The organism is Mesorhizobium sp. LjRoot246 (assembly GCF_964254115.1).
Classification (GTDB): domain Bacteria; phylum Pseudomonadota; class Alphaproteobacteria; order Rhizobiales; family Rhizobiaceae; genus Mesorhizobium.
In genome coordinates this window covers 900,364-1,348,919 of sequence record NZ_CAXUSN020000001.1, presented here as the reverse complement: position 1 = coordinate 1,348,919, position 448,556 = coordinate 900,364, and the positions used below count along the sequence as shown (strand labels likewise).

414 protein-coding genes, 3 tRNA genes and 2 pseudogenes are annotated in these 448,556 nt (G+C 63.5%); 172 read left to right on the top strand and 247 right to left on the bottom strand.

The window, feature by feature from the left end; genetic code table 11:
- Positions 1 to 65: 65 nt before the first annotated feature.
- From pyc to ACSQ3L_RS06245, 10 genes are all read right to left on the bottom strand, one after another.
- Entirely contained in the window at positions 66 to 3,524 is a 3,459-nt protein-coding gene (gene pyc, locus ACSQ3L_RS06290) for a pyruvate carboxylase (RefSeq protein WP_436159165.1), read from the bottom strand.
- Positions 3,525 to 3,824: 300 nt separating this feature from the next.
- Positions 3,825 to 4,943 (bottom strand): branched-chain amino acid ABC transporter substrate-binding protein, encoded by a 1,119-nt coding sequence (locus tag ACSQ3L_RS06285; protein ID WP_436159164.1) that lies wholly within the window; start codon positions 4,941 to 4,943, stop codon positions 3,825 to 3,827.
- Between the two features lie 137 nt (positions 4,944 to 5,080).
- Positions 5,081 to 5,428, bottom strand: coding sequence for a DUF6867 family protein (locus ACSQ3L_RS06280; protein ID WP_292638866.1), 348 nt, complete (start codon positions 5,426 to 5,428; stop codon positions 5,081 to 5,083).
- A gap of 112 nt (positions 5,429 to 5,540) precedes the next feature.
- Complete coding sequence (locus ACSQ3L_RS06275) at positions 5,541 to 6,269, bottom strand: ABC transporter ATP-binding protein (protein ID WP_436159163.1); 729 nt, start codon at positions 6,267 to 6,269, stop codon at positions 5,541 to 5,543.
- Positions 6,269 to 7,789, bottom strand: coding sequence for an ATP-binding cassette domain-containing protein (locus tag ACSQ3L_RS06270; protein ID WP_436159162.1), 1,521 nt, complete (start codon positions 7,787 to 7,789; stop codon positions 6,269 to 6,271). The genes ACSQ3L_RS06275 and ACSQ3L_RS06270 overlap by 1 nt, the downstream gene beginning before the upstream one ends.
- Positions 7,789 to 9,384, bottom strand: a complete 1,596-nt coding sequence (gene livM / locus ACSQ3L_RS06265) for a high-affinity branched-chain amino acid ABC transporter permease LivM (protein WP_436159161.1) — start codon at positions 9,382 to 9,384, stop codon at positions 7,789 to 7,791. Before livM ends, ACSQ3L_RS06270 begins: the two co-directional genes overlap by 1 nt.
- Before the next feature lie 4 nt (positions 9,385 to 9,388).
- Positions 9,389 to 10,291, bottom strand: coding sequence for a branched-chain amino acid ABC transporter permease (locus ACSQ3L_RS06260; RefSeq protein ID WP_292183447.1), 903 nt, complete (start codon positions 10,289 to 10,291; stop codon positions 9,389 to 9,391).
- A gap of 335 nt (positions 10,292 to 10,626) precedes the next feature.
- A complete protein-coding gene (locus ACSQ3L_RS06255; protein ID WP_436159160.1) occupies positions 10,627 to 11,628 on the bottom strand; it encodes a 4-hydroxyproline epimerase in 1,002 nt (333 codons plus the stop codon).
- 32 nt (positions 11,629 to 11,660) lie between these two features.
- On the bottom strand, positions 11,661 to 12,911 hold the full coding sequence (locus tag ACSQ3L_RS06250; RefSeq protein WP_436159159.1) for an NAD(P)/FAD-dependent oxidoreductase: 1,251 nt from the start codon (positions 12,909 to 12,911) through the stop codon (positions 11,661 to 11,663).
- A 191-nt stretch (positions 12,912 to 13,102) separates the two neighbouring features.
- Positions 13,103 to 13,996: a dihydrodipicolinate synthase family protein gene (locus ACSQ3L_RS06245; RefSeq protein WP_436159158.1), complete on the bottom strand. Its 894-nt coding sequence runs from the start codon at positions 13,994 to 13,996 to the stop codon at positions 13,103 to 13,105.
- A 69-nt stretch (positions 13,997 to 14,065) separates the two neighbouring features.
- On the opposite strand from ACSQ3L_RS06245, the gene ACSQ3L_RS06240 reads away from it, so the two are divergent.
- Positions 14,066 to 14,758: a GntR family transcriptional regulator gene (locus ACSQ3L_RS06240; RefSeq protein ID WP_436159157.1), complete on the top strand. Its 693-nt coding sequence runs from the start codon at positions 14,066 to 14,068 to the stop codon at positions 14,756 to 14,758.
- A 9-nt stretch (positions 14,759 to 14,767) separates the two neighbouring features.
- Here ACSQ3L_RS06240 and ACSQ3L_RS06235 read toward each other — a convergent pair whose 3' ends face one another.
- The 3 genes from ACSQ3L_RS06235 to ACSQ3L_RS06225 form a co-directional block, all read right to left on the bottom strand.
- Positions 14,768 to 15,085, bottom strand: a complete 318-nt coding sequence (locus tag ACSQ3L_RS06235) for a hypothetical protein (protein ID WP_436159156.1) — start codon at positions 15,083 to 15,085, stop codon at positions 14,768 to 14,770.
- Positions 15,086 to 15,400: 315 nt separating this feature from the next.
- Positions 15,401 to 15,694, bottom strand: a complete 294-nt coding sequence (locus ACSQ3L_RS06230) for a hypothetical protein (protein WP_436159155.1) — start codon at positions 15,692 to 15,694, stop codon at positions 15,401 to 15,403.
- Between the two features lie 219 nt (positions 15,695 to 15,913).
- Positions 15,914 to 17,410 (bottom strand): CoA-acylating methylmalonate-semialdehyde dehydrogenase, encoded by a 1,497-nt coding sequence (locus ACSQ3L_RS06225; protein WP_352734258.1) that lies wholly within the window; start codon positions 17,408 to 17,410, stop codon positions 15,914 to 15,916.
- Positions 17,411 to 17,802: 392 nt separating this feature from the next.
- Here ACSQ3L_RS06225 and ACSQ3L_RS06220 point away from each other — a divergent pair, with 392 nt between their 5' ends.
- Complete coding sequence (locus tag ACSQ3L_RS06220) at positions 17,803 to 18,684, top strand: LysR family transcriptional regulator (protein ID WP_436159154.1); 882 nt, start codon at positions 17,803 to 17,805, stop codon at positions 18,682 to 18,684.
- A gap of 95 nt (positions 18,685 to 18,779) precedes the next feature.
- Here the strand turns inward: ACSQ3L_RS06220 and ACSQ3L_RS06215 are convergent, their stop codons facing one another.
- The 8 genes from ACSQ3L_RS06215 to rsfS all read right to left on the bottom strand — a co-directional run bounded on the left by ACSQ3L_RS06215 (position 18,780) and on the right by rsfS (position 27,010).
- Positions 18,780 to 20,036 (bottom strand): D-amino acid dehydrogenase, encoded by a 1,257-nt coding sequence (locus tag ACSQ3L_RS06215; RefSeq protein WP_436163386.1) that lies wholly within the window; start codon positions 20,034 to 20,036, stop codon positions 18,780 to 18,782.
- An 81-nt stretch (positions 20,037 to 20,117) separates the two neighbouring features.
- A complete protein-coding gene (gene alr, locus ACSQ3L_RS06210) occupies positions 20,118 to 21,257 on the bottom strand; it encodes an alanine racemase (protein ID WP_436159153.1) in 1,140 nt (379 codons plus the stop codon).
- Between the two features lie 85 nt (positions 21,258 to 21,342).
- Positions 21,343 to 21,864 (bottom strand): RNA pyrophosphohydrolase, encoded by a 522-nt coding sequence (locus tag ACSQ3L_RS06205; RefSeq protein WP_436159152.1) that lies wholly within the window; start codon positions 21,862 to 21,864, stop codon positions 21,343 to 21,345.
- Between the two features lie 30 nt (positions 21,865 to 21,894).
- On the bottom strand, positions 21,895 to 23,079 hold the full coding sequence (locus ACSQ3L_RS06200) for a divergent polysaccharide deacetylase family protein (protein ID WP_436159151.1): 1,185 nt from the start codon (positions 23,077 to 23,079) through the stop codon (positions 21,895 to 21,897).
- Positions 23,080 to 23,272: 193 nt separating this feature from the next.
- Complete coding sequence (locus tag ACSQ3L_RS06195; protein ID WP_292643568.1) at positions 23,273 to 24,604, bottom strand: S41 family peptidase; 1,332 nt, start codon at positions 24,602 to 24,604, stop codon at positions 23,273 to 23,275.
- Positions 24,605 to 25,942: a murein hydrolase activator EnvC family protein gene (locus ACSQ3L_RS06190; RefSeq protein WP_436159150.1), complete on the bottom strand. Its 1,338-nt coding sequence runs from the start codon at positions 25,940 to 25,942 to the stop codon at positions 24,605 to 24,607. It lies immediately after the preceding gene.
- Between the two features lie 180 nt (positions 25,943 to 26,122).
- Entirely contained in the window at positions 26,123 to 26,605 is a 483-nt protein-coding gene (gene rlmH / locus ACSQ3L_RS06185; protein WP_436159149.1) for a 23S rRNA (pseudouridine(1915)-N(3))-methyltransferase RlmH, read from the bottom strand.
- A 27-nt stretch (positions 26,606 to 26,632) separates the two neighbouring features.
- Positions 26,633 to 27,010: a ribosome silencing factor gene (rsfS, locus tag ACSQ3L_RS06180; RefSeq protein ID WP_292643563.1), complete on the bottom strand. Its 378-nt coding sequence runs from the start codon at positions 27,008 to 27,010 to the stop codon at positions 26,633 to 26,635.
- Between the two features lie 242 nt (positions 27,011 to 27,252).
- Between rsfS and ACSQ3L_RS06175 the strand changes: the two genes are divergently transcribed.
- Positions 27,253 to 28,104: a mechanosensitive ion channel family protein gene (locus ACSQ3L_RS06175; RefSeq protein ID WP_436159148.1), complete on the top strand. Its 852-nt coding sequence runs from the start codon at positions 27,253 to 27,255 to the stop codon at positions 28,102 to 28,104.
- Positions 28,105 to 28,120: 16 nt separating this feature from the next.
- On the opposite strand, the gene ACSQ3L_RS06170 is transcribed toward ACSQ3L_RS06175, so the two are convergent.
- The 5 genes from ACSQ3L_RS06170 to obgE form a co-directional block, all read right to left on the bottom strand.
- Positions 28,121 to 29,413: an MFS transporter gene (locus ACSQ3L_RS06170; protein ID WP_436159147.1), complete on the bottom strand. Its 1,293-nt coding sequence runs from the start codon at positions 29,411 to 29,413 to the stop codon at positions 28,121 to 28,123.
- Between the two features lie 69 nt (positions 29,414 to 29,482).
- Positions 29,483 to 30,070 (bottom strand): nicotinate-nucleotide adenylyltransferase, encoded by a 588-nt coding sequence (locus ACSQ3L_RS06165; RefSeq protein ID WP_436163385.1) that lies wholly within the window; start codon positions 30,068 to 30,070, stop codon positions 29,483 to 29,485.
- A 251-nt stretch (positions 30,071 to 30,321) separates the two neighbouring features.
- The gene (locus ACSQ3L_RS06160; RefSeq protein WP_436159146.1) at positions 30,322 to 31,608 is read right to left on the bottom strand and encodes a glutamate-5-semialdehyde dehydrogenase; all 1,287 of its coding nucleotides are present in this window, start codon (positions 31,606 to 31,608) and stop codon (positions 30,322 to 30,324) included.
- Between the two features lie 3 nt (positions 31,609 to 31,611).
- Positions 31,612 to 32,805, bottom strand: a complete 1,194-nt coding sequence (gene proB / locus ACSQ3L_RS06155) for a glutamate 5-kinase (RefSeq protein WP_436159145.1) — start codon at positions 32,803 to 32,805, stop codon at positions 31,612 to 31,614.
- Positions 32,806 to 32,809: 4 nt separating this feature from the next.
- A complete protein-coding gene (gene obgE / locus ACSQ3L_RS06150; RefSeq protein ID WP_436159144.1) occupies positions 32,810 to 33,841 on the bottom strand; it encodes a GTPase ObgE in 1,032 nt (343 codons plus the stop codon).
- Positions 33,842 to 33,975: 134 nt separating this feature from the next.
- Here obgE and ACSQ3L_RS06145 point away from each other — a divergent pair, with 134 nt between their 5' ends.
- Complete coding sequence (locus ACSQ3L_RS06145; protein WP_436159143.1) at positions 33,976 to 34,845, top strand: endonuclease/exonuclease/phosphatase family protein; 870 nt, start codon at positions 33,976 to 33,978, stop codon at positions 34,843 to 34,845.
- A 7-nt stretch (positions 34,846 to 34,852) separates the two neighbouring features.
- Here the strand turns inward: ACSQ3L_RS06145 and ACSQ3L_RS06140 are convergent, their stop codons facing one another.
- The 4 genes from ACSQ3L_RS06140 to ACSQ3L_RS06125 all read right to left on the bottom strand — a co-directional run bounded on the left by ACSQ3L_RS06140 (position 34,853) and on the right by ACSQ3L_RS06125 (position 37,163).
- On the bottom strand, positions 34,853 to 35,386 hold the full coding sequence (locus ACSQ3L_RS06140) for an N-acetyltransferase family protein (protein ID WP_436159142.1): 534 nt from the start codon (positions 35,384 to 35,386) through the stop codon (positions 34,853 to 34,855).
- 21 nt (positions 35,387 to 35,407) lie between these two features.
- Positions 35,408 to 35,995, bottom strand: a complete 588-nt coding sequence (locus ACSQ3L_RS06135; protein WP_436159141.1) for a GNAT family N-acetyltransferase — start codon at positions 35,993 to 35,995, stop codon at positions 35,408 to 35,410.
- 119 nt (positions 35,996 to 36,114) lie between these two features.
- Positions 36,115 to 36,384 (bottom strand): 50S ribosomal protein L27, encoded by a 270-nt coding sequence (gene rpmA, locus ACSQ3L_RS06130; protein ID WP_436159140.1) that lies wholly within the window; start codon positions 36,382 to 36,384, stop codon positions 36,115 to 36,117.
- Positions 36,385 to 36,482: 98 nt separating this feature from the next.
- Positions 36,483 to 37,163, bottom strand: coding sequence for a 50S ribosomal protein L21 (locus ACSQ3L_RS06125; protein ID WP_436159139.1), 681 nt, complete (start codon positions 37,161 to 37,163; stop codon positions 36,483 to 36,485).
- A gap of 404 nt (positions 37,164 to 37,567) precedes the next feature.
- Here ACSQ3L_RS06125 and ACSQ3L_RS06120 point away from each other — a divergent pair.
- Positions 37,568 to 37,657 (top strand) — tRNA-Ser (locus ACSQ3L_RS06120).
- 86 nt (positions 37,658 to 37,743) lie between these two features.
- Here the strand turns inward: ACSQ3L_RS06120 and ACSQ3L_RS06115 are convergent.
- Positions 37,744 to 38,622 carry a hypothetical protein gene (locus tag ACSQ3L_RS06115; RefSeq protein ID WP_436159138.1) on the bottom strand — a complete coding sequence of 293 codons (879 nt, stop codon included), beginning with the start codon at positions 38,620 to 38,622 and terminating at the stop codon, positions 37,744 to 37,746.
- A 609-nt stretch (positions 38,623 to 39,231) separates the two neighbouring features.
- Here ACSQ3L_RS06115 and ACSQ3L_RS06110 point away from each other — a divergent pair.
- Positions 39,232 to 39,453 carry a hypothetical protein gene (locus ACSQ3L_RS06110; RefSeq protein ID WP_436159137.1) on the top strand — a complete coding sequence of 74 codons (222 nt, stop codon included), beginning with the start codon at positions 39,232 to 39,234 and terminating at the stop codon, positions 39,451 to 39,453.
- Between the two features lie 72 nt (positions 39,454 to 39,525).
- On the opposite strand, the gene ACSQ3L_RS06105 is transcribed toward ACSQ3L_RS06110, so the two are convergent.
- The 3 genes from ACSQ3L_RS06105 to ACSQ3L_RS06095 form a co-directional block, all read right to left on the bottom strand.
- Positions 39,526 to 44,025 (bottom strand): autotransporter-associated beta strand repeat-containing protein, encoded by a 4,500-nt coding sequence (locus tag ACSQ3L_RS06105; RefSeq protein ID WP_436159136.1) that lies wholly within the window; start codon positions 44,023 to 44,025, stop codon positions 39,526 to 39,528.
- On the bottom strand, positions 44,022 to 44,240 hold the full coding sequence (locus tag ACSQ3L_RS06100) for a hypothetical protein (RefSeq protein WP_436159135.1): 219 nt from the start codon (positions 44,238 to 44,240) through the stop codon (positions 44,022 to 44,024). The genes ACSQ3L_RS06105 and ACSQ3L_RS06100 overlap by 4 nt, the downstream gene beginning before the upstream one ends.
- A 430-nt stretch (positions 44,241 to 44,670) precedes the next feature.
- Entirely contained in the window at positions 44,671 to 44,925 is a 255-nt protein-coding gene (locus ACSQ3L_RS06095) for a hypothetical protein (RefSeq protein WP_436159134.1), read from the bottom strand.
- A gap of 20 nt (positions 44,926 to 44,945) precedes the next feature.
- On the opposite strand from ACSQ3L_RS06095, the gene ACSQ3L_RS06090 reads away from it, so the two are divergent.
- Entirely contained in the window at positions 44,946 to 45,716 is a 771-nt protein-coding gene (locus ACSQ3L_RS06090; protein ID WP_436159133.1) for an SDR family oxidoreductase, read from the top strand.
- 17 nt (positions 45,717 to 45,733) lie between these two features.
- Here the strand turns inward: ACSQ3L_RS06090 and ACSQ3L_RS06085 are convergent.
- The 4 genes and pseudogenes from ACSQ3L_RS06085 to recQ all read right to left on the bottom strand — a co-directional run.
- Positions 45,734 to 46,017, bottom strand: a pseudogene (locus ACSQ3L_RS06085) (HRDC domain-containing protein); the annotation flags it as partial.
- A gap of 53 nt (positions 46,018 to 46,070) precedes the next feature.
- Complete coding sequence (locus ACSQ3L_RS06080) at positions 46,071 to 46,370, bottom strand: hypothetical protein (protein ID WP_436159132.1); 300 nt, start codon at positions 46,368 to 46,370, stop codon at positions 46,071 to 46,073.
- A gap of 14 nt (positions 46,371 to 46,384) precedes the next feature.
- Positions 46,385 to 48,292 (bottom strand): hypothetical protein, encoded by a 1,908-nt coding sequence (locus ACSQ3L_RS06075; protein WP_436159131.1) that lies wholly within the window; start codon positions 48,290 to 48,292, stop codon positions 46,385 to 46,387.
- 106 nt (positions 48,293 to 48,398) lie between these two features.
- The gene (gene recQ / locus ACSQ3L_RS06070; RefSeq protein ID WP_436159130.1) at positions 48,399 to 50,240 is read right to left on the bottom strand and encodes a DNA helicase RecQ; all 1,842 of its coding nucleotides are present in this window, start codon (positions 50,238 to 50,240) and stop codon (positions 48,399 to 48,401) included.
- Between the two features lie 279 nt (positions 50,241 to 50,519).
- On the opposite strand from recQ, the gene ACSQ3L_RS06065 reads away from it, so the two are divergent.
- The gene (locus tag ACSQ3L_RS06065) at positions 50,520 to 51,941 is read left to right on the top strand and encodes a coniferyl aldehyde dehydrogenase (RefSeq protein WP_436159129.1); all 1,422 of its coding nucleotides are present in this window, start codon (positions 50,520 to 50,522) and stop codon (positions 51,939 to 51,941) included.
- A gap of 186 nt (positions 51,942 to 52,127) precedes the next feature.
- Here the strand turns inward: ACSQ3L_RS06065 and ACSQ3L_RS06060 are convergent, their stop codons facing one another.
- From ACSQ3L_RS06060 to uxaC, 8 genes are all read right to left on the bottom strand, one after another.
- Positions 52,128 to 52,460, bottom strand: a complete 333-nt coding sequence (locus tag ACSQ3L_RS06060) for a cupin domain-containing protein (RefSeq protein ID WP_436159128.1) — start codon at positions 52,458 to 52,460, stop codon at positions 52,128 to 52,130.
- Positions 52,461 to 52,572: 112 nt separating this feature from the next.
- Positions 52,573 to 53,337 (bottom strand): 2-dehydro-3-deoxy-D-gluconate 5-dehydrogenase KduD, encoded by a 765-nt coding sequence (kduD, locus tag ACSQ3L_RS06055; RefSeq protein WP_436159127.1) that lies wholly within the window; start codon positions 53,335 to 53,337, stop codon positions 52,573 to 52,575.
- Positions 53,334 to 54,185, bottom strand: coding sequence for a 5-dehydro-4-deoxy-D-glucuronate isomerase (gene kduI / locus ACSQ3L_RS06050; RefSeq protein WP_436159126.1), 852 nt, complete (start codon positions 54,183 to 54,185; stop codon positions 53,334 to 53,336). Before kduI ends, kduD begins: the two co-directional genes overlap by 4 nt.
- 22 nt (positions 54,186 to 54,207) lie before the next feature.
- Complete coding sequence (locus tag ACSQ3L_RS06045) at positions 54,208 to 54,981, bottom strand: FadR/GntR family transcriptional regulator (RefSeq protein ID WP_436159125.1); 774 nt, start codon at positions 54,979 to 54,981, stop codon at positions 54,208 to 54,210.
- 106 nt (positions 54,982 to 55,087) lie between these two features.
- Positions 55,088 to 56,368: a TRAP transporter large permease gene (locus tag ACSQ3L_RS06040; protein WP_436159124.1), complete on the bottom strand. Its 1,281-nt coding sequence runs from the start codon at positions 56,366 to 56,368 to the stop codon at positions 55,088 to 55,090.
- On the bottom strand, positions 56,368 to 56,895 hold the full coding sequence (locus tag ACSQ3L_RS06035; RefSeq protein ID WP_436159123.1) for a TRAP transporter small permease: 528 nt from the start codon (positions 56,893 to 56,895) through the stop codon (positions 56,368 to 56,370). Before ACSQ3L_RS06035 ends, ACSQ3L_RS06040 begins: the two co-directional genes overlap by 1 nt.
- A gap of 57 nt (positions 56,896 to 56,952) precedes the next feature.
- Entirely contained in the window at positions 56,953 to 57,930 is a 978-nt protein-coding gene (locus tag ACSQ3L_RS06030; protein ID WP_436159122.1) for a TRAP transporter substrate-binding protein, read from the bottom strand.
- A 34-nt stretch (positions 57,931 to 57,964) separates the two neighbouring features.
- Positions 57,965 to 59,377, bottom strand: coding sequence for a glucuronate isomerase (gene uxaC / locus ACSQ3L_RS06025; RefSeq protein WP_436159121.1), 1,413 nt, complete (start codon positions 59,375 to 59,377; stop codon positions 57,965 to 57,967).
- Positions 59,378 to 59,521: 144 nt separating this feature from the next.
- Here uxaC and ACSQ3L_RS06020 point away from each other — a divergent pair, with 144 nt between their 5' ends.
- Together ACSQ3L_RS06020 and ACSQ3L_RS06015 are read left to right on the top strand one after the other, a co-directional pair.
- Positions 59,522 to 61,033 (top strand): mannitol dehydrogenase family protein, encoded by a 1,512-nt coding sequence (locus ACSQ3L_RS06020; protein WP_436159120.1) that lies wholly within the window; start codon positions 59,522 to 59,524, stop codon positions 61,031 to 61,033.
- Between the two features lie 258 nt (positions 61,034 to 61,291).
- Positions 61,292 to 62,253, top strand: a protein-coding gene (locus tag ACSQ3L_RS06015) for an IS630 family transposase (protein WP_436159119.1) whose coding sequence is annotated in 2 segments (ribosomal slippage) — positions 61,292 to 61,630 and positions 61,633 to 62,253 — 960 coding nt in all. Because the reading frame shifts where the segments join, the coding sequence is not laid out codon by codon here.
- Between the two features lie 776 nt (positions 62,254 to 63,029).
- On the opposite strand, the gene ACSQ3L_RS06010 is transcribed toward ACSQ3L_RS06015, so the two are convergent.
- The 8 genes from ACSQ3L_RS06010 to ACSQ3L_RS05975 form a co-directional block, all read right to left on the bottom strand.
- The gene (locus tag ACSQ3L_RS06010; RefSeq protein ID WP_010912151.1) at positions 63,030 to 63,437 is read right to left on the bottom strand and encodes a F0F1 ATP synthase subunit epsilon; all 408 of its coding nucleotides are present in this window, start codon (positions 63,435 to 63,437) and stop codon (positions 63,030 to 63,032) included.
- 102 nt (positions 63,438 to 63,539) lie between these two features.
- A complete protein-coding gene (atpD, locus tag ACSQ3L_RS06005) occupies positions 63,540 to 65,147 on the bottom strand; it encodes a F0F1 ATP synthase subunit beta (RefSeq protein WP_436159118.1) in 1,608 nt (535 codons plus the stop codon).
- Positions 65,148 to 65,217: 70 nt separating this feature from the next.
- Positions 65,218 to 66,102: a F0F1 ATP synthase subunit gamma gene (locus ACSQ3L_RS06000; protein WP_436159117.1), complete on the bottom strand. Its 885-nt coding sequence runs from the start codon at positions 66,100 to 66,102 to the stop codon at positions 65,218 to 65,220.
- Between the two features lie 46 nt (positions 66,103 to 66,148).
- Positions 66,149 to 67,678: a F0F1 ATP synthase subunit alpha gene (atpA, locus tag ACSQ3L_RS05995; protein ID WP_436159116.1), complete on the bottom strand. Its 1,530-nt coding sequence runs from the start codon at positions 67,676 to 67,678 to the stop codon at positions 66,149 to 66,151.
- Positions 67,678 to 68,238, bottom strand: a complete 561-nt coding sequence (locus tag ACSQ3L_RS05990; protein ID WP_436159115.1) for a F0F1 ATP synthase subunit delta — start codon at positions 68,236 to 68,238, stop codon at positions 67,678 to 67,680. Before ACSQ3L_RS05990 ends, atpA begins: the two co-directional genes overlap by 1 nt.
- A 246-nt stretch (positions 68,239 to 68,484) precedes the next feature.
- Positions 68,485 to 68,880, bottom strand: a complete 396-nt coding sequence (locus ACSQ3L_RS05985) for an AGROH133_08824 family phage infection protein (protein ID WP_436159114.1) — start codon at positions 68,878 to 68,880, stop codon at positions 68,485 to 68,487.
- Between the two features lie 95 nt (positions 68,881 to 68,975).
- The gene (locus ACSQ3L_RS05980) at positions 68,976 to 69,671 is read right to left on the bottom strand and encodes an aspartate/glutamate racemase family protein (RefSeq protein WP_436159113.1); all 696 of its coding nucleotides are present in this window, start codon (positions 69,669 to 69,671) and stop codon (positions 68,976 to 68,978) included.
- Between the two features lie 54 nt (positions 69,672 to 69,725).
- A complete protein-coding gene (locus ACSQ3L_RS05975) occupies positions 69,726 to 71,909 on the bottom strand; it encodes a primosomal protein N' (RefSeq protein ID WP_436159112.1) in 2,184 nt (727 codons plus the stop codon).
- Between the two features lie 90 nt (positions 71,910 to 71,999).
- Between ACSQ3L_RS05975 and fsa the strand changes: the two genes are divergently transcribed.
- Positions 72,000 to 72,656, top strand: coding sequence for a fructose-6-phosphate aldolase (fsa, locus tag ACSQ3L_RS05970; protein WP_292642953.1), 657 nt, complete (start codon positions 72,000 to 72,002; stop codon positions 72,654 to 72,656).
- 87 nt (positions 72,657 to 72,743) lie between these two features.
- Here fsa and ACSQ3L_RS05965 read toward each other — a convergent pair whose 3' ends face one another.
- The 3 genes from ACSQ3L_RS05965 to leuS all read right to left on the bottom strand — a co-directional run bounded on the left by ACSQ3L_RS05965 (position 72,744) and on the right by leuS (position 78,909).
- Complete coding sequence (locus tag ACSQ3L_RS05965) at positions 72,744 to 75,413, bottom strand: DNA translocase FtsK (protein WP_436159111.1); 2,670 nt, start codon at positions 75,411 to 75,413, stop codon at positions 72,744 to 72,746.
- Between the two features lie 291 nt (positions 75,414 to 75,704).
- Positions 75,705 to 76,283, bottom strand: coding sequence for an LPS assembly lipoprotein LptE (lptE, locus tag ACSQ3L_RS05960; RefSeq protein ID WP_436159110.1), 579 nt, complete (start codon positions 76,281 to 76,283; stop codon positions 75,705 to 75,707).
- Entirely contained in the window at positions 76,270 to 78,909 is a 2,640-nt protein-coding gene (gene leuS / locus ACSQ3L_RS05955; protein ID WP_436159109.1) for a leucine--tRNA ligase, read from the bottom strand. Before leuS ends, lptE begins: the two co-directional genes overlap by 14 nt.
- Before the next feature lie 155 nt (positions 78,910 to 79,064).
- Between leuS and ACSQ3L_RS05950 the strand changes: the two genes are divergently transcribed.
- The 3 genes from ACSQ3L_RS05950 (at position 79,065) to ACSQ3L_RS05940 (ending at position 81,504) form a co-directional block, all read left to right on the top strand.
- On the top strand, positions 79,065 to 79,727 hold the full coding sequence (locus ACSQ3L_RS05950; protein WP_436159108.1) for a YggS family pyridoxal phosphate-dependent enzyme: 663 nt from the start codon (positions 79,065 to 79,067) through the stop codon (positions 79,725 to 79,727).
- Positions 79,728 to 79,901: 174 nt separating this feature from the next.
- On the top strand, positions 79,902 to 80,321 hold the full coding sequence (locus tag ACSQ3L_RS05945) for a hypothetical protein (RefSeq protein WP_436159107.1): 420 nt from the start codon (positions 79,902 to 79,904) through the stop codon (positions 80,319 to 80,321).
- Between the two features lie 133 nt (positions 80,322 to 80,454).
- Complete coding sequence (locus ACSQ3L_RS05940) at positions 80,455 to 81,504, top strand: aldo/keto reductase (RefSeq protein WP_436159106.1); 1,050 nt, start codon at positions 80,455 to 80,457, stop codon at positions 81,502 to 81,504.
- A gap of 44 nt (positions 81,505 to 81,548) precedes the next feature.
- Here the strand turns inward: ACSQ3L_RS05940 and ACSQ3L_RS05935 are convergent, their stop codons facing one another.
- Positions 81,549 to 82,457, bottom strand: coding sequence for a LysR substrate-binding domain-containing protein (locus ACSQ3L_RS05935; RefSeq protein WP_436159105.1), 909 nt, complete (start codon positions 82,455 to 82,457; stop codon positions 81,549 to 81,551).
- A gap of 119 nt (positions 82,458 to 82,576) precedes the next feature.
- On the opposite strand from ACSQ3L_RS05935, the gene ACSQ3L_RS05930 reads away from it, so the two are divergent.
- Positions 82,577 to 83,758, top strand: coding sequence for an MFS transporter (locus ACSQ3L_RS05930; RefSeq protein WP_436159104.1), 1,182 nt, complete (start codon positions 82,577 to 82,579; stop codon positions 83,756 to 83,758).
- Positions 83,759 to 83,809: 51 nt separating this feature from the next.
- Positions 83,810 to 84,844, top strand: coding sequence for an aldo/keto reductase (locus ACSQ3L_RS05925; RefSeq protein ID WP_436159103.1), 1,035 nt, complete (start codon positions 83,810 to 83,812; stop codon positions 84,842 to 84,844).
- Positions 84,845 to 84,927: 83 nt separating this feature from the next.
- Here the strand turns inward: ACSQ3L_RS05925 and ACSQ3L_RS05920 are convergent, their stop codons facing one another.
- Positions 84,928 to 86,025 (bottom strand): ISAs1 family transposase, encoded by a 1,098-nt coding sequence (locus tag ACSQ3L_RS05920; RefSeq protein WP_436158456.1) that lies wholly within the window; start codon positions 86,023 to 86,025, stop codon positions 84,928 to 84,930.
- A gap of 257 nt (positions 86,026 to 86,282) precedes the next feature.
- Positions 86,283 to 86,555 (bottom strand): usg protein, encoded by a 273-nt coding sequence (locus ACSQ3L_RS05915; protein ID WP_436159102.1) that lies wholly within the window; start codon positions 86,553 to 86,555, stop codon positions 86,283 to 86,285.
- A gap of 303 nt (positions 86,556 to 86,858) precedes the next feature.
- Between ACSQ3L_RS05915 and acs the strand changes: the two genes are divergently transcribed.
- The gene (gene acs, locus ACSQ3L_RS05910) at positions 86,859 to 88,814 is read left to right on the top strand and encodes an acetate--CoA ligase (protein WP_436159101.1); all 1,956 of its coding nucleotides are present in this window, start codon (positions 86,859 to 86,861) and stop codon (positions 88,812 to 88,814) included.
- Positions 88,814 to 89,557 carry an MOSC domain-containing protein gene (locus ACSQ3L_RS05905; RefSeq protein ID WP_436159100.1) on the top strand — a complete coding sequence of 248 codons (744 nt, stop codon included), beginning with the start codon at positions 88,814 to 88,816 and terminating at the stop codon, positions 89,555 to 89,557. The genes acs and ACSQ3L_RS05905 overlap by 1 nt, the downstream gene beginning before the upstream one ends.
- On the opposite strand, the gene ACSQ3L_RS05900 is transcribed toward ACSQ3L_RS05905, so the two are convergent.
- The 3 genes from ACSQ3L_RS05900 to ACSQ3L_RS05890 all read right to left on the bottom strand — a co-directional run bounded on the left by ACSQ3L_RS05900 (position 89,558) and on the right by ACSQ3L_RS05890 (position 94,058).
- Entirely contained in the window at positions 89,558 to 90,826 is a 1,269-nt protein-coding gene (locus tag ACSQ3L_RS05900) for a class I SAM-dependent methyltransferase (RefSeq protein WP_436159099.1), read from the bottom strand. It abuts the gene before it with no gap.
- 358 nt (positions 90,827 to 91,184) lie between these two features.
- A complete protein-coding gene (locus ACSQ3L_RS05895) occupies positions 91,185 to 92,660 on the bottom strand; it encodes a pilus assembly protein TadG-related protein (protein ID WP_436159098.1) in 1,476 nt (491 codons plus the stop codon).
- Between the two features lie 528 nt (positions 92,661 to 93,188).
- Entirely contained in the window at positions 93,189 to 94,058 is an 870-nt protein-coding gene (locus ACSQ3L_RS05890) for a transglutaminase-like domain-containing protein (RefSeq protein ID WP_436159097.1), read from the bottom strand.
- Positions 94,059 to 94,220: 162 nt separating this feature from the next.
- On the opposite strand from ACSQ3L_RS05890, the gene ACSQ3L_RS05885 reads away from it, so the two are divergent.
- Entirely contained in the window at positions 94,221 to 94,886 is a 666-nt protein-coding gene (locus ACSQ3L_RS05885) for an HAD-IA family hydrolase (protein ID WP_436159096.1), read from the top strand.
- Positions 94,887 to 95,097: 211 nt separating this feature from the next.
- On the opposite strand, the gene ACSQ3L_RS05880 is transcribed toward ACSQ3L_RS05885, so the two are convergent.
- A complete protein-coding gene (locus tag ACSQ3L_RS05880) occupies positions 95,098 to 95,319 on the bottom strand; it encodes a DUF1674 domain-containing protein (protein ID WP_436159095.1) in 222 nt (73 codons plus the stop codon).
- Between the two features lie 119 nt (positions 95,320 to 95,438).
- On the opposite strand from ACSQ3L_RS05880, the gene htpX reads away from it, so the two are divergent.
- The 4 genes from htpX (at position 95,439) to purH (ending at position 101,777) form a co-directional block, all read left to right on the top strand.
- The gene (gene htpX / locus ACSQ3L_RS05875; protein WP_436159094.1) at positions 95,439 to 96,461 is read left to right on the top strand and encodes a zinc metalloprotease HtpX; all 1,023 of its coding nucleotides are present in this window, start codon (positions 95,439 to 95,441) and stop codon (positions 96,459 to 96,461) included.
- Positions 96,458 to 97,846, top strand: a complete 1,389-nt coding sequence (locus tag ACSQ3L_RS05870) for an RsmB/NOP family class I SAM-dependent RNA methyltransferase (protein WP_436159093.1) — start codon at positions 96,458 to 96,460, stop codon at positions 97,844 to 97,846. The genes htpX and ACSQ3L_RS05870 overlap by 4 nt, the downstream gene beginning before the upstream one ends.
- A gap of 236 nt (positions 97,847 to 98,082) precedes the next feature.
- Positions 98,083 to 99,807: a heparinase II/III family protein gene (locus ACSQ3L_RS05865; protein WP_436159092.1), complete on the top strand. Its 1,725-nt coding sequence runs from the start codon at positions 98,083 to 98,085 to the stop codon at positions 99,805 to 99,807.
- 353 nt (positions 99,808 to 100,160) lie between these two features.
- Positions 100,161 to 101,777, top strand: coding sequence for a bifunctional phosphoribosylaminoimidazolecarboxamide formyltransferase/IMP cyclohydrolase (purH, locus tag ACSQ3L_RS05860; RefSeq protein WP_436159091.1), 1,617 nt, complete (start codon positions 100,161 to 100,163; stop codon positions 101,775 to 101,777).
- Positions 101,778 to 101,927: 150 nt separating this feature from the next.
- Here purH and ACSQ3L_RS05855 read toward each other — a convergent pair whose 3' ends face one another.
- Both ACSQ3L_RS05855 and ACSQ3L_RS05850 read right to left on the bottom strand, forming a co-directional pair.
- Entirely contained in the window at positions 101,928 to 103,304 is a 1,377-nt protein-coding gene (locus tag ACSQ3L_RS05855; protein ID WP_436159090.1) for an MFS transporter, read from the bottom strand.
- A 213-nt stretch (positions 103,305 to 103,517) separates the two neighbouring features.
- On the bottom strand, positions 103,518 to 108,308 hold the full coding sequence (locus ACSQ3L_RS05850) for an NAD-glutamate dehydrogenase (RefSeq protein WP_436159089.1): 4,791 nt from the start codon (positions 108,306 to 108,308) through the stop codon (positions 103,518 to 103,520).
- Between the two features lie 136 nt (positions 108,309 to 108,444).
- Between ACSQ3L_RS05850 and ACSQ3L_RS05845 the strand changes: the two genes are divergently transcribed.
- Together ACSQ3L_RS05845 and ACSQ3L_RS05840 are read left to right on the top strand one after the other, a co-directional pair.
- Positions 108,445 to 109,008 carry a peroxidase-related enzyme gene (locus tag ACSQ3L_RS05845; RefSeq protein WP_436159088.1) on the top strand — a complete coding sequence of 188 codons (564 nt, stop codon included), beginning with the start codon at positions 108,445 to 108,447 and terminating at the stop codon, positions 109,006 to 109,008.
- A gap of 137 nt (positions 109,009 to 109,145) precedes the next feature.
- The gene (locus ACSQ3L_RS05840; protein WP_436159087.1) at positions 109,146 to 109,469 is read left to right on the top strand and encodes a hypothetical protein; all 324 of its coding nucleotides are present in this window, start codon (positions 109,146 to 109,148) and stop codon (positions 109,467 to 109,469) included.
- A 9-nt stretch (positions 109,470 to 109,478) separates the two neighbouring features.
- Here ACSQ3L_RS05840 and ACSQ3L_RS05835 read toward each other — a convergent pair whose 3' ends face one another.
- Entirely contained in the window at positions 109,479 to 110,093 is a 615-nt protein-coding gene (locus tag ACSQ3L_RS05835; protein WP_436159086.1) for a LysE family translocator, read from the bottom strand.
- A 605-nt stretch (positions 110,094 to 110,698) separates the two neighbouring features.
- Here ACSQ3L_RS05835 and ACSQ3L_RS05830 point away from each other — a divergent pair.
- Positions 110,699 to 111,325, top strand: coding sequence for a DUF1062 domain-containing protein (locus ACSQ3L_RS05830; protein WP_436159085.1), 627 nt, complete (start codon positions 110,699 to 110,701; stop codon positions 111,323 to 111,325).
- Between the two features lie 60 nt (positions 111,326 to 111,385).
- Here the strand turns inward: ACSQ3L_RS05830 and typA are convergent, their stop codons facing one another.
- Positions 111,386 to 113,215, bottom strand: coding sequence for a translational GTPase TypA (gene typA / locus ACSQ3L_RS05825; RefSeq protein WP_436159084.1), 1,830 nt, complete (start codon positions 113,213 to 113,215; stop codon positions 111,386 to 111,388).
- Positions 113,216 to 113,411: 196 nt separating this feature from the next.
- Between typA and ACSQ3L_RS05820 the strand changes: the two genes are divergently transcribed.
- Positions 113,412 to 113,693, top strand: coding sequence for a hypothetical protein (locus tag ACSQ3L_RS05820; protein ID WP_436159083.1), 282 nt, complete (start codon positions 113,412 to 113,414; stop codon positions 113,691 to 113,693).
- A 244-nt stretch (positions 113,694 to 113,937) separates the two neighbouring features.
- On the opposite strand, the gene ACSQ3L_RS05815 is transcribed toward ACSQ3L_RS05820, so the two are convergent.
- Together ACSQ3L_RS05815 and ACSQ3L_RS05810 are read right to left on the bottom strand one after the other, a co-directional pair.
- Positions 113,938 to 115,512, bottom strand: coding sequence for an alkaline phosphatase D family protein (locus tag ACSQ3L_RS05815; protein WP_436159082.1), 1,575 nt, complete (start codon positions 115,510 to 115,512; stop codon positions 113,938 to 113,940).
- Between the two features lie 133 nt (positions 115,513 to 115,645).
- On the bottom strand, positions 115,646 to 116,929 hold the full coding sequence (locus tag ACSQ3L_RS05810) for an MFS transporter (protein ID WP_436159081.1): 1,284 nt from the start codon (positions 116,927 to 116,929) through the stop codon (positions 115,646 to 115,648).
- Positions 116,930 to 117,003: 74 nt separating this feature from the next.
- Between ACSQ3L_RS05810 and ACSQ3L_RS05805 the strand changes: the two genes are divergently transcribed.
- Together ACSQ3L_RS05805 and ACSQ3L_RS05800 are read left to right on the top strand one after the other, a co-directional pair.
- Positions 117,004 to 117,621, top strand: a complete 618-nt coding sequence (locus ACSQ3L_RS05805; RefSeq protein WP_436159080.1) for a TetR/AcrR family transcriptional regulator — start codon at positions 117,004 to 117,006, stop codon at positions 117,619 to 117,621.
- A 45-nt stretch (positions 117,622 to 117,666) separates the two neighbouring features.
- The gene (locus ACSQ3L_RS05800) at positions 117,667 to 118,260 is read left to right on the top strand and encodes a hypothetical protein (RefSeq protein WP_436159079.1); all 594 of its coding nucleotides are present in this window, start codon (positions 117,667 to 117,669) and stop codon (positions 118,258 to 118,260) included.
- Between the two features lie 290 nt (positions 118,261 to 118,550).
- On the opposite strand, the gene ppa is transcribed toward ACSQ3L_RS05800, so the two are convergent.
- The 6 genes from ppa to ACSQ3L_RS05770 form a co-directional block, all read right to left on the bottom strand.
- Complete coding sequence (ppa, locus tag ACSQ3L_RS05795) at positions 118,551 to 119,084, bottom strand: inorganic diphosphatase (RefSeq protein ID WP_292187142.1); 534 nt, start codon at positions 119,082 to 119,084, stop codon at positions 118,551 to 118,553.
- A gap of 111 nt (positions 119,085 to 119,195) precedes the next feature.
- Positions 119,196 to 119,702 carry an N-acetyltransferase family protein gene (locus tag ACSQ3L_RS05790; protein ID WP_436159078.1) on the bottom strand — a complete coding sequence of 169 codons (507 nt, stop codon included), beginning with the start codon at positions 119,700 to 119,702 and terminating at the stop codon, positions 119,196 to 119,198.
- Between the two features lie 119 nt (positions 119,703 to 119,821).
- Entirely contained in the window at positions 119,822 to 120,460 is a 639-nt protein-coding gene (locus ACSQ3L_RS05785; protein WP_436159077.1) for a TPM domain-containing protein, read from the bottom strand.
- Positions 120,461 to 120,468: 8 nt separating this feature from the next.
- Positions 120,469 to 121,353 (bottom strand): TPM domain-containing protein, encoded by an 885-nt coding sequence (locus tag ACSQ3L_RS05780; protein ID WP_436159076.1) that lies wholly within the window; start codon positions 121,351 to 121,353, stop codon positions 120,469 to 120,471.
- Between the two features lie 4 nt (positions 121,354 to 121,357).
- Positions 121,358 to 122,152, bottom strand: a complete 795-nt coding sequence (locus ACSQ3L_RS05775; RefSeq protein ID WP_436163384.1) for a TPM domain-containing protein — start codon at positions 122,150 to 122,152, stop codon at positions 121,358 to 121,360.
- 255 nt (positions 122,153 to 122,407) lie between these two features.
- Complete coding sequence (locus ACSQ3L_RS05770) at positions 122,408 to 123,046, bottom strand: LemA family protein (protein ID WP_436159075.1); 639 nt, start codon at positions 123,044 to 123,046, stop codon at positions 122,408 to 122,410.
- A gap of 162 nt (positions 123,047 to 123,208) precedes the next feature.
- Here ACSQ3L_RS05770 and ACSQ3L_RS05765 point away from each other — a divergent pair, with 162 nt between their 5' ends.
- From ACSQ3L_RS05765 to ACSQ3L_RS05740, 6 genes are all read left to right on the top strand, one after another.
- On the top strand, positions 123,209 to 123,460 hold the full coding sequence (locus ACSQ3L_RS05765; protein WP_436159074.1) for a hypothetical protein: 252 nt from the start codon (positions 123,209 to 123,211) through the stop codon (positions 123,458 to 123,460).
- A gap of 13 nt (positions 123,461 to 123,473) precedes the next feature.
- Positions 123,474 to 124,358 (top strand): pyridoxal kinase PdxY, encoded by an 885-nt coding sequence (gene pdxY, locus ACSQ3L_RS05760; protein ID WP_436159073.1) that lies wholly within the window; start codon positions 123,474 to 123,476, stop codon positions 124,356 to 124,358.
- Entirely contained in the window at positions 124,355 to 125,125 is a 771-nt protein-coding gene (locus tag ACSQ3L_RS05755; RefSeq protein ID WP_436159072.1) for a DUF429 domain-containing protein, read from the top strand. The genes pdxY and ACSQ3L_RS05755 overlap by 4 nt, the downstream gene beginning before the upstream one ends.
- A gap of 147 nt (positions 125,126 to 125,272) precedes the next feature.
- The gene (locus tag ACSQ3L_RS05750; RefSeq protein ID WP_436159071.1) at positions 125,273 to 125,917 is read left to right on the top strand and encodes a carbonic anhydrase; all 645 of its coding nucleotides are present in this window, start codon (positions 125,273 to 125,275) and stop codon (positions 125,915 to 125,917) included.
- Positions 125,914 to 126,348 (top strand): nuclear transport factor 2 family protein, encoded by a 435-nt coding sequence (locus tag ACSQ3L_RS05745; protein WP_436159070.1) that lies wholly within the window; start codon positions 125,914 to 125,916, stop codon positions 126,346 to 126,348. The genes ACSQ3L_RS05750 and ACSQ3L_RS05745 overlap by 4 nt, the downstream gene beginning before the upstream one ends.
- A gap of 95 nt (positions 126,349 to 126,443) precedes the next feature.
- Positions 126,444 to 128,498: a M3 family metallopeptidase gene (locus ACSQ3L_RS05740; RefSeq protein ID WP_436159069.1), complete on the top strand. Its 2,055-nt coding sequence runs from the start codon at positions 126,444 to 126,446 to the stop codon at positions 128,496 to 128,498.
- On the opposite strand, the gene ACSQ3L_RS05735 is transcribed toward ACSQ3L_RS05740, so the two are convergent.
- From ACSQ3L_RS05735 to ACSQ3L_RS05720, 4 genes are all read right to left on the bottom strand, one after another.
- A complete protein-coding gene (locus ACSQ3L_RS05735; protein WP_436159068.1) occupies positions 128,499 to 130,004 on the bottom strand; it encodes a M81 family metallopeptidase in 1,506 nt (501 codons plus the stop codon).
- A 23-nt stretch (positions 130,005 to 130,027) separates the two neighbouring features.
- On the bottom strand, positions 130,028 to 130,852 hold the full coding sequence (locus ACSQ3L_RS05730) for a carbohydrate ABC transporter permease (RefSeq protein ID WP_436159067.1): 825 nt from the start codon (positions 130,850 to 130,852) through the stop codon (positions 130,028 to 130,030).
- Entirely contained in the window at positions 130,849 to 131,718 is an 870-nt protein-coding gene (locus ACSQ3L_RS05725) for a carbohydrate ABC transporter permease (RefSeq protein WP_436159066.1), read from the bottom strand. The genes ACSQ3L_RS05730 and ACSQ3L_RS05725 overlap by 4 nt, the downstream gene beginning before the upstream one ends.
- 473 nt (positions 131,719 to 132,191) lie before the next feature.
- On the bottom strand, positions 132,192 to 133,424 hold the full coding sequence (locus ACSQ3L_RS05720) for an ABC transporter substrate-binding protein (protein ID WP_436159065.1): 1,233 nt from the start codon (positions 133,422 to 133,424) through the stop codon (positions 132,192 to 132,194).
- A 182-nt stretch (positions 133,425 to 133,606) separates the two neighbouring features.
- Between ACSQ3L_RS05720 and ACSQ3L_RS05715 the strand changes: the two genes are divergently transcribed.
- The 3 genes from ACSQ3L_RS05715 to ACSQ3L_RS05705 are packed head-to-tail and all read left to right on the top strand — an operon-like array spanning position 133,607 to position 136,339.
- Positions 133,607 to 134,377 (top strand): SDR family oxidoreductase, encoded by a 771-nt coding sequence (locus ACSQ3L_RS05715; protein WP_436159064.1) that lies wholly within the window; start codon positions 133,607 to 133,609, stop codon positions 134,375 to 134,377.
- Positions 134,378 to 134,379: 2 nt separating this feature from the next.
- A complete protein-coding gene (locus ACSQ3L_RS05710; RefSeq protein ID WP_436159063.1) occupies positions 134,380 to 135,447 on the top strand; it encodes an ABC transporter ATP-binding protein in 1,068 nt (355 codons plus the stop codon).
- A 10-nt stretch (positions 135,448 to 135,457) separates the two neighbouring features.
- Positions 135,458 to 136,339: a MurR/RpiR family transcriptional regulator gene (locus ACSQ3L_RS05705; RefSeq protein ID WP_436159062.1), complete on the top strand. Its 882-nt coding sequence runs from the start codon at positions 135,458 to 135,460 to the stop codon at positions 136,337 to 136,339.
- A gap of 18 nt (positions 136,340 to 136,357) precedes the next feature.
- Here ACSQ3L_RS05705 and ACSQ3L_RS05700 read toward each other — a convergent pair whose 3' ends face one another.
- Both ACSQ3L_RS05700 and ACSQ3L_RS05695 read right to left on the bottom strand, forming a co-directional pair.
- Positions 136,358 to 136,675, bottom strand: a complete 318-nt coding sequence (locus ACSQ3L_RS05700; protein ID WP_436159061.1) for a DUF167 family protein — start codon at positions 136,673 to 136,675, stop codon at positions 136,358 to 136,360.
- A 13-nt stretch (positions 136,676 to 136,688) separates the two neighbouring features.
- A complete protein-coding gene (locus ACSQ3L_RS05695) occupies positions 136,689 to 136,979 on the bottom strand; it encodes a YggT family protein (RefSeq protein ID WP_013528977.1) in 291 nt (96 codons plus the stop codon).
- A 187-nt stretch (positions 136,980 to 137,166) separates the two neighbouring features.
- On the opposite strand from ACSQ3L_RS05695, the gene ACSQ3L_RS05690 reads away from it, so the two are divergent.
- The 7 genes from ACSQ3L_RS05690 (at position 137,167) to ACSQ3L_RS05660 (ending at position 141,427) form a co-directional block, all read left to right on the top strand.
- The gene (locus tag ACSQ3L_RS05690) at positions 137,167 to 137,643 is read left to right on the top strand and encodes a hypothetical protein (RefSeq protein WP_436159060.1); all 477 of its coding nucleotides are present in this window, start codon (positions 137,167 to 137,169) and stop codon (positions 137,641 to 137,643) included.
- Positions 137,644 to 137,802: 159 nt separating this feature from the next.
- Positions 137,803 to 137,878 (top strand) — tRNA-Ala (locus ACSQ3L_RS05685).
- Between the two features lie 309 nt (positions 137,879 to 138,187).
- Complete coding sequence (locus tag ACSQ3L_RS05680; protein WP_436159059.1) at positions 138,188 to 138,970, top strand: helix-turn-helix domain-containing protein; 783 nt, start codon at positions 138,188 to 138,190, stop codon at positions 138,968 to 138,970.
- Between the two features lie 379 nt (positions 138,971 to 139,349).
- Positions 139,350 to 140,429, top strand: a complete 1,080-nt coding sequence (locus tag ACSQ3L_RS05675; protein ID WP_436159058.1) for a SagB/ThcOx family dehydrogenase — start codon at positions 139,350 to 139,352, stop codon at positions 140,427 to 140,429.
- Positions 140,430 to 140,487: 58 nt separating this feature from the next.
- Positions 140,488 to 140,742 carry a hypothetical protein gene (locus tag ACSQ3L_RS05670; protein ID WP_436159057.1) on the top strand — a complete coding sequence of 85 codons (255 nt, stop codon included), beginning with the start codon at positions 140,488 to 140,490 and terminating at the stop codon, positions 140,740 to 140,742.
- A 4-nt stretch (positions 140,743 to 140,746) separates the two neighbouring features.
- Positions 140,747 to 141,037 carry a hypothetical protein gene (locus ACSQ3L_RS05665; protein ID WP_436159056.1) on the top strand — a complete coding sequence of 97 codons (291 nt, stop codon included), beginning with the start codon at positions 140,747 to 140,749 and terminating at the stop codon, positions 141,035 to 141,037.
- A gap of 69 nt (positions 141,038 to 141,106) precedes the next feature.
- Positions 141,107 to 141,427, top strand: a complete 321-nt coding sequence (locus ACSQ3L_RS05660) for a hypothetical protein (RefSeq protein ID WP_436159055.1) — start codon at positions 141,107 to 141,109, stop codon at positions 141,425 to 141,427.
- Between the two features lie 24 nt (positions 141,428 to 141,451).
- On the opposite strand, the gene ACSQ3L_RS05655 is transcribed toward ACSQ3L_RS05660, so the two are convergent.
- The 4 genes from ACSQ3L_RS05655 to ACSQ3L_RS05640 all read right to left on the bottom strand — a co-directional run bounded on the left by ACSQ3L_RS05655 (position 141,452) and on the right by ACSQ3L_RS05640 (position 144,651).
- Positions 141,452 to 142,378 (bottom strand): TonB family protein, encoded by a 927-nt coding sequence (locus tag ACSQ3L_RS05655; protein ID WP_436159054.1) that lies wholly within the window; start codon positions 142,376 to 142,378, stop codon positions 141,452 to 141,454.
- On the bottom strand, positions 142,375 to 142,821 hold the full coding sequence (exbD, locus tag ACSQ3L_RS05650; RefSeq protein ID WP_436159053.1) for a TonB system transport protein ExbD: 447 nt from the start codon (positions 142,819 to 142,821) through the stop codon (positions 142,375 to 142,377). Before exbD ends, ACSQ3L_RS05655 begins: the two co-directional genes overlap by 4 nt.
- A gap of 4 nt (positions 142,822 to 142,825) precedes the next feature.
- Positions 142,826 to 143,788, bottom strand: coding sequence for a tonB-system energizer ExbB (gene exbB / locus ACSQ3L_RS05645; RefSeq protein ID WP_436159052.1), 963 nt, complete (start codon positions 143,786 to 143,788; stop codon positions 142,826 to 142,828).
- A 65-nt stretch (positions 143,789 to 143,853) separates the two neighbouring features.
- The gene (locus ACSQ3L_RS05640) at positions 143,854 to 144,651 is read right to left on the bottom strand and encodes an ATP-binding cassette domain-containing protein (RefSeq protein ID WP_436159051.1); all 798 of its coding nucleotides are present in this window, start codon (positions 144,649 to 144,651) and stop codon (positions 143,854 to 143,856) included.
- A gap of 173 nt (positions 144,652 to 144,824) precedes the next feature.
- On the opposite strand from ACSQ3L_RS05640, the gene ACSQ3L_RS05635 reads away from it, so the two are divergent.
- The 5 genes from ACSQ3L_RS05635 (at position 144,825) to ACSQ3L_RS05615 (ending at position 152,458) form a co-directional block, all read left to right on the top strand.
- Entirely contained in the window at positions 144,825 to 147,026 is a 2,202-nt protein-coding gene (locus ACSQ3L_RS05635) for a TonB-dependent siderophore receptor (protein WP_436159050.1), read from the top strand.
- Between the two features lie 7 nt (positions 147,027 to 147,033).
- Positions 147,034 to 147,915, top strand: a complete 882-nt coding sequence (locus tag ACSQ3L_RS05630; RefSeq protein ID WP_436159049.1) for an ABC transporter substrate-binding protein — start codon at positions 147,034 to 147,036, stop codon at positions 147,913 to 147,915.
- Between the two features lie 11 nt (positions 147,916 to 147,926).
- A complete protein-coding gene (fhuB, locus tag ACSQ3L_RS05625; RefSeq protein WP_436159048.1) occupies positions 147,927 to 149,915 on the top strand; it encodes a Fe(3+)-hydroxamate ABC transporter permease FhuB in 1,989 nt (662 codons plus the stop codon).
- Between the two features lie 109 nt (positions 149,916 to 150,024).
- A complete protein-coding gene (locus ACSQ3L_RS05620; protein ID WP_436159047.1) occupies positions 150,025 to 151,749 on the top strand; it encodes an ABC transporter ATP-binding protein in 1,725 nt (574 codons plus the stop codon).
- A 34-nt stretch (positions 151,750 to 151,783) separates the two neighbouring features.
- Positions 151,784 to 152,458 (top strand): cysteine hydrolase family protein, encoded by a 675-nt coding sequence (locus ACSQ3L_RS05615; protein WP_436159046.1) that lies wholly within the window; start codon positions 151,784 to 151,786, stop codon positions 152,456 to 152,458.
- Between the two features lie 232 nt (positions 152,459 to 152,690).
- On the opposite strand, the gene ACSQ3L_RS05610 is transcribed toward ACSQ3L_RS05615, so the two are convergent.
- Both ACSQ3L_RS05610 and ACSQ3L_RS05605 read right to left on the bottom strand, forming a co-directional pair.
- Positions 152,691 to 153,632 (bottom strand): LLM class flavin-dependent oxidoreductase, encoded by a 942-nt coding sequence (locus tag ACSQ3L_RS05610; protein WP_436159045.1) that lies wholly within the window; start codon positions 153,630 to 153,632, stop codon positions 152,691 to 152,693.
- A gap of 104 nt (positions 153,633 to 153,736) precedes the next feature.
- Positions 153,737 to 154,075 carry a hypothetical protein gene (locus tag ACSQ3L_RS05605; protein WP_436159044.1) on the bottom strand — a complete coding sequence of 113 codons (339 nt, stop codon included), beginning with the start codon at positions 154,073 to 154,075 and terminating at the stop codon, positions 153,737 to 153,739.
- Between the two features lie 72 nt (positions 154,076 to 154,147).
- Between ACSQ3L_RS05605 and ACSQ3L_RS05600 the strand changes: the two genes are divergently transcribed.
- The gene (locus tag ACSQ3L_RS05600; RefSeq protein ID WP_436159043.1) at positions 154,148 to 154,915 is read left to right on the top strand and encodes an SDR family NAD(P)-dependent oxidoreductase; all 768 of its coding nucleotides are present in this window, start codon (positions 154,148 to 154,150) and stop codon (positions 154,913 to 154,915) included.
- A 209-nt stretch (positions 154,916 to 155,124) separates the two neighbouring features.
- On the opposite strand, the gene ACSQ3L_RS05595 is transcribed toward ACSQ3L_RS05600, so the two are convergent.
- The 7 genes from ACSQ3L_RS05595 to ACSQ3L_RS05565 form a co-directional block, all read right to left on the bottom strand.
- Positions 155,125 to 156,069 (bottom strand): ABC transporter permease, encoded by a 945-nt coding sequence (locus ACSQ3L_RS05595; RefSeq protein ID WP_436159042.1) that lies wholly within the window; start codon positions 156,067 to 156,069, stop codon positions 155,125 to 155,127.
- Complete coding sequence (locus ACSQ3L_RS05590) at positions 156,066 to 157,121, bottom strand: ABC transporter permease (protein ID WP_436159041.1); 1,056 nt, start codon at positions 157,119 to 157,121, stop codon at positions 156,066 to 156,068. Before ACSQ3L_RS05590 ends, ACSQ3L_RS05595 begins: the two co-directional genes overlap by 4 nt.
- Before the next feature lie 350 nt (positions 157,122 to 157,471).
- Positions 157,472 to 158,983, bottom strand: a complete 1,512-nt coding sequence (locus tag ACSQ3L_RS05585; protein WP_436159040.1) for an ABC transporter ATP-binding protein — start codon at positions 158,981 to 158,983, stop codon at positions 157,472 to 157,474.
- A 303-nt stretch (positions 158,984 to 159,286) separates the two neighbouring features.
- A complete protein-coding gene (locus ACSQ3L_RS05580; RefSeq protein WP_436159039.1) occupies positions 159,287 to 160,318 on the bottom strand; it encodes a BMP family protein in 1,032 nt (343 codons plus the stop codon).
- 154 nt (positions 160,319 to 160,472) lie between these two features.
- Complete coding sequence (gene pcaF, locus ACSQ3L_RS05575; protein ID WP_436159038.1) at positions 160,473 to 161,678, bottom strand: 3-oxoadipyl-CoA thiolase; 1,206 nt, start codon at positions 161,676 to 161,678, stop codon at positions 160,473 to 160,475.
- A gap of 1 nt (position 161,679) precedes the next feature.
- Positions 161,680 to 162,480, bottom strand: a complete 801-nt coding sequence (locus tag ACSQ3L_RS05570) for a CoA-transferase subunit beta (RefSeq protein ID WP_436159037.1) — start codon at positions 162,478 to 162,480, stop codon at positions 161,680 to 161,682.
- On the bottom strand, positions 162,477 to 163,334 hold the full coding sequence (locus ACSQ3L_RS05565) for a CoA transferase subunit A (RefSeq protein WP_436159036.1): 858 nt from the start codon (positions 163,332 to 163,334) through the stop codon (positions 162,477 to 162,479). The genes ACSQ3L_RS05570 and ACSQ3L_RS05565 overlap by 4 nt, the downstream gene beginning before the upstream one ends.
- Before the next feature lie 121 nt (positions 163,335 to 163,455).
- On the opposite strand from ACSQ3L_RS05565, the gene ACSQ3L_RS05560 reads away from it, so the two are divergent.
- Complete coding sequence (locus tag ACSQ3L_RS05560; protein WP_436159035.1) at positions 163,456 to 164,226, top strand: IclR family transcriptional regulator domain-containing protein; 771 nt, start codon at positions 163,456 to 163,458, stop codon at positions 164,224 to 164,226.
- Between the two features lie 203 nt (positions 164,227 to 164,429).
- Here the strand turns inward: ACSQ3L_RS05560 and ACSQ3L_RS05555 are convergent, their stop codons facing one another.
- From ACSQ3L_RS05555 to ACSQ3L_RS05540, 4 genes are read right to left on the bottom strand one after another with little or no spacing between them, the layout of a single operon-like run.
- Positions 164,430 to 165,731, bottom strand: coding sequence for an NAD(P)/FAD-dependent oxidoreductase (locus ACSQ3L_RS05555; RefSeq protein ID WP_436159034.1), 1,302 nt, complete (start codon positions 165,729 to 165,731; stop codon positions 164,430 to 164,432).
- Positions 165,732 to 165,733: 2 nt separating this feature from the next.
- A complete protein-coding gene (locus tag ACSQ3L_RS05550) occupies positions 165,734 to 167,113 on the bottom strand; it encodes a glutamine synthetase family protein (protein WP_436163383.1) in 1,380 nt (459 codons plus the stop codon).
- Positions 167,114 to 167,118: 5 nt separating this feature from the next.
- Positions 167,119 to 168,402 carry a glycosyltransferase gene (locus tag ACSQ3L_RS05545; protein WP_436159033.1) on the bottom strand — a complete coding sequence of 428 codons (1,284 nt, stop codon included), beginning with the start codon at positions 168,400 to 168,402 and terminating at the stop codon, positions 167,119 to 167,121.
- A gap of 11 nt (positions 168,403 to 168,413) precedes the next feature.
- Positions 168,414 to 169,352 carry a GntR family transcriptional regulator gene (locus ACSQ3L_RS05540; protein ID WP_436159032.1) on the bottom strand — a complete coding sequence of 313 codons (939 nt, stop codon included), beginning with the start codon at positions 169,350 to 169,352 and terminating at the stop codon, positions 168,414 to 168,416.
- Between the two features lie 238 nt (positions 169,353 to 169,590).
- Here ACSQ3L_RS05540 and ACSQ3L_RS05535 point away from each other — a divergent pair, with 238 nt between their 5' ends.
- From ACSQ3L_RS05535 to ACSQ3L_RS05500, 8 genes are all read left to right on the top strand, one after another.
- A complete protein-coding gene (locus ACSQ3L_RS05535) occupies positions 169,591 to 170,655 on the top strand; it encodes a polyamine ABC transporter substrate-binding protein (protein WP_436159031.1) in 1,065 nt (354 codons plus the stop codon).
- A gap of 375 nt (positions 170,656 to 171,030) precedes the next feature.
- Complete coding sequence (locus ACSQ3L_RS05530) at positions 171,031 to 171,873, top strand: ABC transporter permease (protein ID WP_436163382.1); 843 nt, start codon at positions 171,031 to 171,033, stop codon at positions 171,871 to 171,873.
- Between the two features lie 183 nt (positions 171,874 to 172,056).
- Positions 172,057 to 172,848 (top strand): ABC transporter permease, encoded by a 792-nt coding sequence (locus tag ACSQ3L_RS05525; protein ID WP_436159030.1) that lies wholly within the window; start codon positions 172,057 to 172,059, stop codon positions 172,846 to 172,848.
- Complete coding sequence (locus ACSQ3L_RS05520; RefSeq protein WP_436159029.1) at positions 172,845 to 173,918, top strand: ABC transporter ATP-binding protein; 1,074 nt, start codon at positions 172,845 to 172,847, stop codon at positions 173,916 to 173,918. Before ACSQ3L_RS05525 ends, ACSQ3L_RS05520 begins: the two co-directional genes overlap by 4 nt.
- 13 nt (positions 173,919 to 173,931) lie before the next feature.
- Positions 173,932 to 175,206 (top strand): glycosyltransferase, encoded by a 1,275-nt coding sequence (locus ACSQ3L_RS05515; RefSeq protein ID WP_436159028.1) that lies wholly within the window; start codon positions 173,932 to 173,934, stop codon positions 175,204 to 175,206.
- 229 nt (positions 175,207 to 175,435) lie between these two features.
- Entirely contained in the window at positions 175,436 to 175,786 is a 351-nt protein-coding gene (locus ACSQ3L_RS05510) for a cupin domain-containing protein (protein WP_436159027.1), read from the top strand.
- Between the two features lie 111 nt (positions 175,787 to 175,897).
- Complete coding sequence (locus tag ACSQ3L_RS05505; protein ID WP_436159026.1) at positions 175,898 to 176,242, top strand: cupin domain-containing protein; 345 nt, start codon at positions 175,898 to 175,900, stop codon at positions 176,240 to 176,242.
- Between the two features lie 20 nt (positions 176,243 to 176,262).
- Positions 176,263 to 177,771: an aldehyde dehydrogenase family protein gene (locus tag ACSQ3L_RS05500; protein WP_436159025.1), complete on the top strand. Its 1,509-nt coding sequence runs from the start codon at positions 176,263 to 176,265 to the stop codon at positions 177,769 to 177,771.
- A 113-nt stretch (positions 177,772 to 177,884) separates the two neighbouring features.
- Here the strand turns inward: ACSQ3L_RS05500 and ACSQ3L_RS05495 are convergent, their stop codons facing one another.
- The 6 genes from ACSQ3L_RS05495 to ACSQ3L_RS05470 form a co-directional block, all read right to left on the bottom strand.
- Positions 177,885 to 178,664 carry a hypothetical protein gene (locus ACSQ3L_RS05495; protein ID WP_436159024.1) on the bottom strand — a complete coding sequence of 260 codons (780 nt, stop codon included), beginning with the start codon at positions 178,662 to 178,664 and terminating at the stop codon, positions 177,885 to 177,887.
- Between the two features lie 301 nt (positions 178,665 to 178,965).
- Positions 178,966 to 179,727, bottom strand: a complete 762-nt coding sequence (locus ACSQ3L_RS05490) for an SDR family NAD(P)-dependent oxidoreductase (RefSeq protein ID WP_436159023.1) — start codon at positions 179,725 to 179,727, stop codon at positions 178,966 to 178,968.
- A gap of 10 nt (positions 179,728 to 179,737) precedes the next feature.
- Entirely contained in the window at positions 179,738 to 180,550 is an 813-nt protein-coding gene (locus ACSQ3L_RS05485; RefSeq protein ID WP_024504751.1) for an ABC transporter permease, read from the bottom strand.
- Positions 180,550 to 181,413 carry an ABC transporter permease gene (locus ACSQ3L_RS05480; protein WP_436159022.1) on the bottom strand — a complete coding sequence of 288 codons (864 nt, stop codon included), beginning with the start codon at positions 181,411 to 181,413 and terminating at the stop codon, positions 180,550 to 180,552. Before ACSQ3L_RS05480 ends, ACSQ3L_RS05485 begins: the two co-directional genes overlap by 1 nt.
- Before the next feature lie 76 nt (positions 181,414 to 181,489).
- The gene (locus ACSQ3L_RS05475) at positions 181,490 to 182,653 is read right to left on the bottom strand and encodes an ABC transporter substrate-binding protein (protein WP_436159021.1); all 1,164 of its coding nucleotides are present in this window, start codon (positions 182,651 to 182,653) and stop codon (positions 181,490 to 181,492) included.
- Positions 182,634 to 183,770 carry an ABC transporter ATP-binding protein gene (locus tag ACSQ3L_RS05470; protein ID WP_436159020.1) on the bottom strand — a complete coding sequence of 379 codons (1,137 nt, stop codon included), beginning with the start codon at positions 183,768 to 183,770 and terminating at the stop codon, positions 182,634 to 182,636. Before ACSQ3L_RS05470 ends, ACSQ3L_RS05475 begins: the two co-directional genes overlap by 20 nt.
- Before the next feature lie 113 nt (positions 183,771 to 183,883).
- Between ACSQ3L_RS05470 and ACSQ3L_RS05465 the strand changes: the two genes are divergently transcribed.
- The gene (locus ACSQ3L_RS05465; RefSeq protein WP_436159019.1) at positions 183,884 to 184,690 is read left to right on the top strand and encodes a helix-turn-helix transcriptional regulator; all 807 of its coding nucleotides are present in this window, start codon (positions 183,884 to 183,886) and stop codon (positions 184,688 to 184,690) included.
- A 4-nt stretch (positions 184,691 to 184,694) separates the two neighbouring features.
- Here the strand turns inward: ACSQ3L_RS05465 and ACSQ3L_RS05460 are convergent, their stop codons facing one another.
- The 8 genes from ACSQ3L_RS05460 to ACSQ3L_RS05425 form a co-directional block, all read right to left on the bottom strand.
- Positions 184,695 to 186,761 carry a 3-hydroxyacyl-CoA dehydrogenase NAD-binding domain-containing protein gene (locus ACSQ3L_RS05460; RefSeq protein WP_436159018.1) on the bottom strand — a complete coding sequence of 689 codons (2,067 nt, stop codon included), beginning with the start codon at positions 186,759 to 186,761 and terminating at the stop codon, positions 184,695 to 184,697.
- Positions 186,762 to 187,114: 353 nt separating this feature from the next.
- Complete coding sequence (locus ACSQ3L_RS05455; RefSeq protein WP_436159017.1) at positions 187,115 to 188,062, bottom strand: ABC transporter permease; 948 nt, start codon at positions 188,060 to 188,062, stop codon at positions 187,115 to 187,117.
- A 3-nt stretch (positions 188,063 to 188,065) separates the two neighbouring features.
- A complete protein-coding gene (locus ACSQ3L_RS05450; RefSeq protein ID WP_436159016.1) occupies positions 188,066 to 189,046 on the bottom strand; it encodes an ABC transporter permease in 981 nt (326 codons plus the stop codon).
- A 1-nt stretch (position 189,047) separates the two neighbouring features.
- Positions 189,048 to 190,517 (bottom strand): sugar ABC transporter ATP-binding protein, encoded by a 1,470-nt coding sequence (locus ACSQ3L_RS05445; RefSeq protein WP_436159015.1) that lies wholly within the window; start codon positions 190,515 to 190,517, stop codon positions 189,048 to 189,050.
- Between the two features lie 48 nt (positions 190,518 to 190,565).
- The gene (locus ACSQ3L_RS05440) at positions 190,566 to 191,579 is read right to left on the bottom strand and encodes an ABC transporter substrate-binding protein (RefSeq protein ID WP_436159014.1); all 1,014 of its coding nucleotides are present in this window, start codon (positions 191,577 to 191,579) and stop codon (positions 190,566 to 190,568) included.
- 92 nt (positions 191,580 to 191,671) lie between these two features.
- On the bottom strand, positions 191,672 to 192,562 hold the full coding sequence (locus ACSQ3L_RS05435) for an SMP-30/gluconolactonase/LRE family protein (RefSeq protein ID WP_436159013.1): 891 nt from the start codon (positions 192,560 to 192,562) through the stop codon (positions 191,672 to 191,674).
- 165 nt (positions 192,563 to 192,727) lie between these two features.
- Complete coding sequence (locus ACSQ3L_RS05430; RefSeq protein WP_436159012.1) at positions 192,728 to 193,465, bottom strand: response regulator; 738 nt, start codon at positions 193,463 to 193,465, stop codon at positions 192,728 to 192,730.
- Entirely contained in the window at positions 193,465 to 194,745 is a 1,281-nt protein-coding gene (locus tag ACSQ3L_RS05425) for a histidine kinase (RefSeq protein WP_436159011.1), read from the bottom strand. The genes ACSQ3L_RS05430 and ACSQ3L_RS05425 overlap by 1 nt, the downstream gene beginning before the upstream one ends.
- A gap of 408 nt (positions 194,746 to 195,153) precedes the next feature.
- Here ACSQ3L_RS05425 and ACSQ3L_RS05420 point away from each other — a divergent pair, with 408 nt between their 5' ends.
- From ACSQ3L_RS05420 to ACSQ3L_RS05385, 8 genes are all read left to right on the top strand, one after another.
- A complete protein-coding gene (locus ACSQ3L_RS05420; protein WP_436159010.1) occupies positions 195,154 to 197,571 on the top strand; it encodes a glucan 1,4-alpha-glucosidase in 2,418 nt (805 codons plus the stop codon).
- 64 nt (positions 197,572 to 197,635) lie between these two features.
- On the top strand, positions 197,636 to 198,649 hold the full coding sequence (gene gnd, locus ACSQ3L_RS05415) for a phosphogluconate dehydrogenase (NAD(+)-dependent, decarboxylating) (RefSeq protein WP_436159009.1): 1,014 nt from the start codon (positions 197,636 to 197,638) through the stop codon (positions 198,647 to 198,649).
- A 22-nt stretch (positions 198,650 to 198,671) separates the two neighbouring features.
- Positions 198,672 to 200,048, top strand: coding sequence for a glucose-6-phosphate dehydrogenase (zwf, locus tag ACSQ3L_RS05410; RefSeq protein ID WP_436159008.1), 1,377 nt, complete (start codon positions 198,672 to 198,674; stop codon positions 200,046 to 200,048).
- A gap of 12 nt (positions 200,049 to 200,060) precedes the next feature.
- The gene (locus ACSQ3L_RS05405) at positions 200,061 to 200,765 is read left to right on the top strand and encodes an ROK family protein (protein ID WP_436159007.1); all 705 of its coding nucleotides are present in this window, start codon (positions 200,061 to 200,063) and stop codon (positions 200,763 to 200,765) included.
- Positions 200,766 to 200,980: 215 nt separating this feature from the next.
- Complete coding sequence (locus tag ACSQ3L_RS05400) at positions 200,981 to 201,442, top strand: MucR family transcriptional regulator (RefSeq protein WP_436159006.1); 462 nt, start codon at positions 200,981 to 200,983, stop codon at positions 201,440 to 201,442.
- A 132-nt stretch (positions 201,443 to 201,574) separates the two neighbouring features.
- On the top strand, positions 201,575 to 202,675 hold the full coding sequence (locus tag ACSQ3L_RS05395; protein ID WP_436159005.1) for an aminotransferase class I/II-fold pyridoxal phosphate-dependent enzyme: 1,101 nt from the start codon (positions 201,575 to 201,577) through the stop codon (positions 202,673 to 202,675).
- 268 nt (positions 202,676 to 202,943) lie between these two features.
- Positions 202,944 to 204,182, top strand: a complete 1,239-nt coding sequence (locus ACSQ3L_RS05390; protein WP_436159004.1) for an MFS transporter — start codon at positions 202,944 to 202,946, stop codon at positions 204,180 to 204,182.
- A gap of 51 nt (positions 204,183 to 204,233) precedes the next feature.
- Positions 204,234 to 204,542: an NIPSNAP family protein gene (locus ACSQ3L_RS05385; RefSeq protein WP_436159003.1), complete on the top strand. Its 309-nt coding sequence runs from the start codon at positions 204,234 to 204,236 to the stop codon at positions 204,540 to 204,542.
- A gap of 230 nt (positions 204,543 to 204,772) precedes the next feature.
- Here ACSQ3L_RS05385 and ACSQ3L_RS05380 read toward each other — a convergent pair whose 3' ends face one another.
- The 6 genes from ACSQ3L_RS05380 to hemC all read right to left on the bottom strand — a co-directional run bounded on the left by ACSQ3L_RS05380 (position 204,773) and on the right by hemC (position 210,954).
- Positions 204,773 to 205,489, bottom strand: coding sequence for a glutamine amidotransferase (locus ACSQ3L_RS05380; RefSeq protein WP_436159002.1), 717 nt, complete (start codon positions 205,487 to 205,489; stop codon positions 204,773 to 204,775).
- Positions 205,490 to 205,504: 15 nt separating this feature from the next.
- A complete protein-coding gene (locus ACSQ3L_RS05375; RefSeq protein ID WP_436159001.1) occupies positions 205,505 to 205,984 on the bottom strand; it encodes a TerB family tellurite resistance protein in 480 nt (159 codons plus the stop codon).
- A gap of 102 nt (positions 205,985 to 206,086) precedes the next feature.
- Entirely contained in the window at positions 206,087 to 207,679 is a 1,593-nt protein-coding gene (locus ACSQ3L_RS05370; RefSeq protein ID WP_436159000.1) for a heme biosynthesis protein HemY, read from the bottom strand.
- Between the two features lie 10 nt (positions 207,680 to 207,689).
- Positions 207,690 to 209,198, bottom strand: a complete 1,509-nt coding sequence (locus ACSQ3L_RS05365; protein WP_436158999.1) for a COG4223 family protein — start codon at positions 209,196 to 209,198, stop codon at positions 207,690 to 207,692.
- 110 nt (positions 209,199 to 209,308) lie between these two features.
- On the bottom strand, positions 209,309 to 210,025 hold the full coding sequence (locus ACSQ3L_RS05360; protein ID WP_436158998.1) for a uroporphyrinogen-III synthase: 717 nt from the start codon (positions 210,023 to 210,025) through the stop codon (positions 209,309 to 209,311).
- A gap of 2 nt (positions 210,026 to 210,027) precedes the next feature.
- A complete protein-coding gene (gene hemC, locus ACSQ3L_RS05355; protein ID WP_436158997.1) occupies positions 210,028 to 210,954 on the bottom strand; it encodes a hydroxymethylbilane synthase in 927 nt (308 codons plus the stop codon).
- 156 nt (positions 210,955 to 211,110) lie between these two features.
- On the opposite strand from hemC, the gene tsaD reads away from it, so the two are divergent.
- From tsaD to ACSQ3L_RS05325, 6 genes and pseudogenes are all read left to right on the top strand, one after another.
- Positions 211,111 to 212,196 (top strand): tRNA (adenosine(37)-N6)-threonylcarbamoyltransferase complex transferase subunit TsaD, encoded by a 1,086-nt coding sequence (tsaD, locus tag ACSQ3L_RS05350; protein WP_436163381.1) that lies wholly within the window; start codon positions 211,111 to 211,113, stop codon positions 212,194 to 212,196.
- Complete coding sequence (locus tag ACSQ3L_RS05345; protein WP_436158996.1) at positions 212,193 to 213,215, top strand: NAD(P)H-dependent glycerol-3-phosphate dehydrogenase; 1,023 nt, start codon at positions 212,193 to 212,195, stop codon at positions 213,213 to 213,215. Before tsaD ends, ACSQ3L_RS05345 begins: the two co-directional genes overlap by 4 nt.
- A gap of 38 nt (positions 213,216 to 213,253) precedes the next feature.
- Positions 213,254 to 213,550 carry a YciI-like protein gene (locus ACSQ3L_RS05340; protein ID WP_436158995.1) on the top strand — a complete coding sequence of 99 codons (297 nt, stop codon included), beginning with the start codon at positions 213,254 to 213,256 and terminating at the stop codon, positions 213,548 to 213,550.
- Positions 213,551 to 213,590: 40 nt separating this feature from the next.
- The gene (locus ACSQ3L_RS05335; protein WP_292182493.1) at positions 213,591 to 214,016 is read left to right on the top strand and encodes an EVE domain-containing protein; all 426 of its coding nucleotides are present in this window, start codon (positions 213,591 to 213,593) and stop codon (positions 214,014 to 214,016) included.
- A gap of 53 nt (positions 214,017 to 214,069) precedes the next feature.
- Entirely contained in the window at positions 214,070 to 214,669 is a 600-nt protein-coding gene (locus ACSQ3L_RS05330) for a class I SAM-dependent methyltransferase (RefSeq protein ID WP_436163380.1), read from the top strand.
- Between the two features lie 49 nt (positions 214,670 to 214,718).
- Positions 214,719 to 215,134 (top strand): annotated as a pseudogene (locus ACSQ3L_RS05325) (DUF1761 domain-containing protein).
- 100 nt (positions 215,135 to 215,234) lie between these two features.
- Here the strand turns inward: ACSQ3L_RS05325 and gcvA are convergent.
- The gene (gene gcvA, locus ACSQ3L_RS05320; RefSeq protein WP_436158994.1) at positions 215,235 to 216,170 is read right to left on the bottom strand and encodes a transcriptional regulator GcvA; all 936 of its coding nucleotides are present in this window, start codon (positions 216,168 to 216,170) and stop codon (positions 215,235 to 215,237) included.
- 131 nt (positions 216,171 to 216,301) lie between these two features.
- Between gcvA and ACSQ3L_RS05315 the strand changes: the two genes are divergently transcribed.
- Positions 216,302 to 216,538 (top strand): hypothetical protein, encoded by a 237-nt coding sequence (locus tag ACSQ3L_RS05315; protein WP_436158993.1) that lies wholly within the window; start codon positions 216,302 to 216,304, stop codon positions 216,536 to 216,538.
- A gap of 79 nt (positions 216,539 to 216,617) precedes the next feature.
- Here ACSQ3L_RS05315 and ACSQ3L_RS05310 read toward each other — a convergent pair whose 3' ends face one another.
- A complete protein-coding gene (locus tag ACSQ3L_RS05310) occupies positions 216,618 to 217,133 on the bottom strand; it encodes a L,D-transpeptidase family protein (RefSeq protein ID WP_292182474.1) in 516 nt (171 codons plus the stop codon).
- A gap of 165 nt (positions 217,134 to 217,298) precedes the next feature.
- Here ACSQ3L_RS05310 and ACSQ3L_RS05305 point away from each other — a divergent pair, with 165 nt between their 5' ends.
- The 4 genes from ACSQ3L_RS05305 to ACSQ3L_RS05290 all read left to right on the top strand — a co-directional run bounded on the left by ACSQ3L_RS05305 (position 217,299) and on the right by ACSQ3L_RS05290 (position 220,271).
- On the top strand, positions 217,299 to 217,982 hold the full coding sequence (locus tag ACSQ3L_RS05305) for a response regulator transcription factor (RefSeq protein WP_013528898.1): 684 nt from the start codon (positions 217,299 to 217,301) through the stop codon (positions 217,980 to 217,982).
- 121 nt (positions 217,983 to 218,103) lie between these two features.
- Positions 218,104 to 218,559 carry a Crp/Fnr family transcriptional regulator gene (locus ACSQ3L_RS05300; RefSeq protein ID WP_436158992.1) on the top strand — a complete coding sequence of 152 codons (456 nt, stop codon included), beginning with the start codon at positions 218,104 to 218,106 and terminating at the stop codon, positions 218,557 to 218,559.
- A 7-nt stretch (positions 218,560 to 218,566) separates the two neighbouring features.
- Positions 218,567 to 219,079 carry a GNAT family N-acetyltransferase gene (locus ACSQ3L_RS05295; protein ID WP_436158991.1) on the top strand — a complete coding sequence of 171 codons (513 nt, stop codon included), beginning with the start codon at positions 218,567 to 218,569 and terminating at the stop codon, positions 219,077 to 219,079.
- A gap of 133 nt (positions 219,080 to 219,212) precedes the next feature.
- Positions 219,213 to 220,271: a glycosyltransferase family 9 protein gene (locus tag ACSQ3L_RS05290; RefSeq protein ID WP_436158990.1), complete on the top strand. Its 1,059-nt coding sequence runs from the start codon at positions 219,213 to 219,215 to the stop codon at positions 220,269 to 220,271.
- Between the two features lie 178 nt (positions 220,272 to 220,449).
- Here the strand turns inward: ACSQ3L_RS05290 and ACSQ3L_RS05285 are convergent, their stop codons facing one another.
- The 7 genes from ACSQ3L_RS05285 to tesB form a co-directional block, all read right to left on the bottom strand.
- On the bottom strand, positions 220,450 to 221,256 hold the full coding sequence (locus ACSQ3L_RS05285) for an exodeoxyribonuclease III (protein ID WP_436158989.1): 807 nt from the start codon (positions 221,254 to 221,256) through the stop codon (positions 220,450 to 220,452).
- A 172-nt stretch (positions 221,257 to 221,428) separates the two neighbouring features.
- A complete protein-coding gene (locus ACSQ3L_RS05280; protein WP_436158988.1) occupies positions 221,429 to 222,112 on the bottom strand; it encodes an outer-membrane lipoprotein carrier protein LolA in 684 nt (227 codons plus the stop codon).
- Between the two features lie 150 nt (positions 222,113 to 222,262).
- A complete protein-coding gene (locus ACSQ3L_RS05275; RefSeq protein ID WP_436158987.1) occupies positions 222,263 to 224,923 on the bottom strand; it encodes a DNA translocase FtsK in 2,661 nt (886 codons plus the stop codon).
- Between the two features lie 269 nt (positions 224,924 to 225,192).
- Positions 225,193 to 225,468, bottom strand: coding sequence for a hypothetical protein (locus ACSQ3L_RS05270; protein WP_436158986.1), 276 nt, complete (start codon positions 225,466 to 225,468; stop codon positions 225,193 to 225,195).
- Positions 225,469 to 225,792: 324 nt separating this feature from the next.
- The gene (locus ACSQ3L_RS05265; protein ID WP_436158985.1) at positions 225,793 to 227,148 is read right to left on the bottom strand and encodes an ammonium transporter; all 1,356 of its coding nucleotides are present in this window, start codon (positions 227,146 to 227,148) and stop codon (positions 225,793 to 225,795) included.
- Between the two features lie 31 nt (positions 227,149 to 227,179).
- Complete coding sequence (locus ACSQ3L_RS05260) at positions 227,180 to 227,518, bottom strand: P-II family nitrogen regulator (RefSeq protein ID WP_013528889.1); 339 nt, start codon at positions 227,516 to 227,518, stop codon at positions 227,180 to 227,182.
- A 217-nt stretch (positions 227,519 to 227,735) separates the two neighbouring features.
- Positions 227,736 to 228,611 carry an acyl-CoA thioesterase II gene (gene tesB, locus ACSQ3L_RS05255; protein WP_436158984.1) on the bottom strand — a complete coding sequence of 292 codons (876 nt, stop codon included), beginning with the start codon at positions 228,609 to 228,611 and terminating at the stop codon, positions 227,736 to 227,738.
- Positions 228,612 to 228,710: 99 nt separating this feature from the next.
- Here tesB and ACSQ3L_RS05250 point away from each other — a divergent pair, with 99 nt between their 5' ends.
- The gene (locus ACSQ3L_RS05250; protein WP_436158983.1) at positions 228,711 to 229,970 is read left to right on the top strand and encodes a ubiquinone biosynthesis hydroxylase; all 1,260 of its coding nucleotides are present in this window, start codon (positions 228,711 to 228,713) and stop codon (positions 229,968 to 229,970) included.
- 157 nt (positions 229,971 to 230,127) lie between these two features.
- Here ACSQ3L_RS05250 and ACSQ3L_RS05245 read toward each other — a convergent pair whose 3' ends face one another.
- From ACSQ3L_RS05245 to ACSQ3L_RS05235, 3 genes are all read right to left on the bottom strand, one after another.
- Entirely contained in the window at positions 230,128 to 230,655 is a 528-nt protein-coding gene (locus ACSQ3L_RS05245; protein ID WP_436158982.1) for a hypothetical protein, read from the bottom strand.
- A gap of 140 nt (positions 230,656 to 230,795) precedes the next feature.
- Entirely contained in the window at positions 230,796 to 231,152 is a 357-nt protein-coding gene (locus ACSQ3L_RS05240; RefSeq protein WP_436158981.1) for a YciI family protein, read from the bottom strand.
- Entirely contained in the window at positions 231,149 to 231,370 is a 222-nt protein-coding gene (locus ACSQ3L_RS05235) for a hypothetical protein (RefSeq protein ID WP_436158980.1), read from the bottom strand. Before ACSQ3L_RS05235 ends, ACSQ3L_RS05240 begins: the two co-directional genes overlap by 4 nt.
- Before the next feature lie 208 nt (positions 231,371 to 231,578).
- On the opposite strand from ACSQ3L_RS05235, the gene ACSQ3L_RS05230 reads away from it, so the two are divergent.
- On the top strand, positions 231,579 to 232,004 hold the full coding sequence (locus ACSQ3L_RS05230) for an OsmC family protein (protein ID WP_436158979.1): 426 nt from the start codon (positions 231,579 to 231,581) through the stop codon (positions 232,002 to 232,004).
- 56 nt (positions 232,005 to 232,060) lie between these two features.
- On the opposite strand, the gene ACSQ3L_RS05225 is transcribed toward ACSQ3L_RS05230, so the two are convergent.
- From ACSQ3L_RS05225 to ACSQ3L_RS05200, 6 genes are all read right to left on the bottom strand, one after another.
- Positions 232,061 to 232,690, bottom strand: coding sequence for a YceH family protein (locus ACSQ3L_RS05225; RefSeq protein ID WP_436158978.1), 630 nt, complete (start codon positions 232,688 to 232,690; stop codon positions 232,061 to 232,063).
- 234 nt (positions 232,691 to 232,924) lie between these two features.
- A complete protein-coding gene (locus ACSQ3L_RS05220; RefSeq protein WP_436158977.1) occupies positions 232,925 to 233,704 on the bottom strand; it encodes a succinate dehydrogenase iron-sulfur subunit in 780 nt (259 codons plus the stop codon).
- Between the two features lie 9 nt (positions 233,705 to 233,713).
- Positions 233,714 to 235,549: a succinate dehydrogenase flavoprotein subunit gene (gene sdhA, locus ACSQ3L_RS05215; RefSeq protein ID WP_436158976.1), complete on the bottom strand. Its 1,836-nt coding sequence runs from the start codon at positions 235,547 to 235,549 to the stop codon at positions 233,714 to 233,716.
- A 2-nt stretch (positions 235,550 to 235,551) separates the two neighbouring features.
- A complete protein-coding gene (gene sdhD / locus ACSQ3L_RS05210) occupies positions 235,552 to 235,947 on the bottom strand; it encodes a succinate dehydrogenase, hydrophobic membrane anchor protein (RefSeq protein WP_436158975.1) in 396 nt (131 codons plus the stop codon).
- 2 nt (positions 235,948 to 235,949) lie between these two features.
- Complete coding sequence (gene sdhC / locus ACSQ3L_RS05205; RefSeq protein ID WP_136618083.1) at positions 235,950 to 236,369, bottom strand: succinate dehydrogenase, cytochrome b556 subunit; 420 nt, start codon at positions 236,367 to 236,369, stop codon at positions 235,950 to 235,952.
- Between the two features lie 257 nt (positions 236,370 to 236,626).
- Entirely contained in the window at positions 236,627 to 237,052 is a 426-nt protein-coding gene (locus tag ACSQ3L_RS05200; RefSeq protein WP_436163379.1) for a hypothetical protein, read from the bottom strand.
- Between the two features lie 257 nt (positions 237,053 to 237,309).
- Between ACSQ3L_RS05200 and ACSQ3L_RS05195 the strand changes: the two genes are divergently transcribed.
- Positions 237,310 to 237,672 (top strand): hypothetical protein, encoded by a 363-nt coding sequence (locus tag ACSQ3L_RS05195; protein ID WP_436158974.1) that lies wholly within the window; start codon positions 237,310 to 237,312, stop codon positions 237,670 to 237,672.
- Here ACSQ3L_RS05195 and ACSQ3L_RS05190 read toward each other — a convergent pair.
- The 9 genes from ACSQ3L_RS05190 to rplS form a co-directional block, all read right to left on the bottom strand.
- Positions 237,656 to 238,864 carry a diguanylate cyclase gene (locus tag ACSQ3L_RS05190; RefSeq protein WP_436158973.1) on the bottom strand — a complete coding sequence of 403 codons (1,209 nt, stop codon included), beginning with the start codon at positions 238,862 to 238,864 and terminating at the stop codon, positions 237,656 to 237,658. The genes ACSQ3L_RS05195 and ACSQ3L_RS05190 overlap by 17 nt on opposite strands.
- 178 nt (positions 238,865 to 239,042) lie before the next feature.
- Entirely contained in the window at positions 239,043 to 240,239 is a 1,197-nt protein-coding gene (locus ACSQ3L_RS05185) for a GGDEF domain-containing protein (RefSeq protein ID WP_436158972.1), read from the bottom strand.
- A gap of 163 nt (positions 240,240 to 240,402) precedes the next feature.
- A complete protein-coding gene (leuC, locus tag ACSQ3L_RS05180; protein WP_436158971.1) occupies positions 240,403 to 241,812 on the bottom strand; it encodes a 3-isopropylmalate dehydratase large subunit in 1,410 nt (469 codons plus the stop codon).
- Positions 241,813 to 242,297: 485 nt separating this feature from the next.
- On the bottom strand, positions 242,298 to 242,933 hold the full coding sequence (locus tag ACSQ3L_RS05175) for a class I SAM-dependent DNA methyltransferase (RefSeq protein WP_436158970.1): 636 nt from the start codon (positions 242,931 to 242,933) through the stop codon (positions 242,298 to 242,300).
- A gap of 54 nt (positions 242,934 to 242,987) precedes the next feature.
- Positions 242,988 to 243,797, bottom strand: a complete 810-nt coding sequence (locus ACSQ3L_RS05170) for an amino acid ABC transporter permease (protein ID WP_436158969.1) — start codon at positions 243,795 to 243,797, stop codon at positions 242,988 to 242,990.
- A gap of 228 nt (positions 243,798 to 244,025) precedes the next feature.
- The gene (locus tag ACSQ3L_RS05165) at positions 244,026 to 244,823 is read right to left on the bottom strand and encodes a transporter substrate-binding domain-containing protein (RefSeq protein WP_436158968.1); all 798 of its coding nucleotides are present in this window, start codon (positions 244,821 to 244,823) and stop codon (positions 244,026 to 244,028) included.
- 177 nt (positions 244,824 to 245,000) lie between these two features.
- On the bottom strand, positions 245,001 to 245,501 hold the full coding sequence (locus tag ACSQ3L_RS05160; RefSeq protein ID WP_436158967.1) for a MarR family winged helix-turn-helix transcriptional regulator: 501 nt from the start codon (positions 245,499 to 245,501) through the stop codon (positions 245,001 to 245,003).
- Positions 245,498 to 245,932, bottom strand: coding sequence for an organic hydroperoxide resistance protein (locus tag ACSQ3L_RS05155; protein ID WP_436158966.1), 435 nt, complete (start codon positions 245,930 to 245,932; stop codon positions 245,498 to 245,500). Before ACSQ3L_RS05155 ends, ACSQ3L_RS05160 begins: the two co-directional genes overlap by 4 nt.
- Before the next feature lie 144 nt (positions 245,933 to 246,076).
- The gene (gene rplS, locus ACSQ3L_RS05150) at positions 246,077 to 246,622 is read right to left on the bottom strand and encodes a 50S ribosomal protein L19 (RefSeq protein WP_436158965.1); all 546 of its coding nucleotides are present in this window, start codon (positions 246,620 to 246,622) and stop codon (positions 246,077 to 246,079) included.
- 328 nt (positions 246,623 to 246,950) lie between these two features.
- Here rplS and ACSQ3L_RS05145 point away from each other — a divergent pair, with 328 nt between their 5' ends.
- Positions 246,951 to 247,703 (top strand): sulfite exporter TauE/SafE family protein, encoded by a 753-nt coding sequence (locus ACSQ3L_RS05145; RefSeq protein WP_436158964.1) that lies wholly within the window; start codon positions 246,951 to 246,953, stop codon positions 247,701 to 247,703.
- Here the strand turns inward: ACSQ3L_RS05145 and trmD are convergent.
- Both trmD and rimM read right to left on the bottom strand, forming a co-directional pair.
- Positions 247,685 to 248,389, bottom strand: coding sequence for a tRNA (guanosine(37)-N1)-methyltransferase TrmD (trmD, locus tag ACSQ3L_RS05140; protein ID WP_436158963.1), 705 nt, complete (start codon positions 248,387 to 248,389; stop codon positions 247,685 to 247,687). The genes ACSQ3L_RS05145 and trmD overlap by 19 nt on opposite strands.
- Entirely contained in the window at positions 248,386 to 248,985 is a 600-nt protein-coding gene (gene rimM / locus ACSQ3L_RS05135; RefSeq protein WP_436158962.1) for a ribosome maturation factor RimM, read from the bottom strand. Before rimM ends, trmD begins: the two co-directional genes overlap by 4 nt.
- A 152-nt stretch (positions 248,986 to 249,137) precedes the next feature.
- Between rimM and ACSQ3L_RS05130 the strand changes: the two genes are divergently transcribed.
- Complete coding sequence (locus ACSQ3L_RS05130) at positions 249,138 to 250,076, top strand: tyrosine recombinase XerC (protein WP_436158961.1); 939 nt, start codon at positions 249,138 to 249,140, stop codon at positions 250,074 to 250,076.
- A 243-nt stretch (positions 250,077 to 250,319) separates the two neighbouring features.
- Complete coding sequence (locus ACSQ3L_RS05125) at positions 250,320 to 251,390, top strand: TraB/GumN family protein (protein WP_436158960.1); 1,071 nt, start codon at positions 250,320 to 250,322, stop codon at positions 251,388 to 251,390.
- Positions 251,391 to 251,393: 3 nt separating this feature from the next.
- Here the strand turns inward: ACSQ3L_RS05125 and ACSQ3L_RS05120 are convergent, their stop codons facing one another.
- The 16 genes from ACSQ3L_RS05120 to ACSQ3L_RS05045 form a co-directional block, all read right to left on the bottom strand.
- On the bottom strand, positions 251,394 to 251,870 hold the full coding sequence (locus tag ACSQ3L_RS05120; RefSeq protein WP_436158959.1) for a DUF2867 domain-containing protein: 477 nt from the start codon (positions 251,868 to 251,870) through the stop codon (positions 251,394 to 251,396).
- A gap of 643 nt (positions 251,871 to 252,513) precedes the next feature.
- Positions 252,514 to 253,920: a dihydrolipoyl dehydrogenase gene (gene lpdA, locus ACSQ3L_RS05115; protein WP_436158958.1), complete on the bottom strand. Its 1,407-nt coding sequence runs from the start codon at positions 253,918 to 253,920 to the stop codon at positions 252,514 to 252,516.
- 24 nt (positions 253,921 to 253,944) lie between these two features.
- Positions 253,945 to 254,700, bottom strand: coding sequence for an SDR family oxidoreductase (locus tag ACSQ3L_RS05110; protein ID WP_436158957.1), 756 nt, complete (start codon positions 254,698 to 254,700; stop codon positions 253,945 to 253,947).
- Positions 254,697 to 255,206 carry a hypothetical protein gene (locus ACSQ3L_RS05105; RefSeq protein ID WP_436158956.1) on the bottom strand — a complete coding sequence of 170 codons (510 nt, stop codon included), beginning with the start codon at positions 255,204 to 255,206 and terminating at the stop codon, positions 254,697 to 254,699. The genes ACSQ3L_RS05110 and ACSQ3L_RS05105 overlap by 4 nt, the downstream gene beginning before the upstream one ends.
- Before the next feature lie 9 nt (positions 255,207 to 255,215).
- The gene (locus tag ACSQ3L_RS05100) at positions 255,216 to 255,968 is read right to left on the bottom strand and encodes a DUF4241 domain-containing protein (protein WP_436158955.1); all 753 of its coding nucleotides are present in this window, start codon (positions 255,966 to 255,968) and stop codon (positions 255,216 to 255,218) included.
- Positions 255,969 to 255,984: 16 nt separating this feature from the next.
- Positions 255,985 to 257,265 carry a 2-oxoglutarate dehydrogenase complex dihydrolipoyllysine-residue succinyltransferase gene (gene odhB / locus ACSQ3L_RS05095; RefSeq protein WP_436158954.1) on the bottom strand — a complete coding sequence of 427 codons (1,281 nt, stop codon included), beginning with the start codon at positions 257,263 to 257,265 and terminating at the stop codon, positions 255,985 to 255,987.
- A gap of 48 nt (positions 257,266 to 257,313) precedes the next feature.
- On the bottom strand, positions 257,314 to 260,301 hold the full coding sequence (locus ACSQ3L_RS05090; RefSeq protein WP_436158953.1) for a 2-oxoglutarate dehydrogenase E1 component: 2,988 nt from the start codon (positions 260,299 to 260,301) through the stop codon (positions 257,314 to 257,316).
- 122 nt (positions 260,302 to 260,423) lie between these two features.
- Entirely contained in the window at positions 260,424 to 261,326 is a 903-nt protein-coding gene (sucD, locus tag ACSQ3L_RS05085) for a succinate--CoA ligase subunit alpha (protein ID WP_292182284.1), read from the bottom strand.
- 26 nt (positions 261,327 to 261,352) lie between these two features.
- Positions 261,353 to 261,769 carry a PIN domain-containing protein gene (locus ACSQ3L_RS05080; RefSeq protein ID WP_436158952.1) on the bottom strand — a complete coding sequence of 139 codons (417 nt, stop codon included), beginning with the start codon at positions 261,767 to 261,769 and terminating at the stop codon, positions 261,353 to 261,355.
- Positions 261,696 to 261,992 carry a hypothetical protein gene (locus tag ACSQ3L_RS05075; RefSeq protein WP_436158951.1) on the bottom strand — a complete coding sequence of 99 codons (297 nt, stop codon included), beginning with the start codon at positions 261,990 to 261,992 and terminating at the stop codon, positions 261,696 to 261,698. Before ACSQ3L_RS05075 ends, ACSQ3L_RS05080 begins: the two co-directional genes overlap by 74 nt.
- Before the next feature lie 83 nt (positions 261,993 to 262,075).
- A complete protein-coding gene (locus ACSQ3L_RS05070; RefSeq protein ID WP_436158950.1) occupies positions 262,076 to 262,573 on the bottom strand; it encodes a DUF1579 family protein in 498 nt (165 codons plus the stop codon).
- Between the two features lie 3 nt (positions 262,574 to 262,576).
- Complete coding sequence (locus ACSQ3L_RS05065) at positions 262,577 to 262,948, bottom strand: cupin domain-containing protein (RefSeq protein ID WP_436158949.1); 372 nt, start codon at positions 262,946 to 262,948, stop codon at positions 262,577 to 262,579.
- A gap of 4 nt (positions 262,949 to 262,952) precedes the next feature.
- Positions 262,953 to 264,146, bottom strand: coding sequence for an ADP-forming succinate--CoA ligase subunit beta (gene sucC / locus ACSQ3L_RS05060; RefSeq protein WP_436158948.1), 1,194 nt, complete (start codon positions 264,144 to 264,146; stop codon positions 262,953 to 262,955).
- Positions 264,147 to 264,192: 46 nt separating this feature from the next.
- Positions 264,193 to 265,161 carry a malate dehydrogenase gene (gene mdh, locus ACSQ3L_RS05055; RefSeq protein ID WP_436158947.1) on the bottom strand — a complete coding sequence of 323 codons (969 nt, stop codon included), beginning with the start codon at positions 265,159 to 265,161 and terminating at the stop codon, positions 264,193 to 264,195.
- 542 nt (positions 265,162 to 265,703) lie between these two features.
- Positions 265,704 to 266,903 (bottom strand): cell division protein ZapE, encoded by a 1,200-nt coding sequence (zapE, locus tag ACSQ3L_RS05050; RefSeq protein WP_436158946.1) that lies wholly within the window; start codon positions 266,901 to 266,903, stop codon positions 265,704 to 265,706.
- Positions 266,904 to 266,984: 81 nt separating this feature from the next.
- A complete protein-coding gene (locus ACSQ3L_RS05045) occupies positions 266,985 to 267,524 on the bottom strand; it encodes a protease inhibitor Inh/omp19 family protein (RefSeq protein ID WP_378985278.1) in 540 nt (179 codons plus the stop codon).
- Positions 267,525 to 267,777: 253 nt separating this feature from the next.
- Between ACSQ3L_RS05045 and ACSQ3L_RS05040 the strand changes: the two genes are divergently transcribed.
- The 8 genes from ACSQ3L_RS05040 to ACSQ3L_RS05005 all read left to right on the top strand — a co-directional run bounded on the left by ACSQ3L_RS05040 (position 267,778) and on the right by ACSQ3L_RS05005 (position 275,314).
- Positions 267,778 to 268,782 carry an MBL fold metallo-hydrolase gene (locus tag ACSQ3L_RS05040; RefSeq protein WP_436158945.1) on the top strand — a complete coding sequence of 335 codons (1,005 nt, stop codon included), beginning with the start codon at positions 267,778 to 267,780 and terminating at the stop codon, positions 268,780 to 268,782.
- Positions 268,783 to 268,877: 95 nt separating this feature from the next.
- Entirely contained in the window at positions 268,878 to 269,039 is a 162-nt protein-coding gene (locus ACSQ3L_RS05035) for a DUF1328 domain-containing protein (protein ID WP_436158944.1), read from the top strand.
- A 96-nt stretch (positions 269,040 to 269,135) separates the two neighbouring features.
- The gene (gene dapF, locus ACSQ3L_RS05030) at positions 269,136 to 270,020 is read left to right on the top strand and encodes a diaminopimelate epimerase (protein WP_436158943.1); all 885 of its coding nucleotides are present in this window, start codon (positions 269,136 to 269,138) and stop codon (positions 270,018 to 270,020) included.
- Positions 270,020 to 271,333, top strand: coding sequence for a tRNA (N(6)-L-threonylcarbamoyladenosine(37)-C(2))-methylthiotransferase MtaB (gene mtaB / locus ACSQ3L_RS05025; RefSeq protein WP_436158942.1), 1,314 nt, complete (start codon positions 270,020 to 270,022; stop codon positions 271,331 to 271,333). The genes dapF and mtaB overlap by 1 nt, the downstream gene beginning before the upstream one ends.
- A gap of 12 nt (positions 271,334 to 271,345) precedes the next feature.
- Positions 271,346 to 273,337, top strand: a complete 1,992-nt coding sequence (ftsY, locus tag ACSQ3L_RS05020; protein WP_436158941.1) for a signal recognition particle-docking protein FtsY — start codon at positions 271,346 to 271,348, stop codon at positions 273,335 to 273,337.
- A gap of 61 nt (positions 273,338 to 273,398) precedes the next feature.
- Positions 273,399 to 274,055, top strand: a complete 657-nt coding sequence (locus ACSQ3L_RS05015) for a septation protein A (RefSeq protein WP_436158940.1) — start codon at positions 273,399 to 273,401, stop codon at positions 274,053 to 274,055.
- 69 nt (positions 274,056 to 274,124) lie between these two features.
- Positions 274,125 to 274,745 carry a pyridoxamine 5'-phosphate oxidase family protein gene (locus ACSQ3L_RS05010; RefSeq protein ID WP_436158939.1) on the top strand — a complete coding sequence of 207 codons (621 nt, stop codon included), beginning with the start codon at positions 274,125 to 274,127 and terminating at the stop codon, positions 274,743 to 274,745.
- A 38-nt stretch (positions 274,746 to 274,783) separates the two neighbouring features.
- Positions 274,784 to 275,314, top strand: coding sequence for an NADPH-dependent FMN reductase (locus ACSQ3L_RS05005; protein WP_436158938.1), 531 nt, complete (start codon positions 274,784 to 274,786; stop codon positions 275,312 to 275,314).
- Positions 275,315 to 275,530: 216 nt separating this feature from the next.
- Here ACSQ3L_RS05005 and ACSQ3L_RS05000 read toward each other — a convergent pair whose 3' ends face one another.
- Positions 275,531 to 275,737, bottom strand: coding sequence for a tautomerase family protein (locus tag ACSQ3L_RS05000; protein WP_041003007.1), 207 nt, complete (start codon positions 275,735 to 275,737; stop codon positions 275,531 to 275,533).
- Positions 275,738 to 275,801: 64 nt separating this feature from the next.
- Positions 275,802 to 276,722: an SMP-30/gluconolactonase/LRE family protein gene (locus ACSQ3L_RS04995; protein WP_436158937.1), complete on the bottom strand. Its 921-nt coding sequence runs from the start codon at positions 276,720 to 276,722 to the stop codon at positions 275,802 to 275,804.
- Between the two features lie 269 nt (positions 276,723 to 276,991).
- On the opposite strand from ACSQ3L_RS04995, the gene ACSQ3L_RS04990 reads away from it, so the two are divergent.
- Positions 276,992 to 277,159 carry a hypothetical protein gene (locus ACSQ3L_RS04990; RefSeq protein ID WP_292191648.1) on the top strand — a complete coding sequence of 56 codons (168 nt, stop codon included), beginning with the start codon at positions 276,992 to 276,994 and terminating at the stop codon, positions 277,157 to 277,159.
- 157 nt (positions 277,160 to 277,316) lie between these two features.
- Here ACSQ3L_RS04990 and ACSQ3L_RS04985 read toward each other — a convergent pair whose 3' ends face one another.
- From ACSQ3L_RS04985 to ccmA, 4 genes are all read right to left on the bottom strand, one after another.
- Positions 277,317 to 277,892 (bottom strand): DsbE family thiol:disulfide interchange protein, encoded by a 576-nt coding sequence (locus tag ACSQ3L_RS04985; protein WP_436158936.1) that lies wholly within the window; start codon positions 277,890 to 277,892, stop codon positions 277,317 to 277,319.
- Positions 277,889 to 278,056 carry a heme exporter protein CcmD gene (gene ccmD / locus ACSQ3L_RS04980; protein WP_027037452.1) on the bottom strand — a complete coding sequence of 56 codons (168 nt, stop codon included), beginning with the start codon at positions 278,054 to 278,056 and terminating at the stop codon, positions 277,889 to 277,891. The genes ACSQ3L_RS04985 and ccmD overlap by 4 nt, the downstream gene beginning before the upstream one ends.
- Before the next feature lie 133 nt (positions 278,057 to 278,189).
- Complete coding sequence (gene ccmB, locus ACSQ3L_RS04975) at positions 278,190 to 278,855, bottom strand: heme exporter protein CcmB (protein WP_436158935.1); 666 nt, start codon at positions 278,853 to 278,855, stop codon at positions 278,190 to 278,192.
- Positions 278,856 to 278,880: 25 nt separating this feature from the next.
- The gene (ccmA, locus tag ACSQ3L_RS04970) at positions 278,881 to 279,504 is read right to left on the bottom strand and encodes a heme ABC exporter ATP-binding protein CcmA (RefSeq protein WP_436158934.1); all 624 of its coding nucleotides are present in this window, start codon (positions 279,502 to 279,504) and stop codon (positions 278,881 to 278,883) included.
- 281 nt (positions 279,505 to 279,785) lie between these two features.
- On the opposite strand from ccmA, the gene acnA reads away from it, so the two are divergent.
- The gene (gene acnA, locus ACSQ3L_RS04965; protein ID WP_436158933.1) at positions 279,786 to 282,476 is read left to right on the top strand and encodes an aconitate hydratase AcnA; all 2,691 of its coding nucleotides are present in this window, start codon (positions 279,786 to 279,788) and stop codon (positions 282,474 to 282,476) included.
- 60 nt (positions 282,477 to 282,536) lie between these two features.
- Here the strand turns inward: acnA and ACSQ3L_RS04960 are convergent, their stop codons facing one another.
- Complete coding sequence (locus tag ACSQ3L_RS04960) at positions 282,537 to 283,217, bottom strand: ceramidase domain-containing protein (protein ID WP_436158932.1); 681 nt, start codon at positions 283,215 to 283,217, stop codon at positions 282,537 to 282,539.
- A 175-nt stretch (positions 283,218 to 283,392) separates the two neighbouring features.
- Here ACSQ3L_RS04960 and ACSQ3L_RS04955 point away from each other — a divergent pair, with 175 nt between their 5' ends.
- Positions 283,393 to 284,178, top strand: coding sequence for a DUF1223 domain-containing protein (locus tag ACSQ3L_RS04955; protein ID WP_436158931.1), 786 nt, complete (start codon positions 283,393 to 283,395; stop codon positions 284,176 to 284,178).
- Positions 284,179 to 284,233: 55 nt separating this feature from the next.
- Here the strand turns inward: ACSQ3L_RS04955 and ACSQ3L_RS04950 are convergent, their stop codons facing one another.
- Entirely contained in the window at positions 284,234 to 284,452 is a 219-nt protein-coding gene (locus tag ACSQ3L_RS04950; protein WP_436158930.1) for a hypothetical protein, read from the bottom strand.
- Between the two features lie 338 nt (positions 284,453 to 284,790).
- On the opposite strand from ACSQ3L_RS04950, the gene ACSQ3L_RS04945 reads away from it, so the two are divergent.
- Positions 284,791 to 285,177 (top strand): DUF2794 domain-containing protein, encoded by a 387-nt coding sequence (locus ACSQ3L_RS04945; protein ID WP_292643711.1) that lies wholly within the window; start codon positions 284,791 to 284,793, stop codon positions 285,175 to 285,177.
- A gap of 131 nt (positions 285,178 to 285,308) precedes the next feature.
- On the opposite strand, the gene ACSQ3L_RS04940 is transcribed toward ACSQ3L_RS04945, so the two are convergent.
- The 4 genes from ACSQ3L_RS04940 to ACSQ3L_RS04925 form a co-directional block, all read right to left on the bottom strand.
- On the bottom strand, positions 285,309 to 285,881 hold the full coding sequence (locus ACSQ3L_RS04940) for an N-acetyltransferase family protein (protein WP_436158929.1): 573 nt from the start codon (positions 285,879 to 285,881) through the stop codon (positions 285,309 to 285,311).
- A 137-nt stretch (positions 285,882 to 286,018) separates the two neighbouring features.
- The gene (locus ACSQ3L_RS04935) at positions 286,019 to 286,798 is read right to left on the bottom strand and encodes a Bax inhibitor-1/YccA family protein (RefSeq protein WP_436158928.1); all 780 of its coding nucleotides are present in this window, start codon (positions 286,796 to 286,798) and stop codon (positions 286,019 to 286,021) included.
- Positions 286,799 to 287,026: 228 nt separating this feature from the next.
- A complete protein-coding gene (locus tag ACSQ3L_RS04930) occupies positions 287,027 to 289,576 on the bottom strand; it encodes an ABC transporter permease (protein WP_436158927.1) in 2,550 nt (849 codons plus the stop codon).
- A complete protein-coding gene (locus ACSQ3L_RS04925; protein ID WP_436158926.1) occupies positions 289,576 to 290,271 on the bottom strand; it encodes an ABC transporter ATP-binding protein in 696 nt (231 codons plus the stop codon). The genes ACSQ3L_RS04930 and ACSQ3L_RS04925 overlap by 1 nt, the downstream gene beginning before the upstream one ends.
- An 88-nt stretch (positions 290,272 to 290,359) precedes the next feature.
- On the opposite strand from ACSQ3L_RS04925, the gene ACSQ3L_RS04920 reads away from it, so the two are divergent.
- On the top strand, positions 290,360 to 291,004 hold the full coding sequence (locus ACSQ3L_RS04920) for an arylesterase (RefSeq protein WP_436158925.1): 645 nt from the start codon (positions 290,360 to 290,362) through the stop codon (positions 291,002 to 291,004).
- A 114-nt stretch (positions 291,005 to 291,118) separates the two neighbouring features.
- A complete protein-coding gene (gene thpR, locus ACSQ3L_RS04915) occupies positions 291,119 to 291,715 on the top strand; it encodes an RNA 2',3'-cyclic phosphodiesterase (protein ID WP_436158924.1) in 597 nt (198 codons plus the stop codon).
- On the opposite strand, the gene ACSQ3L_RS04910 is transcribed toward thpR, so the two are convergent.
- Entirely contained in the window at positions 291,619 to 292,137 is a 519-nt protein-coding gene (locus ACSQ3L_RS04910) for a low molecular weight protein-tyrosine-phosphatase (protein ID WP_436158923.1), read from the bottom strand. The genes thpR and ACSQ3L_RS04910 overlap by 97 nt on opposite strands.
- A gap of 50 nt (positions 292,138 to 292,187) precedes the next feature.
- On the opposite strand from ACSQ3L_RS04910, the gene ACSQ3L_RS04905 reads away from it, so the two are divergent.
- Together ACSQ3L_RS04905 and ACSQ3L_RS04900 are read left to right on the top strand one after the other, a co-directional pair.
- Positions 292,188 to 292,484: a 4a-hydroxytetrahydrobiopterin dehydratase gene (locus tag ACSQ3L_RS04905; protein WP_436158922.1), complete on the top strand. Its 297-nt coding sequence runs from the start codon at positions 292,188 to 292,190 to the stop codon at positions 292,482 to 292,484.
- Positions 292,485 to 292,590: 106 nt separating this feature from the next.
- The gene (locus ACSQ3L_RS04900) at positions 292,591 to 292,953 is read left to right on the top strand and encodes a YkvA family protein (RefSeq protein ID WP_436158921.1); all 363 of its coding nucleotides are present in this window, start codon (positions 292,591 to 292,593) and stop codon (positions 292,951 to 292,953) included.
- 46 nt (positions 292,954 to 292,999) lie between these two features.
- Here ACSQ3L_RS04900 and ACSQ3L_RS04895 read toward each other — a convergent pair whose 3' ends face one another.
- The gene (locus ACSQ3L_RS04895; RefSeq protein ID WP_436158920.1) at positions 293,000 to 293,614 is read right to left on the bottom strand and encodes a methyltransferase family protein; all 615 of its coding nucleotides are present in this window, start codon (positions 293,612 to 293,614) and stop codon (positions 293,000 to 293,002) included.
- 355 nt (positions 293,615 to 293,969) lie between these two features.
- Here ACSQ3L_RS04895 and ACSQ3L_RS04890 point away from each other — a divergent pair, with 355 nt between their 5' ends.
- Positions 293,970 to 294,473 (top strand): invasion associated locus B family protein, encoded by a 504-nt coding sequence (locus tag ACSQ3L_RS04890; RefSeq protein WP_436158919.1) that lies wholly within the window; start codon positions 293,970 to 293,972, stop codon positions 294,471 to 294,473.
- A 140-nt stretch (positions 294,474 to 294,613) separates the two neighbouring features.
- Here ACSQ3L_RS04890 and ACSQ3L_RS04885 read toward each other — a convergent pair whose 3' ends face one another.
- Entirely contained in the window at positions 294,614 to 294,913 is a 300-nt protein-coding gene (locus ACSQ3L_RS04885) for a hypothetical protein (RefSeq protein WP_436158918.1), read from the bottom strand.
- Positions 294,914 to 295,184: 271 nt separating this feature from the next.
- On the opposite strand from ACSQ3L_RS04885, the gene rlmN reads away from it, so the two are divergent.
- The 3 genes from rlmN to ACSQ3L_RS04870 are packed head-to-tail and all read left to right on the top strand — an operon-like array spanning position 295,185 to position 297,363.
- Positions 295,185 to 296,420, top strand: a complete 1,236-nt coding sequence (gene rlmN / locus ACSQ3L_RS04880) for a 23S rRNA (adenine(2503)-C(2))-methyltransferase RlmN (RefSeq protein ID WP_436158917.1) — start codon at positions 295,185 to 295,187, stop codon at positions 296,418 to 296,420.
- On the top strand, positions 296,417 to 296,887 hold the full coding sequence (locus ACSQ3L_RS04875) for a hypothetical protein (protein ID WP_436158916.1): 471 nt from the start codon (positions 296,417 to 296,419) through the stop codon (positions 296,885 to 296,887). Before rlmN ends, ACSQ3L_RS04875 begins: the two co-directional genes overlap by 4 nt.
- On the top strand, positions 296,884 to 297,363 hold the full coding sequence (locus tag ACSQ3L_RS04870) for a hypothetical protein (RefSeq protein ID WP_436158915.1): 480 nt from the start codon (positions 296,884 to 296,886) through the stop codon (positions 297,361 to 297,363). The genes ACSQ3L_RS04875 and ACSQ3L_RS04870 overlap by 4 nt, the downstream gene beginning before the upstream one ends.
- A 5-nt stretch (positions 297,364 to 297,368) precedes the next feature.
- Here the strand turns inward: ACSQ3L_RS04870 and ACSQ3L_RS04865 are convergent, their stop codons facing one another.
- Entirely contained in the window at positions 297,369 to 298,010 is a 642-nt protein-coding gene (locus tag ACSQ3L_RS04865; protein WP_436158914.1) for a LysE family translocator, read from the bottom strand.
- A gap of 129 nt (positions 298,011 to 298,139) precedes the next feature.
- The gene (locus ACSQ3L_RS04860; protein ID WP_436158913.1) at positions 298,140 to 300,215 is read right to left on the bottom strand and encodes a putative bifunctional diguanylate cyclase/phosphodiesterase; all 2,076 of its coding nucleotides are present in this window, start codon (positions 300,213 to 300,215) and stop codon (positions 298,140 to 298,142) included.
- 298 nt (positions 300,216 to 300,513) lie between these two features.
- On the opposite strand from ACSQ3L_RS04860, the gene ACSQ3L_RS04855 reads away from it, so the two are divergent.
- Together ACSQ3L_RS04855 and ACSQ3L_RS04850 are read left to right on the top strand one after the other, a co-directional pair.
- A complete protein-coding gene (locus ACSQ3L_RS04855; protein ID WP_436158912.1) occupies positions 300,514 to 301,737 on the top strand; it encodes an argininosuccinate synthase in 1,224 nt (407 codons plus the stop codon).
- Between the two features lie 5 nt (positions 301,738 to 301,742).
- Positions 301,743 to 302,264 (top strand): hypothetical protein, encoded by a 522-nt coding sequence (locus ACSQ3L_RS04850; protein WP_436158911.1) that lies wholly within the window; start codon positions 301,743 to 301,745, stop codon positions 302,262 to 302,264.
- Between the two features lie 69 nt (positions 302,265 to 302,333).
- On the opposite strand, the gene ACSQ3L_RS04845 is transcribed toward ACSQ3L_RS04850, so the two are convergent.
- Positions 302,334 to 303,134, bottom strand: coding sequence for a lytic murein transglycosylase (locus ACSQ3L_RS04845; protein WP_436158910.1), 801 nt, complete (start codon positions 303,132 to 303,134; stop codon positions 302,334 to 302,336).
- A 141-nt stretch (positions 303,135 to 303,275) separates the two neighbouring features.
- On the opposite strand from ACSQ3L_RS04845, the gene ACSQ3L_RS04840 reads away from it, so the two are divergent.
- The 7 genes from ACSQ3L_RS04840 to rpsP all read left to right on the top strand — a co-directional run bounded on the left by ACSQ3L_RS04840 (position 303,276) and on the right by rpsP (position 310,161).
- A complete protein-coding gene (locus tag ACSQ3L_RS04840; RefSeq protein ID WP_436158909.1) occupies positions 303,276 to 304,523 on the top strand; it encodes a flavin monoamine oxidase family protein in 1,248 nt (415 codons plus the stop codon).
- An 84-nt stretch (positions 304,524 to 304,607) separates the two neighbouring features.
- A complete protein-coding gene (locus tag ACSQ3L_RS04835; RefSeq protein WP_436158908.1) occupies positions 304,608 to 305,705 on the top strand; it encodes a zinc-binding metallopeptidase family protein in 1,098 nt (365 codons plus the stop codon).
- A gap of 63 nt (positions 305,706 to 305,768) precedes the next feature.
- Positions 305,769 to 306,368: a DUF1236 domain-containing protein gene (locus tag ACSQ3L_RS04830; RefSeq protein ID WP_436158907.1), complete on the top strand. Its 600-nt coding sequence runs from the start codon at positions 305,769 to 305,771 to the stop codon at positions 306,366 to 306,368.
- Between the two features lie 183 nt (positions 306,369 to 306,551).
- Complete coding sequence (locus tag ACSQ3L_RS04825) at positions 306,552 to 307,502, top strand: CPBP family intramembrane glutamic endopeptidase (protein ID WP_436158906.1); 951 nt, start codon at positions 306,552 to 306,554, stop codon at positions 307,500 to 307,502.
- A 292-nt stretch (positions 307,503 to 307,794) separates the two neighbouring features.
- The gene (gene ffh, locus ACSQ3L_RS04820) at positions 307,795 to 309,387 is read left to right on the top strand and encodes a signal recognition particle protein (RefSeq protein ID WP_436158905.1); all 1,593 of its coding nucleotides are present in this window, start codon (positions 307,795 to 307,797) and stop codon (positions 309,385 to 309,387) included.
- A 7-nt stretch (positions 309,388 to 309,394) separates the two neighbouring features.
- Entirely contained in the window at positions 309,395 to 309,721 is a 327-nt protein-coding gene (locus ACSQ3L_RS04815) for a chorismate mutase (protein WP_436158904.1), read from the top strand.
- A gap of 38 nt (positions 309,722 to 309,759) precedes the next feature.
- The gene (gene rpsP / locus ACSQ3L_RS04810; RefSeq protein WP_013528800.1) at positions 309,760 to 310,161 is read left to right on the top strand and encodes a 30S ribosomal protein S16; all 402 of its coding nucleotides are present in this window, start codon (positions 309,760 to 309,762) and stop codon (positions 310,159 to 310,161) included.
- Positions 310,162 to 310,239: 78 nt separating this feature from the next.
- Here the strand turns inward: rpsP and ACSQ3L_RS04805 are convergent, their stop codons facing one another.
- Positions 310,240 to 310,503: a YMGG-like glycine zipper-containing protein gene (locus ACSQ3L_RS04805; RefSeq protein WP_436158903.1), complete on the bottom strand. Its 264-nt coding sequence runs from the start codon at positions 310,501 to 310,503 to the stop codon at positions 310,240 to 310,242.
- Positions 310,504 to 310,599: 96 nt separating this feature from the next.
- Positions 310,600 to 311,007 (bottom strand): DoxX family protein, encoded by a 408-nt coding sequence (locus tag ACSQ3L_RS04800; RefSeq protein ID WP_436158902.1) that lies wholly within the window; start codon positions 311,005 to 311,007, stop codon positions 310,600 to 310,602.
- Positions 311,008 to 311,414: 407 nt separating this feature from the next.
- Between ACSQ3L_RS04800 and ACSQ3L_RS04795 the strand changes: the two genes are divergently transcribed.
- Positions 311,415 to 311,822 carry an ACT domain-containing protein gene (locus ACSQ3L_RS04795; RefSeq protein WP_436158901.1) on the top strand — a complete coding sequence of 136 codons (408 nt, stop codon included), beginning with the start codon at positions 311,415 to 311,417 and terminating at the stop codon, positions 311,820 to 311,822.
- Positions 311,823 to 312,168: 346 nt separating this feature from the next.
- Here the strand turns inward: ACSQ3L_RS04795 and ACSQ3L_RS04790 are convergent, their stop codons facing one another.
- Entirely contained in the window at positions 312,169 to 313,203 is a 1,035-nt protein-coding gene (locus tag ACSQ3L_RS04790) for an aspartate-semialdehyde dehydrogenase (RefSeq protein WP_436158900.1), read from the bottom strand.
- Between the two features lie 107 nt (positions 313,204 to 313,310).
- Positions 313,311 to 313,442: a hypothetical protein gene (locus ACSQ3L_RS04785; protein WP_292187082.1), complete on the bottom strand. Its 132-nt coding sequence runs from the start codon at positions 313,440 to 313,442 to the stop codon at positions 313,311 to 313,313.
- A 199-nt stretch (positions 313,443 to 313,641) separates the two neighbouring features.
- On the opposite strand from ACSQ3L_RS04785, the gene ACSQ3L_RS04780 reads away from it, so the two are divergent.
- Together ACSQ3L_RS04780 and ACSQ3L_RS04775 are read left to right on the top strand one after the other, a co-directional pair.
- Positions 313,642 to 315,516: a DEAD/DEAH box helicase gene (locus ACSQ3L_RS04780; protein ID WP_436158899.1), complete on the top strand. Its 1,875-nt coding sequence runs from the start codon at positions 313,642 to 313,644 to the stop codon at positions 315,514 to 315,516.
- A 117-nt stretch (positions 315,517 to 315,633) separates the two neighbouring features.
- Positions 315,634 to 316,350 carry a DUF805 domain-containing protein gene (locus ACSQ3L_RS04775; protein WP_436158898.1) on the top strand — a complete coding sequence of 239 codons (717 nt, stop codon included), beginning with the start codon at positions 315,634 to 315,636 and terminating at the stop codon, positions 316,348 to 316,350.
- A gap of 80 nt (positions 316,351 to 316,430) precedes the next feature.
- Here the strand turns inward: ACSQ3L_RS04775 and ACSQ3L_RS04770 are convergent, their stop codons facing one another.
- The 10 genes from ACSQ3L_RS04770 to ACSQ3L_RS04725 form a co-directional block, all read right to left on the bottom strand.
- Positions 316,431 to 316,913: an N-acetyltransferase family protein gene (locus ACSQ3L_RS04770; protein WP_436158897.1), complete on the bottom strand. Its 483-nt coding sequence runs from the start codon at positions 316,911 to 316,913 to the stop codon at positions 316,431 to 316,433.
- Positions 316,914 to 316,917: 4 nt separating this feature from the next.
- Positions 316,918 to 318,021 (bottom strand): 3-isopropylmalate dehydrogenase, encoded by a 1,104-nt coding sequence (gene leuB / locus ACSQ3L_RS04765; RefSeq protein ID WP_436158896.1) that lies wholly within the window; start codon positions 318,019 to 318,021, stop codon positions 316,918 to 316,920.
- 342 nt (positions 318,022 to 318,363) lie between these two features.
- The gene (locus tag ACSQ3L_RS04760; RefSeq protein ID WP_436158895.1) at positions 318,364 to 318,714 is read right to left on the bottom strand and encodes a VOC family protein; all 351 of its coding nucleotides are present in this window, start codon (positions 318,712 to 318,714) and stop codon (positions 318,364 to 318,366) included.
- Between the two features lie 11 nt (positions 318,715 to 318,725).
- Positions 318,726 to 319,109, bottom strand: coding sequence for a RidA family protein (locus ACSQ3L_RS04755; protein ID WP_436158894.1), 384 nt, complete (start codon positions 319,107 to 319,109; stop codon positions 318,726 to 318,728).
- 337 nt (positions 319,110 to 319,446) lie between these two features.
- Complete coding sequence (locus tag ACSQ3L_RS04750; RefSeq protein WP_436158893.1) at positions 319,447 to 320,376, bottom strand: hypothetical protein; 930 nt, start codon at positions 320,374 to 320,376, stop codon at positions 319,447 to 319,449.
- Positions 320,377 to 320,462: 86 nt separating this feature from the next.
- Positions 320,463 to 321,068: a 3-isopropylmalate dehydratase small subunit gene (leuD, locus tag ACSQ3L_RS04745; RefSeq protein WP_023810900.1), complete on the bottom strand. Its 606-nt coding sequence runs from the start codon at positions 321,066 to 321,068 to the stop codon at positions 320,463 to 320,465.
- A gap of 168 nt (positions 321,069 to 321,236) precedes the next feature.
- On the bottom strand, positions 321,237 to 322,403 hold the full coding sequence (locus ACSQ3L_RS04740; RefSeq protein WP_436158892.1) for an NAD(P)/FAD-dependent oxidoreductase: 1,167 nt from the start codon (positions 322,401 to 322,403) through the stop codon (positions 321,237 to 321,239).
- Between the two features lie 29 nt (positions 322,404 to 322,432).
- Positions 322,433 to 324,034: an ATP-binding protein gene (locus tag ACSQ3L_RS04735; RefSeq protein WP_436158891.1), complete on the bottom strand. Its 1,602-nt coding sequence runs from the start codon at positions 324,032 to 324,034 to the stop codon at positions 322,433 to 322,435.
- On the bottom strand, positions 324,025 to 324,717 hold the full coding sequence (locus ACSQ3L_RS04730) for a response regulator (protein ID WP_436158890.1): 693 nt from the start codon (positions 324,715 to 324,717) through the stop codon (positions 324,025 to 324,027). The genes ACSQ3L_RS04735 and ACSQ3L_RS04730 overlap by 10 nt, the downstream gene beginning before the upstream one ends.
- A gap of 3 nt (positions 324,718 to 324,720) precedes the next feature.
- The gene (locus ACSQ3L_RS04725; RefSeq protein ID WP_436158889.1) at positions 324,721 to 326,268 is read right to left on the bottom strand and encodes a DUF4153 domain-containing protein; all 1,548 of its coding nucleotides are present in this window, start codon (positions 326,266 to 326,268) and stop codon (positions 324,721 to 324,723) included.
- Between the two features lie 430 nt (positions 326,269 to 326,698).
- Here ACSQ3L_RS04725 and ACSQ3L_RS04720 point away from each other — a divergent pair, with 430 nt between their 5' ends.
- Positions 326,699 to 327,574 carry an HpcH/HpaI aldolase/citrate lyase family protein gene (locus ACSQ3L_RS04720; RefSeq protein ID WP_436158888.1) on the top strand — a complete coding sequence of 292 codons (876 nt, stop codon included), beginning with the start codon at positions 326,699 to 326,701 and terminating at the stop codon, positions 327,572 to 327,574.
- A gap of 48 nt (positions 327,575 to 327,622) precedes the next feature.
- Positions 327,623 to 327,829 (top strand): DUF1737 domain-containing protein, encoded by a 207-nt coding sequence (locus ACSQ3L_RS04715; protein WP_436158887.1) that lies wholly within the window; start codon positions 327,623 to 327,625, stop codon positions 327,827 to 327,829.
- Here ACSQ3L_RS04715 and ACSQ3L_RS04710 read toward each other — a convergent pair.
- The gene (locus ACSQ3L_RS04710) at positions 327,816 to 328,502 is read right to left on the bottom strand and encodes a hypothetical protein (RefSeq protein ID WP_436158886.1); all 687 of its coding nucleotides are present in this window, start codon (positions 328,500 to 328,502) and stop codon (positions 327,816 to 327,818) included. The genes ACSQ3L_RS04715 and ACSQ3L_RS04710 overlap by 14 nt on opposite strands.
- Before the next feature lie 169 nt (positions 328,503 to 328,671).
- Between ACSQ3L_RS04710 and ACSQ3L_RS04705 the strand changes: the two genes are divergently transcribed.
- Positions 328,672 to 329,355, top strand: a complete 684-nt coding sequence (locus tag ACSQ3L_RS04705) for a TetR/AcrR family transcriptional regulator (protein WP_436158885.1) — start codon at positions 328,672 to 328,674, stop codon at positions 329,353 to 329,355.
- 101 nt (positions 329,356 to 329,456) lie between these two features.
- Here the strand turns inward: ACSQ3L_RS04705 and ACSQ3L_RS04700 are convergent, their stop codons facing one another.
- The 4 genes from ACSQ3L_RS04700 to ACSQ3L_RS04685 form a co-directional block, all read right to left on the bottom strand.
- On the bottom strand, positions 329,457 to 329,738 hold the full coding sequence (locus ACSQ3L_RS04700; RefSeq protein WP_436158884.1) for a helix-turn-helix domain-containing protein: 282 nt from the start codon (positions 329,736 to 329,738) through the stop codon (positions 329,457 to 329,459).
- A 13-nt stretch (positions 329,739 to 329,751) separates the two neighbouring features.
- Positions 329,752 to 330,072: a type II toxin-antitoxin system RelE/ParE family toxin gene (locus tag ACSQ3L_RS04695; protein WP_436158883.1), complete on the bottom strand. Its 321-nt coding sequence runs from the start codon at positions 330,070 to 330,072 to the stop codon at positions 329,752 to 329,754.
- A 181-nt stretch (positions 330,073 to 330,253) separates the two neighbouring features.
- Positions 330,254 to 330,679 (bottom strand): hypothetical protein, encoded by a 426-nt coding sequence (locus ACSQ3L_RS04690; RefSeq protein ID WP_436158882.1) that lies wholly within the window; start codon positions 330,677 to 330,679, stop codon positions 330,254 to 330,256.
- Between the two features lie 7 nt (positions 330,680 to 330,686).
- Positions 330,687 to 331,109 (bottom strand): metallopeptidase family protein, encoded by a 423-nt coding sequence (locus ACSQ3L_RS04685; RefSeq protein ID WP_436158881.1) that lies wholly within the window; start codon positions 331,107 to 331,109, stop codon positions 330,687 to 330,689.
- Between the two features lie 182 nt (positions 331,110 to 331,291).
- Here ACSQ3L_RS04685 and ACSQ3L_RS04680 point away from each other — a divergent pair, with 182 nt between their 5' ends.
- The 3 genes from ACSQ3L_RS04680 to ACSQ3L_RS04670 are packed head-to-tail and all read left to right on the top strand — an operon-like array spanning position 331,292 to position 337,105.
- Positions 331,292 to 332,335 carry an ImuA family protein gene (locus ACSQ3L_RS04680; protein WP_436158880.1) on the top strand — a complete coding sequence of 348 codons (1,044 nt, stop codon included), beginning with the start codon at positions 331,292 to 331,294 and terminating at the stop codon, positions 332,333 to 332,335.
- Positions 332,277 to 333,755 (top strand): DUF6504 family protein, encoded by a 1,479-nt coding sequence (locus ACSQ3L_RS04675; RefSeq protein ID WP_436158879.1) that lies wholly within the window; start codon positions 332,277 to 332,279, stop codon positions 333,753 to 333,755. The genes ACSQ3L_RS04680 and ACSQ3L_RS04675 overlap by 59 nt, the downstream gene beginning before the upstream one ends.
- Positions 333,752 to 337,105: an error-prone DNA polymerase gene (locus tag ACSQ3L_RS04670; RefSeq protein ID WP_436158878.1), complete on the top strand. Its 3,354-nt coding sequence runs from the start codon at positions 333,752 to 333,754 to the stop codon at positions 337,103 to 337,105. Before ACSQ3L_RS04675 ends, ACSQ3L_RS04670 begins: the two co-directional genes overlap by 4 nt.
- 388 nt (positions 337,106 to 337,493) lie before the next feature.
- On the opposite strand, the gene ACSQ3L_RS04665 is transcribed toward ACSQ3L_RS04670, so the two are convergent.
- From ACSQ3L_RS04665 to ACSQ3L_RS04650, 4 genes are all read right to left on the bottom strand, one after another.
- On the bottom strand, positions 337,494 to 337,742 hold the full coding sequence (locus ACSQ3L_RS04665; RefSeq protein ID WP_436158877.1) for a Trm112 family protein: 249 nt from the start codon (positions 337,740 to 337,742) through the stop codon (positions 337,494 to 337,496).
- 41 nt (positions 337,743 to 337,783) lie between these two features.
- The gene (locus ACSQ3L_RS04660) at positions 337,784 to 338,455 is read right to left on the bottom strand and encodes an LON peptidase substrate-binding domain-containing protein (RefSeq protein WP_436158876.1); all 672 of its coding nucleotides are present in this window, start codon (positions 338,453 to 338,455) and stop codon (positions 337,784 to 337,786) included.
- Positions 338,456 to 338,558: 103 nt separating this feature from the next.
- On the bottom strand, positions 338,559 to 339,563 hold the full coding sequence (gene trxA, locus ACSQ3L_RS04655) for a thioredoxin (RefSeq protein ID WP_436158875.1): 1,005 nt from the start codon (positions 339,561 to 339,563) through the stop codon (positions 338,559 to 338,561).
- A gap of 79 nt (positions 339,564 to 339,642) precedes the next feature.
- Positions 339,643 to 340,140, bottom strand: a complete 498-nt coding sequence (locus tag ACSQ3L_RS04650) for a prolyl-tRNA synthetase associated domain-containing protein (RefSeq protein WP_436158874.1) — start codon at positions 340,138 to 340,140, stop codon at positions 339,643 to 339,645.
- A gap of 255 nt (positions 340,141 to 340,395) precedes the next feature.
- On the opposite strand from ACSQ3L_RS04650, the gene ACSQ3L_RS04645 reads away from it, so the two are divergent.
- Positions 340,396 to 340,470 (top strand) — tRNA-Gly (locus ACSQ3L_RS04645).
- 71 nt (positions 340,471 to 340,541) lie between these two features.
- Here the strand turns inward: ACSQ3L_RS04645 and ACSQ3L_RS04640 are convergent.
- Positions 340,542 to 341,480, bottom strand: coding sequence for a cupin domain-containing protein (locus ACSQ3L_RS04640; protein ID WP_436158873.1), 939 nt, complete (start codon positions 341,478 to 341,480; stop codon positions 340,542 to 340,544).
- A 171-nt stretch (positions 341,481 to 341,651) separates the two neighbouring features.
- Here ACSQ3L_RS04640 and ACSQ3L_RS04635 point away from each other — a divergent pair, with 171 nt between their 5' ends.
- Positions 341,652 to 342,065, top strand: coding sequence for a nuclear transport factor 2 family protein (locus tag ACSQ3L_RS04635; RefSeq protein WP_436158872.1), 414 nt, complete (start codon positions 341,652 to 341,654; stop codon positions 342,063 to 342,065).
- A gap of 131 nt (positions 342,066 to 342,196) precedes the next feature.
- On the opposite strand, the gene ACSQ3L_RS04630 is transcribed toward ACSQ3L_RS04635, so the two are convergent.
- Positions 342,197 to 342,973: a SapC family protein gene (locus tag ACSQ3L_RS04630; RefSeq protein ID WP_436158871.1), complete on the bottom strand. Its 777-nt coding sequence runs from the start codon at positions 342,971 to 342,973 to the stop codon at positions 342,197 to 342,199.
- 268 nt (positions 342,974 to 343,241) lie between these two features.
- Here ACSQ3L_RS04630 and ACSQ3L_RS04625 point away from each other — a divergent pair, with 268 nt between their 5' ends.
- Positions 343,242 to 343,511, top strand: a complete 270-nt coding sequence (locus ACSQ3L_RS04625) for a DUF6916 family protein (protein ID WP_436158870.1) — start codon at positions 343,242 to 343,244, stop codon at positions 343,509 to 343,511.
- A gap of 116 nt (positions 343,512 to 343,627) precedes the next feature.
- On the opposite strand, the gene ACSQ3L_RS04620 is transcribed toward ACSQ3L_RS04625, so the two are convergent.
- The 7 genes from ACSQ3L_RS04620 to ACSQ3L_RS04590 all read right to left on the bottom strand — a co-directional run bounded on the left by ACSQ3L_RS04620 (position 343,628) and on the right by ACSQ3L_RS04590 (position 359,502).
- A complete protein-coding gene (locus tag ACSQ3L_RS04620; RefSeq protein WP_436158456.1) occupies positions 343,628 to 344,725 on the bottom strand; it encodes an ISAs1 family transposase in 1,098 nt (365 codons plus the stop codon).
- A 233-nt stretch (positions 344,726 to 344,958) separates the two neighbouring features.
- Complete coding sequence (locus ACSQ3L_RS04615) at positions 344,959 to 345,495, bottom strand: N-acetyltransferase family protein (protein ID WP_436158869.1); 537 nt, start codon at positions 345,493 to 345,495, stop codon at positions 344,959 to 344,961.
- 17 nt (positions 345,496 to 345,512) lie between these two features.
- A complete protein-coding gene (locus tag ACSQ3L_RS04610; protein WP_436158868.1) occupies positions 345,513 to 346,829 on the bottom strand; it encodes a hypothetical protein in 1,317 nt (438 codons plus the stop codon).
- A gap of 30 nt (positions 346,830 to 346,859) precedes the next feature.
- Positions 346,860 to 347,387 (bottom strand): phage tail protein, encoded by a 528-nt coding sequence (locus ACSQ3L_RS04605; protein WP_436158867.1) that lies wholly within the window; start codon positions 347,385 to 347,387, stop codon positions 346,860 to 346,862.
- An 11-nt stretch (positions 347,388 to 347,398) separates the two neighbouring features.
- On the bottom strand, positions 347,399 to 347,905 hold the full coding sequence (locus ACSQ3L_RS04600) for a phage tail protein (RefSeq protein WP_436158866.1): 507 nt from the start codon (positions 347,903 to 347,905) through the stop codon (positions 347,399 to 347,401).
- A gap of 12 nt (positions 347,906 to 347,917) precedes the next feature.
- On the bottom strand, positions 347,918 to 348,433 hold the full coding sequence (locus ACSQ3L_RS04595) for a phage tail protein (protein ID WP_436158865.1): 516 nt from the start codon (positions 348,431 to 348,433) through the stop codon (positions 347,918 to 347,920).
- 134 nt (positions 348,434 to 348,567) lie between these two features.
- Positions 348,568 to 359,502: an inverse autotransporter beta domain-containing protein gene (locus ACSQ3L_RS04590; protein WP_436158864.1), complete on the bottom strand. Its 10,935-nt coding sequence runs from the start codon at positions 359,500 to 359,502 to the stop codon at positions 348,568 to 348,570.
- Between the two features lie 377 nt (positions 359,503 to 359,879).
- On the opposite strand from ACSQ3L_RS04590, the gene ACSQ3L_RS04585 reads away from it, so the two are divergent.
- The 3 genes from ACSQ3L_RS04585 (at position 359,880) to ACSQ3L_RS04575 (ending at position 364,137) form a co-directional block, all read left to right on the top strand.
- Positions 359,880 to 360,389: an invasion associated locus B family protein gene (locus ACSQ3L_RS04585; RefSeq protein WP_436158863.1), complete on the top strand. Its 510-nt coding sequence runs from the start codon at positions 359,880 to 359,882 to the stop codon at positions 360,387 to 360,389.
- Between the two features lie 371 nt (positions 360,390 to 360,760).
- Positions 360,761 to 362,005 carry a M24 family metallopeptidase gene (locus ACSQ3L_RS04580; protein ID WP_436158862.1) on the top strand — a complete coding sequence of 415 codons (1,245 nt, stop codon included), beginning with the start codon at positions 360,761 to 360,763 and terminating at the stop codon, positions 362,003 to 362,005.
- Positions 362,006 to 362,349: 344 nt separating this feature from the next.
- Positions 362,350 to 364,137 (top strand): NAD(P)-binding domain-containing protein, encoded by a 1,788-nt coding sequence (locus tag ACSQ3L_RS04575; RefSeq protein ID WP_436158861.1) that lies wholly within the window; start codon positions 362,350 to 362,352, stop codon positions 364,135 to 364,137.
- Between the two features lie 206 nt (positions 364,138 to 364,343).
- Here ACSQ3L_RS04575 and ACSQ3L_RS04570 read toward each other — a convergent pair whose 3' ends face one another.
- Together ACSQ3L_RS04570 and ACSQ3L_RS04565 are read right to left on the bottom strand one after the other, a co-directional pair.
- Complete coding sequence (locus tag ACSQ3L_RS04570) at positions 364,344 to 365,576, bottom strand: amidohydrolase/deacetylase family metallohydrolase (RefSeq protein ID WP_436158860.1); 1,233 nt, start codon at positions 365,574 to 365,576, stop codon at positions 364,344 to 364,346.
- Positions 365,577 to 365,610: 34 nt separating this feature from the next.
- The gene (locus ACSQ3L_RS04565) at positions 365,611 to 365,976 is read right to left on the bottom strand and encodes a RidA family protein (protein ID WP_436158859.1); all 366 of its coding nucleotides are present in this window, start codon (positions 365,974 to 365,976) and stop codon (positions 365,611 to 365,613) included.
- 219 nt (positions 365,977 to 366,195) lie between these two features.
- On the opposite strand from ACSQ3L_RS04565, the gene ACSQ3L_RS04560 reads away from it, so the two are divergent.
- The 3 genes from ACSQ3L_RS04560 to ACSQ3L_RS04550 all read left to right on the top strand — a co-directional run bounded on the left by ACSQ3L_RS04560 (position 366,196) and on the right by ACSQ3L_RS04550 (position 369,223).
- A complete protein-coding gene (locus ACSQ3L_RS04560; protein ID WP_436158858.1) occupies positions 366,196 to 366,681 on the top strand; it encodes a hypothetical protein in 486 nt (161 codons plus the stop codon).
- Between the two features lie 497 nt (positions 366,682 to 367,178).
- Entirely contained in the window at positions 367,179 to 367,856 is a 678-nt protein-coding gene (locus tag ACSQ3L_RS04555; RefSeq protein ID WP_436158857.1) for a winged helix-turn-helix domain-containing protein, read from the top strand.
- Positions 367,853 to 369,223, top strand: a complete 1,371-nt coding sequence (locus tag ACSQ3L_RS04550) for an ATP-binding protein (RefSeq protein WP_436158856.1) — start codon at positions 367,853 to 367,855, stop codon at positions 369,221 to 369,223. Before ACSQ3L_RS04555 ends, ACSQ3L_RS04550 begins: the two co-directional genes overlap by 4 nt.
- Before the next feature lie 190 nt (positions 369,224 to 369,413).
- Here ACSQ3L_RS04550 and ACSQ3L_RS04545 read toward each other — a convergent pair whose 3' ends face one another.
- Positions 369,414 to 369,842 (bottom strand): Lrp/AsnC family transcriptional regulator, encoded by a 429-nt coding sequence (locus tag ACSQ3L_RS04545; protein WP_436158855.1) that lies wholly within the window; start codon positions 369,840 to 369,842, stop codon positions 369,414 to 369,416.
- A gap of 115 nt (positions 369,843 to 369,957) precedes the next feature.
- Between ACSQ3L_RS04545 and ACSQ3L_RS04540 the strand changes: the two genes are divergently transcribed.
- Positions 369,958 to 371,061 (top strand): saccharopine dehydrogenase C-terminal domain-containing protein, encoded by a 1,104-nt coding sequence (locus tag ACSQ3L_RS04540; protein WP_436158854.1) that lies wholly within the window; start codon positions 369,958 to 369,960, stop codon positions 371,059 to 371,061.
- An 80-nt stretch (positions 371,062 to 371,141) separates the two neighbouring features.
- On the opposite strand, the gene ACSQ3L_RS04535 is transcribed toward ACSQ3L_RS04540, so the two are convergent.
- The 5 genes from ACSQ3L_RS04535 to ACSQ3L_RS04515 form a co-directional block, all read right to left on the bottom strand.
- Entirely contained in the window at positions 371,142 to 372,239 is a 1,098-nt protein-coding gene (locus tag ACSQ3L_RS04535) for an ISAs1 family transposase (RefSeq protein WP_436158456.1), read from the bottom strand.
- Positions 372,240 to 372,493: 254 nt separating this feature from the next.
- A complete protein-coding gene (gene lpdA, locus ACSQ3L_RS04530) occupies positions 372,494 to 373,891 on the bottom strand; it encodes a dihydrolipoyl dehydrogenase (protein ID WP_436158853.1) in 1,398 nt (465 codons plus the stop codon).
- 200 nt (positions 373,892 to 374,091) lie between these two features.
- On the bottom strand, positions 374,092 to 375,534 hold the full coding sequence (locus ACSQ3L_RS04525) for a 2-oxo acid dehydrogenase subunit E2 (protein WP_436158852.1): 1,443 nt from the start codon (positions 375,532 to 375,534) through the stop codon (positions 374,092 to 374,094).
- 1 nt (position 375,535) lies between these two features.
- Positions 375,536 to 376,549 (bottom strand): alpha-ketoacid dehydrogenase subunit beta, encoded by a 1,014-nt coding sequence (locus tag ACSQ3L_RS04520; RefSeq protein WP_436158851.1) that lies wholly within the window; start codon positions 376,547 to 376,549, stop codon positions 375,536 to 375,538.
- Positions 376,550 to 376,551: 2 nt separating this feature from the next.
- A complete protein-coding gene (locus ACSQ3L_RS04515) occupies positions 376,552 to 377,784 on the bottom strand; it encodes a 3-methyl-2-oxobutanoate dehydrogenase (2-methylpropanoyl-transferring) subunit alpha (RefSeq protein ID WP_436158850.1) in 1,233 nt (410 codons plus the stop codon).
- 383 nt (positions 377,785 to 378,167) lie between these two features.
- Between ACSQ3L_RS04515 and holA the strand changes: the two genes are divergently transcribed.
- Positions 378,168 to 379,211 (top strand): DNA polymerase III subunit delta, encoded by a 1,044-nt coding sequence (gene holA, locus ACSQ3L_RS04510; RefSeq protein WP_436158849.1) that lies wholly within the window; start codon positions 378,168 to 378,170, stop codon positions 379,209 to 379,211.
- A 307-nt stretch (positions 379,212 to 379,518) separates the two neighbouring features.
- On the opposite strand, the gene ACSQ3L_RS04505 is transcribed toward holA, so the two are convergent.
- The 5 genes from ACSQ3L_RS04505 to mnmE form a co-directional block, all read right to left on the bottom strand.
- Positions 379,519 to 380,406 (bottom strand): ParB/RepB/Spo0J family partition protein, encoded by an 888-nt coding sequence (locus ACSQ3L_RS04505; protein WP_436158848.1) that lies wholly within the window; start codon positions 380,404 to 380,406, stop codon positions 379,519 to 379,521.
- 80 nt (positions 380,407 to 380,486) lie between these two features.
- Positions 380,487 to 381,287, bottom strand: coding sequence for a ParA family protein (locus tag ACSQ3L_RS04500; RefSeq protein WP_436158847.1), 801 nt, complete (start codon positions 381,285 to 381,287; stop codon positions 380,487 to 380,489).
- A gap of 56 nt (positions 381,288 to 381,343) precedes the next feature.
- Complete coding sequence (gene rsmG, locus ACSQ3L_RS04495) at positions 381,344 to 381,976, bottom strand: 16S rRNA (guanine(527)-N(7))-methyltransferase RsmG (protein ID WP_436158846.1); 633 nt, start codon at positions 381,974 to 381,976, stop codon at positions 381,344 to 381,346.
- Positions 381,973 to 383,853: a tRNA uridine-5-carboxymethylaminomethyl(34) synthesis enzyme MnmG gene (mnmG, locus tag ACSQ3L_RS04490; protein WP_436158845.1), complete on the bottom strand. Its 1,881-nt coding sequence runs from the start codon at positions 383,851 to 383,853 to the stop codon at positions 381,973 to 381,975. The genes rsmG and mnmG overlap by 4 nt, the downstream gene beginning before the upstream one ends.
- A 342-nt stretch (positions 383,854 to 384,195) precedes the next feature.
- Positions 384,196 to 385,527, bottom strand: coding sequence for a tRNA uridine-5-carboxymethylaminomethyl(34) synthesis GTPase MnmE (mnmE, locus tag ACSQ3L_RS04485; protein WP_436158844.1), 1,332 nt, complete (start codon positions 385,525 to 385,527; stop codon positions 384,196 to 384,198).
- Positions 385,528 to 385,591: 64 nt separating this feature from the next.
- Here mnmE and ACSQ3L_RS04480 point away from each other — a divergent pair, with 64 nt between their 5' ends.
- Positions 385,592 to 387,610, top strand: a complete 2,019-nt coding sequence (locus tag ACSQ3L_RS04480; protein WP_436158843.1) for a thioredoxin domain-containing protein — start codon at positions 385,592 to 385,594, stop codon at positions 387,608 to 387,610.
- Between the two features lie 206 nt (positions 387,611 to 387,816).
- Here the strand turns inward: ACSQ3L_RS04480 and rho are convergent, their stop codons facing one another.
- The 3 genes from rho to hemE all read right to left on the bottom strand — a co-directional run bounded on the left by rho (position 387,817) and on the right by hemE (position 390,821).
- Positions 387,817 to 389,082, bottom strand: coding sequence for a transcription termination factor Rho (rho, locus tag ACSQ3L_RS04475; RefSeq protein ID WP_013528732.1), 1,266 nt, complete (start codon positions 389,080 to 389,082; stop codon positions 387,817 to 387,819).
- A 171-nt stretch (positions 389,083 to 389,253) separates the two neighbouring features.
- Positions 389,254 to 389,790, bottom strand: coding sequence for a protoporphyrinogen oxidase HemJ (gene hemJ / locus ACSQ3L_RS04470; RefSeq protein WP_436158842.1), 537 nt, complete (start codon positions 389,788 to 389,790; stop codon positions 389,254 to 389,256).
- Positions 389,790 to 390,821 (bottom strand): uroporphyrinogen decarboxylase, encoded by a 1,032-nt coding sequence (hemE, locus tag ACSQ3L_RS04465; protein WP_436158841.1) that lies wholly within the window; start codon positions 390,819 to 390,821, stop codon positions 389,790 to 389,792. Before hemE ends, hemJ begins: the two co-directional genes overlap by 1 nt.
- Before the next feature lie 403 nt (positions 390,822 to 391,224).
- Between hemE and ACSQ3L_RS04460 the strand changes: the two genes are divergently transcribed.
- The 5 genes from ACSQ3L_RS04460 to dnaQ all read left to right on the top strand — a co-directional run bounded on the left by ACSQ3L_RS04460 (position 391,225) and on the right by dnaQ (position 395,425).
- On the top strand, positions 391,225 to 392,046 hold the full coding sequence (locus ACSQ3L_RS04460; protein ID WP_436158840.1) for a pyruvate, water dikinase regulatory protein: 822 nt from the start codon (positions 391,225 to 391,227) through the stop codon (positions 392,044 to 392,046).
- 283 nt (positions 392,047 to 392,329) lie between these two features.
- Entirely contained in the window at positions 392,330 to 392,929 is a 600-nt protein-coding gene (locus ACSQ3L_RS04455) for a Maf-like protein (protein ID WP_436158839.1), read from the top strand.
- Positions 392,922 to 393,764, top strand: coding sequence for a shikimate dehydrogenase (locus tag ACSQ3L_RS04450; RefSeq protein WP_436158838.1), 843 nt, complete (start codon positions 392,922 to 392,924; stop codon positions 393,762 to 393,764). Before ACSQ3L_RS04455 ends, ACSQ3L_RS04450 begins: the two co-directional genes overlap by 8 nt.
- Positions 393,761 to 394,360, top strand: a complete 600-nt coding sequence (gene coaE, locus ACSQ3L_RS04445) for a dephospho-CoA kinase (protein ID WP_436158837.1) — start codon at positions 393,761 to 393,763, stop codon at positions 394,358 to 394,360. Before ACSQ3L_RS04450 ends, coaE begins: the two co-directional genes overlap by 4 nt.
- A gap of 363 nt (positions 394,361 to 394,723) precedes the next feature.
- Complete coding sequence (gene dnaQ / locus ACSQ3L_RS04440; protein ID WP_436158836.1) at positions 394,724 to 395,425, top strand: DNA polymerase III subunit epsilon; 702 nt, start codon at positions 394,724 to 394,726, stop codon at positions 395,423 to 395,425.
- 131 nt (positions 395,426 to 395,556) lie between these two features.
- On the opposite strand, the gene secB is transcribed toward dnaQ, so the two are convergent.
- Entirely contained in the window at positions 395,557 to 396,057 is a 501-nt protein-coding gene (gene secB, locus ACSQ3L_RS04435) for a protein-export chaperone SecB (RefSeq protein ID WP_023763101.1), read from the bottom strand.
- 131 nt (positions 396,058 to 396,188) lie between these two features.
- Positions 396,189 to 396,689, bottom strand: coding sequence for an FxsA family protein (locus tag ACSQ3L_RS04430; RefSeq protein ID WP_436158835.1), 501 nt, complete (start codon positions 396,687 to 396,689; stop codon positions 396,189 to 396,191).
- A gap of 216 nt (positions 396,690 to 396,905) precedes the next feature.
- Here ACSQ3L_RS04430 and ACSQ3L_RS04425 point away from each other — a divergent pair, with 216 nt between their 5' ends.
- Genes ACSQ3L_RS04425 through ACSQ3L_RS04410 form a run of 4 tightly spaced genes read left to right on the top strand, consistent with a single transcriptional unit; the run spans position 396,906 to position 399,651 of the window.
- Complete coding sequence (locus ACSQ3L_RS04425) at positions 396,906 to 397,613, top strand: Tim44/TimA family putative adaptor protein (RefSeq protein ID WP_436158834.1); 708 nt, start codon at positions 396,906 to 396,908, stop codon at positions 397,611 to 397,613.
- Between the two features lie 21 nt (positions 397,614 to 397,634).
- Positions 397,635 to 398,759, top strand: a complete 1,125-nt coding sequence (gene mltA, locus ACSQ3L_RS04420; protein ID WP_436158833.1) for a murein transglycosylase A — start codon at positions 397,635 to 397,637, stop codon at positions 398,757 to 398,759.
- Positions 398,756 to 399,286 carry a Smr/MutS family protein gene (locus ACSQ3L_RS04415; protein WP_436158832.1) on the top strand — a complete coding sequence of 177 codons (531 nt, stop codon included), beginning with the start codon at positions 398,756 to 398,758 and terminating at the stop codon, positions 399,284 to 399,286. Before mltA ends, ACSQ3L_RS04415 begins: the two co-directional genes overlap by 4 nt.
- Positions 399,283 to 399,651 (top strand): helix-turn-helix domain-containing protein, encoded by a 369-nt coding sequence (locus ACSQ3L_RS04410; protein WP_436158831.1) that lies wholly within the window; start codon positions 399,283 to 399,285, stop codon positions 399,649 to 399,651. Before ACSQ3L_RS04415 ends, ACSQ3L_RS04410 begins: the two co-directional genes overlap by 4 nt.
- Before the next feature lie 637 nt (positions 399,652 to 400,288).
- Here the strand turns inward: ACSQ3L_RS04410 and ACSQ3L_RS04405 are convergent.
- A complete protein-coding gene (locus ACSQ3L_RS04405) occupies positions 400,289 to 401,260 on the bottom strand; it encodes a GlxA family transcriptional regulator (protein ID WP_436158830.1) in 972 nt (323 codons plus the stop codon).
- 276 nt (positions 401,261 to 401,536) lie between these two features.
- On the opposite strand from ACSQ3L_RS04405, the gene ACSQ3L_RS04400 reads away from it, so the two are divergent.
- Together ACSQ3L_RS04400 and ACSQ3L_RS04395 are read left to right on the top strand one after the other, a co-directional pair.
- Positions 401,537 to 402,700, top strand: coding sequence for an IS4 family transposase (locus ACSQ3L_RS04400; RefSeq protein ID WP_436163350.1), 1,164 nt, complete (start codon positions 401,537 to 401,539; stop codon positions 402,698 to 402,700).
- 203 nt (positions 402,701 to 402,903) lie between these two features.
- Positions 402,904 to 404,001 carry an ISAs1 family transposase gene (locus ACSQ3L_RS04395; RefSeq protein ID WP_436158456.1) on the top strand — a complete coding sequence of 366 codons (1,098 nt, stop codon included), beginning with the start codon at positions 402,904 to 402,906 and terminating at the stop codon, positions 403,999 to 404,001.
- A gap of 122 nt (positions 404,002 to 404,123) precedes the next feature.
- Here ACSQ3L_RS04395 and ACSQ3L_RS04390 read toward each other — a convergent pair whose 3' ends face one another.
- The 4 genes from ACSQ3L_RS04390 to ACSQ3L_RS04375 form a co-directional block, all read right to left on the bottom strand.
- Entirely contained in the window at positions 404,124 to 405,305 is a 1,182-nt protein-coding gene (locus tag ACSQ3L_RS04390; RefSeq protein WP_436158829.1) for a trans-sulfuration enzyme family protein, read from the bottom strand.
- A complete protein-coding gene (locus tag ACSQ3L_RS04385) occupies positions 405,302 to 406,723 on the bottom strand; it encodes a pyridoxal-phosphate dependent enzyme (RefSeq protein WP_436158828.1) in 1,422 nt (473 codons plus the stop codon). The genes ACSQ3L_RS04390 and ACSQ3L_RS04385 overlap by 4 nt, the downstream gene beginning before the upstream one ends.
- 334 nt (positions 406,724 to 407,057) lie before the next feature.
- Positions 407,058 to 408,392 carry an FAD/NAD(P)-binding protein gene (locus tag ACSQ3L_RS04380; RefSeq protein WP_436158827.1) on the bottom strand — a complete coding sequence of 445 codons (1,335 nt, stop codon included), beginning with the start codon at positions 408,390 to 408,392 and terminating at the stop codon, positions 407,058 to 407,060.
- A 31-nt stretch (positions 408,393 to 408,423) separates the two neighbouring features.
- Entirely contained in the window at positions 408,424 to 408,894 is a 471-nt protein-coding gene (locus tag ACSQ3L_RS04375; protein ID WP_436158826.1) for an RrF2 family transcriptional regulator, read from the bottom strand.
- Positions 408,895 to 409,678: 784 nt separating this feature from the next.
- Between ACSQ3L_RS04375 and tauA the strand changes: the two genes are divergently transcribed.
- From tauA to ACSQ3L_RS04335, 8 genes are all read left to right on the top strand, one after another.
- Complete coding sequence (gene tauA, locus ACSQ3L_RS04370) at positions 409,679 to 410,692, top strand: taurine ABC transporter substrate-binding protein (RefSeq protein ID WP_436158825.1); 1,014 nt, start codon at positions 409,679 to 409,681, stop codon at positions 410,690 to 410,692.
- A gap of 175 nt (positions 410,693 to 410,867) precedes the next feature.
- The gene (locus ACSQ3L_RS04365; RefSeq protein ID WP_436158824.1) at positions 410,868 to 411,641 is read left to right on the top strand and encodes a taurine ABC transporter ATP-binding protein; all 774 of its coding nucleotides are present in this window, start codon (positions 410,868 to 410,870) and stop codon (positions 411,639 to 411,641) included.
- The gene (locus ACSQ3L_RS04360; protein ID WP_436158823.1) at positions 411,638 to 412,498 is read left to right on the top strand and encodes an ABC transporter permease subunit; all 861 of its coding nucleotides are present in this window, start codon (positions 411,638 to 411,640) and stop codon (positions 412,496 to 412,498) included. The genes ACSQ3L_RS04365 and ACSQ3L_RS04360 overlap by 4 nt, the downstream gene beginning before the upstream one ends.
- Before the next feature lie 30 nt (positions 412,499 to 412,528).
- On the top strand, positions 412,529 to 412,714 hold the full coding sequence (locus tag ACSQ3L_RS04355) for a hypothetical protein (protein WP_436158822.1): 186 nt from the start codon (positions 412,529 to 412,531) through the stop codon (positions 412,712 to 412,714).
- A gap of 239 nt (positions 412,715 to 412,953) precedes the next feature.
- Positions 412,954 to 413,925 carry a sulfonate ABC transporter substrate-binding protein gene (locus ACSQ3L_RS04350; RefSeq protein ID WP_436158821.1) on the top strand — a complete coding sequence of 324 codons (972 nt, stop codon included), beginning with the start codon at positions 412,954 to 412,956 and terminating at the stop codon, positions 413,923 to 413,925.
- A 69-nt stretch (positions 413,926 to 413,994) separates the two neighbouring features.
- Positions 413,995 to 415,158 carry an FMNH2-dependent alkanesulfonate monooxygenase gene (gene ssuD, locus ACSQ3L_RS04345; protein WP_436158820.1) on the top strand — a complete coding sequence of 388 codons (1,164 nt, stop codon included), beginning with the start codon at positions 413,995 to 413,997 and terminating at the stop codon, positions 415,156 to 415,158.
- Positions 415,155 to 415,931 carry an ABC transporter permease subunit gene (locus ACSQ3L_RS04340; RefSeq protein ID WP_436158819.1) on the top strand — a complete coding sequence of 259 codons (777 nt, stop codon included), beginning with the start codon at positions 415,155 to 415,157 and terminating at the stop codon, positions 415,929 to 415,931. Before ssuD ends, ACSQ3L_RS04340 begins: the two co-directional genes overlap by 4 nt.
- 10 nt (positions 415,932 to 415,941) lie before the next feature.
- Positions 415,942 to 416,733, top strand: coding sequence for an ATP-binding cassette domain-containing protein (locus ACSQ3L_RS04335; RefSeq protein WP_436158818.1), 792 nt, complete (start codon positions 415,942 to 415,944; stop codon positions 416,731 to 416,733).
- Between the two features lie 225 nt (positions 416,734 to 416,958).
- Here the strand turns inward: ACSQ3L_RS04335 and ACSQ3L_RS04330 are convergent, their stop codons facing one another.
- Positions 416,959 to 417,135: a hypothetical protein gene (locus tag ACSQ3L_RS04330; protein ID WP_436158817.1), complete on the bottom strand. Its 177-nt coding sequence runs from the start codon at positions 417,133 to 417,135 to the stop codon at positions 416,959 to 416,961.
- A 309-nt stretch (positions 417,136 to 417,444) separates the two neighbouring features.
- Here ACSQ3L_RS04330 and ACSQ3L_RS04325 point away from each other — a divergent pair, with 309 nt between their 5' ends.
- The 7 genes from ACSQ3L_RS04325 to ACSQ3L_RS04295 all read left to right on the top strand — a co-directional run bounded on the left by ACSQ3L_RS04325 (position 417,445) and on the right by ACSQ3L_RS04295 (position 425,468).
- Positions 417,445 to 417,801 (top strand): septal ring lytic transglycosylase RlpA family protein, encoded by a 357-nt coding sequence (locus tag ACSQ3L_RS04325; protein WP_436158816.1) that lies wholly within the window; start codon positions 417,445 to 417,447, stop codon positions 417,799 to 417,801.
- Between the two features lie 234 nt (positions 417,802 to 418,035).
- On the top strand, positions 418,036 to 419,313 hold the full coding sequence (locus ACSQ3L_RS04320; RefSeq protein ID WP_436158815.1) for a polyhydroxyalkanoate depolymerase: 1,278 nt from the start codon (positions 418,036 to 418,038) through the stop codon (positions 419,311 to 419,313).
- Between the two features lie 161 nt (positions 419,314 to 419,474).
- Positions 419,475 to 420,092, top strand: coding sequence for a transglutaminase-like cysteine peptidase (locus ACSQ3L_RS04315; RefSeq protein ID WP_436158814.1), 618 nt, complete (start codon positions 419,475 to 419,477; stop codon positions 420,090 to 420,092).
- Positions 420,093 to 420,229: 137 nt separating this feature from the next.
- A complete protein-coding gene (locus ACSQ3L_RS04310) occupies positions 420,230 to 421,534 on the top strand; it encodes a M24 family metallopeptidase (protein WP_436158813.1) in 1,305 nt (434 codons plus the stop codon).
- 284 nt (positions 421,535 to 421,818) lie between these two features.
- Positions 421,819 to 422,499 (top strand): isochorismatase family protein, encoded by a 681-nt coding sequence (locus tag ACSQ3L_RS04305; protein WP_436158812.1) that lies wholly within the window; start codon positions 421,819 to 421,821, stop codon positions 422,497 to 422,499.
- Positions 422,496 to 423,446 carry an alpha/beta hydrolase gene (locus ACSQ3L_RS04300; RefSeq protein ID WP_436158811.1) on the top strand — a complete coding sequence of 317 codons (951 nt, stop codon included), beginning with the start codon at positions 422,496 to 422,498 and terminating at the stop codon, positions 423,444 to 423,446. Before ACSQ3L_RS04305 ends, ACSQ3L_RS04300 begins: the two co-directional genes overlap by 4 nt.
- Positions 423,447 to 423,827: 381 nt before the next feature.
- Positions 423,828 to 425,468 carry an ABC transporter substrate-binding protein gene (locus tag ACSQ3L_RS04295; protein ID WP_436158810.1) on the top strand — a complete coding sequence of 547 codons (1,641 nt, stop codon included), beginning with the start codon at positions 423,828 to 423,830 and terminating at the stop codon, positions 425,466 to 425,468.
- 886 nt (positions 425,469 to 426,354) lie between these two features.
- On the opposite strand, the gene ACSQ3L_RS04290 is transcribed toward ACSQ3L_RS04295, so the two are convergent.
- The 3 genes from ACSQ3L_RS04290 to lepA form a co-directional block, all read right to left on the bottom strand.
- On the bottom strand, positions 426,355 to 426,867 hold the full coding sequence (locus ACSQ3L_RS04290; RefSeq protein WP_436158809.1) for a hypothetical protein: 513 nt from the start codon (positions 426,865 to 426,867) through the stop codon (positions 426,355 to 426,357).
- A gap of 622 nt (positions 426,868 to 427,489) precedes the next feature.
- Positions 427,490 to 429,280, bottom strand: a complete 1,791-nt coding sequence (locus tag ACSQ3L_RS04285) for an RNA-directed DNA polymerase (RefSeq protein ID WP_436158808.1) — start codon at positions 429,278 to 429,280, stop codon at positions 427,490 to 427,492.
- 349 nt (positions 429,281 to 429,629) lie between these two features.
- Positions 429,630 to 431,435 (bottom strand): translation elongation factor 4, encoded by a 1,806-nt coding sequence (gene lepA / locus ACSQ3L_RS04280; protein WP_436158807.1) that lies wholly within the window; start codon positions 431,433 to 431,435, stop codon positions 429,630 to 429,632.
- A gap of 187 nt (positions 431,436 to 431,622) precedes the next feature.
- Between lepA and ACSQ3L_RS04275 the strand changes: the two genes are divergently transcribed.
- The 5 genes from ACSQ3L_RS04275 (at position 431,623) to msrA (ending at position 435,511) form a co-directional block, all read left to right on the top strand.
- Positions 431,623 to 432,816 carry a TadE/TadG family type IV pilus assembly protein gene (locus tag ACSQ3L_RS04275; RefSeq protein ID WP_436158806.1) on the top strand — a complete coding sequence of 398 codons (1,194 nt, stop codon included), beginning with the start codon at positions 431,623 to 431,625 and terminating at the stop codon, positions 432,814 to 432,816.
- A 108-nt stretch (positions 432,817 to 432,924) separates the two neighbouring features.
- Positions 432,925 to 433,296 (top strand): endonuclease domain-containing protein, encoded by a 372-nt coding sequence (locus ACSQ3L_RS04270; RefSeq protein ID WP_436158805.1) that lies wholly within the window; start codon positions 432,925 to 432,927, stop codon positions 433,294 to 433,296.
- A gap of 302 nt (positions 433,297 to 433,598) precedes the next feature.
- Complete coding sequence (locus ACSQ3L_RS04265) at positions 433,599 to 434,294, top strand: DUF1223 domain-containing protein (protein ID WP_436158804.1); 696 nt, start codon at positions 433,599 to 433,601, stop codon at positions 434,292 to 434,294.
- A gap of 101 nt (positions 434,295 to 434,395) precedes the next feature.
- The gene (locus tag ACSQ3L_RS04260; RefSeq protein WP_436158803.1) at positions 434,396 to 434,671 is read left to right on the top strand and encodes a hypothetical protein; all 276 of its coding nucleotides are present in this window, start codon (positions 434,396 to 434,398) and stop codon (positions 434,669 to 434,671) included.
- A gap of 108 nt (positions 434,672 to 434,779) precedes the next feature.
- A complete protein-coding gene (gene msrA, locus ACSQ3L_RS04255) occupies positions 434,780 to 435,511 on the top strand; it encodes a peptide-methionine (S)-S-oxide reductase MsrA (protein ID WP_436158802.1) in 732 nt (243 codons plus the stop codon).
- Positions 435,512 to 435,757: 246 nt separating this feature from the next.
- Here the strand turns inward: msrA and ACSQ3L_RS04250 are convergent, their stop codons facing one another.
- On the bottom strand, positions 435,758 to 436,762 hold the full coding sequence (locus tag ACSQ3L_RS04250) for a cytochrome d ubiquinol oxidase subunit II (protein ID WP_436158801.1): 1,005 nt from the start codon (positions 436,760 to 436,762) through the stop codon (positions 435,758 to 435,760).
- Between the two features lie 4 nt (positions 436,763 to 436,766).
- Positions 436,767 to 438,128: a cytochrome ubiquinol oxidase subunit I gene (locus tag ACSQ3L_RS04245; protein WP_436158800.1), complete on the bottom strand. Its 1,362-nt coding sequence runs from the start codon at positions 438,126 to 438,128 to the stop codon at positions 436,767 to 436,769.
- A gap of 320 nt (positions 438,129 to 438,448) precedes the next feature.
- Between ACSQ3L_RS04245 and ACSQ3L_RS04240 the strand changes: the two genes are divergently transcribed.
- Both ACSQ3L_RS04240 and ACSQ3L_RS04235 read left to right on the top strand, forming a co-directional pair.
- Positions 438,449 to 439,375: an ABC transporter ATP-binding protein gene (locus tag ACSQ3L_RS04240; RefSeq protein WP_436158799.1), complete on the top strand. Its 927-nt coding sequence runs from the start codon at positions 438,449 to 438,451 to the stop codon at positions 439,373 to 439,375.
- 14 nt (positions 439,376 to 439,389) lie between these two features.
- Positions 439,390 to 440,151, top strand: a complete 762-nt coding sequence (locus ACSQ3L_RS04235; RefSeq protein WP_436163378.1) for an ABC transporter permease — start codon at positions 439,390 to 439,392, stop codon at positions 440,149 to 440,151.
- Between the two features lie 71 nt (positions 440,152 to 440,222).
- Here ACSQ3L_RS04235 and ACSQ3L_RS04230 read toward each other — a convergent pair whose 3' ends face one another.
- Positions 440,223 to 441,260 (bottom strand): phosphatidylglycerol lysyltransferase domain-containing protein, encoded by a 1,038-nt coding sequence (locus ACSQ3L_RS04230; RefSeq protein WP_436158798.1) that lies wholly within the window; start codon positions 441,258 to 441,260, stop codon positions 440,223 to 440,225.
- 337 nt (positions 441,261 to 441,597) lie between these two features.
- On the opposite strand from ACSQ3L_RS04230, the gene ACSQ3L_RS04225 reads away from it, so the two are divergent.
- Positions 441,598 to 442,776, top strand: coding sequence for a flavin-containing monooxygenase (locus ACSQ3L_RS04225; RefSeq protein WP_436158797.1), 1,179 nt, complete (start codon positions 441,598 to 441,600; stop codon positions 442,774 to 442,776).
- 56 nt (positions 442,777 to 442,832) lie between these two features.
- Here the strand turns inward: ACSQ3L_RS04225 and ACSQ3L_RS04220 are convergent, their stop codons facing one another.
- The gene (locus tag ACSQ3L_RS04220; RefSeq protein WP_436158796.1) at positions 442,833 to 444,836 is read right to left on the bottom strand and encodes a PhoX family protein; all 2,004 of its coding nucleotides are present in this window, start codon (positions 444,834 to 444,836) and stop codon (positions 442,833 to 442,835) included.
- Between the two features lie 256 nt (positions 444,837 to 445,092).
- Between ACSQ3L_RS04220 and ACSQ3L_RS04215 the strand changes: the two genes are divergently transcribed.
- Both ACSQ3L_RS04215 and ACSQ3L_RS04210 read left to right on the top strand, forming a co-directional pair.
- The gene (locus ACSQ3L_RS04215) at positions 445,093 to 445,536 is read left to right on the top strand and encodes a hypothetical protein (protein ID WP_436158795.1); all 444 of its coding nucleotides are present in this window, start codon (positions 445,093 to 445,095) and stop codon (positions 445,534 to 445,536) included.
- 306 nt (positions 445,537 to 445,842) lie between these two features.
- Complete coding sequence (locus ACSQ3L_RS04210) at positions 445,843 to 446,352, top strand: hypothetical protein (RefSeq protein WP_436158794.1); 510 nt, start codon at positions 445,843 to 445,845, stop codon at positions 446,350 to 446,352.
- A gap of 150 nt (positions 446,353 to 446,502) precedes the next feature.
- Here the strand turns inward: ACSQ3L_RS04210 and ACSQ3L_RS04205 are convergent, their stop codons facing one another.
- Positions 446,503 to 447,165, bottom strand: a complete 663-nt coding sequence (locus ACSQ3L_RS04205) for a LuxR C-terminal-related transcriptional regulator (protein WP_292637566.1) — start codon at positions 447,163 to 447,165, stop codon at positions 446,503 to 446,505.
- Complete coding sequence (locus ACSQ3L_RS04200) at positions 447,162 to 448,553, bottom strand: sensor histidine kinase (RefSeq protein ID WP_436158793.1); 1,392 nt, start codon at positions 448,551 to 448,553, stop codon at positions 447,162 to 447,164. The genes ACSQ3L_RS04205 and ACSQ3L_RS04200 overlap by 4 nt, the downstream gene beginning before the upstream one ends.
- Positions 448,554 to 448,556 lie beyond the last annotated feature (3 nt).

Genomic DNA, 448,556 nt, shown 5'->3' with positions numbered 1-448,556 from the left:
TGTTATCGATGATCGAACCAAGCCTGCCGCCATGATGCGGACAGCCATCCCCAGGAAGGGGCCGATCAGTTGAAAGCGATCAGCAAATCCTTGGCATCGATCTGGTCGCCGGCCTTGACCAGCACCTCGGCGACCGTGCCGTCGCGCTCGGCATGCAGTGCCGTTTCCATCTTCATCGCTTCGATGGAAAGCAGCACGTCGCCGGCCTTCACGGCCTGGCCGGCGGCGACCGAAAGCGCCGAGACGACACCCGGCATCGGCGCGCCGACATGTGCCTCGTTGCCGGGCTCGGCCTTGCGGCGGGCCTTGGCGGCGGACGCGCCATGCGCCCTGTCGGGCACCTTCACGCGGCGCGGCTGGCCGTTGAGCTCGAAGAACACGGTGACCATGCCCTTCTCGTCGACATCGCCGATGGCCAGGCAGCGCACGACCAGCGTCTTGCCCTTCTCGATGTCGACGAATATCTCGTCTTCCGGCTTCATGCCGTAGAAATAGGTCGGCGTCGGCAGCACGCTGACCGGCCCGTACGTCTCCTGCGCGCCCGCGAAGTCGGTAAACACCTTCGGATACATCAGCCACGAGGCGAATTCGAACTCCGACAGCCTGCGCTCGAGCTTCTTCTCGATCTCCTTGCGGCTGGCCTTGAGGTCGGCTGCCTTGAGCAGCGAACCGGGCCGCGCCGTGATCGGCTTCTCGCCCTTCAATGCCTTCTTCTGCAGCGCCGCCGGCCAGCCGCCGGGCGACTGGCCGAGATCGCCACGCAGCATCGAAACGACCGAGTCCGGGAAGGCGATGTCCCTGGCCGGGTTCTCGACATCGGCAACGGTCAGATCCTGGCTGACCATCATCAGTGCCATATCGCCGACGACCTTGGATGACGGTGTAACCTTGACGATATCGCCGAACATCAGATTGACGTCGTGATAGGTCTGCGCCACCTCGTGCCAGCGCGTCTCCAGCCCGAGCGAACGCGCCTGTTCCTTCAGATTGGTGAACTGGCCGCCCGGCATCTCGTGCAGATAGACTTCAGACGCCGGCCCCTTGAGGTCGCTTTCGAAGGCGGCGTATTGGTTGCGCACCGCCTCCCAGTAGAACGAGATTTTCCGGATCCATTGCGGGTCGAGACCCGGGTCGCGTTCGGTCCCCTTCAGCGCCTCGACAATGGAGCCGAGACATGGCTGCGAGGTGTTGCCCGACAGCGAATCCATCGCCGCATCGATGGCATCGACGCCGCTGTCGACCGCCGCCAGCACCGTCGCCGCCGACAGGCCCGACGTGTCATGGGTGTGGAAATGGATCGGCAGGTCGGTCGCCTCGCGCAGCGCCTTGAACAGCACGCGTGCAGCGGAAGGCTTCAACAGGCCGGCCATGTCCTTGACGGCGATGATGTGGGCGCCGGCCGCCTGCAATTCCTTGGCCAGGCCGACATAATATTTGAGGTCGTATTTCGCCCGCACAGGATCGAGGATATCGCCGGTATAGCAGATCGCCGCTTCGATCAGCTTGCCTTCGGCGCCGACCGCATCCATGGCGACACGCATGTTCTCAACCCAGTTCAGGCAGTCGAATACCCGAAACAGGTCGATGCCGCCGGCCGCCGCCTGCTTGACGAAATGCTGCACGACATTGTCCGGATAGTTGGTGTAGCCGACGCCATTGGCGCCACGCAAAAGCATCTGCAGCAATAGATTGGGCGCCGCCTCGCGCACCAGCGACAGCCGCTCCCAGGGATCCTCGGTGAGGAAGCGCATGGCGACGTCGAAAGTGGCGCCGCCCCAGCATTCGAGCGACAGAAGCTGCGGCAGGGCGCGCGCATAGGTGCCGGCGATGCCCGCAATGTCATGCGTGCGCATCCGGGTCGCCAGCAGCGACTGATGGCCGTCGCGCATCGTCGTGTCCGTGACCAGGACCTCTTTCTGGTCGCGCATCCAGGCGGCGAATTTCTCCGGCCCGAGCACGTCGAGCTTCTGCTTGCTGCCGCCGGGCACATTGCCGTTGAGATAGGGCACCACGGGTGCCGCCGCATCGGCTTTCGGCTGCGGCCGGCCGCGCGTTTCGGGGTGACCGTTGACGCTGACATCGGCGAGATAGTTGATGAGCTTGGTGGCGCGGTCCTGGCGCTTGACCTGCTGGAACAGTTCCGGCGTCGTGTCGATGAACTTAGTCGTGTAGGAATTGTCGGCGAAGCTCGGGTGGTTGATGATCGCTTCGAGGAAGGTCAGGTTCGTGGCGACGCCGCGGATGCGGAACTCGCGCAGCGCCCGGTTCATGCGGGCGATGGTCTCGGCTGGCGTCGGCGCCCATGCCGTCACCTTCTCCAGCAGCGGATCGTAGAAGCGAGTGATGACGGCGCCGGAATAGGCGGTGCCGCCATCGAGGCGAATGCCGAAGCCTGTCGCGCCGCGATAGGCGGTGATGCGGCCATAATCCGGGATGAAATTGTGCTCGGGATCTTCCGTGGTGATGCGGCACTGCAAGGCATGGCCGTTCAGCCTGATGTCCTTCTGTGCCGGCACGCCCGATTCCGGCGTGCCGATGGCAAAGCCGTCGAGGATATGGATCTGCGCCTTGACGATGTCGATGCCGGTCACCTGCTCGGTAACGGTGTGCTCGACCTGGATGCGCGGGTTGACCTCGATGAAATAGAATTTGCCGGTGTCGGCATCCTGCAGGAACTCGACCGTCCCGGCACCGATATAGCTGGTCTCGCGCGCGATCTTCAGCGCATGGCCGCACAGCTCCTCGCGCTGCGACATTTCAAGATAGGGCGCCGGCGCCCGCTCGACGACCTTCTGGTTGCGGCGTTGGATCGAACAGTCGCGCTCGAACAGGTGCACCGCGTTGCCATGCGCGTCGCCCAGCACCTGCACCTCGACATGGCGGGCGCGCTCGATCAGCTTTTCGAGATAGACCTCGTCCTTGCCGAAGGCGGCCTTCGCCTCGCGCTTGCCTTCCGTGACCTCACGGGCAAGGTCGGCTTCGGCGCGGATGGCGCGCATGCCGCGACCGCCGCCGCCCCACGATGCCTTCAACATCACCGGGTAGCCAATTTGCTTGGCCAGTTTCTTGACCGCATCCATGTCGTCCGGCAATGGATCGGTGGCGGGGATCACCGGCACACCGACCTCGATGGCGAGATTGCGCGCCGCGACCTTGTTGCCGAGCCGGCGCATCGTGTCCGGCTTCGGCCCGATGAAGGTGATGCCGGCCTCGGCACAGGCATCGGCGAATTCGGGGCTTTCCGACAACAGCCCGTAGCCGGGATGGATGGCATCGGCGCCCGAAAGCCTGGCGACGCGGATCACCTCCTCAATCGACAGATAGCTTTCGATCGGCCCCATATCCCTGGTCAGATGCGGCCCACGCCCGACCTGGTAGCTCTCGTCGGCCTTGAAGCGATGCAGGGAATATTTGTCCTCCTCGGCCCAGATCGCCACGGTTTTGAGACCGAGTTCGTTGGCCGCGCGAAAGACGCGAATGGCGATTTCGGACCGGTTGGCGACGAGGATCTTCGTGATGGCCAAGGACTGGGCTCCAGCAACGGAAGGGAACAGAAATCGGCGCAATGATTAGCGTGAAAATGCTGCAGTGCAAACAAAATTGACGCGCGTTTAAACCGATTGAAATGGAATCTCTACGCCAAACGCCTTCGCATTCATTCCAATGTGCAGGGAAAGCGCCGGCATTGCCGGTCAATGCACGATCATTCTCCGGCTAAAGGCCAGTTCTATCGGCCGGGTCCGCCTTCTGAAAGCGAAGGTGGCACAAACAAAAATGCCCGGCGCGAGGCGCCGGGCATTCCGTAGATATCGAGACTGACGAACTTACATCTTCTGGATGTAGGTGTACTTGCCGTCGTCGCCCTTCTTCCATTCGTACATGACGTAGCCGGGCAGCGTCGGATCGCCCTTGGCATCATAGGACAGGTCGCCGAGCACGGTCTTGAACGGGCCGTTTTCATGCAGCGCCTTGGCAACTGCCTGCGGGTCGTTCGACTTGGCAACGGTCGCCGCTTCGGCAAGCGCCTGCACGGCTGCGTAGGAGTAGAGCGTATAGGCTTCCGGCTCGAAACCCTGCGCACGGAACTTCTCGACGAGTTCCTTGTTGGCAGGGATCAGGCGCGGATCCGGGCCGAACGTGTTGAGCGTGCCCGCAACCGCGTCGCCCGCGATCGAAGCCAGCTCGTTCGACACGATGCCGTCGCCGGAAACCAGCGTCGCCTTGAGACCCTGGTCGGCCGCCTGGCGGATGATCAGGCCGGCTTCGGTGTGCAGGCCTCCCCAATAGATGATGGAAACGCCGGCTTCCTTCATCTTGGCGATCAGCGCCGAGAAGTCCTTGTCGCCGACATTGATGCCTTCGTACATGACTTCCGTCACGCCGGCGGCGTTCATTGCCTTCTTGGTTTCGTCGGCAAGGCCCTGGCCGTAGGTGGTCTTGTCGTGGACGACGGCGATCTTGGCGTCCTTGAAGTTCGCGGCGAGATAAGCGCCGGCAATGCTGCCCTGCTGGTCATCGCGCCCGCAGGTGCGGAACACGTTCCACAGGCCGCGCTCGGTGAGCTGCGGGTTGGTGGCAGCCGGGGTGATCTCGACGATGTTGTTTTCCGCATAGACTTCCGACGCCGGGATCGAGACGCCCGAGTTGAAGTGGCCGACCACGAACTTGACCCCGTCGCCGACGAACTTGTTGGCAACCGAGATGCCCTGCTTCGGATCGGAGACATCGTCGCCAACCTCGAGCTTGATCTGCTCGCCGTTGATGCCGCCCTTGGCATTGATGTCGGCGACAGCCGCTTCCGCACCCTTCTGAAGCTGTGCGCCGAAGGCTGCGTTCGGACCGGTGATCGGACCGGCAACGCCGAACATTACATCAGCCCACGCGTTGCCGCCGAACGCGACAAGCGCGGTCAGGGCGACGGCGGACAAAAGTGACTTTTTCATTTAAACGCTCCCATTTACGGAGTGGGCGTGGATGAAGCTTTCATGCGATGCCCACCCTTATCGCAGAAAGCATAGTTTGCCGATTTTCAGGCACTTGTCACGCCGATTCAATTCCGAGGCGGCGTTAATGATGAACGTCAACCTTTCGGTTTCCAGCTCAAGATCGAAGCTCTTTCATAGAGCCAATTATACTGCGTCACCATCTGGTTGGTACGCGTGTATTGATAGCCGACGAAGCCGAGGATCATCAGCACGATGGTGTCGACGATGTAATAGTGCAGCGAGAACATCGTGCCGCCGAACAGCGCGTGATGGATGAAGCGGATGCCGATGCCGAGGCCCAGCATATAGGCGAACAGGTGGATGAAGCTGCGCCATGTCTGGGCGCTGGCCTTGCCCGTCATCCACGCCGCCCAGCCGCCGAGCAGACAGGTGACGAAGAAGAACTGCCAGATCGAGGGTTCCTCATAGAGAATGCCCTGCATGATGAAGTCTCCTTAGCATGATCCCGAAAAGTTGCGGACTTTTCGGACAAAGATCATGCGACAAACAAACAATCTGGGGCGGAATACCGGATGCACGAATTCCGCTCCAAGCTCAGTGGTGTCCGCCTTCAAGATAGGCGGCGCGCACTTCCGGATTGGCGAGCAGGTCCTTGCCGGTGCCGCTCATCGTCACATTGCCGTTGACCATGACATAGCCGCGCGTGGCGAGTTTCAGCGCGCCGAAGGCATTCTGTTCGACCAGGAACACGGTCAGCCCCTGCGTGCGGTTCAGTTCGCGGATGGCGTCGAAGATCTGCTTGACGATCAGCGGCGCCAGACCCAGCGACGGTTCATCGAGCAAGAGCAGCTTCGGCCGCGCCATCAGCGCACGTCCGATCGACAGCATCTGCTGCTCGCCGCCCGACAGCGTGCCGCCGCGCTGCGCGATGCGCTCCTTCAGCCGCGGAAACAGCGTGAACACCTTTTCGACGTCCTCGTCATAGTGATTGAGGTTGTCGAGGCTGGCGCCCATCTGTAGGTTTTCCATCACCGTCATGCGCGGGAAGATCCGCCGGCCTTCGGGCGACTGGGCGATGCGCATGCGCGCGATCTCATGCGTCGGCATTTGGGTGATATCAGTGCCGGCAAAGGTGATGGTGCCGGCCCGAGCCCGCGGCGCGCCGAAAATGGTCATCATCAGCGTCGACTTGCCGGCGCCGTTGGCGCCGATCAGCGCCACGATCTCACCCTGCTTTACGGTAACATCGACGCCGTTCAACGCCCGGATGTTGCCGTAATAGGTCTGCACGCCCTTGATATCGAGCAGCGTTGTCGCGGCCATCACTTGCCTCCTCCACGCTTGCCCGCCGCAGGCTTGGCAGCATGACTCGTCGCCACCTTGCCCGCATCGACGCGGCGCGAGAATTCCGTATCCTTGCCCTGGCTGAGCAGCTTGGCTTGCTTGACCCACTCTTCACGCGCGATGCGACCGTCGAAGGCGAGATAGGCTTCGGCGGCCTCGACATCGGCCTTTTTCCAGGCGCCGATCTGGTCGAAGTGAAAGATGCCGTGATCGTTGAGCTTCTTCTCGTTGACCGTACCGATACCCTTGATGCGGGTCAGATTGTCGGCCTTGCCGCCACGAGGCGCTGCCAGCCGGTTGGAGATCTCTCCAGCCTTCGCCGGAGCCTTCGTTGCCGGAGCCTTGGCTGCCGGTTTGGTCGCTGCGGTCGGCTTCACACTGGTCCCGGTAGAAGCCTTTGATGCGGCTTTCGAAGCAGGCTTTGGACCGGACTTCGCGGCCGGCACCGCCGCCGCCGAGGCCGCCTTGTTTGCCGCGGCGAGCGACCTTGCGTCGACCTGACCGGCCTTTGATGCGCCCTTGGCCACCGTAACCCGTTCGCCCGAACTGTGGCCGACCGTATCGGTCACCGGCCCGGCGAGATACGAAGACGACGTCCCCGGTCCATGCGCGGCATCAGGGCCGGTATCGAGCTGTTCGATAACGTCTTCGTCGCCGACTTCGGTGAGGACCGACTCCACTTCCTCGTCGTCGACCCCGAGATAGGCGGCGATGACACGCGGGTCGGTGCGCACCGACTGCGGACTGCCGTCGGAGATCTTGCGGCCATATTCGAGCACCACGACATGGTCGGATATCTGCATGACCACCGACATGTCATGCTCGATCAACAGGATCGAGGTGCCCGTGGTGCTCTTAATGTCGATCAGCAGTTCGTTGAGTGCTGCCGATTCCTTCGGATTGAGACCGGCCGCCGGCTCGTCCAGGCACAAGAGCTCCGGACCCGTGCACATGGCGCGCGCGATCTCGAGGCGGCGCTGCGCTCCATAGGGCAGGTCGCCGGCCGGATCGTCGGCACGGTCGACAAGATCGGCCTTCTCCAGCCAGTGCTTGGCAAGCTCGACCGATTCGGCCGAGGCTTTGCGGTAGCTGCTGAAGCCGAACAGGCCAAGGATCGTATAGCCCGATGCCTTCATCAGCTTGTTGTGCTGGGCAACCAAGAGGTTCTCCAGGAGCGTCATGCCCGAAAACAGGCGGATGTTCTGGAAGGTGCGCGCCACTTTGGCGCGTGCCGGGATCTCATGGTTGGGCAGACGTTCGAGCAAATAGCTCGATCCGTCGTTGCGGTTGAGCGTGATCATGCCTTCCGACGGCTTGTAGAAGCCGGTGATGCAGTTGAACACGGTGGTCTTGCCAGCGCCATTGGGTCCGATCAGCGCGGTGATCTCGCCGCGCCTGGCGGTGAAGGACAGGTCGCCGATGGCGACCAGACCGCCGAACTTCATCGACAAGTGATCGACCTGCAGGATGGCTTCGTTCATGGATGTGCTCGCATTCATCAGCCGTGCCCTTCCTTAGTGAAGGAGCCAGAGACAGCTCTTCGCACCTTGAGGAAGGCGGTCGGTTCGCGACTGCCGACGAAGCCGCGCGGCTTCCACAGCATGACGATGACCATGGCCATGCCGAACAGAAGCATGCGGTAGAGTTCCGGGGTGAAGTCTGGCCCGAAGATCTGCTTGAGGAAGTCGAGTTCACGCAGCGCCTCGGTGCCGCCGATCATCACCATTGCGGCAACCGCTATGCCGACCAGCGAACCCATGCCGCCGAGCACGACGATGGCGAGGATAATGGCCGATTCCAGGAAGACGAAGGATTCCGGGCTGACGAAACCTTGCCGCGCGGCGAAGAAGGAGCCGGCGAAGCCACCGAACATGGCGCCTGTCGCAAAAGCCGTGAGCTTGGTTGTCGTCGTGTTGATGCCCAGAGACCGGCAGGCGATCTCGTCCTCGCGCAGCGCTTCCCACGCGCGGCCGACCGGCAGGCGCCGCAGCCGGATGGTGACGAAGGCGGTGAGCAGGCACAGGCCCAGGATCAGATAATAGAGGAAAATCTTGTAATACGCGCCCGACTGGGCGATGCCCAACACCTTGGCGATGTAGTTCGGGTCTGACACGTTGAACGACATCAGGCCGAAGAAGCTGACCTTGGGAATGCCGGAGATACCGGCCGACCCGTGGGTGACCTCGCGCCAGTTGATCAGCACCAACCGGATGATCTCGCCGAAAGCCAGCGTGACGATCGCTAGATAGTCGCCGCGCAGGCGCAGCACCGGGAAGCCGAGCAGCACACCCCAGAAGGCGGCCATGGCGCCGGCGGCCGGCAGCAGGATCCAGAACGACAGGCCGTATTGTGTGCCGAGCAACGCATAGGCATAGGCGCCAATTGCATAAAAGGCGACGTAGCCGAGATCGAGTAGGCCGGCGAGGCCGACGACGATGTTCAGGCCCCAGGCCAGCATCACATAGATCAGGATCTGGATGCCGAAATTATCGACCCATTTCAGCGAACCCTGCAGCCCTCCGACAATCGACCAGGCACTCAGCGACAGCACCGCGACCACGAGGATCGGGTACAGCACAAGCGCGGCAATGCCGAGTTTGGTGAAGTTGGCATGGATGAAGGCCCTGAAATAATAGATCACGCAAGCCAGCACATAGATAATCGCCAGGGCGCGCAGGAATTGCAGATAGCCGGCCGGCTCAGCTCCCACCCATCCGGCGAGAGAGTTGTTGAACACGAACAGCAGCACCGCGGCGATGATGGCCACGATGAAGGCCGGCAACTGAAAGAAACGTGACGCCACGCTGGCCGGCAGCAGGCCGGTGGCGACGTCGGTGATCTTCTGGTTGGCCAGGAAGGGCTGGCCATAAGCGACATAAAGAAACCGCCCGACAGCCGTGGCGATCACCACGGCGGCAAGCAGGCCCCAGCGCGTCGTCAGGACCAGCTCATTGGAAATATTCTGACCCGTCTTCAGGCCGATGAACAGCACGAACAGGCCGAGCGATATGGCGCCGGCATAAAGCGCCTCGCGCGTGGCGCGCTGCACGGGGGTGGCGACGGTGTCGCGCTCCGGAGAAACGGTGACGGCCATGGTCTCAGACCTTTTCGACTTCTGGCCGGCCCAATATGCCGGAAGGCAGGAAGATCAGCACGATGGCCAGGATCGAGAACGCCGCGACGTCCTTGTAGTCGATCGAGAAATAGGCCGACCACATGCTCTCGATGAAGCCGATCATCAGCCCGCCGAGCACCGCACCCGGCAGCGAACCGATGCCGCCCAGCACCGCCGCCGTGAACGCTTTCACGCCCGGCGTGAAACCGTCCGAGAAGGCAATGACGCCGTAATACATCAGGAACAGCGTGCCGGCGACGGCGGCAAGGGCCGCACCCATGATGAAGGTGATCGAGATGGTGCGGTCGACATCGATGCCGAGCAGCGCCGCCATCTTGCGGTCCTGCTCGCAGGCCCGTTGCGCCCGCCCAAGCGAAGTCCTGTTGACCAGGTACCAGAACAGCGCCAGCAGCGCTGCTGTGACGAGGACGATGATGATCTGCTTCAGCGACACGCTGATGCCGTTGATGTTGTAGACCTGCGAAACCATCGGCGGGATCGGCTTGTTACGTGGACCCTGCGTCACCTGGACGAAATTCGACAGCGCGATCGACATGCCGATCGCGGTGATCAGCGGCGCCAGCCGGAACGAACCGCGCAGCGGCCGGTAGGCGACCTTCTCGATCGTCCAGTTGTAGAGGCTGGTAAGCAGCATCGCCACGATCATCATGACCAGCAGCGCCAGCACCACCGGCACCGAGTAGAACAGCGCGCCAAGGGCGAGGAAGACGATCAGTGCCGTGAAGGCACCCACCATGAAGATATCGCCATGGGCGAAGTTGATCATGCCGATGATGCCGTAGACCATCGTGTAGCCGATTGCGATCAGCCCATAGATCGATCCCAGCGTCAGCCCGTTGATAAGCTGCTGGACAAAGTACTGCATGTGTACATAGCTCCCCTGGAATGTCGCCCATGCAGACGCATTCCTTTTCGTATTTCCCCTAGTCGTAAAGTTTCGAGCCCGGATTGCAACGTCATTTTTCAATCGTCATGCGTGTTTTCGAGGCACGCCTTTCCGATCGCCCGTTTTTCGCACCCGACCCGCTGGACTATCGCGGACCCTACCATTGGCATAACGCAATGTCTTTGACGATTCGGCCGCATCATGCGCCCCGTTTCGAAGAAATCGCCGTCAAAATTAGGTGATGAGAAGAATCGTTGCGTTTCCGACGCGATCTGTTTTTCGCTCCGTTCCTTTCCCCTAGGTCAGGATTCCCTTCACTTGACCACAAATCCATGTGCGAACGGATCGCGGTCATCGATGAAGATGGTGTTCAATCCGGTCATCCGCGCCCAGCCGCCGATCGAAGGTATGATGGCTGGTTTGCCGGCGACGGTGACCTCCTTCTCGACCTTGCCCTTGAACAGCGAACCGATGATCGATTCATGGACGAAGCTGTCGCCGGCCTTGAGTTTGCCCTTGGCATGAAGCTGCGCCATGCGTGCCGAGGTGCCGGTGCCGCAGGGTGAGCGGTCGATTGCCTTGTCGCCGTAGAACACGGCATTGCGCGCATCCGCACCATCCACGGTCGGCGCACCGGTCCACAGCATGTGGGACAGCCGGTTGATGCCCGGGTTCTCGGGATGCACGAAGGAATATTTCTCGTTGAGCCGCTGCCGCACCACCGGGCTCCAGGCGATGAAGTCGCCCGCCGAATGATCGGCCATGTCGCGATAATTCTTCTGCGGCTCGACGATGGCGTAGAAATTGCCGCCATAGGCGACATCGACGGTGATTTCGCCGAGCTGCGGGCATTCGACCGTCAGCCCCTCGGCATGGAGGAAGGACGGCACATTGGTAATGCGCACCTCCTCTACATAGTCGCCGACCTGTTTGTATTCGGCGATGACCAGGCCGGCCGGCGTGTCGAGCCGAAGCACTCCCGGCGTCTTGGGCTTGATCAGCCCGTGCTCGATTGCCATCGTCACCGTGCCGATGGTGCCGTGGCCGCACATCGGCAGGCAGCCGGAGGTTTCGATGAACAGGATGGCGATGTCGCAATCCTCGCGCGTCGGCGGATAGAGGATCGAGCCGGACATCACGTCGTGGCCGCGCGGCTCGAACATCAGCCCGGTGCGGATCCAGTCATATTCTGCCAGAAAATGCGCTCGCCGTTCCATCATCGTCGAGCCCTGCAGCAGCGGACCGCCGCCGGCGACCAGTCGCACCGGATTGCCGCAGGTATGACCGTCTATGCAGAAGAAGGATTTCTTGGCCATGACGCTCCTCGAAAAATCAAAATCCGGAAAAATCAAAATCGTTGCGGACTGAAGGGGGCCAGATCGATCGGCGGAGTCTGCCCCAGGACGAGGTCGCGGATCAACCGTCCGGCGGCCGCTGCCTGGGTCAGGCCGAGATGGCCATGGCCGAAAGCATAGACCACCGATCTGCTTCCCGGTGCAAGACCGATGACCGGCACTGAATCCGGCAGCGAGGGACGGAACCCCATCCATTCGCGCCCGCCTGAGGGATCGAGCCCCGGCAGGAACCTTTGTGCCTTCTGCAGCAGCGCCTTCGACCTGTTGTAGTTGGGCGGCCGCGCGATGCCACCCAGTTCGACGGCGCCGCCGACGCGCAGGCCCGTTTGGAGCGGCGTGATGACGAAGCCATGGCCGGAGAAGATCAGCATCCGCTTCACGTCGAAGGCAGTCGCCGGCAGTGTCGTGTTGTAACCGCGCTCTGTCTCCAACGGAATGCGATCGCCGAGTTGCCCCGCCAGCAGATGCGACCAGGCACCGGCGGCGATGATGAGGTGTCGGGTCTGCCTTGTGGTGCCGCCTGCCAACGTGAGGGCGGCACCGTCCCGATTGGTCGCGATGCGCTCGATCCGAGCCCTCTCAAAGCGGGCGCCCTTGCTTTGTGCGTAGGCCCACACCGCCTTGCCGAGTAGTTTTGGGTCGGCGACCGTCTTCCATCCCGGCACGAATGTGCCCTTGACGAAGCGCGGCGAGAGACCCGGTTGCAAGGCAGCCAGTTCCTCGCCCTCGACATGGCGAAACCCGATGCCGAAACGCGCGCGCGCCGCCCAGCCGGACAGCGAGGCGCGGAACTCGGCCTCGCTCTCGTGAAGCTCGAGTGAGCCATCCTCGCGCAGCATTTCTCGCGTGCCGGACCGATCGAGCAAGCCCATCCACTCGGCCTCGGCAAGCTTCATCATGCCCGCCTGAGCGGCGAGGCTCGCCTCGTATTTCTCCGGCGCACCGGCGCGCCAGAAGCGGATCAGCCAGGGCAGAAGCTTCGGCAGATAGGCGGGCGGGATGCTGAGCGGTCCGAGCGGATCGGCCAGCCATTTCGGCAGCTGCCGGATCATGCCCTTATGCGCCAGCGGCAGCACGTCGGAGAAGGCGAAGGCGGCGGCATTGCCGGAGCTCGTCTCCTCGCAAATGCCGGTGCGGTCGAAGACGGTGACCCTGCGTCCGGCCTCGGCGAGAGAAGCAGCGGCACAGATGCCAATGATGCCGCCACCGATGATGGCGATGTCGATTGCAGCATCGTTGCTCATGGCCGCGCGTCGCACTGCATGTCCCGACCTTCGCATCGATCCTTGCAGCCAGCCCCCTCATCCGACCCTTCGGGCCACCTTCTCCCCGCCGGGGAGAAGAGGCTGACGCCGGCGTTGGCGACCTCTTCTCCCCTCGGGGAGAAGGTGGCCGCGTAGCGGTCGGATGAGGGGGACTGCGGCATTGCGACCTTTTAGAACGTCGGCAGTGTCGGCCGCACCGCCAGCGCGTCCTTGACGATCTTTTCGACGGCCTTGCGGCGCTCGCCCGACAGCGGCTGGCGCGGCATGCGCACGCGGTCATTTGTGTTGATCGCCAACACTTCGGCAAGCTTGATGTTTTGCACCAGATAGGTCGACACATCGAGATCGAGCAGCGGCCGGAACCAGCGGTAGATGGCGAGCGCTTCCTCACGACGGCCCTGCTTGATCAGCTGGTAGATGGCGACGGTCTCGCGCGGGAAGGCAGTGACAAGGCCGGCCACCCAGCCGATGGCACCGACCGACAGCGCCTCGAAGGCCAGATTGTCGACGCCGGTGAACAGGTCGTAGCGGCTGCCCAGGCGATTGATGATCTCGGTCGAGCGACGGATGTCGTCCGAGGATTCCTTGATCGCGACAAAGCGCTTGTCCGACGCCAGCTCTTCCATCTGGTCGACGGTGACATCGACGCGGTAGGCGAGCCGGTTGGAGTAGATCATGACCGGCAAGTCGCCGGCCTCGGCGACCGCACGCAGCGCCGCGACCGTCTCTTCCGCATTGGTGTGATAGATCGGGCTTGGCACAACCATCAGGCCGTTGGCGCCTTCCTTGGCGGCACGCTTGGCGATGCTGGCGGCCTCGCGGGTGCCGGCCTCATTGACGGTCAGCAGCACCGGCTTCTTGCCGGCAACTTTCTGCGCGGTCTTCAGCACCTCTATCTTCTCGTCGGGCGACAGCATCGGCCCTTCGCCGAGCGATCCGCAGACGATGATGCCGTCGCAGCCGGCCTCCATCTGCAAGTTGAAGCAGCGCTCCATCTCGGCATGATCGAGACGATCATCCGCGGTGAATTTAGTCGTGACGGCAGGAAAAACCCCGGTCCACATGATCATCTCTCCATCTGATATATCAGCCATATATCTGTTAAGAAACTGCCTGTCAATGCAGAATCCGTTATGATATATTCAAGATATATCAGGAGAGCGCCTTTGATATCCATGGAAGCAAGCATCGCATCCGAGCCGGCCGCGACCAGGGCCTACCATGTGCTCGAACACATGATCGTCACCCTCGAACTGGCGCCGGCGAGCTTCGTCACCGAGGGCGCCCTGATCGACAGGCTCGGGCTCGGCAGGACACCGGTGCGCGAGGCGATCCAGCGGCTGGCGTGGGAGGGGCTGCTCGATGTGCGGCCGCGCGCCGGCATCGCGATCGCGCCGCTACATCCAGGCGATTGGCTGCGCGTACTCGATGCGCGCCGCGGCGTCGAGGTGGTGCTGGCTCGCTCGGCCGCCCGCTTCGTCACTCGCGAGGCCGCCGACCTGTTTCACGAGGCGGCGCTGGCCATGCAGAAGGCGGTGATCTCGGGCAACGTGCTTGCCTTCATCCAGGCCGACAAGGCGCTCGACGAAGCGCTGGCGATGGCCGCCGACAATCCGTTCGCCGCCCGTTTGGCCGCCCCCTTGCAGACCCACAGCCGCCGCTTCTGGTTCCGCTACAAGGCCGACACCGGCCTTGCCGAATCCGCCGAGCACCATGTCGCGCTGATCCGCTCGATCCTCGCCGGCGACGAGGAAGCCGCGGCCAAGGACGCCAAGCGGTTGATGGCGCTGTTGCGCGGCCACGCGGAAGTGGCCGCCACGCGCTGATCGAACGACTCAGATCCCTTGCGCCGTGGCGGTGACGGGGACGGTATTCTCCCATCCGTCACCGGTCGCGAAGATGCAGCTTCGGCCTTGCACGTCGGTCACCAGCATGGTCCATGTCCCACTTGCCGAAACATAGACCTCGACAATGGCAGCTTGCCCGACCACACCGTAGCCGATCTGCTTTTGTTGAAAGGCCTGCGCCAGTCCCGCGACAAGATCACTGTGGCCGCCGCAGATGAATTGCGCCTGTGCGGATAGTGTCGATAACGCCAGTGTGGCACCGCTCGCGGCTATCCCAATCCATCGAAACGAAAATTTGTGTGCCATTCGGCACCTCCTTCGCCTTGACGTTCCGGCAAAGGGAGGCACATGGGCAGCCTCAAAGTGCCGGGACGTTCCAGGCCGGATTCGACGTCTTCATCACGTCACTCCTTCTGGTTTCCGGTCTGTCGTCAGGGAATTCTATCGCATTCCCTGGAATCGATATGGTGAGGTCCCGATGCGAAAACAAGCACCCTCGCATTGCCCACACCGGCACCGCCGGCACGACGCCGAATACGTCATCGACGGCAGCATCATTCCGACCGTCTGACCGGACTGCTGCTGCCATGGCGCGATGGCATGCCGAGGCGCTGCCCTAATTCAGGCGCCCGGCAAGGCCGCCATCATGGTGCCATCCCAACCTTCGCCCGCCGTAATGACGCAGCTCTGACCATGCGTGTCGGTGGCCAGAATGGTCCAGGTGCCTTTGTCGGAAACGAAGATTTCGAGAACCACGCTCGGATTGACCAGGCCGCGCGCCGCCTCGCTCTCATGGAACTTATCACCAAGCGCCTTGATCATATCCGCGCGCGCTGCGCATTGGTCGGCAGATGCCGGTGCGGCGCAAAACGCAGAAATCGCCGCAAACAATAGCGTCGCCGTGAGACGTGTCATCTGACACCTCCTTACGCCGGGCGATGCCTCCCCAAGCTGTCGCCAATTGGTTGATCTGCCGCCTCCTTGCGGCAGGGCTGCAAGCTAAGACGACACCTACCCACCCGGTTCCATCACATTAACGTTCAAACAGATACCGGCCGCGACCAGAAATCAAAATAGGCCCGGGTTTTGAACCCGGGCCTTTGCCGTCAGTCTGCGGAGCGCGCAATCGTCCGGCTAGTTCATCGTCGGAATGACAAATTCCGCACCATCCTTGATGCCGGACGGCCAGCGCGAGGTCACCGTCTTGGTCTTGGTGTAGAAGCGGAACGCGTCCGGGCCGTGCTGGTTGAGGTCGCCGAAGGAGGACGCCTTCCAGCCGCCGAACGTGTAGTAGGCGATCGGCACCGGGATCGGCACGTTGATGCCGACCATGCCGACCTGGACCCGCGAGGCGAAGTCGCGCGCGGCATCGCCGTCACGAGTGAAGATCGCGACGCCATTGCCCATCTCGTGGTCGTTGGCGAGCTTGATCGCGCTCTCATAGGTCGGCGCGCGCACCACCGAGAGCACCGGCCCAAAGATCTCTTCCTTGTAGATGCGCATATCAGCGGTCACGTTGTCGAACAGGCAGCCGCCCATATAGTAGCCGTCCTCATAGCCTTGCATCGAGAAGCCGCGGCCGTCGACGACCAGCTTGGCGCCTTCCTTGACGCCGGTGTCAACGTAGCCCTTGACCCGTTCAAGAGCCTGCGCCGTCACCAGCGGGCCGAAATCGGCCGAAGAATCGGTCGAAGGACCGACCTTCAGGCTCTCGACGCGCGGGACCAGCTTTTCCATCAGCCGGTTGGCGGTGTCGTTGCCGACAGGCACCGCCACCGAGATCGCCATGCAGCGTTCGCCGGCCGAGCCGTAGCCGGCGCCGATCAGCGCGTCGACGGTCTGGTCCATGTCGGCATCGGGCATGATGATCATGTGGTTCTTGGCGCCGCCGAAGCACTGCACGCGCTTGCCGGCGGCGGTGCCGCGCGAATAGATGTAATGGGCGATCGGCGTCGAGCCGACAAAGCCGATGGCCTTGATGTCGGGATCGTCGAGGATGGCGTCGACCACGTCCTTGTCGCCATTGACGACGTTGAGGATGCCCGCCGGCAGGCCGGCCTCGAGGAACAGTTCGGCGATGCGCATCGGCACGCCCGGGTCACGCTCCGACGGCTTCAGGATGAAGGCGTTGCCGCAGGCGATGGCAGGCGCGATCTTCCACAGCGGGATCATCGCCGGGAAGTTGAACGGCGTGATGCCGGCGACGACGCCGAGCGGCTGGCGCATCGAATAGACGTCGATGCCGGGGCCGGCGCCGTCGGTGAATTCGCCCTTCATCATATGCGGCGCGCCGATGCAGACTTCGACCACTTCGAGGCCGCGCTGGATGTCGCCCTTGGCATCGGCAATCGTCTTGCCGTGCTCGCGCGCCAGGATGTCGGCCAGTTCGTCATAGTCGCGGGCGACCAATTCGAGGAACTTCATCAGCACGCGCACGCGGCGCTGCGGGTTGGTCGCGGCCCATTTCGGCTGCGCCGCCTTGGCATTCTCGACAGCCGCGCGCAGTTCCGCCTGCGAAGCCAGCGCCACTGTGCCGCGCACGGAGCCGTCCATCGGCTGCATGACATCCTGCTTGCGGCCGCTGGTCCCGGCGACATGCTTGCCGCCTATGAAATGACCGTAGTCGATCATGATTTCTCTCCCTTTGTTTGTGATGGCGCATTGTCCGCCTTTGCCCGCCGGATGGCAACGCGACAGAGAACGCAACCGTTGTGCGGAAAGTAGATAACGATTGACGAGAGAGCATCAATTCCCGCAAATGATGCTCTCACCAGATGCTGCTCAAGGACCGACAGGTTGAGTTCCTTCGCGCCCCCCTCTGTCCTGCCGGACATCTCCCTGGCCTTCACCCTCCCCCTTGTGGGGAGGGTCGGCGAGCGGTCGAAGCGAAGCGGAGATCGTTCGACGGGGTGGGGGTCTAGCGCCGGCGCTACCCCCACCCCGCTCCGCTTCGCGGATCGACGTGCCGGGGCGAGCCACGGGTCTCGCCCGCCCTTCGGACCCCCACAAGGGGGGAGGGTAAGATGAACTGGGATGACGTCCGCATCTTCCTTGCCGTGGCGCGCGCTGGCCAGATCCTTGGCGCGGCCAAGCGGCTGGAGCTCAACCACGCCACCGTCTCGCGCCGCATCGCCGCACTTGAGAATGCGCTGCGGACCAAGCTGTTTCGCCGGCTGACCACAGGCAGCGAGCTGACGCCGGCCGGCGAGCGCTTCCTCGACATTGCCGAGCGCATGGAGGGGGACATGATCGCCGCGCGCTCGACCATATCGGGCGAAGGCGACGACGTCTCCGGCACCGTGCGCATCGGCGCGCCGGACGGTTTTGGCGTCGCCTTCTTGGCCAAACGCCTCGGCGAACTGACGGCTCTCCACCGCGAGCTGACGATCCAGCTTGTGCCAGTGCCGCGCTCCTTCTCCCTGTCGCGCCGCGAGGCCGATATCGCCATAACCGTCGAGCGGCCGACGGAGGGCCGGCTGGTTGCGGGGAAGCTGGTCGATTATTCGCTCGGCCTGTTTGCCTCACGCGCCTATGGGCAAGCGCATGGCTTGCCCAAAACCGCCGCCGAGCTTGGCCAGCACACCCTCATCGGCTACGTGCCCGACCTCATCGTCAGCCCCTCGCTCGACTACGCGGCCGAATTCAGCGCGGACTGGCGCACCAGCTTCGCCATCTCCTCGGCGCTCGGCCAGGCCGAAGCGGTGCGCTCGGGCGCCGGCATCGGCATCCTGCACACTTTCGTCGCCCGCTCGATGCCGGAGCTTGTGTCCGTCGATGTTGTCGCGCCCATCCGCCGCGCCTACTGGCTGGTCTATCACGAATCGGTCCGGCCGCTGCGCCGCGTTCAGATTGTCGCCAGCTTCATCACCAAGATGGTGGAGCGCGAGCGAAACCTGTTCGTTTAGCCATGCCGCAGCTTCTTCCACGATTCGGAGAACGGCATGACGGCGCTCGACCCGGCATTCTACACCAGGATGAAGCCGATCTACGAACGCATGCCCTACCGAAAATAGCGCTCCTGCGCGAGGTCGCGGACATCGATATCAGGCACCCGGCTGGAGATGATGTCGGCCAGGACCTTGCCTGAGCCGCAAGCCATGGTCCAGCCGAGCGTGCCGTGGCCGGTGTTGAGATAGAGATTGGAAAGCTCGGTGCGGCCGATCAGTGGCGGACCATCCGGCGTCATCGGCCGCAGCCCACACCAGAAGGTCGCATCACGCATCACGCCGGCGCCTGGAAAGAGATCGCCGACCGAATGTTCCAGCGTGCGCCGCCGCGATTCATGCAGCCTGAGGTCAAAGCCGGAAATCTCGGCCGTGCCGCCAACCCGGATGCGGTCGCCGAGCCGGGTGATCGCCACCTTGTAGGTCTCGTCCATCACCGTCGACACAGGTGCCGCGGCGGCATCCTTGATCGGCACGGTGATCGAATAGCCCTTGACCGGATAGACCGGGATCGGCCGCTTGACCCGGCGCATGAAACCTGCCGAATAACTGCCCATCGCCATCACATAGGCGTCGGAGGTCTTCCAGCCCTTGCTGGTGCTGAGATTGGCGATACGGTTCCGGCTGCGGATAATGCGCCATATCGTCACGTCGTATTCGAACTTGACGCCGCGCGCCACGCAAAGCTCGGCCAGCCTGTCGGTGAACATCTTACAGTCGCCGGTCTCGTCGTGAGGCAGCCTGAGACCGCCGACGAACTTTTCGCGCACCCCGGCCAGGCCCGGTTCCGCCGCGATGCAGCCGTCCTGATCGAGGATCTCGTAGGGCACGCCATACTTCTTCAACACCTCGACATCGCCGCCAATGCCGTCGAGCTGTTTTTGCGTGCGGAACAGTTGCAGCGTGCCCTGGGTCCGTTCGTCATAGGCGATGCCGGTCGCTTCGCGCAGCGCCTTCAGCGTGTCGCGGCTGTATTCGGCGAGCGGCACCATGCGCGCCTTGTTGATCGCATAGCGCTCGGCCGTGCAGTTGCGCAGCATCTTGATGAGCCATGTCCACATATGCGGGTCGAAGGCCGGCCGCACCACCAGCGGGCCGTGTTTCATCAGCAGCCATTTGATCGCCTTCAGCGGAATGCCCGGCCCGGCCCAGGGCGAGGCGTAGCCGGGCGAAATCTCGCCGGCATTGGCGAAGCTGGTTTCCAGCGCCGGGCCTTTCTGGCGATCGAGAACCGTCACCTCATGGCCGGCCTCGGCAAGAAAGTATGCCGTGGTCACCCCGATGACGCCACCGCCCAGCACCATGATCTTCATCGTATCACGCTCCATGACGCCGCCCCTCAACTCGGGCGCGCCATCTCCTGTCTGCCGGATTCTGCCGCGCCCGCCAAGAGGTCAACCGCCGACATAGCGCCTATGAAAGCGATGACCGAGGCTGGTCAGGATCTCGTAGCCGATGGTGCCGGCATGGCCGGCGGCGTCATCGACGCTTTGCGAGGGACCGAGCAGTTCCACGAGATCACCCTCACGGAGCTTGCCAGCCGGCAAGGCAGAGATGTCGATAATGATCGAATCCATCGACACCCGCCCGAGAAAAGGCAGGCGCGTGCCCTCGAACCAGGCCGCCGACGCGGCGCGGCGCTGCCAGCCATCCGCGTAGCCGAATGAAATCGTCGCCAGCCTGAGCGGGCCTTGCGCATGATAGGTGTGGCCATAGCCGATACCGGCGCCTTTTTCGATGCTGCGCGTCTGCGCCACTTTTGCTTGCAGCCGCACGACGGGCAGCATCGGATTGAGCTTGGCCGGTATCGGATTGATGCCGTAGAGGGCGGCACCGGGGCGGGCGAGATCGTAGTGGAAGGACGGCCCGAGAAAGATGCCAGACGAATTGGTGAGCGAGGCAGGCGCCTTCGGCAGCATCTTGCGCAGCCGCTCGAACGCCAGCCGCTGCTTCTCATTGGCTGGATGCTCCGGCTCGTCGGCACAGGCCAGATGGCTCATCACGTAGCGGATGTCGATGCCGTCGAACGCCTGCGAATCAACGGCAACGCGCTCCACATCCCCTGGCGCCATGCCGAGCCGCGACATGCCGCTGTCGACCTGGATCGCGGCCGGCAGTTTTCGCCCGGCGCGGCGAGCCGCCGCACGCCAGGCCGCCAATTGCCCTATGCTGTTGATGACGGCGCAAAGGTCCGCGGCCACGGCGTCCGGCTCGCCACCGGGTGGAATGCCGTTCAACACGAAAATAGCCGGACCCGGCCCAAGCGAGTGGCGCAGCGCGACGCCTTCGCCCAGAAGCGCGACGAAGAAGATATCGCAGCCTTCGCGCAGCAGCGCCGCCCCGACCTGGCTGGCACCCACGCCGTAGCCGTCCGCCTTGAGCACACCGGCGCAGCGAACATCACCCAACCGCGCTTTCAGCCGCCGGTAGTTTTCACGGATCGCACCGAGATCGATGGTGAGGATGGCCCCAGCCGCCACTTCGCTCGTGGCGGTGACCTCTTCGGGCATCGACCTCTTGGCGGCGTCGTTCATGGCGACCGTTCTTGTGGTGGATGAGTTAGTCAGTAGTCAGTAGAAATTGGCGCAGACCGCAACACAACATTCTCCCTACTCCCTACTATTGCACCAGATGCCGGAACGCCGCCACCACGTCCTCATAGACATGGCGTTTGAACGGCACGATCAGGTCGGGCAGATCCTGCATAGGCCGCCATGCCCATTTGTCGAACTCGGCGGTGTGGCCGCCCGGTGGCGGATTGATCTGGATCTCGCTGGTGTCGCCGTGAAAGCGGAAGGCGAACCATTTCTGCGTCTGGCCGCGATACCGGCCCTTGAAGGCGATGCCGACGAGATGGTCCGGCAATTCATAGTTGATCCAGTCCGGCGCTTCGGCCAGCAGCGAGACGCCGCGCATGCCGGTCTCTTCATAGAGTTCGCGCTCGGCCGCCTGCAGCGGCTCCTCGCCCTTGTCGATGCCGCCTTGCGGCATCTGCCAAAGCTGCGTCGTGCCGGCGAATTCGCTGTCCGGTTCGGCAATGCGATGCCCGACCCAGACCAGGCCCTCGGCATTGAGGATCATCAGACCGACACAGGGACGGTAAGGCAACGTTTCACGGTCGATTTTTTTCGTCTTTGGCATCAGTCAGTCTTTCCAGCCGTCTTCCGATGGCTAGCCTTTTTGCGGATCGATGGCCACCGCTGAGATCGGCACGATCTCGATGCCGCGCTTCTTGGCCTCGGCCACCCACGACGACACGGTATCGACCGTCAGGTCGAAGGCCGAACCGATGCCGACGGCGGAACCTTTGGCCCGCGCGGTGGCTTCGAGACCGTCGAGCTTCTTTAGGATCTCGCCGCGATCCTGCACGGCGTCGATCGCCATGTCGCCGGAGACGAAGGGCACGCCGTCCTTCAGCGCCAGGTCCGGCGCCAGGCTGCGCACCGACGAGCCGTCGTCGACATAGGCGAGGCCGCGTTTGCCGAGTTCTGCCATGAACGGCTCCATCGCCGCCGCGTCGGCGGAAAAGCGCGCGCCCATATAGTTCATGACGCCGGTATAGTTGGTCGTCCGCGACAGCGCCCAGTGCAGGCTTTTCAAGTTCTCATCCGCACTCGCCGCCACCGTCAGCGTGTTGCGCCCGGGATTGACGTTGGGATAATCGAACGGTTCGAGCGGCACCTGCATGACGATCTCGTGGCCGCTCTGCCTGGCTGCCTGCATCCAGCGGCCGATGCTGTTGCCTTGCGGCGCGAAGGCCAGCGTCACTTCCGCCGGCAGCTTGGCGATTGCCGCCTGGGTACCTGTCTGCGAAACCGAAAGCCCGCCGATGACGATCGCCACTCGCGCGCCGCGCCCGCCCGACCAGGGCCGCGCATAAACGTCGAACGGCCGCCTGCCATCGGCGGCGCGTACCGGCAAAGGTCCGGTATCGCTCGCTTCGACCAGCGCCTTGTCGGGAATATGCGCAATCTTCAGGTTCTGGCCGATGGTCGATGGGTCGCGAATGACGATCGCCGCCTTGGGCGGGCCATCGCCCTCTTCCGTCTGCACATGGATGATCTGCGGCCCGCCCGTCTTGGCCGGCGTCGGGGCCTCCGGTTTCGGCGCTACGGCCGGGGCTAGAGCCGAAGGCGCGGCGGGCTCGGCCGCCGCAGTCACTTTTGGCGTCGAAACGGCAACCTCTTGCGGCTTTCGAAACGGCTTTTCCCTGAGCGCGATCGCGCCGGAGACGCCGACCACCGCCAGCACGGCCACGGTCGCCATGATCGTACCGCCGCTGACCTTGCCGGCAGCGCGCGGCGACCGGACAGCCTGTCCGAGCGGGCGTTCGATGTCCTTGCCTATATCAGCCAAGCCTAATCCCCGGGGCGCATGGCTTCGAAGACGAAACCGCTTCGAAAAGACAGGCGCGAATTCATCAATCCTGGCGCACCCCCGGCGCCGTGCGTGGGGCTTTGCCTTGCCCCCGAATCAAACTGCCGGAACCCTTCGGTCCCGGCAGCATCGCATTGCTTCCATCAGGCGGCCAGACCTGTTGTCGGCCGCTTTACTGGTTGAGAACGGCCTTTTGCGGATTGGGCGGGAAGGCCGGATCGGTCTTCTGGCCGCGCAGCAGCTGCTCGGCATAGATGAGCTGCAGATCGTCCTTCGGATCCGGCGGCACATAGGCCGCCGAGCCCGAACCGGTTGTGCTCTCGTCGGCGCCCTTGATATGGCCCTTGAGGTCCGATTCGCCGCGCGTCAGGTCCCTGCCCTGCAGTTCTGGCGGCAGCGGCTGGTCGACCTTGATGTCGGGCGTGATGCCCTTACCCTGGATCGACTTGCCGGACGGCGTGTAATAGAGCGCCGTCGTCAGCCTGAGCGCGCCATTCTCGCCGAGCGGAATGATGGTCTGCACCGAACCCTTGCCGAAGGACTGCGTGCCGACCACCGTGACACGGCGCAGATCCTGCAGCGCGCCGGCGACGATTTCGGATGCGCTGGCCGAACCGCCATTGACCAGAACGATCATCGGCTTGCCGTTGATGTCGTCGACCTGCTTGGGCTTGGCATCGAAGCGGGTGACGTCCTTGGGATCGCGGCCGCGCGTCGAGACGATCTCGCCGCGGTTGAGGAAGGCATCGGACACGCTCACCGCCTGATCGAGCAGACCACCCGGATTGAGGCGCAGGTCGAGAACGTAGCCCTTGAGCTTGTCGTCCGGCACCTGCTTCTTGATGGTGTCGATTGCGTTCTCGAGGTCGTCATAGGTCTTTTCGGTGAAGGAGGTGATCTTCATGTAGCCGATGTCGTTCTCGACCCGGAACTTGACCGCCTTGACCTTGATGATGTCGCGCACGACTGTCAGTTCGATCGGCTTGTCGGCGCCCTGGCGCAGGATCGTCAGCTTGATCGGCGTGTTGACCAGGCCGCGCATCTTGTCGACCGCGTCGTTGAGCGTCAGGCCGCGAACCTCTTCGCCGTCGATCTTGGCGATGTAGTCGCCGGCCAGCACGCCTGCCTTGGCGGCCGGCGTGTCGTCGATCGGCGTGATCACCTTGACCAAATCGTTCTCCATGGTGACCTCGATGCCGAGGCCGCCGAACTCGCCCTTGGTCTGGACGCGCATATCCTGCGCCTGCTCGGCGTTCATGTAGGAGGAGTGCGGGTCAAGCGAGGCGAGCATACCGTTGATGGCGTTCTCGACCAGCGACTTGTCATCGGGCGGCGTCACATACTGTGCCCGCACGCGCTCGAAGATATCGCCGAAGATCGCCAGTTGCTTGTAGGTCTCCGACCCTGCAGCATTCGCCGCCGAGCCGGGCGTGCCATAGACCAGGCTCATGGCGGACGCGCCCATCAGCGCACCGGCAAACAGAAGCGACAGTTTCCGCATTATTCACGTCCTTCCAGAAAAACGGTCCGCCCACCATGGGGCCGGATCGACGGGTTTTCCATCCTTGCGGAACTCAACATAGAGCTCCGGCGTGGCATTTCCATTCTTCGAAACCGAGGTGCTCGCCACCCGGGCTTCTCCCATCGCGCCGATCGGCTCTCCTGCAAGCACTGACTGACCGGTCGCGACGCTGATTCTGCTCATCCCCGCCAAAACGACATGATAGCCGTCGCCTGCGTTCAGGATCAAGAGTTGACCATAAGAGCGAAACGGCCCCGCATAAAGCACATTCCCATCCGCCGGCGCGGTAACGATGGCTCCCGATTGTGTCGCAACCATGTCGCCAAGCATCACCGCGCCGTTACCGTCATCGGCTCCGAACCGCCGTTTGATGCGGCCGGTCACCGGCAGCGCGACCTGCCCCTGCAGCGCCGAAAAGGGTGCAGCGGCGGCAAGCTGGTTGCCTTCCGGCACCGGCAGCGATGCCAGCTCCGCCGGCGTTGATGTCTTGTCGCCGTCCGCCGTCTTCTGCTCGGCAGCCTTGGCTGCATCGGCAGCCTTGCGGCTCTTGTCGGCCTGCGCTTCGAGCGAGGCGATCAACTCTTTCAGGCTGCCGGCCTTGGCCGCCAGCGCCTCGGACCGCTGCTTTTCGGCGGCCATTTGCGTCCGCGTGTCGGCTTCGAGCTTCTGCTTGGCCTCCAGCAGCATGCCGAGGCGCTTCTTTTCCGCTGTCTGGTCGCCGACCGCAGCCGTCAGCCGCGCTCGTTCGGCCTCGATCGAAGCCGTGATTCTGGTCTGCTCCTTGAGATCGGCAAACAGGCTATCGGTCTGCTGGCGCAGTTCCGGCACCACCGCTCCGAGCAGGATGGCGCTGCGCACCGACGACAGCGCGTCCTCCGGCTTGACCAGGATTGCCGGCGGCGGGTTGAGGCCCATGCGCTGCAGCGCGCCCAGCACTTCGGCCAGCACGTCACGCCGCGCCACCAGCGAAGCGCGGATTTTCTGTTCCTGCCCCTTCAGCCCTTCCAGTCTGGCGCCGATGTCCTCGATGTCCTGACCCAGCTTCTGCTCGGTCATCGCCGACTGGATCAAAGCGGCGGTGATCGAGGCATGATCCTTCTTGATCGTCGCGATGTCGGCGGAGAGCTTGGCCAACCGTTCGGACGACAGCGTGATTTCCTTCGAGACCCGTTCGTATTCAGCCCGGCTCTGGTCCGGATCGGGAGCCATGTCGAGCGTATTTTCCGCCCGCCCCGCATGCAGCGACAGCACAAGCATTGCCGCAGCGATACCGCAGCGCGCGCGCCATGAGGCCGTTCTTGATTTCCTGTCTTCAGACATTCAAGCCCGACTCTATGCGGGGCTTCGTTAACGAACAATCAACCATGTTCGAAAGCCTCGTTCCCGAATGCATGTCGCCCAAAAGTGGTCCCGGTTTTGGGAAAACGGCATGCATGACTAAGATCTAATATTGCGTGGCATTGGGGCGGAAATCCGGGTGGGCCGCACCAATTCACCGGTTTACGAGCGATGGTAGGGGTGGCCGGAAAGGATGGTGGCCACCCGATAAAGCTGCTCTCCCAGCATCACGCGCACCAACTGGTGCGGCCAAGTCAGCGCTCCGAACGACATCACCAGTTCGGCCTGATCGCGCAGCGACTGATCGTGGCCGTCGGCACCGCCGATGGCGATGACCAGTGCCTTGCGGCCGCCGTCACGCAACAGGCCGAGGCGCCCGGCGAAATCTTCGGAGGAAAAGCTTTTGCCGCGTTCGTCGAGCAGGATCAGCGCGGTGCCGGGCTGCAACTGCGTTTGCAGCCTCTGGCCTTCCTCGCGCCGCCGCTCGTTGGCGGTCTGGCCGCGCCCTTCGGCGATCTCGGCAATGCCGGCAAATTCAAGCCCCACCGCCGGCCCGCTCTTGGCGAAGCGTTCGAAATAGCGGTCGGCCAACAGCTTTTCGGGGCCGGCTTTCATCCGGCCCACGGCATGAACTGATATCTTCATCCTCGCCTTGTAAGCCGTGCGAACGGCTTAGTGGAGGGTTTCTTCCTCGAGATCCGGCGCCTGCCACATCTTTTCAAGATTGTAGAATTCGCGGACTTCGGGACGGAAGACATGGACGATGATGTCGCCAGAATCGATCAGGACCCAGTCGGCACCGGACAGCCCCTCGACGCGCGCAGTGCCGAGACCGGCATCCTTGATCGCTTTGAGAAGATGATCGGCGACAGCCGCGACATGACGGTGCGATCGACCCGAAGCGACGACCATGTAGTCGCCGAGGCTCGATTTCCCCTGAATGTCGATGGAGACAATGTTTTCGGCCTTGGAGTCTTCCAGACTGGCAAGGACTGTCTTGATGGCGCGGGACACGGCGTCGTCTACGCTGATCCCGGCCGGCGAAGGCATGATATCGGCCTTCTTCCGCAGTGCTGTTCTCAGTGTATTTCCTTTCGCAGCAAGAACAACCAAATCACCCCCAAAAGCAGGTGACACCACTTAGATAGGCAGAGTTCCCTGACAGTTTCAAGACGGGATCCTGCCTCGCACGAACGTATTATCGGTTCTGTGGTTCCGCCGCATGCCGGAAAAGATCGGAACCCTCCCCGCCCGCACGGGTTATCGGCTCACCGACCAACCGGAATTTTGTCATGCCGATCGACCCGCAAAACGCCCTTCTCACCGTCCAGGCCGGCCTCGCGCAGCTGAGCACACTGATTGTTTCCTACTCCTTCTCGGCCATCGGTGCCGTCATCCTCCTGGTTGTCGGCTACATCATCGCCGGCCTTGCCGAACGTTCGATCTTCGCCGGCCTCGGCCATATCCATGGCTTCGACGCGACGTTGCGGCATTTCTTCTCCAAGATCGTCCGCTACGCCATCTTGATCCTCGTCACCATCATGGTGCTCGGCCAATTCGGCGTGCAGACGGCGTCGATCATTGCCGCCATCGGCGCCATTGGCCTGGCCATCGGCCTGGCGCTGCAGGGTACGCTGCAGAACATCGCCGCCGGCATCATGCTGCTGGCGCTGCGGCCGTTCCGCATCGGCGAATCCGTCGAGGTCGGTTCGATTGCCGGCTCGATCGAAGAGATCGGTCTGTTTGCGACCAAGCTCAGAACTGCCGACGGCGTCTACATACTGGCGCCCAATTCGACGTTGTGGAACCAGCCGGTGCGCAACTTCTCGCGCAACGGCGTGCGCCGCAGCGACATCACGCTGAGCATCGGCTCCTGGAACGACATCGACCGCGCGCAGAAGACATTGCTTGCCATTGCCGCAGCCGAACGGCGGGTCAAGCGTGAGCCGTCACCGATCGCTTTCGTGTCGACATTAGGCGATAGCACCGTTTCGATTGCCTTGCGCTATTGGACATCGTCGGCGGATTTCTTCGCCACCCAGACCGATCTCACCAAGCGCGCCAAGCAGGAATTCGATAGCGAAGGCATATCGATCCCGCTGCCACCACCGGAAGCGCCGTCGCCGGAAGCCCGCCGACAGTAGTCGATTGCCGCAACAATCAACCGCCCCGCTGCCGGTCCTGATCGTCCGGCGCGAAGGCAAGTTCGACCGGCAACGGTGCCTGCGCCGTCATCGGCGCGAAACTGCCGGTCTTGGCGGCGGGAACAGCCTGCGTCGTGAACACGCGCAGAAGCACAAACAGGCAGAAGGCGAAGGCGATAAGGATCGCCACATAGATGAAGGCCTGCGTTCCGAAGACGGCCGACAGCGCTGTCACGATGCCGGGCACGACGAAACCCGACAGCGACCAGGCAAACAGCAGCGAGCTGGACAGCGCCACCATGTCGTCCTTGCCGGCGCGGTCGGCGGCATGCGCGCTGGCCAGCGAATAGATCGATTCCGAGGCGCCGTCCCACACAATGTAGATCACAACCAACGCGGCCAGTGCACCGCCATCGAACCCAAGCGCTAGCAGGCCGGCGACCATGGCGAGCGCGGATGCGGCGATCAGCACGTAGCGGCGGTCGGTGCGGTCGGAAATCCAGCCGAGCGGGACCTGCAGGATCAGCGTGCCGACCGGCATCGCCGAAAGCAGCAGCGCCACATCGGCCTGGCTGTAGCCCTTGGCCGTGGCATGGATCGGCGCAAAGCCGGCGATCGACATCGACAGGCCGCCGACAGCCAGCATGCCGGCAACGCCGACCGGCGAAATCCGCCAGGCCCGGCGCAGCGCCACCGAGGCGGCCTGCGGTGCCGGCGGCTGGGCAAGTTTGGTCATCCCAACGGGGAGGATCGACAAAGCCGTGAAGACGATGCCGATCAGCGGCGCATCCGCCGTCCTGATGTCGACAAGAGCCAGCGTCGCATAACCAACGCCGAGCCCGGCGACATAGGCAAGGTAGAAGAAAGCCATCACCCGGCCGCGGATGGCATTGGCGACGGCATCGTTCAGCCAGCTCTGCGCAACGATGAAGAGACCACAGATAGCGAAGCCGTAGAGTGCGCGGGCGGCGATCCACGGCAGCGGATGGACTCCGGCACCGACAGCGGCGTTGGCCAGCGCGATCAGCGCCGACAGCACCATGAAAGCGCGGGCATGGCCGACCCTTCGAACCAGCGGGCCGGTCAGGATGCAGCCGGCGAGGCCGCCGGCCGAAAGTCCTGTGATGATCAGCCCGGCCCACGTCGGATCGAAGCCCTCGGCGCCAAGCCGGACCGGGATGTAGGCAAACATCAGCCCGTTGCCGACGGCGATCAGCGCCATCGACACGATGACGCTGGCAATCGCGATCAGCGGCGTGGGCTCGGCGCCCGGCTCGGCTTCACTGCGGTTTTTCCTGGGAATCGACATGCCTGCTCAGAATTGCCCATGAAACAGGCAAAAGGGAGCGATAAAAGCGACATGGCCGAGTGAGCCGGCTCAACCTTTCGCCAGCTTGCGAATCGCGCTCGACGACAGCGACGAGCGCGGGCCGTGGATGAAGGTCCAGGCTGGCGCCTTCATGCGGGCAAGCCTCGGCGCATCCCCTTCGTCGACGCGGGCGTAATCGAAGGTCTTGGCGACGACCGACGACAGGAACGACAGCGTCGCTCCCGGCCGGTCGATCACTGCGATCGGAAAAGTCATGACGATCTCGCGCCAGCGCTGCCAGTGATGGAAGTCCCGCAAACTATCCGCCCCCATGATCCAGACGAAGTCGACACCGGGGTTGCGCGCCTTGACCAGCGCCAGCGTATCGGCGGTGTACCGAACATGATGGGCGGCCTCGAAAGCGGTGACCTTGATCTTCGGGTTCTTGGCGATCTGCTCGGACAACTGCAGCCGTTCGCCGAGCGGCGCCAGTTCCCTGGTGTTCTTCAGCGGATTGCCAGGGGTGACCATCCACCACAGCTGGTCGAGTGCCAGGCGTCTCAGTGCGATCTCGGCGACCAGGGCGTGGCCGGCATGCGGCGGATTGAACGAGCCGCCGAACAGGCCGACGGCGAGGCCTTTTTCGGCATGTGGCATTTTGAGGTAGTGGGAGGGGATGGCCGGCTGAAGGGACGACAGCATGTTGCTAGGCGCCCCCCTCTGTCCTGCCGGACATCTCCCCCTCAAGGGGGGAGATTGGCAGCTTCACTGACGGCAGAGATTCTGCGGCGGCAGTAAGTGGCGAAATCAGAAACGATAGCCGATCTCCCCCCTTGAGGGGGAGATGTCCGGTAGGACAGAGGGGGGTGGACGCGCGCAAAGCCCTCAGGCTCGATTGTCGAAAGACGTCAAGGCCTCACCTGTCCCGACCCGCGTACGCGGTATTTGAACGAGGTCAGCTGCTCGACGCCGACCGGTCCGCGCGCATGCATCTTGCCGGTGGCGATGCCGATCTCGGCGCCCATGCCGAACTCACCGCCGTCGGCGAACTGTGTCGAGGCGTTGTGCAGCAGGATCGCCGAATCGATCTCGTTGAAGAATTTTTCGACCGTTTGCGCATCCTCGGAAACGATCGCCTCGGTGTGATGCGAGGAGAACGTCTCGATGTGTTCGATCGCACCACCGATACCGTCGACCAGCTTCACCGCGATGATGGCATCGAGATATTCGGTCACCCAGTCGGCATCGGTCGCCGGCTTGGCATCGAAAAACACTTTCAGCACCTCGGCATCGGCATGGATTTCGCAGCCGGCGGCGCGCAGGGCGTCGAGGATCGGCACCAGATGTGTGGCGGCAACCGCGCGGTCGACCAGCAGCGTCTCGGCGGCACCGCAGACGCCGGTGCGCCGCATCTTGGCGTTGACGGCGATCTTCACCGCCATGTCGAGATCGGCCGAGCGGTCGATGTAGAGATGGCAGATGCCTTCGAGATGCGCGAAGACCGGCACCCGCGCCTCGTTCTGCACCCGCCCGACGAGGCTTTTGCCACCGCGCGGAATGATGACGTCAAGCGTACCGCCTAAGCCCTTCAGCATCTCGCCGACGGCGGCACGGTCGGTGGTCGGCACCAACTGGATGGCGTCTTCCGGCAGGCCGGCTTCCTTCAGCCCTTCGACCAGGCAGGCATGGATGGCGGCCGAAGAGTTGAGCGAATCCGAGCCGCCGCGCAGGATCACCGGATTGCCGGCCTTGAGGCACAGTGCACCGGCATCCGCCGTGACGTTCGGGCGGCTCTCATAGATGACGCCGACAACGCCAAGCGGCGTGCGCACGCGTTCGATATGCAAGCCGTTCGGCCGGTCCCACGCAGCGATCACATCGCCGACGGGATCGCGCAGCGCGGCGATTTCCCTGATGCCCTCGGCCATCGCGCGGATGCGCGCCGGATCGAGCTTCAGCCGGTCCATGAAGGAGGCGGAAAGCCCGGATTCCTGACCATTGGAGATATCGATGGCGTTGGCGTTGAGAATGTCCTGCTCACCAGCGCCGATCGCCTCGGCCATGGCGAGGAGTGCAGCGTTTTTGGCGGCGGTCGTGGCAATGGCCAGCGGTCGGGCGGCAGCGCGGGCGCGGCGGCCGATATCGGCCATCGTTGCCACGGTGTCATCCCCGGATTTTTCATGCAGTTTCAGCATGGCTCATCCTCCGCTGGTTACTTGGTCAGCGATCCCTAATTGGTCACCTGCCCCTACTTGGTCGCTGGCCCGTACTTGGTCACCAGAATGGCTCACCACAAGGTCGTCGCGGTGGATCATCGCCGAACGCGCCTCGTAACCGAGCACGGTTTCGATCTCGGCCGTCTTCAGGCCAGCGATCCTTACGGCATCGGCGGCATCGTAGGCAACCAGCCCGCGCGCGATCTCGCGGCCCTCGGGCGACAGGATCGCCACCGTATCGCCGCGCGAGAAATTGCCGCTGACCAGCTTGACGCCCGCCGGCAGCAGCGACTTGCCCGATAGAAGCGCGCCAATGGCGCCTGCATCGACCGTCAGCCGGCCGGCCGGCTCGAGCTGGCCGGCGATCCAGGTCTTGTAGCCCTTGACCGGGTTGCTGCTCGGCCGGAAGAAGGTGGCGCGCTCGCCGCGCTCGATCGCCATCAGCGGCGACAGCCGCGTGCCTGACGTGATGACCATAGCGGTGCCGGCGGCGGTCGCGATCTTGCCGGCATCGAGCTTCGTGCGCATGCCGCCGCGCGACAGCTCTGAAGCGGCGGCACCCGCCATCGCTTCGATATCGGGCGTGATCCGATCGACCATCGGAATGAATTTGGCGTTGGGGTCGCGCGCCGGCGGCGCCGTATAGAGGCCGTCAATGTCGGAAAGCAGCACCAAAAGATCGGCGCCCATCATGGTGGCGACGCGAGCCGCCAGCCGGTCATTGTCGCCATAGCGGATTTCGGAGGTCGCCACCGTGTCGTTCTCGTTGATGACCGGCACCGCCTTCATCTTGAGCAGCGTCGAGATCGTCGCCCGCGCGTTGAGATAGCGGCGGCGCTCCTCGGTGTCGCCGAGCGTCAGCAGGATCTGGCCCGATTTCAGGCTGCTCTTGCCGAGCGCATCCGACCAGGCGCCGGCCAATGCGATCTGCCCGACGGCAGCCGCCGCCTGGCTCTCCTCGAGCTTCAAGGCGCGCTTGCCGAGGCCAAGGATGGTGCGGCCAAGCGCGATGGCGCCGGACGACACGACGAGGATTTCAGCGCCGCCCTGGGCCAGCACGGCAATGTCGTCGGCGAGCGAGGCCAGCCAGTCGCGCTTCAGGCCCGTCGTGCGGTCGACAAGCAGCGCCGAGCCGATCTTGACGGTGATGCGTCGATATTTTTTCAGCGACTGCATGACCCTATTTGTCCCAGCGCGTCTCGACCGGCGCAGCGACCTGCGCGCGCGCCTCGGCAATCACCGCCATCAGCGCCCGCTGTACCGCTTCGACCCCCTCGCCGGTGACCGCCGACAGCAGCATCGGCGCGCGGCCGGCGGCGCGCTTCAGCGAGGCGACCTTCTTCTTGCGCGCATCGGCGTCGAGCGTATCGACCTGGCTAAGCGCCAGTATCTCGACCTTGTCGGTGAGGCCGTGGCCATAGGCGTCGAGCTCGCCGCGCACGGTCTTGTAGGCCTTGCCCGGATTTTCCTCCTGCGCCGAAACCAGATGCAGCAGCACGCGCGTGCGCTCGACATGGCCGAGGAAGCGGTCGCCGATGCCGACGCCCTCATGCGCGCCTTCGATGAGGCCCGGAATGTCGGCGATGACGAATTCGCGCGCGTCGATGCGGGCAACGCCGAGGCCGGGATGCAGCGTCGTGAACGGATAGTCGGCGATCTTCGGCTTGGCCGCGGTGACGGCGGCGAGGAATGTCGACTTGCCGGCATTGGGCAGCCCGACCAGCCCGGCATCGGCGATCAGCTTCAGCCGCAGCCAGATGTTGAGTTCTTCGCCCGGCAGGCCAGGGTTGGCGCGGCGCGGCGCCTGGTTGGTCGAGGTCTTGAAATGCTGGTTGCCGAAGCCGCCATTGCCGCCCTTGGCCAGGAGAAAGCGCTGGCCGACCACGGTCAGGTCGCAGATCAGCGTCTCATTGTCCTCTTCGAACACCTGCGTTCCCGCCGGCACCTTCAGCGTGACATCGGCACCCTTGGCCCCGGTCATGTTGCGGCCCATGCCGTGGACGCCGGTCTTGGCCTTGAAATGCTGCTGGTAGCGGTAGTCGATCAGCGTGTTCAGCCCGTTGACCGCCTCCAGCCAGACATCACCGCCACGGCCGCCATCGCCGCCGTCCGGCCCGCCGAACTCGATGAATTTTTCGCGCCGGAACGACACCGAACCGGCGCCGCCGTCACCGGAGCGGATGTAGACCTTGGCTTGATCGAGAAATTTCATGGGATTGTACAGTTTCTACTAGTGGCTTTGCGGCATTGCTCTAAACCTTGGGCCTTGCTCTAAACCAAGGCGCGGCGAAGGGCGAGGCCGTTTTGTGACAATGGCCATGTGGGGTTGGCCAGAGAGACGTCGGAATGAAGCTTGTAACCTACAACATCCAGTACGGCATCGGTCTCGACGGGCAATACGATGTCGGGCGCATCGCTGATGCCGTACGCGGCGCCGACGTGATCGCTCTGCAGGAGGTGACCCGCAACAATCCCAGGAACGGCGGCCGCGACATGGTCGCCGAGATCGGCGAGGCGCTGCCAGACTACTTCGCCGTCTATGGCAGCAATTTCGAGGCCAACATCGGTTCGCACATCGAGAACGGCCGCGCCATCACGAAAACCTTCCAGCTCGGCAACATGGTGCTGTCGAAGACGCCCATTCATCTGTCGCGCAACCTGCTTTTGCCGCGCAGCCGCAGCTTTGAGATGATGAACTTCCAGCGTGGCGCGCTGGAAGCGCTGATCGAGACGCCGCTTGGTTTCATCCGCTTCTATTCCATCCATCTCGATCACCGCAGCCCCGTCGAACGCGCCAGCCAAATCCAGTTCCTGCGCCGGCGCCTGCTGAACTATGCGCTCGAAGGCGGCGCACTGTCCGGCGTCGCCGAGATCGGTCTGCCGGAATTGCCGCATCCCGAGGCCTTTGTCGGCATGGGCGATTTCAACATGCTGGCCGGATCGCCCGAATATGTCGAACTCGCCGGCCGGCCGGACCATGAATTCGGCATGCCGCTGACCGCCGACTTTGCCGTCGATGCCGCCTTGCGGCTGAACGCCACCGGCGACGATCTCATCAGCTGGGTCGACCCCAAACAACCCACTGACCCCAGCCGTCACAAGCGCATCGACTACGTCTTCACCAGCGCTTCGCTTGCCAAATCCCTGCAGTGTCTATGGGTCGACCGAAAGGCGGTTGGCTCCGACCACCTGCCGGTCTGGGTCGAACTGGGCTGATGGCCATTCATCCGGCGGCGTTTTCGCGTTCGACGATCGCCATCATGATCGTATCGCGGTATTCCCCGTCGATATGGACGGCGTCGCGCTGCACGCCCTCTCTGACAAACCCGACCTTGTCGTAAAGGGAGATGGCACGGGCGTTGTCGGCATGCACGGAGAGCTCGATGCGGACGAAGCCGGCCCTGCGCGCTTGCGCCAAGGTCGCATTGATAAGCCGCAGTCCAAGGCCTCGCCCCCGGTAGGGAGGAACAATCCCCATTCCGAGGGAGCCGCGATGGGCATGTATGAGCCGGTCATGGCGTGAGATGTCGCACCAGCCGACGACCTGGCCACGAACAACGGCCACGAACCCTGGATCGTCTCTCCCGATACGGTCCATTGCGAAACTTCTGACTTGATCCAGCGGTGGCGCCTCGAGGAAGGACAGGTACTTTCGCTCACGCGCTACGACATCAAGCGCGCGGTGGAAGCTTTCAACGTCCCCGGGCGTCATCGGCGCGATCGCGACCGCTTCGATATCGTTGCTGTCATCGACCATTGGCTTGACCGGCGTCATCCATCAAAAGTGGACCCAGTTCCGCAGGCTGGTCCAGGTCTTGCGATCGAGCCGGTAGCGCTCGACAGGCACCTGGCCGGCGACGATCGAGTTCAGCATGCCCTGGCCGGCATACTGGAAGCCGCATTTGTGGATAACGCGGCGCGAGGCCGGATTGATGACCCGCGTCGAGGCATGCAGCACCTGGATCGACGTCCTCTGGAAGGCGAGATCGACCAGCGCATGCGCTGCCTCGGTCGCATAGCCCTTCTTCCAGTACGGCTCGCCGATCCAGTAACCGAGTTCCAGCCCGCGATCCGTGGTGTTGAGACCGGCACAACCGACGAAACTGTCGGTGCCGGCCAGCGTCAAGGCATAAGCGATGCCGGCCCGGCGCGACTTGGCCATGGCGAGGAAGGCGCGCGCCTCGGCCTCGCCATAGGGGTGCGGCATGCGGGCCAGCATTTCGGCGACATGACGGTTATCGGCAAGCTCGACCAGTTGCGCGATATCGCCTTCGTGCGGCGCCCGCATCACCAGTCGCTCGGTGACCAGCACCGGGCAGTCTATCGCGTAACTTTCGTCTTCTGAGTCTTCCGCTTCGGCAACCATTTGAAGTCCTCCAGGCACAAGAAAAAGGGGAGATGGAAACCCATCTCCCCTGATCCTTTTCCTGGCTTTGCCAGACACCGGTTCCCGAGATGGGCGCCGGTGTTCTAGTGCGGAACCGGCTACTCCGCGGCTTTGGTAATCGGGTTGACCGATACGTAGGTTCGGCCGTTGGCTTTTTTGTTGAACGTCACGGCGCCGGTCTCGAGCGCAAAAAGCGTATGATCCGTGCCCATGCCGACATTGATGCCGGGATGCCAGGTCGTGCCGCGTTGACGAATGATGATGTTGCCCGGGATGACGGCTTCGCCGCCGAACTTCTTCACGCCCAGACGCTTGGAATGCGAGTCGCGACCGTTGCGCGACGAGCCGCCAGCTTTCTTGTGTGCCATCTAAACTAACTCCGTTGCGCCGCAAGGCGCCTAAAAGGCCTTATGAACGCGTTCGCGTTCCGTTTCAAGTCCGATCCGGCGACCCAATCTCCAGAAAATTACTTCGCCGCCAATTCCTTGGCCTGCTCGCGCCAGTCCCTGATCTGGTCGGCGCTGAAAGGCATGTGCTCGTCGATCTTGGCGACATCCTTGTCGGTCAGCTTGGCGAGCTGGGCGAAGGTGATGATGCCCTGCTCGTTCAAATCCTTGGCTGCGACCGGGCCGATGCCCTTGATCACGGTCAAATCGTCCGGCTCACCCTTCGGCGCCTTGAACAGCGGTGCTGCCGCGGTCTCGGCTGCCTTTGTCTCGGCAGCCTTGGCCTTGGGCTCCTTCTTCGGCGCGGCTTCCGCCTGCACCTCGGTGGCGGCCTCGGCCTTCACCTTCTTCGGCGCCTTGACCGCTGCTGTCTTCGTCGGCTTGGCGCCACCCAGCAGGATCTCGGAGATCCGCACGGTGGTCAAAAGCTGGCGATGGCCGATCTTGCGGCGCGAGTTCTGGCGGCGGCGCTTCTTGAAGGCGATGACGGTGCGGTTCTTGCCCTGCTCGACGACTTCGGCGGTGACCACCGCGCCGTCGACGAACGGCGCGCCGAACGTGACATTCTCGCCTTCGCCATGCGCGAGGACGTGGCCGATCTCGACCATATCGCCGACATTGGCTTCGACTTTTTCGATCTTCAGGAGATCGTTGGCGGCAACGCGATACTGCTTGCCACCCGTTTTAATGACTGCGAACATTTTTTGCCTTTCGCTGTTCGGTCGGCCTTGATGAACCGCCTCTGGCGGTTCAGCCGTCTTTTTGTCAGTCTGCGGGTTCAAAAAACAAGCGGCGCGGAAGAACCCTCCACGCCGATTGCGCGCTGTCCCTAACCGAAGGTTGAGTGCGAGTCAAGACAAACGCCGCCGCCGAGACTGTTATTGGCCGGCAAGCACCGACCGTGTCACACGACCGCACAGCTCAGCCTTCGGCAGGAGGCGAGGATGCGTGACTGGTCGGCAATCTACCCCGGGTCTCCCTGCACCAGACCCGCTGTGAATCCGTGGCTTGTCAGGCAAGCCAAATAACTGACGGATTGGCCTTGTAACCTGCCCGTTCAGCCGTTATCTAGTGCGCCGCGCCGGCAACGGCCGACCATGACCGCGGAGAGGTGGCAGAGTGGTCGAATGCACCGCACTCGAAATGCGGCATGGGTGCAAGCCCATCGGGGGTTCGAATCCCTCCCTCTCCGCCATTGTCACAGACGACATGTTTTTCTAAGAAAATCAATTCCTTAGCGATGGGCCGCAAAAGTGCTGTGTCCCAGTGTTGTGTCCCAAATTAGTCGGCACTGCCAGTTTCCTGGTCCGCCGGTAATGGGTCCGAGACGCGCTCAAGTCGTGCTCCGGGCCGATCCCAGCTTCGCAACCGCTTCCGCTTTAGTCCAAACTTGCCCGCCACAGCGCGGTCAATCGAGACCGCACTCCCAACCGCCGCGCCTTGAAACCGCGCATACCAGTCGAAATCTATGTGCAGCCGCTCGCCTAGAACTGGCTTTAGGCCTTGGGCATTTTCTACTCTTTCAAGGAATACCGAGTTCACATAGCCTCGATTGTGGACGTAGATGTTTCTGACTTCCATAAAAAGAACCAACATGTCTCTGGTAGAAGCATCACCGAAAGCTGATATCCCGAGGCGATCTTGGAGATATTGCTCCATCTTTTTCATCCCGCCATAGGAAAGCTCGTTGACCTTTTTGTCTATGAGGTATTCCACCAAATCGACGCGACGCTGGAACTGCATAAGGTCGTCAATCTTTATAGACTCTGATGACTTTAATAGCTCAGGGCGCTTCTTGATCGCCATCTGGATGATTTTGGATAGATACCAAAGGAAGGTGTCAGCGGTGCCGGTGACTAGATTTCGCGCGTTTAGGGATGCGTAATGTGCTAGTCGCTTTGCCATTGAGTCCGGGTTATCCAGGCTCTTCTTGTACCTCAGATACTCCGGTGAAGCGGGGTCCATCCCCTTCATAAGAGCGGTTGCTGCCGTCACGCGGTTCTGGTCGGTCTGGCTCGCGAGCGTCACAGAGAACATGAACATATTGAAGATGTCGGCGCAGTCGCCGACGAAGGTATGAAGCGCCCCTGTTCCTAGCTCCTTGCGGTCGGGAAAGTAGAGCCAAGGGCGTTCTGAAGTCTCAGTAAGAGCTATCGACATATCGCACCTGTTCGTTGCGGCCAATTACCTCTTTAGCTGAGTCGCACCTGTAATAGACCCCAGTGAGTTAGGATCATGAGGTCTGCTTCGCAGTTCTCCCAACACCCTCATCACCTGGGTTGCTTTCCATCGGCCTCCCGTGGGGTCTTCGCCCCCACGTCGTTCATCGTTTAGGCGATGGCGGTGAGGATCTGGCCGGCGCTTCGTAGCGGGCCTAGTTGGGGAATAGCTCCCCGCTCCCTCCTCTATCAGGACCCCAAAACAGGATTGGCGATACCGTTGGACAGGCGTATGATTGAGTGTTGTTTAGCCTAAGCTCGGCAACAGGTAGGAGCGTAGGCCCATCCCCCCTGGGTCTGTCCGTCGCCCCTCCCCCCTCGCGACGCTCCTCCTACTGGCCTTCGCCCGTCGCGCATGGCCTAACCCCTCTTGGCTGCACTGCGGTGGAAACCGAACGAGCCTGCGGACTGTTGAGGATTGCCGCGTGTCGGATGGGGTGCGCTTCGCTCGACCAAATTATTCCGCGCGAACGCCAATTGTGGTATCATTGGACCCGGGCCTTGAGGACAGGGCTGACCGTCCTCGGCCAAGGTTGCGGAGGACTGGGCGATGTCCGTTACCGACCAAGCACAAAAATACGGCATCCTGAGCGCCAAGGAGTTGGCTCTCTTGAGTCGCGCGTTCGACGAGGCATGTCGTCAACGTCTGGTAGACGACCATTCGTTGGAGGCGGAAATCATAGCTGAGGAAATCGTTGCCGCTTACCGACATGGAGTGAGGGACGAGGACGAATTGATCAAGACCGCTGGAACCTCGTCACACATCGGGTAGATCACGCTGCGCCCGGCCATGCGCGTATTCGCTACCAGCTGATCCCGATCGCTTACCAGCTGATCCCGATCGCTACCAGCTGATCCCGACCTTTGCCTTGCCGGCATAGCTCTGGACATTGCCCGAGAACTCGCCCTGGAAGCCGAGCGAAGCAAACAGGCCGGAGCCTGATGTGTATGTCGCGCTCGCATTGAGGAGGGCGGCGTTGGTGTCCGGTTCAGCTCCGTCGATGGTGAACGTCGCGCCGGCCAGGTCCTGGAACGTCGCTGTCACCTTGCGGCCGGTGCTGCCGTTGATCGCCCAGGCGGCACGGCCCGACAGCGTCAGCTTCGCGCCGTCCTGCAGCGCGATGTCCTTGTCGAGGTTGAGACCCAGTTCGAAGCGCGTGGCGGTGGTCGTCTGGGATCCGTAGCCGAGCGCGAAGTCGCCGGAACCGGCGCTGGTCTCGGAATAACCCGGCAGGTGATAGGCCGTGGCCTGGAAGGCGGCGTAGGGCGTCAGCACCGCAACCGGCGTGGCGAAGCGGTAGCCGCCTTCGACGCGTCCCGACCAGGTCTGCGCGTTGAAGGAAGCCTCCAGCGTGTCGCCCGGCACCGCCCGGCTGGTGTTGGTGTCGTTGAACCCATAGGCCAGCACACCGGCGACATAGGCATCGCCAAAACCCTGCCGGCCAAACACGCCGACATTGAAACTGTTGGCATGGCCGGAGCCGAGATCATCCGACAGTGAGAAACTGGATGAGCCGCCGCCGATCGCGACACCGAGACGGCTGTCGCCCCAATTCCTGACGATGCCGCCGGCGACGCCAAAAATGTCCGAATTCGTGTCGTGCGAGCCGACGACGGCATCTCCGCCGATCTTCTGCGCACCGCCATAGACGGCGCCCCATGCCTGCCAGCGGCTGGCGAAGACGGACCCCACCAGGTCGGCATTGTGGTTGGCCTTGATGCCGAGCGAGGCAAACTGGTCCTTGCCGCCGGCCGCTTCTTCTTCGGCGTAGGCCGTCGCCGTGCCGCCACCGGAAGCGGCCTCGCCCTGACCTGCCTGGACATCGAGCGCATTGATGAACTGGTCGGCGCTCTCGATGCCGGCATTGACGGCACCGGCCGCCACCTCGCCGGAGAGCTGGGAAAGCCCCGCCGCCGTCAGGCCGCCGAACACCAGCGGAATGCTGCCATTGGTGTCGAAGGCGTTGATAATGGCGTCGCCGACGGCTTGCTGGTTGCCGGAAAGCCCTGTGCCTGGCGGCGGAATGAACGCGAGCGACAGATCGAGATAGGCGTGGGTGCCGTCGTAGCTCAAATCCGCCTCGAAACCAGACGGCAGGTTGGTGTTGACGAGCGAGTCAAAGGCCCCACCGACACTGGTTGCGGTCAGGATGGTGTATTGCTTGGCGACATAACTGCCATTGGCGTAGGAGGCATTCACCGTCGCGCCGTCGAGCGTGGCCTTGCCGGTGACGTCAGCGAACGACGAAGTCGCGGGATTGAGCTGCACCAGATATTGCGCGCCGGACTGGAATGCGAGATCGCCCGATATCGTCATCGACGTGCCCGGCGTGCCATTGCCGGGCGCCAGCATGCCGCCGGACGCGATGGTCACGGTGTTGGGAGGATCGACAAGGCCAGTGCCGGTCAGGGTGCCGCCGGCGTTCACGGTCACGCTCGACGAGCTGGTGATCGCGCCATCGACTTCCAGCACGCCGCCATCGATCGTGGTCGCGCCGGTATAGGTGTTGATGCCGGAGAGAATGAGCGTACCGGTGCCGGTCTTGGTCAGCGAGCCGCCGGCGCCACCATAGAAGCCACCATCCTTGATCACGCCGGAAAAAATGGTCGAGAGATTGTTGCCGCCGACCGCGAGATCCGCCGCGCCGAGAAAGACACTGCCGTCACCCTCGATCGAACCGACTGTGGTGCTGCCGGTCGTGAGCCCTGAAATATCCAGCAACCCGCTGCCGTTCAGGATGAAGCGCGCGGCTCCGCCGCTGGCACCGCTAGCTATATAGGTCTGGCCGCCGCTCTTGGTGGTGATGCTGGCGCTACCGGCCGTGCTGGTATGGTAGAAGAGCAAGGTCCCGCCGGCGTCGTTGGTGATGTTGGCGCTGCCGGCCGTGCTGGTGTTGAAGAATCCCACGACGCCATTGTTGGTGATACTGGCGCTGCCGGCCGTGCTGGCGTCGTTGAAGAGCGTGCTGCCGCCGCCATTGGTGGTGATGTGGGCGCCGCCGGCCGTGCTGGTGTTGAGGAAATCCAGGTCGTTGTTATTGGTGATGTTGGCGGCGCTAGCGGTGCTAGCACCGCTGAAGAGCATGGTGCCGCCGCTGCTGGTGGTGATGGTGGCGGTGCCGGCTGTGCTGTTGTTGAAGAATTCCAGGCCGCCGTTGTTGATGATGGTGGCGCTGCCGGCAGTGCTGGTGTCGAAGAAGACGAGGCCGCCATCGTTGGTGATGTGGGCGCTGCCGGCGCTTGTTGCGTTGAGGAAGCCCGCCGCGCCTGTGTTGGCGATCGAGGTGATGCCTGTCGTGTCCGCATTGACGATCTCGAAAATGGCATTGTTGACCACGGCGCCGACGATTTTGCCGGTATTGCCGGTGTCGCCGAGCTGCAGGGTGCCGGCCGAAATCGTCGTGCCGCCGGTAAAGGCGCTGGCCCCGGTAAGGATGATGGTGCCGGTGCCGTTTTGCGCGAGCGCGCCGGTTCCCGAGATCGCACCGGCGAAGGTGTAGACGTCAGACCGGTTGAACGCCAGAAGGCCATTGTCGAGCACATTGCCGACGATCGACCCTCCGGCCCCGCCATTGCCGAGCTGCAGCGTTCCGCCATTGATCGCCGTGCCGCCGGTGTAGCTGCTGGTTCCGGTAAGGATCGTGGTGCCGGTGCCGTTTTGCGCGACAGCACCGGTTCCCGAGATCGCACCGGCGAAGGTGTAGGTGTCGGACCGGTTGAACGCCAGCAGGCCCTTGTCGACAACGTTGCCGACAATCGTCCCGCCGGCCCCGCCATTGCCGAGCTGCAGTGCGGCCCCAGCATTGATCGTGGTGCCGCCGGTATAGGTGTTGGTGCCCGAGAGCGTCGTGGCGCCGCCAACCAGGTTGAGCGCGCCGGTTCCCGTGATGGCGCCGGCGAAGTTGCTCGCCCCCCTCAGGCCCAGCGTCGCACCGCCGGTTGCGACCGTGCCGCTGCCGAGGAGAGTGTTCACGCGTGTGTTGAAGCCGTTCAAGTCGAGCGTCGCGCCGCTGTCGACCGTCGTCGAGGCTCCGGCGTCAAGCAAGCTGCCCAAGGCAGAATTACCGCCGCGCAAGGTGCCGCCGACCACCTCGTAGGTCTGGGTAAATAGAGCGCCGATGAACGTTCCTTGTGCCGGCGCGAACACGACGGTGCCCGTGTCCGTCGCGGAGCCGAACCTGATGCCCGAGCCGTTGCCGATGACAAAACCTGGCGTACTTAACGTCAGCGTCTGTCCCGCCGCCGCGCCAAACGTCGCGGTCACGCCATCGTTTATCGCGACCTTGTTGGTCAATGTCGCGGTGGCATCCGCCCCGAGCGTGCCGTTGCCGGTGAAGGTCACCTTGCCGGTTCCGAGCGCCCCGCCGGCGCCGATACGCAGCGCGCCGGCAGCGATCGTTGTCCCGCCCGAATAGGTGTTGGCGCCGGTGAGGGCCGTGGTGCCGGTGCCGTTTTGTGCAACCGTCCCGCCACCGCTTATGGCGGGCGAGAAAGTGAAGGCGTTCGATTGGTTGAAATTGATCGCGCCGTTGTTGGTCAGGCTGGACAGGCCGGAAATCGTCCCGGCGACGGCGCCATTCGCAACCGCATTGCCGAGATTGAGCGTGCCTGTGGTATTGATGATAAAGCTGCCGCCGCTCTGGAAAGTCAACGCACCTGCGAGGTTCAGCGTGCCGGCGCCTCCGGCTCCGCTGGGTCCAAGATGTGAGCCGACCGGAACTCCCGGAGGAACCCCGGTGCCACCCAGGACAACGGCGCCGGCACTGCCGATGGCGATGGATGAGAAGGCGTCGACAGTAACGGCGCCGCTGCCGCCCGCCCCGCCCCCGGCCACGTTGGTGTACGATGAAGCGCCGCTGCCGCCCATCCCGCCGACCAGCAGTGTTTCGCCTACAGAAAGGCGTGCACCGTTCTCCAGCAAAACAGTGCCTGTGCCGCCAGCCCCTCCGACACCGAAGGCACCTGCGCCGCCGCCGCCGCCGCCAACCAGCATCGAGCGGTTCACGGTCAGCGTGACACCCCAGACGGTAAGGTCTCCCGCGGAACCGGCAGAGCCGACTTGGTCCCAGCTGCCGCCACCGCCGCCACCGCCAACGCCGACGAATTCGTAGCTCCAGTCGCTGGTCAGGATAAGCGAAGAGGAGCCACTGGCACCGGCATCCGGCGTCTTGCCCGAAATGTCGTTGCCGTCGCCGTCGACCACCTTGCCGCCGCCGCCGCCGCCAACGAAGGTTCCACCGCCGCCGCCACCACCCAAGAGACCGCCAAGGCCGCCGAAAATGCCGCCAGCGCCATCGGCTCCCGATCCATCTGGGTTGACGCCGGCAGCGCCACCGTCGTTCACGACGACAGGACCCGCACCGCCGGCGGGATGGCCGCCGGTACCGCCGGCCCCTCCAAGGGCACCGCCGCCTCCAGCTCCAGCAGCCGTTGCACCACCACCTCCGACGCCACTGATGCCGCCACCAGTGCCGCCGGACGTTTGCAACGCAATGCCGCCGCCGCCGCCGCCGATTCCGCCGCCGCCGCCGTTGCCCCAGGCGCTAAAGCCTCCGTCACCGCCGCTTCCGACCAGCAGGCTGTCGGCTGCCGCTGGCAGCGTGGCCAGCAGCAGAGCCGCTACGGACGTTGTGGCAAGAAGAACTTTTGCGCGACCCGCTCGACGAGCCGCGCCCGGAATTGTCACGCCAGACATGCCTTGCCCTCAAAAGAAGACCGTCGCGCGCCCTATCGGCACACCAACATCGGCAAGGTGCGCCGACTGCAATGACCCAAGGCGTGTCTCATCTTGATTATGAAGGCTTTGAACGAGAATCCGTGCGCCATTAGCAATAGAGAGGCTAGATATGACGAAGAGCAAGAGTCGCATTCGCGCCGCCTGCTTTTCATTCTGGCTTGTTGCTTGCCGGCAACAGGATCACTGTAGTAACCGGCAGATGGCCCAAGTCGTGCACAAAAAAGCGGCATCGTCAGCAAAAAAATAGCGTCGTCAGGCTTCCGATTCGCGCACCGCAATCGCGCCCGGAAAACCTCGCCGAACTCCCTTGAGCTTGGCGACACGAATGCCATTGACTTCGGGCTGCTCGGCCATGTCGATCAGCGCGCGGTCGCAGACCAGCACATAGACCGGTACTTCCAGGCAAAACGCATTCGCCTGCGCATTAAGTTCATTTGACCGGCTTCGGTTGAACGGTAGGCTGGAAACAAGCCGCCGATTGCCGCATGGGATCGGTTCCCGTCCCATGCGTGCAGAGGCCGCCTGTTGTGAGCATTTTCGATCGATTTTCGTTGGAGGGGCGTGTGGCCCTGATCACCGGAGGCGGGCGCGGGCTTGGTTTCGAGATTGCGCGCGCCTTTGCCGAAGCCGGAGCCCATGTCGTGGTGACCGGCCGCACCGCCGCAACGCTCGATGGCGCCGTCGCCGCCATCGCCGGAAATAGCGGCAGTGCGCAGGCGGCGGTCTTCGACATCGCCGACGTTGGGGCGGGTCGCGCGACGATCGCCGATATTCGCAAAACCCGAGGCCGGCTCGACATCCTCGTCAACAATGTCGGCGCCCGCGACAGGAGGCCGCTCGCCGCCTTCAACGACGACGACATCCTCGATCTGTTCAAGACGGATCTCTTGTCGGCGATCTCGCTGTCACGCGATGCGGCGGAAATCATGAAAGCGCACGGCTATGGCCGGCTGATCGCGGTGACCTCGATCGTCGGTGAGATGGCGCGACCCGGCGATGCCATCTATCCGGCCGCCAAGCAGGGGCTGACCGGGCTGATGCGCAGCATGGCCGTCGAATACGGCGCGCACGGGGTAACGAGCAACGCCATCGCGCCAGGAATGTTCGCCACCGAGACCAATGCCGCGATGGCGGAAAATCCCGATATGGTTGCCTTCGCCCGCCAGCGGATTCCGCTGCAGCGCTGGGGGCGGCCGCATGAAATCGCCGGTGCCGCACTTTACCTCGCCAGCGATGCGGCCTCCTTCGTCAACGGACATGTCTTGACTGTCGACGGCGGGATGTCCGTACAGATGTGACGACGCACGACAGGTCTTCAGACTGCTCCACCGGATTGGTGCGCGGCGATTGCGCTGAGAAAAACCTGGCCGAACTCCTTGAGCTTCGCCGCACCGACGCCATTCACTTCGGCGGGCGGCGCTCCGCCATGTCGATCAGCGTGCGATCCGAGAACACCACATAGGCCGGCACCTGGCGTTCCTTGGCGAGCCGCAGGCGCAGCCGCAGCGCCTTGAGCGCGGCCAGCAGCCCGGTTACTGCCGCATGCACCATTCCCGCCACCGACGGCCCCGCCACTCGATGCCGACGAGATCGGATCTGTCGGACCACCACGACACGTTGAGCTTGGCGGAGTGCTGCGTCTACCGTGTGCACTATTCGTACTGTTTGAGAAAGTCGCTCTTCAGCTGGTTGGAGAGGTCCGCCAAGCGCACTGCTGCCCTGGCCTCATCCACTTCGAAAGCCTTCCCGATCTCATCCAAGGCACTTTTGAAAATGTCCTCTCTGAGTCTGCTGGATAGCCTAACGCCGAGGAGCGTTGGAAAAACAGTTTCGTAGCTTTGCCGCACCTTCTCTGCCGAAGGCGACAGCGCAATGAAGTGGAGTAGGAATTCGGGCCGCATCATAAAGCGGCTCTTTTTTTCTACCACCTGGAGACCAGTGGCTCTTCTCACGGATGCATCTTGAGTCAGCCACCAAGTCTTGAATCCGAACGGATTCGAGTAGTTTCGTTCACCGCCCACCTGCCGACGAGATATACTCGTAGAACGTGCATAGCGTCATTCTCAGCTAGCCGCTCCTCCTTGTCTCGAAGATTCTTCTTCTTCCTCTCTCCAAGTACGCGCTTGGTCAACGCCTTGAGCTCGTCCGCATCGACTCCGGCCAACGTTTCGCTATCGGGTTCATAGATCAAGCCAAATCGCCGAATCAAATACTCTCGAATCTCCTCACGCCCCCTGTCGCTGTGAAGTGACTTAAATTCGCAAAAATTCCCGATGTAGGAGCGCCACCCGGCAGGCGATCGAACCCCGTCCTGGGGACTTAGTTTAGCATAATAGTAGGCGCGGATGAGGATGCGGTCGATGTTTCTCGCCAAGTCCAAATCCACGTACGGCTCAACCTCCATGTAGTGGTTCTGGTACTCAGCACTAGTGGCCTTCAAATGCGTCCAAACCTCCTCGACGCAACGTTCCGTCAATATCAACTTCGAACCTGCCTCTCGCAATATCGCCAATGTCCCAATTGTTGACTGGTCTTTCTTTTGGAGATAGTATTCCGAAAGCGATCGGATTATTATATCCGTTCCTACGTACAGGATCAAATCTGCGCTCATACCTCTGAAATATTCGACTACTTTTGCGTCATTTCTAAGCAAGAACATAAGAATATATGTCCTGCTCATTTTTCCAAGATAAACCCGCTCCTCTTCCGAGCTATCATATATTGTTGCGCGAAGCGCGGAAAAAGCCAGCTCACCAACTCGAATTGCCTTGGCTCCGAAAAGACCTTGATCGTGAAGCGCCTTGCCTAAATTGTCACTGATGGTTGGCGGGGTAAAGTTATCTGGTTCGTCACCGTTGAGAAAATAGGCCATCTCTAGGCCTTGAGTTTCGTAAGTTATTTCAAGCGCCCGATGACACGCTCGGACGGCTTGCGAAACTAGTTCGGGCTCATCGTCGGCTCTAAGCAAAGGCTCGATGCGAGACCGGAAAACGTCCGAGACGCTTGTCCGCAAGTACTCATCTTCCGCATTCTCCCGTTCAACAATTTCCCGAGCCTCAAAGGGAAGGCAGTAGTGGCCCTCCTTGCTATAGGAGCGAATTTCACGGCCGTTTGTGTTATCTTTTGCTGCCAGTCTTTCCAGGCGACTATCGAGTACGCCTCGCATGAAATCGACGGCTGTTGGCAACGCGCCCTCGATCTTTTTGAGGATGTCGTCACGTGTCATGAAGGTGCCCTTATCAGGGTCTGTTCCCTCCAAGGACCATAGAATCAGACTGTCGGTGACCCCCTCCAGCATCTCCGTATTGCCGCGTCGCCGTTCAAGCTCTTGACCCAGGAAGACGCAAAGCGAACGGGACGCCACGCGGGGAACGTCGCCAATCGTTTCTGCGGAACCGATATTTCTTAGATACTCGAGGTAATGAGACAGAAAAGACCTAAACGCTTGTATCGTTTGGGTAGAATCATTGATATGCGCAGCAATATACTTTGCATCACGTATGCGAACTTGTATTCTGAACTCGTCGCTTAGAAGTTCTTCCTCCGCATCCACGCGCGGAACCACGACACTTGTCATATATATTAGGGAGTTAATTTCCCTCCCAAACTCTTTTATCCGACGGATTGTTCCTCGTATTTTTGCTCTTGTTTCCGGTGTAATCGAGGCCTGCATAAACCGCCCTGGACGCTCTTCCGAAAAGAGCGACTCAACGTCGAAACCCTCCGCTCCCCCATCATGAGTGCCGCCGAGAGGAACAAAGGAGCTCCCCTGCGTGGCGCTGTAGAACGCCTGCGCAAACTGTTCGAAGTCATTTGGCTTCACATGCTCAAGCGCGAGCTCAACTGCCCTGAAATCTATCGTTTGGGTCGTCATTTCGTCCCCCACTCGGCAATATGGTCGCCTATCTGGGCGATGGCGCAAGTTGGCAGACCGGAGCTAAGCGGGCAAGCTCACTACCTCGACAAGAGCCCTCTTGCCGTCAGCCCGAACCACCCGACAGATGCCCCGCAATCGCGCTCAGAAAAACCTGCCCAAACTCCTTAAGCTTCGCCGCCCCGACGCCGTTCACCTCGGCGAAAGCATCGAGGTCGCGCGGGCAGCGCTCGGCCATGTCGATCAGCGTGCGATCGGAGAACACGACATAGGCCGGCACCTGGCGCTCCTTGGCAAGGCGTAGTCGCAAGGCCTTGAGCGCGGCCAGCAGTGACGCATCGATACCCTCGACGTTCATGCCCGAACCGTCGGCCGCTCGCATCTTGCGCAAGGCGCGGCCGCGCACCTCGACACGATAATGGAACGGCATCTCGCCGCGGCCAAGCGCATGGCCTTTTTCGGCGATGGCGAGGCCGCCATGGCCGGCCGGATCCGGCATCAGAAACCCGCCGGCGACGAGCTGCCGGATCAGCGACAGCCAGAAATCCTTCTTGTGCGCCAGTCCGCTGCCGAAGCTGGCAAGCCTCTGGTGGTTCCTGGCCAGCACCTTCTCGGTTTCATGGCCGAGCAGGATATCGATCACATGGCCGGCCCCGAAACGCTCGCCGCTCTGCGCGATGGCCGCAAGGATGATCCCCGCCTCCGCCCCGCCATCGGCGCGCGGCGCCTGGTCGAGGCAGGTGTCGCAATTGCCGCAAGGCTGCGCTTTCTCGCCGAAATAGCCGAGCAGCACCTGGCGACGGCACTGCGCCGTCTCGCAATAGCCGATCAGCGTGTCGAGCCGGCCATGCGAGCGCCTCTTGTGCTCGGCCGGTGCGTCCTCGTCGTCGATGAACATCCGGCGCATGCGGATATCGCCAAGGCCGAACAGCATATGCGCCTCGGCGTCCCGCCCATCGCGGCCCGCACGCCCGATCTCCTGGTAATAGGCCTCCAGGCTGCCCGGCATGTCGGTGTGGAAGACATAGGCGACATCAGGCTTGTCGATGCCCATGCCGAAAGCGATGGTCGCCACCATGACGACGCCGGACAGGGTCATGAAGCTGTTCTGGTTGGCGTCACGCGCCTCCTTGCTCATGCCGGCATGATAGGCGAGCGCGGTGACGCCGTTCTTCTCGAGGAACGCCGCCATCTCCTCCGTCTTCTTGCGCGACAGGCAGTAGACGATGCCGCTGCGGCCGGGATGGCGCTCGACGAAGCGCAGCAGCTGGCGCTTGCTGTCCTGCTTGGCCTCGATGGCAAGCTTGATGTTCGGCCGGTCGAAGCCAAGCACCAGGGTCTCTACGCGTTCGGCGAACAGCCGCGCTTCGATGTCGGTGCGCGTGCCTTCGTCCGCCGTCGCCGTCAGCGCGATGATCGGCACGTTGGGGAAGATGCCGCGCAGCCGTGACAGGTCCTCGTATTCGCGCCGGAACGCCGGCCCCCATTGCGAAATGCAATGCGCCTCGTCGACAGCGATCAAGCTGATATCGAGCCTGGCCAGCGCCTCGAGCATCCGCTCGGTCATCAGCCGCTCCGGCGCGAGATAAAGCAGGCGCGTCTGGCCCGAAGCAACGCGCCGCCATGCAGCGATATTGGCATCGCGGTCGATCGAGGAATTGATCGTGTCCGCGGCCACGCCGGCAAGGCGCAAGGCGGCGACCTGATCCTGCATCAGCGCCACCAGCGGCGAAACGACAATGGTGAGCCCGCCCAGGACCAGCGCCGGGACCTGGTAGCAAAGCGATTTGCCCGCACCCGTCGGCATGACGGCCAGCACATGACGCCCGGCCAGCAGCGCGTCCATGACATCGGCCTGGCCGGGACGAAAATCATCGAAGCCGAACACGTCCTTCAGGACGCGCCGCTTGGGATCCTCCGCCCGAACGCTCGCTGCCTGTGCCTGCATCAGGCAGACACCGGGCTGGAACCGATGCTTGGTGGATTGGAGAGGATGTGGAAACCGGTCAAAACGACTCTCCGCGTGATGCTTTGGAGTAACGCAGCCATCCTCCAACCACAACGCCCGTTTGCTAGAACCCGATAATCCGCTTGTTGACATCGTCGGGTTGCGCCATGGCAGCGATAGGCTCCGTGTTAAGACCCCTTCCCCCGCGATAGCTGCGCCCCGCTGGATTCCTTCACGCACCACGATGTAAGCTCGGCCCGGCTAGCCAGGGAGGGCGCGATGCTGCAGACCAGACAGGGTGTTCTCAGCGAGCGGTTCCAGTTGCAACGTACCGCCTTCGAGGCGCAGCCTTTCCCGGACTTTGGCGTCCGAGGGGACCGGCTGAAGCGCCTGCTGGCGCTGACCGACCGGCACGAGGCCGATATCTGCGCGGCGATCGACGCCGACTTCGGTGGTCGGTCAGCACACGAGACGCGGCTTGCGGAACTGTTCGTGGTGCGCGCCGGCATCCGCCACGCGCTGTCCCACCTCAGAGGCTGGATGCGCGAGCGCCGTGTCGCCACCACCATGCCGTTCCTGCCGGGCCGAAATCGCCTCATCCCGCAGCCGCTCGGGGTCGTCGGCATCGTCTCACCCTGGAATTATCCCTTCCAGCTCGCCGTCGCGCCGGTCACCGCCGCCCTTGCCGCCGGCAACCGCGTGCTCATAAAACCTTCCGAACTGACGCCGGCATTTTCGGTGCTGCTGGCCAAACTCGTCGCCGAGCATTTCGCACCCGATGAGCTTGGCGTCATCACTGGCGATGCTGAGATGGGAAAGGCCTTCGTGTCGATGCCTTTCGATCATTTGCTGTTCACCGGCTCGACCGCGGTTGGCCGCCAGGTTGCGATCGCGGCGGCCGCCAACCTGACCCCGGTCACGCTCGAGCTCGGCGGCAAGTCGCCGGCAATCTTCGATCCGTCCTGCGACCTCGATGCGGCGGTGTCCAGCGTTGCCTATGGCAAACTGTTGAATGCCGGCCAGACCTGCATCGCGCCGGACTATCTGCTGGTGCCGAAGGGGCAGGCAGGCACGGTCGCCGCCAAGCTCGCAATGGCGATCGCAAAGCTCTACCCGACCTTGCGCGATAACCCCGACTATACCGCGATCGTCAGCGACCGGCACCACCAGCGCCTGCGCGACATGATCACCGAGGCGCGTGATGCCGGCGCCGACATCACCGAAATCAACCCAGCCCGCGAGGAACTCGGCGCCACCAGCCGGAAACTGCCTCCGACCTTGGTCCGCAATGCCAGCGCAAACCTGCGGCTGATGCGCGAAGAGATCTTTGGCCCGGTGCTGCCGATCGTCGAATACGGCACCGTCGACGAGGCGATCGCGCATGTGAATGGGGCGGATCGGCCACTGGCGCTCTACTGGTTCGGGCGCGACAGCGGCAACCGTCAACGCATCCTGCGCGAGACCGTCGCCGGCGGCGTCACCATCAACGACTGCATGCTGCATCTTGTGCAGGAGAACCAGCCCTTCGGTGGCGTCGGCGCCAGCGGCATGGGCGCCTATCACGGCGAATGGGGTTTCCGCACCTTCAGCAAGGAGAAGCCGGTTTTCCTGCAGTCCCGGCTGAGTGCGGGAGCCCTGCTGCGCCCGCCCTACGGCAAGACGTTCGAACGGCTTTTCAGCCTGCTTCGGCATATCACCTGACCGAACGAGCGTGATCGATTCGTCACGACGCAGCGCTGGCGCATTAAGACTATCTTCACCACGGTGCGGCAGGGTCCTCATCCTGCGGTCATGTCTTGAGTACCGCGGCGCCACAAGCGCCCAGGCAACAGACCCGCGCCTCTTTTGGGGTGCGGGTCATTCCCCGCTCGATCTCTTACTCCCTAGCTAAAGAAAATCCGCCCGGTGCGGCGCAAAGCTGTCGACCAGCCGCCCTGCTTCCAGCGCCTTGACCCCGTGCACAAGGCCTGACGGGACGATAAAGCAGCCGCCGGTCTCGAGGGTCTCGGTCCGGCCGTCGATGGTCACCTCGAAGCGGCCTTCGGCGACATAGCTTGCCTGGACATGCGGGTGCGAATGCAGGGCGCCGACGCCACCCTTGTCGAAGCCGAATTCGACCAACATCAACTCGTCGGTGTGCAGGAGAACACGCCGCCTGTTGCCGTCCGGCGTCACCGTCCACGTGCCCTCGCCGGCATGCGCGAAGATCTTTGCGGTCATCGTCATCTCCTAAGAGCAATTCCAGGAAAAGTGTGAAACGGTTTTCCGTCCGGAATTGCGTCAAAACAAAGAGATAGCGCAGTTCGGCGTTTCCGTGAAACGATGAACTGCGCTATCGCGCCAGCCAGCCGCCATCCACCGGCACCACCGCGCCATGCATGTAGTTCGACGCCGGTGCCAGCAGGAACACGGCTGCGTCGCCAATATCGCTCGCCTCGCCCCAGCGGCCGGCCGGGATGCGCGCCAGGATGGCGGCGCTGCGGTCGGGATCGGCGCGCAGCGCCTGTGTGTTGTTGGTCTCGATATAGCCCGGCGCAATGGCGTTGACGTTGATGCCCTTTGCCGCCCATTCGCAGGCGAGCAGCCGGGTGATGCCGAGCACGCCATGCTTCGAGGCCGTGTAGGACGCGACACGGATGCCACCTTGGAAGCTCAGCACCGAGGCGATGTTGACGATCTTGCCCTGGCGCCCGCCGGCAAGCGCACGTCTGGCGAAGGATTGGCAGAGCAAGAAAACCGTCTTCAAATTGACGTCCATGACGTCGTCCCAATCGGCCTCGCTGAGATCGACGGCATCGGCGCGGCGGATGATGCCGGCATTGTTGACCAGCCCGTCGAGCGGACCGCTTTGGTCCCAGACGCGGTCAAGCAAGGGACCGGTGGCCGAAATGTCGGCAAGATCGGCGCTCACCGCCTCGAATTGCCCGCCGACCGCGACAACCTTGTCTGCCGTATCGTCCATCGACGAACGGCCGACGCCGATCACCGTGCCGCCGGCGCGTGCGACAGACACCGCGATGCCCTGGCCGATGCCGGTATTGGCGCCGGTGACGAGAATGCGTTTTCCCGCCAGGCTGAAAGCCGAGAGGTCGCTCACCGCAATTCGTCCAATGCCACCGGGTCTACATCGGTATAGTCGACATTGTCGCCTGCCATCGCCCAGATGAAAGCGTAGTTGGAGGTGCCGGCGCCCGAATGGATCGACCAACCCGGCGACAGCACCGCTTCCTCATTGCCCATGACGATATGGCGCGTTTCGTCCGGCTCGCCCATGAAGTGGAAGACGCGCGCCGTCTCAGCCAGGTCGAAATAGAGATAGGCCTCTATGCGCCGGTCATGCACATGGCACGGCATGGTGTTCCACACCGAGCCGGGAGCCAACTGAGTCATGCCGACCACCAGTTGGCACGTCTTCACGCCCTCGGCATGGATGAACTGGAAGATCGAACGCTCGTTGCAGGCATCCTTGCTGCCGAGATCGAGGCGCTTGGCATCGCCGATGCGGATCAGCCGGCTGGGATGAGCCTGATGCGCCGGCGCGCTGAGCAGATAGAATTTGGCTGGCGCGGCTTCATCCGCTGAGGCGAAGGACACATCCTGTGTGCCCATGCCGAGATAGAGCATGTCGCGCGCCTGCAATTCATGAGGTTGGCCACCGGCCCTGATAACACCCGCGCCACCGATGTTGACGGCGATCAGCTCGCGCCGGTCGAGAAAACCCTTTGTCCCGGTCGGCTTGATCGCTTCCAGCGGCAGTGGCGCCGCCACCGGCATCGCGCCGCCGACGATCATGCGGTCGTAATGCGTGTAGGTCAGGCTGACGCGGCCGGACTGGAACAGATTTTCAATGTGGAAGTTGTGACGCAGCTCGTCGGTTCCCATCGCTGCGGCGGCGACCGGGTCGATGGCAAAGCGGGATGTGTAGTCGGTATGGTTCTGGCTCATGGCTGTCCTGACTTGAGATGGGTCATTCGCCGGCGGCGGCCTTGACCGAACTGGCATAAAAAGCCTGACGCGCATGCAGGCGCTCGCGGTAACGCTGCTGGCTGGCGGCAAGATGTGCGCGCATCGCCTCGCGAGCGGCCTCGGCATCGCCTGATGTGATCGCGTTGAGGATCACCAGATGCTCGCGCTGCAGCCCGCGCTGATAGCTGTCGGATTGCGCCAGTTCGGTCGACCAGGGCGAAGTCACGTCGCACGGAATGGCGCGCCGGCCGAGCACGTCGAGCATCTCGACATAGAACGGGTTGTTGGTGGCGCTGGCGATGGCGCGATGGAAAGCGAGGTCGGCCGGCCCGGTCGGCTCGCTGGCAAGCAGCAGTCGCTCGAACTCGAAGAAGGCTTCCTGGATCGCCGCCTCCTGCGCGGCATTGCGGCGGATCGCGGCGAGCCCGGCCGATTCGATCTCGATCGCCAGCCGCACCTCGAGCACGTTGAGCGCGATCGAATCCTTGCTACCCATGTCGGCTGCCAGCGCACCGAACATCGTCGAGATGTGCTCGGTGACGAAGACGCCGGCGCCCTGGCGCGGTTCGACCAGCCCGTCGGCGGCAAGCTTGGCCAGCGCCTCGCGGATGACGGTGCGGCTGACGCCGAAGGTTTCGGTCAGCTGGCCCTCGGTCGGCAATTTGTGTCCGGGCAGGATCTCGCCGGCCTGCAGCTGCTTGCGGATCGCCGCGACGACGGTCTCCGACAGTTTTGGCTTTCTCTCGACCCTGAGGTCGGCGGATGCAGCGGACACGTGATGGTCTCCTAAAGCAATTCCAGGAAAAAGTGTGAAACGGTTTTCCGTCCGGAATTGCGTCAAAACAAAGGGTTAGAGCAGTTCGCCGTTTTCGTGAACTGCTCTAGTGAAACAGGCGCGGTAGCCACAATGAAATTTCCGGCACGTAGGTGACTAGCATCAGCACGACGAAAGCCGCGCCATAGAATGGCCAGATCGAACGCATCGCCGTCCAGATCGGGATGCGGCCGATGGCGCAACTGACGAACAGCACGGCCCCAACCGGCGGTGTGCACAGGCCGATGCCGAGATTGAGAATGAGGATCACCCCGAAATGCACCGGATCGACGCCATAGGCCATGACCACGGGCAGGAAGATCGGCGTGGTGATGATGATCAGCGGCGACATGTCCATGAACGTGCCGAGGATGAGTAGCACGACGTTGATCAACAGCAGGATGACCAGCTTGTTGTCGGACACGGACTGCAGGAAGGCGACCAGCGCGGCCGGCACCCTGAGATAGGCAAGCAGCCAGCCAAAGGCGGCGGCGCAGCCGATGATCATCAGCACCATCGCGGTGGTGCGCACGGCAGCGGTGGTGGCGGTGACGAAGTCGTTCCAGCTCATCGAACGATAGACCAGCAGCGTCACCAGAAAAGCATACACGATGGCGATGCAGGAGCTTTCGGTGGCGGTGAAGACGCCGGAGCGGACGCCGCCGAAGATGATGCCGATCAGGATCAACCCGGGAATGGCGGCAACGAGCAATTGCAGTGCCCTGCCGAAGCCGGCGAACGGTTCGGTCGGATAGCCGCGGCGGCTGGCGACCCAAAAGGCCGTGACCATCAGCGATAGCGCCAGCAGCAGGCCGGGTATGATGCCGGCGGTGAACAGGTCGGCGATCGAAATCCGGCCGCCGGCCGAAATCGAATAGATAATCATATTGTGCGAAGGCGGTATCAGCAGCGCGATGATGGCGCCGACGGACGTGATGTTGACGGCATAGTCGACGCCGTAGCCGCGCGCCTTCATCTGCGGAATCATCAACCCGCCGACCGCCGAGGCGTCAGCCACCGCCGAGCCGGAAATGCCGCCGAACATGGTCGAGGCAGCGATGTTGACCTGGCCAAGCCCGCCGCGCAGGTGACCGACCAATGCTCCTGCGAGCGCCACCAGACGGGCGGCAATGCCGCCGCGCACCATCAGGTCGCCGGCGAAAATGAAGAACGGGATGGCCATCAGCGAGAACACGCTGACGCCGGAGTTGAGGCGCTGGAACACCACAAGCGGCGGCAAGCCCAGCACCAGAACCGTCGCGAAGCTGGCGACACCGAGGCAGAACGCGATCGGTGTGCCGATGATCAGAAGAAAGACGAAGGTGCCGAACAGAACCGTCAGTGCCATCACAGACCTTCCTCGCCCGTGGCGTACTGATCGGCATCGACCGGCAGTCCTGCAAACCGCCCGGCCAGCCGCTCAAGGGAAAACAGGCAGACAAGCGCGCCGCCCAGAATAACCGGCAGGAAACTGACGCCGCCCGGGAAAGCGAGAGACGGCATCACCGTGTTCCAGGTCAGCCGGGTGAGCTGGGCGCCGTAGACGATCATGCCGGCACCGAAGGCGAGCACGACGACATCCGAAATGCTTCGAAGCACTGCCTTTGCGGCCGGCGGCAGGAAATAGAGCAGCACATCGAAGCCCAGATGCGTGCGCTCGCGGACACCGACCGCAGCACCCAGGAAGATGAACCACCCCATCAAAATCACCGAGAAGGGTTCAGTCCAGCTTGGCGAGCTGTTCAGCACATAGCGCGAGAACACCTGCCAGAAGATGATCACCGTCATCAGGGTCAGCCCGATGCCGCTGATCCACAGCGCAAGCCTCGCCAGCCGTGACAGCAGCCGTTCTATTGCCAGCCAGAATGGTTTCATATGCACGCCTCCCCTGAATGGTGGCGCGGAGATCGCGCCACCATTGCCGCGAACGAATTACTTGGTCGCCTGAATGCGTGCCGCGAGGTCCTTGAGTTCGGGCGTCGACAGGTACTTGTCGTAGACCGGCTTCATGGCATCGATCAGCGGCTGCTTGTCGATCTCGCTGACCTTCACTCCGGCTTTCTCGACGATGTCGCGCGACTTCTTCTCCTGCGCGTCCCACAGCTCACGCATCTTGACGACGCTGTCCTTGGCCGCCTGCCGCACGATCGCCTGGTCTTCCGGTGTGAGCTTGTCCCAGCTCGCCTTCGACATCACCAGAACCTCTGGCACGATCTGGTGCTGGTCGAGCGTGTAATGCTTGGCGACCTCGAAATGCTTGGCGGATTCGAAGCTCGGCCAGTTGTTCTCGGCACCGTCGATGACGCCTGTCTGCAAAGCCGAATAGACCTCGCCATAGGCCATCGGCGTGGCATTGGCGCCCAACGCATTGACCATGTCGACGAACACGTCGGACTGGATGACGCGGAACTTCATGCCTTTCATGTCGGCCATCGAGGTGATGTCCTTCTTGGTGTTGTAGAAGGAGCGAGCGCCGGAATCGTAGAAGGCAAGGCCAACCAGATTATGCGCCTCGAATGCTTTGAGTATCTGCTCGCCGATCGGCCCGTCCATGACATGGCGCATATGCTCGACCGAGCGGAAGATGTAGGGCAGCGACGGCACCGCCGTCTCCGGCACGATGCCGTTGAAAGGACCCATCGAGACGCGGTTGAGGTCGAGGACGCCCGCCTGGGTCTGCTCGATCGTGTCCTTTTCCTCGCCGAGCTGCGCCGAGTGATAAACCTCGACCGAGTACGCGCCCTTGGTGCGCTCCTTGATCAGCTCGCCCATATATTTGACCGCGTCGACGGTCGGGTAGCCATCCGGATGCGTGTCGGCCGACCGCAGCACGGTCTCGGCGTTGGCAATGCCGACTAGCAGCGAGCCGAAGGCGAATGTGGCTGCCGTCAATTTCAAGAAATGCAACATGACTTCCTCCCTTTTAAAAATCGAAACGCCCGACTCAGAGCCGGTACGCCTTCTTCGCAAGCGTGTAGGCAAGCTCCCGAGCCAACTCCTGCGCCTCGTCCTCGCGCAGCCGGTGCTCGGCGACGAGACGCGCCAGGAACGCACAGTCGACCCGCCGCGCCACGTTGTGACGCGCCGGGATCGATGGAAAGGCGCGGGTATCGTCGTTGAAGCCGACGGTGTTGTAGAAGCCGGCGGTCTCAGTGGTCATCTCGCGGAACCGCCGCATGCCCTCCGGGCTGTCGTGGAACCACCAGGCGGGTCCGAGCTTCAGCGCCGGATAGACACCGGCCAGCGGCGCGAGCTCGCGCGCATAGCTGGTTTCGTCGAGCGTAAAGAGGATGATCGTGAGGTCGCGTTCCAGCCCGACGCAGTCGAGCAGCGGCTTCAGCGCCGTCACATAGTCGGTCCGGGTCGGGATATCGAAGCCCTTGTCGCGGCCGAATTTCTGGAAGATCGCGGGCGAATGGTTGCGCCAGGAGCCGGGATGGATCTGCAGCACCAGCCCGTCGTCAAGGCTCATCTTGGCCATCTCGGTCAGCATCTGGGCGCGGAACAGTTTTCTCTCGCGCTCGTCGTCGGAACCACGGCGAACCCGATTGAACAGCTCCTCGGCCGCGGCGTCCGAAAGATTGGCGGTCTCGGCCGTCGGATGGCCATGGTCGGACGAGGTCGCACCGAAGCTCTTGAAGAAGGCGCGCCGCTGCCGGTGCGCATCGAGATAGCCGCCCCAGCTGCCGGTGTCGCAGCCGGTGATTTCGCCGAGCCGGTCGAGATTGGTTGAAAACCCTTCGAAATCGGGATCGACGACGGCGTCCGGCCGATAGGCGGTAACGACCCGGCCCTGCCAGCCGCTATCGCGGATCATTTGGTGCCATTGGAGATCGTCGAGCGCGCCTTCCGTGGTCGCGATGACCTCGATGTTGAAGCGCTCGAACAGCGCCCGCGGGCGGAAATTCTCCCACTGCAGCAGCGTTGCGATGGTGTCGTAGTGACGATCGGCCGTCGCTGCGCTCAGCGGTTCGTCGATGCCGAACAGATCGGCGAGCACATGGTCGAACCACAGCCGGGTCGGCGTTCCGCGAAACAGATAATAATGCTCGGCAAAGCGCCGCCAGATCGTCCTGCCGTCGGTCTCGACCGGCCCGCCGTCCAGCGTTGCCACGCCGAGATCCTCGAGGCGGACGCCCTGGCTGAACAGCATACGGAAGATGTAATGGTCCGGCACGATGAGCAGTTGCGCCGGATCCGGGAACGGCTCGTTCAGCGCATACCAACGCGGATCGGTGTGACCATGCGGGCTGACCAGGGGCAGGTCCTTGATCCCGGTATAGAGATCACGAGCGATCGAGCGCGACCGCGCCTCGGCGGGAAACAGCAAATCCGCATCGGTCAGTGCCACGATCATCCTCCCAGAGCCCCCATCGGTAGGGTCGGCTGGAAATAATGTCAACATACAAAAATTAGATTGTTGTATGATGACTTTTCGGCCCATTGTGTGGCATGAGTTCGGATGTTACGCCGCTTGCCGACCACTCCCCGAGGCGACTTCATGCCATCCGACCAGACCAGCCGTACCACGACGAGCAGACGCCTTTCCGGCAAGACAATGCTGGCACTGCCAGCTTCGGTCGCGACACCTTCATATGACCGCAACCAAGTCGTCCCAGGCATCGTCCATCTTGGCGTTGGCGCCTTCCATCGCGCCCACCAGGCAGCCTATGTCGACGACTGCCTGGCGGCCGGCGAGACCGGCTGGAGCATAACAGGCGTTTCGCTGCGCAGCGCCGACACGCGTGACGCGCTGGCGCCGCAGGACGGGCTCTATACGCTGGCGATCAGGAGCGGCGGCGAGGAGAAGCTTCGCGTCATCGGCTCGATCGGCGCGATGCTGGTGGCGCCTGAAGATCCGGGCGCGGTGCTGGCAGCACTGGCCGATCCAAACACCCGCATCGTGACGCTGACGATCACCGAAAAGGCCTATCTGAGGGCAGCGGGCGGCGGACTGGACGCCGCTCATCCCGATATCGTCCATGATCTGGCAAATCCGCAGATGCCGAAGACGGCGCATGGTTTTCTGGCCGAAGCGCTTGTCCGGCGACGCGCCGCCGGCACGCCGCCCTTCACCGTCCTGTGCTGCGACAACCTGCCCGCCAACGGCGCCACGCTGCACCGGCTGCTCGCCGAATTCGCAGGACTACGTGACGCCAAGCTCGCCAAACATATTGCCGACGAGGTCGCGTTTCCCTCCAGCATGGTCGACCGCATCGTGCCTGCAACCACCGATGCCGACCGGACGCGGATAGCCGTCGAACTCGGTGTCCAGGATGCCTGGCCTGTTATGACCGAGCCGTTCTGCCAGTGGGTGGTCGAGGACAATTTCCCGGGCGGCCGTCCAGCCTGGGAGAAGTTCGGCGTCACCATGGTCGATGATGTAAGGCCCTTCGAGGACATGAAGCTGCGTCTGCTCAACGGCTCGCATTCGGCGATTGCCTATCTCGGCCTGCTCAGCGGCCATGCCACGGTCGACCGCGCCTTCGCCGATCCGGCAATCCGCCAGTTCGTCGACAGATTGTGGGCCGAAGCTATTCCGACCTTGCCGGAGGGCGCCGGATTGGACACAGGCGCCTATACTGCCGAGCTCGCAGAGCGTTTTTCCAACACCGCCCTTGCTCATCGCACCGCGCAGATCGCCAATGACGGCAGCCAGAAACTGCCGCAGCGCATCATCGCGTCCGCCATTGAATGCCTCAAAGCCGGTACTGAACTGGTCCATCTAACCCTGGTGGTGGCTGCCTGGATCGCCGCCTGCACCGCGCGAGGAAAGACCTTGCCGGAGGGTCATTTCACCGATCCGCTCGACGCGGCGCTGACGGCACTTTTGAGTGAGCAACTGCCGGCCAACGAAACCGTGGCCGCGGTGTTCGACCTAGCCGGCTTCGCCAAGGACCATGCCGAGCGCCAGACGTTGATCGAACTCGTGGCCGTGCATCTCGTCCACCTGCGACGGGACGGTCCGACTCTGGCCTTTGCTGCGCTTGGCATACAGAGCGAGCAGACCTAACCACGAAACGCTATGCCAGGAACGGCATCAGGCTATTTTCCACTTCGTGCGAGCACCTTTGAGCCTTTTATCCAAGCCGCGCCTATCGACAAGCTCGATGAAATCGAGAGTATGAATGAGAATCCGCTGCAGCCGAATCTTTCTGAAATCCTTATTGCCGTCCTCTAGAGCGGAATGAATTGAGGCTGAATCGGCGGGGATTCCCTTAGGCTTGCAAATCTGATTCAACCTGCTGGCTGGATCAGGAGGCCAGCATGGATGGGCAAGCCTTATTCGATGGATCTTCGCGAACGGGTTGTTGCGTCAGTTGAGCGGGATGGCCTGTCGCGGCGGCAGGCGGCAGTGCGCTTTGAGGTTGGGATCAGCACCGTCATCAGATGGGTAAGCCGCTTGCGCGAGACGAGCAGTCTTGCGCCCGGCAAGATGGGTGGGCACAGGCCCAAGAACATTGTCGGAGAGCATCGGGAGTGGCTGTTGCTGCGCTGCCGGGCCGCTGATTTCACGTTGCGTGGCCTTGTGGCCGAACTTGGCGAGCGCGGCTTGAAGGTCGATTATCGCTCGGTGTGGGAGTTCGTCCACGCCGAGAAGCTCAGTCACAAAAAAAGACGCTGATCGCGGCCGAGCAGGATCGCCCCGATGTGGCGCGCCGGCGGGCGCAGTGGACCAAGTATCAGGACCGCATCGATCCTTCCCGCCTGGTGTTCATCGACGAGACCTGGACCAAGACCAACATGGCCCCGCTCAGGGGATGGGCGCCGCGCGGCGAGAGGATCAAAGCCAAGGTGCCGCACGGCCACTGGAAGACCATGACCTTCCTGGCGGCGCTGCGCCACGACCGTGTCGAAGCACCATGGCTGATCGACGGACCGATCAATGGCGAGCGCTTCCAGCTCTATGTCGATGAGGTTCTTGTCCCAACCCTCAAGCCCGGCGACATCGTCATCATGGACAATCTTGGCTCACATAAGGGCAAGGCCGTGCGCCGCGCCATCCGCTCGGCCGGCGCCAGGTTGTTCCTCCTGCCGAAATACTCGCCCGATCTGAACCCTATCGAGAAGCTCTTCGCCAAGCTCAAGCATTGGCTGCGCAAGGCCGCCAAGCGAACAGTTGAGACCGTCTGTGACGCCATCGGCCAAATCCTCGGCTCCGTCACTCCAACCGAATGCAGAAATTACTTCACAGAGGCAGGCTATGCCCAACCTAAATTCATCCCGCTCTAGGTTCACAAGAAAATTGAGAACAACCTGCGACCATGACTTGGTCGAATTTTCGTCTTTACCATTCAACAGATCGACAAAGCGTCCATATCCGATAATCGATCTACCCGATCCTCTATTTTCAATCATTGACTCACCGATTGCTCTCAATTCCTCCCTAAAGATAAGTGTGTCTCGCCAGATACGCCAGTCACCAGCTAAATTTAGGTGGCCATCCGCAAAATCAGCCCTTATGTTGGAAAGAGATTCATCTATTTGAGCCGTGTGTTGGTTCTCAGAAGCTTGATAGAATGTGAGCTCTTGGCGATAAAGCTCTAGCCACCCTAAGAAAGCGCAGAAGCGATACAGCGTGCTAACAAGTTTGTGACGCTGAAAATATGGATCCTGATCGCTGTTTCTCTCCTGCCTTGGAGGACGCGATTCAAAGACTCCATCCGACAGGAATACCGTCGGATAAGTGTCGCAAATTTCGATCAGGCGGGAACCGAGCTCTCTTGCTGAGAGCCGAAGAGGATCACGGTACTTTTGATAGATTTGCTCAAGAGCGCGATCTTGTTTCCACAGCTCGAACGACCTTGAAAAAAAGTATTCTTTTATAACGATGCCAAGAATCGACACCAATGCGCCAACAAAAGCGAACCCCAGCCAAGTCTTAAGGTCTATACCAAGCACAACAAGGCCTCCCGGAGTTCTTTCTTCTCCGAGAGTAACAAAATTTAACAAAATTTAAAATCGCGATATGCGCATCAAGGCACAAATACGGAGCGTGCCGAGTTGCCTTACGCCGGAAGAATAGCGCCTTCCAGCGTGGTGAGCTGGCTAAGGAACTGCTCCGCCTTGCTACGAGCCTGATCGTCCTTGGCGTCGGCGGCATCTTCCTTGGCTTCCTGGATGCGGCGCGCGAGATCGGCGCGGTCGACATCCTTCACGGCGACAGCCGATTCCGCCAGCAGCGTGCAGCCGGCCGGTACGATGTCGGCGAAACCGCCGAACACCACATAGCGCTCTTCGCCGCCCGACGCGGTCTTCACCGTGACAACGCCCGGCTTGATCGTGGTCATGACCGGCGCGTGGTGCGCCATCACCGTCATCTCGCCTTCGGCGCCCGGAATGACGACGGATTCGACCTGCTCGGAAACAAGCAGGCGCTCCGGCGAGACCAGTTCGAATTTGAAAGCTTCAGCCATGATCAATTTAGCGAATAGCGAATAGTGAGTAGCGAATAGTCAGAAGAAGAATTCGCCGGCCCATATTCCCTATTCGCTACTCCCTATTCGCTATTCGCTTGATTACGCCGCTTCAGCCGCGAGGCGCTGTGCCTTCTCGACCGCTTCCTCGATGCCGCCGACCATGTAGAAGGCAGCTTCCGGAAGGTGATCGTAGTCGCCATTGCAGAGGCCCTTGAAGCCCTTGATGGTGTCGGCCAGGTCGACCAGCTTGCCCGGCGCACCGGTGAACACTTCGGCGACGAAGAAGGGCTGCGACAGGAAGCGCTCGATCTTGCGGGCGCGGGCCACGGTCTGCTTGTCCTCTTCCGACAACTCGTCCATGCCCAGGATGGCGATGATGTCCTGCAGCGACTTGTAGCGCTGGAGGATCGACTGCACCTGGCGCGCGACGCCATAATGCTCGTCGCCGACGACCAGCGGGTCAAGCATGCGCGAGGTCGAATCCAGCGGATCGACGGCCGGGTAGATGCCCTTTTCGGCGATGGCGCGGTTGAGCGTCGTCGTCGCGTCAAGGTGGGCGAACGAGGTCGCCGGCGCCGGATCGGTCAAGTCGTCGGCGGGCACGTAGATGGCCTGCACAGAGGTGATCGAGCCCTTGGTGGTGGTGGTGATGCGTTCCTGCAGCGCGCCCATGTCGGTGGCTAGCGTCGGCTGATAGCCCACCGCCGAAGGAATACGGCCGAGCAGAGCCGACACTTCCGAACCAGCCTGCGTGAAGCGGAAGATGTTGTCGACGAAGAACAGCACGTCCTGGCCCTGGTCGCGGAAATATTCCGCAACCGTCAGGCCGGTCAGGCCGACGCGCGCGCGCGCGCCCGGCGGCTCGTTCATCTGGCCGTACACCAGAGCAGCCTTGGAGCCTTCGCCGCCGCCCTTTTTGTTGACGCCCGATTCGATGAACTCGTGATAGAGATCGTTGCCTTCGCGGGTGCGCTCGCCGACGCCGGCGAACACCGAATAGCCGCCATGCGCCTTGGCGATGTTGTTGATCAGTTCCTGGATCAGCACGGTCTTGCCGACGCCGGCGCCGCCGAACAGGCCGATCTTGCCGCCCTTGGCGTAGGGAGCCAGAAGGTCGAGCACCTTGATGCCGGTGATCAGGATCTGGGCTTCCGTCGACTGCTCGACATAGGTCGGGGCCGGCTGGTGGATGGAGCGCATTTCGATCGCGTCGACCGGACCTTCTTCGTCGACCGGCTCGCCGATGACGTTGATGATGCGGCCGAGCATGCCCGGGCCGACCGGCACGGTGATCGGAGCGCCGGTGTCGCGCACTTCCTGGCCGCGAACCAGACCTTCGGTCGAGTCCATGGCGATGCAGCGCACAGTGTTTTCACCCAGATGCTGGGCAACTTCGAGCACCAGGCGGTTGCCGACATTGGTCGTCTCGAGCGCGTTCAGGATCGCCGGCAGGTGATCGCCGAACTGCACGTCGACAACGGCGCCGATGACCTGGCGGACCTTGCCGACAGCGCCGGTTGCCTTGCTGGCCACTGCCGATGTCTTGGCAGCTGCGGCCTTCACCGGTGCTGCCGCCTTGGCCGTGGCCGCCTTCGCGGCTGCTGCTGGAGCCTTTGCCGCCTTCGCGGGGGCTGCGGTCTTCGCGGCCGCGGCCTTGGGGGCTGCCGTCTTGGGTGTTGCCTTCTGGGGGGTCGCTGCTTTCGCCATCGTCTTTACCCTTTTTCGTCCTTTGTTTCTCACGCGGTCCGGTCGCGGGCGAAAAACCCGCGAACCGCGCCTAGAGCGCCTCGGCGCCCGAAATGATTTCGATCAGTTCCTTGGTGATCTGCGCTTGCCGCTGGCGGTTGTAGGTGATCGACAGCTTGTTGATCATCTCGCCGGCGTTGCGCGTCGCATTGTCCATGGCGCTCATCTTGGCGCCCATTTCGCCGGCCGCGTTTTCGAGCAGCGCCCGGAAAACCTGCACGGAAATGTTGCGCGGAATGAGGTCGGAGAGGATTTCGCCCGGCTCCGGTTCGTATTCGTAGACGGCGTTTCCGCCATCCGTCGCTTCCGCCTGAGCCGAAGCAACGCCTGCCGGAATGATCTGCTGCGCGGTCGGGATCTGGCTGATCACCGACTTGAACTGCGAATAGAACAGCGTGCAGATGTCGAAGCCGCCCTCGTTGAAGAGGTGGATGACCTTCTTGGCGATGGCATCGGCGTTGACGAAACCAAGCGTCTTGACCTCGCGCAGATCGACGCGGTCGATGATCAGCGATGCATAGTCGCGGCGCAGGATGTCGAAACCCTTCTTGCCGACGCAAATGATCTTGACCTGCTTGCCGTCGGCCAAAAGCTTGCGGATGTGGTCGCGGGCAAGGCGAGCGATCTGCGAATTGAAGCCGCCGCACAGGCCACGCTCGGCGGTGCAGACGACGAGCAGATGCACGTCATCCTTGCCGGTGCCGGTCATCAGCGCCGGGGCATCGCCGCCGCCGCCGATCGCTTGGGTGATGTTGGCCAGCACGGAACCCATGCGCTCCGAATAGGGGCGCGCCGCTTCCGCGGCCTCTTGCGCACGGCGCAGCTTCGCCGCGGCGACCATCTGCATCGCCTTGGTGATCTTCTGCGTCGCCTTGACCGAGGCGATACGGTTACGAAGGTCTTTTAATGAAGGCATGCTTCAAACCTGATCCCGTCTTGTCTCATCCCGACTGGCAATTCGCTCAGGCGAAAGTCTTGGCGAAAGCGTCGATCTCGGCCTTCAGCTTGGCGCGCAGATCGTCCGACAGCGCCTTTTCCTTGCGGATGCCGTCGAGAACATCCTTGCCGGCCGCACGCATGTGGCTGAGCAGGCCATGCTCGAACTTGCCGACCTGGTTGACCGGCAGCTTGTCGAGATAGCCATTGACGCCGGCAAAGATCACCGCGACCTGCTCTTCCGTCTTCAGCGGCGAGAACTGCGGCTGCTTCAGGAGTTCGGTCAGGCGCGATCCGCGGTTGAGCAGGCGCTGCGTGGCAGCATCGAGATCCGAGCCGAACTGCGCGAAGGCCGCCATTTCGCGGTACTGCGCGAGCTCGCCCTTGATCGAGCCGGCAACCTGCTTCATCGCCTTGATCTGCGCGGCCGAGCCGACGCGCGACACCGACAGACCGACGTTCACCGCAGGACGGATGCCCTGGAAGAACAGGTTGGTTTCGAGGAAGATCTGGCCATCGGTGATCGAGATCACGTTGGTCGGGATGTAGGCCGACACGTCGTTGGCCTGCGTCTCGATGATCGGCAGGGCGGTCAGCGACCCACCGCCCAGATCGTCGTTGAGCTTGGCGGCGCGCTCTAGCAGGCGCGAGTGCAGGTAGAAGACGTCGCCCGGATAGGCTTCGCGGCCCGGCGGGCGGCGCAGCAGCAGCGACATCTGGCGATAGGCGACGGCCTGCTTCGACAGATCGTCATAGCTGATCAGCGCATGCATGCCGTTGTCGCGGAAATATTCGCCCATGGTGCAGCCGGCGAACGGCGCCAGGAACTGCATCGGCGCCGGATCGGAAGCGGTGGCGGCGATGATGATCGAATATTCGAGCGCGCCGCGCTCTTCCAGCACCTTGACGAACTGAGCGACGGTCGAGCGCTTCTGGCCGACGGCGACATAGACGCAGTAGAGCTTTTCCTTCTCGGGGCCGTTGTCGTGCACCGACTTCTGGTTGAGCATCGTGTCGAGGATGATGGCGGTCTTGCCGGTCTGGCGATCGCCGATGACCAGCTCGCGCTGGCCGCGGCCGACCGGGATCAGCGCATCGATGGCCTTGAGGCCGGTCGACATCGGCTCGTTCACCGACTTGCGCGGGATGATGCCGGGCGCCTTGACGTCGACGCGCTTGCGCTCGACCGCCTTGATCGGACCCTTGCCGTCGATCGGATTGCCGAGCGCGTCGACGACGCGGCCGAGCAGGCCAGGGCCGACGGGAACGTCGACGATGGCGCCGGTGCGCTTGACGATGTCGCCTTCCTTGATGTCGCGGTCGGCGCCGAAGATGACGACGCCGACATTGTCGGCTTCGAGGTTGAGCGCCATGCCACGGATGCCGCCAGGGAATTCGACCATCTCGCCGGCCTGGACATTGTCGAGGCCATAGACACGGGCGATACCGTCACCGACGGACAGCACCTGTCCGACTTCGGAGACCTCGGCCTCCTTGCCGAAATTCTTGATCTGGTCTTTCAGAATTGCGGAAATTTCCGCGGCGCGGATGTCCATCAGCCGACCTCTTTCAGTGCAAGCTTGAGCGAATTGAGTTTGGTTTTGAGCGACGTATCGATCTGGCGCGAGCCCATCTTGACCACCAGCCCGCCGAGCAGCGACGGATCGACGGTGACGGAGATGGCCACGTCCTTGCCGGCAACGCTCTTCAGCGCCGCCTTGAGTTCGGTCTGCTGGGTAGCGGTCAGCTCGTGAGCCGACGTCACTTCAGCAGCGGTCTCGCCACGATGTTCGGCGGCGATCTGGCGGAACGCCCTGATCATGCCGGGAATGGCGAACAGCCGGCGGTTTCTGGCGACGACGCGCAGGAAATTTCCGGTCAGGCCTGTGATCCCGGCCTTGTCGGCGATCGCCGCGATAGCCTTGGCCTGGTCTTCGCTAGAGAACACCGGGCTGTTGATCAGCCGGGTCAGGTCAGCGCTGCCCGCGAGCATGGCTTCGAAACTGCTGAGATCGGCCTCGACCTTGGCGATGGAATTTGCCTGCAGCGCGAGTTCGAACAGCGAACCCGCGTAGCGTTCTGCGACACCTGAGATTGGCGATGACGATTGAGCCACGGACCGTCTTTTCTCTTGTCTGACAGGCCGCAGATTGTTGGCGCGAGCAAAAACTCTGGCTAAATCTTTGACCTTACTGCATTTTTTCAAGCACGGAGACGCGGCTTCCGCTATCCCCGGCCGAAAGTCGATTGCCGTCTAGCACAGGCATTTTAAGACCGCAATGCGTCGTTCCGCATGGTTTTCAGGCACTATTGTCGCATCCGGCGAAAGTCACCCGCCTTCCATCGCGGAATACCCAACGATTCAAGGCAGAAAGCCGAAGGCAAAGGCGAGCGGCAATGCCGCCAGCACCAATTCCACCACGATGGAAACCCAATTGAAAGGCGTGTTGGCGCTGTCCGACATCATCGACAGCAGCCGGCCGAAGGCTGTGAACAGCCAGGAGAAGCCGAGCGCCATGTAGATCAGCGGCTGCGCCAAGAGGATGCAGCACAGGCCGACGCCGAGATAGAAGCCCGACATCCTGCCGCGCCCTTCGGCGATCGCCGCCGCCTTCTCTGGCTTGACCTGCAGGCGCAGGGCACGGAAGGCGAGGCTCGGCGCCAGAAAAAACAAAAGCCCGAGCAGCACGGTGACGACGGCGCTCGACCAGGCCAGCCATTCGCCCTGGCTCGTCGGCCACGGAAGCGCAAAATCCATTTTGTCCCCTCGAAATGCCTGTCTTGAAATTCCGGGCATTCTAACGGAGGAAAAACGGCGCGCCAGATGGCTCCCGGCAATTTAGGAGAAACGCATCAACCGAGCGCGAATTCGACCGCTGCTTCGGCATGAATGCGCGTCGTGTCGAAGACTGGAATATCGAAATCCTGCTGACCGATGAGCATGGTGATCTCGGTGCAGCCCATGATGACACTGTCGGCCGCCTCTTCGCGGCGCAGGCGCTCAGTCTCGGCGATATAGGCCGCCTTGGAGATCTCCGTGACAATGCCCTGGCACAGTTCCTCGTAGATGACACGGTGGACCATCTCGCGCCCGGCGACATCGGGCACGACAGGGCTCAAGCCAAATTTGTCGGCAAGCCGGCCCTTGTAGAAATCCTGCTCCATGGTGAAGCGCGTCGCCAGCAGCGCCGGGCGCTGCATGCCGGCGCGCTTGACCGCTACCGCGGTGGCATCGGCGATGTGGATCAGCGGAACCGACACCGATTCCTGCACCTGGTCGGCCAGTTTATGCATGGTGTTGGTGCACAAAAGCAGACCTTCCGCACCGCCGGCCTCCAGCTTGCGCGCCGCTTCGACGAGAAGCACGCCGGCACCGTCCCAGTCGCCATGATGCTGCCGCTCGGCGATTTCGGCAAAGTCGAACGACCACAGCAGAAGCCTGGCCGAATGCAGTCCGCCGAGACGCTCGCGCACGATCTCGTTGAGCAGCCGGTAATAGATGGCGGTCGATTCCCAGCTCATGCCGCCGAGAAGGCCAAGGGTTTTCATTGTGTTTTCCATGTCTCGCCGGTTTGAGGGCGGCCTATCGCTGAAAGCGCAACCTTACAAAAAGCTCTGCGGGTCGATGTCGACCTGCACCCGGACCAAGCCGCGCTGTTTCGGCCCATTGGCCAACATCGCACGAATAAACCCTTGTATGTCGGCGCGCCGTTCGCCCTGGATCAGCAGGCGGAAGCGGTGGCGGCCGCCGAGCAAGGAAAGCGGCGCTTCGGCTGGCCCCAGCACGAACAGATCTGACGCCTCGGGTGCTGCGCGGCGCAGGCCGCGTGCATGGCCCTCGGCCTCGGCCCGCGTCACCGCGCTGACGATGACGCCGGCGAGCCGGCCGAACGGCGGCAGGGCGGCCCGTTCGCGCTCGGCAATCTCGCGCTCGTAAAAAGCCTCGGCGTCGCCGGAGACGATCGCCCGCATCACCGGATGCTCGGGTTGGAAGGTCTGCAGCAGTCCAAGGCTCTTCTTGCCGGTACGCCCGGCGCGGCCTGTCACCTGGCTGAGCAGCTGGAAGGTGCGCTCGGCGGCGCGCGGATCGCCATTGGCAAGGCCGAGATCAGCATCGACGACGCCGACAAGGGTCATGTTCGGGAAATTGTGGCCCTTGGCGACGAGCTGCGTGCCGATGACGATATCGGCCTCGCCATCGGCGATCGCCTCCAGCTCCAGCCGCAGCCGCCGCACGCCGCCCATCAGGTCGGAGGACAAAACGATGGTGCGCGCTTCGGGGAAATGCGTCACGACCTCCTCGGCGATGCGCTCGACACCTGGCCCGCAGGCGACCAGATGATCCAGCGTGCCGCATTCCGGGCAGGCTTCGGGGCGGCGCTCATTGTGCCCGCAATGATGGCAGACCAGCTGGCCGCGAAAACGGTGTTCGACGAGCCAGGCCGAGCAGACCGGGCAGCCGAAGCGATGGCCGCAGACCCGGCACAGCGTCAGCGGCGCATAGCCGCGCCGGTTGAGGAACAGCAGCGACTGCTCCTTCCTCTCCAGCGTCTGGCGCATCTGGTCGAGCAGCACCGGCGACAGGAAACCGCCGCGCGCCGGCGGTGCCCGCCGCATGTCGACCGCCTTCAGATGCGGAAGCGCCGCCTCGGCGAAGCGGGCGGAAAGCACGGCCCTGTCGTAGCGGCCCTGGCTGGCATTGACCCGACTTTCGACCGATGGCGTCGCTGACGCCAGCACGACCGGAAAACTGCCGATATGGCCGCGCACCACCGCCATGTCGCGTGCATTGTAGAAGACGCGGTCTTCCTGCTTGTAGGCGGGGTCGTGTTCCTCGTCGACGACGATCAGGCCGAGTTCCTTAAACGGTAGGAACAGCGCCGAGCGCGCGCCGGCGACGACCCGCACGCCGCCCTCCGCCACTTGCCGCCAGACTTTTTCGCGCATCCGCGGCGGCAGGTCGGAATGCCATTCGCCCGGCTTGGCGCCGAAACGCTGCTGGAAGCGCTCGAGAAAGGCATGCGTCAGCGCGATTTCCGGCAGCAGGATCAGCACCTGCTTGCCCTGGTCGAGCGCGGCAGCCACAGCCTCGAAATAAACCTCCGTCTTTCCCGAACCGGTGACGCCGTCGAGCAGCGCGACGTTGAACACACTGGCTGTGACATTGGCGCGCAGCATCCGAGCCGCCTCGCTCTGGTCCGGCATCAGTTCCGGTATGGCGTAGCCGGGATCGGGCGCGGCCACCACTGGGCGCGGCGGGATCATCACCGTCTCGAACACGCCTTGCGCCCTCAGGCCGTCGATCACCGTCGACGATACACCTGCTGCATGGGCGAGGCCGGATCGCGTCCACGCGAGCCCGCCTTCGGCCGTCTCCAGCACGCGCTGCCTGGCACCCGTCATCCGGTCGGGTACGAGAAGCGTGCGCTGCAGCCCCTCGATCCATGGTTCGGGGTCGAAAGCTTCCGGCGCCCTGAGCAGCATGCGCGCCACCATGCCCGGCGGCGACAACGTGTACTGCGCCACCCAGTCGACGAAGCGGCGCATTGCGCGGTCGATCGGCGGGCAATCGAAGACCTGTTCGATGGGGCGCAGCTTCTTCGCGTCGACCTTCTCAACCGCGCCATCCCAGACGATGCCGGCGACCTGGCGCGGACCAAGCGGCACGCGCACGATCGAGCCCGGCACCACGCGCATGCCGGCCGGCACGGCATAGGTGTAGGGGCGTTCGGCGGGCATCGGCACCAGCACCGGTGCGGCTGCGACAAAGGGCGAATCTTCGATCATGAGGCGTGACCTTGCCCTGACTTTGGTCTAGATCAAAGGCCGACCCCGAATGTGCATGGCATGCACATAAGAATCTTCAGGAGACCCGCCATGAAATTTTTTGTCGACACCGCCGACGTCAAGGATATCCGTGAGCTGAACGATCTGGGGCTGCTCGACGGCGTCACCACCAATCCTTCGCTGATTCTCAAATCCGGCGGCAAGATCGCCGACGTCACCAAAGAAATCTGCGACATCGTCAAGGGTCCGGTCTCGGCCGAAGTCACCGCCACCGAATATTCCGAGATGATGCAGCAGGCCAAGGTTCTGGCCAAGATTGCCGACAATGTCTGCATCAAGGTGCCGCTGACGCTGGACGGCCTCAAGGCCTGCAAGACGATCCGCACCGAGATGAACCGCCTGGTCAATGTCACGCTGTGCTTTTCGGCCAACCAGGCGCTGCTGGCGGCCAAGGCCGGTGCCTCCTTCATCTCGCCCTTTGTCGGCCGCATCGACGATATCGGTATCGACGGCATGGAACTGATCCAGGAGATCCGGCAGATCTACGACAATTACGATTTCCAGACTGAGATACTCGTCGCTTCGGTACGCACTGTGAACCACGTCAAGCAGGCGGCACTCATCGGCGCCGATGTCGTTACCGCGCCGCCGGCGACCCTGAAGGCCCTGGTCAACCATCCACTGACGGACAAGGGCCTCGCCGCCTTCCTCGCCGACTGGGCTAAGACCGGCCAATCGATTGGCTGAGATGGCGATCGGCTGAAGCCAATGCGCTTGTGGTGAAAAAGACCGGGCAACCGGTCTTTTTCATGCACGCTTCAAACGGACTGCCGATCAGTCCGCGCCGTCATCCTCAGGCGCGGTCGCCGGCTGGCGCCGTCCCATGATGATTTCGCGTTTGCCGACATGGTTGGGTGCGCCGACCAATCCTTCCTTTTCCATACGCTCGACCAGGGATGCGGCGCGGTTGTAGCCGATGCCGAGGCGGCGCTGGATGTAGGACGTCGAGCACTTCTTGTCGCGCACCACCACCTTGACCGCTTCGTCATAGATGGCATCGCTGTCTTCGGCGGCAACGGATCCCTTGTCGAGGACCGCGCCCTGATCGTCTTCGATTTCTTCCTCGTCCTCGTCGGCTGTCACGGTTTCCAGATATTCAGGGCGGCCCTGCGCCTTAAGATGCGCGACGACATGCTCGACCTCCGCGTCGGAGACAAAGGGACCGTGCACGCGGGAAATGCGTCCGCCACCCATCATGTGCAGCATGTCGCCCTGGCCAAGCAGCTGCTCGGCGCCTTGCTCGCCCAGGATGGTGCGGCTGTCGATCTTGGATGTCACCTGGAAGGAAATCCGGGTCGGGAAATTGGCCTTGATCGTGCCCGTGATGACATCGACCGAGGGGCGCTGCGTTGCCATGATCAGGTGAATGCCGGCAGCGCGCGCCATCTGCGCCAGACGCTGGATGGCGCCTTCGATCTCCTTGCCGGCAACCATCATCAGGTCGGCCATCTCATCGACGATGACGACGATGTAGGGCATTGGCGCAAGGTCGATTTCCTGCTGCTCGAAAAGCGGCTCGCCGGTGCCCTTTTCGAAACCGGTCTGCACGGTCATGACGACGGTTTCGCCCTTGTCGCGGGCAGCGGCGGCCCGCTCGTTGTAGCCGTCGATGTTGCGCACGCCGAGCCGCGCCATCTTACGATAGCGGTCTTCCATTTCGCGTACGGCCCATTTTAGCGCGGTGACGGCTTTTTTGGGATCCGTGACGACGGGCGTCAGAAGATGCGGGATGCCGTCATAGACGGAGAGCTCGAGCATCTTGGGATCGACCATGATCAGCCGGCATTCTTCCGGCTTCAGCCGGTAGAGCAATGACAGGATCATGGTGTTGATGGCAACCGACTTGCCGGAGCCGGTGGTTCCGGCAACGAGCAAATGCGGCATCTTCGCCAATTCGGCGATGACAGGCTCGCCCCCAATCGTCTTGCCCAGACACAGCGCCAGCTTGCAGCTCGTCTTGCGGAAGCCCTCCGATTCGATCAGCTCTCGGAAATAGACGGTTTCGCGCGTCTCGTTCGGAAGCTCGATGCCAATGACGTTGCGGCCGGGCACGACGGCGACGCGCGCCGAAATCGCCGACATGGAGCGGGCAATATCGTCGGCCAGCCCGATGACACGGGAGGATTTGACGCCCGGTGCCGGCTCGAACTCATAGAGCGTGACGACAGGGCCTGGGCGAACATGAATGATCTCGCCGCGCACGCCGAAATCCTCAAGCACGCTTTCCAACAGATCGGCGTTCTGCTCAAGCCGCTCCTGCGACATGTAGAAGCCTTGTCCCTCCGGTGGCTGCTGCAGCAGCTCTTCCGGGGGAAGCTCGTAGGGATCGCCCGCGATTGACGGCGCAATCTTTCCGGCCCCAGGCAAGCGCGGAGAGCGAGCGGCAGCGACCCTGATGGCGACGTTCACACTTGGCGCGGCCGGCGCGGGAACGGCATCGCTTTTGGCAGCGGGGATCGCGATAGCCTGGGTCCGCAGCGGCGCGTTGCCCGCTGCCACGTCGGGATGGGCGACAACCTGGTTCGAATTGGCTGGCCAGACATCCGGCAAAGGCTTCGAAGCCTGGCTTGGAAGACATTCGATGACACGAAACAGTGAGGTGGCATCGGTCCCTGTCGTCGGACGGATGTCGACCGGCATAGCGGCGACGGGCACTGCGGCGACCGGTGCGGGCGAGGCTGGGCTGGGCTGCCGGGCCGGCGACGAAACGTCGACGAGATAGGGCGCCATAACTTCGAAGAAGGCGTGATCCGAAACGTAGGGCCAACGCGGCTGTTCGGGAATGGCTGTTTTGATCAGGGTGCTGCTCTGCGGGGCGGCGATCATACGCGCCGCTGCTCGTCCTGTTGCGGCGGTGACCGGCGCCTTGGACGGAACACCTCGTATCTTGTCGCTGGCATGTCCCGGCGCAGCGGAAGCCGTGGCCTGCGGCGACGGCCTTTGCATGGCGGCTCCGCGCCCTATCTGCGGCTGGGCTGCTTCCAAGTGAGCGGCGCGGCCTTTCGCCAGCGCCGGCAATGCCAGCAGCGAGGGCACGACTGGCATCTCGTCCACGAAGGATTGCGCGACGGCCCGTTGCGTTGATGACACCTCTGCATCACCCTGTTCGACAACACGCTCGTCCTGCGGGCGAGGCTTTTTGGGCTCATAATCCGGCGTGCGGGTAAACCGCACATTGGGTGCGAGGAAGAAGTATTCTTGCCAGGCGGGGCTTTCGATATCGCCGATTTTCGAAGGCGTGCCGACTGAGCCACCTCTCGGCTCCATATAGGGTCGCTTGTTGCCGCCGAGATCGACAACCCGCGCGGAATAGCCGGCCTGGTGTGCGCCTGAGGATGCTCGCTGACCGCCCCTGTCGCCGATACCCTCGAAGCGCTTCACCTCGGGATCATCGGGCGATGCTGCCTTCGATAAATTCACCCTGGAAAAACGCTTGGCTTCCATTCTCAAGACTCACTCTGAAACAACTGCCGAGCAATAGGGAGCGAGTGGTTAACAGTTGCTTCCCGGATGGATCGCCGACGATCCTCGGGCAGCAAAATTGTCATGATCGCATCGACAAGCGGCGCGGCCGGATCGTCATCTCACAGCGCACACGCCGGTGGCACGATTTGCTCGCTGTGTGCCATGGGGGGTCTGATGGCGCATCTTCGCGCGATGCCGGACGATTCAGGAATCTGATCGTCGTCTGACGATTGTCCCATCATGCTTGAGACGCTGGGCCGATCAGCCGCGCTAGCCAGCCTTGCCGTGTCTGACCAGATCCTGGGCGATGGACAGTTGCAGCGCTTCCGCCAGCTCGCGCGCGGCGCGATTCTCGGCGTCGATCTGCGCCCGGTATGCGGCGAATTCCTGACGCGGCCTGTCGAAGGACGAGGTGATCGAACGCTTGCCGGATGCGATCACCACACCGGTCTTCGCATCGGTCAGCGTATAGGTGCCGGTCAGCGTCACGGAACCGGCGGTCGGTTCGTCTTCGTTGGTTCCGACCTGCACAAGTGCCGCCGACTCGACCGCTTCGGTCACGCCGAGATTGAGCGAATAGGCCGGTGAGGCCGGTTCGCCGGCGCCCCTGCCAAACCCGAAAATCAAATTGTTGCGCACCTGCTGCGCATAACGCGAGTAGACCGGCTTGATGGCGACCGAGGCCAGTTCGGCACTGGCGCTGGCCTGCGAACCCGACAACGGCGCGCTCGAATAGAGCGGCCGCACCGTGCAGGCCGATACAAACGCGAGCGAGCCGATCAAACCGGCAAGCGCGATACGGCGCAGCAGATGGCTCAGCTCTGTCTTTTCGCGATCAGGCAACGACATTGACGATCCTCTGCGGCACGATGATCACCTTGCGCGGAGCCTTACCTTCGAGTGCTTTCTGCACGAAGTCGAGAGCCAATACCGCTTTTTCGACCGCACCTTGGTCCGCGTCGCGGGCAATTGTCAAATCCCCCCGCTTCTTGCCGTTGACCTGTACCGGATAGGTGACTTCGTTGTCGACGACCAGCGCCGGATCGAAGACCGGCCACGGCCGTTCGGCGACCAGATCGGTGCCGCCGAGCGTTTCCCAGCACTCCTCGGCCAGATGCGGCATGACAGGCGCGATCAGATGCACGAGAATTTCCATCGCCTGCCGGCAGGCGCCTTTCAGCGCTGCATCGGCCCTGCCTTCGGCCACCTCGTTGAGCGGCGCGGTCAGTACGTTGGCCAATTCGTAGATGCGGGCGATGGCACGGTTGAAGGCGAGCTTCTCGATATCCTCGCCGACCGCCTTCAGGATCTTGTGCGCGGCTTTGGAAACCGCCGCGGCCTCGCCGCCATCGGCCGCTGCGGGCTTGATGCCGGCCAGCGTTTCGGCCGCCGTCGACACCAGGCGCCAGATGCGTTGGATGAAGCGATGCGCGCCGGCGGCGCCTTCGTCGGTCCATTCGACATCGCGCTCGGGCGGTGAATCCGACAGCATGAACCAGCGCGCCGTGTCGGCGCCGTAGCCGTCGGTGATGTCTTCCGGGCTCACCGTGTTCTTCTTCGATTTCGACATCTTTTCCAGCGGGCCGATGGTGACGGCCTCGCCGGTGGCGATCTCGACGGCGCTGCGTTTGCCGTCCACGTCCTCGAGCTTGACCTCGGTGGGCGCCAGCCAGCGGCCATTCGATGCCGTGCCGACACGATAGGTTTCGTGCACCACCATGCCTTGCGTGAACAGGCCCTTGAACGGCTCGGCCAGATCGACATGGCCGGTCGCGCGCATGGCGCGGGTGAAGAAGCGCGAATAGAGCAGGTGCAGGATCGCGTGCTCGATGCCGCCAATATACTGGTCGACCGGCAGCCATTCATTGGCCGCCCTGGGATCGGTCGGTTCATGCGCCCAGGGTGCCGTGAAGCGCGCAAAATACCAGGACGAATCGACGAACGTGTCCATCGTGTCGGTTTCGCGCCGCGCATCCTTGCCGCATTGCGGGCATTTCACATGGCGCCATGTCGGATGCCGGTCGAGCGGATTGCCCGGGCGGTCGAAATCGACGTCGTCGGGCAGCTTGACCGGCAGGTCGGCTTTCGGCACCGGCACCACGCCGCAATCCTCGCAATGGATCATCGGGATAGGGCAGCCCCAGTAGCGCTGGCGCGAAATGCCCCAGTCGCGCAGCCGGAAATTCACCTTGCGCTCTGCCATCGGCCGGTTGCCGATGGTCTTCTGCTCCAGCAGTTTTGCGACCTCGTCGAAAGCCTGATCCGGCTTCATGCCGTCGAGAAAGCGCGAATTGATCATCACGCCGTCGTCGACATAGGCTTCATCGATGACCTGGAACGTCGCCGGATTCTCGCCCTCCGGCATCACCACCGGAATCACCGGCAGGCCGTATTTGTTGGCGAAGTCGAGGTCGCGCTGGTCGCCGGACGGGCAGCCGAAGATGGCGCCGGTGCCGTATTCCATCAGCACGAAATTGGCGACATAGACAGGCAGCGTCCATGACTCGTCAAACGGATGGACGACGCGGATGCCGGTGTCAAAGCCTTTCTTCTCAGCCGTCTCCAGCGCCGCCACCGAGGTGCCCATATGGCTGATTTCCTCGATGAACTTCGCCAGTGCCGGATTGCTCACGGCGGCTTTTTTGGCCAGCGGATGATCGGCGGCGACAGCCATGAAGGAAGCGCCGAAGATGGTGTCAGGCCTTGTCGTATAGACTTCCAGCTCATGCTCGCCATCGCCAATCTTGCCAGCATCTGGAACAACCAGAGGCCAGCGGATCAGCAGGCCTTCCGAGCGGCCGATCCAGTTCTGCTGCATCAGCTTCACTTTTTCCGGCCACTCGTCGAGGCCGACGAGCGAATCCAGCAGATCCTGCGCGAAGTCTGTGATCCTGAAGAACCACTGCGTCAGTTCACGCTGCTCGACCAGCGCGCCCGAGCGCCAGCCGCGTCCGTCGATGACCTGCTCGTTGGCGAGCACGGTCATGTCCTCCGGATCCCAGTTGACCTTGGAGGATTTGCGCGTCACCAACCCCTTCTCGACGAAATCGAGGAACAGCATCTGCTGGCGGTGATAATAATCGACGTCGCAGGTGGCGAATTCGCGCGCCCAGTCCAGCGACAGGCCCATGACCTTGAGCTGCTCGCGCATGGTAGCGATGTTCTGGTAGGTCCATTCCTTGGGATGGACCTTGTTCTGCATCGCCGCGTTCTCGGCCGGCATGCCGAAGGCGTCCCAGCCCATCGGATGCAGCACGTTGAAACCCTTGGCCCGCTTGTAGCGCGCCACGACGTCGCCCATCGTGTAGTTGCGGGTGTGGCCGATATGAATGCGCCCCGATGGATAGGGGAACATCTCCAGCACGTAGTATTTCGGGCGCGGATCGTCATTGTGCGCTTCGAACAGCTTCTTGGCGTCCCAGACCTTCTGCCATTTGGGCTCTGACGCGCGCGGATTGTATCGTTCGGTTGCCATGGGACGTTTTTCACTTAAAAGCATGCGCGAACCGCGGGCGATGGCTCGGCAGTTCAGGGAATGTGGTCCGGGTGTTCACCATGGTTTGGCAAACCCGTCAACCATATGGGTATCGCGTCTGACAAAAACGCGGGCCAAAACAGCAGGATTTGCATATGGGCGATGCCGTTCAGCAGTTTTTCGCGGTCAAGGCGAAGATCGCCGCCGCCGAGCGCGAGGCCGGTCGCGAAACTGGCGCCGTGACGCTGGTCGCGGTCTCCAAGACCTTTGACGCTGCCGATATAGTTCCGGTCATCGAGGCCGGCCAGCGCGTCTTCGGCGAAAACCGCGTGCAGGAGGCGCAAGGCAAGTGGCCGGCGCTGAAGGGCGCATTTGCGGATATCGAATTGCATCTGATCGGCCCCTTGCAGTCGAACAAAGCGAAAGAGGCGGTGGCGCTGTTCGACGTCATCGAAACGGTCGATCGCGAGAAAATCGCCGCCGAACTCGCCAAGGAGGTCGCAAGGCAAGGCCGTGCGCCAAAGCTCTATGTTCAGGTCAACACCGGCTCCGAGCCCCAGAAGGCCGGCATCGAGCCGCGTGAGGCCGTGGCTTTCGTCACCCGCTGTCGCGATGTGCACGGTCTCGCCATCGAAGGCCTGATGTGCATCCCGCCCGCCGATGAGAATCCCGGTCCGCATTTCGCGCTTTTGGAAAAACTCGCACGCGAGGCCGGGGGCGAAAAGCTCTCCATGGGGATGTCCGGCGACTACGAGACCGCGATCGCCTTCGGCGCCACCAGCGTCCGCGTCGGTTCGGCGATCTTCGGCAGCCGTTAGTTCCCCGGCAGGGCATTCTTGTAGCTGCGCCAGCGATCGCCGCAATCCCTCGAAGGCTGGGCGTGGTAGCCGCGTCATAGCACCGCATTGCGATGCCCGGCTCCCTCTCTACCTCCGTCGAAGACCTTGAGCGACCGTCACGGCCGTTCCTTTGCAATGTCGAAGGAGGGCATCATGAACAACGAATCCCTTTCCCACAAACAGTCCGGCGACCGGCCCTACAACCGGCATGTGTCCGACGGGCTGCATCCAGATGTCTATCTTGCGATGGCCGGGCTTGCCGGATGGTATGCGCTGTCCGCCTGGATAGGTTTCGGCGGCAGCAGCTACGCCGATTACTTTCTTGTCGTCATGACCGGCTTCCTCGTCATCGCGGTGGCGCTGCCGGCCACCGCCGGACATGTCTGGCATCGGCAGCACCTTTGGACACCCACGGGTGTTGGCCGCTTCGAGGATTGGATCGCCGGCGAATTCGATCTCGGCCAGGGCAACCGCGTCGCCACCAAGAGCGCGCTGCTCGAAATTCTGCTGCCGCTTGCTGCCGTCGCTTTCGGCATGACGTTTTTCGCGATCGTAGCGCTGCTGGCCGGCTGAGTGCCGGCACGCCTTCAGCCAAAGCGTCACTGGCGCTCCAGCAAGATGAGATTTTTTTGGGATCAGAGCTGGAAACGAAACGTACCGTTCCTATATACCTCATGTCACCACACACACTTACGGAGCCTTTGCCGTGCGTTACAATCAGCTTGGAAATACGGGGATGTTCGTCTCCGAAATTTGCCTCGGCACCATGACCTTCGGCGCCGCCGGCGAGAATGCCCAATGGGGCCTGATCGCCAGCCTCGATCAGAAGGGCGTCAACGAGATCGTTGCCCATTCGCTCGCCGCCGGCGTCAATTTCTTCGATACGGCCGACGTCTACTCCTTCGGCGAGTCCGAGCGCCTGCTTGGTCAGTCGCTTAGGGATCTCGGCGTCAACAGGCAGAACGTGGTCGTCGCCACCAAGGCGCATGGCGCCATGGGCGAAGGCCCCAACCAACGTGGCTCGTCACGCGGCCACATCATGGACTCGGTCGATGCCAGCTTGGAGCGGCTGCAGCTCGATCATATCGATCTCTATCAGCTGCACGGCACCGACACCGTGACGCCGATCGACGAGACGCTGCGGGCACTGGACGATCTGGTTGCCAGCAGCAAGGTCCGCTATGTCGGCGTCTCGAACTGGGCGGCATGGCGCATCGCCAAGGCGCTCGGCATCGCCGAGCGCAAGGGCTTCGCCCGTTTCGAGACCGTCCAGTCCTATTATTCGATCGCCGGCCGCGACCTCGAGCGCGAAATCGTGCCGCTGCTCAACGAGGAGAAGCTCGGCCTGATGGTGTGGTCGCCGATGGCCGGCGGCCTGCTGTCCGGCAAATACGGCCCCGGCGCGCCGGGTAATGGCGAAGGCCGCCGCGCGTCCTTCAACTTCCCGCCGGTCAACGAGGACCGCGCCTGGGCGGCCGTCGCCGTCATGCGCGAAATCGCCAAAAAGCATGAGGTGAGCGTCGCCACGGTGGCGCTCGGCTATGTCCTGGCCAAGCCCTTCGTGATGAGCGTCATCATCGGCGCCAGCCGCATGGAGCAGCTGGAGCAGAACCTTGCCGCCACTGAAGTGAAGCTCGACACCGACGATCTCCTCCGCCTCGACGAGGTCAGCGCCCTGCCGGCCGAATATCCCGGCTGGATGCTGGAACGCCAGGCAGCGGGCCGGCGTCCGGCGCCGTTCACGCCGAAAGCATAACGCAGCCCAGGCTGACATCTCGGGAGCCCGTGGCTCCCGAGATGTCAGGTCAGCCGCACGCTCTCCCCCAGAAAATCGAGAAAGGCGCGCACCCGCGCCGGCAGATGCCGGCCCTGGCCGACATAGACGGCGTGGGTAGGCTCCTCGTCGCCGGGATTGAATGCCTCCAGCAGCGACACCAGCTGGCCGGCGGCGATGTCGGCGGCGACATGCCAGCGCGCCAGCCGGGCAATACCCGCGCCCGCCAGCGCCATCAGCCGCATCGCCTCGCCATCGCTGACCAGCGTGTTGCCGGTGATCGGAACCATGATGGCGTTGCCGGCCGCGTCGAGGAACGGCCAGCCATCGACATGCCGCACAAATCCAAAGCCCATGCGGTTGTGTCTGTCGAGATCGGCTGGCGTCAGCGGCGTGCCATGTGTCGAGAGGTAGGAGGGTGCGGCAACGACGACGACAGAACTTTGCCCGAGCTTGCGCGCCACCAGCCGCGACTCGCGCAGCGGTCCGGCACGGATGGCAACGTCGGCGCGTTCCGCCATCAGGTCGATGACGCTGTCGGTCAGCACCAGATCGACCGAAATCTCGGGGTAGCATTCGAGGAAATCAGGCAGAAGCGGGATCAGCCGGTGCACTCCGAAGGGCACGTAGCTGTTGACGCGCAGCCGTCCGCGCGGGGCTGCACCCGCCGCTGCCTCCTGCTCGGCGGCCGCCATGTCGGCCAGGATGCGCAGGCCGCTCTCGTAGAACGCGGTGCCTTCCGGCGTCAGTTGCAGTTTTCGCGTCGAACGGCTGACCAGCCGTGCGCCAAGCCGGGCCTCCAGCCGCGCGATCAGCTTGCTGACCGCCGACGGAGTCATGCGCAACCTGCGTGCCGCCGAGGAAAAACTGCCTTCCTCGACGACGCGCACGAAAACTTCGATCTCGCCGGAGCGATTGATGTCGGGCCTGGCCATTTGTGAATCTATTTCACAGAAAATGTGCCCAGCGCAAGTCTGGTTCACAATGCATGGCAACACGATCTCAGGGGTCTGGGCGCGGGACGGCGCTCTTCGTCATCGAAGTGGAAATCGCCATGCCTCTTGCTCTTTACGCGCTTGCCGCCGGTGCCTTCGGCATCGGCGTCACCGAATTCGTCATCATGGGTCTGTTGCTCGATGTCAGCAAGGATCTCGGCGTTTCGATCTCGGCCGCCGGCCAGCTCATTTCGGGTTATGCGCTCGGCGTCGTCATCGGCGCGCCCTTGCTGACCATCGCCACTGGCAACTGGCCACGCAAGACCGTGCTTCTGGCGCTGATGGCGATCTTTACGCTTGGCAATCTCGCCTGTGCGCTGGCACCCGACTATTGGACGCTGATGGGCGCCCGCATCATCACCGCCTTTGCCCACGGCACCTTCTTCGGTGTCGGCTCCGTCGTCGCCACCGGGCTGGTCGCACCCAACAAGAAGGCCTCGGCGATCGCGCTGATGTTCACCGGCCTGACCATCGCCAACATCCTCGGCGTGCCCTTCGGCACCTGGCTCGGCCAGGCGTTCGGCTGGCGGGCGACCTTCTGGGCGGTAACCCTGGTCGGTCTGGCGGCCTTCGCCGTCATATTGGCTCTGGTGCCACGCAGCCGGACGGCGCCCGAAAAGAGCGACCTGCGCGCCGACCTCGCCGTTTTGCGCCGCACGCCTGTCCTGCTCGGCCTCGCCACCACCGTTCTCGGCTATGCCGGCGTCTTCGCCGTCTTCACCTATATCGCGCCGTTGCTGACGCAGATCAGCGGCTTCCAGGAAGCGGCCGTATCGCCGATCCTGCTGGTCTTCGGCGGCGGTCTCATCGCCGGCAATCTCGCCGGCGGCAAGGTTGCCGACCGCTGGCTGGTGCCGGCCGTGCTGGGCAGTCTCGTCGTGCTGGCCCTGGTGCTCGCAACCATGAGTTTCGCCATCCACAGCCAGGTGATGGCCGTGATCTATGTCGGCCTGCTTGGTGCCGCCGCCTTCGCCACCGTGGCACCCCTGCAAATGTGGGTGCTGGAAAAGGCGCAAGGTGCCGGCCAGAGCCTGGCCTCGTCCTTCAACATCGCCGCCTTCAATCTCGGCAATGCCGCAGGCGCCTGGCTTGGCGGCGCGGTCATTGCCCATGGGCTTGGCCTGGGTGCATTGACCTGGGTCGCCGCCTTGCTGCCGCTCGCGGCGCTTGGCGTGGCGGGACTGGCTCTGCGTCTCGACCGCACCGCCACGCTCGGCGCGCCCGCCTCAGTCCGGTCGTGACCATCCTTGGCAACCCGCCTTCGACACCCTTCATTTCACAGGAGTAGAAAGATGGACTATCGACGTCTCGGTGCATCGGGCCTGAAAGTGCCCGCACTCTCCTTCGGCGCGGGGACCTTTGGCGGCTCCGGCCCGCTGTTCGGCGCCTGGGGCAACAGCGACGCTAGGGAAGCGCGGCGGCTGATCGACATCTGCCTGGAGGCCGGCGTCAATTTGTTCGACACCGCCGACGTCTATTCGAACGGCGCTTCGGAAGAGGTGCTTGGCGACGCGATAAAAGGCCGCCGCGATGCCGTGCTGATCTCGACCAAGACCTCGCTGCCGATGGGCGATGGGCCGACCGATTACGGCTCGTCGCGCTCGCGGCTGATCAAATCCGTGGACGCAGCGCTGAAGCGTCTCGGCACCGATTACATCGATCTGTTGCAGCTGCACGCCTTCGACGCCGGCACGCCGATCGAGGAGGTGCTGTCGACGCTGGACGAGCTCGTGCGCGCCGGCAAGCTGCGCTATGTCGGCGTCTCCAATTTCTCCGGCTGGCAGGTGATGAAGTCGCTGGGAGAAGCCGACAGACACGGCTACCCGCGCTATGTCGCGCATCAGGTCTACTATTCGCTGGTCGGCCGCGACTATGAGTGGGAGTTGATGCCGCTCGGCCTCGACCAGGGTGTCGGCGCACTGGTGTGGAGCCCGCTCGGCTGGGGCCGTCTGACCGGCAAGATTCGCCGTGGCCAGCCTTTGCCGGAAAAGAGCCGGCTGCACGATACGGCCAGCTTCGGCCCGCCGGTCGAGGACGAGCATCTCTACCGGGTCATGGATGCGCTTGACGCGGTGGCGCAGGAGACCGGCAAGACCGTGCCGCAGATCGCCATCAACTGGCTGCTGCAGCGCCCGACCGTGTCGTCCGTCATCATCGGCGCCCGCAACGAGGAGCAGTTGCGCCAGAACCTCGGTGCCGTCGGATGGGCCTTGACGCCGGAGCAGATGAAAAAGCTCGACGCGGCAAGCGAAGTCACCGCGCCCTACCCCTACTTCCCGTATCGGCGGCAGGAAGGCTTTGCCAGGCTCAATCCGCCCGCTGTGTGATTGGCATCGGGCTGCCACGGCGCAAGGTCAGCGGGACAGCGCCCCCCTCTGGCCTGCCGGCCATCTCCCCCTCGTGGGCAGGGCTATCGCATATGAGTAAAGAGCTGGAAGAGGAAGTCTTTGTTCCATCTGGCTCTTCGCATCTTGCCTGCGATGGATTTGTCGATCGGATGGGCTTGCAAGATGTTTTGAGCGAGACGTCGGATGATGGCCAGGTTTTGCGGCCCGTTATCCTTGCGGGTTCGGGCATCGTCCTCGTGGAAGACGACATCGAGGCTCCAATGCAACTGGTTCTCGATGGTCCAATGTGCTCTGACGGTCTCGGCCAGTCTTTTGGGCATGAGCACTTTGGAAAGTGCGACATAGCGGACCGAGGTGGTGGGTTTGCCGCCTGCCACGCTGCGGGTGGCTTCGATGCGGCCGATCGCCTTGAGGCCGGGAAAGTCCGGCGCGTCGAGCAGCCGCTTGAGCGGCAGCACCGAGGCTCTTCGCGTTTCGGTACGGCCATGGCTGCTTTCGCTGGTCTCGAAGAAGGCGATCTCGCCGGCTGCGGCGAAGCTTCGCTCTGCTGCGGCGAACAGCTTGGGGCGATTGCCCTTCAGCCCCAGCGCATAGTGCGCCTTCTTGCCGATCAGCGCCTTGGCCGTGTCGGGACGACAGTGCAGCGCATCCGCCGTCACCGTGCAGCCCTTCAAATCCAAGCTCTTCAGAAGATCCAGTGTGGTTGTGACCTCGTCGCCTTCGGGCGCGCGGGCAGCGGCAATCGACAACCTTGTCTCGGCGTCCCACACGCTCACCATCAAAGGCGGCATAAAGACCCGACCCTTGGTGTAGCCGCGCCGCAGCGATTTGCCGTCGACCGCCACCACGCCGCGCGGCGAAGGCCCAAGCGTTTGTCGCAACGCTGCCATGAAGGCGGCAAAGCTGCGCGAAAGCTCCTCGGCGTCAAGAAGTCGAAACACCCGGCTGAACGTATCGTGGCTTGGACAGCCATGCTCCAGCGTCACGATTTCTTTCAGCTCGTCTTCCCGCCCCTCGACGAAATCGGCAATATCAACACAGCTCTTGGCACCACAAAGCGTGGCAACCAGAGCCAAGAACAGAAGCTCCGCCAGATCATGACGCGCGTTGACGTCACGCGGGTCCCGGACTTCACGCAAAATCGAAAACAGAAACGACATACGGCCTCATCTTCAAGGAGAAGGCCGCTAAAGAATCAATCTTTTAACTCGGCGCAAGACGCACTCTTACTCAAATGCGATTCCCCTGCCCTCGTGGGGGGGAGATTGGCAGATCCACTGACAACGCCACCCTTGTCACACCTGAGTTTGGCGAAAGCCGCCGCGACACCCGATCTCCCCCCTTGAGGGGGAGATGTCCGGCAGGACAGAGGGGGGCGCCGTAGAGCGCCAATCCTAACGGCCCCGTAGCACAAGCCCTAATGCAGCACGAACTCCCCATCCACCTTGCGCCACTCATTCGGCGCGATCAGCTTCTGGTGCGTGTAGCTGATCGAATGCAGCGGCCCGTCCAGCTCGGCCTTCCAGAATTCGATGAATTTGATCAGCACCGGAAACTTCGGCGCCAGATCGTAGTCCTGCCAGATGAAGCTCTGCAGCAGGTGCGGGTGGTCGGGAAAGTGATAAAGAATCTTGGCCGTGGTCAGGCCATAGCCCTTGAGCATCAGGTCCATTTCGGCATGGTCGCGCATTACGGTCCCCAGGTTGATTCGCCTGTCCTCCCACGGCCGATTGTGCGCGCCGTTGATTAATCGTCTATTGATTTTTTCTTCATCTGAACCGGCTTTAGCATGCGAAAACATGCAGTTAGCAGCGCACTTGGCCGAGTGCTGACAGCTTCGGGAAAGCCACCTGCGGCATCCCGCCGCGCGAATCCAACGTCTAATGTTGCCGGAACGGCGGAACTGGTAATAATGCCGCCGAATTCGCGGCCGTGTCGCCGCGATCCCGCCGGCATGTCAAGCCGGCGGATTGGTTCGGGAGGAAAATCAGGAATGTCCGAGGTTCATGTCCATCGCGCCCAGCCGGCGTGGAAGAAAAACGCGCTGATCGACAATGACACCTACCTGAAATGGTATGCCGACAGCGTCAAGAACCCGGACAAGTTCTGGGGCAAGCACGGCAAGCGCATCGACTGGTTCAAGCCCTTCAGCAAGGTCAAGAACACCTCCTTCGACGGCAAGGTCTCGATCAAATGGTTCGAGGACGGGCTGACCAACGTTTCCTACAATTGCATCGACCGGCACCTGAAGAAGCGCGGCAACCAGACCGCCATCATCTGGGAAGGCGACAATCCCTACGACGACAAGAAGATCACCTACAACGAGCTCTACGAGCATGTCTGCCGGCTTGCCAATGTGATGAAGAAGCACGGCGTCAAGAAGGGCGACCGCGTCACCATCTACATGCCGATGATCCCGGAAGCGGCCTATGCGATGCTGGCCTGCACGCGTATCGGCGCCATCCACTCGATCGTCTTCGGCGGGTTCTCGCCGGATGCGCTGGCCGGCCGCATCGACGACTGCAAGTCGACCTTCGTCATCACATCAGATGAAGGCTTGCGCGGCGGCAAGCCGATTCCGTTGAAGGAAAACACCGACAAGGCGATCGAGATCGCCGCGAAGGCCGGAACGAAAGTCGAAAAGGTGGTGGTCGTGCGCCGCACCGGCGGCAAGATCGGCTGGATGGCCGGCCGCGACGTCTGGTACCACGACGAGGTCGCAACGGTTAAGGCCGAATGCAAGCCCGAAAAGATGAAGGCCGAGGACCCGCTGTTCATCCTCTACACGTCGGGCTCGACCGGCAAGCCGAAGGGCGTGCTGCACACCACCGCCGGTTACCTCGTCTACGTCTCGATGACGCACCAATATGTCTTCGACTACCATGACGGGGATATCTACTGGTGCACCGCCGATGTCGGTTGGGTGACCGGTCACAGTTACATCGTCTACGGCCCGCTCGCCAACGGCGCCACCACGCTGATGTTCGAGGGCGTGCCGAACTATCCGTCGCAGTCGCGCTTCTGGGAAGTCATCGACAAGCACAAGGTCAACATCTTCTACACCGCGCCGACGGCGCTGCGCGCGCTGATGGGCGCCGGCGACGCGCACGTCACCAAGACATCGCGCAAATCGCTGCGTGTGCTGGGTTCGGTCGGCGAGCCGATCAATCCGGAAGCCTGGGAGTGGTATTTCAACATCGTCGGCAACGGCAAGGTGCCGATCGTCGACACCTGGTGGCAGACCGAGACCGGCGGCATCCTGATCACGCCGCTGCCGGGTGCCACCGACCTCAAGCCTGGGTCGGCGACGCGGCCCTTCTTTGGCGTCAAACCGCAGCTGGTCGACGGCGAGGGCAAGGTGCTGGAGGGTGCCGCCGACGGCAATCTGTGCATCGCAGATTCCTGGCCGGGCCAGATGCGCACCGTCTATGGCGATCATGACCGCTTCGTGCAGACCTATTTCTCGACCTACAAGGGCAAGTACTTCACCGGCGACGGCTGCCGCCGTGACGCCGACGGCTACTACTGGATCACCGGCCGCGTCGACGACGTCATCAACGTCTCCGGCCATCGCATGGGCACGGCCGAAGTCGAATCCGCACTGGTCAGCCACGACAAGGTTTCGGAAGCCGCCGTCGTCGGCTATCCGCACGACATCAAGGGCCAGGGCATCTACTGCTACGTCACGCTGATGGCCGGCGAGCAGCCGAGCGAGGAGCTGCGCAAGGAGCTGATCGCCCATGTCCGCAAGGAGATCGGCGCCATCGCTTCGCCCGACAAGATCCAGTTCGCGCCCGGCCTGCCGAAGACGCGCTCTGGCAAGATCATGCGCCGCATCCTGCGCAAGATCGCCGAGGACGATTTTGCCGCACTTGGCGACACCTCGACGCTTGCCGATCCGCATGTCGTCGAAGACCTGATCGCCAACCGGCAGAACAAGAAGAGCTGATGCAGGCCGCGCTGGGCACTGTCAGTGAGCTCTGGCGCTATCCGGCGAGTTCGCTTGCCGGCGAGCGCCTGAAAACGATCTCGGTCGACGTCGAGAGCGTCGACGGCGACAGAATGTTCGGCCTTGTCGACGCGTCCGACAATGAGATCGCACGGCCGGATCGCGACGCGAAATGGCACAAGGTGCCGCGCATCCGGACCCGGCTCTCGCCTGCCCGCGAACTCGAGATCGCGGTCCCGGACGGCGACTGGCTGGCTGCGCCGGGTATCGAGAGCGACCGCGAGGTGTCGTCTTATCTTGGCTTTGAGGCCTCGATCCGGCCGTTTCGCGGCGAGAATGCCGCGCCTGACTATACCGGCCCGCTAACCGCGGAGCGCTACCGCAAGGCTCCCATTCATCTCCTGACCACGGCATCGCTGGCACGCCTGAAGGCGCTGCATCCGGAAGGCACCCCCGACCCGCGCCGCTTCCGCCCCAACGTCGTCGTCGACATGCCGGCAATCGAAGGCTCGTTTCCCGAAACCGAATGGATCGGCCGCAAGCTTGCCATCGGTGATCTCCTGCTGACCATCTCCGAGCCGTGCCGCCGCTGCGGTTTCACCATCATCGCCCAGGATGGCTTCGACCACGACCCCGGCACCCTGCGCAATCTGGTTCGCCACAACGCGCACAATCTCGGCGTCTACTGCACGGTCGATCGGCCGGCCAGCGTCGAGGTCGGCGACACGATGCGCTTCATCTGATCATTGGTACAGATCCGCCCGCGTCGGCGGCAGCCCGCTTGGACCACGCGCGCGCTTGGTGACGACAGTCTGGAAAATCTGCGCCGAGGCGCGTTCGAAGGTGATCGAACAGCCAGTCAGGTAAAGCAGCCATAGCCGCGCCTTGGCTTCGCCCACCTCGGCGATTGCCTCGTCGAACCTTGCCTGCAGCCGCTCCGCCCACAGCCTGCAAGTGCGGGCATAGTGCTCGCGCAGGTTCTCGACGTCGTAGACGAGAAAACCATGCGCCTCGAGATTGCCGAGCGTCATGCCGATGGTGTCAAGTTCCCCGCCGGGGAAAATGTATTTGAGCAGCGCCTTGAACTCCGGCCCCTTGCGCAGGGTTTTCTTCATGTCGCCCTTGCTGCGCCGGGTGATGGCGTGGTGCAGATAGATGCCGCCCGGCTTCAGCAGGCGATGAACGGTCTTGAAATAGGTGGCGTGGTTGGCAAGCCCGAGATGCTCGAACATGCCGATCGACGAGATCTTGTCGAAGCTGCCGGTGAGCTCCGCATAGGATTTGATCTCGATGGTGATGCGGTCCTCCAGTCCCTCGGCGCGGATGCGCTCGCGGGCCAGTTCGGTCTGCGCCTGCGACAGCGACACGCCATGGCCGATGACGCCGTAATTCTTCGCCGCATGGATCAGCATCGCGCCCCAGCCACAGCCGATGTCGAGCAGTCGTTCGCCAGGCTTCAGCCGGAGTTTGCGACAGATATGGTCGAGCTTGTCGATCTGCGCTTGATCGATGCTGTTGGCGAAATCCTTGAAGTAGCCGCAGCTGTAGACCATGCGCTCGTCGAGGAAGAGCCGGTAAAAAGTGTTCGAAATGTCATAGTGATGCTGGATCGCTTCCTGGCTCGAACCGCTGACATAAGGATTGCGTCCCGAAAGATCGGTCCGCGCCGTCATCTGCTTGCGTGCCAAAAGCACGGAAGGCAGGTCGCGCAGGATCGCCATTTTTGGCAGCGACTTGATCTTGGTTCTGAGCTTGCCTTGCGACGGCAGGGCGTAGAAGTCGAAAATCGTCCCGTCTTCAATGTCTATCGTCTTGGAAATCCACATCTCGATCAGCGTCGACAGGGACGGTCGCTTCACCACCTGCCAGACGATGTCCTGGTCGTTGATGGTGAGCACGGGACCCGTGGCGGGGCCGATCCGCTCGCCGGACCACAGCCTGACGGCAAAGCCCGGCTTCAATGTTTCGATCACCGTTCGAACGATGCGAGCGGCCTTTTCGGCTGCCTCCATGCGATTCCTCCGAATGCTGGCCCCGGCAGAAGATTGCCCGGCCGGCCGGGCAATCGCAAGCCGGCTCGCACGAAGCCTGGTTGTTGGCTAATTTCAGACCTGCGCCTTGTCTTTTGTTGCGACGCACCCCATCATGAGCATGTGTTCAACAAATCGAAAGGAGGTGATCCGATGTCGAGTGATTTCGTTTTCCAGAACGTGGCCTCAGCGGATTGCACTTTCGGGAAGCAGTCTTCCCGTTAAGGCGCGAGATGCGCGGCGGCTGACCTCATAGGTCATCGCCATAGGGCCGCGTCACGGACGGAAACACGGAAGGCCGCCGGCTTCGAAAGAAGCGGCGGCCTTTTCCGTTTGCGGATTACTGGGTCAATGCGACCTTTTCGGTGTTGCGAATGATTTCCTGAAAGGCGTCGTCCAATTCGGCTCCGGTGGACACGTCGAAGAAATGTTTCTTGGCGGCGGAGGTGTCCTTCGACGAACAGTCCTTCAGCACCGCCTTTGCCTGGTCTCGCTCGGGTGCCGACATGTCCTTGTCGTCCAGATCGAAGCCGATGGTGAAAATCTCGATGCCGTCATTTTTCATGTTGCCGCACAGCGTTTCGGCGTTGCCGCGCGCAAGGTTGCCCTGCCTGTTGTAGCTGTCCCCAGCACCGGCGAAGGCGGTATTGAACTGGCCATCGGTCATCAGGATCGCGACCTTGGCGATCTTCTTCGGATCGGCATCCGAGGCGCCCTTGCCAAGACCTGCATTCCTGATCGCAGTGCGCCATTGCGGCGACAGCATATAATAGGTCCATTGGATGGCTATCGCGCCGGCCGTGTAGCCATCGGCCTGGAAGTCCTCGATAGAATCAAGCAATGCATCGGAATCGGCGGTCAGTGGGATCACTTCCGCATCAGGGCACCTGTTCATGCCCTCGCCGAGATGATCGTCCCGGTTGACCAGGGCATAGTATTTCTTGCCGGTCCTGTCGGTGCGAACCGTGTCTGGGCCGTCGGCGCTCAAATCCGCATTGCCGTTCTTGTCCTTGCGCTCCGTGCCGCAATTGTCGGGGCGTGGCATCGCCGCGCCGACAATGGAGATGTAGTCGCTGAAGGAAGGCAGCAGATTTTTGCCCGTCTTGGCGACGAGAAGCGGACTGCCGGCGACCGGTGGCAGCTCAGAACTGCCTTGCTTCTCGGCATAGATGTTTTCCGCCAGCTTGCCGGCGTTGACGCCAGATGCGTAAGGCACAATCGCGACGCGGATGCGGGGGTTCTTCGGATCCTGGTTCTGCAGCATCGTCCGAACGGCATTTTTTGCAGCAGCTTTCAGATCGCCGATTTTGTCGACCTTGCCCTGCGGCCTCATCGATCCTGTTATGTCGAGCATCATCGCCACTTCGACGGTCTTGTCCGAATAGAGCGCCGTTGTGGAAGCGGTGACGCGTTTCATGTCGCCCGTGCCGAAAATCGGAAAGTACAGCGCGACATCGACATGGGCGTCTGCCTGGACCGTCTTGGCGGTCCTGTTGACAGTCAGCCTGTCGAGCACGATCTGGTTGGCTTGCAGGATGCCAGCCTGGCTGTTGGCGTCGAGAAAAGCCTGAACCGATGTGTTGGCATCGGCCTCGTTGGTGGCACCCGTTGTCAGGTCGCGTGCCGTCGACGTGACCGCGGCATCGACCACGCTCTGGAGGCTCGATCTGGCATTGTAGAGCTGCGATACGTTGACCGAGAAGCCGACAGCCAGCGCCAAGACCGAGGCGCTAAGGCCGAACAGGACCGCGAAATTTCCACCGCGATCTCTGGCGAAGCCGCCGACCGCGTGAACAAGACCCCCGTAATTCCGCATCCTACAGCCTCCGCTTGCCTCGGCCTCGTCGCCGCGGACAGGGCAATGCAGGATTCCCGCCGGATAATGCCGCCGCGCGCCGGAGAGCCAGCCACTCAGTAATAACTCATTGTTTTTGTTTGGTTTCAAGCTTCACAAAGGTGAATGATTGGTAAACAGAAAGACACAGCTGCGGCTTTGTTTTACAAACCGCTTACCATCATCTGATCCCAGGATCGCGGTACGCCCGATGACGTCCTGTTGCGGCACAGGGCTTGTGTGCCGAAGCGAACCAGCTGTCCCGAGATTGCAGGACACGAAATGGTCGGATCCGACGCCTCCCGGCACCGAAAGACCAAAGCGCATCACGTTTGAAAACTGGGATCACCTTCGGGCGACGTGCCTCAAGGTGTGTTGAGATTCAGGTCAGGCCGAGTCGAAAATGATGGCTTTCGAGAACCGGAGCGGAGCGGACATCGGGTCCGTGAGCACCGGAAGCGCAGAAAGCCGTCGTTTGCAGGCCGGCCTCACCTGAATATCGACATACCTTTAAGCCAGCATCCGCGCGCTGATGGTCCTGTCGATGCCGCGATAGGGTGGGTTGAACAGATTGCCTTCCTGTTCGTAGGTCCACACCTTGAACAGGCTGAGCCGGTGCGGGCCGAAGCTGTGCAGCAGCGGCACGTCGGTGGCGTCGCGGCCGCGCGCGATGACGATACGACCGATTCTCGGCATGTTGTGGCGAGGATCGAACGTGTACCAATTGCCGTCGAGGAACACTTCCAGCCACGCCGAAAAGTCCATCGGCGCCGGATCGGCCGGTACGCCGATATCACCGAGGTAGCCGTTCACATAGCGGGCCGGAATGTTCATGCAGCGGCACAGCGTGATCGCCAGATGGGCGAAGTCGCGGCAGACCCCGACGCGCTCCTCATGCGCCTGTGCCGCGGTGCGGGTCGAGCGCGCATAGCCATAGCCGAACGACAGCCGGTTGTGGACATAGTCGACGATGGCCTGCACGCGCGCCCAGCCGGGCGGGATGTCCTCGAAGCGCTCCCAAGCCAGGTCACTCAGATGATCCGTCTCGCAGTAACGGCTGCCCAGGAGATAGAAGAGCACCTCGTCGGGCAGTTCCGCCACCGGCACCTCCCCGGCCAGCGTGTTGACTTCGTCCGTCTCGCCGCTGTCCTCGATGACCGCATCGTAAAGGATGCGAAAGCCGCCGGCGGGCGCCGTGAACCGGCGGCAGGCATTGCCATGCAGATCTTGGTAGAGCCTGGTCGACACGGCAGGCGATGTCAGCACGCGTGTCTGCCGCTTGATGTCGGCCTGCCTGTCCTTGTGGATCTCGAGCATCGAAATCACCGGGGTGGCCGCGGTGCATTCTATGGCGATTTCATAGCCGAGCCGGATCAGCATCGCGGTCCCCCTTCGATCGTCGTGGAAACAGTTCAAACGCGGCGAGGGATGTCGTGGTTCCCCTCGGCCGGATGGAAAAGCCCGTCACCTGTCTTCCCCTGCCCTGGTCGAGACGTTAGGTTCGGCAACGCCACAAGCGCTCCCCCGGACTCAAGGAAAATCATGTACTCAGGCAGAAAATTCGCGGCCTTCCTCTTCGACATGGACGGCACGCTCATCAATTCCATCGCCTCGGCGGAACGGGTCTGGAGCGATTGGGCGCTTCGCCAGGGCCTGGACGTCGCCGCTTTCCTGCCAACGATCCATGGCGTGCGGGCGATCGAGACCATCACCGGCCTGGCACTCCCAGGCGTCGACCCGGCACACGAGGCCGATCTGCTGCTGAAGGCCGAGGCGGCCGATATCGACGGGATTCTCCAGATCGCCGGCGCAGCGGCATTTCTCAATTCGCTGCCGCCCGAACGCTGGGCGATCGTGACCTCCGCGCCGCGCGAACTGGCGCTGTTGCGTATGCAGGCCGCCGGCATCCCTGTCCCGGCCGTTCTCGTCGCGGCGGAAGATGTTTCCCGCGGCAAGCCGGCGCCCGATTGCTTCCGGCTCGGCGCAGAACGGTTGGGCTTCGATGCGCGCGACTGCCTCGTGTTTGAGGACGCTCCGGCTGGCATCACGGCAGCCGAGGCGGCGGGCGCGGCGGTCATGGTCATCAACGCCACGCACAAGCATCCGGTGCCAACCCAGCATGCCGCGATCGCAGGTTACGACGGCGTCGGCATCACCGTCGACGAGCGCGGCTGGATCGCACTCGAGCCGCAGCGCAACGCAGCCTAGCCAAGGGTGTGTTGAGATTCAGGTCAGGCCGAGTCGAAAATGGCGGTTTCCGAGAACCGGAGCGGAGCGTACTTTAAGTACGTGAGCACCGGCCTACGCCGGCCGTAGCCTTACCCGAAACGGCCACTCACGACTGCTTCGGCCGGCGAAGGCCGGAAGCGCAGGAAGCCGCCGTTTGCAGACCGGCATCACCTGAATACCAACCGCACCCTTAGAAGTCGCTGGTCAGGCCCTTTACCTCCCAGTCGCCGTAGCGCCCAGGCTCCTTGCCGCCGCGGCCGCCGATCTCCTTCGGCAGCGCGGCTTCCTTCTCGCGGTAGTCTTTCCGCCGCGCCGCGGCCTCGGCCAACGCACGGCGTGCGGCCGGCGTCAGCTCTCTTTGCGATGCCGCTTCGGCAGGAGCGGCGCCTGTTTTACTGATTTCGTCGGTCATGCGATAATCTCGGCTGATTGAGCCCAGTCAATTGAAACAGGAACTGGCGTTTCCCATCATATAGCCATGAACCCACGCCGATCGACCCCTTTTCGCTATCCCCCGGACAGGAGCAGACGATGAACACCATCCGCACCGCCATGCTGCTTGCCGCGATGACCGCGCTGTTCATGGGCGTCGGCTTTTTGATCGGCGGAACCGGCGGCATGATGATCGCGCTGCTGATCGCCGCCGGCACCAATCTGTTCAGCTACTGGAATGCCGACAAGATGGTGCTGTCGATGAACCGTGCCGTCGAGGTCGACGAGAAGAACGCGCCCGAATACTACGCCATCGTTCAGTCGCTGGCCAAACAGGCCGGCCTGCCGATGCCGAAGACCTACCTGATCGACAATCCGCAGCCGAACGCCTTCGCCACCGGCCGCAACCCGCAGAACGCGGCGGTCGCCGCCTCCACTGGCCTGTTGCAGGCGCTGACGCCTGAAGAAGTCGCAGCCGTCATGGCGCACGAACTCGCCCATGTGCAGCACCGCGACACGCTGACCATGACGATCGTCGCCACCCTTGCCGGCGCCATCTCGATGCTCGGCAATTTCGCCCTCTTCTTCGGCGGCAGCCGCGACAACAACAACCCGTTCGGCTTTGTCGGCGTGCTGGTGGCGATGATCGTCGCACCCTTTGCCGCGATGGTCGTGCAGATGGCGGTCAGCCGAACCCGCGAATATGAGGCGGACCGGCGCGGCGCCGAAATCTGTGGACACCCGCTCTGGCTGGCATCGGCCCTTGACAAGATCGCCCGCGGCGCCGAACGCATCCGCAACCCCGATGCCGAGCGCAATCCGGCAACCGCGCATCTCTTCATCATCAATCCTCTTTCCGGCGAGCGCATGGACAGTCTGTTTTCCACCCACCCTGCCACAGAGAACCGTATCGCTGCCTTGCAGGCGATGGCACGGCAGATGCAAGGCAGTGAAACCCAGGCCGCCCCGCGCCAGGCTCCGACGCCACGGCAGGCGGACGAACAGCGGCCATCCGGCCCGTGGGGCGAGGCCGCACGGGCCGAGCAGCCGACGGAGCCCGCCAAGCCTAAATCCAACCTATGGGGTCGCAACCCGACCGGGCCTAAGGGCCGGTGGTCGTGAGCGTGGCGGACAGAGGATCTCGACGCACGGTTTCAGGCGATCAGGAACACAGGGACGGCGGCGACTTCGTTGCCGGCCTTGCCGCCCGCAAAGCGGCGGCGCGGCTGCTTGCCGCCGTCATCGACGCCAGGACACCGCTTGACGGGCTGACCGACCACGAGAACGGCCACCCGCAGTACAAGGCGCTCGACCTGCGCGATCGCGGCCTGGTCCGCGCCATTCTGGTCACCGCGCTGCGCTACCGCATGACCATATCGGGGCTGCTGGCGCGGCGCCTGGAAAAGCCGCTGCCGCCCAACGCCACCGCTTTGTCGCACATATTGCATGTGGCGGCGGCGCAGATCCTGTTCCTCGACATTCCCGACAGCGCCGCCGTCGACCTCGCGGTGACCCATGCCAAGTCCGATCCGCGTACGGTGCGCTTCTCAGGTCTCGTCAATGGCGTGCTGCGCACGCTCGCGCGCGCCAAGGAAACGGAATTGCCTGCCGCCCTTGCCGCCACCGACGAAGCCCCCAAATGGTTTTCCGACCGGCTGAAGGCCACTTATGGCACCGAGAAGGCAAGACAGACCCTGGCCGCCCATCGCGTCGAGGCGCCGGTCGACTTCTCGGTCAAGGCCGATCCCGATCTGTGGGCCGAAAGGCTCGGCGGCATCGTCCTGCCGACCGGCACGATTCGGGTGCAAAACCTTGTCGGTCCCGTCACCGAACTGCCAGGCTTTGCCGACGGCGCCTGGTGGGTGCAGGACGCCGCGGCCAGTCTGCCGGCGCGCCTGTTCGGCGATGTCAGCGGATTGCGCGTCGCCGATCTCTGCGCGGCCCCCGGCGGCAAGACCGCGCAGCTCATTCTCGCCGGCGCCAAGGTCACCGCCGTCGACACCTCGAAGAACCGGCTGGTGCGGCTGACGCAGAATCTCGAGCGTCTCGGCCTGTCCGCCGACATCGTCCAGGCCGACCTGCTCAAATACGAGCCGAAGGATTTGTTCGACGCCGTTCTCCTCGACGCGCCCTGCTCCTCGACCGGCACTGTGCGGCGGCATCCCGACGTGCCATGGACCAAGACGGCGGCCGATATCGAGAAACTGGCCGACCTGCAACGCAGGCTGCTCGCCCGTGCCGTCACGCTGGTGAAACCCGGCGGCAGGATCGTCTTCTCCAACTGTTCGCTCGACCCGCTCGAGGGCGAGGACCTCTATGCCGCCTTTCTGGCCGGCACGGCTGGAATAGCCAACGATCCGCTGCGGCAGGGCGAGATCGCCGGCATCGATCCGTTCCTGACGCCGCAAGGCACGCTGCGCACCACGCCCGCCGACCTTGACCTTGGGTCGCCCGGGATTTCCGGTCTCGATGGTTTCTTCGCCGCCCGCATGCGTAGAGCCGGCTAATGCATGTCGCCCAAAAGTGCGCAGCGGTTTTGGGACAACGACATGCATAAGCAGAACCCTGAAGCGCGCCGCACCGCGACGCGCTTTGAGATTTAACCGACTGGATTTACTCACTTTTTTAGGGAAGGTCGGGGCCAAGGCCGGATGAACCGGCGCCGTCCCGTGGAATTCGCCTTCGCACGAGTCGCTCAATCATGTAAACTCGACGCTGGGGAAGCGGACGATCAGGAGGGGTTTTGGCACTTGCTGCCAGCAGCACGACGCGTCTGTGGACGCTTGTCGCGAAGGAGTTCTGGCGCAAAACGCGCCGGCGCCTGCGTGCCGGGCCGGTCTATCGCTGGCGCTATTCCGGCCGCACGCCCGAACGTGTGCTGATCGCACCGCCGGACCTGCGCCTCGCCGATCCGCAGATCGCGCTCGAAATCTACTACGGCCGCTATCCGCTGTCGGGGCATCTGGTCGAAACCGGCGGCAAGTCGCCCTTCCAGATCAATGTGCCCAATCATGGCTGGCAGAAGACGCTGCACGGCTTTCGTTGGCTGCGGCACATGCGCGCCGCCGGCACCGAGCTCGCCGCCGCCAATGCCCGCGCCCTGGTCTCCGACTGGATCACCATGCATGGCAGCCATATTTCCGGCATCGCCTGGGAGCCCGGCACGACGGCCAAGCGCATCATCGCCTGGCTGCAGCACTCCTCCATCGTGCTGCAGGGTGCCGAATTCCCCTTCTACCGCGCCTTCCTGAAGTCGGTTGCCATGCAGATCCGCTACCTCAGGTCGATGGCGCGCGAAATGCCCGACGGCAAGGACAGGCTGCGTGCCCGCATCGCGCTTGCCTTCGCCGCCTTGTCCCTGCCGGCGCCGGCATCGGCGCTGCGCGGCGCGACGCGCAACCTTGCCGAGGAACTCGACCGCCAGATCCTCGCCGACGGCGGCCACATTTCGCGCAATCCGATGGTCGTCCTGGAAATCCTCGCCGACCTTCTGCCGCTGCGCCAGACCTATGCCAACCAGGCGGAAACGCCGCCGCAGGCGCTGATCGGCGCCATCGACCGCATGCTGCCGGCGCTGCGCTTCTTCCGCCATCAGGACGGCAGCCTTGCCCGCTTCAACGGCATGGGCGCCACCATCCACGACCGCATCGCCACCATCCTGCGTCACGACGATACCGCCGGCGCGCCGCTGCTGCATGCACCGCATTCCGGTTATGAGCGCCTGTCGATGGGTGGCACCACGATCATTGCCGACACCGGCCTGCCGCCGCCGGTCGACGTGTCCAACGCAGCGCATGCCAGCTGCCTCGCCTTCGAACTGTCGTCCGGGCGCCAGCACTACATCGTCAACGCCGGCATCGACACCTATGGCGCGGCTGAATTCCGGCCGCTGGCGCGCGCCACCGCCGCGCACTCGACCGCCACCATCAACGACACCTCGTCGGCACGCTTCAGCCATTCGCTGCGCGTCAACGACCTGCTCGGTTCGCCGCTGATCGGCGGCCCGCAGCATGTGCAGTGCAAGCGCACCGACCAGAAGGGCGTTCAGGGGTTCATCGCCCGCCATGATGGCTATGTCCCGCGCTTCGGCTTCCTGCATGAGCGCGAGCTGAAACTGTCGGCGAACGGCAATGTGCTGGCCGGCAGGGACCGTTTCCAGCGGCCCGGCAATGCAGCGATCCGCAACAACGGCCGCGACTTCGTCACCGTCCGCTTCCACGTCCATCCCGACATCCACCTGCTGCAGGACGAGCATAATCGTCTGGTCCTGACCGCCGATCAGGCTGACACCTGGGTGTTCACATCGGCCGAAGTGGTGCCGGAGGTCGAGGAATCGATCTATTTCGCCGGTCTTGGCGGCCCGCGCCGCAGCCGCCAGATCGTGCTTGCCTTCAAGGCCTCGGAAGTCGCTGAGGTCCACTGGCAGCTGACGCGCACCAGCATCGCCGGCTACCCGGAAAACAACTGACCCCACCTGACAGGGCTTTCGAACTCAGGTTAACAAAAGGCCTGACGACAGCCAGTTCGGCGGTGTCGGCAGCTTTTTTGCCGGGCAGCTTTCACGGTAGGAATTTTTTCTTGACTCCATGACGTCAGCTATGGTACATTTTTACCTATGGTGCTTATTTGCGCCAATGACCCGCCGCACAGGCGGGTTTTTCGTTTAATGCTCTGTCAGCCTACGCGCCGGCGAAAGCTCCGAAGGGAACCCGTTAACCCGAGTTCGTTGCCTTGCCCCACCTGACCGCCGGTTTGATTTCCGGGCGGCATGTGCTACGGGCGCGGGCATCCATCACACCAGTCGTGAAAGGCCGCCAGCCCATGGCCGTCGCCGCCAAGAACATTCCCGCACCCGACCTCGTTCCCGTGCGTCGCGCCTTGCTCTCCGTTTTCGACAAGACCGGCCTCATCGATTTCGCCAGGGCGCTGGCAGCGGCGGGTGTCGAGCTGGTCTCGACCGGCGGTACGGCAAAGGCGATCACCGAGGCGGGCCTGGCGGTACGCGACGTCTCCGAGATCACCGGCTTTCCCGAAATCATGGATGGCAGGGTCAAGACCTTGCATCCCAGCGTGCATGGCGCGCTGCTTGGCGTGCGCGACGACCCGGAACATGCCGCGGCCATGCGCAAATACGGCATCGAGCCGATCGATCTCGTCGTCTCCAATCTCTATCCGTTCGAGGAGGTTCGCCGCTCCGGTGCCGACTATGCCGCGATCGTCGAGAACATCGACATTGGCGGGCCGGCGATGATCCGCGCCTCGGCCAAGAACCACGCCTATGTCGCCATCGTCACTGATCCCGGCGACTACGTCTCGGTGCTGAACGCGCTGGAGATGAACATCGGCTCGTTGTCGCTGGATTTCCGCAAGAAGCTGGCGGCCAAGGCCTTTGCCCGCACCGCCAGCTATGACGCGGCGATCTCGGGCTGGTTCGCCGAGGCGCTGGAGATCGAACACCCGACATGGCGCGCCTTTGGCGGCAAGCTGGTCGAGGTGATGCGCTACGGCGAGAACCCGCACCAGGGCGCCGGCTTCTACGTCGACGGCGACAAGCGGCCGGGCGTCGCCACGGCGCGCCAACTGCAGGGCAAGCAGCTTTCCTACAACAACATCAACGACACCGACGCCGCCTTCGAACTGGTCGGCGAATTCGATCCCGACCGCTCCGCCGCCGTCGCCATCATTAAGCACGCCAATCCGTGCGGTGTCGCCGAAGATACCTCTTTGAAGGCCGCCTACGCCAAGGCGCTGGCCTGTGATCCGGTTTCGGCCTTCGGCGGCATCGTCGCCGTCAACCGCACTCTCGACGCCGAGGCGGCGCAAGAGATCGTAAAAACCTTCACCGAGGTGATCATCGCGCCCGGCGCGACCGACGAGGCAGCGGCAATCGTCGCGGCGAAGAAGAACCTGCGCCTGCTGGTCACCGGCGGCCTGCCGGACCCGCGCACGCCAGGCACGACCGTCAAATCCGTCGCCGGCGGCATGCTCGTCCAGGGCCGCGACAACGCCGTCGTCGACGATCTCGAACTGAAGGTGGTGACCAAGCGCGCGCCGACGCGGGCTGAAATGGCCGACCTGAAATTCGCCTTCCGCATCGCCAAGCACGTCAAGTCCAACGCCATCGTCTACGTCAAGGACGGCGCCACCGTCGGCATCGGCGCTGGCCAGATGAGCCGCGTCGATTCCTCACGCATCGCTGCCCGCAAGGCGCTCGACGCGGCCGAGGCGGCGGGTCAGGCAGAGCCGCTGACCAAGGGCTCGGTCGTGGCTTCCGATGCCTTCTTCCCCTTCGCCGACGGATTGCTGTCGGCGATCGAGGCCGGCGCGACCGCCGTCATCCAACCCGGCGGCTCGATGCGCGACGAGGACGTCATCGCCGCCGCCGACGAACACGGCATCGCCATGGTGTTTACAGGGATCAGGCATTTCCGGCACTAGCCCGGCATAGAGGCGTTTCGAGAATTCGCTCCGCTGAGTCGGATGGCGTGGGTTTCGAGAACCGGAGCGGAGCGGACATTCAAGTCCGTGAGCACCGGAAGCGCAGAAACCCGCGTCAGGCGGCCAGCGGAGTAGAATTATCGAACGTCTCTACTCCACCGGCTGGTCCGCCGGATACGGCGTCCTGATCAGGATCGCCATGCCAATGGCCAGGAACAGGATGATTGCCGCCATGCCGAGCCGTGCCGAGCCGCTGACCGCGGTGATCGTCGCCACCAGGAACGGCGCCAGAAAGCTGGTTGCTCGTCCGGCCAGAGCGTAGATGCCGAAATAGCGGCCGGATTCCGCCGCCGTGACGCTGCGCGCCATGTAGGAGCGCGACGACGCCTGCACCGGTCCGAAGGCCAGCCCGATCAACAGGCCGTATAGGATGTAGGCTTTTTCGGCGGCCGTGCCGAACAGGCCGCCCGAATCGACAGTCGAAAACTGGATCAGGCCGAGCAGCGTGAAGCCCGGGCCGGTCGAGACGACGCCGATTGTGGCGACCGACAGCATGACCAGCGCAATCATCACCACCGCCTTGGAACCGAGCGCGGTGTCCAGGCGCGCGGCAACCCAGCAGCCGAAGATGGCGACGACGTTGAGGATGATGCCGAACATGCCGATCTCGGTAATCGACCAGTGGAACATCGCCGCCGCGAACGTGCCGCCCAGGGCCAGCAAGGCGTTGACGCCATCCTGATAGATCATGCGGGCGACCAGGAAGCGGAAGATGCCGCCTCGCTGGCGTACCTCGGCCAGCGTCGATTTCAGCTCCGACAGGCCTTCGCGCACCGCCGGCCCGATCGGGATGCCCTTGATGGCGTCCGGCGTGAAGAAGAACATCGGCAGGATGAACAGGAAATACCAGCCGGCGGACAGCGGCCCTGTTGCGCGCGCGTCCTCGCCGAGTATCGGGTCGAGCCCGAACAGCGGGTCGATACCGATGATCGTCTTGCCCGTCTCTGGCGAACCCGCCAGACACGTGACGACAAAGATCAGCGCGATCATGCCGCCGAGATAGCCGAGGCCCCAGGCGATGTTGGAGACCCTGCCGATTTCACTTTTCGGAACCAGGCGCGGCATCATCGAATCGTTGAATACAGTGGAGAATTCCGCCGCCACCGATGCCAGTGAAAACAACGCCACGATGAGGAACAGGTTGGAGCCGGGCGCGGCGAACCAAAGCAGGAAAAGACTGGTGATTTTTATCGCGGCAAAGAACGCGATCCATGGCTTGCGCGGTCCGGTCTGGTCGGCGATTGATCCGAGGATCGGCGACAGCACGGCGATGACCAGCCCGGCGGCTGCGATGCCGTAGCCCCAGACCGCCTGGCCCGTGACTGGATCGTTCGCCATGCGCGAAACGAAATAGGGGCCGAAGATGAAGGTGGTGACGACGGTGAAGAACGGCTGCGCCGCCCAGTCGAAGAACATCCATCCCCAGATGCAGCGTCCGGACGTACGCTGCACTGCCATCTCGGTCATATCCCCTCCACTCGCCTTCAAGTCGCTGGCGGTTGGCGCCATGTCTGCATGTTTTCCGATGGTCATGCAAACGAACAAGAGTCACGCCGCCGGCTATTGGCTTGCCAGCCTTCATTTCCGGGTAAACGGCAGCAAGGGGCGCCAACCCCTACCTCCCCCTTGTGGGGAGGTCGGACCGAAGGTCCGGGTGGGGGTCCGGCGCCAAGCGGCGACTCACATCCCCGTCAGATCGCTCATCAGCCCAGACGCCACCGACAGCCGCGACACGGTGATGTCACCGCCTTCGGTCAGCGCCTGCAGCCGTTCGCGGATGCGCGCCACCCGCTCGCCGCCGGCTTCCAGCCAGGCCGCCACCGGGTCCGGCGCCCCGGCGTGGCCGGTCAGTGCCGCCACCGCTATACCGCGCCGCGCCGCGCCGATCGTGTCGGTGGCGCGCGACAGCGCCAGTTGATCGTAATAGTCCGAGGGGGTGATCGAGCGTGCCGCATCCTCGACACGCGGGATGCGGAAGGCGTCGCTGACCGCGAAGAATGCCTTGGCCGCGGCGACGATGTCGGCGCCGGCCGTGCGCGCCGTCAGCGCGATGTCGGGGATAAGTTCCGCCACCTCGCTCAGCGCCAACTGCCCGGCCAGCCTTTCCGGCGCGCCGCTCTTGAACAGTCCGTGCCGCTTCTCCTCGATCCGCTCCCGCGAGAAGGCCGGCAGCAGCGAAACGAGCTTGGGCTCCAGCGCCTTGCGGGCTTCCTGCAGTTCGGCGATGCGCTGGCCAAGCGGTGCCGTGCGGGCATCGTTCTTCAGATACCAGCCGCTGGTCACATAGATCAGCCGGCTGACCATCTGATAGAGATCGAGCTGCACCTGGCCGTCGATCTGGTTGTCGAGCGCGTCGATCTCGCGATAGAGCGCCGGCAAGGCAAAACCGTCGCGCACCACCGCGAACGTCCGCACCACGTCGGCAGCGGTGCGCCCGGTGGCTTCCTGCAGCCGGTTGACGAAGGACGGGCCGCCGCGATTGACCAGATCGTTGGCGACGACCCGGGCAATGATCTCGCGGCGCAGCCGATGGCCATGGATTTCGGCGGCGTATTTTTTCACCATCCGGTCGGGGAAATAGCCCATCAGGTCGCGGTCGAAATGCGCGTCATCCGGCACGTCGCTTGCGACGATGTCGGAAAACAGCACGATCTTGGCATAGGCGAGCAACACGCCGAGCTCGGCCCTGGTCAGCGGTTCGCCGCGCGCCTCGCGCTCGGCAAGTGCCGCCGGCGACGGCAGCGTCTCCACAGCGCGGTCGAGCAGGCCGCGCGCCTCCAGCGCGGTCATGAAGCGGCTTTGATGTGCAATGTCAGCAAGGCCGCGCTTGCGGGCGATCGAGAGCGCCAGTGTCTGCTGGTAGTTGTTGGACAGCACGAGCGAACCGACCTCCTCGGTCATCTCGGCCAGCAGCTTGTTGCGTGCCGGACGCGTCAACGATGCCTTGCGCATGGCGGACGCCAGCGCGATCTTGATGTTGACCTCGACGTCGGAGCAGTTGACGCCGCCCGAATTGTCGATGGCGTCGGAATTGCAACGGCCGCCATTCATGCCGAACTCGATGCGTGCCCGCTGCGTCACGCCGAGATTGGCGCCCTCCCCGATCACCTTGGCACGCACGTCGAGCGCTGTGATGCGGATGGCATCGTTGGCGCGGTCGCCGACCTCGGCGTTGGTCTCGGTCGATGCCCGCAAATAGGTGCCGATGCCGCCGAACCACAGAAGATCGACCGGCGCCTTGAGGATCGCAGTCATGATCTCGACCGGCGTGGCTGTCGTCTTGGCCAAGCCGATCGCTGCCGCCGCTGCCGCCGGCAAGGTGATCGACTTCTGGTTGCGCGAGACGATGATGCCGCCTTCCGACAGTTTCGTCTTGTCATAGTCCTGCCAGCTCGAACGCGGCAGGGCGAACATGCGCTCGCGCTCGGCCATCGACGCCGCCATGTCCGGATCGGGATCGATGAAGATGTCGCGATGGTCGAAGGCGGCAATCAGCATGGTCTTCGGCGACAACAGCATGCCATTGCCGAACACGTCGCCCGACATGTCGCCGACACCGACGACGGTGAAGGAAGAGGTCTGGATATCGCGATTGATCTCGCGGAAATGCCGCTTGACCGCTTCCCAGGCGCCCTTGGCGGTGATGCCCATCTTCTTGTGATCGTAGCCGGCCGAGCCGCCGCTGGCGAAGGCGTCGTCGAGCCAGAAGCCGTGCTTCTCCGAGATCGCGTTGGCAGTGTCGGAGAAGGTTGCAGTGCCCTTGTCGGCGGCAACGACGAAGTACGGATCGTCCGGGTCGCGCCTGATAACGCCGGCCGGCGGGATGACGCCGTCGAGGCCGATATTGTCGGTGATCGACAGCAGGCTGGAGACGAAGTTCTTGTATGCCGACGTGCCGGCCTCGAAGATCGCGTCGCGGCCGGCGCTCATCGGCAGCTGCTTCGGATAGAAGCCGCCCTTGGCACCAACCGGCACGATGACGGCATTCTTGACCTGCTGCGCCTTGACCAGTCCTAGCACCTCGGTGCGGTAGTCCTGGGCGCGGTCAGACCAGCGCAGGCCGCCACGTGCCACCGGACCGAAGCGCAGATGCAGGCCTTCGACCTGGGAGCCGTAGACGAAGATCTCCCGCCACGGCCGCGGCGCCGGCAGTCCCTCGACCGCATGCGAATCGAGCTTGATCGCCAGCGACTGGCCTTTCTCTTTCGTATCGGCAACGAAATGATTGGTGCGCAGCGAGGCTTCGATCAGATTGAGGTAGCGCCGGATGATGGTGTCGTCATCGATGTTGGGAACGTCTTCCAGCGCATCCTTGATCTTGGCCTTGAGGTGTTTGGCGGCCACGACGCCTTCCGTCTCGGCCGTCGGGCCAAGCCGGGCGACGAACAGCGCATGCAGGCCGCGCGCGATGTCGGGATAGCGGTTGAGCGCGGCGGCGATGAAATCCTGGCTTTGCGGGATGCCGACCTGCTGCAGATAGCGGCCATAGGCGCGCAGGACGGTGATCTCATCAGACCACAGGCCGGCGGTCTGGGCGAGGCCGTTATAGCCGTCATTGTCGACGTCGCCGCGCCAGACGGACAGGAACGCGTCTTCGAATAGCGCGCCGCCGTCAGTCAAGTCGATCGGCTTGCCGTAGCTGTTCTCCAACTCCATGTCGTGGATGAAGACCCGGCCGGATTGTTCGTCGCCTACCTCGAAGGTGCGCTCGCTGATGACGCGGAAGCCGATGTTTTCCAGGACCGGCACCCGTCGCGACAGCGCCACCGGACTGCCGTGGTGATAGATCTTCAGTGACGCCTGGTGCGGCTTCTGCTCGGCATGGCGATAATAGTCGATGGCGATCGGATTGCCGGCGCTGATCTTGGCGATGCGTCCGGCATCGGCCAGCGCCACCGCCGCGCTGAACGAATCGCGGTAGCTTTCCGGCAGCCGCGCGGCGATGCTCTTCAACGCCGGGTCGGCGCCATTGGCCTCCGCGGCATCGGAAAGGGCATCCTCCCAGGTGCGCACGATGTCGCGGATCGCCGCCTCGATCGTCGCTTGCTCGACCTTCGGCGTCTTGCCGCCGGAGCGGCCGATGATGAAATGCACGCGCGCCAGACCGCCTTCAGGGAAGGCCGGGTAGTAGGCCGACAGCCGGCCTTCGAACACGGTTTTCAGATAGGAGCCGATCTTCTCGCGCACGACGCTGTCATAACGGTCGCGCGGCACGAAAACGAGGATCGACACGAAGCGGTCGAACTGGTCGGCGCGCACCAGTGCCCGCACCCGCGGCCGCTCCACCAGGCCGAGAATGGCGGCGGCATGCTTCCTCAGGATCGGCACCGGCACCTGGAACAGCTCGTCGCGCGGATAGCTTTCCAGCACGTTGATCAGCGCCTTGCCGGAATGATCGTGCCGGTCGAAGCCGGACTTGGCGATGATGGTTTCGGCCTTGGACCTGAGGTACGGGATCTTCATCACCGAGCGCGTGTAGGCTGTCGAGGTGAACAGGCCGACGATGCGCAATTCGCCCGCGAGCGTGCCCTTGGCGGTGTAGGTCTTGACGCCGATGTAATCGAGATAGATGCGGCGGTGCACGGAAGATTTGGCATTGGCCTTGGTGACGATCAGCGGCTCCGGCCCATGCAGGAAGGCGCGGATTTCCGGTGTCGTCGTCACCGCTTCGGTGCCGCGCCGCAGCACCAGCACGTCGGGATCGGACAGGATGCCGAGACCGGGCTTTTCGGCGCGCTCCAGCGTGCCGCTTTCCTCGCCGCCGGTATATTTGAACTCGCGCATGCCGAGGAAGGTGAAATTGTCGTCGCGCAGCCACTCCAGGAAGGCGATCGCTTCGGCAACGCTCTTCTTGTCGAGCGGCACGGCCGAATAGCGGAACTCGGAAATCGCCTGATCGAGGCGGGCCAGCATCGGCTTCCAGTCATGGACGGCGGCGTGGACCTGACCGAGCATCTTGCGCAGCCGCTCGGTCAATCCACTCGCCTGCTCCGCGGTCAGCCTCGGGATATGGGCATGAATGACGCTGAGCCGGTCGTGGCTGCCATCGTCCTTGGCGAAATTACCGTCGCCGAGGATTTCGTCCACACCGCCTTTGCCGTGGCGCACCACGATGACCGGATGGGTGACCAGGGTCGGCTCGCCAGCGGTCTCGGTGACCTCGCCGAGGATGGAATCGAACAGGAACGGCATGTTGTCGTTGACGACCGTGATGACCGTCATCGGGCGGCCGTCCCGGACAACGCCCGAATCGGCATCGACGGCGACGACGCACTCGCCTTTCTTGTGAACGGCAACCGCACGGCCGGCGAGATCGGCGGCGCGTTCGAGGTCGGCCACGTCATAGGCGGCGATGTCCTCGGCCGGCGCGCGGGCGAGCAGATAGTCGGCAAGCCTGGCTGGCCTTTCCTCCGCTTTTGTCGCTGCCGTGATTTTTTTCTTCGGCTTGCTCGCGGATTTCACGCTGGCCATGACGCAGTTCCCTCCCGTCAATGCTTTTACGACTATGGTAGCAGATGACCGCTGTTTGGCGACAAAGGTTTGACGGCTTGCAAAGAAATATCGGAATTCGGCAATAAGACATCGCCCAACGAGGAGAAATGACCCCATGACCGGCAAAATCACCGCGCTCGACCTTGGCCAGGGAGAGCTGAGCGAGGCGACAAAAACCTATTTCGCCAAATGCGAGGAGAAGCTCGGCCTCGTCCCAAATGTGCTCGAGGCCTACGCCTTCGACGACAAGAAGCTGCGCGCCTTCACCGACATGTACAACGATTTGATGCTAGGTGATTCCGGCCTGTCGAAGCTGGAACGCGAGATGATCGCGGTCGCCGTCTCCTCGATCAACCATTGCTATTATTGCCTGACCGCGCACGGCGCGGCGGTGCGTCAGCTGTCCGGCGACCCGGCGCTCGGCGAAATGATGGTGATGAATTTCCGCGCCGCCGATCTTTCGCCCAGGCAGACCGCAATGCTCGAATTCGCCGTCAAGCTGACCGAAGAACCGGCCAAGATCGTCGAGACCGACCGGGCCACCCTTCGCAAGGCCGGCTTCACCGACCGCGACATCTGGGACATCGCCTCGACCGCGGCCTTCTTCAACATGTCGAACCGGGTGGCCGCGGCAATCGACATGCGGCCGAACGACGAATACCACGCCATGGCGCGGTGACGGAATGCGGCTAGGGCCAGACCGGGCGTTATATTAGCAGTGTCGCATTCTCGTTGCTTGTTTGCCGGTTTGGTCCGATGATCGGCAGGCGGCATGACCGCATGCCGGTTCGATGCCGCTCACCAAGGGAGGAGAACATGGCGAAGTATCTCTACGTCTATCATGGCTCGGGCAAGATGCCGACCGACGAGGCCGAGCGGAAGGCCTCAATGGACGCCTGGAACGGCTGGTACGGCAAGCTCGGCTCGGCCGTGGTCGACGGCGGCAATCCGGTCGGCATGTCGAAGATGGTGCTGCCCGGCGGCAAGGTCGAGAACAATGGCGGCAGCAATCCGACCGCCGGCTACACGATCGTCGAAGCGAAAGACATCGACGATGCCGTCGCCAAAGCCAAGGACTGCCCGATCCTGATGAACCCGGCCTTCAGCGTCGAGATCGCGCCGATCATTGAAATGATGTGACGGGCCGGCTCAGGACCGTGCCGCGATGGCGGCCGCCGCACCGGCCATCGTCGTCGCGCTGATGCGATTGGCGATCTTCATGGCGCGCTTGCTCTTCAACAGCTTGCGCGCCTGCGCGGCGGCGAGCACCCAGGCGAGATCGATGGCGACCAGCACCACGGCCATGGTCGCCGTCAGCTCGACCCAGCCGATGATGCTGACCGAAGCAAGGTCGATGATGGTCGGCAGCAGCGCCAGATAGAACATCATGATCTTGGGATTGCCGAGCGTCACCGCCATGCCGGCGAAGAACAGCTTTGCCGCCGAATCCTCGCGCGGCATCTCGCCCTCTTTCGCGTCGACAGGCGCCGTCCACATCTTCCAGGCGAGGTAACCGAGATAGGCAACGCCGGCCCATTTCACGACGACGAAGGCGAAGTGGAACGTCTGCGCCACCACAGCCAGCCCAAACACCGCCAGCGACAGCCAGATGCCCTCGCCGATCCACATGGCGAGCAGGAACGGGAACACATCGCGAAACCCTTTCGAGATGACGCGCGCGACGAGCGCCGCGATCGATGGGCCGGGCGAGCCTGCGGCGACGAACAGAGCAGCGGCGAAGATCAGGAGCGAGGTGAGGTGCATGGCCAGGGTCTCTGCGTCAGGGCTCGATCAACCACAAATACTCGACAGCTGCGGCTCTGGCAAAGGCAACCCGATAAGGACCATTGGCACTGACATACCAAGGCTTGGGTTCCTCGCCCCCGCAAAGCGGGGGAGAGGTGGCCGCGAAGCGGTCGGAGAGGGGGCCTGCGGCGCTAGAGAGTTTGCTCCGAATTCTTGTGAACGCCGAGCCCTTCCCCCTCTCCGTCTCGGCTTCGCCGAGCCACCTCTCCCCCACTCCCGTGGGGGCGAGGAACCCAGGGTTGCGAAGTCCCTTGTAGACACCGCGTCTCGCGGCTAGAAAGGCTGCCGCGAAACAATTTTGAGCTTCACTTTGCCTACGTAACCGCCGGTCTCGTCAACTCCCCCGACACACTGCATGACACCGCATTCGCGGTGTCTGTTTCATTTCACGTGTTCTTCTGGGCGGCGGTTCGAGACCGGTTTGGCACTGCTGAACCGCGTCGCGCGGCTTTTGCCCGTGACACCTGATCTCCAAAAACCGCAGCCTCTCGCCACGCCGCGCCCGCATGGGCATCTCGACATTGCCGGCCTGATGAACTTCCCCACGGGAAGGGCTTATCGGCATGTCTGGACTTCTGCGTATCCACTGGGCAATCGCGCCCAAAACCCCACCTCGACCGCTCATCAACTGCAATCGCTGCGGCACTGTGAAGGCCTATTGCAGCAGCGGGAAATTCCGCGTCAACGCCAACGGCAAACGCATTGACGTCTGGCTGATCTATCGCTGCGTCGACTGCGACAATTCCTGGAATTTCGGCATTTTCGAGCGCTGCAACCGCCGCGACATCGAACCGGCGCTGCTGCATGCGCTCGAAAGCAACGATCCGGCGCTGGCCCGGCGCCACGCCTTCGATATCGTTGCATTGCGAAACCAGGTTGGACGCATCGAGGAATTTCCCGATGTCGCCGTTCACAAGCAGAGCTTCAGCGACACTAGCGACGACGCGACCATGTTGGAACTCCAACTCGGCCTCGAAATGCCGATATCGCTGCGGCTCGACCGTTTGCTCGCCGGCGAACTCGGCATCTCGCGGTCCAGGCTTCAGGCGCTGGGGGAGAAGCGATTGCTGACTGTTAGCCGGGATGGGGCGAAGTCCCTGCGCAAGCCGGCCCGCGAGGGAATGACGATCGGCATCGATCTGTCGGGCGAGGCCGATCGGCAGACCATCATCTCGGCTGCCGGCGGATGAACGAAAAAGGGGCGGAAACTGGTTGCTCCGCCCCTCTCGGTTGTTGGAAAAATAGAACGCTTACGCCGCGCCGACGACCTTGGACGACTTCTCGAAGCGTTTGCGCTCGTTCGGGTCGAGATAGAGCTTGCGCAGCCGAATGGTCTTCGGCGTCACTTCGACCAGTTCGTCGTCCTGGATCCAGGCCAGCGCGCGTTCCAGCGTCATGCGGATCGGCGGTGTCAGCTTGACCGCCTCGTCCTTGCCGGCGGCGCGGATGTTGGTCAGCTTCTTGCCCTTGAGCACGTTCACTTCGAGATCGTTGTCTCTGGAATGGATGCCGATGATCATGCCCTGATACACCTTGACGCCGGGATCGATGACCATCGGGCCGCGATCTTCGAGGTTCCACATGGCGTAAGCGACCGATTCGCCCTGCTCGTTGGAAATCAGCACGCCGTTGGTGCGGCCGGGCAACTCGCCCTTGTAAGGCTCATAGGCATGGAAGAGCCGGTTCATCACGGCGGTGCCGCGCGTGTCGGTCAAAAGTTCCGACTGGTAGCCGATCAGGCCGCGGGTCGGAGCGTGGAAGACGATGCGCTGGCGGTTGCCGCCCGAGGGACGCAGCTCGACCATCTCGGCCTTGCGCTCCGACATCTTCTGCACGACGATGCCGGCATGCTCCTCGTCGACGTCGATGACGACTTCTTCGACCGGCTCCAGCAATTCGCCGTTCTCGCCCTTCTGCATGACGACGCGCGGACGCGACACGGCAATCTCGAAACCTTCGCGGCGCATCGTCTCGATCAGCACGGCCAGCTGCAATTCGCCGCGGCCCGAGACGAAGAACGAATCCTTGTCCGGCGATTCCTCGATCTTCAGCGCGACATTGCCTTCGGCCTCGCGCAGCAGGCGGTCGCGGATGACGCGGCTGGTCACCTTGTCGCCTTCGGTGCCCGCCAACGGACTGTCGTTGACCAGGAACGACATCGTCACGGTCGGCGGATCGATCGGCTGCGCATGCAGCGGCTCGCTCACGCTCGGGTCGCAGAACGTGTCGGCGACGGTGCCCTTCGACAGGCCGGCGATGGCGACGATGTCGCCCGCCTGGGCTTCTTCGATCGGCTGGCGCTCGAGGCCGCGGAAGGCGAGGATCTTGGAAATACGGCCGGTTTCGATCTGCGTACCGTCATGATGCAGCACCTTGACCGGCTGGTTGGCCTTCAACGTGCCGCTCTCGATGCGGCCGGTGATGATACGGCCGAGGAACGGGTTGGCTTCCAGGATGGTGCCGATCATGCGAAACGGGCCGGGATGCACGGTCGGCTCCGGCACATGCTTGATGACAAGGTCGAATAGCGGCGCCAGCTGCTGGTCCTTCGGCCCTTCCGGGTTCTCCGAAACCCAGCCATCGCGGCCTGAACCGTACAGAATCGGGAAGTCGAGCTGCTCGTCGGTGGCGTCGAGTGCCGCGAACAGGTCGAACACCTCGTTGACCACCTCGACATGGCGGGCGTCCGGACGGTCGATCTTGTTGATGACGACGATCGGCTTCAGCCCGACCTTGAGCGCCTTGCCGACGACGAACTTGGTCTGCGGCATCGGGCCTTCTGCGGCATCGACCAGCACGATGGCTGAGTCAACCATCGACAGGATGCGTTCGACCTCGCCGCCAAAATCGGCGTGGCCAGGGGTGTCGACGATGTTGATGCGGGTATCCTTCCAGTCGACCGAGGTCGCCTTGGCCAGGATGGTGATGCCGCGTTCCTTTTCGAGGTCGTTGGAATCCATGGCGCGCTCGGCGACGCGCTGGTTGTCCCGGAAGGAGCCGGACTGCTTCAAAAGCTGGTCGACCAGGGTGGTCTTTCCATGGTCGACGTGCGCGATGATCGCGATATTACGAATTTTCATGTTCTGGTCTCGGAAGCGTTGCAGGCAGCAGGCCAAAGGCGCTGCCTCTTTCGGTTGCGCGGCTCATACAGGGTTTTTCGCAGTTGCGAAAGAGGAGGCGCCACACCAAATACTCATCAAATCTTAAGCATCTGCGTGTGAGATGATTTTGTTAACCAAGGCGGGAACCTTTCGGGACCCGGGCAGTTCGAACGTCATGACCGATAAACTCAACCGATTTTGGCCGCTCATCGCGTCCGTTGCCTTCGCCCTCCTGCTGGCGGCCAACGCCGCGCAGTCGGCCGCGACGCTGAAGGAATCACGGCCTGCCTTGCCGCCCGATGCGCAGTCGGCCGAGCAGATTTTCGCCGACGCGCCCGACGGCGTCGACCCGATGGTGACCGGCCCGGTCAGCGCCGCCTTCAAGCAGCGGCAGGACGCCGCCAACTGCGACAGCGCCGTCTGGCCGAATATTCCGATGGTCTGCTACCCGGATTAAGCCTGACGGCGCGGGTCTCGAAATACGCAAAATTCGTTTCGGCCGCGATCCTTCGCGCCCCCCTCTGCCCTGCCGGGCATCTCCCCCTCAAGGAGGGAGATCAGATGCCGCATTGGCTTTCGCCAATTCCCAACGTTACAGAACGGGCGACGACGACAACTGCCAATCTCCCCCCTGGAGGGGGAGATGTCCGGCAGGACAGAGGGGGGCGCTGTCCCGCCAGCGTTTCGTTCATTCCCGCAACTTACGCCGACCGCACCGGGTCGAGCGTCACCTTGTAGAGCTCGTTGTCGTCGCGATCCATCAGCCGCACCGTCATCTGCTCGCTGGCGCCTGAAATATCGACCAGTCCGAAGAATTGCAGGCCGGCCGACGGCGGCAGGTTCTGGCCTTGCTCGGCGCTCGGCGCCTTGATGAACTTCAGTTCCGGGCCGAACGTCATGTCGAAATCGTTGGGGCCGAACGTGCCGGCATGGATCGGGCCTGAGACGAATTCCCAGAACGGATTGAAATCCTGGAACTGCGCCTTGTCCGGGCTGTAGTGGTGCGCGGCGGTATAATGCACGTCTGCGGTCAGCCAGACGGTGTTGCTGATGCCGGCATTCTTGATGAAGCGCAGCAGATCGGCGATCTCGAGCTCGCGCCCTTTTGGCAGGCCATTGTCGCCATTGCTGACCGCTTCGGCGCCAACCTTCTTGGCGCCGTCGTCCCACACGACGAGGCCGAGCGGCATGTCGGCTGCAATGATTTTCCAGGTCGCCTTCGAATTCGCCAGTTCGCGCTTCAGCCATTTCGTCTGCTGTTCGCCCAGTATGCGCGATTGCGGCGTCATCTGGTCCTGCATGTCGGGACCATTGGGGCCGCGATAGGAGCGCATGTCGAGGAAGAACACGTCGAGCAGCGGCCCGTAGGCTATTTTGCGATAGACGCGGCCGGGCTCGGACGGTTCGTAGCGGATCGTCGTCATTTCATGGAAGGCGCGTGCCGCACGGGCCGCCAGCACGTGGATGGACTTCTCCGTGTAGCGATTGTCGGCGCTGAGATCCTTCGAATCCGACCAGTTGTTCAGCACCTCATGGTCGTCCCACTGGTAGAAGGTCGGGCAGATGGCGCTCAGGCCGAGCACGTTCTTGTCCATCATGTTGTATTTCCACTGGTCCCGGTATTCGTCCAGTGTCTCGGCGACCTTGCGCTTGCCGTCGATCAGCACGACGTTCTTCCACTTGCCGCCACCGGGCAGGTCGACCTCGTCCTTCATGGCACCGTCGGCATAGATGGTGTCGCCCGAATGCAGGAAGAAGTCGGGCGTATGCTTGCCGATCGTGGCGTAGGTCTTCATGCCGGTCTCGTCGATCCCCCAGCCCTGGCCGGCGGTGTCGCCCGACCATGCGAAGCGGATGTCGCGCTTCGAGGCCGGCGCCGTCCTGAAGCGGCCGATGATCGGCTCGGAAACGGCGTTGATGTCGGAGAGGTCGGCTGATGTCATGCGGTAGAAGATGTCCTGGTCGGAAGCGAGGTCGGTGAGCAGCCGCTTGACCGTGTAGTCGCTGGCCGGCGACGTATCGAGCGGCGCCAGCCGCGTCGCATTGGCGAAATTCTCCGTCGACGACACCTCGAACATGACGCGCGATGGACGGTCGGTGCGCGTCCACACCATGCCGCTGGTGGCGTCGACATCGCCCGACTGGACGCCATGGGTGAAAGAGGGCCGCTGATTGGCGCGCGAATAGTAGGGCAGCGCCAAGCTCGATACGCCGGCCAGGCCAACGGCGCTGGCGGATGTGACGAAGGCGCGGCGGGTCATCGAGAGCTTGTTCATGGCTGTCTCCTGGTGGCTTGAACGGCGCCACCAAGGTCCAGCGTCAATGTTTCAGGGACATCTCGGGATGATGAAGGTTTGATAACAACCACATCTTCCTTCTCCCCTTGTTGTGGGAGAAGGTGGATCGGCCCTACGCCGCCTGCGGCTCCGGATCGAAGGCCGGGCGGCTGGTGTTGATCAGCAGCGAGATACAGGCGGCGGCAATCGCCGTCATCCCGGCGATCATGAAGGCCAGCTCGTAATTGCCCTGCAACTCGCGCATGGTGCCCCCGAAGGCAGCCGCGGCGGCCGCACCGATCTGGTGGCCGGCAACGATCCAGCCGAACACGATCGGTCCGCTGCGGTCACCGAACGCCTCGTTGGCAAGCCTCAGCGTCGGCGGCACGGTGGCGATCCAGTCGAGGCCGTAGAGCACGGCGAAGATGATCAGGCTGGTCGCCGAGAAGCCGGAATAGGGCAGATAGATCAACGACAGGCCACGGATGCCGTAGTAGACGCCGAGCAGCTTGCGCGGATCGAAGCGGTCGGTGAGCCAGCCCGACAGCGTCGTGCCGATCAGGTCGAAGATGCCCATCATCGACAGCAGGCCGGCGGCCTGAACCTCGCCGATGCCCATATCGCCGCAGAACGCGATCAGATGCGTGCCGACCAGCCCGTTGGTGGTGAAGCCGCAGACGAAGAAGGTTGCAAACAGATACCAGAACACCCGCGTGCCGGCGGCGCGGCGCAGCGTCGAGAATGTGTGCGCGAGGAAGTTGCCCTGTGACGCAGGTGGAGCGGGCGGCACGTCGTCAGCCTCGGCGCCGTAGCGCACCATGCCGATCGAAGCCGGCCGCTCGGGCACCAGCAGCCAGACCAGCGGTATCAGGGCAGCGGTGGCTATCGCCACCGCAATGACAACCGGCTGCCAGCCGCCCGACTGCGCCAATGCGGCGGTCAGCGGCAGGAAAACCAGCATGCCCGAGGCGCTGGAGGCCGACATCAATCCCATGACAAGGCCGCGATTGGTCTTGAACCAGCGGTTGACGATGGTGGCGCCGAGCACGCTGGCGACAGCACCGGACCCAATGCCCGAGAACACGCCCCAGGTAATGAACAGATGCCAGGGCTTGGTCATCAGCAGGCTGAGCGCGGTGGAGCCCGACATCACCACCAGCGAAGCCAGCAGCGTGCGGCGCAGCCCGATGCGCTCCATCAGGGCTGCGGCAAATGGACCCGTCAGGCCGTAAAGCAGTATGCCGACACCCGCGGCCAGCGAGATGACGTCGCGCCGCCAGCCAAAACTGTTCTCCAGCGGCAGCATCATGACGGAGGGGGCGGACCGCAGGCCGGCCGCGACCAGCAGGCTGAGAAAGATGACGCCGACCACGACAAAGGCGTAGCGCTGGCCAAAGGGACGGGATTGAGTTATCATGTTACTGACCGGTACGTTGCAGGGTGGGAGCATGTATACGTACCGATCGGTAACATTGTCAATCGAGCCACGCGATGCCAACGGACAAAAATATTGATCTGACCATCAGCAACGGTCATGCATCGGCGCCGCCGAAAGCCGCCAAGAAGATCCTCGATGTCGCGTATGACCTGTTCTACCGGCGCGGCATCAGGGCGATCGGCGTCGACGAGATCGTCAAACGTGCCGGCGTCACCAAGCCCAGCCTCTATCGCAGCTTTCCGTCCAAGGACGAGCTGGCCGCTTCCTACCTCAGGCAATACGATCTTGAGTATTGGGAGCGTTTCGACGAGGCGGTCGCCGCTCATCCCGGCGATCCGCGCGCTCAGATCAAGGCTTTTCTGACCCGCATCGGCAAGCGCACGCAAGTGGCGGACTATCGCGGCTGTGGCATGACCAATGCGGCGGTCGAATATCCCGACCACAGCCATCCGGCCCGCCTAGTCAGCGAGGCCAACAAGCAGGAATTGCGCCGCCGCCTGCGCGCCATGGCGGTTGCGATGGGCGCGCAAGACCCTGACACACTGGGCGACGGCCTGCTGCTTCTGATCGAAGGCGCCTATATCAGCGGCCAGCTGTTCGGACTCGGCGGCCCGGCGCAAGCGGTCGCCCGCAACGCCGACCTGCTGATTGAGGCCAGCTTGAAGAAATAGTGTTTGGCGCTACGCTGCAACGGCTTGCAACGGAGATTGACCGCCATGCGTGCCATTCTGATCCCGCTTGCCCTGATCGGTCTCTGCCAGGCGGCGCAAGCCGACGGCATTTCCAGCGCCTACACCGATCTGGACTCGAAGAAGGATTGCGTGACTTACGCGCAGGCCGAGGAAGGCGACGGCGACTGGGCCGAGCTCGCCTGTTCGGGCTATCGCGGCTATCCGGTGCTGATCGCCTATGACGATGCCCGAGAATCGCTGTTCTACGGCTTTCCGCCCGGCGGCGACATGACGACGGTCTGGGAGAGCTTTTCCGGCTTCAATTCATCCGGAGCCAAGATCGAATGGCGCATCGAGACCAAGGGCCAGACCGCTGTGCCCTTTGCAGTCATCCATCGCCGCTCGATCAGCAACCCGGACGACGAAAAAAAGCCGACCGAAGTGCTGCTCGTCGCCAAGGTCGGCCAGATGGAGGCCCGCGACGGCTGCACCGTGGGCCTGGTGCTGGCAACCGGCAATCCCGCCGCCAACGACCAGGCGCGCAAGCTTGCCGACGACAAGGCACGAACCTTCGCCTGCGGCAAGGACAAACACACCGTCATCGGCAACGTTCCGGCCTTCGGCCGGGTGGATAACTGAGGACGTCGGCGATTGGCCATTGCGCCTTCGTCATGTATGGGTGGAGCAAGGAGCGTAGCGACGCGGCGCAGACCCCTGGAGCTGCTCCGCAGCCCAAGGGATCCATGCCGCGACATCAACAACACCACAACGGTGCAGAATTCTGCTTAGCCGCGCACCCGAGCGTCACGGCATGGATACCAGGTCTCCGCGACGCCGCTTCGCGGCTGCTCCGCCCTGGTATGACGAAGCTGAAAGGCTTCGCGAACCTGATGGGCAAGCGGGGCTCCGCAGAGCCCCAAGCGGCCGCGCTATTTGCTCGCCTTGGCCCGCTCGATCGCGTCGACGATCATCTTCTTGGCATATTTGGAATCGTGCCAGCCTTCGATCTTGACCCATTTGCCCGGTTCGAGATCCTTATAGTGCTCGAAGAAGTGCTGCACCTGCTGGCGCGTGATGTCGGGCAGCTGGGTGTATTCGGTGACGTTCTCGTAGCGAAGCGTCAGTTTCGGTGACGGCACGGCGATGATCTTCTCGTCCTGGCCGGCATTGTCTTCCATGATCAGCACGCCGATCGGCCGCACGTTGATGACGCAGCCCGGCACCAGCGCGCGCGTGTTGCAGACCAGCACGTCGATCGGGTCGCCGTCGCCCGACAGCGTGTGCGGCACAAAGCCGTAATTGCCGGGGTAGCGCATCGAGGTGTGCAGGAAGCGGTCGACGAACAGGGTGCCGGCCTCCTTGTCCATCTCATACTTGATCGGCTCGCCGCCGATCGGCACCTCGACGATGACGTTGACGTCTTCAGGCGGATTCTTTCCGCTGGCTATGGCTTCAATGCGCATGGCTTTATCCCTCTCTCGATGGACGATCGATAGCGGGCGGCGCGCCATGGTGCAATGCGGCGAATGGTGCTTGGTGAAATCGGAAGGCACAATGGCCGAAAGGCCTGGCTGTCATTCCCAGACGAAAGCGACCTTCTTCAGCGCCTTCTGCTCGAAGATCTCCACGCCCTCGGCGACGTCGCGACCGCCGGCGCCGGCATAGAAGGCGAGCGCGTTCTGGTTGTCTTCCAGCGCCCACACCACCATGCCTTTCAGCCCGTGATCGGCCAGCCGCGCCCTGGCTGCCGCGAACAGCCGGCTGCCGAGCCCGATGCCCTGATATTCCGGGCGCAGGTACAATTCGTAGATTTCGCCTTGCTGCTTGAGCTCACGGGCGCGATTCTTGCCGATCGTCGCATAGCCGGCGACCTTGCCGCCGATTTCGACGACCAGAACGGTGGCGGCGCGGCGAATCGCGTTGGCCCACCAGTCGGCGCCACGACGGTTGATCATCGATGTCAGCGTACGGTGCGGAATGATGCCGGAATAGGCGCCGCGCCAGGCCTCCAGGTGCACCTCGGCGATGGCACTGGCATCGCGCGGGTCGGCTTTCCTTATGTCGATCGTCAGCGTATTCATGATTTGTTAACCATAAACCCGCATCGGCCGATTGCAAGAGTCCGGACGACCCGCCAACCGCTTTCTCACAAGCGATCACCCCCAACGGTGAGCGGCCTTCGACGCCTTTGTGGAAGCCCTCAAATCTCTACGAGATGATCGTCCAGTTCGTTGCTGTCGCCTGATGTAACGGGGAAATGCTCTGCCAGCACTGCCCCCACCTGCTCGATCGCCTTGACGAAGCCGTCGGCAAGCCGGTCGTCGCCGGCATGCGCGGTAAGGTCGCGCACGACGCCGTCCCAGACATGCTGGCCAACTTTGGCATCGATGCCCGAATCGGCGACCACTTCGGCATAGCGTTCAGCGATCGAGACGAAGATCAGAACCCCGGTCCGTGCCGTGGTGCGATGGACGTTGCGGGCGAGGAACTGCTTGATCGCGTTGGCATGCGCCGCCTGGTAGCGCAACCGCCTAGGCACCAGGTGTATGCGCATGCCGGGCAGCGCCCACAACAAGACCAGCACGCAGGCCAGCGCCAGCAGCTGGGCGAGGACGAAATGCGGCAGCCGGATCGACAGCCACCAGGCTTCCAGCCCATAGCCGACCGCCAGACTGACGATCAGCATGCACACGGTCGCCATGAAGGCGGCCGGAAAGAAATAACCGTCGCTGGCATGCGCCACGACGCAGTAGATCTCGCCGTCGGTTTTCTCCTCGGCGGCGCGGATCGCGGTTGCGATGCGTTCATGATCTTGCGGGCTGATTGGTCGTGTTACCATGATCTGTCTCACCAGCTTCCTGAAGAACCGCCACCGCCCGATGAGCCGCCGCCGCCGGAAAACCCGCCGCCGCTGCTTGAGCCCGAAGACCAGCCACCACCGGAGCTCCCCGACGACCAGCCGCTGCCCGACGACGAACCCGTTGTCCAGCCGCTACTGCCCGAGGAGCCACTCGGTCCGCGTCCATAACGAAACGTCATGCCCAGCCATTTGTACACGCCCGGCGACAGCTTCGTGCCGAACATCGGCGGCAGGAACGCCATTGCCAGACCGCCGAAGAAAATCGTCGCCCACAGGATCAGGAACACCGCGACGATCGGATCGATGGACGTGCTGTTGTCGGCGGGATTGCGCTTGCCGCGCGCTTCCAGTTCTTCGGGATTGCCTTCCAGCACCATGACCATGTCGTCGACGGCCTTGGCGATGCCGCCGGAGAAATCGCCGGCACGGAAAGCCGGCACCATGTCGTTTTCGATGATCAACTTGGTGTGCAGGTCGGTCAGCGTGCCTTCCAGGCCGTAGCCGACCTCGATGCGCATCTTACGATCGTTCTTCGCGACCAGCAGGAGCACGCCATTGTTTTCACCGGCCTGGCCAAGTTTCCAGAAACGGAACAGCCGGTTGGCGTAGGGCTCGATCTCCTCGCCGTCGAGGCTGGGAATGGTCGCGACGACGATCTGGTCGGAGCCTTTTGTCTCGAAATCGGCAAGCTTCTGCGTCAGCGCCGCCTTGGTCGCGGCATCGATAATGCCGGCATTGTCGACGACACGGCCGGTCAGCGCCGGCAGGTCGGCGGCGTAGGCCATGAAGCAGGAGAACAGCATGGCTGCTGCCATGAGGACAGGCCAGGCGAAGCGGCCGGGTCTCGACAGGCTGATGCTGCGCGCGCTCATGCCATCACCAGCTTCCCGATGAGCCGCCGCCGCCTGACGAACCGCCGCCGCCCGAAAAGCCGCCCCCGCCGCCACCCGAAGACCAGCCGCCGCCGGAGCTTCCCGACGACCAGCCGCCGCCGGAGCTTCCCGACGACCAGCCGCCACGGGAGGATCGCCGGCTTGGCTCGAAGGTCATGCCGAGCCAGCGATAGCGGCCGGGACCGAGCTTCTGGCCGAAGATCGGCGGCAGCACGGAAATCGCGATGCTGCCGAAGAAGATGATCGCCCAGATGCTGATGAAGACGTCAAAGAACAGGTCGTCGGAATCGAAAGGGGCCTGCTGGTTGCGCTCGCCGCGTGCTTCCAGCTCCTCCGGATTGCCTTCCAACACCATGATCATGTCGTCGACGGCCTTTTCAATGCCGCCGGAGAAATCGCCGGCGCGGAAGGCCGGCACCATGTCGTTTTCGATGATCAGCTTGGTGTGCAGGTCCGTCAGTGTGCCTTCGAGCCCGTAGCCGACCTCGATGCGCATCTTGCGATCGTTCGGGGCCACCAACAGCAGCGCGCCGTTGTTTTCCTTCGCCTGGCCGAGTTTCCAGAAGCGAAACAACCGGTTGGCGTAGGGCTCGATCTCCTCGCCGTCGAGGCTGGGAATGGTCGCGACGACGATCTGGTCGGAACCTTTTGTCTCGAAATCGGCAAGCTTCTGCGTCAGCGTGGCCTTGGTCGCCGCATCGATGATGCCGGCATTGTCGACGACACGGCCGGTGAGTGCGGGGAGTTCGGCGGCGAAGGCGGCGAAGGGGAGGAGGATGCTGGCAAGAAGGCCGAGGAAGGAGAGGTAGGCGTTCCGTCGCGCCCCCCTCTGTCCTGCCGGACATCTCCCCCTCCAGGGGGGAGATCGGATGTCATGTCGGCCTTCGCCAATCACGAACGCGGCAGGAACGCCGTGGTCGAAGCCGCCAATCTCCCTCCTTGAGGGGGAGATGTCCGGCAGGACAGAGGGGGGTGTTTGCACGCCAGCAGTCCGTCTTTTCGCAGGATTGTATTCCGACGACGGCCGAGGCGATTAACCGCCCTGCTTGGTACCGAAATCGACCTTCGGCGGCTGCATCTTGTCTTCCTCTACGGTGAAATTGGCGAAGGGCTCGTTGCCGCGGAACCAGAAGGTCGCCCATAGCACCGACGGGAACGTCCGCAGCGTCAAATTGTAATCCCGCACCGCCTGGATGTAGTCGCGCCGCGACACCGCGATCCGGTTTTCGGTGCCTTCGAGTTGCGCCTGCAGTGCCAGGAAATTCTGGTTGGCCTTGAGATCCGGATAGGCCTCCGAGACCGCGATCAGTCGCGACAGCGCGCTGGTCAACCCGGCCTGGGCGTCCTGGAACTTCTTGAGGGCTTCGGGATCCTTCAGCGTTTCCGGCGTCACCGTGATCTGGGTGGCCTTGGCGCGAGCTTCGACCACCGCGTCGAGCGTGTCCTTTTCGTGCGAGGCATAGCCCTTGACCGTCTCGACCAGGTTGGGGATGAGATCGGCGCGGCGCTGGTACTGGTTCAGCACCTCGCTCCATGCCGCCCTGGCGTTTTCTTCCGCCGTTGGGATGGTGTTGTAGCCGCAGCCGGCAAGCAGCGGCAGCATGATCGCCATCATCAGGAAGGCGGGCAGCGTGCGGAACATGGACGGCGAGGCAAGGCGCTGGGCAAACATGATGGGATCCCTCAGTAGAAGTTGCATGCGAAGCATTACCACAATCAACGCGCAAGAAAATGACCTCGACGGGTACGATTATCAACACGTTACCACCAGCTCCAAGGCCCTGTAATTGGCGGGACGAACACGGTAAGGTCGCGACCGAAACGGGACATCACCATGGCGGAACGCCACGACAACGAGAAGGAATCGCGCCGTATCCTAGAGCGCGTTGCACGCGAGACGGATCCGGCCGGCAACTCGTTCGTGGCGCGGGCCACGAAAGGTATGCGCGATCACGTCACCGCGGCCGATGCCGATCGTGCCGATCCGATCGAAGTCTGGGGCACCCGCATTGGCCGGACACTCGGCCTGCTGCTGGCGCTGGGCCTGATGGTCTGGCTCGTGCTTTACGTCATCCAGGGCAGTTAGGAATCAAACAACAATGAGCGCCGAACAAACCGACGCGCCGCGTGCGGTCATCGTCATTTCCAGCCATGTCGCGCGCGGCTCGGTCGGCAACCGCGCCGCCGTCTTTGCGCTGGAGACCCTGGGTTTCCCGGTCTGGGCGGTGCCGACGATCATCCTGCCGTGGCATCCCGGCCATGGACGGGCAACGCGCATCGTGCCGCCGCTCGACCAGTTCAAGGCGTTGATGGCCGATCTCGAGCGGGCGCCCTGGCTGGGCGAGGTCGGCGCCGTGCTGTCCGGCTATCTCGGCGAGGCCGGCCAGGCTGAGGCCGTCGCCTCGCTGGTTGCCGCGGTGAAGGCAAGGACGCCCGACGCCGTTTATATCTGCGATCCGGTGATGGGTGATTCGGGCGGCCTCTACGTGCCCGAGCCGACCGCCATCGCCATGCGCGACCGGCTTATGCCGATCGCCGACATCGCCACCCCCAACCGCTACGAACTGGAATGGATGGCCGGCGCTCCCTTGCCCGACTTGAAATCGGTGATCGCGGCGGCGCTGCATGCCGGACCATCGACCATGCTGGTCACCTCGGCGCCGTCGATGATGACCGGCGGCACCGGCAATCTTTTGCTCGACGGCACCCAGGCGCTGCTCGCCGAACATCGTCTGATCGACAAGCCGCCGAATGGCCTTGGCGACCTGACGGCGGCGGTCTACCTGGCACGCATCCTGTCAGGCCAGCCGGCGATCAAGGCTCTGCAATCGACGACGGCGGCGGTCTACGAAATCCTGGCGCGCACGGCCAAACGCGGCGGCGACGAACTGCAACTCGAAACCGACGCGCAGAGCCTGTCGCACCCGATGGCGATGGTGCAGCTTCGTCACCTCACGCATCCGGGGCGGGACCGCCGGGCGTGACCTCGACCAAGGTCGTGCTTGTCGGCGCAGACGGCTGCAAGGCCGGCTGGATCGCCGTCCGGCGCACGCCCGGCATGACACCGTCGGTCGATGTCTTCGCCAGCTTCACCGCCCTGCTTGCATCGCTTCCCGACGATGCGGTCATCGCTGTCGACATGCCGATCGGCCTGCCCGAATTTTCGAGCAAAGGCGGTCGCGGCCCCGAAGCACTGGTGCGGCCGCTGCTTGGGGCACGCCAATCCAGCGTCTTCTCGATCCCGTCCCGTGCCGCGCTTTACGCTGACACCAACGGCTTCACCACCATCGAAGCCTGGTATGCCGCGCACATCAGGGCAAGCGAGGTGGCCAAGACCACATCCGACCCGCCGCACGGCGTTTCGATCCAGGCGTTCGGCATTTTTGCCAAGATCCGCGAGATCGACGCGCTGCTGATCGCGCGGCCCGATTTGCGCGGCCGCGTCTACGAATCGCATCCGGAAGTCGCTTTCTGCCGGCTGAATGGCGATCGGGCCATGCAGCTGCCGAAGAAGATCAAGGGCAGCATCAATCCGGCCGGCATGGCGGAACGCAAGGCGCTGCTCTGCCGGCATGGCTACGAGATGGGCTTTCTCGACCGGCCGCCGCCGCGCGGCGCCGCCGCTGATGATTTCCTTGATGCAGCCGCGATGATGCTGATCGCCGGTCGCATCGCCAGGGGTGAGGCACGGCCGTTTCCTGACCCGCCGGGCCGCGACAGTCTTGGCATTCCTGTTGCCATCTGGGCATAGCGGTATTAGCCAAGGCAGCGCCTGATGCATGGCATTTGTAGCCGGCCCCATAATTCTGCATTGCTCGCAACGGGCTTTTGCCGTTAGAGCCTCTTTTGACCGCAACGAGCTGCCGCCTCCAACCCGGAAAGGCTCCAGACGCCGCCCATGTCCAATCTCCCCGACCACCTTCTCGCCGGCTACCGCAATTTCATGAACGGCCGCTATCTCACCGAGAGCGGACGCTATCGCGAGCTTGCCCGCGAAGGCCAAGCGCCGGAAACGATGATCGTCGCCTGTTGCGACTCCCGCACCGCACCCGAGGCAATCTTCGACGCCGGACCCGGCGAACTCTTCGTGCTGCGCAATGTCGGCAATCTGGTCCCGCCCTACGCACCGGACGGCGAGTTCCATTCGACCTCCGCCGCGCTCGAATTTGCCGTGCAGAGCCTCAAGGTCAAGAACATCGTCGTCATGGGCCACGGCCGCTGCGGTGGCATCCGCGCCGCGCTCGACACCAATTCCGCACCGCTCTCGCCTGGCGACTTCATCGGCAAATGGATGAGCCTGATCGCGCCGGCCGCCGAAACCGTCTCCTCCAGCACCTTCATGACCGCGTCGGAGCGCCAGACCGCGCTGGAGCGCATCTCGATCCGCTATTCCATCGCCAATCTCCGCACCTTTCCCTGCGTCTCGATTCTCGAGGGCAAAGGGCGGTTGTCGCTGCACGGCGCATGGTTCGACATTTCGACCGGCGAACTTTGGGTGATGAACAAGGAGACCGGTGATTTCGAACGGCCGCAGCTGGGATGAACGCAGCGGCGCGCAAGGTGGTGAATGTCAGGTCGACCACTTTGACGGCGGCCGCGCTGCTGGTGGCGATTATTGCCGCCCGCGCCGATGATCGCGCCATCATCAGCCGCTGGTATTCGGCGCTTCTGGTGGCAGACCGCACCGAATTGTCGGACCTGCTCTCCGATGATGTCCGCATCAAATTCGAAGACCTCGGCATCGTGCAAAACAAGCAGGAATTCATCGCCTCGATCGACGAATGGAAAGGTGCGGTTGCCGGCGCTGCGATCCGGCACCGGATCGAGAAGAGCGAAGGCGGCGTCACCACGGTGGTCGCCTGCTATGATTTCCCCAACAACGACATGCTAATGCAGGAAACCTTCGCGGTGGCCGACAACCGCATCACCGCCAGTTCGCAAGCCGCGATCGCCGAGAATTGCGACGGCTTCTGAGGCGGATCGGCCAATTGCGATATTGCGGGTCCGCCGGCCGCGCCCTACATCGGATACCGCCCGCCCTGCCTGCCCTCACCAGCGAAAGACCGTCCATGCCATCCACAAAAGCCGTCGACCTCGCCGCCCATCCGCTGACCACGTGGCAAGGGCCGCTCGGCCTGCCGGATTTCACGCGCATTGGCGACGGCGACTTCTCACCGGTCTTCGACGCGGCGCTGAAGGCGCATGAGGCCGAGATCGAGGCGATCGCCGGCAACAAGGATGCGCCGTCCATCGAGAACACGCTCGCCGCGCTGGAACTCGGCGGCGAGGCGCTCGACCGTGTCTCGTCGATCTTCTGGTGCCGCGCCGGCGCCCACACCAATGAGACGATCCAGGCGCTGGAGCGCGATATTTCGCCGAAAATGTCCAGGCATTTCTCGGCGATTTCGATGAACGAGAGGCTGTTTGCCCGCATCGACGATCTCTACCAGCGCCGTGATAGCTTGAAGCTCGACGCCGAGACCCTGCGCGTCCTGGAAAAGACCTGGAAGGGCTTTGTGCGATCCGGCGCCAAGCTCGACGCCGACGGCAAGAAGCGGCTGGCACAGATCAACGAGGAGCTGTCCTCGCTCGGCACGACTTTCGGCCAGAATGTGCTGGCAGACGAGAGCGACTGGGCGCTGTTTCTCGACGAGGCCGACCTTGCCGGCCTGCCGGACTTTTTGAAGAGCGCGATGGCCGAGGCCGCCGAAATACGCGGCCAGAAGGGCCGCTATGCCGTCACTTTGTCGCGTTCGATCTACGAGCCGTTCTCGACCTTCTCCGAACGCCGCGACCTGCGCGAGATCGCCTTCCGCGCCTTCACCATGCGCGGCCAGAATGGCGGCGCCACCGACAACACATCCGTGGTGCGCGACATGCTGCGCCTGCGCGCTGAAAAGGCAAAGCTTCTCGGCTACGCCTCCTTCGCCGCGCTGAAGCTCGACGACACAATGGCCAAGACACCGAAGGCGGTGCACGCGCTCCTCGATCCGGTGTGGGAGAAGGCACTGGAGAAGGCAGCAAGCGACCAGACCGAATTACAGCGGCTGGCCACCGCAGCCGGCAGCAACGAAAAATTCGCCGCCTGGGACTGGCGCTTCTACCAGGAGAAACTGCGTGCGGAAAAGTTCGCCTTCGACGAGGCCGAACTGAAACCCTATCTGCAGCTCGACCGGATTATCGACGCCTGCTTCGACGTGGCGACACGGCTGTTCGGCATCACCTTCGAGGAGAAGAAGGGCATCGCGGTCTGGCACCCCGACGCTCGCGTTTTCGTGGTGAAGAATGCCGACGGCAGCGAGCGCGGCCTGTTTCTCGCCGATTATTTCGCGCGGCCGTCAAAGCGCTCCGGCGCCTGGATGAGCGCGCTGCAATCCGGCTATCGTCTAGGCGACGGTTCGAAGCCGGTGATCTACAACATCATGAACTTCGCGAAGCCCCCGGTGGGCGAGCCGGCTTTGCTGTCGGTCGACGAGGCCAAAACACTGTTCCACGAGTTCGGCCATGCGCTGCATGGCATGCTGACCGACGTCACCTGGCCGTCGGTAGCGGGCACCTCGGTCAGCCGCGATTTCGTCGAATTGCCCTCGCAGCTCTACGAGCATTGGCTGACCGTGCCGGCGGTGCTGGAAAAGCACGCTCTGCACGTCAAGACCGGCAAGCCGATGCCGAAGGCGCTGCTCGACAAGATGCTGGCCGCACGCACCTTCGGCGCCGGCTTCGCCACGGTCGAATTCACCGCCTCGGCCTTGATGGACATGGCCTATCACGCACGGCCGGATGCGCCCGAGGCGCCGCTTCGTTTCGAAGCCGAAACGCTTGCGAAGCTGGATATGCCGGACACCATCGCCATGCGCCACCGCACCCCGCATTTCGGCCATGTGTTTTCCGGCGACGGCTACTCGGCCGGCTATTACTCCTACATGTGGTCGGAAGTGCTCGACGCCGATGCCTTCGCCGCCTTCGAGGAAACCGGCGACCCCTTCAATCCGACGCTCGCCGAGCGGCTGCGCAAGAACATCTACGCCGCCGGCGGCTCGAAGGACCCGGAAGAGCTCTACACGGCATTTCGCGGCAAGATGCCGTCGCCGGAAGCGATGATGGTGAAGAGAGGGTTGGTGTGATTAGCCAATCTCCCTCCTTGTGGGGGAGATTGGCAACCTCCACGGATCGGCCACCCTGGGCCACACCGGCCGCGTCAGCTTCTTGTAATCGGTCACCGCCGGATTGCTGGGATACGAACTCGGCGCCGAGACATAGATGATCTCGGCGGCGATCGGTTCGAAGCCGGCGTAGAAATGGTTGGTCGACTTGATCAGCAGCATGTCCTTGCTCAGCGGATCGACGCCGATGTTGGAAAAGATATCCGGCTCGAAGGTCTGCGTGCGATTGGTGTTGAGGATGATGTCGACCTCGGTGCCTTCGATGCGGACCAGCGCTGTCGGCCCCAACGTCACGCGGCTCGGCCCGAAACTTTGCCAACCTTCCGCAACCGCCTTCAGCACACGCACGCGCGCGTCGATCGGCTCGCCGGCCTGCGGCCCGGCCTTGCCGCCAAAGCGCAGGTCGATGACGGCGCCCTCGCCCGCCGCCAGGCAGAATGTCACTGCGATCGGATCCCAGATCGTCGCCACGGCGAATCTGTCCAGGCCACGCCCCAGTATCTGGCGCAGCACAAAAGTGCCGTCGCCGGGAACGCCGCCGCCGGGATTGTCCCAGATGTCGGCGATGACCACCGGCTTGCCCGGATTTTCTGCGCGCACGGCCAAGGCGCGATCGATGCCGTCACTGGTGTTCAGCATCGTCATCGCCGTCTTTTCGCGCAGCGCGTAGAGTTCTCGTCCCAGCTTTTCCGCCAGCGCGTCGCCCTTGGCCTTGTCATTGTCGGTGACGACCAGGATGCGCGTGCCCATCTCGGGCACGTCGGCCGCCATGAAACCATGAATAACGGAAACCGACAGCACGCCGTCCTTGCCGTGCAGCGCCTTGATGCGATCGACGAAGGACCGCATCGGCTCGCGGCTGGTCGGCAGCACCTGGATCATGCGGCAGTCGAAGGTCGACATGACCGGCTTGATCTCGCCGCGCGCCGCCGCAAGCCCAAGCTCGACGACATGTTCGCCGCGCTCATAGAAATCGGTGTGCGGGAATTCGAGGAAGTAGGCGAGGATGTCAGAGGCCGCGACCCGCTTCGGCGTCAGATGGCTATGCGGATCGAGTTCCACGGCGACCACCACCTCCGGCCCGACCATTGCGCGAACCCGTTCGAGCAGATCGCCTTCGCAATCGTCATAGCCTTGCGCCACCATGGCGCCATGCAGGCCAAGGATGACGGCATCGACCGGTAGCGCCGCCTTGAGCTGGCCGAGAATCTCGTCGCGCAGCGCCTCATAGGTCTGCCGCTGCACCAGACCGCCCGGCTCCGCCCAAGTGGCTGTGCCTTCGATCACATCAAGGCCTTCGGCCACGGCGCGCCGGCGCAGCGCGACCATCGGCGAGGAGCACAGCGTTGGCGTTTCCGGATGCTTGCCGGGTCCGGCGTAGAAGGCCATCTCGAACGAGGCCCGGTCGGTCGGCACCGGCGAGAAGGTGTTGGTTTCCGTCGCCAGCGAGGCGGTGAAGATGCGCATGAGAGCTCCGTGGTGAATAGGCGCTACTTGACCGCCCCGAGCGCCAGCCCGCGAACGAGGTAGCGCTGCAGCCAGATGAACAGGATCGCCACCGGCGCGGTCGCCAGCAGCGTTGCGGCCATGACGTGGTGCCATTCGATCGTGTAGCGGCCGGCGACCAGCGAGAACACCTGGATCGGCAGCGTGTAGCTTTCCTGGCTGCGCAGCATGGTGAGCGCCACGACGAATTCGTTCCAGGCATTGATGAAGGTGAAGATCGCCGTCACCGCGATCGCCGGCAGGCAGAGCGGCAGGAACACCTTGCGCAAGGTCAGCCAGCGGCCGGCGCCCTCCATCCAGGCCGCTTCCTCGAGATCGCGCGGAATCGTGTCGAAATAGCTCTGCAGCATCCACACCGTGAAGGCGACGTTGAAGGCCATGTAGATGAAGCCGAGCGCCGTCGTGCTCTCGACCAGGCCCCAGGCGGCCATCAGCCGGAACAGGCCGAGCACCAGCACGATCGGCGAGATCATCTGCGAGATCAGCAGGAACTGGCGCAGGGCGCCATAGCCGGCAAAGCGGAAGCGCGACATGGCATAGGCCGCCGGAACCGATATCAGGATGGCGCCGACGGTGGCGATGATCGAGACGTAGAGCGAATTGAGCAGTGCCTGGCCGAAGCCGGTCGCCACCCACATGTCGGAAAAGTTTGACCAACGGAATTCGCTCGGCCACCAGGTCGGCGATAGCACTTCCTGCCTCGGCTTGACCGCGGTCAGGAACATCACGGCGAAGGGAAAGAGCGTCACCACGATCAGCGGTGCCAGCAGCAGCCAGGCAATAATGGAGCGCTTCAGTTTGCTCGTCATCCGCGTTGCTCCCGCATCGCCAGCCGCACATAGATCATGGTGAAGACCAGCAATATGGCGAACATCACCAGCGACACCGCCGACGCTTCGCCTAGCTTGCCGATGCGGAAGGCCAGCTTGTAGAGATGGGTGACCAGGATGTCGGTCGAGTTGGCCGGCCCGCCTTGCGTCATCACCCAGATGATCGGGAAGGAATTGAAGACGTAGATGGTGTTGAGCACGATGGCGATGTTGATGAACGGTTTTAAGAGCGGAAAGGTGATCTCGCGGAACTGCTGCAGCGGCGTCGCCCCTTCGAGCGCCGCCGCCTCGTAGAGATCGTCGGGGATCGACGATAGCCCGCCGAGGAAGATCGTCGTCGTGAACGGCACCGTCACCAGGATGCCGATCAGCACCTGCATGGGAAAGGCGGTTTCGGCGCTCGCCAGCCACTGGATGTTGTGGTCGATGAGGCCGAGGCCGATCAGCGCCGAGTTCAGCATGCCGCTTTCGCCGCTCAGCGCCCAGCGCCAGACCACCGCGGTCATGGTCAGCGACACCGCCCAGGGCAGCATGATGATGACGCGGGCGATGCCGCGGCCATAGAAATCGGTGTTGAGGATCATCGCCACCGGGATCGACAAGAGCAGCGCGCCGCCGACCACCATCACCGTCCATTGGCCGGTGCGCCAGAGCGCGGCGATGAAGTCGGGATCGGCGGTGAGTGCCGCGAAATTGGCGAAGTCGTTGAAACCGCGAAGCTGGCCGAAGCGGTTGACATCATGCGTCGATATCTGGATCAGGTCCCAGACCGGCCAGAAGATGACGATCGCCGCCAGGAACAGGCTGGGCAAGGTCAGGAGATAGGGCAAGAAACGATTTTGCATCGGCTGGCTTTGGACCGTGTTGCGGGTGGAGATTGGATTGCGCTGGCTTAACAGATTGACTTAATCCCGCCTCGTTCTTCTCAAGGCACCGCTTCAGGATTCCTTGCAACTGTCGGCGCGCCCCTCACCTGCCTGCCCGTCCTCCGCAGCAGTTGCGGAAGGGGGTTCTTCCTCTCCCCCGTCGATCGGGGGAGAGGTGTCGAGCGAAGCTCGACGGAGTGGGGGTCGACCCTGGGCACAAGGCGAGGCGATGCTTGCGCCTAGTGCCCTTCCTACGTTCGTTCGCGGCGGTTGCCAGGTGGTTCCCCACTCCGTCTCGGCTTCGCCGAGCCACCTCTCCCCCCTCCGGAGGGAGAGGAAAGGAGCCTGGCTGGGGCGGCGCTGACATCGACGAACTATCTTTCTGCTCAAGTCTGCAAGATGTGGCGCGCCCCGCTTGAGCGGAGCGCGCCACGGGCGCAGGGAGATACGCCCTATTTCTTCAGCACGGCGTTGGCCTTGGCGGCTGCGTCTTTCAAGCCGGCCTCGGGGTCACCGCCGAGATAGATCTTCTGCATAGCATCCGACGTGATCTGGGCGACCTCTTCCCAGCCCGGAATGACCGGCGCGAAGCGGGCGTCAGGCAGCAGCGCGGTGAAGGCCGCCAGATCGGCATTGTTGACGTAGTAGTCCATCTTGGCCTCTTCCTTGTTCACCGGCAGGAAGCCTTCGCCTTGCGTGAACTTGGCGCGCTGTTCCGTGGTGAACAGGAAATCGAGCAGCTTCCAGGCCTCGTCCTTGTTCTTGGAGTTCTTGAACATGATGATGGAATCGGTGACGCCATAGGTGCCGCGCGCGCCGGTCGGACCGGCGGGAATGGCCGCCACGCCGTATTTCAGGTTCGGCGCCTCGTCCTTGATCTGGTTGGACAGGAAAGGTGCCGTGATCATCATGCCGACCTTGCCCTGCTTGAACAGGTTCTGCACATCCTCGCGGTTGTTGGAAGTGACGCCGGGTTCGGTCAGCCCTTCGTCGATCATCGACTTGTAGAGCTTGGCGGCTTCCAGCGCGCCGGGCGTGCTCAGGCCCGAAGTGCCGTCCTTGTTGAGGATCTCGGTGCCCTGGGACCACATCGCATAATAGTAGTAGACATCGGTCTCGATCTCCTTGCCTTGCAAGCCGAAACCGAACGTGCCCGACCCCAGCGCCTTGATCTTGCGCGCATCGTCCTGCAACTCGGTCCAGGTTGCCGGCGGCTTGGCGATGCCGGCCTTCTCGAACAGCTCCTTGTTGTAATACATGGCGCGCGCCGAGGCCGCGATCGGCAGGCCATAGGTCTTGCCCTCCATGATCGAGGGCGACAGGAATGTGTCGATGAAGCGATCCTTGAAGTCGGGCTTGATGTAGCTGTCGAGCGGCTCGGCGACATCCTGCTGGACAAAGTCGATCAGCCAACGCGTGCCGATGATCGACAGATCGGCATTGGTGCCGGCGGTGATGTCGGTGGTCAGCTTCTGCAGCAGCACGTCCCACGGCACCACTTCGAACTTGACCGTGATGCCGGGGTTCGCCGCTTCGAATTCCTTCTTGACGCTGTCGAAATAAGGTCCAGTCTTGGCGCTGTACTCGGCGACGGTGACGCGCACCTCGCCCGCATCGGCCTGCGCCGCAATTGCCAGCATGCTCATTCCGGCCATCAGGCCGACAGTCCATTTTGCAAGGCTCATTTGATCTCTCCCATTTTGATTTTGCGCCTTCGCGCCTCTTCGTTGCCGGAGCAGAAGATTTATGTGACTTTCCTACATTATCGATGATTTGAAGGCTTGCAAGCAGATTATTATGTTGCTTAATTACATTTACTGGCCTAGGCCTTGCGCGGTCTGTCAGAACTCCGGGAGGATGACGCACGGTGGTTTCGCAAGCCGAGTTCGAAGGCAAGACTGTCGTGGTGACGGGTGCGGGCGGCGGCCTCGGCACGGCCATAGTGACGCTGATGGCGCAAAGAGGCGCCAGGGTCATCGGTTGCGACCAGTCGAGCGAGGCATTGAAGAGCCCGCAGCTTGCCTCCCGCCACGTCTTCGATCTTCTCGACAAGGCGTCGATAGCGACGGCGATCGCCGCGATCCTCGACCGGGACGGCGTGCCCGATATTCTCATCAACAATGCCGGCTGGACGCGCGCCGAGACGATTTCGGCGCTCAATCCCGACAGGATAGAGCAGGAACTCGACCTCAATCTGACCGGCGTGATGAATTTCGCCGATCCGCTGGTCAAGGCGATGGCCGGCCGTGGTTCCGGCAGCGTCGTCTTCATCTCGTCGGTCAACGCCATCGCGCATTTCGGCAATCCCGCCTATGCCGCGGCCAAGGCCGGCATCAACGCCTATGCCAAGGCGATCGCGGTCGAGCTCGGCCGTAGCGGTCTGCGCGCCAATGTCGTCTGCCCCGGCTCGATCCGCACCGCCGCCTGGGACCACCGCCTTGCCAAGAATCCCGAAATCCTCGGCAAACTGCAGCGGCTCTATCCGCTCGGTCGCATCGTCAATGCTTCGGAAGTGGCGGAAGCCGTCGCCTTCCTTGCGTCCGATCGCGCATCTGGAATAACAGGCGTGGTGATGCCCGTGGACGCGGGGCTGACCGCCGGCTGCCTGCCCTTCATCGACGACATTCTGGGAGCGTGAGCATGACCGACGTCGAGTTTCGCGACCTGTCGAAATCCTTCGGGCAGCACAAGATCCTCGAGAACATCAGCCTCGATATCAAGAGCGGCGAGTTCGTCGTGCTGGTCGGCCCGTCCGGCTGCGGCAAGTCGACCTTGCTGCGCATGTTGGCCGGCCTGGAGCCGATCACCTCGGGCGATTTGTTGATCGGCGGCGTTCGCGCCAACGCGCTGCCTCCGCAGCAGCGCAACATCGCCATGGTGTTCCAGTCCTATGCGCTGTTCCCGCATCTGAAGGCAGCCGACAATATCGGCTTTGGCCCGAAGATACGCGGAGAGACGCGCACGGTGGTCGACGAGAAGGTCAAAAAGGCGTCCGGCGTCCTCAATCTCTTCTCCTATCTCGACCGCTATCCCCGCCAGTTGTCGGGCGGCCAGCGCCAGCGCGTCGCCATGGGCCGCGCCATCGTGCGCGAACCGTCTGTGTTCCTCTTCGACGAGCCGCTGTCCAACCTCGACGCACAATTGCGCGTGCAGATGCGCGTCGAGATCAAGGCGCTGCACCAGCGGCTGAAATCGACGATCGTCTATGTCACCCACGACCAGATCGAAGCCATGACCATGGCCGACCGCATCGTGGTGATGGACCGCGGCAGGATCCAGCAGGTCGGCGCGCCGCTGGAACTTTATGACCGACCGGCCAACAAATTCGTCGCCTCCTTCCTCGGCTCGCCGTCGATGAGCTTTGTGTCGGGTTCTCTCAAGGCGACAGCTGGAAAAAGCTGGTTCGAATCAACCGGCGGCGGGCGGCTTGCGCTTGCCGGCAAACAGGTGCCGGCGGACAGCGCGGTGGAGGCCGGCATCCGGCCCGAGCATTTTGTCATCGGCGACGCTGTCGACGCGATGGCGATCAGGGTGGATGTCGTCGAGCCGACCGGCTCCGAAACCCATGTCTATGGCGCCATCGGCACCGATACCGTGCGCGCCGTGTTTCGCGACAGGGTGCCGGTCAGGCCGGGCGACCTGCTGCCGGTGACGGTCGATCCCGGCAACATCCATCTGTTCGACAAGGCGACGGGCCTGCCTCTATGAAAATACCAGCATGAAGACACCGGCCGACATCATCACGCGCCTGCAGCTGATGTCACAGGACGGAACGAAGTCGGATCGCAAGCTGGCCGGCTTCGTGCTGGCCGACCTCGATTTCGTCTCCAAGGCGGCGATTTCGGAAATTGCCGCGCGCGTCGGTGTCAGCGAGCCGACGGTGACGCGGTTCTGCCGCAACCTCGGCTGCGAAGGCTTGCGCGATTTCAAATTCTATCTGGCGCAAGCCATCGCCATCGGCGGCCAGTATCTGTCGCCGGAGCCATTGAGTCGTGACGCCCGCGAACAGCGCATCGCTTCGGCCATCACCGAAGCGGCGATATCGGCCATCCAGCGCGCCAGCGAAAACCTCGACATGACGACGCTGGTCGCCGTCGCCGCGCGCATCGCCGTCTCGGGCAATGTGCTGTGCATCGGTTCCGGCGGCATTTCGTCGATGATGGCGACCGAAATGCAGAACCGGCTGTTCAGGCTGGGCGTGTCGGTGCTGGCGCAGATCGACGGACAGCTGCAGCGCATGTACGCCGCCGTTGCCACGCCGGAGACCACGCTGGTCGCCTTCTCGGTCTCGGGCTATGCACGATCGGTCATCGATGCGGTGCAGGTCGCCCAGCAATATGGCGCCACCACGATCGCCATTACCCCACCGGACTCAGCCCTCGCCAAGGTCGCCGACACGGTCATCCATTTCCAGTCGCTCGAGGACGGCAACATCTACAAGCCGACATCCTCGCGCTATGCGCTGCTGTCGATCGTCGACATGATCGTCACCTCGGTCGCCGAAACGCGCGGACCAAGGGTTCTCGAAAATCTGCGTCGCATCAAGCAGAGCGTGAACACGTTGAAAGTCGACGATCCCAGGCTGCCGCTGGGAGATTGAACCCTCGAGCGAAGGGCCTCAGGATTGACGGCCGAGTCCCTCGATGCTTTTCGCCAACATCGCCGGATCGCCTTCAATGCGCACGGTTTTCAGCCGGGCGGTGCCGCCAGCGACAACCGAGACGGCGGACCCCGGCACGCCCAGCGCCTTGGCAATCAGCTTTTCGAGCGCACGATTGGCGGCGCCGTTTTCGGGCACGGCGCGGACGCGCGCCTTGAAATAGCTTCGTCCGTCCGCGGATACTTCGACGCTTTCGAGCCTGTCCAGCGCAGCCTTTGGCGTCAGCCGGACAAACAGGTCGACGCCATCATCGCGCAGGCGAAACGGCGCGCTCATACGATCATCGGGCTCACAGGACCAGAGGCGCCACACTGGTCAATATGAACTGCCGCAGGAAGAACAGGATCAGAAGCAGGATGATCGGCGAGATATCGATGCCGCCTAGGTCCGGCATGAAACGGCGGATCGGCCGCAACGCCGGCTCGGTCAGCCGATAGAGCATGTTGCCGATGGAACCGACGAACTGATTGCGTGAGTTGACGACATTGAAGGCGTAGAGCCAGGAAAAGATCGCCGAGGCGATAATGATCCACCAGTAGAGGTCAAGCGCCATGACGATTGTTTGAATGAGGGCGAGCATGCCGGTCTCCAATTGTTGCCGACATGTAGCCATTGCACGCGAAACCGGCAAGGGCCGGCTTTCCGTGGGGCGCCAATGCCGAACCATGATCGCTTTTCAATCGGCTCGATGCCGGTGGATCAAACGGGCCAGTCGTGGCGCCGAGGCTTCGTGGACAAACCCAGTCCTTGAGTTCTAGAAAGCGGCGGTGGGCACGCGCGACATGAGTCGGCGCAGGCCGCGGTTCGATTTCAAAGGAAAACGCATGCACATTCGGTCAATGATGGTAGGGTTGGGAACAATGGCCCTGGTGGCGGTTGGGGCATTTGCCGTGCCGGCCCAGGCCGAGGGATTCCAAAACATCGTGCTGTCCGCCACCGAGCACGCAGAGCAAACGCAGGCGACATTTTCGCAGGACACGGCGAAGATTTTCCTCTCCGCTGACCTGACGGATGCGGTGGCTTCGGGATCGACGCTCACCGTAAGCTGGATCTCGGTCGATTCTGGCGGTGCCGCGCCGGCGAACTACAAGATCGACGAAGTCAACTTCGAAATCGGCACGATCGACAACCACGTCGACTCCTCGATGAGCAAGCCGGATGCCGGCTGGCCGGTCGGCACCTATCAGGTGCAGATCGCCGTCGACGGCACTGTAAAGGAAACGGTCGATTTTTCCGTGAAGTGACCGGCGGGCGCCAGGTGCCCTGACGCCCACGAATACGCGAAACCGGCAAGGGCTGCGTTCCGTCGCACGCCGGCTCGACACCTGGCGATACTGGATTTCGGCAAAACGCCGCCTTGACAGGAAACCGCGGCGCCCGATAAATGCGCCCATCCGCTGGACGGGGCTGTAGCTCAGCTGGGAGAGCGCGTCGTTCGCAATGACGAGGTCAGGAGTTCGATCCTCCTCAGCTCCACCAGCGGGATAATCAATTCTCCCTCTCCGCGCCAAATCCAATGGACGACGCTCGTCCTGGCTCGCCCACGGTCGTTATTTGCCCTACTGCGCGCGCCATCTCGCGTTATCTGACAAAACTGTTGTCAATTGGACTTATGGCGGAAGCTGCTCGCGGATTGTTTCCGTTTTTTTTGGAAGCCGACCCATTAGATTGACGCTACCAAATCAGTTTTTTCTGTGCGTTGTGACAAGGGCGTTTCGGCGGCGGCGACCGAAGACGCTATATGGATTTTTGAGTCGAAATGAAGAATCCGCCTGCGGAAGCAAAGACGTGTCAATTCGCGAGAATCTCGCTGCAAACCTCAGACGGCTCTGCAAGGACCATGCCTCCGTAAGCGCGGTATGCCGTGAGCTCGGCATCAACCGCACGCAGTTCGAACGCTACCTGCAAGGACAGACGGTGCCCAACAAGGCCACCGCCAAGCTGATATGCGACTACTTCCGTATCGACGAGGCCGAACTGTACCAGGATCCCGGTGCACCTGAGCCCATCATGCGCGGCCTGCCGCCGGTGTCCGAGAGCTTGTTCAACCAGATGATTCGCCCGCCCAGTCCATCGATCGCGGGGGGCACCTATTTCACCTATTTTTCGATACCGGACCGACCCGACCTCTTGATGCGCTCGGTAACCTTCGTGCGGCGCGAAGCCGAACTGGTCACCTTCAGAAGGGTCACCGGATGGTCGGAACGCCGGGGATCGACGTGGGCGCGGGCGCGCGGCAACCACTATGGGGTGGCGATCTCGCGCCTGAACTGGATTTATTTCAGCGGCATCAATCGCCGCCAGACCGGCGAGCCGTCGCTGATCTCCGTGCAATGGGCTCCCATCTCCGAACCGGTGCTGATAGGCAAGGCCATGCTTCTGACGGAGGCCGGGCCAGCCTTCGTGTCCGTCATCATGCGGCGCGACATAGCCAACATCCGCCCAAGGGACGCCATCAGCATGGCACATGTCGTCAGGCTCGACGATCCCGATGTCGACCAACTGGTGGTCAGCCTCACCCGGGAGGGGGTTGGGTTAGTCCCTTCGATCGCCGTGACTTACGCTAAATAAGAATAAGCATACACCAAAAAAGCGTACGCTAGCGATTGTCTACTCTGTATCTGAATAAAATCGATATTTTACACTTTAGCGCCAGGAAAGATAATTCATCCACCTGCCTTTGGCGTACGGATTTACTATAATATTAACAAACCATTAACTCTTTCGACCTTACCTTTCTTGTTGTGGATCCTGTTTTGAGGGGTCTTTCAACGGACCCGAGGGGGTCAGGAAAGGGATGAAAATGGCTAAGAAAGTGACCACCGCTCCGAAGCTGACGATTGCCGCCGGCTCGCAGACCGTCTTCTTCTCGCAGGGCATGCACTACAACAAGCGCTGAAGCCGTTCTGCGCCGGCGAGCGGTTCGCTTGTCGGCGCCTCGGCTCCGCAGATGGCATTCAGCATCATGAAAATGCGCTCTTCAAAAACCCTGGTTTTCTACCCCGGGCCGAACAAGGTCACGGCCTGCAACTTCCTGACCAGAAGCGTGTTTGAATGCAGCCCGGAGATGGTCGGTCTTCTCGCTTCGTGGGACACATGGGCTTCGGCGGCGGACATCGCCCGCGCCCATGGTTGGTCGAAGTCCGAGCTGAAGACTGTCGTTCCCCGGCTGCTCGAGTTTTCCGCCCTGGTCACCGCCGGATCGCCGCTCGCCGAACAGGAGGAACAGTTCTCCGGACAATGGAACTGGGGCCTTCCGACCGCGCTGATGCATTTCTGCGTCCAGGACAGCGAATATATCACCATCGAGCAAGCGGAAGAGCGGCAGATCGAACGTGCCGGCCACACGCCGCAGCCCGACCTGGTGCTGAAGAATTCTGCTGGCGCCATTCGGCTGCCGAACGCATTGGAAGACAACGAACTTCTCACCCTGATGGCGCGGCGCCGCACCAACCGCACGGCCGCTCGGCCCACCATCACGGCCAAACAGCTTTCCGACTGCCTGTTCGCGGGGCTCGGCATCACCGGCGAGACCACCAACTGCGTTGGCGCCCTGCCGCTTGGCATGACCCCTTCCGGCGGTGCGCGAAATCCCTATGAGGCCTATGTGGTCGCGCTCGGCGTCGATGGCCTCGAGCCCGGCGTCTATCACTATTGCGCCGCCGATCACGACCTTGGCAGGGTTTCCGCAAACCATCTGCCTAAGATCTCCGAATTGGTCGGCGGGCAGGAGTGGGCGGACGCCATGCCGTGCCTGGTCCTGCTTTGCGCGAAGCTCGACCGCACAATGTGGAAATACGAAGACGCCAACGCCTATCGTGTCGTGCTGATCGAGGCTGGCCATATCGGCCAGAACATCATGCTGGCGGCGACCAATCATGGCCTCTCGGCATGCCCCACGGCGGCGCTCAGTCATTCCGCGATCAAGCGGCTGCTTGGTCTCGACAGTCTCACCGACGCACCGATCTATGCCTTGACCCTTTCGGCCCCGGAAACATGCCCGCCTTCGGCGGGCCAATCTATCAATTAGTCGGCTCAGTATGTTCTGTAACGCGTTCCCAAGATTCCACCAGAGACAGGAGCAGCACGTGCCAAATCAATCCTTACGCCAGTCGGAAATCGATAGTCTTCAATACATTTCGTCGATGACCAACGAGCTCGTGCAGATGGCCGAAGCAAGCCGTTTTCCGATGATCTCCTATCTGCTGGGCATGGCCTATGCGGAAGCCTTCGACGTTCTTCGCGGCGCACGGCCGGCCAGGCATGCGCAGCTCAGCGGCAACCCGCTGCACCCCAAGGCGCAGGCAAAAGACAATCGTGCTGCCCACCCACGGAGAGCATAGCGACATGCAATCGTCAGCCGCATGCGCGGTGGGCGGTTCGACCTCCTGGCCAAACCGCTGGGAGACGTTGTGCGCGTTGCAAAACCTGCTGCCGCTGCTGAAAAAGGCCGCGACGTATCTGCACCGCGCCGACATGGTCTACTGGTTCGAACAAGCCGATGCCGAGGTCGCCAGCGTTATCAGGGGCCATCCCTCCGATGCGGCCGCCATCCCGGCCCTGATCGCATCCTGCCCGCAGGACCGGCATCCGGTCGCTCACGCCCGGAGAGGTTCAGCACCATTGAACCCGCTCTAACCATTCGTTTTTTGGGCGATTCCACACGGGAAACCGTTGCGCGCCTGAAATTGCCAAGGGGACCCGCACATGAACATGATTGCCAACATCAGAAGCGTCGATGCCAGGGAAAGCATTTTCAGCCGGCTCGACGCGTTGATCGCGAGGCGACCGCCATCGCCCGACGCCGCGCGGGTCGAGGCTCGCCAACTCGTCTCGATGGCGATTGCCGATAGCTGCCAGGCCGACAGTCTTTGGGGCGCGGTGGACGCATTCCACGCCCATTTCGACTTCATGATGCAAACCATCGAGATCAACGGCGCCGACGATCCGAACCTCAGGCTCCTGCGCACGAAATGCCGCTTCTATCTCGAACAGGTCGAAGCCATGTGCCTGTCGCTGAGCTATTGATCGGCGGCCTGATCAGGTTCGGCTCTAGTTGCGCAAGCTGAACACGAACGGTGCCGTTCGGCTCAGGCGCGAGCCGAGTTCCGGCGGCGGTGCGGGCACGGTGGCGCCTTGCAGCACGGCCAGTGCCGCACGGTCCAGATCCGCATCTCCGGAGGAACGAGAAAGCCTGGCGGACAGGACCCGGCCGGACGAGTCGACCGTGAAGGCGACATACGGCTTGCCTTCCACGCCTCGGGCCTTGGCCGAACTGGGATAGCGCGTGTGCCGCTTGATCCATGCCCCCAGACGGGAGTCCCATTTGCTGGAGTTGCCGGATCGCGACGTCGATTCCGCCGACTTTGGCGCCGCGGCCCTGGCCGCCGGCTTTGCATCGGCGCTGGCGGCGGCTACCGTCTTCGGCGGCGCCGCCTTCTCCTTCTTCGGCCTCGGCTTGGGCTTGTCGACAGGCTTTTTCGCCTTGGCCTCGACCGGTTTCTTATCCTTGACCACCTCGACCGGCTTCGGCTGCGGCAAGGGAATGACGACCTCGGGTGTGACGGCCTCGACAATATCCGGAACGACTTCATCCGGCGGCAGCTGATCGACCTGTTCAGCCGTTTCGGCCTGGGTGGGCTCGGTCTCGTCGGGCGGGACGGCTTCCGGCTGTTCGACGACCGGCTCCGCCTTCTCGGCCGGTTCTTCGGGCGTCGGCTCGCTCTGATCGGGCGGCACCGCGTCCAGCGCGGCGACCTGTTCCTCCACCGCCGGCATCACCACCATCGGCGCCATCTCGATCACCTGGGCCGGTGGCGGACCGCCGTCGGCTTCGGTGACCATCGTGAAGTTCTGCAAGGCATAGGCGACCGCGGCATGCGCTCCAAGGACCAGCGCGGCCGCCCCCGCCCACAAGCCAAGGTCGCGCCAGCCGAAGCGCGACAACTGGACCGAGGGCACGGCGACCGCTTGCGTCATGGCGCTGCGGAACTGGTGGCTGCCGGCGCCGTCTCCAGGCCGACCAGCGCGATCTTCAGATAGCCGGCGCCGCGCAAAAGGTTCATCGCCTCCATCAGGTCGCCATAGGCGACCGCCTTGTCGGCGCGCAGGAAGATGCGTGTCTGCTTGTCGCCCTTTGTCCTGCTGTCCAGCGTCGCGGCGAAAGCCGGGCGCGGCACGCTGTCGTTGCCGATCGCCAGCGTCAGATCGTCCTTCAGCGTCAGGAACAGCGGCGTTTCGGGTCGCGGCGCGGGCGTTGCGGTCGAGCCCGGCAGGTCGACATTGACATCCACCGTCGCCAGTGGCGCCGCGACCATGAAGATGATCAAGAGCACCAGGATGACATCGATGAACGGGGTGACGTTGATCTCGTGGCTTTCCTCGAGATCGTCATCCATGGTCTGTCGAATCCTGCTCGCCATGGCGCTACTCCGCGGCCAGAGCAGCCGGCGGCGCGGCGGTGCGGAAGTCAAGGTCGCGGCTGACCAGCCGCTCGACGCCCGCCGAGGCATCGGCGAGGATTTGCCGGTAGCCGGCTATCGAGCGGGCAAAGACGTTGTAGATGACGACGGCCGGTATTGCCGCGACAAGGCCCATCGCGGTCGCCAGCAGCGCTTCGGCGATGCCCGGCGCGACCACGGCGAGATTGGTGGTCTGCGCCTGCGAGATACCGATGAAGGCGTTCATGATGCCCCAGACTGTGCCGAACAGGCCGACGAAGGGTGCGGTCGAGCCGATCGTCGCCAGCACACCGGTGCCGCGCGACATGCGCCGCGACGCCGCCGCTTCGATGCGCGACAGGCGTGACGTGACCCGTTCCTTCAGCCCGTCTCCCGAAACATGATCGAGCGCGCCGGCCGAAAGTGCCGTCTCCTCCTCGGCCGCCCGCACCAGCAGCGCGCCGGGGCCGCCGCTGCGGTCGAGGGCGTGACTGGCCTGCTTCAGCGTGGCCGCGTCGCCGATCGCCCGCACGGCACGCCGGATGCGCAGCTTGCCGCCGAAAATCTCCAGCGATTTGGCCAGCCATATCGTCCAAGTGACGAGGGAGGCAAAGGCCAGCCCGATCATCACCGCCTTGACGATGATATCGGCCGCCATGAACATGCCCCACGGCGACAGATCGTGCGGCAAGCTCAGCTCCATCACCGTTGAGGGCGCGGACTCGGGCGGCACCGCTGTGTTCGGCTGAGCGCCTGGCTGCGCAGGCGTCATCGTGGCCGGCGGAGCGACTGCCGGTGCAGTTGGTGCCGGTGCAACCGGCGCTGGTGCAACGGGCGCTGCTGGGGCGATCGTGGGGGCCGCACCAGCCGGTTGCTCCTGAGCCGCCGCGCTGCCGACCGACAGAATGACGGATGCGACCAACGCCGCCCACAAACCAGTTCTTGACAACAGCTTCTTCCTTGTTCTCACAGCGGCCGGCCGCTTTCCATTTCCCGCCACCGCATCAAATCTCGTCACTGCACATAGCCGACAGGCTGGCCGGTGACGGGGTGCGCGAACACGCCCATCTCCACGCCGAAAATGCCTTTCAGCACATCGCTGCGCATGATTTCGCCTGGTGTGCCGCGCGTCAGCAGCTTGCCGTCCTTCAGTGCGATCAGTTCGTCGCAGTAGCGCGCCGCCATGTTGGGATCGTGCAGCACGACGACGACGCAAAGGTCGCGTTTGCGGCTGAGGTCCTTGACCAGCCCGAGCACCTCGACCTGATGGGCGATGTCGAGCGCCGAGATCGGCTCGTCGAGCAGCATGACGCCGGCATTCTGCGCCACCAGCATGGCGAGCCAGGCGCGCTGGCGTTCGCCGCCGGACAATTCGTCGACCAGCCGATCCGCGAAACCTTCCATGTCGGTCAGGACCAGCGCCTCGTCGACATGCTGCCTGTCCTCCGCACGGAAACGGCCAAGCGCACCATGCCAGGGATAGCGCCCGAGCGTCGCCAGTTCGCGCACGGTCAGGCCGGTCGCCGCCGGCGTCGTCTGCGGCAGATAGGCAAGCGCGCGGGCAAACTCGCGGGCGCCCCATTGCGGCAGCGGACGCCTGGCGAAAGTGATGGCGCCTGAGCTTGCCGGCTGCTGGCGCGCCATGAGCTTGATCAGCGTCGACTTGCCCGAACCATTGTGGCCGATCAGCCCGTAGACGCGCGAGCGCTCCAGTTCGAGCGAAACCGGACCGAGCAGCGTCCGCTCGCCGACGGCAAAGCGCACCGCGTCGATATGGAAGGCAGTCTGGGCATCAATTCCAGCCACGGTCATGGCTTTTCTCCAGTGCGGCCACCCGCATTTCCAAATTCCGGCCTTCGGCGGCCGATGTCCGGTTGACTATGAAACATGACCTTACTAGTCAACATTGAACATGACTGCAACGATCAACAAATCGTCGTGACCGGCTATATCGGCGCGAAATTCGGAAAACAGGGGTGCACCGGATGATCTCAGCACGTGGACCAATCTGGCAGGACGGGACCGCGCGCAAGCGCCTGCTGATCGCAACGGTGTCGCTGCCGGCCCTGCTTAGCTGCGGCCTTGCAGCGGCTCAGGACACGGCAACCACGCTCGACCCGATCAACGTCCAGGAACGTGTCGAAAGCGCCTTCGGGCCGGTCAAAGGTTACGTTGCCACCAAGGGTTCCACCGGCACCAAGACGGACACGCCGCTGATCGAGACGCCGCAATCCATATCGGTCATCACCAAGGACCAGATGGAAGCGCAGGCCGTCGACAGCCTGAACAGCGCGCTGCGCTACACACCGGGCGCCACCGGCAATCTCTACGGCACCGACAATCGCGGACTCGGCCTGCAATTGCGCGGCATTTCGAACGCCAACGGCGTCTTCTACAAGGACGGCCTGCAGCTCAAGGAGAGCAATTTCACCCTGTTCACCGCGCTCGATTCCTATGGTGCGGAACGCTACGAGGTGCTGCGCGGACCGGCGTCGGTGCTCTACGGCCAGGCAAGCCCCGGCGGCCTCATCAACTATGTCAGCAAGCGGCCAACCGAGGAAAACCTGCGGGAGGTCGAATTCGGCGGCGGCAGCTTCAATCGCTATGAAGGCAAGTTCGATTTCAGCGGCGCCGTCAACGCCGACAAGTCGCTGCTGTTCCGCCTCACCGGTGCCGCCCACATGGGTGACACGCAGACCGACTTCGTCGAGGACGACCGCATCTTCATCGCGCCGGCGATCACCTGGCAGCCCAATGCCGATACCAGCCTGGCCATCCTCGCCAACTACCAGCGCGACCGCTCCGGATGGGCGATGCAGTATCTGCCGGCATACGGCACGATCACGCCGGGCAAGGACGGTAAGTTCCTGCCGAACAGCATGTTCGTCGGCGACCCGGGTTTCGATTCCTACGACAACGACCAGGCGTCGATCGGCTACGAATTCGATCACCGTTTCAACGAGACCTGGCAGGTCCGCCAGCATGCCCGCTACGTCCATCTCACCCATACCGAGGAGGGCGTCTTCGGCGGTGGCCTTCTGAATGATGCCGGCGACTATTCCCGTTATGCCGATGCCGGCGGCACCAAGCTCAGCGGTGTGACCATCGACAACCAGGCGCAGGCCGATTTCGACACCGGGCCGCTCACCCATACGCTGCTGATGGGTCTCGACTACAAGCGCTACACCTATCGCGACTATGCGTCCGAAGGGGTTGTCGACAACCTCAACATCTTCAACCCGGTCTATGGCAGCCCGGTCACCGATCTGGCGCCCTACACCTACACCGACACCGACACCACCCAGCAGCAGGTCGGCCTTTATGCGCAGGACCAGGTCAAGCTCGGCAACTGGCGGCTGACCCTGGGTGGCCGCCAGGACTGGTCGGATGCGAAGGTCCACGACAATCTGGCCGGCGATTTCCTCGCCCCGCAGAAGGACAACGCCTTCACCAGTCGCGCCGGCCTCGTCTATCTCGCCGACAACGGCCTGGCACCCTATGTCAGCTACTCCGAATCGTTCCAACCGGTGGCTGGCGCCGACAGCGACGGCAATCTGTTCGTGCCCGAGACTGGCAGACAGTACGAGATCGGGCTGAAATACCAGCCCATCGGCTGGAACTCCTTCATCACCGTCTCGGCCTTCGACCTGACCCGGCAGAACGTCGTGCGCTACGGCAATGAGGGCCGGCCCGACGACATATTCCAGACCGGCGAAATCCGTTCGCGCGGCGTCGAACTCGAGGCCGTTGCCAGCCTCAATTCCGGCCTCGACCTGAGAGCGGCCTACACCTATCTCGACACCAAGATCACCAAGGCGACCTCTGTTGTCGACGACAACGGCAGTTCGATCAGCAACGAGGGCAATACGCCCTTCGGCGTGCCGACGCATTCCGCGTCGCTGTGGGCGAACTACACCTTCGGCAGCGGCCGCCTGGAGGGCCTGGGGCTGGGCGCGGGCGTCCGCTACGTCGGCTCGACCTATGGCGACGATGACAACAGCTTCAAGGTTCCATCGGTCATGCTTGCCGATGCGGCGGTGCATTACACCTGGCAGAACGCCACGCTCGGCCTCAACGTCAGCAACCTGTTCGACAAACGCTACGTCGCCTCTTGCTTCTCCTCCGGCTTCGGCTGCTTCTACGGCGAAGGCCGCAGGATCAACGGCTCGGTGAAATACACATGGTGACGCCGACGTGACCGGCCGGGCCGGGATAGCGCCGCTGACGCGGCGCCAATGTCTTGCCGGCCTCGCGGCCACCGGTCTCGCCCTGCCGGGCGGCATGGCACGCGCCGCCGCGCCTGTCCGCATCGTCTGCCTGGAATGGACGTCCGCCGAAATGGTGGTCTCGCTCGGCCTGTCGCCGCTCGCCGTCGGCGATACCAAGGGTTATGGCGACTGGGTGCAGGGTCCGGCACTGCCGCAAGCCACCATCGATCTGGGGTCGCGCGGCGAACCCAATCTCGAATTGCTCAGGGAATTGCGGCCCGGCCTGATCGTCGGCGCCTATGGCTATGGCTTGGACGAGAGCAGCTTCACCAGACTGGCGCCGACTTTCAACGTGCCGTTCTACAGCGGCAAGGTCGCACCCTACCCGCAAGCGCAACAGGTGACGCTGCAGCTCGGCGAGTTGCTGGGTCGCAAGGTGGAAGCAGAAAACCTTGTCTCGCGCATCGAAGCCTCGATCGCGCAAGCCCGTGCCACACTGGAGCGGGCGGTGCAAAAACCGGTCTGCGTCGTCAGCATGTTCGACGACCGGCATGTTCGTATCTATGGCGCCGGCAGCCTGCTGCAGGATGTCCTCGACCGGCTCGGCCTTGTCAACGCCTGGGCCGGCGCCACCAATGAATGGGGCTTTTCGACGGTCGGCATCGAGGAACTGGTCGCCGTCGGCGAAGCGCAACTGATCTCGCTCGACCCGATCCCACCGCACGTCAGGATCAGGATCACCCGCAGCTCGCTCTGGGCCAATCTCCCCTGCGTCCGGAACAGCCAAGTGCGGACCATTCCGCCGGTCTGGCCGTTCGGCGGTCTCACTGCTGCCGGGCGTTTCGCCGAGTTCATGGCTGCGGCATGATTTCTCAGGCTATGTCCCTGCCGCGACAACGCGACGGCATCGGCGCGCTTGTCCTGCTGGCGGCCGCGCCTGCGGCGCTCGCCCTGGCGCTGACCGTCTTCGATCTCATCCACCTTCTGCCGACGGATCTGTGGTGGGCCGCGCTCAACGCCCCCGACACGTCTGATCCGGCACAGCTTCTCTATCGCTATGCCTTCCTGCCGCGCATCGCTGTCAGCATGCTGGCCGGCGCGGCACTTGGTCTGGCCGGTGTCATCATGCAGCATGTGCTGCGCAACCCGCTGGCCGAGCCGACCACGATCGGCACCAATGCCGGAGCGAGCCTCGCTTTGGCGGCCGCCACCCTCTACGCACCATGGCTGCTGGAAGGCGGTCGCGAAGGCGTGGCGCTGGCCGGCGGCGCGGTCGCCACATCAGCCGTTTTCGCACTGGCGCGCGGGCGCAGCTTCTCGCCGGTGTCGATCATCATCGCCGGGCTCGTCGTCAGCCTCACCTTCGGTTCGGCCGGCGCGCTGCTGATGGCGCTCAACCGCGAATACACAGAGGAGCTGTTCATCTGGCAGAGCGGCTCGCTTGTGCAGAATGGCGACGCGGCGGTCGTTGTTCTGGCGCCGTGGCTGCTGGCCGGCATCTGCGCCGCGTTCCTGCTTTGGCGACCGCTCCGCCTGCTCGATCTTAGCGACGACGGCGCCGCATCGCTCGGCACCCGGCCGGCCGTCATTCGTCTTGCCGGCATGGCTGTTGCCGTCTCCCTCAGCGCGCTGGTCGTCGCCGAGGTCGGCGTCATCGGCTTCGTCGCGCTCGCTGCCCCGGCACTGGTGCGGTTGGCCGGAGCGCGCACCCTTGCCCGCCGCATGATCTGGTCGCCACTGGTCGGCGCCGCCCTGCTCTGGCTCACCGACCGGCTGGTGCAGCATCTGCCCTTCGCCGGGGAAGTGCCCGCCGGCACCGCAACCGCCTTGCTCGGCGCGCCGCTGCTGCTGTTCCTGTTGCCACGGATGCGAACCACCCCCGAAGGACAGGCGGACATCGTGTCGTCCGCGCGCCTATCGAAAAACGGACTGCCGTTGATCGCAGGCCTGCTGGTGCTGATCCTCGCGGTTGCTGTCGCCATCGGCTTCGGCCGCGGCGCAGGCGGTTGGCATTGGATTGCATCTGCGGATCTGACAGACTTGCTCGCCCTGCGCGCGCCTCGCGTCGTCGTTGCTCTGTCGGCGGGTGTCTTGCTTGCCGTCGCCGGCACGCTGATGCAGCGCATGACCGGCAATCCGATGGCAGCACCCGAAGTGCTGGGCATTTCCGGCGGCGCCTCTTTCGGCGTGCTGGCGTTGCTGCTCTTGACCGATGGCTTCGACCGCACGGCAATGCTCGGCGCCGCGCTCGCGGGCGCCTTGCTGGCGCTGACGATCGTTGTGCTGGCCGGGCGGCGCAATGCACTGTCGCCGGAGCGGCTGCTGCTTGCCGGCGTTGCCGTGGCGACCGTCGCATCCGCCTTCGCCGCGCTACTTCTGGCCAGCGGCGATCCGCGCATGGACTTCCTGCTCGCCTGGCTGTCTGGATCGACCTATCGCGCAACGCCTATGGATGCCATTACCGCCGCAACTGTCGCGGTCGCGGTTCTTGCACTGGCGCCGCTTACGGCGCGCTGGCTCGATATAATGCCGCTCGGCGAAACCGCCGCGCGTGGCCTTGGCCTGCGGCTGGGATGGGTTCGCGCCATGCTGCTCGTCCTAACGGCCCTTGCCACCGCTACGGCGACATTGGTCATCGGTCCGCTCAGCTTCGTCGGCCTGATGGCGCCGCACCTCGCCCGCATGCTCGGCTTCCGCCGCGCCGTGCCGCAGATTCTGGCCTCGGCCATAGCAGGCGGGCTGATCCTCGTCGCCGCCGACTGGGCCGGCCGCACGCTGATCTTTCCCTGGCAGGTGCCGGCCGGCCTGATCGCCGCCTTCGTCGGCGGTCCCTATTTCATGGCGCTGATGTGGAAAGGCAAACAATGAAGTCCGCCCTGGCATATTGCCGCTCATGCGCTGCCGATTGTAAGCAGCGCCCACCGATGACGGCCGGTGCGATCACCGCGCCTATCAAGACAGCTTGCGGTTCACCTCGATGATCAGACGTTTCCTCTCCTACTACGCGCCCTGGAAGGGGCTGTTCGCGCTCGATTTCTCCTGCGCGGTGCTGGCCGGCTTGCTCGAACTCGGTTTTCCCATGGCGGTGCGCACCTTCGTCGACCAGCTTCTGCCGCGGCAGGATTGGACGCTGATCATCATCGCGTCGGCCGGGCTGCTGGTGATCTATCTGCTCAACACGGTGCTGATGGCGGTTGTCACCTATTGGGGCCACATGCTCGGCATCAACATCGAGACCGAGATGCGGCGCAAGAGCTTCGACCATCTGCAGAAACTGTCCTTCCGTTTTTACGACAACCACAAGACCGGCCATCTCGTCGGCCGCGTCACCAAGGATCTCGAGGAGATCGGCGAGATCGCGCATCATGGCCCGGAGGACCTGTTCATCGCCATTATGACGTTCGCCGGCGCCTTCGTGCTGATGTTCACGGTCAACATGCATCTGGCGCTGATCACGGCGGTGATCGTGCCGCTGATCGCCTGGGTGACGATGCGCTATGGCGACCGCATGGAACGCAACTGGCAGGCGCTGTACCGGCGCGTCGGCGATTTCAACGTCCGCATCGAGGAGAATGTCGGCGGCATGCGCGTCGTCCAGGCCTTCGCCAATGAGGAGCATGAGCGCACGCTGTTCGCGCATGACAACCAGCGCTACCGCCAGACCAAGCTCGACGCCTACCGCATCATGTCGGCCAGCAATTCGCTGAATTATATGGGCATCCGGCTGATCCAGCTCGTCGTCATGATCGCCGGCAGCTATCTCGTCATCACTGGGGGATTGAGCAATGGCGGCTTCGTCGGCTTCCTGCTTCTGGTAGGCGTCTTCGTGCGGCCGATCGAGAAGATCAATTCGGTGATCGAAACCTATCCGAAAGGCATTGCCGGCTTTCGCCGCTACACCGAGCTGCTCGACACCGAACCCGACATCGCCGATCAGCCAGATGCCGTGACCGTGAGCGATCTCAAGGGCGACATCGAATATCGCGGTGTGAGCTTCGGCTATGGCGACGGCAAGCCGGTGCTCACGGACATCGACCTCGCCATCCACGCCGGCGAAACCATCGCTTTCGTCGGTCCGTCCGGCGCCGGCAAGACCACCATCTGCTCGCTGCTGCCGCGTTTCTACGAGGTCAGCGCCGGCCGGATCAGCATCGACGGCACCGATATCAGGGACATGACGCTGGCCTCGCTGCGCGGCCAGATCGGCATTGTCCAGCAAGACGTGTTCCTGTTCGGCGGCTCGATCCGCGAAAACATCGCCTATGGCCGTCTCGGCGCCTCCGACGAGGCCATCGCGGAGGCCGCCCGGCGGGCGCAACTCGACGGCATGATATCGGGCCTGCCGGCCGGCTATGACACGATCATCGGCGAGCGCGGCGTAAAACTGTCCGGCGGCCAGAAGCAGCGGCTGGCGATTGCCCGCATGTTCCTGAAGAACCCGCCGATCCTGATCCTCGACGAGGCGACATCGGCGCTCGACACCGAGACCGAACGCGAAATCCAGAAGTCGCTGGCCGAACTTGCCGAGGGCCGCACCACCCTGGTCATCGCGCACCGGCTGGCAACGATCCGGGGTGCCGACCGCATCGTCGTCGTCTCGGAGTCGGGCGTCGTCGAACAGGGTTCGCACAGCGAACTGCTCCGCGCCGGCGGCATCTACCGGCGATTGCATGACGCCCAGCATCTGGTGTCGTCGCGTTGATCCACTATGGTCTGCCCAAAGCAGGGAGCCAAAAATGATCAAGGCAACGCCCTTTGACTTCCCCTATGACGGCAGGCTGGTTGCCGAAAACACCGCGCTGGTCGTCATCGACCTGCAGCAGGATTTCCTGTCGACGACGGGCTACTTCGCCAAGCAGGGCTATGACCTTTCGCCGCTAAGGGCGATCCTGCCGACCGTGAGCCGGCTGATGTCAGCCGCCCGCAAGGCCGGCGTCAAGATCATCCACACCAGGCAGGGCTATCGGGCCGACATGGCCGATATGACGCCGTACGAAAAATGGCGCCGCAAGCGCGCCGGGCTCGAAGGTACCGAAATCCTGCTGCGCTCGGGCCAGGGGTTCCAGATCGTTCCGGAGATCGACGTGGCGCCGCAGGACATCATCGTCGACAAGACCTGCAACAGCGCTTTCACCTATACGGATTTCGAGCTCGTCCTGCGCGCGCAAGGCATCACGCATCTCATGTTTTCCGGATGCACGACGGATGTCTGCGTCCACACCACGCTGCGCGAAGCCTGCGACCGCAACTTTCAATGCCTGACGATTTCCGATGCCTGTGCCAGCGGCGACCAAAAAGCGCACGAGGCGGCGCTCCACATGGTGACGGTCGAAGACGGTGTTTTTGGCACGCTGGCAGATTCAGCCGCCGTCATTGAAGGCCTGTCGTTGTTGTCCGGCAGGGCGAGTTAGAACATCAAGCCCGATGCCGGCGGGACAGCACCCCCCTCTGGCCTGCCGGCCATCTCCCCCGCAAGGAGGGAGATTGGATGTCACTCCGGCTTTCGCCAATCTCCAACGGTGCAGGAATCAGCGGAACGCTGAAGTAGCCGATCTCCCCCCTTGCGGGGGAGATGTCCGGCAGGACAGAGGGGGGTGTGAAGGATCGCGACGTTACGGAATAGCTTTCGTTCCGCAACGCAATTCAGCCCGTTGCGCGCGTCTCCAGCCCAGCACGAGCCGCATACGCCCCAGGCTGGAACGCTTCCGCCTCGCGACGCGCCAAGGAGTTGCGCAACAGCGCGATCGTTTCCCGGCCTATCGTCGCGATCTCGCGCGGCGTGTCGACGCCGACTATCATGAATTCGTCGATCCCGAGAGCCGCATAAGCAAGCAGCGACAGGGCAACCTGTGCCGGTGGACCCGACAGGTCGACCGCCTTGTGGCCGGTGGCGGAGGCGCCCTGGTGAATCCGGACCGGAAGCGCAAAGCGCAGCCTGCCGGCTCGGCCATGTTCGGCGGCGGCGCGGCGCACCCGTTCCATCAATTGTCGGACCTCGTCGATCGAGCCGGGCGTCAGTTCGAAGACATCGGCATGCCGGCCGGCCACCTTGAGCGCCGTTCCGGATTGCCCACCCATGCGGATGATGAGGTCAGCGCCGTGAGGTCCCTTGCGCGGCACATAGCCGCCCTTGATGCTGTAGAACGTCCCCTCATGGTCGAAGGGCCGGTCGTTCGACCACAGCCGCTTCAGCAGCACCAGATATTCGTCGATGCGCCGCCAGATCACGGTGTGCCCTACCGGCCGTGTTTCGGCATCGTCGTCGCTCAGCGGCTCGCTGATCATCCTCAGCGCCAGACGTCCGCCACTTTTCCTGTCGATCGACGCCAGTTGGCGGGCCGCCACGGTCGGTTCGACCACGCCTGCCCAGTGGGTGAGGACGACTTCCAGCGACAAGGTGCGGTCGAGCACCTGGGCAGCGAGATCCATATTGGTCAGCAACCCGGCCGAATCGTCGACGACGATCTTGCGGAAGCCGCCATCCTCGATCAGCCCGAGCTTGGTCGCCGTCTCGGCAAAGTCGTAGAAAAAGGGAACTGCGGCGTCGGCGGTCTTGCCGGGAACATGTGTGAACTCGATCGGCATTGCCATGTCCTCCGTTCTGTCAGGCGCGCGAAAACGCACCGAGGATTCGGTTCATTCAACTCCGATTGGCTGGAAGGGCAGCTAACCCCGGTCGATCTGACGTCTCAGGGAATAAGACCCAGAACAACGGCCCCGGTGAACACAAACGCAAGGGCAAAGACGACATAGGCGAAGGCACCGGCATAGGCCGGGCGAAAGGTCTGGGCATTGGCCAACCTCTGGCCGCTGCGATCCGTCTGAGCGTTCTGGATATAGGACATATCGACCTCCGTCTCGCCGGTTAATCTATAAAACTTGTAGACTTTGTCGATTGCTATTTTTTGGCGATAGGCAGAATAATTTTCTTCTGTTCGGGTGCAAATTGGTACTGGCTTGCTGAGAGGGCCGTTTCGCCTTGGCATTTGAACGGCGTTGGCCTTGTCTCGCTGCGCCCATTCGTGCATTGGCCGCCCGAAGCGGGCGGGATAGCATTGCCCAATCAGCAAACATGAAATCATCCAACAAGGGAGCGGAAAATGGGCACGAGACTGGCCGGCAAGGTCGCCATCATTTCGGGTGGTGCGACGGGAATGGGTGGAGCAGCCTCGGAGCTGTTCGCCGCCGAAGGTGCCAAGGTGGCGATCATCGACCGTAACGGCGAAACGGCCGCAGCCACTGCTGCGGCGATACGCGCGCGGGGGCAGATAGCCGAGCATTTTGTCGCCGACGTCTCCGATGAGGCTCAGGTCGAGGCTGCCGTGAAGGGCGCGACGGAAAAGCTCGGCCCTGTCACTGTGCTGTTCAACCACGCCGGCACCATCGTGATAAAACCTTTCCTGGAGACGACGGTGCAGGAATGGGACTGGCTGCATGCCGTCAATGTGCGCTCGATGTTCCTGATGACGCGCGCGGTGCTGCCCGGCATGATTGCGGCGGGCGGCGGCTCTATCGTCTGCACCTCGTCCATCTCGGCGGTGGCGGCGACTCCCAACGAAGTGCTCTACGACACCACCAAGGGCGCCTGCCACATGTTCGCCCGCGCCATCGCCGTCGAGTTCCGCGACCGTAACATCCGCTGCAACGCAGTCTGCCCCGGCTTCATCCGCACGCCGCACGGCCTGCGCGAGGTCGCCGACCTCGGCAGGCTCGGCGTCGACGTCTCGGACGCGGCGCTTGCCGCGCAGCAGGGCCGCATCGGCGAGCCGGAAGAGGTGGCAAGGGCGGCACTTTACCTGGCCAGCGATGAGTCGAGCTTCGTCAACGGCACGCATCTGTTCGTCGACAACGGCTTTACGGCGATGTGAAACGCTCAAAGAAGGCGCGAACTTGGCAGGATGCGGGTTCCTCGCCCCCACAAGTGTGGGGGAGAGGTGGCTCGGCGAAGCCGAGACGGAAAGGGGGAATGGCTCGACCTTGCCGTGCTTCGGCGACAACTCGCCAGCGTCGCAGACCTCTCTCCGACCGCTTCGCGGCCACCTCTCCCGCTTTGCGGGGGCGAGGAACCCAAGCTTTGCTACCGTTCCTCCCTCCGAAACGGCTTGAGCAGTGCCGACGGCGCCACCGCATTGCGCGACATCACCGCCATGGCGACGATGGTGAAGATGAACGGCAGCATCAGGAACGCCTCGTAGGGGATGTGTCCGAGCCCGCTGGCCTGCATGCGCAGCTGCAACGCATCGACGAAGGCGAACAGCAGCGCGGCTCCCGCCGAGCGCCACGGGTCCCAGCGACCGAAGACCACCAGCGCGATCGCCACCCAGCCGCGCCCCGACACGACGCCGAAGGTGAAGGCGTTGAACTGCGCCATCGACAGGAAGGCGCCGGCCAGCCCCATCAGCGCGCCGCCGAGGACAACCGCCTGGAAGCGTGTGGCGATGACGCTGACACCGGCCGAATCGGCGGCGCGCGGGTTTTCGCCGACCATGCGCACCGACAGGCCCCATGGCGTGCGGTAGAGCACGAAAGCGGCAAGCGGAATGGCCAGGATCGCCATATAGACCAGCGCGAACTGGTTGAATACCGCCGGCCCGAGTACCGGAATGTCGGAGAGGACCGGGATCGGCAGCGTCTGAAAACCCTTGATGCTGGGCGGCACCGATTGCTGGCCGAAGATCAGCCGGTAGAGGAAATAGGCGAGGCCCGACGAGAACAGCGTCACACCGATGCCGCAGACATGCTGGCTGAGGCCGAGCGCCACGGTGAACAGCGCATGCAGCGCGCCCATCAACATGCCCGTCAGCACCGCCGCCAGCACGCCGAGCCACAAGCTGCCGCTGAGGCTGGTCGCGGTGAAGCCGGTCATCGCCGACAACAGCATGATGCCTTCGATGCCGAGATTGAGCACGCCGGCCCGCTCGGAGAACATTTCGCCGAGCGTCGCGAAAGCCAGCGGCGTGGCGATGCGGATGATCGCGGCCAAAAAGCCGACCTGAAAGATCTGTTCGAACACCGCGCTCATCGGACAACCCCGACGCGGCGGATGCGATAGGCGGTGAACAGCAGCGCCACCAGCATGGCAAGCAACGCGGTGCCCTGGATGACATCGCTGAGGAAGGCCGGCACGCCGGTCGCCCGCGACATCGCTTCGGCGCCGGTCATCACGGCGGCGAGGAAGATCGCCGCCGGCACGACGCCGAGCGGATTGAGCCGCGCCAGCATGGCAACGACGATGCCGGAATAGCCGTAGCCCGGCGAGATGTCGCTCATCACCTGGAAATGCACGCCGCCGACCTCGCCGACGCCGGCCAGCCCAGCCAGCGCACCGGACAGCAGCGCCGTCGAGATCAGCACGCGCTCGACATGGATGCCGCCATAGCGGGCGGCTTCCGGGTTTTCGCCGGTGACCCTGATCCTGAAGCCGAGCGTCGTGCGCACGATCAGGAACCAGATCAGCGGTGCCGCGATCAGCGCCGCGACGACGCCGAGATGCAGCCGCGTGCCTTCGAGCAGTACCGGAAAATTGGCCGAATCCTCGATCGGCGGCGAGATCGGATAGCCGCTGAAACTATCCTTCCACGGTCCTTCGATGAGCGCCATAAGCGCGTAGTAGATGACCGAGTTGAGCAGCAGCGAACTGACGACATCGTCGACCCTGAATTTCACCCGCAGTGTGGCTGGAACGAGCGCCACCGCCGCCCCTGCGGCGGCACCCGCCACCGCCATCAACAGCATGGCAAGCGGCCCTGGCATCGGAATGGCGCCGACAAAGCAGCTGGCCACGGCACCGGCCAGCAATTGCCCCTCGGCGCCGATGTTCCAGAATTTGGCCCGAAAGGCGACCGCCACCGCCAGTCCGGTGAAGATCATCGGTGCCGCTCGCACCATCGTTTCGGTGATCGCGTAGCTGTCACCGAGCGAAGCCGTGAACATCACACCATAGGCCTCGAGCACGCCGGCGCCGGCCAGCGCGATGAGGCCGCTGCACAGGACAAGTGTGGCGCCGATCGCCACCAGCGGCAGAGCCAGGTTGAACCAGGCGGGGGTGCTTGTGCGGACTTCCAGGCGGAACATTAGGCGGCACCCTCTGTTCGGTCTGTCGAACAAGGATTCTGACGAAGAGGGACCCCCACCCCTAGCCCCTCCCCACAAGGGGGAGGGGAACTCTCGCAGGCGCTGACCATGACAAAATAGCAGAAGTCTGGGCTCGGAAGCTGGGTGAACGGCGCGCGGCAGCATCCCCCTACCCCTTGTGAGTGTTTGGACTGGGGACATCGCGAACAGGTGTGCGAGGACATCGCGAACAGTTTTGCGCCTTTTGCGCGAGGGGATTCGGGATGCCATTCGAGGACAGAAGCGCGATGTCCCCAGTCCAAACAGTGGGGAGGGGTTGGGGTGGGGGTCAGCGCCGCCAGAAGGTCCATCTAGGCTCTTCCCTCCGCCCCGGTCATCATCAGGCCGAGCCGCGCGATCGTCGCATCGGCGCTGTCGAGCGTGCCGACGATGCGGCCCTCATACATCACCGCGATGCGGTCGCAGAGCACCAGCAGCTCTTCCAGATCCTCGCCAATGACGACGATGCCGCAGCCCTTGGCCCGCATGTCGAGGAACTTTTCGTGGATGAAGCGCGCCGCGCCGATGTCGAGGCCGCGCGTCGGCTGCGAGACGATCAGAACCTTCGGATCGAAGGCCAGTTCGCGTGCCAAGAGCGCCTTCTGCAGATTGCCGCCGGACAGCGCCCCGGCACGGGTCATCGGTCCAGGGCAGCGAATGTCGTAAGCCTTGATCTGCGCCTCAGCGAAGGCGCGGATCGCATCGGGCTTGAGCAGGCCCCTGCTGCTGAACGCAGCCGTGCCAATGCGCGGCAGCACCATCGAATCGGCCAGCGGCAGGTTGGTGACCAGCCCGGTCGTCATGCGATCTTCCGGGATGCGTCCGAGACCGAGCGCCTGCACCTCGCGTGGCGAGAAGCGCGAGACGTTTTGGCCGGCAATCGTCATCCGGCCGGCATCGGGCACACGTGTCCCGGAGATCACCTCCGCCAGCGCCCGCTGGCCATTGCCCGAAACCCCGGCAATGCCGAGGATTTCGCCGGCGCGCACGGCAAGCGATACGTCGCGCAGCGGCGTGCCCGAATGCTTTGAGGTCGAAATGCCGTCGAGGGTCAGCACCGCAGCACCGGGCGTCGACGGTCCCCGCGCCGGCGGCACGATCTCATGGCCGCACATCAGTTGCGCCATGGCGGCCGACGTCGTGTTGGCTGGGTCATCGACGCGACCGGCGACACGGCCATGCCGCAGCACCGTGCAGCGATGCGTCAGCGCCCGCACCTCGTTGAGCTTGTGCGAAATGAAGATGATGCCGAGGCCTTGTGCTGCCATCGACCGCAACGCCGAAAACAGCCCGTCGACCTCGCTCGGCGCCAGCACCGCCGTCGGCTCGTCGAGGATCAAGAGCCTGGCGCCGCGAAACAACGCCTTGACGATCTCCAGCCGCTGTTGCTCCCCGACCGACAGTGCCGAAACAGGAAGATCGGGATCGAGCGTCAGCCCGTGCTGGCGGCCGATCTCTGCCAGCCGCGCCAGCCCGCCGGCGCGGTCGATCCGTCCCGCTTTGCCAGGAATGCCGATCAAAAGGTTTTCCAGCACCGTCAGCCTTGGCGCGAGATGAAAATGCTGGTGCACCATGCCGATGCCGGCGGCCAGCGCATCGGCAGAACTGGTGATCCTGATTGGTTGGCCCTGGATGAGTATCTCGCCCGCGTCGGGCGCATAGGCGCCGAACAGCACGTTCATCAGCGTCGTCTTGCCGGCGCCATTCTCGCCCAGCAGCCCGAGGATCTCGCCGGGCGCGACGCTAAGGTCGACAGCCTCGTTCGCCTTGACGGCGCCGAAGTGTTTGGTGATGCCGCGCATTTCGATGAGGGGGGCGGGCAAGGGCAAGGATGCTCCTGATCGGAGTTGGGCTTTGCGGTTCAGCTTTGATTGAGAGGGATGCGCTGCACCCCCCTCTGGCCTGCCGGCCATCTCCCCCTCAAGGGGGGAGATCGGATGTCATTTCGGCTTTCGCCAATTTCCGGCCGGAAGAACAGCACCGTCAACGAACCTGCCAATCTCCCCCCTTGAGGGGGTTGAGGAATGGTCCGCAAAGCGGATGGAAAGCCAATTGCTTGGCTTTCCAAATGACGAACGTCCGGCAGGACAGAGGGGGGCGCCTAGCACCAACCCTAAGACCAGACCTCAATCCGAAACCGGCGTGTTCTCATCCACGTCGACGCGAAAATTGCCTTCCAGTATCTCGGCCTTCTTCTTCTCGACCAGTTCCTTGACGTCCGCCGGCAGCGTCTTGTCGAACTTGTGGTAGGGCGCCAGATGCGAGCCGCCCTTGGCCATGCGCGAGAAGTCGCCATAGTCCTGCGCGGTGAAGACGCCGGCCTTGACCAGTTTGATCGCCTGTTCGACCGTCGGATACATGTCCCAGACCGGGCCGGTGATCACCGTGTCGGGGCCGAGGCTCGACTGATCGGACATGTTGGAGATGGCAAGGATCTTCTTGTCCACCGCCGCTTCGATGACGCCGAAGCGCTCGGCATAGATGACGTCGACACCGGCGTCGATCTGCGCGACGGCCGCTTCCTTGGCCTTCGGCGGATCGAAGAACGAGCCGATGAAGGCGACCTTCTTCTTGACGTTCGGATTGACCTCTTTCGCGCCGGCGAAGAAGGCGTTGACCAGCCGGTTCACTTCCGGAATGCCCATCGCCGCGACGGCGCCGATCGTGCCCGACTTCGACATCTTGCCGGCGATCATGCCCGAGAGATAGGCGGGTTCGTGGATCCAATTGTCGAAGACGCCGAAGTTCGGTTCCGCCGGGCCGGCGCCCGAGCCGAACAGGAAGGCGGTCTTCGGGAACTGCTTGGCGGTACGGCGCGATTCACGCTCGGCGGCGAAGGCATCGCCCAGCACCAGCTGGTAGCCGCCTTGCGCATATTCGCGCATGACGCGGCTGAAATCGGCGGTCTGCACCTTTTCCGACCATTTGTACTCGATACCGAGTTCCTTCTCGGCCTTCTGCAAGGCGACGTGGATCTGGTTGTCCCACGGCTCCTCGATCGGCGTGGCGAAGATTGCCGCCACCTTCAGCTTCTTGTCCTTGGCAAAAGCACTGCCCGGCTGCATGGCCGCGGCCAGCCCAAGCGCGCCCAGCTCCAGCACGCTGCGTCGCGAAAGCCCTTCGCGCTTTATCTGGAATCTGTTCTTTCGATTTTCCATTGCATTCCCCTCTGTTCGACAGCCGTGTCGAGCCGGCTGTTCGTGAAAAAATTCAGACGAGGAACTATGGAACGGCGCCGAACTTTTGTCCACGTGGTCAAATTTGACCGCGCACCGGATTCTTGATCTTAGCCGGCCAAGAGAGTGTCGCCGATTAGGCCCGTTCGAGCGCGATCGCGATGCCCTGGCCGACGCCGATGCACATGGTTGCCAGCGCATAACGGCCGCCACGCTCGCGCAGCTCCAGCGCCGCCGTGCCGGAAATGCGGGCGCCAGACATGCCAAGCGGATGGCCAAGCGCGATGGCGCCGCCATTCGGGTTGACGTGGTCCGCGTCCTCGGCAATGCCGAGCTGGCGCAGCACGGCGATGCCCTGCGAGGCAAAGGCTTCGTTGAGCTCGATGACATCGAACTGTTGCGGCGTCAGCCCAAGCCGCGCGCACAGTTTTTGCGTCGCCGGCGCCGGGCCAATGCCCATGATGCGCGGCGCAACGCCTGCGGCGGCACCGCCGAGGATGCGGGCGATCGGCGTCAGCCCATACTTTTCCACGGCCGCTTCGGAAGCAACGATCAGCGCCGCCGCGCCGTCATTGACGCCGGAGGCATTGCCGGCCGTCACCGTGCCGCCTTGCCGGAACGGCGTCGGCAGCTTGGCCAGAGCCTCGACCGTTGAGCCCGCGCGCGGATGCTCATCCTTCGCGACGACGACCGGATCGCCCTTGCGCTGCGGGATCGTCACCGGGGTAATCTCCTTTGCCAGCCGGCCATTGGCTTGTGCCGCGACCGCCTTGTCCTGGCTGCGCACGGCAAAGGCATCCTGGTCGGCGCGGGAGATGGCGAACTCTTCTGCCACGTTCTCGCCGGTTTCCGGCATCGAATCGACGCCATACTGCTTCTTCATCAATGGGTTGACGAAGCGCCAGCCGATGGTGGTGTCGTAGATCTCGGCGTTGCGCGAAAACGCCGCGTCGGCCTTGGGCATGACGAAAGGCGCACGACTCATCGATTCGACGCCACCGGCGATCATCAGTTCCGCCTCGCCGGCCTTGATCGCGCGAGCGGCGATGGTCAGCGCATCCATGCCGGAGCCGCACAGGCGATTGACCGTCGAGCCTGGAATCTCCTTGGGCAAGCCTGCCAGCAGCAGCGCCATGCGCGCCACGTTGCGGTTATCCTCGCCGGCCTGGTTGGCGCAGCCATAGACGACATCGTCGATCGCCTGCCAGTCGATGCCGGGATTGCGCTCGACCAATGCCCTCAGGGGTATGGCGCCGAGATCATCTGATCGTACCGAAGACAGCGAGCCACCGAAGCGGCCGATCGGCGTGCGGATGTAGTCGCAGATATAGGCCTCGGCCATGCTAAGCAGCTTTCTCTTTTCCGGTTCCCGCATGCGCCGCCTTGGTGCGGGCCTGCAGGTCGCGCAATGTCGTGAGTTCGAGTTCGCTTGGCGGCGGCGTTTCGTCAAGCGCCTCGGCGAACTTAACCACCCAGCCACAGGTGTCCTTCACCTGCTGGCGCGTGACGCCGGGATGCAACGACACGACCGTGAATTCCTTGCTCACCGGATCCGGCTTCCAGATGGCGAGATCGGTGATCAGCAGTGTCGGTCCGGCTGTGTCGATGCCGAGGCGCTTGCGATGATCACCACCTTCGCCATGGCCGAAGGAGGTGAAGAAGTCGATCTTCTCGACCATGCCGCGCTTGGTTTGCGCCATGGTGATGTAGATCTCCTTCGACGACGTCGCGATCTCTGGCGCGCCGCCGCCACCGGGCAGCCTGGTCTTCGGGTGAAAATAGTCGCCGATGACCGTGGTGTTGATGTTGCCGAACTTGTCGAGCTGCGCCGCACCGAGGAAGCCGATCGAAATGCGGCCGCCCTGCAGCCAGTAGCGGAACATCTCCGGCACCGCGACGGTGGTGATTGCGGTTTCGCACAATTCGCCGTCGCCGATCGACAGCGGCAGCACGTCGGGCGCCGTGCCGATCGTGCCGCTCTCGTAGATCAGCGTGATGTCAGGCGCATGCGTGAGCCGCGCCACATTGCACGCGGCGGATGGCGCGCCGATGCCGACGAAGCAGACATCGTCATTTCGCAGCGCCCTGCTGGCGGCGATGGTCATCATCTCGTTGGGAGTGAAACCCAATGGATTGTCGCTCATGCCGCTTTCCTCAGATGTTCGACCCGGGCCGCGAAATCGTCGGCGCTCTTCTCGATGACGTTCACCTGCATCCACGCCTGGAATTTTTCGCGGTCGGCGGCGATCTCGTCCCATTCGAGATAAGCGGCATTGTCGCGCGCATAGTAGCCATGCGCGTAGGACGGGTGCGAGCCACCGGGCACGACCGATATCGCCGCGATCGTCCAGCGCGGCAGCACGGTCAGATTGGGATGAAGATCGTCGAAATTGTCGACGACTTCCTCCACCGTCACCACGGCACGTTTGGCCGCCAGAACCGCTTCCTTCTGGATGCCGATGATGCCTTCGACCAGCACATTGCCTTTTCTGTCGGCCTTCTGGGCATGGATGAAGGTGACATCCGGCCGGATCGAAGGCACAGCCGCCAACACCTCGCCGGTGAAGGGACAGGTCACCGACTTGATGTTCGGGTTGACCGCCGCGAGACCAGCACCGCGATAGCCGCGAAACACCGCGCAAGGCAGGCCGGCAGCACCCGCCTCATAGGCGTTGGCCATGCCGGCATGGCTGTGCTCCTCGATTTCGAGTGAGCGCGGAAAGCCGTTCTCGATGGCATCGCGGGCGCGGCGCAGCAGGCCGACGCCGGGATTGCCGACATAGGAGAAGATGATTTTCTTTGCCATGCCCATACCGATCATCTGGTCGTAGATCAGGTCCGGCGTCATGCGGATCAGGGTCAGATCGCGAAATCCCTGGCGGATCGCCTCATGCGCCGCCGCCGTCGGGATCAGATGGGTGAAACCCTCGAAGGCAACCGTGTCGCCATCGTTCAAATTCTCCGCGACGGCCTGTTTGAGCGGCAGGAACTTGACCATCGCATCGGCTCCGGGTTCAAAAAAGTTCGTATTGCGAACATATGTTTTGTATGTGATACTTTCTATGCTAAGCGGAGGCGTGGAGTCAATCCTGACGCCGATGTCGGTCCGCGGAGACAAGATGGACGAAGAGGCTGTTTCCCGTGATCATGTCGGCTCGCTCGAGCGCGGCCTTGCCGTCATGGAGATTCTGGCCCGCCATCCCTCAGGCATGACGCTGACCGAAATGGCCGAGGAAGCAGGCCTGACCCGCGCCGGCGCTCGCCGTTTCCTGCTGACGCTTGTCGCCACCGGCTACGCCACCCAGGCCGGCCGCGTGTTTTCGCTTTCGCCGCGCTTGCTGACGGTTGCCCGCACCTGGCTCGGCGGCGCCTCGCTATGGACTTTCGCCGCGCCCATCATGCGGGCTGTCGCGACGCAATTGAACGAGGCCTGCTCAGCGGCGATCCTGTCAGGGCAGGATGTCGTCTATGTCGCCCGCATTCCCGGCCGGCGCATCCTCAGCGTGTCGCTCGATGTCGGCACCAGGCTGCCGGCCTACTGCACCTCGATGGGACGCATCCTGCTTGCCGGCCTCACCCCTCGGGAATTGGACACGTTCCTCGGCCAGGCAACAATCGAGAGGCGGACGCCGAAGACGATCACTGATGTCCGCCTGCTGGCCGGCGCCATCGGCAAGGCGAAAGCGGACGGCTTCGCCATCGTCGACGAGGAACTGGAACTCGGCCTGCGCTCGATCGCCGTGCCGATCCGCGACCGCGCAGGAAGCACGGTCGCGGCCATCAACGTCTCGACCCAGTCGGCGCGTTTTTCGGTCGCGGGGATGGAGCGGGAAATACTGCCGGTGCTGGTTGGAGCTAGGCAGCGGATTGAAGATTTTTTTGTGGTTTAGCAGTCGCACATGAGCAAGTGCCCCCTCACCCGGATTGCCAACCGAATTGCAAAGGGCAATTCGGGACAATCCGACCTCTCCCCGAGGGGAGAGGAGATCGCCAGCGTTGATGACAGCCTCTTCTCCCCTCGGGGAGAAGGTGGCCGCGAAGCGGCCGGATGAGGGGGCCTCTCATACGCGATGGCCCAGCTGACGAACGCTCTTCAATGCTTGATACGATCCCTCATCGCGTACCACAGCATGCCCAGCACATAGAGCGGGCCGCGCAGCGCCGTGCCGCCGGGGAACGGCATCGGGGTCAGCGTCGAGAACAGATCGAGCCGCGACGCGTCGCCCGTGATCGCCTCGGCCAGGAGCTTGCCGGACAGCGTCGACAGGATGACGCCCTTGCCGGAATAGCCATGCGCGAAATAGACCTCGCCATAGTGCCCGACATGCGGCAGTCGCGACGTCGTCACCGACACCAACCCACCCCAGGCGTGTTCGATGCGGCAGCCCTGAAGTTGCGGAAAGGTGGCCTCCATATGCGGCCGCACAAAGCCGGCAATGTCGGCCGGCGGTGACGGCGTGTAACGCTCGCCGCCGCCGAACAGCAGGCGTCCATCCGCCGACATCCGGTAATAGTTGACGACGAAACGCGTGTCGGACACCGCGACATTGGCCGGGATGACATTGCGCTTACCCTCCAGCGGCTCGGTGGCGACGATGTAGTTGCCGACCGGCATGATGCGGCTGTTGACGCGCGGCTCCAGTCCATTGAGCAGCGCGTCACCTGCCAGCACGACATGTTTTGCCCGCACCGATCCCTTTGCCGTCGAGACCCGGATCGAAGGCTCGCGCTCAAGCCGTACGGCCACCGAATTCTCGTGGATGGTGACGCCGGCGGCTATAGCGGCACGGGCAAGGCCGAGCGTGTAGTTCAGCGGATGCATGTGGCCGCCGAGCGGCTCATACATGGCGCCATGATAGGGTGTGTCGACCTTGGCTCGGGCTTCCGCCGCCGAGAGGATTTCGGCGTGCGGGAACTTCATCACCGTGGCCAGGCACTCAGCCTCTTCCTCGAGATCTCTGAGATCGGAGCCGTTGACCGCGCCGACCAGATGGCCAGTCAGCCTGAGATCGCAATCGATGGCATGGCGCTCGATGATATCGAGCACCAGCCCGCGTGCCTCGAAGGCAAGATCGAACAGCACCTTTGCCCGCTGCGGCCCATAGAGCTTGACCAGCCCCTTGGCGCCCTTGCGCAGCCCGGGGATCATCTGGCCGCCATTGCGCCCCGAAGCGCCCCAGCCGATCTTGCCGCCTTCGAGCAGCACCACTTTCAGGCCGCGCTCGGCGGCATGAAGGGCGGCCGACAGGCCGGTGCAGCCGCCGCCGACGACCACCAGGTCGGCTTCGACATCGCCGACCAGCGCCGGATGGTCCGGCGCCGGATTGGCGGTGGCGACATAATAGGATTTGCCGATATCGAGGCCCGAATTGAAACCCGTTGAACTGGAAGCCATGATCACACCTTCAGCAGCAGGTGGTCGCGTTCCCAGCTTGTCACCACGCCCTGGAACAGGTCGAGCTCGACGCTCTTGACGCGCAGATAGGTCTGGAAGAAATCCTCGCCGAGCAGTTCCCGCACCGGCTCGCAAGCCTCGAAACGGTCGAGCGCCTCCTCCATTGTTTTCGGCAGCGTGCTTTTGATCTTGTAGGCATTGCCAGACGCTTCGGCCGAGCGCGCGAGTTTCTGTTCGACGCCGAGATAGCCGGCGAGAAGCGAGCCGGCAATCGCCAGATAGGGATTGGAATCCGCGCCAGGCAGCCGGTTCTCCACCCGCCGAGCGGCACGGCCGCCAGCCGGCACGCGCAGGCCGCAGGAACGATTATCGTGCGACCATTCGATGTTGGCCGGCGCGCTGTGGTTCGGCCTTATGCGGCGGAACGAGTTCACGTTGGGCGCAAACAGCGGCATGATTTCCGGGACATACTTTTGCAGGCCGCCGATGAAGTGGCCGAACATTTCGGTGTCGGCATCGTCGCTGCCGGCAAACAGCGTCCTGCCTACCTCGTCGATGACCGACATGTGCAGATGCATCGAGCTTCCCGCCTGTGCCGCGATCGGCTTGGCCATGAAGGTGGCGTGCATGCCGCTTTGCTGCGCGGCCTGGCGCGTCAGCCGCTTGAACAGCAGCACCTTGTCGGCCAGCGGCAGCGCATCGCCGTGCAGGAAGTTGATCTCCAGCTGCGCCGTGCCCGATTCATGAATCAGCGTATCGAGCGGCAGTCCGGCCGCCGCCGCGTAGTCATAGACGCGGCGGACCACCGGCTCGAACTCCTCGAGCGCGGCCATATCGTAGGGATGCTGCACGGTCTCGGCGCGCCCATTGGCGCCGACCGGGGCGGTCAGCGGACGGTCGGGATCGGGATTGGGCGCGGTCAGATAGAATTCGAGCTCTGGCGCCACCACCGCCCGCCAGCCGCGCTTGGCGTAGAGATCGAGCGCGGCCCGCAGCACGTGGCGCGGCGAGGCCATCCATGGCCGGCCGTCCATATGGAACGCATCGGCAAAGACATAGGCCTTATCAGCAGCGGCGCCGGGCGCCAGGCAGAGCGTCGAAGCGTCAGGCACCATGCGCATGTCCGGGTCCGAATAGGCAAAACCCTCGTCGATCGAACCGGAGTAGCGTCCGTCGATGCTGACCAGGAAGGCGCTGCTCGGCAGATAGAGCGCCCGGTCTTCAAGCGCTTGGAGGAATTTGGCCGTCGGCAAGGCCTTGCCGCGCAGCACGCCATTCATGTCGGGGACTAGGCACTCGACTTCGTTGATGCCGTGCTGGGCCAACCAGGCTTTGGGATCGATACCGCTGGAGAGCGAGATATTCGTGTTGTTGTCAGGCATTTCGTTCATGTCCGTATCAAAGAGAGTATGGCTTGCGCGGCCACATCCGTTCCAGGTTTCAGCGCCATTTGGGCTGCGTTGTCCTTGAGGCGGGTGCGCATGGCATCGTCGGCCAGCAGGCCGAGAATGGCTCTCTCCAATACTCCTTCGGTCCAGGCGTCACGGCCGATATGGTCGCCGACGCCGGTCTCTACGGCGCGGCGCGCATTGTCGTGCCCGTCCCAGCAATAGGGCATGATCAGCGACGGCACGCCGAAGCGCAGCGCTTCGCAAAAACTGTTGTTGCCGCCGTGGTGGATGAACAGGTCCGACTTCGCCACCACCGAAGGCTGCGGAAACCAGGCGTCGAGATAGACATTGTCCGGCACCGCCCGATAGGCGTCGCGCAGGCCGCCGGCATTGACGATAAAGCGCGCAGGCAGCCTGTCGAACACCGCCAGCATGCGCTCGATCAGCCCGACATCCATGGCGCCGAGACTGCCGAAGCTGACATAGACCAGCGGCCCGCCATTGCGCGGAAACACCGGCACTTCGAACGGCCCCTCCGACCGCACGCAGCCTTCGAGATAGACGAAGCGCGTGGGGTCGAGCGGCTCGGCGCGCTCGCGACGCACGATCGTCGGCGTCAGCAGCAGATTGAGGTCGGGCGAGGTCTCGAGGAACTGACCCTTCGGCAGCGGCGCCAGTCCGGCATCCGCCCGGAAGCGATTGAAGCGATCATGCGCGGGCGCGCAAGCCGCCAGATACCTAGCCTCGAACGCCGCGCGTTGGGGGTCGTCCACGCCAAGCCCCGACAGATAGGGTGGCACATTGGCATCCGGCAGCTCGGTCTCGGCGCAGGAGACGACGCGCACCCACGGACAGCCGGCGGCGGCGATCGCCGGGAACATGATGACATTGTCGAGCACCACCGCATCCGGCTTGAGCCGTGCCAGCGACTGGCGCAACGGCGCCTCGGCATTGACCGCGGTGTCGACGATCGCCTGCCAGGTCGGCGCGACATAGGTTTCGAGCTGGTCGATCGGGCTCAGCCTGAAATGCGGCAGGTGCCGGCGCACGAAGGCCTGCCAGTAGCTCTGGCGCTCGCTGTCGCTCAGCGGCTCGTCGGTCGGCAGCTGGTATTCCTGGAAACCATAGTCGGCAAAGACGCCGGAGAAGCCGGCATGGCAGATGAAGACCGGCCGGGCGCCTCTTGCACGCAGTGCCTGCGCGATGCCGACGCAATTCAACGCCGCGCCGAAGCTTGCTTCGGGGAACAGCGCGATGGTCGGGCTGGCTTTACGCGTCAATTAGTTCCTCGTCATTCCGGCCGGCTGATCATGCCGAACAGCGCGGGCGCCCCGCGGCTGGCCGCCTGTGGTCGCTGGTTGCGGGAGAGCCGCAGATGAATGCGAAGCAGATCGGCAGCCACCTCATACTGCAGGCTTTCAAGATGGTCGAGTATGACAAGGTGTTCGCGCAGCGATTGCCGCAACCGGAAGACGTTGACGCCGGCATAGATGCCCGGCAGCCGGCGCAGCCTGAGGTGATCGGCGAGCGCGTCGGCGATGAAGCGGTTGGCGCAGGCCTCGGCGAGCATGCCGTGAAAATCGATGTCCAGCCGCTGGAACTCGCGGGTGTCGAAGGCGGCGTCTGGCAGCACCGACAGCGCTTCCATGCCCTGGCGCAACGCCGCCGCCCGCACGCCGTCCAGCCTAAAGCCCGGCGTCAGGATGGCCGCGGGCTCCAGCAGCAGGCGGAACTCGTAGCTGTCGCCCTGCGCTTCCGGATCGTCGGGGGTGCGCCGGAACAGCCAGGACTGGCCAGGCGCACGGTCCAGCAGATTCTCATCGGTTAGTTTGTTCAACGCTTTTAATACCGTCTTGCGCTCGGCACGATAGCGCCGCATCAGTCCCGCAACGGTCACCGTCTGGTCCAGCCGCCGCGCCGATCGGTCGCGCAGGATCGCCTCGGCCAGTTCGTCCTCCTCGGTAGCGGGCAATTCCGTGGCGACCGAAGCCTGCGCGGTGAGGTCGATGGCCAGGTGATAGCCGGTGTCAGCCTCCCAGCGCACAACGCCCCGTTCCGCAAGCAGGCTGAGAGCCGCACGCACGGGCGTGCGCGAGACGTTGCATAGCGACGCGATCTGCTGCTCCGGCAAGCGTGCACCGGGCTCAAAGCCGCGCTGCCGTGCCACATCCAGGATGCGCTGCGCCAGATCGAGATGGTTGGTACGGGGTCGTCTGGCTGCGGCTTGCATGACAATTCTCGGTGGGCGGACGTGATCCGCCTGGTTTGACCGATCGCCAGCGCGGACGCAATCGGCTGGATTCCACGGTCGTTTGACAAATTATGGATTGACGTACTTTTTTCTGCAATAGTACTGTCAGAACAATCGGCAGGAAAAAGACCGAGGGAACAGGATCGAGGCGGCGGCATGGTCGCAGGCGTTGGTCCGGCGAATGCAATTCGACGATCAACCGGAATGGGAGTCTGTCATGACCGCTACAAGCCTGCGGCGCCGTGCGCTGAAAACATCTTCGATCGCACTTGGCCTGGCCTTGGCGCTGTCCGCGCCGGCGATGGCTGCCGACCTCGTCATTTCCAACTGGGACGGCTACATGGCACCGGACGCCATGGCCTCCTTCAAGACCGCGACCGGCGTTTCGGGCGAAGTGGTGGTGCATGCCACCAATGAGGAGATCATGGGCAAGCTCATCGCCGCCGGCGGCAAGGGCTATGACGTGGTCTTCGTCTCCTCGCCCTTCGCCGAGGTGCTGAACAAGCTCGGCCTGACCGAGCCGATCGACCACGCCAAGATCCCGAACCTCGCCAACCTCTACCCGGAGGCGACCAAGCTGCCGCACGATGTCGGCAACGCGTTCTCGGTCCCCTACACCTGGGGCACCACTGGCCTCTGCTACCGCTCGGACCTGGTCAAGGCCGCCCCGACCAGCTGGAGCGATCTGCTCGCGCCCTCCGACGAATTGAAGGGCAAGACCACGATGCTGGCGACCGACCGCTGGCTGCTGGCCGCCGGGCAGCTCGACAAGGGCTATTCGGTCAACGAAACCGATCCGGCCAAGATGGCCGAGGTCAAGAACCTCTTGATCTCGGCCAAGAAAACCCTGCTCGCCTATGACGACACCACCTTCTATTCCAAGCTGGTTTCGGGCGAGGCGCTGATGGTGCAGGCATGGGACGGCTGGTGCAATTACGGCATCGCCGAGAAGCCCGAGATCAAATACGTCATTCCGAAGGAAGGTTCGGACCTGTGGGTCGATACGATGGTGGTGATGAAGGCCTCCGCCAACAAGGACGCCGCCTTCCAGTTCATCAACTTCATGCTCGACGCCAAGAACCACGGCTGGGCGGCACAGAACATCGACTACAAGGTGCCGAACAAGCCGGCTATGGAAAGCCTGCCGGCCGACTTCCTGGCCAAATTCCCCAATATGGCGATGCCGGTGGCCGATCTCGTCAAGTTCGAGCAGCTGCGCGACGTCGGCGACGCCCAGCGCGACTATTCGAAGATCGTCAGCGAGATCAAGGCGGCGCAGTAGGGACAGTTCCAACAGCATCTTGGAATTAAGTTTGCGTTCCGTATCGCCCCGCTCTGGCCTGCCCGCCATCTCCCCCTCAAGGGGGGAGATTGGCTGGCTTGCGGCCGTTGGCCAATCTCAAGCGCAGCGCCCCCTCATCCGGCCGCTTCGCGGCCACCTTCTCCCCGCTGGGGAGAAGAGGAAAGCGCCGGCGCCTGCGACCTCCTCTCCCCTCGGGGAGAGGTCGGATTGCCCCGAATTGCCCTTCGCAATTCGGTTGGCAATCCGGGTGAGGGGGCAACTACCCAAACACCATTTCGATACCCTTGAAGAGACCGGCGGGCCAGAGGGGGGCGCTGCGTGACACTTCCCACTCCCTCCCGCTCCTCCCTACTGATGGCCCCGGCCCTGGCCTGGCTCGCGGCCTTGATGGTGGTGCCATGCGCGCTGGTGCTGGCGCTCGCCTTCTTCCGGCGCGGCATCTATGGCGGCATCGAATACACCTTCACGCTGGAGAATTTCGGCCTGGTCTTCGACCCGCTCTATGCCGGCATTTTCCTCAATTCGGCGCGCATTGCCGGCACGGCCACGCTGATCGCGGTGGTGATTGGCTATGCCGCCGCCTACGCGATATCGGCAGCTCCGCGCCGGATGCAGCCGGTGTTCCTGTTCTTCGCCGTGCTGCCGTTCTGGTCCAACTACCTGATCCGCACCTATGCCTGGATCGTGCTGCTCAACCGCGAAGGCCTGATCACCCAGCTGTTGCGCTGGTTCGGCTACACCGGCGAACCGCCGTCGATGCTCTACACGGAAGGCGCCGTCATCGCCGGCCTCGTCTACAACTATTTGCCGTTCGTCATCCTCGCCTGCTACGCGCCGCTGTCACGCCTCAACCCGGAACTTGCCGAGGCCTCGCGTGACCTCGGCGCCTCCGCCGTCACCACATTCCGCCGTGTCATCCTGCCGCTGACCGTGCCGGGCATTGCCGCCGGCGCGGTCTTCGTCTTCGTGCTGTCGATCGGCAATTTCGTCACGCCGGCGCTGCTCGGCGGCGGCCGCTTCCAGATGATCGGCAACCTCGTCTACGACCAGTTCCTGACCGCCAATGACTGGCCTTTCGGGGCGGCACTTGCCATGGCGCTGATCGCCATCATGCTTGTGGTGCTGATGGCGCAGGCGCTGGCCGCCAATCGCGCCTCGGGCCATGCGGCTGAGGCCAAAGGTAACGCCGATGGCTGAGCACACCTTCCTTCCCTTCTCCCCGTTCACGGGGAGAAGGTGCCCCGAAGGGGCGGATGAGGGGCGGCGCCAACCTTTCCGACGCTCAGCGCTGCCCCTCATCTGCCTGCCGGCATCTTCTCCCCGTGAACGGGGAGAAGGACTCTGGTCGTTCGCTTGCCTCCCAATTGTCGGAGGCCAGCGATGACCCATTCCTTCACCCGTACGCTCGGCATGCGCGCGATTCTCGTTCTCGTCTTCGCCTTCCTCTACATCCCGATCGCCGTGCTGGTGGCGCTGTCCTTCAACGAAGGCGGGCTGCCGACGGCTTGGTCGGGCTTTTCGCTGAAATGGTACGCCTCGCTGGCCGGCAATTCGGCGATCCTCTCCGCCGCGCTCAACACGCTGATCGTGGCGCTGGTCTCGACGGCAATCGCCACGCTGCTCGGCACGTTGCTGGCGATCGGCGTCGAGATGCGCCGGCAGTACGGCAAGGGCCTCGAAGCGCTGATCTTCGCACCGATGATCATTCCCGATATCGTGCTGGCGATCGCGCTGCTCTCGTTCTTCTCCATGCTCAACCTGACCATGGGGCTGCACACCATCATCCTTGCCCATGTCGTCTTCAACCTCGCCTTCGTCTGCTCGGTGGTGCGCGCAAGGCTGAAGAGTTTCGACTGGTCGATCGTCGAAGCATCGGCCGATCTCGGCGCCTCCGCGCTCACCACCTTCCGGCGGGTGACATTGCCGGTCATCGCGCCGGCGGTGATCGCCGGTGCGCTGCTCGCCTTCACGCTCTCGGTTGACGAGTTCATCATCGCCTTCTTCACCGCCGGCGCCGGTCGCGCCTCGACGACGCTGCCGATGCAGATCTACGCGATGATCCGCTTCGGCATCACGCCGGAGATCAATGCGCTGGCGACCATCGTCATGGCGGTCTCGATCACCGCGCTGACCCTGTCGCAGCGGCTCAACCGTGGGATCATAGGCCAATGAGCGAACCCCGCACGCTTCTGGCCATCGATCATGTGTCGAAGAATTTCGGCCGGGTGACCGCCGTCGACGGCATCTCGCTCGACATCCGCGAGAATGAGTTCTTCGCGCTGCTCGGCCCGTCGGGCTGCGGCAAGACCACGCTGCTGCGCATGCTGGCCGGCTTTGAGACGCCCAATGACGGGCGCATCCTGCTCGACGGCCGCGACATTGCCAAAACCCCGCCCAACAAGCGGCCGGTCAATCTGATGTTCCAATCCTACGCGCTGTTTCCGCATATGAGCGTCAGGGCCAATGTCTCCTATGGCCTGGAGATGGAACGTTTGCCGGCGGCCGAAATCCGCTCCCGCGTCGACGCAATCCTGGCGACCACCGAACTCGTCTCCTTCGCCGACCGCAAGCCGGAGCAATTGTCGGGCGGCCAAAAGCAGCGCGTGGCGCTCGCCCGCGCGCTGGTCAAGCGGCCGCGCCTGCTGCTGCTCGACGAGCCGCTAGGCGCGCTCGACAAGAAGCTGCGTGGCGCCATGCAACTGGAACTGAAGCGACTGCAGCACGAGGTCGGCATCACCTTCGTCATCGTCACCCATGACCAGGAGGAAACACTGGTCATGGCCGACCGCATGGCGGTGCTGAAAGACGGCAAGCTGCTGCAATGCGACACGCCGCACGCGATCTACGAACATCCCGCCGACCGTTTCGTCGCCGACTTCATCGGGGTGATGAATTTCGTGCCGGGCAAGGCCGCCGCCGATGGCGTGGTGGCCGCCAATGGCGCGCGGATATCAGGCAAGATTCCCGCCGCGCTCTCGCCCGGGGCGTCCGCTGTCGCCTCGGTGCGGCCTGAGCGCATCCGGCTGTTCCCGTCCGGTGAGTCCGCCAACCGCACCACCGGCACGGTCGAGGCGCTGGCCTATCAGGGGCTCGACCTGCAACTGCATGTCCGCACGCCCCTGTCGCCAAAACCGTTCTTGGTGCGTGTGACCGCCGATGCCGCCGACCGCCGGCCGGTCGCGTCGGGCGACCAGGTCGAGCTCGGCTGGGATGCCGCCGATGTCAGAATTTTCGCAGAATGACAGGAGAAGCTTGATGGCGCAGAAGACGATCGCGTTTTTTCCAGAGGCGGCCTACGGCCCGGCGCTCAATTCCGTCGGCATCGCCCAGGCGGTCGAGGCGCGCGGCCACAGAGCTGTGTTCCTGTCCGACCCCGGCTTTGTCGATGTCTACAAGGGCTACGGCTTCGAAGCCCATCCGGTGAACCTCTCCGAGCCGATGCCGCCCGAACAGATGGCGAAGTTCTGGGAGGATTTCATCAACGGCCACATCCCGAACTTCCGCAAATCGCCCTACGACCAAGTCGACAACTACGTCAAGGATTGCTGGACGGCGATCGTCGACAGCGCCAAATGGGCGCAGAAGGATCTCCCGCGCGTTCTGGCCGCCATCAAGCCTGACGTGATCTGCGTCGACAACGTCATCCTGTTTCCGGCAATCAAGCAATACGGCAAGCCGTGGGTGCGCGTCATCTCGTGTTCGGAAAACGAGATCGAGGACGAAGACATCCCGCCGCATCTGTCCGGCTGCGGCGAAAACGACCATGCGGGCCACCAGCGCTATCGCGACCACTTCAACGCGGTGATCAAGCCGATCCATGACGACTTCAACACCTTCCTCACCGCCAACGACGAGGCGCCCTATCCGATCGGCCAGTTCTTCGAGGCCTCGCCCTATCTGAACCTGCTGCTCTATCCCGAAGCGGCAAAGTTCAAGCGCCGCCATCCGCTCGACCCGGCAAAATTCCAGTATCTCGAAGGCTGCGTGCGCCAGGAGAAACCGTACGCGGTGCCGACCTTCGCGAAAAACAATGACGGGCCGCTGCTCTACGTCTCCTTCGGCAGCCTGGGGGCCGGCGATGTCGACCTGTTGAAGCGCATCATTGCGACGCTGGGCAAGACGCGCTACCGCGCCCTGGTCAATGTCGGCGGCTACAAGGACCAGTATACGGACGTGCCCGGCAACGTCATCGTCGAGAGCTGGTTCCCGCAGCCTTCGGCCATCCCGCAAGTCGATGCAGTGATCCACCATGGCGGCAACAACTCGTTCACCGAGTGCCTCTATTTCGGCAAGCCGGCTATCATCATGCCCTATGTCTGGGACGGCCACGACAACGCCACCCGCGTCGAGGAAACCGGCCACGGCTTCGGCATGCCGCGCTACGACTGGGCCGATGCCGAGCTGATCGCAAAGATCGAAGCCTGCCTGACCGATCCGGCGATGAAGACCAAGCTGGCGAAGACATCGGCGCAGATGCACGCGCAGAACGGGCCGGAGAAGGCGGCGGGGTTGTTGGAGGGGTTGCTGTGATTGAGATGGTTGATATGCAGAGCCCAGGCGCCCCCCTCTGGCCTTCCGGCCATCTCCCCCTCAAGGGGGGAGATTGGCTGTCATCACCGCTTTCGCCAACCGCAAAGGTCGTAAGGAAAACGCCGCCGCAGGAACTGCCAATCTCCCCCCTTGAGGGGGAGATGTCCGGCAGGACAGAGGGGGGCCTCATAGAGCGGCAACGGATCGCGTTTGATCATGGAGCCTCCGCATGACCCCCTCCGCCCCACACCTCCACCAAGCCTCCACCCGAACCGATCTCGTCGACTGGGGTGCCCAACCCGACGCGTTGGATGGCGCCTCCCACTCCACCGGCAAACTCGTGCACAAGGGTCCGAACAACCAGCCCGAATCCGGCATCTGGGTGTGCACGCCAGGCCGCTGGCGCCTCAGCATTCCCCGCGATGAATTGTGCCATTTCGTCGCCGGCCGTGCGACCTACCGGTCGGATGTCGGTGAGGTGATAGACGTCTCCGCCGGGACCGTGGTCATGTTCCCGGCCGGCTGGACGGGCGAATGCGCCGTGCATGAGACCATGCGCAACGTCTACATGCTGGCCTGACATCGCGGGAGCAAGACATGCCGCCGCCGGCTGGACCGGCATCTCCATCATCACGCAAACGCTGACCAAGGCCTTCATGTGCCGCTGAGCACTCATTCCAAGGAAATCGATATGACAACCCCCATCATGAAATCCCCGCTCGCCATTACCGACCTCGTCGACTGGGGCGTCATCCCGACCATGATCGAGGGCGTGTCCCACACATCGGGCAAGCTGCTCTACAAGGGACCCGAGGGCCGCTCCGAATGCGGGTTGTGGGTCTGCACCCCAGGCAAATGGCACTGCCATGTCACCCGCGACGAGTTCTGCCACTTCCTCGAAGGGCGCTGCACCTACGTGCATGAATCCGGTGAGATCATCGAGATCGAGCCGGACACGGCAGCCTTCTTCCCGCAGGACTGGAAGGGCGTCTGCACCGTCCATGAGACGATCAAGAAGGTCTACATGATCCGCTGAGCGGCTCTGAGAGGATGTCCATGCATTTCTCCCCTGACCGGCCGACCTTCTTCGTCAATCCGGATTACCGGCCAATGACCGGCGCCAACAAACCGGTGATCGATCCGGCGACGCTGGAGACCGTCGGTGCTATCTCTGCTGCGACAGACGGCGAGATCGACGCCGTGCTTACCGCCGCGACCAAGGCGCAGGCCGCCTGGAAAAAGCTCGATGCCAAGAGCCGCGCCAAGCATCTGCACGCCGTTGCCAACGCCATCGAGGCGGCCGACTTCACGCGCTGCGCCGAGCTGATGGTGCGTGAGATGGGCAAGCCCTATCCCGAGGCGATCGGCGAGATCGCCAATTGCGCGCCGATCTTCCGCTACTACGCCGAGATGGCGCGCGACGACGCCGGCAAGATCGCCGGCACGACGCAGGCCGGTTCGTTCCAGTATGCGCGTTATGAGCCTTATGGCGTCTCCGTCCACATCATGCCCTACAACTTCCCGATCCTGCTGATGTGCTGGACGGTCGCGGCCTCGCTTGCATCAGGCAACGCCTGCGTCATCAAGCCGGCCGAGGCGACGACGCTGTCGACGCTGGACTACATGCCCGTGTTCCGCTCGCTTCCGGAGGGCCTGGTGTCGTGCCTGCCCGGCGGCGCGGTCACGGCACAGGCACTGATCGCCTCCGATCGCACCCACGCCGTCGCCTTCACCGGTTCGGTCGCCGCCGGCAAGGCGGTGGCGGTGGCCTGCGCCGAACGCATGAAGCCCTGCGTCATCGAGGCCGGCGGCAGCGATCCGCTGATCGTCAGCGAGCACGCGCCGCTCGAGGTTGCGGCGGCCGGCAGCGTCACCGCAGCCTTCCACCTCACCGGCCAGGTATGCACCTCGGCCGAACGCTTCTTCGTCGTCGATGCCGTGCATGATCGCTTCGTCGAACTGTTCGCCGAAAGGACACTTGCCCTGCGCATCGGCAACGGCATGGACAAGACCGAGATTGGCCCGCTGGTCAGCGAAAGCGCGCGTGCCAAGGTCATGCGTCTCGTCGACGATGCCATTGCCAATGGCGCCAAGGCAATCACCGGCGGGCGCATCCCGCCGGCACACAACACCGGCTGGTTCTATGAGCCGACGATCCTGACCGGCGTCACCCCGGACATGGCGATCGTCCGCGAAGAGTGTTTTGGACCCGTTGCCGCCATCTGCCGCGTCAAGGATTTCGACGAGGCGATCCGGCTTGCCAATGACAGCCCGTTCGGGCTCGGCGCCTCTGTGTTCACCACCGATCTCGCCGAAGCGCATGAGGCGGCCGAGCGGCTCGAAGCCGGCATGGTCTGGGTCAACAACCCGCTGATCGACAATGACGCCCTGCCTTTCGGCGGCTGGAAGGCCTCGGGCCTCGGCCGCGAACTCGGACGCCAGGGGCTGGATGCCTTCCGCCGCTCCAAGATGGTGATCATCGACCACAAGCCGGCGATCCAGGACTGGTGGTACCCCTACCCCGACAGCTGGTTCCGCGAGACCGGCGGCCGCAAGCATGTATGAGAGACTCGAAACTCGCTATTTTGGGATAGGCAGGCCGAGCATGGCCAGGAAAAAGCAATGCCGCCGGGCGAGCCCCGGCGGCATCTTTTAATTGGCTACCGCCGCAGCGATCGTCAGGGCGTCGTTTCCGCTTCCATCGCGGCCGCCGTCTGGTCGATCTTTCCGGCAAGCACGCCCTGAGCCCAGGCCGTGACATCGGCGTCGACGGGCTTGTTGGCCATGTCCGTCAGGGCCGCGTCGAGCGACGCATCGTCCGTGCCGACCTCCGCCGCGGCAGCTGCCTCATTGGCGGCGGTGACCGCCGCCTCCTGGGCAGCGACCCCGGCCTGCAGATCCGTTATCTTCCCAGGCAGGGCCGCCTGATCTTCGGGCGTCATGGCGGCAATCTGCTCGGCCGTCAGCGACGTCAGCGCGCTCAACTCCGCATTCAGCGCATCGAGCTTATCCTGGGCCGCGTCAGCCGCGGCCTGGGCGACCTTGGCTTTGGCGGACTGCGTCACGAATGCCTGGATGCTGGCGAACTTCTTACTCTTCGAGTTCATATAGGCGTTGATATTGCGCTGCAGCGAGTTCAGCCGGCCAAGCTTCGCGTGGATGTTCTTCTCCTTGTGCACGGACGAGACCTTTGTGGTCGTGTCGACCGTGGCGTCGTCCGCTTTGGCCTTGGCTGCCCGGCCCGGGGCCGACGACGACTTGCCGTGCGAAGCGCCGCTCTTGCCATTGCTGCCATTGTGGCCGTTGCCACCCCCATTGCCATTGCCGCCAGCATTGCCACCGCCGTCGCCGTGCCCGTTGCCACCGCCGTGCCCGTTACCGCCGGCTCCGGCGAGTGCCGGAGACGCCAGAAGCGCCAATGCGGCAAGCGCCGCGAACAGAGTTTTTCGGTTTGTCATGGTAACCTCCTCGGGGAATCGCCGCCTTCGCCCGACCGCTAGGTGACCGTCGTATGAGAAATCGCTAATTGTACAGAGTAAACTTTAGACAAATGCGGTCTCAATACGCGAGCTGGCAACCGTCAGGAATCGTAACCGTCTGATATTTTTAAAAAATTTACGCCCGTGGGTCGCCGTGGCACTGAAGTCCCATGCCGGTCGGACCATAGTCTTACCTGGCGACCAGCGCCACGGAGAAAGTCATGGAGCAGTGTATCGGAAAGGTGCTGAAATAAAGGAGATTGGTGGCGAAAACCTAGTCTCAACCGATGCTTTCGCCGCCGTCGATCACCAGCGCCTGGCCGGTCATGAAGGACGAGCGATCCGAGACGAGGAACAGGATCGCCTCAGCGATCTCTTCGGCGCTGGCCCAGCGCCCCATCGGGATCTTGGTGCGGACATAGGTTTCGATCGCCTCGCGTCCACCCATCTGGGCGATGAACGGCTCGTTGAACGGCGTGTCGACCCAACCCGGACAAAGGGCGTTGACGCGCACATTGTGCCGGGCATAGTCGAGCGACATCTGCCGCGTCATCGCCACTACCGCATGTTTTGATGTCGCGTAGGCGATCATCTCGCGGTCGTAGAACACGCCCGAATTGGAGGCGGTGTTGAGGATGACGCCGCCGCCCCGCGCGATCATCGACGGCATGACCAGCCTCGCCGCCAGGAACTGCGCCCGCACGTTGATCCGCCACGAAGCATCCATGCCGCCGACTTCCACCTCAGTCAGCGTGCCGCCGACCTGGATGCCCGCGTGATTGTGCAGGATGTCGATGCGCCCGTGCCTGTCCAGCGTGCCGGCAATGAGCTGCTCGACCGCCGCGTCCTCGGCGACATCGGTCGCGATCGCCTCGGCCCGTCCGCCCACTGCCCGAATGTCCGAAGCCGTTGCTTCGCCGGCAGCCTGATCCCTGTCGGCGATGACGACAACCGCACCTTCCCTGGCCATGATCATGGCGCCGGCGCGCCCGATGCCGGAGCCGGCGCCTGTCACCACGGCAATGCGGTCTTTGAGGATCATGATACGGCTTTCAGTTTGACGGTTTGCGTTGGCGCAATTGCCATTGGGCAAGCACCACGAGCAGGACGGAGGCGACGAGCACGATCGTCGCTATGGCATTGATTTCCGGCGTCACGCCACGCCGGATCGACGCGAAGACATAGATCGGCAGCGTCGTCTGCGCGCCGGCGACGAAGAAGGCGATGATGAAATCGTCGAAAGAGAAGGTGAAGGCGAGCAGGAAGCCGGCGACGACCGCCGGCATGATCTGCGGCAGCACGATCGATCGGAACGTCGTCAACGGCGTGGCGTAGAGATCGCTCGAGGCCTCGACCAGATTGCGGTCGAGGCTGCCGAGCCGCGTGCCGACGATCATCGTCACCAGCGCCATCGAGAACAGCCCGTGTGCGGCAATGATCGAACCATAGCCGAGCGCCAGGCGCGGCGGCTGGTCGTCGGGCCAGATCGAGGCAAGGAACGGGTTGACGACGGTGAACAGCTGGACGAGCGCGACCAGCGTCGAAATGCCGATGACGACGCCCGGTACGACGATCGCCGCGCCCAGAAGTGCATCGAAAACCGCGCGGGTTCTGACGCCGACGCGCGCCAGGCCGAGCGCCGCCGCCGTGCCACACAGCGCCGCCAGCAAGGCGCTGGTGGTGGCGATGAACAGGCTGTTCTTCAGCGCTTCGACCAGGAACGGGTTCGCCAGCGCCTTGCCGTACCATTGCACTGAAAAGCCGGTGAACTCGCTGGCATGGTGCCCGGCGTTGAAGGAAAACAGCACCACCAGCGCGATCGGCAGATAAAGGAAGGCAAAGACCGCAATGACGAAAGCACGCATCAGATCAGGTCCACCCGGCGCGCGCCCGAAACCCGGGTCGAGATGCGATTGGCGGCAATCAGCACCACCACCGAAACCAGCACCAACGTGATCGCGATGGCCGATCCGAACGGCCAGTTTCGCGACTGCAGGAACAGGTCGACCAGGGCATTGCCGATGAAGAACACCTTGCCGCCGCCGAGCAGCGTCGGGATCAGATATTCGCCGAGCAGCAGGATCATCACCAGCGAGAAGCCGGTCATGACGCCCGGCAGCGACAGTTTCAGGGTCACCCCCAGGAAAGTCGAAATCGGCGTCGCGCCGAGGTCGGCGGAGGCTTCCAGCAACCGGCGATCGAGCCGCTCTAGGCTGACATAGATCGGCAGGATCATCAGCGGCAGATAGCCATAGACGATGCCGAGCAGGACGGCGCCCGGCGTGTTGATCAGCCTGACGTCCTCAATGCCGACAAACGCCAGCAGCGCGGGAATGCCGCGCCCACCCAGAATGTACATCCACGCATAAGTCCGCATCAGGAGGCTGGTCCAGAACGGGATAACGACCAGCGCCAGCAGGATCAGCCGCCAGCGCTGCGGTGCCTGCAAGGCGAGGTAGTAGGCGACCGGGTAGGCGACGAGAAGACAGGCAAGCGCTCCCACCGGCGCCAGCACCATCGTGTTCCAGAAGGCGGTCGCCCGCGCCGGAAGATTGGCATATTGCGCCAGCGTGAAGGCGGCCTGATAGCCGCCTTCCGGTGCCCGCTCGCCGACACTGAACACCGCGATGGCAATGAACGGCAGCACCAGAAACACCACCAGCCACGCGGTCGCCGGACCGAGCAGCATTGCGGTCAGAAAATTCCTGCGAAGACGGCTGCCGTGCATGGAAGATTTGCCCCGATGCCGGCGGGCATGAACCCGCCGGTCAAGTTATCTGAGTCGAATTTGAGGCCCGCGCGGCTCAGGCCGACTTGAAGCGCGCCATCAGCTCGGCCCGGCCCGGATCGGTCAGCGTTGCCGCCGCGCCGAATTCCAGCGGCGTCAACAGGTCGGCCGCCGGATAAAGGATCGGGTTGTCGAGCACTTCCTTAGGCAGCAGTTTGTTGACCCGTGCATCGGTCGAGGGCGCACCATTGGCGAGGTGTTCCTTGACCGCCACCTGTGGGTTCATCAGGTAATTGAGCAGCGCGTAGCCGGCCGGCTTGTTCGGCGCATCTTTCGGGATGGCATAGAAATCGGTCCAGATCTCGCCGCCTTCCTTGCCCAGCACATAGGCGATCTCGGGAATGTCGCGATGCAGCTGCGCGCCATCGTTGGTCCAGCACATGGTCATCCAGGCGTCACCAGCGCGCATTCCCGGCTGATAGTCGGATGAGACCGCGAACAGATGCGGCTTGACCTTCAGCAGCAGCTCCTCCGCCTTGGCCAGTTCGTCCTGCTTCAACGAATTGAACGAGTAGCCGTAATATTTCAGCGCATTGCCGATCGTCGTCAGCTGGTAGTCGTGCACCATGGTGCGGCTGTCGCCTTCCGCCATGGCGGTGTCCCAGAACTCCTTCCAGCTGGTCATCGGCTTGGTCAGCTTCTTGGTGTTGACGGCAAATCCGGTGGTGCCCCAGTTCTTCGGCACGGCGTATGTCGTGCCGTCGATCGTGCCTTCCCCAGTGAAGCGCGGATCCTCCTGCGAGCCGTCGAAATTCGACAGCTTCGCCATCTCCAGCGGCTCGATGATTCCGAGCTTCTTGTAGGTCGAGATCGTGTAGTTGGTCGGCACGAAAAGGCTCCAGCCCGAGGCCCCGGCCTGCAGCTTGGCCAGCATTTCCTCGTTGGAGCCGAACACGTTGACCTCGACGGCAACGCCGGTGTCCTTCTTGAAATTCTCGAAGGTCGCCGGGTCGTGATAGTTCGGCCAGGTGGCGATCGACATGCGGTCGCCAAGGTTTTCGGCGGCAAAGGCCGGTGTCGGCATGATGCCGATCTCGCGCGCCATCACCGCCGTGGCAATGCCAAGGCCGGTGAGGCCAAGGAAATCGCGTCGGCCGATCGAGCCGCGCTTGAGGCGCACTAGCTGGTCGACGAAGTTCTCGGGGCTTATCGGCAGTCCGTCACGATATGATTTCGACATGTTTATCTACCCTCTGGTTGGTCCCGTTGTTCTTGGTCTCCGGAAACGCCAGTGGCGTTCCGGAGGCAAAGCCGATGGCGACGGGTTCGCCCGGCTTGAAGAGATTGCCGTGGCCGATCAGATGGTCGGCCTTGGCCAGCAGCGTTCCGATGCCCCGGACCTCGATCGCGTATTCCGCTGTCGAGCCCAGAAAAATCCGGTTGCGGACGATGCCCTTGAACCGGCCGCTTTCCGGCGTGCCGAGACTGAGCGATTCAGGGCGAAGACTGACCGAAACGGCCTCGCCTCGCTGCAAGGACATGCGCTTTCGCGCCGCAATGACGGTGCCGTCGGCAAGCGCCACCTCCACCAGCTCGCCCGAATGCCCGGCGACGGTGCCGCTCAGCAGGTTGGTCTTGCCGACGAAGTCTGCAACAAACAGGTCAACCGGTTCGTCATAGATCTCGCTCGGCTGTCCGAGTTGGACGATGCGGCCGCCATTCATGACGCAGACGAAATCGCTCATCGACAGCGCTTCCTCCTGATCGTGGGTGACGAGCACGAAGGTGATGCCGATTTCGCGCTGCAGGTTCTGCAGCTCGATCTGCATGTCGGTGCGCAGCTTCTTGTCGAGTGCGGCCAGCGGCTCGTCGAGCAAAAGTACTGCCGGCTTGTTGACCAGGGCGCGCGCCAGCGCCACACGCTGCTGCTGGCCGCCTGACAGTTCGTGGATCTTGCGGCGGCCATAGCCGGCGAGCCGCACCATTTCGAGCGCCTCGCCCGCCCTTGAGGCGATCTCGCGCGACGACAGCCTTGGCCGTGCCTGACGCAGCCCGTAGGCGACGTTGTCCTCGACATCGAGATGCGGAAACAGCGCATATTGCTGGAACACCATGTTGACCGGCCGCCGGTAGGGTGGCGTGCCGGCCATGTCCTGGCCGCGAATGAACACCTGGCCTTCGCTCGGCTGTTCGAATCCACCGATCATGCGCAGGCAGGTGGTCTTGCCGCAGCCGGACGGCCCGAGCAGGGCAACAAAAGCCGAGGGCGGGACAGCGAGATCGATGCCGCTGACCGCGGTCACCGCGCCATAGCGCTTGGTGACGCCGCGAAACTCGATGTCGGGCACTGCGGTCAAGGTGCTGGCTCCTGCAACAGGGCGATTTCAGGACGCTACCAGAGCCAATGGCGGCTAGTATATACCTCGCGGGTGGTATATCTGATCTATTTTCTCGTTTAAGGGGGTATGGATTGTCCCGCAGCGACGAATACAGCCAGCTCGCCACGCTCGTCGCGGCGACGCGGGAGACCAACGGCGACCTCTTCGGCCGTGCGATGGTCGATTGGCTGCGGCAGCATGTCAGCTTCGACCACTGCGTGATCTTCGGCTACCGCGGCGCCTCGCGCCCGCCGCTGCTGTTCGAGACCTTCTCGCCGGCCGAGAGCCACGTCTTCGTCGCGCTCTACCAGGAAGGGCCATATCTGCTCGACCCGTTCCATCACGCGGCGGTCGAGCGTAAGGAAGGGTTCTGGCGCATGCGCGAACTGGCGCCGGACCGCTTTTACGCCAGCGAATACTTTCGTTCCTACTACAGCCAGACCAGGCTGGCCGAGGAGGTCGGCTTCTTCGTGCCGCTGGCGGGCAAGGATGCGCTGGTGCTGTCGCTGATGCGGCTGCGCGCCTCAGGCCCGTTCGGCACCGCCGATGCCAGATTGCTGCGCGACATGGCTCCCGCGGTGATCAGCTTCATCAGGTTGCGCTGGCCTGCTCTTCCGGCCGACGAAACGGCGGAAGCGAAGCAGGACGAGACGGCCACTGTGGTCAACGAGTTCGACCGCGCCCATATCTGGCAGAGCCTGTCGCTGACGCCGCGCGAAAAGCATGTCGTCGACCTGGTGTTGCAGGGGCATTCGACGGAGTCGATCGCCCGGGCCATGCGCATCGTGCCGGGCACCGTGAAGGTCCATCGCCGCAACATCTACCGCAAGCTCAAGATCAAGTCGCAGGCCGGCCTGTTCGCGCGCTTCGTCGAGATCATCGACGCGCGGATACGATAAGTCCTTAGCCCTCGGCTTCCCACGAACCGGTCTCAGCCATCCGCTCCAGCAGCGGCGCCACGCGGAACACGTCCTTGCCGGTCCGCTGATGCCAGTATTCGAGCCGCTCGACGATCCTTGCCGCGCCTTCGAGGCCCGCCCAGAACAACGGACCGCCCTTGCCGACGGGAAATCCATAGCCATTGACCCAGACGACATCGATGTCCGACGCGCGGGCCGCGATCCCTTCCTCCAGGATCTTCGCGCCCTCGTTGATCAGGGGGTAGAGCGTGCGCTCGATGATTTCTTCGGCGCTGATCGCGCGCGGCGCAATGCCCCGCTCGGCGGCCTTGTCGCGGATCAGCGCCTCGACCTCCGGATCCGGAACTGGGGTGCGCGAACCGTTCTCGTAGAGATAGAACCCCTTGCCGGTCTTCTGGCCGAAACGGCCCTGTTCGCACAGCATGTCGGCGATCACGGCCGTCTGGCCGCGTGCCTTGCGGTTGCGCCAGCCAATGTCGAGGCCGGCGAGATCGCCCATCTGGAACGGCCCCATCGGCCAGCCAAAATCGGTGAACGCCTGGTCGATCTGGCGCGGGGTGGCACCTTCCAAAAGAAGAGCTTCCGATTCCGACCCGCGCGCGGCCAGCATGCGGTTGCCGACGAAGCCATGGCAGACGCCGACGACCACGGCCACCTTGCCGATCCGCCGTGCCAGGTCGACGACGGTCGCCAGCGCATCGGGCGCGGTCTTGTCGGCGCGCACGATCTCCAGCAGCTTCATGACATTGGCCGGCGAGAAGAAGTGCAGGCCGAGCACATCCTGCGGCCGTGAGGTCGAGGCAGCGATTTCGTTGATGTCGAGATAGGACGTGTTGGTGGCGAGGATCGCGCCGGGCTTCGCCACCGCTTCGAGCTTGCCGAACACTTCCTTCTTGACCGCCATGTCCTCGAACACCGCCTCGACGATCAGGTCGCAATCGGCGAGATCGGCATAGTCGGTGGAGCCCTTGAACTGGGCAAGCCGCTGCCGCTTGGCGTCCTCGCTGAGCGAGCCGCGCGTGACGGACACCGAGTAGTTCCTGTCGATCGTCGCCAAGCCGCGCTGCAGGGCCTCATGGCTGGTTTCCAGCAAGGTCACGGGGTAGCCGCCATTGGCGAAGGCCATGGCGATGCCGCCGCCCATCGTGCCGGCGCCGATGACGCCGACACGGCCGATCCTGCGCTTGACGATGTCCTTGGCCGGAAGCTTTGCCGCCTCACGTTCGGCGAAGAACAAATGGCGCTGCGCCCGCGACTGGTCGCTGGCGACCAGTTTCACGAACAACGCACGCTCGGCCGCCAGCGCCGCATCGAAGGGCAGCGTGACGGCATTGCGCACCGACAGCGCGCAGGCGATCGGCGCCTCGAGACCGCGCGCCTTCTTGGCAAGATCCGCGGCCGTGGCGTCGAAAGCCGCGAGGTCAGTCTGCTTGAGACCATCATCGCGATCACGCACTGGCGTGAAGGGGCCACCCTTGCGGGCAATTTCCCGGCCGAAATTCACGGCATGCGTGGTCAGATCGCCTTCGAAAACCGCATCGACGAGGCCGGAGGCGTGCGCCTCGGTCGCAGCAATCGGCACACCCGAAACGATCATGCCGAGCGCTTTCACCGCGCCGACCAGGCGCGGCAGCCTTATCGTGCCGCCGCCGCCCGGCAACAATCCGAGCTTCACCTCTGGGAAACCGAGCTTGGCGTCGGCATCCGCGACGCGAAAATGGCAGCCAAGCGCCAGCTCCAGCCCGCCGCCGAGCGCGGTGCCGTGGATGGCAGCGATCGTCGGCTTGGCGATGGCCTCCAGCACAGCCACGATGGCGCGCAGATCCGGCTGCTGCACCGGATTGCCGAACTCGGTGATGTCGGCGCCGGCGACAAAGGTCCGGCCGGCACAGGCAATGACGATGGCCGCGACCGACGGATCATCCCGCAACTCGACCAGCGCCTGCATCAGCGGCTCGCGGACATGAAAGCTCAGTGCGTTGACCGGCGGATTGTCTATGATGACGACGGTGACATCGCCGTCACGGCTGATCCTGAGGAAATCGGACACGCACACCTCCCAGCACTATTCTGCAGCCATGGCCGCGCGAACCGGATTTACAGCGCCGCGACGCCGATGGGAACCCGATGCCGGCCTGGCACAATGATTAGCGATTTTGAAGTGCCTGGCGCACCAACGGCTTCCGCCTCATAATCTCCGAAGTAGAGACCCTTCACACCCCCTCTGCCCTGCCGGGCATCTCCCCCGCAAGGGGGGAGATTGACAGCTTCTGCGCCTCGCTCACTTTGCAACGTTGGAGATTGGCGAAGGCCACGACAACTGCCGATCTCCCCCCTTGCGGGGGAGATGGCCGGCAGGCCAGAGGGGGGTGCTGTCCCGCCAGCGTCGGCGTCTTGCTCCCGCTACCGCAGCGCCTTCTGCCCGCCCGCCGCCGTGATCACTCCGACAATGATCAGCCCCGTCAGCAGCAATCGCACCCCGGCACTCACCCCAAACGTGTTGAGCATGGTCAACAGCAGCACCAGGAACAGCGCCGCGCCCCAGACGCCGGGCACATTGGCCTTGCCGCCGGCGACCGACGTGCCACCGATGACGACGACGGCGATCGAGGCCAGCAGGTATTCGTTGCCGATGTCGACATTGGCGCCACGGAAATAGCCGGCGAGCAATGCCCCATCGATGCCGCCGAGCGCTCCCGACAGCGTGTAGGTGAGGAAGCGGATGCGGCCGACATTGACGCCGGCGAGCCAGGCGGCGCGGATGTTCTGGCCGATCGCCAGCACCGAGCGGCCGTAGATCATGCGCTGTAGGGCGATGGCCGCACCAATGGTGAACAGCACGGTGAGGATCGCCAGAACCGGAATCCCCAGGATCTGCCAGTTGGCGAAATCGGCGAAGCCCGGCGGCGGCTTGATCTGCAGCCCGCGGCCATAACTGATGTCGATCGACTGGATGATGAAGCTGGCCGACAGCGTGGCGATGATCGGCGGAATGCGCAGCGCCCAGATCAGCAGGTAGTTGGCGGCGCCGATCGCCGCCCCGCAGGCAAGTGCCGCCAACAGCCCGACCGCAATCATGGAATCGCTGCCGTCCATCACCTTCATCGCGACGGCGCTGGCGAGCCCGATATTGGCCGGCAGCGACAGGTCGACATTGCCGGGGCCGAGCGTGATGACGAACATCTGGCCGACACCGACAATGACCGTGAATACCGCCAGCGACAGAGCGGCGGTCACCATGCCGCCCCCGCCATAGCCGCCGGTGAAGGCGATCGTCGCCAGCCACACAAGCAAGGCGCCAATGAACGACCAGATCCAGGGTTTGGTGAGCAGCGATTTCACCGATGTCATCGCTCACCTCTCCTTGCGGCTGATCAGCACCCGCGCCGCCAGCACGATGATCAGGATGGCGCCGTTGGCGGCCACCTGCCAGTCGGGCGGAATGTGCATGAAGGTGAGCAGCGGCGAGGCGGCGAGCGCCAGCGTCAGCGCGCCGATCACCGCGCCGATCGGCGACACCCGGCCGCCGACGAACTCACCACCGCCGAGGATGACGCCGGCGATCGCCAGCAGCGTGTAGCCATTGCCGATATTGGCATCGGCCGAGGTGGTGATGCCGATCAGCGCCATGCCCGACAGCACGCCGAACAGGCCGGCCAGCGCAAACAGCACGATCTTGGTCTTGAGCAGCGACCAGCCGGCGCGGCCAAGCGCCGCTGGATTGCCGCCCGAGCCACGCAGGATCACGCCATAGGAGGTCCGCATCAGGCCGAAATGAACGATGAGGCCGATCAGCAGCGCCGCGATGATCGGGAACGGCACGAAAGGCGGCTTGAACGCCATCAGCCCAAGCAGCCAGTCCGGCGCCTTGCCGCCCGGCTTGGGCAGGACGAGGATGGCGAGCCCTTGCCAAACGAAGCTCATGCCCAGCGTCACCACGATCGACGGCAAATTGCGCAGATGGATCAGCGCGCCGAGCAGCGCATAGACCCCGATCGATCCAAGCAGGATCACCGCGCCGACGAGCGGCGCGTCCTTCAGCCAGGTCGCGGTGACGCAGCCGACGAAGCCGACGAAAGTGCCTATCGACAGGTCGAGCTCGTTTCCGGCAATGACGAACATCTGCGCGATGGTCGCCAGCGCGATCGGGATCGCCAAATTGAGCATCAGGCTGAAGCCGAAATAGCTGATGGCGCGCGGGTTGAGCCAGGCGATGGCGAGCAGCACCAGTGCCAGCGACAGCGCCGGCAGCAGCCCGCGCAGCAGGCGCGCGCGGGCCAGCGCGCCACGCTCGGCGGAAGTCCTGGCAGCGGTATCGAGGTTGGCGGCCGTCATCTCAGGCCGCATCGCCGAAGGAGGACTGGATGATCTTCTCTTCGGTCAGCTCGTCGCGGCGCAGATTGGCGACGATGCGGCCGTTCTTGAAGACATAGATGTGGTCGCAATTGTCGAGCTCTTCGGTTTCCGTGGTGTACCAGAGGAAGGTGCGGCCTCGCGCCGCCTCCTCGCGCACGAGGTCGTAGACCTCCAGCTTGGTGCCGATGTCGACGCCGCGCATCGGATCGTCCATCAGCACGATCCCGGCGTCAGAGCCGAGCGCACGGGCAAACAGCGCCTTCTGCTGGTTACCGCCCGACAGCGAAAAAATGTTGTTGTTCATATCGGGCGTGCGGATGCCGATCTTCTTTTGCCAAAATGCAGCAAGCTCTGCCTCACGCTGCGGCGAGATCAGCAGCCCGTTGCGCAGCCGCGCCAGCGAGCGGATGCCGATATTCTCAGCGATCGACCATTGCGGGAAGATGCCGTCCGACTGACGGTCGCCGGCGACCAGCGCCACCGGCGCCGTCACCTCGATGCCTGCCTTGGCGCGCGATGCCGTGGCGAAGATCGCCAGCAGCAGGTCGGTCTGGCCATGTCCGGCGAGCCCGGCAAGGCCGATGATCTCGCCGGCGCAGGCGACAAGGTCGGTACCGTCCTTCTGCACGGCAGGCCGCGCCCGAACCCGCAGCGGGCTGGCGTCGGGCTTGGCGTCAGCGATTTCGGCCGCGATCTTCTGGCGCGCTTCCGCTCCGCCCATCGCCGTCACCAGCCGGTCGCGGTCGAAGGCGCTGGCGGCGTCGGCGACAACCACCTTGCCGTCGCGCATCACCACGATACGGTCGGCGTTCCGCAACACCTCGCCCAGCACATGCGAAATTAGGATGCAGCTTTTGCCGCCGGCGACGAAGCGCCGCACGAAGGCCAGCAACTGGCCGGCCGTATGCGCGTCGAGCGACGATGTCGGCTCGTCGAGGATGACGAGGTCGAGCCGGTCCTGGGTGACCGTGAAGGCGCGCGCCACCTCGACCATCTGGCGCCGGCCGATCGACAGGTCGGCGACAATGTCCGACGCCGAGATGCTATGGCCCGGAAAGATCTCGTCGAGCTTGGCGGCAATCAGATCCGCCGCCTTTCGCCGCCAACCGAGCCCGCGCAGCGAGGCATGGTTGATGCGCGTGTTCTCGGCAACGCTGAGATTGGGGCACAGCGACAATTCCTGGAACACGCAGCGTATGCCGAGTTGCTGCGCCCGCGACACCGAGTAATTGTCCTCGGTGTCTCCATGCACGCCGATCTGCCCGCCGTCGGGCACCAGCGTGCCCGCCACCATATGCATCAGCGTCGATTTGCCGGCGCCATTGTGGCCGACGAGGCCAACGCATTCGCCGGGTCCGACGCGAAAATCCACGCCGGCCAGAGCGCGAACGGCGCCGAAATGCTTTTCGGCGCCGTTCAGTCTGATGATGTCAGCGTTACCCCTAGGCATGCTTAACGATACTCGCTTGGCTATACGGACGGCAACGCTGGCCGACACTCACTTGATGTTGGCTTTGATGGCCGTGATCGCGTCTTCTTGCGTGTATTCGTGGCTGGCGACGCCGCCCTTGGGGATCTTCGGCAACTCGGCCTCGAAATCGTCCTGCGTGAAGGCCAGATACGGCACCAGCAGGTCGTGCGGAATGTCCGTGCGACCATCGAGCACCTGCTGCGCCACCCAGAATGCGAGCGACGACACGCCGGGCGCGATCGAGGCCGACCAGGTCTGGTAGCCGTCCTTTTCCTTCTGTTCTTTCCACCACTGCAGCTCGTCCTGGCGGTTGCCCATGATGATGGTCGGGCGCGGCTTGCCGGCGGCGGCGAAGGCCTGTGCGGCGCCATAGCCATCACCGCCCTGGTCGACGACGCCGACGACGTCGGGCAGCGACGGCAGGATGGTCGCCACCGCCTTCTGTGCCGTCGTCTGGTCCCAGTCGCCGGTCACCGAACCGACGATCTTGAACTCGGGGTGAGCGGCGACGCCTTCCAGAATGCCGGCATGGATGGCATCGTCGATGGAGGTGCCGGCAAGGCCACGGATTTCCAGGAGATTGCCGCCCTTGGGCTGGAACTTGGCCATCTGCTCGACTTCCTGCTTGCCCATGTCCTTGAAGTCGACGACGACGCGGTAAGCGCAAGGTTCCGTCACCGTGCCGTCGAAGGAGACGACGACAATGCCGGCGTCGCAGGCCTGCTTGATGGCGCCGTTGAGCGCATCCGGCGAGGCGGCGTTGATGACGATCGCGTCATAGCCCTGCAGGATCAGGTTCTGCACCTGTGCTGCCTGCGTCGGCACCTCCTTGTCGGCGGTGGTGAAGATGTCGGCCGCGCCGACGATCTTGTCGGCCACCGCCTTCTTGGTGACGATGCCATAGCTGTCGAGCATCGCCTGACGCCATGAATTGCCGGCATAATTGTTGGAGAAGGCGATCTTCTTGCCACTGGTGTCGGCCAGCGCCGTGCCCGAGGCGAGCATCGCCGCCAGGGCGCCCAAGACGAACAGTTTCTTCATGTCGTAATCCTCCCAGATGTTGACTGCTGCAGTTTCCGCCGGCTTGACCCGGCCTCACTCCCAATCTGATTTGAGCACGGAACGTCGCGGGCTCAAAACAGTCTCAATCCCGGCACGCGAACCCGCAGCCGGTACAACGATGTCGACGCGGTGATGTAGAGGCTTTGCAGATCGTCGTCGCCGAAGGTGAAATTCGCGCAATCTTCAGGCGTCCGGATCACGCCAAGAATGGCGCCTGACGCATCGAAGACATGGATGCCGCCGGGGCCGGTGCAGTAAAGATTGCCGCGGCTGTCGATCTTCATGCCGTCGGGCGCCCCCGGTCCCTCGCCCTCGGTGACGGCCCAGACGGCACCGCCATTGAGATCGCCATTCGCTTCCACACCGAACACCCTGATGTGCCCGCGTTCGGTGTCGTTGACGAACAGCCGCGATTCGTCGAGCGAGAAGCAGAGCCCGTTTGGCTGAACGAAATCGTCGACCAGCAGCGTAAGCTGGGCGCCATCGCCATCGATGCGGTAGACGCCCTGGAACGGCAGCTCCTGTGGCCGTGGCACGCCATAGAATTCCACCCGGCCATAGCCCGGATCGGTGAAATAGATCGATCCGCCGGTGGCAATAACGATGTCGTTCGGGCTGTTGAGCTGCTTGTCCTGATGGTGGGTAGCAAGCACAGTCACGCTGCCATTGGGCTCGGCGCGGGTCACGCGGCTCGTCGCGTGCTCGCAGGTGACCAGCCGCCCGCGGCGATCCAGCGTGTTGCCATTGGCTTTACGGCTCGGCGCGCGGAACAACTCGATCTCGCCAGCGGCGCTGCGGCGGTACATGCGGCTTTCCGGAATGTCGGAGAAGACCAGCCATTTCTCATAGGGGTGCCAGACCGGCCCTTCGAGGAAGCCGAAGCCGCTCGCCAGCGTTTCGATCGTCGCATCGCCGACGACATCGTCCAGGCCGGAATGGCGCGTGCGCGCCGAAACCGACATCACAGGCTCCCGGCGGCCGTGCGTGCCCGCATGGCGACGAATGGCATGAGCGCTTCCTCGATATATTTTCTTATTGGAGATCGAAGGTAGTTGCGGCGCCGGCCTGGCGATACGGGTCAAAGCGCATGGCCGACTGTGCATTTGCACAGTCGTGTACCGCTCAGATCAGTGGCCGCCCGGCGGCACCTGCACCAGCCAGGCATCGAGCCGGTCCTGTTCGCGGCGCAGCGCGTCGATGTTGATCAGGCCGCGCGCCATGGCGAGATAGATCGCCCGCGTCCGCGAGTTGAACACGGAAGCGTCGCCGGCGCCGTCTTCCGCTGGCACGATGCCGAGCTTGTCGTAGACATGCTTGATACGGCTCTGCGCGCCACGGATCGACAGGCCGCGACGTGCCGCGATCGCCCGGTCGGTCAGGCCGAGCGCGATGTCGATCAAGCTTTCATATTCGCCGTCGGTGATGCCCTCGAACCTGTCCTGCACGCGGTGCTGGATGCCGCGGATCTCGCGGTCGATGATGCAGTGGCCTTCGCGGAAAACGCCGCGCAAAGCGGACCGCATGCCCTCCTCCGTCGCTGACTTCAACACATAGCCATAGACCGAGCCAGGCGGCACGATGCGCGCCACGCCGCGCACATAGGCCTCGTCGGCGAAATTCGACCAGAACAGGATGTGCGTGCCGGCGCGGCGGTTCCAGATCGCCCTGGCGACCTCGATCCCGGTCGCCTTCGGCATCTGCAGGTCGAGCACGACATGCGGCGGCTCGCGTTCGGCCGCCAGGTTGATGGCGTCCTCGCCGTCGCTGGCTTCGATCACCCCGACGTCGCCGGGCCACAATTGCTCCACCGTCCGCCGCGCGAAGCTGCGGTGCAGCCCGTCATTCTCGGCGATCATCACAAGCATCACATGGCCTCCGACACGGCGAACTCGCCGGGCATTGTTGCGGCCGCTGCCAATTCCCGCGACGGCTGGCGGTCTATCTCGACGACGACGCGGGTGCCGCCGCCCTTGCGTCCGGCCTGGCCGATGCGCAGCCGCGCCCCGATGAGGGCCGCACGTGTGTGCATGTGGCCAATGCCGCCATGCGCTGCCGGATCGACAGTGCCGCATCCCTGACCGTCATCCGTCACGACCACCCGCAGCACGTTCGCGGTGGACGCCAGCAGCACATCGATGCGGCGCGGCGCGGCGTGGCGAACCGCATTGTTGATGGCTTCCTGCACGATCCTGTAGAGCGCGGTGCGGACAGGTTCGGCCAAGCTGTCGGCGCTGCCGTCGCTGGTGTCGGCGATGCGCACGGCGATCGGTGGCTTGGCCCGGGCGACGCTGCGGTTGAGATGCGCCTCGACCGCATCGCGCAGGCCGAACAATTCGAGCACGCTCGGCCGCATGTCGTCGACGATATGGCGCAGTTCCGTCAGGCAGCCGGCGACCTCCTGCTCGAGGTCGGCAAGCTGCGCCGCCCGCGCCACGCCCTGGCCGCGCAGGGCCGAAAGCTGGCGCGCGATGCGGGCGAGATCGGCAAGCGTCTGGTCGTGCAGGTCCATGGCCATGCGCCGGCGTTCGCGCTCCATGCCTTCGGTCAGTTGCGAGGCGCCGACCCGCAGCAGTTCGACCCGGTTGCGCGCCTCGCTCTCGGCCAGCATGGCGCGGCGCGCCTCCTCGGTCTGGATCAGCGCGAAGATATAGGGCGCGATCAGATCGGCGCATTGCTGGGCGACCGCGACATCGGCAAGCGTGTAGCAGTCGACCTCGTGCCGGCTGATGTTGAGCGCGCCGATGATGCCGCCGCGCGCTCTGAGCGGCACGACGATGCGGCTGCGCAGCCTGGCGGCGAAGATCGGCCCGTCGATGGCGGTGGCGAAATGGAAGCGCTCGTCGCGCAGTGCGTCGTCGGCGAGCAGATAGGGCACCTCGCCCCACAGCACCGAGCGGATCGGACTGACTTCGGTCGGCAGCGGATGCTGGGCTAGCTCGCTCCAGCTGGTGTGGAAGCCGGCTTCATAACAGGCGTGCCGGCGGCCGTCATGCGACAGCACCGCCAGATCCATGTGGTCGTGCGGAATGAGCGAGCCGATCTCGATGGCTGTCGCGCGGAACGCCGTGCCGGGATCGATATGGCCGGCAAGCGCCCGCGAAATCGCCAGCAACCGGTCGATCAGGACCAGGGACACTTCCGGCATTGGCTTTCACGATCCTCCCGTGCCGGGAAATAGTGGACGCATGCCGGCGCCGCTGTCAACGACGGCGCCGTTGGCTCTACGGCTCCGAACTCAGCCTAACAAAAGACCTGACGACAGCCGGTTCAGCGGTGTCGGCAGTTTTTGTGCCGATGATAGGAATTTTTTCTTGACACCGTGCCCTCAGCTAAGGTATATATTTGGGTATGGTGCTGATTTGCGCCAGTGACCCGCCGCACAGGCGGGTTTTTCATTTGATACTCCGTCAGCCTGCGCGCCGGCGAAGGCTCCGAAGAAACCCCCTACCCGAGTTCGTACCCCTGCCGTTGGCCCGCCCGATCAACTTGCGGTGCAATGATTGTAAAGGGTTCGCGTCCTGGTCTAGGGAGGAGGCCAGGAGGCCGAAACAGAATGCCAGTGACGCAAAACGTTGCTCCGGGCGCCCCGGGAATTCCAGCCCGCTGGACGTCAAGCGCCAAGAGCGGCGTCGGAACGTCGCTTTCGCCGGCAGGCCAAATCTGGTTCACGATCAGCCACGGCATCCTCAACGAAATCTACTATCCGCGCCTCGACAACGCCTGCACGCGCGACCTCGGCCTGATCGTCACCGGCCCTAATGGCTATTTCTCGGAAGAGAAGCGCGATGCGGTGCACACCATCGAACCGTTCGAGGACGGCGTGCCCGCCTACAGGCTGGTCAACACAGCGAGCGATGGCGCCTACCGTATCGAAAAGCGCATCCTCGCCGACCCGGCGCGACCCGCTTTGCTGCAGGAAATCACCTTCACGGCGCTGAAGGGGGTGCCCGGTGACTACCGCATCTACGCGCTTCTGGCGCCGCATCTGGTCAATGCCGGCATGGGCAACACCGCCTGGGTCGGCGAGCACAAGGCAAAGCCGGTGCTGTTCGCCTCGGGGCGCGGCACCTGCCTGGCGCTGGCCTCGTCGCTGCCCTGGCGAACCGGCTCGGCCGGCTATGTCGGTTTCTCAGACGGCTGGCAGCAGCTCCGCAATACAGGCGAGCTCGAGCCGGCATACCAGCGGGCCGAGAACGGCAATGTCGCGCTGACCGGCGAGATCGGCTTTTCCGTCACCGAGACCAAGACCTTGCTGGCGTTAGGGTTTGGAGCGACGCCGGACGAGGCCGCTGAAAATGCTTTTGCCAGCCTGAATCGAGGCTTTGAACCAGCGGCGAAGTCCTACGTCCAGAATTGGCGCAAATGGCAAAAAGGCCTGCTGCCGCTGGACCGTCATGACGGATCCGGGATTAACAGCTACCGCACCGGCACCGCGGTTCTGGCGACGCACCGGTCGATCGCGATGCCAGGCGCCGCGGTGGCCAGCCTGTCCATTCCGTGGGGCTTCAACAAGGGTGACGACGACCTCGGTGGCTACCATCTGGTTTGGCCGCGCGATCTGGTCGAGACGGCGGGCGGCTTTCTTGCCGCCGGCGATGCTGCCTCGGCGCTGCAAATCCTGGATTACCTCGGCTCCATCCAGCAGCCGGACGGCCATTGGCCGCAGAACGCCTGGCTCGACGGGTCGGCCTATTGGCCCGGCATCCAGATGGATGAGTGCGCCTTCCCGCTGCTGCTGGCCGATGCTTTGCACCGCGCCGGCCATCTGCCACGCGCCAGGCTGCTCACCTTGCTACCGATGATCGAGCGTGCCGCCAGCTATGTCGTGCGCAACGGGCCGGTTACGGGCGAGGATCGCTGGGAAGAGGATGCCGGCTACAGCCCGTTCACGCTCGCCGTCGAGATCGCCGCCCTGCTGGCCGCGGCAGATCTGCTCGACGCCTGCGACAGACAAGAGGCCGCGACCTATCTGCGCGAGACATCAGACGGCTGGAACGACCAGGTCGAGCGCTGGACCTATGTCACCGGTACGACCACCTGCAAATCGGCCGGCGTCGAAGGCTACTATGTTCGCATCGCGCCGCCCGACAGCGCCGAGGCCGGTTCGCCGAAGGATGGTTATGTGCCGATCAGGAACCGGCCGCCTGGCGATACCGATCGGCCCGCCAGAGAGATCGTCAGCCCGGATGCGCTGGCGCTGGTGCGCTTCGGCCTGCGTGCAGCCAACGATCCGCGCGTCGTCGACACGGTCAAGGTCATCGACGCGCAGTTGCGCTGCGCGTTGCCGCAAGGACCGCTCTGGTATCGCTACAACGGCGACGGCTATGGCGAGCACGAAGACGGCGCACCTTTCGACGGCACCGGTCAGGGCCGCCCCTGGCCGCTGCTGGCCGGCGAACGGGCTCATTATGAGCTGGCGGCAGGGCGCAAGGACGAGGCGACCAGCCTGCTGGCGACGCTTGAAAGATCCGCCGGGTCGGGCGGCCTGTTGCCGGAGCAGGTCTGGGACGGCGCTGATATGCCGGAGCGCGAATTGCTGCATGGCCGCCCCTCGGGCAGCGCCATGCCGCTTGTCTGGGCGCATTCGGAGCATATCAAGCTGTTGCGCTCGCTGCGCGACGGCGCGGTCTTCGACATGCCGCCGCAAGGCGTCAAGCGCTACATCGAGGACAAGACCGTGTCGCCGTTCAGGACCTGGCGGTTCAACAACAAGATCCGCACCATGCCCGCCGGCAAGACGCTGCGCATCGAGCTGTTGGCACCGGCGACGATTCACTGGAGCACCGACAATTGGGCGACCGCCCATGACAGCCAGACGGCGGAGAATGCCTTCGGCATCCACCTTGCCGATCTGCCCATCGCCAGCCTCCCCAGGGGAAGCACGCTGATCTTCACTTTTTTCTGGCCCGGGACCGGCGATTGGGAGAATGTCGACTTCTCCGTCATATCAGGCGACCAAGATGGCCAGTAGATCATAGCCAGTAGATCCTCCCTCGATAAACCCCGCAAATCTCCAAGCAAACAGGGACGAAACCATGCAGATCGGAATGATGGGACTGGGCCGGATGGGCGCCAATATGGTCCGCCGCCTGATGCGCGACGGCCACGAATGCGTCGTCTACGACATCAACCCCGCCAGCGTCGCGGCCCTAGTGACCGACGGCGCGTCGGGTGCGGCTTCGATGGAAGAATTCGTCGGCAAGCTCGCCAAGCCGCGCTGTGTCTGGCTGATGCTGCCGGCAGCGATCACCGGCAAGATCATCGATCAGGTCGCGGCGCTGATGGAACCCGGCGACATCATCATCGACGGCGGCAATTCCTATTATCACGACGCCGTCGACCAGGCCGCGAAACTGGCCGGCAAGGGTATCCATCTTGTCGATGTCGGCACCAGCGGCGGGGTTTGGGGCCTCGACCGCGGCTATTGCCTGATGATCGGCGGTCCCGACGTGGCGGTGCAACACCTCGATTCGGTCTTCGCCACGCTGGCGCCGGGCGCCGATGCCGGCTCCAATCCGTCCAGGGATGCCGGGACCGCGCCATTTGGCTACCTGCATTGCGGACCGAGCGGCGCCGGCCACTTCGTCAAGATGGTGCACAACGGCATCGAATATGGCGTCATGGCCGCTTATGCCGAAGGCATGAACATCCTGAAGTCGGCCAATGCCGGCAAGCGGCAACGGACGGCGGACGCCGAGACCAGCCCGCTGGAAAACCCGCAATATTACCAGTTCGACATCGACCTTCCTCAGGTGGCCGAGGTCTGGCGGCACGGCAGCGTCATCGGCTCCTGGCTGCTCGACCTGACGGCCGGCGCATTGAAAGGCGACCCGGGCCTGGCGAATTACGGCGGTCGCGTCTCGGATTCCGGCGAAGGCCGCTGGACGCTGAAGGCGGCGATCGACACCGGCGTGCCGGCGCCGGTCCTGTCCTCGGCGCTGTTCGATCGCTTCTCCTCGCAAGGCGAATCCGAATTCTCCGACAAGCTGTTGTCCGCCATGCGCTATGCCTTTGGCGGCCATGTCGAAAAGCCGAAGGCCGGCAAGTGACGGCGACTGGGGAGACGCGCGCATGAGCCAGGAACGGTCCGACACGCTGGTGCTCTTCGGGGCCACCGGCGACCTCGCCCACAAGAAGATATTTCCAGCCCTTTACCAGATGGTCGCCAAGGGCACGCTCACCGAACCGGTGATCGGCGTCGCCTTCGACGCCTGGGACCTCAAGCAATTGCAGGCACGCGCCCGCGACGGCGTCGTCAATGCGCTCGGCAAGATCGACGAAGAAGTGTTCGCCAAATTCGCCTCGCTGCTGCGCTATGTCAGCGGCGACTACCGCGATGGAGCGACATTTGAGAAACTGAAAAACGCGCTCGGCACGGCGCAACGGCCGCTGCACTATATGGCGGTGCCGCCAACCATGTTCGAGACCGTCGTCCAGGGGCTGGAGCAATCGGGCACGGCCCAGGGCGCACGGCTGATGGTGGAAAAGCCGTTCGGCCACGACCTGCAATCAGCGCGCTGGCTGAACCGGGTGCTGCACCTGGTGTTCGACGAACAGTCGATCTTCCGCATCGACCATTATCTGGGCAAGGAAGCGATCCAGAACCTGCTCTATTTCCGCTTCGCCAATTCCTTTCTCGAGCCGATCTGGAACCGCAATTTCGTCGAAAGCGTGCAGATCACCATGGCCGAGGATTTCGGCATCGAGGGGCGCGGCCGCTTCTATGACGATGTCGGCTGCATCAGGGACGTGATCGAGAACCATCTGCTCAACATCCTGCTGCTGCTTGCCATGGAGCCGCCCGTCGGCCGGTCCGCCGACGATCTGATAGACGAGAAGGTGCAGGTTCTGCGCGCCATCCGAACGTTGACCAAGGACGATGTCGTGCGCGGCCAGTTCACCGGCTATCTCGCGGAACCGGGCGTGGCGCCGAATTCGCCGGTCGAGACCTTCGCGGCAGTGCGCTTCATGGTCGACACATGGCGCTGGCAGGACGTGCCGTTCTTCATTCGCGCCGGCAAGAACATGCCGGTGCATGTCACCGAGGTTGTGGTGCGGCTGAAGCGGCCGCCGCTCGACGTCTTCGACCCGATCAAGCCCGCCGACCAGAACTACGTCCGCTTCCGCATTGACCCGCAAGTGGTGATCGCCATCGGCGCCCAGCGCAAAGCCCCCGGCGACGACATGATCGGCGAACAGGTCGAGCTGACGGCGCTCGACGACAGCAAGGGCGACATGCCGCCCTATGAGCGCCTGATAGGCGATGCCATGAACGGCAACGGTCAGCTGTTCACCCGCCAGGATGCCAGCGAACTGGCCTGGCGCATCGTCGGTCCAGTGCTGGGCGACACCACGCCGCCGCATCTCTACGAACCGGGCACATGGGGTCCGGCTGATGTCATGGCCGGATTCGGACCGCCCAATGGTTGGATCGACCCGGTGAAGTGAGAGGACGACACGATGGCCAAGGTGGTAAAGCAACCAGCGCCTGATACCGAGCAGATCGTGCTCGCGATCGACATCGGCGGCTCGCACGTCAAGATCCTGACCAGTGCCGGTGGTGCGGAGCGTCGCGCCGACTCGGGACCGGATTTGACGCCGGGACAGATGATCGATGCGGTCAAGAAGCTCGCCGAAGGCCTGCCCTATGACGTCGTCTCGATGGGCTATCCCGGCCCGGTCAACCACAACAGGCCGCTGACCGACCCCGCCAATCTAGGCAAGGGCTGGGCTGGATTCGACTTTGCGGGTGCGTTCGGCAAACCGGTGAAAGTGGTCAACGACGCGCTGATGCAGGCCATCGGCAGTTACGAGGGCGGGCGCATGCTGTTCCTCGGGCTCGGCACTGGTCTCGGCGCGGCGATGATTGCCGACAACGTCGCCCAGCCGATGGAACTCGCCCATCTGCCCTACAAGAAGGGCAAGAGTTTCGAGGATTATGTCGGCGAACGGGGCCTGGAAAAGCGCGGCAAGAAGAAATGGCGCAAATATGTCTTCGACGTCGTCGACCGGCTCCGCGCCGCCATGCAGCCGGACTATGTCGTCATCGGCGGCGGCAATGTCGACAAGCTCGATGAATTGCCCGCCGACTCCAGGCGAGGCGACAACACACGCGCCTTCGAAGGCGGATTTCGTTTGTGGCGCGACAAAGCGCTGATAGTCTGATATTGTTATTGTTTAATATAGTTGTTCAAAATAACGTGTGACGTGACGCCAAGTCATTGCATTGCGCAGATTTGCCGACTAGGAATTCCGCGCCACAACAACGCCATTCGCCCCGTGGACGCACGAAGCACGCCACAGCATTTTGATTTCGCGCATGATCCTTTCCGGAAATCGAATCCGATTTTCAGATCATGCGCTTTAGACGGAGAAATAGAGTGACCGACGACAGCAACAGTGCCCGTAAAGACATCGACCTGCTCGAGCTGACCGCTCACATCGTGTCCGCCTATGTCGAGAAGAACCGCTTGCCGGTCTCCGGCCTGGCCGACCTCATCGCCAGCGTCAGCGCGTCGATAAGCGGGCTTGGCCAGCCGGTGGTTCCGGTGGCTGCCCCCCTGGTCCCCGCCGTCAACCCGAAGAAATCGGTGACGCCGGATTTCATCATCTGCCTCGAGGACGGCAAGAAGTTCAAATCCCTGAAGCGCCATCTCGGCGTGCATTTCGGCCTGACGCCGGACGCCTATCGCGCCAAATGGGGCTTGCCGTCGGATTATCCGATGGTCGCCCCCAACTATGCGGCCTCGCGTTCGCTGCTGGCGAAGTCGATCGGCCTCGGCCGCAAGGCGGCCCCCGTGAAGGCACCTGCCAAGGGCAGGAAGGCCAAGGTTTCAGCCTGAACAATTCGGCCCTGAGCCAATAGTTCGGCCCTGAGCCAACAGATTGATTGAAGCCTGCCGGCGAATCCGCCTTGGCAGGCTTCATATTTTTATGGCTTGGATGGGCCGGACGGGTTCTTTGGGGAGCGAGCCATGAACTACACCAGGATGGTGATCGAGAAAGAGGCGCCGGAAGAATACGGCTACGACCGTATCCGCTACAATCTCTCGGAAAGTTCGATCGCCGACCAAAAACTTTCCGACATCGGCCTGTCGCTGCCCGATCTCACGCTTTTCTACGGCGAGCATCGCGGCGACAAGGCGTTGCGTGCGCTGATATCGGCGCAGGACACCGGCGTTTCGCCGGATGATGTCCTGGTCACCGCCGGTGCCGCCGGCGCGCTGTTCATCATCTCGACTTCGCTTTTGTCGGCGAACGACCATCTCGTCGTCATCAGGCCCAACTACGCCACCAACATCGAAACCCCAAGGGCGATCGGCTGCGCCATCGGCTTTGTCGACCTGGCCTTCGAGGAAGGCTTCGCCATCGATGTCGATCAGGTCAAGGCGGCGCTGCGGCCGAACACGAAGCTGATCAGCGTTACCTGCCCGCACAACCCGACCGGCACGATGATGAGCCGAACCGAGCTCGATGCGCTGGTGTCGCTTGCCGAAAGCAGCAACTGTCATCTTCTGGTCGACGAAACCTATCGCGACCTCTCCTACGGCCGGCGCCTGCCGTCGGCGGCATCGCTCAGCCCGAAGGCGATCAGCGTCTCGTCGCTGTCCAAGGCCTTCGGTATTCCCGGCATCCGCATCGGCTGGCTGATCACCAGGGACGCTGAGCTTCAGGAAAAATTCCTCGCCGCCAAGGAGCAGATCGGCATCTGCGGCAGCGTTATCGACGAAGGCATCGCACGTGGCATGCTGGAGCGCCGGGACGCCTTCCTGGCGACGCTGCTGCCCGAAATGGCAGGCCGCCGCGACATCGTCCAAGCCTGGATCGACCGCGAACCACTGGTCGACTGGGTGCGGCCCGACGGTGGCGTCGTCGGCTTCCCGCGCCTCAATGTCGACCCCGGCGTCGACCTCGACCGGTTCTATGTGAACCTGCTGGAGAACCATGGCACCTATGTCGGACCTGGCCACTGGTTCGAAATGGAGAAGCGCTTCTTCCGCGTCGGCTTTGGCTGGCCGACGGAAGCCGAATTGCGCGGCGGCCTGGACGCGATCTCCGCGGCGCTGCGGCAGTAAATTTCCCATGCGGCCGACCGGCTAATGCATGTCGCTCAAAAGTGGCCCCGGTTTTGAGACAACGACATGCATAGAAACAAAGGCTTAAAGCGCGTCGCACGAATCCGTTTCGTCGCGACGCGCTTTTAGGTCGAAATTATCTTGATCCGGAACCGTTTTTGGCGCACATGCCGCTGCGAACTGAGCTAAAAGTTCCGCCAGCCGGACCAGCGCCCATCGTGGAAGTGCCCCGCCAGCTGACGCCACTGCAAAGGGGCCTCTTAAATCCATGACAGCCGAACAGATATCGCCGGACCAGCGCTATGCCGCGTTCCGCCACCGCTCCTTCCTGAGCTATTGGGCCGCGCGCTTCCTCACCACATTCGCCACCATGATCGTGTCCGTCGCCGTCGGCTGGCAGATGTACGACCTGACCCGTGACCCGCTCGATCTCGGCCTGGTCGGCATCGTCCAGTTCCTGCCGTCGTTGCTTTTGGTGCTGGTCACCGGCATCGTCGCCGACCGCTTCGGCCGCCGCCTGATCATGGCTCTGGCGGTGGTGGTGGAGGCGATGTCCGCGCTGGCGCTGTTGCTTCTGACCCTGCGCGGCATCAGCGGGCCGCTGCCGATCTTCGCCGTGCTCGCCATGTTCGGCGTCGCCCGCGCCTTCTTCGGTCCGGCCTCCGCCTCGCTGTTCGCCAATCTGGTGCCACCGGAGGATTTCGCCAACGCCATCGCCTGGAATTCGTCGGCCTGGCAGACGGCGACCATCGTCGGCCCAGTCGCCGGTGGCCTGCTCTACGGCGTGTCGGCGGAAGTGGCCTACGGCACTGCCGCTGTCCTGATGCTTGTGTCCGGGCTGCTGATCTTCACCATCCCGAAGCCTTCGCAGCGCACGGAGACGGAAAAACCGACGATGCAGCACCTGCTAGGTGGGTTCAGCTACATCTGGAGCGAGAAGATCGTGCTGGGCGCCATCTCGCTCGATCTGTTCGCCGTGCTCCTGTCCGGCGCTTCGGCGCTGCTGCCGGTCTACGCACGCGACATCCTCCAACTCGGCCCCTGGGGTCTCGGCCTGCTGCGCTCGGCGCCCAGCGTCGGCGCCATTTGCGTCGCCATCTGGCTGGCCGGGCATCCGCTTCGCAACCACGCGGGCATGATCATGCTGGCCTCCGCCGCGTCGTTCGGCGCCTTCACCGTGCTGTTCGGCCTGTCGACCATCACCTGGCTGTCGATCGTGGCGCTGGCCTTCCTCGGCGCCACCGACATGTTCAGCGTCTACATCAGGGAAACGCTGATCCAGCTGTGGACGCCCGACGAGGTGCGCGGCCGCGTCAACGCCGTCAACCAGGTCTTTGTCGGCGCCTCGAACGAGGTCGGCGAATTCCGCGCCGGCACGATGGCGGCACTGATCGGCACGGTGCCGGCGGTCGTGGTCGGCGGCGTCGGCGCCATCGTCGTCGCGGGCCTGTGGATGGTGCTGTTCCCGCAGCTGCGCAAGGTGCGCCACCTCAACGGACGCAACTGATGCTTTCTCGCTGACGGTCAGCACGATACGCGCCCTATCACAGGAACTCCCATGATCACCTGTTACCTGAAATATGTCATTGACCCGTACAAGCTTGCCGAGTTTGAAGAATACGGCCGTCGCTGGATCGGTCTGGTCAGTCGCCTCGGCGGAAATCATCATGGCTATTTCCTTCCGAGCGAAGGAGCGAGCAATATCGCTTATGCCATGTTCAGCTTCCCAAGCCTCGCCGACTACGAGGATTATCGCAAGCGCATGGCTGCCGACCCTGAATGCCAGGATGTGTTTGAAATGGAAAAACGCAATCGCAGCATTCTCAGCTATGAACGCAGCTTCCTGCGGCCGGTGCTCGGACCCTAGAGCAATTCCAGGAAAAGTGCGTAGCGGTTTTCCGTCCGGAATTGCGTCGAAACAAAGAGATAGGGCCGGATGATTTCAGGTCCAATCGACCTGAAATCTGAATCCGCCTCTAGAGCAATTCTAGGAAAAGTGTGAAGCGGTTTTCCGTCCAGAATTGCGTCAAAACAAAGAGTTAGAGCAGCTCGCCGTTTCCGTGAAACGGTGAAATGCTCTAAGTCGAAGAGATAGCCCTATCGCACTGCCGGCTTGCCGAAGATCGTGCGCAAAAACTCGTCCAGCCAGCGTTTGAGATGCATGTCCCAGATCAGCCGGCCGCCGAGATGATCGCGGCCGGGCTGCGCGCCGGGCAGCTCGAAGCGATGCGCGCCGCGCACCACCCAGCGCTGCATCATCACCCTGGTCAGTTCGCCATGGAACTGGATGCCCCAGGCATTGTCGCCATAGCGGAATGCCTGGTTGGGATAGGTCTCGGCCGTCGCCAGCAGCGTCGCGTCCCTGGGCAGCGAAAAACCCTCGCGATGGAACTGATAGACCATCTCAGGCCAGTGCATCAGTTGCTTGCCGGCTTCGGTCGCTTTCAGCGGATACCAGCCGATCTCGACCAGCCCTTCGCCATGGCCCTCGACCTTGCCGCCGAGATGGTTGACCAGCATCTGCGCGCCGAGGCAGATGCCGAGACAGGGCCGGTTCTCCTTGAGCGGAATTTCCAGCCAGCTGGTCTCGCGGCGGACGAACTCGTCCTCGTCATTGGCGCTCATCGGCCCGCCGAACACCACCGTGCCGGCGTGGTCGTCCAGTGTTTCCGGCAACGCATCGCCCAGCGGCGGCCGGCGGATGTCGAGTTCGAAACCCTCTTCCAGCAGCATGTGGCCGACGCGTCCCGGGCTCGAACTCTCCTGATGCAGCACGATCAGGATCTTTGGCTTCGAACTCGTTTGGCGCGGCATGGGAAGGCGAAGATCCTATTCGTCGCTCGATGTTCCGGTGGCGCCGGGCGCGTGCGCCGCCGCCTTGCGGCGCGCCTCGACGCGGTCGCGGCGTTCGACGCCGATCAGCTCGGCAACCCGCCAGACGGTATTGTCCTCCAGCTCGTGCAACTCGCCGTCGGCATAGACGATTTCCCACATCAGGCCGATGAAGGCCTTGCGCGCATCGGCATCGAGATGGCGCTTCAAGACACTGGTGAAGGCATAGAGATCGATCGCTTCATTGTCGGCCCGCTCGCCGGCGGCGACAAGCGCTTCGAGCTCGGCGCCGCTGATCGAATAGTTTTCCGCCAACACCGCCTTGAAGCGCTCCCACTCGACATCCTGGCGCACGCCATCGGCGTTCATCACGTGGTAGAGCAGCGCCGAAGCCGCGATGCGGGGATCGTCCGCACTGGCTTGTGTGCCGGCGCCGGCCGGCAAATCCCTGAGAAACGACAGAACGCGTTCAAACATAGACCCATTCCCTAGAGCATGATGCCGAAAAGTGTGAAGCGGTTTTCGGACAACATCATGCTCTATTTTCTTGATTAGGGGCGGCCCGATGGCCGGCCCAATTCAAAACAGCCGAAACCGGCGCGGCGATTTTTCCGCTTCCTCGTCCGGATCGACGCCGGGATCGTCCGGCAACCGCGCAAGCTCTTCGGCCGGCTCGACGCCCTCGGCATCGCTCGGCACCGCGGCGAAGGCCGCCGCCGTGATCGGCCTGACATGATCCTCCTCGGCGTCCTTGGCCGCTGCCTCCGCCGGACGGATTTCGTCGATCACCTCGACCGGCCTTTCGCGGGCCGGCTTTGCCAGCGCTTCTATGACCGGCACCCTGACATCCGGCGCATCCTCATGGCTGTCGATCAGCTGGCCGAGACGCTCCATCGGTGCACGCCACTCGAAGGCGTCGAGCCGGCCGGTGATCGGCGACACCGGCGCCCAGCGTTCCGACACCACGCCGTCGGCGACCCAGGCCGGATCGCGCGGCGCCCGTACCGCCCTCGACAGAAGCTGCCGCACCTTGCCCTGGTCGCCGGTCTCGGCCTCCTCGATGTCGGCGAGCAGCAGATAGGCACCCTCGCGGCGGTCCATCCGGATCGCCGCCTCGGCCTCGCGGCGGGCGGTCGAGAAATCCTGCGCGTCGAGTGCGGCGCGCGCCACCGTCATCGACGACTCGGCGTGGTTCTTCTTCATCTCCTGCAGCTTCTTCGCCCGGTTGAGGCGGTCGAGCACGGCGTCGCCCGGTCTTGCATGGGTGTAGAGCTCGGCGACCTCCGGATGCGGCTCGGCCTTCCACGCCGCCTCGAGGATCTTCGAGCCCTTGCGCACATCGTTCTGCTTGAACAGCGCGGTGGCGGCGGCCACGGCGGCGGGCGCGAAGTCCGGCCGCAGCTTGTTGGCCTCGATCGCCGCGGTTCTGGCGGCAGCCGGATCGCTGTCGGCAAGCGCCTGCGCCTTGGCGGTCAGCAGCACAGCGCGGCGGCGGTTGGCGGCATCGCGTTCGATCTGCCGTGTCGCTTTCTGCGCGTCGACCAGTTTCAAGGCGCCGTCCCAGTCGCCGCGTGCGGTCAGCTCTTCCAGCGTCGATTCGGCTGCCCAGGCCAGTTGCGGCGCCATCACCGCGGCGCGGCCGGCATAATGCCTGGCGGCGTTGCGGTCGCCGAGCCGTTCGGCTTCGAGATAGAGGCCGCGCAAGCCGAGCAACCGCATTTCGGGATCGTCGAGCATGCTCTCGAACTTCTGCCGCGCCCCTTCATGATCGCCTTCGAGCAGCGACGCCTGCGCCTCCAGCAGATGGATCAGCGGTTCCTGGTCGGAGCGGATCAGCTTGGCGGCTTCCTTGGTCTTCTTGCGGGCCAGCGCGCCGTCTCCGGCGCCCGCGGCGATCATGCCGGTCGACAGCGCCTGATAGCCGCGGTCGCGGCGGCGGACACGGAAATAGCGCGAGATGGTGTAGGGGCTGTTCCACAGCGACTTGAGCAACCACCACAGGATCATCACCGCCGCGACGACAGCGACGACAGCCACCGCCGCCACCATCAGGCTGACCTGATACTGATAGCCGCTGAAGGTGACGACCATATCGCCTGGCCGGTCGGCCAGCCAGGCAAAGCCCAGCCCGAGCGCGAAGACGACGATGAGGAAGGCGAGCAGGCGGATCATTGTGTTGCCCTCATGCCTTCATCGCGCCGGAGATCAGCGCGTCGACCTGGGTTTCGACATCGATCCGCGCCTTTAGTTTGCCGGCAAAGTCCGCGCCGGCGGCCTTGGCGGCTTCGGGCAGCGTGTCATACTCGCTGAGCGCCTTGGCATAGTCGCCCTGGTTGACCGCCGCCTCCATGCGCGCGACGATTTCCGGCGCACCGGCACCTTCGACGGCACCGATCGGCCTGACCTTGACCAGCGATTCGGCGCTCGACAAAAGGTCCTGCAGGAAGCCGGCATTCTCATCGACAGGCGTCGCAGCGGTGACCATGGCATTGGCGGCGGCATCCGCTTGCGCGGCAATCTCGGCACGGGTGGGCACACCTTTTTCGGCGTAGGGGCGCAAGGCCGCAAGCTGCGGCGCATCAGGCGAAATCGCGGCCAAGGTTTCAAGTTCGGCCGAGAATGGCGCACCACGCTCAAGCGCCGCCTTGAGCGCCGACGCGGCAATGGCGAGCGCGATCTTCGGTTGTCCTGCCGCCGCCTCGACCTTGCCGGAAAGCTGCGACACCGACTGCTCCAGCGCTGTCAGCCGGCCATCCTGCGCCGTCGCCGCCTCGCCGGCCGACTTCAGCTGCGCATCGAGACCGGCCAGCCTTTCGTTGAGCGGGCCGAGATCGACCGGGGCCGTGCTGCCGGCCTTGCCAAGCGCGGCGACCGCCGTTTCGATCCGCGCGACCTTGTCGCCCAGTGCGGCGAGCCCGGCAGTGTCGCCTGCTCCACCTTTCTCGACCGCCGATTTCAGCGCCGCGACATCGGCCTTGACCTGCTCCAGGCCCGAGGACAGCCCGACCATCTTGGCCGCCGCATCGCTGTTGCCGCCGGCGTCCTTCAAGCTGGCGATTTCGGTCTTCAGCGAGGCGATGTCGCCATTGACGCCATCGAGCGAGACACTGGCGCCCGAGCCTGGAGCGCCGAGCAGGCCGGCAAACTGCAGCCCGCCCGCACCGACCAGCGCGATGACACCGCCAATGATGCCGGCAGCGATGCCGTTGAGGCCACCACGCTTTTCAGGGGGCGGCGCCATTCTGTCGTCCCGTGTCTCGGTTTTTGCCTTGTCGCCGCCGGTCTGCGCGGGCTTCGCCGACGCATCCTCGAAACTGTAGTCGAAGGCCTTGGTTTTGCCGGCCGGCGTATCGGACGATCCGGGATCGTTGGACGATCCGGGATCGTTGGACGATCCGGGATAAGGGAGCTCAGCCTCGCTAGCGGGCTTTGTCGCCGCCGCCGCCGGCTGCTCCGATTCGGCCTGGGCGTCGGCATGCTCCCAAGGCTCAAGATCGGTCTGGTCGGCATGCACCGGCTCTTCGGGAACCTCGGGCTGCGAGGCGTTCGCTGCTTCCTCGGCTTTCGCCTCGTCTGTCTGAGCCCCGTGCCTGGCGGCATCCTCGACACGTGAAACGGCGCCCGGCTCGAGATCGATGGTCACCGGGTCGCGGCGGCTTTTCGAGTGTCGCATCTTCGGCGTCTTGACCATGCCTGGGCTCCGCACAATTCGCTTCGTCTCAACGCCCTGCGGCGCATGATGGTTCAGAAAGGGTCTAGCACATCACCAAGCGGTGAAAAGGGGCGGTGTGATGACGCGGCTCAGCTCACGCTTCGCAAAAGTGCCAGCAGCACATCCTCGTCGGGCTGCGCGGCAATGCGGATCCTTTCTCTGACCGTATCGTCGAAGGCTGCCGCGACGCGGGTGGAAAGCGCGAAAACCCATGTTTTTTCGAAGAGTCCGCGCAGAGCGGGCCGTCTTGCCAGGATCTGCATCGCCGTCGCCGCCTTGGCTGAATAAAGCAATACCGCGTCGACAGGTTGCCGAGACAGGCGTTCGAGGATGACTTCGTCCGAATAGCCCACTGTCAGCGTGTCATAGGTCTCGACGGCGTGAACCCGAACGCCCGCCGTCTTGAGCCTCTGTTCGAACGCCGGAAAACGCACGCGCCCGCAGAGGTAGACAATCGTCTTGCCGGAAAATGCGGCGGCGATGCTATCGGCCAGCGCCTCCGCATCGCCCGGACCTTCGCTGACCGACAAAAGCCCAGCTTTGCGGGCGGCTTCCGCAGTCCGCTTACCGACGGCATGACAAGGCAAGCCTGCGAGCGTCGCGATGATTTCCTTCGGCGCATGGCGCACGGCATTGGCGCTGGTGATGGCAACGGCGACGGTATCGTCCGGGACCAGTCCGGCAGCGACCGGCAAAGCCGCCGTTTCGGTCAGGGGCAGAAGAATCGGCTGAAAGCCTGTCTCCTCAAGCCGATGCGCTGTGCGCGAGGCGCCCGGTTCCGGTCTCGTCACCAGGACGCGAAGCATTTTCAGAGCCAGCCGTCGAAGAACTTTTCGCCGGCCTTGGCGCGCACCGTCTTGGCCGCTTCATCACCGATGCGGGCGGCGTCCTGCGCCGGTCCCTGCAACTCGACTGTGTGGGATTGCGTGCCGTCGGGCGAGATGATCAGCCCTGCGAAATCAAGCTTTCCTGCCTCGATCGTCGCATAGCCTGCGATCGGCGTGCGGCAGGAACCATCGAGCGCTGCCAGGAAGGCACGCTCGCAGGCCAGCGCCTGGCCGGTCGGCACATCATGGACGGCCGCCAGCATCGTTTCGACGTCGCGGTCGCCGATACGAGTTTCAATGCAGATCGCGCCTTGCCCCGGCGCCGGCGGGAAGATTTCGAGCGGTATCAGGTCGGTGACGACATGCTCAAGCCCGAGCCGCTTCAGCCCGGCATGGGCCAGGATGGTGCCGGCGGCGACGCCTTCATCGAGCTTGCGCAGCCGCGTCTGCACATTGCCGCGGAACATAACCACGTCGAGATCCGGCCGCATGCGGCGGATCAGCGCCTGGCGCCTGAGCGATGACGAACCGACTTTCGCCCCACGTGGCAGCTCGGCAATCGTCTTCGCCGCCTTGCCGACAAAGGCGTCGCGCGCGTCCTCGCGCGGCAGGAAGGCCGAGAGTTCGAGACCATCGGGCAGTTGCGTCGGCATGTCCTTCGACGAATGCACGGCGATGTCGATCCGGCCCGCCAGCAGCGCCTCCTCGATCTCCTTGGTGAACAGGCCCTTGCCGCCGGCTTCCGACAGCGGCCGGTCCTGGATGCGGTCGCCGCTGGTCGAAATGACGACAACCTCGAACGCTTCCGCCGGCAGGCCGTGCGCGGCCATCAGCCGCGCCTGCGTTTCCTGCGCCTGTGCCAGCGCCAGCGGGCTGCCGCGTGTTCCGATTCTCAAGATAGTTTGCATGGCGCGCGGTCCGTGATAACCCCCGGCCTGAGCATTTTGCAGCCAAGTGGAGCCACTTGGCGTAGCAGAAATGCGGCTAATATAACCGGGCCTTTCCGGGCTTTCTCCTAAAGCGGAAAGGCCCATGATACAATCTTTAGGGATAGCGACGAATTGATCCGCGTTCTGGGCATTGAGACGAGTTGCGACGAAACCGCCGCCAGCGTCGTGGCGGTCGACGGCAATGCCGCGCCAAAAATCCTGTCCAACATCGTGCTCAGCCAGATCGAGGAGCATGCCGCATTCGGCGGCGTCGTGCCGGAAATCGCCGCGCGCGCCCATGTCGAGGCGCTGGACGGTATCGTCGAGGCAGCGCTTGCCGATTCGGGCACCGCGCTTGCCGACATCGACGCGATTGCCGCCACTGCCGGTCCCGGCCTGGTCGGCGGGCTGATCGTCGGGCTGATGACGGCAAAAGCCATCGCGGCCGCAGCCAACAAGCCGCTGATCGCCATCAACCACCTCGAGGGCCATGCCTTGACGGCAAGGCTGACCGACGGTCTCGATTTTCCTTATCTGCTGCTGCTCGTCTCCGGCGGTCACACGCAGATCCTCGCCGTGCGTGGCGTCGGCGACTATCAGCGCTGGGCAACCACCATCGACGACGCGCTCGGCGAAGCCTTCGACAAGACGGCCAAGATGCTCGGCCTGCCCTATCCCGGCGGACCGAATGTCGAGAAGGCCGCACAGGCCGGAAATGCCTCGCGCTTTGCCTTTCCGCGTCCGATGAAGGGCTCGGCACAGCCCGACTTCTCCTTCTCCGGCCTCAAGACCGCCGTGCGCCAGGCGGCGACGGCCATCGAGCCCTTGAGCGACCAGGATGTCGCGGACATTTGCGCCTCGTTCCAGGCTGCCGTCGCCGATGCGCTGGCCGACCGCGTTTCTCGCGCGCTGGCCCGTTTTCGCCAAACATTTCCCGGCACGAAAAACCCGGCACTCGTCGTCGCCGGCGGTGTCGCCGCCAACCGCACGATCAATGCGATGCTGGAGCGGCTCTGTACCGAGGCCGGCTTCACCTTCATCGCGCCGCCGCTGAAGCTTTGCACCGACAATGCGGCGATGATCGCCTGGGCCGGCATCGAGCGGCTGCGCGAAGGCATGGCGCAGGAGAACGGTTTCGATTTCGTGCCGCGCTCGCGCTGGCCGCTGGACAGTGTCTCGGCGCCGATGGTCGGCTCCGGCCGGCGCGGAGCCAAGGCATGAACGAGGTGTCAATGAGCGGCAACGACACCGCGCCAAGCGGCTGGCGCGTTGCCGTGCTCGGCGGCGGGGCCTGGGGCACTGCCTTGGCCTTGGCCATGCTGCGCGCCGGCCATTTCGTCCGCCTTTACGCGCGCGACCCGGAGACCGTCGCCGCGATCGACCGCGGCGAAAATCCACGCTATCTGCCGGGCATCACGCTCCAGGCCGGCATCGTGGCGACGAGCAACATCGAAGCCGCGCTCGATGGTGCCGACTGCGTGCTGGCAGTGACGCCGGCGCAGTCGCTGCGGGCTACGCTGGCGGCCGCGAAAGACCATATGCCGCCCGGCATCCCGTTGGTTCTGTGTGCCAAGGGCATCGAAAGCGAGACCGGCGCCTTGCTGTCGGCGATTGTCGAAGAAATCCTGCCGCTAAATCCGGTTGCCGCTTTGTCGGGTCCAAGCTTCGCCACCGACGTCGCCCGCGGCCTGCCGACGGCCGTGGTGGTCGCCGCCCGCGACGAGGCATTGGCCGCCGATCTCGCTGCCCGCTTTTCCGCCGAGAACCTGCGCTGCTATTCGAACGACGACCTGATCGGCGTCGAGATCGGCGGCGCCTTGAAGAACGTTTTCGCCATTGCCGCGGGTGCCGTCACCGGCGCCGGGCTCGGCGCCAGTGCCCAGGCCGCCATGGTAACGCGCGGCTTTGTCGAACTGCGGCGCATCGGTGCCGCCTTCGGCGCCAGGCCCGAAACCCTGATGGGGCTTTCCGGCCTTGGCGACCTGCTGCTGACCTGCTCGTCCACCCAGTCGCGCAATTTCGCCTACGGACTGGCGCTCGGGCAAGGCAAGCCGCTTGCCGGATTGCCGCTCGCCGAGGGCGTGCCGACGGCGGCGATTGCCGCCCGCATCGCCACCGAGCGCAATATCGACGCGCCGATCATCGCCGCCGTCGCTGCCATACTGGACGGCACCATCACCATCCGGCAGGCTGTGACGGCCCTGATGACCCGGCCGCTGAAGACCGAAACCAACGATTGATCCCCCACGACTTTAATCGAACAACCAGGAAAGAGACCATGCTGTTTGCTGTAATTTGCAAGGACAAGCCCGGAAGCCTGCAGGTGCGCCTCGACACGCGGCCAGAGCATATCGCCTTTCTCGAAGGGTTGAACGGCGACAAGAAGCTGGCCTTCGCCGGTCCGTTCCTCGATGTCGACGGCAAACCCAACGGCAGCCTTGTCGTTGTCGAGGCGCCCGACATGGCGGGGGCACAGGCCTTGTCGGCTGCCGACCCCTACGCCAGGGCGGGCCTGTTCGAAAGCGTCGAAATCCGCCCGTGGAACTGGACGTTCAACAAGCCGGCGGCTAGTTAATCCGGGTCGCCGGCGCGCGAACGCAAGGAGGAGAGAAGACATGAACTACTGGCTGTTCAAATCCGAACCCTCGGTCTTCTCCTTCGAGGCGCTGAAGGCCAAGGGCAAGGCCGGCACGCAATGGGATGGCGTGCGCAACTACGCCGCGCGCAACAACATGAAGGCGATGCAGATCGGCGATCTCGGCTTCTTCTATCATTCCAACGAGGGGCTGAACGTGGTCGGCATCGCCGAGGTCTGCGCATTGGCCCATCCCGACACCACCTCGGACGATCCACGCTGGGAATGCGTCGACATCCGCGCCGTCAAGGATGTGCCCAACCCGCCGACGCTGGAAGAGGTCAAGGCCAATCCGAAGCTTGCCGACATGGCTCTGGTGCGGCTCGGGCGGCTTTCCGTGCAGCCGGTGACACCTGCCGAATGGAAGGAAGTCTGCCGCATGGGCGGCCTGACACCCGCGCCGTGACAGCGCTGACGCCCAACAGCGCGAAACAGTTCATTCTCGACAATACGGCGCTGATGGCGCCGCCGCATGTGCCGGAGATTTTTCTGCGCCTCGCTGACGAAGCGCATGATTTGTGGCAGCGAACAGAGGACGAGCTGGTCGAGATCGGCCTGCCGCCGCCCTTCTGGGCGTTTGCCTGGGCCGGCGGCCAGGGCCTTGCCCGCTATGTCCTGGACAATCCCGGCACGGTGCGGGGCAAGCGCGTGCTCGATTTCGCTTCCGGCTCCGGCCTTGTCGCCATTGCCGCCGCCAAGGCAGGTGCCGCCAATGTGATCGCAACCGACATCGACCCGTTCTGCGCCACCGCGATCCGCCTCAACGGCGAGGCCAACGGTGTCGGGATCGAATTCCGCGGCACGGATTGCGTTGGCACCGATGCGGGATGGGACGTGATCCTGGCCGGCGACGTTTTCTACGACAAATCCTTCGCCGACCGCTTGATGCCGTGGTTCGCAACGCTGAAGACGCGCGGCGCCGAGATCTTCGTCGGCGATCCCGGCCGGTCGTACCTGCCGAAGGCAGGGCTGGAGCCGCTTGCGGTCTATGAAGTAGCGGTCACGCGAGCCTTGGAGGATGCGCTCGTCAAGCGCACGACCGTCTGGCGGTTCGCTTGACGCGATCGCCGAACAGGCGTTCCATCACTGTGCATCGGAGGGGAAACTCATGGACTTTTCAGCAGTGAACTGGCTGGCGGTGGTCGCTGCCGCAATCGTGGCGTGGCTGTTCGGCGCCGCCTGGTACATGGGCCTGAGCAAGCCGTGGCTGAAGGCCGCCAAGCTCGATCCGGCCACGATAAAGAAATCGTCGCTGCCTTCGTCATCAGCTTCATCGCCGAACTGGTCATGGCCACCATAATGGCCCTGGTCGTCGGCGCTATGACCGGCGGCGAGCCGACATTGCTTGCCGGCGTGGTCTTCGGTTTCGTGCTTTGGCTGGGTTTCGTCGCCACGACGCTCTCGGTCAATCATCGCTACGAGAATTTCGGCTGGGACCTGACCCTGATCGACGGCGGCCACTGGCTCGGCGTGCTGCTGATCATCGGCGCCGTGATCGGCTGGTTCGGCGCGGTGGCAACCTGATCAAAAGGCAGTAGGGCAGTAGGGGCCGAAGGCGGCATCGACGCCCATGCCCCTACTGCCCTACTGCCCTACTGCCCTACTGCCCTACTGCCCTACTGCCCTACTGCCCTTTGTCCGTGGTCCGCGTCTTGGCGACTTCCTCGAGGATCCATTCGCGAAAGGCGACGATGCGCGGATCGTCGGCGGTACTTTCTGGATAGACCAGGAAATAGGCGAACTCGGGCGCCACCCGCAGGCCGAGTTCGAAAGGCTGCACCAGCCTTCCCTGGGAAAGGTCGTTCGCCACCATGGCGAAATCGGCGAGCGCGACGGCATTGCCGTCGAGCGCTGCCTGGACGGCATCCGTGGAGTTTTTGAACACGACGGTCCGGCTGTCGTCGAAATCGTTGACCCCGGCCGCCGCCATCCACATTCGCCAGTTCGGCCATGTCACGCCCTGTCGCGACCATTCGATATGGGCAAGCGTGTGATTGAAAAGATCGCGTGGCTCGCGCAGCGGCGGACCGGAGGTCAACAGGCTCGGGCTGCACACCGGAATGAGGATGTTGTCGAACAGCCGGTGGGCGCGAAGGCCTGGATATTTGCCAGCGCCAAAACGGATGCCGACATCGATGTCATCGAGTTCGAAATCCCGCACTTCGTAGGCGATGTCGAATCGCAGCTCGATGCTGGGGTGATGCTTGCGAAAATCGTCGACGCGCCGCATCAGCCATTTTGACGCGAACTGGGCGTCGAGCGTTACCTTCAAAAGAGCGGTGCCGCGCGTCAGCTTTTGTGCCCGCGAAACGGCCCGGCCAAGCAGGTCGAGCGCGTCGGTCGAGGCCTCGAACAGCACCGTGCCCGCCTCGGTCAGCCGGATGGTGCGGCTGGTGCGCGTGAACAGCACCAATCCGAGCTGATCCTCGATTTCCTTGACCTGATGGCTGACCGCGGCCGGCGTCAGGCCGAGCTCGTCGGCGGCACGGGTGAAATTGAGGTGCCGGGCCGCTGCTTCCAGTGTCCTCAAGGCACGGGTCCCGGGTAGAAGGCGAGCCATCCTATCCTCAAATAAAACTTGATGATCCAGAGAAAACTACTCGTTTCTCATAGGGATTTCAATCTGGCATGATCCAATCATCGAAACATCATCAAGCCGGATTTGATGTCCGGAGACAACGGATCATAACCATGTCCATCATCGTTTTGAACTCATCGACACCCCGTCCAGCCTGGCTGACCGAGACCCTTGACTGGTTGCGTCACGCCCGGGTCGCGATCAATCTCCCGCACCAGAACGTCGAAGACCTGTCCGATCGGCAACTGCGCGATATCGGCGCCAGGCGCAAGGACATAGCGCGCGCCATGGACCGTGAGATGGGCCGGCTGGGTCTTCTCGACATCGGCTGGCAGCAGCCGCGTAGTTAGGGGAGTAGGGGAGTAGGGAATAGGGAATAGGGAAAACTAAGGCTGCGCCGAGGCTTGTTCCTACTCCCCTACTCCCCTACTACCTCACCACCCTCACCACCGTCCTGTCCGATAGCAGCGGCAGCAACCGCGCCATTGTTTGCGCCGTGACAGCCACGCAGCCTTGCGTCGGCGTGAAGCCGGGGCGCGCCAGATGGAAGAAGATGGCGCTGCCACGCCCGCGCCGGCGCGGTGCCAGGTTCCAGTCGAGCACCAGGCAGGCGTCGTAGAGCCGGTCGTCGCGCCGCATGCGTTCGTGGCTGGCGCCGTAGGGAATCTTGACCGGCCTGTTATAGTTGCGGTCGTCAGGCACTTCGCACCAGCCCAGATCAGGCCCGATCGGTGTCATCGCCAGGCGGGTCCTGCGGCCGCTGGAGAACTGATCTCCCCGGAAATATCCCGATAGTATCCGCATCGAGGCCAGCGGGGTGGCACCGTCGCCTTCGCGCTTGTCGGCCGAGATGCCGCCGCGTCCCAGCGCGCAGGCAAACACCGTTCTGCCGGCCTGCAGCAGGCCTTGGCTTGGATGTCCGGGCCTGGCCCGAACGGTCAGCACACGCAGCCCCTTTCGCAAAATTGCGCCGGCTGCATTGCGATCGTGTTTTTTCTTGTATGATCGTGCCACGGAACAAATCACTGTGAACGGCTGTTGTGCCGGTCAGCTTCCGCATAAACAGGCAGCGGTCAACTGAATTTTCTTTTCAAAACAACGGATTGATCCATGACTTCACGCACCATTCTGATCGTTGACGACGATGACGACCTGCGCGGCACACTGGTCGAGCAATTATCCCTCTACGAGGAATTCGACGTGCTGCAGGAATCGACTGCGGCAAAAGGTGTCGCCGCGGCGCGCGGCGGCCTCATCGATCTGCTCATCATGGATGTCGGGCTGCCCGACATGGATGGCCGCGAGGCGGTGAAGATCCTGCGCAAGGGGGGCTACAAGGCGCCCATCATCATGCTCACCGGCCATGACACCGATTCGGATACCATCCTTGGTCTCGAGGCCGGCGCCAACGACTATGTGACCAAGCCGTTCCGCTTCGCCGTGCTGCTGGCGCGCATCCGGGCGCAATTGCGCCAGCACGAGCAGAGTGAGGATGCCACCTTCTCGGTCGGACCCTACACCTTCAAGCCCAGCCAGAAGCTGCTGCTCGACCCGCGCGGCGGCAAGGTGCGGCTGACTGAGAAGGAGGCCTCGATCATCAAATATCTCTATCGCGCCGACCAGAAAGTGGTGACGCGCGACGTGCTGCTCGAGGAAGTGTGGGGCTACAATTCCGGCGTCACCACGCACACGCTGGAAACCCATGTCTATCGGCTGCGCCAGAAGATCGAGCGCGATCCTTCCAATGCGGAAATTCTTGTGACAGAAAGCGGCGGCTACAAGCTGGTTCCTTAAACATTTCATTATCCAATGAGCGGCCGGGCGGGGCCGCTTTCGGGTACGATCCAGTTGGAGGGAATTTCTGGGATCTGCCCGTATAGGAGGGATTGGACTGACCGTTCGGGGACACAGCTAGATGGCGTTGGATGACGACATCCGCATCCTGTCCGCCGTGAGGCTCTTCGAGGGCTTCACGCAGGAACAGTTGCGCCTGCTCGCCTTTGGCGCCGAGAACACCAGGCTGATTGCCAACCACAAGCTTTACCGCGAGGACGACGAGGCCGATTGCGCCTATATCGTGGTTTCCGGGAGCATCGTGCTCTACCGGGAGCAGAATGGCGAACGCATCCCGATAGGCACCGCCGGCCCCGGCACGATCCTGAGCGAACTGGCATTGATCGCCGACACCAACCGGCTGACCAGCGCGTCGGCCGAAATCGATTCGGAAGTGATAAGGCTCAGCCGCAAGATGTTCCGCCGCATCCTGGAGGAATACCCCGAGGTCGCGGTCAAGCTCCACCAGCGCATCTCCGAGGAATTTCAGGCAATGATCCGCCGCATCGAGGAACTGGCGCCACGCTTTTCCGGCTGAGGCGCACATGAACTTTCAGCTCGTACGCGCTGGCGAAAATGACCTGCCCTTCATCATGGCGACCGAACGCCGCGAGGGTTATGACGCCTTGGTCGGGCGCTGGGACGAGGCGCGTCATCGCCAGGCCCTTTTCGACGACGCTCATGCCTATTTTGTCGGTGTCGACGGCTCCATGCCGATCGGGTTCGTGATCCTGCGCCAATGGGCCTCCGCCGAGCGCGTGACGCTGGTCAAGCGCATCGCCGTCACCGCACCGGGACGAGGCCATGGCAGGATGCTGCTGGCGGCGGCGGTCGATCGGGTTTTCGTCGAAACCGACGCCTACCGGCTCTGCATTGGCCTTTTCCCGGACAATCATCGCGCGCGTCGCGCATACGAAGCTGTCGGCTTCACTGCCGAGGGTATCGCGCGCGGCAGCGCGTTCTTCAAAGGTGTGCATCGCGACGAGCTGGTCATGGCGCAACTGCGGCCGGAGTGGGAAAAACGCCGACGGCTTGGCCATCCTGCGGCGCGAACTTGAGCGGCAAGCTTCGTTGACAGGCAAGAGGTGAAATCCTACAGAACCTCGAAGGCGGGCGGCGTAAAGGCACCGCCACCACCAAGCTCCTTGGGGGGAGCGAGGCATGCTGCCAGCCCGGTACGAGACGATCATCTTGTATGCCCGCAATGACGCGTTCGGCGACGGATTGATCCGGATTCCGGCTTTGCGCGCCGCCAGAACGGCATTCCCCGACAGTTTCATCGTCTACGGAACCACCGGGCCATCGACCCTGGAACATGTCCTCAATCGCCATGCCGGCCATTTGGTCGATGCCATCAATGTACGGACCCCCCTGGCGCACCTGGTGGCCAGCCACCGCAAGGGCAAGGGGCAATTGGCCGTTGTCGATTTCCGCATCTCGGCGCGTTGGCTGATTCAAGCATCAGTGTCGCTGCTCGGTCGCGGCGTCGCCTACGAAGCAAACTTTCCGGCTTTCGCCCTTTCCTGGCGCCCCGGCCAAAAATCCGAAGCACGGCCAGAGCACAATGCATGGCGCTACCACCGCCTCATCGAGCGTCTTGCGGGCAAACGGCTGCCTTTCGACCACCGGCTGGAGTCCACCCCCGCCGCGCGGGCAGTGGCCAGAGGCCTGGCGGATGGCAAGCATGCTCCATTGATCATTGTCGCCGCACATGGCGATGGCGGCAAACGCATGACGGCGGACCAGGTTGTCGCGGTGTCCGACAGCATGATCGCCGACGGGGCCAATCTTCTCTATGTGAAAACCCCGGGCGATGGCCCTGATATGGCTGAACTGGCTCGACGCGTGCCGAAGCTGCGGCTCGTCGATTCCAACACGGTTGACGGTGTCGATATCAGCGATGTTCTGCTGGCGCTCGGAGAGTTTGCCGATCTTTACATTGGTGCCGAAGGCGGTACGGCACATCTGATGGCGACGGTGATGACGCCGATGGTTATCGTCAGTGGCGGTGCCAACATGGCCCGCTGGCGGCCGCTTTCGAACAATGTGGACGTGATCGAGTCCCGCCATGCAAGCCCAACCGGCCTGGTCGCCAATGTCCCGGCGCCGACAATCATCGAAGCGGTCAAACGCATGCTGGCGACGTACCGCCGCGACCATTCCTATCTGCCGGATCACACGGCAGGCGTGTCAGCGCCGCAGTCTTGGGGCAGCGACACGCCCAACAAAGACTTGAAGCACGCCGTTTGAATTTGTCTGACCTCGGCGCGCTTTGAGGTGTGTCGGTGTTCAGGTCAGGCCGGCTTCACCTGAATATCGACGCACCTAAAGCGCGTCGCGCTGAAACGGATTCATGCGACGCGCTTTAGGTCTTTGTTTTTATGCATGTCGTTCTCCCAAAACCGAGGTCACTTTTGGGCGACATGCATCAATCCAGATCGAACCGAGCGATGACCGGCACATGGTCCGACGGGCGCTCCCAGCCACGCGCGGGGCGCAGGATCTCGTAGCCGGAAAAGCTCGGCACCAGGTTCGGCGACGACCAGACATGGTCGAGCCGCCGGCCACGGTTCGAGGCTTCCCAATCCTGCGCGCGGTAACTCCACCATGTATAAAGCTTCTGCTCATACGGCACGTTGAGTCGCATCAGGTCGACCCAGTTGCCGGCGAGACGCATCGCCTCGAAATTTTCCGTCTCGACCGGCGTGTGGCTGACCACATTGAGCAATTGCTTGTGCGACCACACATCGTGTTCGAGCGGAGCGATGTTGAGGTCGCCGACCAGCACCGAGCCGGACACCTCGTCGTGCTCGGCCCGGATGGCGTTCATCTCGGCGACGAAATCGAGCTTGTGCTTGAACTTCCTATTGATGACGGGATCCGGTTCGTCGCCGCCCGCCGGCACGTAGAAATTGTGCAGCAGGATCGCCTTGCCGCCGGCCCGAACCGTCACAGAGAGGTGCCGGCTGTCCTCGATCTCGCAGAAGCGTCGTTTCTCGACCACTTCGATCGGCCGCCGAGCCACGGTCGCGACGCCGTGATAGCCCTTCTGGCCGTGGAAGGCGATGTGCTCGTAGCCGAGCCTGCGGAAGGCCTTTTCGGGAAACAGCTCATCTGGAACCTTGGTTTCCTGCAGGCAGAGCACGTCAGGCGCATGCTCGACGAGCAGGCGCTCGACGATCGGCATGCGCAGGCGAACGGAGTTGATGTTCCAGGTGGCGATGGAAAAGGACATTGGCAATCCAGGACAAGCGTGCAGCCGGCCAGAGCCGATGGGCTCTGACGGGGAAGACGCCTTTTGACGGAGTCAGTCCGAGAAACTGCCAGCCGCACGCCGCAAAGACAAGCCGGGCAACGCCCGACGAGGCACGGCCCGGTGCTTTCCACAGCTATTGAAGCGTTTGAAGCTAGCGCGCCTTGTTGGTATTGAGCTCGCGGTTCGCCGTGTAGTCGATGGCGAAAGTGTCCGGCGCGAAGCTGACGCCTTCCTTGGTGTTGAAGATCATCACCGTTGTATCTTTGCCCTGCGCGTCGGTGATCGTCCACTGCCGCAAATCGAAGGTTTTCGGATCGAACATCATCGTGATCTTCGAATTGCCGAACACCGATTTGTCGGCGAGCTGGATGGTGGTGAGGTCATCCTCCTGCTTGACGCTTTTGACACGGTCGCCGGAGAGATCGATCCTGTTGTCGAGCAGCAGCTTCAAGGGCGTCTTCGACAGCGGATAGAGATCGGACGTGTTGAGCCTCTTGTTGAGGATGACCACCGACTGGCCGTCTGAAATCACCCGGAAGTTCGAAGAGCCGTCATAGTTGAAGCGGATCTTGCCCGGCCGTTCGAGGAAGAATTTGCCGCCGGTCTGCTCGCCCTTGGGGCCGAACTGCACGAATTCGCCGCTCATCGACTTCACCGAGGAAAAATGGTCGGCGATCTTCTGTGCCGCGGCCGGTACGGCCGCCTGCGCCGAAGCCAGCAGCTGGAAGCCGGGCACCGCGTTGAAGGCTGCCGCCCCTGCAAACGCCAGGCCGAGGCCCAGCAACTGACGCCGGGAGGGTGCAAATTTGCTGAGCGCTGAAAGATCATTTTTCATGTCGGTCACTCTCATCTGATTCCTGAGTTACTCGGTGCTTGGACCCCCAGTTGGGCTGAAGTTTGGCGGTCAGGCGTCCCTCGGTCGCTTCAACGCCTTGAAAAGTTCAAGGTTGCCAGACCGGGATGTCACAAGGGTCAGGCCTTCTGGTCAGAACTTGTCCTCTTCGGTCGGCACCAGGATCTCGCGCTTGCCGGCATGATTGGCCGGACCGACGATCCCTTCCTTCTCCATCTTCTCGATGATCGAGGCGGCGCGGTTGTAGCCTATGCCCAGCCGGCGCTGGATATAGCTGGTCGAGGCCTTGCCGTCGCGCAGCACCACGGAAACCGCCTGATCGTACGGATCGTCGGAATCCTCGAAATTGCTGTTGCCGCCACCGCCGGAACCACCCTTGCCCGACGGCTCGTCGTCGTCCTCGCCGTCGTCCTCGGTGATGGCGTCGAGATATTCCGGCACGCCCTGCAGCTTCAGATGCGCGACGATCTTCTCGACCTCCTCATCGGCGACGAATGGACCGTGCACGCGCTGGATACGGCCGCCGCCGGCCATGTAGAGCATGTCGCCCATGCCGAGCAGTTGCTCGGCACCCTGCTCGCCCAGAATGGTGCGGCTGTCGATCTTCGACGTCACCTGGAAGGAGATGCGGGTCGGGAAATTGGCTTTGATGGTGCCGGTGATGACGTCGACCGACGGGCGCTGCGTGGCCATGATGACATGGATGCCGGCGGCGCGCGCCATCTGCGCCAGGCGCTGCACGGCACCCTCGATATCCTTGCCGGCAACCATCATCAGGTCGGCCATCTCGTCGATGATGACGACGATATAGGGCATCGGTTCGAGATCGAGGTTCTCGGTCTCGTAGATCGCCTCGCCGGTCTGGCGGTCGAAGCCGGTCTGCACGGTGCGCGAGATCTTTTCGCCCTTCTTGTCGGCCTGGCTGACGCGGGCATTGAAGCCGTCAATGTTGCGCACGCCGACCTTGGACATCTTGCGGTAGCGGTCCTCCATCTCGCGCACGGTCCATTTCAGCGCCACCACCGCCTTCTTCGGATCGGTGACAACGGGCGTGAGCAGATGCGGGATGCCGTCATAGACCGAGAGTTCCAGCATCTTCGGATCGATCATGATCAACCGGCAATCCTGCGGCGTCAGCCGGTAGAGCAGCGACAGGATCATGGTGTTGATGGCGACCGACTTGCCCGAGCCGGTGGTGCCTGCGACCAGCACGTGCGGCATTTTGGCGATGTCGACGATGACCGCCTCGCCATTGATGGTCTTGCCCAGCGCCAGCGCCAACTTGGCCTTCGTCGTCTCGAAGTCACGGCTGGCCAGGATTTCTCTGAGATAGACGGTCTCGCGCTTGGCGTTCGGCAGCTCGATGCCGATGGCGTTGCGGCCGGGCACCACGGCGACGCGGCAGGCGATGGCGCTCATCGAGCGCGCGATGTCGTCGGACAGGCCGATGACGCGTGACGATTTGATGCCGGGCGCCGGTTCGAGTTCATAGAGGGTGACGACGGGACCCGGACGGACGGCGATGATCTCGCCCTTGACGCCGAAATCCTCCAGCACGCCTTCGAGCAGGCGCGCGTTCTGCTCCAGCGCATCCTTGGACAGGCTGGCGTCGCGCACCACATTCTTCGGTTCGGAGAGGAAATGCAGCGACGGCATTTCAAACTTTTCCGAGCCGATCAGCGATGTCTGCGCCTCGCGCTGTACACGGGCGCCGGGAGCCGGACGCGGCGCCGGCGCCTCGACGCGGGTGGCGGCATCGGAGCGGAACGGCTGGACCTTTGCGGTTGGCGCCGCGCGCCGCTGGATTGCGGGCTCGTCCTGCTCGAAATCCATGTCGTCGTCGACGTCGAAGATGTCGACGTCGTCGGGGTCGAGCGAGGCGCTGCGGTCATTGACCATGGCGGCGAAGAATTCCGGCTCGACGCGGGCACGGCCATCCTGGCTCATCCGCGATTCGGCGAACTCGGCCGATTCGACCCGTTCGGCGGCGCGCCGCCAGGCGGTGGAGCGCTGTTCCATCTCCGGCTCGAACTCGTCCCGCTCCTGCCTGCGGCGCACGGCGCGACGGTGCATCCACGCGCGGAACGAGAGCCACCAATGAGTAATTGCCCCGAGCGCCAGGATACCCTCGTCGCCTTCGTCCTCGTCATTGTCGAACAAAAGGTCGTCCTCGCGAGGATCGACGGCAGGCTCGTCCTCCATCACGGCGAAGCCGTTCTTGCGTCCGATGAGCGCCGAACCGAGGGCGAAGAGCCACAGCGCGGGTGCGGCCAGCAGGATGGCGATGATGCTGGCGATCAGCCCGGTCGGATAGCCGCCGATCACGACGCTGGGGATCTTCAGCACCATGTCGCCGAACACGCCGCCGAGGCCGGTGGGCAGCGGCCATGTCTTGGGCGGCACGACGCAGCCCGCCATTGCCGCGGCCAGCAGTGCGAAGCCGAACCAGGAAAGCCCGCGTTTGGGCAGCCTGTCGACGCCGCGCGCGGAAAACAGCAGGAACCCCCAGATGACGGCCGGAACCAGGGCAGCGACGGCGGCAAGGCCGAAGAACTGCATGGCAAGGTCGGAGAACACCGCACCCGCATAGCCCATGGCGTTGGTGACGGTGTTGTTCGTCGCGTGGGAGAAACTAGGATCGGCGACGTTCCAAGTGGCAAGGCTGGCCACGCCAAAGGCTACAGCCAAGAACAGCCCGGCGCCGACCAGCCGCCCGACCTGGCGCCGTGCGAACGCTTGGATGCCGTGCCCCGTATCGGCCAGCGCGAGCGGTGCTGAAGCCCCTGAACGCATGCTCTTCCCCGTCTGTCATGGACTCGCCGGGTGCGTGGCGCACTCCGGCAGATTCGGGTCTCAGACTATCGGTGGGAAGGTTAAGGGCGCATTAACTATAAGGGTTGAGATGATCAAACCTCGTTACCGCCGATTGAGCCGCTTGCTGCCCGAGGACAGCGACCCGAGAAGGTGAAAGCGCTTTCGCGGAACGAAACAATGGCGGGCCTGTATGCCCACCATCGTTCGTCGGCAACAAAAAGATCAGGCCTCGGCCCGATCGCGGCAAATCAGTTGGCGCCGCCGAGCGCCTGCACATTCGCGCAGAATTCCGCATGCGGCTTGCTCATCGCCGCATCCTGACATTCCTTCTTCATCGCGTCCTGCTTTTCCATCGGCATGGCCATGAAGGCTGTCTTGAAGTCCGCCATCGGCTTCATGGTTTTCATGCTGGAATCCGTGAAGAAGGGCGCCATGTTGTCAGGCTCGTCCAGAGCGCCGGCAAATGCCGTACCGCTGACCATGGCAAGAGCGAGCGCTCCGAGGCAGATGTTCCTGAGGTTCATAAGATGGTTCCTTCCCTGTTGTTGGCACGAGCGTCAGCACGACGACCGTCCCCACAGTTCGGAACCGATGTGGTCGATGTTTCCTCAAGAATCCCAATCACGCGAACGTGATTGCGCAAAGTCCGGCATTGCCGGAACGGTTTGCCAAAAAAGAGGCCCGGAAGTGATCCGGGCCTCAATGCGTGAACTCCTTTCGGGAGCGTCACGACGGGATTTTTTAGAACAATTCCAGGAAAACCGTGCAGCGCTTTCCCTTGGGAATTGCGTAGCCAGATAAGGGGCCGGCGGGAGGAGAGTTCCGCCGGCCCCTGGGCCAAGCTGGCCTTACGGCACCACTTCGCCATGCTGGGAGATATCGAGGCCTTCGACCTCTTCCTGGGTCGTCGGACGCAGGCCGACCAGCGCCTTGACGATGTAGAGGATGACGAAGGTGGCAATCGCCGTCCACACGATGGTGACGGCAACGCCATAGATCTGCTTGCCGAGCGAAGCACCCGCGCCGAGGCTGTTGATCGCCGGGTCGGCGAGCACGCCGGTGAGCAGGGCGCCGATCACGCCGCCGACGCCATGCACGCCGAAGGCATCGAGCGAGTCGTCATAGCCGAACATGTGCTTGACCTTGACCGCCGAGAGGTAGCAGACGACGCCGGCAACGATGCCGACGATGAAGGCGCCGGTCGGGTTGACGAAGCCGGAAGCCGGCGTCACCGCGACCAGGCCGGCGACGGCACCGGAGATGATGCCGAGCACGGAAGGCTTCTTGGCAACGATCCATTCGGCGAACATCCAGGCTAGTGCCGCGGCTGCGGTGGCAACCTGAGTGTTGAGCATGGCAGCGCCGGCAAGACCGTCGGCAGCGAGTTCCGAACCGGCGTTGAAGCCGAACCAGCCGACCCACAGCAGCGAAGCACCGATGACCGAATAGACCAGGTTGTGCGGCGCCATATTGGTGGTGCCGTAGCCTTCGCGCTTGCCGAGAACCAGCGCGCAGACGAGACCGGCGACACCGGCATTGATGTGGACGACCGTACCGCCGGCAAAGTCGAGCACGCCTGCCGATCCGAGGAAGCCGCCACCCCAGACCCAATGCGCGATCGGCACGTAGACGACGAGCAGCCACAGCGCCATGAAGATCAGCAGCGCCGAGAATTTGAAGCGCTCGGCGAAGGCACCGGCAATCAGCGCCGGAGTGATGATGGCGAAGGTCATCTGGAACATCGAGAACACGAATTCAGGAATGTTCGCGACGCCCGGCAGCCACAGCGAAGCCGTGGTGATGCCGTGATGGAAGAATTTCGAGGTGCCGCCGAGATAGCTGTTCATGCCGCCGCCGTCGGAGAAGGCCAGCGAATAGCCGAACATGAACCAAAGCACCGTCACCAGACAGGTGATGGCAAAGCTCTGCATGATGGTGGCGAGCACGTTCTTCTTGCGCACCATGCCGCCGTAGAACAGCGCCAGGCCCGGGATGGTCATCATCAGCACGAGCGCCGTCGAGGTCAGCATCCAGGCGGTGTTGCCGGTGTCGAGCACCGGGGTCGGGGCAGCAGCCGGTGCAGCCGCGGCCGCGGCCGGAGCCGCTTCCTGCGCGAAGGCGGCGACGGTGCCCAATGCTGCGAGAGCGAGCGAGCCCAAAAGGGCGGCGCGTCCCGTCGTCTTCAAGGTGGAAGGAATATTCATTGAACTCTCCATTGGAATACGTGTTCGCCGCTCAGAGCGCGTCGGTGTCTGTTTCGCCGGTGCGGATGCGCACCGCCTGATCGATGCCGAAAACGAAGATCTTGCCGTCGCCGATCTGGCCGGTCTTGGCGGCTGCGGTGATGGCTTCGACGGCCTTGTCGACCATGTCGGCACTGACCGCGACTTCGATCTTGATCTTCGGCAGGAAGCTGACCGCGTATTCCGCCCCGCGATAGATTTCCGTATGCCCTTTCTGACGCCCGTAGCCTTTGACTTCGGTGACGGTCAGGCCCTGGATGCCGACGGCGGTAAGCGCTTCGCGTACCTCGTCGAGCTTGAACGGCTTGATGATTGCCATCACGATTTTCATAAGGTTTCACCCTTTGCTGTTGCGGTCCCCCGCGTTTGCACACCTTCACCGATCCCAAAGAGCCGGAGAGTGCCCACCAGGATTCAAGCTCCGTGCCAAGTGCCGAAGCAGGGTGTTAACCCGTTGTAAACAAAGAGATTGGGAAGTGGCGCTGCGCAACCTGCTTACAGCTGCGGCGATGCGCCTGCTTAAAAATTAGGCAATTTTCGAAAAATGCCTACTCTGCAGGCGATCGCTTGAGGCGGATCAGCCCCTCCTGTGCAACCGAAGCGATCAGCGTGCCGTCACGGGCAAACAGCGAGCCGCGCGTGAAGCCGCGCGATCCTTGTGTCGACGGGCTGTCCTGCGTGTAGAGCATCCAGTCGTCGAGTGCATGGCTGCGGTGGAACCACATGGCGTGGTCGAGGCTCGCCGCCTGGATATCGCGGTCGAAAATGGCGCGGCCATGCGCGAAGGTCGACGTGTCGAGCAGCGTCATGTCCGAGAGATAGGCGAGCACCGCCGCCTGGATGGCGCGGTTCGCAGGCACCGGACCGGTGGTGCGGATCCAGATGTTCTGCTCCGGCTCCAGCTTTTCGCGGCTTGTATAATGCTTCAGCATCACCGGCTTCATCTCGATCGGCCGGTCGCGCTCCCAGTAGCGTTTGATGCCGTCGGGCACCGCCTCGCCGAATTTGCCCAGCAATTCGCGCTGCGACAGCAATGTGTCCGGCCCTGGAACGTTCCGCGGCATCGGCACCTGGTGCTCGAGCCCGACCTCATCCTGCTGGAACGAGGCTTCCAGCGAAAAGATCGCCTGGCCGTGCTGGATCGCCACCACGCGCCGTGTGGTGAAGGAGCCGCCGTCGCGGATACGGTCGACCTCGTAGACGATCGGCACCTTGGTGTCGCCAGGCCGCATGAAATAGCCGTGCAGCGAATGCACGTGGCGATCGGGATCGACGGTTCGCTGTGCCGCGACCAGTGCCTGGGCAATGGTCTGGCCGCCGAAGACGCGCTGCCAGTCGAGCAGGGGGCTGCGACCACGATACAGATTGTGTTCCAGCTTCTCGAGGTCGAGAATGCCGAGAAGCTCGTCCATGGCTGCCGTCATATTTCGCACCCTTGCCGCGGAAGTGTTATGGCGGTTTCCGACAGGACGGAGAGGCAGTCAAGGGTCGAAGACCCGGCTGGCGTGCAAGGAGCGAAGATGATGGAACGCAAGGCGGACGCGAAACCCAGATCCGGGCTCGATGTTCTGGTCGCTGGCGCCGGCTATGTCGGCCTTGCCACCGCCGTATCGCTGAAGCAGGCGCGCCCGGGTCTCGCCATTGCCCTGGTCGATGCGGCACCCGCTGGCGTCTGGCAAAGGGATGGCCGCGCCTCGGCCATTGCCGCCGCTGCCTGCCGCATGCTCGACCAGCTCGGCGTGTGGGCCGAGATCGCGCCGCAGGCCCAGGCGATCACCGAGATGATCATCACCGATTCGCGCACCTCCGATCCGGTGCGTCCGGTGTTCCTGACCTTCGACGGCGAAGTAGCGCCGGGCGAGCCCTTTGCGCATATGGTCGCCAACAAGGTGCTGAACGGCGCCTTGCGGGCCAGCGCCGAAAGGCTCGGCATCGATATCATCGAAGGCGTCGCGGTGCAGGGTTTCGAGACCAATGGCAGTGGCATCACCGTGCATCTTGCCGACGGTGCGACGCTGAAGGCGCGGCTGCTGGTCGCCGCCGACGGCGTCAACTCCAAGCTGCGCGACATGGCCGGCATCAAGACGGTGAAATGGGAGTATGGCCAGTCCGGCATCGTCTGCACGGTAGCGCATGAACGCCCGCACAACGGTCGCGCCGAAGAGCATTTCCTGCCGGCGGGTCCTTTCGCCACGCTGCCGCTCAAGCCTGGCGAGGACGGCACCAACCGCTCGTCGATCGTCTGGGTCGAACGTGCGGAAGATGCAGAGAAGCTGGTGGCCGGCGACGATCTCGTCTTCGAGCACGAACTCGAACAGCGTTTCGGCCTGAAGCTTGGCGAAATCCGCGTCGCCGATGCGCCGCGCGCCTGGCCGCTCGGCCTGACCATTGCGCGCGCCTTCGTCGCGTCGCGCATCGCGCTTGCCGGCGATGCCGCCCACGGCATCCACCCGATCGCCGGCCAGGGCCTCAATCTCGGCTTCAAGGATGTCGCGGCTTTGGCCGAGGTGATCGTCGAGGCCGACCGGCTCGGCCAGGACATCGGCGCGCTCGACGTGCTCGAACGCTACCAGCAATGGCGCCGCTTCGACACGGTGCAGATGGGCATCACGACGGATGTGCTGAACCGGCTGTTTTCCAACGACATCGGCCCGCTGCGCACCGTCCGCGACATCGGGCTCGGCCTCGTCGAACGCATGCCGCGCCTGAAGGAGTTTTTTATCCGCCAGGCGTCGGGATTGTCCGCCAGCACGCCGAGGCTGTTGAAGGGCGAGGCGATTTGACCCGCCGCCATGGCAGGGTGTGTTGAGATTCAGGTCAGGCCGAGCCGAAAATGGTGGATTCCGAGAACCGGAGCGGAGCGTACATTTGGGTACGTGAGCACCGGAAGCGCAGGAAGCTGCCATTTGCAGGCCGGCCTCACCTGAATATCAGCACACCCTAGTTCACCTCAAAACCCAGCTTCTGCCGCAGCCGCAATATCCTCTGGTCGGATATTTCGAGGCGTTTCTCGCCGCCCTGGGCGACGCGGTTGACCATCTGCAGCAGATCGTTCCGCTCGGCGACATCGAGACGTTCGCGCAGGAACGGCGCCAGCTTGTCGATGACGACGGTGGTGTCATCGACCTGCGCCGCCGCCCATTTGGCGTAGATCACCGCCTCGTCGGTCTTCTTCTTGTCGGCGATCTCGGAAATCACCGTGCGGATGACAGCTTCGCGCTGCGGCAGCACAGGCCCGTCCTCGGAGACGATTGATGTAATCAGCGTCGCGGCTGCCACTACCGGATCGTCGATCGCCGTCAGCGGCGACAGGGCCGCCTGCTTGCGCAGTTTCTTGCGGCGCACGGAGCCCTGAACCCGACCAATGACATCGGCAACGTCACGCGCGGCCTCGTTCATGGCCTTCATCCGATACCACCAGAACGCAGCCGCTCCCAGCACACCAAGTGCAGCAATCAGGAAAGGCATGTCGAAATCCCCCAAGAATTCCGGCGACGATAGGAGAACTCTCGCATTGCTTCAACACGCAAAGTTGCGCACGAAATGAACCAGGACGATCGCTCAATCGAACGCCTTGGTTTCCGAGTGGCTGTAGCACATGGCGGAGGCTATGACCCCGGCACATTGTAGATCGCCCGCACCTCGATGGTGCCGATTTCGGCCAGCGGGATCTCGCCAGCGATCTCCAGCGCCTGGTCGAGATTGTCGGCCTCGATCATGACGAAGCCGAGCAACTGCTCCTTGGTTTCGGCGAACGGGCCGTCGGTGATCAGCCGCTTGCCCTGGCGTCGCCGCACCGTCTTCGACGTCGTCACCGACTGGAGCGCCTGCGCGACGATCAGCATCCCACGCTGATCCAATGACCGGTCATGAGTCATCGAATCCGCATCGAGCTTGGCCAGACGCTCCGGCGTCATGGCATAGAGGTCTTTTTCCTCGCCGTAGACCAGACAGACATATTTCATTTCCAGCTCCTTTGCTGTGACGAACCATAGGCGATCACGGTATCAGTTAAGCCCTTGCCGGCAGCGACATGGTCGAGAAGGCTGACCGCAATGCCGATGATGGCAACTGCCGCAAGCAGCCGGCCGAAGCCGGAGGGCGGCACATGCAGCGGGTCGCTTTCTTGTAGACCGGCCCGTCGGCCGGTGCTTGTCCAATGGGCAGAAAACAGATTGTTCATGTGAACCTCCATCCGCCACGAGAATCCGTGGCCGCCCGCAGGACGGTCGGGGCCGATGCAAGTCGACATTTTTGCACGCACATTTTTTCAAAAAAAGATTCGGTGGGGCTCGCCGGCGCTGCATGCGCGGTGGTCTTCCCTCGCGCCCGCGCTATAGTTGGGAGGAACGCCGCCTGGCCGGCGCCACCGCTGTAATGAGGAGGAATTCATGGACCGCACCGCAAACGCCGTCTGGAAAGGCAATCTGAAAGAGGGCGAGGGCACGCTCGACACGCAGAGCGGGACCCTAAAGGGCACGCCCTATTCGTTCAAGGCGCGCTTTGAGGACGAGAGCGGCAAATCCGGCACCAACCCGGAAGAGCTGATCGCCGCGGCGCACGCCGGCTGCTTTGCCATGCAGTTCTCGCATTTCCTGGCCGAGAACGGCACACCCGCCACCGAGCTCGACGCAAAAGCGGTGGTGACGCTGATTCCAGGCACGGGAATCACCGGCAGCGCCCTCACCGTGGCCGGCAAGGTGCCCGGTATCGATGCGGCCAAGTTCAAGGAATTGGCTGAAAAGGCCAAGGCAGAATGCCCAGTCTCGAAAGCGCTCGGCGCCATAAACGTATCGCTCGACGCCAGGCTCGGCTGAAAACGCTGCATCCAGTGTGAAGACCCGGCGCGAACGCTCAGGCGCGCGCCGGGGGTCTACGCGCCCAGCGCGTCCAGCCGGGCGCGAAGTGCGGCGACTTCCTGCTCCAGCGCCTCCAACCGTACCTCCAGGTCGGAAGCAGGCAGGGCCGATGCACTCCGCTGCGCCGAAAGGGCTGCAACGTCCACCGGGCCGCTGAGGAGATGCACGTAGCGGTCCTCGCGCTGGCCTGGTCCGCGCGGGATTTCCTGGATGAGTGGTGGTCGGCGGCCGATCAGCATATCGAGCTCGGCGCGCAGATCCTCGATCGATGGGAACCGCGCCATGCGCTCGCTGCGCGCCAGGAGCTCATGTGCCGTCTGCGGCCCGCGCAGCAACAGCAGGCCGATCAAAGCGGTTTGCGGCGTGGTCAGCGAGAAGCGCTGCGCCATCTGGTGCTCGTAGCGCTCGACGCGCGAGCCGAACATCTGCCGCACCAACCCCTTTTGTTCGAGCAGCTTCAGCCCCCGGTGCACCTCGACCTGTTCCAGCGCCATCACCGGCTCGCGCGCCGTCTTCTGGTTGGCCGCGGCATGCGCGCCACTGAGCGTCAGCGGATAGACATCCGGCGTCAGCTCTTTCTTCTCGATCAGGCAGCCGAGGATGCGTGCTTCGACAGGGGAAAGGATGGGAAGGTCATCGCTCATTGGGTTGCAATCCTTTCTGAAGCCGGCGGGACAGCGCCCCCCTCTGTCCTGCCGGACATCTCCCCCACATGGGGGGAGATCGGCAGCTTCGCCGACAGCGCGTCATCCTTCAACCCTCGGAGATTGGCGAAAGCCGCCATGACAGCCAATCTTCCCCATGTGGGGAGATGTCCGGCAGGACAGAGGGGGGGCGCGATGGATCGCCGCGTTCGAGATTGCCGCGAGTGAACCGCCCTAAACCCTTCTCTCCACCATCATCTTCTTGATCTCGGCGATGGCCTTGGCCGGGTTGAGGCCCTTGGGGCAGGTCTGGGCGCAGTTCATGATGGTGTGGCAGCGATAGAGCCGGAACGGATCTTCGAGATTGTCGAGCCGCTCGCCCTTGGCCTCGTCGCGGCTGTCGATCAGCCAGCGATAGGCCTGCAGAAGCGTTGCCGGGCCGAGATAGCGGTCGCCGTTCCACCAATAGCTCGGACACGAGGTCGAGCAGCAGGCGCACAATATGCACTCGTAGAGGCCATCCAGCTTTTCACGGTCCTCATGGCTCTGCAGCCATTCCTTGGCCGGCTCCGGCGACACCGTCTTCAGCCATGGCTGGATCGAGGCGTGCTGGGCATAGAAATTGGTGAGGTCCGGCACAAGGTCCTTGACCACTTGCATATGCGGCAGCGGATAGACTTTTACCGCGCCGGAAATGTCGTCGCAGCCCTTGGTGCAGGCGAGCGTGTTGGAGCCGTCGATGTTCATGGCGCAGGAGCCGCAAATGCCCTCGCGGCAGGAGCGCCGCAGGGTCAGCGTCGGGTCGATCTTGTTCTTGATCCACAGCAGCGCGTCGAGCACCATCGGGCCGCAATCGTCCATGTCGACGAAATAGGTGTCGATGTGCGGGTTCTGGTCGTCGTCCGGCGACCAACGGTAGATGCGGTACTCCCGTAGATTGGTGGCGCCTTCCGGCTTCGGCCAGGTTTTTCCCGCCTTGATCTGCGAATTCTTGGGGAGTGTGAGTTCAACCATGTTCGATCCTCAATACACCCTCGCCTTTGGCGCGATCTTGGCCGGGTTGATGCCGCCGTTTTCTTCCTTGAGCTGCAGTTCCGTATGAACCGGCCGATAGCTGAGCGTCACTTCGCCGGCCTCGCTGAGCCGCGCCAGCGTATGCTTGCGCCAGTTGGCGTCGTCGCGCGCGGAGAAATCCTCGCGCGCGTGCGCGCCACGGCTCTCCTTGCGCGCCGCGGCGCCATAGACCGTGGTGATGGCGTTGGCCATCAGGTTTTCCAGTTCCAGCGTTTCAACCAGGTCGGAATTCCAGATCATCGAGCGGTCGTACACCTTGATGTCCTTCAACTCGCCCCATATCTGCGAAATACGCTTGCAGCCGCTGTCCAGCGATTCCTGGGTGCGGAACACAGCAGCGTCTTCCTGCATCGCCTTCTGCATCTTTTCACGCAACACTGCCGTCGGCGTCGAGCCGTTGGCGTGGCGCAGCCGATCGAAGCGATCCATGATCTTTTCGACCGAGGCTTCGTTGGGCGCAGGGATCGCCGAATTGCGATCGATGACCTGGCCGGCCCGGATCGCCGCCGCGCGGCCGAACACCACCAGATCGATCAGCGAGTTCGAGCCCAGCCGGTTGGCGCCGTGCACCGAGGCGCAGCCGGCTTCGCCGACCGCCATCAGCCCGGGCGACACCTTGTCCGGGCTTCTCGACGTCGGGTTGAGCACCTCGCCCCAGTAATTGGTCGGCACGCCGCCCATATTGTAGTGCACCGTCGGCAGCACCGGGATCGGCTCCTTGGTCAGGTCGACGCCGGCAAAGATCTTGGCCGATTCCGAAATGCCGGGCAGCCGCTCATGCAGGACGGCCGGATCGAGGTGATCGAGGTGCAGGAAGATGTGGTCCTTCTTCGGCCCGACACCGCGGCCCTCGCGGATTTCCAGCGTCATGCAGCGCGAGACGACGTCGCGCGAGGCGAGATCCTTGGCCGACGGCGCGTAGCGCTCCATGAAGCGCTCGCCCTCGGAATTGACGAGATAGCCGCCTTCGCCGCGCGCGCCTTCGGTGATCAGGCAGCCGGCGCCATAGATGCCGGTCGGATGGAACTGCACGAACTCCATGTCCTGGAGGGGGAACCCCGCCCGCGCGGCCATGCCGCCGCCGTCGCCGGTGCAGGTGTGCGCCGAGGTTGCCGAGAAATAGGCGCGGCCGTAGCCGCCTGTCGCCAGCACCACCATCTTGGCCGAAAAACGATGGATGGTGCCGTCGTCGAGGTTCCAGGCGACGACGCCGGTGCAGGTGCCGTCGGGCTCCATGATCAGGTCGAGCGCGAAATACTCGATGAAGAACTGCGCGTTGTGCTTCAGCGACTGGCCGTAAAGCGTGTGCAGCATGGCGTGGCCGGTGCGGTCGGCGGCGGCGCAGGTACGCTGCACGGGCGGGCCTTCGCCGAAATTCATCATCATGCCGCCGAAAGGCCGCTGATAGATCTTGCCTTCTTCGGTGCGCGAGAACGGCACGCCGTAATGTTCGAGTTCATAGACCGCGGCGGGCGCCTGCTGGACCATGTATTCCTGCGCATCGATGTCGCCCAGCCAATCCGAACCCTTGACGGTATCGAAAAGATGCCATTGCCAATTGTCGGGTCCCATATTGGCCAGCGAGGCGGCAATGCCGCCTTGCGCCGCCACCGTGTGCGAGCGCGTCGGGAACACCTTGGTGATGCAGGCGGTGCGCAGGCCTTGTTCGGCCATGCCAAGCGTGGCGCGCAGGCCGGCGCCGCCGGCGCCGACGACCACCACGTCGAACTTGTGGTCGACAAAGGTGTAGCCTGCCGTGTTGGCTTGTTTTGCGTCCTTGGCCAACTTCAGCCTCCGAATGCCAGCTTGAGCAGGGCGAAGATGGAAGCGACGCCGACCGCTATGGTGAAAAATGTATTGAGCGCGATCAGCGCCAGCTTCATGCCCTCGCCATGCACGTAATCCTCGATGATCACCTGCATACCAAGCCGCATATGGGTGAGCCCGGAGATGAGCACCAGGGCCATCACCAGCGCCACGAACGGATTGGCGAGGGCTGCCCGCACATGGGCGTAGTCGGCACCGTTGAGTGCGATCAGGAAACCGACGAAGAACAGGATCAGCGGGATGTTGGCGATCGCGGTCAGGCGCTGGCGCCAGAAATGTCCGGTGCCCTCGCGGGCGGAACCAAGGCCGCGTACCTTCGCCAGCGGCGTGCGCATGTCCGATTTGTTGCCGCTCATGATCAGGCTCCCCGCGCCATATAGCCGGCGATCCAGATCAGCAGCGTCAGCAGGATCGAGCCGGCCAACGTCGCCCAGGCGATCTTGGATGCCGTGTGCTTTTCGAGGCCCGCGCCGGTGTCCCAGACCAGATGGCGCACGCCACCCAGCATGTGATGCATCAGCGCCCAGGTATAGCCGAAGAGGATAAGCCGGCCGAGCCAGGTGCCGAAGGCCCAGTTGACCCAGTCAAAGGTCGCCTGCGAGCTTGCCGCCGCCATCAGCCACAGGGCGACCAACAGCGTGCCGAAATACAGCGCGCCACCGGTGATGCGGTGGATGATCGACATCGTCATGGTGATCGGCGGCCGGTACACGGTGAGGTGCGGCGAAAGCGGCCGTTCACGTCTGGCAAATTCGCGGGTGGCTGGTGATTTGCTCATGGCTCCCCCAGTTCGACGTCTCTGGAGCCTCAGGTGGAAATGCGGCATTGCCGCTTCCGGTTGCGACTTCGGACAGCCGGTTTCTAATGCTCTTTTTGCACCGCGTCAAAGCCAGAAAACCGTTTCGAAAACGTAATTTAGTCTGACTAAAAGGCAGGCTTGGCCTTCAATCGATTAGGGCTGGTGGCCAGAAGCCGGCTCGATATCGCTGCAGTGCAGCATGTCTGGCCCAGGGCCTGGCCGTGTCGAGACTCACGTCAGCGTTTGCAGGTCTGCGGCGTCGACCCCTTCTTCATCACCAGTGCTTCGCGTCCGTCGATCACGATTGCGTCATGCGTGGCCGCCTGGTAGCGGCTGCTCTGATTGGCAGGCGACGCCGCAAACTCCTCGGTCGCGCCGTCGGACGCGACCACACGCAACGACGTGCCGAGATTCTGGATGGCAATCATACCGTTATTGCCGCATCTGTAGGTGGCCGTGCCTATGCCGGATCGCGGCGCGGTAAGGTCGGTGATGATCTTGGTTGCAGCTGCCGGGGGCGCCGCGGCTGCGATAGACTGCTGAGCCGGCGCAGGGGAGACGACGGTATTGGCCGCCTTCGGTGCGCTGCCCTGCGGCACACAGGCAGCGACAATAATGAGCAACGGGAAAACGGACACCCAAATCGGCCGGCGCAACGCCATATGCTGTTCTCCCGCACGGCAAACCAGCCGCGATGCCTGCCAAGATGTCATTCCGACGCCGAGACGGACGCCGGCCGCGATGGTGAGGCCAAGCATGGCCGAATGATGGCCACCGGGTTTTCCATCCAGTCGGATATTGACGGATATTAACCATGTTTGCCGAGACATCGCCGCGAAACGCGTCAGCCTCTTAACAAAGGTTAATAAAAGGTTAATTTCCGATTCGAGGAGGCTTGCCTCTAACATGGAGGAACGCCATGCGTTCGAATTCGGGCAGATCGCGCCTTGCGGCGCTCATAGTGGCGGCCTCGGTCGTCGGCCTTGCGGTGCCAGCGCTCGCCGGCGCGCGGCATCAGGATCGCGTCTACGCCGATTCCTTCGGCAATCTCGTCATCGACAGCGCCGCCGGCTACAAGCGCATCCTCGTCGGAGAAGGCAGGCTGGCCAAGCAGCTGTCGGACTACACCAGCGCCGGCCAGCCCAAGGTGATCTACGAGAACGAAGCCGACGAAATCAGCGGTTACAGCGACTGCTATCGGCCGCCGGTGTTGGTGAAAGGCCGCTCCTATATGTACGGCCTCTCAGACGGCGAGATGCCCGAGCTCAGCCCCTGCCGCTAGCCTTCATCTCGACTGACAACCAGTTGCCTGCCGGTCCGGCGGAGATGCGCACGCAATCGCGCCCGGCATTCTTCGCCTGATAGAGCGCCAGGTCGGCGCGCCGCATCAGATCGGCAAAGTCCTCGCTGGGATGAAGTTCGGCGACGCCGAAGCTCGCAGTGCAGCGGTTGTCCACCGGCAGTCCGTCGATGGGCAGCGCGCCGAAAGCGCTGCGCGTACCCTCGGCGAACAGCCGGGCGGCGGCAAGGTTGGTTCCCGGCAGGATGATGGCGAACTCCTCGCCGCCGATGCGGCCGGCAATATGATGGCCGGCGACGGCCTCGCGCAGGAAGCCTGCGAAAGTCTCGATCACCCGGTCGCCGGACGCATGGCCGAAACTGTCGTTGACGTTCTTGAAATGATCGAGGTCTGCGATGACCAGGGCGACCGGCACGCCTTGCCGCACCGCGCCCAGCACCGCCAGCTCCGCGTGGCGGGTGAAGCCGCCGCGGTTGAGCAGGCGTGAAAGCGTGTCCATCTCCGATTTCGACGTCACTTCGGCAAGCACGTCGCGAACCAGGATGGCCAGCATCAGTAGCGCCACCGCAAGCGCAAAGACAGTGCCGAGCGACTGCGACACCAGCGCGTAGCTGCTTTGCAGATAGGCTTGCGGATTGGCGCCCCAGCCGCCGAGCGCATGCGCGATGAATGGCTTGGAGGCAAACTGCAGACCGCTCGCCGCCAACACTGCCATCAGGATGCGATCGAGGCGGGCCAGCGTTTGCCTCGACGACCAGACGATGGCCAGCCCGACGAACTGCATGACCGCATAGGGAAGCTGGTAGGCCATCATGCGGACCAGCGACTGGCGTGGCAGGTCCTGCACGACATACACAGCTATGGTGGTGGCCAACAGGAACAACAGCATTGGTGGCCAGGGCGGCGCCACGCCGTATTTGCGGACAAGCCCGGCATTGAACGCAATGGTGGCGCCAAGGAAGACCGCGAAGGCGGCAACGACCGGGAACCGTGCATCGGTGAAGGCGGGGATGCTGAATTCGATGGCGGAATAGGCCATGCCCAGCAGGTAACCTGACGCCAGCCAGCGTGCCGGCGCGCGGCCGACATCATGGAAGGCAACCGCCATGAAGGATGCCGCCAGCAGCCCGGCAACCGACAGGTTGATCAACAGGATAAAGTTGGCGCCACTCATGTTTTTCCCGCACCCGCGCCAATAGCTAGCATCGACGGGCGAAGAAGACGTTAACGCCAATGTATATCGCCCAAAGGTGACCCGGTTTTGGGTGAACGACATGCATGAAAACAAGACCCAAAGCGCGTCGCCTGAGTCCGCTCAAACGTGATGCGCTTTAGTCCCGGACGGACAGGATTCAGCCGGCCTTGAGCGGCTCCGGTACGAACACCGTTTCCGGCCGCTCATAGGACAGGCGCACGCTGTCGCGGCCGTTTTTCTTGGCCTTGTAGAGCGCATCGTCGGCACGGCGCATCAGCGGCTCCAGCGCCTCGTCGCCGCTGCGGGCCGCCACGCCGAAACTGGCGGTCACCTTCGTGCCGGCGGGAAGCCCGTCGACATGGCCGGCCGAATAGAGCGTGCGCACCGCCTCGGCGAACAGCCGGGCGGCGGCGAGATCACTCAAGGGCAGCAGCACCGCGAATTCCTCGCCGCCGATACGCCCAGCAACGCCGCGTGCCCCTGCCGCCGACCGAAGCTTGGCGGCGAAATCGGCGATCACGCGATCGCCCGCCGCATGCCCGTGCACATCGTTGAGCGCCTTGAAATGATCGAGATCGGCCAGCACCAGCGCGACCGGGAACCGGGCCGAGGCGCAATGCCGCAGCAGCAGCATGGCTCGCTCCTCGAAGCCACGCCGGTTGAGCAGGCCAGATAGCGGATCGGTATAGGTCTCGGTCTTCAGCGCCTTCATCACATCGAGTGCGGCGGCGGAGAACAGGCAAAGCGCGATGAGCAGCGACAGCAGTGCGTGCGACAGCAGCGCCGTCGTCCAGTAGGACGAGGCATAGAAACCGTCATAGCTGGTGAAGGGTCCGTGCGCGATGACGACGACAAGGGTGCGCACGATGAAATTGACGCCCGACAGCAGCGACAGCACGAACAGGATTTTTTCGGTCGGGCCGTTGCGGCGAACCGGGCGCAGTTCGGCGGCGACCAGCAGGCTGATCCCGCCGAACGCGAAATTCATCGCCAGGATGCGCCAGGTGAGATCCGGCGCGGCGAACAGGAACCAGCAGAACGACGCCAGGCCGCCGCCCGCCAGCACGCCGATCCCGATATAGGGCACCTTGCGGCCATAGCGGTGGACGATGGCGCTGGACAGGCAGCAGCCGGCGACGGTGAAGCAGATGTTCGACACCAGCTTGGTCAGCGGCATGCCGATGGGCAAAGTGAAATACTGCAGCAGGAAACCGACCGCCGAGAGACTGTAGCTGATCGCCAGCACGGCCAGATAGGGGCGGTGGCGCTGATAGAACCATAGCACGAGGAACGCGGCGCCGAGCGCCAGCGCGATCGTCGGGTTGAGCAGCGCTATGAGCAGACCCGTGTCCAAACGACTGTAATTTCCCCGCTTACGTGAGGGAAGACTTTAGAGCGCAAGCCCAAACAAGCGGTTAAGCGAACGCGAATATGTGGGACGAACCGAACGAAAAAAGACCCCGGAGCCGCAAAGCGGTCCGGGGCCTGGTATGTGTTCGAAGCTGAGCGCTCCGGAGTTACTTCCACTCGCGGATGTCGACAAAGTGGCCTGCGATCGCCGCAGCCGCCGCCATCGCCGGCGACACCAGATGGGTGCGGCCCTTGAAACCCTGCCGGCCCTCGAAATTCCGGTTCGAGGTCGAGGCGCAGCGTTCATGCGGCTTCAGCCGGTCGTCATTCATGGCAAGGCACATCGAGCAGCCCGGCTCGCGCCAGTCGAAGCCGGCGGCGACGAAGATCTTGTCGAGACCTTCGGCTTCCGCCTGTTCCTTGACCAGGCCGGAACCCGGCACGATCATCGCATCGACATGCGCGCTGACCGTCTTGCCTTCGACCACCTTGGCGACGGCGCGCAGATCCTCGATGCGGCCATTGGTGCAGGAACCGATGAAGACGCGGTCGAGCGTGATGTCGGTGATCTTGGTACCCGGCGTCAGACCCATATAGTCGAGCGCGCGCTGCTTGGAGGTGCGCTTGTTCTCATCGGCGATGTCTTCCGGATTCGGCACGATGCCCTGCACCGAGACGACATCCTCTGGTGACGAGCCCCAGGAGACGATCGGCGGCAGCTTGGCCGCGTCGAGCACGATCACCTTGTCGAAATGCGCGCCCTCGTCGGACTGCAGCGTCTTCCAGTATTCGAGTGCCGCATCCCAGGCCGCGCCCTTCGGCGCGCGCGGCTTGTCCTTGACATAGGCGAAGGTCGTCTCGTCCGCCGCGATCAGGCCGGCGCGCGCGCCGCCTTCGATCGACATGTTGCAGATCGTCATGCGGCCTTCCATCGACAGCGCACGGATCGCCTCGCCGGCATATTCGATGACATAACCGGTGCCGCCTGCAGTGCCGATCTCGCCGATGATGGCGAGGATGATGTCCTTGGCGGTGACGCCTTCCGGCAACTGGCCGTCGACGCGTACCAGCATGTTCTTGGCCTTGCGCTGGATCAGCGTCTGCGTCGCCAGCACATGCTCGACCTCGGACGTGCCGATGCCATGCGCCAGTGCGCCGAAAGCGCCGTGCGTCGAAGTGTGGCTGTCGCCGCAGACGATGGTCATGCCGGGCAGAGTAAAGCCCTGCTCGGGGCCGATGATGTGGACGATGCCCTGGCGGATATCGTTCTCGGAATAATATTCGACGCCGAAATCCCTTGCGTTCTTGGCAAGCGCCTCGACCTGGATGCGGCTTTCCTCGTTCTTGATACCGAACTTGCGCTCGGGCGAGGTCGAGACATTGTGATCGACCACGGCCAGCGTCTTTTCCGGATGCCGGACTTTTCGGCCGGTCATGCGCAGGCCTTCGAAGGCCTGCGGGCTGGTCACTTCATGGACGAGGTGGCGGTCGATGTAGAGCAGGCAGGTGCCGTCGTCCTGGCGGTCGACGACGTGGTCGTCGAAAATCTTGTCGTAGAGGGTGCGCGGTGCGCTCATGTGCGTAAATCCGTCGATATGAGAATGGGAAAGAGCAGACGCCTGACTTTCGGCCCGGCGAAACGACCTGGACAGGTCGGCCTAGGGTAGTCGGCTGGTCAGCGCCCCGGACACGCGCGCGGAGAAGCGCGACGGCAGGCGTTTCCTGTCCTGCAGCACGAACCCTTTGTAGGCCGGATCGCCAAAAAGCTCTTCCATGGCGTGGCTCATACCAATCTTTTGGGTTTTCGGCAATTGCGGCGTGCGTTGAAGAACCTTGGGTTCCTCGCCCCACGCAGTGGGGAGAGGTGGCCCGGCGAAGCCGGGACGGAGAGGGGCCTGCTCGGCGCACGGAGTTTGTTGCCTCCTGACAACTTCGACCTGGCCCGTCTCGCGCCTTGTCCTTCACCGGGTTCTGGCTTCGTGTAGGTCGTCCCCCTCTCCGTCCCGGCTCCGCCGGGCCACCTCTCCCCCGCTTCACGGGGGCGAGGAAACGCGGGCAGTGCTCAAACCACTTCAAACACAAAGGTCTTCACCAACGCGTCAGGTTCGGCGATCGCATAGCAGCGGAACCAGGGGCTCTCCTCAACCGGTCGCCATCTCTTCGCCCGTTCCAGCTCGTCGAACACCGCCTGAAAGCCGCCGCTCTCGAAAACCTGGTCGCGCACGGTGAAGATGGCATGGCCACCTTTTTTAGTGATGCGCACCAGCTCGTGCAGGCCGGATGCCGGCGCATGGCTGATGGTGAACACGCCGGTCGAGAAGAAGGCGCGGAAGTGGCCGTCCGGCCATGGCAGCGGACCGCCCAGCATTGCCTGCTTCAACTCGCTGTAGGCATTGCGGCTGCCGGCGATCTTCAGCATGTCGTCGGAGAGATCGAGCCCCGCAATGTCGCGGTAGCCGAGCGCCTTCAGCGACGGCCCCGACAGGCCGGTGCCACAGCCGGCATCGAGCAACGGCCCCTCGTCCGGCGGCACATGGCGCGCCACCCAGGCGGTGATCAGGAACGGCAGGAGATAACCGAGCGAGGCGGTCTCGCTGTCATAGGTCGCGGCCCATGCGGCATAGGCCTCTTCAAGCGCCTCCGGCGTGTCGGCCGCATAGACGGAATCCAGCGCCGCATTGGCCTTGTCGACGATCATGGAACCTCCTCAACGAGAATGCTCAGGGATCGTAACGCTGTCTTCGGCGAAAGACTATTCCTCGTGCTGACGGCGCAGCCGCCGTTCCAGCGCCCGCAAGGCCAGCGACAGCCCGACCGTCAGGATGAGGTAGATATAGGCAACGATCGAATAGGTCTCGAAGAAGCGGAACGAGCCGGCGGCATAGACCTTGCCCATCTGGGTGATGTCGGCGACGCCGAGCACCGAGACCAGCGAGGAATCCTTGACCAGAGCGACGAAATCATTACCGAGCGGCGGCAGGATGGTGCGGATCGCTTGCGGAAACACGATCAGCCGGAAACGTTGCGCGCGGGTCAGGCCGAGTGCCTTGGCCGCCTCGATCTGGCCCTTTTCCACCGCCTGGATACCGGCGCGAAACACCTCCGAGATGAAGGCCGAATAGCCGATGGTCAGCGCCATGATGGCGCGCCACAACAGCGACACGTCGCGCACCAAAAGCTCGCCCAGCAGGCCGGCGCTTTGCAGCGGCGCGGTCAGCGCGTTCCAGGCCGCGACGAAGGCCGGCGCACCAGCAAAGGCGATCCAGAACAACAGCACCAGGATCGGCACGCCGCGGATGATCTCGACATAAAAGCGCGCGATCTGGCGTAGCCAGCGCGAGCCGGACATCCCCATCAGGGCGATGCCGAGACCGATGGCCGAAGCCAGCACAAAGGCAATCACGGTGACGAAGATGGTGATGCCGATGCCCTTGGCGACGGTAGCGAACACCTGGGCATAGAGGTTGCTGGTGGCAACGAAGACGGCCACCGCGATTGCGATGGTTACGGCCACGACAAGCCACCAGGGGAAGTCGGCTTTAGAGGTGGAAGCGGGAGGCATCAGGCGCGGCCGGCCGAGCGGATAGTGCGCAAAGCAAGCGCCAAGGCGCCCCCCTCTGTCCTGCCGGACATCTCCCCCTCAAGGGGGGAGATCGGCTGTCGCATTAGCTTTCGCCAATCTTTAGCGTTGCAGAATGAGCGATGGCGCTGAAGCTGCCAATCTCCCCCCTTGAGGGGGAGATGCCCGGCAGGGCAGAGGGGGGCGTTCAAGCGTGAACTCAGCGGGAAATCACTGCCCCATCTTGTAATCAAGAAACCACTTCTTGTTCAGCGCATCGAACGTCCCGTCCGCCTTGAGCGCCGCGATCGCCGCGTTGACCGGCTTCACCAGGTCCGACCCCTTAGGGAAGATAAAGCCAAAATCCTCGGTGCCGAGCGGGCCGCCGATCAACTTCAGCTTGCCCTCGGATGCGTCGACGTAGCCCTTGCCGGCGGTGCCGTCGGTCAAGACGACATCGACGTCGCCGGACTTCAGCGCCTGCACTGTCGCGCCAAACGTCTCGAACAGCTTGATGCGCGGGTTCTGCTCATTGCCGTCGAGCACGCTGTAGACGGCGGTGTAGAACGGGGTGGTGCCGGCCTGCGCGCCGATCAGCCCATCCTTGAAGGCACCGAAGGTCTTGGCGTCGGTGAAGCGGCTTTCATCGCCACGCACCAGCATGAACTGTTCCGAGCGCATATAGGGGTCGGAGAAATCCACCTTCTCCTTGCGGTCATCCTTGATGGTGATGCCGGTCATGCCGATGTTGTACTGGTTGTCGGAAACCGCCTGGATCATCGCGTCCCAGGAAGTGTTCTGGTACTCGACCGTGAAATTGAGCCGCTTGGCGATCTCGTTCATCGCATCATATTCCCAGCCGATCTGTTTGCCGGTCTTCGCGTCGATGAACTGCAGCGGCGGATAGGCGTTTTCGGTGACCACCACCACCTTCTTGCCGCCGAGGTCGGGCAAAGCTTGCGCGAAGGCGGCAACCGGCGCCAGGACGAGGGCAAGCAGGCCTGCCAGCAGCAGTTTCGATTTGGTCATGACACACTCCCCGAAAATTGAAATGGCCCGGCATGGCCGGGCTTGCGCGAAAATCCGGCGCCAACTTTAGCTTTCCGCGGGCGTCATGCAAGACGCTCCGCTGCGTCAGCGCATGCGAAAGCGGATTCCAGTGCCTTCATTCCCGGGATTCAGGAACGAACGGTGTCGCGGCGGCGATCAGTTCCGGTTCGCGGTGCCGGCATTCGTCTTGCGCAAGCCGGAGACGAACCGCGTCAGAGTGCGATGCAGGGATTTCAACTCGTCGACGTCCAGAGGCAGGTTGCAAAGCATCGCCGCCGGCACGCTTTTGGCCTGCTCGCGCAACGCTTGGCCCTTCGCCGTCGGCTCGACCAGGACACGGCGCTCGTCGGCGAGGTCACGCCGACGTGTGACCAGGCCACCTGCCTCCAGCCGCTTGAGCAGCGGCGTCAACGTCGCCGAATCCAGTCCCAGCGCTTCGCCGAGTTCGCCCACCGTGCTTGGTGCCCGTTCCCACAGCGCCAACATGGCCAGATATTGCGGATAGGTCAGGCCAAGCGGATCGAGCAGCGGCCGATACAGCCGCGTCATCAGCCCGCTTGCCGAGTAGAGTGCGAAGCAGAGCTGTTGGTCGAGTTTTGCCACCCCGGCGAATTGCGCCGGGGTTTGCTTGGACTTGGTTGTCGTTTCCGTGGTCATGCTGCCTTTGCCGGAAGCGCCTTGGCCGAAAGCGCCACCTCGATGTTGCCCTTGATCGCATTGGAATAGGGACAAACGTGGTGCGCCGCCGATACAAGCGCTTCCGCCGCCGCCTGATCAAGACCTTTTGTTTCCGCCGCGAGCGAAACGCCAAGCACAAATCCGCCCTGCGCATTGCTGTGCAGGCTGACATTGGCCGTCACCGAAGCATCCTGCAGCGGCAGTTTCTGCTTGCCGGCGATGAAGCGCATGGCGTTTTCGAAGCAGGCGGCATAGCCGGCGGCGAAAAGCTGCTCGGGATTGGTGGCGCCGCCCTTGCCGCCAAGCGCCTTGGGCATGGCAAGGTCGAGGCTGAGCAGGCCATCGTCGCTCTGGACATGGCCGGCACGGCCGCCGACGGCGCGGGCTTGGGTGGAATACAATGCAGGCATCTTATTTCTCCATTTAAATCGTGCTCGATTGTTTAGTACACGATCTAATTCGAGTCAATCGCCGACTTCCTGCCAGCCAGCCCTCCTCCGGAAACGAAAAAAGGCGGCCGAAGCCGCCTTTTCAAACTTGCTCGCCGAAAAACCTTATTCGGCAGTGGCTGCTTCCGTTGCCTTGGCGGCTTCGGCTGCCTCGGCGGCGGCCTTCTTCTCGGCGTCCTGGGCGGCCTTCTCGGCGGCCAGAGCCTCGGCGGCTGCCACCTTCTCGGCCTCGATGCGGGCCTTCTCGGCGTTCAGCGCATCGCGCTCCTCATCGTTCAGCTTGCGGGCGCGCACGCCGGTGTTTTCCGAAATACGGGCCGACTTGCCGCGACGATCGCGCAGATAGTAGAGCTTGGCGCGACGCACCTTGCCGCGGCGAACGATCTCGACGCCTTCGACCATCGGCGAGTAGACCGGGAACACGCGCTCGACGCCTTCGCCGTAGGAAATCTTGCGAACCGTGAAGTTCTCCTGGAAGCCAGCGCCGGCGCGGGCGATGACGACACCCTCATAGGCCTGGACGCGGGTGCGGGTGCCTTCGGTCACGCGGACCTGGACGCGCACGGTGTCGCCGGGCTGGAATTCGGGAAGCTTGCGCTTGGCTTCGATCTTGGCGGCCTGTTCGGCCTCGAGCTGACGGAGAATATCCATCTCAAAAGTCCACTTCTTGTTCTTCCGACAGTCAGAGCGTCCGACACTCGCCTTGCAGTTCCATTGACCGCTTGGCTATGCCCTTTGTCTCGAAGACATTTGTCTTTGAAACATCCAGCAGGGGCGACTACACCGTCATTGTTGACGGGTCCGGCAGATTCTTTCTGGCCGGTACGGGCGGGCACATACAGCTATTTCAGCGCTTTGTCACGCCTTGGCCGCGCATTTTCTGCTCACATGGCATCATCGTAATCCTGCCGTGCCCGGTTGCGCCGGTTCTTCAGGCTTCCTAAGCGTGAAATAGTACAATTTCGAACGGTCGCATTCCATGTTTGTTTTCGACGCCATCCTGCTGTTCCTGGCGGGCTTTCTGTCAGGCGCCGCCAATGCGGTCGCCGGTGGCGGCACCTTTATCACCTTCGGCGCCATGACCCTGGTCGGCCTGCCGCCGATCGTCGCCAACGCCACCTCCTCGGTGACGCAATTTCCAGGTTACATAACCTCGACGCTCGCCTACTCGGCCGACATCAGGCATTTCTGGCGCGGCGCGCTGCTGCTGTGCCTGATCTCGGCAGTGGGCGCACTGGCCGGCGCGCTGATCCTCTTGGCGCTCGACAATCCATCGTTTCGCGCCCTGGTGCCGTGGCTGCTGCTGGCGGCGACAGCCCTGTTTGCCGCCGGCCCCTGGCTGAAACCGGCGCCAAAGCCGGGACACGAAGCTTCCGTCGGTTCGCTGGCCGGTTCGCTGGCGCAGTTCGTCACCGCCATCTATGGCGGCTTCTTCGGCGCCGGCATGGGGGTGATGATGCTGGCGACGCTCGGCCTGACGCAAGCCGGCGACTATCACCGGTTGAACGCGCTGAAGAACATGCTGGCCGTGGTCATCGCTGCTGTCGCGATCATCGTCTTCGTCTCCGGCGGCGTCGTCGCCTGGCCGCAGGCGATCATCATGATCCCGGGCGGCGCACTGGGCGGCTATGCCGGCGTCTGGATCGCCAAGCGCGTGCCGCAAAACGCGGTCCGCGGCTTCGTCGTCGCCGTCGGCCTCTTTCTCGCCTTCTACTATTTTTGGAAAGGCTGAAGGGCGACGCCCAACAAATCAGGCCGCCGCTCTTTCGTCAGCTTTTCCGACTCCGCCCGCCTCCATGCGGCGATCTTCTTGTGATTGCCCGAAATCAGCACTTCGGGAATCTCGCGCCCCTCGAACTCCTGCGGCCTTGTATAGTGCGGATGTTCGAGCAGGCCGTTCTCGAAGCTTTCCTCCTCGCCCGACACTGCATTGCCCATGACGCCGGGCAACAGCCGCACCACGGCATCGAGCAGCACAAGCGCCGCCGGCTCGCCGCCCGACAGGATGAAATCGCCGATGGAGACTTCCTCCAATCCCCGCGCGTCAATCACCCGCTGGTCGACGCCTTCGAAGCGGCCGCAGACAATGACCGCACCCGGCCCGGCAGCCAGCTCGCGCACACGCGCTTGCGCCAGCGGTTTGCCGCGCGGGCTCATCAGCAGGCGTGGCCGCAGATCGCCTTTCGGCGAAGCATGGTCGATGGCTTTCGCCAGGACATCGGCCCGCATTACCATGCCGGCACCGCCGCCGGCCGGCGTGTCGTCGACGGTGCGATGGCGGTCGCTGGCGAAGTCGCGGATCTGGATCGCTTCCAGCGACCACGTGCCGGCCTCGAGCGCCCGGCCGGCCAACGACAGGCCGAGCGCGCCGGGGAACATCTCGGGGTAAAGCGTCAGCACCGAGGCGGCGAAGCTCACCGGTTGCCCCCAGCGTCGCTCGGTCCGCGCGGTCGTCCCTTCGGATCGAAACCTTCCTCGCTTGGTGCATCGCCATCCTCGTCGTCGACGAGCCCGGCGGCAGCCGGATCGACGCGCACAAAACCCTCAGCGATCGACACTTGTGGCACGGCGGCCTGCGTGAACGGGATCAGCACGCCCTTGCGCCCGCCCAGCGTGACATCGAGAATGTCGCCGCCGCCGAAATTGTGCACCGCGACGACCTTGCCGATGGCTGCACCCGTGTCGTCCCGGACTTCGAGGCCGACGAGGTCGGCATGATAGAATTCGTCCTCCTCGCCGTCGTCCGGCAGCATCGAGCGGTCGACGAACAGCTCCGTGCCGGCGAGCGCCTCGGCGGCGTTGCGGTCGGCAACGCCCTTGAAGCGGACCACGACGACGGTGTTGGCGGGCCTGATGTCGATGATCTGGAAGGCGCGACCGTCCCTGGCATAGAGCGGCCCGTAGTCGGCCAGCGCCAGCGGCTCACCGGTAAAGGTTTTCACCCGCAATTCGCCCTTGATGCCATGGGCGGCGCCGATCACGGCCATCTGGACAGGGTTCTGGGGCTTGCTCATGGCGCGACATCCTTTGGCTTTGCTCTAACGCCCCCCAGCCGTCATTTCAATGACGCGCTCTTCACTGCTTCCTAACCCGGCTGCCGGAAAATGGCCGAGAATGCATGTGGCTCGGATAACGACATGCATGAAATAGAGATGGGAAGCACGCCATGCAGGAATTCCTCATCCCAGCCAAACCCGATCTCCAGGCGGCACGCGAAAGCTGGCTGAAGATGCTCGCGCGCGAGCGCCGGCTGTCGCCCGAGACGGTGGAATCTTACGAGCGCGATACGCGCCAGTTCCTGCATTTCCTCACCGGCCATTGCGGCGGCTCACCCGGCATTTCGGACATTGCCAATCTGCGCCCGGTCGATCTACGCGGCTTCCTCGCGGCGCGGCGCAATGCCGGCGCCGGTGCCCGCACGCTCGGCCGCGGCCTGGCCGGCATCCGCTCGCTGCTGCGTTTCCTTGAGCGGCGCGGCCTCGCCAATGCGGCGGGTGCGGCAGCACTGCGCGCACCGCGCCAGCCCAAATCACTGCCCAAGCCGCTGACGGCGAGCGATGCCAAGCATATCGTTTCGGTCGAGGGCCAATTGGCGGAAGAACCCTGGATCGCTGCCCGCAACGCCGCCGTGCTGACACTGCTCTACGGCTCCGGCCTGCGCATTTCCGAGGCGCTCGGCCTGGCCGGCGCCGATCTGGCGTCGGCGGCCGACACCGTGCTGCGCGTCACCGGCAAGGGTGGCAAGACGCGCCTGGTGCCGGTGCTGCCGGTGGCGCTCAGGGCAATCGCCGAATACCGCCGGCTGTGCCCCTATCATCTCGACCCCAAGGGGCTGTTGTTTCGCGGCGCGCGCGGCGGCCCGCTCAACCCGGCCGTCGTCCAGCGCGACATGGCCAAGCTGCGCTCCGCGCTAAACCTGCCCGATACCGCGACGCCGCACGCACTGCGCCATTCCTTCGCCACGCATCTTCTCGGCCGCGGCGGCGATTTGCGCACCATCCAGGAACTCTTGGGCCACGCCAGCCTGTCGACGACGCAGATCTACACCGGTGTCGACACCGCGAGGCTGCTCGAAATCTACGAATCAGCGCACCCGAGGGCGTGAAGTATCTGGGATTGGGCGAAGCCTTTTAGCTTCGTCATCCTAGGGCGAAGCAGGAGCGAAGCTCCGTCGCGGAGACCCTGGGATGACGAAGAGATGGGCGTTTCCGCTAATCCCCAACGGCATTCTATCCATCCACGTAGGCGACTGATCAATGGCTACTGAGCCTGAATACCGAAACCAGTCCAAGACAATTTCTCAGCACAGGTTAACCGTTTTGCCGCTTTTCGATCCTAAGAAAGGACCATGAAACGCGTCATAGCCATCGCCGATCGTGCAGCTCACGTCTCGCTGAAGCTGCTCGTTGCGCTCAATGTCCTGTTTTTCCTGTCGTTCCTCGCCGTGCTGCTGTTCGCGGCCGGCAGGGCGCATGCCGAAATCCCGACCTGCACCGGCGCCGACATGCTGTCGGCCTTGCAGAAGAACAACCCGGCGGCCTACCGCAAGCTCGAGACGGAAGCGGCCGCGACACCGAACGGCAAGGGCCTGTTGTGGAAGCTCGAAAAGCCGGGCGAAAAACCATCCTTCCTGTTCGGCACCATGCACATGACCGACCCGCGCGTCACCACGCTGCCGCCGGACGCGCAGAAGGCCTATGACGCCGCCGGCACCATCGTTATCGAAACCACCGACGTGCTCGACAAGCAGAAAATGATGGTCGCGATGCTCAAAGAGCCGGACCTGATGATGTTCACCGATTCGACGACGCTGTCGTCGCTGCTGTCGCCCGACGATGCGGCGGCCATGAACACCGCACTCGACGCGCGCGGCATCCCGCCGGCGACCGTTGCCAAGATGAAGCCGTGGATGCTCTCGGCCATGATGGCACTGCCGGCCTGCGAACTCGCCCGCCAGTCCGGCGGCGCACCGGTGCTCGACGTCAGGCTGGCGGAGGGTGCAAAGGCTGCCGGCAAGCCGGTGGAAGGATTGGAGACAGCCGAAAGCCAGCTGCGCGCCATGGCCTCGCTGCCGCTTGCCTTTCACATGAAGGGTCTCGTCGACACGCTGAAACTCGGCGACAAGGTCAACGACATCAACGAAACCATGATCGTGCTCTACCAGCGCGGCGACACCGGCATGTTCTGGCCGCTGTTTCGCGCCGCCATGCCAGAAGGGCAGGACGACCCCGCAGGCTATGCGGCTTTCGAGGAAACCATGATCACCAGCCGCAACAAGGTGATGGTCGAGCATGCCGAGCCGATCCTTGCCAGGGGCAATGCCTTCATGGCGGTCGGCGCTCTCCACCTTCCCGGCCCCGAAGGCTTGGTCGAGGATTTCCGCAAGGCCGGTTACACCGTCACGCCTGTGGGACTTTAGCTTTTACCTGGCCAGGATCTGAGCCAGCATCGCCGGAACGACGATCCGGTGAAACGGCATGATGATCGCGAGATAGGCGCGCCCGAGCAGATTATGCGTCTTGACGATCGTAGATGCGGCCACTTCCTGTCGGCCCATGCCAAGATCCCTGACCTCGACCAGGAGACGAAAATCGAGATGCCGGTCGTCGAGGCCAAGCACGACCTTGCCGGGAGACTGGCTGATAAGCGGAAAGATCCCGATCTTGCCGCCCGGCAACACGGCAGGTTCCAGGCCCGTCTTCAGCCGGAATGGCTTGACGACAAGGTTGCGCAGCGCAATGAGCCTGCCGACCCAGCGTGGCGTTTGCCCCAACGCCCGTTCTGCCGCACCGAGTGCGGTCAACGAAAGATCTTCGGTGACCAGCACATAGCGGTCGGCGAACTGGGCGCCGGCAAGAGCGTCGTGGGGGTTCGGGACAATCTGCACTGTGGAGTTCATCACGGCAAAATCCTTTGAATCGACCATAGCAGGCACGGACTTGGGACGCTGCGTGGCGAAACGACGCCATTCCTGCTGCGGAAAGGCAGGATTGTCCTTGTTTTTGGCGTTTTCCAACCCTAGCGTGAAACCAGTTCAATGATTGCGCGTTGATTGGTGTTGATTGATATTTTTCATCCACGGAGGACACTTTTATGGCGAACACACCGAATCCAAACGACCCGTTCAATTCGTCCACCAACGCTCCAAGGCCAAGTGGCGGCGGCGGTGGTAGCGGTTGGCTGATTGCACTGGTCGTCGTTATTCTGGCGGTTGTCGCGTATTATGTTTTCGGAAGAAGTGGTGAGCACCCGGCACCTGCCGAGCCGCCGGCGGCCAGCACACCGGCCCCCGCGCCCGCACCGGCAGAACCGATGAAGCCGGCCGAACCTGCACCAGCACCTGCACCTGCAGAACCGGCGCCTGCCCCGGCACCCGCGCCTGCGCCCGCACCGGCTCCTGCGCCGGCACCAGCCCCGGCGCCTGCACCGGCCAACTGATCGGCTCGATATCAGATACGAACGGCCCGCTGAAAAGCGGGCCGTTTTGTTTTGGGGGATGTCGCTACGATCGTCACCTCGGGCTTGATCCGAGGATAATGCCGCTAAATGTGGATCGGCTTGAAGAACGTGGCCAGCGCCGCTTCCTTGACCGCTTCCGACATCGTCGGATGCGCGTGGCAGGTGCGGGCGAGATCCTCGGACGAGCCGCCGAATTCCATCAGCACCGCCGCCTCGTGGATCATCTCGCCGGCGCCGAAGCCGACAATATGCACGCCCAGTACGCGGTCGCTTTGCTTGTCGGCGAGGATCTTCACGAAACCGTCGGTGTGCAGCATGGCGCGCGCCCGGCCGTTGGCGCTGAATGGGAACTTTCCGGCCTTGTAGTCGATGCCGGCCTTCTTCAATTCTTCCTCGGTCTTGCCGATCGAGGCGATTTCCGGGCTGGTGTAGACGACGCTCGGAATGACGTCGTAGTTCACATGGCCGGCCTGGCCGGCGATGGTTTCGGCCACCGCCACGCCCTCGTCCTCGGCCTTGTGCGCCAGCATCGGCCCGGCGATGACGTCGCCGATGGCGTAGATACCGGGTATATTGGTCCGCAGATGGCCATCGGTCTTGACCCGGCCGCGCCCGTCGACCTCGACGCCGACTTCCTTCAGCCCGAGGCTGTCGGAATAGGCGCGGCGGCCCGTCGAAATCAGCACCACATCGGCCTCGATGGTCTCGGCGGCACCGCCCTTGACCGGTTCGAAGGTGACAGTCGCACCCTTCTTGGCCTTGGCGACGCCGGTGACTTTGGCACCGAGCTTGAACTCGAAACCCTGTTTGGATAGCAGCCGCTGGAATTGCTTGGAGACTTCGCCGTCCATGCCGCCCAGGATGGTGTCGAGGAATTCGACCACGGTGACCTTGGCACCGAGCCGCGCCCACACCGAGCCGAGCTCAAGCCCGATGACACCGCCGCCGACCACCACCAGATGGCCCGGCACTTTCTCCAGCGACAGCGCGCCGGTCGACGACACGATCACCTTCTCGTCGATATCGACCTTGACGCCGGGAATGCCGGCGACATCCGAGCCGGTGGCGATGACGATGTTCTTGGTCTCGATCTCCTCGACCTTGCCGTCCTCAGCGGTCACCGAGACCTTGCCGGCGGCGAGCACCTTGCCGGTGCCGCGGAAGCTGTCGATCTTGTTCTTTTTGAACAGGAAGGCGACGCCGTTGACATTCGACGACACCGTCGCGTCCTTGTGCGCCATCATCTTTTTCAGGTTGAGCTTCGGCGCCGAGATCTCGACGCCGAGCGTGTCGAAGGAATGGCCGGCCTCGGCGAACATCTCGGAGGCATGGAGCAAGGCCTTGGAAGGGATGCAGCCGATGTTGAGGCAGGTGCCGCCGAAGGTCGCGTTCTTCTCGATCACCGCGACCTTCAGCCCGAGCTGCGCCGCCTTGATGGCGCAGACATAGCCGCCCGGTCCCGATCCGATGATAACGACGTCATAAGCCATGATACTGTCCTTCTTGATTGGGGCTCAGCGGCCGCCGCTTACGTTCAGGATCGCGCCCGTCGTATAGGACGCGGCGTCGGAGAGAAGATAGAGAACCGCGCCCGCGACTTCATCCACTGTACCGGCTCTTTTCATCGGCAACAGATCACGGAACCGCTCCACCCGGTCCGGCTGCCCACCGGAGGCATGGATGTCCGTGTCGATGATGCCCGGCCGCACTGCATTGACGCGGATGCCCTCCATCGCCACCTCACGGGCGAGCCCGATGGTGAAGGTGTCGATGGCACCCTTGGAGGCGGCGTAGTCGACATATTCGCCCGGCGAGCCCAGCGTCGCTGCCGCCGACGAGATATTGACGATGGATCCGCCCGACCCGCCATGGCGGGTCGACATGCGCTTCACCGCTTCGCGGGCGCAGAGGAACGAGCCGACGACATTGATGCGCATCATGCGCTCCAGCCGCGAAACATCCATCTCGTCGACCCGCGCCTTGACGTCGACGATGCCGGCATTGTTGACGAAGGCATCGAGCCGGCCATAGGCGCGATCGACGGCGCCGAACATGGCCACGATATCGGACTCCTTGCCGACATCGCCCTTGACCGCAAAAGCCTCGCCGCCGGCGGCCTTGATCTCGGCGACCAGTGCATCGGCGGCGTCCTTGTTCGAGGCGTAGTTGACCGCCACGCGGTAGCCAGCTCTCGAGCCGAGCCGGCAGATCGCTGCGCCGATGCCACGGCTGCCGCCGGTAACCAGCAACACTTTTTGCGTCCCGCTCATTCCTGGCATCCCTTCAAGGCAAACACATCCCACGGCACTTTCGAAAATCCGCTGCCGCCATAGGCGCTGGACTGCCGCAGCGACGGCCCGAGGTCCGAGAGGATCAACGTCTTCGGCGCATCGACCCCTTCGGCCGGCAGCAGTCCGATGTTGCCCTTGTCATCCGACGTGTAGATGACACCGTGCCAGGGCGTGCAGGCGGCAAGCTCCTCGCCGGTGACGTCGCCCTCGGGGCATTTGTGCATCAACGCACCGTTCGGCCGCGACACGCCCTCGTTCCACATGACGATGCCGTTAAGCACAACATTGTTGTCGAGGATCATGCGGAAGGTGTTGGTGACGGTCGCCGAGGTTCCTGTCGGCGTGAAATCAATCTCGCTGCCGCTTTGGGGATCGCCGTAGACGGCAAGCTCGATCGGGCATGCTGCAATCGCGGCCGAGCCGGTGAACAATGGCACCAGCACCCCCGCAACGCATCCAAAGGTGGGCGGCTGAGCGCTTCTCATCAAGACCGCCTATTCGCTCTCGCGGCCATCGGCGTTTTCCAGAACTTCCAAATCGGTCATCAGCAATACTGGTTCTCCGGCCGCATCCAATCCCCAGAATGAGGGATAAATCCCGTCACCCCAGCCGCTCGAGAACATGACGATGTTGAGCGGGTTGCCGGCAACCGGATGATGCAGGACGAATCTGTCCTGGTTGGGTGCAAACTCGGCCGCCAGCACGTCGTCATAGTAATTCTGCTCGGCTTCGAGCTTGTCCTGCTGCTCTGACATCAGCACCATCGCCGTCTTGTCCATGAACGAACCAAGACTGGCATCGACGGGATATCCAAACACCTCGTTGCCCTTCAGGGTCGATACATCCTGATCTGGCAAGGTTGCCAGTTCCCAGCGAAACGGCCTGCCGAGCCGGAAACGCAGGACTGCTGCGGCAACACGGCCTTGTGCCTCAAGCAACGAAACAGGGTAATGCCCTGGTTTGACCTTGCGGCTTAACGCTGGCCAGTCGGTTCCGGTAATCAGCGGATCGCAGGCGATAATTTCGCCTGTCGGTAAATCCAGCTCGCCGATCACGGTGACGGTTATCTCGCGCTCCGCCATTTGGGCTTCGCTCAGGTCGAAGAGGCCGAGATTGCTGCTCGCCTGCGCCGGATCCCATTCGGCCGACACCACCGCCGGCGTGGACATAGAGGTCCACGGCTCACGCCGTAAAATCCGTAGCGCCCGGCCCAGCTTGAACCCTAACTGCTCCAGCCAGCCGCTCATCGCGGATCAGCTCCGCTCACAGATCGAGCACCAGCCGTTCCGGATCCTCCAGGCTTTCCTTGACGCGGACCAGGAAGGTCACCGCTTCCTTGCCGTCGACGATGCGGTGATCGTAGCTCAGCGCCAGGTACATCATCGGCCGGATGACGATCTGGCCGCCGACCACTACCGGCCGGTCCTGGATCTTGTGCATGCCGAGAATGCCCGACTGCGGCGCGTTGAGGATCGGCGTCGACATCAGCGATCCGTAAACGCCGCCGTTGGAGATGGTGAAGGTGCCGCCCTGCATGTCGGCGACCGACAGCTTGCCGTCACGCGCGGCGATGCCCAGCCGGCCTATGTCCTTCTCGATCTCGGCGATCGACATCTGGTCTGCATCGCGCACCACCGGCACGACGAGACCCTTCTCGGTGCCGACGGCGACGCCGATATGGGCATAGTTCTTGAAGATGATGTCGGTGCCGTCGATCTCGGCATTGACCGAGGGGATTTCCTTCAGCGCGTGGGTTACGGCCTTGGTGAAGAAGCCCATGAAGCCGAGTTTCACGCCGTGCTTCTTTTCGAACACGTCCTTGTATTTGGTGCGCAGCGCCATCACTGCTGACATGTCGACCTCGTTGAAGGTGGTCAGCATGGCGGCGGTCGACTGCGCTTCCTTGAGGCGGCGCGCGATGGTCTGGCGCAATTTGGTCATGCGCACGCGCTCCTCGCGCGATGCATCGTCACCCGATGACGGCGCCCGCACGGTAACCGGGGCCGGTGCGGCTTTCAGTGTCTCGGCCGGCTGCGACGGCGCGCCCTTGGCAATGGCGTCGAGCACGTCGCCCTTCAGCACCTGGCCACGCTTCCCCGAACCGGAGATCTGGTCGACCGAGAGATTGCTTTCGGCGATCAGTTTCGCCGCGGCCGGCGCCGGCGGCATGCTGCGCGGCTCGACCGCACCGGCATCGCCGGCGATCTTGGCGGTTTCGGCCGCGGCCTGCTTGCCGGTCGATGCCGCATCCGGCGACGAGGCCTGCGACACGGCTTGCGACTTGGTCGCGGGAGCGGCGGCCGCGCCACCTGCCGAAATCGAGCCCAGCAGCGCGCCGACGCCGACCGTCTCACCTTCCTTGACGGTGATCTCGCCGAGCGTGCCCGCGGCGGCGGCAGGCACCTCCACCGTCACCTTATCGGTCTCGAGCTCGACCAGCGGTTCATCGGCGGTGATTGTATCGCCAACATTCTTGAACCATTTGCCAACGGTCGCTTCGGTGACGGATTCGCCGAGAGTGGGGACGCGGATTTCGGTAGCCATTGTGCCTGTCCGTTTTTTGTCGGGTTCTGTTATTCGCCGAGTTCTGTTCTATTCACCGAGCGCGTCTTCGAGCAAGGCGGCGAGCTGGGCGAGATGCTTGGACATCAATCCGGTTGCCGGCGAAGCGGCGGCCGGACGGCCGGTGTAGCGCACCCGCTGATGCTTGGCGTCGATATGCGCCAGCACCCATTCCAGATAGGGGTCGATGAACGACCAGGCGCCCATATTCTTGGGCTCTTCCTGGCACCAGACCATCTCGGCATTGCGGAAGCGCGACAGTTCGGTGATCAGCGCCTTGGCCGGGAACGGATAGAGCTGTTCGACACGCAGCAGATAGATGTCGTTGATGCCGCGCTTCTCGCGCTCCTCGTAGAGGTCGTAATAGACCTTGCCCGAGCACAGCACGACGCGACGGATCTTGGAATCCTTGGTCAGCTTGATCGCCTGGTTGGGCAGCAGCTGGGCATCGTCCCAAAGCAGCCGGTGGAACGAGCTTTCCCCCGAGATTTCCGGCAGCGTCGACACCGCCCGCTTGTGGCGCAGCAGCGACTTCGGTGTCATCAGGATCAGCGGCTTGCGGAAGTCGCGCTTCAGCTGCCGGCGCAAGATATGGAAGTAGTTAGCCGGCGTCGTACAATTCGCGACTTGCATGTTGTCTTCGGCACAAAGCTGCAGGAAGCGTTCGAGCCGCGCCGAGGAGTGTTCCGGACCCTGGCCTTCATAGCCATGCGGCAAGAGGCAGACGAGGCCCGACATTCTGAGCCACTTGCGCTCTCCGCTGGAGATGAACTGGTCGAACACCACCTGGGCGCCGTTGGCGAAGTCGCCGAACTGCGCTTCCCACAAGGTCAGCGCCTTGGGCTCGGCCAGGCTGTAGCCATATTCGAAGCCGAGCACCGCCTCTTCCGACAGCATCGAGTTGATGACTTCGTAGCCGGCTTGAGCCGCCGACAGATTGTTGAGCGGGATGTAGCGGGTTTCGTCGCGCTGGTCGTAGAGCACGGAATGGCGCTGCGAGAAGGTGCCGCGTTCGGAATCCTGCCCCGACAGGCGGATCGGATTGCCGTCGAGCAGGATGGCGCCAAAGGCCAGTGCCTCGGCCGTCGACCAGTCGATGCCTTCGCCCGACTCGATTGCCTGGCGGCGGTTCTCAAGGAAGCGGATGATCGTCTTGTGCGCCTCGAAATCCTTCGGCACCTCGGTCAGCTTCTTGCCGATTTCCTTCAGCGTCTTGACCGGCACGGCGGTCTTGCCGCGCCTTTGTTCGTCCTGGTTGTCGGCGGTGCGCAGGCCCGACCAGGCGCCGTCGAGCCAATCGGCCTTGTTGGGTTTGTAGTGCTGGCCGACTTCCCATTCGGATTCCAGATGCGCTCGCCAGTCGGCCTTCAACTGGTCGAGCTCGACCTGGCTGATATGGCCCTCGGCGATCAGCCGGTCGCCATAGATCTGCACCGTCGTCTTGTGGGTGCGGATGTTGCGGTACATGATCGGCTGGGTGAATGCCGGTTCGTCGCCCTCATTGTGGCCGAAGCGACGGTAGCAGAACATGTCGACCACAACAGGCTTGTGGAACTTCATGCGGAATTCGATCGCCACCTTGGTGGCGTGCACCACGGCTTCCGGGTCGTCTCCATTGACGTGGAAGATCGGCGCCTCGATCATCTTGGCGACGTCCGACGGATAAGGCGACGAGCGCGAGAAGCGCGGATTGGTGGTGAAGCCGATCTGGTTGTTGATGATGAAATGCAGCGTGCCGGCGACGCGGTGGCCGCGTAGGCCGGACAGGCCGAGGATTTCCGCGATCACGCCCTGACCGGCGAAAGCGGCATCGCCATGCAGCAAGAGCGGCAGCACCTTGGCGCGCTCTTCCAGCGGCACGATTTCCTCGCGGCTGCGGCCGAACAGATAATCCTGCTTGGCGCGCGCCTTGCCCATCACCACCGGATCGACGATTTCCAGATGCGAGGGGTTGGCAGTCAAGGACAGATGCACCTTGTTGCCGTCGAACTCGCGGTCCGACGAGGCGCCGAGATGGTACTTGACGTCGCCCGAGCCCTCGACCTCGTCTGGGGCGGCCGAGCCGCCCTTGAACTCGTGGAAGATGGCGCGATGCGGCTTGGCCATCACCTGGGAAAGCACGTTCAGCCTTCCGCGATGCGCCATGCCGAGCACGATCTCCTTCATGCCGAGCTGGCCGCCGCGCTTGACGATCTGCTCCAGCGCCGGGATCAGCGCTTCACTGCCGTCGAGGCCGAAGCGCTTGGTACCCTTGTACTTGACGTCGATGAACTGCTCAAAGCCTTCGGCCTCGACCAGCTTCTGCAGGATCGCCTTCTTGCCGGTGGCGGTGAAGGTGATCTCCTTGTCGGCGCCCTCGATGCGCGCCTGGATCCAGGCCTTTTCCTCGGGGTCCGAAATATGCATGAACTCGACGCCGAGCGTCGAGCAATAGGTGCGCGTCAGGATTTCCAGCATCTGCCGGATGGTGCCGAATTCGAGCCCGAGCACATTGTCGAGGAAGATCGGCCGGTCATAGTCGGCAGCGGTGAAGCCGTAATTTTCCGGCGACAGCTCGTTGTAGTCCTCAAGCGGCTTGGCGATGCCGAGCGGGTCGAGATTGGCGTGCAAATGGCCGCGCATGCGATAGGCGCGGATCATCATGATGGCGCGCACGGAATCGCGCGTCGCCTGGTGCACGTCGGCATCGGAAAGGGCGACACCGTTGATGACCGCCTTGTCCTTGACCTTCTTTTCCAGATGCTTCTCGACGATGCCCCAGTTGCCGTCGAGCGCCGAGACCAGTTCGCCATTGGCCTGCAGGGGCCAGGAGGGCTTCGCCCAGGAAGCGCCCTTGGCGTTCTTGCGCACATCGCCGGAATCGTCTTTCAGCCCGGCGAAGAACTCCTGCCATTCGGGATTGACCGAGGCTGGATCGTCCTCATAGGCGGCATAAAGCGCGTCGATGTAATCGGCATTGCCGCCATAGAGGAAAGAGGTGAGAGAAAATTGGTCGTTGGCCTGATCTTGTCTTGCCATTTTGTCCGCGGAGCCTGGCTCCGTCTCCTGTTTGGAGCGAATAGGGAGCAGCGAATAGCGAGCAGGGATTGCTCTGTGGTCGCGCCGCTACTCTGTTTCGCTATTCACTACTCGCTACTCACTCAACCTTTGATCGCCTCGACCAGCGTCGTGCCCAGCCTTGCCGGCGACGGCGATACCTTGATGCCAGCCGATTCCATCGCCGCGATCTTGTCTTCGGCACCGCCCTTGCCGCCGGAGATGACCGCGCCCGCATGGCCCATGGTGCGGCCAGCCGGCGCCGTGCGCCCGGCGATGAAGCCGGCCATCGGCTTGCTTCGGCCACGCTTGGCTTCGTCCTTGAGGAACTGCGCGGCGTCTTCCTCGGCTGAACCGCCGATCTCGCCGATCATGATGATCGACTTGGTTTCGTCGTCGGCGAGGAACATCTCGAGCACATCGATGAACTCGGTGCCTTTGACGGGGTCGCCGCCAATGCCGACGGCGGTGGTCTGGCCGAGGCCGACATTGGTGGTCTGGAACACGGCCTCATAGGTAAGTGTTCCCGAGCGCGAAACAACGCCGACCGAGCCCTTGCGGAAGATGTTTCCGGGCATGATGCCGATCTTGCATTCATTGGGCGTCAAGACGCCCGGGCAGTTCGGGCCGATCAGCCGCGAGGTCGAGCGGTCGAGCCTGGCCTTGACCTTGATCATGTCCATCACCGGTATGCCTTCGGTGATGCAGATGATCAGCGGGATCTCGGCCTCGATCGCTTCCAGGATCGCTTCGGCGGCACCCGCCGGCGGCACGTAGACGACGGAGGCATTGGCGCCGGTCTTTTCCTTGCCCTCGGCGACAGTGGCGAAGATCGGCAGGTTTTCACCCTTTGAGCCGGTCCAGGTCTCGCCACCCTTCTTGGGGTGGATGCCGCCGACCATTTTCGTGCCGTGATAGGCCAGCGCCTGTTCGGTGTGGAACGTACCGGTCTTGCCGGTCAGGCCCTGCACCAGCACCTTGGTGTTCTTGTCGACGAGAATGGACATGGGTGATACGCCTCTGAATTCAGCGATTACAAGAAAGGATTGACGGCTCGGACCGAGCCATAAACCTGGTTGTGGTTGAGATCTTCGGTGTAAAAAATCGGCGCGCCGAGTCGTTCCGCAGCCGCGAGCAGTGCTGCATCATAATATTTGAGTTGATAGCGGCGCGCGAGACGAAGCCCTGCGATGACATAGGCCTGGTCGACCGGGACAAACGGCAACGTGCCGAGAAACACCAGCCACTGGTCGACCACCGCATCGGCGGAGACCGACTTGCGTCTTGCAACGTTCGCGAACTCGGCCAAGGTCTGGCCGGAGACGCCGAAGACAGTCTCAAGCACAAGCCTTTGCGCGATATCGTGTCGGCGAGGATCACTTATCCTCTCCGAAGCCGCGTACAGCAGGACGTTCGAGTCGAGAAAGCATTCTATCCTCTCGTTCGGCATAGATCTCGTCCCGGCTCCATTTGTATTCAGGGCCGAGGTCAAGCGGAGCTTCGGCCATCAGCCTACGCATGCCTTCCCGCGCCCAGGCGATACGGTCCTCCTGCTCGACTTCATGCGTGAGCAGCGAACGGATGAGGGCGTTGAGCGTCGTCTTGCGACGCCCGGCAAGGCCTCGCGCCTTTTCGAGCAAAGCTTCGTCCATGGCGAGAGTGACGTTCTTCATCGTGCGTCTCCACATAAATACACAGCCATTATATGTGTGATTATGTGTATTTCTTCAACTGCCCTGGCCACGATCTCCATCGATCAACCTTCCTTTATCTCGGAAGGCGGGACGCGTCGGTAGACGCCGCTCACCATCTCTTGCCAGGCGTCGCTGCCAACGGGTTGGAATTGCAGCCGCGTGCGACAGCTGTCGCTGCCATCGAAATCGTAGATCACGCGTGCGGCGCCGCGCGGCGATGAGCGCAGCAACGTCAGCGTATTGCCATCCCACGTACCGGATGCCGGCGAAGTCGGCACAAAGCCCATCGAATCGAACTGGTGCATCGTGACGACGCTGTTCTGCTGGTCGAAGCCGAACACACTGTGCGCGCCGAAGGAAACCGTGCCGTCGCGCCACTGGCGATAGCGCTGCACCACGAACAGACCGCCGAACTCCGCCTGAGCCACCACTTCCGAAGTCGCTATGCCCGCATCGGTCCATTGGGTTGCCGCCAGGTCTTCTTCGCCATGCCACGCACCAACCAACGCCTGCAGGCGTTGGTGATCGGCCGAGAGCGAGGAGAAGGTGGCCGCGTTCATGGGTCAGAGCCGCTTCAGGTCGGCGACGGTGAGGTCGCTCTTGGCGTTGCCGGTGTTGAGCGTCGTCGCCGGCTCGAACATCAGCACCACGGGCTCAACGGTGAGAGAGCGCGGCCGGTGCTCGACACCGTGCGGCACGACGATGAAGTCGCCCTCGCCGAGCTCGACCGGTCCATCGCGGAAATCGATGGCGATGCGCCCGCGCAGGACGAGGAAGGCTTCATCCTCATTTTCATGCGCGTGCCAGTCGAAGACCTCGCCGAACTTGGCGACCTTCGCCTGGCTGTTGTTGACGTCGCCGGCGATATGCGGATCGAAGACCTTGGTGATGGTCCGATCCGCCGCCTCGATCAGGTTTATCTTGCGCGGAGGCACCTGCTCAGCCCTTCACCGCCGCCACGATCTTCTTGGCCGCGTCGTCGAGATCATCAGCCGATACGACGTTAAGGCCGCTGTCGTTGATGATCTTCTTGCCGAGCTCGGCATTGGTACCTTCCAGGCGCACCACCAGCGGCACTTCCAGGCCGACTTCCTTGACTGCGGCAATGACGCCCTCGGCAATGATGTCGCACTTCATGATGCCGCCGAAGATGTTGATCAGGATGCCCTTGACCGCCGGATCCTTGGTGATGATCTTGAACGCCGCCGTCACCTTCTCCTTCGACGCACCGCCGCCGACATCGAGGAAGTTGGCGGGTTCGGCGCCATAGAGCTTGATGATGTCCATCGTCGCCATGGCGAGGCCGGCGCCGTTGACCATGCAGCCGATATTGCCGTCGAGCGCGACATAGGCGAGGTCGTATTTCGACGCCTCGATCTCCTTCTCGTCCTCTTCGGTGGTGTCGCGCAATTCGAGCACATCGGGGTGGCGGAACAGCGCGTTGTTGTCGAACGACACCTTTGCGTCGAGCACGCGCAGCCGGCCGTTCTTCATGACGATCAGCGGGTTGACCTCGAGCAGGCTCATGTCCTTCTCGACGAAGGCCTTGTAGAGGATCGGGAACAGCGTATCGCCGTCCTTGGCCGCGTCGCCGTCGAGCTTCAGCGCACCGTTGAGCGCCTTCAGGTCGGCTGATGTGACGCCCCTCTCCGGGTCGATGGCGACGGTGATGATCTTTTCCGGCGTGTCATGCGCGACCGCCTCGATGTCCATGCCGCCCTCGGTCGAGACGACGAAGGCGATGCGGCCAACCGAACGGTCGACCAGGATCGAGAGATAGAGCTCGCGTTCGATGTCGGCGCCGTCCTCGATGTAGAGCCGGTTGACCTGCTTGCCGGCGGGGCCGGTCTGCTTGGTCACCAGCGTGTTGCCCAGCATCTCGTTGGCGTTGGCAACGACATCGGCCACCGACTTGGCCAGCCGCACACCACCCTTGGCGTCCGGGCCGAGCTCCCTGAATTTGCCCTTGCCGCGGCCGCCGGCATGGATCTGGCTCTTCACCACATAGAGCGGACCCGGCAGCGCCTTGGCAGCGGCTTCGGCCTCGCTCGCCTTGAACACCGGCACGCCTTCGGCCACCGGCGCACCAAAGCTCTTCAGCAGCGCCTTGCCCTGATACTCATGGATGTTCATCTGGATTTTCTCCGGATCGACTGCTGGGGGTTTACTTACTGGAGATTCATTTGGCGGCGAGTTGTGGCGCGATCTTGACGCAGGCCTCGGTCAGGCCCTGCACCGTCGCCACCGAACTGTCGAACATCTTCTGCTCGGCCTTGTTGAGGTCGATCTCTATGATGCGCTCGACGCCGCCGGCGCCGATCACCACGGGAACGCCGACATAGGTGTTCTTGACACCATACTGGCCGGAGAGATACGCCGCGCATGGCAGCACGCGCTTCTTGTCCTTGAGATAGGCCTCCGCCATCTGGATCGCGGAAGCGGCCGGCGCGTAATAGGCCGAGCCGGTCTTGAGCAGGCCGACGATCTCGGCGCCGCCGTCGCGGGTGCGCTGCACGATCTGGTCGAGCTTCTCCTTCGAGGTCCAGCCCATCTTGATGAGGTCGGGCAGCGGAATGCCCGATACCGTCGAATAGCGGATCATCGGCACCATCGAATCGCCGTGGCCGCCGAGCACGAAGGCGGTGACGTCCTCGACCGAGACCTTGAATTCCTCGGCCAGGAAATAGCGGAAGCGCGCGCTGTCGAGCACGCCGGCCATGCCGACGACATGGCTCTTGGGTAGGCCGGAGAATTTCTGCAGCGCCCAGACCATGGCGTCGAGCGGATTGGTGATGCAGATGACGAAGGCCTTCGGCGCGTATTTCTTCAGGCCGGCGCCGACCTGTTCCATGACCTTGAGGTTGATGCCCAAGAGGTCGTCGCGGCTCATGCCCGGCTTGCGCGGCACGCCGGCGGTGACGATGCAGACGTCAGCCCCCTCGATGCCGGCATAGTCGTTGACGCCCGTGAGCCTGGAGTCGAAGCCATCGACCGGCGACGACTGCGCGATATCGAGCCCCTTGCCCTGCGGGGTACCCTCGGCAATATCGAACAGCACCACGTCGCCGAGATCCTTGAGGCCGATCAGGTGGGCGAGCGTGCCGCCGATCATGCCAGAGCCGATGAGCGCTATCTTATTGCGTGCCATGTGAGGATGTTTTCCCTTGTCAGTGACGACGCCATACGGCGTCGAGGAGGAGGCCGGAATGCTGCGGGAAACCGCGAATTTCGCCGCACCCAATAGCCTCGGCGCAGAATAAATTCAAACGATTATTTTGGAGTGAGCATTTTCAATCGGTTAGAGTGAGTGGGATTTACGTAAACGTCAAAATTTGTAAGCCGACTTGGGGAAATTTACACGACGAGGATGGAGATCGTAAGGCAAGAAGCGGGCGATGACGCCCTTGTGATGCGGGTCGCCGAGAATGTGTTCGACGAGCCGGTGAGGCCCGATCGACTGACGTGACAAGATAATAGAACCCTTCAGTTTTTGACGCTGGCGGGACAGCACCCCCCTCTGTCCTGCCGGACATCTCCCCCGCAAGGAGGGAGATCGGATGTCTCGCCGGCTTTCGCCAATCTCCAACGATGCAGGGGTGTGCGAAGCGCCAAAGCTGCCAATCTCCCCCTTGTGGGGGAGATGTCCGGCAGGACAGAGGGGGGTGTGAAGGAACGCTGCAGATCCGATTTCTAGGCCTGTGCCTGCTGCGCTTCCGGCGCCGCCTTGACCTTCTGCCGCTCCGCCCAATCCTCCAGCCAGTCGCGGCTTTGCATCTCGATCAGTCGCGATGCCGTGCGTTCGAACTCGAAGACCTCAACGCCGCGCTTGGCCGCATAAAGCTTCTGTGGCGGCGCTTCGGCACTCACCACCAGCCGCACATGATGGTCATAGAGCGTGTCGATCAAAAGGATGAAGCGCTTGGCCTCGTTGCGCTTGCCTTCGCCGAGCACCGGGACGTGGTCGATAAAGACGGTCGAGAAGCGCCCGGCGATCGCCAGGAAATCGCGCGCGCCAAGCGGCTTTTCGCAGAGATCGGCGAAGGAGAACCGCGCCGCATCGCCGGCCGCACGCGGCACGACCACTTGCCGGCCTTTGAGGGCCAGTGAGGTCCGGGCCTCCGGCGCACCACGCGTCATGAACTGCCAGGCCTCGTCGAGTACCTTGTCGGCGGCGGCATCGGCCGGCGTGACATAGACTGGCGTGCGGGCAAGCTTTTCCAGTCGGTAGTCCTTGTCGGCGTCGAGCGCCAGCACCTGGGCGTGCCGCTCCAGAATGCGGATGAACGGCAGGAAAAGCTGATGGTTCAGTCCGTCGCCATAAAGATTTTCAGGCGCCACGTTCGACGTGGCGACCAGCACCAGGCCGCTGGCAAACAGCGCCGAAAACAACCGCGACAGGATCATCGCGTCGGCAATGTCGGTGACCGAGAACTCGTCGAAACACAGCACCCAGGCCTGCTCGGCAAGGGCCTTGGCCACCGGCGGAATCGGATCGTCTTCCCTGACGTCGCCATTCTTGCGCGCCTGCCGGTGTTTCTGGATGCGGTCCTGCACATCGGCCATGAAGTCGTTGAAGTGGACGCGGCGCTTGCGCCGCACCGGCACAAGCTCGAAGAACATGTCCATCAGCATGGTCTTGCCGCGGCCGACGCCGCCATGGATGTAGAGGCCTTTGACGGCCTCATGCGTCTCGCGTTTGCGGGCAAACAGCCAGCCCAGCGCACTGGACTTGTGTGCCAGCCGCTTGGCCGAAATCTCGTCGATCAGCCGGTCGAGCGCAGCGGTGATCCGTTCCTGCGCTGGATCGCGCCCGATCACGCCGGTTTCCACCAGATGGTCGTAGCGCTGCCTGACGGTCGCATGGGTCTGGAGGCCGTCACGCAGATGCATCGGTCACGTCGTTCTGGAGCAATTCCGAGAAGTGTCTAGCGTTTTCCGCCGCGGAATCGCGTGAAACAAAGAGATGTCGGCCTATCTTGTAAGCGAAATCGGCTGGCCGTTGGAAGTCTGGCCGTCGAATTTCGAGCCGCCCGAGGAATAGAGCCGCGCCAGCGCGCCGCCATTCTCGTCATAGAGCGTCAGCTGCTTGCCGGCGACGTTCCACGACTTGATGCCGTCTATCGGTGCCGGGCAATGCAGCGGCCCGGCGCGGAAGCCGGCACCGAATTTGGTCTGTGGTGTCGCCACCTTGCAACTCTGGCCCGAAACGCTGGCGTTCCAGACACCGGCGACGCTGGCGGCGTTGAGATCCGAGGCTCCGGCTGGAGCCGAGCCGTCCGGCGGCAGCGAGGCGACCTGCGTGTTTGCCGGAGCGGTCGGGAATTGCGACGGGTCGGTGGTTCCGGGCGACGCCGGCGGCGGCAGCTGGTTCGCGGTCACTTTGCCGGCGGGCGCAGCCTCCAGCGGGGCCGGCTGCTGGTCGTCCATCGACGAGAAGCGTGAGGTCGAACAGCCGCTCGCAACGAGCGCCGCCAGCGATACGGCCACCAGACCGGTTTTCGAAAAAGTCATTCCAACCTCCGTCGGATCCGGCTGGGGGGAAGCCGTCCGCACAATCTCACCCCCACCAAGATGGAGAAGGTGGCGAAATTTCAACCCGATATGGTTAAAATACGGTTTGCGGCAAGATTTGTTGCAAATTTATCGCAATCGCCATGGCGCTGGCCGCCGGTGGCGGCTCCCTGCGGCAAACACAGTGCTGTCCCTGGCTTTCAGCCAGCGCCGATCCTATCTCTTGCAAACCGAAACCTGCTGGAGCCGCAAATTGGCCGCAAGAAAAAGAGCCGCCAATCGCTATTACAGCGGCCCGCCCAGCGACCATTTCGACGGCACATTGTTTTTCAATCCCGACGGTCAGCCACCCGGCCGTTTCGGCGACGTGCTGAAATGGCAGTTGAACGGCCAGCGCTCGAAATGGCCGGCGACCAATCCAAGCCCCTTTCCGCAGGCAAAACCGGCCGCGGAGGTCGAAGGCGCCGATCTCACGGTGACGATGGTTGGTCATTCCACCCTGCTGGTCCAGACGGCCGGCCTGAACATCCTCACCGATCCGGTGTGGTCGCCGCGCGCGTCGCCGCTTTCCTTCGCCGGACCAAAACGCATCAATCCGCCAGGCATCGCCTTTGCCGACCTGCCGCCGATCGACCTCGTGCTGGTCAGCCACAACCACTACGACCATCTCGACCTGGCCACACTGAAGCGGCTGAAGGCCACTCACGACCCGCTGGTGCTCACTCCGCTCGGCAACGACGCCATCATCGAAGCCGCCGTGCCCGGCATGCGGCTGTCGGCGCATGATTGGGGCGACAGGGTCGAGATCGGCAATGGCGCCGCCGTTCATGTCGAGCCGGTGCATCACTGGTCGGCGCGTGGCGCCCGCGACCGGCGCATGGCGCTGTGGGCCGGCTTCGTCATCGAAACGCCTGACAGCAAGCTTTATTTCGCCGGTGACACCGGCTTCCACGATGGCGTCAACTACCGGCTGATGGCCGAAAAACATGGTGGTTTCCGCTTCGCCATCCTGCCGATCGGCGCCTATGAGCCGCGCTGGTTCATGGCGCCCCAGCACCAGAATCCCAGGGAAGCCGTGCAAGGCATGACGCTGTGCAACGCCGCTTTCGCCGCCGGCTGCCACTGGGGCACGTTCCAGCTCACCGACGAACCGATCGACGAGCCTGCCCGGAAACTGGTCGAGGCGCTTGACGATCAAGGCATCCCGCGGCAGCGCTTTCGTGCCTTGCGGCCGGGCGAGGCCTGGGGCGTGCCGTAAAGCATAGCGTCCTGAGCTGCTTCGGCCTCGGAACCCAAGCACGACAGCCGCGTTTTCATGCGGTTGCAAAATCTGTCGGTTTGCGAGGCATTGCCATGCTCAAATGGATCATCATTCTCCTGATCGTCGCCGCCGCGGCGAGCCTGCTCGGCATGCCGGCACTGGCAGGTGCTGCCGCCACCGGCGCGCGCATCCTCATCGGCATCGTTCTGATCATCTTCCTGCTGATGGTGCTGGGCATTTTCGCCGTCACGTAAGTCCGGCGCCTTCGCCGTGACTAAAGCGCCTCCGCACTGGTAATTCCCGCCCGTTTCCGCCATATAGCGCCAAACGGACACGGAATTTTCGGAGCAATGGCAAGCACTGCCCCTTTCGCCAAGATGAACGGCATCGGCAACGAGATCATCGTTGCCGACATGCGCAGCCGTGCCGATCGGGTGACTGCGGCCGCAGCGATTGCGCTGAACGCCGATGCCGCGACCAGCTTCGACCAGATCATGGCGATCCACGATGCCAGGACGCCGGGCACCGCCTTTTTCATCGACATCTTGAATTCCGACGGCACCAGGGCGCAGGCCTGCGGCAACGGCATGCGCTGCGTCGTCCAGGCGCTGGCCGCCGAGACCGGTCAGAAGACCTTCACCTTCGAGACTGTCGCCGGCATCCTCAACGCGAGCGAACATGCCGACGGGTCGATCTCGGTCGATATGGGCACGCCGCGTTTCGATTGGCATGATATTCCGCTGGCTGAGGAATTCCGTGACACCCGCATGATCGAACTGCAGATCGGCCCGATCGACGCGCCGGTGCTGCATTCACCCTCTGTCGTCTCGATGGGCAACCCGCACGCCATCTTCTGGGTCGACCGCGACGTCTGGTCCTATGAGCTCGACCGCTTCGGGCCGCTGCTCGAGAATCACCCGATGTTCCCCGAGCGCGCCAACATCACCATCGCGCAGGTCACTTCGCCCAAGACCATGATCATCCGCACATGGGAACGTGGCGCCGGCCTGACCAAGGCCTGCGGCACAGCCTCCTGCGCCGCTGTAGTTGCAGCCGCCCGCACCAAGCGTACCAGCCGCAGCGTCAGCCTGCTGACCCCCGGCGGCGGCACGCTGCATGTCGAATGGCGCGACGACGACCACGTCGTCCTGACCGGTGCCGCGGAATGGGAATTTTCCGGTAGCTTCGACCCGTCGAGCGGTAGCTGGGTCCGCGACACCGAAAGCGCGGCCTGATGTCCGCTCTGTCCAAGAGCGCGGTGTCCAACCGCATCGATGTCGTCACCTTCGGCTGCCGGCTGAACACCTATGAATCCGAAGTGATGCGGCGCGAGGCCGAAAGCGCCGGCCTCGGCGCGCTGGAAGGCGGCGCCGTGATCTTCAACACCTGTGCCGTCACCGGCGAAGCGGTGCGCCAGGCCAAGCAGGCAATCCGCAAGGCGCGCCGCGACAACCCGCAGGCGCGCATCATCGTCACCGGCTGCGCCGCGCAGACCGAGGCTGAAAAATTCGCCGCCATGGACGAGGTCGATCTGGTCCTCGGCAATGAAGAGAAGTTGAAGGCGCATTCCTATCGCGCGCTGCCGGACTTCGGCGTCAACGACACCGAGAAGGCGCGCGTCAACGATATCTTTTCTGTGCGCGAGACCGCCGGCCATATGGTCGACGCCATCGAGGGTCGGGCGCGCGCCTTCGTGCAGGTGCAGAACGGCTGCGACCACCGCTGCACCTTCTGCATCATTCCCTATGGCCGCGGCAATTCGCGCTCGGTGCCGATGGGCGCCGTGGTCGAGCAGGTCAAGCGGCTCGCCGGCAACGGCTATGCCGAGATCGTGCTGACCGGCGTCGACATGACCAGTTTTGGCGCCGACCTGCCGGGCGCGCCGAAGCTGGGCAGACTGGTGAAGACCATCCTCAAGCAGGTGCCCGACGTGAAGCGCCTGCGGCTGTCCTCCATCGATTCGATCGAGGCCGACGACGATCTGCTCGATGCCATCGCCACTGAGCCCAGACTGATGCCGCACCTACATCTGTCGCTGCAGTCGGGCGACGACATGATCCTGAAGCGGATGAAGCGCCGCCATCTGCGCGATCAGTCGATCCGCTTCTGCGAGGATGTGCGCAAGCTGCGCCCCGGTATCGTCTTCGGCGCCGACATCATCGCCGGCTTCCCAACCGAGACCGACGAAATGTTCGAGAACTCGGAAAAAATCGTCGAGGAGTGCGGCCTGACCCATCTCCACGTCTTCCCATTCAGCCCGCGCGAAGGCACGCCCGCCGCGCGTATGCCGCAACTTCGCCGCGAGGTGGTCAAGCAGCGCGCCGCCCGGCTGCGCGCCGCCGGTGAAGCTGCCTATGTCAGGCATCTGTCGTCGCTCACCGGAACCCGTCAGTCGATCCTGATCGAGCGCGACGGCCTTGGCCGCACCGAAGGATTTACGCTTGCCGCGCTCGGCACCGGCGCGCCGGGCGAGATCGTCGAGGCCGAGATATCAGGCCATGATGGTAGCCGCCTGATCGCGGCCCCCCTTGCCGCCCGCGCCGCCTGAGAAACGCAAAGCATGGCTGGTTTTTTCAAGAAGATATTTTCGTTCGGCAAGAAAGAGGTTGTCGAGGAGCGGATCGATGAGGCCGCCCCGCTGCCGCCGATCAAATGGGAAGCACTCGACACGCTGAAGCCGGCGGCCGAGCAGGTCGTTCCGGAGTTCTTGAAGCGCGACGAGCCGCAGCCCGAGGCAGCACCCCACCCTCCCCTCGATGGGGAGGGTCGCCGCGAAGCGGCGGGGTGGGGTGAAGCCGCGCCAGATCACCCCCACCCCCGAGCTGCGCTCGGGACCTCCCCCATCGAGGGGGAGGTAAAGCCCGCGCCGAAACCAGTGCCCGAGCCGGTTCCGACCATCCCGCCAGTACCGGAGCCGACTGTTCCCTCCGAGCCTGAACCTCTGCCGGAGCCCAAGCCGGAAGAAGAACCCGCGCCTGAGACGCCTGCCGAGCCGCCGGCGCCCGAAGAGATACCAACACCACCCGCCGTTCCGGAACCTGCTCCCGAACCGCAGCCGCAAGAAGTCCCTGCCCCGGCACCGGCCAAGCCGGAGATCGTCCCGTCACGCCCCGAACAGCAGCCGGAGCCGGCCCCGATCGAGGTGCCGACGCCTGCCGAGGTTCCGGCGGAAACACCTGCTCCGATCGAGGTGCCGACACCGGCGCCGTCCCTTCTTCAGCCGTCTTCAGAGGCCAGCGCCGCCCCTCATCCGCCTGCCGGCACCTTCTCCCCGTATAGAGACGGGGAGAAGGGAGATGTTTCAGCGCCGACGCCTCACCCTCCCCTCGATGGGGAGGGTCGCCGCGGAGCGGCGGGGTGGGGTGATGGCGCCGACGCCAGTCACCCCCACCCCCGAGTTGCGCTCGGGACCTCCCCCATCGAGGGGGAGGTAAAGCGCACGTCGCCCGCTGCCGAAATCGCACCTCCCATTCGCCAGCCGGCGCCGATCGAGACGCAGCCGGTCATTGCCGAGATCGCGCCCGAACCGCAGGCCGTGCCGGAGCCGGAGCCAAAGCCCGCGCCCGGGAAGGTGACGGTCACCAAGAAGGTCGAGCAGAAGGCCGAGCCGCGGAGGGCGCCGGAACCGGCGCCGAGGCGTTCATGGTTCCAGCGCATGAGGGACGGGCTTGCCCGCTCCTCCAAGGAACTCACCGGCAACATTGCCGGCGTCTTCACCAAGCGGAAGCTGGACGAGGAGACGCTGCAGGATCTGGAGGACGTGCTGATTCGCGCCGATCTCGGCATGGAAACCGCCCTGCGCGTCACCGATGCGCTGGCGTCCAGCCGCTACGGCAAGGATGTCTCCGACACCGAGGTGCGTGCCATCATGGCGGCCGAGGTGGAAAAGGTACTGACCCACGTCGCCATGCCGCTGGAGCTCGATCTCTCGCACAAGCCGCATGTTATCCTGGTGGTCGGCGTCAACGGCACCGGCAAGACCACTACCATCGGCAAGCTGGCCGCCAAGCTGACCGATGGCGGCCTGACGGTGATGTTGGCGGCCGGCGATACGTTCCGCGCCGCCGCCATCGAACAGTTGAAGATCTGGGGTGAGCGGACGAAATCGCCGGTCATCGCCTCCAAACTCGGCGCCGATGCCGCCGGCCTCGCCTATGATGCCTTCGAACGGGCAAAAGAAGCCGGCTCAGACGTGCTGATTATCGACACCGCCGGCCGGCTGCAGAACAAGACCGAACTGATGGCGGAGCTCGAAAAGATCGTCCGCGTGCTCGGCAAGCTCGATCCGGAGGCGCCGCACACCGTGCTGCAGACGGTCGACGCCACCACCGGCCAGAACGCGCTCAACCAGGTCGAGATCTTCCGCAATGTCGCCGGCGTCAACGGCCTGGTGATGACCAAGCTGGACGGCACGGCACGCGGCGGTATTCTGGTGGCGATCGCGGCAAAGCACAAACTGCCGGTCTATTTCATCGGTGTCGGCGAACAGGTCGACGACCTCGAACCCTTCTCGGCAAGCGAATTCGCCAGGGCGATCGCTGGAGTGGCCTAACAAGCATGTTTCAAAAAGTTGCAGACTTTTTGGATCGGATCATGCGTAAGAAAGAGTTTCCATGAACCCACCCATTCTCGAACGCGATCCGTCCGACCCGCAGAAACAGAAAAAGGAAGGCGTCAATCCGCTGCTCAAGCTGGTGCTGGAGCTGGGTCCGTTGATGGTGTTCTTCTTCGCCAATGCGCGCAGCGGATGGCTGGTGCAGAAATTCCCCGCTCTTGCTGAATTCGGCGGCCCGATCTTCGTTGCCACCGGCCTGTTCATGGCCGCCACGGCCATCGCTCTGGTCGCCTCATGGCTTTTGATGCGCACCTTGCCGATCATGCCGATGGTGTCGGGCGTCGTTGTCTTCATCTTCGGCGCGCTGACGCTCTATCTGCAGGACGATATCTTCATCAAGATGAAGCCGACCATCGTCAACACGCTGTTCGGTGGCGTGCTGCTCGGTGGCCTCTACTTCGGCAAGTCGCTGCTCGGCTATGTCTTCGATTCGGCCTTCAGCCTCGACGCCGAAGGCTGGCGCAAGCTGACCTTCCGCTGGGGCCTGTTCTTCCTGTTCCTGGCCCTTGCCAATGAAGTGGTGTGGCGGAATTTTTCCACCGACGCCTGGGTTACCTTCAAGGTCTGGGGCATCATGCCGATCACGCTTCTGTTCACCTTCAGCCAGATGCCGCTGATCCTGCGCCATTCGCTCGAGGACAAGACCGGGAAATAGAGCAATTCCGGGAAAAGCGCATAGCGCTTTCCCTTGGGAATTGCGTCAAAACAAAGAGGGGAGAGGGCCATGGAATTCGTCACTACGCGCGACCAGCTGAGAACGATCTACAAGACGCCACGGCCCACTGACGGTTCTATCCGCAAGGAATTGAAGGCGCTCGACGGCCATTGCCGCTCCTTCATCGGCAAGAGCCCGTTCGTGCTGATCGGCTCCTCCGATGGCGCCGGCAATGCCGACGTGACGCCGAAGGGTGACAAACCAGGCTTTGCCGCGGTGCTCGACGACACCACCATCGCCATTCCGGATCGGCCCGGCAACAACCGGCTCGACACGCTGGAAAACATCCTCCTCAATCCCTCGGTCGGGCTGCTCTTCCTCATTCCCGGCATGAACGAGACGCTGCGTGTCAACGGCGACGCCCGCATCACCGTCGACGCAAATTTGCGCGAGCGGCTCGCCGTCGATGGTAGGGAGCCGCAAAGCGTCGTCGTGGTCACCGTCAAGGCTGCCTACATGCATTGCGCAAAAGCCTTCATGCGCTCGGACCTGTGGAAGCCGGAAACCTGGTACGACCGCGCGACGCTGCCGACGCTCGGCCAGATCATGCGCGATCAATTGGCGGTTGCCGATTCGGCCGAGGCGACCGACCGCTGGCTCGACGAGGAATACAAGAAGACGATGTGGTAGGTTTTTCGACCCACGATTCGTCCTGACTGGTTCCTGCCTTGCTGAACATCCTTGCCATTTCCGGCAGCCTGCGCGCGGCTTCCACCAATTCGGCACTGATCGCCGCACTGGCGCACAACGCGCCGCCCGGCTGCCGCGTCACTGTCTATGACGGGCTTGGCCGTCTGCCGATCTTCAATCCCGACGATGAGGGCGAGCGGACGCCGCTCGAAGCCTCCGCCTTGATCGATGCCGTCACCCAAGCCGACGGCGTTGTCATCTCGTGTCCGGAATATGCCCATGGCGTGCCGGGCGGGCTGAAGAATGCCCTCGACTGGCTGGTCTCGCGCGACGCCGCCGTCGCCAAGCCCGCCATGCTGGTGCACGCCTCGCCGCGCTCGCTGTTCGCCCGCGCCGCCCTGGCCGAGATCATGCGCACCATGTCGTTCGCGCTTTGTGACGATCTGCTGGAGATTGCCCTGCTCGGCAAGAAACCGCCGGAGGTGGAGAGCATCCTGGCGGAGCCGGCGAACCGGCTGGCGACGCATGATGCGCTTTCGGCCTTTGCCGAGTTTATCCGCTCGCGCTGAGGCTGAGCGGCGGCGCTCTGCCTTCTCCCCTTGTGGGAGACGGTGGCCTCGCGAAGCGAGGTCGGATGAGGGTTGTTCCAGCTTGGCGAGACGGTCGACGAAACAGCGCTGAACGATGCTAAATTACCACGCATCATTCCTTCCAACACCCCTCATCCGTCTCGGCGCTAAAGCGCCGATCCACCTTCTCCCACAAGGGGGAGAAGGAAGAAGCGCCTACCCCTTTCGCAGCGTCTCCACATCGGTCTTGCCCACATACCAATCGCGCGCATTGACCTCCTCGAACACCACCCAGACATCGTTATTGCTCAGCCCAGTGGCGTCCATGATGGCTGCGGTGACCTTTTTGGCGATATCCGCCTTCTTGCCCGCCGGATCGGCCGCGATCACTTCCTTGACGATGCGGATGTTGACGAATGGCATTTTGTCCTCCCGGGATGTTCGTGCTCACGACCCGCTTCGACGAACGGTCGCCTGTGCTTTGGTCTCAATAAGTCTTGGCGCCGTTGACCATCAGCCGCACCATGTAGAGCGACATGGTGCCGGCGATGTAGAGGCAATTCAGCTTGTTGCCGCCGAACACGCAATTGGCGGTGACTTCCGGCACCTTGACCTTGCCGATCAGCGTGCCGTCGGGATCGTAGCAATGGATGCCGTCGGCCGCACTGGTCCAGATGCGGCCGTCCTCATCGAGCCGGAAGCCGTCGAACAGGCCGGCCGTGCAATCGGCGAAGACTTTTCCGCCGGAAACCTTCTTGCCGCCCTTGCCGACGTTGAACACCCGCATATGCGCCGGGTTCTGTGCGCCATGCGTGCGGCCAGTGTCGACGACATAGAGCTTGCTCTCGTCGATCGAGAAGGCGAGCCCGTTGGGCCGGACCATATCGGTGATGACGGCCTCAACCTCGCCGGTGCCGGGATCGACGCGGTAGACATGGCAGGCGCCGATCTCGCTCTCGGCCTTGTCGCCCTCATAATCCGTGTCGATGCCGTAGCTCGGATCGGTGAACCAGATCGAGCCGTCCGACTTCACCACCGCGTCATTGGGCGAGTTCAGCCGCTTGCCCTTCCATTTGGCGGCGATGGTGGTGACCGAGCCGTCGAACTCGGTGCGGCTGACGCGGCGGCCCGAATGCTCGCAAGTGACCAGCCGTCCCTGCCGGTCGACAGTATTGCCGTTCGAGTTGCCCGATGGCTGCCGGAAGACGCTGACATTACCGTCGGTCTCGTCATAGCGCAGCATGCGATTGTTGGGGATGTCGGACCAGACGACATAGCGGCCGGCGGCGAACCAGGCAGGACCCTCCGCCCACTGGCATCCGGTGAACAGCTTCTCGACCTGCGCGTTGCCGTTGAACAGGCGCGCGAAGCGCGGATCGAGAATTTCATAATAGTCTGCGGCCGCCATGCTTTCCTCCCGGCATCAATGACACCGGATCAAGCCAGCCGGCGGGACAGAAGGCAATGTGGGTACGCACAGTGTCTTACAAAAAGCGCGGCCAAGACAGATCGCCTAGCAGTTCTGCGCATTGACGCCCCATTAACCGGCTATGCGTCCAGCGCAATGGTGCATTGCAACATCTTCTTTTTGCAACGCACCATTACTATGTCATGCTTCGTATCGATCAAGGGAGGAATAAACGGCCGCCGAAATGCGGCGCCAAAAGGAACCTTGCTATGATCCTCGACAGTCTCATGACCCGCGCTCGCAACAGCATTGCCAAGCGCAAGCAGTACAACCGCCTTGTCGCCGAAATCGACAGCTTTTCCAGCCGCGACCTAGCCGACATGCGCGCAGACCGCTCGGAAATGCTCTTCCAGGTCCACAAGCAGATCTACGGCTGATCTCGAGTCCGATAAGACGCGCCGCCAAGGTGCGTTGAAATTCAGGTCAGGCCGAGACGAAAACGGTGGTTTCCGAGAACCGGAGCGGAGCGTACTTAAGTACGTGAGCACCGGAAGCGCAGGAAGCCGCCGTTTGCAGGCCGGCATCACCTGAATATCAACGTGCCGCCAGCGCCTTGTCGATCTGTGGCAGCAAGAGATCCCTCGCCGTCTCGGGCGTCAGCGGGCCGACATGCTTGTAGGCGATCTTGCCGTCCTTGCCGATGACGAAGGTTTCCGGCACGCCGTAGACGCCCCAGTCGATCGCCGTGCGTCCGGCCTCGTCGACACCGATCGCCTGGAACGGATTGCCGAGATCGCCGAGGAACCGGCGGGCGTTTTCCGGCTGGTCCTTGTAATTCAGCGCCGCCATGGTGAAACGCTTGTCCTGCGACAACGCCAAAAGCACCGGGTGCTCTTCGCGGCATGGCGCGCACCACGACGCGAAGACATTGACCAGCGTGACCTTGCCGGCAAAAGCTTTCGAATCGAGCCCCGGCAGGTTCAAGCCTTCCAGGGGCGGCAGGTTGGTTTGCGGCGCCGGCAGGCCGATCAGCGCCGACGGCACTTCCGAAACATCACGCCCCGACAATAGCTGCGATAGGAACAGTCCGGCCAGGCTCAGGAAGATCAACAGCGGCAGAAGCACAATCAGGCGGCGACGGGGTGTCGGCGTTTCCGTTTCGCTGCTCATGGCTTGGCGACCTTGTCGGAGCGGCGCCGCACGCCGGCCGCTTCCAGTTCGGCGAGTTCGCGCTTGCGCGCCCGCTGGTCGAGCAGAATCCAGCCGATCAGCCCGATCAGCACCACGGCGGTGATGCCATAGGCAGCGGTCACGTAAAGTGCGTGCGCGCTCATGCTGGCCGCTCCATCGGCGCGCCTCTTTCCAACCGGATTCTTCCGTCTCGTTCGGCCATGCTTTCCCTTAACCGCACGCCGTCGGCTTCGCAATTGGCCGCCGCGCCGCAGCCTTCGAGCTTAAGCGACCGCTTCAATCCGTGCCATGCCGCAGCGCCAGCGCCGCCGACACCGGACCCAGTACACTAAGAAACAGCGTCAGCGCGGCGAGAATGAGGAAGGGCTGCAGAAACGGATCAGGATTGGCCGTCGCGCCATAGCTCGCCGAAACACCGAAGATCAGCACCGGAATGGTCAGCGGCAGCACCAGCACCGAGATCAGCAGCCCGCCACGCGGCAGCGCCACCGCCACCGCCGCACCGGCAGCACCTATGAAGGTGATTGCCGGAGTGCCGACCAGCAGGGTCAGCGCCGTGGCGCCGATGCTGAGCGGCTCCATGTTCATGAACAGGCCGAGCAGGGGCGCGGCGACCACCAGTGGCAGTACGCTGCCCGCCCAATGCGCCAGGCATTTCACCAGCACCGTCAAGGCCAGCATGTGCCGATCGTTGCCGAGCACCAGCAGATCGAGCGACCCATCCTCGCGGTCGGCCTGGAACAGCCGGTCGAGCCCGAGCAGGCAGGACAGCAGCGCACCGATCCACAGGATCGCCGGCCCGATGCGGGCCAGCAGTTTCAGGTCCGGCCCGACACCGAACGGGATGGTGGCGATGACGGCCAGGAAGAAGATCACGCCGGTCAACGCGCCGCCCCCGGCTCGGATGTTGAGGCGGATATCGCGCAGGAAGAGGGCTAGCATGGTATGAGATGCCCGCGTGCCGACATCAATCAGTTTCCCCCATCCTCAACTCCATCCCCTCGATCCCAAGCGGCAGATGCGTCGCAGCGACAATCATCCCGCCATCCGCGCAATGCCTCGTCATCAACCCCGCGAATCGCCCCTCCGAAGCCTTGTCCAACCCCGCTGTCGGCTCATCGAGCAGCCACAATGGCCGGTGGCTGACCAGAAGCTTCGCGATCGCCGCGCGCCGCCGCTGCCCGGTGGAGAGATAGCCGAACGGCAGGTGGCCGATGCCGACCAGCCCGACCGTTTCCAGCGCCTCTTCGACGCCGAGCTGTCCGTCGCCGTTGAAGTCGCGCCAGAAGCGCAAATTCTCCGCCACGCTAAGCGCCGGCTTCATCGCGTTCTGATGGCCGAGATAATGACAAACCGAAGCAATCGACGGAAACGCCTCGCCCCCGCCTTCAATCTTCATAACGCCTTCGATCTTCACGCTGCCTTGCGCCACCGGAAGAAGCCCCGCGATGACCCGCAGCAGCGTCGATTTGCCCGATCCGTTCGGCCCGGTGACGACAAGCGCCTGGCCGTCCTCCAGGGCAAAGCCGATGCCGGAAAACACCGTATCGCCGCCGCGTTCGCCGCCCAGATTTTCGGCGATCAGCCGCATCCCTCGCCTGCCCTGAAAACCATGTGTCGCGGCAGCTGCCGCATCGCACAAAATTGCTTTGCAACTGTCTAGAACTATTCCAGAAAATTCTCTATATGCGGTGCATCCGTGCCAGCGGTCGGCGCGGGAACAGAATTAGCGCCGAACCAGCGCACGCGCCGCCTTGAACGGCTCGGGTTGCTTGGGAACGGACAGCGGAAATGGCCGTACCCGCACCTTTGCGCGTGATTGCATGCCATCGGCGTCCGTTCCCTTTCAGGCTGAACAGACAAGGATCGCACGTGTCAAAATCCCTCGACAGTTTCAATTGCCGCCGCACGCTGACCGCAAGCGGTGCCGAGTACGCCTATTTCGACCTCGTCGAGGCCGAGAAGAACGGCCTTACCGGTATCTCCCAACTGCCCTATTCGATGAAAGTGCTGCTGGAGAACCTGCTGCGCAACGAGGATGGCCGCTCCGTCACCAAGGAATCGATCCAGGCGGTTGCCGGCTGGCTGACCGACAAGGGCACCGCCGGTGTCGAGATCGCCTACCGCCCGGCCCGCGTGCTGATGCAGGATTTCACCGGCGTTCCGGCCGTGGTCGACCTCGCCGCCATGCGCGACGCCATGGCCTCGCTGGGCGGCGACCCGCAGAAGATCAACCCGCTGGTTCCCGTCGACCTCGTCATCGACCATTCCGTCATCGTCGACGAGTTCGGCACGCCTATGGCCTTCGCCCGCAATGTCGAGCTTGAATACGAGCGCAACGAGGAACGCTACAAATTCCTGAAATGGGGCCAGCAGGCGTTCCGCAACTTCCGCGTCGTACCGCCCGGCACCGGCATCTGCCACCAGGTCAACCTTGAATATCTCGGCCAGGTGGTGTGGACCAACACCGAGGACGGCGAAACAACCGCCTATCCCGACACCTGTGTCGGCACCGATTCGCACACCACCATGATCAACGGCCTTGGCGTGCTCGGTTGGGGCGTCGGCGGCATCGAGGCTGAAGCCGCCATGCTCGGCCAGCCCGTCTCCATGCTTCTGCCTGAGGTGATCGGCTTCCGCCTGACCGGCAAGCTCAAGGAAGGCGTCACCGCCACCGACCTCGTGCTCACCGTCACCCAGATGCTGCGCAAGAAGGGCGTCGTCGGCAAGTTCGTCGAGTTCTTCGGCCCCGGCCTGTCCAACATGACGCTGGCCGACCGCGCCACCATCGGCAACATGGCGCCCGAATATGGCGCCACATGCGGCTTCTTCCCGGTCGATTCGGAAACCATCCGCTATCTCACAATGTCCGGCCGCAGCGAGGACCGCATCGCGCTGGTCGAGGCCTATGCCAAGGCGCAAGGCATGTGGCGTGAGACCGGCTCGGCCGATCCGGTGTTCACCGACCTGCTCGAGCTTGAACTTGGCTCCGTCGTGCCGTCCATGGCCGGTCCCAAGCGGCCTGAAGGCCGTGTCGCCCTGGAAGGCATTCCGGAAGGCTTCGCCAAGGCGATGGAGACCGAATACAAGAAGGCCGCCGAGATCTCCAAGCGCTACGCCGTCGAAGGCACGGACCACGATCTTGGTCACGGTGACGTCGTCATCGCCGCCATCACCTCCTGCACCAACACCTCGAACCCGAGCGTGCTGATCGGCGCCGGCCTCCTGGCCCGCAACGCCAACCGGCTCGGTTTGAAGCAGAAGCCATGGGTGAAGACCTCGCTGGCCCCCGGCAGCCAGGTGGTCGCCGAATATCTGGAGAAATCCGGCCTGCAGAAGGAACTCGACCAGATCGGCTTCAACCTGGTCGGCTTTGGTTGCACCACCTGCATCGGCAATTCCGGCCCGCTGCCGGCGCCGATCTCGAAGACCATCAACGACAAGGGCTTGATCGCGGCTGCGGTGCTCTCCGGCAACCGCAACTTCGAAGGCCGTGTCTCGCCTGACGTCCAGGCAAACTATCTGGCGTCGCCGCCGCTGGTGGTCGCGCACGCGCTGGCAGGGACCGTCACCAAGGACCTCACGACAGAGCCGCTCGGCGAGGACAAGAACGGCGAGCCGGTCTACCTCAAGGATATCTGGCCGAGCTCGGCCGAGATCCAGGAGTTCATCGAGAAGAACGTGACGCGCGAGCTGTTCGCCCGCAAATATGCCGACGTCTTCAAGGGTGACGAATACTGGCAGAACGTCAAGGCGCCGGAAGGCCAGACCTATGCCTGGGACGACAACTCGACCTATGTGCAGAACCCACCCTATTTCGCCGGCATGACATCGGGTTTCGGCACGATCGGCGACATCAAGGGCGCCCGCGTGCTCGGCCTGTTCGGCGACAAGATCACCACCGACCACATCTCGCCGGCGGGTTCGATCAAGGCGGCCTCACCGGCCGGAAAATACCTCACCGACCATGGCGTCGGCGTCGCCGACTTCAACCAGTACGGCACCCGGCGCGGCAATCACGAGGTGATGATGCGCGGCACCTTCGCCAACATCCGCATCCGCAACCACATGCTGGGCGAGAACGGCCGCGAGGGCGGCTACACCATCCACTATCCGTCGAAGGAAGAGGAATCGATCTACGACGCGGCGATGGAGTACAAGAAGGAAGGCGTGCCGCTGGTTGTTTTCGCCGGCGTCGAATATGGCAACGGCTCGTCGCGCGACTGGGCGGCCAAGGGAACCAATCTCCTTGGTGTCCGCGCCGTTATCGCCCAGTCCTTCGAGCGCATCCACCGCTCGAACCTGGTCGGCATGGGCGTCATTCCCTTCGTCTTCGAGGACGGCACGTCATGGGCCACGCTCAATCTCAGGGGTGACGAGCTAGTCGAGATCGACGGGTTGAGCACGATCAAGCCGCGCCAGGCGATGACCGCCAAGGTCACCTATGGCGACGGCACCGTGAAGAACGTGCCGATCATCTGCCGCATCGATACGCTGGACGAGCTCGACTACTTCAAGAACGGCGGCATCCTGCAATACGTGCTGCGCGATCTTGCAGCTTAGTCTGATGGGAATAGTGAGTAGGAATTAGTGAGTAGAGGCAACTTCACTACTCACTACTCACTACTCACTATTCCCTGCTGCTTTCGGTTTCCCAAACCGCGCCGCCGCCGCCAGAAGCACACCCAGCATCAGGCCGTTGAGGATGTGCCAGAGGAAGTGCGTGCCGAGCGGAAAGCTGCCGCAGACCACCGGGTCGATCATCCGGCAGATGACGGACACCACGAAGATCGCCGATCCCGTCAGATTGTACCAGCCGGCGCGGTTGCCGCTCGCCGCCACCAGCACGCCGAAGAAGGCGAGCGCCAGGAACGGCGGCAAATAGCCCGTCGTTCCGTTCGATGCCTGGCGCAGCCAGTCCGGCACGGCCAGGGTTATCGCGCCGGCAATCACATAGAAGGCAATGAAGATGGCGATGGCCTTGCCCCATCGCATGCCGAGGAAGCGGCGCAGGTTGAACAGCGTGTAGGCCAGCGTGAAGCCGGCGATCGGCAACACGTCGGCCCAGATCGTGCCTTTGGTGGCAAAGGTGTGGAAGATCGTCGAACCGATGCCGATCGCCACCACCCACCAGGCCAGCACCTCGGCGAAGGTGCCGGTGCCCAGCCGTCGCACCTCGCGCACGCCCCACAGGCCGGCGGCGATGAAGGCGAGGTTTGTCAGGGCATTGACCGGCTCGGACCAGAATTCCGGCCCGGTCCGCTCGCAATAGAGGTCGACTGGCGCCGAAAGAGTTTGCCACATCGTGATTGCCGCCCGAATCGGTTTCTATCCTGAAGTGCGGATCATTTCCTATTGCCCCGTCGCGGTTGGCCCGCAATGGCAAAATTTCACCGCAACGTGACTTCCCGTTGACTTCCGGTTCTGCCACATATTTCAGCAATCAAGGATAAAGCCGGCATCACCGGCGGGAATCGGAATGGCTATGGCCTCGCGAAAATCATTGTGGCTGGCAGCTCTTGCGCTGGCCGTCTCGGCGTCTGCCGGCGCTGGGCATGCCGGCGAGTCCGACAAGCTCCAGATCGACAGGCCCCAGATCGACAGGCCATTGGGCGTGGTCGAGCTATTCACCAGCCAGGGCTGCAACTCCTGTCCACCGGCCGATGCGCTGTTCGCCGAACTTGCCGCCAAGGAAGACATCGTCGCGCTCGCCTATCATGTCGACTACTGGGATTATCTCGGCTGGCAGGATACGCTGGGCCGCAAGGAGAACACCGAGCGGCAATATGACTATATGCGCGCCTTCGGCAGCCGCTCCGTCTATACGCCGCAAGCCGTCATCAACGGCCGCGCTCACGTCAACGGCGCCAGCCGCGGCGAGGTCGACGGCGCGCTCGCCCGCATGGCCAAGAGCGGCGAAGGCATGCGCGTCGCCATCAAGGTCAGCCGCACCAGCGACCGTGTGATGATCGACGCCGGCGATGCCGGCAACGGTCCCAGCGATGCCCATGTCGTCATCGTTTATTTCGATCCGCCGCAGACGATCAAGGTCGGCGAGGGCGAGAACACCGGCCGCAAGATGACCTATTGGAATGCGGTCACCGGCATCCAGACCGCCGGCATGTGGCACGGCAAGACGCAGCGCTACGAACTGCCGATGAGCGAGATTGCCAAGAAGGGCGGCTGCGCCGTGCTGCTGCAATCGGTCGGCAAGGACGGCATGCCCGGCCCCATCCTTGGCGCGGCGTTCATCCACAAGCCGTAATGGACGTCGGCGTCGCCCCTCATCTTCGCTAGGACCGCGGATGGGAGAGGCCCCCTCATCCGGCCGCTTCGCGGCCACCTTCTCCCCGAGGGGAGAAGAGGTAAAGCGCCGCCGCGATCTCCTCTCCCCTCGGGGAGAGGTCGGATTGTCCCGAATTGCCCTTCGCAATTCGGTTGGCAATCCGGGTGAGGGGGACGCGCCGCTCGGGGAAAAACCGCACTCGACTCACCACCCAATAAAAAACCGACGTCAGCTTGCTTCTGACGTCGGTCATTTAGGTTTTGGGATCGTCGCACCCGGTTCTTCCGAGGAAGAGCCGAGGTTGGTTCGATCCGACGCAGACCCGTGGGCGGGGGGCTTGGGGTTTACGAGCCGGTGCCGGACCGAACCGTCTCAGGCAACGCCGGTAAATTCGTCGGACATTGGGGCATGAGCGCGGATAAAAAAAGGCAGAAATGTGGCGAAGCATCACCAATTCCAACACCACGTTTCATAAAAGTGACTGGACGTGGCGGAAACGGCGCGGCGCGGGGCTCGCTTCGCCGGGTCTTGCAATTCAGCCGCGAACACGCCAACTTTGGTTGGCAAAGATTCATTTTGAAGGATCGAGGCATGACCGATGACAGCGGCGGGACGGGGGATGGGGACGCATCCGCAATATTGATCCCGCTGCACGAGGCGCGACGCGAGCGTCTCGATCAGCCGGTGCGGTTCGACCGGCGTGAGTTGGACCAGATCCTCAGGCTCTACGGACGCATGGTCGCCGCCAATGAATGGCGCGACTACGCCATCGATCATCTCACGGACCGCGCTGTGTTTTCAGTGTTCCGCCGCACCAGCGAAGTGCCACTGTTCCAGATCGTCAAGGATCCGAAACTGGCCCGCAAGCAGGGTGCCTTTGCCGTCATTGCCGCCGGCGGCCGCATCTTGAAGCGCGGCCAAGAGCTCGGCCGCGTGCTCGGCATCTTCGACAGCAAGCTGAAGCTGGTCGAGGCCTGAGCTGGGGAACTGGAGAGTTGAAGAATTGAGGAATTGAGGAATTGAGGAATTGAGGAGAAGCACTCGGCACCTGATGTAGCCGCTATCTTCTTCAGTTCTTCAGTTCTTCAGTTCTTCAATTCCCCAATTCTTCAGTTCCCTCTAAGGCGAAACTTCCGCTCCGGCAGCGATTCGGGATCGGGCTGCGCTGATGCGCCGCCATTCAGCGACAGCTGCATGAACACCGTGTCCAGCCAGCGGCCGTGCTTGTAGCCGGAGCCTTCAAGCCGTCCAGAGTGGCGAAAGCCGAGCTTTTCGTGCAGCCGCACCGAGGCACTGTCCGGTCGCCCGTCGCCGATCACCGCTATGATCTGGCGAAAGCCCGCTCCCTGCACCGTCTCGATCAGGCTTTGCATCAGCTTGAGCCCGACGCCCTGGCCTTTGGCCTCGGGCGCGATATAGACCGAATCCTCGACGATGAAACGGTAGGCGGGGCGCGGCCGGAAGGCGCCGGCATAGGCATAGCCGAGCACGGCACCGTCCTTCTCCGCCACCAGATAGGGAAATCCGCCGGCCATCAAACTGTCGAACCGGGTGCCCATCTCGGCGCGGCTGGGCGGCTCCAGCTCATAGCTCGCCGTGCCTTGCGTGACCGCATCGGCATAGATGTCCGTGATCCGGTCGAGGTCGGCCGCTGTGGCGGTCCGGATGATGATGATGCTCATTATTTATGCATGCCGTTTTCCTGCCCGCGATAACAGCAAACGCCGGCACAAAAAGAAAGGGCGGCCGTTGGGCCGCCCCTTCCAGAATCACTGGTCCAGTCAATCCATGGTCCGACGAAAGCCGAACCCGCTTGGCCCTAGCGGCGGTCGCCCATGAACTGCAGCAGGAACATGAACAGGTTGATGAAGTCGAGATAGAGCCTCAAGGCGCCCATGATGGCCTTGCGGCCGGCGACATCCGAAGCGTCGCCCTCGAAATACATCTCCTTGATGTTCTGCGTGTCATAGGCGGTGAGGCCGGCGAAGACCAGCACGCCGATCGCCGAAACGGCGAAGGACAGCGCCGACGACTGCAGGAAGATGTTGATCACCGACGCGATGATGATGCCGAACACGCCCATGATCAGGAACGAGCCCATCGCCGTCAGGTTGCGCTTGGTGGTGTAACCGTAGAGCGACAGCGCACCGAAGGCGGCAGCCGTGGCGAAGAAGGTCTGCGAAATGCTGGCTGTGGTGTAGACCAGGAAGATCGACGACAGCGACAGGCCGACCAGGCCGGCATAGACCCAGAATGTCGTCTGTGCCGCCGAGACGCTCATCGATTGGACGCGGAACGACAGGAACATCACCGCAGCCAACGGGGCGAAGATCACCACCCATTTCAGCGGCGAGCCGAAGATCGCGTAGCCGAAGGAGGTCAGCATCTCGCCGCTCGGCAGCGTTGCGACAGCCGAGGCCGGATCGGTGGTGGTGGCCAGCATGATCGTGCCGACAGCGGCAAGACCGGTGATGAGGAGGCCAAGCCCCATCAGATTGTAGACCTTGATCATGTAGGCGCGCAGGCCCTGATCGATGTCGGCACCGACGCCGACGCCGGGCACGGCGCGCGTCTGGTAGTTGCGAATGGGATCAGCCATTGTAGTCCTCTATTGCTTCTGCCCCGTCCGGTGTCAGGTCCTGTCGGACCCAGGCGCCGCTGGCAGGGCTCCAGCATGCCTGTGGCGAAATATGATGGTTATTCGCGTGAAGAACAAGACCGTAACCGGGTGTAATGCTTCGTGAGACTGCATCGGTCCGGTTTTCCGGCCTTTGTCGGGCGCAACATTACGCCGATTTAACCAAAATGCCGGCCGCGAGGGCGGAATTCAGAGGTTGCGCAGCACGGGTGCCGCCTTCTGGCCAAGCACCCGCCAGGTGCCGGCCAGGCCAATGCCGACCGTGATCACCAGCGAAAACAGAATGGTCGCTACCGCCACCTCGGGCATGAAATGCGACGGCAAAGTCATGATGCGGGCGACGACGAACCACGCCGCCGCACCGCCTGCCGCCAGGGCGAAGATCGCGGTGGCGAGCCCGATCAGCATGTATTCGAGCGAGAAGGCTGCGATCAGCGTCGTGCGTGTCGCTCCAAGCGTCTTCAGCACCACCGCGTCATGGATGCGCGCCCGGTTGCCGGCGGCAAGCGCGCCGGCCAGCACCAGCACCGAAGCGATCAGCGCCACGCCGGCCGCCGCCCGGATCGCCGTGCCGAGCTGCCCGACCAGCCGGTTGACGATTTCAAGCGCATCCTTGACCCGCACCGTCGTCACCGCCGGGAAGGCGCGGGTGACGGCATTGAGGATACGGGCATCGTCGGCCGACGTGGCGGTTTTTTCGGTCAGCGTCGCCATCCAGCCATGCGGGGCACCCGCGAATGTATTGGGCGAGAACACCATGACGAAATTGATGCCCATCGTCTCCCATTCGACCTGGCGGAAATTGGCGATCCGGGCCGTGACATTGCGGCCGAGGACATTGACGGTGATCGTGTCGCCGAGCTTTAGCCCGATTTCCTTGCCTTCCACTGCCGAAAACGAGACCAGCGGCTCGCCGGTATAATTTTCCGGCCACCAGCTGCCCTCGGTCAGCGTCGCGTTTTCCGGCTGCTTCGCATCATAGGTCAGGCCGCGATCGCCCTTCAGCACCCAGGCGCCTTCCGCCGGCACCTTGACTTTGTCGACGTCGACGCCGTTCAGCGCCATCACACGGCCGCGCAGCATCGGCACCTTGGCCAGCACACCCCGAGGCGCCTCCTTGCCGACCAGCGCGGAGAAGGAATCGACATCGCTGCTCTGGATGTCGACGAAGAAGAAGTTCGGCGCCCGCTCCGGCAGGCTGCGGGAAATCTGGCGCCTGAGATTGCCGTCGATCAGCGCCAGCGTCACCAGCAGCGTCAGCCCGAGTCCCAGCGACAGAACCACCGATGGCGTCAAGGCGCCCGGCCGATGGATGTTGCCGACGGCGAGCCGCAGCGCCACGAAGCGCACGCGCGGGCTTTTTCTCGCCGCCCATTGCACCAGTGCGCCGACAAGGCGCAGCACCAGGAAAGCGAAGATGGTGGCGCCGACGAAGATCGAGGCGATGCGCTGGTCGCCCGAAAACAGAATGGCCAGCGCCGCCAGCAACAGCGCGATGCCGACCGCCGTCGCGACATAGACCGGACGCGGGAAGCCGCGGCCTTCCAGCCCCATCTCGCGAAACAACGCGGTGGCCGGCACGTCGCGGGCACGGCCGAGCGGCAGCAGCGCGAAGGCCAGCGTCACTAGCAGGCCGAACACCGCCGCCATGCCGAGCGCGCCGGGATAGAAGCCGCCTTCGGCCGGAACCGGGATGACGGATTGCAATGCAGCACTCGCCGCGAACGGCATCAGCGCGCCCAGCACAAGGCCGAGCACGATACCCAATGCGGCGATGATCAGTATCTGGACCAGGTAGACGGCAAAAACGAAGCCGCCCGAAGCGCCAAGGCTCTTGAAGGTGGCGATGACGCCGCGCTTGCCGTCGAGATAGGCGCGCACCGCATTGGCGACGCCGACGCCGCCGACCACCAACGCCGTCAGCCCGACCAGGGTCAAGAACTGCGAGAAGCGTTCGATGTTGGACGACAGCGCGGGTGCGGCGTTGCTGCGCGTGCGGATCGACCAGCCGGCTTCGGGAAAATCCTTCGCCGCATGATCCTGGATGGTCTTCAGCCGCGCCTCGTCGGCATCAGTGGGTAGACTGACCTTGTAAGCATTCTCGACCAGGCTGCCCGGCTGGATCAGTCCGGTGGCCGCCAGCGCTTCGGTCGAGATCATCAGCCTTGGCGCGAAGCCGAAACCGTCGGACACGGCGTCCGGTTCGGTGATCAACCTGGCGCGCAGCTCGAAGGTGGCGGTGCCAAGCTTCAGCCGGTCGCCGATCTTGAGGTGCAGTCGTTCGAACAAAAGATCGGGTGCCGCCGCGCCGAAAACGCCGAACTCCTCACCGAACAATTCCTGCTTCGACAGTGCCGGCTCGGTTTCCAGCGCGCCGTAGAGCGGATAGGCTTGGTCGACCGCCTTGGCCTCGACCAGCGCCTGGTCGGTTCCGTCGGCCAAACGCGCCATCGAGCGCATGCTGGCGGTCCGCGAAACGACGCCCAACCCGTCAAGGAAGCCACGTTCGGCCTGGCTGGCGTCGCGCTGATTGATCTGGAAGCGGAGATCGCCGCCAAGCAGCGTCTGGCCCTGATTGGCGACACCGGCATTGATCGAACGCGCCACCGAGTTGACGCCGCCGATCGCCGCGACGCCAAGCGCGATGCAGGCGAGGAAGATCAGGAAGCCGGACAGGCCGCCGCGCATCTCGCGCAGCGAAAAGCGAACCGCGAGCCTCAACGTCCGCGACAACGGCATCAGGCCGTCACCTTGACTTGCGCCGGCGCCTCGATCCGGCCCGAGCGCATCGAAACCTGACGCGAACAGCGCGCCGCAAGCGCTGGATCATGAGTGACCAGCACCAGCGTCATGGCGCGCTCGGCAGCCTTGGCAAACAAGAGATCGGCGACCTGCCGCCCCGTCGCCTGGTCGAGATTGCCGGTCGGCTCGTCGGCGATGAGGATGCGCGGCGACGGCGCCAACGCCCGGGCGATCGCCACGCGCTGCTGTTCGCCGCCCGACAATTCGCCGGGATAGTGGGTGATGCGGTCGCTGAGGCCAACCGCCGCCAGTTCGCGCGCCGCCACCGAAAACGGATCGGGATGGCCGGCCAGTTCCAGCGGCACCGCGACATTTTCGAGCGCCGTCATGTTGGGGATGAGATGGAAGGACTGGAACACGATGCCAATGTTTCGGCCACGAAACGAAGCAATTTGGTCCTCGCTTTTGCCGTCGAGCAACTCGCCGGCGATTCGGACCGTACCCGAATCGACCCTTTCCAGGCCTGCCAAAACCATCAGCAATGTCGACTTGCCGGAGCCCGAGGGACCGACGATGCCGGTCGCCTCGCCGGCCGCCACATCGAGGCTGACGCCCTTCAGCACATGGACCGATGAAGCCCCCTCGCCAAGGGTCAGGGATATGTCTTTCAGCGCGATGACGGCTTCTGTCAAAATGAAAGCGTCCTATATCAAGGGATGAAGGCTCTGCTTGCCGGAAGCCGTCGACGAAAGAATTCCTTGCTCATATGGGGCCTGCCGCATGTCTTTCAAACGCAGTATTGCCGCAGGCTTCATGCTTTTCCTCGCTATTTGCGGCGCCATTTCGTCGGCGCGTGCCGAGCCGTTCAAGATCGTCGGCTTTGGTGACAGCCTGATGGCGGGCTACGGCCTTGGACCAGACCAGGGCTTTACCGACAGGCTGCAGGCAGCCCTTGGCGACAAGGGCCACGATGTGACCGTCGCCAATGCCGGCGTCTCCGGCGACACGACGAGCGGCGGCCTAGCGCGGCTTGACTGGTCGGTACCGGATGGCACGCAGCTGGTCATCCTCGAACTCGGCGCCAACGACATGCTGCGCGGTGTCTCGCCCGACATCACCAAAAAGAACCTCGACGAGATGCTGGGCAGACTGAAGGAGCGCAAGATCGCCGTGCTTTTGGCCGGCATGCGCGCCGCGCCCAATCTCGGCCCCGACTACCAGAACGCCTTCGACGCCATTTTTCCGGACCTGGCCAAAAAATACGACGTTGCGCTCTACTCGTTCTTTCTCGACGGCGTCGCCGGCCAGCCCGGCATGCAGCTCGAGGACGGCTTGCATCCGAGCCCGCAAGGCGTCGACCTGATGGTCGAACGCATCCTGCCCACCGTCGAAAAGGCCATCACGGCGGTGCCGGGCGGTTCATAGCGTTTCCGTTGGGGAAGCTTTTTTGCCAAGACTGTGACCAACAAACCTCTTGCCCCGTTTGACTATCGATGATTCGCTATGGGTACAGTTCGATTCGAGGAAGGGAGGCTCTTCATGCCGCGTCTTTTCACCGCCCTCGAAATTCCGCGTGACGCTGCCCTTTCGCTGTCCCTGCTGCGGGGCGGCCTGCCCGGCGCCCGCTGGATCGACGTCGAGAACTATCATCTGACGCTGCGCTTCATCGGTGACATCGAGGGTCACGTCGCCGACGAGATTGCCAACGCGCTCGACCGCGTCCATCGCCCCTCCTTCTCGCTGGCGTTGTCCGGCGTCGGCGCTTTCGGCCAAAAGAAGCCGCATGCGGTGTGGGCGGGCGCTTCCGCCTCGCCTGATCTTGCCGCCCTTCAGAACGAGATCGACCGCATCTGCCAGCGGCTCGGCATCCCCGCCGACCCGCGCAAGTTCATGCCGCATGTCACACTAGCAAGGCTGCGCAATTCGACCCCGCTGGACGTCGCCCAATATCTGTCGGCGCGCGGCAATTTCTCGACGCTGCCGTTTCGCATCGGCCGTTTCGTGCTGATGTCGTCGCGCGATTCGGTCGGCGGCGGCCCTTACATCGTCGAGGAGGCCTGGCCGTTGTCTGGCACGGACGCCCGCGCCCCCAGCCTTGTCGCCAACGCCTCCGACGCCTCGCGGATCATGCGGTAGACCGAAGCGAAGGCTTCCGCTCCATCATGGTAGGGATCCGGCACGTCGCCTGCCTTTCCCTGCGCGAACTCCAGGAACAGATGGATGCGGTCCTGCATGGCCGGCGGTGCCAGCGCTTTCAGGTCGGCGACATTCGACCTGTCCATGCCGAGGATCAGGTCGAAGTGGTGGAAATCCCGCGGCGTGACCTTGCGCGCCTTCTGTCCGGAAATGTCGACGCCGTGCCGCACCGCAATCGCGATCGCGCGTCGATCGGGGGCAGAGCCGGCCTCCCAGTCACTGGTTCCCGCTGAATCGAGCAGCATATCCCGACCCGGCCCGCGCTCCGCCCAAACGGCGCGAAAGACGCCTTCCGCCAGCGGCGACCGGCAGATGTTGCCGAGGCAGACGAAGAGAATGGAATTTATGGGCTTCGCGCTCATCGATCCGTCGCTATTGTGAGGTCGGTTTTCGAATAGCACAGGATGTGAACATGGCGAGAGAGAAACTGGGCAGGCAAGCCGTTGAAGCCGCATTGACCGGTCTCGACGGCTGGTTGCTGGCAGAAGACGGCGCCTCCATCAGGCGCACCTTCACCTTCGCGAATTTCTCCGAGGCTTTCGCCTTCATGACCCGCGTCGCGCTTGCCGCCGAGACGATGGACCATCATCCCGAGTGGCCGAATGTCTACAAGACCGTTGACGTCATGCTGAACACCCACGACGCCGGCGGCGTCACCGCGCTCGATATCGATCTGGCGAAGAAGATGGACCGCTTTGCCGGGGGCTGACGTCTGCCTAATCGACGCCGACATCTTGTAGCCGGGTTCGCCTTTCACCACATTTTCGCTCGCGGGCATGCGCTGGATGCGCATGAGTCCTGCAAGGAGAAACTGAATGGCGCAACAACCAGGTTTTGATTTCTTCGGCTTCGGCGGCAAGCTCGGCGACGAGAACGAAGTGCGCGAGAAATTCTGGCGCACCGCCAAGAAGGCCGCGCGGCAGATCCCCTTCATGGAAGAGGTCGTGGCCGCCTATTACTGCGCTATGGACAAGAACACACCGCTGCGCGCCAAGGGCGTCTTGCTGGCCGCGCTCGGCTACTTCGTCCTGCCGGTGGATGTCATTCCCGACTTCGTTTTCGGGCTTGGCTTCACCGACGACATCGCCGTGCTCACCGCCGCGATCACGGCTGTCAGCGCCCACATCACCCCGGCGCACCGGCAGGCCGCCAAGGACGCCATCGCCGACAAGGGCTGAGCTGGTGCGGCGCAAAGAGTGGCACGGGTCTCGGTGCCGCGGCCGGTCAAATCCACCGCCGCACCCGCGCCTTGTAGGCACGATAGGCGTCGCCGAATTTCCGCTCCAGATAGCGCTCTTCCCGCGCGATAACGCCGGTGTTGATCACCCACAGCAACGGGACGACCAGCCCGATGGCCCAAAAACTTCCCGCCGCGACGCCCAGACCCAAATAGACAAGGGCCGCTCCCAGATAAAACGGGTTCCTGGTTCGCCGGTAGATGCCGTCGACGACCAGGGCCGTCGTCGGCAGGGTCGGCGGAATGTTGGTGCCTGCGGCGCGAAAGCGCCCCGCCGCCATGAAGATGATGCCGAAGCCGCACGCCGCGAGCACGGCACCGCCCAGATAGCGGGCGGGCGCCTGCGCGGCCAGGGCCGGGAGCGGAATGACCGTCTCGAGGACCGCAGCCGCCGCCAGGAAGCCAAGAAAAATCAAAGGTGGCAGCGCAATGACTCCGGCCACGTCGGGCGCGCCCGGTCCGCCTGTAGCCTCCCTGCCATCCGATCGCGGCACCGCCGCAGCGGCGTCGGTCACCGCCCGCATGGCAACACGAATGCCGAACCCGATCAACAGAACGACGGTGCCGCCCGCCAGGATCAGGACTGTCTCGGAAAAGGCCATGATCGAACCTCCCATACGCCGCCAATGAGGCGCCCGGGCCGAGCACCTTGGAAACGAACGCAGGCATCCTACCGGCTGGAGGGAAATTCGTCACGTGTCTCGGAAGCCAGGATGGCTGGAGGACCTGGTTTGAAAAGTCAAACTCTTGCCGCTTTCGTGGCCTCCAAGTCGCCAAAGGGACGTCGCGCCACCCGCTGACAGGGCGGCGGCGCGGGAATGGCGGCGGTTTCCTCGGGTGAGGGTCCTTTTCTCTTGGGAAATTCACCGTTTGGTAACCCAGATTAAATCAAAATGAAGCGACGGGCAGGACGCCAAGCCGGCCTGCCTCCGCACCAGTTGGAATACGGGAAAAACGATGCGCGGATTGATTGCTATAGTTTCAAGCCTGGTCCTGGTGGCCGTGGCCGCGCCGGCATTGGCGCAGTCGGCGACCAAGATCGGCCAGCACAATGCCTGGGGCACCTACAGCTACCAGGCATCGGGCGGCAAGGTCTGCTATGTCCTGACCGTGCCGACCGACAAGCAGCCGCCGACGCTCGACCATGGCGACATGTTCTTCTTCGTCAGCCAACGGCCCGGCCAGCAGATCTCCTACGAGCCGCAGTTCATCGCCGGCTACAATTTCCAGGAAGGCTCCAAGGCCACCGTAACCATCGACAAGAAGACGTTCTCGATGTTCACGCGCGGCAAATCGGCCTGGGTCGAGAACGCCGCCGAGGAACCGGTGCTGATCGCCGCCATGAAGACGGGCACCGACATGAAGGTGACGGCGAAGTCCGGCCGCGGCAACCCGACCTCCTATGTCTTCTCGCTGAAGGGCATTTCGGCGGCGCTGACATCGATCGCCAAGTGCAAGTAGGTCATCTTCCAAAGCGTTTGCGCCTGCAAGTCAGGCGATCATTCATGAACCGCACTGCACGACTCCGCCGCAACCGTTTGCATTGTCAACCGATGGTCCCCCGCCGGCTTCCACGCCGGCGGGGCAAACCGCAACGAGGCTTACATGGCCAATTTCTCACACTCGGCCTGAGCCTTCTTGGTCGACGTATCGATCATGAAGGCTTTGCCCTTGGCGTCGGTCATCATCATCATGCAGTGCTTGATCGGCTTTGCCATCTTCATCATCTCGGCGCCCATCTTTGCATCCGGCATCATGGTGCCCATGTGCCCGTCCGGCATGATCGCCATCACTTCTCCACCCTTCATCATGGTCATCGTGCCCATAGTGTCTTCGGCAAATGCCTGCGAGACGGAGAGGCCGACGAGGCTGGCAATGACGGTGAGCTTGATAGAGTTCATTTCTGCATACTCCCATTTGTAGAGGCACAGTCGCCCCTTTCAGACTTCGAAGGCGCGATGGGAATCGTTACGCGAACACAACCATGTGATCGGTTCCTTTGCAGCGGAAGTTGGAGCAAGCTTGCCAGATGGCGGCAGCAACCTGTCAGCCGGCGTGCGTGGGGTTGCATTCCACGCGCATGACTCCTGGCTCAACCTGTGCTATGCGCCGCGCTTCCGTTCCGGCACGATGCGTGAAATCGGCCGCAAACCGCTTATATCAGTGGCAACCATGACCCTTTCATTCGATCTCACCACCGACGGCGCCCGCGACGCGTTGCGTGCCCGCTCGGCACAGCCCGAAAAGCAGTCGCTGATCGGCTTGACGCGTATTGAGCTCGGTGAGGCTCTCGTCGCTTCCGGCACCGTGCCCGAGCGCCAGGCAAAAATGCGCGCCCAGCAGCTGTGGCATTGGATGTATGTGCGCGGCGTCTCCGACTTCGCCGGCATGTTCAACATCTCCAAGGATCTGCGCGCCGAGCTCGACAAGCATTTCACCGTCGCCAGGCCCGAAATCGTCGAGGAGCAGATCTCCGCCGACGGCACGCGCAAGTGGCTGTTCCGCTTTCCGCCGCGCGGCGCCGGCCGGCCGGTGGAGATCGAGACCGTCTATATTCCCGAAGAGGGTCGCGGCACGCTGTGCGTCTCCTCGCAGGTCGGCTGCACGCTGACCTGCTCGTTTTGCCACACCGGCACGCAAAAGCTGGTGCGCAATCTGACCGCGGAAGAGATCCTCGCCCAGTTGCTCACCGCCCGCGACCGCCTCGGCGATTTCCCCGACCGCGACACGCCGGACGGCGCCATCGTGCCGGCCGAGGGCCGCAAAGTGTCCAACATCGTCATGATGGGCATGGGCGAGCCGCTCTACAATTTCGAGGCGGTGAAGAAGGCGCTGCTGATCGCCTCCGACGGCGACGGCCTGTCCTTGTCGAAGCGCCGCATCACGCTGTCGACCTCCGGCGTGGTGCCCGAAATCTTCCGGACCGGCGAGGAGATCGGCGTCATGCTGGCGATCTCGCTGCATGCCACCAATGACGATCTGCGCGACCTCCTGGTGCCGATCAACAAGAAATATCCGCTCAACGAGCTGATCGCCGCCTGCCGGGCCTATCCCGGCCTGTCGAACGCCAAGCGTATCACCTTCGAATATGTGATGCTGAAGGACGTCAACGACTCCATCGAGGACGCCAAGGGGCTGATCAAGCTGCTCAAGGGCATTCCAGCCAAGATCAATCTGATCCCGTTCAACCCATGGCCGGGCACCAACTACCAGTGCTCGGACTGGGAGACGATCGAGAAATTCGCCGATTACATCAACAATGCCGGCTATGCCTCGCCCATCCGCACGCCGCGCGGCCGCGACATCCTCGCCGCCTGCGGCCAGCTCAAGTCGGACTCCGAGCGCATGCGCAAGGTCGACCGGCTGGCGCTGGAAGCGATGATGATAGCGGGGCACGGGGAGGCGTGAGCCGCCCCGTTGCCTGGCTGAGGCGCCTCGCCGTGATGGCGGTCGGCTATCTCTTCGCAGTGCTGGCCTCGATCCTGGTCCCCGTGCTGCTGATAGCTCTCCTGGAAGGCATCGAAGACGGCAACTGGTCGATCATTTTCGCCTTCGACTGGCTGGGTTCCTTCCCGCTCGCCGTGTTGACCGTGACGATCGGCGCCCTGTTGATCGTCGGCCCGGCACTCTTTGTCGCCGAACGGTTTTCGCTTCGGGGATGGTTCTACTTTGCCGCCACGGGTGCGATCACGTCCATCGCCTTTGGCGTATCCATGCCGCGCTCGGCCGGCAGCTTTGTCTTCAATCCGGGCTTTCTCGGTTTCCTGGCCACCGCCGGCATTGCCGCCGGTTCGGTCTACTGGCTTCTGGCTGGACGCAAATCCGGCATGCGCCGGGATCTGGGCCGAGATTTGGGCCAAGATTTGGGATCATGACCCGTCCCGTCGGCTACCTCGTCCGCTTCACTGTCATCCTGTTCGGCTATGCCGTCGCCTCGCTGGCGGCGAGCGCATTCCTCAACATCCTGTTCCTGGCATCGCTGGGTTACACGCCGGAGCAGGTGCACCCAACGGCAACGGCTTCCCTTTATTTCTCAATTCCCTTCGTCGCCCTGTTCGTCGCCTATTTTGCTCTGATGCCGGCCTCCGTCGTCATCCTGATTGCCGAAATCCTTGGCCGGCGCGACTGGCTGTTCTATGCGCTGGCGGGCGCGGTGGTTGCGGCCGTTTTCCTCGGTCTTGTCGACCACAGCGATAACACCGCCTTCGCGGTGACCGACCCCAGCGCCATCATGGCGGTGATCGGCGGCGGCATGGTCGGCGGCTTCTTCTACTGGCTCAGCGCCGGCCGCTGGGCCGGAAGCTGGTGGCAGGGCAACCCGGGGGCCGAAGATGATGGCCGAACAGGATAACGGCCTTACTTCGCCTGCGCCGTCAGGATCTTGAGCGCGAAGGCCGAAAAAACGCCGGCGAAAAGATAATCGACCACCCGCGTCACGCGCGGGCTGGCCTTCATCGCCGCCGAGAACTTTTCCGCCGCCAGCACCATCGGCACGGTCACCGGGACCGACAGCACGATGAACATGAGCCCAAGGAAAAACAGCTTTCCCGGCGCGTTCGGGTCATGCGCGGAGACGAACTGCGGCAGGAAGGTCATGAAGAACAGGATGATCTTCGGGTTGAGCAGATTGACGCCAAGGCCCGCCGCCCAGCTGCGCAACAGCGAAATCCGAGGCCCCGTCTTCTTCTCCGGCGAAAAGGCCGAGCCCCTGGTGATCGCCTGCCAGGCAAGGAAGACGAGATAACCGGCGCCGAATATCTTCAGCACGAAGAAGGCCATCGGCGAGGCGACGATCAGCGCCGAGATGCCGACCACCACCAGCGTGGTGTGGATCAGCGTGCCGCACAGCGCACCGGCCATCGAGGCAAAGCCGGTGGCGCGGCCCTGGCTCAGCGTGCGCGAGACGAACAAGGTCATATCAGGCCCCGGCGTGATCGCCAGGATGACGGTGGCGATGGCGAACTGGATCAGCGTGGTGGTATCTGGAATGAACGACATGAGCGGCCCCGGGAGATTGGGAGGCCCTATACAGGATGCGCCATGACGGTGCCAGACACAGCAGCGATCCGATGGTCGATCCAGGAGGCGTCTGGCGAAGACATTCGCGGGTGGCCAGCCGCCGCAATCCTACGCCTGCCGGCTCAGCCGCATCCTGGCGGGCTCCTCCGCGACGAGCTGATCGTTGCGGACATCGGGACCCCCGGTGATCTGGTCGATCGGCTTGGGCCGGCCGAGGAAATAGCCTTGCGCCTCGTTGCAGCCTTCGACCTGCAGGATGGTGAGCTGGACATGCGTCTCGACGCCTTCGGCGAGCACTGGAATGTCGAGGCTGCGGCCCAGCGTCAGCACCGCCCGGATGATCGCCTTGGCCTGCGGGCTTCGCTCGACATCGGCCATGAACGAGCGGTCGAGCTTGATCTTGTCGAAGGGAAACGAGCGGAGCGTATCGAGCGATGAATAGCCCGTGCCGAAATCGTCGATCGCGATCGTCACGCCCAGTGCCTTGATCTGGCGCAGGACATGCAGCGTGCGCACCTTGTCGGCGACGATCGTCGATTCGGTCAGCTCGAGCTCCAGCCGTTTCGGAGACAGCCCGGTCTCGACCAGGATCTGGTGAACGAGCTTGGCGAGGTCGGCATGGGCGAACTGCACCGGCGATAAATTGACCGCGATCTTGTGGCCATTGTCCCACGAAGCCGCCTGACGGCACGCGGTCCGCAACACCCATTCGCCGATCGCCATGATCGAGCCGTTCTCCTCGGCGATCGGGATGAACTCGGCAGGCGGGATCATGCCATGCACGGGATGGGTCCAGCGCAGCAGCGCCTCGTAGCCGCAGGTGGCGCCGGTCGGAACCGAGGTCTGCACCTGATAGTGGAGCGAAAGCTCGCCGCGCTCGATCGCCTGCCGAAGGTCGGTGGCAAGGGCGCGACGCGCCCGCGCCGTCTCGTCCATGGCGGATTCGTAGAAGCAGACGGCCCGCGTCACGTCGTTCTTTGCCCGGTACATGGCGAGATCGGCATTGCTGACCAGCCTCTCCCGATCGGCCCCGTCGCGCGGATAGACGGCGACGCCAATGCTGGCGCCGGCGGCGATTTCGAAATCGTCGAGCCGCAACGGCTCGAACAGCGATTTCTCCAGCCTCGAGACCAGGCCGAGAAGGTCTTTCTGATCCTTGAAGCGCTTGATCGCGGCGAACTCGTCACCGCCGAGCCGCGCGACGAATTCGCCGTCGCCGGTGAGTTTCGCCAGCCTGCGGGCGACGATCTTGAGCGCCTGGTCGCCAGCCGCGTGCCCCCTGAGGTCGTTGATCTCCTTGAAGCGGTCGAGATCGATGACGATGACGGCCGTCATCGTTTCCTTGTCTTCCCGCGCCCGTTCGATCTCATGGTCGAGGCGGTCGTTGAAGGAGACCCGGTTGGCAAGGCCGGTAAGCGCATCGTTGAGGGCAAGGTGCTGAAGCCGCTCGAAGCTTTCCAGGCGGCCGCGTTCGTCGATCAGATAGCTGGCGAAGCCGGTGGCCGCGACGATCAGGCCGACAACGGCGACGGCGACCGCCATCGCCACGAGAATATCCGGATTGGTGCCGGTGGTGATGAAGGACAGCGGCGTCACTGCCACCGCCGCCATCGCCGTGAAATGCAGGCCGACGATCGCCAGCACCAGCAGCCCGATGGCGAGATACTGCGACCAAGGGTATGGCCGGCGCACGGCATGGCCGATGGCTATGGCGGAAAACACTGCCGAAATCACCAGCGAGGCGACGACATAGGAGCCATCCCATTCGACGATGCCGGCGACGTGATAGGCCATCATGCCGGTGTAGTGCATAGCCGAGATCGCCAGCCCGACGACGCACCCGCCCCACTCCGGAGCAAGACGCCGGCTCCTTCCGGATGCGAGGGTGAAGCCCAACCCGGTGCCGGCGATGGCGATGACCAGCGATGCCATGGTCAGGACCGGATCGAAGGTGATCGGCGCGCCGGGCCGGTAGGCCAGCATGGCGATGAAGTGCGTGCACCAGATCGAGGAGCCGGCGGCGACCGCGGTCAGGAACAGCCAGCCCTTCATCTGCACGCCAGCGGTTTTCCTGGCGCGGTCGAAGAGGCCGATTGTCACCCAGCAGCCGGTGACGCACATCAGCGCCGCCAGCAGGACGAGCCATAGATTATGCTCCATGGCGATACATGATATAACGCGCATCAGGAATGACCCAAGCCCGAGGGTGCCCGCGATGAGCGAGCAAGGCCGTGTCGGCACCTCGCCAACACAGCTTTGTCGTCATATTAGTGGCAGGGCGTGAAAACTTGATTAAATCCCTCCAGCAAATACAGTCCTTGATTGCAGCAGGTTGTTTTCCCTGCCCGCACTACCCCTCGCCATGCGCTGGGACCAGAAGCCATGCACGCGGGCGTGCTTGCTCGCTCTGCCGTTCCTGCTAAAAGGCCATCCGACAATCCGTGACGCCCGGCTTGGGGTGTCCGCCATCGACGGGGTAAAAATGTCCAAGGCCAAAGACATCAAGAAAGTCGTGCTCTCCTATTCCGGCGGTCTCGACACATCCATCATCCTGAAATGGCTGCAGACCGAGTTCGGTGCCGAAGTCATCACCTTCACCGCCGACCTCGGTCAGGGTGAAGAGTTGGAACCAGCGCGCCGCAAGGCCGAGATGATGGGCATCAAGGACATCCGTATCGTCGACGTGCGCGAGGAGTTCGTCTCCGACTTCGTCTTCCCGATGTTCCGCGCCAACACCGTCTATGAAGGCACCTATCTGCTCGGCACCTCGATTGCGCGGCCGCTGATCTCCAAGCATCTGGTCGAGATCGCCAGGGAGACCGGCGCCGACGCGATTGCGCATGGCGCCACCGGCAAGGGCAACGACCAAGTTCGCTTCGAGCTCTCGGCTTACGCGCTGAACCCCGACATCAAGGTCATCGCGCCATGGCGCGACTGGTCGTTCAAGTCGCGCACCGACCTGATGAACTTCGCCGAGCAGCACCAGATCCCGGTGCCGAAGGACAAGAAGGGCGACGCGCCGTTCTCGGTCGACGCCAATCTCCTGCACTCCTCTTCCGAGGGCAAGGTGCTGGAAGATCCGTGGGTCGAGCCGCCGGAATTCGTCCACCAGCGCACCGTTTCGCCGATGGACGCGCCAGATAAGGTGACCGAGATCGAGATCGAATTCCTCAAGGGCGATCCGATCGCACTCAACGGCAAGAAACTGTCGCCGGCGACCATGCTGGCGGCCCTCAACGATCTTGGCCGCGACAATGGCATCGGCCGGCTCGACCTGGTTGAGAACCGCTTCGTCGGCATGAAATCGCGCGGCGTCTACGAAACACCAGGCGGCACCATCCTGATCGCTGCCCACCGCGCGATCGAATCGATCACGCTCGACCGCGGTGCCGCCCACCTCAAGGACGAATTCATGCCGCGCTATGCCGAGCTGATCTACAACGGCTTCTGGTTCGCGCCCGAACGGCTGATGCTGCAGGCGATGATCGACAAGAGCCAGGAAGACGTCGAAGGCACGGTGCGCCTCAAGCTCTACAAGGGCAACGTCATGGTCACCGGCCGCAAGTCGAAGAAGACGCTGTATTCCGACGCGCTCGTCACCTTCGAGGACGACCGTGGCGCCTACGACCAGAAAGACGCGGCCGGCTTCATCCGCCTCAACGCGCTGCGGCTGAGGACACTGGCTGCGCGTAACCGCAATAAATAACGCGGATGCGCGGTCCCGTTCGCTGCCTGGCGCCGCTGGTCCTTCTGGCGACGCCGGCGGCGAGCCAGGAGTTTGACCCCGCCGCCCTCGACCTTCCCGCGCTGATCGAATGCCGGGCTGACGTTCCGGCCTACAACGACTTTGCCCTTTGGCTATCCAGCGCACCAGGTGCCGTTGGAACGCTTGGCTGGAAGGAGGTTGCCTCGGGCAATCCGTTTCTCAGCCAATATGAACTGCCGGCCAAAATTCGGGTGTTCAACCGAGAGACAGGATCGATCGTCTTTACCGCTGCCGGGCCGATGGCCGTGCTCGACGGCGTTACCGCGCCGGAGCTTGCCAGAGAGCTCGATGTCGCAGCCGTTTTTTCGACGCCGGAGAAATTCCTTGGCGAGAAGGTCATTGTCCAAAGCACCGAAGAGACGGATGGATTGACCTTCTCCACGGACATCAAGCTCAACGTCTCGACCGTCGAGTCACACCCCGGCAAGACGCTGGCCGGCTGTTCCTACACACTCGAAATCAAATGAAAACCCGGCGTCGTGCCGGGCTCTCAATCAAGTCAAATGGCCGGGTTCTGTCCAATGAGGACGACCCTGTCAGTCGTCGCCGTCGATCGCGGTGGCGATGCGAGCGATGGCCTGCTGATAGACGCTCGCGGAATTCCAGCCGGCAATTGCGCCCATATTCGAACTCGCGCTCGCACCTGCCCGCCAGCCATGGCCCTTGAGGAAGTTGGCGGTGGAAGCCAACGCCGTGCCCTTGTCGCGCAGGTTTCCGCCGCCCACGCCATACTTCAAGACATTTCCGGGCAGGAACTGCGTGTGGCCGATCTCGCCATGCGCGGCGCCGACCGACGAGGCCGTCAACGCCCCGCGATCGACCAGCTTCAGTGCTGCAATGGCATGCGGGTAAAAGAAACCCGGACGGCGGCAATCATAGGCAAGCGTCAAAATGGCAGAGACCGTGTTCTGGTTGCCCATGGCGGAACCGAAGCCGGTTTCCATCCCCCAGATGGCGAGCAAGACACCGGGCGACACGCCGTAATTCGCTTCGATCTTGGAAAACAGTGCCGCGTTCGACTTCTTCAGCGACCGCCCCTTGGAAATGATCGCGGCGCCGCCACGACGCCTCATGAAATCGTCCACCGAGCCGCTGAAGGCCTTGTGAATGCCGCGGTCGACGGAGATCGTCTTTGTCGCGTAGTTCGCCCCGGCCAGAGCGGCCAGACCCTTGGCGCCTACGCCTTCGGACTGGGCCTGCGCGGCAAAATCCTGCTTCCAGGCCTCGAAGCCGGCGCCGGTCTTGCCGCAACTGGCCCCCGCCTGCGCGCCCGTCGCCAGCGCAAGCACAGCCACTACGGTTGCTGCAAACATCTTTCCCTTGGCAAGAAATGCCATGTTTTTCTCCTGGTTGCCTGAATCACGTCCCAATTGCGAACTTGCCAGCGAAACGCGCACTTGTCACTGTCGCCGCTGCAATGCTGGCGAATGCCGTGGAATTTGCCTACGATCAAGGGATTATTGTGGCAGGGGGGCTGCATGCAAGACGTTGATGTCGTCATCATCGGTGCCGGCTCGGCGGGTCTCGCCGCCGCCAGGACCTTGCAGTCGGCAGGCCTCTCCTTCACGCTGCTCGAAGCGATGGACCGCATCGGCGGCCGCGCCTGGACCAGCGACCAGCATTTCGGCGTGCCTTTCGACATCGGCTGCGCCTGGCTGCACGCCGCCGACCGCAATCCCTATTTTCCCGAAGCACAAGTGGCCGGCTGGACGCTGCAACATCACGACATGAATGTCGATCATCTCTACTATCGCGAGCGCAAGGCGAGCGAAGCGGAAGAAGCCGATATGAAGGCCGCCGACGCAAAGCTGTTCGAGCTGCTGGCCAGGCATGAAGTGAAGGATGGCGACGATGATCGTCTTTCGGCGCTGTTGGCAAAGGGGCACGCGCCACGCGCGGCGGCCACCTTCGCCGGCCCGATGGATTTCGGCGCCGACGAGGACGAGATCTCGATCCGCGACTTCCAGGCAGCGGCCGATCTCGACCCCAACTATTTCAGCAAGGAGGGCTTTGGCGCCTTGGTCGCGCGTTTTGGCGCCGGCGTGCCGGTCGAACTGTCGACGCCGGTGCGCAATATCCTTTGGGACGTGCCGGGGGTAGCATGCGTCACCGATCGCGGCACCATCCGCGCCAGGGCGGTGATCGTCACCGCTTCGCCTGCGGTGCTCGCCTTCGAGGAAATCGCGTTCTCGCCTGTCCTGCCGGACACGCATTTCGGCTCTTTCTTCGACCTGCCGATGGGCATGCTGACCAAGCTGCCGGTCGAAATATCGGGCACAAGGCTCGGGCTGCAGCCCTTCGACGACCTGCTGATCGAACGGCTGGCCCGGCATGACATCTATTTCCTGTGCTTTCCCTTCGACCTCGACCTGATGGTCGGCTTCGTCGGCGGCGATTTCGCCTGGGAGATGTCGGCGGCCGGCGAAGCAGCCGGGATCGACTTCGTCGTCGACCGGCTGTGCGGCATCTTCGGCGGCGACACGCGCAAGCATGTCGGGCGCGCCATGATGACCAACTGGGGCGGAGAGCGGTTCGTACGCGGTGCCTACGCAGCCGCCCGCCCCGGCCGTTCGCTGGCGCGCGCAGCACTCATGCAGCCGGTGGCCGACAAGATCTTCTTCGCCGGCGAGCATCTCGCCGGTCCATTGATCCAGACCTGCGGCGGCGCACGGCTGTCGGGCGAAGCAGTGGCAAGACAGGTCGTCGCCCAGCTTGCGGCGAAATAGCTTCGAAAATGCGGAACGCCGCAGGGCGGTTGGCGTTGGGCACCTGCCGCCCCACATAGGCTGCTCTGAAGGTTAGAGACCGACATGAAACTCTTCGACTGCCCACATTGCGGCCACCGCATCTATTTCGAGAACGCCCAGTGCCTGAACTGCGGGAACCTCGTGCTCTACGATCCCGAGCACGCCCGCTTTGCACTGGCGGGCATCGACGGCATCTTCCAGTGCACCAATGCCGACGAATGCGCCTGCAACTGGATGGCCGAGCCGGGGCAGGGTTTTTGCCGCGCCTGCGTGCTGAACCAGCTGATCCCTGACCTCTCGGTCGACGGCAACCGCCGCCGCTGGATCCGCGTCGAGGCTGCGAAGAAGCGCGCCATCTACTCGCTGCTGGCCTTCGGGCTGCCGGTAGTGCCCAAGCAGACACCTGCCGACGAGATCGGACTGGCCTTCGACTTCCTCGCCGACCCGATCGGCGGCGGTCCCGGCGGCGAACGAATCCTGACCGGCCACGACAACGGCCTGATCACGCTCAACGTTGCCGAGGCGGACTCGGCCGAGCGCGAAAAACGGCGCGTCGAGATGGGCGAGAATTATCGCACTTTGCTCGGCCATTTCCGCCATGAGCTCGGCCATTATTACTGGGACCGCCTGATCCGCGACGACCCGCGGAGGCTGGACGCTTTCCGCGCGCTGTTCGGCGACGATCGCGCCGACTACGAACAGGCGCTGAAGACCTATTATGCCAATGGTGCCGCGCCCGATTGGCAGCAAGGCCACATCTCGGCCTATGCGACCTCGCATCCGTGGGAGGACTGGGCCGAGACCTGGGCGCACCACCTGCACATCACCGACACGCTGGAAATGGTCCACGCGCTGAACTTTCCGCTCGGCCGGCTGGAGACGGTGGAGGCCAACGACTTGCCACGCGGCGACACCGGCGGCGGATTGCAGGCCGCACCCTCGGAGCCGGCGGCCGCGCCCGAGCCTTTCGAAAAGATCCTTGCCCGCTGGCTGGTGCTGTCGGAGGCCTCCAATTCGATCAACCGCTGCATGGGCCTGCCCGACCTCTACCCCTTCGTCATTTCGGACGTCACGGCGCGCAAACTGGCCTTCGTTCACGAACTTCTGACCGATTTGCCGAAAGAACAGGGAACAAATCGTGAGTTGGCGCAGGCGTTTTAGCGGGAACGCAAGCGCCACTGCCCCGTTTTCGCTGGCGAGGGACCATGAAAACGGAGAGAAACCATGAAATCCCTGTTGTTTCCCGCGTTCGCCGGAATGCTGACCGTCATGTCGGGCGCCGCGTTTGCCGACACCGCCGTTTCAGCCGTCACCGATCTCAACGTCCGCGCCGGACCCGGTCCGCAATATCCTGTCATCGGCGTGCTTGCCGCCGGCCAGTCGGCGACGCTCAATGGCTGCATCGAAAACAGCAAATGGTGCACTATCGCCGAAGCCGGCGGCCGGGGCTGGGTCTATTCCGACTATGTAACGGCCGATATAGGCGGCAGCCGGGTGGTGCTGACGGAACGGCGGTCCAGTGTTGCCGTCGTCTCGCCGCCGGATGACATCGGCAGCTACTCGACCGATTATACCGGCGCGATCATCGCCAGCGATCCGGTCGTGGACGTTATCCCCCGGCCTCCGGCCGAAGTCAGGACCTATGTCAGCACCCATCGCCTCGACCCCGTCTATCTCGATGGTGAGGTGGTTACCGGCGCAATCCTGCCCGACACCGTCGAGTTGCGCGAAATTCCGGACTACAACTACCGCTACGTCTACGTGAACGGCCAGCCGGCGCTGATCGACCCGGACACGCGGCGCATCATGTACGTGGTGCGCTGACGACAATCGGATGCCGTAGCGGCGGCCTCCTGTGCTGGAAATCGCCAATCGCCGAAGTCGGCGCTGCCCTCATCGCCCTGCCGGCGGATGAGGGCAGCGCCTATAGCGCCGAACGGGAATGATTGCGCGCAAACACCCGATCTCATAAATCATGCGGCTCTATGCCTAGGCAAGGGAACCAGCGTGACGATCGATTCAGCCGCCTTCGAACGCTATCGGCGCTCGCCCAACGCCCGCACGACCTTGCCCCGCCTGATCCTCGGAACGGGGATCGTCCTCCTGTTCTGGGCAGCAACCACCGTGGCCGTGCTGTTCGGCGGCACCTATGCCTTCTTCGCCTGGCAGGCGGCCCCGTCATCCGGCATGCAGGGTTTCCTCGCTTCGCCCGTCGGCATCCTCACCGCGCTCGTCTCGTTTGCCGGCGTCTGGGTCGGCCTGTGGGTCGCGATGCGCTGGGTGCATGGCGAGAAGCTGTCGGCGCTGCTCGGCAACAGCCGTTGTATTTCGTGGTCGGGCTTCCTCAAGGGGCTGATCGCGGTGCTGATCACGTCGTTCCTATCCGAGATCCTGCTCTATCTGCTGCAGCCGCAGATCGCGCGCGGTCCGATCAGCCTGTCGTCCTGGCTGCTGTTTGTGATCCCGATCGCCGCGCTCACCTTGCTGCAGACATCGTCGGAAGAGGTGCTGTTTCGCGGCTATCTGCTGCGCGGTCTCGCCAGCCGCTTCAAGAGCCCGTTCGTCTGGGCGCTGTTGCCGGCCCTGCTGTTCACCTCGCTGCATTGGAGCGCGAGTTCGTCGGCCGCCATCAACGCCTGTGTGCTCGCCTCGATCGCCGCTTTCGCGCTGCTGCTGACGCTTGTGGTCTACGCAACCGGCAATCTCGGCGCCGCCTTGGGTGCTCATCTCGGCAACAACCTGACCGGCTTCCTGCTGATCTCGCATCAGGAAAGCTACAATTCCTTCGCCCTGTTCAACGCCAGGCCGCTCGAAGGTCCGGGCTGGGCGACGTCGGATGCGGTTCTCATCGCCTTGATCGGCATCGCCTGCAGCCTGCTGACGATCCTGCTGCTTTTACATCCACGTTCGCCGCTCAGGGTCACCGCCAAGCTTCCGGACCAGGCGAGCTCAACCTGATTGCAGCCCGGAGAACAACGCAATCCGGCGCTTGTCTTGACTCCGTGGCCGATTTCCTGTCTACACGCCCCGAATTCCGCGACGAGTATCCCTCCGAGCAAGCCGACCAGGACGCCTAAGCCTTTTTGAGGTGAAGTGCTGTAAATCGATCCTGGAGGCCAACACCCGGCAGCGCTGAGCGCCCCCGGGTGCTTTTTGGTTTTGGCTTTGCTTGGACCAACTTGGGTTGGATACTCGGCGCGAACGCATTACCTCTCGGGCATCATCCGGGTGCCAGGGAAAAGGAAACAGAATGTTCGAATCGCTTCAGGAGCGTCTTGGCTCCATCCTGAATGGCCTGACCGGCCGCGGTGCCCTGTCGGAGGCTGACGTCTCGGCGGCGCTGCGCGAGGTGCGCCGGGCGCTGCTCGAAGCAGACGTCGCGCTGGAAGTGGTGCGCGCCTTCACCGACAAGGTTCGCGAGAAGGCAGTCGGCGCTGCCGTGGTCAAGTCGATCAAGCCCGGCCAGATGGTCGTCAAGATCGTCCATGACGAACTGGTCGACATGCTCGGCGCCGAAGGCGTCGCCATCGATCTCAATGCGCCGGCGCCGGTCGTCATCATGATGGTCGGCCTGCAGGGTTCCGGCAAGACCACCACTTCGGCCAAGATCGCCAAGCGGCTTTCCGAGCGTCAGAACAAGAAGGTTCTGATGGCTTCGCTCGACACGCGGCGCCCCGCCGCGCAGGAGCAACTGCGCCAGCTCGGCGAACAGGTCAAGGTCGCGACGCTGCCGATCATCGATGGCCAGTCGCCGGTCGACATCGCGCGCCGCGCCGTACAGGCGGCCAAGCTTGGCGGCCACGACGTCGTCATCCTCGACACCGCCGGCCGCACCCATATCGACGAGCCGCTGATGGTCGAGATGGCTGACATCAAGAAGGTGTCGAGCCCGCACGAAATCCTGCTGGTCGCGGATTCGCTGACCGGCCAGGACGCCGTCAACCTGGCCAAGAGCTTCGACGAGCGCGTCGGCATCACCGGTCTCGTGCTGACCCGCATGGACGGCGACGGCCGTGGCGGTGCGGCTCTTTCCATGCGCGCCGTCACCGGCAAGCCGATCAAGCTGATCGGCACCGGCGAAAAGATGGACGGGCTGGAAGAATTCCACCCCAAGCGCATCGCCGACCGCATCCTCGGCATGGGCGACATTGTCTCGCTCGTCGAAAAAGCCGCCGAAAACATCGACGCCGAGCAGGCGGCGGCGATGGCCAAGAAGATGCAGTCGGGCAAGTTCGACCTGAACGATCTCGCCAGCCAGCTTCAGCAGATGTCGAAGATGGGCGGCATGGGCGGCATCATGGGCATGATGCCCGGCATGGGCAAGATGAAGGACCAGATGGCCGCCGCCGGCCTCGACGACAAGATGTTCGGCCGCCAGCTCGCCATCATCTCGTCGATGACCAAGGCCGAGCGCGCCAATCCGGATTTGCTGAAGCACTCGCGCAAGAAGCGCATCGCCGCCGGTTCCGGCACCGACGCGGCCGAAATCAACAAGCTGCTCAAGATGCACCGCGGCATGGCCGACATGATGAAGGCGATGGGCGGCAAGGGCAAAGGCGGCGGCCTGATGCGCGGCATGATGGGCGGCCTTGCCTCCAAGATGGGCCTTGGCGGCATGATGCCTGGAGGCATGGGCGGCATGGGCGGCGGCATGCCCGACCTGTCGAAGATGGACCCCAAGCAGCTGGAAGCCTTGCAGAAGCAGGCACAGGCAGCCGGCCTCGGCGGCATGAAGGGCCTGCCCGGCGGCGGTGGCCTGCCCGGGCTGCCTGGCGGCATGAAGCTCCCCGGGCTTCCCGGTCTCGGCGGCGGCGGGTTGCCGGGCCTTGGCAAGAAGAAGTGAGGACGCCATGAACGAAGAAAAGGACATGGCCGACGCTCGCGCCGTCCTGGCCGACTACCGCGCCTCGATCGACAACATCGACGCAGCCCTGATCCACATGCTGGCCGAGCGCTTCCGCTGCACCAAGGCGGTTGGCGTGCTGAAAGCGACGCATGGCCTGCCGCCGGCCGACCCGGCACGAGAACAGCAGCAGATCGCCCGCCTTCGCCAGCTGGCGAAGGATGCCCATCTCGACCCGGATTTCGCGGAAAAATTCCTCAACTTCGTCGTCCGCGAAGTGATCCGCCATCACGAACAGATCGCCGCTTCCAACGGCGTGATGAAAGCCAACTGAAACCAATCAACGAACTTAGAGTTTTTAGGAGAAAAGAAATGCCCTTGAAGATCAGACTGGCCCGTGCGGGCTCGAAGAAGCGTCCTTACTACCACGTCGTCATCGCCGACGCCCGTTCGCCGCGTGACGGCCGGTTCATCGAGTCGATCGGCTCGTGGAACCCGCTGCTGCCCAAGGACGGCGAACGCGTCAAGGTCGACGCCGACCGCGTCAAGCATTGGCTGGCACATGGCGCCCAGCCGACCGACCGCGTGCTGCGCTTCCTCGACGAGGCCGGCCTCGTCAAGCGCGACGCCCGTTCCAACCCGAAGAAGGCCGAGCCGGGCAAGAAGGCGCAGGAACGCGCTGCCCTTCTGAAGAAGGCGCAGGAAGACGCTGCTGCCGCCGTTGCGGCCGCTGCGGCCGCCCCGGCCGAAGCGGAAGCCGCCACCGCCGAATAATTTGCTCTATCGCATACAGAAAAACGGCGGGCCATGTGCCCGCCGTTTTGCCATTGTCCTGTGTGTAAGGCCGCCCGATCAATAGCCGCGTGGGCAGCGGTCGATGTAGACCCGGCCACGGCTATCACGGTAGCGGCATTCGCCACGCTCGCTCGCCCGGCCGATCAGCGCACCGGCAACAGCGCCGACAGCGCCACCAACGACGGCGCCCTCAGCCGGATCGCCGGCGACAGCAGCGCCGACGGCAGCGCCACCGAGGCCGCCGATAGCTGCGCCTTTCTCCGTTTGTGAACAAGCGGCGAGCGGCACCAGCAGGGCCATCAAAAACATCGCTTTCTTCATGGTCGTTCCTCTCCAGTAGGAGCCGCCGCCGCCGCCGAGTGAATCCCTAACTCGCAACTCGGCGATTTGATCCCAAAGAGATTGCGGGCAAGGGATTCAGCTGAACGGGATCAGCGCGCGTGTCCGAGGGTCGCGCAAGTACAGGCCGCCCCACAGGGTAACGCCGAGATAGACGCCGAACAGTGTGTGCGAGAACAGCGGGCTGTCGACGCGGACATTGGTGGCGATGGCGCCGCCCATATAGGCGGTGAGCAGGATGGCACCGAGCACAGCGGTGCGCGGCACGGCATAGAGCGCCGTCGAGATCAGGCCGATGACGCCAAGCATACGCGCGACATTCGGGTCGGCCGGCCAACCGAGCGGCACCATCGTCTGGGTGACGATATCGAGCGGCGGCAGCTTGATGACGCCGTCGAAAATCATGAACAACACAATGACGCCGCTGAGCGCGCGGCCGGTCCACAGAGCGCCCGGCGATACGAGCGCGGTTTCGGAAATGCTCATAGTGTTCCCTCCTGATGATTCGAGCCCTTTTCAACGGGGTCGAACCAAGGACGCGGCATGGAGCGGCGATCCGACAGCGTCGGGATTCTTTTTGGCGCCGGTGACGCTACAGTGAGGCGAAAGCAACCTTGGCGCAGGCATAATTATGCCTTCGTCATCCTATGGTCTGCGCCGCGTCGCTTCGCTCCTTGCTTCGCCCCAGGATGACGAAGCGAGAGGCGTTTCAGCCGATCTCCGAAGGCAGAGCCACCCGTATCCAACACCTACGAAAAATAGAACTTTTCCGCCGGGATCATCTTCGGCGCCCAGCGCAACGGGTACAGCGCGCGGACTATCGGCACTCGCCGGTCGCGGATATTGAAGGTTGTGTGGGCTACCCGCTCTGCATCAGTCGAGAGATGAGAAAAATGACCGGCGAAACCGATCTGAAGACACTGTTGGCATCGATGACGCCGGAACTGCTCGCCGGCATCTATGTCTTTGCCACGCTGGCGCCTGGCGTCGCTCAGCCGGAAGACGTCGAACCGGTGATGGTGTTTCGTGAGCGCGAGGGCACGACGCTGATCGTGACCGAGGAGGAGGCTAACGCCGCGGGGCTGACCGCTTCCTTCCGCTGCCGGATGCTGACGCTGAACATCCATTCGTCGCTGGAAGCCGTCGGCTTCCTCGCCGCCATCACCACGCGTCTCGCGGCAGCCGGCATGGGCGTCAATCCGGTCTCGGCTTTCTACCACGACCACCTGTTCGTCCCCGCCGATCGGGCGGAGGAAGCGCTGGAGCTGCTGACGGAGTTGGCCGAGGAGAACAGAGCGTAGCGCATCGGCCAAAGCTGCCGATCTCCCCCCTTGTGGGGAGATGCCCGGCAGGGCTGAGGGGGGCGTGAAGGAACGCCAACTTCGCTCATCTACGGCCAGTAAAATGGGGCTGCGAGTGCAACTGAGATCAATTGAGGGGACAGAGGGACAGCGCCCCCCTCTGTCCTGCCGGACATCTCCCCCTCAAGGGGGGAGATTAGCTACCGGCCGAAGGCCGAGCCCGCGACCGCGGGCCGCCGGTCGTCCGGCGCCCTCGCGGAGGGCCAGCCGCGGCAGCGGCGATACGGCCCGTGAGCGAAGACGAATCGGCCAAAGGCCGAGCCCGTGACCGAAAACAGGATGGCCGTCAGGCCGCCTTCTTCTTCGGCTGGATCAGGCCGCGCTCGACCAGCAACTCAGCGATCTGCACCGCGTTGAGGGCCGCGCCCTTGCGCAGATTGTCGGAGACGATCCACATCGACAGGCCGTTGTCGATGGTCGAGTCCTCGCGGATGCGCGAGATGAAGGTGGCATCCTCGCCAGCCGATTCCAGCGGCGTGATGTAGCCGCCGTCCTCGCGCTTGTCCAAGACCTGGCAGCCCGGGGCGTCCCGAAGAATATCCCGCGCCTCGTCGGCGGTGATCGGCTTTTCGAACTCGATGTTGACCGCTTCCGAATGGCCGATGAACACCGGCACGCGTACGCAGGTCGCCGTCAGCTTGATCTTGGGATCGAGCATCTTCTTGGTCTCGGCGACCATCTTCCACTCTTCCTTGGTGAAGCCGTCGTCGAGGAAGACGTCGATATGCGGGATGACGTTGAAGGCGATACGCTTGGTGAACTTCTTGACGTCGACGGTGTCGGCGACGAACACAGCGCGCGTCTGCGTGAACAGCTCGTCCATGCCTTCCTTGCCGGCACCCGACACCGATTGATAAGTGGCGACAACGACGCGCTTGATGGTGGCGAAGTCATGCAGCGGCTTCAGTGCCACCACCAGCTGCGCCGTCGAGCAGTTCGGATTGGCGATGATGTTCTTGCGCGTGAACAGCGAGATCGCGTCCGGGTTCACTTCCGGCACGATCAGCGGCACGTCCTGGTCGTAGCGGAACGCCGACGAATTATCGATGACGACGCAGCCCTGCTTGCCGATCTTCGGCGACCACTCCTTGGAGACGTTGCCGCCGGCCGACATGATGCAGATGTCGGTGTCGGAAAAATCATACTGGTCGAGCGTCCTGACCTTCAGCGTGCGGTCGCCGAACGACACTTCGGTGCCCTGGCTGCGCCGCGAGGCCAGCGCCACGACTTCGCTTACCGGAAAGCCGCGCTCTTCCAGTATGTTGAGCATTTCCCGGCCCACATTGCCCGTGGCGCCGACGATCGCTACCTTGAAACTCATCGAAAAATCTCCTGTCCCTCTCCGCTTGGTTTTTGGAGAAACCCGCCGGCCGATGCGGGTTCCGTCCCCCGGGCCGGACCCGGGAGAGGGTGGTTAGGCCAAGGGAATCACACCGTTTTGGTGGTGGTTTTGGCCATGGTTTTGGTTGAACGCAGGAACGCGTGCGCCGACCGTCCGCGGACCATGCTGCCATGGCCGGAGAAGTCGAGTGCATAAAGCGCCATCAAAAGGCCGCGCATCGAAACTGTCCTGTTCGGTGCCGGCTTTTACGCGGTTTGCGTCAAGAGTCAATTGCCGAGCGACGCTCGGTTTTCCCCTGCGCCCTGTACAATGGCGGCTGCGCGAAGTACGAACGGTCAAGATTGTTTGGCTGGCGCTAGGTCGGCCCCGGCATGTGCTCCGTGATGAGCGCGGACCCTAAAATTCCGAAAGAGTGAGATGTCCAACTTCGAAGCACTTGTTCCAGCGCTGGCCAGGGCGCTGGAGAAACGCGGCTATTCCGAGCTGACGGCGGTCCAGAAGGCGGTTGTGGCGCCTGAACTCGGTGAGGCCGATGCGCTGGTTTCGGCGCAGACCGGCTCCGGCAAGACGGTGGCCTTCGGCCTCGCTCTGGCGCCGACCCTGCTGGAAGGCGCGGAGCGCTTTGGCCACGCCGCCGCACCGCTGGCGCTGGCGGTGGCGCCGACGCGCGAACTGGCGCTGCAGGTGACGCGCGAGCTGGAATGGCTCTACGAGCTGACCGGCGCCACCGTGGCGTCCTGCGTCGGCGGCATGGACATGCGCTCGGAGCGGCGTGTGCTGGAGCGTGGCGCCCATATCGTCGTCGGCACGCCCGGCCGGCTGCGCGACCACATCACCCGGCGCTCGCTCGACATGTCGGCGCTCAAGGCGGTGGTGCTCGACGAGGCTGACGAGATGCTCGATCTCGGCTTTCGAGAGGATCTCGAATTCATTCTCGACGCAGCGCCCTCCGAGCGCCGCACGCTGATGTTCTCGGCCACGGTGCCGCGCTCGATCGCCACGCTCGCCCAAGGCTACCAGCGCGATGCCGTGCGCATTTCGGCCGCCGGCGAGGAGAAGCAGCATCTCGACATCGAATACCGGGCGTTGAGCGTCGCCCAGCCCGACCGCGAGAACGCCATCATCAACGTATTGCGCTATTACGAGGCGAAGAACGCGCTGGTGTTCTGCAACACGCGCGCCGCCGTCAACCACCTGACCGCGCGCTTCAACAACCGCAACTTCTCCGTCGTCGCCCTGTCGGGCGAACTCAGCCAGAACGAGCGCAGCCATGCGCTGCAGGCGATGCGAGACGGCCGCGCAAAAGTCTGCATTGCCACCGATGTGGCAGCACGCGGCATCGATCTGCCCAACCTCGAACTGGTGATCCACGCCGATTTGCCGACCAATCCGGAAACGCTGTTGCACCGCAGCGGCCGCACCGGGCGCGCCGGGCGCAAGGGCGTCAGCGCGCTGATCGTGCCCAACAGCGCCCGCAAGCGCACCGAGCGGCTGCTGCAGAACGCCGGGCTGAAGGCGACATGGGCGAGCCCGCCCTCGGCCGACGACGTGATCCGGCGCGACGACGAACGCATCCTTGCCGATCCGGCTTTCGAGGAACCGGTGAAGGAGGACGAGCGCGGTTTCATCGACGCGCTGCTCGCCAAACATGGCGCCGAACGGGTGGCCGCCGCCTTCGTGCGCCAGTGCCGTGCCAGCCGCTCGGCGCCCGAGGATCTCATGGAAATCGCACCGTTCACGCCATCGCGTGAAAGATCGGCGGGCGAGAACTTCGCGCGCCGCGACGAGGCGCCCAGCCGCCGCGACGATTTCGGCGCCAGCGTCTGGTTCTCGCTGTCGATCGGGCGGAGGCAGAATGCCGAGCCGCGCTGGCTGATCCCGATGCTGTGCCGCACCGGCAGCATCTCGAAGCGCGAGATCGGCGCCATCAAGATGCAGCCGGATGAGACCTTCGTGCAGATCGCGGCCGACTGGGCCGACCGCTTCCTGGCGGCGATCGGTCCCGACCGCAAACTGCAAAACAACATCCTGGTGAAACGCCTGGACGGCACGCCCGATTTGTCGCGCGCCGGCTATCAGCCGCCAAGCTCCGACAAGAAGCCGCATCGCGGCAAGGCGCCGTTCGACCCCAACGCACCGAAGCGCAAATTCGAGAAACGAGCACCGGCAGCGGCCGATCAGCGCCCGGCCGCCCCGCATGACGCAAAGCCATGGGCGAAGAAGCCGGGCAAGCCGAAATTCGACAACACCGGTGCGCCCAAGCACAAGAAGGCGAAGAAGCGGCCTTCGTAAGACCGGGCAACGAACCTCATCCGCCGCAATGACGTCGGCCGCATCCCGATGCGGTCTTGCCCATCGGTTCGGCCATGTGCCACACCTTGGCAGGGACGTGGCAAGCGGGGGTGTCATATGCGCGGTGAAGTGCTTCACTATGACGAGGACCAGGGGTTTGGCTTCATCACCGGGGCCGACGGCAAACGTTACACCTTCACCCGCGAGAACCTGCGCCGGGAACCCGCTATGCGGAAGGGCGCGGCAGTCGAGTTCCAGCCGGGCGGCGGCCAGGCGCGCGACGTCTTTTCGATCGCCTCACAGGCTGCCCCTGCGGCCGCCACGGACTCCAGCACCGAGGCCGCACCGGCGGCTCAAGCCGGCAATGCACCGGCAGCTTCCGCGCCCCAGGCGCGGCATTTCGGCCGCTCTTCCGAGCAGGCCGAGCCCACCGACCTGTGGGGCTATTTCTGGCGTGGCGTGACGCAAAACTATTTCAATTTCGCCGGCCGCGCCCGCCGCAAGGAATATTGGGGCTATTTCCTGTTCTGGGTGATCTCGCTGCTTGTCATCGGCGGCATCGGCCTTTTCGCCGACAACGAGATGGGCAATTTCGACAGCAGCGTATCGGCGGCGGTAACCGTTGGCCTTTGCGGCACCTTCATTCTGGCGACACTGCTGCCCAGCCTCGGCATGACCGTTCGCCGCATCCATGACATCGGCCTGTCAGGCTGGCTTTATCTGGTGGTGCTGATCCCTACCATCGGCAGCCTGATCATCCTGGTCTTCGCGCTGATCCCGACGCAGGCCCGCGAAAACCAGTGGGGACCGGTGCCGGCGGGCGTCAGAATATAGTTTTTCGCGTGCATATTGCAATCGTACACAGCCCTAGGTAGCATTCGCCCACGGGGACGGGTGCCGGCAGGGGTCAGGGTCTAGGGGGCGATCGCCTTCAAGGCCTCGCCCGAAAGCCTGAGAAAGACCTTCTGGCCGTGGCGTTCGGCGCCAAGCCGGTCGTAGAAGCGCAGCGCGCCTTCGTTCCAGTCCTCGGTGGTCAGGTCGATGCGACCGATGCCTTCGCGCAGGCAATGGTCGGCGAGAAAGCCGATCAGCGCCCGGCCGACGCCGGCGTTGCGAGCCTTCTCGCACACGAACAAATCCTTGAGGAACAGCAACCGCTCGAGATCGATACCCGGATGCGCGATCGCCACCGACGCCAGGCCGCTGACTTCGCCCTCGACGAAGGCGAGCGCGAAATGCGGATAGGCCGGGCTTTCCCAGCCAAGCCATTTCCGTGCCGCCGACAAAGCGCGCTCGTGGTCGAGCGGCGGCTGCCGGTAGTGCACAGCCATCTCGCACAACATATCGGCGAGTGCCGGGGCGTCGCTGGTCGTCGCCCAGCGGACGTCGACCGTCATGGTATCAGCCCAGGAACTTGGCGATGATCGCGTCGCCCATCTCGACCGTGCCGACCTCGGTCATGCCCGGGGAGAAAATATCCTTGGTGCGCAAGCCCTGGTCGAGCACGGCGGCGATCGCGCTTTCGACACGGTCGGCTTCCTCGACCATGCCGAAGGAATAGCGCAGGCACATGGCGAAAGAGGCGATCATGGCGATCGGGTTGGCAATGCCCTTGCCGGCGATGTCGGGCGCCGAGCCGTGCACCGGCTCGTACAGGGCCTTGCGCTTCTTGGTCTTGGCGTCAGGCGCGCCGAGCGAGGCCGACGGCAGCATGCCGATCGAGCCGGTCAGCATGGCGGCGATGTCGGACAGCATGTCGCCGAACAGATTGTCGGTGACGATGACGTCGAACTGTTTTGGCCAGCGCACCAGCTGCATGCCGCCGGCATCGGCCAGCATGTGGTCGAGCTTGACGTCTGAATAGCGCGCCTTGTGGGTCTGGGTGACGACCTCGTTCCACAGCACGCCCGACTTCATCACATTGCGCTTTTCCATCGAGGTGACGTGGTTCTTGCGGGTCCGCGCCAGCTCGAAGGCGACACCCGAAATGCGTTCGATCTCGAACGTGTCGTAGACCTGCGTGTCGATGCCGCGCTTCTGGCCGTTGCCGAGATCGATAATCTGCTTGGGTTCGCCGAAATAGACGCCGCCGGTCAGTTCGCGCACGATCAATATGTCGAGGCCTTCGACCACCTCCTGCTTGAGCGAGGAGGACGCCGCCAGTGCCGGATAGCAGATGGCCGGGCGCAGATTGGCAAACAGCTCCATGTCCTTGCGCAGCCGCAGCAGGCCGGCCTCCGGGCGCACTTCGTAAGGCACCGCATCCCATTTCGGGCCGCCGACGGCACCGAACAGCACCGCATCGGCCGCCATCGCCTTTTCCATGTCGGCATCCGAGATCGCCGCGCCATGCGCGTCGTAGGCGCAGCCGCCGACCAGACCTTCGTCAGTGGCAAAACCGCTGCCGAGCTTGTCGTTCATGGCTGCGATCAGCTTCTTGACCTCGGCCATGGCCTCCGGACCGATGCCGTCACCGGGGAGCAGGAAAAGATGCTTCGTTGCCATGGAGAAACCGTCCTGGAAAGATTGAACCGCGGCCTTGCTAAACGCCAAGCGAGTTGCATGCAAGGGGACGAGAAGCGCTGCGACGCAAACAGGCGCGGCTGTTTGGCGCTATGCTACACCCCGCTGGCCTGCCGGCCTTCTCCGGACCTGGGTTCCTCGCCCCTGCCAAAGGCGGGGGAGAGGTGGCCGCGAAGCGGCCGGAGAGGGGCTTCGTAAGGCACTGGCTTAACACGTGCGCGATCGCTCGCCTGGCTACGGCAGCGCCATTCCCCCTCTCCGTCTCGGCTTCGCCGAGCCACCTCTCCCCCACTTTCGTGGGGGCGAGGAACCCAGGCTAAACCGTCACCGATGCGAGAGAATGTTGACCAGCCGGCCGAACGGATCGCGCACATAGAAGCGCCGCACGCCCCAGGGCTCGTCCGCCGGTCCGTATTCGATGGCGAAGCCGGCCGCCTTCATGCCGTCGAGCGCCGCATCGACATCGTCGACCTCGATCGAGAGATCCGGCACCGGCGTGACGGAGCCGCCCTGCGCCATGAAACTGACCTGCGCCTGCATCGCTTCCTTGGAACCGTAGGTGGCGATCCAGCCAAGGTCCATCAGCACGTCGAGGCCGAGCACGTCCTGGTAGAAGCGTTTTGCCGCCGCGACATCCGATGTCTCGATGTTGGCAACGATACGTCGGACTTTCATCGGTCCGCCTTTCATGCCGTGCGCCGCAGCGCCGTGACCTCGATTTCGATCTTCATTTCCGGTTTGTTGAGCTGGCAGACGATCATCGTCGCCGCCGGCCTGATGTCGCCGAACGTCTCGCCGAGGATCGGAAAAACCACATCCACGAAGGCCTGGTCGGTGATGTAGTAATGCGCCCGCACCACGTCAGCCATCTCGAAGCCGCCGTCCCGAAGCGCTTTACCGATCGTCGCCAGGCAATTGCGCGTCTGCGCCTCGACCGTCTCCGGCATCGTCATCGTCGCATAGTCGTAGCCGGTCGTGCCCGACACAAAACACCAGTCGCCCTGCACCACGGCACGCGAATAGCCGGCGGTCTTTTCGAAGGGCGAACCGGTGGAGATGAGTTTGCGCATGGGGGCCTCGCAGATTGAGGTCGCCATTTTGCAGCGAAAGGGTAGGGCTGACCATGGGCCAAAGCAGATGGATTGGCGGTGCAAAACAGTTTCGATGTTGGCGGGACAGCACCCCCCTCTGGCCTGCCGGCCATCTCCCCCGCAAGGAGGGAGATCGGATGTCACGAATGGTTTCGCCAATTACCAAACGTTGCGGAGTGGGCGGAGCGGCGAAGCTGCCAATCTCCCCCCTTGCGGGGGAGGTGCCCGGTAGGGCAGAGGGGGGTGTGAAGGATCGCGGCGGAAACAATTCCTTTCCGCAGCACGACGACGGTGCGGCGGTCGCCGCGTAATGTCCCTAATTCGCCGCCCCCAGCGCCTTGTCCAGCGCCTCCTTCACATCGGCCGGCCATGTCGCCACCGCCGGCCAGGCGTTCGGCTGACCATTCTCGCCGCGGCGGGCGAAGTAAAGCTTATGCTTGGCCGGATCGACCGCCATGAAGCCATCATTGCCGCCGCAGTCATGCGGTACGCAGCCGCTGGCATAGAACGCACCCGAGGCGGTCTTTTCGGTGCCGCCGCCGACCAGCAGGCTGGTCGCCATGTCGGGCATGTCCTTGCCGAGCAGCGTCTCGGCCAGCCTGTAGACGGCCTCGTTGTGGAAGGCGTCGATGATGTTCTGGTACTTTTCCGGATCGATGTCCTTCCAGTCCGTGCCGGGTTCCGGCATGTAGGTCAGATTGCCCGAAATCGTCAGCCCGTCTGTCGGCGACCATTGCAAAGCCGGCTTCTGATCCCCCGGCAACAGATAGGGCACGAAGTAGATGGCGTTGTCGGACACCGCCGAGGGCGGCGCACCGCATTGGTCCTGCTCGACCATTGTGCTCTGGATGGTGCCGCCTTCCGGCTTCCAGACGATCACCGTCGCCGGCCCGCATTGATTGCCGCCGTCGCCGACATCGAACAGCGCCACCTTGACGCCGCCGACCTCGACTATTTTGTCGAAGAAGACGTCATAATTGGTCGCCAGTTGCTGACCGTCATAGGCCAGAACCTTCTCGCCATACTGTTCCGTCTGGGTGATGGTCAGCGTGCCGCCTTCGAATGGCACAGGGGCTTGCTTGTCGTCATCGGAAGCGTCGGCGGAGTTCGTTCCTTGATCGGCGGGCGGCTGGTCCGTCGCCGGGGCCGGCTGTGTGGCGGGCGTCTGCGTCTGCGCAAACGCGCTCACGGTTGCTCCCAGCAACAAGGCCAGCCCGCAAACGCCGGCAAGAAGCAAACGTATCATGGCAGTCCCTCCACTCGGTCGCAACGAAGCCGGCGCAACGACCCGGCCTGAAAGCGGCCGAGGCCTATCCGCCCGGAGCGTACCGCTCAGGCCCAGGGGCGCTGTTCGGCGTTCCGCTTCTCGAACGAAGCGATGGCGCCGGCCTTCTCCATGGTCAGGCCGATGTCGTCGAGCCCGTTGAGCAGGCAGTGCCGCTTGAAATCGTCGAGGTCGAAGGTGACGACACCGCCATCCGGTCCGCGGATTTCCTTGGCCTCGAGGTCGACCGACACCGTGGCATTGGAACCGCGCGAGGCGTCGTCCATCAGCTTCTCCAGATCCTCGGGGCTGACGGTGATCGGCAGGATGCCGTTCTTGAAGCAGTTGTTGTAGAAAATGTCGGCGAACGAGGTCGAGATGACGCAGCGAATGCCGAAGTCAAGCAGCGCCCACGGCGCGTGCTCGCGCGATGAACCGCAGCCGAAATTATCGCCGGCAACCAGGATCTGCGCCTTGCGGTAGGCCGGCTTGTTGAGCACGAAATCCGGATTTTCCGAACCGTCGTCCTTGTAGCGCATTTCGGCGAACAGGCCGGTGCCGAGCCCGGTGCGCTTGATTGTCTTCAGATAATCCTTCGGGATGATCATGTCGGTGTCGACATTGACGATCGGCATCGGAGCGGCGACGCCGGTGAGCTTGGTGAATTTTTCCATGGCTTTTGCCCGTGTTTTCGTTGCGGGGGAATTTGCTGACGTCGGTTTACACAAAGCCGGCGGCAAATAAAAGGCAACTGTTCGTGCGCGGTGGCACAAGCCTTCGGTCGCAAAGACTGAGGTCGGCGCAGACCTTTGCCGTTGGAGGGCGCGCTGTCCCGCCAACGCTCAAATCACATTCAATTCCCGAAACGCCCGCCCCTCAGCTACCCGGCCATATCCAAACGCCGAGCAATCCACGGTGCGATAGCCGCCGTGGACGATCAGCTCGGCCAGCGCCTTGCCGACCGCCGGCGCCTGCTGCAGGCCGTGTCCGGAGAAGCCGTTGGCGAACAGGAAATTGCCGACTTCGGGATGCGGGCCAACCACGGCGTTCTGGTCGAGCGTGTTGTAGTCGTAATGGCCGGCCCAGGCGCGCGTCGGCTTGATTGCCTCGAAGGCTGGAATGCGGGTCGCCAGCACCGGCCAGATTACTTCTTCGAACAGCGGCCAGTCGACCTCGAAATCCCCGGGATCGGCCGGGCCATCGCTCTCTTCCGGCTCGGCACCGCCGGTGAGGTAAACCGAGCCTTCCGGGCGGACATAGATGCCGGAGGGATCGACCAGCAGCGGCATGTCGGCATATTTTTCGCGCGCCTCGAAGACGAAGACGTTGCGCTTGCGCGGCTCGACCGGCAGCGCCAGCCCGGCAAGCGCCGCGACCTTGCCGGCATTCGGTCCGGCAGCGTTGACCACGATGCCGGCCTCCAGCGTCTCGCCATTGTCGAGGCTGACGCCGGTGACGCGGTTGCCGTTGCGCGCAATGCCGGTGACGTCAGCGGTGATGAAATCGATCTTCTTCTGCCGCAGCGCCTTGCGGAACAGCATCAGCATGGCATGCGCATCGAACCAGCCCTCGCCTGTCCGGCCATAGGCGCCGGCGGTGATGCCCTCGGCCGACAGCCACGGGAAGCGGCGTACCAGCTGCTCGGCATCCTCGAGCACGATGTCGGCGCCCTCGGCCATCTGCGCCTCGTGATTGGCCTTAAGGATCGGCAAGCCGTCCTCGCCGGCAAGGATGAGATAGCCACCCTCGCGGAAACCGATATCGGCGTCGGTTCCAAAGGTTTCCTTCAGCCGCCGGAACAGTTTCAGCGTGAACTGCGAAAGGCGGATGTTTTCCGGGATCGAGAACTGCTGGCGGATCGAGGCCATGGACAGTGTCGTTGCCGCATGCGCGAATTGTGGGTCGCGCTCGACCAGGGCGATCGAGCCGGAAAACCCTTCCTCGCGCAGATAATAGGCGACCGAGGATCCGACGATGGCCCCGCCGATGATGACGATGTCGTAGCGCATTTTTTCTCCGATCCGGCCGATAGTGTCCTTCACGCCACCGGCAGAATGATCTCGAAGCGCGTGCCGCGTTCGGAGTCAACCAGCGCGATCGTACCATCATGCGCTTTCAGGAGGGCCAGCACGATGCCGAGGCCCATGCCGGTGCCGCCGGTGGAGCGCCGCGTGGTGAAGAACGGCTCGAAGATGCGCGCCCGGTTGCTAGGCGAAATGCCGGCGCCGTCGTCGCTGACCAGGATGCTTGCCTTGCCGCCGGCGCTTGCAGCGGCAATCGATACCTGCGTCGCGCCATGCCTGGCCGAATTGTCGATGAGATTGGCCAGCACGATTGCCGCGTTCTCGGCCGATATGCGCAAGGCCAGATCGCCGCCGGCCTCGACGCCAACCTCCAGCCTGTTGTCGACGGGCAGCAGCGCCAGCGCCGCGCCGATCGAGGTGCTTTCGCCGCTGGGCGCCAGGTTTTCGGCCCGCGCCAGGTCGAGCAGGCGGCGAACCAGCAGATTGAGCCGTCCGGCATCGGTGACGATATTGTCCGAGAAACGCCGACGCTCCATATCGTCCATCGCGCTGCCTGAATCGCGCAGCAATTCGGCCGCACCCTGGATCGCCGTCAGCGGCGATTTCAACTCGTGCGAAACATGGGTGGCGAAGGTCTGGATGCTGTCGGAACGCGCCTGCAGTTTTTCGGCCATGTCGAGGAAGGCGGCGGAAAGCTCGGCCATTTCGTAGGTGCCGTGATGGTCGAGCGGCCGGATGGCGTCACGCTCGCCGGCGGCGATGCGCTGGGTACGGTCGATCAGTGCATAGATCGGCCGGCTGACGGTGCGCAGGAAGACGAGGCCGATGAGCAGCGTGCCGCCGAGGATGGCGATTGCCGCCAACGTCACCTTGCCGCGCTCTCCATAGAGATGTTTGATGATGTTGTTGGGCGTCCGCGATACATAGACGACGCCGGCGACCTTGCCGTCGACGGCAACCGGCAAAGCGACGAAGACACGCACCTTGGTGCCGCGGCTGACCGAATAGAGCGGCGGCGCCGGCTGGTCGGGGATGCGCAGCCTGAGCGCGCTGGCATAGCGGCCGGCAAGTGCGGCGCGCACCTCTTCGACCACGCCAAGCGACTGGCCGATCTCGCCGCGCCCGGCGATGACGACACCCCGGGGATCGACCAGCCGGAAGCCGGCCAGCGTGGTTTTCTGCGTCGCGTCGAGAATGCCGGACAGGCGCGCGCCGATTGCAGCGAAGGCCGGATCGGCGGTGGCTGCTATCGCCGCCGGCCGGGTCGGCAGCACATAGTCGGAAGCAAGATCAAGCTGCGGCTCGATCGGCCTGTACAGCGGGTCCGGATCGGCACTTCGGCTTGAATCCCCGCTTGGCCTCGGCATCGGTGCGCCGAGCTTTTCCGGTGGGATGCCGGCGTCATGCGCAGCCTGCGCATAGATGGCGGCGATGGCCGCCCCTTGCGCGATCAGCTCCGCCTCGGTCTGGCGGATCAGCTGGTTCTCGTAGAGCCGGAAGAAGAACAGGCCGACCAGCGGCAAGGCCATCACCATGATCAGGATGGCGACGACGACCGTGGCGAGGCGTGGCCGCCATTTGTGGCCGATCCATTTGCGGGAAGTGGTCAGCCGCATCGGCCGAGCCGGAAGCCGACGCCATGCACGGTCTCGATGGCATCCAGGCAACCCACTGCTGCCAGCTTGGCGCGGATGTTGCGGATATGGCTGTCGACGGTGCGGCCGGCGACATGGATGTTTGCGGCATAGGCGCTGGCCATCACCGCATCGCGGTCGAGCACATGCGCTGGCCGCGCCAAAAACCCCTTCAGGATCGAGAACTCTATCCCTGTCAGCGACAGCGGCCTGCCGTCGAAGCTGGCGGCATGGCTGGCCGGCGCCAGAGCCAGTTTGCCATGCGAAAACTGCCTGTCGTCGGCCGGTTCGGCCGGCATCGGGCGGGCGCGCCGCAGGATGACGTTGACGCGGGCGACCAGCTCGCGCGGGCTGAACGGTTTCGTCACATAGTCGTCGCCGCCCATTTCGAGCCCGAGGATGCGGTCGATCTCCTCGTCGCGCGCGGACAGGAACAGCACCGGCACATCGGATGTGTGCCGCAGCCGCCGGCAAACCTCCAGCCCGTCCATCTCCGGCATGCCGATGTCGAGCACGACCAGGTCAGGCGTGCGCCGTCCGATCGCTTGCAGGGCGGCGGCGCCGTCGGCCACCCCCGTCGTTTTCATGCCGGCCTTCTCCAGCGCAAAGCAGATCACCTCGCGGATATGCGGGTCATCGTCGGCGACGAGGATGTGATGCGGCATGGATCAGCGGCCCGGCATGGAGGGTCTGGTAGCAGAGGGAATCACGAACGGCCCTCTGGTGTCGAGATATCCTAGCAGCCGCCAGTCGCGAAAACTCCAGGCCCGCCAGTTCTGCTGGAGCGTGTGATACCAGCCTTCGTCGCTGCCGCGCCGCCCTGCCAGTTCACGAACAACCGGATTGTTGGCGGCAGCCGTCCGGTTCTGATGATCGAGGAAGCGATCAAGTGCGGGAAACGCGCCCGGGCCGAGCGAGCGCAGATACCAGGCGTCGAGGGAAATGCCTTGGCCGGTCATTTCGAGGGAATGGTCGACATTGTAATTGGCGATCAGCGCGGCAAAATTGATGAAACAGCCGGCATAAAGCGTTAGAGATAACGTCAGAAGATTGGCGGACAGCAGCCATTCGTTGGATTTTCCCAGCGCGATGCGGGCGATGATCAGGGCAAGACCCGATACCACGAGCCCCATCCAGACGAAGGCGGCGACGCGCCAGTATGTCAGCGCATAGATGCCGATATAGAGGTCGAGCCGCAGGATGGACGAGACAACCAGCATGATGTTCTGCGCCACCCAGGCATAGACCAACCAGCGGATGAGCGGATCGGCCGAGGTCTCGCTGCCGGGCCGCAGCGCCGCCAGCACGAAGCCGGCGGCAAGCAGCGCGGTGACAACAAGCGGATAGGCGCCGCGATGCGCATAGGCGGCGTAGCTCAGCCCGTCGGGGAGCGCCATCCCGCCCCACAGATAGGTGGCGTCGAGCACCGTCTGCAGCGCAAACAGCATGTTGAAGACGATCAGCGCGCGCAGGATGGCGGCCTTGCCGAACAGGATGTCTTCGATTGTGGTGATGGTTTTGTCGGCTTGGGCGCTGATATCCGCCGGCGCCGCGCGCGGGATGCGGCGAACCAGGCGCGGCAGGCGTGGCCGCAGAAAAGCCCAGACGCCGGCGAGCACGAACAGCCAGAAGGCAATCCGCGCCAGTTGGATAAGATCGAGCAGTTTCAGGAGATCGATCAGCGACAGCCAGTAGTCGATGACCGGATTTGCGGCGCCGAACAGCGCCAGGAAGACCGCGCCCAGTGTCAGCGGCATCACCCAGACGGCAATGGCGGCCAGGCGAATGCGGCGCCGGCCGAATCGCCGTGCCGTCTTGCGCCAGCGGATGAAATCACTGGCGAAGCGGAACGGCGCCGCCAGCCCGAACAACGCGATCTGGCCGGCAATGCGGGCGAGGCTGTGCCGCAGCCGCCCGCTCAGCGAAAGCGCGAAAACGACCAGCGCCGCCAGCGCGATCGACACCGACAGGGCGCTGACATTTTCCGCCAGCGGCAGCAGCGCGAGAAGCAGGGCGATCGGCTTGAGCCAGACCCTGCCGTCGCTGAAGGCGGCAGGGTGCACGGCAACGACCGCGGCGGCAATCAGGAGGGCGAACAGCAAAACCGTGATGCCAGCGGGCTGGCCATAGAACAGAAAATCCGCAAGTGCTGCCAGCACGATGGCGACACCGATACGGCTGCAATAGCTCGGCGCGGCAGTGAAGAACGATGTCATGACCTGATCTTCCTGATGGCGCCCAGACGGATTGCCGGCGGGCTCTTGCGGACAAAGGGAATGAGGGTTGCGGCGGGACACGCCCGCGGCGGATCGACCAGCCACCAGCCTTCGCTGCGCAGCCGATGAGGCAGGGACCAATAGGGTTTTGCTCGCTTTTGCATGCCGCTTGTTTGTCAGACAGGCGGGGAAAGGGTGGGGCGGATGCGAGGAGGTTTTCCGCAAGCGCGTGCAGTTTTCGTGCAGGGGCGGGAAGAGGGCGCCGAGCGTCTACCTCCCCCTTGTGGGGAGGTCGGACCGAAGGTCCGGGTGGGGGTCCGGCGCTGACCCCCACCCCGCTGCTTCGCAGCGACCCTCCCCACAAGGGGGAGGGTGGGCGTACAGCTCTCCGGCGCTTGCCTCACCCGCCCGCACGCGGCATAGATCACCCATGGAAACCTATCGCCCGCGCCGCTCCGTGCTCTACATCCCGGCCTCCAACGACAAGGCGCTGGCCAAGATCGCGCAGCTGGCCTGCGACGCAATTATCATCGACCTCGAGGATGCCGTCGCCCCGGCCGACAAGATCACTGCCCGCGAAAAACTGGCCAGCATTTTCGCCAACCGCCCCAACGAACGCTGCGAGATGGTCGTGCGCATCAATGCGCTGGCCAGCGACTGGGGCGCCCACGACCTGCTGGCTGCCGCAAGCTGCGAGCCCGACGGCATCCTGTTGCCCAAGGTCGACACGCCGCGCGACCTACTCGAGGCCGGCGACGTGCTTGACGACAATTTTACCCCCGACAACGTGAAACTATGGGCGATGATCGAGACGCCCAAGGCGCTGCTCAACATCGGCGCCATCGCCGAGCTTGGTCGCGACCCGGCCTCTCGGCTGGCTTGTTTCGTTGCCGGAACGAACGATCTGGTCAAGGAGACCGGCATTCTAGCGACGCCGGACCGGCGCTACCTCGTGCCATGGCTGATGCAGATGGTGCTGGCCGCGCGCGCCGGCGGCATCGACATGCTCGACGGCGTCTCCAACGATTTTCGCGACCTCGACGCTTTCGCCCATGAATGCACGGAGGCGGCGGCCATGGGGTTCGACGGCAAGAGTCTCATCCACCCGGCCCAGATCGAAGCCGCGAACCGCGCCTTCGCACCGTCCCCGGAAGCCATAGCCGAGGCACGGCAAGTGAAAGATGCCTTCGCGCTCGCCGAGAATGCCGGCAAAAGCGTGATTGCGCTGAACGGCAAGATGGTCGAGCGGCTGCACCTGGCGCAGGCCGAAAAACTGCTGGCGAAGGCAGCCGCGATCGGCGCATGATATCAACTCTGTGCTCGCGGCTATGGGCACTCACGACAGGACTGAAAAATGAAACTCTACCGCTTCCTGACCGGCCCGGACGATGCCAGCTTCTGCCACAAGGTGACGGCGGCGCTGAACAAGGGCTGGCACCTGTTCGGCTCGCCGACCTACGCCTACGACAAGAAAGCCAAGACGATGTGCTGCGGCCAGGCCATCGTGAAGGATATCGACGGTCAGGAATACGGGCCGGACACCAAGCTCAGCGACTGGTAGTCGGCGCTCGCATCCACAGCCACCCGGCCAGCCAGGCGATCGCTGCCGCAAGCGTCACCAGGCCCAAGTCAAGAGCCAACTCCGGCACGAACGCACGCAGCGCGATAGGCACCGCGCCAATGAAATAGAGAGCGAGCGGAATGCGCGGTACGCCTCTTGCAACGACAAGAGAGATTACAAACGCCAGTGTCCCAAGCAGAAAAAGAACCGAACTGAGGACCAGAGCCAGTCCGAGGGGACCCGCGCGCAGATCGATGATGGTTGTCAGCGGAAGTTTCGAAAATACGAGATTGATCACCACTTCCACACCAACCAAACTTGCCAATGCAACGAAATTGATGACAAACGCGATCGTGCCGAACAGGCCCGCGCGCCGGCCAAACCCAAGAAACAGGCCGACGACAAGACCAAGCGCCAATATCTCGGCGACCGGCGCGAGAAGTTGCGTCAGATCGGTGGTCGCGATGAGCGAGCTGCGTTTGGCCGCGTTGACCAGAAGAACAAGCGCGCTTCCCACCCCGGCAATGGCGGCGAGCCGATAGAGCGTAACGCTGGCCACAGCCGCGCTCGACTGGACAGTCGTGGAATTCTCCTCGTGCTGAGGTTCTTTGGCGGGACTCCGAAGCGAAATGAGTGATCGCGGACGGCGGGGTTCGGCGGTTGTGGCGAGCATGTTCGTCTCCTCATCTGGGAAAACGGGGAGCCGCGAAGACCGCAGGCCTGTTCCGATCCCATCTGTAATCATCGCTTACATGCCCTTGCCTGCATTGTAAACGGTGATTACATAAATCGCGGATCGTGCTATAGACGCGTGAAGCAGATCCACCGACGAAGGAAAAGGGATGGCAAAAGCCAAGACGCCTCGCCGCACCAGCTACCACCATGGCAATTTGCGGGACGCGCTGATCGATGCTGCAATTCAACTTGTCGAGGAAGGCGGCGCCGACAATGTGAGCGTGCGCGAAGCCGCGAAGCGGGCCGGCGTTTCCCCCGGCGCGCCCTTTCGGCATTTTCAGTCGAAAACAGCGCTGCTGACCGCGGTCGCCGAACAGGCCATGAACCGGCTGACGGAGGCCGTTGCCAATGCCCTTTCAGAAGTCGACAGCGCGGACCCCATGGTGGCCTTCGAGGCAATCGGACAAGGCTATCTGGAATGGGCGATCGCCAACCCCACGCATTTTCAGATCATCAGTTCCCGAACGCTGATTGATTTCGACGGATCGGACAGTCTTCGGGGACAGAATGAAGCCATTCGCCGGAAGATGATCGACCTGCTGACCCAAGCGCAACAACAGGGCCGGCTGGCTGCGAACGCGGACTTCGATCATCTGGCTCTCGGCGCGCGCGCATTTGTCTATGGGTTGGCACGAATGGTGGTTGATGGTCATTTTCCGCAGTGGCATCCGTCCGAGCCGCCATCGCTCGCCGTACAGAAGGCGTTGCATCTTTTCATCAGCCGGATGACCAACCTATCCGAAACGAGATCCCAGAAATCCTTGCCGCTGAGTTCTGGACCGACTGGATAGGAATGGACATTTCACGCGACGCAGGAAGCAGGTGCAAAATGCCTACCTGCGGCAAGTGGCTCAATGCTCGCGGACAGTAGCACCGCAAACCCCACCACTGATCAGGCGGCCTCGGCAATATCGAGGCGCACTGTAAGTCCGGCCTGTGCGGCAAGGTTGATCAACGTATCTAGGCTGAAATTCGCGATCCTGCCCCGGAGGAGGTCGCTAAGGCGCGGCTGCGTGATTCCGAGCCGCTCGGCTGCTTCGGCCTGGGTAACGTTCCAGCTCCGCACCCGCTGTTCAATCGCGATCAGCAAGTTGGAGCGCATGGTCATATTGGCGGCCTCGGCCGGAGTATCTTCCAGCGCGTCCCAGACATTTTCAAAGCTCTGACGTTCCATTGTCGCGCCTCTGCTAGATTTGCTTGAACCGCGATGCGGCAAGCTCCAAGTCTCGTTTCGCCGTCTGCTGCGTCTTCTTTTGGAAGGCGTGCAGTACATAGACGGCGTCCCCTATGCTCGCGACGTAAAGCACCCGGAACGCTCCGGCGTCGTCCCGGACGCGGATTTCTCGCACGCCAGGGCCTACTGTCGTCATCGGCTTCCAGTCGCTTGGCTCAAGTCCGAGTTGCACCTTATGCAACTGAACCCCTGTTTCCTTGCGCGCCGCCTCTGGAAAATCCCGGAGCTGGGCAAGAGAATCTCCAAGAAACTCTAGGCGCTTCGTCACGGGCATCGACCCGTCTTATATCAAAACCTGTATAATTAAGCAAGGCGGTGACCGCCACCACCGGCCGCGCGTGATCGGCTCGCCGACCTTATGCCAGCGACAAGAAAGCCGCGCTGCTGCGGCAGGCCGTGGTCAAGGATATCGACGGTCAGGAATAAGGACCGCGCTTGGTCGAGCAGCTAACCGGCTACGCCAGATTTTCCCAGGCGGCTCTGATTTCGTTGAACCGTGCGTCTGCGCGGCCCTCGACATCATCGCAACTGAAATAGAGGATCGATAGCGCTGCAAGGAGACCGGGATAGCCGGAGACGGAATCCATTCTCGTAAGGATTTCAGGAACCGGCAACCGCTTGCGTTCAATCATGGAGATCGCGCATTCAGCTGCCATAGGTGCCATCGGGTGGTCGAATTCGGATAGCCAGAAATCGACCAGGGCAACGAGAGTGGCCGGTTCGACGGCAGCACTTGCGGGCAGATGGCAAAGCTCACTAAGTGCGAGGAAAGCGGCATTCGGCGAAATCCCGATGGCGGTTGCGATCAGTTCCCGGCTTTGTGAAATGTCGTGGTATGGCCAATTGCAATCGATCAGGTCGGCAAATTCTGCTTCCGTCATCTGAGTGCTACTCCGCCGCCTCTTCGATCTTTTCCATATCATCGTCGGACAGGCCGAAATGGTGGCCGATCTCGTGGATCAGCACGTGGGTGACGATGTCGCCCAGCGTCTCTTCGTTCTCGGCCCAGTAGTCGAGTATGGCGCGGCGGTAGAGCGTGATGCGGTTCGGGCCTTCGCCGGTCTGCGGGTTCCAGCGCTCGGCAATGCCGCGCCCCTCGAACAGGCCGAGCAGGTCGAACGGCGTTTCCAGCGACAGATCGTCCATGATCTCATCGGTCGGGAACTCGGCGATCTGGATAACGATCTCGCCGGTTAGCTTGCGAAAATCCTCTGGCAAATGCGCATAGGCCTCCAACGCCAGGAACTCCATTTCGTCCATCGACGGCGAAAGTTCGTCGTGCCAGGTGCGGGTCTTGTAGATGCGGGCCATGCTTTGTCCTTTGATCCCGGCATATAGGCTTTCGTGCCGGAATCGGCAAATGAACGGGCTGATGCATCTGCATCATCCAGACGGAGAGGAATAAATTCCCCATGACTCCGCTTGACTCTTCCGGTCCCCTCTGGAATCTATAGGAACATAACAGGAACAATTGTGAGTGGAAGCTGACCGTCATGGCGATGACCGCCGTGGCGCGGGAGACTGTTTTTGCCCTGCGCCGCCAGATCGCGAAAATCGAGGGAACGCTGCCCGAGCGCTTGGCTGCGCCGGCAGCCGCGCCCCTTGACGCTGATGTCGGCACCGATATCACAATCGTCCGGCGCGGCATTGCGGCGGCGTTGCCGGATGCTTTCCTGCCCATCGGCGTCGAGCGCCTCGATGCCGCCCTGAGCGGCGGTCTGCCGAAGGCAGCCTTGAGCGAAATCCATGGCACGGAAACCCGCGATGCCGGGGCCGTCGCCGGCTTCGCTTTGTCGCTCATCAGCCTGATCCTCAAGCAAACGCCGGGGTTGCCGGTGCTGTGGATCGGCACATCGGAGATTTTCCGCGAGGCCGGCTTTCCCTATGCCAGGGGGCTTCATGCCGCGTTCGGCATCGAGCCGGAGCAATTGCTGTTTTCCGAGGCGCCAAAGCTTGTCGATGCGCTGTGGGTCGCCGAGGAGGCGGCCCGGATGACGGCGCTCGCCGCCGTTATCCTGGAAATTCGCGGCAATCCGCAGCGGCTGGACCTGACCGCGACACGTCGCCTGCATGCAAGGGCGCAAGCGGGCGGCCGGCCGGTGTTCCTGCTGCGGCAGGCGGCCGAGCCCGAACCGACGGCCGCACCTGTTCGCCTGATTGTCGCGTCGGCGCCGGCGGTGCCGCGCGACACCATCGCCGGACCGCTTGCCGGCTCGATCGGCCGCCCGGCCTTCACCCTCACCATCGGCAAGAGCCGCACGGCCTTGCCTGGACAATTCACACTGGAGTGGAACCCCGATGAACGCGCATTCGACGAAAGAGCGGGCGACGAAAGAAGGGGAGAGGGGAGACGGAAAGAACGGGCAAAGAATCCTGTCTCTGTGGTTTCCCTATCTGGCGGTGGAAAGGATCCTGCGGCAGCGGCTGGGGCGGTCCTGGCGTTCCCGGCCGTCGGATCACCCATCTTACCCACCGCTCGTGATCAGCCATCACGACCGCAACGCGCAGCGCATCTCAGCCCTCGACGAGCGGGCTGAGGCGCTGCACTTGAAGCGCGACATGGGCATTGCCGACGCGCGCGCCATGCATCCGTCGATCGACATCGTCGAGGCCGATCCGGAGGCCGACCGCCGCCTGCTCGAAGGCCTTGCCGACTGGTGCGATCGCTACACCCCGCTGGTGGCGCTGGACGGGGCGGACGGCCTGTTTCTCGACGTCACCGGCTGCACCCATCTGTTCGGCGGCGAACGCGCCATGTTCGATGACATCCTGTCGCGCTTCTTCCACCAGGGTTTCGATGTTCGCGCCGGGCTTGCCGCGACGCCGGGCGCGGCCTGGGCGGCGGCACGCTTTTGCGGCGACCGCATCGTCGAGGGCGGCGAGGAGGAAGCGCTGCTGGCCCCCCTGCCGCTCGCCGCACTGCGCATCGAGCCGGCGACCCGCACCAGCCTGGAAAGCGTCGGCCTGCGCACGGCGGGCGCCGTCATGGCCGCACCGCGCGCGCCGCTCGCCCGCCGTTTCGGCGCCCTGCTGCTGCTGCGCCTCGACCAGGCGCTTGGCCGGCTCGACGAGGCGGTGTCGCCGCGCCTTCCCATCGCGCCGCTTTCGGTCGAACGCCACCTCGCCGAGCCCATCACCCTGACCGAGGACATCGAAAGGCTGGTGGGCATGCTGGCGGCGACCTTGAAGGCCGATCTCGAGCGCCGCGGCGAGGGCGCCAGGACGCTGGCGCTGCTGCTCTTCCGCGTCGACGGCGCCGTCAGCCGCATCGCACTCGGCACCTCGCGGCCGATGCGCGAACCCATGCTGATCCAGAAACTGTTCCATGAAAGGCTGGCCGCGCTCGAACAGGATATCGATGCCGGCTATGGTTTCGATCTGGTGCGGCTCTCGGTGCTGGCGGCAGCCACCTTCGACATGCAGCAAGCTGATCTGACTGGTGAAACGATCGACGACGGCGCCGATATCGCACTGTTCGCCGACCGCATCCGCGCCCGGCTCGGCGAGGGCGCGGTGCTGCAGCCGGTTACGGTCGAAAGCCATCTGCCGGAACGTGCCGTCGCCACCATCCCCTTCACCGAGGCGCCGCGCCGCACCACGCCGCCGAAGAAGCCGGACAGGCTGCAGGCGCCAAAAACCATTTTTCCACCGGAACGGCCGATCCGGCTGTTCCGCTCGCCCGAACCCATTGATGTGCCGGCGACCGAAATGCCGGAAGGGCCGCCGCTGAACTTCCGCTGGCGGCGCGCGCTCTACCGCGTCACACGGGCCGAAGGGCCGGAACGCATCGCCGCCGAATGGTGGCGGGAAGCGCCAAGCGACGAGGCGGCATCGACGCGCGACTATTTCCGCATCGAGGATGCCGACGGCCGCCGCTACTGGCTCTACCGGCAAGGCCTCTACGGCGGCGCCTCGCAGGTCCCGCCGCGCTGGTTCCTGCATGGGGTCTTCGCATGAACGCGCTGACCGTCATTCCCTATGCCGAGTTCGGCATCCAGTCGAATTTCTCCTTCCTGCGCGGCGCCTCCAAGCCGGAGGAGCTGGTGGTCGCGGCCAAGCTCCTGGGCTTCTCCGCGATCGGACTTGCCGACCGCAACACGGTGGCTGGCGTGGTGCGCGCCTGGCAGCAGGCCAAGGTCGAAAAGCTTTCCTATCATCCCGGCTGCCGGCTGGTTTTCGGCGACGGCACCCCTGACATTCTCGCCTATCCCCAGGACCGCAAGGGCTGGGGGCATCTCTGCCGCATGCTCACCCAAGCCAATCTGCGCGACGAAAACGAAAAGGGCGCCACTCTTCTCCAGCGCAGCGACCTGCTCGAATGGGGGGATCTGATGTCGCTGGCGGTTCTGCCTGATTTGTCGGCGGGGCCGCAAGACAGTCTCACTTTGCTGCGAGACCTCAAGGATCGTTTCGGCAAGAACCTGCGGCTTGGCGTTTCGCCCGATTATGCCGGCAATGACCGTTTCCGGATCGAACAGGCGGCGGCTTTTGCCGAGAATGCCGGCATCCCGCTGATGGCGACCAACGACGTTCTCTATCACACCGCCGAACGGCGCCCGCTGCAGGACGTGCTGACCGCGATCCGCCTCAACACGCCGGTCGCCGAGGTCGGGCTGCAGCTGGCGGCCAATGCCGAGCGCCATCTGAAGCCGCCAATGGAGATGGCGCGCCTGTTTCGCCGGCATCCGCAGGCGCTGGCCGAGACCTTGCGGTTTGCGCAGGAGCTGACTTTTTCGCTGAGCGACCTCCAGTACAACTACCCCGACGAGCCGACGGAATCGGGCCTCGGGCCGCAGGCCGAGCTGGAACGGCTGGCGCGGGAAGGAGCGGCCGAGCGTTATCCGGCGGGTGTGCCGGCTTCGGTGACCAAGCGCATCGCGGAGGAGCTGGCTCTGATCGAACGCTTGAACTACGCCCGTTATTTTCTCACCGTCTACGATATCGTCAAATTCGCCCGCAGCCAGGACATTCTCTGCCAGGGGCGCGGTTCGGCCGCCAATTCGATCGTCTGTTTCTGCATCGGCATCACCGAAGTCGGGCCAGACAGGATCGACACGCTTTTCGAGCGCTTCATTTCCGAGGAGAGGAACGAACCGCCCGATATCGACGTCGATTTCGAGCATGAAAAGCGCGAAACCGTCATCCAGTACATCTACACGAAATATAGCGCCAAGCGCACCGCGCTGGCCGCCGCCGTCATCAGCTATCGCGGCCGCTCGGCGTTGCGCGAAGTTTCCAAGGCGATGGGCCTGTCGGAAGACGTCAGAGGGTCATTGTCGGGTTCCATCTGGGGCTGGTCGACCTCGGAGCTCGGCGAGAAGGAAGCCCGCGCCGGCGGCCTCGACCGGAGCGATCCGGTGTCGCGGCATGTGATGGAACGCGCCAACGAGATCATGGGCTTTCCCCGTCATCTGTCGCAGCATGTCGGCGGCTTCGTCATCACCAGGGACCGGCTCGACGAGATCGTGCCCATCGTCAAGACGGCGATGGAGGAGCGCAAGATGGTCGAATGGGACAAGGACGATCTCGACGCGGTGAAGATACTGAAGGTGGATGTGCTGGCGCTCGGCATGCTGACCTGCCTGAAGCGCGCCTTCACTTTGCTTAAAGATCATTACCCCGATGCACGGGATAAATATGGCCGGCCCTATGTGCTGGCCACGCTGCCGCCCGAGGATCCCCGTGTCTATGACATGATCTGCCGCGCCGACACGCTCGGCGTTTTCCAGATCGAATCCCGCGCCCAGATGTCGATGCTGCCACGCCTTCAGCCGCGCACCTTCTATGATCTCGTCATCGAGGTGGCGATCGTGCGGCCGGGTCCGATCCAGGGCGACATGGTCCATCCCTATCTGCGCCGCCGGCAAGGCAAGGAGCAGGCCGAATATCCCAAGCCGGAGCTGAAGGAGATTCTCGGCAAGACGCTGGGCGTGCCGCTGTTCCAGGAACAAGCGATGAAGATCGCCATCGTCGCCGGCGGCTTCAGGCCGGGCGAGGCCGATGAACTGCGTCGCGCCATGGCCACCTTCAAGCGCACCGGCACCATCGGCAATTATCGCCAGCGCATGATCGACGGCATGGTCGGCAAAGGCTACACGAAGGACTTCGCCGAGCGCTGCTTCAAGCAGATCGAAGGCTTTGGCGAATACGGCTTTCCCGAAAGCCACGCCGCTTCCTTCGCCCTGCTCGTCTATGCCTCTTGCTGGTTCAAGACCTTCTATCCCGACGTGTTCTGCGCCGCGATCCTGAATTCGCAGCCGATGGGGTTTTATCAGCCGGCCCAACTTGTCCGCGACGCGCGCGACCATGGCGTCGACATCCGTGACGTCGACGTCAATTTCTCGGTCTGGGACTGCACGCTGGAGAAGGCTCCATTCGATCCGGCCCACATCCTCGCGCGCCATGCCGAGATGCGCGGCGTCATCGAGACGGATCACGCGCTGCGGCTCGGCTTCAGGCAGATCAAGGGCCTATCGGAAGAGCGCATGGAGGCTTTCGTCGAGCGGCGCGGCTCAGGCTACGCCTCCGTCAGGGATGTCTGGCTGCGCTCCGGTCTCGATGTCGGCGAGATCGAGAGGCTGGCACAGGCCGACGCCTTCCGTTCGCTTGGCCTTGATCGTCGCGAAGCCTTGTGGGCGGTGCGCGCGCTCGACGGCAAGAGCGCCGCCGAAAGGTTGCCGCTGTTCGACCAGCCGGCGCTTCGCCTGCGCGAACTGGAGCCCGAGACGAAGCTGCCCAAAATGCCGCTCGGCGAGCACGTCATCCACGACTACCGCTCGCTCGGCCTGTCGCTGAAGGCGCATCCGGTCGCCTTCCTGCGCGAGCGGCTCGACCGCGCCGGCGTCACCCCCAATGCGAACCTGCCTTTCGTGCGCGATGGCAGGCGGGTCTCGGTAGCCGGCCTCGTGCTGGTGCGGCAGCGCCCCGGCAAGGGCAACGCCATCTTCCTGACGCTGGAGGATGACAAGGCCGTCGCCAATGTCATTTTCTGGCAAAGAACCTTCGACCGTTACCGGCCCATTGTCATGGGTGCCCGGTTCGTTCAGGTCACCGGGAAATTGCAGTCGGAATCGGGTGTGGTCCACATCGTCGCCGAGAAGATCGAGGATCTGACGCCCTGGCTGACCGTGCTTCTGGAGAAGGTCAGCGAGGCCAGTCTGCCAGGCGTCGGTTCTCCGAGAGACCTCGCCGAGGAGCGTTCGGATCGCTCCAGCCCCGCCAAACAAATCGCTCCGATCCGGCAGGATTTAGGAACGCTGTCGGAAGAAGCGGAGAGCGTCATGCCCAAGGGCCGGAATTTTCAGTAGGCAAGGCCCCACGCGCTTTCGTCATCCACGGGCGGAGCAGGAGCGAAGCGACGTCGCGGAGACCCGAGGACCTGCGACGCGACATCTCCGCGACCAGCGGTGCAAAACCTTTATGCTGGCGGGACAGCGCCCCCCTCTGTCCTGCCGGACATCTCCCCCTCAAGGGGGGAGATTAATCTCTCAGCCGGTTTCGCCAATCTTCATCGCCGCAGAGCGGGCGGGAGCGCTCAAGCTGCCGATCTCCCCCCTTGAGGGGGAGATGCCCGGCAGGGCAGAGAGGGGCGCTGTCCCGCCAGCCTCTGGCCAACTTCTGCACTGCGGCAGTGCTCGAAACTCAAAGATTGCGGCATGGCAGCAACCGCCATTACGCCAGCGGAGACGCCCTTGTTCAGCCCGGCCCGCTCAGGCGTGGCGGCGGTGGCGCCAGCACATCCTCCACGGACAGCGTCCGCGCTTCCGAGGGCAGCATGATCGGAATGCCGTCACGCACCGGATAGGCGAGCTTGGCGACCCGCGAGACCAGCTCGCTACGCTCCGGATCCCAGGCCAGCGGCCCCTTGGTCAGCGGGCAGGCCAGCAACTCCAGCAGCTTGGGGTCGACATTGACCTTCTTCCCGTCACGTCCATCCGCTGCCATTGGGTCCTCTTCTCAGCCAACTACCCGCCCTTCGACACATCTTATTGCAGGCTCGAACCAAAATCCTCATTCTCGCGCGCCAGCGCCATTTCGGTGATGGCGATCAGCGTCTCCGCCCGGGTCTTCAGGTCGGCTGCTTCGAGCAGCGCCTGTTTCTCGGCCGGCCCGTAGGGCGCCATCATCGACAGGGCGTTGACCAGCATGGCATTTTCGGCCCGGCTGACGCTTTCCCAGTCGGCTTCGAGGTCGTTGGCCTGCAGATAGGCGCGAAATGCTCTGAGCAGCGATGGCCGATCAATCTCGTTGGCCGCCTGATCCTCGTCGAGATCGGCAAGGAAGGGCGCCAGCTTGCCCTGGCGAAACGGCGTCTTGACCGTCAATTCGTGCGCAATGCGGAACCGGCAAACGCCCTGCAGCGAAATCAGGTAGCGGCCGTCACCGGTCTCGGACAGGGCAATGATCCGCCCGGCGCAGCCGACATTGCAAAGCTCCGGCTCGCCGTCGTCGCGCAAGGCACCGTCGAGACGGGGCTGGATGACGCCGATGAGCCGCGGGCCGGCAATCGCCTCGTCCACCATCTGCAGATAGCGCGGCTCGAAGATGTTGAGCGGCATGCGCCCGCCCGGCAGCAGAAGCGCACCCTCGAGCGGGAAGATCGGGATCGTCGACGGCAAATCCTTGGCGAGCCGGTAATGCGCGTTTCCCGCTTGCACCTCATTCCTCCGATCGCTTCATCAGAAGCGCGTCATCCTGGCCCTAATCTGGCGCAGTCGTCGCCAACGCCAAGCCCATGCGGCAAAACAACCGGCAACCGGCTCAGGAAAACAGCAACGCCGACAATTTACGGCGCGCGCTAAGCGTCGCCTCGTCGGTCATGCCCCAGGCCTCGAACAGCTGCAGCAATTGCGTCCTGGCCCCATCGTCGTTCCAGCTCCGGTCGGCCTTGATGATGGCCAGCAGGTTGTCCGCGGCGGCGGTGCGGTCGCCATTGGCATTCTGGATCATGGCCAGATCGAAACGCGCCTGATGATCTTTGGGATTTTCGGCCAACCGGCGCTCGAACTCGGCCGGATTGCCAAGCGCCGCCGCTTGCGCCGCCAGCGCCATCTTGGCGCGCAGGGCGGCAATCGGCGGCGCATCTTTCTTGGCTTCCGGCGCTGTTGCCAAAAGCGCCTCGGCGCCCTCGACGTCGCCTGCCTCGAACAAAAGCTCGCCCAGTCCAGCAATCGCCTCGATGGTCTCCGGCGCTTGCGCCAGGACGGCGTCATAGATGTCGGCCGCGGTCTGCATGTCGCCGGCGGCGCGCGCTTCCGTAGCCGCGGCCAGCGCTTCGGCCACCGGCGGCGCGCCATTGCCCTTGCCGCCGACCTTGGTGATGAATTCGGCGATCTGGCTCTCGGGGATCGCGCCCATGAAGCCGTCGACCGGCTGGCCGTCCTTGAAGGCGATGACCGCCGGGATCGACTGGATGCCGAGCTGGCCGGCGATCGAGGGATGGTCATCGATGTTCATCTTGACCAGCTTGACCTTGCCGCCGGCGGCCTTCACCGCCTTCTCCAATTGCGGCGTCAGCTGCTTGCAAGGTCCGCACCAAGGCGCCCAGAAATCGACCAGCACCGGCTGGCGGCGCGATTCCTGGATGACGTCGGCGGCAAAGGCAGCTGTCGTCGTGTCCTTGATGACATCGGCAGCCGGGGCGGCGGGCGCATCGCCAAGCGCGACTTTCGCGCGCGGGGCCTCGGCTCCGCCATACTGCACGGATGTGGTGTACTGGCCGCTATTGCCGCCAAAGGGTCCGCCAAACGGATTGTTGTCGCTCATCTCTTTACCCTTCCGTGGCGCCGCCGGCCGGCGGCCAGACGCCTCTCAGACACTCGGTTTCAAGCCATCCATGTGGCTATCACGCCGAGACTTTCAAGATAGCAGCATCGTGCCCAGTTGCCTCGATGAATTTGATCAGGTCGCTCGCTGCGATCGATGTCGTCGCCTCATTGGTCAGCGGATGCGCGTTGATGACGGCATGCTCCATCAAATCCTTGTCGAGCACGAGCTTGACCTGGTTTGCCGTATCGTTGATGACGCCAAAAACCGTGACCGCGCCCGGCGTAACGCCGAGCAGCTCCATCAGCATCTCCGGCTTGCCGAAGGAAACGCGGCTGGCGGCGCCGATCACCTGGTGGATCTGCTTCAGGTCGACGACGGCGTCCTCGCCGACGGTGACCAGGAAGAAATTGTCCTTCTTGTCCTTGAGGAACAGGTTTTTCGTGTGCCCGCCGGCGATTTCGCCGCGCAGTGCCTGCGAATCGGCGACCGTGTAGAGCGGCGGATGACGCTTGGTCGAGGCGGCAATGCCCAGCTCGGCAAGAAAGGCAAAAAGTTCGGCTTCGGTCTTCGGCATCGGTTTCGTCTTCGTCCCGTTTGTGAGCCCATGCCGTTTACGGCCAATGGGGCGACCGACACAAGACCGTCATGCGACATCGCGGTGAGCGGCACCGCCCTTGCGGTAGCGGCGCCCCGCCGCCTGCCACTCGCGCACCCGCCGGCGGCTTGCCGGCCTCGCTTGCCGGGTCGTAAAAAAGCCTGCGATTTCCCTGTTGCAATCGCCGCGCTCTTCAGCCATATAGGCCCGGCTTGCGGCCAAGACGCCGTGCGAGCGGGTGTAGCTCAGGGGTAGAGCACAACCTTGCCAAGGTTGGGGTCGAGCGTTCGAATCGCTTCACCCGCTCCAGTTTCCTCTTGGGGAATCAAGCATCGAAAAGCCGCGGTCCGCCGCGGCTTTTTCGTTTTTGGGGCTGCCTGTCATACACGCGGATCGTTGGTTTTAATGTCGGACGATTGCAGGTGCCTGCGATAGCGACCGGGCGCCTGGCCGACGTGGCGGGTGAAAGCCTGCGAGAAGGAAGGCGCCGATTCATAGCCGACCGCGCGGCCGATTTCGTCGATGGTCCGATTGGTTTCCCGCAAGGCCTTGGCCGCGAGATTGATCCGCCAGCGCGCGACATAGGCCAACGGCGGCTCTCCAACCAGCAGCGTGAACCGCCGCGCGAAGGTAGCCCGCGATTGCGACGCGCCCGCAGCCAGCGATGCCACGGTCCAGGGTGCGGCCGGCCGCTCGTGGATGAGGCGCAGCGCCTGCGCCACGCCCCTGTCGCGCAAGGCGCCGAACCAGCCGGCCGTCCCCAGCGGCTGGCTTTCGATCCAGGCGCGCAGCAGGAAGACCAGCACACTGTCGAGAAGTCGGGCAGCGACAAGGTCATGGCCAGTAAGGGTGCCGCCGGCCTCGACCCGCAAAAGCTCCGTTGCCAGTCGCAGAGGCTCGTCCGCGGTGATCTGGGCGCGGGTCAGATGAATGAGCGGCGGCAACCGCGATATCATCGGATGCGGTCCGTCCATCGTGTATTTTGCGCAGAGAAGCGTCGTCACATCATGACCGCGTGGCTGATCCTGGTCCTCCAGCCTTGCCGAGAGCACGCTGCCGATGGACAAGAGCGGCGCATCTAGCGGATCGCTGAGTGAATGGCCCACCCCGCTGCCAACGAGGATGACATCGCCTTCGGCAACGTACACGGGCTCCCCGCCGCCAGCCACGCGCAGCCAGCACTCGCCGCCCTGCACCATGTGGATGGCGGTGTTGCGCATCGGATCGACCGAGATACCCCACGGCCGTCTCAGCCTAGCCCTGCCGATCACCGCACTTCCCAGCCGCACCGAGGCCAGAACATCCGACAGTACGTCCATCCACACCATCCCCGCACAACCCGACACGCTCAAGGTGAGACGCCTGGATAAGAAAGTGCGAGGCTAGCCTATCGATTATCTCAGCGCTATCGCTGAAAATGCCGACAATGGCCACGGCGTCAACCAGGCCAGCTTGCAGTAACCAAGACATCCAGCAACGGGACAGACATGATGCACGACCAGCTTCAGCCGACGGAGAATTCCCAATCCTGGCTCGAAAGGAACAAGGCTACCGTGCTCGACTTCATTGAAAAGTCGGTCAACCAGGGGAATATCGATGCCGCTTCGGTTCATTTCGGCGAGAGCTACACGCAACACAATCCCAACATCGCCGACGGCGTCCAGGGTTTCCGTGAATATCTACAGCAGCTCCGGCAGGCCTTTCCGCTGGTGCAGGGCGAGGTCAAGCGGATTTTCGCGGATGGGGATTTCGTCATCGTGCATATGCACGCCAGGCGCGAGCCGGAGGAAGCCGGGTTGGCCATCGTAGACTTCTTCAGGCTGGCGGAAGGCAAGCTCGTCGAGCATTGGGAGGTTCGCCAACCCATTGTGGAGAGCAACCTGCACGCCAACGCAATGATCTGACCCGAGAACGATCACCGGCAGATCGCGCATGCACGACATCCGCGATCACACCGATCGAGACACTGGCGGTTCGCCGCGGCCTTGCGCCCTCGTCCAGCTCGATCGGGGCCGGCGAGGCATCACGCGGCTGGCTATCCCGCTTTCCGCAGCGATGCCTGGTGCACCAGCGATGTCCAGCTGTTGGTCGAGGCGAGGTGGCAGTAGAGCATGCCGAGCGCGCCTGACTTGCGCAGGTCCAGAAACGCCTCGTCGCTCAGCTTGTTGAAGGCCGGCTCGTCGATCACCTGGAAGTCGGTGAGGTTGAGTATCTCGCCTCCTTCCAGCGTCACCTTGCTTTGGCGCGGCGAAAACAGGCCGTGCGCTTCGATCCTTTCGACCATCTCGCGGGTGGCTCGGAAGTCTATCTGGAACTGGTTGCAGAAGGCAAGCGCCTGTTTCGTCGCTTCGGTTGGCTCGTTGCCGGTGAAGAACGGCAGGGTCTTTTCGTCGCGGAACGGCGCCAGCAACTGGTCGACGACGCGGTCGCTTGCCCGGTCGACGCACAGCGTCAGCCGGCCGGCCGATGTCGGGTCTTCGGCCAGGATGAAGGGATAACGGCGGACATAGGCGGGGATGTAGTGCGGTCCGGTCCATTTGCCGTCGGCGTCGACGAACAGGTTCTCGTTCTGGCGCACGCCGGTGATGATCACCGGTGCCTTGGCCGGGCCGATGAAGACGATCGGGTAGGAGCGCATCGCCGCCGGCATTTCCGATGCCACCACCGGAATGGCGTGCGCCGAGCGGGCAAAGCCGAAGTCGGCGCGCGCGGTCAGGCCAAGCGAGCCGTGCCGCGCCGGGTTGAGCGCCTCGGGCCTCGAATAAAACAGCGGCATCGCACCGCTTGCCACTTCCGTCTTTACATCCGCCATCGTCCGTCTCCCGCAAGCCCATCAGGCCGCCAATGGTCCCGAAGCCGGGAGCTGTTCTTGTTTGCGCTGATCTCAGGTCGAAAGGAATCCCGCGCAAGGTCAAAGTACTACAGCGTCTCTTGCGCGCATAAAAGGACAGGCGGCGCTGTATTTTGTGGCTGGCACCGATGATATGTCGTGGCACCATGCCGACGGCCAGTCGGAGCTCTGGACAGCTTGCCGCGAAGCGGCGACAGTCGTTGGCGGCAAATGGATTGAGGCTCATAGCATGGCGTCGGTATCGGATTTCGAGCAGGGGCAAACCTTCACCGTCGAAGCCGGCGGCCAGCAGATCCGGCTCGAGCTGAGCGCGGTCAACCCCATCGCCGCCAGCCCGCGCCCGGGCGGCGGTTTCTCGCTGCTGTTCAAGGGTCCGCGCGAAATCGCGCTGCCGCAGGCGACCTATCTTTTCACGGGGAAAAACGGCACCCACGAGATCTTCATCGTCCCGGTCGCCGCCGATGCGACCGGGCGGCTGTACGAGGCGGTGTTTAATTAAGTTCAATTCGACGCAGCGGACTCATCGGATCCATGCCGCTGTACAGAAATTTGCGAAAGGCTGGCGGGACGGCGCCCCCCTCTGCCCTACCGGGCATCTCCCCCTCAAGGGCAGGGCTATCGCATATGAGTAAAGAGCTGGAAGAGGAAGTCTTTGTTCCATCTGGCTCTTCGCATCTTGCCTGCGATGGATTTGTCGATCGGATGGGCTTGCAAGATGTTTTGAGCGAGACGTCGGATGATGGCCAGGTTTTGCGGCCCGTTATCCTTGCGGGTTCGGGCATCGTCCTCGTGGAAGACGACATCGAGGCTCCAATGCAACTGGTTCTCGATGGTCCAATGTGCTCTGACGGTCTCGGCCAGTCTTTTGGGCATGAGCACTTTGGAAAGTGCGACATAGCGGACCGAGGTGGTGGGTTTGCCGCCTGCCACGCTGCGGGTGGCTTCGATGCGGCCGATCGCCTTGAGGCCGGGAAAGTCCGGCGCGTCGAGCAGCCGCTTGAGCGGCAGCACCGAGGCTCTTCGCGTTTCGGTACGGCCATGGCTGCTTTCGCTGGTCTCGAAGAAGGCGATCTCGCCGGCTGCGGCGAAGCTTCGCTCTGCTGCGGCGAACAGCTTGGGGCGATTGCCCTTCAGCCCCAGCGCATAGTGCGCCTTCTTGCCGATCAGCGCCTTGGCCGTGTCGGGACGACAGTGCAGCGCATCCGCCGTCACCGTGCAGCCCTTCAAATCCAAGCTCTTCAGAAGATCCAGTGTGGTTGTGACCTCGTCGCCTTCGGGCGCGCGGGCAGCGGCAATCGACAACCTTGTCTCGGCGTCCCACACGCTCACCATCAAAGGCGGCATAAAGACCCGACCCTTGGTGTAGCCGCGCCGCAGCGATTTGCCGTCGACCGCCACCACGCCGCGCGGCGAAGGCCCAAGCGTTTGTCGCAACGCTGCCATGAAGGCGGCAAAGCTGCGCGAAAGCTCCTCGGCGTCAAGAAGTCGAAACACCCGGCTGAACGTATCGTGGCTTGGACAGCCATGCTCCAGCGTCACGATTTCTTTCAGCTCGTCTTCCCGCCCCTCGACGAAATCGGCAATATCAACACAGCTCTTGGCACCACAAAGCGTGGCAACCAGAGCCAAGAACAGAAGCTCCGCCAGATCATGACGCGCGTTGACGTCACGCGGGTCCCGGACTTCACGCAAAATCGAAAACAGAAACGACATACGGCCTCATCTTCAAGGAGAAGGCCGCTAAAGAATCAATCTTTTAACTCGGCGCAAGACGCACTCTTACTCAAATGCGATTCCCCTGCCCTCAAGGGGGGAGATTGGCTGTCATCACTGCTTTCGCCAATCGTCAACGTTTCGGGAGTGAGCGGAGCGCTGAAGCTGCCAATCTCCCCCCTTGAGGGGAAGATGTCCGGCAGGACAGAGGGGGGCGCTGTCCCGCCATCGTCTCACAAACCGGCCGCCTCATCCCCCGGCGGCGTACACGCCATCAGATCATAAACGCCCTTGTCCTCGACAACCACGAAACCCAGCGCGAGATAAAGCTGCCTCGCCGGGTTGTACTTCTCGACGTGGATCGAGGCTGATTTGCCGGCTAACCATGCCTCGTCGATGAGGTCGCGCAGCAGCGTGGTGCCGTAGCCCTTGCGGCGATGATCCGGCAGAAAGGCGATGTCGATGATGCGGTGCTGGCTCGGCCAACGCTCGATATAGAGCCGACCGATGTCTTGCCCGGCGCGTTCCACCACCAGCCAGTCGGCCTCGAGATAGTGTTTTCTGTAATGCGCGTGCTGCGCCTGGAACTGCATGTCGAGGAAGTCGGCCTTCTGCGCGTCGGTCCACGACGTCACGGCGAGTTCATCCATGCGCGTCGAGGCGTAGAGCCGCGACAGGAACGGCAAATCCGCCTCCGTCGCAGCGCGGAAGCCGAGCCCGGCCTTATCAGACCGGGACCAGACCGGACGGACTTGCTTCGCTCCTGCCACGCGACCGGAATCAGCCGTCAGACCGGCGGCGTCAGGTCGCGCACGACGATGGCCTGGTTGACGTTGCTGTCGGCAAGCGACACCCAGGAATACTCCCACTCGGTGCTGTCGATGTTCATCTGCGACAGCGTCCACAGCGAGTTGCTGTTGCCGGCGGCACCGCTCAACAGGCTGAACACGGCGAGGCGGCCATCGGCATTGTAATCGAGCATCAGCCGCGTGTTGGAGCCGGAAGCGTTGAAGTCGCGCCATCCCGACCAGTTCTGCGTGGCAGCATCGTACTGGGCGTTGAACTCGTGCACATGCTGTACGTCGGATGCGACAAGCATGATGTCGCCATCGCCTTCGATGCCGGAAGCCAGCGTATATTTGCCGACCCTGCTGTAGCCGGTGGTTGCCCAAGGCGTCCATGTGGCGGTTCCGGCCGGCTTCTGGCGCGTGTGCAGAACCTGGCCGCTCTTCGTCAGGGCGAACAGATTGGTGGCACCCAGCGGACCGACAACCGGCGCCATGACGGCGAACCCACCTGTGCCTGAAGTGTCGATCTGCACCCAGCCCGTCCAGTCGGCAACCTTCAGCGCCTGCGCCTTATTCTGCTGGCAACGATAGAGATTGGCTCCTGAATTGATGCCGAACAGCGCAATGGTCCCGTCGGCCTGGCGTATCGCCGAGATCGACACCAGTCCGCCGGGAATCTGCAGCCAGTCGCTCCACATCTTGGCGGGCGGGACGCGTTCGTCGACGGTAACGACGATCGGCGTGGAGGTGCCGGGCGGCGTGATGGTTTTCTGCACCTGCACGATTTGGTCCGGGTTCTGGTAGATCCACCAGATGCGAGCCTGATTGTCGAGCACGAAAAGTTCGATGCGGCCATCGACATCGCGCGCCATCGAAAAACCGTAGTAGCTGGTGGCGCCGGGCGGCGCGCCGATATTCATCGGCGCGGTCCATTTGTCGATCGGGCCGACCTGGTTGGCGTCCTCGGTGATGAAGGACAGATTGGGGCTGCCTGACAGCTGGGCGACGACGGCCACCCTTCCGTCCCTGGTGATGCCGGCCGTCATCTGCACGAAGGTGCCGGGAGCGATGATCGACCAGGCGGCTGGCCACGGTCCGTTCGGCGCGGTCTGCGCCTTCTGGATCAGGCGCCCGGCCGACGTATCGATGGCCACCACCATCAGCCGCGACAGTTCGAAGAAGGAAGCGCCGGCCGGCATGCTCTGGTAGACGGGCGGGGCGCTGGACCGCGCGCGGCCGCCATCCCGCGCCTTGGACCTTGGCGCCGGCGTCTTCGCGGCGGGGGCTTTCGACTTTGGTTCTGCTTGCTTGGCCATGATATCGGTCCTGCCCTGTTGGTTCGGAATTCAGGTTCTTGGCGGAAAGACGCCTTGCAGCGCGATGCAGAAATAGAAAGTCAGGTAGGGCATCAGGTTGTTGTGCGCGATGCCGCCGCCGGCCGGCGCAATCATGTTGTCGTTCAAGTTGACGATTTGGGCGAAGGGAGCCGCCTTGTAGGCAAATCCGCCCGATGATCTGGAAAAAGTACGATCGGACCCAGGTGCGGCAAGCTGCGCCGGCTGGTTCTGCGCCATCATGAAGTGGCTGTGGTTCGGTATCTCGCTTTCGAGCAACGACACCAACTCCGAGCCGCCTTCTTCACCGAGGTCATGCAGCGACAGACCCGGACCTTGCCCTGGATGCATCGGCGAACGGCCCTGGAGATTAGGCAGAGCGAAAGTTGACTGGCCGTTGCCGCCGTAGGTGGTGCCGAGCAGCGAGAACAGCGCCGTGTTCTGCGCCAGCGGCAGAATCTGGCCATCGCACCAGGCCCAGCCCCTGGGCGCGAAATTGAACGGAAAGATACGGATTTCGGCGATGAACGGGTCGGCCATGACGATCCTCTTTAAGTCGGCGAGGGAAAAATCCCGAACAGCGAGATGATGAAGTCCACGCAGAGATAGGGTTGGAAATTGCTGTGCGGCTGGTTGCCGCCGGTGGCCGTCACCGCCTGGGCGTTGAAATTCAGCGCCGGGGCCTGCGCGCGATAGACCTGCACGGACGCGTTCTGGGCAGGCAGGTTGTTCGCAGGCGCGCTGGCATCGCCATTGTTCAGTGAGGCGAGCACAGAATGGCTGTGCTGCGGGATCTGCGTGATCGACAGCTGGACATCCTCGACACCGCCGGTCTCGGCCAGCATGAAGCCGTTGCTGCTCTGGTGAACGGGCACGCGACCGCGCATGTCGGGCAGGGCAAATGTGCTCTGCCCGTCGCCGCCATAGGTCGTGCCGATCAGCTGAAACAAGGTCTCGTTCTCGGAGATCGGCAGTAGCTGTCCCTCACAGAACATCCAGCCCGCCGGCGCGAAATTGCCGGCAAACATGCGGATCTCACCAACATAAGGCTGTGCCACGCTGCGTCTCCGTCAGTTTTGCGAGGGGAAGATGCCTTGCAGGGCGATGCAGAAGCTGAGCGTCAGGAACGGCGCCATGTTGGTGTGCGACTGGTTGCCGCCGACATTGGCAAGCGTTCCCGGCAGCAGCGACGTCAGATTGGCAGGCGTCGTATAGAGGCCGTTCACGACCGCAAACAGCGCGTCGTTGGGGATCGGCGTGTAGTTTTCCGGGCTGATGACATGCGGATCGCTCGTCGCCCTGGCGGTGTGGATGTGCGTCGGCATTTCCGAGATTGACAGCGTGTGGGCCTGTTCGCCGCCGGGCTCGCCGAGCGTGTGGCCGGAGCCGACATGCATCGGCACCCTGCTGCGCAGATCGGGCAAGGCAAAAGTCGTCTGGCCATTGCCGCCGAATGTGGTGCCGAGCAGTGCAAACAGGGCCTGGTTCTGGTTGATGGGCAAGAACTGGCCATTGCACAGCGCCCATCCCTTGGGCGCGAACCCGAACGACATCATCCGGATTTCGCTAAGAAACGGCTCTGACATGCAGCCTCCCCCAAATTGTTGGTCAAGGATCGGCGTTCCCTGGACCGCTTTTGTACGTTAAATCAGATAATAGTTGCTTCGCCAATCAATTCTTCCGAACTTACTGTATTAGGAGCAGCGCCAACGCCGGCTAACTATGGCGCTACTGGCGGTGGCAGTGCCGGACCAGCGCCGGGCGACACAGTCATCGTGCCAGATATCGCGGTGGTGGTGGTTGCCGGGTTGAGATTGTCATCGTCGATGACGAGGGCGGCGGTGATGCCAGACGAGCCGTTTTGGTAAAGCTTGATGCTGGTGCCGAACTGCTGACTGAAGTTGACATCGCTGAAATTGGCGGGATCTCCGGCCGAGAAGTCGTTCTTCTTCGTCGCATCGGTGGCCGAACCGACGACGAGGTTGACGATGTTGTTGTCGCCGGCCAAGGCACCGACATCGACACTCAGTCCGGCGAACGAGAAGCTTCCGGGGGTGCCGACGGTGTTGCTGAAGATACTGGCGTTGAACACGCCCTGTCCGCCGTTGGACGCCACCTGGCTGTCGTTGGCCTGCAGGAAGATGCCGACCTCATTTGTGCCGTGGACGATATTGTTCGAAATCAGCGTCGTGTGCGAACCGGTGCCGTTGCTGGTGACCTTGATGCCGGACGCCTGCGTGGAACCGGAGTTGACCACGCCTGCGGTGCCGATCGTGTTGGCATTGATCGTGCCCGACCAGGTTCCATGGCCGTTGCCCTTGGCCACAAGCAGCGCGATGCCGATCGCATCCTTCAGCGTGTTGTGGGAAACGTCATAGGTCACCGTCGTGGCATTGCCAACGTCGTCGCCGACAATGGCGAGACTGCCTGCACCACTGGCCGCACTGGCATTATTGTTGCTGAAGGCGTTGTTGCGGATGACTGCGTCGACGGTAGAATTGTTGTTGGCGACGACACGGAGCAGTTCGCCGATCGCATTGGTGAAGAACGAGTTGGTCACCGTCAGATTTGCTACGGCACTGTTCGACGCCACGAAATTCAGAGCATCGTTGCCGGCGGCATTGATGTCGCCGAAATGGACATTGTCGACGGTCAGTCGGGTCAGCGTACCGCTGGTGTTGGTGACCCTGAGATCGTCGGAATAGCTGTAGTTGCCGCCGCCGACGCCGCCAAGCGTCGAGTTGGTGATCGACGCCGTGCCGAACAGCCCGTCGAAGGCCACCGCACCCTCGCGCGATCCGCCGGCGCTGCTGGTGCCGTTGGCTCCGTTGATGAGCGTGTGGTCCAGCGTGAAGCCGGTGACGTTGGTTCCGTATACGCCGTAGTTGTCGAAACCACTCATCTGCAGGCCGTTGAGCTGCACGTCCTTCGTGTTGTTGAGGTAGATGCCGCTGCCTTGCGTCGTCGAGAGGTCGGCACCGGTCTTGCTGGCGATAACGCCGCCGCCGGTGGCGCCGACATTCGCGCCGGTCCCGGTCACATGCAGGCCGCCATTGCCGGCGGCGGTGCCGGTATTGTTGAGGATGATGCCGTTGGCCGATCCGCCGCTCGACGAAATTCTCTGGAAGACGAGGTTGCCCGCGCCGATCGTCGTGTTGGCGACGTTGAGCGCCGTCGCGGTACCGGAACTGATGACACTGCCGGTGCCGGTGGCGCTGACCGTGCCGCCGCCCGTCGCGCTGAAGCCGGCAACGTTGGCACCCGTCAGCGTCAAGGAGTTGGTGAAATTGATCGTGGAGCCAGTGTTGGTGGCAAGAGCAATTCCGCCGCTCGAGGCAGTCGCCGAAATCGTTCCGTCGAAAGTCACCGTACCACCGGTGCGCCCGGAGATGCTGACCACGTTGCCGGCGCTGGTCTTGGCGATCGACCCGCCATAGGTGACGCCTGCCGTACCGCCCGAACCGAGGAAGGCCGCACCGCTCGCACCGCTCAGCGCGCCGGAGCCGAGGTTGACCGTGCCGGTGACATTGGTCAGGGCGACGTTGTTGACGCCGCCGGTCGACGTCGTCGAGGTGAAGTTGACGTTGGCGGCGATGCCGTTGAGGTTGATCGCCTGCGCCGTGGTGGAGCTGATCGTGCCGGTCGTCACAGTGACCGTGCCGCCATTGCCGGCGCTGAATCCTGTGGTGTTGCTGGTCACAATGTCGATGTTGGCGAAGCTGACGGTCGAGGAGAGGAAGCCGCCGTTATTGATCGACACAGCGGTGCCGGTCATCGTCGTCGTGGTGCCGAGATCGACAGTACCAGTGAAGCTCACATTGCTCGGCCCCGTCGGGGGGGCGATGACGATGCCGCTTGCCGTGCCATTCGCCACGACCGACCCGGCAAAGACGAAGCTTCCGCCGGTCCGGGTCGCGATCGTGACCGCCGTGCCGCTCGATGTGTCGGGGATGCCGACAAAGCTCGCCGCATCGAAGGTGATGGCAGCGTTGCCGCCGGTGACCTTGATCCCGCCGCCGGCGCCACCCGTGACATCGACATTGGTGCCGGTGATCGTGCCTTGCGGCCCGGATGCACCGCCGAAGACGATGCCGGTGCCGGTCGATGCCGTGGTAACGTTGAGGTTGCTGAGCGTCGTGGTGCCGGTCGCGTTGCGGATATCGAAGGCGATGCCGGTGGCGCCGGTGCTGCTGACGTTGGTGATGCTGGTGTCGAGCGCGTTGACGATGACGTCGGTGGCATTGCCGGCGAACGTCACATTGTCGATCCCCGTGCTGGTCGATGGCGTGATCTCGATGCCGGCTGTGGCGAAATTCCGGATCGTCATATGGCTGATGATGGTGCCGGACGCACCAAAGCTATTGTCCTTGATGCCGCGCGCGGCACCCGCCGGGCTGCCGTCGAGGATGAAGCCGTCGATGAAATTGCCGCTGGCGCCGAGCGTTATGGCGTTGCTGCCGGCATTCGTCGTCAGCGTCGCGGCGCCGTTGGGCGTCGCATCGACGATCGAGATGTTGTTGTTGGCAAGCTGGATGGTTGACGGCACCGACATCGCCAGATTGATGTTGCCATTGCCGAAGCCGCGCACCTGCTCGCCGGTGCTGAGCACCAGCGTGTTGTCCGCACCGCTGCCGGCCGCCGTGATGGTCCCGCCGTCGTTGACCAGCACCAGGACGTCGCTTGTTACCGACGCGGCTTCCGCCGTGGACAGCGTCGCCAGATTGCTTTGGTCGCGGCCGGTGCCGTCGCCGGTCGCGCTGGCGCCGACGAAATAGATCTTGCCGACGCCGAAGCCGAGGCCAGGGCTCGCGGCAAAGTTGACATCCTGGAAATTGTAGGTGCCCAGCGTCGGCGCGCTGGATGCGTCGATGCCGATAGCGGCGCCGATGGTCGAGTTCTTGTCCGTCGTCGATTCGCCATCGCCATAAGTGAAGGCGAGGTTGGTGGCGCTGTCGAGGAACACGCCGGTATTGACGCCGGAGATGCTCGAGCTGGCGCCGCCGGCCACGGCGTCGCCGAGGCGCACGATCTGGCCGCCGGTGGCGCCGCGCAGGTCGACGCCGATCGAGCTGCCGGCGCCTACTGAGTTGATGACGTCGAAATCGTTGGCTCTGACCGCCGCATTGATGGTGGCACCGTTGAGGTCGAAGGCCACGGCCGTGGTGCTGGTCAGGCCGATGCCCAGCGCGTTGAAGTTGAGCTCCGCGCCGAGTGTGCCGGTGACGTCCACACCGCGTGAGTTGATGCCTTGCAGGTCGACCGTGCCGAGATTGATGGCGCCGCCCAACGAAGCGACGTTGGTGAGCCCGATGCCGGTGGTCACGCCGCCGCTGGTCGAAACCGAGTTGAAGTTGATGCCGCTGCCAACGGTCACGGCGTCAAGGCTGAGCGCGTTCCCGGTCGATGTGATCGTGTTGGTGGCGCCGGCGACGCTGATCGTGCCGCCGCCCGTCGCGTGGAAGCCGGTGCCGCTGGTCGTGTTGATGGCCAGGCCGTCAGTGCTGAAATCGATGGTGCCATTGGGGTTGCCAACCAGGTTGACGCCGTCGGTCGCACCCGACTGGATCTGCTTGGTGGCACCGGAGAAGGTGACGGTGGCCGCGGTGCCGTTGTTGATGTTGGCCACGACGATCTGGCCGCCACCGGCAGCGTTGGTATCGGTCAGATTGCCGGAGAGCGTCACCGAGCCGCCGGTCAGTTCCAGGATCGAGACGGCGGCGCCGCTGCCGTTGCTGACAATGTTGCCGGCATAGGAGATCGTGGCGTTGCCGCCGCTGAGATCGGTACCCGAGCCGACATTGAAGGCCGCGCCTGCACCCAGGTTGTTGAGCGTGCCGACACCAAGGTTCAGCGTGCCGATCAGATTCTGCAGATTGACGCCGTGCCCGGCGCCGAAGGTAGCGCTGGTCGAGGTCAAGGTGCCATTGACGTTTGCCGAAGTGATGTCGACGGCCTCGCCGGCCAGTGCGGTGATGTTCTTTATGCCGGTACCCGTGAAGCTCACGCTTGTGTTGGCGGGTGTGGCGCCCCCGACGACACGCAAACCGGTGCCGGTGGCGGTGGTGATTGCCAGCGTGCCGTCGAAGATGGCTGACGTAACGCCGGCTGCATTCTCGAAGTTGGCGCCGCGTCCGAACGACGAGGAATTGTCGATCGTCGTGTTGCCGAACGTGTAGTTGCCGGTCGAATTGAGGATTTCGATGCCGGCGCCGTTGGAAGTTGTCACGGTGACCGCGTCGAGATCGACCCCGCCGCCGCTCGCGCCGCTGATCAGCACACCCTGTGTGCCCGCGTTGGTCGAAGTGACGCTGTCGAAGTGGACGCCGCCGGCGTTGACCGTGCCTTGCAGTGACAATGCCGTCTGGCCGGTCGCGGCGATCGTCGTCGAGCCGGCATTGGCGACGGCAAGGCTGTTCAGCCCGGCAAGGCTGAAGCCCGTGGCGGTCGATGTGGTGATGGCCAGGCCGCCGTTGAAATTGACCGCCGCCGCCCCGCTGCCGCCCGAAATCGCCACACCGCCATTGATGGTGACCTGGTCGGTGAAAGTGACCGAGCCGCCGGTGCGGTTGGCGATATTGATGCCGCCGCCAGTCAGCGTTCCTGCTGGCCCGGCATTGGGCAGGAAGCCACGCGACACCGAGATGGTGCCGGTGCCACCATTGACGTCGAGCAAGGTGCCGGCGACGTTGATGTTGTTGTTGATGACCGACAGGTTCGAGTTCAGCCCGGCAACCTTGATGGCTGTCTGACCCACCGCGACGTTGCCGATCGTCACGCCTTCGATGGTGCTGCCGCCTGCATTGCTGAAGCCGACCGCGCTCTGGTCGATGAGGAAGGCCGCACCGGTGGCGCCGCTGAAGTCGAAGGCGGTGTTGCGCACGGCGTTGTCGCCGAGCAGCTGCATCAAATTGGCCGTGCCGCTGACCACGGCCTCGTCGCCGGTGATGTTGCCACCGGTGGCGCCGAGATTGCCATGAACATTGGCGGGCTGGATCGTGCCGGTCGAAACGGCGCTGTTGTTGCCGAAGCCGGCAATGGTCTGTCCCGAATCGAGCGTGAAGGTGGTGGCGCCAAGATTGATCGTGCCGACAAAGGCGAAGTTCTGCGCGCCGGTCAGCGCATCGGCAGCGGCGAGCGACATGGTGCTGACGCCCGTGCTGAGATTGCCGATCGTGCCCGCGGCAATGAAGCCACCTGACTGTGAGACGAAGGTCACCGCGCCGACAGCCGAGGCCAGATTGGCGCTGCCGGTGAAGAACACGTCATCGAAATCGTAACTGCCCTTCGTCGGATCGAGCCCGACTGTGTTGACGGTGTAGCCGCCGGACGCCGCGATGATGAAGGATTCCAGCCCGTCGATCGAATCGCCGTCGCCGAAGGTGAAATTGGCGTTGGCCGAGGTCGCCGTCGTGCCATCCGACGCCAGTTCGACGCCGACGCCGAGATTGTCGATCTTGGAACCCTGCTGGAAGGTGATGACCTTGTTGCCCGTGGTCGACGACAGGTCGATGCCGCGCGAGGTCAGGTCGCCGGTGCCGGTGATCGTGGTCACCCCGAAGCCGGCCGTCGTCGATGAGCCGCTGAAATCGATGCCGGTCTGGCTGGCGCCGACATTATTGATCGTCGTGGTGCCGAAGCTCACATTGGCATTGGTGCCGCTGAACTTGATGCCGGCCGTGGCGGCCGGACCCATCGTTACGGTGGTGAGGCCCGAGAACGTGACTGGGCCTGCATTGTTGTTGATGTAGATGCCGTTGCCGCCATTGGCGGTGAGATCGACCGCGCCGTTGAAGCTGATCGTGCCCGTGTTGTTGGCCAGCGCAATCGCAGCCGCGCCCGTGCTGGCGGTGATCTTGCCGCCGAACGTGGCGCTGCCGCCGGTCAGGAAGGAGATGTTCACCGCGCTGGCCGGGCCGGCCTGGTCGATGGTGCCGTTGTAGGTGACGTGGGGCGAACTGTTGACGACATCGAACGCCGCGTTGCCGGTGTTGGTAATGGAGCTGCCGGTGCCGAAGGTCAGCGTTCCAGTCGAACCAGCCCGGATGGAAACCCCGTAGCCGCCGCCGGTGATGTCGAGATCGTCGAAGCTGGCGATGCCGTCGAAATTGTTGGCGAACAGCCCGACACTGGCGGCGCCGGTGATCGTCGTGTTGCCGGTGAAATTGACGGTCGCGCTTGAAGCGACAAGCGCGATGCCGGTCTGACTTGCGCTCTGGATGGTCAGATTGTTGGCCGTGACCGTACCGGTCGTGCCGTCAAGCCAAAGGCCTATCGTGGCGGCGCTGATCGTCACCCCGTTGATCGTTGCCCCAGCGCTGCCCAATCCGTCGACGGCAAAGCCGGAACTGCTGACGGTAAGGTTTTCAATGAAATTGCCATTGGCCAGGTCGATGGTGCTGCCGGCCGCATTGTTGAGCGTTGCTCCGCCAAAGCCGAACGGGTCGGCCTGCGTCGCGCCGGCAACGACATGGGTGCCGGTGACATTGGCGGGCGGACCGCCCAGCGTGACGGTGCCGCCATTGGCGAACGAGACGATCGATTGGCTGTCGGCCAGCGTGAAGCCGTTGGCATCGGTGTCGGTTGTCTGGATGCTGGCCGTCTTGACCAGCACGAAGATCGTGCTGGCATCCGTGGTCAGATCGTCGGCGGCGGCGGCATTGATCAGGTCGTTGACGCTGGAGCCATCGCCGAGACCCGTGTTGGCGGAACCGACATAGATAACGTTGGCGATGTCGAACAGCTGCGGGCCATTGAGCACCGTCGAGTTGAAGGCGTAGGTGCCGCTGCCCGGCGACAGGCCGCGCATGTCGAGCGAGGCGGTGACGCCTGATATCGACGCGCCGCCGGCCGCGCCGAACGAGAAAATCGTGTTGGCGGTGGTTCCGGCGGCGCCGTTCGTCCCCATCTGGACGCCGGTATCGACATCGGTGATGACGCCGCTGCCGATGGTCACCGAGCCGCCATTGGTGCCGGACAGGTCGATGCCGATCGAGGAGCCGCCGGAACTGCCGCTGACGTCGAGCGTGGCGGCGGTGAAGGTCGAGCTGCTGCCCGACAGGTCGAGCGCGGTGGAGCAGTTGCACAGGTCGGTGATATCGATGTCGCTGAAGCTGATGACGCCGTTGGCGCCGATAACGTTGATGCCGTTGAAGAAGGGCTGATCGATGGTGACGGCGCCGCCGAACGAAACGGCGCCACTGTTGGCGACCAGAGTAATGCCGTCACCCGGATCGGTCATGCTGACCGGCCCGCTGAAGGTCAGTGCGCCGGCATTGCTGACGGCGAGGATGCCCTCGCTGTCGATATGAGTCAGCGTGACCGGCCCGCCGAAAGTGACCGCGCCGCCGGAATTCTGGACGTAGATGCCGATGCCGCCCGGGGCGGTGATGTCCGAGATGTCGACGGCTCCGAACGTGAAATCGGCGGTGCTGTCGGAGATCCCGATGCCGCCGAGGATGGTGTTGCTGACCGTCGTGGCGCCGGAAACGGCGAAATTTCCCGACACGCCTGCAAACATTGCGCCGATCCCGCCGCCGTCCTGCGTCAAGCTGGTCAGCGTCACGTCGAGATTGCCGCCGAGCAAGACGGCGCCGGCCGCGCCATTGCCGGAGATCGTGCCGTCGGTGGTGCTGAATGTGCCGGTGGTGGAGAGGACGTTGACGCCGAAGCCGGAATTGCCGGACGCGTTCAGCGTCTGGAATGCGTATGTCCCGTCGCCGACGATGAACAGACCGTTGTCGCCGTTGTCCGACAGCATCGTCGTGCCGTTGAATGCATATGTGCCGTCGCCCTGGATCGACAGGCCCGCATCGGTATTGCCGCTTGAGCTCAAATTGTTGGCGGTGACGCTGTTGACGCCATCGAACAACAAACCATTGAGACCGGCGCCCGAAACGGTCACGCCGGAGAGCGTGACATTGCTGACGCCGCTGCCATGGATGCCGTTGGCGCTGCCGCCGGAGATGTTGAAATCAAGCAGCGAGCCGTTGTTGGCGAGCGTGACGACATCGCCGGCGCCGCTGTTGGTCAGCGTCGCCGCGCCGCCGGCGTCCGAGACGGCGCCGGTGTGGGTGACATTGTCACCGGTCACATTGACCGGGATGCCGCCGAGCGAGAAGGTCCGCCCATTGCCGAACGAGGCCAGCGTCTGCCCGGCGGTCAGCGAGAATCCGTCCGTGTCGTCGATGTCCGTGCCGCGATTGACCAGCACGAAGATCGCGTCCGCGTCGGTGTTGGCATCGGCGGTCGCGATCGAGGCGAGGTCCAGCAGCGACGAGCCGCTGCCCGTGCCGGTCGCCGAGGCGCCGACGAAGATCACGTTCTGCGTGTCGAAAAGCTGCGGACCCGTGAACGTGGTCGAGCCGAACGCATAGTGGCCGAGCGTCTGATTCAAGCCGCGCGCGTCGAGCGACGCGGTGATGCCGGCGATGGAACCGCCACCGAAGCTGAACTCCGCATTGGCCGAATTGGCCAGCGAGCCCGCTATGCCGAAGCGCACGCCGGTATCGACGCCGGCGATCGCACCGCCATTGGTGATGATGATCGTCGCCCCGCCCGCACTCGGCGACGCCAGGTCGATGCCGATCGAACCGGCAGCACCGGTGCCGATGATGTTGAGCGACTGCGCGGTGAAATTGGTCTTGGCTCCGGAGAAGTCGAGGCCGGTGCCGACACCCAGGCCGGAAATGACGATATTGCCGGCGACCACCGCCGCGTTGACGCCGGCAAACGACATGCCGTCGCCGCCGGGGCTGGTGATGTTGATGTCGCCGAAGCGGATCGCCGCCGGCGAATCCGAAATGGCGATCGCCGGTCCGGTCGTGTTCGAGATCGTCGTCGCACCGTTGACGGTGAAGCTGCCCGAAACATTCTCGAGCACGACGCCCGACGTGCCGCCGCTCTGGCTGATCGAATCGAGCACGACATGCGCGGTGATCGGGTCGATGAAGACGCTGACGCCGTCATCGCCCAGGGCTTTGTTGCCCGACACCTGGCCGCCGGTGATTGTGATGCTACCGCCGGTGCCCTTTACGGTTATACCGGCATCGTTGTTGTCGAGAGCATTGACGGTGGCGAATGTGTAGGTGCCCTTGCCCGTGACATCGAGGCCATCGTCGGCATTGTGCTGCAGCAGCGTCGTGCCGGTGAAATTATAGGTGCCGTCACCTTCGATGTGCAGCCCATCGAGACCGTTGTTCTTCGCGGTGAAATCGGATGCCGTGACGTTGGTCGAATTGCCGGTGAACTCGGCACCATTGCCGCCCGCACCGTCGACGGTCACTTTGGTCAGTTTCGTGCCGGTAACATTGTTGCCCAAAATGCCGTCGCCGCCGCCGGTGATGGTGATGCCGTTGAGCGTGTTGCCGTTGCCGAGCGTAATGACGGGGTTGGCGACGTTGGTGCCCTGGATCGTGCCGTCGCTGCCGCCCAGGTTGAAGGTGCCGGTGCCGCCGCCGAACAGCTTGGCGGTGACGCTTTCGCCGCCACCAATGACGGTCTGGCCATCGGCAAGCGTCGTGCCGGCCGTCGTGATATTGCCGGCGCCGCCAAGCGCCACGACGAAGCCGCTGCCGGCCTTGGCGACGGCGTCGTCCAGCGTCGTCGGATCGGCCAATGTGCCGGCACCGGCCAGGCCGCCGTCGGCGTAGTAGAATTTGCCGAAGGCGGCATTGGTGGCGGCGTTGATCGCAACGCGCGTCGTCGTGCCGCCGCTCAGCGTCTGCGACTGGATCCGGACGCCGATATCGCCGCGCACGCGTTCGTTGACGCGCTTGCGCAGGCCTTCGCTGACCGGATAGACCGGCTCCGGCCCACTGTCGGCCCCATTGGCGGCATTGTCCGAACCATGGCCGGGATTGAACGGGATGTTCAGCCGCACGCTGCCGGCGAACTGGGTGTCGTCGCGATTGTCGTTGCGGACTTCGCCGGCGAAGACCAGTTCAGTGCTGCTGCCGAAGACATCGCCAATCGTGTATTCGAAGCCGGCCTTGGCGCCGGTGACGCTGCCATCGTCGCCGTGTGGGTCCTCGAAGTGATAGCCGCCGATATCCAGCCGCAGCGAATGCTTGTCGGGCAGGTTGACCGGCACCTGTGCGCCGATCTCGCCTTCGATGCCCCATGCCGCGTAGTCGCGGTGATCGAGGACCGAAATCTGCTCCATCAGCTGATTGCTGACCATCGACAGGGTCGAACTGGTCGAGTGATCGGTGTGGTCGCCCTTGATCGGCAGATAGACGTTCACATGCGCGTCGAAATGCGAGGTGATCGCCTCGGCGCCCAGCGTGGCCGATGTGAACTGGTTGCTGTTGTAATTTTCGACGTTCAGATAGGCGTAGCCGCCGACCATCAGGTCCGGGTTGACGATGCGGCGAATGCCGAGGCCGACGTCCTGGCCGAAACTGTCCTTGAAATCGTGCTTGGCCCGGACATCCAGGAACAGCACTGATTCGGCCGTCTGCTTGAGCGGGATGAAGCCTTCGAGCGCGGCGTTGCCGCCATTGTTGTCGGCGCCGACGATGGCGCGGATCTGCGGCTGCCACAGGCCGTTCGGATCGGCATGGGCCGTCAAACCGGAAAGGCCGAGCGCCAGCGTCGTCAGCGCGGTCGTCTTCCACAGATGCCTGGCAATTAGCGAACGGCGATAGCCGGCGCGCACGTGGAAATGCTCCCCACGCTCCGCTACCCCACCAACCTGCCGAGAAGTCTCGGTAGTTCCCATCCCCGGCGAGTCCTTCTGGGACTACACGTCCCCCGTGTAGATTCTTACTCGAATTCTATTGCATAGCGAGTCCTGGGCTCACCGATTTCTAGACGTTTCCTGCAAAATTGCTCCCTGTGTCCGAAAGGCCACAGTAGTTTTGCCGGCTTGCTTGGCGCCTGCCCGGCTTTCGGAACAGTTCCGACTGTTGTATCAAGCCCCACCTGGGAAAATACCTGGCGGGGCGAGGAAACATGCAAGGCATCCGACCAAACAACATGGCATCTATTTTAGCGATAACTAAATTACTTGGCGTGGTCGCGGGATTCGCTGCCTTGTGGCTGACCTTGGCCGCCGGGCCTGCGCTCGCCGAAGACGCCAAGCCGGCACAGCCGAAGCCGGCCGATGCCGCTGCAAAACCGGCCGATGCCAATCCGTGGGCGGTGAACTGTTCCAGCGGCTCGGCGACCGCCGAGCTTCAGTGCCAGGTGTCGCAGAACCTGACCGAGTCCAAGACCGGGCAGCGCGTGCTGACCGTGACCGTGCGCCGCGACAGCGGCAATGGCGGCCTGGCCATGCTGCTTGCTCTGCCGCACGGCCTGTTCCTGCCGTCCGGTGCCTCCTTCCAGATCGACCAAGGCCAGAAGACGACCCTCGCCATCCAGACCAGCGACCAGAACGGCGCCTATGCCGCCGCCCCGCTGTCGGCGGACCTCATCAAGGCGATGAAGTCCGGGACCAATCTGAACATCGGCATGGAATCAGTCACCCGCAAGCCAGTCACCATCCCGGTGTCGCTGGCCGGCTTCACCGCCGCCGTCGCCAAGCTGGAATCGATCAAGTAGGAATTTCGCCACTCGTTTGGCTGCTGCCTGCAGACCGCACAACTTGGCGATTGGCAGAAACGTCCGTAACTTCGTCATCCACGGGCGGAGCAAGGAGCGCAGCGACGCGGCGCAGACCCGAGGATCCATGCCGCGACCTCTGAGCGCCGCGACGGACAAAAATTCTGCTCCGCCGCACTCTACGGCTGAGGTCGCGGCATGGATCCCAGGGTCTCCGCGACGGAGCTTCGCTCCTGCTTCGCCCTGGGATGACGAAGTTATGGGCGTCTCCCCAGTCTTCAAGGCATGCGGTGCATCAAACACGGCGAGGAACCAGCTTGATTGTCTCCGCCCGCAATGCTCCGTTGCCCCTCCACACCTCGGAGACACCCATGACAGGCTTTGTCGACCGCGAGCGCGCGGCGCAACTGATGGAACGCGCCGGCATCGAGGCGCTGGTGCTGTGCGCGCCTGAGGCATTCCACTATGCGACCGGCGCCTCGCTCGGTCCGGCGGGGCTGTTCCGGCGCGCCGGCGCCGGCTTCGTCGTCATCCCCGCCGGCCAGGACCGGCCGATCGGCGTCGTGGTGGCGGACTTCAATGCGGCGCAGCTGCGGCGTGTCATGCCGGACGCCGTCATCCGCAGCCACCCGATCTGGATCGAAACCGCAACGCTCGACGCTTCGACATCCGGACACGGGGTGGCGCAACGCATCGAGGCCGGGCTGGCTTCGCCCGGCCGGGCACCCGGTTTTTCGCGGCCGGCGACGTTCGAACTCGCCAACTCCGTCCGTGCGCTGAAGGAGATCCTGAACGGCTTCGGACTCGACCGCGCAAAGATCGGCGTCGACCTCGATTTTATTCCCGCCGCCGATTTCTCGGTCATGCAGGCGCTGCTGCCGGGCTGCACGATGGTCGATGGCTCGGCCGTGCTCGACAGGCTGCGGGCCATCAAGTCGCCGCGCGAGATCGACCTGCTCCAGCAAGGCATCATCCTGTCGGAGGCCGGGCTGGACCGGCTGCAGGTGGATGCGATGGCCGGCATGCGCCAGGCCGATCTCGTCGCGCTCTACCGGGAAGGCGTCGCCACCGCCGCTGCAGGGCTGGCCCATCCGGTCGCCACAGTCGAATATGTGACGCTCGGCGCCCGCGCCAAAGGCGCCGATGCGAAGGCCATGCCCGGCGATCCGCTCAAGTGCGACATGGTCTGCACGGTCGGCGGCTACGCCTCCGACATGTCGCGCAACTACATTTTCGGACCGCCATCCGCCGAGCAGGCCGAACTGCACGCCATCGCCGAGCGGGCCTTCGAGGACGGGCTGGCCTCACTCGTCCCCGGAAACTCGCTCGGCCACGTCCATCGCATCGCCACCGACAGCCTGGCGCGGCAAGGGCTGCGCTCCTACAGCCGCGGTCATTTCGGCCATGGCGTTGGCCAGTCGGTATTCTCAGAACAATGGCCGTTCATCGCGGCCGACAGCGATGTCGTCATCGAAGCCGGCATGGTGCTGGCCTTCGAGATCCCGCTCTACATCGACGGCCTCGCCAGCTTCAATCTCGAGGACCAGTTCCTGATCACGCCGGATGGACCTGTCGCCATGAACCGGCTGCCGAGGCGGTTGGAGAGGATCGGGTAGCCGGCGGGGGTAGCGCTCTACGGCGCCCCCCTCTGTCCTGCCGGGCATCTGCCCCACGAGGGAGGAGATCGGTTGTCATGGCCCGCTTTCGCCAATTTTTTGCGTTGCAAGAAGAGGAGCCGGCGCCGAAACTGCCAATCTCCCCACCCGTGGGGGAGATGTCCGGCAGGACAGAGGGGGGCGCCACGGAACTCGGCGGTGGGTGCCAGCCGCCAAGCACCACCCACCGGCGGACCCTCCCCTTCCAGGCCATCTCCTGCTCAAGCAGGCGGATGAGGGGCGGCGCCTCGTTCGACAATTGATCGCCCAATCCGGATTGGGCGCATTGCAGCAAGAGGAAAGAAATGCTCGACAAGGCACCATCGAAACAGGCAGCCGCATGGCTCGGCTCCTTTGCCAGGGCGCTCGAAGCGGGCGATGGGGCGGCGGCGAGCAATTTGTTCGTCGACGACTGCTACTGGCGCGATCTGCTGACCTTCACCTGGAACGTCACCACCATGGAAGGCCGCGAGGCGATCGCCGACATGCTGGCGGCGACGTTGGCGACGACCAAGCCCAAGGCATGGCAGCTGACCGGCGAAGCGACCTCGGACGACGGCACCATCGAAGCCTGGTTCAGTTTTCAAACCGCGGTGGCCAGGGGAGAGGGCATCATGCGGCTGCGCGACGGCCGCTGCCACACACTGTTCACGGCGATGACCGACCTGAACGGGTTCGAGGAGCGCAAGGGAGCGGCGCGACCGCTCGGCGTGCGCCACAAGGCCGACCCCGAGCGCGAGACCTGGTCGGAGGCGCGGGCGCGTGAGACGCGCGAGCTTGGCGCCGAGGAACAGCCTTATTGCCTGGTCATCGGCGGCGGCCAGGGCGGCATCATGCTGGGCGCGCGGCTGCGCCAGCTCGGCGTGCCGACCATCGTCATCGAGAAGAACGCCCGCCCCGGCGATTCCTGGCGCAACCGCTACCGCACCCTCGTGCTGCACGACCCGGTCTGGTACGACCATCTGCCCTACATTCCCTTCCCGGAAAACTGGCCGGTGTTCACGCCCAAGGACAAGATGGGCGACTGGCTGGAAATGTACACGCGCGTCATGGAGCTCAACTACTGGGTCGCCACCAAATGCATCAGCGCCTCCTATGACGAGGCGGAGAAAGTCTGGACCGTGGTGGTCGACCGAGTCGGCCGGCAGATCACGCTCAAGCCGAAGCACATCGTCTTCGCCACCGGCGCCTATGGTCCACCGAGGCGGATAGACTTGGCCGGCGCCGACCGGTTCAAGGGCGAATTGCTGCATTCCAGCCAGTATGCCAGCGGCGACAGATTCCGCGGCAGACGTGTCGCCGTCATCGGCGCGGCAAGCTCCGGCCACGATGTCTGCGTCGATCTCTGGGAAAGCGGCGCTGAGGTCACCATGATCCAGCGTTCGCCGACCACCGTGGTCAAGTCGGACACGCTGATGGAAGTCGGCTTCGAGATCTTCTCGGAAGACGCACTGGCGCGCGGCATCACCACCGAGAAGGCCGACATGATCGTCGCCTCGACGCCGTTCGCGCTGGTGCCCAAGGGCCAGCGGGCGCTCTACGAGGTGATCAAGGCGCGCGACGCGGCCTTCTATATCAGCCTGCGCGCCTCAGGCTTCGCCATCGATTTCGGCGACGACGAGACCGGCCTGTTGATGAAGGCCTACCGCACCGGCTCTGGCTACTACATCGATGTCGGCGCCTCGGACCTGATCATCGACGGCAAGATCGGCGTCCGCGGCGGCGTCGCCATCAAGTCGCTGACGCCGGGCGGCATCCTGTTCGAGGACGGCACCGAACTCGAGGCCGACGCCATCATCGCCTGCACCGGCTATCAGTCGATGAACGAGAATGTCGCCGCGATCGTCTCACGCGAGGTCGCCGACAAGGTCGGCCCGTGCTGGGGCCTCGGCTCCGGCGTCAAGGGCGACCCCGGCCCCTGGCAAGGCGAGCTGCGCAATATGTGGAAGCCGACCGCCCAGGAAGCGCTGTGGTTCCACGGCGGCAACCTGGCGCTGTCGCGCTTCTATTCGAAATATGTGGCGCTGCAGATCAAGGCGCGGATGGAGGGGATTGAGACGCCGGTGTATGGGGCAGTTAGCAACGCCGGGTAAGATCGACCCCCACTCCGTCGAGCTTCGCTCGCCACCTCTCCCCCGATCGACGGGGGAGAGGAAAGGCGCGAGCTTAAGCAAGGTTGGCTCCCTTCCTCTCCCTCCGGAGGGGGGAGAGGTGGCGCTGCGAAGCAGCGACGGAGTGGGGGAAGCCGCTCATGAAACGCGCAGCCGCCGCAAGACAGGCACAGCCCTGCAGAGCTCAGCTAATCAGGCCGTCGCCCAAAGTGCCGCGCCGCGACCTCGACATGCGTGTGCCGCTCATGCGGCACAAAACGCTCGGTCTCGTTGTGATCAGCCGCCTCGTTCGGCCACCAGGTGCCGCCGATGGCAATGCCCTCGCAGACCAGTCTTTGATCAGCGACCAATGACGCGCCGACCGCATCGACGAAGGTGAAACGGCCGGGGCGCTGCCTAAGTACGGCGATGTCGCCGACGGTGCCGACCGCCAGCGTGCCGAGGTCGGGCCTAGCGATCGCCCGCGCCGGCGCTTGCGTCGCGGCACGCAAAACCTCGACCAGCGGCATGCCGAGCGCGAGAAGCTTCGACATGCAAACCAGTATGTCGAAGGCCGGCCCGTCGACGCAGTAGAGATGCACGTCGCTCGAGATCACGTCGGGCGTCAGCCCTTCCTCGAGCATGGCCCGGGCGACGGCGAAATCGAACGAGCCCATGCCGTGGCCGATGTCGAAGATGACGCCGCGCTCACGCGCCAGCCGCATATCAGGCCGCACCGCGCCGGAGGCGAACACCGGCGCGTTGGGGAACGGCCGGAAGCAGTGGGTAAGGATATCGCCCTTGCGCAGGCGCGGCAGCACTTCCGAGCGACCGGGCGGCGGCTCGTCTATATGCGCCATCAGCGGCAGGCCGGCCTGGTCGGCGGCCTCCAGCGCCAGATCAACCGGAGCGATGCCGCTGGTGCCGCCGGCATGCTTGCCCGAGCGGACTTTTACGCCGACCACGACATCGCGGTGCTCGCGCACGGCTGCGACAACCTCGCGCGGCTCGCAGAGCCTGAGATCGCTGCACTCGCCGACCGACACCGTCTGCGAGAAGCCGAAAATGCCGGCAAAGGAAATGTTGACATAGGCCAGGATGCGAACCTTCGAGCGCTCCATGACATGGCGGCGGAAGCCGAGGAAATTACCCGCTCCCGCGCTGCCCGCATCGATGAAGGTGGTGGTGCCGCTCTTGGCGGCCAGCCGGTCGGCATCGACACCGAGCGAGGTGCCGCCCCAATAGACGTGGCTGTGCAGGTCGACGAGGCCCGGCGTGACGACGCAGCCGCCAGCATCGACGATTTGCGCGGCGCTGGTCACCGGAATATCGGCGTCGACCGCGGCAACCCGGCCATTGGCGATGGCGACATCGCGCGGCGCATCGAGCCCGGCCGCAGGATCGATCAGCCGTCCGCCCTTCAGCAGGAGGTCGAATTGCATCTTGATAACCTCCGGTTCGTTGCTCCTCGGTCCCTTAGACCGGCCTGTAGGCGACCGCCTCGACCTCGATCTTGATATCGATCATCAGCCGCGATTCGACCGTGGTGCGGGCCGGCGGGTTTTTCGGAAAGTGCCTGGCATAGACCGCGTTGAACGCGCCGAAATCGCGCGCGTCTTCCAGCCACACGGTGGTCTTGACGACATCGTCCAGGGTGCAGCCGGCCAGCGCCAGCGCGGCCTGGATATTGGCGAGCACCTGCTGGGTCTGTTCCGTTATGCCGCCCTTGACCACAATGCCGTCGCTGCCGACGGGAACCTGACCCGAGACGTAGACGAGATCGCCAGCCCGCACGGCCGGCGATAACGGCACATGCGACGTTCCAAAACACTGTTTCGGCATGGACAAGCCTCCTCTGATGACAGGACGGGATGCCGTGGCGGCGCCCGCTTTGGTCGACATTTACGCCGATCGGGATGATCCTCATAGAGCCTTGTTGGAAAGCAACATTCTTCCAAATCCATGTTGCTTTATGACAGAAGCACTAGCATCGTGCGCACCGCCGGGCGGCTTCGAAGCCGCGACGGACAGACGCATTTCCGGACCGGAGCGAGCCAAAAAATGACCTACGACAAGAACCCGTTTCCGGCAGGCGATGCCGATCGCCACGCGCTCTGGGAAATGCTGGTGCGGCGCGACATCGACGCTTTCATCGGCCAGGACTGGTCGATGGTCGAGGACGACTTCGTCGCCGAGAGCTTCTTCGGCATGCATGCGCATTTCCTGCACAACGCCGACGCCTGGCGGCTGCAGTTTCCGAGGCTCGACATCTATCGCGACGAATGGCTGCGCCAGGCGAAGGAGACCGCGGCGACCCAATTCGCCGAGCCGCTGCGCGAGGCGCTGTTTCGCGTCACCAACATGCGCGACATCGACGTCGACGGCGACCGCGCCGTGCTGCACAAGAAGTTCGACGGCTCGGTCGCCAAGGCGGATGGCAGCGTCGACAGGCTGAAATGGCAGACGCTGTACTTCTGCAGGAAGGTCGCCGGAAGCTGGAAGATATCAGGCTTCGTCGGCTACATGCCGCATCCGCTCGGCAGCTAGAGCTGCGTTGACGATCAGCGAACCACCCATCATTTCGTCATCCACGGGCGGAGCAAGGGGCGTAGCGACGCAGACCCGAGCCGCGACCTTGGCCGAGTGCAGAGCAGAATGGAAGTTTTCTTCTGTAGCGATCCTTCACACCCCCCTCTGGCCTGCCGGCCATCTCCCCCGCAAGGGGGCAGATTGACTGCACCTCCGCTTTCGCCAGTCTCGAATGTTTGCAAGAAGAGCAGCGGAATCGAAGCTGCCGATCTCCCCCCCTTGCGGGGGCTGAGGAGTGGTCCGCGTAGCGGACGGGAAGCCAATTGCTTGGCTTTCCGAACGACGAAGGCCCGGCAGGGCAGAGGGGGGTGCTGTCCCGCCGACGTCGGCTTCTGCAGCTTCCGCCAATCGCGAATGTATGACGAAAGCGCCACCATGCCTGCGCCTTCGTGACATCCTAGGAACGGACCCGTGCCGGTGGTAGCCTCCTCGGCTCGGCAACGGACCGGACCTTCATGCGACTGCTTCTTGTCGAGGACGACCACAGGACGGCCGACCATATCGTCAGGGGACTGACCGAGGCCGGCCATGTCTGCGACTTGCTGCGCAACGGGCATGACGCGCTGTTCGCGGCGACCCGGGGCAATTACGACGTGATCATCGCCGATCGCATGATACCGGGCCTCGACGGCCTGTCGATGATCAAGGCGGTCCGCGCCGCCGGCGTGCGGACGCCGGCCATCTTTCTCACCTCCGTCGGCGGCATCGACGACCGCGTCGAGGGGCTGGAGGCCGGCGGCGACGACTATCTGGTCAAGCCGTTCGCCTTTTCCGAGCTTCTCGCCCGCATCAACGCGCTTGGCCGGCGGCCGGCGGCGCAGGAGCAGAAAACCGTTCTGCGGGTCGCCGACCTCGAAATGGACCTGATCATGCGGCGGGTCACAAGGCGGGGCCAGCCTATCGACCTGCAGCCGCGAGAGTTCAGCCTGCTGGAAGTGCTGATGCGCGGCGAAGGCCGCGTCGTCACCCGCACCATGCTTCTGGAGCGCGTCTGGGATTTCCATTTCGATCCCAAGACCAGCGTCGTCGAAACCCACATCAGTCGGCTGCGGGCCAAGATCGACAGGCCATTCGAAACCCAGCTCATCCACACCGTCCGCAACACCGGCTACAGCCTGCACGTGGCACCATGACCGGAACATGGTCCCGCCTGCTGCGCAGCACGCCGTTCCGGCTTGCCCTGACCTTCGCCTTCCTGTTCGTGCTGGCCTTCGTCCTGTCGGGCGCCATCGTCTACCGGATGATGAGCGCCGACCTTGCCGAGCGGCTCGACGACACCATCAAGGAAACCTATTCGGTCGTCGCCGCGACCTATGCCGACAAGGATCTCAAGCAGCTTGTCGAGACCGTCGGCAGCCACTCCCTGCGCAGCCTCAAGAAGGAGCAGTTGTTTTCGCTGACCGACGCGAACGGCAATCGCCTGGCCGGCAACTTCACCGCGACAGGGCTTCCCGACGGTTTTTCGATGTTCGATGCCGAAATGCCCGGCGTGCCGCCCGGCGCCGAGTACCGCGCCTATTCCGGCCCGGTCGGCGGTAACACCCTGACCGTCGCCTTCAGCCTTTCCGAAACGGAGGAGTTGGAGAGGATCGTGCTGATGAGCTTCGGCTGGGGAACCCTGATCATCACCGGGCTTGCGGTCGCCGGCGGCGCTTTGCTGGCCTCGCGCGTCCAGCGCCGTCTCGACGGCATCGCCGCCACCATGGTGGATGTCTCGCATGGGCGGCTGGATACCCGCATTCCGCTGACCGGCAAGGGCGACGACATCGACATCGTCTCCACCCAGGTCAATGCCGCGCTCGACCGCCTCTCGGCGCTCGTCGAAGGCATGAAACAGGTCAGCGCCAACATCGCGCACGATCTGAAGACGCCGCTCAACCGGTTGCAGATGATCCTCGACAGCGCGTCCGAAAAGAACCTGTCGGGCCAGAAGATCGCCGGTGAACTGGCCGAGGCGCATGCCGAGAGCCTGCAGATCAACTGGACTTTCGACGCGCTGCTGCGCATCGCGCAGATCGAGGCCGGCGCGCGCAAGGCGCGGTTTACCGATGTCGATCTGGGCGAGGTCCTGCAGACCATCGCCGAGATTTATGCCGACGTTGCCGAGGACGACGGAAAGTCGCTGTCGTTGGCGCAATTGCCGGAAACGACCGACCGCATCCACGGCGACCGCGAATTGTTGACGCAGATGTTCGCCAACCTGGTCGAGAACGCGCTGCGCCATTGCCCGTCGGGCACGACGATAAAGCTGTCGGTCACGCGACAGGGCGAGCGGATTGTCGCCAGCGTCATCGACAACGGTCCCGGCATTCCGGCGGAAGAGCGTGAAAAAGTGTTCCAGCGGCTCTACCGGCTTGACCACAGCCGATCGACACCGGGCAGCGGCCTCGGCCTCAGCCTTGTCAGGGCCATCGCCGATCTCCATGGCGCCTCGATCGCGCTCGAGGATTGCCGGCCCGGGCTTAAGGTGGCGGTGAGTTTTCCCATAGCGATGGATTAGCCGGCGAAACGCCTGGTGCTGGCCAAGCCCAGCTTGGGTTCCTCGCCCCACGAGAGTGGGGAGAGGTGGCTCGGCGAAGCCGAGACGGAGAGGGGAACGCCCTACGAAAGCCCCCTCTCCGACCGCTTCGCGGCCACCTCTCCCCCGCCTTTGGCGGAGGCGAGGAACCCAGGTCCTTAGAAGCCCCGCCCTACCGATCAATGCGCGTCGACAGGATGATCGACGACAGGGTCCGCTCGACCCCATCCATGGCGCCGATCTGGTCGAGCAGCAGATCGAGGTCGCGGATCGATGGCGCATCGACGATGACGATCATGTCGAAATTGCCGCTAACCGAGTGCAGCGTCCTGACCGGCGCCAGGGCGCGCAGGCCGCGCACAACCTTGTCGGCGAGCTTCGGCGTCACGGTGAGCAGTACATGCGCCCGCACCAGCCCCTGCTCATAGTCCGGCGCAAGCCGCACGCCATAGCCTGATATGATGCCGCGCTGTTCCAGCCGTTCGATGCGGCTCTGCACGGTGGTCCGCGAGACGCCAAGCTTGCGCGCAAGCTCGGCGGTCGAGGCGCGCGCATTGTCGCGCAGCAGGGAAAGCAGGGCCAGTTCGGCGTCACTGAGCATTTCGACGAATCCTGTCGGCAGATTGCGCAATCAGACGTTTCGTTTCGAACAATTCCACGCTTCCTTTCGACGGGCAAGCTGCGATTCTGTGCTCACAATCAGTGAGGGATCGGTCATGAAGAAAATTGTTGTTGTCGGCGCCGGCAAGATCGGCTCGACCATTGCCGAGATGCTCGCCGCCACCGGAGACTACCAGGTCACCCTCGTCGACCGCTCGGCGGCGCAGCTCACTGCGGCCGAACTGCCGGCCACGGTCGCGACGCTGGAGCTCGACATCGAAGCAGCCGGTACCTTGGAAGCAGCACTCGCCGGCAAGTTCGCGGTGCTCAGCGCTGCCCCCTTCCATTTGACCACGCGCATCGCCGAGGCGGCGGCCAGTGCCGGCGTGCACTATCTCGACCTGACCGAGGATGTCGTCTCGACCCGCCGGGTCAAGGAACTGGCGCGCTCGGGCAAGAGCGCCTTCATCCCGCAATGCGGCCTGGCGCCAGGCTTCATCTCGATCGTCGCCAACGATCTCGCCAGCCGCTTCGACTCCCTGGAGAGCGTGCGCATGCGCGTCGGCGCCCTGCCGCAATATCCGTCCAACGCGCTGAACTACAATCTGACCTGGAGCACCGACGGCGTCATCAACGAATATTGCGAGCCCTGCGAAGCGATCGTCGAGGGCGAACTGATCGAGGTGCCGCCGCTGGAGGAGCGCGAGGAATTCTCGCTCGACGGCGTCACCTACGAGGCGTTCAACACGTCCGGTGGGCTGGGCACGCTGGCCGAGACGCTGAAGGGCAAGGTGCGCACGCTGAACTACCGCACCATCCGCTATCCCGGTCACGCCGCGATCATGAAGGCGCTGCTCAACGACCTTGGCCTGCGCCACCGCCGCGACGTGCTGAAGGACATTTTCGAGAGCGCCCTGCCGGCGACGCTGCAGGACGTCGTCATCGTCTTCGTCACCGTCTCCGGCCGCAAGAACGGCCGCCTGCTGCAGGAAACCTACGCCAACAAGATCTACTCGAAACGCATCGGCGACCAGGTGCGCAGCGCCATCCAGATCACCACCGCCTCCGGCATCTGCGCCGTGCTCGACATGCTCGCCGACGGCAGCCTGCCGGCGACCGGCTTCATCAAGCAGGAAGACATCGCGCTCGACGCCTTCCTCGCCAACCGCTTCGGCCGGGCTTATGCGCAGCACGAGATGGTGAGCCGGCTGGCGGGGTGATGGGCGTGTCTCTCTTGTGAGAGGCTGGCGGGACAGTGCCCCCCTCTGCCCTGCCGGCCATCTCCCCCCTAGGGGCAGGGCTATCGCATATGAGTAAAGAGCTGGAAGAGGAAGTCTTTGTTCCATCTGGCTCTTCGCATCTTGCCTGCGATGGATTTGTCGATCGGATGGGCTTGCAAGATGTTTTGAGCGAGACGTCGGATGATGGCCAGGTTTTGCGGCCCGTTATCCTTGCGGGTTCGGGCATCGTCCTCGTGGAAGACGACATCGAGGCTCCAATGCAACTGGTTCTCGATGGTCCAATGTGCTCTGACGGTCTCGGCCAGTCTTTTGGGCATGAGCACTTTGGAAAGTGCGACATAGCGGACCGAGGTGGTGGGTTTGCCGCCTGCCACGCTGCGGGTGGCTTCGATGCGGCCGATCGCCTTGAGGCCGGGAAAGTCCGGCGCGTCGAGCAGCCGCTTGAGCGGCAGCACCGAGGCTCTTCGCGTTTCGGTACGGCCATGGCTGCTTTCGCTGGTCTCGAAGAAGGCGATCTCGCCGGCTGCGGCGAAGCTTCGCTCTGCTGCGGCGAACAGCTTGGGGCGATTGCCCTTCAGCCCCAGCGCATAGTGCGCCTTCTTGCCGATCAGCGCCTTGGCCGTGTCGGGACGACAGTGCAGCGCATCCGCCGTCACCGTGCAGCCCTTCAAATCCAAGCTCTTCAGAAGATCCAGTGTGGTTGTGACCTCGTCGCCTTCGGGCGCGCGGGCAGCGGCAATCGACAACCTTGTCTCGGCGTCCCACACGCTCACCATCAAAGGCGGCATAAAGACCCGACCCTTGGTGTAGCCGCGCCGCAGCGATTTGCCGTCGACCGCCACCACGCCGCGCGGCGAAGGCCCAAGCGTTTGTCGCAACGCTGCCATGAAGGCGGCAAAGCTGCGCGAAAGCTCCTCGGCGTCAAGAAGTCGAAACACCCGGCTGAACGTATCGTGGCTTGGACAGCCATGCTCCAGCGTCACGATTTCTTTCAGCTCGTCTTCCCGCCCCTCGACGAAATCGGCAATATCAACACAGCTCTTGGCACCACAAAGCGTGGCAACCAGAGCCAAGAACAGAAGCTCCGCCAGATCATGACGCGCGTTGACGTCACGCGGGTCCCGGACTTCACGCAAAATCGAAAACAGAAACGACATACGGCCTCATCTTCAAGGAGAAGGCCGCTAAAGAATCAATCTTTTAACTCGGCGCAAGACGCACTCTTACTCAAATGCGATTCCCCTGCCCCTAGGGGGGAGATCGGCTGTCATCTTAGACTTCGCCAATTTTGAAAGTTTTGGAAGAGGCGGGTTGCCCGAAACTGCCAATCTCCCCCCTTGAGGGGGAGATGTCCGGCAGGACAGAGGGGGGCGCTGTCCCGCCGGCATCACCGCTTTTGCGCTATCGCGACTCAAACATGCAGCGCGTGGCCCAGCGCCTTCAGCGCCGCTTCCTGGAACCCTTCGCCCTGCGTCGGATGCGCATGGATGGTGCCGGCGATGTCCTCCAGCCTTGCACCCATTTCCAGCGCCAGCCCAAAGGCCGCCGCCAGTTCCGACACACCCTGCCCGACCGCCTGGATGCCGAGCACCAAATGGTTGTCGGCGCGCGCGACGACGCGGACGAAGCCGTCCTCGCCGAGCTTCGTCATCGCCCGGCCATTGGCGGCGAATGGGAATAGGCCGATCTTGATCTCGCCGCCGAGCGCCTTGGCCTCTTCCGGCGACAGGCCTGCGGTGACGAGTTCCGGATCGGTGAAGCAGACGGCCGGTATCGAACGCTTGTCCCAGCTGCGTTTGTGGCCGGCAACGATCTCGGCGACCATCTCGCCTTGCGCCATCGCCCGGTGCGCCAGCATCGGCTCGCCGGTGACGTCGCCGATGGCGAAGATGCCACGCATCGAGGTGCGGCACTGGTCGTCGATGCGGATGAATTTGCCAGCCATGTCGAGGTCGATCTGGTCGAGCCCCCAGCCCTCGGTCACCGGCTTGCGCCCGACCGTCACCAGGATCTTGTCGGCGGCAACCTTGGCGCTCTTGCCGTCCGATGTCTCGATCAGCAGCGCGTCGCCTTTGGTCGACTGCCCCTTGGCCTTGGCACCCAGCATCACCTCGATGCCGAGTGCGTTGAGCCGCTTGACGACAGGCCGGGTAAGCTCCGCGTCATATTGCGCCAGCACGCGCGGCAAGGCCTCGACCACGGTCACCTTGGCGCCCATCTTGGCAAAGGCCATGCCGAGCTCGAGGCCGATATAGCCGCCACCGACGACGGCAAGCTTCTTCGGCACTTCGCTGAACGCCAGCGCCTCGGTGGACGAAATCACCGATCCGCCGAACGGCAAGAACGGCAACTCGACCGGCGCCGAGCCTGTGGCGATCACGATGGTTTCAGCACGGATCACTTGGCTACCCGTCTCGGTCTCGACAGCGACGGTCTTGCCGTCGCGAAAGCTCGCCCAGCCATGAACGGTCTTGACGCCGGCCTTCTTCAGCAGGCCGGCAACGCCGCTGTTGAGCCGGCTGACGATGCCGTCCTTCCAGGCGATCGTCTTCGCCAGGTCGAGCGTCGGCGCGGTGACCGAAATGCCGAGCGGGCTCTTGCCGCCTTGCATGTGTGAGACCTTCTCGAACTCTTCCGCCGCATGGATCAGCGCCTTGGACGGGATGCAGCCGACATTGAGGCAGGTGCCGCCCGGTTTGCCGGCTTCGACGATCACCGTGTCGACGCCAAGCTGTCCGGCACGGATGGCGCAGATATAGCCGCCGGGACCGGCACCGATGACGAGCAGCTTGCAGGAGATTTCTTTCATGACGATACGCTCTTTCTGGTGAGGAAGGCCCCCTCATCCGGCCGCTTCGCGGCCACCTTCTCCCCGCTGGGGAGAAGAGACTGGCGCCAGCGTTGACTACCTCCTCTCCTCTCGGGGAGAGGTCGGATTGCCCCGAATTGCCTTTGCAATTCGGTTGGCAATCCGGGTGAGGGGGTCTTTGCGACGGTTCTCATCACCCCTCAATCCACGAAAATCAGCGCCGGCGTTTCCAGCAGCGTCTTTATCCGCTGGATGAACACCGCCGCGTCCCAGCCGTCGATGACGCGATGGTCGAAGCTCGACGACAGGTTCATCATCTTGCGCGGGATGAACTGGGTGCCGTCCCACACCGGCCGCACCATCATCTTGTTGACGCCGATGATCGCCACTTCCGGATGGTTGATGACCGGCGTCGTCGCCACGCCGCCCATGGCGCCGAGCGAAGTGATGGTGATGGTCGAGCCGGACAGCTCGTCGCGTGTCGCGGTGCCGGACTTGGCCGCCTCGGCCAGCCTGATGACCTCGGCGCCGCAATCCCAGATGTCGCGCGCCTCCGCATGCTTGACGACAGGCACCACCAGCCCGGACGGCGTCTGCGCGGCGATGCCGATATGGATGCCGCCATGCTGGTGGACGATGCCGGCCTCGTCGTCGAACAGCGAATTGAGGTTAGGCTGGTCTGCTATCGCCTTGACCATCGCCCGCATCAGGAACGGCAGCAGCGTCAGCTTCGGCCGCTCCACGCCCGGCCGCTTCTCCTTGTTGAGCGCGGCGCGCAATTCCTCAAGTGCTGTGACGTCGATTTCCTCGACATAGGTGATGTGCGGGATACGTGATTTGGACAGCGACATCTTCTCGGCGATCTTGCGCCGCAGGCCGACCACCTTGATGTCCTGGACAGCGTCGTTGCGGGCAAGGCCGGATGTCCTGCCGACCTGCGGTCCGCGCGCCAGGAAAGCCTCGATGTCCTCATGGCCGATGCGGCCGGCCGGGCCGGATCCCGCAACCTGCCTGAGATCGATGCCGGCTTCTTTTGCCCGCAGACGAACAGCCGGCGAAGCCAGCGGCTTTTCACCTTCGGGACGCGGAGCGCCGGAGGGTGCAGCAACTTGAGATGTCGGCGCTGTACCCCCACCCCTAGCCCCTTCCCACAAGGGGGAGGGTGATTCCGTCTCTGCCGTGCCTGCGCCGGCATCTGACTCACTGACGCTCGCGGTTCTAGGCGCATTCTTGGAAGTAGCTGACTTCACGTCGGCCTTCGTGGTTGAAGCGCGTCCCCCTCCCCCTTGTGGGGGTCCGAAGGACGGGCGAGACCCGCGGCTCGCCCCGGCAGGGTTAGGGGTGGGGGTACTCTCAGCCGTGACTTTTGCCGGCGTCGTACCACCCACGACATTCCCCTCGCCCGCCACCTTCAGCCGCACGATCGGCGAGCCGATCGCCACCGTGTCGCCGATCTCGGCGCCCAGCCACAGGATTTCGCCGTCGACCGGCGACGGGATTTCGACCGTCGCCTTGTCGGTCATGACGGCGGCAAGCACGGTGTCCTCGCGCACCATGTCGCCGACTTTGACGTGCCACTCGACGAGCTCGGCCTCGGCGACGCCTTCGCCGACATCAGGCAGCTTGATGATGTGTTCGCCCATCTCAGGCTCCCATGGTTTCAAGCAAAGCGCGGCCGACGCGGGCGGGACCGGGGAAATAGTCCCACTCCTGCGCGTGCGGATAGGGCGTGTCCCAGCCGGCGACCCGCATCACCGGCGCTTCCAGATGGTAGAAGCAGTTTTCCTGCACCAGCGCCGACAGTTCGGCGCCGAAGCCGGAGGTCAGCGTCGCCTCGTGCACGATGACGCAGCGTCCCGTTTTCTTCACAGAAGCCACGATCGTATCGAGGTCGAGCGGCAACAAGGTCCTGAGATCGATGATCTCGGCATCGATGCCGGTTTCCTCGACGGCGGCCTGCGCGACATAGACCATGGTGCCGTAGGCCAGCACGGTTATGGCGGAACCCGGCCGGCGGATCGCCGCCTTGCCGAGCGGCACCGTGTAGTGGCCGTCGGCGACCTCGCCCAGCTCATGTTTCGACCATGGCGTCACCGGCCGGTCGTGATGGCCGTCGAATGGGCCGTTGTAGAGCCGCTTCGGCTCGAGGAAGATCACCGGATCGGGATCCTCGATGGCTGCGATCAGCAGGCCCTTGGCGTCATGCGGATTGGACGGCACCACCGTCTTCAACCCAGACACATGGGTGAACAGCGCTTCCGGGCTCTGGCTGTGCGTCTGGCCGCCAAAGATGCCGCCGCCGGTCGGCATGCGCACCACGATCGGGCAGGTGAAATCGCCGTTCGAGCGATAACGAAGGCGCGCCGCTTCCTGGGTCAGCTGGTCGTAGGCCGGATACATGTAGTCGGCAAACTGAATTTCCACGCACGGCTTCAGCCCATAGGCGGCCATGCCGATGGCCGAGCCGACAATGCCGGATTCGTTGATCGGCGCGTCGAAGCAGCGGCTCTTGCCGTATTTGGCTTGCAGGCCCTGCGTGCAGCGGAAGACGCCGCCGAAGAAGCCGACATCCTCGCCGTACACGACGACTTTGTCGTCGCGCCCCATCGACACGTCCATCGCATCACGGATGGCCTCGATCATCGTCCGTCTCGGCATGGTCAGACTCCCGCCTGCTGGCGCTGGCGCCGCAGATGCGGCGGCATCTCGGCATAGAGCCCTTCGAACATGTCGCGGGTCGACGGCTTGCCGCCGGCATGCAGCGTGCCGTGGCTTTCGGCTTCCTTCTGCGCCGCGATCACCGTGTCGAGGATCTCCGCCTCGGCCTGGGCGTGCCGCTCGTCCGACCAGACGTCGAGCGCGATGAGATGGTTCTTCAGCCGTACGATCGGGTCGCCGAGCGGCCAAGCGTCGGATTCGGTCTTCGGCCGGTAGGCGGACGGGTCGTCCGAGCTCGAATGCGCGCCGGCGCGGTAGGTGACATATTCGACCAGCGTCGGCCCGAGATTGCTGCGCGCCCGCTCCGCCGCCCATTTGGCGACCGCATGGACGGCGAGATAGTCGTTGCCGTCGACGCGCAGCGACGGGATGCCGAAGCCGAGGCCTCTTGCCGCGAACGTGCCCGAGCCGCCGCGCGCAATGCCTTGGAAGGTCGAGATCGCCCACTGATTGTTGACGACGTTGAGCACCACGGGCGCCTTGTAGGTGGAGGCGAACACCAGCGCCGAATGGAAGTCGGATTCGGCCGTCGAGCCGTCGCCGATCCAGGCGGCCGCGATCTTCGAATCATTCGAGATCGCCGATGCCATCGCCCAGCCGACCGCCTGGATATACTGCGTCGCCAGATTGCCCGAGATCGAGAAGAAGCCATGCTCCTTCGACGAATACATGATCGGCAGCTGCCTTCCCTTCAGCGGGTCGGCCTCGTTGGAATAGATCTGGTTCATCATCGTGACCATCGGATAGTCGTCGGCGATGAGCAGCCCGGCCTGGCGATAGGTGGGGAAATTCATGTCGCCCGGCGCCAGCGCCTTGCGGAAGGCGCAAGCCACCGCCTCTTCGCCCAGATGCTGCATGTAGAACGAGGTCTTGCCCTGCCGCTGCGCCATCTGCATGCGGGCGTCGAAGGTCCGCAGCGTCATCATGTGGCGCAGGCCCGTGAGAAGCTCGTCGCTGGAGAGCAGCCCGGCCCACGGCCCGACGGCTTCGCCGTTGCGGTTCAGTACCCGGATGATCGAAAAGGCATGATCGCGGATGGTGCGCGGATCGACATCGATCTCGGGGCGCGGCACCGAGCCGGCCTTCGGGATCGGCACATTGGAAAAGTCAGGCGTTCCGCCCGGCCGCACTTCCGGTTCCGGCACATGAAACCGCAACATCCCAGCATCGGCCATGACCTTCGTCCTCCAATGTCGCCTGGCCCAAATTTGCCCGGAAAGATATTTGCATATCCGCGCCGCCAGTGCGAATTCGTCGGGCAAGCCTCCAGCCCCGGCCGCGCCGGCCGACGCAGCCTCCCGCACCCAAGATGAAGATATGTCCGCGAAATTTCTTGTCGATGTTAGGCGGTCGCGCGCAATTTGGGACAAGGTTGGGAAGGGTTTGCTGGCAGATAAGGCGATCGGCCAGCAAACTCGCGCCCTTCCTCTACCCCGTCGATCGGGGGAGAGGTGGCGAGCGCAGCTCGACGGAGTGGGGGTCGATCTCTCATCAAGGGGCGAGGAACCCAGCCGAACCCCATTTCACCCCGCCCCCGCATCATGCTAACCAACCCGCCATGGCACAGAAGAAAGCTTACGAGGTCGACGGGTGGCTGGCGCGGCCTGATGCGCGCATTTCGATCGTCCTGCTTTACGGTCCCGACCGTGGTCTCGTCGCCGAGCGGGCAAAGGCTTTTGCCGGCAAGACCGGCCTTTCGCTTGACGATCCGTTCTCGGTGGTCAGGCTCGAGGGCTCGGAGGTCGACCGCGACGAGGGCCGGCTGCTCGACGAAGCCCGCACCGTGCCGATGTTTTCCGACCGGCGGCTGCTCTGGGTGCGCAATGCCAGCGGCCAGAAGGCATTGGCCGACGACGTCAAGGCGCTGACGGCGGAGCCGCCGCGTGATGCCATCATTCTCATAGAGGCCGGCGATCTGAAGAAGGGCGTCGGGCTGCGCGCCATCGTCGAGGCGGCCGACAACGCCATGGCCCTGCCTTGCTATGCCGATGAAGCCCGCGACATCGATGCCGTCATCGACGGCGAATTGAGCAAGGCCGGCATGTCGATGACCATGGAGGCGAGACAGGCGCTGCGCCGAAATCTCGGCGGCGACCGGCTGGCCTCGCGCGGCGAGATCGAGAAGCTCGTGCTCTATGCCCATGGCCAGACCGAGATCGGCCTGGAGGCGGTCAAGGCGATGTCGGGCGACGTCTCCGGTGCCTCTTTCGACGATGCCGTCGATGCGCTTCTCGAAGGCAAGATCGGCGATTTCGACACCGCCTTCACCCGCCATTGTCAGTCCGGCGGCCAGCCCTTCCTGGTGCTGTCCTCGGCGATGCGGCAGTTGCAGCAGATCCAGGCCATGCGCGGCCAGATGGAGTCCGGCAACCGCAACGCCGCCTCGGTGGTCGCCGCCGCCCGCCCGCCGGTGTTTTTCTCCAGGCGTAAGCTGGTGGAAAAGGCGCTGGAGCGCTGGAGCACCGAAGCGCTCGGCCGCGCCCTGACCCGGCTGCAGACCGCGGTGCTGCAGACCAGGCGGCGGCCGGATCTTGCCGTCGCGCTGGCAAGACAGGCACTGCTTGGGATTGCGGTGGAGAGCAGTAGGTTGGCACAGCGGTAGGAGATTTGCCAATCTCCCCCCTCGTGGGGGAGATGGCTGGCAAGCCAGAGGGGGGCGCTGTCCCGCCGATGTCTCAATCAAAAAACGCGCCTTGGATGCTTGCGGCTAGGCTAGCTAGCTTGCCAAGGTTGGCGTTCCTTCACGCCCCCCTCTGTCCTGCCGGACATCTCCCCCCACTTGGGGGGAGATTGGCAGCTTCACCGCCTTCGCCAAACACGGCGCCGCAAAGAGAAAGGCCGGCAACCGCCAGCCTCTTAAACCTCTTAAACCAACTTCATCTTAAGTCAGAATTTCATTCGCCGGCTAACTACCGCTCTTGCTTCAGCCTGCGGCACAGCTCGTCAAGCTGCTCCAGCGAGCGATACGCCACCCGAAGCTCGCCGCCTTTGCCCTTGTGGTCGATCGACACGATCATGCCGGTCGTGTCGGTCAACAGCTTTTCCAGCGCCAGCGTGTCGGCATCTTTTTCCGGCGCGCTTTGCGGCTGCTTCGGCTTGGCCGGAGCGGCGCCGGCCGGTACCTGCGCCAGCGCTTCGGCTTGGCGCACCGAAAGCCCCTCTTCGACGATGCGCTTGGCAAGGCCGGCCGGATCTTCCGCCGTCACCAGCGTGCGGGCATGGCCGGCCGACAGGGCGCCGTCGACGAGCATGTCGCGGATCACCTCGGGCAGCTTGAGCAGCCGCAGCGTGTTGGCGACATGGCTGCGGCTCTTACCGATCACCTGGCCGAGATCGGCCTGGGTGTAGCCGTGCTCGTCGATCAGCTGCTGATAGCCAAGCGCTTCCTCGACCGCATTGAGGTCGGTGCGCTGGACGTTTTCGATGATCGCCAGTTCGAGCGCGGTGCGGTCGTTGACCTCGCGGATGATGACCGGGATCTCGGACAGCCCGGCGCGCTGCGCCGCGCGCCAGCGCCGCTCGCCGGCGATGATCTCGTAGCGGCCGGCCTGTCCCGGCGAAGGCCGCGCTACCACCGGCTGGACCACGCCATGTTCGCGGATCGACTGGGCAAGATCGGTCAGTTCAGCATCGCCGAAATGCCGGCGCGGATTTTTCGGATTTGGCGTCAGGAACTCGATCGGAACCTTGCCATCGGCGCTCATGCCGGGCTTTTCGGGTGCTGCCGGGCGGTCGATCTCTCCGATCAGCGCTGCCAGCCCGCGCCCCAGTCTCTTTCTCGAAAGGTCTTCGCTCATCTCTATTCCAGGGTCCCGTCTTCCTAAGGCCAGCGGTCGTTTCGGTATCGAATCGGCTTCTAACTTTGCGGAGGATCTAATCAAGCAGCGCGTAATTTACGTTCGCGGCGGATCACTTCCGACGCCAGTTGCAGATAGGCCTGGCTTCCCGAGCATTTCAAATCGTAGAGGATCGCAGGTTTGCCGTAGGACGGCGCCTCGGACACGCGCACATTGCGCGGGATGATGGTCTCGTAGACCTTGTCGCCCATATGTTCCCGCACATCCTGCACCACCTGGTTGGCGAGATTGTTGCGGCCGTCATACATGGTCAGCACGATGCCCTGGATGGTGAGGTCTGGATTGATCGAGCGGCGCACCTGCTCAACCGTTTCCAGCAATTGGCTGAGACCTTCGAGCGCGAAGAACTCGCATTGCAGCGGCACCAGCACCGAATCGGCCGCCGCCATTGAATTCAAAGTCAAAAGGTTGAGCGACGGTGGGCAGTCGATCAGCACATAGCCGAAGGGCGCCCCGCGGGCGGTCGCGGCGCGAAGGGCATTGCGCAGCTTGAGCACCCGGTCCGGCGCCGAAGCGATCTCCATTTCAATACCGAGAAGGTCGAGCGTCGACGGCACGATCGACAGGCCAGGCACGGCCGTGGGAATGGCCGCGGCTTCCAGCTCCAGCTCGCCGGTCAGCACATCATAGGACGACACCGTGCGATCCTTGCGGTCGATGCCGAGGCCGGTGCTGGCATTGCCTTGCGGATCGAGATCGACGATCAGCACCTTTTCGCCGATCGCGGCCAGCGCTGTCGCCAGATTGATGGCGGTGGTGGTCTTGCCGACACCGCCCTTCTGGTTGGCTACGGTGATGATTCGGGGGCCATTCTTCATCATGGGTCTATGCCAGAAGTTCATTTTGGGTCGCCAAAGTGCCTGACAAAGTCGCCGGATCAGGCAGGTCGCAGGTTGGACAGTTCAAGGATGACCCCATGCGGGTCGGTCACACTGGGATGTTCTACCAGATCGAAGGACCATCGGTGAACGCTTTCTTGCACTTCGGCGCGGTAATCCCGGCCTTTGTGGAACAGGCCGCGCGCGCCTGAAATCAGCCAGGGCGCCGACAGGTCCAGCAAGGTCGAAAGCGAGGCCAGCGCCCGCGCGGTCACGATTTGCGGTGTCGAAACAAGCGCATGGCTGTTATCGATGCGGCGTGCCACGACCCGCGCCGGCAGGCTGAACTGGCCAACGACAGTCTGCAGGAAGGATGCTTTTTTGCGATTGCTTTCAACCAGATCGATGCTGGCGCCGGCACGCTCGGCAAGCAGGAAAGCCATGACAAGGCCCGGAAATCCGGCGCCCGAGCCGAGATCCACCCAGCGCGTGGCTTGAGGCTCTATGCGCCCGAGCTGCGCGCTGTCCAGGATATGGCGCTGCCAGACATCGCCCGACGTCGATTGCGCAACCAGATTGATGCTCCGATTCCATTTCTGGAACATCTGCTCGAACGCCACCAGCCGATCGAATGTTTCACGTGAAACCGGGCCTGCCGCGTCCTGCAGGCTCTCCAGGGACATGGAACTCACGCAACATCCCTTTGTGGGCGCTGGGCGCTCTCCGCATGGCGGACATGCGAGACGATGATCGCCAGCGCCGCCGGCGTCATGCCTTCCATGCGCTGGGCATCGGCGATGGAGCGCGGCCGCCGCGCCTGCATCTTCTGCTTCAACTCGTTGGACAGGCCTGGCACCCCGGCGAAGTCGACCGCCTCCGGAATCAGCCGGCTCTCCTCATGCCGGATCTGCGCCACATCGCTTTTCTGGCGATCGAGATAGACCGAATATTTCGCTTCCGTTTCGAGGCGCTCCGCCGTCTTGTCGTCAATCGCCGCAAAGCGCGGATCGACACGAGCCAGCCAGGCCACATCGGCGTCGGGATAGGACAGCAATTCATAACCGGACCGGCGCACGCCATCCCGGTTGATCTCCAGCCCGTGCCGCGCCGCCTCATTGGGTGTCATGATGAGCGATTTCGCCAGCTCCCGCGCTTCATCGAGACGCTGCATGACCTGCCCGTAGCGCTGCATCCGCGGCGTTGAGGCAATGCCCAGCCTCTCCGCCAGGGGCGTCAGCCGCTCATCCGCATTGTCGGCGCGCAGCGACAGCCGGAATTCCGCCCGCGAGGTGAACATCCGGTAGGGCTCTGCGATGCCGCGGCTGGTCAAATCGTCGACCATCACGCCGATATAGGCCTCGGTGCGGCTGAGCACGATCTGCTCGCTCCCCGCCGCCCGTCGCGCCGCATTGAGGCCGGCGAGCAGGCCTTGCCCGGCCGCTTCCTCATAGCCGGTCGTGCCGTTGATCTGACCGGCGAGGAAGAGGCCGCTGATGCGCTTCGTCTCCAACGTTTGATGCAGCTCGCGCGGATCGACATGATCATATTCAATGGCATAGCCGGGCTGCAGCATGACGGCCCGCTCCAGCCCCGGAATGGTTTTCAATATATCGAGCTGCACGTCTTCGGGCAGCGAGGTCGAGATGCCATTGGGATAGACCGTGTCGTCGTCGAGCCCTTCCGGCTCAAGGAAGATCTGGTGCCCGTCCCTGTCGCCGAACTTGACGATCTTGTCCTCGATCGACGGGCAATAGCGCGGCCCGACCCCTTCGATCGAGCCGGAATACATGGCCGATCGGCCGAGATTGGCGCGGATCAGCTCATGCGTGGCCGTGGTCGTGCGGGTGATGCCGCACTCGATCTGCGGCGTGGTGATGCGGTCGGTCATCAGCGAGAACGGCACCGGATCCGCATCCGCGGCCTGGCTTTCCAGCGACGCCCAATCGATTGTCCGGCCATCGAGCCGCGGCGGCGTCCCGGTCTTCAGCCGTCCCAGCTTGAAGCCCGCGCGGTCCATCGTCGCCGACAGACCAAGACTGGCTTGCTCGTTCATGCGGCCGGCGACGATCTTCTTCTCGCCGATATGGATAAGCCCGCGCAAAAAAGTTCCGGTCGTCAGCACGATGGCGCCGCAAGCCAGGCGCCGGCCATCGGCCAGGAGAACCGCCGCGATCTGCCCGGCAACGATCTCGAAGTCCAGAACCTCGCCTTCGACCACGTCGAGATCGTTCTGCTGCCGAATCGCTTCCTGCATGGCAAGGCGGTAGAGCTTCCTGTCGGCTTGCGTGCGAGGCCCGCGCACCGCGGGTCCCTTGCGACGGTTCAGCAGGCGGAACTGAATGCCGGCCGCATCCGCCACGCGCCCCATCAGGCCGTCCATGGCGTCGATCTCGCGCACCAGATGACCCTTGCCGAGCCCGCCGATCGCCGGATTGCACGACATCACGCCGATCGTGTCGAAACGCAGCGTCACCAGCGCTGTCCTGGCACCGGCGCGCGCGGCAGCACTAGCCGCCTCGCAACCCGCGTGGCCGCCGCCCACCACAACCACATCATAGTGATCGGTCATTTCCAAAAGTCCTGGACTCAGAAGAATGAGGGACACATGTCCCCGTAGGGCGGTGCTGTCAAGAAAACTCCGCGATGAGTTTCACGTGAAACAAGGCTGGCGATGCAATTGGGGCCATGTTTCACGTGAGTCACGCCGCCGGTCAACTATTCACGGGCTTAGGTGCCAGCCAGGACTTCATAGTTCGTCTCCTGGCTCAGGATTGGCCGAAGCTCCTCGATTTCGTCATCCTAAGATGGGCGTTTTGCCAAAATCAGCAAGGCATATGGCTCATCAAAGTGTGGCATCCGAGCCGTTAGGCCATAGCGGATCAGGTTCCCGCCAATCACTGTTTCACGTGAGTCATTTCCCAATGCAGAACTGTGAGAAAATCACGTCCAGCATGTCCTCGACATCGATGGCGCCGACGATTCGGCCGAGGCGATCGGCGGCGAGCCGCAACTCCTCGGCGCGCAGCTCCTGCCCGATCATCCAGTCGTCGGTGGCGCGACGCAGATGGCGGTTGGCCTCGCCAAGCAATTCGACGTGGCGCAGGCGCGACGGCAGGATATCGCCGGCGCTGCCGGCCGTCTCCGCCGCACGCCGGCCAATTTCCGCCAGCAATTCCTCCACGCCGGTCCCGTCCTTCACCGAGATGACGAGGTCATAGAGGCCGGCGACCTCGCTCACCGCGCCGCTGTCGAGCAGATCGAGCTTCGTGCCGACGCGCAGGGTCGGCGCCACGGTCGGCAGCGAACCAATATCCCTTGGGTCCGCCACATCATGAAGCAACAGCAGGAGATCGGCACCGTGGGCCTTGGCCCTGGCCTTCTCGATGCCGATCGCCTCGACCTTCCCCGCGGCATGGCGCAGGCCGGCGGTATCGATGAGCCTGACACGCAGCCCCTGGAGATCAAGTGTCACTTCAAGTAGGTCCCTGGTCGTGCCTGGTTCATCCGTTACTATAGCGGCATCCCGCCGCGCCAGGGCGTTGAACAGACTCGATTTACCGGCATTCGGCGCGCCCAGAATGACGACCTCGAAGCCGTCGCGGATGATCTCGGCGGCGCGAAACCCGGCGATGTGCTGGTCGATCTCGTCGATCATCGTCCTAACATCGGACCAGACCGTATCCGAAACGGAACCGGGGACGTCGTCCTCGTCGGCGAAATCGATCTCGGCCTCGATCATGGAACGGGCATGGATCAGCCGGCGGCGCCAGCCGAGATAGAGTTCGCTCTGGACACCCTCGGCATTCTGCACCGCGAAGCGCCGTTGCGCCTCGGTCTCGGCATTGACGAGATCCGCCAATGCTTCGGTCTCGACCAAGTCGACCTTGCCGTTGAGAAAGGCACGGCGCGTGAATTCGCCAGATTCCGCGTGCCTGACGCCGTCAAAGCCAGTGATCGTCTCCAGCATTTTTGCCACCACGGCGCGTCCGCCATGAACGTGGAATTCCGCGACATCCTCGCCAGTGAAACTGGCCGGACCGGGAAAGAGGACAACCAGGCCAGTGTCGAGCACGGTTCCATCGGGCGCCCTAAATCTGCGCAAAACCGCCGCGCGGTCCTTAACCATGCCTCCGGCAATCGTTTCGACTACGAATCGAGTATGCGGGCCGGAAATGCGAATGACGGCGACGCCGGCCGGCAGCCGGCCGCTCGACAGCGCTACGATGGAATCGCCTGAAATCATTTGCCCGCTCTACCGAACCGCCCTAGCTTCACGCCCATCAGCCAATCGCACCCGAGTTTGCCCAGTGACGCTGCCCGCGCAAAACCTGCTTGCCGAAGAAGCCAGCCCCTATCTGCAGCAGCACAGCGGCAATCCCGTGCACTGGCGCGCCTGGTCGCCGGCTTCGCTCGAAGAGGCAAAGGCGCTGGACAGGCCGATCCTGCTCTCGGTCGGCTATGCCGCCTGCCACTGGTGCCATGTCATGGCGCACGAAAGCTTCGAAAACGGCGATGTTGCCGCCGTCATGAACCGTCTGTTCGTCAATATCAAGGTCGACCGCGAGGAGCGTCCCGACATCGACCAGGTCTACATGGCGGCTCTCTCCGCGATGGGCGAGCAGGGCGGCTGGCCGCTGACCATGTTCCTGACCCCGGACGGCAAGCCGTTCTGGGGCGGCACCTATTTTCCGCGTGAGCCGCGTTACGGCCGCCCCGGCTTCATCCAGGTTATGCAGGCGGTCGACAAGGCCTGGCGCGAAAAGCGAGCCAGCCTCAACCAGAGCGCCGACGGCCTGACGACGCATGTCGAGGCGCGGCTCGCCGGCTCGCATGCGAGAACGGCGCTTGACGGCGCCACGCTGGCGGATCTTGCCAAGGGCATAGACGGCATGATCGACCGCGATCTCGGCGGCTTAAGCGGCGCGCCTAAATTCCCCAACGCGCCGTTCATGCAAACGCTGTGGCTGTCTTGGCTGCGCGACGGCAACGCCGCCCATCGCGACGACGTTCTCAACAGCCTCGAACAGATGCTGAGCGGCGGCATCTACGACCATATCGGCGGCGGGCTCAGCCGCTACTCGACCGACGCCGAGTGGCTGGTGCCGCATTTCGAAAAAATGCTCTACGACAATGCCCAGTTGATCCGCTTTTGCAACTGGGCTTACGCGCAGAGCGGCAACGAATTGTTCCGGGTGCGAATCGAAGAGACCATCGACTGGCTGCTGCGCGAAATGCGCGTCGATGGCGGCGCTTTTGCCGCCAGTCTCGACGCCGACAGCGACGGCGAGGAGGGTCTGTTCTACACCTGGAGCAGGGAAGAGATCGAAACCGCACTTGGTGACGATTCCTCCTTGTTTTTCAAACACTTCACGCTCTCCAGCCCACATGGCTGGGAAGGCAAGCCAATTGTCCACCAAACAAGGTCCCAGCAAGCGCAATATGTGATTGATCGCGAAGAGCTCGGCCCGCTCAAGGCGAAGCTTCTCGCCATCCGGGAACAGCGGGTGAGGCCCGGCCTCGACGCAAAGACCCTCACCGACTGGAACGGCCAGATGATTGCGGCGCTTGCCGAGGCCGGCCGGTCGCTGGTGCGGCCTGACTGGATCGATGCGGCGGCAAAAGCCTTTGCCCATATCAGCTCTGCCAGCCGTGACGGCCGCCTGCCGCATTCGATGCTCGGGACCAGAAAACTGTTCCCGGCTTTATCCAGCGATTACGCCGCCATGACCAATGCCGCGATCTCGCTGTTCGAGGCGTCAGGCGACTGGAGCTATGTCGAGCAGGCCAGCCAGTTCGTCGAGCAGCTCGACCACTGGCACGCCGATGGCGAGAAGACGGGTTATTACCTGACCGCTTCGGACAGCGCCGACGTGCCGATCCGCATCCGGGGCGATGTCGACGAAGCCATTCCGTCCGCCACCGGCCAGATCATCGAAGCGCTGGTCCGGCTCGCCTCCGTCAGCGGCGATCTCGCACTGCAGGAAAGAGCCTGGGAAGTCGCCGAGCACGCCGCAGGCCGTGCTGCGCACCAGGCCTATGGCCAGGCCGGCATCGTCAACGCCTGCGCGCTGGCGATCGAGCCGCTCAAGCTGGTCATCGTCGATGCGCTCGACGATCCAAAGCTCGTTCCGGTTGCGAATCGAAGCCCGGACCCGCGCCGCGTCGATATCGTCGTGCCGATTGGTACGGCAGCGAATCGACCCTTGCTGCCCGGTGGAATCCTGCCCCCGACGGACAAGGTAGGTGCCTGGTTGTGCACGGGGCAGGTGTGTTTGCCGGTGGTGACGGATGTTGAGGAGCTGGAGCGATTGTTGCGGCGGCGATAATTTTTGCGAGACGCCGGCGGGACAGCGCCCCCCTCTGGCCTGCCGGCCATCTCCCCCTCAAGTGGGGAGATCGGCAGCTTCGCTGTTCCGCTCACCTTAACGGCGTTGATAATTGCCGAAAGCGGACCAAGCGCGTAATCTCCCCCCTAGAGGGGGAGATGCCCGGCAGGGCAGAGGGGGGCGCGAAGGATCGCTACCCCATCCCCTTACGTATTCATCGAATCGAAGAAATCCGCATTGGTCTTGGTCTGCTTGAGCTTGTCGATCAGGAACTCGATCGCGTCGGTGGTTCCCATCGGCGCCAGGATGCGGCGCAGCACGAAGATCTTCTGCAGATCCTGTTTGGAAACCAGCAGGTCCTCCTTGCGGGTGCCGGACTTCAAGATGTCCATGGCCGGATAGATGCGCTTGTCTGCCACCTTGCGGTCGAGTTGGATTTCGCAGTTGCCGGTACCCTTGAACTCTTCGAAGATGACTTCGTCCATGCGGCTACCGGTATCGATCAGCGCGGTGGCGATGATGGTCAGCGAACCGCCTTCCTCGATGTTGCGGGCAGCGCCGAAGAAGCGCTTCGGCCGCTGCAGCGCGTTGGCGTCGACACCGCCGGTCAGCACCTTGCCGGATGACGGCACGACGGTGTTGTAGGCGCGGCCGAGACGAGTGATCGAATCGAGCAGGATGACGACGTCGCGGCCATGTTCGACCAGGCGCTTGGCCTTTTCGATGACCATTTCGGCAACCTGCACGTGGCGCACCGCCGGCTCGTCGAAGGTCGAGGAGATCACCTCGCCCTTCACCGAGCGCTGCATGTCGGTCACTTCTTCCGGCCGCTCGTCGATCAGCAGCACGATCAGATAGCATTCCGGATGGTTGGCGGTGATCGAGTGCGCGATGTTCTGCATGAGAACGGTCTTGCCGGTACGCGGCTGCGCGTTGATCAAAGCGCGCTGCCCCTTGCCGATCGGCGCCACCAGGTCGATCACGCGGGCCGAGATGTCCTTGGTGGTCACATTCTCGATCTCCATCTTCAGCCGCTTGGTCGGATAGAGCGGTGTCAGATTGTCGAAGTGGATCTTGTGACGGATCTTTTCGGGATCGTCGAAATTGATCGTGTTGACCTTGAGCAGCGCGAAATAGCGCTCGCCCTCTTTCGGGCTGCGGATCGGCCCTTCGACTGTATCGCCGGTCTTCAGCGAAAAGCGCCGGATCTGCGACGGCGAAATATAGATGTCGTCGGGACCTGGCAGATAATTGGCGTTGGCGGAGCGCAGGAAGCCGAACCCGTCCTGCAGCACCTCGACCACGCCGTCGCCGATGATCTCGATCTCCTGGGCGGCCAGTTTCTTCAGGATCGCAAACATCAGCTCCTGCTTGCGCATGACGCTGGCGTTTTCGACCTCGAGCGATTCGGCATAAGCGATCAGCTCTGGCGGTTTCTTGTTCTTGAACTCAGCGAGTTTCATTTCTTGCATAGACGGACCTTGAATAGATGGAGTCTGGGTAGGCTTTGGGAAAATATCGGCGGGATGCGACAAATGCCGGGCGCGGCCGAAAACAATGAGGGGCGGCGCATGACGGGGAAGGAAGACCCGTCTTTTATCGTCGGTCGGGTGAAAGAGCAAGCTGCGTTTTGCAGCCAAAGCCTAGAACGGCTTGACGACCACCAGGATGACGATTGCGATCATCAGCAATGTGGGGATCTCGTTGATCATCCGCCAGTGCTTCGCCGGTTTTTCATTGCGGTCCTCGGCGAATTTGCGCACCGCGCCGGCCAGATAGCCATGCATGGCGGACAAGAGAAGCACCGCGCCGATCTTGGCATGCAGCCAGCCGCCGTGGAAGCCAAAACCTTTCCAGGCCAGCCACAGGCCGAACACCCAGGTGACGATCATCGCCGGATTGATGATGCCGCGCAGCAGGCGCCGCTCCATCACCGCGAAGGTCTCCGATTGCACTGAGCCTTTCTCGGCATCGGCATGATAGACCAGCAGCCGCGGCAGGTAGAGCATGCCGGCCATCCACGAGATGACGGCAAGGATATGGATCGCCTTCGCCCAGGGATAGAAACTGTCGGGCGCGGCGAAAAACAAAAGTGCGGTGAGAACGACCAGTACAACGATGCCTATCGTCATGCGCATCATCGCCTGACCGGTGCTGTTCGTGTTTTTCGTCTCAGCCATCAGCGTGTCGCGCTCCGCACCTGTTTCACCATCGCCTCGACATGGGCGATCGGCGTCTCCGGCGTGATGCCGTGACCGAGGTTGAAGATCAGCGGTCCGTCTCCCAGCGCCTTCAGGATCGCTTCGACGCCATCCGACAGCGCCTTGCCGCCAGCCACGAGCCGCAAGGGATCGAGATTGCCCTGAACCGCACCCGAGCGCTGCAAATCCTTCGCCGCTATCAGGGGCACCGTCCAGTCGATCCCCAGCGCCGTTACGCCGGTCTTCTGTCGATAGGTCCGATAGCGCGCACCGGCGCCCTTGGGAAAACCGATGATCGGAACATCGGGATGAACCGCCCGAACCCGGCCAACGATCTCGGCCACTGGCTGAACGCAGAACAGGTCGAAAGACTCATCGTCCAGCACGCCGGACCAGGAATCGAAAATCTGCACCACATCGGCACCGGCCTCGATCTGGCGGATGAGATAGGCAGCCGAATGTTCGGCAAGCACTTTCAGCAAATGCTGGAACGCCACCGGCTCGCGATAGGCAAACAGCCGCGCCGGCGCCTGATCCGATGTGCCATGGCCGGCGATCATATAGGTCGCCACCGTCCATGGCGCGCCGCAGAAGCCTATCAGGGTCGTCTCATCGGGGAGCTTGGCGCGCAACCGGCGAACGGTCTCGTAGACCGGTTCGAGATTCACGTGAAACACCTTGCTTTCCAGAGCCAAAATCTCTGGCACCGTGATCGGCGTCAGCAGCGGCCCTCTGCCCTCTTCGAAGCGGACGTCACGGCCAAGCGCATGCGGAACGACAAGGATGTCGGAAAACAGGATCGAGGCATCGAAGCCGAAGCGCTCGATCGGCTGCAAGGTCACTTCGACGGCGAGGTCGGGATCGTAGCAGAGGTCGAGGAACGAGCCGGCACGCCTGCGCGTTTCACGATACTCCGGCAGATAGCGTCCGGCCTGACGCATCATCCAGAGCGGAGGCGGAAAATGAGCCTCTCCCTTCAGGACGTCCAGCATGATCCGGTTCTGGGGCATCGACGCTCGCTTCTCCCAGCCTCTTCTATAATCAAAGATTCTTATATCTAAGATTCTTCTGATTCTAAGAGTCTGTTGGTTCTGGTGGTTGTCACCTGTCCCGCTTTGCCCCGGAAAAGACCAGCCAACATATTGTCGCGTGCTTCTTTTGCCTGGATGCAGGGTTCTGGGGATAGTCCGGAATCCATCACTGGAGTCAAAGCGTTAGCAAGAGTGACGAAAAACCTGCCCTGTGGACGGACGACGGCCAAAAGAAGCCGTCCCCGAACTTGTCCCCAGCCGCCCGGCAAAGCTGACAGCGCAACGAATTGTGGACATCTAGCCATCTGATACAGTCGCCTCCGGCCGGCCCGTTTCTCCATCCCGCTTTATCCACAGAAGCCCACAGCCCAGGTGACCCCCTGTGAACAAACCCCAGAGCTTCTTCCACCTGCACCTGATTTCCGACGCGACCGGCGAAACGCTGCTCGCCGCCGGCCGGGCGGCTTCGGCGCAGTACAAGGATGCGCGCGCCATCGAGCACATCTATCCGCTCATCCGCACCGAAAAACAGGTGGCGAAGGTGTTCGAGGACATCGAGGAAGAGCCGGGCATCATCCTCTATACGGTGGTCGACCAGAAGCTGGCGCGCGGCATCGACGAGCGCTGCGCGGCCATGGGCCTGCCCTGTGTATCGGTGCTGGAGCCGGTGCTCACCGTGTTCCAGTCCTATCTCGGCACGCCGGCCGGCCGCCGTGTCGGCGCCCAGCACGTTCTCGACGCCGAATATTTCCGCCGCATCGACGCGCTCAATTTCACCATGGACCATGATGACGGCCAGCTGCCGGCCAATATGGACGATGCCGACATCGTGCTGGTCGGCATTTCGCGGACGTCGAAGACGCCGACCAGCATCTATCTAGCCAACCGCGGCATCAAGACCGCCAATATCCCGATCGTGCTCGGCGTGCCGGTGCCCGAAAGCCTGCTTGCCGCCAGCAAGCCGCTGATCGTCGGGCTGATCGCCACCGCCGAGCGCATCTCGCATGTCCGGCAAAACCGCGTCCTCGGCAACAGCAGCTCCTACGAGGCGTCAGACTATGTCGACCGCGCCGCCATCAGCGAGGAGCTCGCCTACGCCCGCCAGATCTGCACGCGCCATGGCTGGCCGATGATCGACGTCAGCCGCCGCTCGATCGAGGAAACGGCAGCGGCCATCGTTGCCCTGCGGGGGAAGTCGAGATAGATGAGGCCCTTCCGCACCCGCAGGCTTGAGACAGTGTCCGAAACGTCGCGATCCTTCGCGCCCCCCTCTGCCCTGCCGGGCATCTCCCCCTCAAGGGGGGAGATTGACAGTTTCGCGGACCGCACTTCCTGGTCAACGTTAAAAATTGGCGAAAGCCGAAGTTACATCCAATCTCCCCCCTTGAGGGGGAGATGTCCGGCAGGACAGAGGGGGGCGCTGTCCCGCCAACCTTTGGCAACCTTCTGCATTGCGCCGGTCAACGACGATTAACCGGGCGAAAAGCATGACCGAAAAACTCATCCTCGCTTCCGGTAGTCCGTTCCGCAAGGCGATGCTCGTCAATGCCGGGGTCGATGTCGAGGCCGTTCCCGCCGAGGTCGACGAGCGCGCGCTGGAGGCGCCTTTGCAGGACAGCGGCATTTCCCCCGAGGATGTCGCGCTGGTGCTGGCCGAGGCCAAGGCCACCGACGTCAGCGAGCGCCGGCCCGGCGCCCTGGTGCTGGGCTGCGACCAGACGCTGTCGCTTGGCGACGAGGTGTTCCACAAGCCGGCCGACATGGAAGGCGCGCGCCGTCATCTGCTGGCGCTGTCGGGTAAGACCCATCAACTCAACAGCGCCGCCGTGCTGGTTCGTGACGGCAAGGTCTTGTGGCGGCATGTCGGCATCGCCTCGATGACCATGCGAACGCTCGATCCGGCCTTCATCGGCCTCCATCTCGCCCGTGTCGGCGCCAAGGCGCTGGCAAGCGTCGGCGCCTATCAGATCGAAGCCGAAGGCATCCAGCTGTTTGACAAGGTCGAAGGCGATCATTTCACCATTGTCGGCCTGCCGCTGCTGCCGCTGCTGGCCGAATTGCGCACCTTGGGAGCAATCGATGGCTGAAGCGTCGAAAAAGGCCTTCGTCACAGGGCACCCGGTTAAGCATTCGCGCTCGCCGAAGATCCACGGCTATTGGCTAGCCAAACATGGCATCGACGGCAGCTACCAGGCCATCGATGTCGCGCCGCAGGATTTTGCCGTGTTCGTGAAAACGCTGCAGGCAAACAATTACCGCGGCGGCAACGTCACCATCCCGCACAAGGAGGCGGCCTTCGCGCTGGCCGGGCGCCGCGACCAGGCCGCTGAAGAGATCGGCGCCGTCAACACGCTGTGGTTCGAGGACGGCGTCCTGTGGGGCGGCAACACCGACGCGCACGGCTTTGCCGCCAACCTCGACGATTATGCGCCGGGCTGGGCCGGCAAGGGTCCGGCTGTGGTGCTCGGCGCCGGCGGTGCGTCGCGCGCCGTCATCCATGCGCTGAAGGAGCGCGGCGTCGCCGACATCCGCATCGTCAACCGCACGCTCGCCCGGGCTATGGAATTGCGCGATCGTTTCGGCGCCGGCGTGTCGGCGCATGGCATGGCGGCATCAGGCGAACTGCTTGCCGATGCCGGCCTGCTGGTCAACACCACGGCGCTCGGCATGCATGGCAATGAAGGCCTGTCGGCCGATCCCGTCTTGCTGCCGGACCACGCCATCGTCACCGACATCGTCTATGTGCCGCTGGAGACGCCGCTGCTTGCGGCGGCCCGCGCGCGAAAACTGAAGACGGTCGACGGCCTCGGCATGCTGCTGCATCAGGCCGTACCCGGCTTCGAACGCTGGTTCGGTGTCAGGCCACAGGTCACGGCCGAACTCCGAGCGTTGATCGTCGCCGATCTGGTGCCGAAGCCATGATCGTGCTCGGCCTTACCGGCTCGATCGGCATGGGCAAGTCGACCACGGCAAAAATGTTCGCCGAGGCAGGCGTGGCGGTTCATGATTCCGACGAGGCGGTGCATCGCCTCTATGCCGGCAAGGCAGCACCTTTGGTCGAAGCAGCCTTTCCCGGCACCACATCTGCCGGCGTGGTCGATCGGGCAAAGCTTGGCGCGCGCGTGCTCGGTGATGCCGCGGCGCTGAAACGGCTTGAAACCATCATCCACCCGCTGGTGCGCGCCGATGCCGATGCCTTCCTGGCGCGCCATCGCAAATCAGGCGCGCCGATCGCCGTCCTCGACATTCCCCTGCTGTTCGAAACCGGCGGCCGCAACCGCGTCGACAAGGTCGTCGTCGTCACCGCGCCGGCCGAGGTCCAGCGCAGCCGTGTGCTGGCGCGGCCTGGCATGACGGAAGAAAAACTGGCGTCGATCCTGGCCAAGCAGGTGCCGGATGCGGAAAAACGCCGCCAGGCCGATTTCGTCGTCGATACCGGCCAGGGGATGGACGCGGCCCGCGCCCAGGTCGATGCGATCATTAAGGAGTTGGGCGGGGTCCGTGAGCCGGGCGGTTGAGCCTCGCCCGACCGAAAACTATCGATGTCGTCGGAGCCTTGCCGTCCTTGGTTCCTTTCCTCTCCCTCCGGATGGGGGAGAGGTGGCGCTGCGAAGCAGCGACGGAGTGGGGGAAGGCGTTGGCCAAACGCACAAGTCGCTGCAATGCTGGCACAATCTGGCGAGTTACAAACCTCAGGCGCGCGGCAAAGGTCGACCCCCACTCCGTCGAGCTTCGCTCGACACCTCTCCCCCGATCGACGGGGTAGAGGAAGGGGCAGTGCGTGAGCGGCGCAAACCTGTAGCAATTGTCCTCGCCAGCACGTTTCCCATTGCCATTTTGTTCCGCTCTCACGATTCTGCTCCTTTGGAGCGACTGATTCGATGCGTGAGATCATCTTCGACACGGAAACCACCGGCCTCGATTCGCGCGACGACCGCGTCATCGAGCTGGGCGGCGTCGAGTTGGTCAACCGCTTTCCGACCGGCAAGACCTTCCACCACTACATCAACCCACAGGGCCGTGCGATCCATGCCGAGGCGCAGGCCGTGCACGGCATCAGCGCGGCGGACCTCGCGGGCAAGCCGACCTTCGCCGAGATTGTGCAGGAGTGGCTGGACTTCACCGACGGTGCCAAGCTGGTCGCCCACAACGCGACGTTCGACGTCGGTTTCCTCAACGTCGAATTCGGCCGGCTGGGTCATCCCGTCATCGACAATGGCCTTGTCGTCGACACGCTGGCGCTGGCGCGGCGCAAGCACCCGATGGGTCCCAATTCGCTCGATGCGCTCTGCCGGCGCTACGGCATCGACAACACCAAGCGCACCAAGCACGGCGCCCTGCTCGATTCCGAATTGCTGGCCGAGGTCTATATCGAGCTGATCGGCGGCAAGCAGGCAGCCCTCATCCTCGACAGCGCCACCGCGCCGGCCCAGGGCGAGAATGTCCGCCAGATAGAAATCGTCGTCGCCCCGCGCCCGGCACCCTTGCCGCCGCGCGTCACCGAAGCCGAACGCGCCGCGCACGCCGGCATGGTCGGGACGCTTGGGGAAAAGGCGCTTTGGTTGAAGGTTCTCGGGAACTAAAGTCGTCCGGTTGGCGATCCTTGGCGCCCCCCTCTGCCCTGCCGGCCTCTCAGCTGTCCCGCAGGCAGGCCCCCCAAAACAAAAAACCCGGCGCGAGGCCGGGCTTTTCATAATCCTTGACTGACAGGGCCTCAGCTCACCTTGACCTTCGATGCCGCCTGGTCTTCGGCCAGCTTCTGCTGGAACATCTGCGCGAAGTCGATCGGGTCGAGCATCAGCGGCGGGAAGCCGCCATTGCGGGTTGCCTCGGCGATGATCTGGCGGGCGAACGGGAACAGAAGGCGCGGGCATTCGATGAACAGGATCGGCAGCATGTGCTCCTGCGGGAAGCCTGCGATGGCGAACACGCCGCCATAGACCAGCTCGACATTGAACAGCACTTCCTGGTCGAAGGACGCCTTGGCGTTCAGCGTCAGATTGACGTCGAACTGCTTGTCGGAGAGCGGGTTGGCGTTGACGTTGACGTTGATGGCGATGCCGGGTGCCTTGTCGCGGCCGCGCAGCGAATTAGGCGCGCCGGGGCTTTCGAAGGAGAGGTCCTTCACATATTGCGCCAGAACGTTGAGCGACGGCTGCGCCGCATTGCCGTTTCCGTTGGCTGCGCCGACCGGCGCGTCATCTTTGCTGGCCATAAGCCTTGTCCTCTTGCCTGGGCAGCGTCGCTGACCGAATTGAAATCGGGCGTTCGCTACCATGGCAGGGATGACAAGACAAGGTTTGCCGCCTTGCTTCTCGGCCTCGGGATGTGGCCGGAAACAGCGCCCTAGTCGTCCTTCAGCCGCCGCCAGGGCGAATTGTGATCCGGTCCGCGCTTGAAATCGTCCTCGCGCGAATAATCGCCGTCATCGAGGTCGATGGTCTTGTCGCGTTGCCGGCCGCGGAAGCCGCCGGTCGAGAAATTGGTGGCCAGCACGACGCGGCCCTTCAGCGCCCGCCAGGCGAGGTCGCGGATCGGCGGCAGGAACAGCAGCAGGCCGATAATGTCCGTGATGAAGCCGGGAATGATCAGCAGGATCGCCGCCAGAACGATCATCGCGCCATGCGCCAGCTGGCCGCTCGGATCGCGGCCGGCATCCATTTCGGCCCGGATTCGCGTCATCACGCCAAAACCCTGATGCCGGAGCAGCAGCGCGCCGGCAATGCTCGATGCCAGCACCAGGCCGACCGTCGCCAAGGCGCCGACCTGGCGTCCGACAACCACGAAGCCGGCAATTTCCAGCAGCGGCAGGGCCAGGAGAAAAAGCGGAAGGAACGAAATGCGCAAGTCTTGGCAACCTTTTGGATCGTTTTGGCCATTTCGATTGTTTTGGCCCCCAGCGAGCAATCGCCGCTGGCACTGAGGCTGTTAGATAGGTATGCCTGCCTTTGATTTGAATGATTGCGCCTTGCGTTCTATATGCTTTGAATGTTGAACGCTATGCGACCGCGGCCATCGGGCCTGACGGTCCGGCCACGGGGCAGGGATTGATTGGCGGAAGATATGGGATTCTTCGACTTCGGCACGATTTTCTTCCTGATTGCGGCGGTGGTCATCTTTTTCCAGCTGCGCAACGTGCTGGGCCGTCGCACCGGCAGCGAACGGCCGCCCTTCGATCCCTATACAGCGGCCCGCACCGGCGACAAGGATGCCGCCCAGAAATCCGAGAATGTCGTTTCGCTGCCGCGCAAGCGCCTGCCGGGCGAGCCGGCCGCCGACACCTATGCCGCGATCGACGCCTTCGCCAAGCCGGATACCGACTTGAACAAGGGCCTGCGCACGATCAAGGACAATGACCCGTCCTTCGAGCCGAAGGGTTTCGTCGACGGCGCCAAGATGGCTTACGAGATGATCGTCATGGCCTATGCCGACGGCGATCGCAAAACGCTGAAGAACCTTTTGTCGCGCGAGGTCTATGACGGTTTTGTCGCCGCGATCGGCGAGCGCGAGGCCAAGGCGGAAAAGATCCAGTCCTCCTTCGTCGGCATCGACAAGGCCGACATCGTCTCGGCCGAGATGAAGGGCGGCGAGGCGCATGTCACGCTGCGCATTATCAGCGAATTGATTTCGGCGACCCGCGACAAGGCGGGTGCCGTCATCGACGGCGATCCGGAAACCGTCGCCGAGGTCAAGGACGTCTGGACCTTCGCCCGCGACACCCGCTCGCGCGACCCGAACTGGAAGCTCGTCGCCACCGAGGAAGAAGACTAGGGAATACGCGGCGAGGCCCCGGTGTCGCTATCGCCCCTTTTTGTCGAGAAATCCTTCGGCGATCTGCCCAGCTGGAGCGATGACGACCATCTGGCGGCGTTCGCCGCCTTTCATCGCTCGTCCTTTCACGTCCTGACCAAGCCCTATCACAGCGGCGCGCTCGGCGTCGACTTCAGTGCCTTTGCCGATGCCTATGCCGAGGCCCGCACCGTTTCGCCGGCGAATCGATCGCCAATCCTAGACCGGACGGAAGCCCGCGCCTTCTTCGAGCGTCATTTTATCCCGGCGCTTGTCCGCGCCGAGACCGGCGGCGCCGGGCTCGTCACCGGTTTCTACGAGCCGCAAGTCGAGGCGTCGCCGGTGCGGACGGACCGCTTTTGGGTGCCGCTGCTGTCGCGTCCGGCCGATCTTGTCGACATCGACGACGCCAACCGGCCGCCCGGACTGGATTCCTATCTCGCTTTCGCGCGGCAGGCGCCGGACGAGCCGGTCGAATATTTCGACCGTAGCGAGATCGAGCGCGGAGCACTTGGTGGCAAGGGCCTGGAAATCGCCTGGCTGGCCGACAAGGTCGATGCCTTCTTCATTCATGTGCAAGGTGCGGCACGGCTTGCCATGACCGACGGCCGGCTGCGCCGCGTCACCTATGCCGCCAAATCCGGCCAGCGCTTTACCGGACCCGGCAAGATCCTGAGCGAGATGGGCGAGATTCCGCTGGCGCAGGTGACGATGCAGTCGATCCGCGCCTGGTTCAAGGCGCATCCGGATCGTGTCGACGAGATACTGTGGCAGAACCGCTCCTACATCTTCTTCCGCGAGGCCGCTGTCGAAGACTCGGCCCTTGGTCCGATCGCAGCCGCCAAAGTGCCGCTGACGCCGGGCCGCTCGATCGCCGTCGACCGCCTGCTGCACACGTTCGGCACGCCGTTCTACATCGACGCGCCGACGCTCACGGCTTTCGACGCAAAACCGTTCCGCCGCCTGATGATCGCGCAGGATACCGGCTCCGCCATCACCGGACCGGCGCGCGGCGATCTCTTCGCCGGCTCGGGCGACGCGGCCGGCGAGATCGCCGGCGTGGTCCGCAATGCCGCGGATTTTTATGCGCTGGTGCCGCGCACGCTCGTTTCGGGTGCGGCCCGATGACCCGGCGTCTGGACAAGCTCAGCGAGGACGACCGGGTTCTGTGGAACCTGGTGGCGCGCACGGCCAAGCCGCTGAAGGGCAAATTTGCCGTCGACATTCCCGAAATTCCTGCCGAGGCCAAGCCAAGTCAGTCACAGCCCGCCCAGCTTGCTACCAGCGCGGCAGGGACCGCAAAGCCAAAGGCTCAGCATGTCACGCACCGCCTCGACGAACCGACGCTGGACAAATTGTCGAAGGGCCGGCTGCCGATCGAGGGCCGCGTCGACCTGCACGGCATGACGCAGGACGAGGCGTACTCGTTGCTGTTTTCGTTCCTGCACCGGGCACATGCCGGCGGCATCCGCTACGTCCTGGTCATCACCGGCAAGGGGTCTTCTTCGGGCGGCGATGGTGTGTTGCGGCGTGCCGTACCGGCCTGGCTGTCGACGCCCGCCTTCCGGCCGCTGGTCTCCAGCCACGACCATGCCGCCCGCAACCATGGCGGTTCGGGCGCTCTTTATATCCGCTTGCGGCGGGCGCGCACGTGACCCCGTTCGGCGAGAAGCTGCGGACGCTGCGCGGCGAACGCGGTGTCAGCCAGAAGGACATGGCGGCGGCGATCGGCGTCAGCGCCGCCTATCTGTCGGCGCTGGAACATGGCCGGCGCGGCGCGCCGACCTGGACGCTGATCCAGAAGATCATCGGCTATTTCAATATCATCTGGGACGACGCCGAGGAGCTGGCACGGCTGGCCGAAGCTTCACACCCGCGTGTAAAACTCGACACGTCGGGTCTTTCCCCCGCCGCCACCGAGCTCGCCAACCTGCTGGCCGAGAACATCGAGAAACTCGACGAGGCGGAACTTCGCCGCATCACCGCATCGATCCGCGCGGCCTTGGGCCGACGGCCGTAACTGGCTTTACCCGGATTTTGCGGCCGCCGAACGTCCGCCTGATCGCGAAACAGCGCCCGCCGGCGGGCAGCCGGCAGGCAACTGTGATGAGATCATTTCTTCCCGGCCGCGCCGCCATTTCCGCCCCGGCCGCCCTTGTCGCCATGGTCGTGGCCATTGTTTCCGCCGCCAAGGCAGTCCGACGCCCCAGCAGCGCCGCAACAACGGCCGGCCCAGAGGTCGTTGAGGTTGGTTTTGGCACAGCTGGTGGTCTGATCTGCCATCGCGGATCCGGTTAGGCTCGACACCGCGATAGCAGCGAGAAGGGTGTTTCGCAGAAAGGCAGTCATCTGAAGTCTCCATGGTTGGTTTCGGTTCACGGCTGTGTGTCGTTGGCCGGAGCGAAATGGTTCATGGAGAGATGCGAGATGTTGGAGGATGCGCGCCGCTGGGCCAATGGCGAGACGCTGGCGGGACAGTACCCCCCTCTGCCCTGCCGGGCATCTCCCCCTCAAGGGGGGAGATTGGCAGTTTCGATGCCGCCTTTCTTCCTTGCAACATCTGAGATTAGCGAAAGCGGAGATGCAGTCCGATCTCCCCACTTGAGGGGGAGATGTCCGGCAGGACAGAGGGGGGCGTGCCCCACAGCATCTACAATTTAATGCCTCCGTGCGAGTTTCGGCGGATGCCCATGCTCCTCGCGAAAAGCCCGGGCAAAGCTCGACATCGAGGCGAAGCCGCAGGCCAGCGCCACGTCGCGCACGGCGAGCGTCGAGTGCGCCAAGAGATCGGCGGCGCGTTTCAGCCTCAGCCGCCGGTAGTAGGCGTTGGGCGAGATGGCGAGTTCGGAGCGAAAGCTGCGTTCGAGCTTGTCGGAGGAGACGCCGAGCTTGGCGGTCAGTTCAGCCATGCCGAGCCGCTCTTCCACCGCGTCCTCCATGATGGCGATGGCCGATAGCACCAGTTCGTTCTGGACGCCGGTGCGCAGGCGCAGCGGCATCATCTTGCGGTCGATGCTGGAGCGCAGTTGGCTGTGCACGAACCATTCGGCGACGCCCGCTGCAAGCTCGGCGCCATAGTCGCGGGTGATGATTTCCAGCATCATGTCGAGGCTGCCGACGCCGCCGGCCGAGGTGAAGCGCTTGCGGTCGATGACGTAGAGGTCGCGCCTGAGCTCGATGTTGGGGAAGGCTTCGGTGAAGGCGGCCTGGCTGGTCCAGTGCAAGGTGCAGGCATGGCCGTCGAGCAGGCCCGCCCGCGCCAGGAAGAACGCCGCATCCGCCACCGCACCGATATGGGCGCCGGCGCGCAGGCTCTTGCGGATCCAGTGTGCTGCGTCCTCGGCGACGAGATGATCGGCATCGCCGCCCGAGCAGACGACGATGCGGTCGACCTTTGGAGCATCCTCGGCATAAAAACCCGGCTGGATGACGACGCCATTCGACGCCTCGACCGCACCCTTCGTGCCGCCGACGATGATCCAGCGATAGCATTGCCGCTTCGCCAGGACATTGGCGGCACGCAGCGGCTCGATGACCGAGCTGAACGCCATCATCGGAAAGCCGGGGAAGACCAGCACCGCGAAGGTGAGGGGTGTTTCCGTGGGTCTGGGTGGGGCGTGTGTGGCCATGGGGCGCTACACTTCGGGCAGATGGGGTGCGGGGTCAACGGCAATTGGCCGAACGGTGCGTGAAGCGCGGTTTGCTTTGACCGTCGGAGCGGCGAAGAGGTCGGTCAGATGTCGGCGGGACAGCACCCCCCTCTGGCCTGCCGGACATCTCCCCCACGGGTGCAGGGCTGTCCGGGGAACTTATTGAGTGAATCGAAATGCCGCATGTGCATGCCCCGTAAAACGGGTTTTGTCCGTCTTCTCTCTGGTTGTCGAGACTCAGAAAAGGAACGGGGCATGCGCTTTGCACCTAGCATCTTCGGGCAGCTTCTTGAAGCCATCGATCGGCGTCGATTCCAAGCGATTGTGGATCGCCACGACGGGGATGCCTACGACAAATCGTTCAGGAGCTGGGATCATCTGGTGGCGCTGATCTATGCCCAGTTCTGCGGCAGCAGCGGCTTGCGTGGCCTGGAAGCCGGCTGGAACGCCAACAGCCAGCATCATTATCACCTGGGCAGCGGTCCCCTGACGCGTTCGACCTTGTCGGACGCCAACAGACGGCGTCCGGTGGCCGTCTTTGCCGAGGCGTTCGGCCTTGTGGCCGACCAACTCGACCGGCAGATGCGCCGCGAGAGCAAAGAAATGCTGCGGCTGATCGACTCGACCCCCATTCCGCTCGGCAAACTGTGCGATTGGGCCAAGTCGAATGGGCGCATCCGCGGCATGAAGATGCATGTCGTCTATGACCCGAAGGTCGACTGTCCGCGCGTGCTTGACATCACCGACGCCAACGTCAACGACGCCCAGATCGGCCGCCAGATCACGATCGAAGCTGCGGCGACCTACGTGTTCGACAAGGGCTACTGCCACTACGGCTGGTGGACGGCGATCGCCGAAGCCGGATCGATCTTCGTGACGCGGCCCAAGGCCAACATGGGGCTGGCGCTGGTGTGTGATCGCCCCATAGCCGAGCCGCAGGGCGATGGCTTCCTGGTTCTGGAAGACAGTGAGGTAAGCCTGGTCAGCAAGGGTGTTTGCAAGCTGCCGATGCGCCTGCGCCGCCTGCGCGTTCAGCGCCAAGAGGGCGACACCATTACGCTTTTGACCAACGATCTGGAGCGCTCGGCCGTCGAGATTGGCCGGCTCTACAAAGGTCGCTGGCAAATCGAGCTTCTGTTCCGCTGGATCAAGCAGCACCTCAAGATCCGCAAGTTCCTGGGCAACAACGACAATGCGATCCGCCTGCAACTCTTCGCAGCAATGATCGCATATGCGCTGCTGCGCATTGTCGCGCGCACTCGCCGTGTCCCTATTCCAATCTTGAGGTTCACAGAACTGGTCGCTCAATACTTGTTTGGGCGGCGTAAAATGCAATCCATCGACAAGCCGCCACCGGTCAATCCAAGCCGACCAAGAGACCGAGCCTCCCCCAATCAAATGGCCTTCATATATGAATGACTTTCCCCGGACAGCCCTGCGCAAGGAGGGAGATTGGCAGCTTCAGCGCTCCGCTCGTCTTGCAACGTTCGAGATTGGCGAAGGCGGAAGTGATATCCGATCTCCCCCTTGCGGGCAGGGGAATCGCATTTGAGTAAGAGTGCGTCTTGCGCCGAGTTAAAAGATTGATTCTTTAGCGGCCTTCTCCTTGAAGATGAGGCCGTATGTCGTTTCTGTTTTCGATTTTGCGTGAAGTCCGGGACCCGCGTGACGTCAACGCGCGTCATGATCTGGCGGAGCTTCTGTTCTTGGCTCTGGTTGCCACGCTTTGTGGTGCCAAGAGCTGTGTTGATATTGCCGATTTCGTCGAGGGGCGGGAAGACGAGCTGAAAGAAATCGTGACGCTGGAGCATGGCTGTCCAAGCCACGATACGTTCAGCCGGGTGTTTCGACTTCTTGACGCCGAGGAGCTTTCGCGCAGCTTTGCCGCCTTCATGGCAGCGTTGCGACAAACGCTTGGGCCTTCGCCGCGCGGCGTGGTGGCGGTCGACGGCAAATCGCTGCGGCGCGGCTACACCAAGGGTCGGGTCTTTATGCCGCCTTTGATGGTGAGCGTGTGGGACGCCGAGACAAGGTTGTCGATTGCCGCTGCCCGCGCGCCCGAAGGCGACGAGGTCACAACCACACTGGATCTTCTGAAGAGCTTGGATTTGAAGGGCTGCACGGTGACGGCGGATGCGCTGCACTGTCGTCCCGACACGGCCAAGGCGCTGATCGGCAAGAAGGCGCACTATGCGCTGGGGCTGAAGGGCAATCGCCCCAAGCTGTTCGCCGCAGCAGAGCGAAGCTTCGCCGCAGCCGGCGAGATCGCCTTCTTCGAGACCAGCGAAAGCAGCCATGGCCGTACCGAAACGCGAAGAGCCTCGGTGCTGCCGCTCAAGCGGCTGCTCGACGCGCCGGACTTTCCCGGCCTCAAGGCGATCGGCCGCATCGAAGCCACCCGCAGCGTGGCAGGCGGCAAACCCACCACCTCGGTCCGCTATGTCGCACTTTCCAAAGTGCTCATGCCCAAAAGACTGGCCGAGACCGTCAGAGCACATTGGACCATCGAGAACCAGTTGCATTGGAGCCTCGATGTCGTCTTCCACGAGGACGATGCCCGAACCCGCAAGGATAACGGGCCGCAAAACCTGGCCATCATCCGACGTCTCGCTCAAAACATCTTGCAAGCCCATCCGATCGACAAATCCATCGCAGGCAAGATGCGAAGAGCCAGATGGAACAAAGACTTCCTCTTCCAGCTCTTTACTCATATGCGATAGCCCTGCCCTCAAGGGGGAGATGTCCGGCAGGACAGAGGGGGGTGCGAAGGATCGCTACAGAACAAGGTTTGCCGCGTTTTCCTCGCCGTGAATCGGCCGAAGAGCCAACGCAGGGTTTGCCTCTAACCCCCCAGCGCCTGCTCCAAATCCGCGATCAGATCATCCCCGTCCTCGATCCCCGCCGATAACCTTACCAGCGAATCCGAAATGCCGATCTCCGCCCGCTTCTCGGCCGGAATGGACCCATGCGTCATCAGCGCCGGGTGCTCGATCAGGCTCTCCACTCCGCCCAAGCTCTCAGCTAGTGTGAACAGTTGTGTGCGTTCGAGGAACTTTTTGGTGCCGGCGAGGTCGCGGTCGAGCACGGCTGTTATCATGCCGCCGAAGGCGTACATCTGCTGGACGGCGATCGCATGCTGCGGGTGGCTGGCGAGGCCGGGATAGATGACGCGGCGTACGTCGCGGCGCGCTTCCAGCCACTGCGCGATTTTCAGCCCGTTGGCGGAATGACGCTCCATGCGCAGCGCCAAGGTTTTGAGGCCGCGCAGCGCGAGGAAACTGTCGAACGGGCTTGAAATGGCGCCGATGGCGTTCTGCAGGAATTTCAGCTGGGCGGCCAAATCCTTGTTGTCGCCGACCACGGCGACGCCGCCGACCATGTCGGAATGGCCGTTGAGATATTTGGTCGTCGAGTGCACCACGATGTCGATGCCGAGCTCTAGTGGCCGCTGAATGTAAGGGCTGCAGAAGGTGTTGTCGGCGACAGAGAGGATGCCTTTGCGCCTAGCGAGGGCGGCGACGCCCTCGAGGTCGACGATGCGCAGCAGCGGGTTGGTCGGCGTCTCGACCCAGAGCATTTTTGTCTCAGGCCGGATCGCCGCCTCGACGGCATCAAGGTCGGTGAAGTCGACGAACGAGACCTGCAGGTTGGCCGAGCGTTTGCGCACCCGCTCCATCAGTCGGAAGGAGCCGCCATAGATGTCGTCGGTGGCGACGATATGGGCGCCCGAATCGAGCAGCTCCAGCACGGTGGCGATCGACGCCAGGCCGGAGGCGAAGGCGAAAGCGGCCGAGCCGCTTTCGAGGTCGGCCACGGCGCGCTCGAAGGCAAAGCGCGTCGGGTTCTGGCTGCGGGCATATTCAAAACCCTTGTGCACGCCGGGCGACTGCTGGCCGTAGGTCGAGGTGGCGTAGATCGGCACCATCACCGCGCCGGTCAGCGGGTCGTGGCTCTGTCCGCCATGGATGGTGCGCGTCGAGAAGGCCAGACGGTTTTTTCCGGCTGGCGGGGTGCTGCTGGTCATCGTGCCCGCCTCAAATGGTTGATCAGGTCGATGCGGGTAATCAGGCCGACGAATTCGTCGCCGTCGAAGATGATGGCGACTTCGTTGCGGTCGAAGACCGGCAGCAGCGCGTCCAGCGTCTGGCTGGCCTGCAGCGTGTGCAGATTGGAGGTCATCGCCGTGCGGACCGGACCGTTGAAGCGCTCCCAGCGGCCGTCATAGGGGCCGTCGACCTTGGCCAGGATGTCGCTTTCGTCGACGATGCCGACAAGCTTGCCATTGTCGAGCACCGGCAGCTGCGAAACATCGGAGCGGCGCATGCGGCCGTAGGCGTTGAGCAGGCTTTCGTCGGGGCCGACATAGACGGTGTCGCCGGTGCGGTGCGAGCGCATCACCAGATCGCGCAGATCGCCATGCTGTTCGTGCTCGGCCAGCCCCTGCTCGGCCAGCCAGAAATCGTCGAACACCTTTGACAGATATTTGTTGCCGCTGTCGCAGACGAAGGTGACGACGCGTTTCGGCACCGTCTGCTCGCGGCAATAGCGCAAGGCGGCCGACAGCAGCGTGCCCGAGGACGAGCCGGCGAGGATGCCTTCCTTGGACAAGAGGTCGCGCACCGCCAGCATGCTCTGCTTGTCGGGGATGGAATAGGCCTTTTTGACCAGCGACAGATCGGCATTGGGCGGCACGAAATCCTCACCGATGCCTTCCACGGTCCAGCTGCCGGCCTCTTCCATCTTGCCGGTCTTGATCAGCGGCGCCAGCACCGAGCCGACCGGATCGGCCAGCACCATCTCTGTCTTCGGCGACACTTTCGCGAAGTAGCGGCCGAGCCCGGTCAGCGTGCCGCCGGAACCGACGCCGACGACCACCGCATCGACATCACCGCCGAGCTGCGCAAAGATTTCCGGGCCGGTGGTGGTTTCATGCGCCAGCGGATTGGCCGGGTTGGCGAACTGGTTGGCATAGAAGGCACCGGGCGTTTCCGCCGCGATCTTCTCGGCCATGTCCTGGTAATATTCGGCATGACCCTTGCCGACATCGGAGCGCGTCATGCGCACCTCGGCGCCGAGTGCGCGCAGATGCTGGATCTTTTCGCGCGACATCTTGTCGGGCACGACCAGCACGATGCGGTAGCCCTTGGGGATGCCGACCTGGGCAAGGCCGAGGCCGGTGTTGCCGGCGGTCGCCTCGACGATGGTGCCGCCGCGCTTGAGCTTGCCCTGCTTTTCAGCCGCGGCGATCATCGACAACGCGATGCGATCCTTGATCGAGCCACCGGGATTCTGGCTTTCGAGCTTGATGAACAGCCGGCATTTGCCGGTGTCGAATTTGGTCAGCTCGACAACCGGCGTCTGGCCGATCAGGTCGAGCACCGACTTGTAGGGCGGGCGCAGGCGGGACAATGCGTCGGCCGCGGCGATCTCGTGCTCGCTCATATCGATGCTCCATGACCAAGCGACCGCCTCGAGGCAGGGCGGCAGCGTATCCTCTTTTCCAGCCCTTTGCAGTCGGAAAGAAGATAGATCGTGCCAATCAACCGGCCAGATGCGGAATGAAATTCCGGGTTTGGTTGGCTAGTGTGGCACGCCCCCCTCTGGCCTGCCGGCCATCTCCCCCTCAAGTGGGGAGATTGGACGTCACGACCGCTTTCGCCAATCTCTACCGTCGGCAAGAAAGCGCTGAAGCCGAAACTGCCAATCTCCCCACTTGAGGGGGAGATGTCCGGCAGGACAGAGGGGGGCGCCGTAGAGCGCCGACGTCAACAATAACTCAGCCCAGCAACTGCTTGCTCAGCCTCGCACACTGCACCCGAATATCCGGAATGGCGTCGATCTCGAAGAAGGTGCCGCGGGTCAGCGGGCCGACGGCGAGGATCTTGGCCGAAACGGTGCCGTCGCCGGCGATGATCTCGCATTTGGCCGATACGTCGAGGCCGATGCGCAGCGGATCTGGCCTTGCCAGGCCGCGATCGACCAGCGAGCGTACGACGCTGTTCGACGAGGTCGAGATATCCCGGACGATGCCCGAGCAATCATAGATGCGGGCGACCTCGAAGGTCTCGAGGCGCTGTGTGTGACGCGACTGGACCTGCACCGCAAACGCGCCGTTGCGCGCGATGTCGACGACGCGGCCGGCGACCAGGCGGATGCGGCCGGACTGCACGGCTTCGGTCACCCGGGCGTAGACCTCGGGCGCCATGCGATGGCGGTGGATGTCCCACCAGGCCTTGGTGTGTTCGACGAAGCGACGTTTGGCGGAAGCCGGCCAGTTCTGCCAGATCTTCTGGTTGAACGGCCGCAGGCCGTCGACGACGTCGCGCCAGTCTACGCCGGCCTTCTGGTTTTCCCTGATCAGGTCGCGGAACCAGCCGACGAAATAAGACAGTTGCGTGCCGAGCGGAATGTCGGCGACGTCAAGCTTGATCGGATTGCCCTTGCGGTGCGGCGAGGGCAGCAGGCCGCGCCGCGACACCGCGATGATGTCGCCGCGATGGCCGCGCTGTTCCAGCGCCAGGAAGGCATCGACCATGCTGAGGCCGGTGCCCAGCACCATGACGCTGGCGTCTGGGGGAAGTGCCGTATCGGCTTCCGAACCCATCCTGACAGCATGGCCTTGCGCCGGCTCCTCGTCATGGCCGGTGGCCAGCACGGCCAGATGCGCAACGACGCTGGTGCCGTTAGCCAGCGCCACTTCGACACCGGAGGCGGTGGGCGTGATCGAGAGGCTTTCCTCACGGATCAGCCGAAGCCGCCCGGTCTGCTTTTCCCGCGCTTCCAACTCGTCCAGCAACTCGCCGAGGTAACGGGCATAGATGCTGCGCGGCGCATAGACCGGCGCCTGCTCTGGAGTCGCAAAGCCGCGTTCCTGCAGCCAGCGCCAGAAATTGCCGGGATCGTCGGCATAGGCGCTCATGCCGGCGGCACTGACATTCAAGACATGCGCCGACAGCAGCGTCGAATAGGCGATTCCTTGCCCGAAATGCGGGCGCTTTTCGATCAGCGTGACGCGCAGATCGGGATTGGGGGATTTCAAGAGATGCGCGGCCAGCACCACGCCGCTGGCGCCGCCGCCGACAATGATGATCGAGTTGGCGCGCCCGGTCATAAACATGCCTGCGATGTGCGCAACGCCAGTGTCAGGCCTGGACCTTCACCGCGACCGGCAGATCGTCCCTCGCGACCGGTAGGTCGTCGACAGAGATATCGCGCATCTCGGCGAGGCTGCGCTGATCGAGCACCTCGGCGATCGCCTGCCGGACCTCGAGCATCAGATGTCGGACTTGGCATGTCGCCTCGTTGCAATCTTCACAGCGCTGGTACTGGGTGCGGCTGGCGCAGGGGATCGGCGCCAGCGGGCCGTCGAGGACGCGCACGACATGGCCGACCTTGATCTCGTCAGCGGGGCGCGCCAGGCGATAGCCGCCATCCTTGCCCTTGCGGCTCTGGACGAAGCCGGCATTGCGCAGCTCGCCCAGGATGGCGTCGAGAAATTTCTTCGGGATGTTGTTGCCGGTGGCGATGTCGTTGACGAAGGCGAGCTGTCCGGCCGGCAATCGCGCGAGATGGACAAGCGCCTTGAGGCCGTACTTCCCTTTTTTCGTAAGCATAAACCGAACGTTTCTCTGTCTGGCGACGGCTCATGGCCATCGGTTGCGAAACGCCTGGCGTGCCTCCCCGCCGCGTCCAAGCTGCCATGACACATAAATTCTAGTGACATGATGTACAAGCCGAGGATTGTTGATTTTGCTTCGTTTTCAAGCCGCTTTGGCCATTTTAGCCGATCTTTGTGCCCGCAGGGACACAAAAGCGCACGACCCTGACGGCCGAAGCGCGATCATCGCGATATGGTGACTGCTCATCGTCGCCTCCAGTTCCCTCATGTCGATAAGATTACTATACTTACCCTCGAACACGCGGAATGGGTTGTCAAATCAGCGGTTGTTTGAGGCATGAATTTGCCTGGAAGAGGCCAGAGAAGGAATTCTAGTTCGTAGGCGGAGCCATCACGGCAGTTCAGGAGGTTAAAGGCCGGCGGGACAGCGCCCCCCTCTGGCCTGCCGGCCATCTCCCCCTCAAGTGGGGAGATCAGATGTCGCTACTGCTTTCGCCAATCTCTACGTCAGTGAGAAAGCGCTGAAGCCGAAACTGCCAATCTCCCCACCTGAGGGGGAGATGTCCGGCAGGACAGAGGGGGGCGCTGGCCCGCCGGCATTAAAGTTCTGCCCTGCCCCGACGTTGCCCGCCACAGCCACCCTATCCGCTTCGCCACCGCCCCACCGATCGCTTTTTTCTAACAAGCCCGCCTCGGTTGGAAGGATTTAACTCTACAAACACGATAGAATTAGCTGACTATAATGGGGCGTTCCAGTTTTCTCTTTTCAGGAGCCCTTCATGTCCACCATTTCGCGACGCATTGTTCTCCTCTCGTCGGCGGCCCTTGCCGGTGCTGCCTTCCTCGGACCGGCCCTTGCCGACGACCTCAAGATCACCATCGGCTACCAGACGGTGGTCGAACCTTCGAAAGTGCCGCAAGCCGACGGCGCCTATGAGAAGGCGACGAAGGCCACCATCGACTGGCGCAAATTCGATTCCGGCGCCGATGTCATCGCCGCGGTCGCTTCCGGTTCGGTCGATATCGGCTATGTCGGCTCGAGCCCGCTGGCGGCGGCGGCGAGCCGCGAGTTGCCGATCCAGACCATCTTCATCGTCGGCCTGATCGGGCAATCCGAGGCGCTGGTGGCGCGCAACGGCGCCGGCATCGCCGAGGTAGCCGACCTCGCCGGCAAGAAAGTCGCCGTGCCCTTCGTCTCGACGACTCATTACAGCCTGCTCGCCGCACTGAAGCACGAGGGCGTCGATCCGAAGTCGGTCGAGATCCTCAATCTCAGGCCACCGGAAATCGCCGCGGCCTTCTCGCGCGGCGACATCGACGCGGCTTATGTCTGGGATCCGGCGCTCGGCCAGATCAAGACGACTGGCAAGGTGGTGCTGGATTCCTCGCAGGTCGCCGCCTGGGGCGCGCCGACCTTCGACGCCTGGATCGTGCGCACCGACTTTGCCGAAAAGAACCCCGAGGCGGTGCGCGATTTCGTCAAGGTGACAGGTGCGGCCTATGCCGAGTTCCTGGCGAAGCCGGACGCCTGGTCGGTGTCGTCGCCGCAGGCGGCCGCGATCGCCAAGCTCACCGGCGCCAAGCTGGAAGAGGTGCCGCAGCTGCTCAAGGGCTATGTCTTCCCGACGCTGGAGGAACAGGCATCCGACAAATTCCTCGGCGGCGGCACGGTCAAGGCGGTCGAAGCGACATCCGCCTTCCTCAAGGAGCAAGGCAAAATCGACGCCGTGCTGCCGGACTACTCGAAATACGTGACGTCGAAATACGTTACCCAGGCGCTGGCCTCGAACTGAGCGTCAGACTCACAACTGGACGCGCGCGGATCTTCTTCCCTGACGCCGCGTGCCGCCTGCCCCGGATCCGCTGACGAGGGCCGGGGCAGACGGATTATCCATTCGTTTGAGCATGATCTTTTCCGAAAACCGGATGCCACTTTTCGGAATCATGCTCCAGAACTACGAGGTATCCATGCCCCATCTCGTACTGGACAAAGTCTCGATCCATTATGACGGGCAGGCAGAGCCTGCCGTCGAACGGGTGTCGATCGATGTCGCCAAGGGCGATTTCGTCGTGCTGGTCGGCCGTTCCGGCTGCGGCAAGACCTCGCTGCTCAACGTCGCCGCCGGCCTGGTCGCGCCGGCGCGCGGTACGGCTTCCATCAACGGCGAGCCGATCACCGCGCCGGGTTCTGACCGCGCGGTTGTGTTCCAGAACGATGCTTTGTTTCCATGGCTGACCGCGCGCGAAAACGTTGCCTTCGCGCTCAGGCTGCGCGGTGTCAGGCCAGCCGAGCGGGCACGCCGCGCTGATGAATTGCTTGAGCTGGTGAAGCTCACCGCTGCCGGCGACAAGCGCATCTGGGAGCTCTCCGGCGGCATGCGCCAGCGTGTCGGCCTCGCTAGGGCGCTCGCCGCCGAACCCGAATTCCTGCTGCTCGACGAACCGCTCGGCGCGCTCGATGCGCTGACGCGCGAACGCATGCAGACGACGCTGCTCGATCTGTGGACGGCAAGCGATGTCGGCGTGCTGATGGTGACGCACGGCATCGAGGAGGCGCTGGTGCTCGCCACCCGCATCGTCGTGCTGGCGCCCGGTCCGGGCCGCGTGGTGCGGACCTTCGAACCCGGTTTCTCCAGGCGCTATGCCTCCGGCGAGGCCATTCGCACCATCAAGGCCGATCCGGCCTTCGCCGCGGCGCGCGGCGAACTGACCGACGCCATCTTCGAAGGAGAGGCGGCATGACTGTTACCTCCTACACCGAACGGCCGGGACACAAGATCGACGAGGCCGACAGCCTGTCGGTGCCATGGTCGCGGCCCAGCCCGAAACGCAAGGGCGTTTCTGCCCGCGCGGTCAGCGCGGTGACCATTCTGGTGGTACTGGCTCTGTGGGCGCTATCGGCCCGCCTGCAACTGGTGTCGCCAGTTTTCCTGCCGTCGCCTGCCGCCGTGTGGACCAAATTCATCACCGTCGCCCGCGACGGCTTCGTCGATGCGACGCTGCTGCAGCACGCCGTCGCCAGTCTGGGCCGGGTGTTTGCCGCGCTGGTCGCCGCCCTTGCCATTGGCGTGCCGGTCGGCCTCGCCATCGGCATCAGCACGGTGGGCCGCGGCATCTTCGATCCGTTGCTGGAATTCCTGCGGCCGATCCCGCCGCTTGCCTATCTGCCGCTGGTCATCATCTGGTTCGGCATCGGCGAGCCGTCGAAAATCCTGGTGATTGCCATCGCGATGCTGGCGCCGGTGGCGCTGTCGACCGCGTCCGGCGTTCGTGGCGTCTCGCAGGAACGCATCAACGCGGCGCGCTCGCTTGGCGCGACACGAGCACAAGTGGTCCGCCACGTCATCCTGCCCAGCGCGCTGCCGTCGATCCTGACCGGCCTGCGCATCGCGCTCGGCGCCGGCTGGTCGACGCTGGTGGCGGCCGAACTGGTGGCGGCAACGCGCGGGCTTGGCTTCATGATCCAGTCGGCCGCGCAGTTCCTCGTCACCGACGTGGTGGTGATGGGCATATTGGTGATCGCGGCCATCGCCTTCGTGCTCGAATTCGCCATCCGCAGGATCGAGCGCGTGCTCGTTCCCTGGGCCGGACGGGAGTGATTGAAACCGGAAGAGCAGGAGAGAATGACGATGACCCATTCCACCGCCGTGCTGTTCGCCCATGTCGGCAACTGGCTTCTCGCCAGGACCAGGGAAAGCCAGCCGCCCGAACAGCAACACAAATCGCCGGCGCCGGTCCGCTTGGACGCCGAGCGCGACCGCCTGCCGCCGCGCGACGAGAGTTTTTACTGGGCCTGGCAGTATTGGTCGCAGTGAGGGGATTCGACTTTCCGCTACCCCCGCGTCTTCGTCATCCTAGGGCGGAGCAGGAGCGAAGCGACGTCACGGAGACCCTAGGATGACGAACGCCGGGTTGCGTCAGAAAATAATTCCATTCTCTCACGGCAACTCGCAAAGTCATTCCTCTACTAATTTTATAGAACTACCTAGCTTGATCCATCTTCCAACCGGCGAGGCCATTTCCCGGCGCCGGTCCGCAGCCAAGGAGAGGGATCATGTTCAATCCGACCAAGCGCTTCAATCTGACCCGGCGCGCTATCGGCGCCGGCCTGCTGGCGGCAGGCGTTGCCGTGTCGCTCAGTGCCACGGCGCAGGAGCTAAAGCAGTTCAGCATCGGCTACCAGAAGACCGGCCTGCCGGTGATCGCCAGGCAGCAGCAGGTGATCGAAAAGGCGCTTGAAGACAAGGGCGTGACGGTGAAGTGGGTCGAGTTCACCGCCGGACCGCCGCTGGTCGAGGCGCTCAATGTCGGCGCCATCGATGTCGGCTGGACCGGCGACGCACCGCCGATCTTCGGCCAGTCGGCCGGCGCCAACATCGTCTATGCGGCAGCGCTGCCGTCGAATGGCGAGGGCGAGGCGATTTTCGTCAAGCCGGCATCGCCGATCCAGTCGGTCGCCGATCTCAAGGGAAAGCGCGTCGGTGTCGGCAAGGGCACCAGCGCGCACAATCTGCTCGTCGCCGCGCTGGAAAAGGCCGGCATTCCCTTCGACCAGATCACGCCGGTCTATCTCAGCCCGGCGGATGCCGCCGCCGCCTTCGCCAGCGACCAGATCGATGCCTGGAGCGTCTGGGATCCTTTCTTCGCCATCGCCGAGACGCGCTACCAGCCGCGCGTGCTGGCTCGTTCCAGCGAGGTGCTCAAGGTCAATACCTATTTCCTCGCCAACAAGGATTTCGCCAAGGCCCACCCCGAAACCGTCACCACGACCATATCGGCTCTTGGCGAGGCGGCGAAATGGGCGGACCAGAATCGCGACAAGGTGGCCGCGGCGCTGCATGAGGTCACCGGCGTGCCGCTCGACGCGCAGATCATCGCCGCCAACCGCACCAAATTCGGCATCTTCCCGATCACCGACGAGATCATCGCCGGCCAGCAGGCGACCGCCGACCGCTTCTTCAAACTCGGGCTGATCCCGAACGCGGTGCGGATCTCCGACGCGGTGTGGACCGCACCTGGCAATTGATTTTTTCCTCGATGGCGCCGGGTAAGACGCCCGGCGCCATTTGCGTTTGCACCTTCCAAGAGGTCCGTCATGACCGCGCCCGCCAGCACCGCACCACTCGATTTCTTCTGGTTCATCCCGACGCATGGCGACGGTTCCTATCTCGGCTCCGAGCAGCAGCAGCGGCCGCCCGAATTCGGCTACTTCAAGGAGATCGCCCAGGCGGTCGACCGGCTTGGCTTTCCCGGCGTGCTGTTGCCGACCGGTCAGAACTGCGAGGATTCCTGGATCACCGCGACGGGCCTCGCGACGCTGACCGAGAAACTCAAATTCCTGGTCGCGCTGCGACCCGGCGTGACGCTGCCGACTTTTGCCGCGCGCCAGACCGCCGCTCTCGACCGGCTGAGCAATGGCCGCTTGCTGCTCAATGTCGTGGTCGGCGGCAACCCGACCGAACTCGCCGGCGACGGCGTATTCCTGCCGCATGACGAGCGCTATGCCCAGGCGCATGAATTCCTGACCATCTGGCGCGGCCTGGTATCCGGCGAGCGCGTCAATTTCGACGGCAAATATTACCGCGTCGAGAATGGCCGCCTCGACCTGTTGCCCGCGCAGGCGCGGCCGCCGCTCTATTTCGGCGGATCGTCGGACGCGGGCCAGGACCTCGCCGCCGACCTCGTCGACATGTATCTGACCTGGGGCGAGCCGCCGGCCCAAGTCGCCGAGAAGCTCGCCGCGGCGCGCGCAAAAGCGGCGCTGCGCGGCAGAAAACTACGCTTCGGCATCAGGCTGCATTTCATCGTGCGCGAAACCGAGGACGAAGCCTGGCGCGCCGCCGACCGGCTGATCAGCCATGTCACCGACGCCCAGATCGAAAATGCGCAGGCGCGCTTCCTCACCCAGATGGACTCGGTCGGCCAGCGCCGCATGGCGCAATTGCATGGCGGACGCCGCGACAGGCTGGTCGTCTCGCCCAATCTGTGGGCCGGCGTCGGGCTGGTGCGTGGCGGCGCCGGCACAGCTTTGGTCGGCACGCCGGAACAGATCACCGAGCGCATCCGCGAATACCAGGCGATCGGCATCGATACCATCATCGGCTCGGGCTATCCGCATCTCGAGGAAGCCTACCGCGTCGCCGAGCTTTTATTCCCTCGCCTCGGGCTCGGCACCAGGCGGCAGCGGGCGCATGAGAACATCGCCAACGAATTCTCGGTCGGCTTCCATGGCGCCAGCCGCCTGCAGGCTTCGTCATGAGCTTTTCCACGCGCCTGCGCAGCAATGGCATCGGCTGGCTGCTCCCAGCGCTGGTGGTTGCCGGCTGGGAAATTGCATCCCGTGCCGGCGTCATGCCGGCCAACGTGCTGCCCGCGCCAAGCGCGGTCGCCGAGGCCTTCTGGCGGCTGACGCTGTCGGGCGAGCTGATCCGCAACATCGGCGTCTCGACCGCGCGCGCCCTTGCCGGTTTTGCCGTCGGCGGTTCGATCGGCTTTGCGCTTGGCCTTGCCAACGGGCTGTCGACGCTCAGCCGCGGCCTGACCGACACGACGCTGCAGATGATCCGCAACATTCCGCATCTGGCGCTGATCCCGCTGGTCATCCTGTGGTTCGGCATCGACGAGGAAGCCAAGCTGTTCCTGGTGGCGCTCGGCGTGTTCTTTCCGATCTATGTCAACACGCTGCTCGGCATCCAGAGCGTCGACCCGCAGCTGGTCGAGATGGGCCGCGTCTACGGCATGGACCGGTCAGCACTCTTCTTCCGCGTCATCCTGCCCGGCGCGCTGCCGGCGATCTTCGTCGGCCTGCGCTATGCCCTGGGCATCATGTGGCTGACGCTGATCGTCGCCGAAACCATTTCGGCCAGTTCCGGCCTCGGCTACATGGCCATGCAGGCACGCGAATTCCTGCTGATCGATGTCGTCGTGCTGTCGATCCTGATCTATGCGCTGCTCGGCAAGCTCGCCGACAGCCTCGCCCGCCTGCTCGAGCGGCTGTCGCTCGGCTGGCATCCGGCCTTCCAGAACGGATGAGATGTTGCCCATGACAGCCGCCAGCCTAACCGCAGCCCGTTCGTTCGTCGCCACGCCGGGGCGGCCGATCGGTTCCGTCGAAGGACAGCGCGCCTTTGCCTTCAGGCATGCCGGCAAGCGCTTCGGCGACAAGACCGTGCTCGACGGCATCGATCTCGACGTGCCGGCCGGGCAGTTCGTTGCCGTCATCGGCAAGAGCGGCTGCGGCAAGAGCACGCTGCTGAGACTGCTGGCCGGGCTCGACCGGCCGACCTCGGGATCGCTGACATTCGGCGTGGAAGAGGAAGGACACAGCCGCACCCGCTTCATGTTCCAGGAGCCACGGCTCCTGCCTTGGGCCAGCGTGGTGGAAAATGTCGAGGTCGGGCTGACCGGCATCGCCATCGGCATCGAAGCAAGGCACCGCGCGCTCGACATTCTCGGCGAAGTCGGGCTTGCCGATCGTGCCGACGAATGGCCCTCGGTGCTGTCCGGCGGCCAGAAGCAGCGCGTGGCGCTGGCCCGCGCGCTGGTCGGCCATCCGCAGATCCTGGCGCTCGACGAGCCGCTCGGCGCACTCGACGCCCTGACTCGCATCGAGATGCAGCAGCTTTTGGAACGCATCTGGATCGCCCAGAAATTCACCGCGGTGCTGGTCACGCATGATGTCGCCGAAGCGGTTGCGCTGGCCGATCGGGTCGTGGTGATCAGCGAAGGCCGGATCGCGCTTGACCTGGATGTCCCGGTGGAACGGCCGCGCCGTCGCGGTTCGGTGGAGCTTGCGCGGTTGGAGGGCAGGATTTTGGATCGGCTGTTCGGGTAGGAGCAAACCTCCGAGACGTCGGCGGGACAGCGCCCCCCTCTGCCCTGCCGGGCATCTCCCCCTCAAGGGGGGAGATCAACGGCGTCGGCCTCGCTGCTCCTCCTTCAATGATGGGACTTTGGCGAAAGCAGAGATGGCAGCCAATCTCCCCCCTTGAGGGGGAGATGTCCGGCAGGACAGAGGGGGGCGCCACAGATCGCCGCCTCTCGTTCTACAGCTCACCCCCTACCGGTTCGCCCACACCAGCCCGATCAGCCCGACCAGCATCGTGACGAGGCCGATATAGAGCCATTGCGACTGGCCGGTCATGAAGCTGCCGCCGATCGCGCCGATGCCTTGCAGCGACCACAGCGCGCCGATGGCAAGCACAATCAAGGCCAGCAGATTTTTGGTCCGCCTCATTGCCGGATCTCCCTTTCGAAGTCGTTTTGTTGCGGCGCTGAGGCCGCGATGAATGAGCCAAAGGAAGTGGCCCTGGTGCGCCACATTTTACTTGGATATTCGTGCGTGATCTTGTCAAACAAATCCCTGACATCGGCACGAAGATCATGATCGACTGATCATCGCGCGCCGGAAAATCCCTGACAGACTGTTACCCAGTGACTCCAAACGTGTGATCTCGCCACGGAACCGCCAGATCATTGCCGTATTTCCTGCCTTATTCTCCACCTAACGGCTGGGGTCTGTCAAAAACGGAGCCATCCCTCAAATATGAAGAACCTAAATCAGACCGCGCTTGTCGCGGTAACGATCGCTGCTGGCCTGATGGCCGGCGCATCTTCGGCAAGCGCGGCCAACTGCGGCCGTGCCTCGTGGTATGCGCTGCACTCCAAGACCGCATCGGGCGAGCGCATGAATCCTTCGGCGATGACCGCCGCCCACCGCACCTTGCCGTTCGGCACCAAGCTCCGAGTGACCAACAAGAACAACGGCCGCAGCGTCGTCGTGCGCATCAACGATCGCGGTCCGTTCATCAAGGGGCGCGTGCTCGACCTGTCGAAGGGCGCGGCCGGCCAGCTCGGTTTCATCGGCTCCGGCCACACGTCCGTGTGCATGGCGCGCGTCTAGAGCTTCCCGTGTCCGGCGAAATCGGCCGGACACATTACCTACACATTTCGCAGCTGCACACTGAGCCGGCTCGCGCCGTTCAGGGCGGATTCACAGGGCCTTGAACGAAAGAAGCATTGGTCACGCCGCGTGACGTATTGCATCGCAGCAATTAGTTGTTAACTTCCCCGCGAGACATCTAGGGCTCGGCGCTGCTCGTCGTCCCTTCGGTCGCAGGCAGCAGCGGGGTTCTCGATGTTCTACCAGCTTTATGAAATGAACCACGCCGCCGTGCAGCCCGCGCGCCTCTATGCCGACGCGGTGCGCCTGCTCTACACCAATCCGCTCAATCCGTTTTCCCATACGCCCTGGGGCCGTTCGATCGCGGCGACCGCCGAATTGTTCGAGCGCACCACGCGCCGCTACGGCAAGCCGACCTTCGGCCTCGACAAGACCGTGGTCGACTGGAAGAACGTCGAGGTCACCGAAAAAACCGTCTGGTCGAAGCCGTTCTGCAATCTCGTCCGCTTCGAGCGCGCCGTCCCAGCCGGGCGCAAGCCCGACCCCAAGCTTCTCATCGTGGCGCCGATGTCGGGCCACTATGCGACGCTGCTGCGCGGCACGGTGGAAGCCATGCTGCCCCATGCCGACGTGCACATCACCGACTGGGTCGATGCCCGCATGGTGCCGCTTGCCGCGGGCCAATTCGATCTCGACGACTACATCGACTATGTCATCGACATGCTGCACACGCTGGGACCCGACACGCATGTGATGGCGGTGTGCCAGCCTTCGGTGCCGGTGCTGGCCGCCGTGGCGCTGATGGAAACCAAGGGCGATCCGTTCGTGCCCTCGACAATGACCTTGATGGGCGGCCCGATCGATACCCGCAGCAACCCGACCGCGGTCAATCTGCTGGCACAGGAAAAGGGCATCGACTGGTTCCGCGACAATGTCGTCATGCAGGCGCCCTGGCCGGTGCCGGGCTTCGGCCGCGAGGTGTATCCCGGCTTCCTGCAGCTTTCCGGCTTCATGAGCATGAACCTCGACCGCCACATCATCGCCCACAAGGACTTCTTCATGCACCTGGTGAAGCATGATGGCGACAATGCCGAGAAGCACCGCGATTTCTACGACGAGTATCTGGCGGTCATGGACCTGACGGCGGAATTCTACCTGCAGACCGTCGACACCGTCTTCGTGCGCCAGGCCTTGCCCAAGGGCGAGATGACGCATCGCGGCACCCGGATCGATACGTCAGCGATCCGCAACGTCGCGCTGTTCACGGTCGAGGGCGAGAACGACGACATTTCCGGCCTCGGCCAAACCAAGGCGGCGCATGATCTGTGCCCCAACATCCCGGCTGACAGGCACGCTCACTACATGCAGCCGGCGGTCGGCCATTACGGCGTGTTCAACGGCTCGCGCTTCCGCTCGGAAATCGTGCCGCGCATCGTCGACTTCATCACCAGCTATGGCCGCCAGAACCGGGTTGCGGTGAAGCCGAAGCTGGTCCGTACCGCCAAGAAATAGTGCATGTCGCCCAAAACCGCGCAGCTGTGCCGATTCTGTTGCACAAGTGCCGCTGTCCAGCCCCTCGGGTAACCATGCTGACACTCCGACCGACGTCGTAATTGACACGGACTGTAAAACCCCCTTAACCTTTCGTTAATAACAAAGGGTGAGCGGGGACAATGATTTCCTCATCGATGGCGCGACGGCTGCGCATGTTTGCGGCGGCCGGGTTGGCAGCAGTGGGAGGCTGGGTGGCACCGGCTTTGGCGGCCGGAGCGATGGCGACCGGGGGCATGACCTCGCAGCCGATCGGCCACTATGATTTCTGCAAGCTGCATCCCGGCGAATGCTCGATCCGCCCGTCAAATCTGGCGCCGGCCGCGATGACCGACGGGCTGATGCGCAAACTTCTCAATGTCACCGCCAGGGTCAACGCCGCCGTCAAGCCGATGAGCGACATGGACATCTACGGCAAGGACGAAGTCTGGGCCTATCCCGACAAGGGCGTCGGCGACTGCGAGGACTATGTGCTGGAAAAGCGGCGCCAGCTTTCGCGCATGAGCATCTCGCTGGCCGATCTTCTGATCACCGTCGTGCGCAAGCCCGACGGCGAGGGCCACGCCGTGCTGACGGTGCGCACCGACAAGGGCGACTATGTGCTCGACAATCTGACCGACAAGGTCAAGCCATGGGACGCGACCGGCTACCGCTTCCTCAAGCGGCAGGCGATCGACAACACCGGCCGCTGGGTTTCGATCCGCGGTGGCCAGCAGGTCCTGGTCGGCGCGGTTCAGTAGTTTCTGCACGACAGAAGGATAGCGACGCAACCAGCCTCCAGCGGCATTCCGCACAACACACGCGGTTTTCCGCATAATCTCTGCGCCCCGCCTGCGCCATGCTCCGACCTCGCAACCCACCCGAGGCCAGGCGCACCATGAGCATCGTCGTATTCGACCCCGACAGCACCGAAGACGTGGACTTCAAGGAGCGCATGCGCCACCCTGCCGCGGCCGATCCGGCCGGCGGCATGTGGCTGTCCGACACCGAGCCCTCCTTCATCGATGCCGACGCGCTGCGCAAGGGCCGGCTGGCCAAGCTGCGCGGCTGGATGCGCGAGGCGGGCTATGGCGGGGTCGTGCTGTTCGATCCCTACAACCAGCGCTACGCCACCGGCTCGCGCAACATGTTCGGCTATTTCCTGCGCAACTCGACCCGCTATTTCTTCATCCCGACCGACGGGCCGATCGTGCTGTTCGAATACCCGCAGAGCTACCATGTCTCCATGGTGCTCGACACGATCGACGAGGCGCGTCCCTCAAAACTCGTCTGGTCGTCGGTCTCCGGCCGCGACGACGAGACCGCCGGCCCCTTCGCCGACGAGATCGCCGAGCTTTTGAAAAAACATGGCGGCGGCTCGATGAAGCTCGGCCTCGACCGTTGCAGCCACCTGCAGGCGCTGGCGCTGGAAAAGCGCGGCTGCGATGTCCGCGATTGCCAGGGCGAGATCCTGGCGGTGCGCGCGGTCAAGACGCCCGAGGAAGTAAAATGCTTGCAGGTGTCGATGGCCGGCGCCGAGGCCGCCGTCTATGCGGTGCGCGAGGCGATCAAGCCCGGCGTCTCCGAAAACGACCTGTTCGCCATCATGTATGGCGAGGTGATCCGCCAGGGCGGCGAGTTCATCGAGACGCGGCTGCTGACCTCCGGCCAGCGCACCAACCCGTGGTTCAACGAGGCCAGCGGCCGCAAGATCCGGCCCGGCGAACTTTTGGCGCTCGATACCGACACGATCGGCTGCTACGGCTATTATTCCGATTTCTCGCGCACCTTCCGCTGCGGGCCGGGCAAGCCGACGCCCTACCAGAAGTCGCTCTACCGCATGGCGCACGACCAGGTTCAGCACAACATTTCGATCGTCAAACCCGGCATGGCGTTCCGCGAGATCGCCGAGAAGGCGTGGAAAATCCCGGATCGTTTCGTCGACCAGCGCTACACCTCGGTCATGCACGGCGTCGGCATGCATGGCGAGACACCGTTCATCGCGCACGCCATGGATTACGAGACCTATGGCCGCGACGGCCATATCGTGCCAGGCATGGTGGTCAGCGTGGAAAGCTATATCGGCGAAAAGGGCGGCCGCGAGGGCGTCAAGCTGGAGGACGAGATCCTGATCACCGACACCGGCACCGAGCTTCTGTCGCGCTTTCCCTATGAGGATGAGTTTTTGGAGACGCAGGTTTGATGCGGGCAATCAACGAGCGCCTCATTCCTTCGCGCCCCCCTCTGTCCTGCCCGTCCTCCGCAGCAGCTGCGGAGGGTGGACCGGACATCTCCCCCGCGAGGGGGGAGATTGGCAGCGTCGCCTGCGGCGCTTTTTCCTGCAACTCTGGTGATTGGCGAAGGCATTCGCGACGGCCGATCTCCCCCCTTGCGGGGGAGATGCCCGGCAGGGCAGAGGGGGGTGCTGTCCCACTGGCATATGGAAGCGTCTTGGATCGCTCCACCCATGCATGACGCAGGCGCCGCATGAAAACCCCCATCGCCATCAAGCGCGACACCGTGGCCGCGATCTTCATCGACCTGCAGGAAGAGCACCGGCAGGACCCGCGCTACCTCGTCGACGGCTACGCAACGATCCTCGCCAACGTCCAGCGCCTGCAGGCGGCGGCGCGGCAGAACCATGTGCCGCTCTACCACTGGGCCTATATCGTCGATCTCGACAGCCAGGACCGGCCGTTTCATCCGATCGATGAGGACGGCAAGTCGGCTTTTTCCGACAAGAGCGATCCGCTGACCGAGATCTGCCATGAGGTGGCGCCGGCCAACGGCGAGACGCTGCTGATCAAGGCCGAGGCGAGTGCCTTCCGCACCGGGCCAGCGGCGCGCGACATCAAGTCGGCCGGCATCGAATGGCTGGTCGTTGCGGGCGTCTGGACCGAGGCCTGCATCGACGCGTCGGTGAAGGACGCGGTAGCAAAAGGCTTTCGCGTGCTGCTGGTCAAGGACGCCTGCGGCAGCGGCAGTGCCGCCATGCACCAGACCGGCATTCTCAACCTCGCCAACCGGCTCTATGGCGGTGCCGTCACCGACACGGACGGCGCCTGCCGGCTGCTGGCCGGCGAGACCGTCACCGTCTGGCAGGTCGAAGGCTCGGTGCCGCTGCGCTTCACCTTCGACAACGCGGCCGCGCTCTACGCCGATCTATGACTGCCCGCGGCAAATACGAAACACGGCTCGATCCGGCCCTGTGGGCCTATATCGACGCCATCAACGCCTGGTATCCGCCCGAAATCATCGGCCTGCCGATCGACAAGCAGCGCGCCGTCTATGACAGGATGAGCCGGGCCTTTCACCAGGGCCGCCCGACAGGCGTCAAGGCCAGCGACGGCCTGATCGCTGCCCCCGACCGCGACATCCCGGTCCGGCGTTACCAGTTTGCGGGCAAGGCCGCCAAGGCGATGGTGGTCTACTATCACGGCGGCGGCTTCATCCTCGGCGGTCTCGAAAGCCATGACGACATCTGCGCCGAGCTCTGCGCCGGAACCGGCTTCGACGTGCTGTCGGTTGACTACCGGCTGGCGCCGGAGCACCTGCACCCCGCCGCTTTTGACGATGCCGTCGCCGCCTTCGAATGGGCGGTGGCGGCCACCGATCTGCCGCTCGTCCTGTGCGGCGAAAGCGCCGGCGGCAATCTCGCCGCGGCCGTCGCGCAGGCGACGCGCCACCATATCAGAGCCGCCATCGGGCAGGTGCTGATCTATCCCGAGCTCGGCGGCGACGAGAGCACCGGCTCCTACATCGAACACGCCGAGGCGCCGCTGCTATCGGTGGCCGACATCGCCTTCTACCGCGACGTCCGCTCGACCAGGCGGCAGTCGCCCGACGATCCGACCTTCTCGCCGCTGCGCGACACCGATTTCTCCGGCCTGCCGCCAACGGTGATCGTAACGGCAGAATGCGACCCGCTGTCATCGGATGGCGAGACCTACCGCGACCGTATTGTTTCCGCCGGTGGCAAGGCGTGGTGGCACGAGGAGCCGAGGCTGGTGCACAGCTTCCTCCGCGCCCGCACCACGGTGCCGGCGGCGGCGGAAGCGTTTGCGCGGATTATCGGCGCGGTTGGCGCGCTGGGTAGGGGTGAGTGGCCGTATTGAGACGCTGAGGAAGGAAGGCGCCAGCGGTGAGGCGCCGATCTCCCCCCTTGAGGGGGAGATGGCCGGCAGGCCAGAGGGGGGCGCTGTCCCGCCGACTTCTCAACCAAGTTCGACAGTGCTCTCAAATGGATATTGAATAATCAGGACACCGAAGGTTTGCGATCCTTGGCGCCCCCCTCTGTCCTGCCGGACATCTCCCCCTCAAGGGGGGAGATTGGCTGTACCTAACCCCTGCGGAGCACCGCACAATCACTGCGGAAAACCGAACACTCCGCAACGTCACCCCGCTCTATCATCGTCTTCGGCAAATGGCGTCCCGGCGGTCGCGTCCGCCCCCGCGTCTGTCGATCGGCCGGGGCGCCCAACAATAGGGGAACGACGATGAAATTCATGCTGACCGACCGCGAATTGCACCCGCAAGCCAAACCCGTCGCCGACGATTTCAAGACCGGCGGCATCAACCGCCGCGAATATCTGGCCTTGATGGCCGGCCTCGGCGTCAGCGCCGCCGGCGCGTTGGCGCTGGGCGGGCTGGCCCCCACCCCTGCCCGCGCGGCGGAGCCGAAGAAAGGCGGCGTCCTGCGCGTCGCCATGAACGTCAAGGGTTTCAAGGACCCGCGCACCTTCGACGGCGTCGAAATGTCCAACGTCGCCCGCCACTGCAACGAATATCTGGTGCGCTGGAACACCGACTTCTCCTTCGAGCCCTGGCTGCTCGAAAGCTGGGAGGCGAGCGACGACGCCAAGACGCTCACCCTGCATGTGCGCAAGGGCATCACCTGGTCGAACGGCGATGCCTTCAACGCCGACGATGTCGTCCACAACCTCACCCGCTGGTGCGATGCCGGCGCGGCCGGCAATTCGGTCGCCGCGCGCATGGGCGCGCTGGTCAATGCCGACACCAAGAAGGTCGTTGACGGCGGCATCGAGAAGGTTGACGACTTCACGGTCAAACTCAATCTGCCAAAGCCCGACATTTCGCTGATTGCCGGCATGGCCGACTATCCGGCGCTGATCATGCACCGCTCCTATGAGGGCGACGCCGACCCGCTGAAGGCGCTTGCCATCACCACCGGCCCCTGCGAGCTGGTCAGCTGGGATGCCGAGACCGGTGCCGAGGTGAAGCGCAAGGAAAAACCCTGGTGGAAGGGCGAATTCCATCTCGACGGCATCAAATGGGTCGATTACGGCTCCGATCCCAACGCCATGCTGTCGGCCTTCGAATCCGGCGAGATCGACACCGACCACGAAACCGCCTCCGATGCCGTATCGCAGACCGAGACGATGGGGCTGATGAATTCCGAGATCGCCACCGGCTCCACCATCGTCGCCCGCTTCAATGTCGGCAACGCGCCCTATGACGACGTCAAGGTGCGCCGCGCCGCCCAGCTCGCCGTCGACAATTCCGCCGTGCTGGCGCTCGGCCTCGGCGGCCGCGGCAAGCCCGCCGACAACCACCATGTCGGCCCCATGCACCCCGAATATGCCGATATCGGTCCGGCCAAGCGCGACGTCGACCAGTCGAAGAAGCTGCTTGCCGAGGCCGGCAAGGCCGACCACGAGTTCGAGCTCATCTCCGTCGATGTCGAATGGCAAAAGAGCACTGGCGACGCCATCGGCGCGCAGATGCGCGAGGCGGGTCTCAAGATCAAGCGCACCGTGTTGCCGGCCGCCACCTTCTGGAACGACTGGAGCAAATACCCCTTCTCCTGCACCGAATGGCTCGGCCGCCCGCTCGGCGTCCAGGTGCTGGCGCTGGCCTACAAATCCGGCGCCGCCTGGAACGAAAGCGCCTACGCCAACCCCGAATTCGACACGCTGCTGGACAAGGCGCTGGCGACCCCCGACGCCAAGGCGCGCAAGGAGATCATGGCCAAGATCGAGCAGAATCTGCGTGATAGCGGCATCATCATCCAACCCTACTGGCGCTCGGTCTACCGGACCTACCGCAAAGGCGTCGAAGGCTGCGAACAGCACCAGGCGCTGGAGCAGCATTTCGAGAAGGTATGGATTGAAAGCTGAGGCCGGCACACTTGGGTTCCTCGCCCCCACGGGAGTGGGGGAGAGGTGGCCCGGCGAAGCCGGGACGGAGCGGGGGACGCCATTCCCCAAACGTGCAGCCTCCGCGAAGCCAAAACCTGATGAGGGATAGCTGTTGTGAAGGCAGGAAGACCGAAGCCGGAGCAAGATCTCCAGAGGTCGGCGCCGCCCCCTCACCCGACCTCCGCTTCGCTACGGCCACCCTCTCCCCGAGGGGAGAGGAGACTGTCAGCGCCGACGCCTCCTCTTCTCCCCCTCGGGGAGAAGGTGGCCGCGAAGCGGCCGGATGAGGGGGCTTCGTAAAGCGCTAGCTTCGCTCGCGGATGGCCGGCGCGAATGCCGGTGAGGCAGTTGCCTGAGCCCGCGCCGGCCACTGGCGAACTGATTAAGGTCCGCCGCCCGAATTCTCTACCGCTCCGAGTCTGCGCGATCAACCAACTCAGGGTTGGTGCGGACTGGTATGCCCGTTGCGTCGAAGATCGAAGCCGGAGCAAGATCTCCAGAGGTCGGCGCCGCCCCCTCACCCGACCTCCGCTTCGCTACGGCCACCCTCTCCCCGAGGGGAGAGGAGACTGCCAGCGCCGACGCCTCCTCTTCTCCCCCTCGGGGAGAAGGTGGCCGCGAAGCGGCCGGATGAGGGGGCTTCGTAAAGCGCAAGCTTCGCTCGCGGATGGCCGGCGCGAATGCCGGTGAGGCAGTTGCCTGAGCCCGCGCCGGCCACTGGCGAACTGATTAAGGTCCGCCGCCCGAGTTTTCTACCGCTCCGAGTCTGCGCGATCAACCAACTCAGGGTTGGTGCGGCCCCGTTGCGTCGTTGAAAAGGCGACGTCCGGCGACAGCGCCTGTCGGTGCGCGCGTCCCGACCAGCTCACCGCTCCGCCCTCAGCAGCGTCCAGATCCAGCCAACAAAGGTCAGCACCAGGAACGGATAACCGGCGGCGGGCAGCGGCGCCGAGGTCGGCAGCAAGGGCGCGCCCCACAGGATCATGCAAGCCGAGACGACGAACAGCACGGCGGCCACCAGTGCGGTGAGGCGCATCCACAGGGCAAAAGTCTTCGGCACGCTGACCATGATCAGTGCGGCGGCCCACAGCGAGATGCCGCCGACATAGGAGGGCACGCTGGCCTCCAGCCCCGCCGCATTGCCGGCCAGCAGCAGGCTCTCGCCGGCCAGGAAGGTCAGGAAGCCGGCAGCGACGCAGTCATTGCCCAGCCGCTGGTATTTCATCGTCAGCAGCGCGGTTGCGACCACGAGCGCCGCGCCGTCGATCGTCCAGAGTGTTTCGCGCAGAGGGGCGCTGGCGACGAAGGTGCCGGCGAGGCCGAAGGCGCCGCCGATGGCGAGGCCGATTGAGGCGGCGGTGTCGGAAGTGGAACGCATTTGAGATCTCCCCCAAGCTGCGGGAGGATACGGCAGGGTGACGGGTTGTCAAAGGGGAGCGCGATCTTTTCCAGGGCTCCGAACTCAGCTTAACAAAAGGCCGGAGGACGGCCAGTCCAGCGGTGTCGGCAGCTTTTGTGCCGGTGGGTTTTTGCGCCGATAGGAATTTATTCTTGACAGGGAGAGGGCAGCTATGCTACATATTTCCCTATGGTGCTGATTTGCGCCAATGACCCGCTGCCGAGGCGGTTTTTACGTTTGATGCTTCGCCAAAGAACGCGTCGGCGAAGGCTTCGAAGGAACCCGAATTTGCTGCCCTGCGATCTTCCCTTCTCCCCTTGTGGGAGAAGGTGGATTGCCGCAAAGCGGCAAGACGGATGAGGGGTATTCCATCTTGGCGAAACGTCACCGGTCACGACACCCAGCAAACCAGAACCACCACCGCCTCACTCCGTCCAGCAACCCTCATCCGTCTCGGCGTTGCGCGCCGATCGACCTTCCCCCACAGGGGAGAAGGCAAGAAGCGCCCGACCCTTCACATGCGGCGCCAGCCGGTGGATCGCCGCCATCGTGTTTGGCCCCCGAGATATCCAGTCCGATCGCAGTTCTGAAGTTCGTGCCCTCACAGTCCAGCGATCGTGAGGTGAGGTTGGTTTTTCAATGCCTTAAATACAAGTCTTATCTTGTTCTTCTTCTCGGTCGGCAACCCAGAATTTTGAAGGATACTGTGCAGAACGAGCCATTTTCCCATCCTTACACCGCACGGAAAACTCTTGTCCTGCGACGAAAATTTGCTCAGAATCGGTGAGAGAAAAGCCATGTCCGTTCTGATCTTATAATGGAAATCTTGCAAAGATTTCGCGCTTCGATTCATCGAGTTTAAGATCATGTTGCTGAACTCGGTGTACATGTCATCCCGTTTTGCTATCGGCATAAAGCCACCGACCAGACGACCTAGATGATCGTCATGGCGCCATGCGGCCTCGTGTTTTTTCAAGAAATTGAGGATGTGCGCTGCGTCCGCGAATCTATAGTACAGAGTTAAGCTGGCGTACATTTGGTAGAAGCCTTCAGCCCCTATAAGTTCTGCTGTCGACAGGGCCTTATTCCTAAATTCCGCCTCGTTGGACACCTTACCCATAGAGACCGCCTTAGCGTACTCGATCACAAAACTATCGTCACAAACGTAGCCATCCTTGATAATTTCATTAATCTTTTCAAGATCGTCAACGGTGAAACCATCGTGCGATAGGTATCGAAATGCAGAGGTGCGAATGTTGGGTCTCAGCCGGATCGCATCGTATACAAAAGTCCTGTCAATCTTTGCGCCGCTCTTGATCGCAAAGGTAAACATTCGTTTTAAAATCTTCTCTCCGTTTCCGTCATCGAAGGCCCGTCGTGCATGCCATTTAAGCAAAAGAGTAGGTAGCCGCTTAGCCGCTAGCACTGGGTCCTTATCCAAATATCGCTTTTGAAATACGTCGAGAATTTTATTCTCAAGAACTTTGAAGTGCTTTCGGGCTTCCCGATAGGTCAGTATGCGAGTTTTGCCGGAATTCAGTCGGAGTTGCCTCGTTTGGAGGGTCAGATCGATCGATTTTATTATTTTCTTTGCTTCCGCGATATTGTCGACACCGGCATCGATATCGTCCATAAAGCGCGCGTAATTGGCGAATTGCATGTCCTCCACAACCGCATCAAGCTCAAACAAAAAGCAATGCGCCAGCAGTCTCGGGGCGTCGATGTCGATTTGCGGCATTCCGACATCTCTTGTCGGCATGTAGTCCGGCTTCCAACACATGCCGGAAAGCATGTACATAAGGAAATCGATTATCGGTTCTCTGATGGTAACGGTTGAGACAATTACATTTCGGAGATGCGAGAAATCGATAAAGTCGTAGTAATTGGCGATATCTGCGATTACTATGTATTTATTTTCCTTAGAAAATCCTAGAATTTCTTTCTGAAAATCCAACCATGCTTTAATTGAGCCATATTCTGGTATGTCATCAACGCCCTTAGAAAAGGTGTGATCCTTAGGTTCAAAAAAAGCGTTTTTGGACGGGCCTTTAGACTTTATCTCGTGCCAGAAAGCGTCCGCCAGGCATTGCAGTGTCAAAGCGTCTTCTACAGACGGCAATGTCATTTGCCTGCATAAGCCTTTTGATTTTTCTACGAGATACCGCTTTGTTCCTGAAACGGAGTATTCCCCAGATTTTATTTTACTGACGATTCTCCTGCATATGTCGTCTATCTGAATGTTCACATCCAAGTAATCGATCGGGTCCGGCAGAAAGAAGCTTCGAAAATCAGTGTGGGTTTTTTCCTTCCAAGTTTTTTTCAAACTCTCATAATTGACAATCTGTCCGATGATTTTTTCTCGCAGAAAAAATTTCGGGGACCGTTGGCTCATGATCTTTGACCGTCAATCAGATGAAGGTGATTCGTTTCTCTCTATCGTATTTAAAGCTGATGGATGTCGCGATAGAGGATGGTCCCAAATCGTATCGGGCATCGCGGTCAAATGATCGATACGAAACTGCCTGCTAGACTGGCAACGAAGTGACTAGGATATCTGGTGTGGATGGAACGCGACCTAGCCGCGCGATCGACGGGTTCGCCGCCTGAGCTGCGATGTTAGACGGCCAGATTTAAACCTTTGACGCCTGACCCGCTGCCTGCGGCAGCTCCCACCCGGACATGCGCCTGCCATCGATCCACCGGATCGATGACTTGGCGCGCTCAGCGCGCCAACCGGCTTCTCAATCGCCCATCTTCAGCGCCTGAATAAACGCCTCCTGCGGGATATCGACCTTGCCAAACTGGCGCATCCGCTTCTTGCCTTCTTTCTGCTTGTCCAGCAGCTTGCGTTTGCGCGAGACGTCGCCGCCGTAGCATTTGGCGGTGACGTCCTTGCGCAGCGCCGAGATGGTTTCGCGGGCGATGACCTTGCCGCCGATCGCGGCCTGGATCGGGATCTTGAACAGGTGGTTCGGGATCAGCTCCTTCAGCTTCTCGCACATCTGCCGGCCGCGCTTTTCCGCTGCCGTGCGGTGCACCAGCATGGACAGCGCATCCACCGGCTCCTCATTGACCAGGATCGACATCTTCACCAGGTCGCCCTCGCGGTAGTCGGTCAGGTGATAGTCGAACGAGGCGTAGCCCTTGGAGATCGATTTTAGGCGATCATAGAAATCGAAGACGACTTCATTGAGCGGCAGATCGTAGATCAGCATGGCGCGCTTGCCGACATAGGACAGGTCGGCCTGGATGCCGCGCCGGTCCTGGCAGAGTTTCAATATGCCGCCGAGATAGTCGTCGGGCGTCAGGATCGTGGCGCGGATCCATGGCTCTTCGATCGCGGAGATTTTCACCACGTCGGGCATGTCGGCCGGGTTGTGCAATTCCTTCATCGAGCCGTCGGTCAGAGCCAGCCGGTAGACAACTGATGGTGCGGTGGCGATCAGGTCGAGGTTGAACTCGCGCTCCAGCCGCTCCTGGATGATTTCCAGATGCAACAGACCAAGGAAGCCGCAGCGATAGCCGAAGCCGAGCGCCGCACTGGTTTCCATTTCATAGGAGAAGCTCGCGTCGTTGAGGCGCAGCTTGCCGACGGCGGCGCGCAGATCCTCGAAATCGGCGGCGTCGACCGGGAACAGGCCGCAGAACACCACTGGCTGCGCCGGCTTGAAGCCGGGCAGCGCCTTGGCGGTGGCGCGCTTGTCCTCGGTGATGGTGTCGCCGACGCGGGTGTCGGCCACTTCCTTGATCGAGCCGGTGAAGAAGCCGAACTCGCCGGGGCCGAGCTCGTCGACATTGATGCGGGCCGGCGTGAACACGCCGGTGCGCTCGACCAGGTATTTGGCGCCGGTGCCCATCATGCGGATGGTCTGGCCCTTCTTCAGCACGCCGTCGATGATGCGCACCAGCACGATGACGCCGAGATAGGCGTCGTACCAGGAGTCGACCAGCATCGCCTTCAACGGCGCCGAAGCGTCGCCTTCGCGCGGCGGCGGCAACTGGTGGACGATCGCCTCCAGCACATCGGGAATGCCGAGCCCGGTCTTGGCCGAGATCAGCACGGCGTTGGAAGCATCGATGCCGATCACCTCCTCGACCTGTTCGCGGATGCGCTCGGGCTCGGCGGCCGGCAGGTCGACCTTGTTCAGCACCACGACGATCTCGTGGTTGTTGTCGATGGCCTGGTAGACATTGGCCAGCGTCTGCGCCTCGACACCCTGGCTGGCGTCGACCACCAGCAGCGAACCCTCGCAGGCAGCCAGCGACCGCGACACTTCATAGGCGAAGTCGACATGGCCGGGCGTGTCGATCAAATTGAGGATATAGTCCTCGCCATTGTTGGCACGGTATTTCAGCCGCACCGTCTGCGCCTTGATGGTGATGCCGCGCTCGCGCTCGATGTCCATCGAGTCCAGCACCTGCTCCTTCATGTCGCGCAGCTCCAGCCCGCCGGTCAGCTGGATCAGCCGGTCGGCAAGCGTGGATTTGCCATGGTCGATATGGGCGACGATGGAGAAATTTCGGATGTGGTCGAGGGGCGTGCTCATGGCGCGCGTTTAGCAGGGGGCGCTTGTCCGGGCAAGCGGCGCACCACTGCCGGGCAAGGGGCGCGGGCGTTTGTCGGCTTTATCAGGTGATTTCGCGAAAAATCGATAAATCTTAACCAAGTGCGTTAGAGCATAATTTGCGATCGGCATGTTAGCGGGAGGGAATATCTTTTGTGAGGATGAAGGCATGCGGGGGCTGGCAGGCAGGTTTATCGAGTCGCGGAGCGGCTCGTTCGCACCGATACTCATTCTCACCATGATCCCGCTGGTCACAGCGATCGGGTTTTCGGTCGACTACACCTCGGCGGTCCAGACCAGATCGGACATGCAGGCCGCGCTCGATGCCGCGATCCTGTCCATCACCACGATGGATACCGCCTCGACGCTGCCGCAGCGCCAGGTGGCGCTGCAGAATTCCTTCGCCGCCAACGGTGCACCGGTAGGGGCCGCCGCGACGCTGAACAGCTTCGATTCCACCACCGCCGGCGACGGTACCGCCGTCGCACAGGCCTCGGCAAGCTACGCCATGCCGACCGTTTTCATGCAGATCGCCAGGATCACCACCGTGCCGGTCGCCGTCACATCGTCGGTGCGCAAGACGCCGGCGCTGGTGGCGGCTACATTCAACGTCGATCACGTTTCAGGCTACTGGAACAAGACCATGACCCTGTACGGCCTTCCGTTCGGTTCGACCTCCACGACCCCAGCGACGGCCATGATGAAGGCCAACTACACCTACAAACCGTATAGTTATTCCTACACGGGCGGCGGGGGTAAGACTTATACCGCTGGCGAGCCGAAAGGTTACGGTACGACAACTATTTCCACTGTGTCGGGAACAACCGAGACGGTGGTTCAGAGCCAAGTGTGCACGACAGTAGGATCAACAACCGATTTCACTCCCACTGCGGGAGTTTACAGAAGCACCGCGGTGGCAAAAAGCGGAAAGACGAACGGCTCCACCATCTATTTCAAGACGACGTGCGCGACCACGAATTCCGACGGAAACAGCAGTGGCGCAGAAATCAACGTGAGCACGATGGACCATCTCTATCTGCAGATGGATGTGCCGTCCGGCCCGGTCAACCCGCTCAGGTCGGACTATGCAGACACGTCGAACCGGCTCTACCTCGGCGCCGGGTACAGCACCGCGGCACAAAAAGCCCTGGACCCTTCCAAATACCTTCCCGTCGAGGTTGACAGCAACACGGACGTCGACATCTTCAAGGCCGTGCCCTGCGGCGAGACCAGCGACCAGGCATGGGAAGACGGTGGCAACAATCCTCCACTGCCAGACGTTACGAACGCCGACTTCTTCTACAGCGTGATGGGCAGGTGCGCCTTCAACCGGCGCCCGTCCGACTCGCTGCTGACGCAGTAGACGCTGCTCTTCTTGCCTTCTCCCCTTGTGGGAGAAGGTGGATCGGCGCGTAGCGCCGAGACGGATGAGGGGTGCTGGACGGAGCGCAATAGCTGGCTAATCTAAGCCATGCCGCATCAACCTGTCCCGCCAGCCAAACGAAGCTTCGCCCGTTCGCTCCGGCGTGTAATGACGGAAGCGGAAGACCGGTTGTGGCATGAGCTGCGCGACCGCAGGCTCGACCGGATAAAATTTCGACGTCAGGTTCCTGTTGGAAAATACATTGCCGATTTCGTCTGCTTCGAAGCTGGCTTGATCATCGAAATCGATGGCAGCCAGCATGCGGAGTCGGAGTCTGACCGCGTCCGCAAGGCTGACCTAGCGGCGAGGGGCTTTCGCATTCTGCGCTTTTGGAACGATGACGTCCTGAAAGACTTGAACGCTGTCTGCGATACGATCATCGCCTATGTACGGGATACGAGTCTCCAGCCGTGGCGATAGTGGCGCCTTCTTCCTTCTCCCCTTTGGGGTCCGAAGGACGGGGCGAGACCAGTGGCTCGCCCCAGGGCGGTGGCCGAGCGAAGCTCGGTCGGATGAGGGGTGTCCCAGCTTGGCAATGACGGGTACTCCGTCACCCACCCCTCAACCGTCTCGGCGCTACGCGCCGATCCACCTTCTCCCACAGGGGGAGAAGGAAAAAATGCCAGATCACAAACCGGTGAGCGCTGTAACGAAGCGGCAGGCGGCGGCGAAGTGGGGATATCAGCGGCGCATACAGGCGCCGCCGCCCATGGAGCATGCCGATGTCGCGATCCCGCAATCTCGTAGTTTCCAGCCTTGGCGCGCTTGCGCTGGCAGTGTCGCTCGGCGCGGCGGCGGCCCAGCCGCTCACCGTAGTCGAGCTGTTCACCAGCCAGGGCTGCTCCTCCTGCCCGCCGGCCAACGCCAATCTGATCAAGGTCAAGGACCAGCCCGGCGTGCTGGCGCTGTCGTTCAACGTCACCTACTGGGACTATCTCGGTTGGAAGGACATTTTCGGAAAGCAGGAATTCACCCAGCGCCAGGTCAGCTACGAGCCGCGGCTCGGCCATGACGGGCCGTTCACGCCGCAGGTGGTGGTCAACGGCCATGCCGACGTCGTCGGCGCGGCGCCCGGCGAGATCGAAAAGCTGATCGCGGTGAGCGGCCAAACAAACGGCCCGTTAGTGTCGCTCGATGGCGGCAAGATCAATATCGGCGCCGGCAAGGCCCCGGCCGGCCGGGCCGATGTCTGGCTGGTGCGCTATGCCAAGGGCGTCGTCGAGGTGCCGGTGGCGCGTGGCGAAAACACCGGCCGCACGCTGCCGCACGCCAATGTCGTGCATGCGCTGAAGAAACTCGGCAGCTGGACCGGGGACGCCACGGCCTATCGGCTGCCCGCCGCATCCGGCGGCCTGAGCACTGCCGTGCTGGTGCAGTCGCCCGGTGGCGGACCGATCCTGGCCGCCGCGACCGATTAAATCACGCTTCAGCAAGAGATTGCGCAACGCCGCATGAGCGGCGTCGCAAGAACCCGGCCGCCGAAAGCGCGCCTTCAACGACCAACCTCAAGGAGAATATCATGACCACTTTGTCCCGCCTGACGCTGCCGGCGCTCGCTCTTGCTCTGTGCTCGACGGCGCTGCTTGCTGGCGGCATCGCTCGTGCCGACGACGCGGCCAACGCGATGAAGCCCGCGGCCAACGCGATGAAGCCGGCCGCCGACGCGATGAAGCCTGCGGCGGATGCGATGAAGCCTGCCGATCCGATGGCCACCAATTCCATGAAACCCGCCGCCGACGCCATGAAGCCGGCGGCTGACGCGATGAAACCAGATGCCATGAAGCCGGCCAATTAGCCCCGGTTGCCGGCCACGCGAATGTGAGCCTCCGCCGCAACTCGTGCGTCGCGCCGCCGTAACTGATGCAATAGACTGATCCCAATGGAAGCCATGAGGAGTGCAACCATGATCGACATCAAGATTTCCAACCGTTCGTTCGGCTTTGTCAAAGGCGCGCTCGCAGCGCTTGCGCTTGCGGCCGCTGGCGCCGCCTTCTGGCTGACGCCGGCGGTTTCCGCCGAGGATGCGGTGAAGATCCCGCCGCCGGCACTGGACGAAAAGGCGTCTGCCGGCAGCGAAAAGGCAATCTTCGCCGGCGGTTGTTTCTGGGGCGTGCAGGGCGTGTTCCAGCACGTCAAGGGCGTCACCAAAGCCGTCTCCGGCTACACCGGCGGCGACAAGGACACCGCCGTCTACGAGACGGTCGGCTCAGGCCGCACCGGACATGCCGAATCCGTCGAGATCACCTACGATCCGTCCAAAATCACCTATGGCCAGCTGCTGCAGGTCTATTTCTCGGTGGCCCACAATCCGACCCAACTCAACTTCCAGGGTCCGGACTCCGGCACGCAGTACCGCTCGACGATCTTCGCCGAAAACGACGCGCAAAAGAAGATCGCGCAGAGCTACATCGCCCAGCTCGACCAGGCCAAGGTGTTTGCCGACCCGATCGTCACCACGCTGGAAACCGGCAAGACCTTCTATCCGGCCGAGAATTACCATCAGGACTTCCTGACGCTGAACCCGACCTATCCCTACATCGTCTACAACGACCTGCCCAAGGTGGCGAACCTGAAGGCGCTGTTCCCGGCGCTGTACAGCGAAAAGCCTGTGCTGGTGCAGTCGGCGAGCAATTGAGTTCTCTCGAAGGAGAGGCGCCGGCGGGACAGCGCCCCCCTCTGCCCTGCCCGTCCTCCGCAGCAGCTGCGCTGCAGCTGCGGAGGGTGGACCGGGCATCTCCCCCTCAAGGGGGGAGATTGGCAGCTTCGCCCGTCTCGCTGCTCATACTGTGTCGAAAATTGGCGAAGGCAGCTAAGCGCATAGTCTCCCCCCTCGAGGGGGAGATGGCCGGCAGGCCAGAGGGGGGCGCCTCGCGCCATCCCTTCAATCATAAGTCAAATCCGTCGCCTTCCCGCCAAACACGCGATAGGCATAGAACGAATAGAAGATGATGACCGGCAGCACGACCACGGTGCCGGCCAGGATGATGGCCAGGCTTTCCGGCGCGGAAGCCGCTTGCCAGATGGTCAGGCGATCCGGCACCACGAACGGGTAGAACGACCAGGCGAGACCCGCAAAGCCGAGCGCGAAGATAGTGGCCAGCGTCAGGAACGGCGTCAGCGAATGGCGGTCGCCGGGTTTCGGCAGGTGGAAGGTCTGCCGCCACAGCCATAGAAACAGCAGCGCCGACAGGATCGGCAGCGGCGACAGATAGAGCATCGACGGCCAGACGAACCATTTGTCGAAGATGCGCGGGCTGGCGAAGGGCGTCGCCAGCGACACCGCGGCCATGCCGAGCGCGGTCAGCACCAGCGTCGTGCGCAGCCAGCGCACCGCCTTTTTCTGCAACTCGCCTTCGGTCTTGTAGATCACCCAGGCCGCGCCCATCGCCGCGTAGGCCGCGGCCAGGCAGAACGCCACCAGCACGCCGAACGCCACGCCGCCGAAGCCGACATCGAGGCCCAGCACATAGACGCCCAGCATATAGCCCTGCGCCAGCGAGGCGATGAGCGAGCCGAGGAAGAAGATACGGTTCCAGCGGTGCTTGCGCTCGGTCGGCACCTTGGCGCGGAAATCGAAGGCGACGCCGCGCAGGATCAGCCCGACCAAAAGCACGAACACGGGAATGTAGAGCGCGGTCAAGATGACGCCATGCGCCAGCGGGAAGGCGACCAGCAGCAGGCCGACGGCCAGCACCAGCCAGGTCTCGTTGGCGTCCCAGAACGGGCCGATCGCGGCGATCATCGTGTCCTGCTCTGCGTCTTGCGCGGCGGCGAACAGGATGCCGATGCCGAGATCGAAACCGTCGAGAATGACGTAGATCAGGATGGCGAGGCCCATCAGGCCGGCGAAGATGAGAGGAAGCGCGGTCGGCCAGTCGAAGCTCATTGTCTTACTCCCCCGCAGCCGGCTGCGACATCGGCGCGTTGAGCACGCCGGGCAGCGGCGAGTTGTCGCCGTCCTTCGCCGCCTTCAGCGCCAGGTGCACCAGCACACCGAGATAGGCGATCAACAAAAGCACATAGAGAATGAGGTAGATGGTCAGCGTCAGCGCGACATGGCTGCCGGCCACCGGACCGACCGCGTCGGCGGTCTTCAGCACGCCGGTCACCAGCCAGGGCTGGCGGCCGATCTCGGTGGTATACCAGCCGGCCAGCGTCGCCAGCCAGCCCGACAGCGCCATCGGCACCATCAGCATGGCGAGCGGTTTCGGCAGGCTGTGCCGGCGCTTGAGGAAGAAGGCCGCCGACCACGAGACGAGGAGCATCAGGACGCCCGTGCCGACCATGATGCGGAAGCTCCAGAAGATTGGAAAGACCGGCGGATGGTTGCCGGGATAGTCGTTCAGCCCCGGCACGACGCCGCTGGTCGAGTGCCGCAGCACGACGCTGGCGCCGTCGGGAATGGCGATCTCGAATTTGTTTTCACGGGCCGCCTCGTCAGGGAGCGCAAAAAGGACCAGCGGTACGTTGGGGCCGGTGTTCCAGTTGGCCTCCATGGCCGCGATCTTCTGCGGCTGGTGCTCCAGCGTGTTCAGTCCATGCTGGTCGCCGGCAAGGATCTGGATCGGGATCAGGATCGCTGCCGCGAAGACGCCGGTGCGCAGCGCCTTCCACATCGATTCCGAGCGGTCGCCGGTGAGATAGCGCAGCGCCGACAGGCCAGCGATCAGGAACGACACCGTCAGGCCGGAGGCGAGCAGCATATGCACCAGCCGGTAGGGCATCGACGGGTTGAAGACGATTGCCCACCAGTCGACTGCGTGCGCCACGCCGTCGCGCATTTCGAAGCCGGCCGGCGTCTGCATCCAGGAATTGAGCGCGATGATCCAGAACGCCGAGAGGGTGGTGCCGCCGGCCACCAGCACCGTCGCCAGCGTGTGGATGCGGTTGGAGACGCGGCGGAAGCCGAACAGCATGATGCCGAGGAAGGCCGCCTCGAGGAAGAAGGCGGTGAGGATCTCGTAGGCCAGCAGCGGCCCGGCGATGTTGCCGACCTTTTCCATGTAGTGCGGCCAGTTGGTGCCGAACTGGAAGCTCATGGTGACGCCCGATACCACGCCCATGGCAAACGACAGCGCGAACACCTTCACCCAGGTGAAATAGGCCCGCATCCAGGCGGAATCGTTGGTCGCATTATAGCGCAGCTTGAAGAACAGCAGCACCCAGCCAAGCGCAATGGTGATCGTCGGAAACAATATATGGAACGAAATATTCGCGCCGAATTGCATGCGCGACAGGATGAGCGGGTCCATGGGTGGGCTCCGGCTGCTTCTTATGGTTGAAGAATAGGGCGCAAGCCGGTCCTGGTCAAAGCGGCGTCCCGCCGCGAGGCGGAACGCCGCGGCGCCCTGCCAAGATGACGCATGCGTGCCGCCTTGCTTAACCTATGCGCCGGTGTCCGGTAGGTCGCCAAGCGCGTCCGGGTCGCGGGTCCATCGTGGCGGCTCGAGGCCTGCCATGGCCTTCCGGCAAGGACTTGTCGAGAACTGTCAGCAGCGCCATTGACTTCCGGTTGCATGCACCGACATTCGGCCTATATCAGGGGACCTCTTTCAAGCAGCCGTTTTCATCCATGCCCTCCATCCTGTCCATTTCCGGGGTCTCCAAGACCTACGCCACCGGTTTTACCGCGCTCAAGGAGGTCAATCTCGACATCCAGCGCGGCGAGATCTTCGCGCTGCTTGGCCCCAACGGCGCCGGCAAGACGACGCTGATCTCGATCGTCTGCGGCATCGTCAACCGCTCGTCGGGCACCGTCACCGTCGATGGCCACGACATCAACAGGGACTACCGCGCCGCGCGCAGCCTGATCGGGCTGGTGCCGCAGGAACTGACCATCGACGCCTTCGAGAGCGTCTGGGCCACCGTCAACTACAGCCGCGGCCTTTTCGGCAGGCCGGCCAATCCGGCATTCGTCGAAAAAGTGCTGCGCGACCTGTCGCTGTGGGACAAGAAGGATGCCAAGGCGATCACGCTCTCGGGCGGTATGAAGCGCCGGCTGATGATCGCCAAGGCGCTGTCGCATGAGCCGCGCATCCTGTTCCTCGACGAGCCGACCGCCGGCGTCGACGTCGAACTGCGCCAGGACATGTGGGCCATGGTGCGCCGGCTGCGCGAGGACGGCGTCACCATCATCCTCACCACGCATTACATCGAGGAAGCCGAGGCGATGGCCGACCGCGTCGGCGTCATCAACCGCGGCGAGATCATCCTGGTCGAGAACAAGGCCGAACTGATGCGCAAGCTCGGACGCAAGCGGCTGGTGCTGGAGCTGCGCAATCCGCTGACGGCCATCCCGGAAGCCTTCTCGCGCTACGCACTGGAGCTGTCGCCGGATGGCGGGCAGCTGACCTACACCTATGACAACCAGGCCGAGCGGCCGGGCGTCGCCTCGCTGATGCGCGATCTCGAGGCCGGCGGCATCCAGTTCCGCGACATCGACACGCAAAACAGCTCGCTCGAGGAGATCTTCGTCAATCTGGTGAGGAGAGAGCCATGAACCTGCGCGCAGGCATGAACTTTCGTGCAGTGTGGGCGATCTACCGGATGGAAATGGCGCGTGCCTTTCGCACCGTGCTGCAGAGCATCGTCTCGCCGGTCATCTCGACGTCGCTGTATTTCGTCGTCTTCGGCTCGGCGATCGGCTCGCGCATCACCGAGATCGACGGCATCAGCTATGGCGCCTTCATCGTGCCGGGGCTGATCATGCTGTCGCTGTTGACGCAGTCGATCTCCAACGCCTCCTTTGCCATCTATTTCCCGAAATTCGTCGGCTCGATCTACGAATTGCTGTCGGCGCCGGTCTCCTATCTGGAGATCGTCATCGCCTATGTTGGTGGGGCGGCGACCAAGTCGATCATCCTTGGCCTGATCATCCTGGCCACCGCCTCGCTGTTCGTGCCGCTCACCATCCTGCATCCGCTCTGGATGATCACCTTCCTGGTGCTGACAGCGGTGACCTTTAGCCTGTTCGGCTTCATCATCGGCATCTGGGCGAAAAGCTTCGAGCAATTGCAGCTGGTGCCGCTCCTGATCATCACGCCGCTGACCTTCCTCGGCGGCAGCTTCTATTCGATCAACATGCTGCCCGGCATCTGGCGCACGGTGACTTTGTTCAACCCGGTCGTCTATTTGATCAGCGGCTTCCGCTGGAGCTTCTACGGCAAGTCCGACGTGTCGGTCGGCATCAGCCTCGGCATGACGGTTGTTTTCCTGGCTGTCTGCATCGCCATCGTCGCCTGGATATTCAAGACGGGTTATCGGCTCAGGAACTGACGGACTTGGGTTCCTCGCCCCACAAAGTGGGACCGCTTCGCGGGGCGAGGAATCAAGAACTGCCAACCACCTCAAATCGCCTTGACCAGCCGCAGCAGCCCCAGCATCTCGACATAGCTCCCCTCGCGGAAGGCGATGTAGACCGGCTCCTCGACACCGTGGAAGCGGCGCTTGAACGCCGCCTGGCCCTGCAAATTGAACCTGCGGCGGTTGACCCAGGGCGAAGAGTAGGCGCGCTCGAAGGCAGTGCGCCAGAAATCGCTTTCGGCAAATCCGCTCGGGCCGATATCGACGAGCGGCGACAGGCCAAGCGTGGCCAGCGAGATGCCCTCTTCGCGAAAACGGTCGACGGCGAATTTGGTCAGCCCGATCTCTGCATGCGGCGAGGCATCGACGTGCTTGCGCTTGAAGGCGGTGGTGTAGCCGATCACCTTGCCATCACGGAACAACGGGTCGAAGTCGAGCAAAGCGACCAGTTCGCCATCGGGACCGTGCAGGACGAAACGGCGCATATCGGTGCCGAGATGGTTGGCGAACGGGCGGTTGAGAAAGCCCATTTCCCAGCGCTTGACGATGCGGTCGCCGCGCCAGTTTTGCGAAAGCCGGGCGATCTCGTCGAGGTGGATCGTGCGCTTGTCCTCTTCGAACGAAAAGCCCTTCTTCAACAGCCAGCGCTCGGAGTAGCGCACGGTCTCGTTGCGCTTTCCGGAAAAATCATGCTCGGGCAAGGTGAGACGGGTGTCGATGCCGAACCGATTGACCTTATAGCCGAGCCCGGCCAGCACCCGCGCGGTCTCCTCGCCGATCTGCACGAACCACGGACTAACGGCGCTCTCGACAAAGCGTCTGATATAGTCGGGCCGACGAGCCGGAGCCGCCACCGGATCGCCGAGCGCGAAATGATGCTTCATCTTGGTGCCGAAGGCGATGTAGCCGTCGGCGTCGCCGAAATAGGAAAGCTTGTTCTGCACGGCGGTGGAATAGGCGAGCGAGAAGTCGCCGTGGCGCTGGACAATTGCCAGCCGTTCGACATGGGTCAGCGCCTGCCGCTCGACTTTGGGCGCGGCGCCCTCAAGGATGTTGTCGAAATAGATCCGCAAGGAGGGCATGGTCGAGATTCCGCGTGCCGCCACAGCGCCGCGCGTTCAAGACGCGCAAAGCTGCTGTAACACTTTGATTCTGCGCATGACCGCGAAAATCGAACCCGATTTCGGGCATGCGCGTAGGGATAACAGAGACCCGCCATCCCCAGGGCCTCGAATCAATCACATTGCCGCGACCTGATTACCGCTGATATCGCGCATATGCCATATAGTGCGCAACACCACCCGGCGCATGGCTCGAAAATCGGCAGCGGTTTGCGGTATGGATCCTGCGCGGGATCATACGGTTACAGCGCCCTGCGAGCCTTGCGGCAGGACGGTCGAATGGGACTAGAAAGAGTGAATGGCTGATACGACAATCAAATCGGTCGCGGACCTGCCGATAACGGTCGAGCCGGCGATCATCGTCGGTGCCGGTGTTGCCGGACTGGCTGTCGCGCACGCCTTGATGAACGCCGGAGTGCCGACGGCGATCCTGGAAAAGGAAAGCCGGCTGGCCGAGCCCTGGCACCGGCGGCACCAGCAGTTGCATCTCAACACCCATCGCGACCTCTCGTCTTTGCCCGGTCTTGCCTACCCCCCCGGCACCCCTGCCTTCCCGCACCGGACGGTCGTCATCCGCCATATGAATGATTTCAGGGAGGAAAACCGGCTGCCGGTGCAGTTTGGCGTCGCTGTCGAAGAGATCACCTACAAGGGCGATCACTGGGCGCTGCGGACCAACGCCGGACCGCGCCTAGCCCGCAATGTCGTCATCGCCACCGGCCGCGACAGGCAGCCGTTCATTCCCGAATGGAAAGGCATGAAGGATTTCACCGGACGCATCGTCCATTCGGCGGATTTCGGCGATGCGCAGGCCTATGCGGGCCAGAAAGTGCTGGTCGTCGGCGCCGGAAACTCCGGCTTCGACGCGCTCAATCATCTGGCCGGCAGAGACACGGCGGCCATCTGGCTGTCGGCCCGCAACGGACCCGCCCTCCTGCCCAAGCGGATCGCCAAGATCGCGGTGCACCGGCTTTCACCGCTCATGGCGCGCTTGCCGTTGCGGGTCGCCGATGCGGTGATGGCGACAACGCAGCGCCTTGTTTTCGGCGACCTGACCAAATTCGGCATGCCGCCCGCACTATCGGGCGGCGCCAGCCGGCTGACATCGGACTACACCGCGATCGCCGCCGACGATGGCGCCGTCAGCGCCATCAAAGCCGGCAAGATAACCATCGTGCCGGCAATACGGGAATTCACCCGCGACGGCGTCATCTTGGCCAATGGCAGCCTGATCTACCCCGACATCGTCATTGCCGCGACAGGCTACCGCACCGGGCTCGAGCCCATGGTCGGCAAGCTCGGCGTGCTCGACGGTAAGGGCGTTCCGCTCTTCAACGGCGGGCAAGCCGATCCGAAATTGCCGGGCCTGTGGTTCACAGGCATGCGGCCAAGTATCCGCGGCTGCTTCGCCAATGCCGGCATCCTGGCAAAGGCTATCGCCAAACGGATTGCAGGGTCCGCGGGTGCTTCACGCTGATTTCGCGAACGAATCCTCGGCCTCCAACCCGTCAATTCTACAGCGTCGATGAGCAATCAGACCGCGATCTTGCCGCCGCCCTGCTTGGTGATGGCGACCACAGACGGCCGCACCGGCATGTCGGGCTTGAAGTCGGGCCAGCGCGTCGACAAATCCTCGTAGTAGGACGGGCGGCCGAACGCTTCCCAATCCTCGCCGCCGTCGCCCGGATGCTGGACCGCGACGAAGGCGGTCTGATCATCGGGCGCGAACAGCGGGCCGCACATTTCGGCGCCGATCGGCACGCGGAAGAACAGTTTCGAGGTCGCCCGCGCCGCGCCTTCCGTGTCGACCGCCCACAGGCCGTCGGTGCGGCCGGTGGCTTTCGGACCCTGGCCGTCGGTGGCGACCCAGAGACGCCCGGCCGAATCGACGGCGCAATTGTCGGGCATGCCGAACCAGCCATTGGCCGTCGTTGCCGTCGAGAAGGTGGCGCCGACATCGGCAACCGCCGGGTCACCGCATTTCAACAGCACTTCCCACTTGCCTTTGGCAGCGGCGAAATCGCCGCCGTCTTCCGATATCTCGATGATATGGCCGAAGGCATTTTCGGCGCGCGGGTTGGCGGCATCGACTTGGTCGGCCTTGCGCTTCGAATTGTTGGTCAGCATGACATAGACCTTGCCGTTGACGGCATTGGGCTGAATGTCCTCGGGCCGGTCCATCTTGGTGGCGCCGAGCAAATCGGCGGCGCGGCGCGTCTCGATCAGCACGTCGGCCTGGCTGGCAAAGCCGTTTTCCGCCGTCAGCGGGCCTTGGCCGAAGACGATCGGCAGCCACCCGACCGAGCCGTCCTCGGCGAACTTGGCGACATGCAGCGTGCCGTCGTCGAGCAGGTCCTTGTTGGCGGCATGGTCGTTGGGATTGAACATACCAGTGGTGACGAACTTGTAGACATAGTCGAAGCGCTCGTCGTCGCCGAGATAGAAGACGACGCGGCCATCCCTGGCGACGATCGATTCGGCGCCTTCATGCTTGAAGCGGCCCATGGCGGTGCGCTTCCTGGGCGTCGAGGTCGGATCGCTGACATCGACCTCGACGATCCAACCGAAGCGGTTGGCCTCGTTGGGCTCCTTGGCGAGGTCGAAGCGGTCGTAATGCGCGGCCCATTCATAGGCCCCCTCGGGGATGCCCAGGCGCTTGTAGTTGGCGGCTTCCTTGTGGCCTTCCGGCAGTTCGCCAGAGAAATAGCCGTGGATGTTTTCCTCGGCCATCACATAGGTGCCCCAGGGCGTGACGCCGCCGGCGCAATTGTTGAACGTGCCGAACACCTTGGCGCCGGACGGATCCGCGTTGGTCTTGACGCGGTCATGGCCGGCAACCGGACCGGACAGCGCCATTTCGGTGTTGGAGGTGATGCGGCGATTGAGCTTGCCGTCGCGCACCAGCTGCCATTTGCCTGATACCTTGCGGATCTCGACGATGGTGCCGCCATGGGCCGCCATTTCGACATCGACCTGCTCCTTCGAGAGCGGTGCGACCTCCGCCGACTTCTTGCCGTCCTTCTCGACGATCTTGACGATACCCGGAAACATCAGATGCGGGTTGGTGTATTCGTGGTTGACGACCAGCAGGCCGTGTTCGGCCGAACCGTCGATCGGGAGATAGCCGACATAGTCGTTGTTGTAGCCGAATTGTTTCGCCTGGGCCTGCGCCGACTGTTTCGTCGGGTCGAACTCCGGCGAATCGGCGAACAGCGGATCGCCCCAGCGCAACAGCACGTCGGCATCGTAGCCCGGCGCGACATGATGCTTGTCGTCGATGCCGGCTTCCAGCTCGTCGAACGCGAAGGCTGATCCTTCGGCGGCGCGGGCCTCGTCGGCGCTGATCAGTGCCAGCGGGCTGACGGTTGCGGCGATGGCCGACACAGCCAGCGAACCCTTGAGGAAGCCACGACGCGAGAAGCGCGCGGCGATGATCTCGCCCATGGTGCGGTTGTCGGTGGGATTGGTGGCCGAGCCGTCGTTTTCCTCGAGCAGGCTGGTGCGGAATCGGGTGTCGGGGGAGCGCTGTTCGGTCATTGGGGCTTTGCCTCTGGCTTTGGGGATGGCTGGAGCGTGTTGCCTGTTCAACCCCTTATAATCGCCGGATCACACTTTCGTGACATTGCAAGCCGCTTTCAACCACCTTCTCCCCCAGGGACATAGGTCCCTGTTCAAGCCGGCAAAGGTCCCTGCCGGCGCCGCATCGGTCGTGGGCCGGTTCCGCGGGGCGGCGATGTGGGCAATGGTCGGCCGCCGGCAAACGCCGGCATCGACCGATGAAGAAGAGATCGAGATGCGCGCATCGATCACAGCCCGTTCCTGTCGGCTGGCGCTGAGGGCGTTGACGGCACTGGCTTTGGCCATCGTCCCCTGTCACCTTGCCTTGCATGGGTCCGCCCCCGGCATCGCTGCCGCGAGCGCGTATGCCAAGGACAGCGGACATAGCGGTGGCGGGAGCGGCAACAACAGCGGCAGCGGAAACGGTGGCGCCGGTGACGATCACGGCGGAGCCGCCAGTTCCGGGTCCGGCAAGGGCGCCAACGGCGCCAGCCATCATGTCAACGAGGCCACCGGCGACAAGGTCGATGTAGACGGCAGCAAGATCGAGGTCGAGCATCTCGACGGCATCAGGGAAGAGATCAAGAACGGCCGTTTCGAGATGAAGGATGCCCTCGGCCGCACGATCGTCGAGCGCCCGGCCACGGCGAACGATTTCAGTCGTCTCCGGGCTTTGTGACGCCGGCGCGGCCAGCTTGACAAGTCACCTCCGCCGCCCCCGGCGGAGGTGACTTGATGTTCGGCGTCTGCCGTCGTCAGGCATCCGGGAAAGCCAGTCTCCCGTCGACGATGACGGTCGCGACGCCGTTCATAAGGAGCTAATATAGCACAAGCATAGGACTTTAGTCCAACCTTGCGCTTGCAAAGGTCCTGGTTGACAACCGCAACGGTCGGAGGTCGCTTCCGGACACTACGTCTTTCGGCGATGTTGGGTTGCAACTGCAACTTTGGGTAGGGCGCGCCGGCTCAATAGTCGGAGATCACGATGCACAGATCGGTCATGACCCGTTGTTGCTGGCTGGCGCTTAGATTCGCGCTGGCGCTGGCGTTGACCGTCGCTCCTTATCAAATTGCCTTCCACGATTCCATTCCCGGGATACATGCCGCCAGCGCCCAAGCCGCCGGCGGCAACGGCGGTAACGGCGGTAACGGTGGCAACGGCGGTGGTGGTGGCGGCGGCGGCAATTCCGGTGGCGGCAACAGCGGCGGCAATAGCAGTGGCGGAAATAGCGGGAACGGCAACAACGGCAACGGGAAGGGCAACAGCGGCAATTCCGGCAAATCGGGATCCAATCACGGCAAGGGCGCGAGTCATGTCAATGCCACGACCGGTGACAAGGTCGACGTGACGGGCAACAAGATCACAGTCCAGCATCCCGACGGCATAACGGAAAAGCTCGAGAACGGTCGTTTCAGCATGAAGGACGCGCTCGGTCGCACGATCATCGACCGCCAGGCCACCCCGGCCGATGTCAGCCGTCTCAAGGCCTTGTGAAGCTTGCCAACAGGCAACGGCCGGCTTCACATGTCACCTCCGCCGCCCCCCGGCGGAGGTGACCTCGTTTCCAGGCCGGCGCCTCGGTTTCCGGCGCCACGATGACTGAAGTCCCTGGAGCGGTTCAGGTTTGCTTGAAGCGCTGAACTGTCAAGTACGGTTCCTGTCGCGGTCGCGCGCCTCACGCATCGCCAAGGCCGCTTCGGTGCGGTTTCGCACATTGAGTTTCGACAGCACGCCGGTCATGTGATGCTTGACGGTCTTCTCCTGCAGGTCCAGGCGCAAGGCGACTTCCTTGTTGCTCAGCCCCTCGGCCACCAGCCGCAGGATTTCCGTCTGCCGCTCGGTGAGTTGCCGCAGCCGGTCAGCTATGCCGTTGGTCGGTTGCTGGGACTGGAGATCCGAAAGCAATCGGGCCGACAGCGTCGGCGAAAGATAGCTCTCGCCGGCCGCCACGTTGCGCAGGATGTCGGCAAGCGCGCGCGATCCGATACCTTTGAGGACATAGCCGCACACCCCCGCATTGAGGGCCATGGTCACATCGGCATTGGCCTCCGAAACGGTCAGCATGACGATCTTCTGGTCGGGATGGCCGGCGAGGATGCCCGCAACCGCGGCCAGACCGCCGCCCGGCATGGAGATATCGAGCAGCAATATGTCGGGCCGCACCGTCGCGGCGAGGCGTTCGGCATCCTGCGCCGTGGCGCCCTCGCCAACCATCTCGAAGCCTCCGATCTCCGACAGGCTGCGCGTCACACCTTCGCGAAAGAGGGGATGATCGTCGATAATGGCGATGCGAATGACACCAGTCATGCTTGCTCCTCGATCGATAGACGGATCACCAAACGCGTGCCTTGCGGTCCGGTCAAGGTTTCGAATTGGCCACCAATGCTTTCGACCCGCTCTCTGAGGCCAGCGAGCCCGAGGCCCTCGACACGTGCCGGATCGAAGCCTGGCCCAGCGTCCGATACTTCAACACAAAGCCTGCCCCCTTTCATCCCGGCACTCACCGCTTGATCCTTGCCCCGCCCGTGGCGATAGGCGTTGTTCAGCCCTTCCTGCACGAAACGATAGATGCTGATCTTCTCGGAGGCGCCGGGCTCGGGCAGATGTCCGGCCAGCGTGAGTGTCACCGACGTCCCCGTCCTCTGCTCGTGTTCGTTGACGGCCAGCCGCAGAATGTCCGTTGCGGCAGCCGTCTCAATCTGCGGCAGGACGAGCCCGGTGCAGATACCGCGTATTTCGCGCAGCGCGTCCTCCAGCGTCTTACGGATCATCGCGACCTCGGTCGAGCGGCTTTCGCCCGAATGGCCGTCGCCGGAAAATATCGGACTGTCCATGCGCAACGCCGCCAGGGCCACGAGTTGGGCCGGACCGTCATGGAGATCGGCGCCGATGCGGCGCAGATATCTTTCGTTGAGCGCGGTGGCGCGGCGGGAGGCCCGCTGCACGCGCAGCCGCAAGGCGCTGTTTTGTGTCACCAGCCCCTGCAGCTCCGACACCTGGCGGCGCAGCGCGCCGCGCTGATCGTCGATGGTGCGGCTGCCGCGCAAGACGATGCCCGACAGGAGCATGAATGCCGCCAGGGTCGCGCCGGCCACGATCAGCCAGCTCGACCACAGAGCGGAAGCCAGTGTGGCCTGGAAGTCGTCGGCGATCTCGTAGAGTTCGGTGACGGCCACCACCTCGCCGGACCAGGGCTCGCGCACGGGATTGTAGATCTCCAGCAATGGCAGGTCGGAAGCCTTCTCCTCACCTTCATCGTCATCGAACGTATTGAATTCGGCGACGACATTGCCTTCGAAGGCGGAACGCAGATTGTTGCTCGGTTCGAAGCGGCGACCGATCAGGGCCGCCTCCTTCGCATAGAGAATCGTGCCGTCGCGACGCCAGAGGATGAACGATTCGAGGCGCTTGCCGAGCGCGCCCTGGCCAAGTGTCTCATCCAGCGCCCGCTTGACGGAATCGCTGAGTTCCTGGTCCTTGCGCAGGTCGGGCAGCAGCGGCGCAATCACGCTGTCGACGTAGAGGGCCGTCGTGGCGGCTGAATTGCGGATGACGCCCTCCCGGATCTGCGCCGTCACCCAGGCGCCCACCACCAGCATGACGGCCAGCAAGCCAAAGCCGCCGGCAACGACGAATTGCAGGGCAAGAGAAAGTTCGCTCCAGCGGCGCACCAGGTTTTGAACAATACGAATCATGAA

What these genes read in the sequence shown, in the direction of transcription:
- ACSQ3L_RS06285 (WP_436159164.1), bottom strand. Translation starts at nt 4,943, where the DNA reads ATGAAAAAGTCACTTTTGTCCGCCGTCGCCCTGACCGCGCTTGTCGCG.
- ACSQ3L_RS06280 (WP_292638866.1), bottom strand. Translation starts at nt 5,428, where the DNA reads ATGCAGGGCATTCTCTATGAGGAACCCTCGATCTGGCAGTTCTTCTTC.
- ACSQ3L_RS06275 (WP_436159163.1), bottom strand. Translation starts at nt 6,269, where the DNA reads ATGGCCGCGACAACGCTGCTCGATATCAAGGGCGTGCAGACCTATTAC.
- ACSQ3L_RS06270 (WP_436159162.1), bottom strand. Translation starts at nt 7,789, where the DNA reads ATGAATGCGAGCACATCCATGAACGAAGCCATCCTGCAGGTCGATCAC.
- livM (WP_436159161.1), bottom strand. Translation starts at nt 9,384, where the DNA reads ATGGCCGTCACCGTTTCTCCGGAGCGCGACACCGTCGCCACCCCCGTG.
- ACSQ3L_RS06260 (WP_292183447.1), bottom strand. Translation starts at nt 10,291, where the DNA reads ATGCAGTACTTTGTCCAGCAGCTTATCAACGGGCTGACGCTGGGATCG.
- ACSQ3L_RS06255 (WP_436159160.1), bottom strand. Translation starts at nt 11,628, where the DNA reads ATGGCCAAGAAATCCTTCTTCTGCATAGACGGTCATACCTGCGGCAAT.
- ACSQ3L_RS06250 (WP_436159159.1), bottom strand. Translation starts at nt 12,911, where the DNA reads ATGAGCAACGATGCTGCAATCGACATCGCCATCATCGGTGGCGGCATC.
- ACSQ3L_RS06245 (WP_436159158.1), bottom strand. Translation starts at nt 13,996, where the DNA reads ATGTGGACCGGGGTTTTTCCTGCCGTCACGACTAAATTCACCGCGGAT.
- ACSQ3L_RS06240 (WP_436159157.1), top strand. Translation starts at nt 14,066, where the DNA reads ATGATATATTCAAGATATATCAGGAGAGCGCCTTTGATATCCATGGAA.
- ACSQ3L_RS06235 (WP_436159156.1), bottom strand. Translation starts at nt 15,085, where the DNA reads ATGGCACACAAATTTTCGTTTCGATGGATTGGGATAGCCGCGAGCGGT.
- ACSQ3L_RS06230 (WP_436159155.1), bottom strand. Translation starts at nt 15,694, where the DNA reads ATGACACGTCTCACGGCGACGCTATTGTTTGCGGCGATTTCTGCGTTT.
- ACSQ3L_RS06225 (WP_352734258.1), bottom strand. Translation starts at nt 17,410, where the DNA reads ATGATCGACTACGGTCATTTCATAGGCGGCAAGCATGTCGCCGGGACC.
- ACSQ3L_RS06220 (WP_436159154.1), top strand. Translation starts at nt 17,803, where the DNA reads ATGAACTGGGATGACGTCCGCATCTTCCTTGCCGTGGCGCGCGCTGGC.
- ACSQ3L_RS06215 (WP_436163386.1), bottom strand. Translation starts at nt 20,036, where the DNA reads ATGAAGATCATGGTGCTGGGCGGTGGCGTCATCGGGGTGACCACGGCA.
- alr (WP_436159153.1), bottom strand. Translation starts at nt 21,257, where the DNA reads ATGAACGACGCCGCCAAGAGGTCGATGCCCGAAGAGGTCACCGCCACG.
- ACSQ3L_RS06205 (WP_436159152.1), bottom strand. Translation starts at nt 21,864, where the DNA reads ATGCCAAAGACGAAAAAAATCGACCGTGAAACGTTGCCTTACCGTCCC.
- ACSQ3L_RS06190 (WP_436159150.1), bottom strand. Translation starts at nt 25,942, where the DNA reads ATGTCTGAAGACAGGAAATCAAGAACGGCCTCATGGCGCGCGCGCTGC.
- rlmH (WP_436159149.1), bottom strand. Translation starts at nt 26,605, where the DNA reads ATGAAGATATCAGTTCATGCCGTGGGCCGGATGAAAGCCGGCCCCGAA.
- rsfS (WP_292643563.1), bottom strand. Translation starts at nt 27,010, where the DNA reads ATGCCTTCGCCGGCCGGGATCAGCGTAGACGACGCCGTGTCCCGCGCC.
- ACSQ3L_RS06175 (WP_436159148.1), top strand. Translation starts at nt 27,253, where the DNA reads ATGCCGATCGACCCGCAAAACGCCCTTCTCACCGTCCAGGCCGGCCTC.
- ACSQ3L_RS06170 (WP_436159147.1), bottom strand. Translation starts at nt 29,413, where the DNA reads ATGTCGATTCCCAGGAAAAACCGCAGTGAAGCCGAGCCGGGCGCCGAG.
- ACSQ3L_RS06165 (WP_436163385.1), bottom strand. Translation starts at nt 30,070, where the DNA reads ATGCCACATGCCGAAAAAGGCCTCGCCGTCGGCCTGTTCGGCGGCTCG.
- ACSQ3L_RS06160 (WP_436159146.1), bottom strand. Translation starts at nt 31,608, where the DNA reads ATGCTGAAACTGCATGAAAAATCCGGGGATGACACCGTGGCAACGATG.
- proB (WP_436159145.1), bottom strand. Translation starts at nt 32,805, where the DNA reads ATGCAGTCGCTGAAAAAATATCGACGCATCACCGTCAAGATCGGCTCG.
- obgE (WP_436159144.1), bottom strand. Translation starts at nt 33,841, where the DNA reads ATGAAATTTCTCGATCAAGCCAAGGTCTACATCCGCTCCGGTGACGGC.
- ACSQ3L_RS06145 (WP_436159143.1), top strand. Translation starts at nt 33,976, where the DNA reads ATGAAGCTTGTAACCTACAACATCCAGTACGGCATCGGTCTCGACGGG.
- ACSQ3L_RS06140 (WP_436159142.1), bottom strand. Translation starts at nt 35,386, where the DNA reads ATGGTCGATGACAGCAACGATATCGAAGCGGTCGCGATCGCGCCGATG.
- ACSQ3L_RS06135 (WP_436159141.1), bottom strand. Translation starts at nt 35,995, where the DNA reads ATGGTTGCCGAAGCGGAAGACTCAGAAGACGAAAGTTACGCGATAGAC.
- rpmA (WP_436159140.1), bottom strand. Translation starts at nt 36,384, where the DNA reads ATGGCACACAAGAAAGCTGGCGGCTCGTCGCGCAACGGTCGCGACTCG.
- ACSQ3L_RS06125 (WP_436159139.1), bottom strand. Translation starts at nt 37,163, where the DNA reads ATGTTCGCAGTCATTAAAACGGGTGGCAAGCAGTATCGCGTTGCCGCC.
- ACSQ3L_RS06115 (WP_436159138.1), bottom strand. Translation starts at nt 38,622, where the DNA reads ATGTCGATAGCTCTTACTGAGACTTCAGAACGCCCTTGGCTCTACTTT.
- ACSQ3L_RS06110 (WP_436159137.1), top strand. Translation starts at nt 39,232, where the DNA reads ATGTCCGTTACCGACCAAGCACAAAAATACGGCATCCTGAGCGCCAAG.
- ACSQ3L_RS06095 (WP_436159134.1), bottom strand. Translation starts at nt 44,925, where the DNA reads ATGGGACGGGAACCGATCCCATGCGGCAATCGGCGGCTTGTTTCCAGC.
- ACSQ3L_RS06075 (WP_436159131.1), bottom strand. Translation starts at nt 48,292, where the DNA reads ATGACGACCCAAACGATAGATTTCAGGGCAGTTGAGCTCGCGCTTGAG.
- recQ (WP_436159130.1), bottom strand. Translation starts at nt 50,240, where the DNA reads ATGCAGGCACAGGCAGCGAGCGTTCGGGCGGAGGATCCCAAGCGGCGC.
- ACSQ3L_RS06065 (WP_436159129.1), top strand. Translation starts at nt 50,520, where the DNA reads ATGCTGCAGACCAGACAGGGTGTTCTCAGCGAGCGGTTCCAGTTGCAA.
- ACSQ3L_RS06060 (WP_436159128.1), bottom strand. Translation starts at nt 52,460, where the DNA reads ATGACCGCAAAGATCTTCGCGCATGCCGGCGAGGGCACGTGGACGGTG.
- kduI (WP_436159126.1), bottom strand. Translation starts at nt 54,185, where the DNA reads ATGAGCCAGAACCATACCGACTACACATCCCGCTTTGCCATCGACCCG.
- ACSQ3L_RS06040 (WP_436159124.1), bottom strand. Translation starts at nt 56,368, where the DNA reads ATGGCACTGACGGTTCTGTTCGGCACCTTCGTCTTTCTTCTGATCATC.
- ACSQ3L_RS06035 (WP_436159123.1), bottom strand. Translation starts at nt 56,895, where the DNA reads ATGAAACCATTCTGGCTGGCAATAGAACGGCTGCTGTCACGGCTGGCG.
- ACSQ3L_RS06030 (WP_436159122.1), bottom strand. Translation starts at nt 57,930, where the DNA reads ATGTTGCATTTCTTGAAATTGACGGCAGCCACATTCGCCTTCGGCTCG.
- uxaC (WP_436159121.1), bottom strand. Translation starts at nt 59,377, where the DNA reads ATGATCGTGGCACTGACCGATGCGGATTTGCTGTTTCCCGCCGAGGCG.
- ACSQ3L_RS06020 (WP_436159120.1), top strand. Translation starts at nt 59,522, where the DNA reads ATGCCATCCGACCAGACCAGCCGTACCACGACGAGCAGACGCCTTTCC.
- ACSQ3L_RS06010 (WP_010912151.1), bottom strand. Translation starts at nt 63,437, where the DNA reads ATGGCTGAAGCTTTCAAATTCGAACTGGTCTCGCCGGAGCGCCTGCTT.
- atpD (WP_436159118.1), bottom strand. Translation starts at nt 65,147, where the DNA reads ATGGCGAAAGCAGCGACCCCCCAGAAGGCAACACCCAAGACGGCAGCC.
- ACSQ3L_RS06000 (WP_436159117.1), bottom strand. Translation starts at nt 66,102, where the DNA reads ATGCCTTCATTAAAAGACCTTCGTAACCGTATCGCCTCGGTCAAGGCG.
- atpA (WP_436159116.1), bottom strand. Translation starts at nt 67,678, where the DNA reads ATGGACATCCGCGCCGCGGAAATTTCCGCAATTCTGAAAGACCAGATC.
- ACSQ3L_RS05985 (WP_436159114.1), bottom strand. Translation starts at nt 68,880, where the DNA reads ATGGATTTTGCGCTTCCGTGGCCGACGAGCCAGGGCGAATGGCTGGCC.
- ACSQ3L_RS05980 (WP_436159113.1), bottom strand. Translation starts at nt 69,671, where the DNA reads ATGAAAACCCTTGGCCTTCTCGGCGGCATGAGCTGGGAATCGACCGCC.
- ACSQ3L_RS05975 (WP_436159112.1), bottom strand. Translation starts at nt 71,909, where the DNA reads ATGATCGAAGATTCGCCCTTTGTCGCAGCCGCACCGGTGCTGGTGCCG.
- fsa (WP_292642953.1), top strand. Translation starts at nt 72,000, where the DNA reads ATGAAATTTTTTGTCGACACCGCCGACGTCAAGGATATCCGTGAGCTG.
- ACSQ3L_RS05965 (WP_436159111.1), bottom strand. Translation starts at nt 75,413, where the DNA reads ATGGAAGCCAAGCGTTTTTCCAGGGTGAATTTATCGAAGGCAGCATCG.
- lptE (WP_436159110.1), bottom strand. Translation starts at nt 76,283, where the DNA reads ATGTCGTTGCCTGATCGCGAAAAGACAGAGCTGAGCCATCTGCTGCGC.
- leuS (WP_436159109.1), bottom strand. Translation starts at nt 78,909, where the DNA reads ATGGCAACCGAACGATACAATCCGCGCGCGTCAGAGCCCAAATGGCAG.
- ACSQ3L_RS05950 (WP_436159108.1), top strand. Translation starts at nt 79,065, where the DNA reads ATGGGCGATGCCGTTCAGCAGTTTTTCGCGGTCAAGGCGAAGATCGCC.
- ACSQ3L_RS05945 (WP_436159107.1), top strand. Translation starts at nt 79,902, where the DNA reads ATGAACAACGAATCCCTTTCCCACAAACAGTCCGGCGACCGGCCCTAC.
- ACSQ3L_RS05935 (WP_436159105.1), bottom strand. Translation starts at nt 82,457, where the DNA reads ATGGCCAGGCCCGACATCAATCGCTCCGGCGAGATCGAAGTTTTCGTG.
- ACSQ3L_RS05930 (WP_436159104.1), top strand. Translation starts at nt 82,577, where the DNA reads ATGCCTCTTGCTCTTTACGCGCTTGCCGCCGGTGCCTTCGGCATCGGC.
- ACSQ3L_RS05925 (WP_436159103.1), top strand. Translation starts at nt 83,810, where the DNA reads ATGGACTATCGACGTCTCGGTGCATCGGGCCTGAAAGTGCCCGCACTC.
- ACSQ3L_RS05920 (WP_436158456.1), bottom strand. Translation starts at nt 86,025, where the DNA reads ATGTCGTTTCTGTTTTCGATTTTGCGTGAAGTCCGGGACCCGCGTGAC.
- ACSQ3L_RS05915 (WP_436159102.1), bottom strand. Translation starts at nt 86,555, where the DNA reads ATGCGCGACCATGCCGAAATGGACCTGATGCTCAAGGGCTATGGCCTG.
- acs (WP_436159101.1), top strand. Translation starts at nt 86,859, where the DNA reads ATGTCCGAGGTTCATGTCCATCGCGCCCAGCCGGCGTGGAAGAAAAAC.
- ACSQ3L_RS05905 (WP_436159100.1), top strand. Translation starts at nt 88,814, where the DNA reads ATGCAGGCCGCGCTGGGCACTGTCAGTGAGCTCTGGCGCTATCCGGCG.
- ACSQ3L_RS05900 (WP_436159099.1), bottom strand. Translation starts at nt 90,826, where the DNA reads ATGGAGGCAGCCGAAAAGGCCGCTCGCATCGTTCGAACGGTGATCGAA.
- ACSQ3L_RS05895 (WP_436159098.1), bottom strand. Translation starts at nt 92,660, where the DNA reads ATGCGGAATTACGGGGGTCTTGTTCACGCGGTCGGCGGCTTCGCCAGA.
- ACSQ3L_RS05890 (WP_436159097.1), bottom strand. Translation starts at nt 94,058, where the DNA reads ATGCTGATCCGGCTCGGCTATGAAATCGCCATAGAATGCACCGCGGCC.
- ACSQ3L_RS05885 (WP_436159096.1), top strand. Translation starts at nt 94,221, where the DNA reads ATGTACTCAGGCAGAAAATTCGCGGCCTTCCTCTTCGACATGGACGGC.
- ACSQ3L_RS05880 (WP_436159095.1), bottom strand. Translation starts at nt 95,319, where the DNA reads ATGACCGACGAAATCAGTAAAACAGGCGCCGCTCCTGCCGAAGCGGCA.
- htpX (WP_436159094.1), top strand. Translation starts at nt 95,439, where the DNA reads ATGAACACCATCCGCACCGCCATGCTGCTTGCCGCGATGACCGCGCTG.
- purH (WP_436159091.1), top strand. Translation starts at nt 100,161, where the DNA reads ATGGCCGTCGCCGCCAAGAACATTCCCGCACCCGACCTCGTTCCCGTG.
- ACSQ3L_RS05855 (WP_436159090.1), bottom strand. Translation starts at nt 103,304, where the DNA reads ATGACCGAGATGGCAGTGCAGCGTACGTCCGGACGCTGCATCTGGGGA.
- ACSQ3L_RS05850 (WP_436159089.1), bottom strand. Translation starts at nt 108,308, where the DNA reads ATGGCCAGCGTGAAATCCGCGAGCAAGCCGAAGAAAAAAATCACGGCA.
- ACSQ3L_RS05845 (WP_436159088.1), top strand. Translation starts at nt 108,445, where the DNA reads ATGACCGGCAAAATCACCGCGCTCGACCTTGGCCAGGGAGAGCTGAGC.
- ACSQ3L_RS05840 (WP_436159087.1), top strand. Translation starts at nt 109,146, where the DNA reads ATGGCGAAGTATCTCTACGTCTATCATGGCTCGGGCAAGATGCCGACC.
- ACSQ3L_RS05835 (WP_436159086.1), bottom strand. Translation starts at nt 110,093, where the DNA reads ATGCACCTCACCTCGCTCCTGATCTTCGCCGCTGCTCTGTTCGTCGCC.
- ACSQ3L_RS05830 (WP_436159085.1), top strand. Translation starts at nt 110,699, where the DNA reads ATGTCTGGACTTCTGCGTATCCACTGGGCAATCGCGCCCAAAACCCCA.
- typA (WP_436159084.1), bottom strand. Translation starts at nt 113,215, where the DNA reads ATGAAAATTCGTAATATCGCGATCATCGCGCACGTCGACCATGGAAAG.
- ACSQ3L_RS05820 (WP_436159083.1), top strand. Translation starts at nt 113,412, where the DNA reads ATGACCGATAAACTCAACCGATTTTGGCCGCTCATCGCGTCCGTTGCC.
- ACSQ3L_RS05815 (WP_436159082.1), bottom strand. Translation starts at nt 115,512, where the DNA reads ATGAACAAGCTCTCGATGACCCGCCGCGCCTTCGTCACATCCGCCAGC.
- ACSQ3L_RS05810 (WP_436159081.1), bottom strand. Translation starts at nt 116,929, where the DNA reads ATGATAACTCAATCCCGTCCCTTTGGCCAGCGCTACGCCTTTGTCGTG.
- ACSQ3L_RS05805 (WP_436159080.1), top strand. Translation starts at nt 117,004, where the DNA reads ATGCCAACGGACAAAAATATTGATCTGACCATCAGCAACGGTCATGCA.
- ACSQ3L_RS05800 (WP_436159079.1), top strand. Translation starts at nt 117,667, where the DNA reads ATGCGTGCCATTCTGATCCCGCTTGCCCTGATCGGTCTCTGCCAGGCG.
- ppa (WP_292187142.1), bottom strand. Translation starts at nt 119,084, where the DNA reads ATGCGCATTGAAGCCATAGCCAGCGGAAAGAATCCGCCTGAAGACGTC.
- ACSQ3L_RS05790 (WP_436159078.1), bottom strand. Translation starts at nt 119,702, where the DNA reads ATGAATACGCTGACGATCGACATAAGGAAAGCCGACCCGCGCGATGCC.
- ACSQ3L_RS05785 (WP_436159077.1), bottom strand. Translation starts at nt 120,460, where the DNA reads ATGGTAACACGACCAATCAGCCCGCAAGATCATGAACGCATCGCAACC.
- ACSQ3L_RS05780 (WP_436159076.1), bottom strand. Translation starts at nt 121,353, where the DNA reads ATGAGCGCGCGCAGCATCAGCCTGTCGAGACCCGGCCGCTTCGCCTGG.
- ACSQ3L_RS05770 (WP_436159075.1), bottom strand. Translation starts at nt 123,046, where the DNA reads ATGTTTGCCCAGCGCCTTGCCTCGCCGTCCATGTTCCGCACGCTGCCC.
- ACSQ3L_RS05765 (WP_436159074.1), top strand. Translation starts at nt 123,209, where the DNA reads ATGGCGGAACGCCACGACAACGAGAAGGAATCGCGCCGTATCCTAGAG.
- pdxY (WP_436159073.1), top strand. Translation starts at nt 123,474, where the DNA reads ATGAGCGCCGAACAAACCGACGCGCCGCGTGCGGTCATCGTCATTTCC.
- ACSQ3L_RS05750 (WP_436159071.1), top strand. Translation starts at nt 125,273, where the DNA reads ATGTCCAATCTCCCCGACCACCTTCTCGCCGGCTACCGCAATTTCATG.
- ACSQ3L_RS05745 (WP_436159070.1), top strand. Translation starts at nt 125,914, where the DNA reads ATGAACGCAGCGGCGCGCAAGGTGGTGAATGTCAGGTCGACCACTTTG.
- ACSQ3L_RS05740 (WP_436159069.1), top strand. Translation starts at nt 126,444, where the DNA reads ATGCCATCCACAAAAGCCGTCGACCTCGCCGCCCATCCGCTGACCACG.
- ACSQ3L_RS05735 (WP_436159068.1), bottom strand. Translation starts at nt 130,004, where the DNA reads ATGCGCATCTTCACCGCCTCGCTGGCGACGGAAACCAACACCTTCTCG.
- ACSQ3L_RS05730 (WP_436159067.1), bottom strand. Translation starts at nt 130,852, where the DNA reads ATGACGAGCAAACTGAAGCGCTCCATTATTGCCTGGCTGCTGCTGGCA.
- ACSQ3L_RS05725 (WP_436159066.1), bottom strand. Translation starts at nt 131,718, where the DNA reads ATGCAAAATCGTTTCTTGCCCTATCTCCTGACCTTGCCCAGCCTGTTC.
- ACSQ3L_RS05720 (WP_436159065.1), bottom strand. Translation starts at nt 133,424, where the DNA reads ATGAGCCTTGCAAAATGGACTGTCGGCCTGATGGCCGGAATGAGCATG.
- ACSQ3L_RS05710 (WP_436159063.1), top strand. Translation starts at nt 134,380, where the DNA reads ATGACCGACGTCGAGTTTCGCGACCTGTCGAAATCCTTCGGGCAGCAC.
- ACSQ3L_RS05705 (WP_436159062.1), top strand. Translation starts at nt 135,458, where the DNA reads ATGAAGACACCGGCCGACATCATCACGCGCCTGCAGCTGATGTCACAG.
- ACSQ3L_RS05700 (WP_436159061.1), bottom strand. Translation starts at nt 136,675, where the DNA reads ATGAGCGCGCCGTTTCGCCTGCGCGATGATGGCGTCGACCTGTTTGTC.
- ACSQ3L_RS05695 (WP_013528977.1), bottom strand. Translation starts at nt 136,979, where the DNA reads ATGCTCGCCCTCATTCAAACAATCGTCATGGCGCTTGACCTCTACTGG.
- ACSQ3L_RS05675 (WP_436159058.1), top strand. Translation starts at nt 139,350, where the DNA reads ATGGCATTCAGCATCATGAAAATGCGCTCTTCAAAAACCCTGGTTTTC.
- ACSQ3L_RS05665 (WP_436159056.1), top strand. Translation starts at nt 140,747, where the DNA reads ATGCAATCGTCAGCCGCATGCGCGGTGGGCGGTTCGACCTCCTGGCCA.
- ACSQ3L_RS05660 (WP_436159055.1), top strand. Translation starts at nt 141,107, where the DNA reads ATGAACATGATTGCCAACATCAGAAGCGTCGATGCCAGGGAAAGCATT.
- ACSQ3L_RS05655 (WP_436159054.1), bottom strand. Translation starts at nt 142,378, where the DNA reads ATGACGCAAGCGGTCGCCGTGCCCTCGGTCCAGTTGTCGCGCTTCGGC.
- exbD (WP_436159053.1), bottom strand. Translation starts at nt 142,821, where the DNA reads ATGGCGAGCAGGATTCGACAGACCATGGATGACGATCTCGAGGAAAGC.
- ACSQ3L_RS05640 (WP_436159051.1), bottom strand. Translation starts at nt 144,651, where the DNA reads ATGACCGTGGCTGGAATTGATGCCCAGACTGCCTTCCATATCGACGCG.
- ACSQ3L_RS05635 (WP_436159050.1), top strand. Translation starts at nt 144,825, where the DNA reads ATGATCTCAGCACGTGGACCAATCTGGCAGGACGGGACCGCGCGCAAG.
- fhuB (WP_436159048.1), top strand. Translation starts at nt 147,927, where the DNA reads ATGTCCCTGCCGCGACAACGCGACGGCATCGGCGCGCTTGTCCTGCTG.
- ACSQ3L_RS05620 (WP_436159047.1), top strand. Translation starts at nt 150,025, where the DNA reads ATGATCAGACGTTTCCTCTCCTACTACGCGCCCTGGAAGGGGCTGTTC.
- ACSQ3L_RS05615 (WP_436159046.1), top strand. Translation starts at nt 151,784, where the DNA reads ATGATCAAGGCAACGCCCTTTGACTTCCCCTATGACGGCAGGCTGGTT.
- ACSQ3L_RS05610 (WP_436159045.1), bottom strand. Translation starts at nt 153,632, where the DNA reads ATGCCGATCGAGTTCACACATGTTCCCGGCAAGACCGCCGACGCCGCA.
- ACSQ3L_RS05605 (WP_436159044.1), bottom strand. Translation starts at nt 154,075, where the DNA reads ATGCACGAATGGGCGCAGCGAGACAAGGCCAACGCCGTTCAAATGCCA.
- ACSQ3L_RS05600 (WP_436159043.1), top strand. Translation starts at nt 154,148, where the DNA reads ATGGGCACGAGACTGGCCGGCAAGGTCGCCATCATTTCGGGTGGTGCG.
- ACSQ3L_RS05595 (WP_436159042.1), bottom strand. Translation starts at nt 156,069, where the DNA reads ATGAGCGCGGTGTTCGAACAGATCTTTCAGGTCGGCTTTTTGGCCGCG.
- ACSQ3L_RS05590 (WP_436159041.1), bottom strand. Translation starts at nt 157,121, where the DNA reads ATGTTCCGCCTGGAAGTCCGCACAAGCACCCCCGCCTGGTTCAACCTG.
- ACSQ3L_RS05580 (WP_436159039.1), bottom strand. Translation starts at nt 160,318, where the DNA reads ATGGAAAATCGAAAGAACAGATTCCAGATAAAGCGCGAAGGGCTTTCG.
- pcaF (WP_436159038.1), bottom strand. Translation starts at nt 161,678, where the DNA reads ATGGCCGAGGCCTATATCTGCGACTACATCCGCACGCCGATCGGCCGC.
- ACSQ3L_RS05570 (WP_436159037.1), bottom strand. Translation starts at nt 162,480, where the DNA reads ATGAGCGACAATCCATTGGGTTTCACTCCCAACGAGATGATGACCATC.
- ACSQ3L_RS05565 (WP_436159036.1), bottom strand. Translation starts at nt 163,334, where the DNA reads ATGGTCAAGTTCCTGCCGCTCAAACAGGCCGTCGCGGAGAATTTGAAC.
- ACSQ3L_RS05560 (WP_436159035.1), top strand. Translation starts at nt 163,456, where the DNA reads ATGGACGAAGAGGCTGTTTCCCGTGATCATGTCGGCTCGCTCGAGCGC.
- ACSQ3L_RS05555 (WP_436159034.1), bottom strand. Translation starts at nt 165,731, where the DNA reads ATGGCTTCCAGTTCAACGGGTTTCAATTCGGGCCTCGATATCGGCAAA.
- ACSQ3L_RS05550 (WP_436163383.1), bottom strand. Translation starts at nt 167,113, where the DNA reads ATGCCTGACAACAACACGAATATCTCGCTCTCCAGCGGTATCGATCCC.
- ACSQ3L_RS05540 (WP_436159032.1), bottom strand. Translation starts at nt 169,352, where the DNA reads ATGCAAGCCGCAGCCAGACGACCCCGTACCAACCATCTCGATCTGGCG.
- ACSQ3L_RS05535 (WP_436159031.1), top strand. Translation starts at nt 169,591, where the DNA reads ATGACCGCTACAAGCCTGCGGCGCCGTGCGCTGAAAACATCTTCGATC.
- ACSQ3L_RS05530 (WP_436163382.1), top strand. Translation starts at nt 171,031, where the DNA reads ATGGCCCCGGCCCTGGCCTGGCTCGCGGCCTTGATGGTGGTGCCATGC.
- ACSQ3L_RS05525 (WP_436159030.1), top strand. Translation starts at nt 172,057, where the DNA reads ATGACCCATTCCTTCACCCGTACGCTCGGCATGCGCGCGATTCTCGTT.
- ACSQ3L_RS05520 (WP_436159029.1), top strand. Translation starts at nt 172,845, where the DNA reads ATGAGCGAACCCCGCACGCTTCTGGCCATCGATCATGTGTCGAAGAAT.
- ACSQ3L_RS05515 (WP_436159028.1), top strand. Translation starts at nt 173,932, where the DNA reads ATGGCGCAGAAGACGATCGCGTTTTTTCCAGAGGCGGCCTACGGCCCG.
- ACSQ3L_RS05510 (WP_436159027.1), top strand. Translation starts at nt 175,436, where the DNA reads ATGACCCCCTCCGCCCCACACCTCCACCAAGCCTCCACCCGAACCGAT.
- ACSQ3L_RS05505 (WP_436159026.1), top strand. Translation starts at nt 175,898, where the DNA reads ATGACAACCCCCATCATGAAATCCCCGCTCGCCATTACCGACCTCGTC.
- ACSQ3L_RS05500 (WP_436159025.1), top strand. Translation starts at nt 176,263, where the DNA reads ATGCATTTCTCCCCTGACCGGCCGACCTTCTTCGTCAATCCGGATTAC.
- ACSQ3L_RS05495 (WP_436159024.1), bottom strand. Translation starts at nt 178,664, where the DNA reads ATGACAAACCGAAAAACTCTGTTCGCGGCGCTTGCCGCATTGGCGCTT.
- ACSQ3L_RS05490 (WP_436159023.1), bottom strand. Translation starts at nt 179,727, where the DNA reads ATGATCCTCAAAGACCGCATTGCCGTGGTGACAGGCGCCGGCTCCGGC.
- ACSQ3L_RS05485 (WP_024504751.1), bottom strand. Translation starts at nt 180,550, where the DNA reads ATGCGTGCTTTCGTCATTGCGGTCTTTGCCTTCCTTTATCTGCCGATC.
- ACSQ3L_RS05480 (WP_436159022.1), bottom strand. Translation starts at nt 181,413, where the DNA reads ATGCACGGCAGCCGTCTTCGCAGGAATTTTCTGACCGCAATGCTGCTC.
- ACSQ3L_RS05475 (WP_436159021.1), bottom strand. Translation starts at nt 182,653, where the DNA reads ATGTCGAAATCATATCGTGACGGACTGCCGATAAGCCCCGAGAACTTC.
- ACSQ3L_RS05455 (WP_436159017.1), bottom strand. Translation starts at nt 188,062, where the DNA reads ATGACATCGGTGAAATCGCTGCTCACCAAACCCTGGATCTGGTCGTTC.
- ACSQ3L_RS05450 (WP_436159016.1), bottom strand. Translation starts at nt 189,046, where the DNA reads ATGACGGCCGCCAACCTCGATACCGCTGCCAGGACTTCCGCCGAGCGT.
- ACSQ3L_RS05445 (WP_436159015.1), bottom strand. Translation starts at nt 190,517, where the DNA reads ATGCCTAGGGGTAACGCTGACATCATCAGACTGAACGGCGCCGAAAAG.
- ACSQ3L_RS05440 (WP_436159014.1), bottom strand. Translation starts at nt 191,579, where the DNA reads ATGAAGAAACTGTTCGTCTTGGGCGCCCTGGCGGCGATGCTCGCCTCG.
- ACSQ3L_RS05435 (WP_436159013.1), bottom strand. Translation starts at nt 192,562, where the DNA reads ATGTCGGTTTCGGCGCGCACGCGCCATTCCGGCCTGGACGATGTCGTC.
- ACSQ3L_RS05430 (WP_436159012.1), bottom strand. Translation starts at nt 193,465, where the DNA reads ATGCTTGTGATGATCGCCGAGAATGACGGGCTGCACCGCAGCTTCGCG.
- ACSQ3L_RS05425 (WP_436159011.1), bottom strand. Translation starts at nt 194,745, where the DNA reads ATGCCGGAAGTGTCCCTGGTCCTGATCGACCGGTTGCTGGCGATTTCG.
- ACSQ3L_RS05420 (WP_436159010.1), top strand. Translation starts at nt 195,154, where the DNA reads ATGCCAGTGACGCAAAACGTTGCTCCGGGCGCCCCGGGAATTCCAGCC.
- gnd (WP_436159009.1), top strand. Translation starts at nt 197,636, where the DNA reads ATGCAGATCGGAATGATGGGACTGGGCCGGATGGGCGCCAATATGGTC.
- zwf (WP_436159008.1), top strand. Translation starts at nt 198,672, where the DNA reads ATGAGCCAGGAACGGTCCGACACGCTGGTGCTCTTCGGGGCCACCGGC.
- ACSQ3L_RS05405 (WP_436159007.1), top strand. Translation starts at nt 200,061, where the DNA reads ATGGCCAAGGTGGTAAAGCAACCAGCGCCTGATACCGAGCAGATCGTG.
- ACSQ3L_RS05395 (WP_436159005.1), top strand. Translation starts at nt 201,575, where the DNA reads ATGAACTACACCAGGATGGTGATCGAGAAAGAGGCGCCGGAAGAATAC.
- ACSQ3L_RS05390 (WP_436159004.1), top strand. Translation starts at nt 202,944, where the DNA reads ATGACAGCCGAACAGATATCGCCGGACCAGCGCTATGCCGCGTTCCGC.
- ACSQ3L_RS05385 (WP_436159003.1), top strand. Translation starts at nt 204,234, where the DNA reads ATGATCACCTGTTACCTGAAATATGTCATTGACCCGTACAAGCTTGCC.
- ACSQ3L_RS05380 (WP_436159002.1), bottom strand. Translation starts at nt 205,489, where the DNA reads ATGCCGCGCCAAACGAGTTCGAAGCCAAAGATCCTGATCGTGCTGCAT.
- ACSQ3L_RS05375 (WP_436159001.1), bottom strand. Translation starts at nt 205,984, where the DNA reads ATGTTTGAACGCGTTCTGTCGTTTCTCAGGGATTTGCCGGCCGGCGCC.
- ACSQ3L_RS05370 (WP_436159000.1), bottom strand. Translation starts at nt 207,679, where the DNA reads ATGATCCGCCTGCTCGCCTTCCTCATCGTCGTCTTCGCGCTCGGGCTG.
- ACSQ3L_RS05365 (WP_436158999.1), bottom strand. Translation starts at nt 209,198, where the DNA reads ATGGTCAAGACGCCGAAGATGCGACACTCGAAAAGCCGCCGCGACCCG.
- ACSQ3L_RS05360 (WP_436158998.1), bottom strand. Translation starts at nt 210,025, where the DNA reads ATGCTTCGCGTCCTGGTGACGAGACCGGAACCGGGCGCCTCGCGCACA.
- hemC (WP_436158997.1), bottom strand. Translation starts at nt 210,954, where the DNA reads ATGCAAACTATCTTGAGAATCGGAACACGCGGCAGCCCGCTGGCGCTG.
- ACSQ3L_RS05345 (WP_436158996.1), top strand. Translation starts at nt 212,193, where the DNA reads ATGAACGAGGTGTCAATGAGCGGCAACGACACCGCGCCAAGCGGCTGG.
- ACSQ3L_RS05340 (WP_436158995.1), top strand. Translation starts at nt 213,254, where the DNA reads ATGCTGTTTGCTGTAATTTGCAAGGACAAGCCCGGAAGCCTGCAGGTG.
- ACSQ3L_RS05335 (WP_292182493.1), top strand. Translation starts at nt 213,591, where the DNA reads ATGAACTACTGGCTGTTCAAATCCGAACCCTCGGTCTTCTCCTTCGAG.
- ACSQ3L_RS05330 (WP_436163380.1), top strand. Translation starts at nt 214,070, where the DNA reads ATGGCGCCGCCGCATGTGCCGGAGATTTTTCTGCGCCTCGCTGACGAA.
- gcvA (WP_436158994.1), bottom strand. Translation starts at nt 216,170, where the DNA reads ATGGCTCGCCTTCTACCCGGGACCCGTGCCTTGAGGACACTGGAAGCA.
- ACSQ3L_RS05315 (WP_436158993.1), top strand. Translation starts at nt 216,302, where the DNA reads ATGTCCATCATCGTTTTGAACTCATCGACACCCCGTCCAGCCTGGCTG.
- ACSQ3L_RS05305 (WP_013528898.1), top strand. Translation starts at nt 217,299, where the DNA reads ATGACTTCACGCACCATTCTGATCGTTGACGACGATGACGACCTGCGC.
- ACSQ3L_RS05300 (WP_436158992.1), top strand. Translation starts at nt 218,104, where the DNA reads ATGGCGTTGGATGACGACATCCGCATCCTGTCCGCCGTGAGGCTCTTC.
- ACSQ3L_RS05295 (WP_436158991.1), top strand. Translation starts at nt 218,567, where the DNA reads ATGAACTTTCAGCTCGTACGCGCTGGCGAAAATGACCTGCCCTTCATC.
- ACSQ3L_RS05285 (WP_436158989.1), bottom strand. Translation starts at nt 221,256, where the DNA reads ATGTCCTTTTCCATCGCCACCTGGAACATCAACTCCGTTCGCCTGCGC.
- ACSQ3L_RS05280 (WP_436158988.1), bottom strand. Translation starts at nt 222,112, where the DNA reads ATGAAAAATGATCTTTCAGCGCTCAGCAAATTTGCACCCTCCCGGCGT.
- ACSQ3L_RS05275 (WP_436158987.1), bottom strand. Translation starts at nt 224,923, where the DNA reads ATGCGTTCAGGGGCTTCAGCACCGCTCGCGCTGGCCGATACGGGGCAC.
- ACSQ3L_RS05270 (WP_436158986.1), bottom strand. Translation starts at nt 225,468, where the DNA reads ATGAACCTCAGGAACATCTGCCTCGGAGCGCTCGCTCTTGCCATGGTC.
- ACSQ3L_RS05265 (WP_436158985.1), bottom strand. Translation starts at nt 227,148, where the DNA reads ATGAATATTCCTTCCACCTTGAAGACGACGGGACGCGCCGCCCTTTTG.
- ACSQ3L_RS05260 (WP_013528889.1), bottom strand. Translation starts at nt 227,518, where the DNA reads ATGAAAATCGTGATGGCAATCATCAAGCCGTTCAAGCTCGACGAGGTA.
- tesB (WP_436158984.1), bottom strand. Translation starts at nt 228,611, where the DNA reads ATGACGGCAGCCATGGACGAGCTTCTCGGCATTCTCGACCTCGAGAAG.
- ACSQ3L_RS05250 (WP_436158983.1), top strand. Translation starts at nt 228,711, where the DNA reads ATGGAACGCAAGGCGGACGCGAAACCCAGATCCGGGCTCGATGTTCTG.
- ACSQ3L_RS05245 (WP_436158982.1), bottom strand. Translation starts at nt 230,655, where the DNA reads ATGCCTTTCCTGATTGCTGCACTTGGTGTGCTGGGAGCGGCTGCGTTC.
- ACSQ3L_RS05240 (WP_436158981.1), bottom strand. Translation starts at nt 231,152, where the DNA reads ATGAAATATGTCTGTCTGGTCTACGGCGAGGAAAAAGACCTCTATGCC.
- ACSQ3L_RS05235 (WP_436158980.1), bottom strand. Translation starts at nt 231,370, where the DNA reads ATGAACAATCTGTTTTCTGCCCATTGGACAAGCACCGGCCGACGGGCC.
- ACSQ3L_RS05230 (WP_436158979.1), top strand. Translation starts at nt 231,579, where the DNA reads ATGGACCGCACCGCAAACGCCGTCTGGAAAGGCAATCTGAAAGAGGGC.
- ACSQ3L_RS05225 (WP_436158978.1), bottom strand. Translation starts at nt 232,690, where the DNA reads ATGAGCGATGACCTTCCCATCCTTTCCCCTGTCGAAGCACGCATCCTC.
- ACSQ3L_RS05220 (WP_436158977.1), bottom strand. Translation starts at nt 233,704, where the DNA reads ATGGTTGAACTCACACTCCCCAAGAATTCGCAGATCAAGGCGGGAAAA.
- sdhD (WP_436158975.1), bottom strand. Translation starts at nt 235,947, where the DNA reads ATGAGCGGCAACAAATCGGACATGCGCACGCCGCTGGCGAAGGTACGC.
- sdhC (WP_136618083.1), bottom strand. Translation starts at nt 236,369, where the DNA reads ATGAGCAAATCACCAGCCACCCGCGAATTTGCCAGACGTGAACGGCCG.
- ACSQ3L_RS05200 (WP_436163379.1), bottom strand. Translation starts at nt 237,052, where the DNA reads ATGGCGTTGCGCCGGCCGATTTGGGTGTCCGTTTTCCCGTTGCTCATT.
- ACSQ3L_RS05195 (WP_436158974.1), top strand. Translation starts at nt 237,310, where the DNA reads ATGCGTTCGAATTCGGGCAGATCGCGCCTTGCGGCGCTCATAGTGGCG.
- ACSQ3L_RS05190 (WP_436158973.1), bottom strand. Translation starts at nt 238,864, where the DNA reads ATGAGTGGCGCCAACTTTATCCTGTTGATCAACCTGTCGGTTGCCGGG.
- leuC (WP_436158971.1), bottom strand. Translation starts at nt 241,812, where the DNA reads ATGAGCGCACCGCGCACCCTCTACGACAAGATTTTCGACGACCACGTC.
- ACSQ3L_RS05175 (WP_436158970.1), bottom strand. Translation starts at nt 242,933, where the DNA reads ATGATCGTCGACAAGGCCAATGCGGCGCTGGATTCCGTCTATGCGGCC.
- ACSQ3L_RS05170 (WP_436158969.1), bottom strand. Translation starts at nt 243,797, where the DNA reads ATGCCTCCCGCTTCCACCTCTAAAGCCGACTTCCCCTGGTGGCTTGTC.
- ACSQ3L_RS05165 (WP_436158968.1), bottom strand. Translation starts at nt 244,823, where the DNA reads ATGACCAAATCGAAACTGCTGCTGGCAGGCCTGCTTGCCCTCGTCCTG.
- ACSQ3L_RS05160 (WP_436158967.1), bottom strand. Translation starts at nt 245,501, where the DNA reads ATGACCACGGAAACGACAACCAAGTCCAAGCAAACCCCGGCGCAATTC.
- ACSQ3L_RS05155 (WP_436158966.1), bottom strand. Translation starts at nt 245,932, where the DNA reads ATGCCTGCATTGTATTCCACCCAAGCCCGCGCCGTCGGCGGCCGTGCC.
- rplS (WP_436158965.1), bottom strand. Translation starts at nt 246,622, where the DNA reads ATGGATATTCTCCGTCAGCTCGAGGCCGAACAGGCCGCCAAGATCGAA.
- ACSQ3L_RS05145 (WP_436158964.1), top strand. Translation starts at nt 246,951, where the DNA reads ATGTTTGTTTTCGACGCCATCCTGCTGTTCCTGGCGGGCTTTCTGTCA.
- rimM (WP_436158962.1), bottom strand. Translation starts at nt 248,985, where the DNA reads ATGAGCAAGCCCCAGAACCCTGTCCAGATGGCCGTGATCGGCGCCGCC.
- ACSQ3L_RS05130 (WP_436158961.1), top strand. Translation starts at nt 249,138, where the DNA reads ATGCAGGAATTCCTCATCCCAGCCAAACCCGATCTCCAGGCGGCACGC.
- ACSQ3L_RS05125 (WP_436158960.1), top strand. Translation starts at nt 250,320, where the DNA reads ATGAAACGCGTCATAGCCATCGCCGATCGTGCAGCTCACGTCTCGCTG.
- ACSQ3L_RS05120 (WP_436158959.1), bottom strand. Translation starts at nt 251,870, where the DNA reads ATGAACTCCACAGTGCAGATTGTCCCGAACCCCCACGACGCTCTTGCC.
- lpdA (WP_436158958.1), bottom strand. Translation starts at nt 253,920, where the DNA reads ATGGCTTATGACGTCGTTATCATCGGATCGGGACCGGGCGGCTATGTC.
- ACSQ3L_RS05110 (WP_436158957.1), bottom strand. Translation starts at nt 254,700, where the DNA reads ATGAGCGGGACGCAAAAAGTGTTGCTGGTTACCGGCGGCAGCCGTGGC.
- ACSQ3L_RS05105 (WP_436158956.1), bottom strand. Translation starts at nt 255,206, where the DNA reads ATGAGAAGCGCTCAGCCGCCCACCTTTGGATGCGTTGCGGGGGTGCTG.
- ACSQ3L_RS05100 (WP_436158955.1), bottom strand. Translation starts at nt 255,968, where the DNA reads ATGAGCGGCTGGCTGGAGCAGTTAGGGTTCAAGCTGGGCCGGGCGCTA.
- odhB (WP_436158954.1), bottom strand. Translation starts at nt 257,265, where the DNA reads ATGGCTACCGAAATCCGCGTCCCCACTCTCGGCGAATCCGTCACCGAA.
- ACSQ3L_RS05090 (WP_436158953.1), bottom strand. Translation starts at nt 260,301, where the DNA reads ATGGCAAGACAAGATCAGGCCAACGACCAATTTTCTCTCACCTCTTTC.
- sucD (WP_292182284.1), bottom strand. Translation starts at nt 261,326, where the DNA reads ATGTCCATTCTCGTCGACAAGAACACCAAGGTGCTGGTGCAGGGCCTG.
- ACSQ3L_RS05080 (WP_436158952.1), bottom strand. Translation starts at nt 261,769, where the DNA reads ATGCCGAACGAGAGGATAGAATGCTTTCTCGACTCGAACGTCCTGCTG.
- ACSQ3L_RS05075 (WP_436158951.1), bottom strand. Translation starts at nt 261,992, where the DNA reads ATGAAGAACGTCACTCTCGCCATGGACGAAGCTTTGCTCGAAAAGGCG.
- ACSQ3L_RS05070 (WP_436158950.1), bottom strand. Translation starts at nt 262,573, where the DNA reads ATGAACGCGGCCACCTTCTCCTCGCTCTCGGCCGATCACCAACGCCTG.
- sucC (WP_436158948.1), bottom strand. Translation starts at nt 264,146, where the DNA reads ATGAACATCCATGAGTATCAGGGCAAGGCGCTGCTGAAGAGCTTTGGT.
- mdh (WP_436158947.1), bottom strand. Translation starts at nt 265,161, where the DNA reads ATGGCACGCAATAAGATAGCGCTCATCGGCTCTGGCATGATCGGCGGC.
- zapE (WP_436158946.1), bottom strand. Translation starts at nt 266,903, where the DNA reads ATGCATCTGCGTGACGGCCTCCAGACCCATGCGACCGTCAGGCAGCGC.
- ACSQ3L_RS05045 (WP_378985278.1), bottom strand. Translation starts at nt 267,524, where the DNA reads ATGACTTTTTCGAAAACCGGTCTGGTGGCCGTATCGCTGGCGGCGCTC.
- ACSQ3L_RS05035 (WP_436158944.1), top strand. Translation starts at nt 268,878, where the DNA reads ATGCTCAAATGGATCATCATTCTCCTGATCGTCGCCGCCGCGGCGAGC.
- dapF (WP_436158943.1), top strand. Translation starts at nt 269,136, where the DNA reads ATGGCAAGCACTGCCCCTTTCGCCAAGATGAACGGCATCGGCAACGAG.
- mtaB (WP_436158942.1), top strand. Translation starts at nt 270,020, where the DNA reads ATGTCCGCTCTGTCCAAGAGCGCGGTGTCCAACCGCATCGATGTCGTC.
- ftsY (WP_436158941.1), top strand. Translation starts at nt 271,346, where the DNA reads ATGGCTGGTTTTTTCAAGAAGATATTTTCGTTCGGCAAGAAAGAGGTT.
- ACSQ3L_RS05015 (WP_436158940.1), top strand. Translation starts at nt 273,399, where the DNA reads ATGAACCCACCCATTCTCGAACGCGATCCGTCCGACCCGCAGAAACAG.
- ACSQ3L_RS05010 (WP_436158939.1), top strand. Translation starts at nt 274,125, where the DNA reads ATGGAATTCGTCACTACGCGCGACCAGCTGAGAACGATCTACAAGACG.
- ACSQ3L_RS05000 (WP_041003007.1), bottom strand. Translation starts at nt 275,737, where the DNA reads ATGCCATTCGTCAACATCCGCATCGTCAAGGAAGTGATCGCGGCCGAT.
- ACSQ3L_RS04995 (WP_436158937.1), bottom strand. Translation starts at nt 276,722, where the DNA reads ATGGCGGCCGCAGACTATTATGAAATTCTCGATCCGCGCTTCGCGCGC.
- ACSQ3L_RS04990 (WP_292191648.1), top strand. Translation starts at nt 276,992, where the DNA reads ATGATCCTCGACAGTCTCATGACCCGCGCTCGCAACAGCATTGCCAAG.
- ACSQ3L_RS04985 (WP_436158936.1), bottom strand. Translation starts at nt 277,892, where the DNA reads ATGAGCAGCGAAACGGAAACGCCGACACCCCGTCGCCGCCTGATTGTG.
- ccmD (WP_027037452.1), bottom strand. Translation starts at nt 278,056, where the DNA reads ATGAGCGCGCACGCACTTTACGTGACCGCTGCCTATGGCATCACCGCC.
- ccmB (WP_436158935.1), bottom strand. Translation starts at nt 278,855, where the DNA reads ATGCTAGCCCTCTTCCTGCGCGATATCCGCCTCAACATCCGAGCCGGG.
- ccmA (WP_436158934.1), bottom strand. Translation starts at nt 279,504, where the DNA reads ATGCGGCTGATCGCCGAAAATCTGGGCGGCGAACGCGGCGGCGATACG.
- ACSQ3L_RS04960 (WP_436158932.1), bottom strand. Translation starts at nt 283,217, where the DNA reads ATGTGGCAAACTCTTTCGGCGCCAGTCGACCTCTATTGCGAGCGGACC.
- ACSQ3L_RS04955 (WP_436158931.1), top strand. Translation starts at nt 283,393, where the DNA reads ATGGCTATGGCCTCGCGAAAATCATTGTGGCTGGCAGCTCTTGCGCTG.
- ACSQ3L_RS04950 (WP_436158930.1), bottom strand. Translation starts at nt 284,452, where the DNA reads ATGACCGACGTCAGAAGCAAGCTGACGTCGGTTTTTTATTGGGTGGTG.
- ACSQ3L_RS04945 (WP_292643711.1), top strand. Translation starts at nt 284,791, where the DNA reads ATGACCGATGACAGCGGCGGGACGGGGGATGGGGACGCATCCGCAATA.
- ACSQ3L_RS04940 (WP_436158929.1), bottom strand. Translation starts at nt 285,881, where the DNA reads ATGAGCATCATCATCATCCGGACCGCCACAGCGGCCGACCTCGACCGG.
- ACSQ3L_RS04935 (WP_436158928.1), bottom strand. Translation starts at nt 286,798, where the DNA reads ATGGCTGATCCCATTCGCAACTACCAGACGCGCGCCGTGCCCGGCGTC.
- ACSQ3L_RS04930 (WP_436158927.1), bottom strand. Translation starts at nt 289,576, where the DNA reads ATGCCGTTGTCGCGGACGTTGAGGCTCGCGGTTCGCTTTTCGCTGCGC.
- ACSQ3L_RS04920 (WP_436158925.1), top strand. Translation starts at nt 290,360, where the DNA reads ATGTCTTTCAAACGCAGTATTGCCGCAGGCTTCATGCTTTTCCTCGCT.
- thpR (WP_436158924.1), top strand. Translation starts at nt 291,119, where the DNA reads ATGCCGCGTCTTTTCACCGCCCTCGAAATTCCGCGTGACGCTGCCCTT.
- ACSQ3L_RS04910 (WP_436158923.1), bottom strand. Translation starts at nt 292,137, where the DNA reads ATGAGCGCGAAGCCCATAAATTCCATTCTCTTCGTCTGCCTCGGCAAC.
- ACSQ3L_RS04905 (WP_436158922.1), top strand. Translation starts at nt 292,188, where the DNA reads ATGGCGAGAGAGAAACTGGGCAGGCAAGCCGTTGAAGCCGCATTGACC.
- ACSQ3L_RS04900 (WP_436158921.1), top strand. Translation starts at nt 292,591, where the DNA reads ATGGCGCAACAACCAGGTTTTGATTTCTTCGGCTTCGGCGGCAAGCTC.
- ACSQ3L_RS04895 (WP_436158920.1), bottom strand. Translation starts at nt 293,614, where the DNA reads ATGGCCTTTTCCGAGACAGTCCTGATCCTGGCGGGCGGCACCGTCGTT.
- ACSQ3L_RS04890 (WP_436158919.1), top strand. Translation starts at nt 293,970, where the DNA reads ATGCGCGGATTGATTGCTATAGTTTCAAGCCTGGTCCTGGTGGCCGTG.
- ACSQ3L_RS04885 (WP_436158918.1), bottom strand. Translation starts at nt 294,913, where the DNA reads ATGAACTCTATCAAGCTCACCGTCATTGCCAGCCTCGTCGGCCTCTCC.
- rlmN (WP_436158917.1), top strand. Translation starts at nt 295,185, where the DNA reads ATGACCCTTTCATTCGATCTCACCACCGACGGCGCCCGCGACGCGTTG.
- ACSQ3L_RS04870 (WP_436158915.1), top strand. Translation starts at nt 296,884, where the DNA reads ATGACCCGTCCCGTCGGCTACCTCGTCCGCTTCACTGTCATCCTGTTC.
- ACSQ3L_RS04865 (WP_436158914.1), bottom strand. Translation starts at nt 298,010, where the DNA reads ATGTCGTTCATTCCAGATACCACCACGCTGATCCAGTTCGCCATCGCC.
- ACSQ3L_RS04860 (WP_436158913.1), bottom strand. Translation starts at nt 300,215, where the DNA reads ATGCGCGTTATATCATGTATCGCCATGGAGCATAATCTATGGCTCGTC.
- ACSQ3L_RS04855 (WP_436158912.1), top strand. Translation starts at nt 300,514, where the DNA reads ATGTCCAAGGCCAAAGACATCAAGAAAGTCGTGCTCTCCTATTCCGGC.
- ACSQ3L_RS04850 (WP_436158911.1), top strand. Translation starts at nt 301,743, where the DNA reads ATGCGCGGTCCCGTTCGCTGCCTGGCGCCGCTGGTCCTTCTGGCGACG.
- ACSQ3L_RS04845 (WP_436158910.1), bottom strand. Translation starts at nt 303,134, where the DNA reads ATGGCATTTCTTGCCAAGGGAAAGATGTTTGCAGCAACCGTAGTGGCT.
- ACSQ3L_RS04840 (WP_436158909.1), top strand. Translation starts at nt 303,276, where the DNA reads ATGCAAGACGTTGATGTCGTCATCATCGGTGCCGGCTCGGCGGGTCTC.
- ACSQ3L_RS04835 (WP_436158908.1), top strand. Translation starts at nt 304,608, where the DNA reads ATGAAACTCTTCGACTGCCCACATTGCGGCCACCGCATCTATTTCGAG.
- ACSQ3L_RS04830 (WP_436158907.1), top strand. Translation starts at nt 305,769, where the DNA reads ATGAAATCCCTGTTGTTTCCCGCGTTCGCCGGAATGCTGACCGTCATG.
- ffh (WP_436158905.1), top strand. Translation starts at nt 307,795, where the DNA reads ATGTTCGAATCGCTTCAGGAGCGTCTTGGCTCCATCCTGAATGGCCTG.
- ACSQ3L_RS04815 (WP_436158904.1), top strand. Translation starts at nt 309,395, where the DNA reads ATGAACGAAGAAAAGGACATGGCCGACGCTCGCGCCGTCCTGGCCGAC.
- rpsP (WP_013528800.1), top strand. Translation starts at nt 309,760, where the DNA reads ATGCCCTTGAAGATCAGACTGGCCCGTGCGGGCTCGAAGAAGCGTCCT.
- ACSQ3L_RS04805 (WP_436158903.1), bottom strand. Translation starts at nt 310,503, where the DNA reads ATGAAGAAAGCGATGTTTTTGATGGCCCTGCTGGTGCCGCTCGCCGCT.
- ACSQ3L_RS04800 (WP_436158902.1), bottom strand. Translation starts at nt 311,007, where the DNA reads ATGAGCATTTCCGAAACCGCGCTCGTATCGCCGGGCGCTCTGTGGACC.
- ACSQ3L_RS04795 (WP_436158901.1), top strand. Translation starts at nt 311,415, where the DNA reads ATGACCGGCGAAACCGATCTGAAGACACTGTTGGCATCGATGACGCCG.
- ACSQ3L_RS04790 (WP_436158900.1), bottom strand. Translation starts at nt 313,203, where the DNA reads ATGAGTTTCAAGGTAGCGATCGTCGGCGCCACGGGCAATGTGGGCCGG.
- ACSQ3L_RS04785 (WP_292187082.1), bottom strand. Translation starts at nt 313,442, where the DNA reads ATGCGCGGCCTTTTGATGGCGCTTTATGCACTCGACTTCTCCGGCCAT.
- ACSQ3L_RS04780 (WP_436158899.1), top strand. Translation starts at nt 313,642, where the DNA reads ATGTCCAACTTCGAAGCACTTGTTCCAGCGCTGGCCAGGGCGCTGGAG.
- ACSQ3L_RS04775 (WP_436158898.1), top strand. Translation starts at nt 315,634, where the DNA reads ATGCGCGGTGAAGTGCTTCACTATGACGAGGACCAGGGGTTTGGCTTC.
- ACSQ3L_RS04770 (WP_436158897.1), bottom strand. Translation starts at nt 316,913, where the DNA reads ATGACGGTCGACGTCCGCTGGGCGACGACCAGCGACGCCCCGGCACTC.
- leuB (WP_436158896.1), bottom strand. Translation starts at nt 318,021, where the DNA reads ATGGCAACGAAGCATCTTTTCCTGCTCCCCGGTGACGGCATCGGTCCG.
- ACSQ3L_RS04760 (WP_436158895.1), bottom strand. Translation starts at nt 318,714, where the DNA reads ATGAAAGTCCGACGTATCGTTGCCAACATCGAGACATCGGATGTCGCG.
- ACSQ3L_RS04755 (WP_436158894.1), bottom strand. Translation starts at nt 319,109, where the DNA reads ATGCGCAAACTCATCTCCACCGGTTCGCCCTTCGAAAAGACCGCCGGC.
- ACSQ3L_RS04750 (WP_436158893.1), bottom strand. Translation starts at nt 320,376, where the DNA reads ATGATACGTTTGCTTCTTGCCGGCGTTTGCGGGCTGGCCTTGTTGCTG.
- leuD (WP_023810900.1), bottom strand. Translation starts at nt 321,068, where the DNA reads ATGGAAAAATTCACCAAGCTCACCGGCGTCGCCGCTCCGATGCCGATC.
- ACSQ3L_RS04740 (WP_436158892.1), bottom strand. Translation starts at nt 322,403, where the DNA reads ATGCGCTACGACATCGTCATCATCGGCGGGGCCATCGTCGGATCCTCG.
- ACSQ3L_RS04735 (WP_436158891.1), bottom strand. Translation starts at nt 324,034, where the DNA reads ATGCGGCTGACCACTTCCCGCAAATGGATCGGCCACAAATGGCGGCCA.
- ACSQ3L_RS04730 (WP_436158890.1), bottom strand. Translation starts at nt 324,717, where the DNA reads ATGCCGCATCACATCCTCGTCGCCGACGATGACCCGCATATCCGCGAG.
- ACSQ3L_RS04725 (WP_436158889.1), bottom strand. Translation starts at nt 326,268, where the DNA reads ATGACATCGTTCTTCACTGCCGCGCCGAGCTATTGCAGCCGTATCGGT.
- ACSQ3L_RS04720 (WP_436158888.1), top strand. Translation starts at nt 326,699, where the DNA reads ATGGAAACCTATCGCCCGCGCCGCTCCGTGCTCTACATCCCGGCCTCC.
- ACSQ3L_RS04715 (WP_436158887.1), top strand. Translation starts at nt 327,623, where the DNA reads ATGAAACTCTACCGCTTCCTGACCGGCCCGGACGATGCCAGCTTCTGC.
- ACSQ3L_RS04710 (WP_436158886.1), bottom strand. Translation starts at nt 328,502, where the DNA reads ATGCTCGCCACAACCGCCGAACCCCGCCGTCCGCGATCACTCATTTCG.
- ACSQ3L_RS04705 (WP_436158885.1), top strand. Translation starts at nt 328,672, where the DNA reads ATGGCAAAAGCCAAGACGCCTCGCCGCACCAGCTACCACCATGGCAAT.
- ACSQ3L_RS04700 (WP_436158884.1), bottom strand. Translation starts at nt 329,738, where the DNA reads ATGGAACGTCAGAGCTTTGAAAATGTCTGGGACGCGCTGGAAGATACT.
- ACSQ3L_RS04695 (WP_436158883.1), bottom strand. Translation starts at nt 330,072, where the DNA reads ATGCCCGTGACGAAGCGCCTAGAGTTTCTTGGAGATTCTCTTGCCCAG.
- ACSQ3L_RS04690 (WP_436158882.1), bottom strand. Translation starts at nt 330,679, where the DNA reads ATGACGGAAGCAGAATTTGCCGACCTGATCGATTGCAATTGGCCATAC.
- ACSQ3L_RS04685 (WP_436158881.1), bottom strand. Translation starts at nt 331,109, where the DNA reads ATGGCCCGCATCTACAAGACCCGCACCTGGCACGACGAACTTTCGCCG.
- ACSQ3L_RS04680 (WP_436158880.1), top strand. Translation starts at nt 331,292, where the DNA reads ATGGCGATGACCGCCGTGGCGCGGGAGACTGTTTTTGCCCTGCGCCGC.
- ACSQ3L_RS04670 (WP_436158878.1), top strand. Translation starts at nt 333,752, where the DNA reads ATGAACGCGCTGACCGTCATTCCCTATGCCGAGTTCGGCATCCAGTCG.
- ACSQ3L_RS04665 (WP_436158877.1), bottom strand. Translation starts at nt 337,742, where the DNA reads ATGGCAGCGGATGGACGTGACGGGAAGAAGGTCAATGTCGACCCCAAG.
- trxA (WP_436158875.1), bottom strand. Translation starts at nt 339,563, where the DNA reads ATGAGCGACAACAATCCGTTTGGCGGACCCTTTGGCGGCAATAGCGGC.
- ACSQ3L_RS04650 (WP_436158874.1), bottom strand. Translation starts at nt 340,140, where the DNA reads ATGCCGAAGACCGAAGCCGAACTTTTTGCCTTTCTTGCCGAGCTGGGC.
- ACSQ3L_RS04640 (WP_436158873.1), bottom strand. Translation starts at nt 341,480, where the DNA reads ATGGACGTACTGTCGGATGTTCTGGCCTCGGTGCGGCTGGGAAGTGCG.
- ACSQ3L_RS04635 (WP_436158872.1), top strand. Translation starts at nt 341,652, where the DNA reads ATGCACGACCAGCTTCAGCCGACGGAGAATTCCCAATCCTGGCTCGAA.
- ACSQ3L_RS04630 (WP_436158871.1), bottom strand. Translation starts at nt 342,973, where the DNA reads ATGGCGGATGTAAAGACGGAAGTGGCAAGCGGTGCGATGCCGCTGTTT.
- ACSQ3L_RS04625 (WP_436158870.1), top strand. Translation starts at nt 343,242, where the DNA reads ATGGCGTCGGTATCGGATTTCGAGCAGGGGCAAACCTTCACCGTCGAA.
- ACSQ3L_RS04620 (WP_436158456.1), bottom strand. Translation starts at nt 344,725, where the DNA reads ATGTCGTTTCTGTTTTCGATTTTGCGTGAAGTCCGGGACCCGCGTGAC.
- ACSQ3L_RS04610 (WP_436158868.1), bottom strand. Translation starts at nt 346,829, where the DNA reads ATGGCCAAGCAAGCAGAACCAAAGTCGAAAGCCCCCGCCGCGAAGACG.
- ACSQ3L_RS04605 (WP_436158867.1), bottom strand. Translation starts at nt 347,387, where the DNA reads ATGGCCGACCCGTTCATCGCCGAAATCCGTATCTTTCCGTTCAATTTC.
- ACSQ3L_RS04595 (WP_436158865.1), bottom strand. Translation starts at nt 348,433, where the DNA reads ATGTCAGAGCCGTTTCTTAGCGAAATCCGGATGATGTCGTTCGGGTTC.
- ACSQ3L_RS04580 (WP_436158862.1), top strand. Translation starts at nt 360,761, where the DNA reads ATGACAGGCTTTGTCGACCGCGAGCGCGCGGCGCAACTGATGGAACGC.
- ACSQ3L_RS04575 (WP_436158861.1), top strand. Translation starts at nt 362,350, where the DNA reads ATGCTCGACAAGGCACCATCGAAACAGGCAGCCGCATGGCTCGGCTCC.
- ACSQ3L_RS04570 (WP_436158860.1), bottom strand. Translation starts at nt 365,576, where the DNA reads ATGCAATTCGACCTCCTGCTGAAGGGCGGACGGCTGATCGATCCTGCG.
- ACSQ3L_RS04565 (WP_436158859.1), bottom strand. Translation starts at nt 365,976, where the DNA reads ATGCCGAAACAGTGTTTTGGAACGTCGCATGTGCCGTTATCGCCGGCC.
- ACSQ3L_RS04560 (WP_436158858.1), top strand. Translation starts at nt 366,196, where the DNA reads ATGACCTACGACAAGAACCCGTTTCCGGCAGGCGATGCCGATCGCCAC.
- ACSQ3L_RS04555 (WP_436158857.1), top strand. Translation starts at nt 367,179, where the DNA reads ATGCGACTGCTTCTTGTCGAGGACGACCACAGGACGGCCGACCATATC.
- ACSQ3L_RS04550 (WP_436158856.1), top strand. Translation starts at nt 367,853, where the DNA reads ATGACCGGAACATGGTCCCGCCTGCTGCGCAGCACGCCGTTCCGGCTT.
- ACSQ3L_RS04545 (WP_436158855.1), bottom strand. Translation starts at nt 369,842, where the DNA reads ATGCTCAGTGACGCCGAACTGGCCCTGCTTTCCCTGCTGCGCGACAAT.
- ACSQ3L_RS04540 (WP_436158854.1), top strand. Translation starts at nt 369,958, where the DNA reads ATGAAGAAAATTGTTGTTGTCGGCGCCGGCAAGATCGGCTCGACCATT.
- ACSQ3L_RS04535 (WP_436158456.1), bottom strand. Translation starts at nt 372,239, where the DNA reads ATGTCGTTTCTGTTTTCGATTTTGCGTGAAGTCCGGGACCCGCGTGAC.
- lpdA (WP_436158853.1), bottom strand. Translation starts at nt 373,891, where the DNA reads ATGAAAGAAATCTCCTGCAAGCTGCTCGTCATCGGTGCCGGTCCCGGC.
- ACSQ3L_RS04525 (WP_436158852.1), bottom strand. Translation starts at nt 375,534, where the DNA reads ATGGGCGAACACATCATCAAGCTGCCTGATGTCGGCGAAGGCGTCGCC.
- ACSQ3L_RS04520 (WP_436158851.1), bottom strand. Translation starts at nt 376,549, where the DNA reads ATGCCGAGACGGACGATGATCGAGGCCATCCGTGATGCGATGGACGTG.
- ACSQ3L_RS04515 (WP_436158850.1), bottom strand. Translation starts at nt 377,784, where the DNA reads ATGGCCGATGCTGGGATGTTGCGGTTTCATGTGCCGGAACCGGAAGTG.
- holA (WP_436158849.1), top strand. Translation starts at nt 378,168, where the DNA reads ATGGCACAGAAGAAAGCTTACGAGGTCGACGGGTGGCTGGCGCGGCCT.
- ACSQ3L_RS04505 (WP_436158848.1), bottom strand. Translation starts at nt 380,406, where the DNA reads ATGAGCGAAGACCTTTCGAGAAAGAGACTGGGGCGCGGGCTGGCAGCG.
- ACSQ3L_RS04500 (WP_436158847.1), bottom strand. Translation starts at nt 381,287, where the DNA reads ATGATGAAGAATGGCCCCCGAATCATCACCGTAGCCAACCAGAAGGGC.
- mnmG (WP_436158845.1), bottom strand. Translation starts at nt 383,853, where the DNA reads ATGACCGATCACTATGATGTGGTTGTGGTGGGCGGCGGCCACGCGGGT.
- mnmE (WP_436158844.1), bottom strand. Translation starts at nt 385,527, where the DNA reads ATGATTTCAGGCGATTCCATCGTAGCGCTGTCGAGCGGCCGGCTGCCG.
- rho (WP_013528732.1), bottom strand. Translation starts at nt 389,082, where the DNA reads ATGCAAGAAATGAAACTCGCTGAGTTCAAGAACAAGAAACCGCCAGAG.
- hemJ (WP_436158842.1), bottom strand. Translation starts at nt 389,790, where the DNA reads ATGGCTGAGACGAAAAACACGAACAGCACCGGTCAGGCGATGATGCGC.
- hemE (WP_436158841.1), bottom strand. Translation starts at nt 390,821, where the DNA reads ATGCCCCAGAACCGGATCATGCTGGACGTCCTGAAGGGAGAGGCTCAT.
- ACSQ3L_RS04455 (WP_436158839.1), top strand. Translation starts at nt 392,330, where the DNA reads ATGACCGAAAAACTCATCCTCGCTTCCGGTAGTCCGTTCCGCAAGGCG.
- ACSQ3L_RS04450 (WP_436158838.1), top strand. Translation starts at nt 392,922, where the DNA reads ATGGCTGAAGCGTCGAAAAAGGCCTTCGTCACAGGGCACCCGGTTAAG.
- coaE (WP_436158837.1), top strand. Translation starts at nt 393,761, where the DNA reads ATGATCGTGCTCGGCCTTACCGGCTCGATCGGCATGGGCAAGTCGACC.
- dnaQ (WP_436158836.1), top strand. Translation starts at nt 394,724, where the DNA reads ATGCGTGAGATCATCTTCGACACGGAAACCACCGGCCTCGATTCGCGC.
- secB (WP_023763101.1), bottom strand. Translation starts at nt 396,057, where the DNA reads ATGGCCAGCAAAGATGACGCGCCGGTCGGCGCAGCCAACGGAAACGGC.
- ACSQ3L_RS04425 (WP_436158834.1), top strand. Translation starts at nt 396,906, where the DNA reads ATGGGATTCTTCGACTTCGGCACGATTTTCTTCCTGATTGCGGCGGTG.
- ACSQ3L_RS04415 (WP_436158832.1), top strand. Translation starts at nt 398,756, where the DNA reads ATGACCCGGCGTCTGGACAAGCTCAGCGAGGACGACCGGGTTCTGTGG.
- ACSQ3L_RS04405 (WP_436158830.1), bottom strand. Translation starts at nt 401,260, where the DNA reads ATGGCCACACACGCCCCACCCAGACCCACGGAAACACCCCTCACCTTC.
- ACSQ3L_RS04400 (WP_436163350.1), top strand. Translation starts at nt 401,537, where the DNA reads ATGCGCTTTGCACCTAGCATCTTCGGGCAGCTTCTTGAAGCCATCGAT.
- ACSQ3L_RS04395 (WP_436158456.1), top strand. Translation starts at nt 402,904, where the DNA reads ATGTCGTTTCTGTTTTCGATTTTGCGTGAAGTCCGGGACCCGCGTGAC.
- ACSQ3L_RS04390 (WP_436158829.1), bottom strand. Translation starts at nt 405,305, where the DNA reads ATGACCAGCAGCACCCCGCCAGCCGGAAAAAACCGTCTGGCCTTCTCG.
- ACSQ3L_RS04385 (WP_436158828.1), bottom strand. Translation starts at nt 406,723, where the DNA reads ATGAGCGAGCACGAGATCGCCGCGGCCGACGCATTGTCCCGCCTGCGC.
- ACSQ3L_RS04380 (WP_436158827.1), bottom strand. Translation starts at nt 408,392, where the DNA reads ATGACCGGGCGCGCCAACTCGATCATCATTGTCGGCGGCGGCGCCAGC.
- ACSQ3L_RS04375 (WP_436158826.1), bottom strand. Translation starts at nt 408,894, where the DNA reads ATGCTTACGAAAAAAGGGAAGTACGGCCTCAAGGCGCTTGTCCATCTC.
- tauA (WP_436158825.1), top strand. Translation starts at nt 409,679, where the DNA reads ATGTCCACCATTTCGCGACGCATTGTTCTCCTCTCGTCGGCGGCCCTT.
- ACSQ3L_RS04365 (WP_436158824.1), top strand. Translation starts at nt 410,868, where the DNA reads ATGCCCCATCTCGTACTGGACAAAGTCTCGATCCATTATGACGGGCAG.
- ACSQ3L_RS04360 (WP_436158823.1), top strand. Translation starts at nt 411,638, where the DNA reads ATGACTGTTACCTCCTACACCGAACGGCCGGGACACAAGATCGACGAG.
- ACSQ3L_RS04355 (WP_436158822.1), top strand. Translation starts at nt 412,529, where the DNA reads ATGACCCATTCCACCGCCGTGCTGTTCGCCCATGTCGGCAACTGGCTT.
- ACSQ3L_RS04350 (WP_436158821.1), top strand. Translation starts at nt 412,954, where the DNA reads ATGTTCAATCCGACCAAGCGCTTCAATCTGACCCGGCGCGCTATCGGC.
- ssuD (WP_436158820.1), top strand. Translation starts at nt 413,995, where the DNA reads ATGACCGCGCCCGCCAGCACCGCACCACTCGATTTCTTCTGGTTCATC.
- ACSQ3L_RS04340 (WP_436158819.1), top strand. Translation starts at nt 415,155, where the DNA reads ATGAGCTTTTCCACGCGCCTGCGCAGCAATGGCATCGGCTGGCTGCTC.
- ACSQ3L_RS04335 (WP_436158818.1), top strand. Translation starts at nt 415,942, where the DNA reads ATGACAGCCGCCAGCCTAACCGCAGCCCGTTCGTTCGTCGCCACGCCG.
- ACSQ3L_RS04330 (WP_436158817.1), bottom strand. Translation starts at nt 417,135, where the DNA reads ATGAGGCGGACCAAAAATCTGCTGGCCTTGATTGTGCTTGCCATCGGC.
- ACSQ3L_RS04325 (WP_436158816.1), top strand. Translation starts at nt 417,445, where the DNA reads ATGAAGAACCTAAATCAGACCGCGCTTGTCGCGGTAACGATCGCTGCT.
- ACSQ3L_RS04320 (WP_436158815.1), top strand. Translation starts at nt 418,036, where the DNA reads ATGTTCTACCAGCTTTATGAAATGAACCACGCCGCCGTGCAGCCCGCG.
- ACSQ3L_RS04315 (WP_436158814.1), top strand. Translation starts at nt 419,475, where the DNA reads ATGATTTCCTCATCGATGGCGCGACGGCTGCGCATGTTTGCGGCGGCC.
- ACSQ3L_RS04310 (WP_436158813.1), top strand. Translation starts at nt 420,230, where the DNA reads ATGAGCATCGTCGTATTCGACCCCGACAGCACCGAAGACGTGGACTTC.
- ACSQ3L_RS04305 (WP_436158812.1), top strand. Translation starts at nt 421,819, where the DNA reads ATGAAAACCCCCATCGCCATCAAGCGCGACACCGTGGCCGCGATCTTC.
- ACSQ3L_RS04300 (WP_436158811.1), top strand. Translation starts at nt 422,496, where the DNA reads ATGACTGCCCGCGGCAAATACGAAACACGGCTCGATCCGGCCCTGTGG.
- ACSQ3L_RS04295 (WP_436158810.1), top strand. Translation starts at nt 423,828, where the DNA reads ATGAAATTCATGCTGACCGACCGCGAATTGCACCCGCAAGCCAAACCC.
- ACSQ3L_RS04290 (WP_436158809.1), bottom strand. Translation starts at nt 426,867, where the DNA reads ATGCGTTCCACTTCCGACACCGCCGCCTCAATCGGCCTCGCCATCGGC.
- ACSQ3L_RS04285 (WP_436158808.1), bottom strand. Translation starts at nt 429,280, where the DNA reads ATGAGCCAACGGTCCCCGAAATTTTTTCTGCGAGAAAAAATCATCGGA.
- lepA (WP_436158807.1), bottom strand. Translation starts at nt 431,435, where the DNA reads ATGAGCACGCCCCTCGACCACATCCGAAATTTCTCCATCGTCGCCCAT.
- ACSQ3L_RS04275 (WP_436158806.1), top strand. Translation starts at nt 431,623, where the DNA reads ATGCGGGGGCTGGCAGGCAGGTTTATCGAGTCGCGGAGCGGCTCGTTC.
- ACSQ3L_RS04270 (WP_436158805.1), top strand. Translation starts at nt 432,925, where the DNA reads ATGCCGCATCAACCTGTCCCGCCAGCCAAACGAAGCTTCGCCCGTTCG.
- ACSQ3L_RS04265 (WP_436158804.1), top strand. Translation starts at nt 433,599, where the DNA reads ATGTCGCGATCCCGCAATCTCGTAGTTTCCAGCCTTGGCGCGCTTGCG.
- ACSQ3L_RS04260 (WP_436158803.1), top strand. Translation starts at nt 434,396, where the DNA reads ATGACCACTTTGTCCCGCCTGACGCTGCCGGCGCTCGCTCTTGCTCTG.
- msrA (WP_436158802.1), top strand. Translation starts at nt 434,780, where the DNA reads ATGATCGACATCAAGATTTCCAACCGTTCGTTCGGCTTTGTCAAAGGC.
- ACSQ3L_RS04250 (WP_436158801.1), bottom strand. Translation starts at nt 436,762, where the DNA reads ATGAGCTTCGACTGGCCGACCGCGCTTCCTCTCATCTTCGCCGGCCTG.
- ACSQ3L_RS04245 (WP_436158800.1), bottom strand. Translation starts at nt 438,128, where the DNA reads ATGGACCCGCTCATCCTGTCGCGCATGCAATTCGGCGCGAATATTTCG.
- ACSQ3L_RS04240 (WP_436158799.1), top strand. Translation starts at nt 438,449, where the DNA reads ATGCCCTCCATCCTGTCCATTTCCGGGGTCTCCAAGACCTACGCCACC.
- ACSQ3L_RS04235 (WP_436163378.1), top strand. Translation starts at nt 439,390, where the DNA reads ATGAACTTTCGTGCAGTGTGGGCGATCTACCGGATGGAAATGGCGCGT.
- ACSQ3L_RS04230 (WP_436158798.1), bottom strand. Translation starts at nt 441,260, where the DNA reads ATGCCCTCCTTGCGGATCTATTTCGACAACATCCTTGAGGGCGCCGCG.
- ACSQ3L_RS04225 (WP_436158797.1), top strand. Translation starts at nt 441,598, where the DNA reads ATGGCTGATACGACAATCAAATCGGTCGCGGACCTGCCGATAACGGTC.
- ACSQ3L_RS04220 (WP_436158796.1), bottom strand. Translation starts at nt 444,836, where the DNA reads ATGACCGAACAGCGCTCCCCCGACACCCGATTCCGCACCAGCCTGCTC.
- ACSQ3L_RS04215 (WP_436158795.1), top strand. Translation starts at nt 445,093, where the DNA reads ATGCGCGCATCGATCACAGCCCGTTCCTGTCGGCTGGCGCTGAGGGCG.
- ACSQ3L_RS04210 (WP_436158794.1), top strand. Translation starts at nt 445,843, where the DNA reads ATGCACAGATCGGTCATGACCCGTTGTTGCTGGCTGGCGCTTAGATTC.
- ACSQ3L_RS04205 (WP_292637566.1), bottom strand. Translation starts at nt 447,165, where the DNA reads ATGACTGGTGTCATTCGCATCGCCATTATCGACGATCATCCCCTCTTT.
- ACSQ3L_RS04200 (WP_436158793.1), bottom strand. Translation starts at nt 448,553, where the DNA reads ATGATTCGTATTGTTCAAAACCTGGTGCGCCGCTGGAGCGAACTTTCT.